Origin of the sequence: Spirulina subsalsa PCC 9445, assembly GCF_000314005.1 — a bacterium.
Lineage (GTDB): Bacteria > Cyanobacteriota > Cyanobacteriia > Cyanobacteriales > Spirulinaceae > Spirulina_A > Spirulina_A subsalsa.
Map to the genome: position 1 here is coordinate 668,517 of NZ_JH980292.1, position 460,347 is coordinate 1,128,863.

At 47.7% G+C, this 460,347-nt stretch carries 386 protein-coding genes, 2 tRNA genes, 2 other RNA genes and 5 pseudogenes; 192 read left to right on the forward strand and 203 right to left on the reverse strand.

The features are described 5' to 3' along the window. Positions 1-328: 328 nt before the first annotated feature. A complete protein-coding gene (locus tag SPI9445_RS31315) occupies positions 329-541 on the reverse strand; it encodes a hypothetical protein (protein ID WP_237748038.1) in 213 nt (70 codons plus the stop codon). 533 nt (positions 542-1,074) lie between these two features. Here SPI9445_RS31315 and cutA point away from each other — a divergent pair. Continuing rightward, a complete protein-coding gene (gene cutA, locus SPI9445_RS0103440) occupies positions 1,075-1,389 on the forward strand; it encodes a divalent-cation tolerance protein CutA (RefSeq protein WP_017303324.1) in 315 nt (104 codons plus the stop codon). Between the two features lie 95 nt (positions 1,390-1,484). On the opposite strand, the gene SPI9445_RS0103445 is transcribed toward cutA, so the two are convergent. From SPI9445_RS0103445 to radA, 13 genes are all read right to left on the reverse strand, one after another. Further along, complete coding sequence (locus SPI9445_RS0103445) at positions 1,485-2,093, reverse strand: DNA-3-methyladenine glycosylase family protein (protein ID WP_017303325.1); 609 nt, start codon at positions 2,091-2,093, stop codon at positions 1,485-1,487. Positions 2,094-2,133: 40 nt separating this feature from the next. Continuing rightward, on the reverse strand, positions 2,134-2,553 hold the full coding sequence (locus tag SPI9445_RS30310) for a hypothetical protein (protein ID WP_164674460.1): 420 nt from the start codon (positions 2,551-2,553) through the stop codon (positions 2,134-2,136). Between the two features lie 173 nt (positions 2,554-2,726). Further along, complete coding sequence (locus SPI9445_RS0103450) at positions 2,727-3,014, reverse strand: DUF427 domain-containing protein (RefSeq protein ID WP_017303326.1); 288 nt, start codon at positions 3,012-3,014, stop codon at positions 2,727-2,729. Between the two features lie 83 nt (positions 3,015-3,097). Continuing rightward, complete coding sequence (locus SPI9445_RS27260) at positions 3,098-4,120, reverse strand: TonB family protein (RefSeq protein ID WP_017303327.1); 1,023 nt, start codon at positions 4,118-4,120, stop codon at positions 3,098-3,100. 205 nt (positions 4,121-4,325) lie between these two features. Further along, complete coding sequence (locus SPI9445_RS0103460) at positions 4,326-5,465, reverse strand: FecR family protein (protein WP_164674461.1); 1,140 nt, start codon at positions 5,463-5,465, stop codon at positions 4,326-4,328. A 99-nt stretch (positions 5,466-5,564) separates the two neighbouring features. Further along, positions 5,565-6,254 (reverse strand): FecR family protein, encoded by a 690-nt coding sequence (locus tag SPI9445_RS24210; protein ID WP_017303329.1) that lies wholly within the window; start codon positions 6,252-6,254, stop codon positions 5,565-5,567. 139 nt (positions 6,255-6,393) lie between these two features. Continuing rightward, positions 6,394-7,944: an iron uptake porin gene (locus tag SPI9445_RS24215; protein WP_017303330.1), complete on the reverse strand. Its 1,551-nt coding sequence runs from the start codon at positions 7,942-7,944 to the stop codon at positions 6,394-6,396. A gap of 202 nt (positions 7,945-8,146) precedes the next feature. After that, a complete protein-coding gene (locus tag SPI9445_RS0103475) occupies positions 8,147-9,550 on the reverse strand; it encodes an NAD(P)(+) transhydrogenase (Re/Si-specific) subunit beta (protein ID WP_026079500.1) in 1,404 nt (467 codons plus the stop codon). A gap of 2 nt (positions 9,551-9,552) precedes the next feature. Continuing rightward, positions 9,553-10,722, reverse strand: a complete 1,170-nt coding sequence (locus tag SPI9445_RS0103480; protein WP_017303332.1) for an RRXRR domain-containing protein — start codon at positions 10,720-10,722, stop codon at positions 9,553-9,555. A 174-nt stretch (positions 10,723-10,896) separates the two neighbouring features. Continuing rightward, complete coding sequence (locus SPI9445_RS0103485; protein WP_017303333.1) at positions 10,897-11,229, reverse strand: NAD(P) transhydrogenase subunit alpha part 2; 333 nt, start codon at positions 11,227-11,229, stop codon at positions 10,897-10,899. A 27-nt stretch (positions 11,230-11,256) separates the two neighbouring features. Further along, entirely contained in the window at positions 11,257-12,408 is a 1,152-nt protein-coding gene (locus SPI9445_RS0103490; RefSeq protein WP_017303334.1) for a Re/Si-specific NAD(P)(+) transhydrogenase subunit alpha, read from the reverse strand. Positions 12,409-12,696: 288 nt separating this feature from the next. Beyond that, positions 12,697-15,324, reverse strand: coding sequence for a PAS domain S-box protein (locus SPI9445_RS24220; RefSeq protein WP_033374181.1), 2,628 nt, complete (start codon positions 15,322-15,324; stop codon positions 12,697-12,699). A gap of 363 nt (positions 15,325-15,687) precedes the next feature. After that, on the reverse strand, positions 15,688-17,211 hold the full coding sequence (radA, locus tag SPI9445_RS0103500) for a DNA repair protein RadA (RefSeq protein ID WP_017303336.1): 1,524 nt from the start codon (positions 17,209-17,211) through the stop codon (positions 15,688-15,690). A 265-nt stretch (positions 17,212-17,476) separates the two neighbouring features. Between radA and rpaB the strand changes: the two genes are divergently transcribed. Continuing rightward, positions 17,477-18,205, forward strand: a complete 729-nt coding sequence (gene rpaB / locus SPI9445_RS0103505; RefSeq protein WP_026079501.1) for a response regulator transcription factor RpaB — start codon at positions 17,477-17,479, stop codon at positions 18,203-18,205. 98 nt (positions 18,206-18,303) lie between these two features. Beyond that, the gene (locus SPI9445_RS0103510) at positions 18,304-18,948 is read left to right on the forward strand and encodes a cofactor assembly of complex C subunit B (protein WP_017303338.1); all 645 of its coding nucleotides are present in this window, start codon (positions 18,304-18,306) and stop codon (positions 18,946-18,948) included. Here SPI9445_RS0103510 and SPI9445_RS0103515 read toward each other — a convergent pair. The 4 genes from SPI9445_RS0103515 to ndhN all read right to left on the reverse strand — a co-directional run bounded on the left by SPI9445_RS0103515 (position 18,939) and on the right by ndhN (position 21,756). Then, on the reverse strand, positions 18,939-19,682 hold the full coding sequence (locus tag SPI9445_RS0103515) for a type IV pilin-like G/H family protein (RefSeq protein WP_083883482.1): 744 nt from the start codon (positions 19,680-19,682) through the stop codon (positions 18,939-18,941). The genes SPI9445_RS0103510 and SPI9445_RS0103515 overlap by 10 nt on opposite strands. 248 nt (positions 19,683-19,930) lie before the next feature. After that, complete coding sequence (locus SPI9445_RS27265) at positions 19,931-20,500, reverse strand: salt stress protein, Slr1339 family (protein WP_017303341.1); 570 nt, start codon at positions 20,498-20,500, stop codon at positions 19,931-19,933. 134 nt (positions 20,501-20,634) lie between these two features. Then, positions 20,635-21,240 carry a vWA domain-containing protein gene (locus tag SPI9445_RS0103530; RefSeq protein ID WP_017303342.1) on the reverse strand — a complete coding sequence of 202 codons (606 nt, stop codon included), beginning with the start codon at positions 21,238-21,240 and terminating at the stop codon, positions 20,635-20,637. Positions 21,241-21,279: 39 nt separating this feature from the next. After that, entirely contained in the window at positions 21,280-21,756 is a 477-nt protein-coding gene (gene ndhN / locus SPI9445_RS0103535) for an NAD(P)H-quinone oxidoreductase subunit N (protein ID WP_017303343.1), read from the reverse strand. 564 nt (positions 21,757-22,320) lie between these two features. Here ndhN and rplC point away from each other — a divergent pair. From rplC to SPI9445_RS27270, 33 genes are all read left to right on the forward strand, one after another. Next, on the forward strand, positions 22,321-22,959 hold the full coding sequence (rplC, locus tag SPI9445_RS0103540; RefSeq protein ID WP_017303344.1) for a 50S ribosomal protein L3: 639 nt from the start codon (positions 22,321-22,323) through the stop codon (positions 22,957-22,959). 61 nt (positions 22,960-23,020) lie between these two features. After that, complete coding sequence (gene rplD, locus SPI9445_RS0103545; RefSeq protein ID WP_017303345.1) at positions 23,021-23,653, forward strand: 50S ribosomal protein L4; 633 nt, start codon at positions 23,021-23,023, stop codon at positions 23,651-23,653. Continuing rightward, the gene (locus SPI9445_RS0103550) at positions 23,646-23,948 is read left to right on the forward strand and encodes a 50S ribosomal protein L23 (protein WP_017303346.1); all 303 of its coding nucleotides are present in this window, start codon (positions 23,646-23,648) and stop codon (positions 23,946-23,948) included. The genes rplD and SPI9445_RS0103550 overlap by 8 nt, the downstream gene beginning before the upstream one ends. Before the next feature lie 41 nt (positions 23,949-23,989). Then, complete coding sequence (gene rplB, locus SPI9445_RS0103555) at positions 23,990-24,823, forward strand: 50S ribosomal protein L2 (protein WP_026079502.1); 834 nt, start codon at positions 23,990-23,992, stop codon at positions 24,821-24,823. A 12-nt stretch (positions 24,824-24,835) separates the two neighbouring features. Next, complete coding sequence (gene rpsS / locus SPI9445_RS0103560; RefSeq protein WP_017303348.1) at positions 24,836-25,117, forward strand: 30S ribosomal protein S19; 282 nt, start codon at positions 24,836-24,838, stop codon at positions 25,115-25,117. A gap of 12 nt (positions 25,118-25,129) precedes the next feature. Continuing rightward, positions 25,130-25,489, forward strand: a complete 360-nt coding sequence (gene rplV, locus SPI9445_RS0103565; RefSeq protein WP_017303349.1) for a 50S ribosomal protein L22 — start codon at positions 25,130-25,132, stop codon at positions 25,487-25,489. Between the two features lie 11 nt (positions 25,490-25,500). Next, complete coding sequence (gene rpsC, locus SPI9445_RS0103570) at positions 25,501-26,220, forward strand: 30S ribosomal protein S3 (RefSeq protein WP_017303350.1); 720 nt, start codon at positions 25,501-25,503, stop codon at positions 26,218-26,220. Positions 26,221-26,332: 112 nt separating this feature from the next. Beyond that, on the forward strand, positions 26,333-26,752 hold the full coding sequence (gene rplP, locus SPI9445_RS0103575; RefSeq protein WP_026079503.1) for a 50S ribosomal protein L16: 420 nt from the start codon (positions 26,333-26,335) through the stop codon (positions 26,750-26,752). 3 nt (positions 26,753-26,755) lie between these two features. Further along, entirely contained in the window at positions 26,756-26,998 is a 243-nt protein-coding gene (gene rpmC / locus SPI9445_RS0103580) for a 50S ribosomal protein L29 (RefSeq protein WP_017303352.1), read from the forward strand. A 7-nt stretch (positions 26,999-27,005) separates the two neighbouring features. After that, positions 27,006-27,254 carry a 30S ribosomal protein S17 gene (rpsQ, locus tag SPI9445_RS0103585; protein WP_017303353.1) on the forward strand — a complete coding sequence of 83 codons (249 nt, stop codon included), beginning with the start codon at positions 27,006-27,008 and terminating at the stop codon, positions 27,252-27,254. Positions 27,255-27,306: 52 nt separating this feature from the next. Continuing rightward, on the forward strand, positions 27,307-27,675 hold the full coding sequence (gene rplN / locus SPI9445_RS0103590; RefSeq protein WP_017303354.1) for a 50S ribosomal protein L14: 369 nt from the start codon (positions 27,307-27,309) through the stop codon (positions 27,673-27,675). 1 nt (position 27,676) lies between these two features. Further along, the gene (rplX, locus tag SPI9445_RS0103595) at positions 27,677-28,030 is read left to right on the forward strand and encodes a 50S ribosomal protein L24 (RefSeq protein WP_017303355.1); all 354 of its coding nucleotides are present in this window, start codon (positions 27,677-27,679) and stop codon (positions 28,028-28,030) included. 59 nt (positions 28,031-28,089) lie between these two features. Then, positions 28,090-28,635 (forward strand): 50S ribosomal protein L5, encoded by a 546-nt coding sequence (rplE, locus tag SPI9445_RS0103600; protein ID WP_017303356.1) that lies wholly within the window; start codon positions 28,090-28,092, stop codon positions 28,633-28,635. Between the two features lie 48 nt (positions 28,636-28,683). After that, complete coding sequence (gene rpsH, locus SPI9445_RS0103605) at positions 28,684-29,085, forward strand: 30S ribosomal protein S8 (protein ID WP_017303357.1); 402 nt, start codon at positions 28,684-28,686, stop codon at positions 29,083-29,085. A 90-nt stretch (positions 29,086-29,175) separates the two neighbouring features. Further along, a complete protein-coding gene (gene rplF / locus SPI9445_RS0103610; RefSeq protein WP_017303358.1) occupies positions 29,176-29,718 on the forward strand; it encodes a 50S ribosomal protein L6 in 543 nt (180 codons plus the stop codon). Between the two features lie 3 nt (positions 29,719-29,721). Further along, positions 29,722-30,084 (forward strand): 50S ribosomal protein L18, encoded by a 363-nt coding sequence (gene rplR / locus SPI9445_RS0103615; RefSeq protein WP_017303359.1) that lies wholly within the window; start codon positions 29,722-29,724, stop codon positions 30,082-30,084. A gap of 36 nt (positions 30,085-30,120) precedes the next feature. Beyond that, on the forward strand, positions 30,121-30,648 hold the full coding sequence (gene rpsE, locus SPI9445_RS0103620) for a 30S ribosomal protein S5 (RefSeq protein WP_017303360.1): 528 nt from the start codon (positions 30,121-30,123) through the stop codon (positions 30,646-30,648). Between the two features lie 24 nt (positions 30,649-30,672). After that, positions 30,673-31,131: a 50S ribosomal protein L15 gene (gene rplO, locus SPI9445_RS0103625; protein WP_017303361.1), complete on the forward strand. Its 459-nt coding sequence runs from the start codon at positions 30,673-30,675 to the stop codon at positions 31,129-31,131. A gap of 48 nt (positions 31,132-31,179) precedes the next feature. After that, positions 31,180-32,511 (forward strand): preprotein translocase subunit SecY, encoded by a 1,332-nt coding sequence (gene secY, locus SPI9445_RS0103630; protein WP_026079504.1) that lies wholly within the window; start codon positions 31,180-31,182, stop codon positions 32,509-32,511. Between the two features lie 83 nt (positions 32,512-32,594). Then, on the forward strand, positions 32,595-33,176 hold the full coding sequence (locus SPI9445_RS0103635; protein ID WP_017303363.1) for an adenylate kinase: 582 nt from the start codon (positions 32,595-32,597) through the stop codon (positions 33,174-33,176). A 156-nt stretch (positions 33,177-33,332) separates the two neighbouring features. After that, the gene (infA, locus tag SPI9445_RS0103640; protein WP_008191178.1) at positions 33,333-33,557 is read left to right on the forward strand and encodes a translation initiation factor IF-1; all 225 of its coding nucleotides are present in this window, start codon (positions 33,333-33,335) and stop codon (positions 33,555-33,557) included. Between the two features lie 146 nt (positions 33,558-33,703). Further along, complete coding sequence (rpmJ, locus tag SPI9445_RS28145) at positions 33,704-33,817, forward strand: 50S ribosomal protein L36 (protein ID WP_015218377.1); 114 nt, start codon at positions 33,704-33,706, stop codon at positions 33,815-33,817. Positions 33,818-34,223: 406 nt separating this feature from the next. Then, positions 34,224-34,607 (forward strand): 30S ribosomal protein S13, encoded by a 384-nt coding sequence (rpsM, locus tag SPI9445_RS0103645; RefSeq protein ID WP_017303364.1) that lies wholly within the window; start codon positions 34,224-34,226, stop codon positions 34,605-34,607. 60 nt (positions 34,608-34,667) lie between these two features. After that, complete coding sequence (gene rpsK, locus SPI9445_RS0103650) at positions 34,668-35,060, forward strand: 30S ribosomal protein S11 (protein WP_017303365.1); 393 nt, start codon at positions 34,668-34,670, stop codon at positions 35,058-35,060. Between the two features lie 149 nt (positions 35,061-35,209). Next, positions 35,210-36,151 carry a DNA-directed RNA polymerase subunit alpha gene (locus SPI9445_RS0103655; RefSeq protein WP_017303366.1) on the forward strand — a complete coding sequence of 314 codons (942 nt, stop codon included), beginning with the start codon at positions 35,210-35,212 and terminating at the stop codon, positions 36,149-36,151. A gap of 66 nt (positions 36,152-36,217) precedes the next feature. Further along, entirely contained in the window at positions 36,218-36,568 is a 351-nt protein-coding gene (gene rplQ, locus SPI9445_RS0103660) for a 50S ribosomal protein L17 (RefSeq protein ID WP_017303367.1), read from the forward strand. A 4-nt stretch (positions 36,569-36,572) separates the two neighbouring features. Then, positions 36,573-37,439 (forward strand): tRNA pseudouridine(38-40) synthase TruA, encoded by an 867-nt coding sequence (gene truA, locus SPI9445_RS0103665; protein WP_017303368.1) that lies wholly within the window; start codon positions 36,573-36,575, stop codon positions 37,437-37,439. A gap of 21 nt (positions 37,440-37,460) precedes the next feature. Further along, positions 37,461-37,916 carry a 50S ribosomal protein L13 gene (gene rplM, locus SPI9445_RS0103670; protein ID WP_017303369.1) on the forward strand — a complete coding sequence of 152 codons (456 nt, stop codon included), beginning with the start codon at positions 37,461-37,463 and terminating at the stop codon, positions 37,914-37,916. 2 nt (positions 37,917-37,918) lie between these two features. Further along, positions 37,919-38,329, forward strand: a complete 411-nt coding sequence (gene rpsI, locus SPI9445_RS0103675) for a 30S ribosomal protein S9 (RefSeq protein ID WP_017303370.1) — start codon at positions 37,919-37,921, stop codon at positions 38,327-38,329. Between the two features lie 37 nt (positions 38,330-38,366). Continuing rightward, a complete protein-coding gene (gene rpmE / locus SPI9445_RS0103680) occupies positions 38,367-38,606 on the forward strand; it encodes a 50S ribosomal protein L31 (protein ID WP_017303371.1) in 240 nt (79 codons plus the stop codon). A 129-nt stretch (positions 38,607-38,735) separates the two neighbouring features. After that, entirely contained in the window at positions 38,736-39,845 is a 1,110-nt protein-coding gene (gene prfA / locus SPI9445_RS0103685) for a peptide chain release factor 1 (RefSeq protein WP_017303372.1), read from the forward strand. Between the two features lie 168 nt (positions 39,846-40,013). After that, positions 40,014-42,125 carry a PAS domain S-box protein gene (locus SPI9445_RS24235; RefSeq protein WP_017303373.1) on the forward strand — a complete coding sequence of 704 codons (2,112 nt, stop codon included), beginning with the start codon at positions 40,014-40,016 and terminating at the stop codon, positions 42,123-42,125. 29 nt (positions 42,126-42,154) lie between these two features. After that, entirely contained in the window at positions 42,155-45,337 is a 3,183-nt protein-coding gene (locus tag SPI9445_RS27270; RefSeq protein ID WP_017303374.1) for a PAS domain S-box protein, read from the forward strand. On the opposite strand, the gene SPI9445_RS0103700 is transcribed toward SPI9445_RS27270, so the two are convergent. From SPI9445_RS0103700 to SPI9445_RS0103710, 3 genes are all read right to left on the reverse strand, one after another. Next, on the reverse strand, positions 45,334-45,636 hold the full coding sequence (locus SPI9445_RS0103700) for a (2Fe-2S) ferredoxin domain-containing protein (RefSeq protein ID WP_017303375.1): 303 nt from the start codon (positions 45,634-45,636) through the stop codon (positions 45,334-45,336). The genes SPI9445_RS27270 and SPI9445_RS0103700 overlap by 4 nt on opposite strands. A 21-nt stretch (positions 45,637-45,657) precedes the next feature. Then, a complete protein-coding gene (locus SPI9445_RS0103705) occupies positions 45,658-46,659 on the reverse strand; it encodes an adenylate/guanylate cyclase domain-containing protein (RefSeq protein WP_026079505.1) in 1,002 nt (333 codons plus the stop codon). Positions 46,660-46,777: 118 nt separating this feature from the next. Next, positions 46,778-47,395: a DUF3120 domain-containing protein gene (locus tag SPI9445_RS0103710; RefSeq protein ID WP_017303377.1), complete on the reverse strand. Its 618-nt coding sequence runs from the start codon at positions 47,393-47,395 to the stop codon at positions 46,778-46,780. A 341-nt stretch (positions 47,396-47,736) separates the two neighbouring features. On the opposite strand from SPI9445_RS0103710, the gene rpmF reads away from it, so the two are divergent. After that, complete coding sequence (rpmF, locus tag SPI9445_RS0103715) at positions 47,737-47,907, forward strand: 50S ribosomal protein L32 (RefSeq protein ID WP_017303378.1); 171 nt, start codon at positions 47,737-47,739, stop codon at positions 47,905-47,907. 43 nt (positions 47,908-47,950) lie between these two features. Here the strand turns inward: rpmF and SPI9445_RS0103720 are convergent, their stop codons facing one another. The 3 genes from SPI9445_RS0103720 to SPI9445_RS24245 all read right to left on the reverse strand — a co-directional run bounded on the left by SPI9445_RS0103720 (position 47,951) and on the right by SPI9445_RS24245 (position 49,169). Beyond that, positions 47,951-48,220, reverse strand: a complete 270-nt coding sequence (locus SPI9445_RS0103720; protein ID WP_017303379.1) for a TIGR02450 family Trp-rich protein — start codon at positions 48,218-48,220, stop codon at positions 47,951-47,953. Positions 48,221-48,223: 3 nt separating this feature from the next. Next, complete coding sequence (locus SPI9445_RS0103725) at positions 48,224-48,658, reverse strand: DUF4079 domain-containing protein (RefSeq protein ID WP_026079506.1); 435 nt, start codon at positions 48,656-48,658, stop codon at positions 48,224-48,226. 148 nt (positions 48,659-48,806) lie between these two features. Continuing rightward, positions 48,807-49,169 (reverse strand): DUF1830 domain-containing protein, encoded by a 363-nt coding sequence (locus tag SPI9445_RS24245; protein ID WP_017303382.1) that lies wholly within the window; start codon positions 49,167-49,169, stop codon positions 48,807-48,809. A 382-nt stretch (positions 49,170-49,551) separates the two neighbouring features. On the opposite strand from SPI9445_RS24245, the gene SPI9445_RS0103735 reads away from it, so the two are divergent. Together SPI9445_RS0103735 and SPI9445_RS0103740 are read left to right on the forward strand one after the other, a co-directional pair. Beyond that, on the forward strand, positions 49,552-51,138 hold the full coding sequence (locus SPI9445_RS0103735) for a photosystem II high light acclimation radical SAM protein (RefSeq protein ID WP_026079507.1): 1,587 nt from the start codon (positions 49,552-49,554) through the stop codon (positions 51,136-51,138). A gap of 118 nt (positions 51,139-51,256) precedes the next feature. Then, positions 51,257-52,588 carry a DICT sensory domain-containing protein gene (locus tag SPI9445_RS0103740; RefSeq protein ID WP_017303384.1) on the forward strand — a complete coding sequence of 444 codons (1,332 nt, stop codon included), beginning with the start codon at positions 51,257-51,259 and terminating at the stop codon, positions 52,586-52,588. A 278-nt stretch (positions 52,589-52,866) separates the two neighbouring features. Here the strand turns inward: SPI9445_RS0103740 and SPI9445_RS0103745 are convergent, their stop codons facing one another. The 4 genes from SPI9445_RS0103745 to SPI9445_RS0103760 form a co-directional block, all read right to left on the reverse strand. Next, positions 52,867-53,640 (reverse strand): hypothetical protein, encoded by a 774-nt coding sequence (locus SPI9445_RS0103745; protein ID WP_164674462.1) that lies wholly within the window; start codon positions 53,638-53,640, stop codon positions 52,867-52,869. Between the two features lie 49 nt (positions 53,641-53,689). Beyond that, positions 53,690-54,544 (reverse strand): hypothetical protein, encoded by an 855-nt coding sequence (locus SPI9445_RS0103750; RefSeq protein ID WP_017303386.1) that lies wholly within the window; start codon positions 54,542-54,544, stop codon positions 53,690-53,692. 226 nt (positions 54,545-54,770) lie between these two features. Further along, positions 54,771-56,969: an ATP-binding protein gene (locus SPI9445_RS27275; RefSeq protein ID WP_017303387.1), complete on the reverse strand. Its 2,199-nt coding sequence runs from the start codon at positions 56,967-56,969 to the stop codon at positions 54,771-54,773. A 169-nt stretch (positions 56,970-57,138) separates the two neighbouring features. Further along, on the reverse strand, positions 57,139-58,782 hold the full coding sequence (locus SPI9445_RS0103760) for a YcjF family protein (RefSeq protein ID WP_033374187.1): 1,644 nt from the start codon (positions 58,780-58,782) through the stop codon (positions 57,139-57,141). Positions 58,783-59,310: 528 nt separating this feature from the next. Between SPI9445_RS0103760 and dnaK the strand changes: the two genes are divergently transcribed. Then, complete coding sequence (gene dnaK / locus SPI9445_RS0103765) at positions 59,311-61,221, forward strand: molecular chaperone DnaK (RefSeq protein ID WP_017303389.1); 1,911 nt, start codon at positions 59,311-59,313, stop codon at positions 61,219-61,221. A 113-nt stretch (positions 61,222-61,334) separates the two neighbouring features. On the opposite strand, the gene SPI9445_RS0103770 is transcribed toward dnaK, so the two are convergent. Continuing rightward, positions 61,335-62,030 (reverse strand): response regulator transcription factor, encoded by a 696-nt coding sequence (locus SPI9445_RS0103770; RefSeq protein WP_026079508.1) that lies wholly within the window; start codon positions 62,028-62,030, stop codon positions 61,335-61,337. Positions 62,031-62,162: 132 nt separating this feature from the next. Here SPI9445_RS0103770 and SPI9445_RS0103775 point away from each other — a divergent pair, with 132 nt between their 5' ends. The 5 genes from SPI9445_RS0103775 to SPI9445_RS0103795 all read left to right on the forward strand — a co-directional run bounded on the left by SPI9445_RS0103775 (position 62,163) and on the right by SPI9445_RS0103795 (position 73,088). Next, positions 62,163-64,019, forward strand: coding sequence for a response regulator (locus SPI9445_RS0103775; protein WP_026079509.1), 1,857 nt, complete (start codon positions 62,163-62,165; stop codon positions 64,017-64,019). 212 nt (positions 64,020-64,231) lie between these two features. Then, a complete protein-coding gene (locus SPI9445_RS27280) occupies positions 64,232-70,042 on the forward strand; it encodes a PAS domain S-box protein (RefSeq protein WP_017303392.1) in 5,811 nt (1,936 codons plus the stop codon). Between the two features lie 58 nt (positions 70,043-70,100). Continuing rightward, positions 70,101-70,484 carry a response regulator gene (locus SPI9445_RS0103785; RefSeq protein WP_017303393.1) on the forward strand — a complete coding sequence of 128 codons (384 nt, stop codon included), beginning with the start codon at positions 70,101-70,103 and terminating at the stop codon, positions 70,482-70,484. Between the two features lie 9 nt (positions 70,485-70,493). After that, positions 70,494-70,793: a DUF3082 domain-containing protein gene (locus tag SPI9445_RS0103790; protein ID WP_017303394.1), complete on the forward strand. Its 300-nt coding sequence runs from the start codon at positions 70,494-70,496 to the stop codon at positions 70,791-70,793. Between the two features lie 75 nt (positions 70,794-70,868). After that, the gene (locus SPI9445_RS0103795; RefSeq protein WP_017303395.1) at positions 70,869-73,088 is read left to right on the forward strand and encodes a dynamin family protein; all 2,220 of its coding nucleotides are present in this window, start codon (positions 70,869-70,871) and stop codon (positions 73,086-73,088) included. A 55-nt stretch (positions 73,089-73,143) separates the two neighbouring features. Here SPI9445_RS0103795 and SPI9445_RS0103800 read toward each other — a convergent pair whose 3' ends face one another. The 7 genes from SPI9445_RS0103800 to SPI9445_RS0103830 form a co-directional block, all read right to left on the reverse strand. Continuing rightward, positions 73,144-74,538 carry a ferredoxin:protochlorophyllide reductase (ATP-dependent) subunit N gene (locus tag SPI9445_RS0103800; RefSeq protein ID WP_026079510.1) on the reverse strand — a complete coding sequence of 465 codons (1,395 nt, stop codon included), beginning with the start codon at positions 74,536-74,538 and terminating at the stop codon, positions 73,144-73,146. Between the two features lie 195 nt (positions 74,539-74,733). After that, on the reverse strand, positions 74,734-75,600 hold the full coding sequence (gene bchL, locus SPI9445_RS0103805; RefSeq protein WP_017303397.1) for a ferredoxin:protochlorophyllide reductase (ATP-dependent) iron-sulfur ATP-binding protein: 867 nt from the start codon (positions 75,598-75,600) through the stop codon (positions 74,734-74,736). A 589-nt stretch (positions 75,601-76,189) separates the two neighbouring features. Beyond that, positions 76,190-76,636 (reverse strand): FHA domain-containing protein, encoded by a 447-nt coding sequence (locus SPI9445_RS0103810; RefSeq protein WP_017303398.1) that lies wholly within the window; start codon positions 76,634-76,636, stop codon positions 76,190-76,192. Between the two features lie 77 nt (positions 76,637-76,713). Continuing rightward, positions 76,714-77,577 (reverse strand): M56 family metallopeptidase, encoded by an 864-nt coding sequence (locus SPI9445_RS0103815; protein ID WP_017303399.1) that lies wholly within the window; start codon positions 77,575-77,577, stop codon positions 76,714-76,716. Continuing rightward, a complete protein-coding gene (locus SPI9445_RS0103820) occupies positions 77,577-78,002 on the reverse strand; it encodes a BlaI/MecI/CopY family transcriptional regulator (protein ID WP_017303400.1) in 426 nt (141 codons plus the stop codon). The genes SPI9445_RS0103815 and SPI9445_RS0103820 overlap by 1 nt, the downstream gene beginning before the upstream one ends. Positions 78,003-78,466: 464 nt before the next feature. Further along, positions 78,467-78,688 carry a hypothetical protein gene (locus SPI9445_RS24260; protein ID WP_017303401.1) on the reverse strand — a complete coding sequence of 74 codons (222 nt, stop codon included), beginning with the start codon at positions 78,686-78,688 and terminating at the stop codon, positions 78,467-78,469. 395 nt (positions 78,689-79,083) lie between these two features. Then, positions 79,084-79,311, reverse strand: coding sequence for a hypothetical protein (locus tag SPI9445_RS0103830; protein ID WP_017303402.1), 228 nt, complete (start codon positions 79,309-79,311; stop codon positions 79,084-79,086). A 25-nt stretch (positions 79,312-79,336) separates the two neighbouring features. On the opposite strand from SPI9445_RS0103830, the gene SPI9445_RS0103835 reads away from it, so the two are divergent. The 4 genes from SPI9445_RS0103835 to SPI9445_RS0103855 all read left to right on the forward strand — a co-directional run bounded on the left by SPI9445_RS0103835 (position 79,337) and on the right by SPI9445_RS0103855 (position 85,380). Next, on the forward strand, positions 79,337-79,621 hold the full coding sequence (locus SPI9445_RS0103835; RefSeq protein ID WP_017303403.1) for a hypothetical protein: 285 nt from the start codon (positions 79,337-79,339) through the stop codon (positions 79,619-79,621). Between the two features lie 42 nt (positions 79,622-79,663). Further along, positions 79,664-82,048 (forward strand): response regulator, encoded by a 2,385-nt coding sequence (locus SPI9445_RS0103840; protein WP_017303404.1) that lies wholly within the window; start codon positions 79,664-79,666, stop codon positions 82,046-82,048. A gap of 224 nt (positions 82,049-82,272) precedes the next feature. After that, the gene (locus SPI9445_RS24265; RefSeq protein ID WP_017303405.1) at positions 82,273-84,432 is read left to right on the forward strand and encodes a PAS domain S-box protein; all 2,160 of its coding nucleotides are present in this window, start codon (positions 82,273-82,275) and stop codon (positions 84,430-84,432) included. A gap of 135 nt (positions 84,433-84,567) precedes the next feature. After that, complete coding sequence (locus SPI9445_RS0103855; protein ID WP_017303407.1) at positions 84,568-85,380, forward strand: DUF1963 domain-containing protein; 813 nt, start codon at positions 84,568-84,570, stop codon at positions 85,378-85,380. Positions 85,381-85,494: 114 nt separating this feature from the next. On the opposite strand, the gene SPI9445_RS0103860 is transcribed toward SPI9445_RS0103855, so the two are convergent. Further along, the gene (locus SPI9445_RS0103860; protein ID WP_202803633.1) at positions 85,495-86,655 is read right to left on the reverse strand and encodes a glycosyltransferase; all 1,161 of its coding nucleotides are present in this window, start codon (positions 86,653-86,655) and stop codon (positions 85,495-85,497) included. A gap of 11 nt (positions 86,656-86,666) precedes the next feature. After that, a complete protein-coding gene (locus SPI9445_RS0103865) occupies positions 86,667-87,869 on the reverse strand; it encodes a glycosyltransferase family 4 protein (protein WP_017303409.1) in 1,203 nt (400 codons plus the stop codon). 285 nt (positions 87,870-88,154) lie between these two features. Between SPI9445_RS0103865 and SPI9445_RS0103870 the strand changes: the two genes are divergently transcribed. Then, the gene (locus SPI9445_RS0103870) at positions 88,155-89,309 is read left to right on the forward strand and encodes a glycosyltransferase family 61 protein (RefSeq protein ID WP_017303410.1); all 1,155 of its coding nucleotides are present in this window, start codon (positions 88,155-88,157) and stop codon (positions 89,307-89,309) included. Between the two features lie 326 nt (positions 89,310-89,635). Here the strand turns inward: SPI9445_RS0103870 and SPI9445_RS0103875 are convergent, their stop codons facing one another. Continuing rightward, positions 89,636-91,690, reverse strand: a complete 2,055-nt coding sequence (locus SPI9445_RS0103875) for an ABC transporter ATP-binding protein (protein WP_017303411.1) — start codon at positions 91,688-91,690, stop codon at positions 89,636-89,638. Between the two features lie 284 nt (positions 91,691-91,974). Further along, positions 91,975-92,718 carry a response regulator transcription factor gene (locus SPI9445_RS0103880; protein WP_017303412.1) on the reverse strand — a complete coding sequence of 248 codons (744 nt, stop codon included), beginning with the start codon at positions 92,716-92,718 and terminating at the stop codon, positions 91,975-91,977. A 378-nt stretch (positions 92,719-93,096) separates the two neighbouring features. On the opposite strand from SPI9445_RS0103880, the gene SPI9445_RS0103885 reads away from it, so the two are divergent. The 4 genes from SPI9445_RS0103885 to SPI9445_RS0103900 all read left to right on the forward strand — a co-directional run bounded on the left by SPI9445_RS0103885 (position 93,097) and on the right by SPI9445_RS0103900 (position 98,194). Beyond that, positions 93,097-94,200, forward strand: coding sequence for a YheT family hydrolase (locus tag SPI9445_RS0103885; RefSeq protein ID WP_017303413.1), 1,104 nt, complete (start codon positions 93,097-93,099; stop codon positions 94,198-94,200). Between the two features lie 47 nt (positions 94,201-94,247). Next, positions 94,248-96,593, forward strand: a complete 2,346-nt coding sequence (locus SPI9445_RS0103890) for a putative PEP-binding protein (RefSeq protein ID WP_017303414.1) — start codon at positions 94,248-94,250, stop codon at positions 96,591-96,593. 151 nt (positions 96,594-96,744) lie between these two features. Then, positions 96,745-97,044 (forward strand): hypothetical protein, encoded by a 300-nt coding sequence (locus SPI9445_RS0103895; protein ID WP_017303415.1) that lies wholly within the window; start codon positions 96,745-96,747, stop codon positions 97,042-97,044. Positions 97,045-97,057: 13 nt separating this feature from the next. Beyond that, positions 97,058-98,194 carry a quinone-dependent dihydroorotate dehydrogenase gene (locus SPI9445_RS0103900; protein ID WP_017303416.1) on the forward strand — a complete coding sequence of 379 codons (1,137 nt, stop codon included), beginning with the start codon at positions 97,058-97,060 and terminating at the stop codon, positions 98,192-98,194. A gap of 186 nt (positions 98,195-98,380) precedes the next feature. Here the strand turns inward: SPI9445_RS0103900 and SPI9445_RS0103905 are convergent, their stop codons facing one another. The 4 genes from SPI9445_RS0103905 to ftsZ form a co-directional block, all read right to left on the reverse strand. Continuing rightward, positions 98,381-100,579, reverse strand: coding sequence for a tetratricopeptide repeat protein (locus SPI9445_RS0103905; protein ID WP_026079511.1), 2,199 nt, complete (start codon positions 100,577-100,579; stop codon positions 98,381-98,383). 36 nt (positions 100,580-100,615) lie between these two features. Next, positions 100,616-101,152 (reverse strand): hypothetical protein, encoded by a 537-nt coding sequence (locus SPI9445_RS0103910; protein ID WP_017303418.1) that lies wholly within the window; start codon positions 101,150-101,152, stop codon positions 100,616-100,618. 64 nt (positions 101,153-101,216) lie between these two features. Continuing rightward, entirely contained in the window at positions 101,217-102,023 is an 807-nt protein-coding gene (gene thiD, locus SPI9445_RS0103915) for a bifunctional hydroxymethylpyrimidine kinase/phosphomethylpyrimidine kinase (protein ID WP_017303419.1), read from the reverse strand. 12 nt (positions 102,024-102,035) lie between these two features. Beyond that, on the reverse strand, positions 102,036-103,301 hold the full coding sequence (gene ftsZ, locus SPI9445_RS0103920) for a cell division protein FtsZ (RefSeq protein ID WP_420329755.1): 1,266 nt from the start codon (positions 103,299-103,301) through the stop codon (positions 102,036-102,038). 344 nt (positions 103,302-103,645) lie between these two features. On the opposite strand from ftsZ, the gene SPI9445_RS29085 reads away from it, so the two are divergent. Together SPI9445_RS29085 and SPI9445_RS0103925 are read left to right on the forward strand one after the other, a co-directional pair. After that, the gene (locus SPI9445_RS29085; protein ID WP_083883484.1) at positions 103,646-103,963 is read left to right on the forward strand and encodes a zinc ribbon domain-containing protein; all 318 of its coding nucleotides are present in this window, start codon (positions 103,646-103,648) and stop codon (positions 103,961-103,963) included. Positions 103,964-104,197: 234 nt separating this feature from the next. After that, a complete protein-coding gene (locus tag SPI9445_RS0103925) occupies positions 104,198-105,082 on the forward strand; it encodes a Uma2 family endonuclease (protein ID WP_017303421.1) in 885 nt (294 codons plus the stop codon). A gap of 87 nt (positions 105,083-105,169) precedes the next feature. Here SPI9445_RS0103925 and SPI9445_RS0103930 read toward each other — a convergent pair whose 3' ends face one another. Both SPI9445_RS0103930 and SPI9445_RS0103935 read right to left on the reverse strand, forming a co-directional pair. After that, the gene (locus tag SPI9445_RS0103930; RefSeq protein ID WP_017303422.1) at positions 105,170-106,099 is read right to left on the reverse strand and encodes an alpha/beta fold hydrolase; all 930 of its coding nucleotides are present in this window, start codon (positions 106,097-106,099) and stop codon (positions 105,170-105,172) included. Next, on the reverse strand, positions 106,100-107,773 hold the full coding sequence (locus tag SPI9445_RS0103935; RefSeq protein ID WP_017303423.1) for a CTP synthase: 1,674 nt from the start codon (positions 107,771-107,773) through the stop codon (positions 106,100-106,102). A gap of 220 nt (positions 107,774-107,993) precedes the next feature. Between SPI9445_RS0103935 and SPI9445_RS24270 the strand changes: the two genes are divergently transcribed. Continuing rightward, entirely contained in the window at positions 107,994-108,377 is a 384-nt protein-coding gene (locus SPI9445_RS24270; RefSeq protein WP_017303424.1) for a hypothetical protein, read from the forward strand. Positions 108,378-108,530: 153 nt separating this feature from the next. On the opposite strand, the gene SPI9445_RS0103950 is transcribed toward SPI9445_RS24270, so the two are convergent. Both SPI9445_RS0103950 and SPI9445_RS0103955 read right to left on the reverse strand, forming a co-directional pair. Beyond that, the gene (locus SPI9445_RS0103950; RefSeq protein WP_017303425.1) at positions 108,531-109,346 is read right to left on the reverse strand and encodes an inositol monophosphatase family protein; all 816 of its coding nucleotides are present in this window, start codon (positions 109,344-109,346) and stop codon (positions 108,531-108,533) included. A 3-nt stretch (positions 109,347-109,349) separates the two neighbouring features. Then, positions 109,350-110,783 (reverse strand): BCD family MFS transporter, encoded by a 1,434-nt coding sequence (locus SPI9445_RS0103955; RefSeq protein ID WP_026079513.1) that lies wholly within the window; start codon positions 110,781-110,783, stop codon positions 109,350-109,352. A 24-nt stretch (positions 110,784-110,807) separates the two neighbouring features. Here SPI9445_RS0103955 and SPI9445_RS31575 point away from each other — a divergent pair, with 24 nt between their 5' ends. After that, positions 110,808-110,936: a hypothetical protein gene (locus SPI9445_RS31575; RefSeq protein WP_272943224.1), complete on the forward strand. Its 129-nt coding sequence runs from the start codon at positions 110,808-110,810 to the stop codon at positions 110,934-110,936. A gap of 388 nt (positions 110,937-111,324) precedes the next feature. On the opposite strand, the gene SPI9445_RS0103960 is transcribed toward SPI9445_RS31575, so the two are convergent. From SPI9445_RS0103960 to SPI9445_RS0103975, 4 genes are all read right to left on the reverse strand, one after another. Next, positions 111,325-112,854, reverse strand: coding sequence for a YifB family Mg chelatase-like AAA ATPase (locus SPI9445_RS0103960; RefSeq protein ID WP_026079514.1), 1,530 nt, complete (start codon positions 112,852-112,854; stop codon positions 111,325-111,327). Between the two features lie 60 nt (positions 112,855-112,914). Continuing rightward, positions 112,915-114,183, reverse strand: coding sequence for an ABC transporter ATP-binding protein (locus tag SPI9445_RS0103965; RefSeq protein WP_017303428.1), 1,269 nt, complete (start codon positions 114,181-114,183; stop codon positions 112,915-112,917). Between the two features lie 43 nt (positions 114,184-114,226). After that, the gene (locus tag SPI9445_RS31925; protein ID WP_071525338.1) at positions 114,227-115,045 is read right to left on the reverse strand and encodes a beta-carboxysome assembly protein CcmO; all 819 of its coding nucleotides are present in this window, start codon (positions 115,043-115,045) and stop codon (positions 114,227-114,229) included. Positions 115,046-115,425: 380 nt separating this feature from the next. Continuing rightward, positions 115,426-115,506 (reverse strand) — tRNA-Leu (locus SPI9445_RS0103975). 219 nt (positions 115,507-115,725) lie between these two features. On the opposite strand from SPI9445_RS0103975, the gene SPI9445_RS0103980 reads away from it, so the two are divergent. Further along, complete coding sequence (locus SPI9445_RS0103980; protein WP_017303430.1) at positions 115,726-117,480, forward strand: peptide ABC transporter substrate-binding protein; 1,755 nt, start codon at positions 115,726-115,728, stop codon at positions 117,478-117,480. Positions 117,481-117,777: 297 nt separating this feature from the next. Here SPI9445_RS0103980 and secA read toward each other — a convergent pair whose 3' ends face one another. Beyond that, positions 117,778-120,585, reverse strand: coding sequence for a preprotein translocase subunit SecA (gene secA, locus SPI9445_RS0103985; RefSeq protein WP_017303431.1), 2,808 nt, complete (start codon positions 120,583-120,585; stop codon positions 117,778-117,780). Between the two features lie 240 nt (positions 120,586-120,825). On the opposite strand from secA, the gene asnS reads away from it, so the two are divergent. Further along, positions 120,826-122,217 carry an asparagine--tRNA ligase gene (gene asnS, locus SPI9445_RS0103990; RefSeq protein WP_017303432.1) on the forward strand — a complete coding sequence of 464 codons (1,392 nt, stop codon included), beginning with the start codon at positions 120,826-120,828 and terminating at the stop codon, positions 122,215-122,217. Positions 122,218-122,296: 79 nt separating this feature from the next. Then, entirely contained in the window at positions 122,297-123,181 is an 885-nt protein-coding gene (locus SPI9445_RS0103995) for an alpha/beta fold hydrolase (RefSeq protein ID WP_017303433.1), read from the forward strand. 80 nt (positions 123,182-123,261) lie between these two features. Here the strand turns inward: SPI9445_RS0103995 and SPI9445_RS24275 are convergent, their stop codons facing one another. From SPI9445_RS24275 to cimA, 3 genes are all read right to left on the reverse strand, one after another. Continuing rightward, positions 123,262-123,552, reverse strand: a complete 291-nt coding sequence (locus SPI9445_RS24275; RefSeq protein ID WP_017303434.1) for a hypothetical protein — start codon at positions 123,550-123,552, stop codon at positions 123,262-123,264. A 219-nt stretch (positions 123,553-123,771) separates the two neighbouring features. Continuing rightward, positions 123,772-124,668 carry an alpha/beta fold hydrolase gene (locus SPI9445_RS0104005; RefSeq protein ID WP_017303435.1) on the reverse strand — a complete coding sequence of 299 codons (897 nt, stop codon included), beginning with the start codon at positions 124,666-124,668 and terminating at the stop codon, positions 123,772-123,774. Positions 124,669-124,682: 14 nt separating this feature from the next. Next, positions 124,683-126,299 (reverse strand): citramalate synthase, encoded by a 1,617-nt coding sequence (cimA, locus tag SPI9445_RS0104010; RefSeq protein ID WP_017303436.1) that lies wholly within the window; start codon positions 126,297-126,299, stop codon positions 124,683-124,685. A 92-nt stretch (positions 126,300-126,391) separates the two neighbouring features. Between cimA and SPI9445_RS0104015 the strand changes: the two genes are divergently transcribed. After that, positions 126,392-126,724, forward strand: a complete 333-nt coding sequence (locus tag SPI9445_RS0104015; RefSeq protein ID WP_017303437.1) for a 2Fe-2S iron-sulfur cluster-binding protein — start codon at positions 126,392-126,394, stop codon at positions 126,722-126,724. Between the two features lie 1,148 nt (positions 126,725-127,872). Then, positions 127,873-128,271 (forward strand): KGK domain-containing protein, encoded by a 399-nt coding sequence (locus SPI9445_RS24280; RefSeq protein WP_083883485.1) that lies wholly within the window; start codon positions 127,873-127,875, stop codon positions 128,269-128,271. A 119-nt stretch (positions 128,272-128,390) separates the two neighbouring features. Here the strand turns inward: SPI9445_RS24280 and SPI9445_RS0104035 are convergent, their stop codons facing one another. After that, positions 128,391-129,608 (reverse strand): DUF790 family protein, encoded by a 1,218-nt coding sequence (locus tag SPI9445_RS0104035; RefSeq protein ID WP_017303441.1) that lies wholly within the window; start codon positions 129,606-129,608, stop codon positions 128,391-128,393. A 109-nt stretch (positions 129,609-129,717) separates the two neighbouring features. Between SPI9445_RS0104035 and SPI9445_RS24285 the strand changes: the two genes are divergently transcribed. The 3 genes from SPI9445_RS24285 (at position 129,718) to rplT (ending at position 131,756) form a co-directional block, all read left to right on the forward strand. Next, on the forward strand, positions 129,718-130,896 hold the full coding sequence (locus tag SPI9445_RS24285) for a tetratricopeptide repeat protein (RefSeq protein ID WP_017303442.1): 1,179 nt from the start codon (positions 129,718-129,720) through the stop codon (positions 130,894-130,896). A gap of 213 nt (positions 130,897-131,109) precedes the next feature. Next, positions 131,110-131,310, forward strand: a complete 201-nt coding sequence (rpmI, locus tag SPI9445_RS0104045) for a 50S ribosomal protein L35 (protein WP_017303443.1) — start codon at positions 131,110-131,112, stop codon at positions 131,308-131,310. 98 nt (positions 131,311-131,408) lie between these two features. Next, on the forward strand, positions 131,409-131,756 hold the full coding sequence (rplT, locus tag SPI9445_RS0104050) for a 50S ribosomal protein L20 (RefSeq protein WP_017303444.1): 348 nt from the start codon (positions 131,409-131,411) through the stop codon (positions 131,754-131,756). A gap of 242 nt (positions 131,757-131,998) precedes the next feature. On the opposite strand, the gene SPI9445_RS0104055 is transcribed toward rplT, so the two are convergent. From SPI9445_RS0104055 to SPI9445_RS0104075, 5 genes are all read right to left on the reverse strand, one after another. Further along, the gene (locus SPI9445_RS0104055; protein ID WP_017303445.1) at positions 131,999-132,946 is read right to left on the reverse strand and encodes a heme o synthase; all 948 of its coding nucleotides are present in this window, start codon (positions 132,944-132,946) and stop codon (positions 131,999-132,001) included. A 219-nt stretch (positions 132,947-133,165) separates the two neighbouring features. Further along, positions 133,166-134,107: a COX15/CtaA family protein gene (locus tag SPI9445_RS0104060; protein ID WP_017303446.1), complete on the reverse strand. Its 942-nt coding sequence runs from the start codon at positions 134,105-134,107 to the stop codon at positions 133,166-133,168. Positions 134,108-134,177: 70 nt separating this feature from the next. Next, entirely contained in the window at positions 134,178-134,795 is a 618-nt protein-coding gene (locus SPI9445_RS0104065; RefSeq protein ID WP_017303447.1) for a cytochrome c oxidase subunit 3, read from the reverse strand. A gap of 223 nt (positions 134,796-135,018) precedes the next feature. Then, positions 135,019-136,707 carry a cytochrome c oxidase subunit I gene (ctaD, locus tag SPI9445_RS0104070; protein WP_017303448.1) on the reverse strand — a complete coding sequence of 563 codons (1,689 nt, stop codon included), beginning with the start codon at positions 136,705-136,707 and terminating at the stop codon, positions 135,019-135,021. Positions 136,708-136,781: 74 nt separating this feature from the next. Beyond that, a complete protein-coding gene (locus SPI9445_RS0104075; RefSeq protein ID WP_017303449.1) occupies positions 136,782-137,774 on the reverse strand; it encodes a cytochrome c oxidase subunit II in 993 nt (330 codons plus the stop codon). A 459-nt stretch (positions 137,775-138,233) separates the two neighbouring features. Here SPI9445_RS0104075 and SPI9445_RS0104080 point away from each other — a divergent pair, with 459 nt between their 5' ends. Further along, positions 138,234-140,132, forward strand: a complete 1,899-nt coding sequence (locus SPI9445_RS0104080) for an ABC transporter permease (protein WP_017303450.1) — start codon at positions 138,234-138,236, stop codon at positions 140,130-140,132. A gap of 304 nt (positions 140,133-140,436) precedes the next feature. On the opposite strand, the pseudogene SPI9445_RS29095 reads toward SPI9445_RS0104080, so the two are convergent. The 5 genes and pseudogenes from SPI9445_RS29095 to SPI9445_RS0104100 form a co-directional block, all read right to left on the reverse strand. Further along, positions 140,437-140,655: pseudogene (locus SPI9445_RS29095) on the reverse strand (zinc ribbon domain-containing protein); the annotation flags it as partial. Between the two features lie 63 nt (positions 140,656-140,718). After that, a complete protein-coding gene (gene hcp / locus SPI9445_RS0104085) occupies positions 140,719-142,371 on the reverse strand; it encodes a hydroxylamine reductase (RefSeq protein WP_017303451.1) in 1,653 nt (550 codons plus the stop codon). A 235-nt stretch (positions 142,372-142,606) separates the two neighbouring features. Beyond that, entirely contained in the window at positions 142,607-143,197 is a 591-nt protein-coding gene (locus SPI9445_RS0104090) for a DUF3038 domain-containing protein (RefSeq protein WP_017303452.1), read from the reverse strand. 4 nt (positions 143,198-143,201) lie between these two features. Then, positions 143,202-145,070, reverse strand: a complete 1,869-nt coding sequence (locus SPI9445_RS0104095) for a two-component system response regulator (protein WP_017303453.1) — start codon at positions 145,068-145,070, stop codon at positions 143,202-143,204. A 177-nt stretch (positions 145,071-145,247) separates the two neighbouring features. Further along, the gene (locus tag SPI9445_RS0104100) at positions 145,248-147,662 is read right to left on the reverse strand and encodes a GH116 family glycosyl hydrolase (RefSeq protein ID WP_026079516.1); all 2,415 of its coding nucleotides are present in this window, start codon (positions 147,660-147,662) and stop codon (positions 145,248-145,250) included. 344 nt (positions 147,663-148,006) lie between these two features. Between SPI9445_RS0104100 and SPI9445_RS0104105 the strand changes: the two genes are divergently transcribed. Then, positions 148,007-148,240: a hypothetical protein gene (locus tag SPI9445_RS0104105; RefSeq protein WP_017303455.1), complete on the forward strand. Its 234-nt coding sequence runs from the start codon at positions 148,007-148,009 to the stop codon at positions 148,238-148,240. Here SPI9445_RS0104105 and SPI9445_RS29510 read toward each other — a convergent pair. From SPI9445_RS29510 to SPI9445_RS0104110, 3 genes and pseudogenes are all read right to left on the reverse strand, one after another. Next, a complete protein-coding gene (locus tag SPI9445_RS29510; RefSeq protein WP_071525255.1) occupies positions 148,213-148,590 on the reverse strand; it encodes a hypothetical protein in 378 nt (125 codons plus the stop codon). The genes SPI9445_RS0104105 and SPI9445_RS29510 overlap by 28 nt on opposite strands. Before the next feature lie 63 nt (positions 148,591-148,653). Beyond that, positions 148,654-148,752, reverse strand: a pseudogene (locus SPI9445_RS31930) (RNA-guided endonuclease InsQ/TnpB family protein); the annotation flags it as partial. 144 nt (positions 148,753-148,896) lie between these two features. Next, positions 148,897-149,337: a secondary thiamine-phosphate synthase enzyme YjbQ gene (locus SPI9445_RS0104110; protein WP_017303456.1), complete on the reverse strand. Its 441-nt coding sequence runs from the start codon at positions 149,335-149,337 to the stop codon at positions 148,897-148,899. Positions 149,338-149,617: 280 nt separating this feature from the next. Between SPI9445_RS0104110 and SPI9445_RS0104115 the strand changes: the two genes are divergently transcribed. Then, entirely contained in the window at positions 149,618-150,790 is a 1,173-nt protein-coding gene (locus tag SPI9445_RS0104115; protein WP_017303457.1) for a BMP family ABC transporter substrate-binding protein, read from the forward strand. Positions 150,791-151,085: 295 nt separating this feature from the next. Here SPI9445_RS0104115 and rppB (SPI9445_RS0104120) read toward each other — a convergent pair whose 3' ends face one another. Beyond that, complete coding sequence (gene rppB / locus SPI9445_RS0104120; protein ID WP_017303458.1) at positions 151,086-152,432, reverse strand: two-component system sensor histidine kinase RppB; 1,347 nt, start codon at positions 152,430-152,432, stop codon at positions 151,086-151,088. Next, entirely contained in the window at positions 152,425-153,126 is a 702-nt protein-coding gene (gene rppA / locus SPI9445_RS0104125) for a two-component system response regulator RppA (protein ID WP_017303459.1), read from the reverse strand. Before rppA (SPI9445_RS0104125) ends, rppB (SPI9445_RS0104120) begins: the two co-directional genes overlap by 8 nt. 84 nt (positions 153,127-153,210) lie before the next feature. Between rppA (SPI9445_RS0104125) and SPI9445_RS24290 the strand changes: the two genes are divergently transcribed. From SPI9445_RS24290 to SPI9445_RS0104140, 3 genes are read left to right on the forward strand one after another with little or no spacing between them, the layout of a single operon-like run. Then, positions 153,211-154,812, forward strand: coding sequence for an efflux RND transporter periplasmic adaptor subunit (locus SPI9445_RS24290; protein WP_017303460.1), 1,602 nt, complete (start codon positions 153,211-153,213; stop codon positions 154,810-154,812). A 29-nt stretch (positions 154,813-154,841) separates the two neighbouring features. Beyond that, positions 154,842-157,979, forward strand: coding sequence for an efflux RND transporter permease subunit (locus SPI9445_RS0104135; RefSeq protein WP_017303461.1), 3,138 nt, complete (start codon positions 154,842-154,844; stop codon positions 157,977-157,979). A 53-nt stretch (positions 157,980-158,032) separates the two neighbouring features. Continuing rightward, positions 158,033-158,518: a hypothetical protein gene (locus SPI9445_RS0104140; RefSeq protein ID WP_017303462.1), complete on the forward strand. Its 486-nt coding sequence runs from the start codon at positions 158,033-158,035 to the stop codon at positions 158,516-158,518. A gap of 147 nt (positions 158,519-158,665) precedes the next feature. On the opposite strand, the gene SPI9445_RS0104145 is transcribed toward SPI9445_RS0104140, so the two are convergent. Further along, positions 158,666-159,151: an HD domain-containing protein gene (locus tag SPI9445_RS0104145; RefSeq protein ID WP_017303463.1), complete on the reverse strand. Its 486-nt coding sequence runs from the start codon at positions 159,149-159,151 to the stop codon at positions 158,666-158,668. A gap of 114 nt (positions 159,152-159,265) precedes the next feature. Here SPI9445_RS0104145 and SPI9445_RS0104150 point away from each other — a divergent pair, with 114 nt between their 5' ends. Further along, positions 159,266-160,762, forward strand: coding sequence for an SPFH domain-containing protein (locus SPI9445_RS0104150; protein WP_017303464.1), 1,497 nt, complete (start codon positions 159,266-159,268; stop codon positions 160,760-160,762). Positions 160,763-160,920: 158 nt separating this feature from the next. On the opposite strand, the gene SPI9445_RS0104155 is transcribed toward SPI9445_RS0104150, so the two are convergent. After that, the gene (locus SPI9445_RS0104155) at positions 160,921-162,351 is read right to left on the reverse strand and encodes a PAS domain-containing sensor histidine kinase (protein ID WP_017303465.1); all 1,431 of its coding nucleotides are present in this window, start codon (positions 162,349-162,351) and stop codon (positions 160,921-160,923) included. Positions 162,352-162,859: 508 nt separating this feature from the next. Between SPI9445_RS0104155 and dnaA the strand changes: the two genes are divergently transcribed. The 4 genes from dnaA (at position 162,860) to SPI9445_RS0104175 (ending at position 165,871) form a co-directional block, all read left to right on the forward strand. Beyond that, positions 162,860-164,212, forward strand: a complete 1,353-nt coding sequence (gene dnaA / locus SPI9445_RS0104160) for a chromosomal replication initiator protein DnaA (RefSeq protein ID WP_017303466.1) — start codon at positions 162,860-162,862, stop codon at positions 164,210-164,212. A gap of 121 nt (positions 164,213-164,333) precedes the next feature. Next, complete coding sequence (locus SPI9445_RS0104165) at positions 164,334-164,819, forward strand: allophycocyanin subunit alpha-B (protein WP_017303467.1); 486 nt, start codon at positions 164,334-164,336, stop codon at positions 164,817-164,819. A gap of 98 nt (positions 164,820-164,917) precedes the next feature. Continuing rightward, the gene (locus tag SPI9445_RS0104170) at positions 164,918-165,352 is read left to right on the forward strand and encodes a hypothetical protein (RefSeq protein WP_017303468.1); all 435 of its coding nucleotides are present in this window, start codon (positions 164,918-164,920) and stop codon (positions 165,350-165,352) included. A 45-nt stretch (positions 165,353-165,397) separates the two neighbouring features. Then, positions 165,398-165,871, forward strand: coding sequence for a DUF29 domain-containing protein (locus tag SPI9445_RS0104175; RefSeq protein WP_017303469.1), 474 nt, complete (start codon positions 165,398-165,400; stop codon positions 165,869-165,871). Between the two features lie 105 nt (positions 165,872-165,976). On the opposite strand, the gene SPI9445_RS24295 is transcribed toward SPI9445_RS0104175, so the two are convergent. The 5 genes from SPI9445_RS24295 to SPI9445_RS0104200 form a co-directional block, all read right to left on the reverse strand. Next, the gene (locus SPI9445_RS24295) at positions 165,977-167,107 is read right to left on the reverse strand and encodes a coiled-coil domain-containing protein (RefSeq protein WP_017303470.1); all 1,131 of its coding nucleotides are present in this window, start codon (positions 167,105-167,107) and stop codon (positions 165,977-165,979) included. An 11-nt stretch (positions 167,108-167,118) separates the two neighbouring features. Beyond that, entirely contained in the window at positions 167,119-168,090 is a 972-nt protein-coding gene (locus SPI9445_RS0104185; protein ID WP_017303471.1) for a TRAFAC clade GTPase domain-containing protein, read from the reverse strand. A 34-nt stretch (positions 168,091-168,124) separates the two neighbouring features. Next, complete coding sequence (locus tag SPI9445_RS0104190) at positions 168,125-170,302, reverse strand: dynamin family protein (RefSeq protein WP_017303472.1); 2,178 nt, start codon at positions 170,300-170,302, stop codon at positions 168,125-168,127. 154 nt (positions 170,303-170,456) lie between these two features. After that, entirely contained in the window at positions 170,457-171,863 is a 1,407-nt protein-coding gene (locus tag SPI9445_RS0104195; RefSeq protein ID WP_017303473.1) for an adenylate/guanylate cyclase domain-containing protein, read from the reverse strand. A 156-nt stretch (positions 171,864-172,019) separates the two neighbouring features. After that, a complete protein-coding gene (locus tag SPI9445_RS0104200) occupies positions 172,020-175,226 on the reverse strand; it encodes a DEAD/DEAH box helicase (protein ID WP_017303474.1) in 3,207 nt (1,068 codons plus the stop codon). 146 nt (positions 175,227-175,372) lie between these two features. On the opposite strand from SPI9445_RS0104200, the gene SPI9445_RS0104205 reads away from it, so the two are divergent. Next, positions 175,373-177,520 carry a polyribonucleotide nucleotidyltransferase gene (locus SPI9445_RS0104205; RefSeq protein ID WP_017303475.1) on the forward strand — a complete coding sequence of 716 codons (2,148 nt, stop codon included), beginning with the start codon at positions 175,373-175,375 and terminating at the stop codon, positions 177,518-177,520. A 320-nt stretch (positions 177,521-177,840) separates the two neighbouring features. Here the strand turns inward: SPI9445_RS0104205 and SPI9445_RS31935 are convergent. From SPI9445_RS31935 to codB, 7 genes and pseudogenes are all read right to left on the reverse strand, one after another. Next, positions 177,841-178,011, reverse strand: a pseudogene (locus SPI9445_RS31935) (Uma2 family endonuclease); the annotation flags it as partial. Next, complete coding sequence (locus SPI9445_RS30315; protein ID WP_017303477.1) at positions 178,004-178,117, reverse strand: glycosyltransferase; 114 nt, start codon at positions 178,115-178,117, stop codon at positions 178,004-178,006. The gene SPI9445_RS30315 and the pseudogene SPI9445_RS31935, both read right to left, overlap by 8 nt. Then, positions 178,114-178,491 (reverse strand): hypothetical protein, encoded by a 378-nt coding sequence (locus tag SPI9445_RS0104220; protein WP_017303478.1) that lies wholly within the window; start codon positions 178,489-178,491, stop codon positions 178,114-178,116. The genes SPI9445_RS30315 and SPI9445_RS0104220 overlap by 4 nt, the downstream gene beginning before the upstream one ends. A 66-nt stretch (positions 178,492-178,557) precedes the next feature. Beyond that, positions 178,558-179,706 carry a hybrid sensor histidine kinase/response regulator gene (locus SPI9445_RS0104225; protein ID WP_017303479.1) on the reverse strand — a complete coding sequence of 383 codons (1,149 nt, stop codon included), beginning with the start codon at positions 179,704-179,706 and terminating at the stop codon, positions 178,558-178,560. A 93-nt stretch (positions 179,707-179,799) separates the two neighbouring features. After that, positions 179,800-180,525, reverse strand: coding sequence for a response regulator (locus SPI9445_RS29100; RefSeq protein WP_017303480.1), 726 nt, complete (start codon positions 180,523-180,525; stop codon positions 179,800-179,802). A 54-nt stretch (positions 180,526-180,579) separates the two neighbouring features. Then, on the reverse strand, positions 180,580-183,447 hold the full coding sequence (locus tag SPI9445_RS27290) for an ATP-binding protein (protein ID WP_017303481.1): 2,868 nt from the start codon (positions 183,445-183,447) through the stop codon (positions 180,580-180,582). 8 nt (positions 183,448-183,455) lie between these two features. Next, complete coding sequence (gene codB, locus SPI9445_RS0104235; RefSeq protein WP_017303482.1) at positions 183,456-184,736, reverse strand: cytosine permease; 1,281 nt, start codon at positions 184,734-184,736, stop codon at positions 183,456-183,458. Between the two features lie 250 nt (positions 184,737-184,986). On the opposite strand from codB, the gene ureG reads away from it, so the two are divergent. From ureG to SPI9445_RS0104260, 5 genes are all read left to right on the forward strand, one after another. Further along, complete coding sequence (gene ureG / locus SPI9445_RS0104240) at positions 184,987-185,592, forward strand: urease accessory protein UreG (protein ID WP_017303483.1); 606 nt, start codon at positions 184,987-184,989, stop codon at positions 185,590-185,592. A 225-nt stretch (positions 185,593-185,817) separates the two neighbouring features. After that, positions 185,818-187,116: a tetratricopeptide repeat protein gene (locus tag SPI9445_RS24305; protein ID WP_164674463.1), complete on the forward strand. Its 1,299-nt coding sequence runs from the start codon at positions 185,818-185,820 to the stop codon at positions 187,114-187,116. A 40-nt stretch (positions 187,117-187,156) separates the two neighbouring features. After that, complete coding sequence (locus SPI9445_RS27295) at positions 187,157-192,562, forward strand: chemotaxis protein CheB (RefSeq protein ID WP_017303485.1); 5,406 nt, start codon at positions 187,157-187,159, stop codon at positions 192,560-192,562. Continuing rightward, positions 192,552-193,814 (forward strand): diguanylate cyclase, encoded by a 1,263-nt coding sequence (locus SPI9445_RS0104255; protein WP_017303486.1) that lies wholly within the window; start codon positions 192,552-192,554, stop codon positions 193,812-193,814. Before SPI9445_RS27295 ends, SPI9445_RS0104255 begins: the two co-directional genes overlap by 11 nt. A 230-nt stretch (positions 193,815-194,044) precedes the next feature. After that, positions 194,045-195,637 carry a cation:proton antiporter gene (locus SPI9445_RS0104260; RefSeq protein WP_017303487.1) on the forward strand — a complete coding sequence of 531 codons (1,593 nt, stop codon included), beginning with the start codon at positions 194,045-194,047 and terminating at the stop codon, positions 195,635-195,637. A gap of 214 nt (positions 195,638-195,851) precedes the next feature. Here the strand turns inward: SPI9445_RS0104260 and murB are convergent, their stop codons facing one another. Continuing rightward, on the reverse strand, positions 195,852-196,820 hold the full coding sequence (gene murB / locus SPI9445_RS0104265; protein ID WP_017303488.1) for a UDP-N-acetylmuramate dehydrogenase: 969 nt from the start codon (positions 196,818-196,820) through the stop codon (positions 195,852-195,854). Positions 196,821-196,903: 83 nt separating this feature from the next. Next, positions 196,904-198,424: a UDP-N-acetylmuramate--L-alanine ligase gene (murC, locus tag SPI9445_RS0104270; protein ID WP_017303489.1), complete on the reverse strand. Its 1,521-nt coding sequence runs from the start codon at positions 198,422-198,424 to the stop codon at positions 196,904-196,906. 290 nt (positions 198,425-198,714) lie between these two features. On the opposite strand from murC, the gene nadD reads away from it, so the two are divergent. From nadD to SPI9445_RS27300, 5 genes are all read left to right on the forward strand, one after another. Beyond that, positions 198,715-199,365: a nicotinate (nicotinamide) nucleotide adenylyltransferase gene (nadD, locus tag SPI9445_RS24315; RefSeq protein ID WP_017303490.1), complete on the forward strand. Its 651-nt coding sequence runs from the start codon at positions 198,715-198,717 to the stop codon at positions 199,363-199,365. 80 nt (positions 199,366-199,445) lie between these two features. Then, complete coding sequence (locus SPI9445_RS0104280; protein ID WP_026079517.1) at positions 199,446-200,459, forward strand: type I glyceraldehyde-3-phosphate dehydrogenase; 1,014 nt, start codon at positions 199,446-199,448, stop codon at positions 200,457-200,459. 180 nt (positions 200,460-200,639) lie between these two features. Further along, complete coding sequence (locus SPI9445_RS0104285) at positions 200,640-201,440, forward strand: TIGR04255 family protein (protein ID WP_017303492.1); 801 nt, start codon at positions 200,640-200,642, stop codon at positions 201,438-201,440. Position 201,441: 1 nt separating this feature from the next. Further along, positions 201,442-201,789 carry a hypothetical protein gene (locus tag SPI9445_RS0104290; RefSeq protein ID WP_017303493.1) on the forward strand — a complete coding sequence of 116 codons (348 nt, stop codon included), beginning with the start codon at positions 201,442-201,444 and terminating at the stop codon, positions 201,787-201,789. Positions 201,790-201,806: 17 nt separating this feature from the next. After that, on the forward strand, positions 201,807-202,610 hold the full coding sequence (locus tag SPI9445_RS27300) for a hypothetical protein (RefSeq protein ID WP_017303494.1): 804 nt from the start codon (positions 201,807-201,809) through the stop codon (positions 202,608-202,610). A 15-nt stretch (positions 202,611-202,625) separates the two neighbouring features. Here SPI9445_RS27300 and SPI9445_RS24325 read toward each other — a convergent pair whose 3' ends face one another. Together SPI9445_RS24325 and SPI9445_RS24330 are read right to left on the reverse strand one after the other, a co-directional pair. Further along, positions 202,626-203,534, reverse strand: coding sequence for a cation diffusion facilitator family transporter (locus SPI9445_RS24325; protein WP_017303495.1), 909 nt, complete (start codon positions 203,532-203,534; stop codon positions 202,626-202,628). Positions 203,535-203,622: 88 nt separating this feature from the next. Further along, on the reverse strand, positions 203,623-205,179 hold the full coding sequence (locus SPI9445_RS24330) for a methyl-accepting chemotaxis protein (protein WP_017303496.1): 1,557 nt from the start codon (positions 205,177-205,179) through the stop codon (positions 203,623-203,625). A 710-nt stretch (positions 205,180-205,889) separates the two neighbouring features. On the opposite strand from SPI9445_RS24330, the gene SPI9445_RS0104310 reads away from it, so the two are divergent. The 3 genes from SPI9445_RS0104310 to SPI9445_RS0104320 all read left to right on the forward strand — a co-directional run bounded on the left by SPI9445_RS0104310 (position 205,890) and on the right by SPI9445_RS0104320 (position 209,342). Continuing rightward, positions 205,890-206,768 (forward strand): ParA family protein, encoded by an 879-nt coding sequence (locus tag SPI9445_RS0104310; RefSeq protein WP_026079518.1) that lies wholly within the window; start codon positions 205,890-205,892, stop codon positions 206,766-206,768. Positions 206,769-206,882: 114 nt separating this feature from the next. Continuing rightward, positions 206,883-207,776 (forward strand): ParA family protein, encoded by an 894-nt coding sequence (locus SPI9445_RS0104315; RefSeq protein ID WP_017303498.1) that lies wholly within the window; start codon positions 206,883-206,885, stop codon positions 207,774-207,776. A gap of 207 nt (positions 207,777-207,983) precedes the next feature. Continuing rightward, the gene (locus tag SPI9445_RS0104320; RefSeq protein WP_017303499.1) at positions 207,984-209,342 is read left to right on the forward strand and encodes a (Fe-S)-binding protein; all 1,359 of its coding nucleotides are present in this window, start codon (positions 207,984-207,986) and stop codon (positions 209,340-209,342) included. A gap of 42 nt (positions 209,343-209,384) precedes the next feature. Here the strand turns inward: SPI9445_RS0104320 and SPI9445_RS0104325 are convergent, their stop codons facing one another. Continuing rightward, the gene (locus SPI9445_RS0104325) at positions 209,385-210,263 is read right to left on the reverse strand and encodes an alpha/beta fold hydrolase (protein WP_017303500.1); all 879 of its coding nucleotides are present in this window, start codon (positions 210,261-210,263) and stop codon (positions 209,385-209,387) included. Beyond that, positions 210,260-210,880: a TetR/AcrR family transcriptional regulator gene (locus SPI9445_RS0104330; protein WP_017303501.1), complete on the reverse strand. Its 621-nt coding sequence runs from the start codon at positions 210,878-210,880 to the stop codon at positions 210,260-210,262. The genes SPI9445_RS0104325 and SPI9445_RS0104330 overlap by 4 nt, the downstream gene beginning before the upstream one ends. Before the next feature lie 114 nt (positions 210,881-210,994). On the opposite strand from SPI9445_RS0104330, the gene SPI9445_RS0104335 reads away from it, so the two are divergent. Next, complete coding sequence (locus tag SPI9445_RS0104335; protein ID WP_017303502.1) at positions 210,995-212,194, forward strand: efflux RND transporter periplasmic adaptor subunit; 1,200 nt, start codon at positions 210,995-210,997, stop codon at positions 212,192-212,194. A 270-nt stretch (positions 212,195-212,464) separates the two neighbouring features. On the opposite strand, the gene rppA (SPI9445_RS0104340) is transcribed toward SPI9445_RS0104335, so the two are convergent. Then, complete coding sequence (gene rppA, locus SPI9445_RS0104340) at positions 212,465-213,148, reverse strand: two-component system response regulator RppA (protein WP_017303503.1); 684 nt, start codon at positions 213,146-213,148, stop codon at positions 212,465-212,467. Between the two features lie 48 nt (positions 213,149-213,196). Here rppA (SPI9445_RS0104340) and hisG point away from each other — a divergent pair, with 48 nt between their 5' ends. Both hisG and SPI9445_RS24335 read left to right on the forward strand, forming a co-directional pair. Beyond that, positions 213,197-213,838 (forward strand): ATP phosphoribosyltransferase, encoded by a 642-nt coding sequence (hisG, locus tag SPI9445_RS0104345; RefSeq protein WP_026079519.1) that lies wholly within the window; start codon positions 213,197-213,199, stop codon positions 213,836-213,838. 14 nt (positions 213,839-213,852) lie between these two features. After that, positions 213,853-215,007 carry an ABC transporter substrate-binding protein gene (locus tag SPI9445_RS24335; protein ID WP_017303505.1) on the forward strand — a complete coding sequence of 385 codons (1,155 nt, stop codon included), beginning with the start codon at positions 213,853-213,855 and terminating at the stop codon, positions 215,005-215,007. A 290-nt stretch (positions 215,008-215,297) separates the two neighbouring features. Here the strand turns inward: SPI9445_RS24335 and SPI9445_RS29105 are convergent, their stop codons facing one another. From SPI9445_RS29105 to SPI9445_RS0104370, 5 genes are all read right to left on the reverse strand, one after another. Then, positions 215,298-215,933 carry an AAA family ATPase gene (locus tag SPI9445_RS29105; protein WP_164674464.1) on the reverse strand — a complete coding sequence of 212 codons (636 nt, stop codon included), beginning with the start codon at positions 215,931-215,933 and terminating at the stop codon, positions 215,298-215,300. 46 nt (positions 215,934-215,979) lie between these two features. Further along, the gene (locus SPI9445_RS29110) at positions 215,980-216,585 is read right to left on the reverse strand and encodes an AAA family ATPase (RefSeq protein ID WP_052646623.1); all 606 of its coding nucleotides are present in this window, start codon (positions 216,583-216,585) and stop codon (positions 215,980-215,982) included. Between the two features lie 84 nt (positions 216,586-216,669). Then, positions 216,670-218,682, reverse strand: a complete 2,013-nt coding sequence (locus SPI9445_RS0104360) for a ribonuclease catalytic domain-containing protein (RefSeq protein WP_026079520.1) — start codon at positions 218,680-218,682, stop codon at positions 216,670-216,672. Positions 218,683-218,828: 146 nt separating this feature from the next. Continuing rightward, positions 218,829-219,710, reverse strand: coding sequence for a succinate--CoA ligase subunit alpha (locus SPI9445_RS0104365; RefSeq protein WP_017303507.1), 882 nt, complete (start codon positions 219,708-219,710; stop codon positions 218,829-218,831). Between the two features lie 33 nt (positions 219,711-219,743). After that, entirely contained in the window at positions 219,744-221,075 is a 1,332-nt protein-coding gene (locus SPI9445_RS0104370) for an ATP-grasp domain-containing protein (RefSeq protein WP_017303508.1), read from the reverse strand. A gap of 100 nt (positions 221,076-221,175) precedes the next feature. Between SPI9445_RS0104370 and SPI9445_RS0104375 the strand changes: the two genes are divergently transcribed. Beyond that, positions 221,176-223,050 (forward strand): hypothetical protein, encoded by a 1,875-nt coding sequence (locus SPI9445_RS0104375; protein ID WP_017303509.1) that lies wholly within the window; start codon positions 221,176-221,178, stop codon positions 223,048-223,050. 24 nt (positions 223,051-223,074) lie between these two features. Here the strand turns inward: SPI9445_RS0104375 and SPI9445_RS0104380 are convergent, their stop codons facing one another. From SPI9445_RS0104380 to rpsT, 8 genes are all read right to left on the reverse strand, one after another. Beyond that, a complete protein-coding gene (locus tag SPI9445_RS0104380) occupies positions 223,075-224,415 on the reverse strand; it encodes a TIGR03279 family radical SAM protein (RefSeq protein ID WP_017303510.1) in 1,341 nt (446 codons plus the stop codon). Positions 224,416-224,474: 59 nt separating this feature from the next. Beyond that, entirely contained in the window at positions 224,475-225,386 is a 912-nt protein-coding gene (locus SPI9445_RS0104385; protein WP_420329814.1) for an undecaprenyl-diphosphate phosphatase, read from the reverse strand. A gap of 169 nt (positions 225,387-225,555) precedes the next feature. Further along, a complete protein-coding gene (locus SPI9445_RS0104390) occupies positions 225,556-225,924 on the reverse strand; it encodes a metal-sensing transcriptional repressor (RefSeq protein ID WP_017303512.1) in 369 nt (122 codons plus the stop codon). Between the two features lie 198 nt (positions 225,925-226,122). After that, complete coding sequence (locus SPI9445_RS24345; RefSeq protein WP_017303514.1) at positions 226,123-230,301, reverse strand: DNA-directed RNA polymerase subunit beta'; 4,179 nt, start codon at positions 230,299-230,301, stop codon at positions 226,123-226,125. Between the two features lie 66 nt (positions 230,302-230,367). Beyond that, the gene (locus SPI9445_RS0104405; RefSeq protein WP_017303515.1) at positions 230,368-232,251 is read right to left on the reverse strand and encodes a DNA-directed RNA polymerase subunit gamma; all 1,884 of its coding nucleotides are present in this window, start codon (positions 232,249-232,251) and stop codon (positions 230,368-230,370) included. A gap of 116 nt (positions 232,252-232,367) precedes the next feature. After that, the gene (gene rpoB, locus SPI9445_RS0104410) at positions 232,368-235,718 is read right to left on the reverse strand and encodes a DNA-directed RNA polymerase subunit beta (RefSeq protein WP_017303516.1); all 3,351 of its coding nucleotides are present in this window, start codon (positions 235,716-235,718) and stop codon (positions 232,368-232,370) included. Between the two features lie 59 nt (positions 235,719-235,777). Continuing rightward, a complete protein-coding gene (locus tag SPI9445_RS0104415; protein WP_026079523.1) occupies positions 235,778-236,560 on the reverse strand; it encodes a TatD family hydrolase in 783 nt (260 codons plus the stop codon). A 175-nt stretch (positions 236,561-236,735) separates the two neighbouring features. Further along, positions 236,736-237,044 carry a 30S ribosomal protein S20 gene (rpsT, locus tag SPI9445_RS0104420; RefSeq protein WP_026079524.1) on the reverse strand — a complete coding sequence of 103 codons (309 nt, stop codon included), beginning with the start codon at positions 237,042-237,044 and terminating at the stop codon, positions 236,736-236,738. Positions 237,045-237,412: 368 nt separating this feature from the next. On the opposite strand from rpsT, the gene hisD reads away from it, so the two are divergent. After that, positions 237,413-238,711: a histidinol dehydrogenase gene (gene hisD / locus SPI9445_RS0104430; protein ID WP_017303521.1), complete on the forward strand. Its 1,299-nt coding sequence runs from the start codon at positions 237,413-237,415 to the stop codon at positions 238,709-238,711. 406 nt (positions 238,712-239,117) lie between these two features. Here hisD and SPI9445_RS0104440 read toward each other — a convergent pair whose 3' ends face one another. Then, positions 239,118-240,437: a DNA methyltransferase gene (locus SPI9445_RS0104440; RefSeq protein ID WP_017303523.1), complete on the reverse strand. Its 1,320-nt coding sequence runs from the start codon at positions 240,435-240,437 to the stop codon at positions 239,118-239,120. 386 nt (positions 240,438-240,823) lie between these two features. On the opposite strand from SPI9445_RS0104440, the gene SPI9445_RS0104450 reads away from it, so the two are divergent. Then, positions 240,824-241,150, forward strand: coding sequence for a GGDEF domain-containing protein (locus tag SPI9445_RS0104450; protein WP_017303525.1), 327 nt, complete (start codon positions 240,824-240,826; stop codon positions 241,148-241,150). Beyond that, a complete protein-coding gene (locus SPI9445_RS0104455) occupies positions 241,147-241,905 on the forward strand; it encodes a cobalt-precorrin-6A reductase (RefSeq protein ID WP_017303526.1) in 759 nt (252 codons plus the stop codon). Before SPI9445_RS0104450 ends, SPI9445_RS0104455 begins: the two co-directional genes overlap by 4 nt. An 86-nt stretch (positions 241,906-241,991) precedes the next feature. Here SPI9445_RS0104455 and SPI9445_RS31940 read toward each other — a convergent pair. Continuing rightward, positions 241,992-242,150: pseudogene (locus SPI9445_RS31940) on the reverse strand (RNA-guided endonuclease TnpB family protein); the annotation flags it as partial. Positions 242,151-242,199: 49 nt separating this feature from the next. Between SPI9445_RS31940 and SPI9445_RS24350 the strand changes: the two are divergent. After that, complete coding sequence (locus tag SPI9445_RS24350) at positions 242,200-243,144, forward strand: MORN repeat-containing protein (RefSeq protein WP_237747924.1); 945 nt, start codon at positions 242,200-242,202, stop codon at positions 243,142-243,144. Positions 243,145-243,154: 10 nt separating this feature from the next. Here SPI9445_RS24350 and SPI9445_RS0104465 read toward each other — a convergent pair whose 3' ends face one another. From SPI9445_RS0104465 to SPI9445_RS0104510, 9 genes are all read right to left on the reverse strand, one after another. Continuing rightward, complete coding sequence (locus SPI9445_RS0104465) at positions 243,155-245,320, reverse strand: WD40 repeat domain-containing protein (protein ID WP_017303528.1); 2,166 nt, start codon at positions 245,318-245,320, stop codon at positions 243,155-243,157. A 105-nt stretch (positions 245,321-245,425) separates the two neighbouring features. Further along, positions 245,426-247,321 (reverse strand): cyclic nucleotide-binding domain-containing protein, encoded by a 1,896-nt coding sequence (locus tag SPI9445_RS0104470; protein ID WP_017303529.1) that lies wholly within the window; start codon positions 247,319-247,321, stop codon positions 245,426-245,428. A gap of 21 nt (positions 247,322-247,342) precedes the next feature. Beyond that, positions 247,343-248,761, reverse strand: a complete 1,419-nt coding sequence (locus SPI9445_RS0104475; RefSeq protein WP_083883492.1) for a cache domain-containing protein — start codon at positions 248,759-248,761, stop codon at positions 247,343-247,345. Between the two features lie 8 nt (positions 248,762-248,769). After that, complete coding sequence (locus SPI9445_RS0104480) at positions 248,770-250,173, reverse strand: PDC sensor domain-containing protein (RefSeq protein WP_017303531.1); 1,404 nt, start codon at positions 250,171-250,173, stop codon at positions 248,770-248,772. Between the two features lie 114 nt (positions 250,174-250,287). Beyond that, positions 250,288-251,613: a hypothetical protein gene (locus SPI9445_RS0104490; protein ID WP_017303533.1), complete on the reverse strand. Its 1,326-nt coding sequence runs from the start codon at positions 251,611-251,613 to the stop codon at positions 250,288-250,290. 41 nt (positions 251,614-251,654) lie between these two features. Further along, positions 251,655-252,905 (reverse strand): phage tail protein, encoded by a 1,251-nt coding sequence (locus tag SPI9445_RS31025; RefSeq protein WP_017303534.1) that lies wholly within the window; start codon positions 252,903-252,905, stop codon positions 251,655-251,657. Positions 252,906-252,907: 2 nt separating this feature from the next. Further along, positions 252,908-255,133, reverse strand: a complete 2,226-nt coding sequence (locus SPI9445_RS0104500) for a putative baseplate assembly protein (protein WP_017303535.1) — start codon at positions 255,131-255,133, stop codon at positions 252,908-252,910. Positions 255,134-255,179: 46 nt separating this feature from the next. Then, positions 255,180-255,632, reverse strand: coding sequence for a GPW/gp25 family protein (locus SPI9445_RS0104505; RefSeq protein WP_017303536.1), 453 nt, complete (start codon positions 255,630-255,632; stop codon positions 255,180-255,182). 156 nt (positions 255,633-255,788) lie between these two features. After that, entirely contained in the window at positions 255,789-256,241 is a 453-nt protein-coding gene (locus SPI9445_RS0104510) for a DUF29 domain-containing protein (protein ID WP_052646659.1), read from the reverse strand. A 418-nt stretch (positions 256,242-256,659) separates the two neighbouring features. Between SPI9445_RS0104510 and SPI9445_RS0104515 the strand changes: the two genes are divergently transcribed. Next, complete coding sequence (locus tag SPI9445_RS0104515) at positions 256,660-257,868, forward strand: hypothetical protein (protein ID WP_017303538.1); 1,209 nt, start codon at positions 256,660-256,662, stop codon at positions 257,866-257,868. Between the two features lie 129 nt (positions 257,869-257,997). Beyond that, the gene (locus SPI9445_RS0104520; protein WP_026079525.1) at positions 257,998-258,552 is read left to right on the forward strand and encodes a DUF2854 domain-containing protein; all 555 of its coding nucleotides are present in this window, start codon (positions 257,998-258,000) and stop codon (positions 258,550-258,552) included. 103 nt (positions 258,553-258,655) lie between these two features. On the opposite strand, the pseudogene SPI9445_RS31785 reads toward SPI9445_RS0104520, so the two are convergent. The 3 genes and pseudogenes from SPI9445_RS31785 to SPI9445_RS0104530 form a co-directional block, all read right to left on the reverse strand. Then, positions 258,656-258,832: pseudogene (locus SPI9445_RS31785) on the reverse strand (transposase); the annotation flags it as partial. Between the two features lie 139 nt (positions 258,833-258,971). Then, positions 258,972-259,364 (reverse strand): hypothetical protein, encoded by a 393-nt coding sequence (locus SPI9445_RS0104525; protein WP_017303540.1) that lies wholly within the window; start codon positions 259,362-259,364, stop codon positions 258,972-258,974. 43 nt (positions 259,365-259,407) lie between these two features. After that, positions 259,408-260,529: a hybrid sensor histidine kinase/response regulator gene (locus SPI9445_RS0104530; RefSeq protein WP_017303541.1), complete on the reverse strand. Its 1,122-nt coding sequence runs from the start codon at positions 260,527-260,529 to the stop codon at positions 259,408-259,410. A 547-nt stretch (positions 260,530-261,076) separates the two neighbouring features. Here SPI9445_RS0104530 and SPI9445_RS27320 point away from each other — a divergent pair. Next, the gene (locus SPI9445_RS27320) at positions 261,077-264,052 is read left to right on the forward strand and encodes a serine/threonine-protein kinase (protein ID WP_017303543.1); all 2,976 of its coding nucleotides are present in this window, start codon (positions 261,077-261,079) and stop codon (positions 264,050-264,052) included. A gap of 111 nt (positions 264,053-264,163) precedes the next feature. Further along, a complete protein-coding gene (locus SPI9445_RS0104545; RefSeq protein WP_017303544.1) occupies positions 264,164-266,524 on the forward strand; it encodes a CHAT domain-containing tetratricopeptide repeat protein in 2,361 nt (786 codons plus the stop codon). A gap of 81 nt (positions 266,525-266,605) precedes the next feature. On the opposite strand, the gene dndC is transcribed toward SPI9445_RS0104545, so the two are convergent. Further along, positions 266,606-268,189 (reverse strand): DNA phosphorothioation system sulfurtransferase DndC, encoded by a 1,584-nt coding sequence (gene dndC / locus SPI9445_RS0104550; protein ID WP_026079526.1) that lies wholly within the window; start codon positions 268,187-268,189, stop codon positions 266,606-266,608. Positions 268,190-268,285: 96 nt separating this feature from the next. Between dndC and SPI9445_RS0104555 the strand changes: the two genes are divergently transcribed. Further along, positions 268,286-269,461: a DNA sulfur modification protein DndB gene (locus SPI9445_RS0104555; RefSeq protein WP_026079527.1), complete on the forward strand. Its 1,176-nt coding sequence runs from the start codon at positions 268,286-268,288 to the stop codon at positions 269,459-269,461. A 124-nt stretch (positions 269,462-269,585) separates the two neighbouring features. Here the strand turns inward: SPI9445_RS0104555 and SPI9445_RS0104560 are convergent, their stop codons facing one another. Continuing rightward, a complete protein-coding gene (locus tag SPI9445_RS0104560) occupies positions 269,586-270,734 on the reverse strand; it encodes a DUF389 domain-containing protein (RefSeq protein ID WP_017303547.1) in 1,149 nt (382 codons plus the stop codon). Positions 270,735-270,862: 128 nt separating this feature from the next. Between SPI9445_RS0104560 and hisF the strand changes: the two genes are divergently transcribed. The 5 genes from hisF (at position 270,863) to SPI9445_RS0104585 (ending at position 275,863) form a co-directional block, all read left to right on the forward strand. Beyond that, positions 270,863-271,630: an imidazole glycerol phosphate synthase subunit HisF gene (gene hisF / locus SPI9445_RS0104565; RefSeq protein WP_017303548.1), complete on the forward strand. Its 768-nt coding sequence runs from the start codon at positions 270,863-270,865 to the stop codon at positions 271,628-271,630. Between the two features lie 109 nt (positions 271,631-271,739). Beyond that, complete coding sequence (locus SPI9445_RS0104570; protein WP_017303549.1) at positions 271,740-271,946, forward strand: hypothetical protein; 207 nt, start codon at positions 271,740-271,742, stop codon at positions 271,944-271,946. 86 nt (positions 271,947-272,032) lie between these two features. Continuing rightward, positions 272,033-272,105 (forward strand) — tRNA-Ala (locus SPI9445_RS0104575). A 383-nt stretch (positions 272,106-272,488) separates the two neighbouring features. After that, on the forward strand, positions 272,489-273,973 hold the full coding sequence (locus SPI9445_RS0104580) for a methyl-accepting chemotaxis protein (protein WP_017303550.1): 1,485 nt from the start codon (positions 272,489-272,491) through the stop codon (positions 273,971-273,973). Between the two features lie 306 nt (positions 273,974-274,279). Continuing rightward, positions 274,280-275,863, forward strand: a complete 1,584-nt coding sequence (locus SPI9445_RS0104585; protein WP_017303551.1) for an ABC transporter substrate-binding protein — start codon at positions 274,280-274,282, stop codon at positions 275,861-275,863. 106 nt (positions 275,864-275,969) lie between these two features. On the opposite strand, the gene SPI9445_RS0104590 is transcribed toward SPI9445_RS0104585, so the two are convergent. After that, positions 275,970-276,251: a DUF7219 family protein gene (locus tag SPI9445_RS0104590; RefSeq protein WP_017303552.1), complete on the reverse strand. Its 282-nt coding sequence runs from the start codon at positions 276,249-276,251 to the stop codon at positions 275,970-275,972. 331 nt (positions 276,252-276,582) lie between these two features. On the opposite strand from SPI9445_RS0104590, the gene purC reads away from it, so the two are divergent. The 7 genes from purC (at position 276,583) to lpxB (ending at position 283,496) form a co-directional block, all read left to right on the forward strand. Next, the gene (gene purC / locus SPI9445_RS0104595; protein ID WP_017303553.1) at positions 276,583-277,329 is read left to right on the forward strand and encodes a phosphoribosylaminoimidazolesuccinocarboxamide synthase; all 747 of its coding nucleotides are present in this window, start codon (positions 276,583-276,585) and stop codon (positions 277,327-277,329) included. A 54-nt stretch (positions 277,330-277,383) separates the two neighbouring features. Then, a complete protein-coding gene (locus SPI9445_RS0104600; protein WP_017303554.1) occupies positions 277,384-279,822 on the forward strand; it encodes a BamA/TamA family outer membrane protein in 2,439 nt (812 codons plus the stop codon). Continuing rightward, positions 279,822-280,649: a UDP-3-O-acyl-N-acetylglucosamine deacetylase gene (gene lpxC, locus SPI9445_RS0104605; protein WP_017303555.1), complete on the forward strand. Its 828-nt coding sequence runs from the start codon at positions 279,822-279,824 to the stop codon at positions 280,647-280,649. Before SPI9445_RS0104600 ends, lpxC begins: the two co-directional genes overlap by 1 nt. 32 nt (positions 280,650-280,681) lie before the next feature. After that, a complete protein-coding gene (fabZ, locus tag SPI9445_RS0104610; protein ID WP_017303556.1) occupies positions 280,682-281,194 on the forward strand; it encodes a 3-hydroxyacyl-ACP dehydratase FabZ in 513 nt (170 codons plus the stop codon). Then, complete coding sequence (locus SPI9445_RS0104615) at positions 281,187-281,414, forward strand: hypothetical protein (RefSeq protein WP_017303557.1); 228 nt, start codon at positions 281,187-281,189, stop codon at positions 281,412-281,414. The genes fabZ and SPI9445_RS0104615 overlap by 8 nt, the downstream gene beginning before the upstream one ends. Positions 281,415-281,510: 96 nt before the next feature. After that, positions 281,511-282,332, forward strand: coding sequence for an acyl-ACP--UDP-N-acetylglucosamine O-acyltransferase (gene lpxA, locus SPI9445_RS0104620; protein WP_017303558.1), 822 nt, complete (start codon positions 281,511-281,513; stop codon positions 282,330-282,332). Positions 282,333-282,338: 6 nt separating this feature from the next. Beyond that, positions 282,339-283,496 (forward strand): lipid-A-disaccharide synthase, encoded by a 1,158-nt coding sequence (gene lpxB / locus SPI9445_RS0104625; RefSeq protein ID WP_017303559.1) that lies wholly within the window; start codon positions 282,339-282,341, stop codon positions 283,494-283,496. A gap of 176 nt (positions 283,497-283,672) precedes the next feature. Here lpxB and SPI9445_RS0104630 read toward each other — a convergent pair whose 3' ends face one another. Both SPI9445_RS0104630 and SPI9445_RS0104635 read right to left on the reverse strand, forming a co-directional pair. Continuing rightward, complete coding sequence (locus SPI9445_RS0104630; RefSeq protein WP_017303560.1) at positions 283,673-286,765, reverse strand: CusA/CzcA family heavy metal efflux RND transporter; 3,093 nt, start codon at positions 286,763-286,765, stop codon at positions 283,673-283,675. A 20-nt stretch (positions 286,766-286,785) separates the two neighbouring features. Next, positions 286,786-287,436: a permuted SH3 domain-containing protein gene (locus SPI9445_RS0104635; protein WP_006620884.1), complete on the reverse strand. Its 651-nt coding sequence runs from the start codon at positions 287,434-287,436 to the stop codon at positions 286,786-286,788. Between the two features lie 145 nt (positions 287,437-287,581). On the opposite strand from SPI9445_RS0104635, the gene rppA (SPI9445_RS0104640) reads away from it, so the two are divergent. Genes rppA (SPI9445_RS0104640) through SPI9445_RS0104650 form a run of 3 tightly spaced genes read left to right on the forward strand, consistent with a single transcriptional unit; the run spans position 287,582 to position 290,878 of the window. Next, a complete protein-coding gene (gene rppA / locus SPI9445_RS0104640; protein ID WP_017303562.1) occupies positions 287,582-288,277 on the forward strand; it encodes a two-component system response regulator RppA in 696 nt (231 codons plus the stop codon). Continuing rightward, positions 288,274-289,749, forward strand: coding sequence for a two-component system sensor histidine kinase RppB (gene rppB, locus SPI9445_RS0104645; protein WP_017303563.1), 1,476 nt, complete (start codon positions 288,274-288,276; stop codon positions 289,747-289,749). The genes rppA (SPI9445_RS0104640) and rppB (SPI9445_RS0104645) overlap by 4 nt, the downstream gene beginning before the upstream one ends. Continuing rightward, positions 289,679-290,878, forward strand: coding sequence for an acyltransferase family protein (locus SPI9445_RS0104650; RefSeq protein ID WP_033373960.1), 1,200 nt, complete (start codon positions 289,679-289,681; stop codon positions 290,876-290,878). The genes rppB (SPI9445_RS0104645) and SPI9445_RS0104650 overlap by 71 nt, the downstream gene beginning before the upstream one ends. Before the next feature lie 516 nt (positions 290,879-291,394). Here the strand turns inward: SPI9445_RS0104650 and SPI9445_RS0104655 are convergent. The 3 genes from SPI9445_RS0104655 to SPI9445_RS0104665 all read right to left on the reverse strand — a co-directional run bounded on the left by SPI9445_RS0104655 (position 291,395) and on the right by SPI9445_RS0104665 (position 296,979). Beyond that, positions 291,395-294,475: a tetratricopeptide repeat protein gene (locus tag SPI9445_RS0104655; protein ID WP_017303565.1), complete on the reverse strand. Its 3,081-nt coding sequence runs from the start codon at positions 294,473-294,475 to the stop codon at positions 291,395-291,397. A 2-nt stretch (positions 294,476-294,477) separates the two neighbouring features. Next, positions 294,478-295,803, reverse strand: coding sequence for an ATP-binding protein (locus tag SPI9445_RS0104660; RefSeq protein WP_017303566.1), 1,326 nt, complete (start codon positions 295,801-295,803; stop codon positions 294,478-294,480). A gap of 249 nt (positions 295,804-296,052) precedes the next feature. Further along, a complete protein-coding gene (locus SPI9445_RS0104665; RefSeq protein ID WP_017303567.1) occupies positions 296,053-296,979 on the reverse strand; it encodes an isoaspartyl peptidase/L-asparaginase in 927 nt (308 codons plus the stop codon). A 129-nt stretch (positions 296,980-297,108) separates the two neighbouring features. Between SPI9445_RS0104665 and era the strand changes: the two genes are divergently transcribed. The 5 genes from era to SPI9445_RS0104690 all read left to right on the forward strand — a co-directional run bounded on the left by era (position 297,109) and on the right by SPI9445_RS0104690 (position 302,698). Continuing rightward, the gene (gene era, locus SPI9445_RS0104670; RefSeq protein ID WP_017303568.1) at positions 297,109-298,053 is read left to right on the forward strand and encodes a GTPase Era; all 945 of its coding nucleotides are present in this window, start codon (positions 297,109-297,111) and stop codon (positions 298,051-298,053) included. A gap of 302 nt (positions 298,054-298,355) precedes the next feature. Next, positions 298,356-299,870: a 4-alpha-glucanotransferase gene (gene malQ, locus SPI9445_RS0104675; protein WP_017303569.1), complete on the forward strand. Its 1,515-nt coding sequence runs from the start codon at positions 298,356-298,358 to the stop codon at positions 299,868-299,870. 56 nt (positions 299,871-299,926) lie between these two features. Further along, positions 299,927-300,565 (forward strand): transaldolase family protein, encoded by a 639-nt coding sequence (locus SPI9445_RS0104680; RefSeq protein ID WP_017303570.1) that lies wholly within the window; start codon positions 299,927-299,929, stop codon positions 300,563-300,565. Between the two features lie 72 nt (positions 300,566-300,637). Continuing rightward, positions 300,638-301,108 (forward strand): Dps family protein, encoded by a 471-nt coding sequence (locus SPI9445_RS0104685; RefSeq protein WP_017303571.1) that lies wholly within the window; start codon positions 300,638-300,640, stop codon positions 301,106-301,108. A 147-nt stretch (positions 301,109-301,255) separates the two neighbouring features. Beyond that, positions 301,256-302,698: an FAD-binding domain-containing protein gene (locus SPI9445_RS0104690; RefSeq protein ID WP_017303572.1), complete on the forward strand. Its 1,443-nt coding sequence runs from the start codon at positions 301,256-301,258 to the stop codon at positions 302,696-302,698. Here the strand turns inward: SPI9445_RS0104690 and SPI9445_RS0104695 are convergent. Together SPI9445_RS0104695 and csaB are read right to left on the reverse strand one after the other, a co-directional pair. Further along, positions 302,682-303,704, reverse strand: coding sequence for an AI-2E family transporter (locus SPI9445_RS0104695; protein ID WP_017303573.1), 1,023 nt, complete (start codon positions 303,702-303,704; stop codon positions 302,682-302,684). The genes SPI9445_RS0104690 and SPI9445_RS0104695 overlap by 17 nt on opposite strands. 53 nt (positions 303,705-303,757) lie before the next feature. Beyond that, a complete protein-coding gene (gene csaB, locus SPI9445_RS0104700; RefSeq protein WP_017303574.1) occupies positions 303,758-304,870 on the reverse strand; it encodes a polysaccharide pyruvyl transferase CsaB in 1,113 nt (370 codons plus the stop codon). 103 nt (positions 304,871-304,973) lie between these two features. Here csaB and SPI9445_RS0104705 point away from each other — a divergent pair, with 103 nt between their 5' ends. Together SPI9445_RS0104705 and SPI9445_RS0104710 are read left to right on the forward strand one after the other, a co-directional pair. Further along, positions 304,974-305,489: a hypothetical protein gene (locus SPI9445_RS0104705; RefSeq protein ID WP_017303575.1), complete on the forward strand. Its 516-nt coding sequence runs from the start codon at positions 304,974-304,976 to the stop codon at positions 305,487-305,489. Positions 305,490-305,704: 215 nt separating this feature from the next. Beyond that, positions 305,705-306,091, forward strand: coding sequence for a response regulator (locus SPI9445_RS0104710; RefSeq protein ID WP_017303576.1), 387 nt, complete (start codon positions 305,705-305,707; stop codon positions 306,089-306,091). A 318-nt stretch (positions 306,092-306,409) separates the two neighbouring features. On the opposite strand, the gene SPI9445_RS24375 is transcribed toward SPI9445_RS0104710, so the two are convergent. Continuing rightward, on the reverse strand, positions 306,410-307,882 hold the full coding sequence (locus tag SPI9445_RS24375; RefSeq protein ID WP_017303577.1) for a diguanylate cyclase domain-containing protein: 1,473 nt from the start codon (positions 307,880-307,882) through the stop codon (positions 306,410-306,412). Positions 307,883-308,150: 268 nt separating this feature from the next. On the opposite strand from SPI9445_RS24375, the gene SPI9445_RS0104720 reads away from it, so the two are divergent. Beyond that, positions 308,151-308,570, forward strand: coding sequence for a hypothetical protein (locus tag SPI9445_RS0104720; RefSeq protein ID WP_017303578.1), 420 nt, complete (start codon positions 308,151-308,153; stop codon positions 308,568-308,570). 66 nt (positions 308,571-308,636) lie between these two features. On the opposite strand, the gene SPI9445_RS0104725 is transcribed toward SPI9445_RS0104720, so the two are convergent. Both SPI9445_RS0104725 and crtE read right to left on the reverse strand, forming a co-directional pair. Further along, positions 308,637-309,092 carry a divergent PAP2 family protein gene (locus tag SPI9445_RS0104725; RefSeq protein ID WP_017303579.1) on the reverse strand — a complete coding sequence of 152 codons (456 nt, stop codon included), beginning with the start codon at positions 309,090-309,092 and terminating at the stop codon, positions 308,637-308,639. 72 nt (positions 309,093-309,164) lie between these two features. After that, entirely contained in the window at positions 309,165-310,091 is a 927-nt protein-coding gene (crtE, locus tag SPI9445_RS0104730) for a geranylgeranyl diphosphate synthase CrtE (protein WP_017303580.1), read from the reverse strand. Between the two features lie 202 nt (positions 310,092-310,293). On the opposite strand from crtE, the gene SPI9445_RS0104735 reads away from it, so the two are divergent. Then, on the forward strand, positions 310,294-310,587 hold the full coding sequence (locus tag SPI9445_RS0104735) for a hypothetical protein (protein ID WP_026079531.1): 294 nt from the start codon (positions 310,294-310,296) through the stop codon (positions 310,585-310,587). Positions 310,588-310,593: 6 nt separating this feature from the next. Here SPI9445_RS0104735 and hpsJ-A read toward each other — a convergent pair whose 3' ends face one another. Then, positions 310,594-311,421 (reverse strand): HpsJ-like protein, cyanoexosortase A-associated, encoded by an 828-nt coding sequence (hpsJ-A, locus tag SPI9445_RS0104740; protein ID WP_017303582.1) that lies wholly within the window; start codon positions 311,419-311,421, stop codon positions 310,594-310,596. Positions 311,422-311,460: 39 nt separating this feature from the next. After that, positions 311,461-311,976, reverse strand: coding sequence for a hypothetical protein (locus SPI9445_RS0104745; protein ID WP_017303583.1), 516 nt, complete (start codon positions 311,974-311,976; stop codon positions 311,461-311,463). Positions 311,977-312,147: 171 nt separating this feature from the next. On the opposite strand from SPI9445_RS0104745, the gene SPI9445_RS0104750 reads away from it, so the two are divergent. Beyond that, complete coding sequence (locus SPI9445_RS0104750) at positions 312,148-313,038, forward strand: archaeosortase/exosortase family protein (RefSeq protein ID WP_083883493.1); 891 nt, start codon at positions 312,148-312,150, stop codon at positions 313,036-313,038. A 553-nt stretch (positions 313,039-313,591) separates the two neighbouring features. Beyond that, entirely contained in the window at positions 313,592-315,694 is a 2,103-nt protein-coding gene (locus SPI9445_RS0104755; RefSeq protein ID WP_017303585.1) for a S9 family peptidase, read from the forward strand. 25 nt (positions 315,695-315,719) lie between these two features. On the opposite strand, the gene clpB is transcribed toward SPI9445_RS0104755, so the two are convergent. From clpB to petL, 3 genes are all read right to left on the reverse strand, one after another. Further along, positions 315,720-318,320 (reverse strand): ATP-dependent chaperone ClpB, encoded by a 2,601-nt coding sequence (gene clpB, locus SPI9445_RS0104760; RefSeq protein ID WP_017303586.1) that lies wholly within the window; start codon positions 318,318-318,320, stop codon positions 315,720-315,722. Positions 318,321-318,513: 193 nt separating this feature from the next. Then, a complete protein-coding gene (locus SPI9445_RS0104765) occupies positions 318,514-319,743 on the reverse strand; it encodes a molybdopterin molybdotransferase MoeA (RefSeq protein ID WP_017303587.1) in 1,230 nt (409 codons plus the stop codon). 140 nt (positions 319,744-319,883) lie between these two features. Further along, positions 319,884-319,976 carry a cytochrome b6-f complex subunit PetL gene (gene petL / locus SPI9445_RS32275; protein ID WP_475297049.1) on the reverse strand — a complete coding sequence of 31 codons (93 nt, stop codon included), beginning with the start codon at positions 319,974-319,976 and terminating at the stop codon, positions 319,884-319,886. Between the two features lie 124 nt (positions 319,977-320,100). On the opposite strand from petL, the gene aroB reads away from it, so the two are divergent. Continuing rightward, entirely contained in the window at positions 320,101-321,198 is a 1,098-nt protein-coding gene (aroB, locus tag SPI9445_RS0104770) for a 3-dehydroquinate synthase (protein ID WP_017303588.1), read from the forward strand. Positions 321,199-321,202: 4 nt separating this feature from the next. On the opposite strand, the gene SPI9445_RS27325 is transcribed toward aroB, so the two are convergent. Further along, entirely contained in the window at positions 321,203-326,584 is a 5,382-nt protein-coding gene (locus SPI9445_RS27325) for a PAS domain S-box protein (protein WP_017303589.1), read from the reverse strand. 171 nt (positions 326,585-326,755) lie between these two features. On the opposite strand from SPI9445_RS27325, the gene mtnA reads away from it, so the two are divergent. Then, entirely contained in the window at positions 326,756-327,799 is a 1,044-nt protein-coding gene (gene mtnA / locus SPI9445_RS0104780) for an S-methyl-5-thioribose-1-phosphate isomerase (RefSeq protein ID WP_017303590.1), read from the forward strand. Positions 327,800-328,061: 262 nt separating this feature from the next. On the opposite strand, the gene SPI9445_RS0104785 is transcribed toward mtnA, so the two are convergent. The 5 genes from SPI9445_RS0104785 to SPI9445_RS0104805 form a co-directional block, all read right to left on the reverse strand. Then, the gene (locus SPI9445_RS0104785; RefSeq protein WP_017303591.1) at positions 328,062-328,478 is read right to left on the reverse strand and encodes a putative toxin-antitoxin system toxin component, PIN family; all 417 of its coding nucleotides are present in this window, start codon (positions 328,476-328,478) and stop codon (positions 328,062-328,064) included. Then, positions 328,475-328,843 (reverse strand): ribbon-helix-helix domain-containing protein, encoded by a 369-nt coding sequence (locus SPI9445_RS0104790; RefSeq protein ID WP_017303592.1) that lies wholly within the window; start codon positions 328,841-328,843, stop codon positions 328,475-328,477. Before SPI9445_RS0104790 ends, SPI9445_RS0104785 begins: the two co-directional genes overlap by 4 nt. Before the next feature lie 145 nt (positions 328,844-328,988). Beyond that, complete coding sequence (murI, locus tag SPI9445_RS0104795) at positions 328,989-329,825, reverse strand: glutamate racemase (RefSeq protein ID WP_017303593.1); 837 nt, start codon at positions 329,823-329,825, stop codon at positions 328,989-328,991. Between the two features lie 103 nt (positions 329,826-329,928). Beyond that, positions 329,929-331,767, reverse strand: a complete 1,839-nt coding sequence (locus SPI9445_RS0104800; RefSeq protein ID WP_026079532.1) for an N-acetylmuramoyl-L-alanine amidase — start codon at positions 331,765-331,767, stop codon at positions 329,929-329,931. A 392-nt stretch (positions 331,768-332,159) separates the two neighbouring features. Then, positions 332,160-333,554, reverse strand: coding sequence for a cation:proton antiporter (locus SPI9445_RS0104805; RefSeq protein WP_017303595.1), 1,395 nt, complete (start codon positions 333,552-333,554; stop codon positions 332,160-332,162). Positions 333,555-333,710: 156 nt separating this feature from the next. Here SPI9445_RS0104805 and SPI9445_RS0104810 point away from each other — a divergent pair, with 156 nt between their 5' ends. The 3 genes from SPI9445_RS0104810 to SPI9445_RS0104820 all read left to right on the forward strand — a co-directional run bounded on the left by SPI9445_RS0104810 (position 333,711) and on the right by SPI9445_RS0104820 (position 338,313). Beyond that, a complete protein-coding gene (locus SPI9445_RS0104810) occupies positions 333,711-334,673 on the forward strand; it encodes a 3'(2'),5'-bisphosphate nucleotidase (protein ID WP_017303596.1) in 963 nt (320 codons plus the stop codon). 94 nt (positions 334,674-334,767) lie between these two features. After that, positions 334,768-336,312, forward strand: coding sequence for a C-3',4' desaturase CrtD (gene crtD, locus SPI9445_RS0104815; protein WP_017303597.1), 1,545 nt, complete (start codon positions 334,768-334,770; stop codon positions 336,310-336,312). A gap of 525 nt (positions 336,313-336,837) precedes the next feature. Then, a complete protein-coding gene (locus tag SPI9445_RS0104820) occupies positions 336,838-338,313 on the forward strand; it encodes an alpha-amylase (protein WP_017303598.1) in 1,476 nt (491 codons plus the stop codon). Here SPI9445_RS0104820 and SPI9445_RS27330 read toward each other — a convergent pair. The 6 genes from SPI9445_RS27330 to SPI9445_RS0104850 all read right to left on the reverse strand — a co-directional run bounded on the left by SPI9445_RS27330 (position 338,310) and on the right by SPI9445_RS0104850 (position 345,017). Next, a complete protein-coding gene (locus SPI9445_RS27330) occupies positions 338,310-341,030 on the reverse strand; it encodes a PAS domain S-box protein (protein WP_017303599.1) in 2,721 nt (906 codons plus the stop codon). The two genes, SPI9445_RS0104820 and SPI9445_RS27330, sit on opposite strands and share 4 nt — an antisense overlap. A 386-nt stretch (positions 341,031-341,416) precedes the next feature. Beyond that, positions 341,417-342,064, reverse strand: a complete 648-nt coding sequence (gene modB, locus SPI9445_RS0104830) for a molybdate ABC transporter permease subunit (RefSeq protein ID WP_017303600.1) — start codon at positions 342,062-342,064, stop codon at positions 341,417-341,419. Positions 342,065-342,160: 96 nt separating this feature from the next. Next, positions 342,161-342,928, reverse strand: a complete 768-nt coding sequence (gene modA, locus SPI9445_RS0104835; protein WP_017303601.1) for a molybdate ABC transporter substrate-binding protein — start codon at positions 342,926-342,928, stop codon at positions 342,161-342,163. Positions 342,929-343,238: 310 nt separating this feature from the next. Continuing rightward, positions 343,239-343,823, reverse strand: coding sequence for a Uma2 family endonuclease (locus tag SPI9445_RS0104840; RefSeq protein ID WP_017303602.1), 585 nt, complete (start codon positions 343,821-343,823; stop codon positions 343,239-343,241). Positions 343,824-343,927: 104 nt separating this feature from the next. Then, positions 343,928-344,347 carry a GtrA family protein gene (locus tag SPI9445_RS0104845; RefSeq protein ID WP_017303603.1) on the reverse strand — a complete coding sequence of 140 codons (420 nt, stop codon included), beginning with the start codon at positions 344,345-344,347 and terminating at the stop codon, positions 343,928-343,930. Continuing rightward, positions 344,319-345,017 (reverse strand): ComF family protein, encoded by a 699-nt coding sequence (locus tag SPI9445_RS0104850; protein WP_033374215.1) that lies wholly within the window; start codon positions 345,015-345,017, stop codon positions 344,319-344,321. The genes SPI9445_RS0104845 and SPI9445_RS0104850 overlap by 29 nt, the downstream gene beginning before the upstream one ends. A gap of 101 nt (positions 345,018-345,118) precedes the next feature. Here SPI9445_RS0104850 and SPI9445_RS0104855 point away from each other — a divergent pair, with 101 nt between their 5' ends. From SPI9445_RS0104855 to SPI9445_RS0104885, 7 genes are all read left to right on the forward strand, one after another. Continuing rightward, complete coding sequence (locus SPI9445_RS0104855) at positions 345,119-345,487, forward strand: ferredoxin-thioredoxin reductase catalytic domain-containing protein (protein WP_017303605.1); 369 nt, start codon at positions 345,119-345,121, stop codon at positions 345,485-345,487. Positions 345,488-345,611: 124 nt separating this feature from the next. Beyond that, positions 345,612-345,992, forward strand: a complete 381-nt coding sequence (locus SPI9445_RS0104860; protein ID WP_017303606.1) for a DUF309 domain-containing protein — start codon at positions 345,612-345,614, stop codon at positions 345,990-345,992. Positions 345,993-346,084: 92 nt separating this feature from the next. Further along, positions 346,085-346,609 carry an LptA/OstA family protein gene (locus tag SPI9445_RS0104865; protein WP_017303607.1) on the forward strand — a complete coding sequence of 175 codons (525 nt, stop codon included), beginning with the start codon at positions 346,085-346,087 and terminating at the stop codon, positions 346,607-346,609. Positions 346,610-346,690: 81 nt separating this feature from the next. After that, a complete protein-coding gene (gene lptB, locus SPI9445_RS0104870; RefSeq protein WP_017303608.1) occupies positions 346,691-347,419 on the forward strand; it encodes an LPS export ABC transporter ATP-binding protein in 729 nt (242 codons plus the stop codon). A gap of 94 nt (positions 347,420-347,513) precedes the next feature. After that, positions 347,514-348,689: an LptF/LptG family permease gene (locus SPI9445_RS0104875; protein WP_017303609.1), complete on the forward strand. Its 1,176-nt coding sequence runs from the start codon at positions 347,514-347,516 to the stop codon at positions 348,687-348,689. Between the two features lie 314 nt (positions 348,690-349,003). After that, positions 349,004-350,197: a hypothetical protein gene (locus tag SPI9445_RS0104880; RefSeq protein ID WP_017303610.1), complete on the forward strand. Its 1,194-nt coding sequence runs from the start codon at positions 349,004-349,006 to the stop codon at positions 350,195-350,197. A 42-nt stretch (positions 350,198-350,239) separates the two neighbouring features. Further along, positions 350,240-351,238 carry a pentapeptide repeat-containing protein gene (locus tag SPI9445_RS0104885; protein WP_017303611.1) on the forward strand — a complete coding sequence of 333 codons (999 nt, stop codon included), beginning with the start codon at positions 350,240-350,242 and terminating at the stop codon, positions 351,236-351,238. A 112-nt stretch (positions 351,239-351,350) separates the two neighbouring features. On the opposite strand, the gene SPI9445_RS0104890 is transcribed toward SPI9445_RS0104885, so the two are convergent. From SPI9445_RS0104890 to rodA (SPI9445_RS0104910), 5 genes are all read right to left on the reverse strand, one after another. Continuing rightward, on the reverse strand, positions 351,351-351,536 hold the full coding sequence (locus SPI9445_RS0104890; RefSeq protein WP_017303612.1) for an NAD(P)H dehydrogenase subunit NdhS: 186 nt from the start codon (positions 351,534-351,536) through the stop codon (positions 351,351-351,353). 87 nt (positions 351,537-351,623) lie between these two features. Then, positions 351,624-352,886 (reverse strand): rod shape-determining protein RodA, encoded by a 1,263-nt coding sequence (gene rodA / locus SPI9445_RS0104895; RefSeq protein ID WP_017303613.1) that lies wholly within the window; start codon positions 352,884-352,886, stop codon positions 351,624-351,626. A 147-nt stretch (positions 352,887-353,033) separates the two neighbouring features. Beyond that, positions 353,034-354,098, reverse strand: a complete 1,065-nt coding sequence (locus tag SPI9445_RS0104900; protein ID WP_017303614.1) for an Mrp/NBP35 family ATP-binding protein — start codon at positions 354,096-354,098, stop codon at positions 353,034-353,036. A gap of 48 nt (positions 354,099-354,146) precedes the next feature. Beyond that, positions 354,147-354,626 carry a hypothetical protein gene (locus SPI9445_RS0104905; RefSeq protein ID WP_026079533.1) on the reverse strand — a complete coding sequence of 160 codons (480 nt, stop codon included), beginning with the start codon at positions 354,624-354,626 and terminating at the stop codon, positions 354,147-354,149. A gap of 114 nt (positions 354,627-354,740) precedes the next feature. Next, on the reverse strand, positions 354,741-356,006 hold the full coding sequence (gene rodA / locus SPI9445_RS0104910; RefSeq protein ID WP_017303616.1) for a rod shape-determining protein RodA: 1,266 nt from the start codon (positions 356,004-356,006) through the stop codon (positions 354,741-354,743). A gap of 410 nt (positions 356,007-356,416) precedes the next feature. Between rodA (SPI9445_RS0104910) and hemF the strand changes: the two genes are divergently transcribed. After that, positions 356,417-357,448 (forward strand): oxygen-dependent coproporphyrinogen oxidase, encoded by a 1,032-nt coding sequence (hemF, locus tag SPI9445_RS0104915; protein WP_052646624.1) that lies wholly within the window; start codon positions 356,417-356,419, stop codon positions 357,446-357,448. A gap of 250 nt (positions 357,449-357,698) precedes the next feature. Then, positions 357,699-358,067, forward strand: a complete 369-nt coding sequence (locus SPI9445_RS0104920; RefSeq protein ID WP_017303618.1) for an STAS domain-containing protein — start codon at positions 357,699-357,701, stop codon at positions 358,065-358,067. A gap of 475 nt (positions 358,068-358,542) precedes the next feature. Here SPI9445_RS0104920 and SPI9445_RS0104925 read toward each other — a convergent pair whose 3' ends face one another. The 5 genes from SPI9445_RS0104925 to SPI9445_RS0104945 all read right to left on the reverse strand — a co-directional run bounded on the left by SPI9445_RS0104925 (position 358,543) and on the right by SPI9445_RS0104945 (position 361,859). Next, positions 358,543-358,851 (reverse strand): DUF2973 domain-containing protein, encoded by a 309-nt coding sequence (locus SPI9445_RS0104925; protein WP_017303619.1) that lies wholly within the window; start codon positions 358,849-358,851, stop codon positions 358,543-358,545. Between the two features lie 225 nt (positions 358,852-359,076). Next, positions 359,077-359,421: a DUF2605 domain-containing protein gene (locus tag SPI9445_RS0104930; RefSeq protein ID WP_017303620.1), complete on the reverse strand. Its 345-nt coding sequence runs from the start codon at positions 359,419-359,421 to the stop codon at positions 359,077-359,079. Between the two features lie 105 nt (positions 359,422-359,526). Then, positions 359,527-359,820: a Dabb family protein gene (locus SPI9445_RS0104935; RefSeq protein ID WP_017303621.1), complete on the reverse strand. Its 294-nt coding sequence runs from the start codon at positions 359,818-359,820 to the stop codon at positions 359,527-359,529. 114 nt (positions 359,821-359,934) lie between these two features. Then, positions 359,935-360,561, reverse strand: a complete 627-nt coding sequence (locus SPI9445_RS0104940) for a thiaminase II/PqqC family protein (protein WP_026079535.1) — start codon at positions 360,559-360,561, stop codon at positions 359,935-359,937. Between the two features lie 11 nt (positions 360,562-360,572). Further along, complete coding sequence (locus tag SPI9445_RS0104945; RefSeq protein ID WP_026079536.1) at positions 360,573-361,859, reverse strand: homoserine dehydrogenase; 1,287 nt, start codon at positions 361,857-361,859, stop codon at positions 360,573-360,575. Between the two features lie 184 nt (positions 361,860-362,043). On the opposite strand from SPI9445_RS0104945, the gene SPI9445_RS0104950 reads away from it, so the two are divergent. The 3 genes from SPI9445_RS0104950 to SPI9445_RS0104960 all read left to right on the forward strand — a co-directional run bounded on the left by SPI9445_RS0104950 (position 362,044) and on the right by SPI9445_RS0104960 (position 365,456). Next, positions 362,044-363,201 carry an NAD-dependent epimerase/dehydratase family protein gene (locus SPI9445_RS0104950; RefSeq protein ID WP_017303624.1) on the forward strand — a complete coding sequence of 386 codons (1,158 nt, stop codon included), beginning with the start codon at positions 362,044-362,046 and terminating at the stop codon, positions 363,199-363,201. 185 nt (positions 363,202-363,386) lie between these two features. Further along, positions 363,387-364,520 carry a glycosyltransferase gene (locus tag SPI9445_RS0104955; protein WP_017303625.1) on the forward strand — a complete coding sequence of 378 codons (1,134 nt, stop codon included), beginning with the start codon at positions 363,387-363,389 and terminating at the stop codon, positions 364,518-364,520. A 117-nt stretch (positions 364,521-364,637) separates the two neighbouring features. Next, positions 364,638-365,456, forward strand: coding sequence for a superantigen-like protein SSL4 (locus SPI9445_RS0104960; protein ID WP_017303626.1), 819 nt, complete (start codon positions 364,638-364,640; stop codon positions 365,454-365,456). A gap of 15 nt (positions 365,457-365,471) precedes the next feature. Here the strand turns inward: SPI9445_RS0104960 and SPI9445_RS0104965 are convergent, their stop codons facing one another. Further along, positions 365,472-366,035, reverse strand: coding sequence for a Uma2 family endonuclease (locus tag SPI9445_RS0104965; RefSeq protein WP_017303627.1), 564 nt, complete (start codon positions 366,033-366,035; stop codon positions 365,472-365,474). Positions 366,036-366,234: 199 nt separating this feature from the next. On the opposite strand from SPI9445_RS0104965, the gene SPI9445_RS24390 reads away from it, so the two are divergent. Together SPI9445_RS24390 and SPI9445_RS0104975 are read left to right on the forward strand one after the other, a co-directional pair. Continuing rightward, positions 366,235-366,945, forward strand: a complete 711-nt coding sequence (locus SPI9445_RS24390) for a hypothetical protein (RefSeq protein ID WP_164674467.1) — start codon at positions 366,235-366,237, stop codon at positions 366,943-366,945. 30 nt (positions 366,946-366,975) lie between these two features. After that, a complete protein-coding gene (locus SPI9445_RS0104975; RefSeq protein ID WP_017303629.1) occupies positions 366,976-367,773 on the forward strand; it encodes an LmeA family phospholipid-binding protein in 798 nt (265 codons plus the stop codon). 108 nt (positions 367,774-367,881) lie between these two features. Here SPI9445_RS0104975 and SPI9445_RS0104980 read toward each other — a convergent pair whose 3' ends face one another. Further along, a complete protein-coding gene (locus SPI9445_RS0104980) occupies positions 367,882-368,295 on the reverse strand; it encodes a universal stress protein (protein WP_017303630.1) in 414 nt (137 codons plus the stop codon). Between the two features lie 142 nt (positions 368,296-368,437). Between SPI9445_RS0104980 and SPI9445_RS0104985 the strand changes: the two genes are divergently transcribed. Together SPI9445_RS0104985 and SPI9445_RS0104990 are read left to right on the forward strand one after the other, a co-directional pair. Next, complete coding sequence (locus SPI9445_RS0104985; RefSeq protein ID WP_017303631.1) at positions 368,438-369,640, forward strand: phosphoglycerate kinase; 1,203 nt, start codon at positions 368,438-368,440, stop codon at positions 369,638-369,640. A gap of 237 nt (positions 369,641-369,877) precedes the next feature. After that, positions 369,878-370,933 carry a DNA cytosine methyltransferase gene (locus tag SPI9445_RS0104990; RefSeq protein WP_017303632.1) on the forward strand — a complete coding sequence of 352 codons (1,056 nt, stop codon included), beginning with the start codon at positions 369,878-369,880 and terminating at the stop codon, positions 370,931-370,933. Between the two features lie 218 nt (positions 370,934-371,151). Here the strand turns inward: SPI9445_RS0104990 and SPI9445_RS0104995 are convergent, their stop codons facing one another. The 5 genes from SPI9445_RS0104995 to SPI9445_RS0105010 form a co-directional block, all read right to left on the reverse strand. Beyond that, positions 371,152-371,430: a hypothetical protein gene (locus SPI9445_RS0104995; protein WP_017303633.1), complete on the reverse strand. Its 279-nt coding sequence runs from the start codon at positions 371,428-371,430 to the stop codon at positions 371,152-371,154. A 239-nt stretch (positions 371,431-371,669) separates the two neighbouring features. Then, complete coding sequence (gene pth, locus SPI9445_RS0105000) at positions 371,670-372,287, reverse strand: aminoacyl-tRNA hydrolase (protein ID WP_026079537.1); 618 nt, start codon at positions 372,285-372,287, stop codon at positions 371,670-371,672. A 213-nt stretch (positions 372,288-372,500) separates the two neighbouring features. Beyond that, positions 372,501-372,686, reverse strand: a complete 186-nt coding sequence (locus tag SPI9445_RS30325; protein WP_237747926.1) for a hypothetical protein — start codon at positions 372,684-372,686, stop codon at positions 372,501-372,503. Continuing rightward, complete coding sequence (gene hemG / locus SPI9445_RS0105005; protein WP_017303635.1) at positions 372,646-374,034, reverse strand: protoporphyrinogen oxidase; 1,389 nt, start codon at positions 374,032-374,034, stop codon at positions 372,646-372,648. Before hemG ends, SPI9445_RS30325 begins: the two co-directional genes overlap by 41 nt. A gap of 38 nt (positions 374,035-374,072) precedes the next feature. Beyond that, positions 374,073-374,327: a DUF2811 domain-containing protein gene (locus SPI9445_RS0105010; protein WP_017303636.1), complete on the reverse strand. Its 255-nt coding sequence runs from the start codon at positions 374,325-374,327 to the stop codon at positions 374,073-374,075. Between the two features lie 673 nt (positions 374,328-375,000). Between SPI9445_RS0105010 and psb29 the strand changes: the two genes are divergently transcribed. From psb29 to ssrA, 7 genes are all read left to right on the forward strand, one after another. Continuing rightward, complete coding sequence (gene psb29, locus SPI9445_RS0105020; RefSeq protein ID WP_017303638.1) at positions 375,001-375,717, forward strand: photosystem II biogenesis protein Psp29; 717 nt, start codon at positions 375,001-375,003, stop codon at positions 375,715-375,717. A gap of 76 nt (positions 375,718-375,793) precedes the next feature. After that, an RNA gene (ffs, locus tag SPI9445_RS28190) (signal recognition particle sRNA small type) lies at positions 375,794-375,890 on the forward strand. A gap of 145 nt (positions 375,891-376,035) precedes the next feature. Further along, entirely contained in the window at positions 376,036-376,413 is a 378-nt protein-coding gene (locus SPI9445_RS0105025) for a hypothetical protein (protein WP_017303639.1), read from the forward strand. Positions 376,414-376,472: 59 nt separating this feature from the next. Then, positions 376,473-376,907, forward strand: coding sequence for a hypothetical protein (locus SPI9445_RS24395; protein WP_164674468.1), 435 nt, complete (start codon positions 376,473-376,475; stop codon positions 376,905-376,907). A gap of 44 nt (positions 376,908-376,951) precedes the next feature. Then, positions 376,952-377,350 carry a preQ(1) synthase gene (queF, locus tag SPI9445_RS24400; RefSeq protein ID WP_017303641.1) on the forward strand — a complete coding sequence of 133 codons (399 nt, stop codon included), beginning with the start codon at positions 376,952-376,954 and terminating at the stop codon, positions 377,348-377,350. Between the two features lie 41 nt (positions 377,351-377,391). After that, positions 377,392-377,685 carry a hypothetical protein gene (locus tag SPI9445_RS0105040; protein ID WP_017303642.1) on the forward strand — a complete coding sequence of 98 codons (294 nt, stop codon included), beginning with the start codon at positions 377,392-377,394 and terminating at the stop codon, positions 377,683-377,685. Between the two features lie 55 nt (positions 377,686-377,740). Beyond that, positions 377,741-378,134, forward strand: a transfer-messenger RNA (tmRNA) gene (ssrA, locus tag SPI9445_RS28195). A 49-nt stretch (positions 378,135-378,183) separates the two neighbouring features. Here ssrA and SPI9445_RS24405 read toward each other — a convergent pair. Both SPI9445_RS24405 and SPI9445_RS0105050 read right to left on the reverse strand, forming a co-directional pair. Beyond that, complete coding sequence (locus tag SPI9445_RS24405; protein WP_017303643.1) at positions 378,184-378,909, reverse strand: D-Ala-D-Ala carboxypeptidase family metallohydrolase; 726 nt, start codon at positions 378,907-378,909, stop codon at positions 378,184-378,186. A 217-nt stretch (positions 378,910-379,126) separates the two neighbouring features. Next, positions 379,127-379,447, reverse strand: a complete 321-nt coding sequence (locus SPI9445_RS0105050; protein ID WP_017303644.1) for a hypothetical protein — start codon at positions 379,445-379,447, stop codon at positions 379,127-379,129. A gap of 603 nt (positions 379,448-380,050) precedes the next feature. Between SPI9445_RS0105050 and psbO the strand changes: the two genes are divergently transcribed. From psbO to arsC, 11 genes are all read left to right on the forward strand, one after another. Beyond that, on the forward strand, positions 380,051-380,860 hold the full coding sequence (gene psbO, locus SPI9445_RS0105055; RefSeq protein WP_017303645.1) for a photosystem II manganese-stabilizing polypeptide: 810 nt from the start codon (positions 380,051-380,053) through the stop codon (positions 380,858-380,860). 796 nt (positions 380,861-381,656) lie between these two features. Further along, complete coding sequence (locus tag SPI9445_RS0105065) at positions 381,657-382,487, forward strand: RNA polymerase sigma factor SigF (protein WP_017303647.1); 831 nt, start codon at positions 381,657-381,659, stop codon at positions 382,485-382,487. Between the two features lie 121 nt (positions 382,488-382,608). Continuing rightward, complete coding sequence (locus tag SPI9445_RS0105070) at positions 382,609-383,571, forward strand: hypothetical protein (protein ID WP_017303648.1); 963 nt, start codon at positions 382,609-382,611, stop codon at positions 383,569-383,571. A gap of 289 nt (positions 383,572-383,860) precedes the next feature. Then, positions 383,861-384,115 carry a hypothetical protein gene (locus tag SPI9445_RS0105075; protein WP_017303649.1) on the forward strand — a complete coding sequence of 85 codons (255 nt, stop codon included), beginning with the start codon at positions 383,861-383,863 and terminating at the stop codon, positions 384,113-384,115. 5 nt (positions 384,116-384,120) lie between these two features. Continuing rightward, positions 384,121-386,406 (forward strand): SulP family inorganic anion transporter, encoded by a 2,286-nt coding sequence (locus tag SPI9445_RS0105080; protein ID WP_017303650.1) that lies wholly within the window; start codon positions 384,121-384,123, stop codon positions 386,404-386,406. A 332-nt stretch (positions 386,407-386,738) separates the two neighbouring features. Next, entirely contained in the window at positions 386,739-387,062 is a 324-nt protein-coding gene (locus SPI9445_RS0105085; RefSeq protein WP_017303651.1) for an ArsR/SmtB family transcription factor, read from the forward strand. Beyond that, on the forward strand, positions 387,037-387,219 hold the full coding sequence (locus SPI9445_RS30330; RefSeq protein ID WP_164674469.1) for an AraC family transcriptional regulator: 183 nt from the start codon (positions 387,037-387,039) through the stop codon (positions 387,217-387,219). The genes SPI9445_RS0105085 and SPI9445_RS30330 overlap by 26 nt, the downstream gene beginning before the upstream one ends. A gap of 122 nt (positions 387,220-387,341) precedes the next feature. Beyond that, a complete protein-coding gene (locus SPI9445_RS0105090; protein WP_017303652.1) occupies positions 387,342-388,376 on the forward strand; it encodes a PstS family phosphate ABC transporter substrate-binding protein in 1,035 nt (344 codons plus the stop codon). Positions 388,377-388,396: 20 nt separating this feature from the next. After that, positions 388,397-389,548: an ACR3 family arsenite efflux transporter gene (gene arsB, locus SPI9445_RS0105095; RefSeq protein WP_033373964.1), complete on the forward strand. Its 1,152-nt coding sequence runs from the start codon at positions 388,397-388,399 to the stop codon at positions 389,546-389,548. Next, positions 389,545-390,156, forward strand: a complete 612-nt coding sequence (arsH, locus tag SPI9445_RS0105100) for an arsenical resistance protein ArsH (RefSeq protein WP_017303654.1) — start codon at positions 389,545-389,547, stop codon at positions 390,154-390,156. The genes arsB and arsH overlap by 4 nt, the downstream gene beginning before the upstream one ends. A 12-nt stretch (positions 390,157-390,168) precedes the next feature. Continuing rightward, on the forward strand, positions 390,169-390,570 hold the full coding sequence (gene arsC, locus SPI9445_RS0105105; protein WP_017303655.1) for an arsenate reductase, glutathione/glutaredoxin type: 402 nt from the start codon (positions 390,169-390,171) through the stop codon (positions 390,568-390,570). A gap of 109 nt (positions 390,571-390,679) precedes the next feature. Here the strand turns inward: arsC and SPI9445_RS0105110 are convergent, their stop codons facing one another. Together SPI9445_RS0105110 and SPI9445_RS0105115 are read right to left on the reverse strand one after the other, a co-directional pair. Beyond that, the gene (locus tag SPI9445_RS0105110; protein ID WP_017303656.1) at positions 390,680-390,928 is read right to left on the reverse strand and encodes a Ycf34 family protein; all 249 of its coding nucleotides are present in this window, start codon (positions 390,926-390,928) and stop codon (positions 390,680-390,682) included. Between the two features lie 206 nt (positions 390,929-391,134). Further along, positions 391,135-391,902 (reverse strand): LemA family protein, encoded by a 768-nt coding sequence (locus SPI9445_RS0105115; protein ID WP_026079541.1) that lies wholly within the window; start codon positions 391,900-391,902, stop codon positions 391,135-391,137. 169 nt (positions 391,903-392,071) lie between these two features. Here SPI9445_RS0105115 and SPI9445_RS28200 point away from each other — a divergent pair, with 169 nt between their 5' ends. Continuing rightward, positions 392,072-393,844, forward strand: a complete 1,773-nt coding sequence (locus SPI9445_RS28200; RefSeq protein ID WP_017303658.1) for a TPM domain-containing protein — start codon at positions 392,072-392,074, stop codon at positions 393,842-393,844. Between the two features lie 98 nt (positions 393,845-393,942). Here the strand turns inward: SPI9445_RS28200 and SPI9445_RS0105125 are convergent, their stop codons facing one another. After that, the gene (locus SPI9445_RS0105125; RefSeq protein WP_017303659.1) at positions 393,943-396,396 is read right to left on the reverse strand and encodes a dynamin-like GTPase family protein; all 2,454 of its coding nucleotides are present in this window, start codon (positions 396,394-396,396) and stop codon (positions 393,943-393,945) included. A gap of 472 nt (positions 396,397-396,868) precedes the next feature. Between SPI9445_RS0105125 and SPI9445_RS0105130 the strand changes: the two genes are divergently transcribed. Next, on the forward strand, positions 396,869-397,096 hold the full coding sequence (locus tag SPI9445_RS0105130; RefSeq protein WP_420329758.1) for a hypothetical protein: 228 nt from the start codon (positions 396,869-396,871) through the stop codon (positions 397,094-397,096). Here the strand turns inward: SPI9445_RS0105130 and SPI9445_RS0105135 are convergent. Further along, the gene (locus tag SPI9445_RS0105135; RefSeq protein ID WP_202803638.1) at positions 397,079-397,483 is read right to left on the reverse strand and encodes a hypothetical protein; all 405 of its coding nucleotides are present in this window, start codon (positions 397,481-397,483) and stop codon (positions 397,079-397,081) included. The two genes, SPI9445_RS0105130 and SPI9445_RS0105135, sit on opposite strands and share 18 nt — an antisense overlap. 52 nt (positions 397,484-397,535) lie before the next feature. On the opposite strand from SPI9445_RS0105135, the gene SPI9445_RS0105140 reads away from it, so the two are divergent. After that, the gene (locus SPI9445_RS0105140; protein ID WP_026079543.1) at positions 397,536-399,623 is read left to right on the forward strand and encodes an acylase; all 2,088 of its coding nucleotides are present in this window, start codon (positions 397,536-397,538) and stop codon (positions 399,621-399,623) included. Positions 399,624-399,698: 75 nt separating this feature from the next. On the opposite strand, the gene SPI9445_RS0105145 is transcribed toward SPI9445_RS0105140, so the two are convergent. From SPI9445_RS0105145 to SPI9445_RS0105155, 3 genes are all read right to left on the reverse strand, one after another. Beyond that, complete coding sequence (locus SPI9445_RS0105145; protein WP_017303663.1) at positions 399,699-400,079, reverse strand: response regulator; 381 nt, start codon at positions 400,077-400,079, stop codon at positions 399,699-399,701. Positions 400,080-400,272: 193 nt separating this feature from the next. Next, a complete protein-coding gene (locus tag SPI9445_RS0105150; RefSeq protein ID WP_017303664.1) occupies positions 400,273-401,448 on the reverse strand; it encodes a TRC40/GET3/ArsA family transport-energizing ATPase in 1,176 nt (391 codons plus the stop codon). A gap of 53 nt (positions 401,449-401,501) precedes the next feature. After that, on the reverse strand, positions 401,502-401,891 hold the full coding sequence (locus SPI9445_RS0105155; RefSeq protein ID WP_017303665.1) for a C6orf136 family protein: 390 nt from the start codon (positions 401,889-401,891) through the stop codon (positions 401,502-401,504). 103 nt (positions 401,892-401,994) lie between these two features. Between SPI9445_RS0105155 and SPI9445_RS0105160 the strand changes: the two genes are divergently transcribed. The 3 genes from SPI9445_RS0105160 (at position 401,995) to SPI9445_RS0105170 (ending at position 404,053) form a co-directional block, all read left to right on the forward strand. Continuing rightward, a complete protein-coding gene (locus tag SPI9445_RS0105160) occupies positions 401,995-402,417 on the forward strand; it encodes a phosphomannose isomerase type II C-terminal cupin domain (protein ID WP_017303666.1) in 423 nt (140 codons plus the stop codon). Positions 402,418-402,616: 199 nt separating this feature from the next. Beyond that, complete coding sequence (locus SPI9445_RS0105165; protein ID WP_017303667.1) at positions 402,617-403,576, forward strand: orange carotenoid-binding protein; 960 nt, start codon at positions 402,617-402,619, stop codon at positions 403,574-403,576. A gap of 156 nt (positions 403,577-403,732) precedes the next feature. Continuing rightward, complete coding sequence (locus SPI9445_RS0105170) at positions 403,733-404,053, forward strand: fluorescence recovery protein (RFP) (RefSeq protein ID WP_017303668.1); 321 nt, start codon at positions 403,733-403,735, stop codon at positions 404,051-404,053. Positions 404,054-404,125: 72 nt separating this feature from the next. Here SPI9445_RS0105170 and SPI9445_RS0105175 read toward each other — a convergent pair whose 3' ends face one another. The 3 genes from SPI9445_RS0105175 to SPI9445_RS0105185 form a co-directional block, all read right to left on the reverse strand. After that, positions 404,126-405,382, reverse strand: a complete 1,257-nt coding sequence (locus SPI9445_RS0105175; protein ID WP_017303669.1) for a glycosyltransferase family protein — start codon at positions 405,380-405,382, stop codon at positions 404,126-404,128. 12 nt (positions 405,383-405,394) lie between these two features. After that, the gene (locus SPI9445_RS0105180; RefSeq protein WP_017303670.1) at positions 405,395-405,892 is read right to left on the reverse strand and encodes a hypothetical protein; all 498 of its coding nucleotides are present in this window, start codon (positions 405,890-405,892) and stop codon (positions 405,395-405,397) included. Between the two features lie 89 nt (positions 405,893-405,981). Further along, positions 405,982-406,479, reverse strand: coding sequence for a hypothetical protein (locus SPI9445_RS0105185; RefSeq protein WP_017303671.1), 498 nt, complete (start codon positions 406,477-406,479; stop codon positions 405,982-405,984). 494 nt (positions 406,480-406,973) lie between these two features. Between SPI9445_RS0105185 and SPI9445_RS0105190 the strand changes: the two genes are divergently transcribed. Then, the gene (locus SPI9445_RS0105190; RefSeq protein WP_026079544.1) at positions 406,974-410,963 is read left to right on the forward strand and encodes a magnesium chelatase subunit H; all 3,990 of its coding nucleotides are present in this window, start codon (positions 406,974-406,976) and stop codon (positions 410,961-410,963) included. A 117-nt stretch (positions 410,964-411,080) separates the two neighbouring features. Here SPI9445_RS0105190 and SPI9445_RS0105195 read toward each other — a convergent pair whose 3' ends face one another. The 5 genes from SPI9445_RS0105195 to SPI9445_RS0105210 all read right to left on the reverse strand — a co-directional run bounded on the left by SPI9445_RS0105195 (position 411,081) and on the right by SPI9445_RS0105210 (position 419,767). Further along, a complete protein-coding gene (locus tag SPI9445_RS0105195) occupies positions 411,081-413,546 on the reverse strand; it encodes a pentapeptide repeat-containing protein (RefSeq protein WP_017303673.1) in 2,466 nt (821 codons plus the stop codon). 8 nt (positions 413,547-413,554) lie between these two features. Next, positions 413,555-416,959 (reverse strand): bifunctional diguanylate cyclase/phosphodiesterase, encoded by a 3,405-nt coding sequence (locus SPI9445_RS27340; protein ID WP_017303674.1) that lies wholly within the window; start codon positions 416,957-416,959, stop codon positions 413,555-413,557. A 62-nt stretch (positions 416,960-417,021) separates the two neighbouring features. Then, positions 417,022-418,170 carry an adenylate/guanylate cyclase domain-containing protein gene (locus SPI9445_RS28205; protein WP_017303675.1) on the reverse strand — a complete coding sequence of 383 codons (1,149 nt, stop codon included), beginning with the start codon at positions 418,168-418,170 and terminating at the stop codon, positions 417,022-417,024. A gap of 21 nt (positions 418,171-418,191) precedes the next feature. Continuing rightward, positions 418,192-418,512, reverse strand: a complete 321-nt coding sequence (locus SPI9445_RS24420) for a HAMP domain-containing protein (protein ID WP_017303676.1) — start codon at positions 418,510-418,512, stop codon at positions 418,192-418,194. A gap of 52 nt (positions 418,513-418,564) precedes the next feature. After that, positions 418,565-419,767, reverse strand: a complete 1,203-nt coding sequence (locus SPI9445_RS0105210) for an RNA-guided endonuclease InsQ/TnpB family protein (RefSeq protein WP_017303677.1) — start codon at positions 419,765-419,767, stop codon at positions 418,565-418,567. A gap of 64 nt (positions 419,768-419,831) precedes the next feature. On the opposite strand from SPI9445_RS0105210, the gene tnpA reads away from it, so the two are divergent. Continuing rightward, complete coding sequence (tnpA, locus tag SPI9445_RS0105215; protein ID WP_017303678.1) at positions 419,832-420,251, forward strand: IS200/IS605 family transposase; 420 nt, start codon at positions 419,832-419,834, stop codon at positions 420,249-420,251. 154 nt (positions 420,252-420,405) lie between these two features. Here the strand turns inward: tnpA and SPI9445_RS0105220 are convergent, their stop codons facing one another. Continuing rightward, on the reverse strand, positions 420,406-421,797 hold the full coding sequence (locus tag SPI9445_RS0105220) for an IctB family putative bicarbonate transporter (protein ID WP_033374222.1): 1,392 nt from the start codon (positions 421,795-421,797) through the stop codon (positions 420,406-420,408). 132 nt (positions 421,798-421,929) lie between these two features. Next, the gene (locus tag SPI9445_RS0105225) at positions 421,930-423,621 is read right to left on the reverse strand and encodes an alpha-keto acid decarboxylase family protein (RefSeq protein ID WP_017303680.1); all 1,692 of its coding nucleotides are present in this window, start codon (positions 423,619-423,621) and stop codon (positions 421,930-421,932) included. Between the two features lie 84 nt (positions 423,622-423,705). On the opposite strand from SPI9445_RS0105225, the gene SPI9445_RS30335 reads away from it, so the two are divergent. Further along, the gene (locus SPI9445_RS30335) at positions 423,706-423,864 is read left to right on the forward strand and encodes a hypothetical protein (protein WP_017303681.1); all 159 of its coding nucleotides are present in this window, start codon (positions 423,706-423,708) and stop codon (positions 423,862-423,864) included. After that, positions 423,851-424,960, forward strand: coding sequence for an Rpn family recombination-promoting nuclease/putative transposase (locus SPI9445_RS24425; RefSeq protein ID WP_017303682.1), 1,110 nt, complete (start codon positions 423,851-423,853; stop codon positions 424,958-424,960). Before SPI9445_RS30335 ends, SPI9445_RS24425 begins: the two co-directional genes overlap by 14 nt. Positions 424,961-425,108: 148 nt before the next feature. Here SPI9445_RS24425 and SPI9445_RS0105240 read toward each other — a convergent pair whose 3' ends face one another. The 5 genes from SPI9445_RS0105240 to SPI9445_RS0105260 all read right to left on the reverse strand — a co-directional run bounded on the left by SPI9445_RS0105240 (position 425,109) and on the right by SPI9445_RS0105260 (position 431,554). Then, positions 425,109-426,221, reverse strand: a complete 1,113-nt coding sequence (locus SPI9445_RS0105240) for a tetratricopeptide repeat protein (protein ID WP_017303683.1) — start codon at positions 426,219-426,221, stop codon at positions 425,109-425,111. Between the two features lie 618 nt (positions 426,222-426,839). Next, on the reverse strand, positions 426,840-429,101 hold the full coding sequence (locus SPI9445_RS0105245) for a zinc metalloprotease HtpX (RefSeq protein ID WP_017303684.1): 2,262 nt from the start codon (positions 429,099-429,101) through the stop codon (positions 426,840-426,842). Between the two features lie 58 nt (positions 429,102-429,159). Then, complete coding sequence (locus tag SPI9445_RS0105250) at positions 429,160-430,608, reverse strand: YcjF family protein (RefSeq protein WP_017303685.1); 1,449 nt, start codon at positions 430,606-430,608, stop codon at positions 429,160-429,162. Between the two features lie 127 nt (positions 430,609-430,735). Continuing rightward, positions 430,736-431,011, reverse strand: coding sequence for an HU family DNA-binding protein (locus SPI9445_RS0105255; RefSeq protein WP_017303686.1), 276 nt, complete (start codon positions 431,009-431,011; stop codon positions 430,736-430,738). A gap of 345 nt (positions 431,012-431,356) precedes the next feature. Continuing rightward, a complete protein-coding gene (locus SPI9445_RS0105260; RefSeq protein WP_017303687.1) occupies positions 431,357-431,554 on the reverse strand; it encodes a heavy-metal-associated domain-containing protein in 198 nt (65 codons plus the stop codon). 161 nt (positions 431,555-431,715) lie between these two features. Between SPI9445_RS0105260 and SPI9445_RS0105265 the strand changes: the two genes are divergently transcribed. Beyond that, positions 431,716-432,936, forward strand: a complete 1,221-nt coding sequence (locus tag SPI9445_RS0105265; RefSeq protein WP_017303688.1) for an acetate kinase — start codon at positions 431,716-431,718, stop codon at positions 432,934-432,936. On the opposite strand, the gene ruvB is transcribed toward SPI9445_RS0105265, so the two are convergent. Continuing rightward, the gene (gene ruvB / locus SPI9445_RS0105270; protein WP_017303689.1) at positions 432,933-434,030 is read right to left on the reverse strand and encodes a Holliday junction branch migration DNA helicase RuvB; all 1,098 of its coding nucleotides are present in this window, start codon (positions 434,028-434,030) and stop codon (positions 432,933-432,935) included. The two genes, SPI9445_RS0105265 and ruvB, sit on opposite strands and share 4 nt — an antisense overlap. A 237-nt stretch (positions 434,031-434,267) precedes the next feature. Between ruvB and SPI9445_RS27345 the strand changes: the two genes are divergently transcribed. Next, positions 434,268-436,307, forward strand: a complete 2,040-nt coding sequence (locus tag SPI9445_RS27345; protein ID WP_017303690.1) for a protein kinase family protein — start codon at positions 434,268-434,270, stop codon at positions 436,305-436,307. Positions 436,308-436,310: 3 nt separating this feature from the next. On the opposite strand, the gene SPI9445_RS0105280 is transcribed toward SPI9445_RS27345, so the two are convergent. Next, positions 436,311-436,502 carry a hypothetical protein gene (locus SPI9445_RS0105280; RefSeq protein ID WP_017303691.1) on the reverse strand — a complete coding sequence of 64 codons (192 nt, stop codon included), beginning with the start codon at positions 436,500-436,502 and terminating at the stop codon, positions 436,311-436,313. Between the two features lie 248 nt (positions 436,503-436,750). Between SPI9445_RS0105280 and SPI9445_RS0105285 the strand changes: the two genes are divergently transcribed. Further along, positions 436,751-437,737: an NAD(P)H-dependent glycerol-3-phosphate dehydrogenase gene (locus SPI9445_RS0105285; protein WP_017303692.1), complete on the forward strand. Its 987-nt coding sequence runs from the start codon at positions 436,751-436,753 to the stop codon at positions 437,735-437,737. Between the two features lie 157 nt (positions 437,738-437,894). After that, positions 437,895-438,221, forward strand: coding sequence for a hypothetical protein (locus SPI9445_RS0105290; RefSeq protein WP_017303693.1), 327 nt, complete (start codon positions 437,895-437,897; stop codon positions 438,219-438,221). 163 nt (positions 438,222-438,384) lie between these two features. Here SPI9445_RS0105290 and SPI9445_RS0105295 read toward each other — a convergent pair whose 3' ends face one another. Further along, the gene (locus SPI9445_RS0105295) at positions 438,385-439,050 is read right to left on the reverse strand and encodes a glutathione S-transferase family protein (protein WP_017303694.1); all 666 of its coding nucleotides are present in this window, start codon (positions 439,048-439,050) and stop codon (positions 438,385-438,387) included. A gap of 46 nt (positions 439,051-439,096) precedes the next feature. Between SPI9445_RS0105295 and SPI9445_RS29125 the strand changes: the two genes are divergently transcribed. From SPI9445_RS29125 to SPI9445_RS0105310, 3 genes are read left to right on the forward strand one after another with little or no spacing between them, the layout of a single operon-like run. Then, entirely contained in the window at positions 439,097-439,762 is a 666-nt protein-coding gene (locus SPI9445_RS29125) for a hypothetical protein (protein ID WP_017303695.1), read from the forward strand. A gap of 2 nt (positions 439,763-439,764) precedes the next feature. Then, complete coding sequence (locus SPI9445_RS0105305) at positions 439,765-441,609, forward strand: peptidoglycan D,D-transpeptidase FtsI family protein (protein ID WP_017303696.1); 1,845 nt, start codon at positions 439,765-439,767, stop codon at positions 441,607-441,609. A 47-nt stretch (positions 441,610-441,656) separates the two neighbouring features. Beyond that, the gene (locus tag SPI9445_RS0105310; RefSeq protein ID WP_017303697.1) at positions 441,657-441,974 is read left to right on the forward strand and encodes an HTH domain-containing protein; all 318 of its coding nucleotides are present in this window, start codon (positions 441,657-441,659) and stop codon (positions 441,972-441,974) included. 251 nt (positions 441,975-442,225) lie between these two features. Here the strand turns inward: SPI9445_RS0105310 and moaA are convergent, their stop codons facing one another. Beyond that, entirely contained in the window at positions 442,226-443,215 is a 990-nt protein-coding gene (gene moaA / locus SPI9445_RS0105320; RefSeq protein ID WP_017303699.1) for a GTP 3',8-cyclase MoaA, read from the reverse strand. A gap of 76 nt (positions 443,216-443,291) precedes the next feature. Here moaA and SPI9445_RS0105325 point away from each other — a divergent pair, with 76 nt between their 5' ends. Further along, on the forward strand, positions 443,292-443,651 hold the full coding sequence (locus SPI9445_RS0105325; RefSeq protein WP_017303700.1) for a hypothetical protein: 360 nt from the start codon (positions 443,292-443,294) through the stop codon (positions 443,649-443,651). Between the two features lie 76 nt (positions 443,652-443,727). After that, the gene (locus SPI9445_RS30340) at positions 443,728-443,886 is read left to right on the forward strand and encodes a hypothetical protein (RefSeq protein WP_164674470.1); all 159 of its coding nucleotides are present in this window, start codon (positions 443,728-443,730) and stop codon (positions 443,884-443,886) included. Between the two features lie 81 nt (positions 443,887-443,967). Here the strand turns inward: SPI9445_RS30340 and SPI9445_RS0105330 are convergent, their stop codons facing one another. The 3 genes from SPI9445_RS0105330 to SPI9445_RS0105340 are packed head-to-tail and all read right to left on the reverse strand — an operon-like array spanning position 443,968 to position 446,564. Next, entirely contained in the window at positions 443,968-444,312 is a 345-nt protein-coding gene (locus SPI9445_RS0105330; protein WP_017303701.1) for a hypothetical protein, read from the reverse strand. Then, positions 444,313-445,425 carry an AAA family ATPase gene (locus SPI9445_RS0105335; protein WP_017303702.1) on the reverse strand — a complete coding sequence of 371 codons (1,113 nt, stop codon included), beginning with the start codon at positions 445,423-445,425 and terminating at the stop codon, positions 444,313-444,315. Further along, positions 445,422-446,564, reverse strand: a complete 1,143-nt coding sequence (locus SPI9445_RS0105340) for a DUF262 domain-containing protein (protein WP_017303703.1) — start codon at positions 446,562-446,564, stop codon at positions 445,422-445,424. The genes SPI9445_RS0105335 and SPI9445_RS0105340 overlap by 4 nt, the downstream gene beginning before the upstream one ends. Positions 446,565-446,867: 303 nt before the next feature. Between SPI9445_RS0105340 and SPI9445_RS24445 the strand changes: the two genes are divergently transcribed. From SPI9445_RS24445 to dcm, 4 genes are read left to right on the forward strand one after another with little or no spacing between them, the layout of a single operon-like run. Beyond that, positions 446,868-448,904 carry an ABC1 kinase family protein gene (locus SPI9445_RS24445; RefSeq protein WP_017303705.1) on the forward strand — a complete coding sequence of 679 codons (2,037 nt, stop codon included), beginning with the start codon at positions 446,868-446,870 and terminating at the stop codon, positions 448,902-448,904. 29 nt (positions 448,905-448,933) lie between these two features. Next, positions 448,934-449,320 carry an allophanate hydrolase-related protein gene (locus tag SPI9445_RS0105355; RefSeq protein ID WP_017303706.1) on the forward strand — a complete coding sequence of 129 codons (387 nt, stop codon included), beginning with the start codon at positions 448,934-448,936 and terminating at the stop codon, positions 449,318-449,320. A 2-nt stretch (positions 449,321-449,322) separates the two neighbouring features. After that, positions 449,323-450,021 (forward strand): endonuclease III, encoded by a 699-nt coding sequence (nth, locus tag SPI9445_RS0105360; RefSeq protein WP_017303707.1) that lies wholly within the window; start codon positions 449,323-449,325, stop codon positions 450,019-450,021. Positions 450,022-450,023: 2 nt separating this feature from the next. Continuing rightward, positions 450,024-451,307, forward strand: a complete 1,284-nt coding sequence (dcm, locus tag SPI9445_RS0105365; protein ID WP_017303708.1) for a DNA (cytosine-5-)-methyltransferase — start codon at positions 450,024-450,026, stop codon at positions 451,305-451,307. A gap of 139 nt (positions 451,308-451,446) precedes the next feature. Here dcm and SPI9445_RS0105370 read toward each other — a convergent pair whose 3' ends face one another. From SPI9445_RS0105370 to SPI9445_RS0105390, 5 genes are all read right to left on the reverse strand, one after another. Beyond that, a complete protein-coding gene (locus SPI9445_RS0105370) occupies positions 451,447-451,902 on the reverse strand; it encodes a DUF29 domain-containing protein (RefSeq protein WP_017303709.1) in 456 nt (151 codons plus the stop codon). Positions 451,903-451,995: 93 nt separating this feature from the next. Next, positions 451,996-454,212, reverse strand: a complete 2,217-nt coding sequence (locus SPI9445_RS27355) for a CHASE2 domain-containing protein (RefSeq protein WP_017303710.1) — start codon at positions 454,210-454,212, stop codon at positions 451,996-451,998. A 56-nt stretch (positions 454,213-454,268) separates the two neighbouring features. Further along, a complete protein-coding gene (locus SPI9445_RS0105380) occupies positions 454,269-456,389 on the reverse strand; it encodes an ATP-binding protein (RefSeq protein WP_017303711.1) in 2,121 nt (706 codons plus the stop codon). A 124-nt stretch (positions 456,390-456,513) separates the two neighbouring features. Beyond that, positions 456,514-456,966, reverse strand: coding sequence for a type III secretion system chaperone family protein (locus SPI9445_RS24455; RefSeq protein WP_017303712.1), 453 nt, complete (start codon positions 456,964-456,966; stop codon positions 456,514-456,516). A gap of 90 nt (positions 456,967-457,056) precedes the next feature. Next, positions 457,057-460,236, reverse strand: coding sequence for a hypothetical protein (locus SPI9445_RS0105390; protein WP_237747927.1), 3,180 nt, complete (start codon positions 460,234-460,236; stop codon positions 457,057-457,059). Between the last annotated feature and the right edge of the window lie 111 nt (positions 460,237-460,347).

Sequence of the window (460,347 nt, forward strand, 5' to 3'; positions counted from 1 at the left end):
AGTCCGTTCGACTTGCATGTGTTAAGCATACCGCCAGCGTTCATCCTGAGCCAGGATCAAACTCTCCATTTTGGCTCTCTAGATGGTTTTGGCTTGAGTTTATTTCCCCTTGCCGAAACTTCTAGGAGGTGTTTTCCTGTTGTTTCTTCTTGACTTGGGGGTGCTAAAATTCTTTCAAACTATTGATTTTTCGAGGTTCAGCGCGTCGGGGCGTTGTGTTCCTCCGTTGTGCGCATTTACCAATATAGCCACTCTCCCCAAGGTTGTCAACCCCTTTTTTCAACTTTTTTTTCGTCTGCCTCTCTTCATTCGCTGGAATCACTGCTGGCTAAGGCTTATAGATTAAAAATGTTTTTTTTGATGGGGGGGAAGAATTGCTGATGTTCATTCCGATGCCCGGCAAGATATGGTGAAACGGGTAGACCGAGCCTTTGCCTGAAATGATGCGCGATAACGCCCTAGAGGCGGTTAAGGCGACCAAATTCCAGCGCACACCCCGGAAAAAGCCCACATCAGGACTGAGATATGACAAGCGCACCATGACGCTGAGAGGGTATCAGTTGACCCTTTCCTGCATTGACCAGCAATGCAATGTCTGTAAGCACATCAGAAAAACGAATCGCACGAAGTCTCGTTTTCATTGTCGCAACTGTGGCCATCGTGACCATTCCGATGGGAAGGCCGCCAAGAACCATAGAAAGGACGACTACATTCTTTCCACTACCCTAATGGGGACGGTGGAACAGGCAGCAGTCAATCTGCCAGATGTGATAACCCTTGCGGGTTAGTTACAAGCCCCATCCCACAAGTGGAGTGGGGTAGTTGACACCTAGGGCTTGCTGAATATGGTTTGGATCTGAGGGACTAGCGGGGTGTGGGGGAATTGAGTATTGATCATTCTTGCCTCATTGCTTCTTGCCTTGCCAGACAAGTAGATTTTCTCAGCAAGTGCTAAATTAGGGTCTGCTGAATAACTGGGCTAGGGAATAGGTAATACTAATCAACTCTTGACTCCCGATTCCCGATTACCCAACTCTCGGACCTATTCAGCAAGCCCTAGGTTAGGAAAGTTTTATGCCATACGGAATTATTTTAGTAACCGCCAGTTCAGAAACAGAAGCCCAAACCATTGCCCGTCATCTTGTAGAAAGCAAACTCGCGGCCTGTGTCAGTTTAACCCCCATTCACTCGATCTACACTTGGCAGGGAAACATAGAGTCTGAGAAGGAATGGCAACTGGTCATTAAAACGGATTTAGCCTACTATGCTGCCATTGAGGCCAAAGTTCAAGAATTACACTCCTACGAAGTTCCAGAAATCATTGCCTTACCCATAGTAGAAGGTTCTGCCGCCTATCTGGGCTGGATTGCGGAAAATACTAAGCTATAATTCATTGTTATTTTTTTGACTTGATTTAAACGACATGGAAGCTGTGTCCCATTTTTAGCTGTCGGTTTAGCATAGCCAAGTCAAAAGATTAAAAATTAGTATTGAACAACAACCGGATCAAGACTACGCCAAAGGTACCACGTGGCAACAGTTCGATACGGTTTCCAATGTTGGGCTAGTTTTTCAATTTCGGCTTTACTTGTCCTCCCATAATGATGCTGTATAGCCTTGATTAGACCTAAATCAGCTAACGGTAGTATATCGCAACGGTGAAGATGAAAAATTAAAAACATTTCGGATGTCCATTGCCCAATCCCTTTGATCTTTTTGAGTTGTTTGATAATTGCTTCATCAGTCATGGTTTGCCATTGCTCGGGTATTAAAATTTGTTGTTTTAATGCCTGAGCAATGTTCGTGATGTAGTGAATCTTTTGTTGTGGGAGTCCGATTTCTCGTAATTCGGCTTCAGTTAAGGACAGAAAATACTCTGGCTCAATAGCAGGGAGTTTAAGTGTTAGTTTTGCCCATATTCTATTGGCTGCTTTGATGGAGATTTGTTGTCCGACTACGGCTCTTGTTAAGGTGTGGAAAGGATTATTGATATTTGTGAGAATTTCATCAGGATAAGCGGTAATTAAACTAGACATGACCGAATCTCTATGGGCGAGATATTCAATTGCTTCTTGCCAGTAAGGGGGAGTCATAAATGAATTGATAAGGTCTTGGGTCTATGTTAATAGTAGATTAGCGGTTTATCATCCAGTCAGATAGACAATTTTCAGGTACATTCGCAGGGTTACTAGCACAGTTTACAAACGGGATAGAATTTACTAGGAAAAGATTAGAATATCTTTGAGTGATTCTAAACTGGGACTCATGAATTACACCCCAAACTGTACCGGGTTTATCAGGAGAGCTACAAACGTCTGTAAGATACCAGCCGTTAAAACGACCTTGATAAAAGGCTCTGGCTAGCAGAAAAATTTCTTGTCGCTGTCTGACTTGACAAATAACATTGCCGTTTGGAACTTGTCGAACATTACTCGGTGGGTCATAAACATAGGCTGATGCTCCCACAGCCGCTTGAGTGGGTGAAATTTGAGTAATGATTGAGCCGAATACAAGACTTAAAAAACTGATTGAGTGAATGATTTTTTGCTTCATCGTTCGAGAATAGAATAAAAAGATAACCCAATGGTAGCACTTTTATTTAAAGCATAAAAGGGAATTCAATGAATATTAAATAATTGCTACTGTTGGGCGGGGAATTGTTGGGTTTCGCTTTCGCTCCACCCAACCTACGGATGGTTTTATGAATTGCCCCTAGCTTAATCTGTTTAGGAGTCGATTTGCACTTTGTTTTTATAAAAGGCGACGTATCCTTCAATATGTTTTGCCCTTTCTTTTGTTTGGGGATAATACCAAGCCGCATCTTTGATGGTTTTGTCGCCTACGGTGACATTGTAATAACTGGCTTGTCCTTTCCAAGAACAAACTGTGTGAGTATTACTATCACTAAAATATTCACTTTTCAACGCATCAGGAGGGAAATAATAATTTCCCTCGACGACTTCACAGTTATTGCTTTCTGCCAGGAGAACGCCGTTTAAGGTTACTTTAGCCATAGTTAAACTGGGGTTATAAAATCACCCTATTATAGAGGGTTTTGGACTCAGTAACCTATCCCCCAAAAGAGGGAAAGAAACGGTTAGTTATAACGCAATTGAAAGCGGTGGGTAATGTTCATGGTGTCTCTGGTATAACATTCGGGAAAGGGTCTGAATTGACGTTGTAAGGTCTGGACATGGGCGATCGCAGATTGATCCAAAGGAGCAAAACCACTAGACTCTAACACCTGCATATTGCTCACTCGGCCATCTCGATGGAGATCATAACTTAAGCGCGTGACCCAAATCCCGCGACTGGGAGGACGGGGGGGATTCCAACTCTGGGCTAAGGTATTCTGTAAATCCCGTTTGTACGTCTCGACGATATTGGAACAGACGCGGGAAATGAGATCAGAACTGATGGAGGGAGAGGTGGGAGGAGTTGAAGAAGTTGGAGGAGTGGAAGACGCAGGAGGACGCGCTAGGGTGTCGCGAGTGTCGGTCATGGGAAGGGGAATATTAAACCCTTCAAACATGGGTCCGGTGAGCAGTTGACCTAATTCGCGGGGGGTCATCATTTCGAGTTCAGTCAGGGTGCCACTGGGAGTCACTCCGACTTTTTGCCAGGCTCTGACACGCACGGGAGGGAGATCGGGATTTTCGACGTTGAATAAATCGACTTCTCCTTGGAGGACGCGCACTTGTCCCCTTTCTTGATCATCTACTTCGAGGGTGTAGAGTGTTCCCCGTGTGACGGCGACAATGGAGCCCACACACCCCCGCACTCCGCCGGAAACAACGGCCTGGCCCCGTCGTAGTTGGACGCAACGACTCCCTACGATAAAGGAGGCATTACGACCTAGGCGGATCATGGCCTGATTGTTGAATCTTAACCCGGCTCGGGCTTGTTCGGTGCGGACTTGTTGACCGAGTTGGGCGGTGGTGTTGACTCGGGCGATACGGTCTTGAATAAAAACGCGATCGCTATCTAAAATTTCGATAATCGTTGCTTGTGTAATAGTCTGCGCCATCCCCGGCAGTTTCGGGATAGCTAAAAACAGGATGATTAGGCAAGTTGTCACCCCAAGGAATAATAGTGAGGGAAAACGAAATCGGGAAAACATAAGCTTAGTGGTTTATTAATGGTTTTTTAGGGCTTCATTTTGCTGAGTTTCAAGGGTCTATTGCCATCCCATCGGAGTGGTAATATTTGGGCAAATTTAGCCCATATCCTAGGAAAATTTTACAAATGCTCTCTACCACAACCTATTTAGGATTATTCTATATCTCCCATTAGTTCTGACTCTAGTTTAACCAGATTTAACGAGATTAACGGTCAGGAAGAGGCCCGAGAATAAAAGCACCGGGGAATCGATCCCCCCCTTTGGGTTGTTGGTTATTCACCCCAAAAACTCGCACTTGAAACACTTGTCCATCCTGTCCAATGACCGTTAGGATGGCATCATTACCACTCAGACCAAACGTTACATTTTGAGCAGGGACACCATTAATTAAAGCTCCGGTTTGCGTGGCATTGGGACTGATTACGATGCCGTTCATTTCAATCGGTGAAGAAAGATTAACTTGTGTGGGCTGATTGCCTCGTTGTGTGGTAATAGTCACGTTAATTCTACCACTATCATCCTGAAATGTGCCACTATCTCGGAATAATTGATTACCGATGCCTGTCCCATATTCTTTGACGGTAAATGAGCCTGTAATAATTGTGGAAGTATTGCCGATTTCTGAGAGAAATTCTGCATCGGTCAATGAAAAACGAGGATTAAGACGGCGGCGAGTTTGACGGTTTGATAAATGACCTAATGGGTTAGTGACACCATTAATGGCTTGACGGATAAAGTTAGGCGTAAATCCCCGATCAGAGAGTGGTCGAATGATATTTTCAAAATTAGGTAAAGGAATGCGAAATCCTCGGAACAGTTGCCCTCGGAGTAAGTTGTTAAATTGATTGGAACTAATGCGCTCAATTGTCCCTAAAATTCCATCGGCAAACACTTTAATTTGATTTCCTGCTTCAAGAATTTGACCTTCTTCATCATCGAGATCCTCTAAATCCTGTTCACTTTCAACTACTTGAACTATTCCTTCTAATACTTGAATAGTACTTTCTTCCGTTTCTTCTTCAATTTCCATGACGTAGATTGTTCCTCGGGTAATGGCCACCACTGACCCTACACAGCCTTGAGCATTGCCGGAGATAACCACTTGTCCTCGTTGTAACTGGACGCAACGACTCCCGATGATAAATGATGAATTACGACCTAAACGGAGGACGGCATTATTATCAAATCTCAAACTTACTCTTGCTTGTCCGGTGCGGATTTGTTGACCTTGACGCGCTAGGGCGTTAACTCGGACTCTCTGGTTTTGAATAAAGACTTGATCACTGTCTAAGATTTCAACAATTCTGGCTTGAGTAATGGGTTGTGAGAGGGTTTTAATGGGCAATGCACTAAGGGTTATTGCAAAAATAAACCCGAGTACAATATAGCCTGGTTTGGGAATAGCTTTAGTCATAATCAGCGAAGACTTAGGGATAGAAATTGCTTAACGGGAAGGAAACGGGAATCTCGGTAATCTGGGAGAACGAGGAACTGAGGGAGGTTTTATGATATTATGAAGATTGGGAATGGGGATGCGAAATCCTTGAAAAAGTTGCCCTTGTAGGAGACGAGTTAGATCAGAGGCTGTAAGCTGTTCGATAATTCCTAAAAGACCACTAGGCAAAACTTTAATTTGATAACCTGCTTCGATGATTTGAGTTTCTGTATCAGGCTCTTCTGTATCGCTAACTTCTACAGCACCCTCTAGGACTTGAATTTTTCCTTCTCCCGTTTCTTCGTCCAGTTCAAGGACATATATTGTGCCTCGGGTAACAGCAACTATTGAGCCAATACAGCCTCGTTGACTCCCTGAAATGAGTAGTTGTCCTTGTTGGAGTTTAATGCAACGACTGCCGACGATAAAGGAGGAGTTGTTCCCTAAACGAATGACAGCATTATTAATGAATTTTAAACCTGCTCTAGCTTGTTCTGTACGGATCTGTTGGCCTTGTTCAGCTATACTATTAACGCCGACTTTTTGATTCTGAATAAAAACTTGATCACCATCTAATATTTCAGCAATGGTGGCTTGCGTGACTATTTGTGAGAAGGTTATTAAAGGAAATAGACTGAGGGTTAAGACTAGAACTAATCCCAGGAGACTATAGCGGAAAAGATGGAGTATGTTTGACATAAAATTTAAGGAGTAAATGGGGACATAGAAGAAGTTTTAGTGGCTAAATTGGAGGATAAATCTAGCTATTTCTAGGTTAGGTCAGGAAAAATGCAAAACCTAAACAATCACGGTAAGATTAGAGCCAGCCTAGCGGAATTTAAAACTGAAAACTAGCGCGAACTGTGCCGATCCAAAAGGTGTTATTGTTGGAAATATGACCGGGATCTGTGACTAAGAAGATTCCGGGACTGAGGGAAAGGCGATCGCTAACTCTCCAGCGATAGAACGTTTCAAGGTGGAAAGATGTTCCCTGATCCCGTCGTTCAATAGTCCCTCCGACCAACAGCTTAGGGGGAATTCCGGCCACAATCCCCCAATAGTCTCCCATGCGTCCAAAGGGGTCTTCAATGCCCAGAGAAAGGGTTCCTGTGGCACTTAGGGCAAAGGCAGGAGAGACAAGAGAACGAGTATAGGTCATCCCGCCCCATGCTGCTAAAATGATGTTATCGGTGAGATAGGTTTGTAATGTAGCCCCGAGGCCATGAATTTGGGCGGGTTCTAAAAAAGTCCCCGAGGTGTCTGCATTAAAGCTTCCGGTAAAGGTATCTAAACGACCATCTTGGCTGTAGGCGTTAATATAAGTGAGTCCTGCAACCGTGCGATCGCCTGGTGCCACCAACACCTGCACCCCTAAAGCACTGTGACTAGCATTAAAAACCCCACCCTCTGCACTATTGCGCATTCCGTAAGCGGTTTGTAGACGCACCTGATCACTAACTAACCAGTCTAACCCAACGCCACTGTTTAGCGCCCCCAGTTGAAACAAGGGATTTTGCGCCCCAAATCGAGAAACTGCACCCCCTCCTGTCTCCCCATGAGGTGTATTAGGGGTTAACACATCCCCCAAACTAAACCCCAGAGGTTTAAAAGTCAAAACCATCCGATCCTTAAAGGCAACGGTGCGATATTCCAAGGTATCGAGGGAAAATTGATCCTCTGCTCCGCTTTGACTATTGAGCAGAGCCATATAACTATTCAAAGCCCTAGGATTGGCAAAACCAAAATCATTAAAATTCCCTGTTGTTAACCCCAGTAATAAACGATCTTTGCCGTGAAAAGAAGTCGCTAGGGCTAACTGAGTTTGGTGGGTGAACAGAATCCCCGTTTCTCCCCTCCCCGGTGGTCGCCCTCCCGTCGCCCCAGACAGCGCGAACACCACCTGACCCCCAAAGATAACCGTTGTAGAGAAAGACTGGTCTTCTAGAGTCCGTAAACGCCCTTCTAGAGTGTGTATAAAGGTGGCTATATCCTCCAATTCTTCTACAAATTCCTGACGCAATCGTTCCACCGTGAGGAATTCTTCTCCTTGAAGGGGGGGCAATTGACTGAAACAAGCGGAGAGACTGGCGGCAAATTCATAACGAGTTAGGGGGCGCTCTCCCCGAAATGTGCCGTCGGGGTATCCTTGCAAGCAGTTATAGCGCTCTGTTAAGCTTTGTAACGCTTCCACCGCCCAATCCGTCGGGGCAACGTCCCGCAGTTGAAAAACGGGGGTAATTTTGCGCATAGCGGCGGGAGGAGCGAGTTCTATTTCTTTTTGATTTAGGGGAGTTTGGGGGGATAGATTCCCCATTGTGTTAGCTTGTACCGTTGTGGTATTCAAGACACACCCGAGTAAAGCCAGCCATCCCCATTGCTGTTGTCTCATGTTGCCATTTTCCCAAAAGACCTATTATTTTCTGGCACCCTTCTGTTCTTTGTCGCACAGATTTTTCTTTTGAGCAAATGGTTTGGGAGTCGGGAGGGGGAGCAGGGAGAGTTGAGAACTTTTGCCTCTTGCCTATTGTCTATTCCCCGATAAAAAAGGACGCAAAATTTTTGCGTCCTTTCCATTGCATATGGGCAAATCCTTACAACTGTTTCACTTCAGACACTAACTGAGTCACCACATCTTTGGCACTGCCAAACAACATCATGGTTTTGTCCTCATAAAACAACTCATTGTCTACCCCAGCAAAACCAGCCCGCATACTGCGCTTAATCACAATAGTATGCTTGGCGTGGTCTACCTCCAAGATAGGCATTCCGTAAATAGGACTGCTGCGGTCATGACGGGCGGCTGGATTGACCACATCATTGGCGCCAATGACTAAAGCGACATCGGTTTGATCAAATTGAGGGTTGATGTCGTCCATGTCGTAGAGTTGGGGATAGGGGACATTGGCCTCCGCCAGCAAAACGTTCATATGTCCCGGCATCCGTCCGGCGACAGGGTGAATAGCATATTTCACTTCTACCCCTAAACCTTCCAATTGGTCGGCTAATTCCCGGACAGCGTGCTGCGCTTGAGCAACGGCCATCCCATACCCCGGTACAATGACCACAGAGCGGGCATAGCCCAACATCATCGCCCCTTCTTCGGGGTCAATACTGTGGACGGTCTTCTGAGTCCCATCGCCTCCAGCACTGCTCACTTCCCCGGAATCTGAACCAAATCCGGCAAACAGGACGTTAGCCAAAGAACGGTTCATGGCTTTACACATGATATTCGTCAGAATTAAGCCAGAAGCTCCCACTAAGGCTCCGGCAATGATCAACATATTGTTATTGACCACAAATCCGGCAGCGGCCGCCGCCAGTCCAGAGTAGGAGTTTAAGAGGGAAATGACTACGGGCATATCCCCCCCACCAATGGGGATGACGAATAACACGCCCAGAAGGAGGGAAATGGCAATCAGACCATAGAAAATGGGTAGGGTATGGGGGGCAAAGAGAAAGTAGGCGCTACCCCCTAAAAAGGCGGCGAGGATGAGGAAATTAACCACCTGTTGGAGGGGGAAGAGGACGGGAGCCCCGGGCATGATGCCCTGAAGTTTGGCGAAGGCAATAAAACTCCCGGTGAGGGTGACTCCGCCAATCAGTACGCCCAGAATAATCGTGACGAGGGAAGTGGCCCAGAGGGGGGCGTTGCTGGTGAGGAGTCGCCAAAATTCGGCGATCGCAACCAACGCCGAAGCCCCACCACCTAAACCGTTGAAAATCCCCACCATTTGGGGCATAGCGGTCATTTCCACTTTATAGGCCGAAACTGCCCCAATCACCGACCCAATCACAATCCCAATCAGAATAATCTGATAGTTCAAGACTTGCCGTTCTAACAACGTAGCAACAACGGCTAAGAGCATCCCAATGGCGGCCAGTTGATTCCCTTGCCGCGCTGTCGCTGGGGAGCCTAAGCGTTTTAAACCCAAAATAAACAGGGACGCGGCCACCAAATAACTCAACTGAATCCCATTGGGCAAAAATTCGCTCAGATTCATAAAAACCTCCAAGAAACCGCATCCCCTTGTGGGTGCGGAGGGACAGAAGTGTTTGCTGTGTGAACGATGTCCCCAAAGCAAACAATAGGTTGTCGGCTCACCACCAGTCCGTTAGCTCTAGCTAAAAGCTGAACTTTGGACGCAGTGAACTGACCAATTCGCTTCCAGTTCGCATCGCTGACAGAAACCTTTTTTTGAGTGTCGCCACTTACCCAACCAACATAAACTCGACCTGCCATTTCAGCTTTAACAACATCACCTTTTCTGACTCCATGGCGTGTTGTAGTTCCGCCGTATTTACGGCGTATACCACCTTGGGCTGGAACCATCAAATGCAGTTGCCTGCGAGAAATTGGAGGTCTACGAATCACCCTGAAAACGGATGGCGTTAGGACAACTGAACCTGTCCAAGTATGACCGCGAGTGTTGGCCGTGTGAAACTGTTCGTATTTGACCAACTCAGAGCAAGCTAAAGCCAAGCCATCAACAGCATGGCTTTCAGGGGTTTGAGCCGATTTGTCCTTTGACTTAACTAATCCTAATTGAGTTCTGAGATTGGCGGTTTTGTAGCCGAATTGTGTTTCAACCGGGGCTAATTTTGACAACCATCCCAGCATCACTTTTTGACCCACCATTACAGGAGAAAAGGATTTTGAACCATTTGCCTTCACATATTCGTAGACAATCTTACTGACTGGAAACAGACGGCATAGCTCAGTCGCTACTCGCAATTCAAGCTGTCGGTTAGCCCGGATACTGGGAGGCAACTTGTTCTGTCTGCGGTTGTTAAATCGCTTTTGACGATGGGCGCGTTTGGAGTAATCAACCTGGCGGTTAATTCTCCGTCCTCTGCGTCCGCGTCGCATCATACGGCGTTGCTCCATCCGGTCTTTGACAGTTTGAAACGGTAGAATCAGGTGAGCTAAAAACAGAGTAGCTTTCGCCGACTGTACGCCCACACCTGAATACAGCTTCCCGGGGTCAACCCCAACCGCAATAGATTGAGTATCTTCCCCAGAAGGCTGCTTAGTCAATTGGACGTAAAACACGCTCAAATCTGACCATTTGCCCACTGCCAATCCATCCCGAATCCAGCGACGGGCGCGACTTGGTTTAGTTGGCATTAACGGCTTGCCGTCAGGTGATAGAACTGGAACTCGTAGCATTGTGATAAACCTCTTTCGAGTTTTGAGTCTCTTCGCCCACCGAACTCAACATGGCTTGGCTTTCCCAACGTCTCTAGCTAGGAGACTTGCAGATAAATCCGGTCTAGAGAAGCAACCGGAAGTGCGTAGCAGAGTTCGGCTCAATGGGCTAGTCAATTCTTAGTTGGAACCTAGCTATTCCAAGCCCCATCCCCTTGTGGGTGGGGTAATTGACGCTTTAGCCTCCTTTTTTTTAAACATGAGCAACATCCGGTCTGTGACCAGAAACCCCCCCACTACGTTAATGGTGGCGAGAATAACGGCGATAAAGCCCAAAATGACGGTTAAGTTCCAATCCTTCGCCCCAGAGACTAAAATCGCCCCTAATACGGCAATCCCAGAGATGGCATTCGCCCCAGACATCAGGGGCGTGTGTAGGGTGGGGGGGACTTTGTTAATCACCTCAAAGCCCACAAAGGAGGCCAAGACAAAAACAAACAAACAAGTAATTAAGGTTGCTGTGGTCATAGTTTTGACGAAATAACAAATCAAGGCTTAAACGGGGACACTTTCAAGACCCAAGGCGGCTTTCACTCGTTCATTGCGCAATTCTCCGCCGTGGGTGACACAGGTTTCATCCACAATGTCATCGCCAAAATCAAGGTTTAGGCTACCGTCCTCTTGAATGAGGTATTGCAGCAGGGTAGCGATGTTTTTTGAGTACATTTCGCTGGCATGGACAGGCATAGAGGAGGGCAAGTTAACCGGCCCCATCACCGTCACGCCGTTGTACTGTACATTTTTCCCCGCTTCACTGACGGCACAGTTGCCCCCTTGTTCGGCGGCCATATCTACAACGACGGTGCCAGGTTTCATGGCGGCTACCATTTCCTCCGTGACTAAGCGGGGGGCTTTTTTCCCCGGCACTTGGGCGGTGGTAATCACCACATCAGCGCTGGCGACGTGCTGGGCAATGACGGCCTGGGTGCGTTGTTTGGACTCTTCGGAGATTTCTTTGGCGTAGCCCCCTTTGGCGGTGGTTTCTTCTTCTAGTTCCACCTCGACGAATTTCGCCCCTAAGCTTTGGACTTCTTCCTTGACGGCGGGACGAATATCAAAGGCTTCCACTACAGCGCCCAAACGCCGGGCCGTTGCGATCGCCTGAAGTCCGGCCACCCCCGCACCAATGACAAACACTTTGGCCGGGCGAATGGTTCCGGCGGCCGTGGTCAACATGGGGAAGAATTTGGGCAAGGTAGCAGCCGCAATCAAAACGGCTTTATACCCCGCTACCCCCGCTTGGGAGGAGAGCGCATCCATACTTTGAGCGCGACTGGTGCGGGGAATGAGTTCCATACTAAAGGCGGTGATTTTCCGCTCGGCCAGCTTTTGGGCGGTTTCCGGTTGTCCCAAGGGGTTGAGGAAACTAATCAGGGCGGCTCCTTCGTGGAGTTGCTCTAGTTCGTAGTCCTTGGGGGGGGCAACTTTGACGATCAGATCCGCTTCTCGCCACAGTTGCCCTTTATCGCCTATAATCTGCGCTCCGGCTTGGCTGTAGTCTTCATCGCTAAAAAAAGAGCCTGTTCCTGCTCCGGTTTCTACATAGATTTCCCAGCCTTTTTTGGTCAGACGGGACACCATATCAGGGATTAGGGCAACGCGGCGTTCTCCTCCTTCTAAATCTTCTCGGGCGATCGCAATTCTCATGTAAACCTCCTTTCAATACTCCTGCTCAACCGTTCACGGCAGATGATCCTAATGCCGTGCATCGCAAGACTTCTGAGGGTGTTCTCATCGGCTTGGGCATAGACACAACAATGCACTTCTACTCTGAATCCTAGTGGTGATCTCCAGAGCAGAAGCCTGATCTTTAGCTTGTTTTATGGATTGCGAGACAAAAAGCAAAGTTTCAACTCGCTGCAATCGTCAACTCTTCGGGGATTGGGGGGTGGGCTATGCGTAAGTATTTCTGCTCACCCCCCACCCTACCCCAAACTATCCGGGCTGTCCAGAAAACAGAATCGGCAAATACATCACAAACTCTGTTGTTTCTCCGGGTTCAGAATAACAAAAGATTTGCCCTTGATGTTTCTCGACAATCGTTTGATAGCTCATCGCGAGTCCTAAACCTGTTCCTTCGCCAATGGGTTTAGTCGTAAAAAACGGATCAAAGATTTGGGAAACAATGCCGGGCGGAATGCCAATGCCATTATCCTTAATTCGGATACAAATTTGAGGATTTTCTGCATTCCCTTCATTTTCCAAGCTAGTGTTTAAAACAATAGTCGGAACAAAAGTATTTGATGATTTTAGCTTTTCCTCTAAAGCATCAATGGAATTATCCAGTAAGTTCAAAAAGACCTGATTAAGCAAGCCGGGATAACATTCAATTTTAGGCAAGTTCCCATAATTTTTTTCAATTTTGATGGAAATTTTCTGATTATTAATCCGACTTTTGAGCATCATTAAGGTACTTTCTAAGCCTTCATGAATATCTACATCCTTACGCTCGGCTTCATCTAAACGGGAAAAATTGCGTAAGGAGATGATAATATTGCGGATCCGTTCTACTCCGGCTTGCATGGACTGGAGAAGTTTAGGAAAATCTTCCTCAATAAATTCATAATCAATGTCTTCATAACAGGCTTGAATGTCTGGGGAGGGATTTTGGTAGTCTTTCCGGTACTGATCAATCAGTTTAAATAAATCCTCCACATATTCCGCGCTGTGGGTGATATTGCCTGCAATAAAGGCTGTGGGATTATTAATTTCATGGGCAATGCCTGCTACTAATTGCCCCAAACTCGACATTTTTTCCGTTTGAATCAGTTGGGTTTGGGTATACTGGAGATCCCGGAGTGCCTCGCTCAGTTGTTCCGTTTGGGCTTTCAGTTGAGCTTCGGATTGGCGTAGGGCTTCTTCTGTACGCGATCGCTCTTCTAACTCATTTTCCAGTTGAGCAAACAGCGCCGCCTGACGAATGGCGATCGCCAATTGTATCGCCAGAGGTTTCAACAGTTCCGTTTCCCAATGTTGCCACTGTCGAGGCGCTCGGCAATGATGGAGAATCAGTAATCCCCAAAGTTTATCCCCATGTGCCACAGGCAGCACTAAATTAGCTTTGACTTGTAAGCTTTCTAACAGCGCTTGATGGCATGGATCTAAATTTTCCGCCCCTACATTAGGAATAGCCCGAATACGCCCCTTTTGATAGTCTGGAACATAAGACGATAGAAAGCAATCATCTTGAATATTCATCCCTAAAACCGATTCCCACCCACTGCCCACCGACTCAACAACAACATCCCCACTCCAATCCTCATTAAAATGGTAGAGCAACACCCGATCCGTATCCAAAACTTGGCGGATTTCCTCAACAGCTGTTTGTAGTACCTCTTCAATGTCTAACGACTCCCGAATCCGATGAGCCATTTCACTAACTAATTTTTGTTGAGTCGCCAGGGCAATCAATTCCCGTTGAATAGACTTTTGATGGGTAATATCTTGAGTGGTGGTCATTCCCCCGGAAATTTCTCCGTTCTCATCCCGCACTGGCACAACATGGATGAGAAAATCATGGTCTTCATAGCGATACTCCACAACGGTAGATTCCCCCGTCAGAGCGCGTTGATAGGATCCCATAAAGGTCTTACTCACTATCGGGGGAAAGGCTTCCTGTAAGGTTTTCCCTTCGATTTGCTCTTTGGAAAGTCCGACGTTTTCCAGCCCTTTTCCTTCGGCTAAAATGTAACGATAGTTTTGGTCAAAGAGCATCACAGACCCGTTCGGGATATTTTCGGCGAGAATGCGATAGAGTTCGTCTTTTTTCCGGAGTTCGGCTTGAGCTTGTTTGCGATCGCGAATATCCCGCGTAAAAGCGCAATTATAAGCCTTTCCATTCAATTCAACATAATTAACCGTGATTTCCACCGGAATTTTCTCCCCATTGCGCGCTTGATTAATCGCCTCAAAGGTGAAAGAGCCCTCAATTTCAATCATTTGCCAATGATTCACCCAGTCTTGCTGTGAAAAACCCGGCGCTATATCGGGAATTGTCTTGCTACACAGTTCCTCCACAGAATACCCCAACAAATCACAGGCGGCTTGGTTAGCATAGATAATCATGCCCTCTGGATCAATGAAAAATACCGCATCACCTGCTCGTTCCACGGAAAACTGCATCAAGTGACTCAATTCAGCATTAATCATGGGATCTGGGGGATTAATCATCTGATAGGTACTCATCAGATGAGTCACTTCCCCCCCTTCATTACAGAGGGGAACCAAGCGAATCCCCTGCCATTGAGGGGCTTGGAGTTGATCAAAGATGGGTAAAGTTAAATACTGCTCCGTGCGCGTGGTGATGGCAATATGCAGCGCATTCCAGAGGATTTGCTGATTCCGAATCGGAAAGGATTGTCCGAGTAAATCCTCTTTTGAGCGACCTATTATTTGGGCGAAAGCTTGATTACACTCAACTATAATCAGTTCAGTGGCTTGAACTGAGCAAATCACAACTCCTTGATCTGTCAAATTCAATAAATCGCGACAAATCCATTGCATTTGAAGATGAGATAAGGGCTGAACAGTAGAAGACGTTACAACCGAGTTTGAAGAGTCCATTTTGGGTTGAAAGTGAAGTGTCATGGGAGAGTGTGAAGAAAGACTGGGATCAGGTTATCACTGGGTTCAGGGACATTGTTTTAAGATGATTTTTAAGTAAAAATACTGAGCTATATCCTCGAATCCATATCCGCGCTGAGGCCATTCTAGCAACAATATTAAGAAAAAATAAAAGATTCTGAAAAAAATATGACGGCTTGTTATAGGGAGCAGGGGAGAATTGATAATTATTGCCTATCACCTATTCCCGATTCCCTAGGGCGCAAGCATTGCGCCCCGACACCGACACCCGACACCGACACCCGACACCGACACCCGACACCGACACCCGACACCGACACCCGACACCCGATTCCCCACTCCCTATTCCTCACTCCCCAACTCTAACTCCTCATCAGGGGACAAGGCCGCACCAAAACGGGGCTGGGGGGGAATGGCCGCTACAATGGCATCAATGACCTTGTTCACGGGAATGACCTCTAAGCCCAAATCATCCGCAAAAGCCTGTCCCTTGGGGACAATCGCCCGTTTAAAGCCTAATTTAGCCGCTTCCTTTAACCGTAACTCCATCTGAGAGACGAGGCGAACCTGTCCCCCTAATCCCACTTCACCGATTAAAACCGTGCGGGAGTCCACAATGCGATCGCGGAAACTAGCCACCACCGCCACCGCAATCCCCAAATCCGCCGCCGGTTCCGCCACCCCCAACCCCCCCGCCGACGCAACATAAGCATCTAATTTCGATAAAGGCACCCCTAACCGTTTCTCCAACACCGCCAAAATTTGCTGTAAACGGCTATAATCCACCCCCGTAGTTGCCCGACGAGGAGAAGCGTAACTGGTGGGACTCACCAACGCCTGTAACTCCACCACAATAGGGCGAGTCCCTTCACAGGCCACCACCGTAGCGGTACCCGGGGACGATTCCTCCCGATTGCCCAGGAACAATTCTGAGGGGTTATCCACCTCCCGTAACCCATTTTCCACCATCTCGAAAATGCCGATTTCATGGGTCGCCCCGAAGCGATTTTTCACCGAACGCAGTAGACGATGGGAGGCATAGCGATCGCCCTCAAAATAAAGTACCGTATCCACTAAATGCTCCAACACCCTCGGCCCGGCGATCGCCCCCTCTTTCGTCACATGACCCACAATCAACAGCGTAATATTTTCCCGCTTCGCCACCTGCATCAACGCCGACGTACATTCTCGCACCTGCGCCACAGAACCAGGAGCCGAAGTTAAAGACGAAAAGTAAAGCGTTTGAATACTATCAATCACCGCCACCTGCGGCCTTAAGGACTCCAACTCCCGTAAAATCTCCTCTAAATCCGTCTCCGGCAACACATAAAGATGATCATTCACCACCTTAGCCGTCGTTCCCTTGCCGTTTTGTTTTTCCTCCTCCGTCAACTGATCTAAACCCGCCCACAAACGACCAGCGCGTAACTTCACCTGTTGCCCCGACTCTTCTGCACTCACATATAAAATACGATGATCCCTCGCCAACTGGTGCGCCGTTTGCAACAAAAGTGTAGACTTGCCAATCCCAGGATCCCCCCCAATCAAAATTAACGCCCCCGGCACAATCCCTCCCCCCAACACCCGGTCAAACTCGCTATAACCCGAAGGGAAACGGCTTTGCTCCCCTTGGGAAATATCCGAGAAACGCATAGAAGAACGGGGTTGGGTGGAAGCCTTGGGGGAACTGTTGTTATTATTGCGCTTTTGCGACTGCCACCCCACCCGAGCATTCACCAGAGAATCACTGGCGACAATCTGCTCCTCTAAAGAACCATAGGTACCACAATTAGGGCATTTGCCAAACCATTGGGGCGTTTCTGCTCCACACTCGTTACATAAATAGCTCGTTCGCGATTTGGGCATGGCGATCGCCGTTGACAATTTCTCTCAATTTAACCCGACAGCGAAAAAATAAACAGTCCGCCCCGGAATGAAATAAATCTTAACAATAAATACAAATCTTAAAAACTCCTAAATTTAGTCCCAAAACGCCTAGGGAGGGCTTGAGATTCAACCTGAACAAGATATCCTAAGTATAAGTAATCGCCATTTCATTGCACGATAGCTGAATTGGCGATCGCGTAATTGTTAGTGAGTAGTCCCCCGTAGAGAAGGAGAGTTGAGTTCCTTGGAAACTCATAAGGAAAAGATCCTCGTTGTTGATGATGAAGCCAGTATCCGCCGCATCCTAGAAACCCGTCTTTCTATGATTGGGTACGATGTTGTCACCGCAGCCGATGGAGAAGAAGCCATAGAAACATTCCGCACCACCCAGCCCGACTTGGTGGTATTAGATGTCATGATGCCCAAACTAGACGGTTATGGCGTTTGCCAAGAACTGCGCAAAGAATCAGACATCCCCATTATTATGCTCACCGCCCTCGGTGATGTCGCCGACCGCATTACCGGATTAGAACTCGGAGCCGATGACTATGTAGTAAAACCCTTTTCACCCAAAGAACTCGAAGCCAGAATTCGCTCCGTGTTGCGCCGAGTCGATAAAAACGGAGCATCCGGAATCCCCAGTTCCGGCGTGATTCAAGTCGGCTCCATTAAAATAGACACCAACAAGCGGCAAGTCTACAAAGGAGACGAACGCATCCGCCTCACCGGAATGGAATTTAGCCTCTTAGAATTATTAGTCAGTCGTTCAGGAGAAGCCTTTTCCCGCTCAGAAATTCTGCAAGAAGTTTGGGGCTACACCCCCGAGCGCCATGTAGACACCCGCGTTGTTGATGTCCATATCTCCCGTCTGCGTGCCAAACTAGAAGACGACCCCAGCAATCCGGAGTTAATCCTCACCGCAAGGGGGACAGGCTACCTGTTTCAACGCATCTTAGAACCCGGTGAAGAATAATTAGCTTAAGTGAGTCCTGCATCAATTCTCCCCTGCCACCACCCATTCATTGAGTGGTTGGGGGATTCCCGAATCCCTCACCGAACCCAAAACGCCCTATGGCAAAATCCGACCCCAACCGTGTCCTCCGTTTACTCCCCCTCATCACAGGGGGACTCGGAGCCATCCTGTTATTATTTAACCGTTTTTCCACCTCAGAAATTACCGCCACTCAATCCCGTTCCGATGCCTTGGGAGTCCTTTTGAGCGCCCTACTGATTCTTGTGGGTCTAATCTGGCAACAAATTCAACCCAAACCCCCCGAAACCGTAACACTCCTTGGGGAAGAAAAGTTTGACCTAGCCGAAGACCTCCCCGACGAGGTAAAAATTGAACTCGCCTGGGCTTCTCACCTCCTGTTAACCAACACCGTCACCCGTAGCGTTGTCCTCTACTACCAACAGCGCACCCTCCTCCGACGAGGTATCCTCCCCCCCAAACCCGAGGTTACAGCCGGAGGCATTATCCGGCGAGTATTAGAACAACAAAAACCCGTCTATCTCGTAGAGTTAAGAGTTTATCCCGGTCGCATTGAGTTTGATTATCTACCCGAGAACACACAAGGGGTAATTTGTCAACCCCTCGGCAAAAACGGCGTTCTTATCTTAGGAGCCAATGCTCCCCGCAGCTACACCAAACAGGATGAAGTGTGGATTGAAGGGATTGCCGACAAACTTACAGAAACCTTAGAACGTTACTTTTGATAATCAAACTTAAATTCTGTTGTCTTGCCTCCACATTCTAGTTTCCCATAATACAATCTCGGTTTTGGCAGAGGATCTGACAGGTTTTTCCCGTGACAGATAATAGATTTGAATTGAATTTCATTGGATTCATCATCCCCATTATCCTCCCCATTGGGGTCAGGGGAAAATACACCCACGATATAAGCATCAACTTTATCTTTTATATCCTCATTGGGAATCCCAGAGATAAAAACAGCATCCTCTGTTAAACTCGTGGAATAAGTGTATTTCTTCGTCCGCACTGGAATCTCTCTTAGTGGATTCGGCTTTTCACTAAAAGACTGGTACATTTGAAAATAACCTTCTTGTTGACTCTGAACTGATGAAAGGTATGTTGATGCGAAAAAGCTTTCGCGTTTTAAGTAGTCGCTAGCCTGGATTTGTGCGACTGGAATCAGCACTAAAAGAATAAGAAAATAGCTAAACAAAACAACAATTGTGTCACAAAAGTGATATTTTTTTGATGCTTTCTTGGTTGAATTTTTATCCACAAAACTATCAAATAAGGTACGACTTACTTTAACCGATGGGATATAAAAAACGACCATCCAGAACAGTATTATAAGAAACACAAACTTATTGTCATAAACTAGCATATCTCCTTGTACAGTGAATAAGCCGGAGAAGCTTGAGATAATATAACCCACAAAAACAAACCAACTGATAACAATGAGAAGTGCGATACAATTCATTGATTTTGCTCCAGTCAATGCTTTGATAAACGTGAGGGAAAAAGAATTCTAAAAAGGCGGGAAAGTAGAGAGAAATGGCTTCTTTCCAAGGGGAATCGTAATCGGCACGTTGGTCGTCAGTCATGGGGGTCATGGTACAAATTCCAGTCGTAGGTTAATCTACGTGGTGTTGGGTTACACTTCCTTTCACCCAACCTACGAGAATTAATCACAATGAATTCCCGTCGCCAACATTGATATATTTTCTTTTAGGATTCCTGACACAATGCGTTTAAATAGTCCATTGCGGCCGCTAACTTAGAAGGATAATGATAGGCAAACTCTTCAAACCATAATCCCTCATCAGAATGTGGATCTAACTGTTTCAACCACATTTCGGCCTGACGTTTTAAGACCTTTTCTTGTTGTTGTCGTCGCCATTCTTGCTCCCGTTCAAGTCTAAGCAACCTCTCCTTTTCTTGGAGTTGCCGCGCTACATCTGGCTCAGATTTTGGTTGTTGCCACTTCTCTAGAAATTGCTCAAAATCTGGTTCAACGGTAGGCTCTTCACCTTGACTGACCTGGGAAAACCTAGCTTGCAACTCCTGCAAAAAGCCATCGGTTGCCCGAGAAACTGGCGGTTTGGGTCGAGAGATAGGGAGGGATTGGGGCGGACGAGCAAACTGATTCTGGAGGTCGGTTAAAAAGCTGTCAATTTCCCCTTGTTGCTCTGACATTTGCGGTTGTTTCCCCTCGGCTAGAATCTCATTGGGTTGAGGTGTTGCTTTTTGTTGATATTTTGCCTCAAATTCCGCTAAGGCATCGTCTAAAGAACTCATGATTTATGATTTAGGTGGAATCATCTCGTTCTTTAATATTAACCCCGTTGGATTGACTGTCACTACAGTTTAGGAGCTTGTTGAGTGATGCTGTCCCTTCACCTAACCTACACATCGGGTCAATTCTTCCCCCATCAATCCAGAATGGCATCAATCAAAACCTCTGTTAACGTCATCTCCCCCATCTGGTCAATGGTCAAAGTGTCCACAATATCAAACCGCGCCCCCGCCCCTTGTAACTGATCATCCAATACCTTTAAAAAACGGGTCGCTTCCCCATTATGACCCACTTGAATAAAAGAAATCCCTAACTCATCATGGCGCTCAATCCGTTGTGAAGCGTCTACAATTAAACGCACTAAACGCCTGCGGTCTTTAATATTGCCATCCGTTACCACTAAAAACGCCTCCCCATTAGGCTTAGACTGCCCTAACGCCTTCCGTTCAAAATAACTATGTAGGGCATCTTCTAGGGCATTACAAAGCCCCGTGTGACCTGTGGGGATGTTTTCTTGAAAGATGCGCGCCACCCGGTCTGAGGTGACATGATCATAACGCCGAAAACGCCCAGAAAATACATAAACCGTAATGCCATCCGGGTCAAACATCTCGCACTGCACGGCTAAAGCTAGGGTAGACTCCTGCATGATTTCCCAGTGACTTTTGCCCACTCGCGGGTCAATTTGTGACATACTGCCACTTTTATCAATAATCAGGGTGTAGTCACGGGCTTCTAGCATGGGAGTCTCCCCGCTTCTGTAAGGTCGAATAGTGGAGGGTTAGGCAGCGCGGATGACATCCTGTAGGGGTTGCCACCGGAAATAACGCTCTCCTCCCAATTCTAAAACAACTTTTAGTCTGGGTTCTTGTTTGGGCAGATTCACTAAATATTCAATTTCTTGATTGGACAGAATCATGCCCTCAATAATCCACAAGACTAGGCCTTTGGCGGTGGAGGGTAGGGTTTCTAATTGGGAAAGTGCGATCGCCGGAACATAATACACCGGCCCGACTGCTGCACTCTGGGCGATATTCTTCTTGCCCAAATGAGGAGGCCGCACCCCATGCACCCCCGTCAAATAAGCCGCCACATCCCCTAACCCCCGGGCTGTCAAGTGCAGGGAATAATACCCCGTAGCCCGTAAACGTCGTTGATAGCGACCCTCAAAACCCCCTTCTAAGGGCGCATACACCCCTAAAGCACCATACTTTTCTAAATCTCGAATAAAGGGCTTCCCCGTCGTCAGTAGCGGCATAACCTTCTCCCGTTCCTCAAAAATGGCTTGATTTCCTTGCTCATTATAAATACTCCCGGTTCAGTTCCCAATCTCTCCCCTATCCCTTGACTCTTTGCGTCAAAACCGCTATAGTGGACGATTGTGACCTCATAAACACCCAAGCGTGTTGAGGTTTAACATGAGGTTCAATCAGTGACCACCTGAAGAAACCAAAGGGTTTCAACCCCCAAGGTTCCAGCGTGACACTAGATGAATGCCTCGTTCAAGATACTGAGGAGAGCTTCATTAGCCCCCTTAAGTCCTGAGCGAAACACGGCAACTCGTTAGCTAATTCCTTGGTTTAACCGTTCACAGAACTCCTAGATTTCTAGCCCCTGCAAACAGGTTAAACCCGATAGCCAAACGCGAAACCCGTTGATCTTCCGTGATCATCATGTTCCGGTCATCCCGTCTGGATGATCCTGTGCGTGGTCGTCATGGACGTTTCTTGTGAGGTGCGGGCAACATTGGAGGACGAACCTATCTCCGAGCCCAAATCCCAAATTTCAGTAGTGTTGTCTAGCAAAAGAGAGGGGTAAACCCGTGTCTTTCGGTATCCTCGGTACCAAACTGGGCATGACTCAAATTTTTGACCAAGAAACCGGAAAAGCCATTCCGGTCACAGTCATTCAAGCGGGTCCATGCACCGTTACTCAAATTAAAACACCAGAAACCGATGGCTACACCGCCGTTCAGGTCGGCTATGAAGAAGTTCGACCCAAAGCGCTGACTAAGCCAGAACTCGGTCACTTAGAAAAATCTGGAGCCGGGCCTCTGCGTCATCTCACAGAGTACCGCGTCTCAGATTCCAATACATTTGAGCTAGGGCAAGCCATCAAGGCGGATATTTTCAGCCCCGGTCAACTGATTGATGTTCATGGAACAAGCATCGGTCGCGGTTTTGCCGGTTATCAAAAGCGGCATAACTTCCGACGCGGCCCCATGTCTCACGGGTCTAAAAACCACCGAGAACCCGGTTCTACCGGTCCCGGCACGACCCCCGGTCGTATTTTCCCCGGTAAACGCATGGCCGGACGCTATGGCGGAACCAAAGTGACCATCCGCAAGCTAGAAGTCGTGCGAGTGGACGCAGAACGCAACCTGTTACTGGTGAAAGGCTCTGTCCCCGGCAAACCCGGCGCATTGGTCAGCATCACGCCCGCCAATATTGTCGGTCAGTAAAACCATCAGTCCAATCCTAGAACAGAAAACGAACCAGAAAATAGGAACCAGAAAATAAACAATGGTTACTTGTGTAGTAAAAAACTGGGAAGGGGAAGCGGTTGGCGAAGCCACCCTAGAACTGAAGGTTGCTAAAGAAGAAAACGCAGCCCATATTGTTCACCGCGCCCTAGTGCGTCAACTCGCCAACGCCCGACAAGGCACCGCCTCCACCAAAACCCGCGCCGAAGTGCGTGGGGGGGGACGCAAACCTTGGCGGCAAAAAGGCACCGGACGCGCCAGAGCCGGCTCCATTCGTTCTCCCCTGTGGCGGGGAGGCGGGGTCATTTTTGGACCCAAACCCAGAGACTATAGCCAAAAAATGAACCGCAAAGAGCGGCGGCTGGCCTTGAGAACCGCACTCACCAGTCGGGCAGAGGACATCATTGTAGTGGAAGAATTTGCCGAACAATTTGCGCGCCCCAAAACCAAGGATTTAGTCACCGCTTTAAACCGTTGGGGTGCAAACCTTGACCGAAAAGTGCTGCTCATCCTTAACGAAAAAGTGGAGGGGGTTTATTTATCCGGTCGGAATATCGCCAATCTGAGAATGATTATGGCAAATCAGTTAAACGTTTACGACTTACTGAACGCCGACCGTATTGTTACCACACCTTCAGCACTGGCAATGATTCAGGAGGTCTACAGTGACTGAGTACAATCCCCGTGATTTAGCCGATCTCATCATCAAGCCGATTGTGACGGAAAAAGCAACTATGTTGCTTGAACAGAACAAATACGTCTTTGATGTGGTTCTCAAAGCCACTAAGCCCGAGATTAAAGCGGCTATTGAGAGTTTATTTAATGTCAAAGTGACCAAAGTGAACACGGCGCGCCCCCCGCGTAAGAAAAAACGGGTCGGGCGGTTTGTGGGCTATAAACCCCAATACAAACGCGCCATCGTCACCTTAGCCGAAGGGGATTCCATTGTTCTCTTCCCAGATGTTTAGGTCAGACCAACAACTACCACATCTAAAATCTAAAATCTAAAATGGGTATTCGTTCTTATCGACCAATGACTCCTGGGACTCGGCAAGCCAGTGTTTCTGACTTTGCGGACATCACCAAGAGTACACCAGAAAAATCCCTCACCCAGTATAAGCACCGCAAAAAAGGTCGCAATAACCGGGGGGTAATTACTAGCCGCCGTCGGGGGGGTGGACACAAACGCCTCTACCGTTTAATTGATTTTCGGCGGGATAAACACAACATTCCGGCACGAGTGGCGGCGATTGAGTATGATCCCAACCGCAGCGCTCGTATTGCTTTGCTCTACTATCAAGATGGAGAAAAGCGTTATATTATCTGTCCCGACAAATTGCAGGTAGGCAGTACCGTTGTTTCGGGTCCCACGGCTCCCTATGAAAATGGCAACGCCTTGCCCTTGAGTAACATTCCCTTGGGGACGGATGTTCACAATATCGAGTTATACCCCGGTCGGGGTGGGCAAATGGTACGAGCCGCTGGGGGTTCAGCCCAAGTAGTCGCCAAAGAAGGGGATTACGTGACCCTGCGCTTACCCTCCAAAGAGGTGCGCATGGTGCGGAAAGAATGCTACGCCACCATTGGGAAAGTGGGGAACGCCGATGCTCGTAACTTGAGTTTAGGGAAAGCCGGACGCTCCCGCCACTTGGGCCGGAGGCCCGAAGTCCGAGGCAGTGCGATGAACCCGGTGGATCACCCCCATGGTGGTGGTGAAGGCCGCGCTCCCATTGGTCGTCCCGGTCCGGTCACGCCTTGGGGTAAACCCGCCTTGGGTCGTAAAACTCGTAAACGCAATAAACCGAGCGATCGCCTGATCGTCCGGCGACGTAGCTCAAGGTAGGAGGCAAAAACTATGAGTCGTTCTCTGAAAAAAGGTCCCTTTATTGCGGACAGTTTATTAAGCAAAATCGAAAAGCTGAATGAAAAAGGCGAAAAACAGGTGATTAAAACCTGGTCCCGCGCCTCAACCATTCTGCCCAATATGGTAGGTCACACCATTGCCGTCCATAACGGGAGGCAGCACGTCCCCGTTTATGTGTCTGAGCAAATGGTGGGTCATAAACTCGGTGAATTTGCACCGACCCGGACCTTCCGCGGCCACGCCAAAAGTGACAAAAAAGCCGGAAGACGCTAGGGGGAGAAAACAATGGCAGTTGAAACACAAGAAGAAGTTAAAGCGATCGCCCGCTATATTCGGATGTCCCCCTTTAAAGTGCGGCGTGTGCTAGACCAAATTCGGGGTCGCTCCTACCGGGAAGCCCTGATTATCCTCGAATTCATGCCCTATCGGGCCTGTGAACCCATTACCAAAGTCCTCCGGTCTGCGGTAGCCAATGCGGAACACAACAACGGTTATGACCCCAGAGACTTGGTTGTTACCCAAGCTTACGCCAACCAAGGCCCCAAACTGCGGCGCTTTCGCGCTCGCGCCCAAGGCCGGGCTTATCAAATCCATAAGCCTACTTGTCACATCACCGTTGCCGTCGCCCCATTACTAGAGGAATAGAGGAAAAAAACGTGGGACAAAAGATTCATCCAACGGGTTTCCGTTTAGGAGTCACCAAAGAGCATAAGTCCTGTTGGTATGCCGATACCAAACGCTATCCCGAACTCCTGCAAGAAGATCATCAGATTCGGCAGTATGTGGAGAAAAACCTCAACAACGCCGGAATCTCTGATGTGCGCATCGAACGGAAAGCCGATCAAATCGACCTAGAAATTCATACCGCTCGCCCCGGCGTAGTGGTAGGTCGGGGCGGCAGTGGGATTGAATCCCTCCGCACCGGACTACAAGAACACCTCGGCGGCAACCGCCAAATCCGCGTCAACGTGATTGAAGTCTCCCGCGTCGATGCCGATGGCGTGTTAATCGCCGAATATATCGCCCAACAACTGGAACGACGGGTTTCGTTCCGCCGCGTGGTGCGCCAAGCCATTCAACGCGCCCAACGGGCCGAAGTGCAAGGCATCAAGATCCAAGTCAGTGGCCGCTTAAACGGAGCAGAAATTGCCCGGACTGAGTGGACCCGGGAAGGTCGCGTTCCCCTGCACACCCTGCGCGCTGACATTGACTACGCCTATTGCACCGCCCGCACCATCTACGGGATCTTAGGCATTAAGGTCTGGGTCTTCAAAGGGGAAATCATCCCCGGCCAAGAAGAAGCCCCCAGCGCCGCTCCCGCGCAAACCCCCCGTCGTCAACGTCGCCGTCAACAATTTGAAGACCGCTCTGAATAAGCGAATCTCCCCAATTGTCAACGGTTAAGGATGACTGGGAACAAGGATAAGGGTTGCGGTCAAGGGCATTGTTCCCAACCTGCACCCATCACCCATTACCGATTACCCAACCATGTTAAGTCCTAGAAGAACAAAGTTCCGGAAACAACACCGTGGGCGGATGAGAGGTCTGGCCAAAGGAGGGACAACCTTTAATTTTGGCGAGTTTGCGCTCCAAGCCACAGAACCCTCTTGGATTACTGCCCGTCAGATTGAGGCCGCCCGTCGTGCCATGACCCGTTATGTCCGCCGGGGTGGGAAAATCTGGATTCGGATTTTCCCCGATAAACCCGTGACCATGCGACCCGCCGAAACCCGGATGGGTTCCGGGAAAGGCTCCCCCGAATTTTGGGTAGCTGTGGTTAAACCCGGCCGCATCATGTTTGAAATGGCCGGGGTGAGCGAAGAAGTCGCCCGGGAAGCCATGCGTCTGGCCGCCCAAAAACTGCCCATTAAGACCAAGTTTATTGTTCGTCCCCAGGAGGAAGTCTAAATTATGGCACTTCCCAACGTTTCAGATGCCCGCAAACTGAGTGATGAAGAATTGAGCGCGGCCATTGTGGAAGCCAAGCAAAAACTGTTTAATTTGCGCTTACAACAGGCTACCCGACGGTTAGAAAAAACCCACGAGTTTAAACATACTCGCCGTTGGATTGCTCAACTGCTCACCGTTGAAACCGAACGTCAACGGATGACCCAGGCCTCAGCCTCCACCCCTGTAGCTCAAGAAGAGGAGTAACCCCCCAATGGCAGCGAAAGAGCGTGTGGGAATGGTGATTAGTAACAAAATGGATAAAACCATTGTGGTTGCTGTGGAAAACCGTTCTCCTCATCCCAAGTACGGCAAAATTGTCGTCAAAACCAAGCACTACAAGGCACATGATGAAGAAAATCAGTGCCAAGAAGGCGATCGCGTGCGCATTCAAGAAACCCGCCCTTACAGCAAAACCAAACGCTGGATCTTGCGCGAAATCATGAACCGCAGCGTGGTCTAACTTTATTTACTCATCCTCTTGTTTATTACTGGCGACTGATTGCAAACCAGCCATGATTCAACAACAAACCTATCTCAATGTTGCCGATAACAGTGGCGCTCGCAAACTCATGTGTTTGCGCGTCCTGGGAACAGGCAACCGTCGCTACGGTGGCATTGGTGATGTCATTATTGCCGTCGTCAAAGATGCGATCCCCAACCAAGGGGTGAAAAAATCAGATATCGTGCGCGCCGTCATTGTGCGCACCCGCCATTCTCTCCGCCGGGATAGTGGCATGAGCATCCGCTTTGATGACAACGCCGCCGTGATTATTAACAACGACGGCAACCCCAAAGGAACCCGGGTCTTTGGTCCGGTGGCTCGTGAACTTCGGGACAAAAACTTTACGAAAATCGTTTCGTTAGCTCCGGAGGTGATCTGAGATGGCAACTAAAGCAAAAGCAGCCCCTAAAGCCCACAAAATGCACGTCAAGAAAGGGGACACCGTACAGGTGATTTCTGGACGGGATAAAGGCAAAGTGGGAGAAGTGCTAAAAGCTCTGCCCAAAGAGAGTAAAGTGGTGGTTAAAGGCGTGAACGTGCGCACCAAGCACGTTAAACCTCAACAAGAAGGCGAATCTGGACGGATTGAAACCTTTGAAGCCGCCATTCATAGCTCCAATGTGATGCTCTACTCGGAAAAAGAAAAGGTCGCAAGCCGCGTTTGCTACACCTTTACCGAAGATGGCCGCAAAGTGCGAATGCTGAAAAAAACAGGCGAAATTTTAGATAAATAAGCGCCCTTGTTTTTTGATTCACCCTCGTTCCTGACCAAGCCCAGGAAGCTTGAACAACCATGACACAACGACTGAAAACCCTGTATCAAGAAACCATCGTTCCTAAATTAACGGAACAATTTGGTTATACCAATATCCATCAAGTCCCCAAAGTGGTGAAAATCACCGTTAACCGGGGATTAGGGGAAGCTTCTCAAAACGCCAAAGCATTAGAATCGTCTATTAATGAACTGGCAACGATTACCGGACAAAAACCTGTGATCACTAAAGCCAAAAAGGCGATCGCCGGATTCAAAATTCGTCAAGGAATGCCCGTTGGCGTAATGGTCACGCTCCGTTCTGACCGAATGTATGCCTTTTTAGACCGCTTAATTAGCCTAGCTCTCCCTCGGATTCGTGACTTTCGGGGCATTAGTCCCAAAAGTTTTGACGGACGAGGCAACTACAGCCTTGGCGTGCGTGAACAGTTGATTTTCCCAGAAATTGATTACGACAGCATTGATCAAATTCGAGGAATGGACATCTCCATCATCACCACCGCCAAAACCGACGAAGAAGGACGCGCCCTCTTGAAAGAGATGGGAATGCCCTTCCGTGACAACTAAGCCCAGCAGCCTTGCATCAGCACTATAAGGAGGAAAAAGCTTTCACCTATGGCGGCTAACGACACCATTTCCGATATGCTCACCCGCATCCGCAATGCGGGGGCAGTCAGACACCCCACGACCCATATTCCCTCAACCCGAGTCACCCGCGATATCGCCAAAGTTCTCAAAGCGGAAGGCTTTATTGGAGACTACGAAGAAGTCGGGGAAGGCGTGAAAAGAGAACTGGTTCTAACCCTCAAATATAAAGGCAGAACCCGCAAACCCATCATCACCGCCCTCAAACGTATTAGCAAACCCGGGTTACGGGTTTACAAAAACCGGAAAGAACTCCCCCGCGTCCTCGGCGGCATTGGCATTGCCATTATTTCCACCTCCAGTGGAATTATGACAGACCGGGAAGCCCGGCAGCGAGGGATTGGCGGCGAAGTTTTGTGTTACGTCTGGTAGGAGTCAGTAAACAGTAAACAGTGCATAGTTTTTTACTGATTACTGGTCACTGATGACTGATCAAGGACTGAAGTAAGGAGTAATGAGGTAATGTCTCGTATTGGTAAACGTCCTATAGAGATCCCCGATAAAGTCACCGTCACCATTAATGGTTCTCATGTGGCCGTCAAAGGGCCTAAAGGTCAACTGGAGCGCGTCCTGCCCTCCCAAGTCAGCGTAGAACAAGAAGACAAAGTGGTGCGCGTCTTGCGTAAAGATGAGTCCCGCTTGTCTCGCCAGCGTCATGGTCTGTCCCGTACCCTCGTCGCCAATATGGTGGAAGGGGTATCTAAGGGCTATGAAAAACGCTTAGAAATCCAAGGGGTCGGTTATCGCGCCCAAGTTCAAGGGAAAAAATTAATCTTGAATGTGGGCTACAGTAAACCCGTAGAAGTAGACCCCCCCGACGGGATTCAACTGACCCTCGGTGAGAAAAACACTGAAGTAATTGTCAGTGGAATTAATAAAGAAATTGTGGGCAATGTGGCCGCTAAAATCCGCGCCATCCGTCCCCCTGAAGTCTATAAAGGCAAAGGTATTCGCTATAAAGGCGAATTTGTCAGACGTAAAGCAGGTAAAGCAGGCAAGAAATAAACCATGAAACGTACTCGCAAAGCATCCGTACAGCGCCGTCATCGGCGGCTGCGTAAAACCGTCACTGGAACCCCTGAACGTCCCCGTTTGGCGGTCTTTCGGTCCCACCAGCATATCTATGCCCAAGTGATTGATGATGTGGCCCAACATACCCTAGCGGCCGCTTCCAGTCTTGAGCCTGAACTGAAAGAGCAACTGGCATCTGGGGCAACTTGTGACGCATCTTTAGCGGTGGGGGCCGCGATCGCCCAACGATCCCTCGCCAAAGGAATCACCCAAGTTGTCTTTGACCGGGGGGGCAACCTCTATCACGGTCGCGTCAAAGCCCTCGCCGATGCTGCCCGCGAAGGCGGATTAAACTTCTAAGCCCATCCAGTCTAGGTTCAATCGAGGAAACTTACTATGCCCAAAGGCAAGAAAAAAGGCCGTAAAAACCAAAAAGAACAAGAAAACGCCTTTCAAGAGCGCGTCATCCAAATTCGTCGGGTGAGCAAAGTCGTCAAAGGCGGGAAAAAACTCAGTTTCCGCGCCATTGTCGTGGTCGGGAATGAACGAGGTCAAGTCGGGGTCGGCGTGGGGAAAGCCGCCGATGTCATCGGAGCCGTGCGTAAAGGCGTAGCCGACGGCAAAAAACAACTGGTGGACATATCCTTAACCAAATCCAACTCCATCACCCACCCCGCTCGCGGCGTGGCCGGAGGAGCGAAGGTCATGATGCGCCCCGCCGCACCGGGGACAGGGGTAATTGCCGGGGGAGCCGTGCGCACCGTGTTGGAACTCGCCGGAGTGAAAAACATCCTCGCCAAACAACTCGGCTCCAACAACCCCTTAAACAATGCTCGGGCCGCCGTCGATGCGCTGCAAACCTTGCGCACCTTTAAAGACGTAGCCGAAGAGCGAGGAATTCCAGTGGAAAACCTCTATATCTAGATAGCAAGCGGGAGAACAGAAGGAATGAGACTGAACGACGCGATACCCAAAAAAGGCTCTAGAAGGAGTCGTCGCCGGGTTGGTCGAGGCATTGCCGCCGGACAAGGGGCCAGTTGTGGTTTTGGGATGCGGGGTCAAAAATCCCGCTCTGGCACCGGCACCAAACCCGGTTTTGAAGGGGGTCAAATGCCCCTTTATCGCCGGGTGCCAAAATTAAAGCACTTTACGGTCATTAACCCTCGTCGGTACACTACGATCAATGTAAGTAAGCTAGCTTCCTTGCCAGCGAATGCAGAAGTCACTTTAGAATCCCTGTTAGAACAAGGCTTATTAACAGCCAGTAACCAAGGCCCCTTAAAGGTTTTGGGGAACGGTGAGATCAATGTGGCATTGAACGTTAAGGCTGCCGCCTTCTCCGCCAGTGCCAAGGAAAAAATCGAAGCCGTCGGCGGGAGTTGTGAAGTGGTCGAGGCAAAAGCCTAAGCAAAGGAGTAAGGCCTATGGCTCATAGTTTAAGCGAGGTAAACCTTCATGGTCGTTAGCCGCGATAAAACACCAACGGCTCAAGAAACATTTATGCAGATGGCGCAAGCGGCCGGATTAAGAGGTCGCTTGCTCGTCACGTTGGGATTACTCATTTTAGTGCGCCTTGGGGTCTATGTTCCCATTCCGGGAGTGGATCGACCCCGTTTTTTGGCTGAAATTGAAGGCAGTCCAGTTATCGGGTTTCTCGATGTGTTCTCCGGTGGGGGGCTTTCCCTCTTGGGGATTTTTGCTCTGGGCATTCTGCCGTTTATTAATGCCTCGATCATCATGCAGTTACTAACGGCGGCCTTGCCCTCGTTAGAGAACTTACAAAAAAATGAAGGGGAAGCGGGACGGCGGAAGATTTCCCAAATTACCCGGTATGTGGCGACAGGTTGGGCCGCCCTCCAAAGTACGATGTTGGCCGTTTGGGTTCAGAATTATGCGATTGATCCGGGGCCAATTTTCTTTTTGCAAACGGTTCTGGCGTTCACGGCCGGGGCTATGTTTGTCATGTGGGTGTCGGAATTAATCACGGAACGAGGTATTGGGAACGGCGCATCGTTGTTGATTTTTGTCAACATTGTGGCGGTGTTACCCATGATTTTGGGCAATACCATCAGCTTTGCTCAGGAAGATGATCAGGGCATCGTTAAAGTGGTCATCCTGTTATTGTCCTTCCTGGCCATGATTGTGGGGATTGTCTTTGTTCAAGAAGGGACAAGGCGCATTCCTATTATCTCCGCCCGTCGTCAAGTGGGACGGCGACTCTACCGGGAACGGAAGAACTATTTACCCCTGCGACTCAATCAAGGGGGCGTGATGCCGATTATTTTTGCCTCGGCGGTGTTGTTTTTGCCCGCCTCCCTCGAACAGTTCACTCGCACGGGTGAGGGGTTTGTGGGGCAACTCCATCAGGTGTTCGGCCCGATTGCCAATGCCTTACGCTTTGATGGCCCCACCCCTTGGATTTATGTCTTGGTGTTCTTCACCTTGATTGTCTTTTTTAGCTATTTTTATGCGTCCTTAATTGTCAATCCGGTGGATATGTCCCAAAATCTCAAGAAGATGGGAACCAGTATTCCGGGCATTCGTCCGGGGAAAGCCACCAGTGAATATCTAGAACGGGTGATCAACCGTTTGACGTTCTTAGGGGCGATGTTCTTGGGGGTAGTGTCTACGGTGCCAACGGCCATTGAGAGCGCGACAGGGGTCGAAACCTTACGGGGTTTAGGATCTACGTCGCTGCTTATTTTGGTTGGGGTCGCTATTGATACCGCCAAGCAAATCCAGACCTATGTGATCTCTCAGAGATACGAGGGAATGGTGAAAAAATAGGGGTTTCGGGAAGGGGGACTGTGATGGTCGGGCAGAACCTCAACCTCTAGACCCTGTGTTCAACGCCAACTATTAAGGAGTTTATGAGCAAGCGTATTATTTTCTTGGGCCCCCCTGGCTCGGGAAAAGGCACTCAGGCGAAAATCTTGGCCCATTCAATGGAGATTCCCCATATTTCGACGGGGGAGATTCTACGTCGGGCGGTGGTGGAAGAAACCTCTCTGGGTAAAAAAGTGAAAGACTTTTTGGAACAGGGGGATTTAGTGCCGGATTCTCTGTTAGTGGATTTGATTCGGGAACGCTTGAACAGTGAGGATGCCGATGAAGGCTGGATTTTGGACGGGTTTCCCCGGACTATTGCCCAGGCCAATTTTTTGGAGGAGTTGTTACAGGAGTTCCAAGAAACCCGTAAGGTGGTGTTTAATTTGGAAGTGCCTGAACCGGTGTTGGTGAAACGCTTACTCCATCGGGCGGAGGAGGAAGGACGGGCGGATGATACAGAGGAGACAATTCGCCACCGTCTTCAGGTTTATCATGATCTCACGGAGGCGGTGATTGATTATTACCATGAACACGAGGATCATGATCTATATTCCGTGAATGGCGATCGCCTCCCGGAAGAAGTGGCGAAGTCCCTGAATGAAATTGTCATGGTCAATGCCTAAGCAGACTATCGGAGCAGTTCCTGACTGTGGATTGGGGTTTGCTAAGATAGGGGGGCGGTTCTAACTCTTGGCTGTTGTGCATTCTGGGGACACAACCCATTGAGGGCAACCAGCAAGACCGAATTTTTTACTGTTGTTTTTGAGGATTCTTAACCTTTGGCTAAACAAGATTTGATTGAAATGGAGGGGACAGTCACAGAATCTCTCCCCAATGCGATGTTTCGGGTGGATTTAGATAATGGGTTTAATGTGTTAGCCCATATTTCCGGCAAGATTCGCCGGAATTACATCAAAATCTTACCGGGCGATCGCGTGAAAGTGGAATTAACCCCCTACGACTTAACCAAAGGTCGGATTACCTACCGCTTACGCAAAAAGTAGTCCCCCCGTTTAAGTCCATTGGTTAAATCCCTGGGTTAGGTTTTCAACACTCGTCTTGAAAACAAGGGTCTAGAGTGTCTTTTAAACCTGTACAAAAACCGTTATTATTGATATAATAATAAGCTTGCAGTGTTGCCAAAATCGGCATGAAAGTTAGAGCATCAGTAAAGAAAATTTGTGACAAATGCCGCGTCATTCGCCGTCGCGGTCGAGTTATGGTGATCTGTTCTAACCCGAAACACAAACAACGTCAAGGTTAAGTCAAGGTTAGACCCCTTTAAGGAGTTTGTCGGAATCCGAGTTCTTATATTAGTCCTCTCAACCGCCTCCTGTGGGGGAAGAAGCCCTGTCTGAGTCTAGAATCTAAGGTTAAACGCCCAAAGTGATGACTAAACCGTTATCCCACCGGGTTCAATCCCCAAGATTAACACCCGTTTGGTTTCAAATTAGTCCTTCAACCCTCCTCAAGGTTTAACTGAAAGTTTGGCTTAAAGTCTAGTGCTTAAAGATTCATTCGAGGTTAGCCTTGTCCCGTTGAAAGACTTCGTTAGGCAGACCCTAACTCTGTGTGAACCGGGTTGGACAGTTCCCAGTTAACCTCTAGGGCTGTCCACTACCCCACTCTTACAGAAAACAGCAAAAGCATTCATAAGGGAGAAATTCATTGTGGCACGGATTGCTGGTATAGACCTTCCCCGTGATAAGCGTGTCGAAATTGGCTTGACTTATATTTACGGGATTGGTTTGTCACGTTCTCAGGAAGTGTTAAGAGAAACGGGCGTAAACCCCGACACTCGTGTTCGGGACTTGAGTGATGAAGATGTCACCAAGCTACGTTCTTATATTGAGACGAACTTCCAAGTAGAAGGCGACCTCAGACGCTTAGAAAACATGAATATTAAGCGTCTCGTAGACATTGGGGCCTATCGCGGTCGTCGTCACCGTTTAGGCTTACCCGTGCGGGGTCAACGTACCCGCACCAACGCCCGGACTCGTCGGGGCAGAAGGGTAACAGTGGCAGGGAAGAAAAAAGCGGCAGCTAAGAAATAATTTCCTGTGGATTTGTTTCCTATTTCACTCGTTTTCCAGATTTAATTTGCAGAAAGGAATATGGCGCGACCAACAAAAAAAGGCGGAACGAAAAAGCAAAAACGCAATGTTCCAAGCGGTATCGCTCACATCACCTCCACCTTTAACAATACAATTGTGACCATTTCGGACACCAAAGGAGATGTTATCTCCTGGGCTTCCTCCGGGTCTAGTGGCTTTAAAGGCGCGAAAAAAGGCACCCCCTTCGCGGCTCAAACCGCCGCCGATAGTGCCGCGAAACGGGCCATTGAACAAGGAATGCGTCAACTCGAAGTCATGGTCAGTGGGCCGGGGGCAGGTCGTGAGACAGCTATCCGCGCTCTCCAGGCCGCTGGGTTAGAAATTACCCTGATTCGGGATGTGACCCCCATTCCCCATAATGGTTGTCGTCCTCCAAAACGCCGTCGGGTGTAATCCTCGAATCAGAGCAAAATGAATGATGAAACATCGGGTTCGGTTGTAGGGCGGAGTTCATCATTCAGGATTTTTTGCGTAGGCGTAATTTTTTGCGTAGGCGTGATTCTTTGCGTAGGCGTAACAATGGGAAGGGAGGTAACAAAGCGGTGGCGCAATTTCAAATTGAATGTGTAGAGTCTAAGACTCAAAAAAACCAAAGTCAATATAGCAGATTTGTCATTGAACCTCTGGAACGAGGGCAAGGCATTACCGTAGGCAATGCGCTGAGACGGGTTTTGCTGGCAAATCTGGAAGGGGCAGCCGTGACCGCCGTTCGCATGGCGGGCGTGAGTCATGAGTTTTCCACCATTCCGGGGGTGCGGGAGGATGTGCTGGAAATTCTCTTAAATATGAAAGAGATGGTTTTCCAGAGTCATGCGGCGGGAGCAACGATTGGTCGTTTAGTGGCAACCGGGCCGGCAACGGTAACGGCGGCTCAGTTCGACCTGCCCTCAGAAGTGGAAGTGGTGGATAAGAACCAGTATATTGCCACCTTATCTGAGGGATCGCGGTTAGAGATGGAGTTCCGCATTGAGCGGGGCAAAGGCTACCGGGCGGTGGATCGGGGTCGAGATGAAAATTCCTCTCTGGACTTCATGCAGATCGACGCGGTGTTTATGCCTGTAACCAAGGTGAACTACAGTGTAGAAGATACCTTAACCGATGGTTCTTCCCCCAAGGATCGGCTGGTTCTGGATATTTGGACCAATGGCAGCATCAAACCCGAGGAAGCTTTATCTCAGGCGGCGGAGATTGTGGTGGATTTATTTAATCCGCTTAAGGATCTGACCTTGGAAAGTATTACGGAGGATCAAGAGGTTCCCGATGATCCCACCAGTCAGATTCCCATTGAGGAATTACAACTCTCGGTTCGGGCTTATAACTGTCTGAAGCGAGCGCAAATTAACTCGGTGGCGGATCTGTTGGACTATTCTCAAGAAGACCTCTTGGAGATCAAGAACTTTGGTCAAAAGTCGGCTGAAGAGGTGATCGAGGCGTTACAACAGCGCTTAGGGATCACATTACCCCAAGAAAAAGCGAAGCCCTAAGCCTGGGGTGAGATCCGGGTGAAGGGGGATCAATTGTCGAAGTTACTGTAAGGGAGATTAGTTAAAATGCGTCATCGTTGCAGAGTTCCCCAATTGGGACGACCTGCGGATCAACGGAAAGCGTTATTGCGATCGCTCACCACTGAGTTGATCCGTCATGGTCAAATTACCACCACCAAGGCCAGGGCTAAAGCCGTGCGCTCAAAAGCCGATGAGATGATCACCTTAGCCAAGGATGGTTCTCTGGCGGCTCGTCGTCAGGCCATGAGCTATTTGTATGATAAACAGTTAGTTCATGCCCTTTTTGCCAGTGCGAAAGAACGTTATGGCGATCGCAATGGCGGGTATACCCGAGTGCTGCGCACCAAGCGCCGTCGGGGAGATAATGCGGAAATCGCCATCATTGAACTGAACTAGGGCAATGTCGAGTGTGGAGCAGACGGGAGAAACCTCAAGGGTGGCCTTGGTGATTCAGTACATCGGGACTCACTTTCAGGGGTGGCAACGACAGCCGAATCAACGCACCGTTCAGGCGGAAATTGAAGAGGCGATCGCCCAAGTGGTGGGGCAGAAGGTCACGTTACATGGTGCGGGACGAACGGATACTGGCGTTCATGCCGCCGCTCAGGTGGCGCATTTTAATGTCACCAGTCCGATTCCCGCCGAAAAATGGGCAACGATTTTAAATTCTTACTTGCCAAATGACCTTTTAATCCGTGCTTCTGCCTCAGTTCCCGCCCGTTGGCACGCCCGCTTTTCCGCCCTGTGGCGACGTTACCGTTATACGTTCTACACCGCCCGGCGCCCCAACTTGTTTGTCAGACCCTTCTGTTGGCATTACTACCATGCCCCCCTCGAAGAATCCTTGATTCAGGCTGCCCTGGGCCCCTTGCTCGGACGGCATCACCTCGCCGCCTTCCACCGGGCTGGGTCATCCCGTCAGCATTCTTGGGTCGAAGTGCAGGAGGTGGACTGTTACCGTCAGGGGGACTTGCTCCACCTGGAAATACAAGCCAATGGCTTTTTATACGGCATGGTGCGCTTACTGGTGGGGATGTTAGTGGAAGTGGGCAATGGAAGCCGCTCCTTAGAGAACTTCCAAGACATCTGGCAAAACCAACGGCGGGAATTAGTGAAATATGCCGCCCCTGCGAAAGGCCTTTGTCTCTTGCGGGTCGGTTATCCAGACTTTCCCTTTCCCCCGGAAATTTGGTTTGATAGCCAGCCTCAGTTCAGTTTTCGCCCGTCCCCCGTCTACGCTCACGAGAGCCGATTAATTCAGTCCTGATTATCTATTGAAACAAGACTCATGGAAAAAACAGCCTTACCCACTCAAGACACCCTCGACCAGAAATGGTATGTTGTGGACGCCGCCGACCAACGACTGGGACGACTGGCCTCGGAAATCGCCAATATTTTACGGGGCAAAAATAAAGCCACCTTTACCCCCCACATGGATACGGGGGATTTTGTGATTGTGGTCAATGCTGAGAAAGTGGTTGTCACCGGGAAAAAAGCCTCCCAAAAACTCTATCGTCGTCACTCAGGCCGGCCGGGGGGGATGAAAACAGAAACCTTTAACCAATTGCAAAACCGCATCCCAGAACGGATTGTGGAGCAAGCGGTCAAGGGAATGCTGCCCAAAAATTCTTTAGGGCGGAAGTTGTTTACGAAACTCAAAGTCTATACTGGCCCCGACCACAAACACCAAGCGCAACAACCGGAAGTTCTCACGATTAATACTCAACCCACAGGAGGTCAATAATCATGCAAGCAGGGAATAATGAACGGGCTATGTATTGGGGAACGGGTCGCCGCAAAAGTGCGATCGCCCGTGTCCGTTTAGTCCCCGGGAGTGGCAAGTTAATTGTCAACAACCGCCCCGGCGAAATTCACTTTAACCAAAACCCCAGTTATTTAGCCATTGCGAAAGCCCCCTTAGAAACCTTGGGCTTAGAAAATGAGTACGATATTTTAGTGAATGCTCATGGCGGTGGACTGACGGGACAATCTGATGCGGTTAGATTGGGAGTTGCTCGGGCGCTGTGCCAACTCGACCCGGACAACCGTCAACCCTTGAAAGTGGAAGGGTATTTAACCCGAGATCCTCGGGCTAAAGAGCGGAAGAAATACGGCTTGAAAAAAGCCCGCAAAGCCCCTCAATTCTCGAAACGTTAAGCAAAGCTGTTTTGTATATCCTAGGAGGATTAAAACCATGCCGAAAGATGGGATTCACCCCCAATGGTACCCCGAAGCGAAGGTGATTTGTAATGGTGAAGTCGTGATGACCGTCGGTTCCACCAAGCCGGAAATCCATGTAGAAATTTGGTCTGGCAACCACCCGTTTTATACCGGAACCCAGAAAATTATTGACACGGAAGGACGGGTTGAACGGTTTATGCGCAAATACGGAATGTTCGAGGCTCCCAAGGCCGCGGACGCTCCGGAAAAATAGTGGTTTAATTTTTTGTGAACAACCCAGCAGAAACTCTGCTGGGTTGATTGCGTATTAAGCGTTATAAAAAGACTTCTCCCTTGTCTTTATTGCCAATAAATCTGTATTACCCCAAAAGAAGGAGGAATTATGGCTGAATCTTATTTACTCGATAAACTCAAATCCGTTGAACAAACCTTTAACGAATTAAGCCGTCGTTTAGCGGATCCCGATGTGGTAACAAATCCCGACGAGTTGCAAACGGTGGCGAGGGCGCGGGCTTCTTTAGAGGAAACGGTGAATACTTATGAGGAGTGGAAAAAAGCCCAAGGGGAATTAGTGGGGGCGAAGGAGGTGTTAAAGGAGGCGGGGGGTGATGCGGAAATGCAGGCAATGGCCGCCTTGGAAGTGAAGGAGTTGGAACAGAGAATTGAGGAATTGGAGTATCAGTTAAAGCTTTTGTTGTTACCCAGTGATCCCAACGATGAGAAGAATATTATGTTGGAGATTCGCGCTGGGACTGGGGGGGATGAGGCCAGTATTTGGGCGGGGGATTTATTGCGGATGTATTCCCGTTATGCGGAGTCTCAAAGGTGGAAAGTGGCTTTAGTCAGTGAGTCTCTGGCGGAAATGGGGGGGTTTAAAGAGGTGGTGCTGGAAATTCAGGGCGATCGCGTCTATAGCAAACTCAAGTTTGAGGCCGGGGTGCATCGGGTGCAACGGGTTCCGGTAACGGAGGCCGGGGGGCGGGTTCACACCTCCACGGCAACGGTGGCGATTATGCCCGAGGTGGATGAGGTGGAAGTACAGATTGATCCCAAGGATATTGAGATCAGCACGGCTCGTTCCGGGGGAGCCGGGGGTCAAAATGTCAACAAGGTAGAGACGGCCGTAGATTTGATGCACAAACCCACGGGGATTCGGATCTTTTGTACTGAGGAACGTTCCCAGTTACAAAACCGGGAACGGGCGATGCAGATTTTGCGGGCGAAGTTGTATGAGATGAAGTTACGGGAACAACAGGAGGCCGTGACTTCTTTAAGGCGATCGCAAGTCGGCACCGGCGCTCGTTCTGAGAAAATCCGCACCTACAACTACAAAGACAACCGCATCACCGACCACCGTTTAGGTCAGAACTTCACCTTAAGCGGCGCGTTAGAGGGTGATATTGATAACCTGATTCAAGCTTGTATCAGTCAAGACCAACAGGAGCGTTTAGAACAGTTGGCGAACTCTCCCGAAGTGGCTGGGTTGAATTAGGGTCTGCTGAAGAACACCAGACACCAGACCCAACAAGGGAAGAGGGAACAGGCAAGAGGCAATAATTATCATAATTATCAATTATCAATTATCAATTCCCCCGTCCATTACAATAAAGAAAAGCCCATTGCTAACCGTTTCCTCGCTCTCAAGGGTTAATGTCTGATTGTGATTGAACAACTCCCTGTTGCCATAGCCTTACTAGATTGTGATTATTGTTACACCGTAGCGAGTCGTCCTTGGCAGGAAGACTATAACTTAGTGGGAATCCACTTTAAAGGTCAGTCCTTTTATGACCTTTTCCCCCAAGTTCCCAATCATTGGCGTACTAGACACCAACAAGCCTTAGCCGGAGTAACACAAGAGCCAATCCTTGAAGAAATTATTCTTCCAAGAGGAAATAAAGAATGGGTAAAATGGCAAGTTAAACCTTGGCGGGCAGAGGGTGAAGAAGCCAATCCCCCAGAAGCGGGCGAAATTGTGGGGTTAATCTTAACCAGTGAAATTGTCACCACCCAGCAACAACAAGCGCGACGCTATCAACGGAAACAAGAGCGCTTAAAACAGGTTATTAAACAACACACCGCCGAACTCGAACACCGTAATCAGGAACTGAACACTGTTTTTGAAAAAGCCGGGGTAGGGTTAGATTATATCGACCGAGACGGGCGTTTTTTACGGGTTAATCAACGCTTTTGTGACATTTTAGGCTACTCCGCTCAAGAACTCTCCCAACTAACTGTTAAGGATATTACTCACCCCGAAGACTGGGCTAAAGACGCAGAGCAACAAGCAGCACTTTTAAGGGAACAAGGTGATACTTATATCTTAGAAAAACGCTATTTGCGGGCGGATGGTAGTGATGTTTGGGTCAGTTTAACCAAGTCGGTCGTGCGAGATAGCCAAGGCAAACCTCAATATTTTATCGGGGCGATTACTGATTTACGGCAACACAAAGAATTAGAACAAGAATTAGCCCTCCGTCAGTCACAGTTAGATGCTTTTGTCAATCATGCTCCGGTGGGATTAGCTATTCAGGATCCCCAATTATATTATGTGCGTCTCAACCCTCGCTTTGCCCAAATGAATGGGGTTTCGGTGTCGGATCATCTGGGAAAACGCTTAGAACAAATTAATCCTACCTTATCGGAACAACTAACCCCTTTACTGCAACAGGTGGTGAACACAGGACAAGCCATTTTAGCCCGAGAAATTAGCCAGATGAGTCCTGACGATTCTTCTGAAGTTTGGACGCAGCTAGTTTCAGTATTTCCCCTGAATTATGAGCAGAAGATCCTCGGAGTAGGAACTATTTTAGTGGATATTACGGAACAGAAACGGGTTGAGGGACAGTATCAACAACAAGCGGAGGATCTCGCTCACGCCTTGCAAGATTTGCGTCAGACCCAAGCCCAGTTAATCCAGACTGAAAAAATGTCGAGTTTGGGGCAGCTTTTAGCGGGAGTTGCCCATGAAATTAATAATCCTGTGAATTTTATTTATGGCAATTTAACCTATGCCCAGGAGTATATCGAGGATCTACTAAAAGTCATTAATTTATATCAAACTCATGGGGTTAATACCGTTCCCGAAGTTGAAGACTATTTAGAGGAGGTGGACTTAGATTTTTTGCTAGAGGACTTGAGAAAAGTGATTGATTCAATGAGTCTTGGGACAAATCGAATTAAAGAAATTGTGGCCTCTTTGAGGACGTTTTCCCGCATGGATAATCGGCAAAGACAACTGGTAGATATCCATGAAGGATTAGAGAGTACATTACTCATTTTAGAACATCGTCTAAAAGCACAGCCTAATGCTCCGGAAATACGAGTTATTAAGCAATATCAAGAATTGCCTAAAATTAAATGTTTTTTAGGGCAATTGAATCAAGTTTTTATGAATATTTTAAGTAATGCCATCGATGCCCTAGAAGAGCAAGCCCAAAGTTATTCTGAAGATGGTTTAAACTGTCCATTACGAACGATTACAATTACAACATCCCTCTCTGAGGAGTCTTGGGGAGTCGCAATGGACAATCTAGGAACAGACCCTAGAATGGTAGAGGTGTGCATCGCAGACAATGGGCCGGGGATTCCCCCCACTGTCCAAGACCACTTGTTTGATCCTTTTTTTACGACCAAGCCTGTGGGAAAAGGGACTGGGTTGGGACTAGCCATTAGTCACCAAATTATTACGGAAAAACACCAAGGTTATATCCATTGTCAATCGACTCTCGGTGAAGGTACAAAATTTGTGATTACCTTGCCGATTGTGCCTTAATTGAATTTATTGCCCTATGAGCTTCTGTGATGAATTTGCCTCTTTCTCATAACTCTCATCCATCTGCATCGAGCGAGTTAGCTTGGTTTAAGGTGATTTTAGAACAGTCCCCTGTGGCGATCGCGCTGTTGGACCGAGACTTGTGTTTTATCTTAGCCACCCAACGCTGGTATCAAGATTATCAACAAACAGAAGCTATCCTCGGACGACATTATTATGACGTATTCCCAGACACCCCTGACCATTGGCGATTAGCCCATCAACGGGCATTAGGGGGAGAAACCATCAAGGAAGCGGGAGAACCCTATGCTTTTTCTCCTGACTGCATTGAGTGGGTGAAATGGGAAATTTCCCCTTGGACCGAAAGCGGGGGGGCAATTGGGGGGGTGATGATATGCAGCGAGTGGATTACAGAACGCATTCAATCAGAAACCTACTGGTATGAGGTGTTTAACGCTTCCCCCAGCATGATTTGTATTGCCGGATTAGAGGGTCAGTTTCTTCATTTAAACCCCGCTTGGGAAACCAGTTTAGGCTGGACGAGAGAAGAGTTATATGCTCAACCCTATTTACACTGGATACATCCTGACGATCGGGAAACAACCCTAGAGATTGCCCAACAACTCGCTAATGGGGTGACTAAAGTTAACTTTGAGAATCGCTATCGTTGCCCCGACGGAAGTTATCGCTGGTTAGCTTGGACGGCTACCTTACTCCCCAGCCAAAATCGGATGTATGGATTAGCGCGGGATGTTACAGACCGCAAAGCAACGGAGGCCGCCCTACGAGGCAGTGAACAACGCTATCAAGCCCTCGCGGAAACCTCCCCCGTGGGGATATTTAACGGCAACCAGTGGGGTCAGTGTGTCTATGCTAACCCCCAACTCTCCATCCTAACGGGACTGTCTAACAGCAATCTGTTACAAGACGGTTGGTTAAAGGCCATTCACCCTGAAGATCGGGATCATGTTCATCAAGAATGGCAAAGACTCGTCGGGGGCGGCCACTGGTTTCAATCGGAGTTTCGTTTTCTGCGCCCGGATGGTTCCATTCGTTGGGTCTATATGCAGGCTCAAGCGCTGCGGGCAGAAGGGTCAGAAACGGCGATTCAGGGCTATGTGGGGACTTGTACGGATGTTACCGAGCATAAGGAAACGGAGGCGGCTTTACGGGCATCAGAACAGGATTTGCGGACGATTTTAAATGGGGTCTATGATGCTATTTTCCTGCATACGGTAGAGGGTCAAATTATTGATGTGAATGACCCTGTATTGGAACTCTACGGGGTGACGAGGGAGACGTTTAAAGAATATACGCTGCAAGATTATTCCAGCCCTGACGCAGACTTTAGTGATATTGAGCAGAAGTGGGAACGAGCGATCGCCGGGGAAGACTTACAATTTGAATGGCGCGCCCAGCGTCCTGCTGATGGTTATACCTTTGATGTGGAGGTTCGTCTACGCAAAATTGTTTTACAGTCAGAAGTGGTGATTTTAGCCAATGTGCGGGATATTACCCTCCAGAAGCAAGCCCGGGAGGAAATGCAGAAACTGGTGGCGTTGGTGGAAAATAGTTCGGATTTTATTGGGATTGCTGACTTAGAAGGTAATCCTGTTTTTATCAATCAAGCGGGACGGAATATCTTAGGAGTGCCATCCGTCGCCAAGGCGAAAGACTTCCATATTAGCCAGTTTATTCATGGTGTGGATAGAAAGCGCCTAGCACAGGAGATTATGCCCCAATTGATGCAGCAGGGGAACTGGCAAGGGGAAGTTGAGTTTTATGATTTTGCCAATGATCAGGGGGTTCCTATGGACTCCAAAATGTTCACGATTCAAGATCCCGATACCGGGGAAACCATTGCCACCGCAACCATTAGTCGGGATGTTCGCGATCGCAAGCAAGCTGAGGCGGAACTCCTGCGCTATAAACAAGCCGTCGATAGTGCTAGCGATGCCATTGGGATTACTAACGCCTATGGCCAACTGATTTACTTTAACCAAGCGTTTGGCAAACTCTACGACTGTGAATCCGTGCGGCAATTAAACCGTAAAGGGGGGATTTCGGCACTCTTTGCTGATCCCACAGTCATTCAAGGGATGTTCTCTACTGTGATGAACCGTCAATCCTGGACCCATGAAGTGGAACAAGTCTCCCTGAAGGGCAAAATCCGCCCGGTGTTCCTGAGAGCTAACGCCATCTTAGACCAACAGGGGCAGATTGTGGGCTTACTGGGCATGGCGACGGATATCCGGGAACGAAAACGGGCTGAGGCCTCCTTACGGGAGTCAGAAGCGCAATTACGAACCTATGCCATGGAATTGGAGAATACTTTACACGAACTGCAACGCACCCAAACCCAACTAATTCAACGGGAAAAAATGTCCAGTTTGGGGCAATTAGTGGCGGGAGTTGCCCACGAAATTAATAATCCGGTGAACTTTATCTATGGCAACTTGAGCCATGCCGACCAATATATTGGGGATTTAATTGATCTCATTGAACAATACGGGCAACAGTATCCCCAACCGGTGCCGGAAATTGCCGAGATGATTGAGGAAATTGACTTAGAATTTGTCTTGGATGACCTGCCTAAACTGCTGCAATCCATGAAAGTGGGGGCGGATCGGATTAAGGGGATTGTGGCCTCCCTGCGCAACTTCTCCCGCATGGACGAAGCGGAGAGAAAAGCGGTTAATCTTCACGATGGTATTGATAGCACTCTGATGATTCTACACAACCGTTTGAAGGCGAAAACTGAACGGCCTGCGATCGCCATTGAAAAACACTACGGCAATCTCCCCCCCATTGAATGCTACGCGGGGCAACTGAATCAAGTGTTTATGAACATCTTAGCCAATGCGATTGATGCTTTAGAAGAACGGGATCAAAGCCGAAGTTACGAAGAAATTCAACAACATCCCAGCACCATTGAGATCATCACTGAACAACTCAACACTGAACAAGTTCAAGTCCGTATTCAAGACAACGGTCCGGGCATTCCCGAACACATTCAACCGCGACTATTTGATCCTTTTTTCACCACAAAAACCATTGGCAAAGGCACCGGATTAGGATTGTCCATTAGTTATCAAATTGTGACGGAAAAGCATCGCGGTCAACTCGAATGTCTTTCCGGTCCAGAAACCGGAACAGAATTCCGGATTACTATCCCAATTACTCAATCTCAAGTTAACAGTACATCGAACTAGGGAGTCAAAAAAGCAAAATGAATCCGAGGGTGTAGTTTGTCGGACACTCGTTGTCCTCCCTTGAGATGTTGTTCCACAATCTGAGGAATATCATTGGACTGTAAGCGACAATACCATGTTTCCTCGGGGATAAGGCGCAGATTAGGGCCCAGGTTACACTGCCCTAAACACCCACTGGGGACAATCTCCACATCTTCGGGTAAGTCGGCCTCTTGCAAAGCGGCTAAAACCTCCGCCCCTCCACGTTCTAGACAAGTGGTATATTGACAGACCAGTATTTGACGTTGATTGGGAGTCATGAATCTATTCCCCTAGAGTTGTTACAAAACTTGATTGTCCCAGAGCAATTTATCGAGCAGAAAGTTATCTAAATCTTCAAAACTCGACGCATAGGTAATCGTTGGAATTTCATAGCCTTTCAGGTGTACGGTGTATTGTTTAAAGCGTTGTTGGGCGGTAGGGATGCTGTCTAAATAACCATAGGTGGTTTCTCCTAATGCCACATCCCGTTGTATTTGTTTAGTGCAGGATTCTAGACGAAAGGCTGTGTTTACGGTGTCACCGATGGCAGTATAGTCTGGGCGATCGCCGCTTCCGGTATTGCCCACCATGGCGTAACCTGTATTAATCCCTGCACCAATGCGCAGGGGGAAGGGGAGGGGGTAATGAGAGGTTAAATCCGTGGTCATTTTATTGAGATCACTAATGGCCTGGAAAATCTGCACGACTTCCTCTTTGGCGATCGCACTTTCCCCATGAAACCAAATCGCCATCACGGCATCCCCAATATATTTATCCACCCAACTCCCGGAATACCGGAGAATATCCCCCGCTTGTCTAAACCAATCCCCAATTAAATTCGACAGGGTTTTATCATCCAATTGACGAGCTAATACTGTAAAATCCCGAATATCTACGACCAACACCGACATTAAGCGGCGAACATGGAGGATTGAAGTGGGACTGTCTTGATTCTCCTGGTTAGGATTCCCACCCAAGGCTGTTTCTTGTTGGGCTAGATTATAAAAAATCATTTCAGTCTGACCAAAGGCAATATGATCCTTATGTTGCAGCGTTACCGGAACATTTACCCGACGACCATTGACAAAGGTTCCATTGCGACTCCCTAGGTCAATCAAATAAAACTCCCCATTGTCCGTCTGTTGTACCATAGCATGATGACGCGATATCCAAGGGTCAGGAATCACGAAATGGCTATCAGCATTACGGCCTACTGTCCAATTGTTTTTTCCCACTAACGGGAGATAACGATTCCCACTAGAGGTTTGCAGCAGTAGGTAGGGGGTAGATCCCGAACTCATAGCGGGAAGGAGGGGTGAAGATGGACGTTAACAAGAGAAGAACACACTAGGTCAATTCTAACCAATCTGGGTCATTAATCCCTGCTCAGAGCTTTCTGTGCATTTAATCGAGATGCCCCTAAGCACAGTAAGCCACAAGCCAAAATAACCCATCTACAACAATGGTACTTAAAACGGCTCCACCGAACGCCCACCCAGCCAAATTCTGTTTCTGTAAACCCCACACCCCAATACTGAACAATGCCAGAATCAACCACATTCCACAAAGGATTCCCCAAGGATGGTTAATTTGGGCGATCGCACGGTGTAAAATCTCTCCCACCCCATCGGGCGAAACCTGCATTACTTGCCGCCAGTAGGGGATCAAGCCCGTCAGATAAAAGTAAACATCAGTGATGGCGGTGCCAATGAGAGAACCTAAGTAGAACCAGTTCCCGATCTTACCCCAACCTTGTCGTAAACACCACAACGCCCAAGGCAGTGCGATCGCCTCAATGGGTAAATGAATAAACGGATTCTCCCGAAACCATCCCCAGTAAATCGATCCCGCTAACCAACTCCAACTAAACCCCAGAATTAAATCCCCCCAGATCCGCGTTTTCTGACCCCTTCCTAGGCCCCACGCTAAAACCCACCATATCCCCGTTAACCCCAGACTTAGCCACGGCAAAACTCGCACCAACGGCGCTTGAAAAAACACCGGCACCGACACCAAAAACGCCGCCGCCCCTAACATTAAAATCCTGAGACGTTTGGACTGATCCGGAGGCGGCAGCACCCTCTTTAAAGGGTCTGACGACACCTGATAATCTGTCACCCAGCCTGAAGAGTCCAGAGAATACCAAAGATTGTTCAACAAAATAATTTTAATTTTTGTAACTTATCTTTACTTAACTCAAAAATATAGCACCTCACGGCTGAAAGGGAATAGGGAGTCAGGAGTTGATTAGCATTCCCAATTCCCAATTCCCAATTCCCTGCCCCCTACTTGTCAGCCTTGCCCCCTCTCATTCCTTGTTCAGTAAGCCCGTTACGATGTAGAATGGAAGGTTGCTGACTATAACAAAAAGAGGTACTATGGCAGTTCCTAAGAAACGAACATCTAAAGCGAAAAAGAACCAACGGAAAGCGACTTGGAAGCGGAAAGCCACCCTAGCGGCGCAAAAAGCTTTATCTCAAGGTAAATCCGTCTTGTCGAGTCAATCCAACAGTTATGTCTATCAGACCGAAGAAGACGACGAGGATTAACATACTCTCCCAGCATACCCGTTAGGGTTGCTGGGAAAGTGTGTCAATCAATGAACAAATAATCTTCCACTTCCGGGGGGGCGTTCATCTCCTGCAACGTCTTCCATCCAGCCTCCCAGAGATGGGGGTCTTTGAGTTGTTTCGCATTGACCCAGAAACGTACATTGGGGTCACAAGAGGCCACCATTTCTGCAAAGACCCATTTTCCCTCATTTTTGCGGTTTAACACTTGGAAATGTCGCCATCCCCAAGTTTTTTGAGTTGCTGTCCATTTTGACCCCACTAAGTGGGGAAATTTCTGTTTTTTCGCCATAATTCAAGGGAGATATTTCTGCACCACATCCCACCCCGTCAGGGTGACAAAAACCAAGCCCAGCAGTAAAAATAAATTGGTCGTGAGATGGAGCGATCGCGCTTGTGGCCATTTCCCGATACGCGTTGCCGTCCAAGCTGAGAATAACACCAATCCCACCACCCCAATCCCCGCCAGCAAGTGGGGAGAATGACCCAGACTGCCATAATATCCCAACGTACCAATGATCCCAATACTCAGCAACACCAACACCAACAGCACCAAAATCACCCCGAGGGTATAGTGTAGCGGACGCAACCAACCCGGACGGGGTTTTTTCATCCAGCGTTGTCGCACAAACCAGAATCCTGTTGTTGCCAACAGAACATAAAGCGTCACAGACAAACCCATTGACCACGCCGCAATTTTCCACAGCCAGAGAAAAGAAGGAAGATCCACAGAACTCCAAGGGCAAAAAGTACCCGAACGAGAAAATGGGGGCGCAATACTTGCACCCTCATCTGTATTTTAAGGCGTTATGGGGAGGCCTCGACCTCAGCCCGGTTAGGAAAACTTGGCGAATAGAGATTCAAGGATTAACCGACAATTAGCAAGTGGCAACAGCCAAAGGCGTGGAACTCCGAGCGTGGATAGTGTCAGGAATGCCTTGAGTCGGTTCTAACACAGACTCCTCCAAACTCATTCCGTCTTGATCATCATCAATTCTGAGACGCTCACAGGGGATCGTGTCTGACAGAATAGCACTCGCCATCATTCCTGTATGAATCTCTAGCAGAGAACTGGGTACGGCTTCAAAGACTAGACGTTGACCGGGAAAAACAACACGCTCAAAATACCAGTTTGGTATATTAGTGATTCGGGCGATTTGGATCTGGCTGGTTGCATTGACATAGCAGCAAAGTAGAGCCTTTTGTGCATTATTGGGGATGGGATCAAAAATCTGAGCCATAACAACTACTAAAGCCGTCTTCTATAAAAGTTTACTATTGCTTTCAGGCTATAACCTAACACTTCCCGATCCTAATTGGCTGTAAACACGACTACCAATCTATATTTTCTTGCGGGAGCTTTGATGGCTTCATATCTACAAAACTAAAATCATTAAAGGGTTTCAGGGGATTGAGCAAAATCTGTGTTAAGGAAAACCAGAGGATCTCCCAGTAGACAGGGGAAGGCTACGGGCAGAGGATGTTAGAGTGAAGTTATGTGAATGATTCTCCCTCTCTGATGAGATCCCCCCGGCAAGAGGTAGTTAGATCCGTAACTTCTCCCTTCCCAGTGCATTGATGGGGAGCAACTAAAAAAACCTAATTTAAAAATCCTGTTAGATGATGACGACTAAAATTCTCTACGTCCGCCTACCCTGTAACCCGATTTTTCCCATTGGTGTAGTCTATTTGGCCGATCATATTCATAAGCAATTTCCCGACGTAGAACAGCGTATTTTTGATCTCGGCACCGTGCCACCCCTCGAATTCAACCCAACCCTAGATCAGGTGGTGGATGAGTTCCAGCCTAATTTACTGGTGTTCTCTTGGCGAGACATTCAAATTTACGCCCCCGTCGGAGGACGAGGAGGAAATCCCCTCCAGAATGCCTTTGAGTTTTATTACGCCAAAAACCCCTTAATTCGTCTGCGCGGGGCGTTAGGAGGTTTAAAGGTAGCAACAGCTTATTATGGCGAATTATGGCGCAATCTGGGCTTAATTAAGCGAGGGTTGCGACGGGCGAAACGCTACTGTCCTCAAGCGCGGGTTGTCGTCGGTGGGGGTGCAGTCAGTGTGTTTTATGAACAGATGCAGCAGTTACTCCCTCAAGGGAGTATTGTGTCCGTGGGAGAGGGGGAAACTCTGCTAGAAAAACTCCTGCGGGGGCAAGATTTAAGCAGTGAACGCTGTTATGTGGTGGGGGAAAATCAGCCTCGGGAGCGTATGATTCATGAAGAACCCACCCCTCTGGAAAAAACAGCCTGTAATTATGATTACATTGAGTCCATTTGGCCGGCTTTTGAGTATTATCTCCAAGATAATGATTTTTATATTGGGGTACAAACAAAGCGGGGCTGTCCTCATAACTGCTGTTATTGTGTTTATACGGTAGTAGAAGGGAAACAGGTACGGATTAATCCGGCCGATGAGGTGGTGGCAGAAATGCGCCAATTGTATGATCGAGGAATCCGTAATTTCTGGTTTACCGATGCCCAATTTATTCCGGCTCGCAAGTTTATTCAGGATACGGAAGAATTGCTGGAAAAAATCATTGATTCTGGGATGGAAGATATTCACTGGGCGGCCTATATTCGAGCGGATAATTTAACCCCGAAACTCTGTGATCTCATGGTGAAAACGGGGATGAATTACTTTGAAATTGGGATCACCAGTGGCTCTCAAGAATTAGTCCGCAAGATGCGCATGGGCTACAACCTACGCACAGTTTTGGAAAATTGTCAAGACCTAAAAGCGGCAGGTTTTAATGATTTGGTTTCGGTGAATTATTCCTTTAATGTGATTGATGAAACGGTGGAGACGATTCGGCAAACCATTGCTTATCATCGGGAATTAGAACGAATTTTCGGGGCGGATAAGGTGGAGCCGGCGATCTTTTTCATTGGTTTACAGCCTCACACTCATTTAGAAGGTTATGCGTTAAGTAAGGGGATTCTCAATCCGGGGTATAATCCCATGAGTTTAATGCCTTGGACGGCGCGAAAGTTGCTCTGGAATCCTGAACCGTTGGGGTCATTTTTCGGTGAGGTTTGTCTACAAGCTTGGCAACAAAATCCCAATGATTTTGGGCGGGAGGTGATGAAGATTCTGGAGGAACGTTTAGGCTGTGCGCCGTTAGAGGAGGCACTGAACGCACCAATCCAAGAGGAACAACGGGGGAATTTAAGGAAGGAGTTAGTCGCGTTGACTTAATTCTGTTAGAGGCAAAAGTCGGTAATAGATAATGGGTAAGAGGTAATAAGTCTTAATTCCTCGTCTCTCCCCTGCTCCCCCCCTGCTCCCTGTTCCCTATTCCCCAACAACATTCACTATGCGCCAAGGTTCTATACTGCAAAAACTGGTCACGGCTCACGAGGGGACGAATCGCCCTCTCCATTTGGGGGTGTATTATAAAAATACTCTCGTCGCCCTGTGTCATGCTTTAGAGGATTTTATTTTAGACTCAGACAGCGCCCCGGTGGTGATTGCGGCGTTTCAACAAGGGAAATGGTATCTAGAGGAAGCCAATCGCTATGGGGAATTGGCGGACAAGGCGAGTCAAATTGCGATTTTAGCGACGCTGGGGACGGGATTTGGGGAACATTCGACTTCAACGCGGGAGAATGTGGCGTTGGTGAGTTTGCAGCCTGATGATCCGGTGGCGCAAGAGTGGCATTTAATGATTTTATCGCCGACTTATAGCGCGATGGTGTTGTGTCAGGAGTTGTCTGAGGCGGATTATGGGGCGTTAGGGCAACCGGAGGAAGATTTAGAGCGGAAGTTTTACGGGTTTTGGACGTTTGAGACGGAGTTAGTGCGGGAAACGGTGGAGTTGGCGATCGCGCATATCGGCCAATATAACCCCCAACTCCAGCACCAGTTAGGGGTGCAGGTGTCTAACATTCTCGCCTCTGTCCAAGATTGTCAACGGGATGACCTCAATCAGGTGGTGTCTCGGGTGGTGGATTATCTCCATCGCACCCATGAACAAAGCCATTTACCCGATGCCCCCCGCTTTGCCCAAGGGGTGGATGATAACTTACTGTCGAATGAGATGCAGGCCTTTCTGCGCATGGCCGAATTAATTGATCAAGCGGATGCTTTGAATCCCAATGCAGCCGCAGAAGTCGCTGCACTTGGGGAGGCAATGGGGCAGTTATTAGACCTTCGGGCCTGGCAAATCAAGCGTTTACGACTAGCGGCCTTGTTGCACCGTTTAGCGCCCCTAACGGGGGTGATGGTGGAGGACGATGTGAAATCAAAAGCCCAGTTAGAGGTTTTAGCGAAACAGGGGATTCTCCCGAAGGCGGCGGTTTTGCGGATTATGCCCCAATTTCAGGCGATCGCCAATATTATCATCCATCAAACCGAGGCCTGGGACGGTTCAGGACAACCCGACGGCCTCTCCTACGATAGCATCCCCCTAGAGTCCCGTATTATCGCCTTAATCGCCTACTTCCAAAAACGCAGCCTCGAACACCAGCAAGCCGGGTCAGAACAGCCTCTCAGTGAGGCTTTAGCGGACTGCAAAGCCCAGGCTAACCGGATTTTTGATCCCAAACTCGTAGAAGCCCTAGAGTTGCTCAAATTGGGCCTAGAACAGGGGATGAGTTTAACGGTCAGTCCCCCCAGAATTGCGGCCGGGATTTGGTCGATTGAGTAGGGATTAGCGCATCGCCCTAAGATGTTCAATGAATCTGCGAGTGAACTACCCCACCCTGCCGAGGCGCGAGGATGGAGCTTCCTGATTCAATGGGAAGTGCTTTCTATACCGAAATATAGCGAGTCTTATCTTCCCTCCCCAGGCAGAAGTCCTAGTTCCTAAGACCCAAATTTTCTCTTGCAACACAGCCCTTTTTAGCTTGGTTTTCGCTTTGGGAGTTAGTGGTCAAGTCCATCCGGTCCCTGCAAGCGAGGAAGGGGAATTCCGCAACATTTTTGTTAAATTACGCTCTCTAGAGAGCCAAACATTTGATCTAACTGCTCCAAATTGGGTTCAAACTCTGCCCCCGTGCCTTGATTGAGACGGGCGATGATCTCGGCTAAATAGGAGGCGTACTGTTCAGCAAAAGTGATTTCATTAGCGGAGTCAGGGGGAGTGGGGAGGAGATCCGTGTTTAGGGGAATTTGGGCGGAAATGTAGTATTGACCATCCTCTGTTAAGCCTTGGAAGGTGTAGAATAGACCATCAGACCGGATGGGACTAACATCAAAGGCGTAATAGGTAATGTAGCGAATGCCCGCCCCTCCAGCAAACTCGATATACTGGGGTTGGGCAAAGAAGACTTGACTGGCGGCTACTTGGGGGAGGTAGGGGAGAGTTTCCTGAGTTTCGAGGTTGGGGCGATCGCGCAGAAGGGTTTCTAGAGCCGCTTTCTCACCCTCAAACTCAAAGGCGGCAAAGGATACAGTCGGATAAACTCGCACCACAGCATCCCCTTGAGGGGAAATATTGGTTAGGGTAAATTCTTCATGGGCGGGGGTTTCGTCGTCCGGGGGAGTTTCGGGATTGAGGGGGATTTCCGCCACATCCTCCACCGTTACAGAAGACTGGGGAAAGGGGTTATTGAAACGGAGCGTCTGGGATTCCACAACCGCCCCAGAGGTACTGTTTCCCGAACCGGTGGCAAAGGGGCTATTGTCGCAACTGCTTAAGCCCAAACCCGTTAGGATTCCCAAGAGAGCGATCGCCCCCATTCCACGTTGTAAACTCATAACCACCCCCCCAATCAGCATTAAGTTTGATTGTACCGCGAAAAGACTCCTAGGATAGCGGCTCCACGCGACAATGACCCTCCCCCACATGACCCAATTCAGTCACAGAGAACACAAGGGTTTGATAGTCTTCCTCACTTAACCTCGCCCGCAACTGTTCACTATTGAGAGTTAAGCTATCCCCCTCGGCCAATTCTGCAAAAGGCTCAAAACCAACAGCCTCGGCGTTAGGAGACTCTTCTGGATCCTGATCCGCTCGTCCGAAGAAATGGTCAAAATGGAACGTCATTTCCAATTCCGCCATCTCCTCATTGGGTAAAAAGCCTTTGCGCACATCCCCCACATATTCCCCGCAGTAATGACCTACAGGTTTATCTAAAGCAAGGGTAAAGTCAATAGACCGCCCTTCTTTGGTCGCGGTACCTCTTAACCAGAGACTGTACCCGGTGGCTTCTCCCATTTCAGCCGGTACCATTTCCCAATACAGCGCATTATAATGTCCCGCCGGGGCGGTTATTGTGACGACGGTAGGGGTATCTTCTTCACTGCCTACTAGGTCAACTGTTTGGGGGCTAGTAATCAGTTCAACGACACGAGTTGAATTGGGGATGGTGTCGGTTTCTGGGTCAAAAGCCGGGTCTGCCTGATAAGCCCGCACGTTATTAAAGGTGACATAAACTTGCTCAAATTCCAAGCGCCAGCCATCTTTACTGACAAATCCTTCCCGCATCCGATCTTCTGCATCGGCAATAAGGGTTAATGTTCCGCTTTCTCCACCATTGGCGGCCAGATCGTTTTCTGTTTCCGCGATTGTCTCCGATGGGGTTTCCGTGGCAGGTTGACAACCCCACAATCCCACGGGAGTAAACAAAACTAAACCCGCTAATAAGAATCCTTTGTACATATCGCTGCCGTCATTGATTAAGTTCCCTCTTAGTTTTCCGAAGATACCCCGATTTTTCAATCCCTCCCTTGGGGATAGCGGGAGCAGGGGGGCAGGGGAGAGGCAATCTCCCGACTCCCGACTCCCGATTCCCGACTCCCGACTCCCGACTCCCGATTCCCGACTCCCGACTCCCGACTCCCGATTCCCGACTCCCGACTCCCGACTCCCGACTCCCGACTCCCGATTATTCCCTCTTGCCTCTTGCCTGAACGCTTAAAGTGGGTTGGGGGAGAATAACTTTAACGGTGGTGCCTTCTCCGACTTGGCTTTGAATCTGAAAAGTGCCTTGGAGGAGATCAACATAGGTTTTGACAATGGCTAAACCTAAACCTGTGCCGGGGGTTGATCCCACATTACTAGCGCGATAGAAAGCCGTGCCGAGGTGTTCTTGTGCTTCGGGGGGGATGCCAATACCGCGATCGCACACTTGCAAGACTAAATGGGTTTTGGTCTGGGTCGTTTTTAATTGTATCGGGTGATCCGGTGGAGAATATTTTAGCGCATTGCTTAATAAGTTAATTAAAATTTGCCGGAGCAACGTCCCATCTGTAATAAAAGTTGGGGTCTGTGTTTCTTCTATTTCATCTTCAAATTCTAGGCAATGATCAGGATATTGTCCCTGTAATGTTTTCAGCAAACGCTCACAGAATTGGGGGATATTAATTAAATTCCATTTACATTGAAGTTGTTCCGATTCTCCTCGACTCAGAATGAGTAAATCGTCTAATAAATGGGTCAAGTGAGCAACGGATTCTTGAATCGCTTGTAATTCCTCCTGTTGATCTTCGGCAGAAAGAGAATAGGAGGTAAGAAGTTCCACAGAACACTGAATAATGGTTAAAGGAGTGCGAAATTCATGAGAAGTTATGGTAATAAAATTTGATTTTAGTTCGCCCAGTTCTTTTTCTCGAATTAGGGTTTTTAGCATTTCCGCTTCTGCCCGTTTTCGTTTTTCAATTTCAAACCCAATCATCAGATAATGCTGGGGGTTTCCCCTCTCATTGAAAAAGGGAATAAAAGTGACATTAACCCAACAGGTGCGCTGATGGGATGGGTGATGTTGAATTTCCCCTTGCCAGATGAAGTTATGGGCCAAGGTTGTCCAGACTCCCCGCCAAAATTCCTCGGATTCCGGAGGACTGCAAAGATCGGCATAGGAAACTCCTAATAATTGCTCAGGAGTGGCTTGGGCAAACTCACAGAATTTTTCATTAACATCTAGAATCTTCCCTTGACTATCAACACTAGCAATCAAAGCAATTTGATCCAAAGCATATTTAAAATCAGAAAGAGTGTGTAGAGATTTTTCTAAAGCTTCTTCCGTTTGTTTATAAAGGGTAATGTCATCCGCAATTCCCACTAAACAATCAATTTCTCCCGAAGCATTGTGAATCGGAAAAGCCCGATTTCGCAACCAGCACACCTTGCCATCGGCTCGAATAATTCTAAATTCTTGGGAGTCTTGTTCTGGCAGAGATGTATTGTAGGATGACATCACTTTATCCCGATCTTCGGGATGAATTAAACCATAACAAGCGGCAGGAAAGGAGGTTTCATTTTTTTGTAAATCGCCGAAAAACTTTTGATAGGCAGGGGATTGATAAAGGATTTGGGTGCGTTGAGGATTGGTAATCCAAAAAATACTATCAATATTTTCAACCAGTTGCCTAAAATGGTCTTCTCCTGTGGCTAATTGGGTTTGACAGTTTTGAATTTGTTGGGCTAATCGCTCATTAATTTCTTCTCGCATGAGGTGATGTAATGCCGATTCAACTAAGGCCTCGTCGTCATATTGTTTATATAATGAATGATGCCGCCAAGAATGTTGTAAAAGTTTCTGGACACGAGGATCTAGTTGTGGGGGAGTTTGATTATTGGATTGTAAAATGGCTTCTGAGGCGACTATTAAGGAGGGTTCTAGGGCAACTTGACTCACGGGATGGAGTAAAAGCGGTTGAATCTGTTGGGCTTTGTGTTCTTCGTGATAGGCTTTTAAGCAGGATTCATAGGCAATAATGGCTACCCAATTGCCTTGATCATCTAACACGGGGACATGATTTAAGGAATATTGTTCAAGATAGGTCAAAATATGGCATAAATCTTGAATTTCTGATTCAATGAGGGTGTGGAGGGGAGGAGTTACCATGTCTTGTAAGGGAGTGGTGGGGAGATTCACCCCAGTTGCGATCGCACCCATCAGTTCACTAATGCTGAAAATGCCCAAACAATGAACGGGTGTAACCGTTTGCACCACGACAGCATAGGATTTTCCACTGCGGTGCATCCTTTGGACGGCTTCGGAGACTAAAACATCTCCCCCTATCATTAAGGGAGTGCGATCTATCCAAGGAGTAGATAACCGGGAAAGAGAAAGAGGTAACACTTAACTAACACTCATATAAAAGTCAGGAAATTCTCAAAAACCCATCTCTTAAGAGGAGGGTGCTGACTAGGGAATAGTCAGTGTTTCTACCTATTGTGTCTAATTCTTCGGTCTAGATCATGAAAATTTAAGGTTTTCTAAGGATTCCGTGACAATTCGTAATCAATCCTTACCAATCCTCTGAGGTGGGGGTGGGGGGAATGTCCCAATCATCCACTGGGAGGGGGTTTCGCCAAGTTTTTTCTAAGGGCATGGGCAGGTTTTCGGGGAGCGTTTCTTCTAACTCGGCCTTAATTTCTAAGGTTTCCTGCATGGGCTGCACAAATTTCACAAGGGCATCTTTAACAAAGCCCTTAATAAATTCCTCTTTTTGCAATAATTTGAATTGGGTCTGTACCACTTCCGTCATGCCCCCATCGCCCCAGTCTTGATTATGGCGGAAGTATTCAATAAAACTTTTCCCAGCAATACGGGTTAAATAGGCGGCCGTGATGCCTTGGATGGTTTTCCCCACTAAATAGGTCGCCACGTTGAATTGTAGGAGGGTAGAGAGCATTTGCACGGCTCCTTTAACCACACCTAAACTGACTAGGGTTTTGCCCAAGGACAGGGCTAATTCTCGGCCGCGTTCCATATTCAATTCACAGCCGTAGATTTTGCCAATTTCCACCACCATTTGGGCATTGACGGCGGCCGTGGCGAGCAAATCCACCACGGGAACCGGAGTCACCGCAATCACCCCAGCCCCAATCCATTGGAAACGGTCAATAATTTTATCGGCCTGTCTGCGTCGTTGTTTGTCGATTAAGCGCCGCGCTTCTTCCCCTAAACGCTGAGATTGCAAGAGAATGTTATCGGCAATGAGATCCTCCCCTTCAGCGCGTAACACGGCGGCTAAACGGCGAATCAGGGGCATAATATCCACTTCTGGCGTTACCCAGTCCCCACTTTCTAGGGCTACTGCTTGGGGATTGGCGGAGACGGCCACCACATCGGAGGGGGGAATGAAGGATTGAACGCGATCGCGCAACTGTTGCAAAATCACCCCTTGTTCTTGTTCCGTATAGAGATCGGTTTTATTTAAGACAATCAGCGATCGCTTGCCAATTTCCGCCAACACCCGCAAGGGAGTATATTCCGACTGGCGCAAATCATTATCTACCACAAATAACAACAAATCCGCCTCCGTCGCCAACTGACGCGCCAGTTGTTCCCGTTGACTCCCTGCCTCCCCCACCTCCAAAATTCCCGGCGTATCAGTGATTAAAAGTTCACGGGCTAGGTTTTGTAATTGTAAACGGTAGGTTTCCCCGGCCTGAGTTGTCCCCATTGGTGCGCCCACTTCCCCCACCATACGACCGATTAAAGCATTGACAACGGAGGTTTTCCCGGCGGATCCGGTGCCGAAGACTACCACGCGAATATTACCCCGCGTCAAGTTGCGTTCAATTTCTTGCGATCGCTCCAACAGTTCCTGACGACTAATTTCATCCTGAATCTGTGCCACTTGTTGCCGAATCGCCTTTAAATTTTCCTCCGCCGCTTCGGTTTTTTGGGCCGGTAATCGGACAAATTGCGCCCCTTTACGGCCTGTGACACTTTTCCGCCCAGAGAAGAGATTGAAGTAGTAGATAAACCCGGCAATCAGCAGCCCTAAAAGCACAATCAACAGCAACAGCAGGAGATTCGCCAAAAGTGGGGCGGTAAAGGAGATTTGGAAATAAAGGCGATAAATAGCATCCACCAACCAGATCATTAGCCCCAGAATGAAGCTAATCCCTACAATTAAAATCAATAGTCGGTAGATTTTCACAGTAAATAGGGAACGGGGAACGGGAAGGGAGTCGGGAGTCGGGAGTCGGGAGTCGGGAATCGGGAGTCGGGAATCGGGAGTCGGGAGTCGGGAGTCGGGAGTCGGTGTAGGGGCGCAACGCTTGCGCCCTAGGGAGTCGGGAATCGGGAGTCGGGAGTCCGGGAACTCTCCCCCCCTGTTCCCTGTTCCCTGAAGAGAGGGAGTCGGTGTAGGGGCGCAATGCTTGCGCCCTAGGGAGTCGGGAAAAGGCAATAGTCAAGAGTTTTAGCTATTCACTATTCCCCTGCTCCCCCTATCCCCCTATCCCCCTCTCCCCCCTCTCCCTGTTCCCTGTTCCCCGTTCCCCGTTCCCTATTACCGAACCGTCCTGAGAGGTTCGGAAAATACCACTTACAGAGATCCTCCCCTCCCCGTCAGTATAGAAAGGAGAATAATCAGTTGTAAAGAGAGCAAGGGCAGGCTGAGAACAAAGCTGGGTTCGGTTTCTCTTGGAAACTCGTTGTTGTTAGCTTGGAGCAGACTTATATTATGGCAAAAGTTGTCGGAATTGATTTAGGAACCACCAACTCCTGCGTCGCCGTGATGGAAGGGGGTAAGCCCACCGTTATTTCTAACGCTGAAGGGTTTAGAACCACGCCCTCCGTGGTAGCTTATGCGAAAAATGGCGATCGCCTAGTCGGTCAAATTGCCAAACGTCAGGCCGTGATGAACCCCGCCAACACCTTCTATTCCGTCAAACGGTTTATCGGGCGGAAATCGGGCGAAGTCACCAACGAAACCACCGAAGTCTCTTACAAAGTCCTACAAGACAGCAACGGCAACGTTAAACTCGATTGCCCCAACCTCAACAAACAGTTTGCCCCCGAAGAAATTGCCGCTCAAGTGCTGCGCAAACTGATTGAAGATGCCAGTAAATACCTTGGGGAAACCGTCACCCAAGCCGTCATCACCGTTCCCGCTTACTTCAACGACTCCCAACGTCAAGCCACCAAAGACGCCGGGAAAATTGCCGGGGTGGAAGTTCTCCGCATCATCAACGAACCCACCGCCGCCTCCCTCGCCTACGGTTTAGACAAAAAAAGCAATGAAACTATCCTCGTCTTTGACCTAGGGGGCGGTACCTTCGACGTATCCATCCTTGAAGTAGGCGACGGTGTATTTGAAGTATTAGCCACCTCCGGCGACACCCACCTAGGGGGAGATGACTTTGACAAAAAAATTGTAGACTACCTCGCCGAAGAATTCCGCAAAACCGAAGGCATCGACCTACGCAAAGATAGTCAAGCCCTCCAACGTCTCACCGAAGCCGCCGAGAAAGCCAAAATCGAACTTTCCAGCGTGACTCAAGCGGAGATTAACCTCCCCTTCATCACCGCCACCCAAGACGGCCCCAAACACCTTGACACCACCCTCACCCGGGGTAAATTCGAGGAAATCTGCGCCGACCTCATCGACCGTTCTCGCATCCCCGTAGAAAACGCTATCCGGGATGCCAAAATCGACAAGAGCGCCATTGATGAAATTGTCCTCGTCGGGGGTTCTACCCGGATTCCCGCCGTGCAAGAACTGGTCAAACGGGTATTAGGCAAAGACCCCAACCAAAGCGTTAACCCTGATGAAGTGGTGGCCGTTGGTGCCGCTATCCAAGGGGGTGTTCTGGCTGGGGAAGTGAAAGATATCCTCTTGTTAGACGTGACTCCCCTTTCCCTTGGGGTGGAAACCTTGGGCGGTGTCATGACCAAAATCATCCCCCGCAACACCACCATCCCCACCAAAAAATCCGAAGTCTTCTCAACAGCCGTGGATGGACAAACCAACGTAGAAATCCACGTCCTGCAAGGGGAACGGGAAATGGCCAAAGATAACAAGAGCTTGGGAACCTTCCGCCTCGATGGTATTCCTCCCGCCGCCCGTGGAGTCCCCCAAATTGAAGTCACCTTTGACATTGACGCTAACGGGATTCTGAACGTCACCGCCAAAGACAAAGGCACCGGAAAAGAACAGTCCATCAGTATTACTGGGGCTTCCACCTTACCCGATACCGAAGTAGACCGCATGGTACGGGAAGCCGAAGCCAACGCCGCCGCCGACAAAGAGCGCCGGGAGAAAATCGACCGCAAGAACCAAGCCGATTCCTTGGTGTACCAAGCAGACAAGCAGTTACAGGATTTAGGCGATAAAGTTTCGGCGGATGATAAAGCCAAAGCTGAGGCCTTAATCAAAGACCTGCGGGAAGCGGTACAGAAGGAAGATGACGAGAAAATCAAAACCGTCATGCCGGAGTTGCAACAAACCCTCTACAGCATTGGTAGCAGTGTTTACCAAGACGCAGCCGGAGCCCCCGGTGCTGGCCCCGATGATGGGGGTCCCACAGGTGGCGGTTCCACAGGGGGCGGGGATGATGTGATTGATGCAGAATTCTCGGAAACCAAAGAATAAAGGCGCGGGGTTTGCTTAACAACTGATTGCCCTAGTCCAAGCTAGAAGTGGAGAGGAGAGAGTGAAATTCAGGCTCTCTCCTCTCTTTTCTGTACGCTGATTCACCCTCGTGACTAAACATCTTCAAACTTATACCCAACACCAACCACAGTTTTAAGAAAACTGGGTTGGGAAGAGTCGGGTTCTATTTTTTTCCGCAATCTGCCAATATGAGTGTCTACCACTCGTTCATCGCCAAAAAAATCATCTCCCCAGAGTTTTTCAATTAATTGACTTCGACTCCAAACCCGGCCCGGATAACTTAAGAAGGTGGCCAAAAGGTTAAATTCGAGGGGGGTTAAATCTAGGACTTCGGCCTCTTCTGTGAGGGAACGAGTGGCAACCCGTTGCTCTAAATCAATGCGAAAATGAGGGGTTTGGTAAGTGCGACTAGGGGCTTGCCGTAAACTGCGACGGAGTAACGCTCGGACGCGGGCGACTAATTCCCGAGGACTAAAGGGTTTAACGAGGTAATCATCAGCCCCAGTGGACAGGCCAATCACTCGGTCAATTTCTTCCCCTTTGGCTGTCAGCATGAGAATATAGGGGTCTTTGAGGTGAGTGGTTTGACGAATCCGGGTACAGACTTCCAGACCATCTAATTGGGGCAGCATTAAATCGAGGATAATAAGATCGGGTTGGTAGAGACGAAAATCCTCCAGGGCCTGTAAACCGTCTGTGGCCAGGCGACAGGAAAAGCCTTCACGAGTTAGGGTGTCCTGTATGAGTTGACCAATTTCTGGGTCGTCTTCGACGATTAGAAGTTCCATGAGGTTGGTAAAAAGACTATGGGCAGGGGTTTGTTCAAACTTTGTGAACCAGTTGGGCGGAGTCATGTTGAACCCGCTAGGATAAAAAAAGGCAGTTATTGGACTGTACAGTATAGACGCTTAGGAAAAACGGTGAGAATTCTTCTGATTGAAGATGACGAGACATTGGCCCAACTGTTGACCGAGACTCTGATCAGTAATTACTATCTGGTAGATCATGCAACAGATGGTCAGACGGGATGGGATTTGGCGGAGGCTTTTGAATATGATCTGATTCTGTTAGATTTTCTGGTTCCCCAAATCAATGGCTTGGAGTTTTGCCAACAATTGCGCAAAAAAGGCGATCGCACTCCCATTTTACTGATGACTGGAGATCAAAGCCAGACCCGCAAGGTCGCCATTTTAGACGCGGGGGCTGATGATTATTTAAGCAAACCCTTTAATTTAGAGGAATTATTAGCCCGAGTGCGCGCCCTCCTGCGACGGGGCAGTGATGTCACCTTACCCGTCATAGAATGGGGAAATCTCCATCTTGACCCTAGCAGTTGTATTGTCACCTTTCAAGGGCAGCCTTTACGGTTAACGGCGAAAGAGTACCAAATGTTGGAGTTATTCTTACGCAACCGAGAACGGATTTTTAGTCAAAGCGCCTTACTTGATAGTCTTTGGTCTTTTGATGATCCCCCTTCTGAAAATGCTGTACGCACCCAAATTAAGAGTCTACGGCAAAAGTTAAAACGGGCAGGGGCGGGGGATGTCATTGAGACATTATACGGTTTAGGGTATCGTCTGAAAGTGCCTGATACAGCCAACCCTAAACCAACAGCCCCCAAGGAGTCGGAGAGCAAAACCCCGACCAACACCATACCCAGTTATATGGTGAAAATTTGGGAGCGCAATCGGGAGAAATATGATCAACGGATTGATACTATTGAACAGGCGATCGCGGCTTTACAGATTAATCCCAATGATGGGGAATGGCGGGACAAAAGCCAGCGAGAAGCCCACACTCTAGCGGGATCTTTGGGCAGTTTTGGCCTCCACGCCGCCTCAGAACAAGCCCGAGTGATTGAGCAGTATTTACAGGAAGCATCCCCCAATTTGCCCCAACTCTCCCTAGCGGTGAACCATTTGCGGCAACTCCTCCATCCCGTCCCCCAAGGGGCAACCGAGGCCTCCATTAGCCCGCCCCCCGTCCTCTCCCAGGAAAAAGCCTCTCTGCTCATTGTGGATCATGATGTGGCGTTAACCGAAATCTTGAGTCAGGAAGCGCAACGCTGGGGAATGACAGTGCGCACCGCTTACAGTGTAGATCAAGCTCGAAATGCGATCGCCCAAGCCAAACCCGATATCATTCTACTCGACCTCCACTTTCCCACCGAACCCGGAGCCGGCTTTGAACTGCTGACAGAACTCGCCTCACCCAAGAACAAAATTCCCGTCGTAGTTTTCAGCACCCGAGATGACTTTGATTATCGTTTAAAAGTCGCCCGTTTAGGGGGGCAAGGGTTCTTACAAAAACCCCTCTCTCCCGTTCATGTCCTAGGCAGCTTACAGCAAGTTCTCCATCAATCCAATGCCACCGTCGCTAAATTAATGATTGTGGACGACGACCCAGAACTTTTAGACTGTTTAGAGGTCATCTTGAAACCTTGGGGCTTTACTTTAATCTTATTGGACGATCCTAAAAAGTTTTGGGAGGTTCTCAAAGAATCGCGTCCTGATTTGCTAATTTTAGACGTACAAATGCCCCAAATTAGTGGCATTGAATTGTGTCAAGTGTTACGTAATGATCCCCAATGGTACACTATCCCCATCCTCATTCTCTCAGCCCATCGGGACTCAGAAACCATTCAACAAGTCTTTATGGCCGGAGCCGATGATTATATTCAAAAACCTATTGTTGAACCGGAATTAATTGCTCGCATTCTCAACCGTTTAGAACGAAGTCAATTACAGCGTCGGGTTGCCATTTCCGGGAAACATTAAATGGGGAACGGGGGGAGCAGGGGAGAGGTAATAGGTAATAGGCAACCTTAACAAGTTAAGCTTGTGTGCATTTTGTCAAGTCCCATATATAGAGTTCTACAAATTGGACAACACCATTTATAGACTATTCAGGATTGGACACAACCGCATTTTCCTGACTCCCGATTCCCGATTCCCGATTCCCGATTCCCGACTCCCCGTTCCCTCCTAATATGCTTGAACCCTTACCCTTAACCCTCGATCAATTTCTCAGCACCTTTCCCAGACATCTCTTCTGGATTGATGTATCAGAACGTGAGATCCGGCCCTTGCCCCAGACAGCAGACCAGCCTGACTCAGACCATTTTTCCCTGCTCCTAAAAGCCTTTGAGCAGAAATCGGAATTTTGGCAGATCGTGGACTGGGTAAACACCCAACAGCAAGCCCAACCCTTCTCCTATAGCTTCCCCAATCAAACCCACTTTAGCGCTCAAATTAGCCCCTGCACCCCTGGGAACGTCCTTTGGGTTGCCCAAGAGGTAACAGCCTTACAACAGCCCTCACCGCCCCCCTCGCCCCCCTCACAAGACTTTGAGCAACTGGTCGTTACCCTCTTAAATAGCTTTGTCCATCTGCAAGACCCGTCCGAACTCGACCAAACCATTCAACAAGCCCTCACCCAAACCCTACAATATACGGGCTTTGACCGCAGTTTCATCATGTTATTTTCCGAAGACGGACAGGAGGGGCATTTAGCCTATGAAGCTTGTCGTCCCGGCGTTCCCTCCGCCACCCCTCGGCGCACTTTACCCACCGAACCCTTTACCTGGTGGATGGAAAAAATGTATCGGCAAGAAATCATCGAAATTGCCAACCTTGACCAACTACCGCCCCAAGCCACCCCAGAACGGACGGTTTTAGAAAGTGCGGGAATACAGTCCCTCGTCGTCGTTCCCCTGATCTCCCGACAAGAAACCCTCTGGGGGGCGCGCTACACCTTGGGTTACGTGGGCTTTTCCAGCTTTCAACGGGAGAAAACTTGGTCCAGCCAGACGGTTTCCTTACTGCGTTTAGTGGGGGATTTATTTGCCCAAACCCTTGAACGTTACTCCACCGTTACCGCCTTACAAAATACAGAACAGCGCTTTCATGCCATCTTTGAACAAACTTTTCAGTTCATGAGTTTGTTAACCACAGAAGGGGTAATCTTAGAAGCCAATGCCAGCTTTTTAAACTGGGCTGAACAAACGGCCGTCGAGGGCAGAATGTTGTGGAGTATGCAGATTTTTCAAAATGCCCAGGTCACACTCTGTCCGTCCTCTCCCATCACCTCTGCCCAAGAGACGGGCGGGCGAGAAACGAGGGGGAATTGTCCCTTAACGTTGAATTATTGTTCCTTATCCCGAGAGGTTATCGAGCGAAGTCGAGAGGCAGAAGAAGGCTCCCACGCCTGTTTACAGAAGGACGGGACTGTATCCATTGAGCAGCAATTACAGTTAGCCATTCAGCAAGCGGCCGGGGGGCAATTAGTGCGCTGTGCCTTGAAGGTGCGCCCCCGTTTTCAAGACCCCCTGAGCGCCGACCTAGAGTCTGAGGGACTGACTCCTTCCCTTTATCTGGCAAACACTATCTATAAACAGGGTCAGTCCCCGGATTATCAAGAACGGATTTTTGACTTCTCCCTGAAACCTGTGCGAGATCATGCCGGGGAGGTTCAATTCTTGATTATCGAGGGTCATGATATTACGGACCACTACCGGGCGGTGGAACAAATCCGCTTTCAAGCGGATTTACTGGATGTGGTGGAACAGGCGGTGATTGTTACGGATTTTGAGAGCAAGATTTGTTATTGGAACCGCTACGCGGAAAAACTCTATGGTTGGTCGGCCGAGGAGGTGCTAGGGCGTTCTTTATTTGAGACGGTGGCGAATACGGACGCGCAAGCGGTCGGCCGGGAGATTATGGCTAGTCTGGAACGGGGGGAAAGTTGGTCGGGGGAATTTTGGGTGCGCCATAAGGATGGCTCAAGCTTTCCCGCTTGGGTGATGGATTCTCCCATTGCCGATGACCAGGGGAATCTGGTGGGGGTGATTGGCATTTCTACGGATATCACGGAACGCTTAGAAGCGGCGGCGGCCTTACAACAGAGTGAGGAGTTATTCCGGGTGACGTTTGAACAGTCTCCTATCGGGATGTTAGTACGACCGTTGGATGGGGGGCCGAATCGTCCAAATCAGGCGTTGGCGAAGTTATTGGGGTATAGCCTCGAAGAATTAGAGCATATCACCTATCACGACTATACCCACCCGGAGGATTTGCCCTTAGATATCCGATTAGATGAACAGTTGGTGCGGGGGGAAATTTCGGACTTTCATTTAGAAAAACGCTATATCTGTAAGGACGGACAGGTGGTTTATACCTTGCTGCACTGTGCTTTAGTGCGGGATGGTGAGGGTCTTCCCCATTATGTAATTGGGCAGGTGGTGAATATTACCGAACGCAAGGAGAAGGAGACGGCCTTACAACAAAGTGAGGAACGGTGGCAATTAGCCCTACGGGGGACTCATGATGGAATTTGGGATTGGAATGTCCGCACGGGGGAGGTGTTTTATTCGGATCGTTTATTAACCATGTTGGGCTATGAACCGGGGGACTGGGAAAATAGCTTAGAAGCTTGGACTGGGCGCATTCACCCGGCGGATTATGAGGCGGTGATGCAGGCGTTAGAGGAGCATTTAGCCCAAAAAACGCCCTATTACATTACGGAACATCGGGTGCGCTGTCAGAATGGGGAGTATCTCTGGATTTTGGATCGGGGTCAGGCTTTGTGGGATGAAGAGGGGCAAGCGGTGCGAGTGGTGGGGTCCCACACGGATATTGGCGATCGCAAACGATCCGAAGTAGCCCTCCAACGCGCCAACCGCGCCCTAAAAACCCTCAGTGATTGTAACCAAGCCCTCGTTCACGCCGACACCGAAGAAGCCCTCTTTCAGCAAATCTGCGAAATTATGGTAGCCGTGGGCGGATACCGTCTGGCTTGGGTGGGTTATCCCGAATATGACTCCGCCCAAAGTGTCCGCGTCGTTGCCCAAGCGGGTTGGGAAGCGGGCTATTTAGATCAACTTCAAATTACTTGGGCCGATCGAGAACGAGGCCGAGGCCCGACGGGAATCGCTATCCGCACCGGAAAACCCGCCGTTTTCCAGAATATCCTCACCGACCCTAATTATGCCCCCTGGCGAGAAGAAGCCCGTAAGCGAGGCTATCGTTCCTCCATCGCCATCCCCTTAAACCAAAGTTATCAAAACCTCGGTCATTGGCTTCAAGAGAGTAATCAGCAAGCAGAGAAAGGAGACTCCATGGCAGGGAGTTTTCCCCCTCCCCTCCCTCTAACCCCCGCTATGGGAGTCCTAAACCTCTACTCCACGGAGCCCGAAGCCTTTGATGAGGCTGAAGTGCAACTGCTCTGTGAACTGGCCAACGATTTAAGCTATGGCATCATGGCCTTACGCACCCATCGCGCTCAGATTGAAAGTGAGGAGAAATTCCGACAACTGGCGGAAAATATCGAGGATGTATTCTGGATGAGTCGCATTGATGGGACTCAAATGCTCTATGTCAGTCCAGCCTATGAGCAGATTTGGGGTCGTTCTCGTCGGGAACTTTATCAAAACCCCCAGGCTTTTTTTGCCGCCATTCACCCGGAAGACCAACAACGGGCAATCTCCACCATTCGCAACCCCCAAAATTTACGCTTTGATCTCGAATATCGCATTATCCGACCCGATGGAAGTATACGCTGGGTCTGGGATCGGGGGTTTCCGATTGTGGATCGGGACTCGCGGAAAGTGTACCGTCGGGCAGGCATTGCCAAAGACATCACCGAGCGCAAACAAGCCGAACAAATGCTTCATGATGCCAAGGAGGAGCTAGAGTTACGGGTGGCCTACCGCACGGTGGAATTAGAAACCGCCAACGAACGCCTACAAAATGAGTTGATGCAGCGTCACCGGACAGAAATGAAACTGCGCAAAAGTGAGGAACAGTATCGAACCTTAGTGCGCAATTTCCCCAAGGGAGCGGTTTTCTTGTTCAATCAAGACCTGCGCTATACCATTGCTGATGGGGTGGGGTTAGCCCCTCAAGGTTTATCCCGGGAACAGTTGGAAAATCGAATGATTTGGGAGGTTCTACCGCCGGATTTGTGCCGGGATGTAGAACCTCTCTATTACGCGGCTTTGGCCGGAGAAACCCGCAGCGTGGAAATTGAGTATCAAGGGCGTTTGTATTTTTATCAAGCTCTCCCGGTGCGCAATGAACAGGGAGAAGGCTTTGCAGGCATGATTGTAATGCAGGATATCACCGAGCGCCAACAGGCCGAAGCCGAACGGAATCAACTGATTGCCATTATTGAGGCCACCCCAGATTTTATCTCTTCTGTCACTCCCGACGGTGAGATTGTCTATATGAACCAATCAGCACGGCAAATTTTGGGGGTTCCGTCGGATAAATCCCTCTGGAATCAAGAGGAAACACCACCCCATCCTTTACCTTGGGGGAAGGGGGGCAAAACGAAACGTTCTTTTCATAGTCAGCGCTTCTCTTCGGCTTATCCTCAGTGGGCGGATCATCTCATTCGCTCAGAAGGGATTCCGACGGCCATTCGGGAGGGAACTTGGATCGGAGAAACGGCGATTTTGAACCATGATGGCCAGGAAATTCCCCTGTCTCAGTTGATTATTGCTCACCGTTCTTTACGGGAGGGGGAGAGAATGGGGACGGTGCAGTTACTCTCAACGATTGCCCGGGATATTAGTGAACAGAAACGCAGTGAGGCCACTTTGCGGGAGTCGGAACGGCGCTGGCGTAGTTTTTTGGAAAATATTCCTCTGTTAGTGGTGAATTTAACCCCGATGGGCAAGGTGGATTATGTGAATCCCTATTTTTTAAAACTGACAAGTTATAATAAGGCGGAAGTGATGGGACAGGATTGGTTTGAGTTTTTCCTCCCCCCAGCCCAGCGCCCCAGTACCCATCACCATTTTGAGGCGATGCTCCATGATGCGGGGCAACCGCGCTATGAGGAGTCGTTATTAACCAAGTTTGGGGAAGAACGGCGGATTGCTTGGAATAATACGGTGTTGCGGGATTCTCAGGGTCATGTGGTGGGGACGTTGAGTATTGGGGAGGATATCACGGAACGCTACGCGGTGGAACGGATGAAGGATGAGTTTATTTCGGTGGTGAGTCATGAACTGCGCACTCCTTTAACCTCGATTCATGGGGCGTTGAATCTACTGGCGAGTGGTTTGGTCGATTGTAAGTCTCAACGGGGCGATCGCGTGATTCACATTGCTGCCGAAAGTGCAGAACGTCTGGTGCGTTTGGTCAATGACATTCTGGAGTTAGAACGTCTCGAATCGGGCAAAATTAAACTGATTACCCAACAGGTGAATAGTGCAGATTTACTGGTGCGAGCCACAGAACAAATGCAGGTGATGGCTAATCGTTCTGGGATTCGCTTGGAGGCGAAACCCCGTGAAATTGACTTTGAAGCCGATGCGGATCGCGTGATTCAGGTTTTAACCAATTTGTTGAGTAATGCGATTAAGTTCTCCGAGGCCGATAGTACAATCTGTTTATCGGTGCAGGGGATTCCCGATGATGCCGATCATCTCCTAGCTCTCCAAAGTCAAGATCCTGCGCGGCGTTTCCCGGATTCTTTAACCATCCCGGATCACTGGCTGAATTTACCCACCTCTGATTCTGCGGCTTGTGTCTTATTCTCTGTGCAGGATCAGGGTCGAGGGATTCCAACAGATAAAATCGAGAGTATTTTTGAGCGCTTCCATCAAGTGGATGCCTCGGATTCTCGAAAAAAAGGAGGCACGGGTTTAGGGTTAGCAATTTGTCGGAGTATTGTGGAACAACATGGCGGACAAATTTGGGTGCAAAGTCAAGTCGGACAAGGGAGTTGTTTTTTCTTTACGATCCCTTTGAGCAGAGAGATTAACCCTCTAGAGCCAAAGCATAGGCAATCTTAGCCTACAATGCTCTAGGTGACGGGCATGAGAAAATGCTTTTTCCCCAATCAAAATGACTATGACCAATCCAAAACGAGTTTTAGTGATTGATGATGATGATGGAGTGCGGGAGATTATCCAAATTTGTTTAGAAGCGGCCGCCGGGTGGGAAGTGGTGACGGCGGCTTCAGGTCAGGAGGGTTTAGAGTTAGCCCAAACCGAACAGCCTGATGCGATTCTGTTGGATGTGATGATGCCGGAAATGGACGGCCCGACGACGTTCCGCAAACTCTGTGCTATTCCTGAAATTTGCAATATTCCCACGATTCTCCTCACGGCGAAGGCTAAAATTAGTGAGAAGGAACAGTTTATTAATTTGGGTGTTACGGGGGTGATTACGAAGCCCTTTGAAGCTCAGGATTTAGTAGACCAGATTTGCGCCATTTTAAAATGGGAGAATTGAGAACGCATCATGACTAACTCATCGGACGAAAAAACGGTTACGCCGTTACAGTGCCTGTGGGGGGCGCTGATCTCGGGGGGCTTGGCTTTGCTGTTGTATCGGTTGGATAGTGCGATCGCCCATACCTTCGCCAACAAACCCCTCCCCACCGCCAACACCACCGCCCTCAACCTTTCAGTAGCCGTGCGTACCTTAGTGGTGGGGAGTATTACCCTCGTGACTTGTTTATTTGCGATCGCCTCCCTCGGATTAGTCGCCCTCGCCCTCCAAACTGCTTGGCAAAACCAACAAAACCCGGATCAGAGATAACCCGTCACGCACCCCCCTGTTTTTTGGTAAGCTGATAGCTATTCAGCTTGCCTAATACGACGGTGCAACTCTGGTATGTCCTCTCAACTCTTCCAAGAAACCCACAGCAACATCAACAACACCGGAGCAAGGCTCTTGCAATACATCCGAGAGCTACGCAACGCCCAACTTGAAGGGGACGATACCGAAGCCCTACAAAAAATTGAACTAGGGATTCAAAAAGCCCTCACCGCCCTCCATGAACAGCGCTATCAAGTCGCCGTCATCGCCGCCATGAAAGCCGGAAAAAGTACCTTTCTGAACGCCTTGATTGGTTCAGATGTTCTTGCCAGTGAAACCGAGGCCTGCACCGTCTGCCGCACCGACGTTAAACCCATCTCCCCCAATCAAACCCCCTGTCTCCTAGAATACCGAGAAGGCCACAGCGAACCCGTCGCCGTCGCCGAAGGAGAACCCTCCCTCATTCGTCATCAATTCCTCGAAAGAAACCATCTCATCCGTGCCACAGGCAACCGAGATCAAACCACCCGCTTTGAACTCCATCACCCCATCGCCGCCATCCAAGAATTACCCTCCCTCCAAGGCTTCACCCTCGTAGACACCCCCGGCCCGAACGAGTGGAAATCCGCCGGACTAGATAGTATTAGCCTCAAACAAACCGCCCTCGAAGCCCTGCGCAACTGCGACGTTATCCTCTTTATCTTGGATTATTGTTCCTTCAAAGACAACACCAACTCCGAACTCCTACAAGACCTCATTCAACAACGCAGTGAATTCCTAACCCGTAATCGTGGCGTAATTTACTTCATCCTCAACAAAATCGATCGGCAAACCGAAGAAGATCGCCCCATCGCCCACGTCGTCGATGATTTACGCCGTACCCTCAACGAATTTGGCATTCCCAACCCCATTATTTATCCCGCCAGCGCTTGGCAAGGACTCCTAGCAAAACTCATTGCTCAAGGCCTTGCCACAGAAAGCCATCTCAAAGACTTTAAACACTTCTTTAGTGCGCGCTACGCCAAAGAAACCGAAGACGGGGACTTAATGATTCCCTCCCCCAAAAAAATCGCCTCCCAAGCCCTACAAGATAGCCTCATCCCCATCATTGAAAAATCGGTTGTCCAAGATGTGGTGAACAATTCTGGCTGGAACTTATTGCGAGATGTTTTAGCCAAACTCGACAAATCCGCCAAAGAAGTAGAAGACATCTTGAACGCCCGGATTAGTGGCTGGAAAATTGAAATTAAACCCCTCCGGCAACGGATGGAAGAATATAAACGACTCGCTAAATCCGCCATCGTGCAAATTCGCGGCGTGAAAAAATTAGTCGAACAACAAGAACAAAAACTGGTCAACCAATTTAAACGGGAAATTGTCGAATTTGCCGAGCGCGCTAAACTCACCATTCAGCAAGAATTTGAAATCTTTGCCCAGTACCGTTTTTCTGACTTAACCACCACTAGCACTCCCTTACAGTTAGATTTTCCCAGTAAATCTCCCCCCACCTTTGCCGGGTTTCCCGTGCCGCAACGTTTAGGAGAATCCCTAAAAAAAGCCGTGCGTGACTTACTCGGAGATGAAGAAAACCCCTACGCCATTCGCTGTACTTCTCAAGAAGAAGTGGAGAAAATTAAACAAGATATTAACCGTTTTTGTTCAATTTTGATTAAAGATTGGTGGACGAATACTCAAGATAAACTCTCTAGAGATGGTACCTTAATCCGCCAAGAATTAGTAGCACAAATTCGCGATAATGTCCAGCAAATTTCTAATGAATTATCCCAATATTTAGGGGAAGCGTTAGAAATTACCATGAATATCAACCCTATTCAAATGTTAGTCTTTGATTTTCAAGGGATTGATACCCAAGTGCAACGGCAAACCGAGAATTATACAAGGTGGAAAAAGGAACAGAAAAAGGCGTTCTGTCGGGATTATGAAGTCGATATACAAGTAGATGATCGGCGTTCTTACTATGAGATTGATTTACGCTTAACAATGGAGGCGATTAAGCGAGAAATTGATGCTCAAACCACGGGGAGTTTAGTTGTCGTTGAACGGGTCATTAAAAAGCAAGTTTCCGAAGATTTCAGCAACGCCGAGCAACAGATTAATGATTATATTAATCGCTTTTTAATTGAATTTGATCGCCTGCTGCGGGAGCGAGAATTACGAGAAGCCCAAGTAGATGAAATTTTAGCCACCTTAGAAGTCCAGAAGTCCTTACTCCATCAATATGTGGATGAGTTTGAGTCAATTGGGGATTCCTTGGAAATGTGGAAACCGCGTTAATCCGTAAACAGAAAAGGCGCGTCAGGGGAATTCATAAATTCCCCCCACTGTAACTTTAAACCTTCGCTTCCTCCTGAACTAATTTCTCCCAGCCCAAATCCTTCAGGGAATTATTGCGACGCAGAGGACGAGTCACTAACTCCAAAATATCCCGCGCATTACTAAAACCGTGAATTTGGGCAAACGTGAACTCAACCGACCATTTTGTATTAATCCCCCGTGCTTCCAATGGATTGGCGTGAGCCATCCCAGTGATCACTAAATCCGGCTGAAGGGCTTTAATCCGTTGCAATTGATTGTAATTGTCCGGTTTTTCCACAATATTGGGTAGAGTAACTCCCATCTCCTGACAGGTTTTCTCTAACAGTGCCAACTCAGCCGCTTGATAGCGTTTGTCCATGTAGGGAATCCCAATTTCCGGTACCGTCATCCCACAACGAATGAGGAAACGAGCGAGGGAAATTTCTAATAGATTATCCCCCATAAAAAAGACCGATTTTCCGCGAATCAGTTGGAGATAGTCCTCTAAACTTTCCCAGATTTTCTCTTCCCGTTCTGCTAATCCTTGGGGTTCAATACCAAACACAGAACAAATTTTTTCAATCCAAGCGCGGGTTCCATCGGGGCCAATGGGGAAGGGTGCGCCAATGAGTTTACATTTGCGACGACGCATTAGGGTAGTGGCAGTGCGGGAGAGGAAGGGGTTCACTCCAGCGACATAATAACCTTCTTCAATGACGGGAAGTTCTGTATAGCGTTTGGCGGGGAGCCATCCGGACACCTCAACCCCTTGTTTTTTCAATTCTAAGGTGAGGTTGGTTACAACGGGATCCGGGAGGGAGCCAAAGAGGACGAGGGGCGGGTGTTTCGGTGCGCTGGCGGGGGCGGTTTCTTCGGCTTTACGGCCAAAGGTGAGGAGTTTTTGAATGGCGTTGCGTTCCTCTTTTTCGGCTTCGCTGGTGACTTTGCTGGGGCAACGGTGGGCCATTGCCGCTAGTACGGTATCTTCCCCTTGGGTGAAGGCGTAGTCTAAACCGTTGGCGCGGGCGGTAACAATGGGGATGCCGATTTCCGCTTCTAGTTTGGGGGCGAGTCCTTCGAGATCCATTTTAATGATTTCGGTGGTACAGGTGCCAATCCAAACGATAACGCTGGGGTTGCGATCGCGCTTAATTTGCAAGCATAATCGTTTCAGTTCCTCATAGTCGTTCAGTTGGGCGGAAATATCCCCCTCTTCCAGTTCCGCCATAGCATAGCGAGGTTCTGCAAAAATCATTACCCCCATCGCATTTTGCAGGAAATACCCGCAAGTTTTTGTCCCGATGACTAAAAAGAAACTATCCTCAATTTTTTGATAGAGCCAAGCCACGCAACTAATGGGGCAAAAGGTATGATAATTTCCGGTTTCGCAATCAAAGTTTAATCCGGTTGGTTCTTGAGCAACAGTCATTTTTCTTTTCTCTGGTAATGTGAGTTCGGTGTTAATCGTTTGGGTTATCCCCCTAAATCTCCCTTTGAAAGGGGGACTTTTTTTCTGGTATCCCCTTCCCAAGGGGAACTTTCCCTCTTTCCCCTCTTCCCAAAGGAGGACTTTCCCTCTTTCCCCCCCTTCCAAAGGGGGGCTAGGGGGGATAAAATTTCCTCACTAAACCATCATCAAATCTAATTCATCCTCCACAGTCACCGAAGCCGCTTTAGGAGGATTGAGATAATAGTCAGAAAGTAGAGTAAATAATTCCCGATCCTGCGCCTCACTGGGAACAACCCCCTCCGGTAACGCTAAAACTTGATCAGCAATATTGAGGTAAAAATCACAGACATAATTGAGCGAGGGATCTTGTTCCGCCATCTCAAAGAGGGTTTTCCCTTTCACCCGAGAAACACGAATATCTTCAATTAAAGGCAGCACTTCCAAAACAGGCATCGGCACCGCTTCAATGTACTTTTCAATTAAATCCCGTTTAGAGGTACGATTACCAATTAATCCCGCTAAACGGAGGGGATGGGTGCGGGCTTTTTCTCGTACAGAAGCGGCGATGCGATTGGCAGCAAAGAGGGCATCAAACCCGTTATCGGTGACAATCATGCAGTAGTCGGAATAGTTCAGAGGAGCAGCAAATCCGCCACATACTACGTCCCCTAAAACATCAAATAAAATAACATCATATTCATCAAAAGCGTTTAATTCTTTGAGCAGTTTAACGGTTTCTCCTACTACATAACCGCCACATCCTGCACCTGCCGGGGGGCCTCCTGCTTCGACACAATCCACTCCCGCATAGCCTTTATAAATTACATCTTCGGGCCAAATATCCTCATAGTGAAAGTCTTTTTCTTGTAGGGTGTCAATGATGGTGGGAATGAGAAACCCTGTAAGGGTGAAGGTGCTGTCATGTTTGGGATCACAACCAATCTGTAAGACTTTTTTCCCCCGTTTGGCTAGGGCAACGGAGATGTTGCAGCTTGTGGTTGATTTACCGATGCCACCTTTTCCATAAACTGAGAGTTTCACGTTGGTATATCTCCTAAATGATAGGTCGTTTAAAGGGTTGGGAGTTTTTCTAGTTGTTTCTCTTGATTGCATTATTGACCAAGGGAATCACTCTTGGAAAGGGGGGCAAAAAATGAATCGGGGTGATAATCGGGGTTTTTAGCTCTATTTAAGTTTAATAGAGAATCTCAGTTATTAGAAACTGTTTCAAGCTTATTTAAAGTTTTATTCTTTATTTTTTGTTTTTTATTATATTAATATAGTACAATAAAAAATAATGCCTAAAGTTGAAGCTCTATCCTCACGCTGGAACGCTATCCCAGCAAGGGGAACAGGCTTTATTGCTTTAGGGGTTTGTTCTCTTGAGAATTTTCGATTAAATCCTGAAATTGGCGGAATTTAGTCTCTGGTTTAGGGGATTGCTGAGTAGGATTAGCACAAAAAAGCCCCCCGAAAACGTTATTCTGGGAGGATTTGGGCTGATTTTCAACGGGTTTTTAGGGAGTCAAGGGGAGAGGTAAAGAATAATTACATTTTGAAAGTTCGGACAATGGGGAAGTAGGCTTTCTTGACCTGTTTAGGCTGTGTAGCTTTCTCCCACATCTGACTTTCACTCTAAGTTGGTGGGAATGTCGGGGTGATTTTCAACGGGGGTATTTCTTAAATTTAGGAGGGTATTTCGTTCCACAGAGGGATCTGGAGTTGAGGCAGAAGGCGATCGCCGATTGACCACCTTTCCTAACTTCGCGGGATCATTTGCCCCTAAACGGATGAGCAGCTTGGGCCCGGACTCTCCTAAGCGGATAATCATGCCATCCACTACCCTAGCTTGGGTAATTGATTTTCCGTCGATATAGGTTCCGTTGGCCCCAAAGTTAATCAATTCCCACTTCGACTCAAAATTTTGTAATTCAGCGTGACGACGGGAAACTACTGCACTATATAAAACAACGTCATTCTGGTTGCCTCGTCCTAAACGGACGACGCTTTCAGAATCAAATAGCCAACTTTGCACGGGGGTAGATTGGCTCGGATGCAGTAAAGTTAGGGTAATCACCGCAGTTTATAACCAATTAGGTTGAGGATTGCATGAGGATTGAAACAATCGCTACACACTAGCCATCATAGTACAACTTAACAATGGAAGGGAATGACTAAAAGTGGCAAAAAAGCGGCAATTAACCAACTCCACGCCCACCAAGGGAGATGATAGGGGGGTTGGGGTTCGTGGAGTAGGGCTTCAATCCGTTCTTGTAGGCGATCGCGCAAAATCGGCCGTTGAATCGTTGCGCTAATACTGGCGGGAGTCAGGAGGGGCGCACTAACCACCATTAACAGCGACTCAGCTAATAATAAACCATCTACCGATTGAGTCGCCCAACGATCAGCGCGTAATTCCCGTAATAAAAGCAATTCCTCCCAGAGGGCTTGAGTACTGGGCAGCCAAGGGGTGAGATGGCGTAAACAGCCTAACCAGAAAAACCAAAAGGTATCCCGATAGTAAATATGGGCTTGTTCGTGGCGTAACACGGCGTTAAGGTGTTCTGCATCTAAAGTTTTTAATAAACCTTGACTTACGACTAATTGCGGTTGCCAAAATCCCACCTGAGCGCAAAATAAGCCCTCACTGTCTAAAAGATAAGCCCGAGGGGCAGGAGGGGCGAGTTTAACCCGAGGGTAGGATTGGATGGTTTCTAGGGATTTGCCCCCTGCTAGGGCTTGTTTTAGGGGGATAGAGAAGGCAATCAGGAGGAAACCGAGAACCGCACCATAACTGAGGGGATCTGTGGGCATTCCCATCATTTTCCCTTGGGGTCCCATACAAAGAACTGCGATCGCCGTCATCACCAACAACAAGGGGGGCAGGGTAAAAACAATCATCGCCCCCACCCAGCGCCTAGACCAACCCGCTTTAGACCCAGAATCTGGGCAGGGGGTCCAACTGTAACGAATGGAAACAGCAACAGCGAGGACGAATAAACTCAAGAGTAAGTGCATTAGGACTCCTTCTCCTCCCGGGCTTGACGAACCGCTTGTAAACGATGGGCGATCGCCTGAATTTGCTCCAGACTCGCACTATCGAGACTATCGGCAAAAGCCGCCACAATATCCGGGTTACTCACCGCCAGAAAACGATTAAATTGTTCATAAGCAAACAGGACTTCCGCCTCCTCCTGACTCATACGAGGCGACCAAGAAAACGCCCGTCCTCGTTTCCGAGAGGTTAACCAGCCCTTTTTCTCCAAACGTTGTAAAACCGTAGTCACAGAAGTATAGGCCAGTTCTCGGTCTGGATCCGCCAAAATCCGTTCATGAATATCTTTCACCGTAGCAGACCCCAATTGCCAGACCCAGTGTAAGATTTCCTTTTCCAACGGGCCTAGGGAGAGTTTTTGGGGACGATGATCAGGCAGAGGAGTCATATCAAGTTCTCAATATAGCGAATACATAGGGCTTGCTGAATCAGTTGGAGAGTCGGGAATCGCCACTTGTGCAAGTTTTGGATGATCTGTTCCCCGTTCCCTTGCTGAGTCTAGCGTAGGCGTGTTATTCAGTAAGCCCTACCTAGATGTTATCTCCTTGGGGTATAAAAAAACATCCGCCCTTAAAGAGGTCTAAGACTACCAAGCTAAACAGTGTTTTTAGATCATCTTCCTAAAAGCTTTGCGGTATACCGCCTCCATTCCCTTAACAGGTAGTGGTGCTATCGTTGCATTATCCGGGAACAACCGGAAAAATGTCGCGTAAATGTATCAGAGCAGCCGTTTTCTAGAAGATTCCCACCAAGAACAAGGGGCGTGTAAAATCACGCCCCTTGTTTCTTCACAATTTAATTCTTCAATAGAAAAATTAAGCTGCAATCAGATAGCCTAGGATAGATCCTAATCTATTCCCCTGCCTCCTCGGAGGCTTCAGTACCTGCTTCCTCGGGGGCTTCGGTGCCTGCTTCCTCGGGGGCTTCGGTGCCTTCAGGCATGGTTTCCTCAGTGGTTTCTCCGGGGGCTTCAGTCCCCTCGGGAGTAGTGGTTTCAGGCTCAGTGCCGCAGGCTGCAACCGCAAACGCTAAACCTAAAGCGAGCAATAATTTGACAAATTTGGACTGGATCATGTGTTTACTCCTCATCAAGCCGGAAAATGAACTCCACCTTAGATTTTAAGGGAAGGTTAAAAAAAATTAAACTGTGGATAAAGATACAGCAAATGTAGCATTTTCTACATTTCTGTTCTCCGTCCAGATGAATGCTCCGCCACCTGCGTTCCGCGAAGTGGGGGTGTCTACAAGGATTTATCCCTTGTGACAAGTGGCATTCTTACCCTGTTGCGGGAACTTTTGCCCACATACACCTCTAAGTCGTTTCCGCTTAGAGTTGTTCAAACCACCATACACAAAAACAAAAATATGTCAAGTTTTTTGAAGCGAGTCAAGCCCTCCCAAAACGAGAAACGTTACAATCCTGCCCTAGGCTGTAAATCCTTGCATAGTCGGGAAATTAGGAGAATTCCTCAACGGGTTATTCCCGTACTAATACGGAGAGAAAACATAACTTTAATTATATTCACCAAGATTTTAAATATTTTTTTAAGATTTAAGACATTTTTGACCAAAAGGGGTGACTTCTGCTTATGTTGGATGTGGGTTAGTATTGGTGACTCATAAACCTTCGCTGCTGGCTCAAGGTCAAGCTCCATGTAGAACAGCAAAATCCCAAACAGCAAAATCCCAGCAGCCATCTTGATCTTCCGAGGGACTTTTCCTATGAAATTTTCATCTCATCTCCTACGTTCAGTCCTACTGACAACATTTTTTAGTTTTGCCGCCCCGATTATTGTCGCTGGAATGCTCCTGATGAGCTTTTGGCTGTTCCAAATGTTGCCTTATGGTCATGATGTAGGGCAACTTTGTATTAATCAGGTTCTCACCTTCTTAGCCGTATTTGGCAACGGTCATCCGGTAGAAGGAAGCATTACTATTGGACTCTGTTGGGGTTTTGTAGGGGCTATGTTTGATTTGTGTACGTTCTATCGCTATCAACATCTTTAGTGTGACACTACATTACTTGTCCTTATATTTCGTGATCCTATCATGAAAATTTTAGTTGTTGAAGATGATCCAGTCACAGGGGACTTTTTGACACGATTATTAACTCAACACCATTATGTAATAGACCGAGCAATAGATGGTCGTAGCGGCTTGGATTTAGCCAGCAGTGCAGACTACGACCTCATTCTGTTGGATTGGTTAATCCCCCATCTTGATGGCCTAACCCTCTGCCGTCGTTTGCGTTCGAGTGGCTACCAAAAGCCCATCTTACTGTTAACATCTAAAACCTCCCATCAGGATGTCGTCGCCGGATTTGAGGCTGGGGCGGATGATTATGTCACCAAACCCTACACCCCCTCAGAACTCCTCGCCCGTATTCGCGCCTTACTCCGACGGGCAGCCCATCCCCTGAACCCCAAAATCCTGCGCTGGGGAGAGCTTTGTTGTAATCCCGCCACCGCAGAAGTCACCTATCAGAATCAACTAATCTCCTTAACCCATAAGGAATATAACGTCTTACAACTTTTCTTAGAAAATCCTCAACGGGTCTATAGTCGGAGTGCCATTATTGATCGGCTGTGGTCAATGGATCATTGTCCGACAGAAAGCGCCGTGACAACACTAATCAAAGAAGTACGCCGTAAATTGCGGGTGGCCGGGCTACCCATTGATCCCATTGACACCTTATATGGTCTGGGCTACCGTTTAAAGCCCCAAGAAGCCGCCCCCCCTATCCCCAATTTATCCACCCTCAAAACCGACAAATTAGCCCGCTTGGTGACGGTTTTAAAGCAGTATCAGGACAGTTTTCATGAGCAGGTACAGCTTTTAGACAAAGCGGCAGAAGCCCTGAAGGACAACACCCTGACTCCAGAATTGCACGAACAGGCCAAAATCAACGCCCACAAACTAGCCGGAAGTCTGGGTACCTTTGGCTATCCGATGGGGTCAGAAATAGCCCGAAAATTAGAGGAACTTCTCGGCCGAGAAACTCCCTATACAGCGCTCGAATCGGTTTATTTTAGTAATCAAGTTACTCAGTTAAAACATATTCTCTGCTGTCCTCCTCGTCTTGATGACGAAACCGGACAATTGCCCACCCCCTTAGTTTTAGTGGTTGATGATGACCTGAACTTAACCAGTCAGTTAATGCGAGAAGCGACCCAGTGGGGGGTGAGAATTGAGACTGTCCAGACCATTGAAGAAGCGCGACAGTGGTTAAAACAACGATTACCCGATGTCATCTTGCTAGATTTAGTCTTTTCCGAAACCGAACAAAATGGCTTGCAATTTTTGGATGAATTAACCCATCGCCTGCCCCAGATTCCGGTGTTAATGTTTACAGTGCGAGGGGGATTAGGCGATCGCATCACCGCCTCCCGTTTAGGCGCGAAAGGCTTTCTCCATAAGCCCATTGCCCTCCCCCAAATCGTCCAAACCATCACCCCCCTCCTTCTCCCCCCCACCAGCACCGATGCTAAAGTGATGATCATGGATGATGATCCCCTCACCCTCAAAACCCTCCGCAGTTTATTGGAACCGTGGGGACTCGAAATTACCACCATTAAGCACCCCGATCAATTTTGGGAAGCCCTCACCCAAACTGCCCCCGATTTATTGATTCTCAACCTAGAAATGACCGTTGTCCAGAGTCTCGAACTCTGCCGCGTTGTGCGTCAAGATGCCGAATGGGGCGATTTACCTATTATCGGCATTACAGATCGTTCACAAGCCCAAGCCATTCAAGAAGTTTTCGCGGCTGGCGTAGATGATTTTATTGGGAAGCCCGTAGTCGGCCCCGAATTAGTGACTCGTGTTCTCATTCGCATTGAACGGATTCAACTCCAGCACCAACTGAAAACCCTACAACATCAAGAAAAACAAAAATTACAATATCAAGCCCGCATTGACGGGTTAACCCAAATCGCCAATCGTCGTCACTTTGAGGAATATTTACAACAAGTTTGGTTACAACATCACCGAGAAAAAGAATCTTGTAGCTTGCTATTAGGGGATCTAGACTACTTCAAACTCTACAACGACACCTACGGTCATTTAGCCGGAGATCGTTGTTTACAAACCGTTGCCCATCTTCTCAATAGCTCCCTAAAGCGCCCCGGTGATTTATTAGCCCGTTACGGAGGAGAAGAATTTGCAATTATATTACCAAAAACCAATTTAACCGGGGCCGTTCGTGTCGCTCAACGCATCCGAGACAAACTCAAAAAAGCCGATATTCCCCATATCAAATCCCCCGTTTGTGATGCCGCCGGAATTCCCTATGGACGGGTAACAATGAGTCTAGGAGTCAGCAGTGGAATCCCTCAAGGAAATCAGTCTTTAGATCAATGGCTGCACATTGTCGATCAGGCCTTATATGAAGCCAAGGCACAAGGAAGAGATCGGTTTGTCTGTCTGCCCTGGTGAAAAGTGATGAGAACTGGTGAGAACTGATGAGAACTGATGAGAAGTAATCAACAGTTTGTGAAAATGTCTGTGAAAATGTCTGTGAAAATTTCGTGAAAATTTCCTAGAGAGAACCGGCTCAGTCTTCCCCTCGTCGCCCCCCTATTCTACCCTGCCCTCCTGAATGGTTACAATCAGAGAATGAATTGCTTCGGTTGTACTCCTCGCCAATTTAGGATTACCGGATGTCCAATATACCAGATGAAACCGCCCAAGCCCTTCGCACGAGTGAAAACAGACTCCGTTTAGTCACCAATGCCTTACCCGTTTGTATTTCCTATATCGATCGAGAATTGCGCTATCAATTTGCGAATCAAACCTATCAAAAATGGTTCGGACGCTCCACTGATGAAATTATCAATCAATACCTCTGGGATGTTATTGGTCAAGTTGCCTATGAAAACATAAAATCTAAGGTTGATCAAGTCTTACAAGGGCAAACGGTAGAATATGAAACAGAAATGGTTTATAGCCCTAATCATATTCGTTATGTTGCCGCTACCCTCGTCCCTGACCTAGGAGAAGATGGTCAGGTCTTGGGGTATTATGCCCTAATTGAAGACCGCTCCAATCAACGCAAAACAGAAGCCGAATTAAAAGACTTAGCGCAACGAATGTTAACGGTGATTGAAACGGTGGGGGAAGGGATTACCCTGAGCAATTTAGGGGGAGAATTTATGATTCTCAACTCTAAATTAGAACAAATTACAGGCTACAGTCGGGAAGAAGTGAGAAGTTTTCAAGACTTCTTGATTTATCTTTATCCGAATCTACAAGAACGACAACGAGTTGCCCAAGAAATTCAAGATGTTTTACGGGTTGGAGTGCGAGAAAATATCGAAACCCAAATTGTTACTAAATCTGGTAAGCGCAAAACTTTATTAGTCTCTACTTCTCGCCTAGAAATCAATAACGAGCCTTGGCTATTGAGTGCCTATCGAGACATTACAGAACGTCAAGTGATTGAATTACAACTACGGGATAGTGAAGCACGATTACAGACCATTGTCAATAACACTTTTGATGGAATTTTAATCGTAGATAGTCAAGGAATTGTACGCTTTGCTAATCCGGCCGTTACCCGTTTATTTAATAAATCCATTGAGCAAATTATGGGGAGTGAATTGGGTCGTCCTATTGTAGTAGGAGGTTCAGCAGAAATTGAGCTACATTCTCGGGGTCAAGAAGTCAAATATGCAGAAATGACGGTGGCTGAGGCGCAATGGGAAGGGGAGAATGTTTACATTGTTTCCTTACGAGATATTAGTGAGCGAAAACAGGCTGAACGAGCTTTACGCGAGAGTGAGGAACGGTTTCGTCGGGCTTTTCGCGACTCTGCTATTGGTATGGCATTAGTGACAATTGAGGGGGAATTTTTGCGGGTCAATCGTTCTTTATGTGAAATTTTAGGCTATAGTGAAGCGGAGTTTAGCCACTTAACCTTAAAAGGGATTACTCACCCAGAAGATTGGTCAATGAGTGAGTGTTATCAACAGCAAATTATCCGGGGAGAAATTCGCTACTATCAACAAGAAAAGCGGTATTTTAATCGGCACGGTCAAGCGGTTTGGGTGTTGGTTTCTGCGTCTTTGGTGCGAGATAGTGAGGGACAGCCTTTATATTTGATTGCCCAAGTGCAAGATATTAGTGAACAACGGGCAATTGACCAGATGAAACATGAATTTATTTCTGTGGTCAGTCATGAGTTACGCACGCCTTTGACGGCCATTGAGGGGGCTTTAGGGTTATTAGCAACGGGGATTTATAACAATAAACCGGAGAAAGCCCAACGAATGTTAGAAATTGCCCGGACAGATTGCGATCGCCTTGTCCGCTTGGTCAATGATATCCTGAGCTTGGAACGCTTGGACTCGGGACAGTTTCAGTTAGAGATGGCCTCCTGTTCCGTGGCCCACTTAATGAAACAGTCCGTCGAGGTGATGCAGGCGATCGCCAGTACAGTTCCCATTACCCTGACCACCCAACCCCTAGAGGCTCAAGTTTGGGCTGAGGCTGACTCCATTTTACAAACCCTAACCAACCTCTTGAACAATGCCATCAAATTTTCCCCACCCCATACCACCGTTACTGTCTCAGCCCAAGATTATGGGGCCAGCATCTGTTTTTGTGTCCAAGATCAAGGGCGTGGCATCCCCCCCGATAAACTACACAGCATTTTCCGCCGTTTCCAACAAGTGGATGTGTCCGATGCCCGTCAAAAAGGAGGCACAGGATTAGGACTTGCCATCTGTCAGAAAATTATTGAACAACACGGAGGACGAATTTGGGCAGAAAGTCAACTAGGACAAGGAACTTGTTTTTATTTCACCCTGCCTAAAGCTTAGGTTTTACTCTTTATTTTTGCGAGTGTCAACCGCAAAAAATAATAAAAAAAAACCTTAATTTTACTCGAATAGATGAAGATTTTCAATTGTTTTGTGATATCATGAAAAAATCCAATATTTTGGAAAATTTTGACCATGATTGATCCTAACTTAATTGCTAAAATACCTGACGAATTCGCCGAAGTTAAACCGTTTTTAGAAAATAATTTACTGCCTTATATCGCCATAACCTGCCACGACCAGGGCTGGATTAGCGGTTCTGAACCAGACTTATTGAAACCTTGGGAGACAAAACTAGGGGGATATCCTTATTTACCCAAAGGAATGGACTACCCCAAAGATGCAGAAACCAATCGGCTTTTAATGTTTTTAGGTCAGATTGACTGCGCTGATGTGCCGGAATTGCCTGGTTTCAACTTTCCTAAACAGGGACTTTTACAATTTTACACAGGATACATCGTTCCCATGGGACAGTGGGAGTCCACACAACATTACATTCGTTACTTTCCAGAGATTTCTAAAGACGAAGGGGAATTAATCACAGATTTTAGTTTTCTGGCAGAAGAACGAAGTTATAATGAGTGGTATGATCATGTTTATCGCTTAAGTTTCTCTCTGGAGTCTGATGTTTTCTTAGACTATCGTAGCGGTTTTTCGGTGTTTCATCCCTTAGACGAACCCGAAAATCTGCCGAACTGGGAGGAATTTTATTATGAGTGGTTTTATGAACAAGAGGAACACATGGCACTCAAAGGAAATGGGAAATTAGGGGGATATCCTGAAGTTCATTCCTATGTGCCGGAGACACTAGATAAGGCGGAAGGTCAGCTTTTATTAGAATTAGATCATCCCGATGATGATGGGGGGTTTTTCTACTTTTTTATTGACCCTGAAAAATTAAGTCAGCTAGATTTTAGTGAGGTTAGTTCTTATTTAGTAGCTGTTTAATTGGCTCTTTCTTAAGAAAAAATAGTGCTTTAGGTTTATTTTTGAAGGTGTGACAAACTGAATGGATAAGCCCTCCAGGAGAGCTTATCCATGACAGCACAAATAGCCACTCGATTAAGCCAAAGAATGATCTACAAACTTCTTAATTTCTTGGGTAAACTTAGCCGTAGAAAAAAGCTCTTTTCGCGCCGCTAATTTAGCCAACATTTCTTTCTCTTTCGCCTCGTCACTTAAAACAGCCACAATCTGCTTGACAGCTTCTTCAGGACGGTCAAATAATAACTCATCATTTTCCGGTCCAATAATCTCAATTTGTCCCCCTCCTTTGCGACGAGCAAAGGTGAGAGCTCCCGCTTTCACCATCTCCGCCACAGAAATCCCGAAGGGTTCTTTTTTGTAGTGAATACCGTATTTACACCGGGTCAAAACTTTTTTGTAGTCCTCATAGGGTAAGTTTTCATACAGTGTCACCCAGTCGGAATTTTGATCAATCATTTTCTGGAGAAAGCGCCGATAATCTACCGCATAAGTTCCCCCCCCTCCTCCAGTCAGATATAGCTTCACATCAAAGCCTTGTGCGCGCACTTCCTTTAAAATTTCAATCACCCGATGGGGTTCTTTCGGTCGAGTTAAACGACCACTACAAATAAAGGCATATTCTTTAGTTTCCCAAGGAATATCCTGCACTTCCAAAACCACGGGAGGATAAATTACTGTTGACTCTATCCCATAGGTTTGTTTAACTTTATCGGCAACAAAACCAGAGTTAGCAATTGAGTAGTTATTCTTCAAATTTTCGTAAGATAACTTAGAAACTCTGTTATAAATTTTGTTATCATCTAAGACTTTAACCCAGTGAATATACTGGATGTCTTTGCCTCCCATATCAATGGCATTATAAGTTGAGATCGCTAAATCATACTCTGAACGATGAGCTTTTAATTTACGAATAATAAGATGATAGCTAAAAATCTTGAAATTCCAATTATTCGCCACTAAAAAAGTTGTAAACTTGCTCAACCTGTCTGGGATAAGTGCATTTATTTTTAACTTTTCTGGCTCAATTTCTGTCCCATACATAGCATTTAAATAACGGACATCAATATTGACTAAAGTAAATAAAGTTAAGTCATAGTTGTCTTTTAATGCTTGGGCAATCCATAGCGCAACGGCTTCAGCACCTCCTCCTAAAAAAAGGGGGTAAAACAAAGCAACTTTTTTTTGTTTTTCAGATGAATTCATGTTGATATTTTGCGAAGGTAAGCTAAAGGACACGGGTATTATTATCAGTAACCGAGTTGTTTGATCACATCTTCTAGAATCGTTGCCATACAGTTAACGCTATAATGGTCAACGCATCTTTCCCTAGCACGACTTCCCGCTAAGATGGCTTGATCATAATGGTCAAAAATCCACTGAATTTTATCAGCGATTTGTTCTGGAGATTCAGGATCAACTAAAAACCCGGTATCTGATAATAATTTTGGAATATCGCCCACTCGTGTAGCTAGAATAGGTTTTGCCATTGACATCCCATCCGTCAGTTTTAAAGGGAATTGAGCTTGAGTGACAGGGGTATCCCGTTGAGGTACGACAACAATATGAGCAGCCGCTACAATTTCCGGCATTTCTACTGCTGGAAATTGGGGGAGATTGATTAACCATTTTCCCCATTTTTTTTGTAATTTCTGCTCATAGTCATCGTAGGGACTCCCTCCAACAATTACCAGCCTTAAATCTTCTTGATTTAATTGATCAAGTGCCATCAGAACATCTTCTACCCCTTTATAGGGACGAGGCGCTCCCGGGAACATTAAAATACGATAATTTTGTAAATTATATTTAACTCGACTTTTTTCTACATCATAGTTTTCTGGATTAAATAAGTCTGTATCTTTACCATTAGGAATATAAATCCCCCCAAAACGGGATTTAAGAAATTCCGTATGAACAGTAATTAGATCAGCAGAAGATACCGTTTTTTCCATCCACTTTAAATAAACACGATGATCGGGAAAACGCAATGCTCCATCGGGCTTAATAATATCTCTAGCGAGTTGTCTAAAATTTTCTGGATACTTGAATTTATCTCCTCCCTGCCATCCTAACTCCCAATCATCAATATCTAAAATAAGGGGTTTCTTTCTGATTTTTTTACTCCATAATGCTACGCCAAAACTTGTTACTTTTGGCCGTAGTGCATAGAGAATATCTCCAGTAATCTCTCCCATTAATTGGCGGGCTGATTGCAGGAAGTTAGGGTAATTTTTGCCCTTTATGGCTTTAATCTGAAAGGGCAATGAAGAAGTATCTGGAAAGTTATCGCCAAAAACGAATCCTAAAATTTCTACTTCATGTCCTAGTTTTTCTAGGGCTTGAGCTAGTAAAAAGGTGCGGACTGCTCCTCCCCATCTTCCGGCTCCACTGGTGGAAATGTCACTCACAATAATAGAAATCTTTAACTTTTTTGCAGAATGGTAAACCATCATGTGCAGACCATTAAGTTTGATAAACTGGGATCTAGAATCATCCTAATATAAAGAGAGAACTCTAAGTATCCATGGTAGTCTCTTCATCGACCAGAGAAACATTAAGTTCTTGTGATCAGATGGGAGCGATACTTGTTTACACGCTAAGACTCTAGGCTGTCTTCCCTTTTTCTGCTTGAGCAACATTCGTCATTCGTGAAGGATGTTACTGAATACAAGGGACTCCTTGCTATATTGGTGCTTGAATGGACATCTCACCAATATTCTATTCTCAAGATCCTGATTATGCCTGATCCTGTATCACTGTTACATCGTATCAAACGAAAAACCTTGAATCAACTGCGGTCGTGGTTTGATCGATCCGATCCTGAAGCTTGTGGTCCGACGGGACTGGCGAAAAACTGGATAAGTTATCAAGATTATTGTCAACAAGAAGGGACTTGGTATCTTGTCTATCCGAGTTTGTCTTGTTACTGGGACAAAAATCGAAGTCATAACTGGGGGAAGCTGTCGGTTGATTTTACCAAAAATCTGCGATCGCACATTCCAGAAACTGGAGTCCTGGAAATTCCCAAGGGTCAGGTCATGGATATTCAGGGTTACACCCTGACAGGAAACGATTTTTTCCTCCCTGATTTATCTTACCATCGGAATCGGCTGGAGTATGCTCATTTACCCTCTGTAAAGTACCCCATTGAGAAGATTGAGGGAACTTGTTTCTCCTTGATGACCAATGCCTCGAATAATTACTGTCATTTTTTGCTAGATTCTTTGACCCGTCTGCATCTCTTTGAGAAGGCCGGATTTTCTTTAGATCAGGTCGATTGGATTTTAGCACCTAAACCGATTTCTGAAAATGCTTGGAATATTTTTCGACAACTCGGAATTAACGAATCGAAGTGTATTTGGTCTGAACGCCAACGAGGAATTCAAGCGGATCGCCTAATCGCAACAACTCACCCCGGTCTACAAGCACACTATCCCCGTTGGGTTGTAGATTTCATGCAGCAGCGCGTTAAACTAGAGCCAAGTCAGCCTCAACGTCGCTTGTACATACCGCGTAAAACTGGGACTCGTAAGATTGCCAATGAATCAGAACTTTATCCTCTGCTGAAAAAATATGGCTTTGAGTTATACAATCCTGACCAAGAACCCTATCAACCTCAAGTCTTCCATGAAGCCGCGATTATTGTTGCACCTCATGGCGCAGCCTTGACTAATCTGGTCTTTTGTCAACCGGGAACTAAGCTCTTAGAATTAATGTCGGCAGGACATTTAAAGCCGTACTTTTTCGCACTTTCTCAGGTGATCGGTTTAGAACATCACTATATTGTAGGCGCTACAACAGAGCCACTACCAAAACGTCGGGGTCTATGCAAGTTTGATTTTACAATTGAGCCGTCCTTATTAAATAAAGCTTTAGCCGAATTAGTCAGTTGACTCCTCCCACCGTTAAGCTCCTCTCGTCGCTATAACGGAGGTCTTCACCCCGACATTCCAAACAACACAGCTTTAAGTTGTCACGCTTTTAACAAAAATGTTGCGGAATTCCCCTTCCTCGCTTGCAGGGACCGGATGGACTTGACCACTAACTCCCAAAGCGAAAACCAAGCTAAAAAGGGCTGTGTTGCAAGAGAAAATTTGGGTCTTAGGAACTAGGACTTCTGCCTAGGGAGGGAAGATAAGACTCGCTATATTTCGGTATAGAAAGCACTTCCCATTGAATCAGGAAGCTCCATCCTCGCGCCTCGGCAGGGTGGGGTAGTTCACTCAATTGATTTTGCACCATGTTCCTCAAAGTAAGAGAGGGTTTTGAGCAGTCCAAGGGCGGCCGCGTAGGATTCTTCAATCAATTCTTGTTTCTCTTCTGGAGTGTCTACAAGGTCATCGGTGGCTAGTTGTAGGCTGCCTAACATAGCATTGAGACTGGTGCGCACTTCGTAGGAAAGACGGGTGCGGAGTTCGTGGGAGGCGCGGATAGAAGCCCGAATTAAAGCCGCATTGGTGGGAAGAACCACTTTTTTGGCTTTTTTCTTGCCAAACTGCATGGCGTGAAGATTGGCATATTGTCCATTCATGGCTAAGAGTTCTTCATGATTGCCAAATTCCACGACCCGGCCTTTTTCCATCACAGCAATTTTATAAGCTTGCTGGACGGTGGAGAGACGGTGGGCAATCACAAGAGTGGTGCGATCGCGGCATAATTCATCAATGGCTTCCTGTACGAGCCGTTCCGATACCGTATCCAAGGCGCTGGTGGCTTCATCTAAAATCAGAATATCGGGATCTCGTAACAGGGCGCGAGCAATGGCAATCCGTTGTCGTTGTCCCCCAGAAAGCATTACGCCGCGATCGCCAATATCCGTATCAAACCCATTGGATAATTCCATAATAAAATCATAGGCATTAGCTCGTTTAGCCGCCATGATGATTTCCTCTTTCGTAGCATCTTCCTTGCCATAGGAGATATTGTAAGCAATCGTGTTATTAAACAAAAACGTATCCTGACTCACCACACCCATAGAGCGTCTCAGGTCGTACATATTAAAATCTTTCAGATCAATACCATCCAAAGTAATCCGACCTTCAATCGGGTCATAATATCGTGGCACTAAATCCACTAAGGTTGATTTTCCCGCTCCAGAAGACCCCACCAATGCCACCGTTTTCCCCTTCGGCACCCATAAGTTAATGTCATTAAGAACCCTGTCATTACTACCGGGATAGGCAAAACTAACATTCTCAAAGCGAATCCCCTCTTTAATTGGGCTGTAAGGATGTTCTCCATTACCCATGATGGGCTTGTTGTCTCGATTCAGGAAATGGGCAATAATTTCAGCACTTGGAGCGGCATTAGCAAAACGACTACGGTTATTGTTTAACTGACCAATAAAAGGAATCAGACGAAATAGGGTGACTAGATAAATTAACAGAATAGTAGAAAGAGCTTCTAGTTGTTCTGAAAACAAATAGCGACCGACCACAACAATAGCCAAAATAGTCAAAATCCCTAAGCACTCATTCAAGGGAGAAATGGCGGCGAAAGTAGCTTGAGATTTTAATTCCGCTTCCTCTCGTTCTTTAATCAGTCCCTTAATTATATTATATTCTGCTTCTTCCGTACTAACGGTTTTAATTAAACGAATACCAGATAAAATTTCAAGTAGTTTTCGAGTATATTGAGCGGATCGATCTGATAAAATTTTACCATATTTTTTAGCACTCATGATTAAGTATTGATTACTCAGTGCAACCAGAGCGAGTAATACAGTAGAAATTAAGGTTAATTGCCAAGATAAAGAAACTAAAATAGCCGCAAAAACTAAAATTGTGATGGCAACCGTTAGCATTTCAATAGCAATCTTAATTGAACTAATTGCTCGGGTTACTTCCTGATTAATATAGTTGACAATATCACCCAACTTAGTTTTACTGAAGTAATCTAAGTCAATTTCTAGTAAAAGTCTCACCCCCTGAAGGCGCATATTAGTAATTAAGGAGCGATTTAAATATGAACTGACAATAGTCGTTAAATAAAGGGCTACATTTTTTAGTAAAATTGCCAAGAAGACTGAGAAAATCATGGCAATGAATTTAAAATCGCCCGGAAATCTTTCAAAAAATAACATCAGTTGCTGAAGGGCAGCGGGACCCCGTTGTAAGAGGCCTGTATCTTGCCCCAAGAATCCTAGGAGTAAGGGGACAATTAAGGCTGTACTAATACCATTAAAAATTGCTCCAGAAAAACCTAAGACAATGGTCAAAACCATTAAGATTGGGTACTGGAGAGCAAATTTTAGTAAAAGTTGATTGGGATTCATAAATCCAGGATTCTATGGCTGTAGGGATCTAAAGGAGAACCGGGTGGATTGTTACCACTGACGCAACTCCCCCATCAATTTTAGTCGCTAGAGAGGTGAGTGGAACATTAATTTCTAGCAAAGTGCCGCCACTGCACCAATCCATCCTCCTAGAATAACCAAGGATCAATCCAATCCATAACGATTAGATTGATCCTCATGGTGGGTTCAACTGGGCGAATGCTTTAAAAGTCCACGATTTCAGGGATTTACCCAACCGGAAAATCTAGGGACAGACAGTCCGCCTAAACCGTTTCTTCAGAATTAGCGTCAACGGCGACTTGATCAGAACTAGGTAGTTCCAAACAATAACCAGCCCCGTACACCGTTTTAATATATTGGGGATGACGAGGGTCCGGTTCTAGTTTTGTTCTCAAGTGGCGAATATGAACCCGAATGGTTTCAATATCATCATTGGGATCATATCCCCAAACTTCTTTGAGAATTTCACTGGGGGATACGGTTTGTCCGTGACGCTGGAGAAGACAGTGTAATAATTCAAATTCCAAATGGGTGAGCTTGACGGTCTTGTTAAACCAAATCGCCTCAAACCGTTCTGGAATCAGGGTTAACGGTCCATAATTTAGGATTTCAGCGTGTTTGGCCGCTTGAGGGATACGGTCAGTCCGACGGAGTAAAGCCCGCACTCGTGCTAGCATTTCTTCGAGTTCAAAGGGCTTTGTCATGTAGTCATCTGCACCAGCATTGAATCCACCCACTTTATCTTGAGTTTGATCTAAAGCGGTGAGCATCAGGACTGGAATATCTGCTGTCCGTTCGTCTCGACGCAACCGTTGACAAACTGTAAAACCATCAACTTTGGGGAGCATTAAGTCCAGCATAATCAAGTCAGGTTGCAGTTGAACGGCAAGGGCCTGACCTTTTACTCCATCACTGGCTAAGTTAACATCATAGCCAGCCATTTCTAAATTAATGGAGACAAGTTCTGAAATAGCGGGATCATCGTCAATGACCAAGATTCGGGGCATGACCAGAGAATATTAGCGACTGCTGTATTTGTGGATTTGTTACGGTTCTCTAAGAACTGTAAGGGTTAGATTAAGAAATCTGTATTGATTATAAAGGGTAATTCTCAATTCGGTCGCACTCAGGGGAGTTTTTTTGGCTGCTTTGATACAAAGGGGTGGGTTTGTCAAGGGGCAGTTTATTAAAGATTGCAACAGCCTGTTAACCCTTAGTAAATCTGGGTTTCAGGCGAGTGCCGTTCGGCAAAAGTCCCGGGGGAATCTGCGGAGGATTCCGGGTTGGGGGTTTTTCTTGACACCAGGAACAGAATTTTAGTCTTTATACTTTTATAAGATTTCTGAGACAGTTCTCTTTGTCTCTTAACATAACTTTATCAACATATGATTAAATCGAATTATCAAGTGCCTTGGTATTTACGGCAGGGATTAGTCCATACGCTTTGGGCGAGTAAGCGCTATGGGAAACGCTGGGAAGAACAGGGGGAACAGGCAGCTTGGTTGCGGCGGTTTCCGCCCATGATTTGGCGAGAGAAGGTGTTTACGGGGGCGGATGATGTGCCGTTGTGGGGGGTGTGGAGTTGTCCCCCTCGGGCAAAGGGGACGCTGATTATCACCTATGGAATCACGGGGACGGTAGAACAGGCTTGGTATGCTCAGACCTTGGCACGCAAGGCCTATGAACAGGGGTGGGCAGTCTTGCTCTATGATTGGCGGTTTCATGGCAAGACGGCGGAACTGTCTGGGGTGCCTTGTTCCGATGGTTGGCGGGAAGGTTGGGATCAGGTGCGACTGGCGGAACAGTTGGTAGAGTTGGGTTGTCCTCCTTTTGTGGGTTTGGTGGGGTTTTCTTTGGGGGGACAGTTGGCGTTGTGGGGGTTAAAGGCGGCGGAGTGGGAAAAAAGCCGTTTGATTGGTTTTGGGGCGGTTTTATGTCCGGCGTTGGAGTCGAATCGTTCTCTGACTTGGCTGCAAACAACGTGGGTAGGACGGCGGATTGAGCGGGTTTTAACGGAGGAGTTAAGGGCTTTTGTCGCTCAACAGTGTGGGTTTCATGGTCGAGGGGGCGCTTCCTTACCGGAACACCTGTCGCCGGACGTTGTGAACCGGATTGATTCCATCATGGGCTTTGATCGGGAAATTGTTATTAATTATTACGGGTTTCCCTCGGTGAGGGATTACTATGAACAAACAAGTGGTTTGTATTTGCTCGATCAAATTCGACAACCGTATTTAGTGATTTATGCGGCGGATGATCCAATGTTTGAGCCGGATTTAGTGCCGGAGATAGAAGCGCGCATGGCGGGGCATCCAGACGGGACATTGTTACTCACAACTCACGGGGGTCATCTGGGTCATTTGACTGATCCTACCCCCCAAGAGGACGAGTTTTGGGGTTTGAATCGCTTGTTAGAATTCTCTCAACACCAATGGGAGCAGCAAGTGGGACAACGAGGACTACTCCATCAGTTAACTGTGAACAGTTAATATTCCTGATTGGGTGATTCCTGTTTACTGATTACCAGAAATGTGGCATGGGCAAGTTTTACTGGCTTGAGGAGATCGAGCCAACCGAGGTAAATTTAGTCGGGGAAAAAGCTCTCGCCCTGAGTCAATTGGGACGTTTGGGCTATCCTATTGTGCCGGGTTTTGTGATTCCCACTACGACGCTCAAGGCTTTTTTAAAACGTCTCGGAGAGTCAGAACCCCTGTTAGTGGATTTAGCCGATTCTTCCCTCTATGTGGATGTGGATGATTACCAAGCCTTGCAAAAATTGACCCGCCATATTCGGGTGGCTATTTCGGCCACTGCTTTAGAAGTGGATTGGTTAGAGGATTTGAGTCAGGAAATTAAGAAGTTGGGGACTCCGACGTTGATTATACGTCCCTCGGTGACGATTCCCCAAAAGCGGGAGGAACATCTACATGGGGTGTTAATGGCTCAAGTTTGCAGGAATGATCCCAAGGCTTTGGAAAGGGCGATTAAGCAAGTATGGGCGGATTTGTTCTCGGCGAAAAGTTTGTTTTATCGGCAACGAATGGCGATCGCACGTTTACCCGTTCACTGTGCCTTATTAGTCCAACCCCTCTGGAAGGTAGTGGCATCGGGCACCCTGACGACCAATGAACAAACCTGGTCTATCCAATCGAGTTGGGGACTAGGACAGAGTTGGGTACGGGGAGAAGTGGATCCCGATACCTATTCGATTAAAGCGAATCAAGGCATCTTAACCGCTAAACACCTCGGCCATAAAACCCGAGCCTACGAGATTCTAGCTCCATCTGAAAGCCGGACTAACCCCTTAGATGTGATTGCCCTCACAGAAGCCCAACAAAATGACTATGCGTTAGACTATCAAAACCTACAGGATTTAATTGAACTGTCTCGTCGTCTGCTAGAGGAGGGAAAACAGCATTTCTCCCTAGAATGGATTCTCTGTTCTGAGCAAGACAAGTTACAGCTATATTTGACTCAATTCACCCCAGAACGCACCCCCTATTTTCGCCCTCCTCCTATGGCTCTAGAACAGTCATCGGTTCTAGTGACCGGGATGCCTGCTTCTCCGGGGCGGGTGATTGCTCCGGCAATGGTCATTTTCCCCAACCAAAAACCTCGACCCGCCATTCCCCCCGGTTCTATTTTAGTAACACAGGGGTTAACCTCGGATTGGTTGCCCTTGCTTCAGCATTCCATCGGCATTGTGTTAGAAACCGGGGGAATGACCAGTCATGGGGCAATCATAGCCCGAGAATTAGGGATTCCTGCCTTGGTGGGGGCTACCCAGGCTACCCACCAAATTCAAACGGGAGAATTAATCTTGTTAGATGCCACTCGGGGTGAGGTGTATCGCTATACGGGAAACTCTGACCCTTTAGAGGAGCCGGAGAACCCAGAAACAGAGGGGCATTTTCCCCTTGTACTCCGGGGAAATCCCTCTCCACGAACTGAAGAGTCGGATGAGGCGGAACATGACTGGATTGGAACGCAATTGTGGGTGAATGTCAGTCAACCAGATTTAGCGGAAGAAGTGGCACAATGTCGGGTGGATGGGGTGGGTTTGTTGCGGGCTGAGATGATGATGATGGGGTTGCTGCATCAACAATCTTTAGCCCAGTGGTTGGCAGATCCCCAAGCCTTAGTCGATGGGCTTCGTCAAGGTTTGGAACGGTTCGCCGCCGCCTTTAAGCCCCGTCCGATTTTTTATCGCACGACGGACTGGCGTTTCCCGGAATATCCGGCTTTGGGGGAGAATTGGCAGGGGGGGGCGAATCCCTTAATGGGGTTACGGGGGACTTATCACTATCAGTTCCATCCGGCCTTGTTTGAGGCGGAATTAAAGGCATTACAAGCGATTCAGGGGCGTTATGGAAATTTTCGGGTGATTTTGCCTTTTGTGCGCAGTGTGGCGGAATTTCGGTATTGTCGCGATCGCCTCGCGGAAATAGGATTATTGCGATCGCCCACCTTCCAACTTTGGATTATGGCCGAGGTGCCTTCGGTGTTATTCCTCCTTGGGGACTATATTGAGGCCGGGGTGCAGGGTATTGCCATTGGCACCAATGACTTAAGCCAGTTATTACTAGGAGTAGACCGGGAAAACCCTCCACTGGCTCAGTTTTATGATCAAGATGCCACGGCCTTAAAACGGATGTTGCAACAGTTAATTACCCAAGCCCACACCTATCAGATTCCCTGTTCTATTTGTGGGCAAGGGGTGTTAGAAATTCCTGACTTCGTGGATCATTTGGTGCAATGGGGGGTGACAGCCCTTTCTGTAGAACCCCATGCCATTGAGTCTACCTATCAAACCCTAGCCCGGGCTGAAAAACGTTTACTCTTAGCGGCTGCCCGGGTGACTAAAGCTAATGGGCAATCTTGACTTCTAACAGCGAGAAAGTGCAAGGTTTTAGGGATAAAGAATCAAACCTGTCAACGCTTGTATCGCAGGAGTCCGGGAGATTAGGACATCGAACGTGTTTTTATCGGCAAAAGTTGTCAAAATAATAGTGTAGGATTCTGACTCAAGTCTTATGAATACTCTTCTTCGCCCCGTTTTAGGTCTAACTTATCGCAAAGAACCCCTTTCTAGTTTTATTCTGACAATGGGACTCGTCGATGCGGTCATTGGTGGGGTAGGCGGACAACCTTCTCTGTTAGTGTTGGGGACTCTGACGGTGGGGATAGCTATTGTAATTCGTTGGAAACTCAATCAACCCTATCATTTACAAAGTCCCCAGACCCCCCCTAAAGGTTATTTGCCTCCTAGCCCAACTTTAGAGCCTTTACCCGTTCTCACCCACGAACAACGACAAAAACGCCGTAAACGCTGAATAAACAGCCTCTATGGATCTTTATACAACCACCCTCCGGCCTCTGATTTTTTCCCTGCTGAAATTAGACCCTGAATGGGCGCATCATACCGCCGTGAGTAGTTTGGACTGGATAACTTGCCATGCCCAAACCCCCGCTACTCAAGCCCTGTTAGCTTATCTGGAGAACACCTGTGTCGTCACCGATCCTCGACTAGAACAAAAGCTCTGGAACTTAACCTTTCCTAACCCTTTAGGATTGGCGGCTGGTTTTGATAAAGATGGCATCGCCGCCCCGATTTGGGATAAATTTGGCTTTGGTTACGCAGAATTAGGCACTGTTACGCTCCATCCCCAACCGGGCAATCCAAGACCTCGTTTATTTCGTCTCATGGCAGATGAAGCGATTTTAAACCGTATGGGGTTTAATAATTTGGGTAGTGCAGCACTTCAGCAACGCCTCGCGACTTGGGGCAAAAATCCCCGGATTCCTTTGGGGATTAATTTGGGCAAATCAAAAATTACGCCCTTAGCTGAGGCTGCCCAGGATTATTTAGGCAGTTTCCAACAGTTACAAGATTGGGGGGATTATTTTGTGGTGAATGTGAGTTCACCCAATACACCGGGATTGCGAAGTTTACAAGATAGTGAGCAGTTGGGGTTCATTTTAGAGGTCTTGCAAGAAAAAAATCAGGGGCAAAAGCCCATTCTGGTTAAGATTGCGCCAGATTTGGATTGGGAGGCGATCGCCTCGGTGTTAGAAATCGCCCAAACCTACCAAATGGCGGGCATTATTGCCACCAATACCACCATACAACGGGACAATCTGAAAACCCAAGTTTTAGCCGCAACGGGAAACCCTGTCACAGAGGAAGCAGGGGGGATTAGCGGCAAACCTCTAACCCAACGTTCTACAGAAGTGATTCGCTTTATCTGGCGAGAAACGGGGGGAAATTTGCCCATTATTGGCGTAGGGGGAATTTTTGACGGTGAGGACGCTTGGGAAAAAATAATCGCCGGAGCTAGTTTAATTCAAATCTACACGGGCATGATTTACGAGGGGCCTTGGATGATGCAGCGAGTCCTCAAAGGGCTGTTACGAAAGCTCGAAGATCACGGATTAAACCATATTACTGAGGCCGTAGGGTATGGGGCAAGGCTGACCCCTTAAGGCTTACTGAATAACTTTGCTCGTGGGGCTAGGGAACAGGGAACGGGGAACAGGGGAAATTCAGGTTTTTGCCCTCAAGTCTATTTAATTTGGTATAAACGGCTAAAAGTCCTAGTAACACTGCTTAGAGGGATATTCAGCAGACCCTAAAGAGACGGAGAGGGTCAAAACCAGAGGCGATCGCACCTACAAACGGGGTAATAATTGGGGTAATAAGGGGCCTGGAATTTGAGATAAGGCTCGATTTTGTCCCTGAATTCCCCCGTACTGATAAAAAGCTTGTACGGTGCGGACAATGTAATTAAAGGCCGTTTGATAAATTTCCGAGTCGGGCGGAACAGCCGTTAGGGCTTGTAAATAGGCCTGTAAGGAAGCTTCTAAATATTCCAGTTTGATGTCGGTGGGTAGCAAGAAACCGTCGGTAGTGGCCAGTTGATAATGAACTAAACCCAAGTTGTTGTAGGTGGCGAGACAGTCGAAGTTAACGGGGATGGGGGGATCTTGATGGCTCAGTTGTTGGGCGAGTTGGGTAGCGATGCCATAGGCGGCGGCGGCGCGTTCGAGGTAGTCTTGTTTACTCCGACTCGAAAAGTTTTCTGCGGTGCTAAGGTGCCAGTAGGCGGTGCCGAGATTATTTTGGGTGGCAGCACAGGCGGCCGGGGCGTTTTTGGCGGTGCGATAGCGTAAACTGCGCTCGTAGGCGATGACGGCTTTTTTGAGGGAGTTGATACTGTCTTCGTATTGGGAGAGGTTCCAGTAGGCGGTACCGAGGTTATTTTGAATCATCGCCCAAGGCCCAAAGTCCTCGCTGGGATCGTAGTATTGGCTGGCTTCGGTGTAGGCGGCGATCGCCGCGCGTAGATTTTCGATGGGATGATGTTGTTGGGCAAGGTGCCAGTAGGCGGTGCCGAGATTATTTTGGGTGGATCCGTATTTGGTCGGATTACTGTCCGGGGTGCGATATTTTAAGGCTTCTTCATAGGCCGCGATGGATAGCTGCATATTCTCGATAAAGTCCCGATAACGGGCTAAATCCCCGTAGGCTGCCCCCAGATTGTTGTGAATCATGCCGTAGGTGGTCGCGAAATTTTGGGGGTCGGTAATATGTAGGAGGGCCGTTTGATAGCAGATTAAGGCCTCTTCTAGGTCGGGAAAGGCCTGTTCTGGACTGTCGGGACGGCGGGATTCTCGGTCTGAGACAATGCGTGAACGCATCCAGTAAAAATTGCCTAAATCATTCAAGACTTCGGCCGCTAACGGCAAGGTGGGATGACAGTCTAAGGCCCCCTGATAAGCCTGAATGGCTTGGGTGAGAATGTCTCGGGAAGGGTCGCCTTGAGCAATGCGATCGCGGTACTGTTGCCCTAAGTGTAGAAAGCCTTGGGCAATACTTTCAAGGGTGTAGGAGGCCTTGAGTTGTTCGAGTTCCTCTGGACTGGGGAAGGAAAACAGGAGAGGGATCGGTTCTGAGGGGGGGGATTCTGGGCTGTCAGTTTGGGGGTCTAAGGGAGTTTCCCCGTCGGTGGCTTCTAAGGGCTGTTCTAACACCGTCTCCCCGCTCTCTTGGGGGTCTATCGGGGCTTCTAAAGTGACCTGTGTGCTGTCCTGTAGCTCTCCAGAGACAGCTAAGGGCGTTTCACCCTCGGCGGTATCTTCTCGACCATCGGCAGCCCTTTCAAGGCTCTCTGGAGGGTTTAGATGACCTTCATCTAAACCTTCTGGGGGCGCCTCGTCTAATCCCGGAGGGGAGGGAGTTCGAGGGGTTGCCCATTCTTGCTGAGGGATCGGGAGAGGAGAGTAGGGTTTAAATTGTAAGGTGACGAGGGGGAATTCTCCCTCACTGAGGGGGGAAAGAGGAGGGGGAGGGGGAAGGGAAGGACGGGAGGGGGTCGATTCTTCGGGGAAACTGTCCACCTCGCTACTAAATTCAAACACTCCGGTATGCCAGCGCCAAAATTCTGGCACCGCTTGGCGAATATTGCCTAACCAAGGCCGGGGCAACCAGAGCAAAAGACTAAAATCCAGTTGGGGTAAATGGCGCTCAATCAGCCGTAAATGGCGAATAAAACGTTGTTGAAGGGGGGCAGATTTGCGGGTCAGGTCTTCAATGCCGATAATTTCAAAGGTGGGGGAGAGTTTGGATTGTTTGAGGTGGGGGTTATCTTGGAGAATCGTGGCGATCGCATTTAAAAAATTGGGGTTCTCCGCATTGAGTCTCACCGTGATGAGGGGCGGGAAAGAGGCACTTTGTCCGGCGTGTAATTGTTCCGAAAGGCGATCGCGCAGTGGCACCGGATCACAAACCGCCACAAAAATTTGACGACGTAACCCCACACTTAAGGCCTTATATAACCGTTGATAAATAACCGTATTGGAATGTGCCACAGTCGTTTCAGCTTGAGCCAAGTGTTAATGCAAATCTCAATTATTATTGTTATTACTCCGCACATAGAGAAAACCAATCCCAAAAGCCGTTAACACCGTCAGGGCAATCACAACACAAACTAACCAGATACTCACATCCATTGATTTTTCGGCAGATTGCGGTCTTAAATCCGGTTCTTCGGCAATTTCCATAATCAAATCATCTGGATTATCCGGGTCATAAAGAGGAAAGCCACCCCCTCCCCCAGAGTGATCTCCTGTTGCTTCTGCAACGACCTGGTATCCTGAATTTTGCCCCGTAATCGGTCGTCCATAAGCATCTTGGGTGGTCGTCCACTTTTCGAGGTTTTTCATCCCGTCCAGTACCTTTTCCACTTCCCGACGCAGTAGCTGATTTTGTTTTAATAACTGCTGATTTTCACTTTTCAGGGTGGCTAACTGACTTTGAGCCGTTTGTAACTCACTGGCCAGTTCCCGATAAATGCTAATCGGCACCGATGGACGGTAATGATTGGCCTCTCCAGTGAAAGAACCGTTTTGGGGATTGGGTTGGGAAGGACGAGGTTTAAACATTATCGGCTATGCACAAAAGTGAGCAAAAGTCAAGAAAAATGACTTAAAATAAATAACTGAAAAATCAGGGAGTGAGATCCGGTAAGAGGGGGAAAAAATGCCCAACCGGACCCGTGCCTTGACCGAGGGGGATGGCATAGTGTAGGGCTTGGGTGACATAGTTTTTCGCCTGTTCCACCGCATCGGAGGGAGAAGCTCCGAGGGCTAATTGAGCCGCGATCGCCGCCGACAAGGTGCAACCGGTGCCGTGGGTGTGGGGAGTGTCCACCGTTTCGGTTTTAAACACCGTGAGATTATCCCCATCAAACCATACATCAACGCCCTTTAACGCGCCCGTCATGCCCCCTCCTTTGACCAAAACGGCCTTAGACCCCAATTGATAGATTTTCTGGGCGGCTTGCTGCATATCCGCCAAATTATTCAACTCCAAACCGCTTAAAAGTTGGGCTTCATAACGGTTAGGAGTCAGGATAGTAGCTTGGGGCAACAAACAAGAGGTCAGAGTTGCGATCGCCCGCTCATCAATCAACTGGGAGCCCGTGCGAGACACCATCACCGGATCCACCACCAAAGGATAGATCCCCAACTCCTGCACCACCTCCGCCACCACCTCAATAATACCCTCATTGAGCAACATCCCCGTTTTCGCCCCATCCACCCCAATATCCGTCACCACAGCCCGCACCTGAGCCACAACGGCCTCGGGCGATAAACCATCCACCCGACTCACCCCTTGGGTATTTTGAGCCGTCACACAAGTGACCGCACTCATACCGTGAACACAGTGGAACGAGAAGGTGCGCAGATCCGCTTGAATCCCCGCACCCCCACCACTATCTGAACCTGCAATGGTTAGCGCCTTCTTTGTCATGCTCCCTTACCCTCAACGTCGAGGAAAACGACGGCGTTGTAGGAACTCGGGAATATCCAATCCCGTCCCCTTGAGGGGAGAACTCACATCCGGGGGCGGCGCAGGATTAGCAGCAGGTTTAGGAGGAGTCGTCGGTTGATTCACCGCCCGGTTAGGCTTTGGGGCCGTGGGTATCGTCCGACCACTGGTTGTACTTTTCGCCGGAGTTTCCCCAGAAAAACCCGTCGCAATCACCGTAATTGTCAATTCCCCCTGACTTTGGTCATCAATCACCGCCCCAAAAATAATATTGGCGTTGGGATCCACCACCTCATAAATCGTCTCTGCTGCGGTGTTCACCTCATGGAGCGTCAAATCAGAGCCGCCTGTAATATTAAAGACCACCCCTTTCGCCCCCTCAATAGAAGACTCCAACAAGGGCGAAGAAATCGCCATACTGGCCGCTTCTCTAGCGCGAGACTTCCCGGAACCCGTTCCAATGCCCATCAACGCCGAACCCGCATCCGCCATCACAGCACGCACGTCCGCAAAGTCCACATTCACTAAACCGGGGATAATAATAATATCGGAAATCCCTTGAACCCCTTGGCGTAGGATATCATCGGCCACCATAAAGGCTTGTTGTACCGGAGTTTCGGGAGAAATCACCGACAGTAACTTATTGTTCGGAATCACAATCAACGTATCCACCCGGCCTTGTAGAGCAGCAATCCCTTCATTGGCTTGGGTTGTGCGGCGATGCCCTTCAAAGGTAAAAGGACGAGTAACAATCCCCACCGTCAAACAGCCAATTTCCTTGGCCACTTCCGCGACAATAGCAGATGCACCCGTTCCTGTACCACCACCCATTCCCGAGGTAATAAACACCAAATCCGTGCCTTCTAAAGCGTTGGCAATTTCATCCCGGGATTCTTCTGCCGCCTTTTGACCAATCGCCGGATTCCCCCCAGCCCCCAATCCTCTGGTCAATTTTTGGCCAATTTGTAAACGATGGGGGGCTGCCGTTAATTCTAGGGCTTGGGAGTCGGTGTTAATCGCCCAAAATTCGACCCCAGTAATACCACTGGCAATCATGCGATTCACCGCATTACAACCGCCACCCCCTACACCAATGACCTTAATTTGGGCGGCGTTACTGGGTACAATTTTGTCAAATGTCATAGTTTCTTGAGCAGGAGTACCATAGTCAGTGCTTTGAGGAAGAGAGAGTCCGGGGTTATGAAAGGGTGAGTTACTTGCCACAGTTCCAGGAATATTAGGGTAGTTGGGTTGACACACTCTCCCGTTAAAGTACACTATCACGGGAGATTCTGTAAGTTTACACTTAAGAGTTCCTGCTTCACAGATTCTTGACGCTTGCGATGCTGCGCCCGTCAGACCATCTCCACAGGAATTTTCTAATACGCCATGCCCTGACGCACTTCGACACCGCTCAGTGTACACACTTTGACCCCGCTCGGTATAAAAATTTTAACAAAAATGTTGCGAAACTCCCCTTCCTCGTTTACAGGGAGGGCATGGATAGCCAACTAAAAATAAACTAAGCAATAGCGAATCATCTGATAAGATTTTACCATCTTATCAGTAGTGTTGAGTTTTGATAATGCACGGGGAAAACTTATATTGAAGTTGACCGCTTTTTTGCGTCTTCAAAAACTTGTCACGTTTGCCTTAATCGAGTAGATAGTTTAGCGTTAGAGGTTCGGCAATGGGAATGTCAAAATTGTGGCACTCACCACGACCGTGATATTAATGCAGCGCAAAACATTAAAAATGAAGCCTTGCGGATATTGTCGTTGGGAATCAGCGATAGGGCTTGGGTCGGGAATATAAGAGAACTGGGTAAAACTTCGGTTTTGCTAAATGTTCCGTTGAATCAGGAAGCCTCATCCTCGCCAATGGCAGGGTGGGGTAGTTCACAGATAGTCTTGGAAGTATAAGACTCTGACAACAGGGTATCAAAGTTAGGGAATAGGTAGGGCTTGCTGAATAGGGGAATAGGGAACGGGTAAGACGCACTCTTGCAACAGTTTGGGCTATTAGACACCTCCTAAAACCCTGAAAACGGGATTAACCCCGATGAAATTTAAGTTCTAAAACGATAGGATGAGTCAAAATGTCCTGATGGCTGTGCTATGGTTAATCTCACCCCAAGGCAGAAAACCCTGCCCACAATGTATGAGCTACCCAGTGAAGAAGTAGGAGAACCGGGTTTGCCGGACCAATTTCACCCCCTACAAGCCGAATTACTGCGTCTAACATTTCAACCGGGCAATTACGACCCAGAACAGGTTTTTTCGGCAATGGATCTCAATGTTTATTACGATGAGAACCACACCAGACGATATAAACGCCCCGATTGGTTTGGGGTGGTGGGAGTGCCTCGCCTATACGAAAATCGAGACTTGCGCTTAAGTTATGTAGTGTGGCAAGAAGGAGTTAGCCCTTCTCTGGTGGTGGAATTATTATCCCCAAGTACCCAAGATCAGGATTTAGGACAAGTGGAAGGGGAGGCGGATGGAACACCGACCAAATGGGAGGTGTATGAGCAGATTCTGAGGGTCCCCTACTATGTAGTATATGACCGGACGATGGGGGGTTTTCGAGGGTTTGAATTAGAAAGGGGAGCAACAGCCGAATCTCCTCGTTATGTGGAGGTAGAAGTAAGGGAGAATCGCTGGTGGTTGGAGGGATTGGAATTAGGAGTGGGTTTGTGGCAAGGGACTTATGAAAATGTGAATCGTTTATGGTTACGCTTCTATGGGAGTTCGGGGGATTGGATTCCTACGCCGACAGAACAGGAACGGCAAGCTAGAGAGTCCGCCGAACAACGGGAAGCACGGGAACGGCAAGCTAGAGAGTCCGCCGAACAACGGGAAGCACGGGAACGACGGGCTAGAGAGTCCGCCGAACAACGGGAAGCACGGGAACGACGGGCTAGAGAGTCCGCCGAACAACGGGAAGCACGGGAACGACAAGCTAGAGAAGCAGCAGAAGAACAAGCGGAACGTTTCCGGCGTTTACTCATGGAAAACGGGATTAACCCCGATGAAATTTAAGTTCTAAAACGATAATTTCCGACACAACCGCATTTTCCTGACTCCCGACTCCCAATGCCTTGACTTATAACTTTGGGTCTTAACTTGTCAAGATTCCCCGTTCCCTAACCCATCCAACCAAGGCAATAACACCTGATGAAATCGTTCGGGAACTTCATCATGGGGGCAATGTCCCACATTTTCCAAAGGAACAAAGGTTAAATGGGGATTTTTCTGGCGAAAACGCTGAGAAAGGCGAAAAGGCACCATACAATCTTGGGTTCCCCAGATGAGCAAAATCGGTCGGGATATCTGGGGAAATAAGTCCAAGAGACGGGGGGAAAATTCCGGTTGACGGATGGACTGAAAGAGGGCGCAAAAGGTAGCCGCGGCCCCTTGGTCATAGGCAGGGGCGGCTAAAATTTCTACTAATTCATCGGTGATAGCTTCTCGGTGAGGATAGGCCAAAGTAGCCCAACGGCGAATCGTGAAGCGACGACGTAGCAGTTGGAAGATAGGGACTAATAGGGGGGGAGAACCAAAGACTCCCTCAATGCGATTGACAATCGGCCGCACCCAGGGGGGTAACATTTCCTGACGAACTGACACATCGGGGATATTGAGCAGAACAACACCCTTTAACATTTCGGGATGGTGGGCGGCTGCCACTAAACAGACTAGGGAGCCTAAAGAATTCCCCACTAATACTATGGGTTCACGGATAAAGGTCTGCCAAAACTCATAGATTTGTTCTACCCACAGTTCGACGGTGTAGGTGGGGGTGGCTTTGCGAGAGGCCCCAAAACCCAGTAGGTCGAGGGCGTAAACGGTGCGATTTTGGGAGAGGATGGGGATGTTGTGCCGCCAGTGTTCTAGGGCTGCCCCAAAGCCGTGAATCAGTAGGATGGGGGGTTCTGGGGAGGTTGGGGGGGGAGATGGCGATCGCCTAAAACTATATCGCACCTGCCAACCTCGCCAAATCCAATCCCGTTGAAACCCAATCCGTTCATGCCAAGGTTTTAAACGTTCTGCGGTCACTTAAGACACCTCGGCCGTGAGTTTTTCCGGTGAGAGGGGGACAGATTCACCGGAGAGATGGGCTAACGCGTTGGGGTCATCATGGGTCAAAGCGGCCCGGACGAAGCCCTGAAAGAGGGGATGAGGCCGACTGGGACGGGAACTAAATTCCGGGTGAAATTGGGTAGCGATAAAGAAGGGGTGGGGGGAATACTCAATCATCTCGACTAAACGCCCATCGGGGGAGGAGCCACTAATCATATAACCACTTTCTAAGAATAGGTTGCGATAGGTGTTATTAAACTCATAACGGTGACGATGACGTTCATAGACCACTTCTTTGGCATAGAGGGAGGCGGCGCGGGTGTCAGGGGTGAGGCGACAGGGATAAAGGCCTAAACGCATGGTGCCGCCTCGGTCTACTACGTCTTGTTGTTCGGGGAGGAGGTTAATCACAGGATAGGCGGTTTCGGGGTCGAATTCGGCGCTGTTGGCCTTTTCGAGGGCGGCGACGTTGCGCGCCCAGTCGATGATACTACACTGCATCCCTAAACACAGACCGAGGAAGGGGAGTTGATGTTCTCGGGCGTATTGAATGGCGCTGACTTTGCCATCTACCCCACGAATGCCAAAGCCACCGGGGACGACTACACCGCTCACGTTATTCAGGTAAGACTCCGCGCCGTTGGCTTCGATATCTTCGGCGCTCACCCAACGAATATTAACATCACTGCCAAAGGCGATCGCAGCATGACGCAAGGCCTCGACGACGGAGAGGTAAGCATCGCTGAGTTTAACGTATTTCCCCACCAGAGCAATTTCTAAGTGACGGGTGGGGGCTTTCATGCGCTCTACAAGGGTTTGCCACTGCTGGAGGTCGGGGGTGCGGTCTTCGAGTTTCAGGAGGTCGATAACCTGTTTGGCTAGGCGTTCTTTTTCCAGAATCAGGGGGACTTCGTAAATACTGCTGGCATCGGGGGAGGTGATGACGTTTTCAACGGGAACATCACAAAATTCTGAGAGTTTTTCTTTAATGCCTTGTTCAAGGGGATGTTCACAGCGACAAACCAGAATATCGGGTTGAATACCAATCGACCGCAGTTCTTTGACGGAATGTTGGGTGGGTTTGGTTTTCAGTTCCCCGGCGGCGGAAATCCAAGGAATTAGGGTAACGTGCATATAAATCACGTTATGACGGCCGACATCTTTCCGAAACTGGCGAATGGCTTCTAGGAAGGGTTGGGATTCAATATCCCCGACGGTGCCGCCAATTTCGCTAATCACCACATCGGGATGGGTGTTTTTAGCGACCCGGTGAATCCGTTCTTTAATTTCGTTGGTAATGTGGGGAATAACTTGTACGGTGCCGCCGTGATAGTCGCCGCGCCGTTCTTTGTTGATCACGGCTTGATAAATACCGCCTTGGGTAACACTGTTAAGACGGGACATTGAGGTATCGGTGAAGCGCTCATAATGTCCTAAATCGAGGTCGGTTTCTGCTCCGTCTTCGGTGACGAAGACTTCCCCATGTTGGAAAGGACTCATGGTGCCAGGATCGACGTTGATGTAAGGGTCAAGTTTGAGGATGGAGACGGAATAATCACGAGATTTGAGAAGTCGTCCTAAGCTGGCGGCTACGATGCCTTTTCCAATACTGGACACAACACCACCGGTTACAAATACAAATTTAGTCATGATCAAAAAGACCTGGTTTCCTCGGAGCGGCGGGTACACTGGATGCTCTCCGGTGTTCTATTCTATTAGAGTTTACCAGAAATTCTGGGTTTAAAGCCCTGCCCTTTAGCGTAGTGCCGGACGGCTTTTAGATTCTGGGTTGCCCCGTTGAGTGCAAGGGGGTATAATACATTTATACTGCTAAGTTCAATGTGAATGTTTGTTCTGTAATTGAAAAGCCATGACCAAATCAACTCTGAACACTCGCTTGATTGATTCACTGACCGAAATCATCCTTTCTCTCTCTGAAGCAGAACAGCAACTCTTAATCGAGCAACTGCAAATTTCCCTCGTTTCTCAAGGAAATAAAGTTGAAGCCGATCCAGAACTTAAAGCGCAGATTGAGTTAGGAATTGAACAACTCCAAAACGGTCAATATAGGGAATACCAAAAAGACTCACTGGCTAATCTTTTTGAAAAGTTAAGGCTCAACATTAGAAGTCAAGGTGTCGGGAGTCGGGAGTCGGGAATCGGGAATCGGGAGTCGGGAGTCGGGTGTCGGGAGTTGGGAGTCGGTGTAGGGGCGCAATGCTTGCGCCCTAGGGAGTCGGGTGTCGGGAGTTGATTAGTATTACCTATTCCCTATTCCCTATTCCCTATTCCCTCCCCCCTGTTCCCTGTTCCCTGTTCCCTGTTCCCTAAAATAAAAGAGTTTTGGCTATTCACTAGCCACTATTCCCCTGCTTCCCTGCTCCCCCTCTCCCCTGTTCCCTATTCCCTAAACGCGATCGCCGATGAACCGGACGAGGGGTAAAAATTGCTGGGCTAAGGTCTGACGACTGACTACTAAACTGGGAAAGGAGCGTTTTCCGTAGTCTTTTCCCACTTGGAGGGGAAAAACGGGCTGGGGTTCAAGGGGGATAAATGCGCCCCCAGCGCCCTGGACAATGACCCAAACGGCGGCTATATCCCAAATTTTGGGCGTGGCCTCGACTCCCCCTAGACTGGCTCCACAGGCCACAAGAGCGCTGCTATAACTAGATACGCCAATCATGCGCACTTTGCAGGGAAAGGGTTTTTTAAAAACATCGGTACTGCGGGCGCAGAGGTTGAAGAGATGGTTTAAGCTGGGTTCGTCGGGACTGGTTTGGATGGGTCGCCCGTTGAGATAAGCGCCACCCGGACCAGTGAGGCCTGAATCAGCGAACCAGTAGCCGTGATAGGTTTGTTGCATGGGGGGGAAGTGGACAAAACCGAAGACGGGGGTTCCGCGATAGAGAAGGCCGAGGGAGATTCCCCAAATGGGGAGGCCGCGAGTAAAGTTGGTGGTGCCGTCGATGGGGTCTACCACCCAACAAAACTCTTGGGGGGGGAGGATATGTTCTGTTTCTTCGGTCAGAACTCCGTGATCGGGAAATTTTTGTGCGATCGCCTGCCGAATTTCTTGATCCGCCCAACGGTCTGCTTGGGTCACAAGAGATCCGTCGGATTTGCGACTGGCTTCAATCTGTCCGAAGTCCTTCATTAATTGCTGACCAATAGTATTAGTCAGGGTTTGACAGAAGACTAAGACCTCCTCCCAAAAGCTATTCATAATTTAATCTAAGTCTCCTTCCATAACAGTGGCGATCGCTTCTTTGGTATTGTTCCGAAACTCGGTGACATCCACTTGAGCCAATAGACCTATTGCCCCAATCATCACAATCGCTTGTAACAAGAATACACTGCCATAAGCCCAGATCGGTTCGGTAAACACCCGTTTTCCCACATCTAGAATAATCCCCCCAGACCAAGTGGCAATCCCTCGCGCTAGGGCTTGGGAAAGTCCCCAAGTCCCAATAAAGGTTCCGGCTGTGGAAGCCACGGTGAGATCCAACATTAAACTAATCGCCCCCAAGGTGGTTACTCCGGCCGCTAATCCAAAGAGTAACATAGCCCCTTTTAAGATCAGGGGATTTTGGGTAAAACCTGCCAGAATAATTAAGAGGAAACAGCCCGCCACTACCCCACAACCTACTTTTGTGACGGGGGTTTTGCCGAAGCGGGGAATTAAGGCAAATCCGGTGATACTATAGCCAATTAAAATCCCAATCCCCCAATAAGAATTGAGCATGGTTGTATCCCCAATTGACATTCCGAATACTTCCCCGCCGTAGGGTTCAAGGACAGCTTCTTGGAGGAATAAGCTAATAGTAACGAGGAGCAAAAAGGAGAAAAAGATTCCGGTTTGCCGACTAACCGTTAGGACTTTTAAGGCTTTTAATAGGGTGACACTATCTTCTCGGTCTGAAGCAGAAGAACGGCGAGTATAGAGGGAATATCTGCGCTCAATTTTCCAGGTGCTAAACCAAGATAACCCCAAAACAATTAACGGGATGACGAGAAATAAGCTATTAATCGGGCCGGGTAAAATATCTAGGGGATTGCCTTCTAATCCTTCCACTTGGGTTAGGAAAATTTTGCCTGTGATGCCCCCTAAAATAATCCCCACCATTAACATTGACCACACCACGGCCACAATGCGCGATCGCTCCTGTTCGCTGGAAATATCCACTAACAACGCTGTAAAGGGGGTTGAACTGGCACTAATGGCTAACCCATAAACCATAAAAATTAGGATTAAAACCCCTGTCCAAAATAGGGTTAAACCATTCCATTCCCAGACTCCCGTTTGCGAAACAATGCCCCCCAATTGCCAAACCACTTGGACAGATAAAAAGATAGCAATACCGAAAATAATAGTTCCGAGGCGCACATAACCAGTCCGGTGGAGGCCAAAGAGGGGGCGAGAGTCGGACATTTGACCAAACCAGACCCGGGTCGGTGAGATAAAATACTGCACGGCCACCACTCCGGCCGTAATCGTCCCCGGAATCGCCAATTCACTGATCATCACCCGATTAATGACGGCTACGGTTAACACCGACATTAGACCCAATCCAAGGTTAAACAATCCAATCCGAAACATGGTAGGGAGGTTAATTGATCTAGAGGATTCCTCCCTTAAGCTTGATACTTCTTGGGTAGCCATTGGTTTTCTTAAATATTGTCGCCTTTGACGAAAATAGCACGGGATGCCCGCAAGCCCTCCTCTTTAAAGGGAGAGTTAGGGCGACTCGCTGGTTTTAATCGCTCTCCCGACTTTATGGTAGGGTCTGCTGAATATCCCTCTAAGCGCTGTTAATAGGACTGATGGGGAGCGAGAAGCTGCAAGGTTTTAGGGATAAATCATCAAAAAGGCTTCCCTTTTTCCGATTCCCCTTCCCGTTCCCTGTTCCCCGTTCCCTAACCCCACGAGTAGAGTTATATTGCTACGCAACGCTTCGCGAACAGCAAGCCCTAATTAGCAAAGCTTATCACTTTGAGGGAACGGGGAACAGGGCATAGGAGGGCGTTGACATCCCCTCCGCCGTAAACGGACGGGGATTCCATGAGAAAGTGCAAGGTTTTAGGGATAAAGAATCAAAAAGGCTTACCTTTTTCCGACTCCCCCCCGTTCCCTGTTCCCCACGCGCAGCGGAGTTATATTGCTACGCAACGCTTCGCGAACAGCAAGCCCTAACGTATGGAGATTAACTCATGCGGTCAATGGTGCGGTATTGAATGGCTTCGGCAACGTGGGGGGCTTGAATGGTTTCCGACTGGGCGAGGTCGGCAATGGTGCGGGACACTTTGAGGATGCGATCCATGGCGCGGGCGGAGAGGCCTAAGCGTCGGATGGCACTTTCGAGCAAGTTTTGTCCGGCTGGGTCAAGGGCGCAGAATTGCCGCAAATCCCGGCTGGACATCTCGGCATTACATTTGACTTTAGGACGGTCTTGGAAGCGGTCTGAGGCCTGTTTACGGGCGTTCTGGACGCGCTGACGAATGGGGGCGGAGGGTTCCCCGGCGGTTTGTTGGGTCATTTCTTCGGGTTTTAAACGGTTGACGGCGACTTGTAAATCAATACGATCCATCAGGGGGCCCGAGAGTTTCGCCCAGTATTGTTCTCGTTGGCGGGGGGAACAGGTACAGGCTTGAATGCGATCGCCATAGTAACCACAAGGACAGGGATTGGTGCTGGCGACTAGGGTAAACTGGGCGGGAAATAATACGGATTGGCGGGTGCGGGAAATGGTGACAAAGCCATCTTCTAAGGGTTGGCGTAGAAATTCTAAAACATTGCGCTTAAATTCGGTTAATTCGTCTAAAAATAACACCCCCCGATGGGCGAGGGAAATTTCTCCCGGTCGGGGAATACTCCCACCCCCCACTAAGGAGGGGCCTGAGGCGGAATGGTGGGGACTGCGAAAGGGACGTTCTTTGATTAAGGTTCCGCGATCGCGCAGAAAACCCGCGACGGAGTGAATTTGAGACACTTCTAGGGCTTCGTCAAAATTCAACGGGGGGAGAATACTGGGTAAACGCCGCGCCAACATGGTTTTCCCACTCCCCGGCGGCCCAACGAAAATTAAATTATGCCCCCCGGCCGCCGCAATTTCTAAGGCACGACGGGCGTGATTTTGCCCCTTCACATCCTGTAAATCGGTCATCCTGTGATCTGGGCAATTAAACTCCTGCTGGGCATCAAATTGGACGGGGGGGTAATTTTCGGGGGCATCGAGAAAATCGGCCACTTCGGTTAAATGTTTAAACCCATAAACCGCTAAACCCTCCACAACGGCGGCTTCTTGGGCATTATCCAAGGGAACAACTAACCCCGTAATCCCTAATTTTTTCGCCGTGGCGGCAATGGGTAACACCCCACTCACCGGGCGTAATCCCCCATCTAAGGACACTTCCCCTAAAAAGAGAAAATCCCCCAACAGTTGGGGGTTCACTTGTTCTGAAGCGGCAAGAATGCCCACACTCATGGGGAGATCAAAAATGGGGCCTTCTTTGCGTAAATCGGCGGGGGTGAGATTAATTAAAATTTGCTGGCGGGGAAAGGCAAATCCGGCATTTTTCAAGGCGGCCTTCACTCGTTCCCTGGATTCTTGTACGGCAGTGTCGGGCAGTCCGACTAAAATCATTTTGGGCAGGCCACCGGATACGTCTATTTCTACCCCAACTTTTACCGCATCAATTCCGACGATGGATGCACTCCAAACTCTGGCTAACATGGTTTCTGGTTAACGGGATATTGACACAATCTTATGGACACCATCCTACCAGAGAGGGGTTTAAGCGGTTCCGGTGGGGAGGTTGAGCAACATTAATCCGGGACGACGAATATTTTGCTCCGTCGCTGGGTCAAAAAAGTGGATTTTGTCGGGATTCAGGGCAAACCAGAGACTCTCCCCCACTTTTACCGTTTCCTCGGAAGAGAGGCGAATCTGTAGGGTAAGGCTGGGATCACTCACTAAATGAGCCGCAATATAAGTATCATTGCCCAAGGCTTCCACTAGATCCACCTGTACCTCTAGGTTTTTGGTGGCGGGGGGACTGAGGATCAGATGTTCTGGACGGATGCCCAGTAAGAGGGAGCGCCCATCGTAGGGGTTTAAGATATTCTCCCAGACTTCGGGGAGGGTGTAGCGCAATTCTTCATAAACGATGGTGGAGGGGCCGACAATCTGCACGGGTAAAAAGTTCATGGGGGGGGACCCGATAAACTCCGCCACAAAGCGGTTAGCGGGGTGGTTGTAGAGTTCGAGGGGTTTGGCGATTTGTTGGATTTCCCCCTGATTCATCACGGCAATGCGATCGCCCATCGTCATCGCTTCCGTTTGATCATGGGTGACATAGATCGTCGTAATCCCTAACTGCCGTTGGAGTTTGACAATTTGGGCGCGAGTTTGGGCCCGTAATTTCGCGTCTAAATTGGACAGGGGTTCATCCATCAGGAACACTTGGGGATTCCGTGCGATCGCCCGGCCTAAAGCCACCCGTTGTTTTTGCCCCCCAGATAACTGTTTCGGCAGTCGGTCTAACAGGGGTTCAATTTGCAACAACTGCGCCACCGTCCGCACCTGTTTGGCGATTTCCTTCTCCCGAGGGGAATAATAACGAAATTTTCGCGGCAAGGGTCTTGTAGCCCCTTCTAGCCCCCTCTGGGTTAACCTTTCTCCTAGGGGTGCATCCTCCCCCCCCATGCGCCGTAACCCAAAGGCGATATTGTCATAAACCGAGAGGTGGGGATAGAGTGCATAATTCTGGAAAACCATGGCAATGTCGCGGTCTTTGGGGGGTAAATGGTTGACAATGCGATCGCCCACCCTCACCGTTCCCGCCGTCAAAGACTCCAACCCCGCCAAAATCCGCAACAGGGTACTCTTACCACAACCCGACGGCCCCACCAACACCATAAACTCCCCATCCCGCACCTTGAGGTCAATCCCCCGCAGGACATTCACCCCCGCCCCCGTGGAATCCTTCCCTTCCGGCGACTTCGCCCCTCCCTTCCCTTGGGGAAACTGTTTATAAACCTTCTCCAGTTGAACCTGTGCCACAATTTTTACTCACCCAATCATTAATTCAGAAAATCCTTCCAGCTTAATCCAAATAATCCGGGTTTTCCCTTGGGGATTTTTGCCCTTGCACCTCCTCCTCCACCGTCTCCTCTTGAGGCATTTCCAACTCCAGAGACTCCTGTTGAGACTGTTCCAACCGCAAGGGCGTTTTTTCCAACTCCGGCAACGCCAAAAGGTGTTCCTTCTGCCGTTGACGCTGCTTCGGCATCAAAATGGGTAACGGTTCCACCTTCTCCAACCAACATTCCGCCACCGGAAGGGTATGTTCCAAATCCTCCAGCGGCCGGGGAATCACCATCACCGCGCTAAACTCCCCAATCCGTTCCGCCTCAAACATCCCCGCCTCAACCGCCACCGCCACATTGGCCACGGACCCGCGAATCACCGCCGTACATAAACCATCCCCAATTTTCTCATACCCCGCCAACTGCACATCCGCCGCCTTCAACATCGCATCCGCCGCCCCCACCAGTGCCGGAAACCCTCGCGTTTCCAACAACCCCAAAGACTGATTACTCAAGCGACTATACCCTTTTTGTTCTTGCTGCATTTGGGCTAAATGAGTCCCAATGGGAAAAATTACCTCTAAATTCGGCAAAGGACGGGGTAACACCATCTTAGACACCAACTGTCCAAACTGTTCCGCCGTTTTCGCCCCTTCCTCCACCGCTAACCGCACATCCGCCGTTTTCCCTCGCACAATTGCCGTACAGTAGCCACTGCCAATTTTTTCATACCCCACCAAGGTGACTCCGGCCGACTTCAGCATCATATCCGCCGTTCCCACCACGGCGGGAAAACTGCGAGTACAGACCAAACCTAACGCACTATCGGCCATCATGCGTCTTTGAGCGGCACTTTGGGCAGCGCTATTGTGAGGTCGAGTTTGAACTAAACGGCTGTGGAGTTCCATCTTGGACATGGTGTTACCTATTTGGGCGAAGGATTGAAAAGCTCTAAGCGAAGTCCCCTAATACTACTCTAGTGTATCCTATGGGAGTCCGACGGGGGGTTAGGAAAAGTGATAGCAAAGATTAAGCAATCAGGGCTGGGGACAGGTTATTTTATTGGGTCATGAAGCGCTCCCCACCTGGTGGGTGGGGAGCGCTTCATCACAACCGTACTTGCTCGATTCTCGCTTGCCTCTTGTCTTGACAAGGGGCTAAAAAGCCCAACTGGTCAACCTTGGGGTGGGAGTCTCGTCGATTGATTTTTGAGTGATGCGGACGGAGAGACTCGAACTCTCACATCAGAGATACTAGAACCTAAATCTAGCGCGTCTACCAATTCCGCCACGTCCGCGTTATTTTTACCGTTCTCTATCCTAGCAAACCTTGGAACAAAATGGGACAAGCTCAGAAAATTTCGGGAAACCTCCCCCTATTTTGCTCGGAGTGAAAAGAAATCGTTGACATACTCTCCCGTTAACCGCTACGCAGTTTAACGGGAGTCCTCTTGCTCCATTAAGATAGAATCTCCGATAATTGATCACCAACAACACAAATCCAAAGGAGTGTTCAGTTGTTCAAATTGCCCAGTCGTCGTTTTTTCCTCCCGTTGGTGTTGCTATCGTTGTTCTGTAGCATAACCTTTGCGGCTTGTAACCCCGGTCAACCTCCTCAGACGGGGGATTCCCCGCCCACGGAACAAGCTACCGGGGACAATACACTCCGCCTCCTCTATTGGCAGGCTCCGACTATTTTAAACCCCCATCTCGCCTCGGGATTCAAAGATTTTGATGCCGCGCGTATTGTCTACGAACCCCTAGCCAGCTATGATAGTAACGATGAACTGGTTTTATTTCTGGCGGCCGAGGTGCCGACGGTGGAAAATGGCGGTTTAGCGGCAGATGGTCGGTCGGTGACTTGGAAACTGAAAGAGAATGTCCAGTGGTCTGATGGGGAACCGTTTACGGCTGAGGATGTGGTGTTCACTTATGAGTATTTGTCCAATCCTGATGTAGCGACCACCAGTTTAGAAAATTATGCCACGGTGGAGACGGTGGAAGCGGTGGATGAGCATAGGGTGAAGATCACGTTTAAGGAAGTCACTCCGGGGTGGTCTGTGCCGTTTACGGGACAGAATGGGATGATTTTACCGAAACATATTTTCGAGGGGTTTAATAATGCACAAGCGCGGGAAGCACCGGCTAATTTAATGCCTGTGGGAACCGGGCCCTATAAGGTGGTGGAGTTTAAACCGGGAGATATTGTGGTTTATGAACAAAATCCCAATTTCCGGGATAAGGAAGAAAAGGCCCTCTTTTCTCGGGTGGAGTTGAAAGGGGGAGGAGATGCGAATTCGGCGGCGATCGCTGTATTGCAAACTGGAGATGTAGACTATGCCTATAATTTACAGGTGGAGGCCAATGTTTTAAGGCAGTTGGAAGCGGCGGGACAAGGGCGCGTTGTGGCGACTTTTGGGCCTTATGTGGAGCGGATTATGGTGAATTTTACCGACCCCAATCAGGCTACGGCCGACGGAGAACGTTCCAGTTTAGAATTTCCCCATCCCTTTTTCTCAGATCTCAAGGTGCGTCAGGCGTTTAACCTTGCCATTGACCGAGATGCGATCGCCGACCAACTCTATGGCCCCACCGGACGAGCGACCGCACAATTATTAGTCAGTCCCACCCAGTTTAAATCTGACCAGATTCCCTATGAATTTAACCTCGAAAAAGCCGCCCAACTCTTAGAAGAGGCCCGATGGACCGATACCAACGGCAACGGCACAAGAGATAAAGAGGGGGTCGAAATGCGGGTTTTATTCCAAACTTCCGTTAATCCTGTGCGGCAAAAGACCCAAGAAATTGTCAAACAAGCTTTAGAACAGATTGGAGTCGGAGTCGAACTCAAAAGCATTGATGCGGGGATTTTCTTTTCTGGAGATCCTGCGAGTACCGACACCATTAATGCGTTTTACGCAGACTTACAAATGTTCAACACCGGGAATGATAGCCCAGACCCCGGCGCTCACATGAAATGGTGGACTTGTGGGGAGGCCTCCCAAAAGGCGAATCAGTGGCAGCGTCCCAATTATGCTCGTTACTGTAACCCAGAGTATGATCAGTTATGGCAAGCTTCGGCAACGGAATTGAATCCAGAACGACGAGCGGCATTATTCCGACAGATGGATGAGTTACTCGCGGCTGATGTGGCGGTGATTCCCATTGTAGACCGTGCTAATACTAATGGAGTCAGTAACCGTTTAACAGGTGTTGAACCCTCTCCTTGGGATTCCAACACTTGGGACATTATGAACTGGCGACGGAGCTAAGACTCTAATTAGGGCTTGCTCACTGGGCTAGGGAATGGGGAGCAGGGGAGCAGGGGGGCAGGGGGGCAGGGGAGCAGGGGAGAGGGGGAGTTGATAATTATTAACTATTCCCGACTCCCGACTCCCGACTCCCGATTCCCGACTCCTGACTCCCGATTCCTGACTCCTGATTCCCTATTCCCCAACTCTTGGACTGATTCAGCAGGCACTATTTAGCTCATCGTCGGGAAGCCCCGCACTGTACGTTCGCGTTGCGTAGCAAAGCGTTGCGTAGCAAATGTCAGTGTCGGGAGGATGTCACACCGTTTGGGGTTGAACTTGGGGCTGGAATTGGAAGAGGGAATAAACCACGTTGCGACGAATATCAATCATCACTTCGAGGAACATTTCATACCCTTCTTGTTTGTATTCAATCAGGGGATCTTTCTGACCATAACCCCGTAAACCAATGGCCTCCCGCAAGGCATCCATCCCTTGTAAATGTTCCCGCCAGAGGGTGTCAATTTGTTGGAGGATAAAGAAGCGCTCGGCTTGACGCATTAAACCGGGTTGAATTTGCTCAATTTGGTTTTCTTTAATGTCGTAAGCTTTGCGGACTTCTTCATGGAGGAAGGTTTTAATTTCCCCAACGGTCATGTTATCGAGGTGTTTGGGTTGAAGGTCTTTGAGTAAATAAACAAACTCTTTCACCTTATTGATTAACCCTTCAAGATCCCACTCTTCTGGGGGTAATTCGGGGTTAATATAGGCCTCTACAATGTCGTTCATGGTGAGTTCAGCGTAGTTGATGACCTGTTCTTTGAGGTCTTCCCCTTCCAATACCCGACGACGTTCGGCATAAATCGCCCGCCGTTGGTTGTTCATCACTTCGTCATACTCAAAAACCTGTTTCCGAGCATCGTAGTAGAAGGTTTCAACTTTCTTTTGCGCCCCTTCAAGGGAACGGGTCAGGATGCCGGACTCAATGGGCATATCTTCTTCTACGCGGAAGGCATTCATCAACCCAGCTACGCGATCGCCGCCAAAAATCCGCAGTAGGTTATCCTCTAAGCTGAGGAAGAATTTCGTAGAGCCAGGGTCCCCTTGTCGTCCTGCCCGGCCGCGCAGTTGGTTGTCAATGCGTCGGGATTCGTGGCGCTCTGTACCAATCACATGGAGGCCTCCGGCTTGTACTACTTCGTCATGTTCCCGACTGGTAAAGGCTTCGTACTCTTTGCGGATCAGTTGGTACACTTCCCGGATCTTCTGGACGACGGGATCTTGTACGGGGGCATTTTCTGAGGCGATCGCAATTTTTTCCTCAGCCTCTAATTCCTGCAAGCTTTGTTCCCCATACTGCTGCACCGCAAAATTCACCGCCATCTTTAACTTCTGCTCGGTTTCTGAGGAGAGTTCCGTGGGGAAAATATGAGCAGACGCTTTCCAAGTTTTAGGCTTTTTCCCCTCATTACCAAACCCTTGAGGACGATTGCGAGTTTTCGGCATTCCGGCCGCACTAGCCACCAGTTCTTTATCTTCAGGCATGACAATTTTGGGCATGAAATATTCCCGCAATTTCAGCCGCGCCATATAGTCGGAGTTCCCCCCTAAGATAATATCTGTCCCTCGTCCGGCCATGTTGGTGGCAATGGTAACAGCACCCTTGCGCCCGGCTTGAGCCACAATTTCTGATTCCCGTTCCACGTTCTCCGGTCGGGCGTTCAGGATATCATGGGGAACCCCCCGCTCTCGCAACAACTTGGCCAAAACCTCGGATTTTTCTACACTGGTGGTTCCCACCAACACCGGGCGGCCTTGTTCGTGCATATCGGCGCACTCTTGGGCGACAGCGCTCCATTTCGCCAGTTCCGTTTTATAGACCACATCGGCCATATCCTGACGACGGGAGGGTAAATTGGTGGGAATAATCGTCACCTGTAGGTTATAGATTTTCTCAAATTCCGCCTCTTCGGTTTTCGCCGTCCCTGTCATCCCCGCTAACTTGGGATACAACAGGAAAAAGTTTTGATAGGTAATCGTCGCCAGGGTTTGGGTTTCATTTTGAATTTTGACCCCCTCTTTCGCTTCAATGGCTTGGTGGAGGCCATCACTCCAGCGCCGCCCTTGCAACACCCGCCCGGTGAACTCATCGACAATGACCACATCATCATCTTTCACAATGTAGTTCACATCTTTGATAAACAATTCCTTGGCCTTAATAGCATTAGAAACATAATGGGCCCAAGGGTCGTTCGGGTCATACAAATCTGTCACCCCTAGGAGGCGTTCGGCTTCGGCAAACCCTTCATCAGTCATCAACACATTGCGGGCTTTTTCGTCCACCTCATAATGGCCTTGTCCCTCTTCATTTTGGGGGAACAGTTGGGCGGCAATTTGGGCGGCCTGCATATACTTTTCTGTGGGTCGTTCCACTTGACCCGAAATAATCAGAGGCGTTCTGGCTTCGTCAATCAGTACCGAGTCCACCTCGTCAATAATGCAGTAATTAAAGGGGCGCTGCACCACATCTTCCATGGCGGTGGCCATGTTGTCCCGTAAATAGTCAAACCCTAATTCGCTGTTGGTGGCGTAGGTAATATCACAGGCGTAGTTTTGACGGCGTTCCATGGGACTCATTCCTGACTGAATCAGTCCCACCGTCAGACCAAGGAAGCGGTGGACTTGTCCCATCCATTCGGCGTCCCGTCGGGCGAGGTAGTCGTTCACTGTCACCACATGAACCCCACGCCCGCTTAAAGCGTTTAAATAGGAGGGGAGGGTGGCGACTAGGGTTTTTCCTTCCCCGGTTTTCATCTCGGCAATTTGTCCCTCGTGGAGAACCGTTCCCCCTAACAACTGCACATCAAAATGGCGCATCCCCAAGACCCGCCAAGCGGCCTCCCGCACGACGGCAAAGGCTTCTGGCAATATATCATCGAGAATGTCTGACCGTTCGCGATCGCTTTTGGCCTTAGCCAGTTGTTCCTGAAACTCTCTCGTCTTCCCCCGTAGTCCATCATCGGAGAGGGCTTTAATATCATCTTCAATAACGTTCACCTCTGCAACCAGAGGCTGAAATTTTTTGAGTTTCCGAGTGTTAGGGTCGCCGAGTAACTGTTTTAACATAGAAAGTTCTTATTGATTTTCTGGTCTATCTTTGCGCTGCTCATTTGTCACAAACGAAGGGTTGACCCGTAACTGATGACAAAATGATCCTTGACTTATGTTATCTCAAATATGGGGCTGAACATCTCCGATCAAGGAATGTTAGGGGAGAGAGAGCCGTCCTCCCCCCAGATAAACCGGAGTCGTCAACACTCTTCCTCAACCGGGGGGGAATTCAGGAAAACAGGATAAAAGTACACCATGAACAAAACCAGAATTGTCCAGATTTTACGCCACGGTCAACCCGATGAGTCGGTTCTCATTCAAGGCTGGGTGCGCACCACACGGGCGTTAAAGGGCTTTGCCTTTGTGGAACTCAATGATGGGTCTTCCCTCGCCAACCTGCAAGTCGTGATTAATGAAGCGTTCCCGGACTATGAAGCCCTGATCAAACGTTTAACCATTGGCTCCTCTGTGGCTGTGGAAGGGGTGTTAGTGGCTTCTCAGGGCAAAGGACAACGAATTGAGGTTAACCCCTCTAAAATCGAGGTATTTGGGGAATCTGACCCGGAAACCTATCCCCTCCAGAAGAAACGGCATAGCTTTGAGTTTTTGCGGGGTTTGGGTCATTTGCGATCGCGCACTAATACCCTCGGCGCTGTGTTCCGCGTTCGCAATGCCTGTTCTAGTGCCATTCACCAGTTTTTCCAAGAACGCGGGTTTCTCTGGGTTCACACCCCCCTCATTACCGCCAGCGACTGCGAGGGGGCCGGGGAACTGTTCAGCGTCACCACCCTTGACCCCAAAAACCCCCCCAAAACCCCCCAGGGCGAAATTGACTACAGTCAGGACTTCTTCGGGAAACCCGCCTATTTAACCGTCAGTGGGCAACTGGAGGCTGAAATCATGGCCATGTCCTTTAGTGATGTCTACACCTTTGGCCCCACCTTCCGCGCCGAAAACTCCAACACCTCCCGCCACCTCGCGGAATTCTGGATGGTGGAACCGGAAATGGCGTTTTGTGATCTTCAGGGCAATATGGACTTAGCCGAAGCCTTTTTAAAACATATTTTTAAAACTGTCCTGGAACAATGCCCCGAAGACATGGACTTTTTCAACCAACGGATTGATCAAACGGTTTTAGCCACCGCCGATAATATTATCAACAACCAGTTTGAGCGCATTTCTTACACCGAGGCGATCGCACTTTTAGAAAAAGCCGACCGTAAATTTGAGTATCCCGTAGAATGGGGCCTCGACCTCCAATCCGAACACGAGCGTTATTTAGCCGAAGAACTCTTTAAAAAACCCGTCATCGTCCGCGACTACCCCAAAGGCATCAAAGCCTTTTATATGCGTCTCAACGACGATAACCAAACCGTCGCCGCCATGGACGTTCTCGCCCCCAAAATCGGCGAAATCATCGGCGGTTCCCAACGGGAAGAGCGCCTCAATGTCCTAGAACAGCGCATCCAAGACAACCAAATGCCCCTAGAGGAACTTTGGTGGTATCGTGACCTGCGACGATATGGCACCGTCCCCCATGCCGGATTTGGTTTAGGCTTTGAACGAGTGGTTCAATTCATGACCGGGATGGGCAACATTCGGGATGTGATTCCCTTCCCCCGTACCCCCATGAACGCCGAATTTTAACAAGATTGCCAGGAATTCCCCACTCCTTGGGTGGGGATTCTCAAATCATGAGAATTAATACTTTTTTACTGATAACTCAATGAACACCCTCCCCCAAACTTGGCAATGGCAAGGCTATAACATCTGTTATCAACAGTGTGGCACCGGAGAGCCGGCCGTTATCCTCATTCATGGCTTTGGTGCATCTTGGGGTCACTGGCGGAAAACCCTCCCCGTCTTGGGTCAAACGATGCGCGTCTATGCCATCGACCTCATCGGTTTTGGAGCATCCGCTAAACCCCACCCCAGCCAACTCGACTATACCTTTGAAACTTGGGCGCAACAAATCGCCGACTTTTGCCAAGAAATCGTACAAACCCCCGTCTTTCTGATTGGGAATTCCATTGGCTGTATTGTCGCCATGCAAACCGCCGTCACCTATCCCGACTGGGTGCGAGGAGTCGCCACCCTCAACTGTTCTTTACGAATGCTGCACGAGCGGAAACGTCAAGAAATCCCTTGGTATCAACGACTGAGTACCCCCATCTTGCAGAATCTTCTCCGTCAGCCTTGGTTTGGTTATCGTTTCTTTGGCTTGATGGCTCGTCCTAACTTTGTCCGTCAAGCCCTCCTACAAGCCTATCACCGCCCCGAAGCGGTCACGGAGGAACTGGTCAACCTTTTAATGAAACCCGCCGCCGATGAGGGGGCGGCCGATGTCTTTATTGCCTTTACCACCTATTCCCAGGGTCCGCTTCCCGAGGATTTATACCCCATCATGCCCTGTCCTACCCTAATCCTATGGGGAACGGAGGATCCTTGGGAGAAATTCGAGTGGGGTCAAAAATTCGCCGACCTCCCCACCGTAGAAAAGTTCATCCCCTTACCGGGAGTGGGTCATTGTCCCCAAGACGAGGCCCCAGAATTGGTGAATCCCCTCCTCCAAGAGTGGATTCTGAGCCATAGCCCAATTTTGACAAGTTAAGGGAACAGGGAACGGGAAGGGGGCAGGGGGGCAGGGGAGAGGCAATCTCCCGACTCCCGACTCCCGATTCTCCCCATGAGTTAGAAATAGTAACGTTGATCTAACCAAACCCGCACCTCTTGTTCCGACATAAACCGGAATTGTCTCCCGGTGATGGGGTCGTAGACCTTCCACAACTCATGACCTTGATGATCAAAAACCAACTTAATTTGAGGTTCGTGGCTTCTTATTGAGCGAGTCAAGAACCATTGATTGATTTTGGCTAGAGTTGGCAGAACAACATTATTCCAGAGTTCAACAATTTTATTGGGGCGATGCTCGATGGTTTCGTGATGCTTCTCAAGCGGTAAAGCGTGACTTAGATTTTTCATAAACCCTCCGATCGTTTTCCTCAAGTCTGGTGTGACTTGATACAACAGACCGCTTTAAAATATGTTATTGCTTACCTCCATTCTAGCGAGGGGGTAGGTTGTCTCCGCAGGACTTTATAAGACTTGATAAATCGAAAAAATAGTTGATAAACGATGAATGTCGGGGCGCACTACCCCACCCTGCCGTTGGTGAGGATGGGGTAGTGCGCAACATTTTTGTTAAAACTCCAAGGAACCAAACTCCCGCACTATCCCCTCAATACACTGGTCTAAACCCAAGGCATCTTTCCACCCTACAAACCCCCCATAAAGACATTGCCCTTGTTTATCCCCTAAAAAAACATGATTCACCCCCACAACATTTTTCCATCCCCTTAACTCTAACCCGTCTCCCAAATCAGCTATTTTTTGAGAACGGGCAAAATTTCGCGGGTGTGCGTCGGTGATGCCCTCCACTTGCCGCAGGTGTTGGATGAGGGTACGGGCTAAACTGGGGGGAGGGGGGGGAGAAATAACCGGGTTTTGCCAAAAGGTTTGGATGAGGGGGATTAAGTCGGGGTGGGCGTTCAGTTGGGGGTGGGGAAGTTCGACACAGATAAATTGACTGTGGTCAAATTGGGTGGAGGCCACTAGGATGGTGCCGTCGCTGCCTTGGTCAATATCCCCGGCAATGACTAGGGTGGGGATTTGTTGGGCGATTTTTTCGGCTAAAGCGCGCCGATTGATGCCTAAGTCTCTGGCAATGCCAATCCCTAATCCCAAGGGGTCAATAATCCGGGCAGCATCAGCGCCCCCAATGGGGGAGGCCAGCAGAATCAAGGAGTGAAGGTGAGAACACCATCCTGGATGACGGTTAAGCAGTTCTAACCAAATAATCCCCCCCATAGAGTGACCAATCACGCGGAGGGGGGTGGTGGGATATTGTTCTAGGGTGGTGGTGACTTGGCTTTCCACTTGGGCAATTAAGGGTTCAAGACGGAGCCAGGTTTTCAGCCAGCCTAGATTAGGGGCGATGACGAGATGATGGGGGGCGAGGGTTTCGCCGAATTGCTGCATCGCGTCGCTGGTGTCAGCCCAACCGTGTTGGAGGTAGAGGATGAAGTCGGGGGAAGGCATGGGGGGACTGGAGATTAGAGGACGGGGGTTTTCAGGGGCGATCGCAACAATAACCCATATTCGATTCCTTCGACCACCGCTTGATAGGAAGCGTCAATGATATTGGTAGACACCCCCACCGTCGTCCAACGTTGTTCTCCGTTGCTAGACTCCACCAAAACCCGGGTTTTCGCCGATGTGCCGGAATTACTGTCCAGAATCCGTACTTTGTAGTCTGTGAGGTAGAACTCCGCAATTTCTGGGTAAAACTTGACTAGGGCTTTGCGTAGGGCTTGGTCTAACGCCGAAACGGGGCCATTCCCTTCTGCCACTTCTAATAAATCCTCCCCATTGACACTGACTTTAATTGTGGCGAGGGCATTACTTTCTATTACATCGGAGGCATTACAATGAACTTGAAACCCTTTGAGGTGGAAACGGTGGGGGCGTTGCGCAATGGCAGAACGCATCAACAGTTCAAAACTGGCCTCGGCCGCTTCAAATTGGTAGCCTTCTTTTTCTAATACCTTCAGTTCCGCTAAAATCTGGCGGCAGGTTTGGTCATCCTGTTCTAAATCAATGCCAAAACTGCGCGCTTTAGCTAACACATTACTTAAACCCGATTGATCGGAAATCACAATGCGGCGACGGTTGCCAATGACTTCCGGGGTGATATGTTCATAGGTGAGGGGGTTTTTCGCCACGGCTGAGACGTGAATCCCTCCTTTGTGAGCAAAGGCCGAACGTCCGACGAAAGGGGCATGATCATCCGGGGCCAGGTTGACAATTTCGCTCACAGCGCGACTGGTGAGGGTGAGGCGGGCTAATTGTTCTGGGGTAACGCAATCATAGCCTAGTTTTAACTGGAGATTGGGAATGAGGGTGCAGAGGTTGGCATTGCCGCAACGTTCCCCATACCCGTTGATGGTGCCTTGTACCATTTTCGCTCCGGCCATCACGGCGGCGATCGCATTGGCTACGGCCGTCCCCCCATCATTATGGGTGTGAATCCCCAACTGGGGCGCATTTTCCCCCCTCCCCTGTAACTGGGGCAAAGCTTCCCGCACCTCCTCAATAATTTGTGTCACCTCATGGGGTAACGCCCCCCCATTGGTATCACATAGCACCAACCATTCCGCCCCCGCTTCCAAGGCCGTCCGCAGAGTTTGCAGGGCATAATCCCGATTCGCCTTATACCCATCAAACCAGTGTTCGGCATCATAAATCACCCGTCGCCCCTGACGGCGCAAATACTCCAAAGTGTCACCAATCATGGCTAGATTCTCTTCTAGCGTCGTGTGTAGCCCTTCCGTGACATGGAGATCCCAAGATTTCCCGAAAATCGCCACCCAATGAGTCCCGGCCGTTAAAATCGCTTGCAGTAGGGAATCCTCAGACGCGACTCGATTGGGGCGACGAGTGGAACAAAAAGCCACCACTTCCGAATAGTCTAGGGGGGTTTCTTTCAAGCGCCAGAAAAACTGGACATCCTTGGGATTTGCCCCCGGCCATCCCCCCTCAATAAAGGGAACCCCCATTTTATCCAGTTTGCGGGCAATCTTCAATTTATCCTCAATGGACAGGGCAATCCCTTCCCGTTGTGCGCCATCCCGTAAGGTGGTGTCGTAAATCCAAAGCTGATTACTGCTCATGATGGAAAATTCTCGCTATAATTGTAAATATATGTAAAGTCAACTTGACAATTTGGCTATTCTGAAAGTTTTTTTGAGGACAAATTAACACGATGCCTACTGTATCTGCTCAGGGAAAAACCTTTACCTGTGAAACCGGAGCCAATCTCCGCAAAGTTTTGTTAAACAATGGCGTTGATTTGTACAATGAGGGTGCAAAAGTCATTAACTGTTTAGGATTTGGCAGTTGTGGAACTTGTGCGGTAGAAGTACAAGGGGAAGTCTCCGAACCAAAAGGAAAGGAAAAGTTCCGCCTTTCTTTACCTCCCCATAGTAGCAAAAGTAACTTGCGTTTAGCTTGTCAAACTCAGGTTCTAGGTGATGTTACGGTAACAAAACATCAGGGATTTTGGGGACAAAAAGCAGAGACAAAATGGGAAGGTTAGGATTCCGGCTTTTTGTTATTTTCTAGAGGGGAACACTCCTCTCTAGAGGTTGACAGAAAAGCAGGTTATTGGACGGGATAGTTTATGACTATGACCCTCTGAGGCCTTACCCATCTTTTAGTTTAAGGGCAAAGATCCCCACGGTTGGGAATCTTTGCTTTTTTTTTGGAAAGTTTACGGGAGAGGTTTTCCCCATTTTAGCTCCGTAGGTTGGCTGAAGCGAAGCGTAACCCAACACCCCCAATTAAGAGGTAAACCCTAAACTCCCCAAAAAGAAACCAGGTTTCTGTTAGGAAGTAGCGAGAAAACAAGGGAATGAAAGAACCCCAGTTTCTGTAACAATAATTTAGCTCCGTAGGTTGGGTGAAGCGATAGCGTAACCCAACAACCCCCATTAGGAGGTAAACCGTCAACTACCCAAAAAGAAACTAGGTTTCTGTTAGGAAGTAGCGAGAAAACAAGGGAATGAAAGAACCCCAGTTTCTGTAACAATAATTTAGCTCCGTAGGTTGGGTGAAGCGATAGCGTAACCCAACACCCCCAATTAAGAGGTAAACCCTAAACTCCCCAAAAAGAAACTAGGTTTCTGTTAGGAAGTAGCGAGAAAACAAGGGAATGAAAGAACCCCAGTTTCTGTAACAATAATTTAGCTCCGTAGGTTGGGTGAAGCGATAGCGTAACCCAACACCCCCAATTAAGAGGTAAACCCTAAACTCCCCAAAAAGAAACCAGGTTTCTGTTAGGAAGTAGCGAGAAAACAAGGGAATGAAAGAACCCCAGTTTCTGTAACAATAATTTAGCTCCGTAGGTTGGGTGAAGCGATAGCGTAACCCAACACCCCCATTAGGAGGTAAACCGTCAACTACCCAAAAAGAAACCGGGTTTCTGTTAGGAAGTAGCGAGAAAACAAGGGAATACAAGAAACCGGGTTTCTAGGTGGCTAGGGTTGGATAAAATAGGCTAAAACAATCCTCCTTTCCCCCTATCTATTTTTTAGTTTACGTTTCTTATGAAATCTTGAGGCAGAGAAATAAAAAATTTTTAAAACTTTACATTAACCGGAGAATCGTCCGTGATAGGATATTTGATGCTTGAATAGCTGTTTTGTTAATAAGCAGCAACAGTATCTGATGTCATAAGGAGTTTTTATGCCAAGAAAATACTACACAATGGGTTCTACAGATATTATCACTAGAATTGAATCCACGGTTGATAACAATGGGTATTCTCTACCTTTTTTCGATCTTGAATGTCAAGCTGGGGTGAATCATACATCACGGGCTGAGGAAATTAGTAAGGCAATTACAAAGCGTCTCTTGTCATTTATCTCCCCTGATACACCAGAAGACAAAATTTTATTAGAAAACGTGGGATTAGAGTGTGAAGTGTTAATGGTTAGTAATCCTGCCCCCGGTTGGCAAAAGGGAAAAGTTCGCGCCAAAGTCGTGTTAGAATTTTGTCCAAATGAACCAGATGCAGCCCCTCCTCAAAGGCAACAACAGCCTGAATCTGTTTTAGATGATTTGCGTAATTATCGCGGAAACTAAGACAGAAGAAACCCGGTTTCTGTTACCATAATTTAGCTCCGTAGGTTGGGTGAAGCGAAGCGTAACCCAACCTACGAATTACTACGCTTTCAAATCTGGGAAGTCGCCCTCAAATGACTTCAGGATTCAATGATTCCTAAAACGACTTTGGGATCTAATTTTTCCTTAAACCAAATCACCCTAGCGGGAACTTCACTAGCTTTAATCCCTGACTTTTCTAAATTTAAACGCTCAGAAATAGCTAAAATTAAATTATCCACATCGGCATGATGGACTTGATAGAACTTTTTGCGTAAATAATCCGGCCGCCAAAAGCCAATAATTTCTAAAATATAATCTCGCCCGTCAGGATGAACGAGACGAAAATCAGGAATCATTACACTTCCGGGAATCGGGATTAGATTAACTTCTCGCTCTAAAATCCAGTCTGTTTTTGTCTTTTCCCACCGTTTCGCAAAGGCTTCCTCTAACAGACTATCATAGGTTTTTCCCCTAGAATAATGACTCACTAAATCACATTGATCATCTAAACTAAAATAGCCCTTTTTGGTTGCTCCGGTATATTGATCTTTCTGCTCTAAGGTGGCTTTTAAACTCCATTTCGTGACATGAAGAAGGGCGGGGATCATTTTAGCAAAGGCTAATCCGTAGCGGGTACTAGATTTAAATAAACTGGTAGGGCCGTCTAGGGTAATGGTAAAGCCATGATCAACGTCTCCCTCAATATAAAACATCAGTTGGAAGAGTTTTAAATAACGAAACAATAACTTATATTCTCCCGGAACGTTGCGATGAGCGTTTAAGATAACTTGACTGGCACGATAAAAAATACCTTGAACTTGTGAGAGGTTGTAACGATGGATGAGGGTGGTGGGGGCGGGGGCTTCAAATTGGGTTAAAATACGGTTTTCTTGTAAGTCTGCATAAAGGCCTTGTAAAATATCACTGGGGAGAACTTCTCGGTTTAGTTCTTGGCTGAGAGTAGAACAGAGACTTTGTAAGGTATTGTTACGTTGATGAGGAAGTGGGGGAGTTTTTGCGGCTTCGGTAAAGACGCGCTGCCTGAGTAATTGGGGTTCTAGAGGACTGACGATTTCAAAGGTACTAAAACTATTCTTAAGTAGATGAGCTAGACCGCGTTTAGTGCGATAATTAGGACTGTCTCCTTCTAAATCATGGAGTTGTTTGTCTAATTCCCCTTGGGTTTTTCCGAGGCAGTTTTGAAAACATTCAATTTGTTCATTAGCGATCGCAATTGTTGCATCATCTAGGGTTAAACGCTTGGGAATAATGGCTTCACCGCGTAGGCGATAACTGAGTAAATCACTGGGTAACATGGGGAATTTTGAGTGAACAGCAGCCCGTTGCAAAAATAAAAAATAATTAGGGGTGGGTTGCAACGTATGATTAGAGATTGGGTAAAATTATTACGGTGACTGTTATTTTATGACTAGCACAATCTTTAGGCCGTTGGAAAGCAGACCGGATAGTTATAAAGCTTTGTATCAGCAAGGTGAAGCGTTGCGAGATCGGCGGCGCTATGAGGAGGCTTTAGTTTATTATGATAAGGCGATCGCCTGCAACCCCGAGGACTTTTGGGCATGGTATCGCCGAGGCACGGTATTAGAAGAATTAGAGCAGTATACAGAGGCTGTAGAAAGCTATCAGATTTCAGTAGAGTTAGACGAAAAGGCTTACTGGGCTTGGTATAGTTTGGGCTGTATTAGCTTGGATGAGTTGGCGGAATATGAAAATGCGATCGCCTATTTCGGGAAAGCAATTGAAATTCAGCCCGATGATTATTGGAGCCATTACCGTCAAGGGGAAGCTTGGCGACGTTGGGGGAATCCGGAGCAGGCGATCGCTTGTTTTGATCGAGCGCTAAAATTACGTCCGGGAGACTATTGGGCTTCCTACCGTCGGGGGGATGCCTTCCGCCAAGGGGGGGAACTCGAAAAAGCCCTCTGGAGTTACGAACAAGCGGTACAAGCCAAGCCTCGGGACTATTGGGCATTATATCAATGTGCCAAAATGTTCAAACATTTAGGCAATTTTTCCGCCGCGATTAACAGTTATGAACAAGCCCTCAAGGTGCGCCCGGATGAGGATGCAGCTTGGTATGAGTTAGCTATTTGTTATGGCATGGTGGATGATTTACGGGGAACAGTTCGTGCGTTAGATGAGGCGATTTATCTTTATCCCAGTAAGTATCAAGAATTAGCCCGCACAGAAATTATTTTTAAACGCTTTAATGATGAGCGAGATTTTCAGTGTTTGTTTGATTATTGGGATGATGTTTCCTGTGAGGAAAATAATCCTGACAATGAGGCGTTAGATCCAGAAGCAAATCAGGAGTTAACGACAAGTACATCTTCCGAATTGTTAGGGGATTTGGATCGGGAAGTGCCAACAGAATCGGAGTTAGTGGCGGAGGACGTTGTAGCCGAAAGTGCTGATTCTGTGCCGAATGTGGCAGATGTTCAGGCTGAATTATCTCTAGATACTGAAGTAGAACCACCTGCTTCTGTAGGAGCAGAGAAGGATAGTAAACTGGATGTGCTAACGGTGAGTCAGTCTTCAGAATCTGTGGGAGATTCTGTTGAAAGTGACGGGGAAGAAAAGTAGTTTTAGGTTCGTTTTAAGACTCAATTTTAGAGGGGAGTCGGGAATAGGTAATAGGTAATAGGTAATAGACATCTCCCCCTCTCCCCTGCTCCCCCTCTCCCCCTATTCCCCGTTCCCTGTTCCCTTAACTTGTCAAGATTGGGACTTGCCTGTTGAGCAAGGATCACGCTATGATGGTGAATTGTGTCGAATAAGTAGAATCGAAGCGAATTCATGCCTAAACTAAAAACCCGTAGAGCGGCAGCCAAGCGGTTTAGAGCGACTGGAAGCGGCAAAATTCGCCGTCGCAAGGCGGGGAAAAACCACTTACTGCAACATAAAAGCTCTGAACAAAAATATCGCCGCTTGTCCCAATTGTCTTTAGTCAGCGAGTCAGATGAGCCGAATGTGCGTCTGATGTTGCCCTATATGTAATCAATTGCCCATTGATTGTCAAGAGTCTAGTGTCAGAGTTCACTGATCTAGCCTGTTGTTGCCCAAATCTAACTTATCCAAAACCCTAATCAACTGCTATGACAAGAGTAGTAAGGGGCAATGTTGCCCGGAAACGTCGTAAAAAAATCCTCAAACTCGCCAAAGGGTTTAGAGGTTCTCATTCTAAACTGTTCCGCACCGCGAACCAACAGGTGATGAAGGCTTTGCGGAATGCTTATCGCGATCGCCGCAAACGGAAACGCGATTTTCGTCGTCTGTGGATTGTACGCATTAATGCGGCGGCTAGACAACATGGTATTAGCTACAGCCAACTGACGAACAAGCTAAAACAAGCTAACATTCAACTCAATCGTAAGATGTTGGCTCAGTTAGCCGTTTTAGATCCCGAAGCTTTTACTAAAGTGGTGGAATTGGCGACGAAATAAGCCGAGAATGACCAAAATCAAGGTTTTTCCTGAGAAAAGGGACAAGATTTGTCTTGTCCCTTTTTGGTGTTTAGAGAACAGGGAACGGGAAGGGGAGCAGGGGAGAGGGGGAATAGTGGGTAGTGAATAGCCGAAAGTCTTGACTATTGCCTTTTCCCGATTCCCGACTCCCTAGGGCGCAAGCATTGCGCCCCTACACCGACTCCCGACTCCCTATTCCCGATTCCCTCCCCAGACAAAACCTAACTCAAGCCACCGTGAGTTAAAAAGGCGATCGCCTGATGGGTAACAGGTAAGCTATCCACTACCATCCCAGTACAAAGTAGCATCATGTACAAGATGGAATATTTAAACATGGACTTGGCTAATTCTTTATCTGTCGGCGCTTGATAGAGTTGCCAAGCTTTGCGGATAAAGATCACCCCCAAAAGGGCGGCAATCGTGCCGTAAACGACACCAGACACCCCCAAGGGATAAATCAACAAGAAGCTACAAGGAACCACCAACAGGGTATATAAACCAATCTGTTGAACGGTTTTTTCTTCCCCCACAATCACGGGCAACATGGGAACATTGACCTGGGCGTAATCATCGCGAATCATGAGGGCTAAAGCCCAGAAGTGGGGGGGAGTCCAGAGGAAGATCAGGCCAAACAGCAGCCAAGCGGGCCAAGCCAGTTCCCCGGTGACGGCTGTCCAGCCTACGAGGGGGGGAATAGACCCGGCCGCCCCACCAATGACGATGTTTTGGGTGCTATGCCGTTTCAGGAAATGGGTGTAGATGACCATATAAAAGGCGATGCCGGACAGGGCGAGGAATCCACTCAAAAGATTGACGAAGAGGGCAAAGAGGCTAAAAGAGAGGACTCCTAGGGCGATCGCAAAAATGAAGGCATGGCGGGGCTGAACACGACCAGAAGGGATGGGGCGTTTCCGCGTCCGCACCATTTCGTAGTCAATATCTTGATCATAAATGCAGTTGAGGGTCTGGGCTGAAGCCGCCGCTAGTGTTCCCCCTAACAAGGTGATGAAGAGGAGAAACGGATCCACTTCTCCCTCGGAGGCAATCCACATCGCGGCCGCTGTGGTAATCAGCAGCAAGGGGATAATCCGAGGTTTCGTTAATTGGTAGTAACTTTTGAGAACGTCTAAGAAATTCTCGTGTCTGGGCGAGTAACTGGTCCCAATCATTCAGTTCTTTTCCTTGTTCTAGGGTACAAAATTGATCATTGATAATTGAGGCTTGTTGACTAGGGAATTGGGAGTCGGTGTAGGGGCGCAATGCTTGCGCCCTAGGGAGTCGGGAGTCGGGAGTTGATTAGTATTCCCCATTACCTATTACCTATTACCTATTACCTATTACCTATTACCTATCCCCTGTTCCCCGTTCCCCGTTCCCTGTTCCCTTCTTCAACAATTACTGGTTGTTTCCTGTTGTGGGATTTGACGATTGCGAATCCCTAAGACGGTGAAGCAAACGAGACTACCCAGTAGGGCGGCCCCGATGGCTTGGTGGGAGATGGTGAGGGGTTCAATTTGCAGGTGGAGGTAGTAGGTGCCAACTCCTAAGAGAATTTGTAAGAGGAGTAAGGCCCCGGTGATTTGGGCTAGAGTCCGTAAACCGCGAGGGAGGGCAGGGGTGCGCCAGGCCAGAATCACTAGGGTTAGGGTGGCAATGGTGGCGGGAATGACTCCCACCAGGTGGCTATACATCACTGCACAGAGTTGGGAACCGGCTAGACATTGGTGCAAAGCCCACCGGGACCCAACTAAACCGCCGAGAAGACTTTGTAAGTAAATCAACAGGGCGGCTAAACCACTAACCCAGGGTAGGTTTTTCCCGACTCCGGTTCTTTGTTGGGGGAGGAGGAAACAGCCCATCACTAAGAGGGTGGAGAAGAAGAGGAGGGCGGTTCCGAGGTGGGCGGTTACGATGTCAAAGCGGAGGAGTTGGGTAACGGTGAGGCCGCCCAGTAACCCTTGCACGAGGATGAGGGCGAGGGCTAGGGTGGAAGCCCAAGGCACCCAACGGGGGAGACGCTGCCGCCACCAGAGGGAGAGTCCCAACAGGGCGATCGCACTTAAACCAATTAAGGCCGCGTCTAGGCGATGAAACCACTCTAGAAAAACTTGTAGATTCATCTGTTGGGCGGGTATCCATTGGCCATAACAGAGGGGCCAATCGGGACAAGCTAATCCCGCATTCATCACGCGGGTAGCACTCCCCACGGCCATTAAGAGAAAGGTTGCGATCGCCATTTTCCACAGTAAACGGCGAATCTGATCTTGAGGTTGTGCCACCTCTGGGGAAGTTGTAGGCGAATTTTGGGGGGGTAAAACCGATTCTGTCATAGTCTCTCAAAGGGTAGGGCGTGAACTCCCCCACCCTGCCACAGGGTAGGGTGGAGCTTCGGGATTCAACTTAAAGGTGGGTGAGGATATACAGCAGGGCGAATAAAACAATCCAGATGATATCGACGAAGTGCCAGTAAATCTCCGCCATCTCTACTCCGGTATGTTTGGACTCGTTGTAATGTCCATCACGGCGCGATCGCCAAACCACGCCCAAAATGAGTAAAACCCCCACCAATACATGGAGGCCATGAAAGCCCGTCATCACATAAAAACAGCCGGAAAAAACATTAGTAGACAGGCCATAACCCAGATTCAAATATTCATAAACCTGTCCCCCCAAGAAGATAATTCCCATCAGGGCTGTAGCGACATACCAAAAGCGCATCCCTCCCACATTATTTTTCTTAATGGCGCTATCCCCTTGGTGAATGACAAAACTACTGGAGATCAGAATAATGGTATTGATGGCGGGGAGTAATAACTCAACTTCTGTTCCTTCCGGTGGCCAAGTGGTAGTCGAGGCTCTATAGATTAAATAGGAGGCAAATAAGCCCCCAAACATGAGGGATTCTGAGGCTAAAAAGATGAGTAAGCCCAATAAGCGATAATCTTCATGTTCCCCATGACTTTCGCTATGGGCAACAGGTTTACCGCCATTTTTTGAAGCATCAATAATTGTGGTCATGCTGTATTGTCCTTTTGTAATTTACGGCATTTATTCGGAGAGAATTGGGCTAATTTAGCCTAAGTTTTTCGCCCATTTTGTTATTTTTAAAACATCTCCTGTGATTGACGAATGATTCCCCGTAGGGGCGGATTGCATCCGCCCATGAGGTTAGGGTTTTGTTGGGTTTCGCGCTTGGCTGCACCCAACCTACGGGTCAGTTTGAGGGCGAAGAAATTCCGCCTTAACTGACCTCTGCTTTCACTTCTTCCAGCATTTCCTCGACGGTTTCCTCTGCTGGGCTTTGGGTATCAATGCCATAGTCATAGGGGCCAGCCCAGAGAATGGGTTCTTCGTCGAAGTTTTCGATGGCCGGGGGGGAGGTGGTTTGCCACTCCAAGGTTAAAGCGCGCCAAGGATTGCGCCCGGCCGGTTGACCTTTCATCCAACTCCAAACCATATTCACGATGAACGGCAACACCGAAAAGCCCAATAACATGGAACCATAGGTGCAAATTTGATTAATGGTGGTGAATTGGGGGTCATACATGGCAATCCGCCGAGGCATCCCTTTTAAGCCCAATTCGTGCATGGGTAAAAAGGTTAAATTCGCCCCAATGAAGGTTAAAACAAAGTGAATGCGACCGAGGGTTTCGTTATACATCCGCCCGGTGATTTTGGGGAACCAGTGATAAATGGCCGCATAGATACCAAACACGGAACCGCCGAATAAGACATAGTGGAAATGCGCCACGACATAGTAGGTGTCGTGAACGTGGAGGTCAAAGGGGGCAGTGCCTAATGTCACTCCACTCAGTCCACCAAACACAAACATGGCCAACAAACCCACCCCGAAGAGTAAGGGGGAAGTGTAGCGGATTTTGCCACCCCAGAGGGTTGCAACCCAGCTAAAGATTTTAACCCCTGTGGGGACGGCGACAATGAGGGTTGAGATGGTGAAAAACATCCGCATCCAGGGGGGGGTGCCACTGGTGAACATATGGTGAACCCAGACAAATAGCCCCACAATACAAATGGCGAGACTGGAATAGGCGATCGCCTTATAACCAAAAATCGGCTTACGGACATGGGTAGGAATGACTTCCGACATGATGCCGAAAATGGGCAGAATCATCAAATAAACGGCCGGGTGGGAATAAAACCAGAATAAGTGCTGATAAACCACCACATTTCCCCCCATTTCTGGGCGAAAGAACCCTGTCCCGAAGTTAATATCAAACAACAGCAGGATTAAACCCGCCGCTAAAACCGGGGTAGAAAACAGGGCTAAAATGGAAGTTGCCACCATTGCCCAACAAAATAGGGGCAGTTGATCCCAACTCATGCCGGGGGTGCGCATTTTGAAGATGGTCACTAAAAAGTTGAGTGACCCCATAATGGAGGAACTCCCCACCAACACAATGGCCAAAATCCAGAGGGACTGACCGACATTATTGGTGATTAAACTCAAGGGGGGGTAAGAAGTCCAGCCCGATTGAGCGCCGCCGAAAAATAGGCTGATGATCAGTAATAATCCGGCCGGGGGGTTTAACCAAAAGGCGATCGCATTCAAATTCGGGAACGCCATATCCTTCGCCCCAATCATCAAGGGAATCAAATAATTCCCAAACCCCCCAATAGCCGCCGGAACAACCCAGAAAAAGATCATCATTGTTCCGTGATTGGTCAAAAAGGCGTTATACAACTCCGGGGAAAGTAGGTCAACATCTGGGGTCGATAATTCCGCCCGCATAAAGAGCGCCATTACCCCACCAATCAAATAAAACAGAAACGACGTAACCAGATATTGAATCCCAATCACCTTATGATCGGTGTTGTACCAAAAATAATGATACCAAGACCATTTTTCCGGGTGCTGATGACCCGTTGGCTGGCTAGGTGGTGTATCTAAGGGTAATTCTGCTTGTGTCATGAGTTAATGCTTTCTACTGTTCTCGTCAATTCACGAACTCCCTCTCAGGAGTCCCCATCAGGACTGGTGTCCTCTCAGTGCAGATGTTGCAACGCCGTCAGGGTGTCTTCATTCACCCCCATTTGTTCCACAAAAGGCTCCAGAAAAGCCCCATTGGAATCATCCCGTTGCACCGCCACCGCTTGGTTTAAATCCGGCACCGTGGCGATTTGATTCTCTGCTACCCACTGGTTATATTCCTCTTGGGTGTGAACAATCACCTCCGTCCGCATCGCACCGTGATAGGCCCCGCACAACTCCGCACAGACGACGGGATAATGTCCCGTTTGAGTCGCCACAAAGCGCAATAGGGTTTTCTCTCCCGGAATGGCATCTTGTTTAATGCGGAACTGGGGCAACCAGAACGAATGAATCACATCTTGGGCTTCAATACTTAGCTGGACATCTTTCCCCACAGGAACATGGAGTTCCCCCGCTACAATCCCGGTGTCAGGATAGTTAAACAGCCAAGCGTATTGAATCCCGGTGACATTAACGGTTAAATCTGGGGGTAACTTCCCCTCTACCGGGGTGGCTCCGATGCCATATTCTCGGTTATCTCCTTGAGCCATCAATAAATTAGCTTCACTGCCGGGTAAACTAGCAATCTCAACAGAATGATGGCTGTGATTGTGGGCAAGGCCAGACCCAATGGCATCAAATCCCCCCATTTGGCTATAGACATCCACGCTGTAGATGCCTAAACCAATCACAAGAAAAGCCGGAATAGCCGTCCAAAAAATTTCTAGGGGTAAGTTTCCCTCCACATAAGGCGCATCGGTTTCATCCCCCTTTTTGTGCCGAAATTTAATCATGGTGAAGAGAATCGCCCCTTCTACTAATAAAAAGAGGGCTGTCCCAATTGTTACCATCACTTGAAAAAAATCATCCACTAAGGGGGCTTGTTCCGAGACTTGTTCCGGTAATAGACCATTATTTTGACCATACCAAAAACTAATCCCGGTGACGGCAATCCCCAAGGTTAATGTAATCAGTGAAATGGGAACGGTTTCTTTTTCTTTTGCCATATCGTCGTTGACCTCTGGTAATCATCTAATGTAGCCACTATTTCCCATGTAAACACTGAGTTAAGGGAAAGTGCGGCAAAATTCTACATTTTTTCATAACTGTTCCCGATAGCCGTTACATCAATCAATCCCCAACCAATCAATCTCAAACCGATCAATCTTTGATGGGTTGGTATTTAATGGTTCTGTCAAGGCATTGTAGCGTATCTCCTCGATTTGCAACTTGTCAGGACTCACAAATTGCCATGAAATCTCTAAATCTGAATTTTGTATTAAAAAACAACAATAATTCTCGAAAAAATATTATATTTTCTTTAGATTTGCGGCGGGGTGATGGGTTAAATCAGTGCATCCCAACGGTTCAAACCTGCCAGAATTTTCTGGAATCAAGCCCCGTGGCGTTGGATCTATGCCCAATGGCGATATGACATTCACTCTGAATCCAAGGGAGACAAGCCGATGCTCGAAGGATGGTTAGATTGGCTGGGAGACAGGAATCCCCAACTGTTCCGGGAACTCAAAGGTCGTTTAAAACCCCGTAACATCCTGTTGGCCGTGGGGGCTTCCTTGATGGGGCAATTGTTGCTGGTCTTACTGGCATGGCAACGCTTTGAGAACTTCATCCATAACGTTCAACAAGACTCCGCCTATTGTCAGGCAAGTAGTCCCGCGCTGCATCAACTGATAGACCTGAATCGACAGAATCAAATTTTAACGGAGAAACTGAATCAAGCTTACGGCATCATGGAGGCAGATCAGGCGACCATCAATGCCTTATCGGCTCAACTGGGGGAAGTCCAAGAGCAAATTCAACAACTGGCGGCTCCTTGTCCTCCTGAGAGTATTAATACCGTCCTGTGGTGGGTTGATCAGACTCCCAGTTACTTTGCGACGTTAACCCTCATTAGTTTAGTCATCCTGTTGGTGGGGGGGGTTTATCTGCTGATTCAAAATCTGGAACAGGAAGAGAAAAAAGGCACCCTCACCTTTCTCCGTTTGTGTCCCCAATCCACGCCGCAATTAATGCTAGGTAAGTTGCTGGGGGTGCCGATTGTATTGTACTTCGCGCTGGCTTGTGCCTTACCCCTTCATGTTGGGTTAGCCCAACTTTCTGGGATTCCCTTGGGGGTGTTATTGCTGTTTTATGGGGTGTGTATAGCGGGGTGTGGTTTCTTCCTGACGGGAGGGATCTTAGTGGGTTTATTGACTCAGACCTTGCAGCAGGTGGGGTTCAAGGGGTTTCAGGCTATTGGTGGGGCTTTTGGGATGGCGATCGCACTGAGTTCTCTGTTCGGTGCCCTAATGGACTACCAACCCGAACCCAGCGCTATGATGATCTTCCATCTTTTAAATCCCTTTGCTTGGTGTCATGCCTTGATGCCGCAAGCCTTCAGTTTCTTTAATTCAACCTCATCATGGTTCGATCCGACCCTCTCAGGAGACACCCCCCAAACCTTTTTAAGGATGCTCCATTTTTATCGTCTCCCCATTGGGTCTAATCCGCTCCTGCTAGCCCTCTTTTTGATCGCCAATGCTCTATTCTGGAGAAAATGGTTAGGTGGCATGATTGAGCGTTGTTTCCGCAATCCTAACGGCAGTTTATTGAGTAAGCGTCAATGGTATGGCTTGATGCTGTCATTTCAGATCATCTTTTTAGGGTTAGTTTTAGTACCGAGAGGGGTTTCTGAGGGGGATTTATACTTAGATGATTTATTTTGGACATTTTTCCTGCTAATCCTGATCAACACCTTCTTGTTAGTGTGGGCTATTTTAACCCTCACCCCACGACGACAAACCGCCATAGATTGGGCGCGCTATCATCATCAAAAGAGTAACACTGGGCTAGTGGAGTGGTTAGAAGGAGAAAAAAGTCCGGCATTAGGGGCGATCGCACTTTTACTCCTCATCGCCGCCATCTTCTTCCTCCCTTGGCTGTGGCTCATGTCTCATCATATCTCCCTCGTCGCTAATCCCAACGTTGCCCCCAAACTCCTAGTCCTCGTCGCAGGGGTTGCCTTTTATGGCTTGTGGCTGCTGATTTACGCCAGCATCACCCAACATATTTTTCTCTTCTCCTTCAAACAACCCCATCTTTGGGCATTTGTGGTCAATAGCAGTATTTTCTTCTTCCCTCCCCTGCTCCTCACCATCTTGGAATCCCAAAACAATTGGTCTGATAATCGGGGGATTTGGCAGTTTTCCTCCTTACCTTGGGTTTACTTAGATTCAGCCAGTCCTTTAACCCTTGGCTTATCTTTACTGACCCATACCTTAATCGCGGCCGTTTTAGCCCAAGTATCCCTCTCCCGTATCCGTTACCTCGGAAAATCCACCACCCAAACTCTGTTAAATCGATGAGGGTCTTTTATTTGAACAAAAATAGCGACGCCCCCCCACTTTGCACCCTCGCACGTGGGAAGAACGTCATCTGAAAAAGCGGTCTAGTCATTGAACCTCCCATCGCTGAAAGCGAGGGATTCCCATATAGACTCTTATCTAGGGTCTGCTGAATAACACCAGATGCTAGGCTCAACAAGGGAACAGGGAACTCTTAACAGGGAACAGATTATCTAAAACTGGCACGATTGCCTATTCCCGACTCCCGACTCCCGACTCCCGACTCCCGATTCCCCAACTCTCGGACTTATTCAGCAAGCCCTATCTAGACCGAAGTCCCCGACAGAACGCCATTACTGGGCTGTTTGACCACGGGCGCACCGACCGCAGTTAATCCGCGCTGTTTTACGATCATTGAAGCAGCAACATCCCGATCCACGGTGTAGCCACATTCAGAGCAAGAGTGAACCCTTTGAGAGAGTTCTTTCTGACCTGTATGGGTTCCACATTCAGGACAAACTTGAGAGGTATAGTCTGGAATAACTAAAACTCCTACCTATTACCTAACCTTAACAAGTTAAACTTGTTAAGGTTGGGGAAGCCCTAACTAAACCCCAAGACAAGCGGCTAAATCTGCCTCGGGTGTGGTAATGGCTTGCAGATGATAATGATCCGACAACAACTTAAACACATTGGGCGAAATAAACGCAGGTAACGTCGGACCCAGACGAATGTTTTTAATCCCCAAATACAACAGCGTTAATAAAACCGCCACCGCTTTTTGTTCATACCAAGATAAAATCATGGATAAGGGCAAATCATTCACCCCCACCTCAAACGCATTAGCGAGTCCCAAAGCAATTTGAATAGCAGAATAGGCATCATTGCACTGTCCCACATCCATTAAGCGGGGTAATTCACCAATTTGACCTAAATTTTTGTCAAAAAAGCGGAACTTCCCACAAGCTAGGGTTAAAACAATACAATCCTCCGGCACTTTTTCCACAAATTCGGTGTAGTAACTGCGTCCCGGTTTCGCCCCGTCACAACCGCCGACTAAGAAGAAATGACGGATTTTTCCTTGTTTGACGGCTTCAATCACCGTATCGGCAACACTTAAAACCGTATTGTGAGCAAATCCTACCATCACGTGACGGGCTTCTGATTCTTCCGTAAAACCAGAGAGACTATTCGCTTTTTCAACCACGGGACTATAGTCTACATTCCCTTGTTCGTCAGCCGCTAAATAGTTAAGACCCGGATAACCCACAGGCCCCACCGTAAACAGTTTTTCCTCGTAGGTTTCATGGGGCGGCATTAGACAATTTGTTGTGACAACAATTGCCCCGGGGAAACGGTGAAAATCTTTCGTTTGGTTCTGCCATGCTGTGCCGTAATGGCCATAAAAATGGGCATACTTTTCTTTTAAACGGGGATAACCATGAGCGGGTAAAAGTTCCCCATGGGTGTAAACGGTTAACCCTGTGTTAGCGGTTTGTTCGAGAATGGCTGAGAGTTGTTTAATATCATGACCTGACACTAAAATGGCTTTACCTAATCGGGGATTCAGGGGGACAGAGGTAGGGGTAGGATGACCATAGGTGCTAGTGTGTCCCTGATCTAAAAGTTCCATCGCCCGCAGGTTAATTTCTCCGACTTTAAGGGCTAAATCTACCCAATCGGGTAAACCTAAATCATCCCGATCAATAGCGGCTAAGGCTTCATGAATGAAGGTATAAACCGCATCATCTTCTTGCCCTAATTCGTAAGCATGGAAGGTATAAGAGGCTGCCCCTTTAATGCCGTAGATAACCGTCAGTTTTAAGGAAAATACATCAATGTTGTGATCAATTTGACTCAGAAATGGTAAAGCGGCTTCCTGCCCTTGGGTCACTAAGCTTTCATCCCAATTGGGTTGATAATTGGAGAGTTCTGACCACTGGGCATTTTCCGGGCTAAGGGCTTTAATTTGTGCCTTGAGTTGTTCCCGTTTTTCAATACATTGCTGAATGTAATTTGTAAAGCGTTTGCTATTAAAGTTAACATTCGTCATGGTAGCAAATAGGGACTCACAGGTAAACACATCTAAATCGTGAGTATTAATGCCCAATTTTTTGGCGGTTAAAACAATGGGAGCAACTCCTCGCAAACAATAGACTAAAATATCTTGAGTGGTGTTGACTTCAGGACTCTTTCCACAAGCTCCCCATTGATGACAACCGTCTCCACTCGCGGTTTGTTCACATTGTTCGCAAAACATAGTTTTTGTCCTTTTCGTTGAGTATATATGCTTAAGATTGACCTATTTTTCACTTGAATACACTTGAGGGCGCAATCTTAAAGAAGTTGAAGCAAAATTTAGAGAAACTGCTGCTTTTTTTCGCTGGGAATGTATAGCCGACTAAGGTTTATTGTAGTTGTTTTGATAGAGGATTTGCGGCAATATTTGCTAAATATTCTTTAAATTCGTTTAAGTTTAGTAAAGTTAGGGGTAACTACCCCTGAGTGCGGTCGAAGAGGGCTAACCAGAGCCGCCGATGTCCATTTACGGCACTATAAAAAAGTAAATCAATTAACAGTTTAAAACTGAGATCCCTTAAGGCATCTGGGGTCAGATCCTCATCATTGCCCCGGCGCTCTAAATAAGTGTTGCTGAAGGTGTCAACATAATCCCCAAGTAATGCCACCCGGCAGGGATCTTGTTCTTGGGCGGTCATTTGTTCTAATAGCATGATCCCCCGTCGGACTAATTCTTGCTCTTGGTGGGCGAGATGGCAAATCACGAGGACGAGGGCGCGGGCTTCTTCTACGTCGAGCTTTTTCCGCCCCCCGGAACTTTTGCGTTCGGGGTTGGATTGCCGCAAGCGCCACAGGGCTACGCGATCGCCAATTAAATGTTCTAGCTTAAAATAGGCGACAGCTTGAAGAATCTCTTTAGAACCGATCCCAGAGAGAGATTCTAGGGCAAGGAGAAGTAAATCTAGGTGGGTTTTAATGTTGTCCAGTTGTCCCGCACTGGGGGAGGACTGGAGGGAAAGTTCTTCCCAAGGGGAAGTCGGGGAGGACTGCTCAACAGTAGAGTACATGGCTTTATTTGAGAGAACAGGCTAGAGTTCCTTGGAGGAATTCTGTCGCATTTTCAAGGGTTAGGGGTTTGGCAAATAAATAACCTTGTCCTAAGTCACAATTCATGGTTTGTAATTGGGCGAGTTGCGCGGGGGTTTCTATGCCTTCTGCAACAACGGTCATGTTTAAATTACGCGCTAGGGTGAGAATATTCTGGACAATGGCCTGACTTTCTGACCCTTCATCAAGACGGTTAATAAAAGAGCGGTCGATTTTCAGGGTGGTTACGGGTAGATTATGCAGACGACTGAGGGAGGAATATCCGGTGCCGAAGTCATCGATACAAAGTTCAATACCTAAATCTGCAATTCGCCGCAAGCTGTGCATTCCTTCGGCGGTGGTCGCCCAGAAACCTGTTTCTGTAATTTCTAGTTTTATAGCGGCTCGACTTCCTTCTTGAAGATAGTCTGACCAATTGATTTGTTCCAACGCTTCTAAACATTGACGATGGACGTTAGAAATATTAACGTTCATTGTCAAGCTGGCTGCATTTTTAAACTGTTGCTGCCATTTTTGCAGTTGTTGACTGGCGGTTTTTAATGCCCAGATATCGAGTTTATGAATGAGTCCAATTTCTTCGGCAATGGGAATAAATTTATTGGGAAATAGTAAGCCTTTTGTGGGATGATGCCAGCGAATTAAGCTCTCAAAACCGACAATTTTAAGGGTCGATAAACAAATAATCGGTTGATAGTGTAAACAAAATTGTTCTTGTTCTAAACCTGTTCTTAAGTCGGTTTCAATTTGAATCCGTTCTAGGGTTTGGGTTTTGAGATGAGGGGTCAGGAAGGAATAAGACCCTTTGCGATAGTTTTTGGCATGGTGGAGGGCAAAATCCGCGTCACGCAGGAGTTCCATTGAGTTTGGATAGAGATCCACTTTGGGAATAATGCCCAGACTAGCATTAAGGGCAATGTGATAATGTTCGATATTAAAGGGGCGTTGAATGTCAGCTAGGAGAATTTGTGCGAGGTTTTCGAGGCTGGCGAGATTGTCATGGGAGCGCAATAATATGACAAATTCATCTCCTCCCAAACGGGCAATACTTTCTGGGGGGGATAAATACCATTGAATGCGTTCGGCGAGTTGTTTGAGCAGTTGATCTCCGACAAAATGACCGAAGCGCTCATTGACGTTTTTAAAGCGGTCTAAATCTAACAGAAAAATGCTCCAATCTTCGCCTTTTTCCTGTAACACTCGCTCTAAAGAACCGAGTAACCAAGAACGATTCGGTAAACCTGTTAAGAGGTCATGGGTGGCTTCATAGCGTAGTTGTTCTTCTTGGTGTTGGAGTCGTTGGAGGGCTTGGGAGAGTTCTTGGGTGCGATCGCCAATTCGTTGTTCTAACTCCTGATTGAGTTGCCTAAGTTGCTCTTGGGCTGCCTGTTTAGCCGCAATTTCTGTGATTAATTGTTTATTTTGTGCCTGTAATTTTTGTTGCAACCGACTGAGGTTTAGATGCAGTCGTAAACGGCTTAATACTTCCTCTTGTTGGAAGGGTTTACAAATAAAATCAACGGCTCCGGTGGAGAGTCCTTCTAATTTATGTTGTAAATCTGATAAAGCGGTTAAATAAATAACCGGAATGTCTTGGGTTTTGGGATCATCTTTCAGTCTTCGACAGATTTCAAACCCGTTCATTCCGGGCATAGCAATATCCAGTAGAATTAAATCTGGCTTGATACTTTGTAGTTTCTGTAAAGCCGTTTGACCATTTTGGGCGACCAATACTTTAAATCCAGCTGCTTTTAAGAAGCCCAAGAGAACCCTTAAATTAATCGGATTATCATCCACCACGAAAATTGTAGCCTTTTCCTCAACTAAGCTATCCATAGATATTATTAGGGCAGGATCACTGTGGATTCACGCACGGGATTCACGCATTCAATGCACGCACTCAATTCACGACCTGTTCTTTGAGGAAATCTAGGTGATCTCAAAACCGGACGATTGGACTGTGGAGATCAGGAATTTATTCCTATTTTAGAACATTTTGAGTTTAAGAGCAGTTTAACGGAAGTCTGTGAGGACTCCGTAAATGCTCCAAATGGCTAGAGCGCGCAAATAATGACTTGCCCGGAAGGTGCCAAGGGCGGTAATGGCTTCTGGGGTGCGGAATTGCAGTCCATTCTCATAGACTTGTTTAACCACTTGTTCTGTTAGTTTCATCCCTTCTTCTTTCATCCCTAAACGGATTAAGTAGGCCGCTAGACCAAAATTAATCCCGGTCCAAACTTCGAGGGGGTGGGTATCGTTAGGATTCAGGGGACTGCCATCAGGTCTGACACCGTTGGCGGCTCCGAATTGGCCGTTATGAAATTTTAAGAAACAGGCCTCATAGACCTTTTTGAGGGCGGACTCAGCATATTCTGGGGCGACGACATGGGGCAAACCGAGGAGTTGGGCGTAAAATTGCCCACACATTTGGTCGGCCATCACCACATCGGAGTTGCTCTCACTATCAAGGCGGAAATATTCCCCATTCCAGAGTTTTTCGAGGTAAATCGGGCGAGATTGGTCGAGCCATGTTTGATAGGTGCGGATTTCGTCTTCTAAACAGGTGGGGTAATTGGGGGGTTCTAAGGCGGGGTTCTGGGGCGGGTTTTGCTGTAAAATTTGGGCAATGGCGATCGCGGCTTCCAAGGCGGCAATCCACAAACCCCCACAGTAAGCACTCACTCCCCGCAATTGCCAATCATCAAAAGTCTGGTCGGGTGCGCCGGAATTTTCGGGAATGCCATCCCCATCTAAATCAAACCCCTTGAGGTAGTGTAATGTCACCGGAATGGCCGCCCAACATTCCCACAAAAAAGCAATATCCGTTTCTCCCGTCAGTCGATAATCTCGATAAACTTGGAGGACAAAATCGGCGGGTAAATCCTTCCACTGATTGCAGTCTTGATAACTGGTGTAATTGGTTTTTTCCCAAGGATGCTCATTGGGTGCGCCGAGGTCGTGGGGGGTGGCTCCGGTGGCTTTGCGAATGGCGGGGGCTTGATTATAGCCAATGATGCGGGGGGTATCGTCTCCGGTGGGAATGGCTCTCGCAAAGGCTTCTAACACTGCTTTATCCAAGCGGGGGAATAACATCAGGGTGGCAAAAGACCCATATAAACGAACATCTAGGCTTTCATACCAGCGATAGTCCATACATTCCAACAGGCCAAACTGTCCCACCGGGTCGTTTTCCGTGGCCGCTGTCCAGAGGGTGCCACCATCGACTAAGAGATATAACTCGTTGAACAGCGCCATTTTAAACCAGTCGGGCAGGTCAGTTCGTTGGAGGATGGGCTGTTGCCAGTTTTGGATTTTCTCTCGCCAGACATCCCCATGCTTTAAGGCCGTGCGGACAACGGTCCAGGCATTATTCCCCGTGCGGGCGAAAAAGTCGGTATGACGGCGGTAGTAGTTCACTCCCTCGGCAAATTCGGTGACGGGAAAATCCCAAGAGAGGATAAAGGGGATTTTGCGGGTTTTGCCGGGACGCACTGTAAAGCGAATGGCAAAGGCTCCGGCAATTTGTTCACCGGGGGAGGCGGGGGTTTCGTCTTGTTTATCGGGTAGGGAGCCGTCCATGGCGAAATGATCCCAGATTTCGCTACCATCTCCCAAGGGGTTCCAACGGGTATGATAGAAGGCTTCTAGGGTAGGATTGATGATACTGGCGATCGCCATTTGACCTTCCCCTTCCTGTAATTCCTCATGGGGCCGCACCCGATTAAACAAACACCCCACCCGGTAATTATCTGTAATCCACTGGTTATAATTCCCCATACTATCTCCCCATTTGGGTTGATAGTCGTAGACCGGACTCCCATCATCCCGCACGGTAACGGTGGGTTTTTTCACCGCATTGGTAAACCAGCCCACGGTATTCTGCCAAGTCCATAAAATGCTTAAGGTGATGGGTTTATCGGTGGGATTATGCACCGTCCATTCAAAAATCCCCACCGGATAGCTGGATTCTTGATAGCAATTGGGCCAAATGGGGGAAAACTGCTCGCAAATAATCTCACTTTTAAACACCCCTTCATATTTGAACCAACTACGGGGATAGAGGGCGTGATAAGTCCCCTTTTCGGCCGGATACCAACGCCAACGGGAAAGACTACCATCCTGGGGAGCTTCTGTCCCTAAAGCATAAACTTGGGCTTCTTCTCCTTCGGATTGTTCAAAAATACTGAACTGACAAGCGGGCAAACTGCGAAAGATATGTTCTCCTCCGTCCAGGTGCCAGAGATTGAAATCCCCGCGATGGGAACGGCCAATACATCCGGCTCCCAATCCCCCCAAGGGCATCCCATGCCAAGGCCCATCATCTAGGTTACTGGCATAACGCACGGTGTAGGGGTTCTCCCAGCCCAAACCGATGGCGCGTTGCCACGCACAGGAGGGAATTTCTGGGAGGGGGATTTGAAAGTTCATCATGATTAATGGTTCATTTAAACAATTAATAAGTATTTATTCTCAATACTCAATAGAAACTAAGTATTGATACTCAATGAGTGAGGGAGGAAAGGAAAGAGCAAGACTGAACGAGTCCTGCTGTTTTTGGGACATCTGCGTGATCTTCATCACAGGTCTGGCAACTAATCTATCACTGGTTTGCCTTGAGAGCATCACTTTGAGTGTTTATATCTGTCACGAGTTTGTCTTTTTGTTGTCACTGCCCGGATGGGTAATTTGACCAATAGTAAAAGAGTGGCAGCCACGGATCGGGTCTTGTGCTGGTGCTTTGAGGTCTTTAATGAGAAATTCTGGAAAAAATTATGAATCGGGTGTGCTTGCTAGTTTTGGGAATTGTGGGTGGGTTTCTAGGCTTAGATGCTATAGAAACCCAATATCATCGTTTACAAGGATGGGAAAGCCGATTGAGTGAGCTTTCCCTGATGATGATCTCCTCTGAGGGGGAATGGGATGGTTCGGCACCTGTTGAAGGAAAACCTTGGCTTGCACCTGATCGAGGTGGGCCTGATTATAGTTTACCCACCGGGACGCGCTGAGGAAGAGAGGTCAGGACAAGATTTTTGAGTTGGGGAAGATGGCGCTGAAACTGGCTGTAGCCATAGACGGCGCTGAGGTTAACGGAGAGGCACAAAAGCCCTAAACCACTGAGAATAAAGGTAACGGGGGTAACAACTCCGATGGTGAACCAACTGCTGATATGGAGAAAAATCAGCAGGGAAACGGTACAAGCGGCGATCGCACATCGAGTGACCATTTTAGGGCGTTGTGTGACTAGCCAGAAGAGGGTACACCCGGTTAGGGTTAGGTCAAGCGGGATTAAAAAGGCGCAAATCCCCACACAGTAAGTGCGCGAGAGGTCAGCTAAAGTAGAAATAAGTTCGCTCACAAATGATTCCTAGTTGTTTGACGACATTGACACTCCCGTCGCTAAAAGCGAGGGATTCTTGGTTCACCGAGTTTCCTTAACTTGACAGGACGTATCCAACCAAGCCAGAGGGAATCTCTCCCCAAGCGTATTAGTTTCCGTGTGTCCCACGGTACTTAGTCCTCATGGTATAATGTGAAAACAAAAAACAACCCCGTGATTGTCGCAAGGTGAGACAACGATATCCCGAAAGGCATTCAGGAGTAAGCAGACAGCGAGAAGAGTTGGTCAAGTGCATGGCACTCTGTTTAATCCAATCTCGTGGGTTCAACGATTCCCCATAATCTGTAATAATAATTCCCGAGGACGAGGGCCGTCTAATTCCACAAATAACACCGACTGCCACTGACCGAGGGCAAGTTTTCCATTAATCACCGGAATGGTTTCGCTGCTACTGAGAGTCATGGCCATCAGGTGAGAATGGGCGTTTTCGGGTTCCTCGGGGGGAACATCCCGCAAGTGGAGATCATTGTGTAGATAGGCCTCATCGAGGGGAGCCAGTTTCGTGAGATAGGTTTTCAAGTCTGCCCAGAGGCGTTCCTCATTTTCATTAATGGCGATCGCCGTAGTGGTGTGTTGGGAAAAAACCACAATATGCCCCTGATGAATACCGGAATGGGCTAATTTGTCCTTAATGTCTGAGGTGACATCATAGACCTGAATTCCCGCATCCGTTTGAATATCTAGAGTGGTGTTAACGATGTGCATTAAGTTCCGATTCCTTCACGGCTTTGTGTTTGTTTGACAGTCATAGCGTATACTCTGTTAGCCCTTGAGTCTTAAGGCGATTGTATCGCGCCCTGGGTAGAGAACGGTATTTTGGGGTCAGGGATCTTGCTATCTATCCCCTCCCTCGCGAAGAGAGGGAGGGAATGGATAGCAACATTTTTGTTAAATTGACGACATTTGCCGAAAAACGATTGATTTAAAATCAGGTGCTGCATTCTCCCCGCCCACCCTCCAATTCTCTATAGGCAGCGATTCAACCATGACTAAAAACAAGCCCTTTCGGTTCTCCCGTCGTCAAGTGTTACGCGGTTTACTAGCAACGACGGCCTTTGGTGTTACGGCCAAACTGGGAACAGGTTGTACACCCCAAGGCCCTCGTGGTGGGGCCAGCGGGGATGATTTGGTGATTGGCTTTATTTATGTCGGACCGAGGGATGATTTTGGCTACAATCAAGCCCATGCAGAAGGGGCAGCGGCGATCGCACAATTACCCGGCATTAAAATAGTCGAACAGGCCAGCGTCCCGGAAACCACAGAAGTAGAAGAAGCCATGCGCAGTATGATTGAACTAGACGGCGCAAAGGCGATTTTTCCCACCTCTTTCGGCTATTTTGACCCCCACATCCTGAAGATTGCCGAAGAGTTCCCCGAGGTGCAATTCTTCCACGCAGGAGGCCTGTATAAGGAAGGAGAAACCCCCCGCAATGTGGGGAGTTATTTTGGCTATATTGACGAAGCCCAATATATCGCCGGGATAGTGGCTGCTTACACCAGCCAAACGGGAAGACTCGGCTTTGTGGGGGCTAAACCCATCCCCCAACTCCTGCGTAACGTCAACAGCTTTACCCTAGGCGCTCGTACCGTTCAACCGGAGATTACCACCCGCTTGATTTTAACTGGAGATTGGTCGTTACCCGTGAAGGAAGCCGAAGCGGTGAACAGTATGGTAGATCAGGGCATTGATGTTATTACCTGTCATGTAGACAGCCCGAAAATTGTCATTGAAACCGCCGAACGACGGGGGGTGTACTCATCTGGATACCATGCCAATCAAGCCGCTCTCGCTCCCCGAGGCTTCCTCACGGGGGCGGAGTGGGACTGGACAACGGTTTACACCCAATACGCCCAACAACTCCAAGCGGGCAAAACCTTGATGAATGGGGAGATTCCCCATATTGTCCGGGGGGGATTAGAGGCGGGATTCTGGAAACTCTCTCCCTTTGGTCCGGCCGTCAGTGATGAGGCGAAACAAGCGGCAGAGGCGGTTAAGGCGGAATTTGCCCAAGGGTCTAAGCGCATTTATCAAGGGCCTTTACGCAATAATCAAGGGCAGGAAATCCTTGCGGCCGGACAGTCCTATGAGCAAACGGCCGTAGAGTTGGAAACCATGAATTGGTTGGTGGAAGGGGTAGATGGTCGATTAGAAAGTTAGTGATCACAGGGAATAGGCAAGAGGCAAAAGGTAATAATTAGGGCTTGCTGAATAAGTCCGAGAGTTGGGGAATCGGGAGTCGGGAGTCGGGAGTCGGGAGTCGGGAGTCGGGAGTCGGGAGTCGGGAATAGGCAATCGTGCCAGTTTTAGATGATCTGTTCCCTGTTAAGAGTTCCCTGTTCCCTTGTTGAGCCTAGCATAGGCGTGTTATTCAGCAGACCCTAATTATCAATTATCAATTCCCCCTCTCCCTGTTCCCTATTTCCTAGCCCACTGACTGGTATTAAACCATCAATTACTCCCCTTTTTTGAGAGGTAAACGCAGGGTGAATAGACTCCCTTGATCTACATGGCTTTGGACTTGGATAGACCCTTGATGACTGTGGGCGATCGCCTGAGCAATGGCTAACCCTAAACCTGCACCGCCTGTATGTCGCGCCCGGTCTTGAGCTACTCGATAGAAACGCCCAAAAATTTTCGACTGTTCCCCAAGGGGGATCCCAATGCCTGTATCCTGTACCGTAATCACCGCCTCCTGTTCGCTACGGGCTAAAGTGACTGTGATCATGCCTCCTGGGGGGGTGTAGTGGATGGCATTAGTCAAAAGATTCGCCAAGAGACGATAAAGCTGTTCTTCATTGCCCAACATCTTGAGGATTTCAGAGGGATAATAGGCTGTTAAGGTCAGATCGGCTGCGATCGCCAACGCAGAAAATTCCTCCAGCAAATCCTCCATCAACACATTTAAACAGCAGGACTCCCGAGCCGGAGTTTGATTTAAGTCCAGTCGCGATAGTAATAGTAGATCCTGAACCAGATGGGTCAGACGGTTATTTTGCCGTTCAATCACCCGCAACGTTTGGCGCACATCCGACTCTGAAAGTTTGGGTTCATCGAGGGTAAATTCTACCGTCGAACGAATAGCCGCGAGGGGCGTGCGTAACTCATGGGCAGCATCGGCGGTGAACTGTTGGATCTGCCGATAGGCTTGGTAGGCGGGACGCATCGCTAAACCCGATAACCACCAACTCGAACCCACCACCAAAATCATCGTCGTCGGTAAAATCACCATTAATTGCCACCGCAATCTGGTTAAATGGGCTTCATATTCAGAGAGCGATCGCCCCACTTGGATATAGCCCCAAGATTGGTGATTTTGGGTTTTAAGAAATAACGAAATTTCTCGATAACGTTCCCCCTGTGCATCTTGCAGCGTTTGCCAAGGGGTATGGTCCGGGGGCATAGTCGCCCGGAGATTCTCTGGTATAGATCCTGCGATCGCCAAAACACGACCCCCAGGATCCACGAAACGCACATAGTAATCCTCCTGCTGAATCACCCCTGCAATATGGCGTTCCCCCGACGACTCAGGCGGACACACTCGACCATTCACACAAACTACACCGGGGAGAAAATAGCCCACAATCGGTTCAACCTGACCCACCTCTTTCAAAGCAGGCTCAATTCCATCATGAAGTGTTCCCGCAACTGTCGCTAATTTAAGATTTAGAGACTGCCATTGATCACGGGCAATTAATTCATAAACACTCACCCCGCAAACGAGCAAAATTAACCCCATTGTGGCTGCATATAACCCAGCCCAACGCTTACGAGTGGTCAAAAATGCCGAATTATCATTCATAGTCCGTCGCGCAATTCAGACGATAGCCGATGCCATGCACCGTTTCAATCAAGCCCTCACAACCTGCATCCAACAATTTACGCCGCAGAAGTCGGATCTGAGCCGGAACGACATTACTCATCGGCGTTGCGTCCATTGCCCACACCTGATTCATGATCTGATCACGGCTCAAAATTTGACTGGGATGCTGCATAAAATATTCTAAAAGTTGGAATTCCTTGGTGGTCAATGTTAAGGCTTTGGCTTGGGGAGGGTGATGAATTGTAATGGTAAAGGTTCTGTAATCAAGGGTGAGTTTGCCAACCGTTAATTGGCTAGGTTGTAGATGGGGCGAGCGCCGTTGTAATGCCCGAATTCTGGCTAACAATTCCGCATTACTAAAGGGTTTGACGAGATAATCATCTGCCCCGGCATCTAAACCCTTTACCCGATCTTCAATGCGGTCTTTAGCGGTCAACATGAGGACGGGTAATGTCTTTTGGGTGGCTCTTAATTTTTGACAAAGTTCTAAACCGGATAAACGGGGTAATAACCAATCAAAAACCCCCACAGTGTATTGTGTCCAAGGCTGTTGTAAACACTCCCAAGCTGTTGCGCCATCCATGACCCAATCGACAATATATTTTTCCCGTAACAGGGTTCGTTCAATGATTGCGCCTAAATCGGGTTCATCTTCGACTAATAAAATTCGCATCGCTGGTTTGATTTCATTCTGATTTCATAATTGACTGATATCATCCCCAACAACAGTGTAAATCATCCTTAAGGCACAACTCCCATGCGTTCCAGTCCTTCCGTTTCCCGACTTTTGACTGGCTCTCTGCTCGGCCTCATGGTGCTGTCACTCCCTACCCTGGGGGTCGCTCATGTTGGTCATGATCATGGGGCAGAGTTTCAGTCAGGCACGAGTCAGCCCGCTAGTGGTGTTCGAGTTGATAATGTAACAGCAGAACGGCTGGGTATTCAAATGGAACCTGTGGGGAGGCGATCGCTCAATGTCGGGATTCGGACGACGGGGGAAGTGGTCACTCAGCCGGATCAAATGGTGATGGTCAATGCGCCGATCAATGGCACAGTGATGGAACTATTGGTACAGCCCGGGGATCGGGTGCGCAAAGGACAGGCACTGGCTCGGATCATTGCTCCAGAATTGATTGAACTGCGGGTATCGTCCCAGAGTAATCGGGTTGGGGTAGAGGCAGAGCTACGAGCAGCGCAGGCCAATCTCACCTTAGCACGGCGTAACTACGAGCGACAGGTGGCAATGGCAGAGGCAGAAATCACGGCGGCTCAACAGCAGATGAACCAAGCGCAGGAACGGTTTCGGCAAGACCAGTTTCTCGCTGAGGCAGGGGCGATCGCCCGTCAACAACTCTTAGACTCTGAATCCCACTTAGCGACAATCCGTAGCCAACTCACCCGCGCAGAAAGTCGTCAGGCGGTACTAGAAGCCCAGGCCGAGTTAGAGCGATCGCAAGTCGCCGTCGAAGCGGCCCAATCCCGTCTCCAACTGAGTTCCGCCACCTATCAAGCGCGTTTACAACAACTCAACAGTACCGCCACAGAGCAGGGATTAGTGACCATCTCCGCCCCCATTGCTGGACAGGTGGCTGAACGTCCCGTTACCCTCGGAGAGGCCGTCGAAGCCGCCACTACGCCGATTGTTAGCATTGTGAATGGCGATCGCCTGCGCATTACCGCCAACGTCCATGAAAAAGACCTCGCCCAAGTGGTCAAAGGGCAGTCGGTGCGGGCGAGAGTGAACAGCCTACCTGACCGCATCTTTACCGGACGGGTCGTAACCATAGGCGCAAAGGTCGATGGTGAAACCCGGGTCATTCCCGTGACCGCCGAATTAGAGAATGCTGCGCCCTTAAAACCGGGTATGTTTGCCGAACTGGAAATTTTAACCGCTCGTACCCCTGAGAGGGTGCTGACTATTCCCGCCAGTGCCTTGGTGGATGCTGACGGTCGCCATCTGGTATTTGTCCAAAATGGCAGCGCCTTTGAGCCAGTGGAAATTAACATCGGTCGTCGTGACGGAAACCAAGTCGAAATTGAGAGCGGTTTATTTGAAGGCGATTATGTGGTGGTGCAAGGGGCCTTGCAACTCTACGCTCAGTCCTTGCTGGGTGGCGGTAAGACACAACCCTCCGCAGAAGCAGAACTTGATGCCCCTGAAAATGCCCCATCCGTTCCCAATTGGGGCTGGGGTTTAGGGGGGTTGGCGATCGCCCTCATTGCCTTCTCCCTCGGTCGTCGTTCCCGTCCTGAAGTGATGGGACTGAATCACTACCCCCTTGATCCCGCGCCGGATCTCGCCCTCACCACCAGCCACCACGAGGCCATCCCGACCGAAGTCGATTACAACCGCTCCTAAACCCCCTTCGATCTCGTTCACTGCTGCCCATGCTCAACGCAATTCTCAAATGGTCGATCGCCCGACGCTGGATTGTCCTGATCGCCACTGTTCTAATCACCCTCTACGGTCTGCGCACCCTCGGCACAATGTCCTTGGATGTCTTTCCCAGCTTTGCCCCGCCCCAAGTCGAAATTCAAGCGGAAGCCCCCGGTTTAGCTCCAGAAGAGATAGAGTCCTTAGTGACACTACCCATTGAGAGCGTTGTTAATGGAACTCCGGGCGTGACGGCGGTGCGCTCTACCTCCGTCCCAGGCGCAGCAGCCGTGCGAATCGTCTTTAGCTGGGATACCGATATCTACCAAGCGCGTCAGCTAATCACCGAGCGGTTACAACAGGCTCAAGCCCGCCTCCCCGATGGCGTAGAAGCACCTCAGCTGGCCCCCCTTAACTCCCCCCTCGGCATCGTGTTGGAATACGCTTTCACCGCGAAAACAACGCCCCTGATGGAAGTACGGCAGTTGGTTGATCGGCAAGTGACCAACCGACTCCTAGCCGTCCCAGGCGTAACCCAAATCATCACCTTCGGCGGCGAAGAGCGACAGTATCAGGTCTTAGTAGACCCCGCGAAACTTAACGCCTTTGGCATCACCCTAGCGGAAGTTAGCGCCGCCGCGGCCGCCGCCAACCAAAACGGGGCGGGGGGCTACTTGATCGATGCCGACCAAGAACTTCTGATTCGCGGCATTGGTCGCCTGGAAACCATCGAAGATTTGCAGCGCTCTGTGGTGACGGCGCGGCAGGGAACACCTGTGCTATTGCAAGACGTGGCCACGGTGACAATTGGACCAGCCCTCAAGCGAGGGGATGGCAGCCTCAATGGTCAACCCGCCCTCGTGATGTTAATTAACAAACAGCCTCTGGCAGACACACTGACAGTTACCCAACAAATCGAAGCTGCCCTAGAAGAAGTTCGTCCCAGCCTGCCTGAAGATGTCACCATTACCCGCACCTTTCGTCAGGCTGACTTTATTGAGGCTTCAATTCACAATGTACGGGACTCCCTACGGGACGGGGTGTTGATTGTGTCGGTGATTTTGCTGCTGTTTCTCATGAACTGGCGCACGGCGGCGATTACCCTCAGCGCAATTCCCCTGTCCATGCTGATCTGCCTGATCTTGTTGCACTGGCTCGGTCTAAGCGTTAACACCATGACCCTTGGGGGTCTAGCGGTTGCCATTGGCTCAGTGGTAGATGATTCCATTGTGGATATGGAGAACTGCTATCGAGGGCTACGCCGTAACCGTCAATTGGGCAACCCCAAGCATCCCTTTCAAGTGGTCTATGATACCTCGGTGGAAGTGCGCACCAGTGTCCTTTTTTCTACGGTGATCATCGCCGTGATTTTTGCGCCGATTTTTAGCTTGAGCGGGGTGGAGGGGCGCATTTTTGCCCCTATGGGCATCGCCTACCTTGTGGCTATTTTTGCCTCTACTCTGGTGGCACTGACCCTCTCCCCAGCCCTCTGTGCGTTTTTATTGGCCTATGCTCCCCTACCAGAGGATGATACTTGGGTGTCCCGTTGGAGTCAGAAACTCTATCAGCCTGCTCTAGGGTTGGCTCTGGGGAATTCTCGGCTCGTGCTATTGGTGGCACTCGGAACACTGGTGGCATCCTTGGCTATTGTGCCGGGTCTTGGGCGAGTGTTTTTACCGGAGTTTCAGGAGCGATCGCTGGTGGCTTCCATGAATCTATTCCCCGGCAGTTCCTTGGCGGCGACTAATCGGGCTGGATTAGCGGTGCAGGATGCTCTGAAGGATGACCCACGCTTTGAAACGATTCAAATGCGCTCGGGTCGTTCCCCAGGGGATCCCCATATCGTCGGCTCTAACTTTGCGGAGTTGGATATCGAACTGAGTGATCTGGGGATGCTAGATCGAGAGGATACCCTAGAAGCCTTGCGGGCGGAGTTGGAAAAACTTCCGGGAGCTCCCACCAGTGTGGGGGGCTTTATCTCCCACCGCATGGATGAGGTGTTGTCGGGGGTGCGTAGTGCGATCGCCGTTAAAATTTTTGGCCCCGACCTAGCCGAACTGCGCCGCTTGGGTACGGCCGTCACCGAGATCATGGCGAATGTCGAAGGGGTGGTTGACCTACAGCTTGCGCCCCAGCTACCCGTGCGTCAAGTTCAGATACACTTTGACCGAGATGCCTCCGCCCGCTATGGTCTAACCATCAGTACCCTAGCCGAAACCATCGAAACCGCACTGAATGGGCGTGTGGTTTCCCAGGTGCTAGAAAATCAGCAGCTTTTTGACTTAGTGGTGTGGTTTGACCCTAACGCTCGCCAAGACCTTGACAGTCTGCGCAACCTGTTAATCGATACCCCTAACGGACAACGCATTCCCTTAGCACAACTGGCTCAGGTGGACTATGGCACTGGCCCCAACTCCATCAGTCGAGAGAATGTGTCGCGGTTAATTGTCGTCTCGTCCAATGTGGCTGACCGCGATCTGGGTTCGGTGATTGCTGATATTCAAACCCAAGTCCGTCAGCAGATTACGCTGCCATCGGGCTATTTCATCCAGTATGGCGGTCAGTTTGAGTCGGAGCAACGAGCCACCCAAAACCTGCTGATGTTCGGGGCGTTGGCACTGGTGGTCATTTCTGTGCTGATGTATTTTACGGTCAAGTCAGTTCCAGCAACGGTGATGATTATGTTGAATCTGCCTTTGGCCATCGTGGGGGGGATGTTCTCGGTGGCGATTAGCGGCGGTGTGCTTTCAGTGGCATCATTAGTCGGATTTATTACCCTGTTCGGGGTAGCGGTACGCAATGGCTTGCTCTTGGTCGATAACTATAACCAAAAGCTGGCGATGGGTATGTCTCTCCCTCATGTTCTCTCTACAGGGTCAATGGAACGGCTCAATGCTATCTTAATGACCGCGTTCACCTCGGCTCTGGGGATGCTGCCTTTAGTCATCAATGCTGGTCCAGGTCGGGAAATCTTACAACCTCTAGCGGTGGTGGTTTTAGGGGGATTGTTCACCTCCACAGCCCTGACTTTAATGGTACTACCATCCCTCTATGCAGAGTTTGGTCGCTATTTGCTGCCGACGACCCGTTATAACACCATTCAAGTGGAGGCTGAAATAGAAAGGCCAAACCAACCCATTCATCCCACCTAATGTCGGGATATTTCTGTTTTTTATACCTTTTTTCTAACTTTTGGAGATAGTTTATGAATTCTCGGTTTTGCCAAGCTCTTTTGATTACTGGAGTTGTCGCCCTAACGGCCTGCGGTAATGCCAACATGGTCACGGATTCTAATGACACGGTTGAAGCAAATTCAACTGCAACACCTTCAACTGAAACAACTGCGGCGGAGGCCCCCACCCCTGATCACAGCGTTCCTAGCTTTGGCGGTCAAGTGGTGGAAACTGGTGCTTATCATTTTGAGTTAGTCCCGGTGCCTGAAGCCAATGGGATTCACTTGGATCTGTATTTACAAACGGGTGATACCCATGAAGCGATCGCCGATGCCCAGGTGGTGGCTCAGGTACAGCTTCCTGATGGTACGTTCAAAGAAATTCCCATGGAATATGATGTTGCTGGGGAACATTTCTTTGCGTTTTTCCCAACTTCGGGAACTGGGGAATACAAAACCGTGATTCAGACGGATATCCAAGGGGAGAAAGTCAACGCTCGGTTCAGTTTTTCCAAATAAATGGCTCTTTGTCCAAAAATGGCGACGCACTCCCCCACCTCGCGCTCTCCCAGGTGGGGAGTGCTTCGTGAGCCACTTCTGCACGGTATTTTCATGTTTTCCGGCAGAGAATGCGATCGCACTGACCGTTCAAGCATTTTCTACAAACTACCAGTCAAAACCCCCCAAAATTATTGTAATCTGGGAGAACAGGAATCCAGCCTCCTTTGACTTTAAACGGGGTAGGACTTGCTGATATTTCTGGAGTCGGCGATAGTCCTTTTCGGTGGGTTGTGGGATGCGGCTAATGTCCATATTGTCGGTCATATCGGCGATTTTGACTCCTAGGGCGATCGCATTTTCCATCACACGCTGTAAATACTGCTCATAGTCTTCTCCCGGTCGTTTGGTAATAGCATCCAAGGCTTGAATCACCGGGTCAGAAAACCCTAAATCCCTTAACTGGTCTAGGGTCAAGTCGGAATCCTCAACCGCATCATGTAACACACCAACGATTTTTTCCTCCAGTGAGGGAAGGGCGGCCATCACCCGTAAAGGATGGTCAATATAGGGTTTTCCGGCCTTATCCACCTGTCCAGCATGACATTGTTTGGCCAAGGCGATCGCGTTTTCCAGCCCAGAATCTTTACTCATTCGTACCCTCAAAATCATCTTTGTCTATACTGAAGTTAATCGGTTTAACCGTCCAGAAGTAGACCCCGCACCATCCTTTACGGCACATCATTCAACCTAGGGGGAAAAGCCGCCGTGACCAAAAAAATCGTCGAAAATCAATACTTACAAGAAGTTCTCGAAGAACAGCAACAACTCGATCGTCAACTCAACAAAAGAGCGCGTAGATCCCCTCCCCCTCCCCCACCACAAGCTGCCCCGAAACCCGGTGCGCCAACCGTTGAGCCAACCGATGAATTATTTGCGATCGCCGAAGAACCTCTATTGAGTCAACCCTCTCCCAGTACCCCCCCTCCCCTCAACATGGACAAAACTCCTAGCCGTGCCATTGATTACAAAGTCGTCGGTTTTTTATGGTGGAAAAGTGTCATTGTTCCCCCCAATGCCTACGTCATCCATACCCGCCGAGGTCATAGCCAACCCATCCATCTCGGACGAGGAATTTCCTTCCGTTTTAATCCCCTGACTGACGCTTTTTTAGTCATTCCTTCCGCCGTCCAAACGATTTTAATTAACGCCCGATGTATTTGTTTAGAAAAACAAGGAATTTTAGTTCAAGCCTATGTTCAGTGGATTATTGACGACCTTCAAACCGCTTACTGGAAACTCGATTTTTCCGACCCCGAAGATCCGATGGGCATTGTTAATCTACAACTCCGAGAACAAGCCGAAGCCGCCATTAAAGACAAAGTAGCGACCCTCAGTATTGATGAAGTTTTAAGCGACAAACAGCCCATCATCGAAGAGTTAACCTATCGTTTACGAACCGTGGCAGAAGGGAGCGCCGAAGATGGGGGAAACGCCCAAGGTTTAGGCTTAAAAATCGTCACCGTTCAGATTAAAGATGCTGTAGTTAGCTCTACCACATTATGGGAAAATTTGCAAGTTCCTTTTCGGTCAGAACGGCAAAAACTCGCCCGTTTAGCCGAACTAGAAAATGAGCAAGTTGTCAATGATTTAGAGCGAGAAAACCGACTGAGGAACGAGCGCGCAGATTTAGAAGTAACCAGTCAATTAGAGCAACTCAAAGCGGAGCAAGAACAAGCCCAATATAATCGCGAATATGCCGAACGAAATCGCCGTCAACAGATGGAAGAAACAGCCGCACGTCAAAAGCTGGCGGAAGAAAATGCTACCGCACAAGTGCGTCAGGAAGGGGAGTTAGAATTAGCCTTACAAGCATTAGCCTTAGAACAGCGTCGTCTGACGGCAGAAATGGAAAAATTGCGCCAACAAATGCAGTTAGATGCACTACAATCTGAACAAAATCGCGCTTTATTGACCACAGAATTAGAACTGGCTCAAATGCGAGATTTTGCCCAAGTTCAAGCGGCACAACGACAGTTAGAATTAGAACGACAACGGAGGGCGATTGAAAATGATCTCTCAGAAGCGCATCTCAAAGCCCGACTCATTGCGGAATTACCGAGTATTGCCGAAAATCTCCCCGCTCCCAATCAACAAAATATGACCATAATTAGTACCGATGGACAAGAAACGGCTGCTAATTCGTTATTGAGTTTTTTGTCAACGGTTTTGAGTTTATTTCCAAGTCAAAACCCGGAAGACTAAACCATTACCCCTCGTAGGTTTCTATCTCTCGTAGGTTGGGTGAAGCGAAAGCATAACCCAACAAAGCACTAGGTTGGGTGAAGCGAAAGCATAACCCAACAAATCACCCAAAAACTATAGCCAAAACTTCAACCAAAGCCAAACAACCAATCTAACGTTTATTGATTCAAGGGCAGCTTAATCACAAACTCAGAACCTTCTCCCAAAGTAGAAGAACAAGTCAAAGTCCCTTGGTGTTTCTGGGTAATAATATCATAACTAATGGATAGACCCAAACCTGTCCCTTTTCCCGTGGGTTTTGTCGTAAAGAAAGTGTCAAAAATGCGGTTTTTGACTTGAGGAGACATTCCCATTGCATTGTCAGCAATACGAATCACTACATCATCCCCTTCTGTTAGAGTTTGAATGTGAATAGTGGGACTTTTACCTTGGGTAAAATGACCTTTTAGCTGGGCTTCATCGAGGGCATCAATGGCATTGCCCAGTAAATTCATAAAGACTTGATTCAGTAAGCCACTGTAACAGAGAATATCCTCGGGTAATTGTCCGTAATCTTGAACGACAATGATTTCAGGATGGTCATTTTTAGCTTTTAAACGAGGTTTTAAAATCATCAAGGTTGAATCTAGACCTTGATGAATATTGGTAGGTTTCATCACCTCATCATCTAAGCGGGAAAAATGTCTTAACGATTGGACAATTTGACGAATTCTTTCCGTCCCCACTTGCATTGAGGTCAAAGTTTTAGGAAAATCTTCCATCAGGAATTCTACATCAATAGCTTCCGCTTCCTCGGCAATTTCAGCATGAGGTTCTGGATAATGCTGTTGATAAAGTTCCAACAACCCAATCAAATCGTTAGCATATTCTAAGGCAGGATTCAAGTTACCGTAAACAAAATTAACGGGGTTGTTAATTTCATGAGCGACTCCAGCCACCAATTGACCTAAACTGGATAATTTTTCACTTTGAACCAGTAATGATTGAGTTTGATGGAGTTGGGTTAGGGTTCTTTTAAGTTGTTCAGTTTGGGCTTTATAGCGGCGCTCTGATTGTTTTAAAGCTTGTTCGGTTCTTTTGCGTTCTGTAATATCAATGACAAAGCCTTCATAAAAACAAATATTACCCGCCGTATCTCGAACAACTTCGGCATTTTCAGAAATCCAAATAATCTCACCAGAATAGTGATAAACCTGCACCTCAAAATCCCGGACATAGCCTTGTAGATACATCAACTCAACAAACTCTTGTCGTTTCTCCGGGTTGACATAAAGCTGTGTTTGAACGTCTGTTAAACAACTTAGGAGATGTTCGGGGGAAGTATAACCATAAATCCGGGCTAGGGCGGGATTTGCTTCTAATAGTTTGCCATCGGGTGTTGTTCTAAAAATTCCCACATTAATGTTATTGAACAAACTGCTATACTGCTGTTCTAACTTACAGTTTTTCTGAATCGTTTTGGAGAGAGCTTGTTCAAGTTTAGCGATTTGCGGTAAATCAGGGCTGTTGGCAGGAGGAGAGTGGCAAGAACTCGCTACTCTCTCAAGGGTTTGATTACCAAATAGGGGCTGATCATTGTCAATAAACATGGTCTTTGGGGAATTCTGCTGTTTTTCGTTTGGGTTTAGGAAATAGAGTTTAAGAGATGGTTTTAAACTCGGTTAAGTTATGCTATTTAACTTAATCATGTAATCACTCAACTGAGTCATTTTTAGATGGCGTGTTAGTCAATTTTTCTCAGTATCACAGGTAGTCTCTTCTGTCCTAAATTTTCGACTATTTCCCAAAACGTAAACGCTCTATATTCATTATCAACCCATGAGAGGAAATTGAACGTGATATCTATCCAGAATTAGACGTGATGGAATCCCTAAATTGCCGTGATTTGTGAACTCATTTGTTGTGATCTAAATCATAAGAAGTGGGCAAGGTTCAATCAATCTCTTGTGAGTTCTGGAAGAAGACCCGAGGGAAAAGTTCAAATTCTCTCTCCCCCTTGGGGGGATGATAGTCTAGAATATTGAGCGCGAATGGCTAGGCAACGCTTCGCGAATGGCTAGGCAACGCTTCGCGAACGCAGTTCACCCCTTTGGCGACATGACCCCTGAACAACTCTGGAATCAAGTTTTAATCCGTTTGGAACATCAGTTAAGTCGTCCAACCTTTGACACTTGGATTAAAAGCATCACCGTACAAGTTTGGCGCGATCGCCTTTTAGTCCTCTGCGCCCCCAATCCCTTTGCTCGCAACTGGTTACAGAAACACTATCTCGGCATCCTGACCGAAGTCGTCACCGACATTTTAGGTTACGACGTGGAAATCCAACTTACCAGCCACTCCGAAGACGGTCAAGGCATTGTCTGGCCCGTACAGGATGCACCCCCCGCCGAAAACGAACGCGATCGCCCCTCAGAAGACCACCAACCCCGTCCCACCCCCTTTAACCTCAAATATAGCTTTTCCCGCTTTGTCGTCGGTTCTAACAACCGCATGGCCCACGCCGCCTCCTTAGCCGTTGCCGAATCCCCCGGCCGAGAATTTAACCCCCTCTTCCTCTGTGGAGGAGTTGGTTTAGGCAAAACCCACCTCATGCAGGCCATTGGTCACTATCGCCTTGAAATTAACCCCGACTCCCGCGTATTCTACGTTTCCACCGAAAAATTCACCAACGACCTCATCACCGCCATTCGTCAGGACAGTATGCAGAGTTTCCGCGACCACTACCGGGCCGCCGATGTTCTGTTAGTCGATGACCTGCAATTCATCGAAGGCAAAGAATACACCCAAGAAGAATTTTTTTACACCTTTAACACCCTCCACGAAACTGGAAAACAAGTCGTTTTAGCCGCCGACCGTCCCCCCAACCAAATCCCCCGCTTACAAGACCGTCTCTGTTCCCGTTTTTCTATGGGATTAATCGCCGACATTCAACTCCCCGACTTAGAAACCCGTATGGCCATCCTCCAGAAAAAAGCCGAAGACGAAAAAATGCGCCTCCCTCGGGACATTGTGGAATTTATCGCCACCACCTACACCTCCAACATCCGGGAACTCGAAGGCGCCCTCATACGCACCTTAACCTATATATCTATTTCCGGTTTACCCCTGACCGTAGAAAACATTGCCCCCATCCTCAACTCCCCCATCGAAAAAATCACCGCCTCCCCCAGTGCTATATTGAACGCGATCGCCGAAGTGCTAAACGTCTCCATAGAAGACCTGCGCAGCAACTCCCGACGACGGGAAATCAGTTGGGCCCGGCAAATCGGAATGTATTTAATGCGTCAATATACCGATTTGAGTCTACCCCGCATTGGGGAAGAATTTGGGGGAAAAGACCATACAACCGTTCTCTATAGTTGTGAAAAAATTGCCCAACTCAAGCAGAAGGATAGCCAATTGAACGAGATTTTACGCCAAGTGAGCGATCGCATTGCCCTTAAGACTTGATTTGACCCAACCCAGTTACAAAACTTAACCCTCCAAACCCAGAGAATCAGTCAATCTCTTCCTAACTGACCCTCCGAGTCGCTAAACTGATTGAAGTTATTTTTTGATTAATCCCGATAGTATGAGCGTCGTTAGCCAAGTTATTCTCAAAGCAGATGATGAACTCCGCTACCCCAGTAGCGGAGAACTAAAAAGCATTGGTGCCTTCCTAGAAACAGGAGTGCAACGGATGCGCATTGCCGAAACCCTAGCCGAAAACGAGCAGAAAATTGTAGACAAAGCCAGCAAAGAACTCTGGAAAAAGCGGCCAGACTTCATTGCTCCAGGCGGCAACGCCTACGGCCAACGTCAACGAGCGCTATGTTTACGTGACTATGGATGGTATCTCCGTTTAGTCACCTACGGAGTCCTGGCCGGAGACAAAGACCCCATTGAAAAAATCGGTTTAATCGGAGTCCGCGAAATGTACAACGCCCTCAACGTTCCCGTTGTCGGCATGGTTGAAGCCATTCGCTGCCTCAAAGACGCTTCTTTAGGTCTACTCAGTACCGAAGACGCTCAAGAAGCCGCCCCTTACTTCGACTACATTATTCAGGCGATGTCCTAAGCAAACATCTACCCTGTGGACTATGCTGTTTTTTCCTACGTCCAGATTCTCTCTAGAATAAGGACGTAGGAATCCCAAGTTAACTTCATGGAGTCCCCTTGTTTGCCCGACTGCCGACCCGCTCTCTTTTCCTCCTCTGGCTCATTTATAGCGTTTTTGGCTGGTTACTTCGCCGCATGACCCCTCAATGGCAACATTGGGCTTTAGCCGCCTCCCTCATTGTCCTCATGGCCTTAATGTTCACCGCTCCGAGCAGTATCGTCCGAAAATTTTTTAATCATCTCCTCGAATCAGATTCCCGCGCCTTTCTCTCCATTGCACTCCTCGCCTTTATCGCCGTCCTCATCCTGACCTGGATTTCCCACTTCATCCAAATTATCCTCCTAGTAGCCGCCCTTGCCCTAGCCCGCCTAGAATTACAAGGATTAGGTTACAAAGAATGGCCTTGTTTTCTCATTTTAGTGCTGATTTGTCTGGGCGGTTTTGCTCTAGGATTAGGCGCTCATCATTGGTATTTAGGGTTTGCTGAATAGGGGAACAGGGAACTAAAATCAAGACATTTAGAGAGATATTCAGTCATGGAATCGCCAGTTAAAGCCAAATCCCTTGGATTATACGACAGAGACTATCAACTGTGGTTAGAGCGCACCGTTGCCCAGTTGAAAGCAGAGGATTTTAATAGCCTTGATCTAGAAAACTTAATTGAGGAGATTGAGAGTTTGGGTAGAAGCGAAAAACGAGCCATTGCTAGCTACCTGATGCGGTTATGCGAACATCTGCTTAAGATAAAATACTGGGAATCTGAACAAGAAACCTGTTTTAGAGGGTGGAATCTCGAAGTTACTACTTTTCGTTTCCAGATTCAAGCCATTTTGCAAGATAGCCCTAGTTTGAAAAACCATCTCCGCGCCAGTTTTTTGGCAGAGTATAACAAAGCTAGAACGCTTTTTATCAAAGCCAGTCAACTCCATGCTAACTTAATCCCCCAAGAGCCTGAATTTACCCTAGAGCAAGCCTTAGATGAGGATTGGCTACCTTGGCGGCCTCAATAGTTCGCTCCCAAGATGCGATCGCTAGAAATAATTGACTGCCATCACCGCACCAAGGATCAGCAGAATAATAAACCGAGTCTTGACCGACTGTGTTTATTGAAAATTTTAAGATGATTTTCCCAGCAAGTTATCTTCTTTTATTTGTATTTTTTGTAACTCCGCGTTAAGTTTCTCTTTAGAAGATTCTATTTCCTTCATGGCATTGTTTCGCGCCGTGTTGATCTGTTCAATTAAACGAGCATAGGTACTATTTGAGTCATTTTCAAACTTTTCATAAAGTTTAATTCTTTTTTGTTTAATCTCTACTTGTTGCGACAATTCTCTGTTCTTACTTTGTAAATCATTCCGTTGTTTTTGCAATTCCTCGATTCTCTGTTTTAAATTATTTTCAGTGAAATTGAACCATATATAATGACCCGCCATGCTAATTAATAAACCGATTAAAAATGCGACAATAATCGGTAGCCATTTTTTCAGGGTAGATGTTTCCTGATTTCCTGTACCATTTCTTGAATAAGCCGACGAAGTAGCTGTTGGTAAAACAGAAGCAGATGTTGAAGTATTTGTAGATTTGGACGGTTGACGAAAATTATCACCTTTATCCTCCGACAACAGAATCCACTCATCATCAGATATTGTCTCTGATAAACCGCGCCAAACTTTGTTTTGTTTCAGCTTAGATTCTGATACCGTTGCAGACACCACAACTAACATCCCGTCATATTTAGGCAAAGAATATTGATTCAGATCGCGAATGAGGTCATTTTTACAGATGGAGAGATTGCCGATTTTACCAGAGTCAGCCGGATTATTTTGAACAGACATAAGACCAAGATTTTCCGGTGTTAATTCCTCAAAACTCACCTTAAAGCCTTGAGCGTTATTTTCAGAAACAACCGCTTGATCTACTCGATTGGCTAATTCTCCATTCAAGGCTTGAATTGCAATGGCGCGTAAAGTCGCTTCATCCGAATTATTCCCAACCCATAAAACCGAATTAAAAATTTTCCGAGTTCGGTTGTCAATGCGATCTTTTGAGGGTAATCCTGTTACCAATAGCAAAAGCCTATTTTGTTGATCTTGAGAACGATAAAGAACCACCGAAAAATAATCGCTATCTACCATTTTTAGCATCGGTTCTAGGTCATCATCAGGTAGATCATAAAGTATTATCTCTGGTTCTTTTAACCAACAATATTCTTTAGAAACTCCGCAACTTTGTACAAACAATTCCATAGTGAATCTCCTTACAATTTCAATAGTTCTAGACCTTGGACAATTTCAACCTCGTCGGGTCTTGGTTCTGTAAATCGACTCACGGCATTTCGCAACCCCGAATTTCTCCCCAGAACATTCCAAATTTTCTTAAAGATAGAAGCCCTTCCGTTATCTAGATGCAGCTTCAACAAAAATCGTAGCAGATACCGTAGGGGAACTTCAGTATTTTTGGGTTTATAAAGACTATTAGGTTGAGGTTTCCGATAGAAGAATGTTGGTTCACCATTGTTATCGAATTCAATCCGTGAAAACACGACACCACCTAAAGTTTGAACCGGAGTAATGATCACTGAAACTTTCGAGACGAGCTTTTCAGATGCAAATTGATTGAGGAGTTTCTGATAGCCTTCTCTGACCTTTCTAAATAATTCCGAAGGATCATCCTTGATATATTTTTCACATTTGATGGGAGCCAAAATCACCAAGCGAGGAGAATCCAAGTCCTTATAGACTTTTTTAAATAAATCATTTATTTCTGTTGGTTGATTCAATTTATCATGATATTTTCCTTCCCCTTCCATTAATATCGGAGTATCAATGGGAATCAAAACAGCGACCGATTGCCTGATTAAGTCTTCTACTTTTTTCTGCTGGCTATCCTCTTCCAGCCATCCCCCTGGATAATCCTGAAAATTAATTTGTAAAGCGGGATTTGTTCCAGTTTGCCCAAACCAAAACTTAAATGAGCGATAACCCTTAGTTTGTGTAAAACTTGGGCGATATTTTATGCTATCACCAACGGTTTTCAGTTCCTGTAACCGCTTATTCAAATCAGATTTACTTTCGTCATCCGCCTCTAGTTGTAAATCCTGACTAACATTAGCAAACTGATCATACATGGCGGCCAACAAGCTAGTTTTGCCCACACCCCTTGGACCCAGCATCGCTACGTTAAGAGTGGGTAAATTTTCTTCAGAATTAAATGGCCAAAAAGATTTCATTGATTACCCTCACAATTTTACTTTCTTAGGATTTTTATAGCTGCTTTAAAGATTGTTCTAACTGCTCAATCTGAGCCGTGACAGAAGTGAGAAGATTTGACCAGTCTTGAACAGCGTTCACTTGAATTTGCAGTTTTTCAAACTTGTCCCAAATCTGATGTCGTTTGCTGCGTAAGAATCGTTTCCATTCTTTTTTCGCATTTTTAGCTCGCAGTACACGGTCAGCAAATTCTTCAACAATAGCAAAAGATGCTTGGCTGGGTTCTGACAAAAATCCAGTTAAAGCCCCTTCACAGTTATAAATAGTTGACTTGTATTCTTCCTCTAGAGAGTCTAAAATATCTTGAGCCTTAGCTCCTAATTTAGGCCGTGACGTTAAATCTGGGGTTAACCCATTTAACTGTGAACGAATACGGTGTTGAATTAAGCCTCGATACGACAGATTAAATTCTGACAAAATCTCAAACCCTTTTTTAAGTTCGGTGTATTCTGGCACGGGCGGAATTTGATTAGCCACTTCAACTAAAAACTGTGATTGTCGGGATTCTGAGAGTCCGCCCAAACCGCATTTTTCTACCAAAACGTCAGCTACTGTCGCTTTAATTTGCTCAATTGTTTTAGTCAATCCTTGCTCAATATCCAGAAATTTTCGGGATAAATTGGTTCTCAACTCTTGCAAATATTGATCATAAGTGCTGGCATAAGATTCTAGTTTGTTGCGGCGTCTTTCTATGTCTTTCAAACTTGGCATTTGCACATTTTTCCGACAATCGTCTAAAACTGTATCAATCTGATTTTTAAGGTTCTCATCCGGGTCGTCACGATTCTGCATTAATTGCTTTTGAAACTCCGTCATTTCATTAGTAATTGTATCCCAAAATTCTTCAAATAAATCTTCATATTGATTAGAAATTTCATCATCATCAATATTGGGTAATGCAATCTTAACTAGCTGTAATTGCTGGTTAAAATCCCTGAGACTAGCCTGCAAATCTGCTATTTTTTTCTGGGTATAATTGCGATCTAATTCGGTCACATTAGAACTTAAATTACTCAAAACAGACTGAAGCACTTTAGTATTAGCATCGTCAGGGGAAGAACAGTCCGCAATGACACAATCTAGGACGGGCATTCTCACCTTACCTGAATTAATATCCTGTTGTAAAGACAGACAACTGGCTTGATTTTCCCCATTTTGATCGACATTAAGGACAAAGATAGAGCGAGAAGGCAAATCATTTAACGCTTTATTCGCTAAATCATAAAGTTTTGTATCACTTTGCTCAAAATTTGCCCGGTCTTTGGAGGGTTTGCGAATAAATAGAATAAAATCGACTTCTTGGGCAAGAGCTTCAATCACTAAACTCTCATCTCCTAACCGGAAATCGCCCAAACCCGGAACATCTACTAAGGCAATTGCACCAATTTCATGAACGGGAAAATCACAGGATATTTTAACGTGCTTAACGGCTAAACACTCATGGTTAATTAGTTCATAATCTTGATTATATTTTTGTGCCACATAATTAGAGATTTGAGAGGGATCTTGAATGGTTAAATACCCTCGACCTAAATAGTCTTTGTACTTTTTCCCGTTGCTGTAATAATCATCTTTTAGTCGATTATAAATGTTAATTTTTGTTTGATCTCTGTCCGAGGGTAGAGGTGGAATATCACTATGAACAAAGTCTTCAAAAGAACTGGGTTGGGGAGTCAGTCCTAGTTTTGTGTAATAGGGAATAATCACTTCCTCTAAAAATGAGTCGTGATCATGAAATTGAATTTCTGCGGTGGTAAAATTCCCCGGTTGATGACAAATGGTACTCCGCGCTGCGGTACAAGCTTTTCCTTGTAGGGCTGGAATTACCTCGTTTTTTAGTCCAGTTAAACTTTGTAATAGGGTGCTTTTCCCTTGTCCCATGCGCCCAATTACGCCGATATTTAGGGTTGTACGGGAAAATCTGGCTTGGAGTCTATGAAGTGATCCTAGTTGTTCTTGGACTTTTTGCTTAAAACTTGCAAATTCTAGCTGTTGCAGTTTGGATTCGGTGGGTTCATCTCCTGACCAATGCTGAAGTTGGCGATCGCGTTCTTGTTCTAATCGCTGGATCCAACCATACAGTGAAGATAACCCAGTTTCGATCTCTACCAGCTTTTCAGCAAGGGGCTGACGTTGGGCGATAATGCCCCGGATTTCTTGGCTTCTATTCATTCCAATGTACCTATGATATTGAATATTAAACCTAACCTTGAGGTTACACCAGAAAATATAAATAGGGTATTCAAACTTGGATTTCTTAATGAAATTTAAATGGACATTCAGCCATAATTTAGTTATAATTCGCCCCCAACGCGCTCTTTTCTCCCTATTTATTCCCCAGCAAAAAATATGTTTCCATCTCCCCTTTCCCTTTAACCTCAACCTTCCCCCGCCGTTCAAAATTATACAGTCCTTGTAACCGTTGATAGGTTGCTTCTGTCACCTGAATTTTCCCCACCACCCCATGAGATTCCATACGACTGGCCACATTCACCGCGTCTCCCCATAAATCATAAATAAACTTTTTCTTCCCAATTACTCCCGCTACTACATTTCCTGTATTAATGCCAATTCGCATTTCAAGAGGGCCGTGGGAACAATCAATCTGATGTAGGGATTTCTGCATCGCTAAGGCCATTTCTGCAATGGCTTCCGCGTGATCTGGGCGGGGTGTGGGTAAACCCCCTACCACCATATAACTATCCCCAATGGTTTTGATTTTTTCTAGATTATAAAACTCGGTTAAATTGTCAAAACAGGAAAAAATACGATTCAGTAACTCGACTAACTCCTCTGGGGGAATTTGACTAGAAAGTTGAGTAAAACCCACAATATCCGCAAATAAAATAGTTACTTCTTCAAATTCTTGAGCAATAATTTTATTGCCCTGCTTTAACAAAGTCGCAATAGATTGTGGTAAAATGTTAAGCAAGAGTTGCTCAGATTTTTCCTGTTCAAGGCGAATTAATTCTTGGGCTTGTTTGCGTTGTTCAATTTCTTGAGAAACGCGCTTAAACATTTGATTAAATGCCTTCATAACTACGCCTAACTCGTCTTTACGCTGAGTGGTTAAGGCATAAAAATATACAGAATTCTTGTCCTGATTTCCATTGCGACTTAAGATTTCTCCCGCGACGACGAGATCATCCCGTAACTGTAAAATGGGTGTAATGACAGTCACTCCCACAATAATTATGGTGGTGACGGTGACGACCAGGGCAATAATGACCACTAAACCAATAATTCGTAGAATGAAAAAATTTAACTCTCGTTGGACTCCTGAAGCATCTAAACGGGCGATTAAAATATAGTTAATGTTTAAAGATTGAGCCGACCAAGCAATATCATAGCGGTTTCGGTCTGGACTGCGTTGGCGAAGAATGGCTTTTCCTTGTAAGTCTTGGGGAGTTAATTGGGGAGACTCGCCAATAATTTCAATGGTTTGATGATTTTGGGTATAAATAGCCATGCCCAGAGTGACTGAAGAATCAGCGATTAAGCTCCGTATTTTGTCCTGTAATTCTTCGGTAGACATATCCATTTCACTTAAGGCCGCAATGAGGGTAACGGTGGCCTGAGAAATATTTTCGAGGTTATTTAATTGACGCTGTTCTTCTTTACGGTAGGAGGGAATTAAGATAATGGCTTCAATGATAACAAGGCTCAGAAAAACCCAAAAGGCAATAGAGCGCGATAAACGGGCTTGACAAAGGCGAAAAGAATGAAACCACATTGGGGAATTACGGCAAATTAAGGGGTCATCAAGGATTGTTTTTTACCTGATTCTATACCTCAAGAATCGGGAAAGAAAACGGAAATTCATCACCTCATGACACACCATGAGATCCTAAACCATTGCAATGCACCGCTATTTTTAAGGGAAATTGGCTTATTTTTCTTCATCCATAATGGCACTCCGGTCTAAAATCAGCAAACTGCGCAGTTGATCGGTGTCCATTTCAGTTAACCATTGTTCTCCAGCATCTACGGTTTGTTCGGCCAGTTGTTTTTTGCTTTCGATGATGTCGTTGATTTTCTCTTCGAGTGTGCCAGTACAGACAAACTTATGAACTTGAACGTTGCGTTTTTGACCGATGCGGAAAGCGCGGTCTGTGGCCTGATTTTCAACGGCAGGATTCCACCATCGGTCAACGTGGAAAACATGATTAGCGCGGGTAAGGTTTAATCCGGTGCCTCCTGCTTTGAGGGAGAGGATGAGGATTTGGGGGCCGTCGGGGTCGTTTTGAAAGCGGTCTACCATGATTTCCCGTTGTTCCCGTTTGGTGGAGCCGTAGAGGAACAGGACATCGGTATTGAGTTTATATTCTAGGTAGGGTTGTAGGAGTTTCCCCCATTCCGCAAACTGGGTGAAAATTAAAGCGCGATCGCCTTCTGCCATCACTTCCTCTAACATTTCCTGAAGACGTAAGACTTTCCCGGAACGATCTCCCCGTCCTAAACTCTTCTCTTTCAGCAACAGGGAGGGGTGATTACAGACTTGTTTCAGCTTCAATAACAGGGTGAGGATTAATCCATGTCGTTGGATGCCTTCTGCTTCCTCAATGGCCATCAGAGACTCGTCTACTAGCTTTTGATATAACATCCCTTGTTCTGAGGACAGACCACAGAAAACGTTCATTTCCTGCTTATCCGGCAAGTCTTGGATAATGGCCTTGTCCGTTTTGAGGCGACGGAGGATGAAGGGTTGGACGAGAGAGCGTAAACTAGAGAGGGAATCGCGATCGCCATATTTCTCAATGGGAATGGCAAAACGATGTTGAAAGAACTGTTTTGTCCCCAAAAACCCCGGATTCAAAAACTCTAAAATCGACCACAACTCCGTTAAGCGGTTTTCCACTGGAGTTCCCGTTAAAGCAATCCGGAAATTCGCCGACAAACTCCGCACCGCTTGGGACTGTTTCGCTTGAGAGTTTTTGATATTCTGCGCTTCATCTAAAATCACCCCTTCCCATTGCAGCGTTTCCAGAGTTTCAATGTCCCGATACACTAACGAGTAACTGGTAATCACTAACTCTTTCTTCTGTGCCGCTTTGACAAAAGTTTTGCCCTTATCTCGTTTATCCCCATGATGAACCAACACCGATAAAGTCGGGGCAAATTTCCGTAACTCCCGTTCCCAGTTACCTAAAACCGAAGTCGGGCAGACTAATAACGTAGGATTTTTTAAGCGGTCGTCCTCTTTTAAACTGAGTAAAAAAGCAATAGTTTCAATCGTTTTTCCTAACCCCATATCATCGGCTAAACAAGCGCCCAATCCCCAACGTTCTAAGAACCTTAACCATCCCACCCCTCGCGCTTGATAGGGGCGCAATTCTCCCTTAAACCCTGCCGGAGGAGCAGGAGATTCAATCCGTTTATTTTCTGTTAAATTGGCAATTAATTCTTTGAGTACCCCGGAAGCTTCAAACTTGACCACAGGTAACTTTTCTAAAACCTTTGTATCCCCTGTACTTAAGCGCAAAGCATCCTCAACCGTAAACGTTAACTCTTCATTTTTTGAGGATAAAATACTTTGAGCCGCCTTGACATCCGCCGGTTGTAAAGCCAACCATTCCCCATTCACTTGGACTAGGGGGGATTTTTGCTCTAATAAACGCTCGAATTCTTCCGCCGAAACCGTTTGATCTCCGATAGCTAATTCTAACTTATATTTGAGTAAACTTTGTAACCCTAAACGATCCGCCTGTTTAGGACTGACCGCCGCCGAGAACTTAATCCCTAAGCGTTTTTCGTCCGCCCCTCCTGCCAGTCCGGGGGGTAAATCTACCGTAAAACCCGTATCTTGTAATTGCCAATAACTTGACCGTAAAAAGGCATAAACCTGAATCGGATCTAAAACGCAACGAGTCGGATAAGGATGGAGTAAACTCTCTCGAATGGGTTCATAAATCCGGGCGGCAATTCCTAATCCTCTTAAGAGAATTTCTTGGGGGTTTTCAATCGTATACCCTTCTAGGTTTAATTCCTCAACAGGATTTTCCCAAATGGTCGCCGCCTCTACCACAAAAGAGGGGTCATTCACCGAATGTAAATAATAATTTAATTTCCAGTCTAACTTGCCCCAATTAATTTCTCCCGTCGTGGGCGCTTGCAGAACAAAAGAGGTGCGAAAGGCATTCCCGGCCAACTTTTCATCTTTCGCGGTGACTAAATAATCTTGCACCGGGGCTTTCCAACTGTCTAAAGCAGTTTTTAAGCGGTGCAAGGTTTCGGGAGATTCCCGGAGGGCTGTTAAAGGTTGAGCGAGGGATTCTAACCAAGCCGTGGCAATGACATCTGAAGAATGTTGACCTTTTAACTCCACCCATTGACGCAATTGACTGTCTACCATTGTGCCTAAAAAGGCAAACAAGAGAGTTTGAGGGGCAATCCAATCATCCCCCCAAGTGGGTTTTTCCCAACGTTCCTCCGGGTGGACATAAGCCCGACAAACCGAGGGCATCCACTCTAAAAAACGACTTAAACGACTTTGATCTAAGGCACTATCTAACAAAGGTTGCCATTGACTGTAAGCCTGATTATTATTATCAAACGTTAGGGCAGGTAAAAACTTCCCTCGGGCTAATAAATCCAAACTCCAGCGATACACTTGCGCCCAAAATTTGAGGGAGTCGCCTAAATAGACTTGTCGCAGTTGGATAGAACCGAGGGGAACCGATTGTAACAAGAGAATGGCGATCGCCGGATCCAACCGCAAACCCGGAAGCGCCCACCACTGAAGGGATAGGGACGAAATATCTCGAATCTCCTCACTATCCCCCGACAGCACCGGAAAGACATCATCCCCCCCCGAATCAGCCCCCTTTTTCCCCCGCTTTTTCCGTTGTCCGCCCCGACTGGGTAAAGCCACCACCTGATAGGTCATCCAGTCGGCTCCATCCCCTTCTGGGAGAACTAATTTCCGGGATCTTGCACATTTGAGCACCTCTTCCCCACTCATCGCCAAGGGATGACTCGCCACCCCCTTCACCCCGGCTTTTAACTCCCCATCTCCCTGAGTCCGCCAAGTTTCTCCCCAGAGGAAAAAATACCCACTCTGGGCTTCTAAAATCCAACTGCCGTGTAAAATCGCCATGTTATCTGTGGTTAATGATCCGGGTAATAGGTTATGGGACTGTAGGCGGAGAAACCTTCCGAATTTCAGCGTTTCCCCAAGAGTCTAGAAGTGCTAGGATTGCGAAAGAAGAAGAAGAAGTCAAACAGAAAGGATAAGCACACAAGATGCAAGAATTCAATAAGTCAATATCCTTTGACGGCCGGGATATTCGACTGCAAACTGGTCTACTCGCTCCGCAGGCTGGTGGTTCGGTCTTAATCGAGTCAGGAGAAACTGCCGTAATCGTCACGGCAACACGCTCCACAGGCCGAGAAGGAATTGATTTTTTACCCCTCTTAGTGGACTACGAAGAACGACTCTACGCAGCAGGCCGCATTCCGGGGGGATTTCTCCGACGAGAAGGCCGTCCGCCAGAAAAGGTGACACTGACCTGTCGTTTAATCGACCGCCCCTTACGCCCTCTCTTTCCCCAGTGGTTGCGCGATGATATTCAAATCATAGCAACTACCCTGTCGATGGATGAACAAGTCCCCCCAGATGTCCTAGCGGTGACAGGTGCATCCGTCGCTGTCCTGTTGGCACAAATCCCCTTTTATGGCCCGATGGCAGCCGTGCGAGTGGGCTTAGTTGGGGATGATTTTATCATTAACCCGACTTTTAAAGAAATTAAAGAAGGGGATCTTGATTTAGTCGTGGCCGGATCTCCTGATGGGGTGGTCATGGTGGAAGCTGGAGCGAACCAACTCCCAGAACAAGATATTATTGAGGCCATCGAATTTGGCTATGAAGCGGTTCAAGATTTAATTCAAGAACAACGGGATCTCTTAGCCGAATTAGGCTTATCAATTGCGACCGAAGAACCCCCAGAGGTCGATGAAACCTTAACCCACTTTTTAGCCGAAAAAGCCAGCGTCTCGATTAAAAAAGTCCTCTCTCAATTCGACTTAGATAAAAATGCCCGGGATGAGGCCTTAGATGACATTAAAGCCACCGAAATTGATGCGGTTTTAACGGAATTACCCGAAGAAGACCCCCTCAAAGTGGCGGCCTCTGAACCGATGGTCGTTGCCGATGCCTTCAAAAAACTGACCAAGAAGTTAATGCGTCAGCAAATTGTTGAAGACGGCGTGCGGGTGGATGGTCGCAAACTCGATGAAGTGCGTCCCATCTCTTGTCGGGTGGGAGTCTTGCCGCGTCGTGTTCACGGTTCTGGCCTGTTCCAACGGGGTTTAACTCAAGTTCTCTCCCTCGTCACCCTCGGCACTCCGGGAGATGCCCAGGAGTTGGATGATTTGCACCCCGACGAGCAGAAGCGCTATCTCCATCACTACAATTTCCCCCCCTTCTCCGTGGGCGAAACGCGACCCATGCGTTCTCCCGGCCGTCGAGAAATCGGTCACGGGGCGCTGGCGGAACGGGCGATTGTTCCGGTTCTCCCCCCCCAGACGGAGTTTCCCTATGTGGTGCGGGTGGTGTCTGAGGTCTTGTCGTCTAACGGGTCTACCTCGATGGGGTCGGTCTGTGGCTCTACCCTCGCCCTGATGGATGCTGGGGTCCCCATTGTTAAGCCTGTGAGTGGGACGGCAATGGGTTTGATTAAGGAAGGGGACGAAGTGCGGGTCTTGACGGATATTCAAGGCATTGAGGACTTCTTAGGGGATATGGATTTTAAGGTGGCGGGTACCGATAGCGGGATTACGGCCTTACAGATGGATATGAAAATCACCGGGTTATCTTTAGATGTGATTGCTCAAGCGGTGAATCAGGCCAAAGAGGGGCGCTTACACATTTTAGAGGAAATGCTGGCGACTATTGACCAACCCCGTGAGGATCTTTCCCCCTATGCTCCTCGTCTGTTGACGCTGAAGATTGACCCGGATTTAATTGGTTTGGTTATTGGACCGGGTGGGAAAAATATCAAGGGCATTACGGAGCAAACCGGGGCCAAAATTGATATTGAGGATGATGGCACGGTCACGATTTATTGTCATGAACGGGACAATGCTCTGAAGGCGCAACGGATTATTGAGGGCATGACGCGCAAACTCAATGAGGGGGATGTATTTGTGGGGTGTGTGACTCGCATTATTCCCATCGGGGCGTTTGTGGAGATTCTGCCCGGTAAGGAGGGCATGATTCATATTTCCCAACTGGCGGAACGTCGAGTCGGTAAGGTGGAAGATGAGGTCGCTGTAGGCGATGAGGTTGTGGTGAAGGTGCGGGAAATTGATCAGCGCGGCCGGATTAATCTCACTCGTTTAGGGATTCATCCTGAGGAGGCGGCGGCGGCTCATGAGGCGGCTAGTCGTTAGTTAGGGTTGGCTCAAAAAGTGGGGGGTCGGGAAAAGGGAATAATCCTTAATTCCCCCTCCCCCCTGTTCCCTAATCAAAAGGGAGTCGGGAGATCGGGGGAATTAATAATTGATTATTATTCCCTCTTGCCTGTTCCCTGGCTGGGTCTAGGGTCTGATGTTAATGAATGCTCCCCCACCTGTGTTCCGCGAGGTGGGGGAGTGCGTCGTTATTTTTGTTCAGCCAACCCTAGATATTTGCCAAGGCCAGTTATGGAGTCCTCAGATGAAGCATCACTAACCATCCCTGAATATTCGCCATTTAGGTCAGATGATGAGTATTAGAAGTGGTTTTCTCTCACCCAAGCGCGAAAGGCTTTCATCGTCTTATTTCTCCCCTCAATTTTACTTTGTTCTAGATATTGGGGAATTACTTCGCACAGGGGCAAACCCGGAAAATGGGAACTAGCTTCACACTGCATATATTCCCCATCTTGTAAGACATTAATCTCTGTGGGGATAGGTTTGTTCTAAGATACTGGCGATCGCCTCCCCAATGTACTGAGCGGCGTTATAACTCGCCATAATGACGCTGATCTGGCCTAACTCATGGGTCATAATTCCCCACTTCTGCGCCCGAGTTCGTAGACAGCACAGCCCATACAGGCGAGAATGCCTAAACTAATTGACCAACTGCGCCCTAGGCTTAAATCGACGCCATAATCACAGAGGATTCCGGCGGCGAGGAAGGGGAAAATACTAAAGATGGAGGCGTAAAAGGCGTTTTGGGATGCTCGGCTTTTGCGGGTGCGCTGAAGTTCGTCTTGGGGTAGGTAGAGGGACTCGGCAAAGTGAAACCAACGATCTAGTTGTTCGGTGATCCAGTAGCGCAGGGAACTACAGGCGATATAAAGGGCTAACGCCCAGAGACAGGTTCCGGCGATCGCAATTTTATTAATCGGTAGGGCAAAGGGTAAGATTTCGTTCAACATGAGTGCTGTGGGAGATGAAATATTAACTCACTTGACTCATACTATCGTGTTTATTGCAAGTCTTTGTCACATTCTGTTACTAACAGGCAGGGTAAACCAAAAATGAGAACCTTTTCTGGGGGTGGAATTTAAGCCAATTTCGCCCCCGTGACTTTCGATAATTTGACGACAGAGGTATAAGCCTAATCCTAGCCCTCCTTTGCGTCGCAAGGATTCCCCTCGTTTGTAGAGTTCAAAAATCCCCTCACACATTTCTGGGGGAATGCCTACCCCATTATCGATCACAGAACACCGTAACCACTCGCCAGAGGGGGGCATCAATTCGGCTTTTAGGGTAATCTCACCACCGGAGGGATTATGTTTGAGGGCATTAGCGGTGAGGTTTTCTAAGACGCGCCAAATTTTGTTAGCATCTGCCCAGACCGGGGGCAAGTGGGGGGGGATTTCGTAGGCAAGGGTGACTTGATTTTTCTCTAGAATGGGCTGCCAATCGGCGATAAAATCCTGAGTGAGTTGATGAAAATTCAGAGACTGACAATCTAGGGTAATGCCTTGTATATCAAACTCTCGGGTATCGAGGAGGGAGTTGATTAATTTTAACTGGCGATCGCAACTTATCGCCATCCGTTCCACCAACGCCCTCGCCACAGGCAATTCCGCCCGCCCCGGATGAGACTCTAACAGACGATTTAACACCATATTTGTCCCAATAACCGGATTTCTTAAATCATGGGACACCGCATGGAGATATACCCTTAAGGCATCTTCCGTTTTCCGACGCACCTCTACCTCCTGTTCTAGTTTGGCATTTTGTTCCTCTAATTGTCGTTGCAACAAACGAATTTTTAAATGACTTTCTACCCGTGCCAAAACTTCTGCCACATGGAACGGTTTACTAATATAATCCACCCCCCCCACATCAAAAGCTAACACCTTATCCATCGGGGCATCTAAGGCACTAATAAAAATAATTGGAATTTTGCGAGTTGCCGGATTATCCTTTAACGCTTGACAAACCTCATAGCCCGTCATATCCGGCATCCGAATATCCAATAAAATCAAATCAGGACATCTCGCTTTCACCGCTTGTAATGCCCGTTCCCCATTAATCGCCTTCCGCACTTTATACCCAGATTCTAACAACATAGTCGATAACAAACGTAAGTTATCCGGTGTATCATCCACAATCAAAATATCCGGTAGATAATGCTCCATTGTCGTCCTGTTATTTCGTGATAAATTTAAAGGGTCTGATTCGCAACTCTATTAACTGGGACTTGAAGATTAAACTTGAGTCGTTAACTCATTTTAAAGCACCTCTTGAGACTCTCCCAAAAACTCAAACTCCATTGTCACATCGGTGATTTGATCTAACCGGAAATTATCGGCTAAATGCCTCAATGTATCTATTAACTCTTGATGTTCTGGGGACAGTTGTTCCACTAATTGCAACACCGCCAGATCATCTCCCATCATGGCCGCTTGATGCAATTGATGCAGCCATTCCGGGGACATCATCTTAAGGGCATTGGCTTCTAAGGCGACAGTAGAAGAAAGGCTGACATCTTCTCCTAAAGATATCTCCTCTTTTTCCGCATAACAATAGGCAACCCCCAAATATTGGCTTAAGGTATCCCAGAGACTATTTTCATGGAAAGGCTTCCGCACCACATCATCACACCCGGCCGCCAAAATATCGGCTTTTTCCTCCTCTAAAGCACTAGCCGTAATTGCAATAATCTTCGTCGGGGTGAGATGTTGTGCTTGTTCTTGTTTCCGAATCTGTCGCGTTGCCATATAGCCATCCATAACAGGCATTCGCATATCCATCCAAATCAAATCCGGGTGATATTGTTGCCATTTTGTAATGGCTTCTTGTCCATTTTCTGCCTCCCAAACCTCAAAGCCCACTTCTTCTAAAAGATGCCTTAATAATAGGCGATTTTCCTCAATATCATCCACCACCAAAAGGCGATAGGTGGGTTGATTGGGGGCAAGTTTAACCACCACGCGCTGCTGTTGTGGGGGAGTCACATCATGGGCAGCAACTGGTTCAACTTCAATCGTAAACTCAAAACAACTGCCCTCTCATAACATACTTTTCACAAAAATTTCTCCCCCCATCATCTGGACAAATTTCCGACTAATCGGCAATCCTAAACCTGTTCCTTGATGAGATTTTTGTCCCGATTGAGTTTGGGTGAAGGGGTCAAATAAACTGGGGATCTCTAGGGGAGAAATGCCAAAACCTGTATCTTCAATGGCAAAGTGAATCAGGACTTTTTTAGAACCCTCTCGTTCCTGGTCTGAAGGGATGGATTGAGTGTTTACGGATACCATAACCTTGCCTTTTTCGGTAAATTTAATTCCATTACTTAATAAATTAATTAGCACTTGACGCAGTTTAGGTTCATCAGTTTTGATATATTGGGGAACGTTAGGAAACCGCTCAAAAATCAAATCTAAACCTTGGGATTGGGCTTTCAATAAAAACATCTCCTCTAAAGCATTTAAAAGCTGGTGTAGGTCAAAAGGTGCAGGGGTAAATGTGACCTTTCCCGCTTCAATTTTCGACATTTCTAGAATGTCATTAATTAATTCTAATAAATGCTCTCCACTCCGGTTAATAATGGCTATTTCCTTGGCTCCGTGACTCAAGGCAGGATTGCGCGCCATCAGTTGACTAAAGCCTAAAATGGCATTGAGGGGAGTCCGTAACTCGTGACTCATTTGGGCTAAAAATTCGCTCTTCGTCCGATTGGCAATTTCGGCCTGTTCCTTGGCTTGTTCGAGGGCGGCATTTTGTAGCGTTAATTCGACCCGTTGTTGTTGTTCTTGTTCGAGGAGTTGGGCTTGGGCGATCGCAATTCCTAACTGAGCCGCTACAGTCGTTAATAATTCTATCTCATCCTCCGTCCACTCCCGGGCTTTATAGCACTGTTCCAGCCGAATCACCCCGTTAGGCTTCCCTTGATAAGAAGTCCGAATTAACAACATTGACTCAATGTGTAAGCTGTCGATAATCGCCTGTAAACAGGCAAAACGGGGATCTTCCCGGACTTGAGAAGCGGCCAATACCCGATCTTCTGCCAATACCCAAGTCATCACCTCATTATTCTCTAGGGGCATTTCTTGGGCGATCGCACGAGGAGATCCCGTTTCCACATATTCAGCCACACAAGGGATTTTCGGCTCAGAATCAGCCACATAGGTATAAATCAGACAACGATTAACATGGAATACTCCCCCAATTTGATCGGCGGCCTTCTGGAAAATTTGCTGCACATCTAAACTAGAACGCAACTCCTCTGTGATACTATTCAACAAAACAATACGATGATATTGTTTCTCTAAATTAGCCTCGACCTGCTTCCGTTCTGTAATGTCGTTAGAAGTAGCTAAAACACAAACTTCGCCATTTAAATCAATTAATTCCGCCGACACTAAAGCCGTGCGAATTTCTCCCGATTTGGTGCGATAGGTGGTTTCATAGTTGCGCACCATCCCTTCTTGATCTAATTGTTTAATAATCCAATCCCGATCTTGAATATTGACCCAAAGATCCAAATCTGTGGGATTTTTGCCTAAAATTTCCTCTCGTTCATAGCCCGTCATCTTGACATAACTATCATTCACCTCCAACAAAAGCCCGTCTTTGAGGGTACTAATCCCAATGGCACTGGGACTAGAACAAAAGGCTTTAGAGAACTTTTCCTCCGAGTTGCGCAGGGCTAATTCGGCTAGGGTGCGATCGCGAATTTCCTGCTGCAACTTCTCCGTTCGTTCCGCCACCGTTTGTTCTAAATTGCGGGAATATTCCTTAAGTAAAATCGGACGAGTCAGCCACCCCGTCGTCACAAAGCCCGCCCCTCCCGAAAGCACCAAAGCCGCCAGACACAATAAAATCGTATTACGGCGATTCCTTTCAACATTGTCCTGAAAATTATCTTCAGAAACAATCACCACCATTAACCAATCCAAATTTTGGCGATTTTCTAAAGATGTCACCTGAACAAAATGACGGTTTCCTCCAACTAAAAAATCCAGAGATTTAGACCCTTCAATTTTATCCCAATCTTCAAAATAAATCTTAATTTTTTCAGCCGTTTCTTGAATGATCGGATTATCACTATCCGCCGCTAAAATACGCTGAGTTCGATTTTGTCGCACCTGAAAAATCGGGTCTGGGGTAGAAGTTGCCACCAAACGCCCCGAACGTTCTATAATAAACATCTCGACTTCATTTTCCGTCCTCCAATTTCGTAGAGATTCATTCATTCTTAACAGCAAAAAAGACGTTCCTAGAACGCCCTTAAACTCATTGTCTTGATCATAAACCGGATGGGTCGCCGTAATAGCTAAACCTCGACCCACAAAATCCGAATAAATCTCACTCCAAATCGGGCTTTTTGCTTGCAATGTCGCCTTATACCAGGGTCGAGTGGTAGGATAAAAGCCCGGATTATCTTCGACTAATAGCCCCAATTCATTCGCCGAAAGATTTGGCACTTCATAAATTTTTAACCGATCAGATTCTAAATCCCGCCGCAGGATTTGTAAAGAATTATCCGTTGTCCGTTTTGCCCCCGCACAAAACCCCTCAACACTACAAAAGTATGTCGCACTAATCGAGTCAAAGGATTGGATTTGCCGTAAAAAATAACGTTCTTGCAAGTGAATGATATTCTCAGCTACATCCTCCGCCTGAATGCTTAACAACTCTGGAGCATTAGCATTCAGTTGATTAATTAAAACAGGAGTCATAGTGTAGCGTTGTAGTTGCTCCTCTAGACGAGCCGTTGTCGCTTCTCTTAACTCGTGGGCAAGATCATTAATGGCTCTTTTTCCATTGCGAATGGAAAACCATCCTGTCACCCCAACTACGACAACCACTTGTAACAAAAAAGGGATAATCAGGATGAGGCGAAACGGTATTTTTTTTATTTTTTGCTCCATTGAAATTGTCAAAATTTTGAGGTTATAATGGGTCTTATTTTGTTCAACACAAAATACAAAAAAATAGCGAACAAAATTCCATAAATTGGCTTAACTCCCGGTGTAACATAAGCCAAAGCAGAGGCTAAGATATAAGCCGTAATACCTGACAGATTCCAATCCGCTTGAAGTGCGGTTAAATGGGGGAATTCTTCTCGATAATTAAGCCAAAAATCTGCAATAATTACCCCACCAATTGGTGGGATAAACGTACCTAATAACAGAAGAAAATTAAGAAATTGTTCACTGCCATAAATACCGCCAAAGGTTAACGCCAACGCAAAAGTTGCTCCTCCCAACACCATTAAATGGCGTTTTTCCGTGCGGAACGCATGACATCCAGCGACAGAGAAAGCATAAATGGTATTGTCCTGAGTCGTCCACATATTGAGGACAAAGAGCAAAACTCCTCCCATTAATAACCCTTGCTGCGCCATGACTTGCACAATATCCGCCTGATTATAGGCTAACGCACAGTAAGCACCACTGAAAATCAAAAACCCATTCCCCAAGCAAAAGGCGATAAAAGTGGCTATTGCCCCGATTTTACCTGAACTGGCAAAACGACTCCAATTCGTGGCTTGTGTGCCGCCAGAGACAAAAGTCCCAACAATTATGGTGATGGCTGCACTCAGGGGAAGTTCCTCACTCGGGACAAGATTTTGCATCCCACTCCATCCCCCAACATCTTGGGTCGCAATAGTTAAACTCCACAGCATCAAGATTACAATGGCCGGGACGGCAATCCGACTTAACCAATCTAACCCCTTATAGCCAATATAGGCGGTGGCACAAAATCCGTAAGTGACGAGGAGAATTAATAGCCAGTTGAGGGATTCTGGAAAACCCACCAGTTGATTCAATAAATCGGCCATCAAACCAGAACCCCAAGCATACCAGCCAATTTGGGTAAAGCCCAAAATAAAATCAACCCAACGAGAGCCTATATTACCAAAACTGAAGCGCGCCATTAAAACGGTATTTAACCCAGTTTTTCCGGCAATATAGCCTAAAAATGCGGAATAAATCCCTAAAATAAGATTGCCGAATACAATCACAAGCAGCAAGTCCGGGAAAAAGCGAAAAGCCGGTCCGACTAATCCCCCCGCAAACAGGGTGCCGGAGTAGAGGGTAAAGCCAATTAATAAGGGGGCAAGAGAGATTAAACTTTTGCGACTTTCCCGAGGCACAGGACTGAGGGGATAGTCTTCGCTTTTTTCAACTTGTGCTAAGAGTTCAGGTTGTAGCATCACCGATATTTCATGAGTTAATCTTGTTTGGCTTAGGCTACAGGAATTTGGGGACTGTGAACTGTTACAAAGTCCACAAATCACTTGTAGCGATTAGTTTGAGTATGAGAGAATGTGGGTTATTTTGTCAGCGTTCGTTAGGGTCTGCTGAATATCCATAGTTTGAGGAAACAGGGAACAGGGAATAGAGCGTCTAGCAAAGGTCTACCTCATGAGTCACGAAAATACTATAGTATCGGAGTATCAGGAAATGACTGTCAAGAGTGCTTTTCGGATTGGGATTGCCGGGCCGGTGGGGTCAGGTAAAACGGCTTTATTAGAGGCCTTGTGTAAAAAGTTGCGGGACTCTTATCAAATTGCGGTAGTGACGAATGATATTTATACCCAAGAAGATGCTCAGTTTTTGGTGCGGGCGGGTGCTTTGGCAGATGAGCGCATTTTAGGGGTGGAAACGGGGGGCTGTCCTCATACGGCTATTCGGGAGGATGCTTCGATGAATTTGGCAGCGATTGAGGAGCTAGAACAGCGTTTTCAGCCTCTGGATTTGGTGTTTTTAGAAAGTGGGGGGGACAATTTAGCGGCGACGTTTAGCCCGGAATTAGTGGATTTAACTCTTTATGTGATTGATGTGGCGGCTGGGGATAAAATCCCGCGCAAAGGGGGGCCGGGGATTACGAAATCGGATCTTTTGGTGATTAATAAAATTGATCTTGCGCCTTGGGTGGGGGCGGATTTGGGGGTGATGGAACGGGATGCCAAAAAGATGCGGGGTGATAAGCCTTTTGTGTTTACGAATCTCAAGACTCAGGAAGGTTTAGAGCGGGTGGTTGAGTTTATTAAGCGACAGAAGCTATAACTATAGCAATTTCCCTACTGGCGAGATACAGAGTCTCTAGTTTGAGGGAACAGGGAACAGAGCGTTTAACAAAGGTCTACCTCATGAGCCACGAAAAGGCTATACCTTGTCTGTTCCCTCTTGAAGGTCAGCTATTTCTATACCCCACCGCCTAATGATTCAGGGAACGCGAGGCCCCAGAAAAGCATCTAGAATAAAAAACTAGAATCCCAGCTTGCTCACGTCATGACTCAACGATACATCACTAGCTTGTTACTTTGGCTCTGCTTGTTTCCCTTGTGCAGTGGGGCTCCCGCTTGGGCGCAACGGACGGAACGAATGTGGCCCGAGCGGACTCGACCGGAACGGATGGAACGGGAACGGGAGGAGAGGAAAGAGGAAGAGGAGGAGGATGATGGGGAGTTTTATAACCCTTTAGATATGAAAGAGCGAGATCCGTTGATTCCCCTTGAGGTGTTTAATGAGCGGCGTTCTTTGTCCACACAGGAACAGGCGGAGTTAGGGGCATTGTTGGGGCCGATGGCGTTGATGGCGGCGAATCTCTACGATGGGGGACAAACGGAGGAGGCTTTTGAGTTGTGGTACCGGGAGGCACGACTGCGCCGCTTTTTGGGGCCGCTGGCGGAGGTGGAAGCTTTGGGACGACTGGGGGAGGTGGCCTGGAATGAAAACCGCACGGAGGATGTGGTGGTGGTGCGGGAGCGTTTGCAGGGGATTCAGGAGGAGGCGACGAAGGGTCAGGAGAAGTCCCAGTTAGACCGTCCTCTCTATACGGCGTTGGGGCAGGCTTACGCGAGGATTCGGGCGCGTTATGATGCTTTGGCGATGTATGAGTTCATTCTGGCGGATGTGCGCGCTACGGGGGATTTAGGGGCTTTAGAGCAAACGTTGAATTTGATTGGGGTGTTTCATAAGGGGTGGTTTGATTTTTTGGCGGCGGCGCGGGTCTATGAGGAGTTGCTGGCTTTGGCTCAAGGTCAGTTTGATGTGGCGGGTGAGCGGCGTTATTTGGAGGAGTTGGTGTATATCTATGATGAGTCGCGGCAGTATGAAAAGGCGATCGCCGTTAAAGAACCTCTCCTGCTTAGTTATGCTCAAAAGGAGGAGTTTTTTAACAAAATTGCCCCGGTGCAAATCTCTCTGGGTCAGGATTATTTACGCTTAGGGGAGAAGGAACAGGCGATCGCCAATTTGGAGGCGGCCTTTAATTGGGCTTGGGATAATGAACAATGGGGCTATGCCAGCAATGCCCTAGAAGCCCTCGCAGCACTCTATGTCCAGTATGACCAGCTTGATTATGCCCTCCAACTCTATCAAGAACAGCTAAAGGCGGCTCAATCAACTTACAATTTTTACGAAATAATGACCATCTATGACCGGATGGGAGAATTATATTTAAAATTGAATAATCAGCCCCAAGCCCTACAAGCGTTTCGGGAAGCCCTACGCTTTGCTGAAGCTATCCAACATCAAGAAGAATATTTTGAGGAAAAAATTACTGATATTCTTAATAATTTTCTTTAGCATTTTTTGCTAGCTTTTATGTATATGTCTAGCTAAAAAAATGTCCTCTCATCAACCTTCTACCCAAAAATCTGCAAACTTTTATGTAGTTGGAATCGGTGCTTCTGCCGGGGGGTTGCGTGCGCTAGAGGAGTTTTTTGATCATATGCCCATTGATAGCGGGGCGGCCTATGTAGTGATTCAACATCTTTCACCGGATTTTAAAAGTTTGATGAAAGAATTGTTAGAACGCCGGACGAGAATGCAGGTCTACCGGGTGGAAAATGGGATGGTTTTAAAGCCTAACTGTGTGTATCTTATTCCGCCGCGTAATAATTTAATTGTCGAAAAAAGACGATTAAAGTTAATTAAACAGGCAGAAAATCCCCGTCATCAACCGAATTTTCCCATTGATATTTTTTTACAATCTCTAGCGAAAGATTGTAGTGATCGGGCGATTGGGGTTATTTTATCGGGAACGGGGAGTGATGGGACAAAGGGACTGCAAGCGATTAGTGAGGTGGGGGGGATTACCTTTGTGCAGTCTCCGACAACGGCTGAGTTTGATGGAATGCCCCAAAGTGCGATCGCCACCGGAATAGTGGATCAGGTGTTATCCCCGCCCGACCTAGCCCGCATGATTTGTGATATGGTGCGCATGGGACGCAACGCCCCCCCCAATCATGATCTCTCCCTCACAGAAATTGAGTCGGATAAATTGCGGACGATTTTAAATATTCTCAATGAAGCCGAAAAACTAGACTTTTCCTATTACAAACCTAGCACCCTGAGCCGTCGCATTTATCGCCGTTGTTCCCTCTCTGGGTGTAGTAGTTTAGATGAATATATCGAGCGCATGAAAACCTCCGTCGAAGAACGGTTATTATTGCGCGATGATTTAATGATTGGGGTGACACGGTTTTTCCGGGATACGAAAGCCTGGGAAGTTTTGGAAACTGAGATATTACCCAACTTAATTGGACAATTAAAAGACGGCCAACAATTGCGCGTCTGGGTAACAGCTTGTGCCACAGGGGAAGAAGCCTATTCTATGGCCATCTTAATTGATGAAGTTCTAACCCGGTTGAAAAAGAACCTCAGCGTGAAGATATTCGCCACAGATATTGATAACGGGGCTTTAGCTAAGGCCTCCGAGGGCGTTTATCCTGAGAGTATTATGAGCGATTTGTCGCGATCGCGCCTTGAAAAATACTTTCTTCTGCGCAACAAATCCTTCCATGTGGTGCGAAACCTGCGCCAGATGATTATTTTTGCCCCCCACAACCTCGCCAAAAACGCCGGATTTACCCGGATGCACCTCATCACCTGCCGCAACGTCCTAATTTATATGCAGCCCTCCCTGCAACAGCACGTTTTGCGGATGCTACACTTTTCCTTGGTCCATAAAGGCTATCTCTTCCTTGGTTCCGCCGAAACCCCCGGCGACCTAATCGAAGAATTTACCACCCTCAATGAAAAGTGCAAAATCTACCAAAAACGGCGCAACATTCGCCTCCCCATTTCCGTTCCCACCTTTGATTATGTTGCTCCTTCCCCGGCCTATTCCGCCCTCCCCCGCAACAGTAGCACCCAACTCCACCCCGTCATTAGCAACGCCTTCAGTGCCTTTGTCCGCAAACGGAACTGTTCCTGCATCTTAGTCAACGCCCAACACGAATTATTCCATGTGGTGACAGATCCCCTCAATATCCTGCGCTTTCCAGAAGGACAGATGACCAAGGAAATCAGCGAATTAGTGCCAGATTCCCTGAAATTACCCCTTAACACCGCCATTCACCGCGCCAAACGGGAAAATAACCCCGTTCTCTACACCGGAATTCAATTTGAGCAGAATAACATGGTTTGGAGCGTTAACTTAGAGGTTAGTTATCAGGCCGGAAATGCCCGAGTGGATGATTACTTTCTCCTAGTCATTGAACCCGAAGAACGCACCGTCAAAACCACCTACGCCGAACCCTTTGATGTCGATGCCAAAACCACCCAACGCCTGTTAGACCTAGAATATGAACTGCAACAGACCAGGGAAAACCTCCAGGCCACCATTGAGGAACTCGAAACCACCAACGAAGAACAACAGGCCACCAACGAGGAACTTTTAGCCTCCAACGAAGAGTTACAGAGTACCAACGAAGAACTCCACTCCGTCAACGAGGAACTCTATACCGTCAATGCAGAATATCAGAGCAAAATCAAGGAACTAACGGAACTCACCAACGATGTAGACAATCTGCTACGGAGTACCGATATTGGGGTAGTGTTTTTAGATCGTCATCTGCGGATTCGCAAATTTACCCCGGCCGCTACCTTGGCGATTAATTTAGTCGATACAGATTTAGAACGTCCCATTGAACATATTACCCATAACATGGACTGCCCCAATTTCCTCGACCTGTTGCAACAGGTCGCTGAAACGGGCAAACCCTTAGAACAAGAGGTCATCATCCCCAAAACCCAAGACTTTTTACTGATGCGCTTGCACCCCTATTTACAGAGTAATGATGTTTCTAACGGGGTGGTGATGACCTTCGTCAAGGTCAATGAAATGAAACAGGTGCAAGAACAATTGCGCAACCGGACTCAAGAAATTGAAAACCTCTACGCTAATATTCCCATCGGTTTGGGGGTGCAAGATCACCAGTTGCGGTTTGTGCAGGTGAATGAGGTGTTAGCGCGCATCAATGGCTACTCGGTGGCGGAACATTTGGGCAAAACGACAGCCGAATTGCTGCCAGATTTAACGTCGAGGATGGAACCCCTCGTGCGTCAGGTGTTGGAAACGGGAGAGGCCATCTGTAATGTGGAAATTACCGGAACAACTCCCGCACAACCGGGGATTGAGCGACACTGGTTAATGAACTATTATCCCGTGAGTTTAGGAGAAGTTAGTTCAGAGGAACTAATCAAAAATCCCAGCTTAGAGAAAGGGGTGGGGTGTGTGGTGATGGAAGTGACGGAATTGAAGCAAATGCAGGAAGCCATCCGCCACAATGAAGCCCGTCTGCGCTATCTTTTAACCTCTAGTCCGGCCGTGATCTTTACCTGCGAGCCTGATTATCCCTACGCGGCGATATATCTCAGTGACAATATTCAGGATATTGTGGGTTATAGTGCGGTGGAGTTCCTCAAAGATCGACACTTTTGGCGGACTCATCTGCACCCGGAAGATCGGGAACGGGTGTTAGGGGAACTGCCCCAAATTTACCAACAAGGCACCTATAGCCAACAGTACCGTTTTCGCTGTGCCGATGGGGAATACCGTTGGTTATATGCTCAACTACGTTTAACGCGCAATGAGCAAGGGAAACCTCAAGAATGTGTGGGGTATTGGGTGGATATTAGCGATCGCGTCATCAGTCAAAATGCCCTCCGCTATCAGCTAAAACGCACGGTACTACTCAAACAAATTAGCGAACAAATTCGCCAAAGTTTAGACAGTCAGCAAGTGTTTGATACCACCGTGCAACAACTGACTCGTGTTCTCCATGTGGATCGTTGCCTGCTGCATATTTACCAACCGGATCAAGATACACCCTCCCCCCAAAACCTCCATCTGGTGGCTGAATATTGCGTTGAAGACTACCCCTCCTTACGGGGAGAAGCCCTCCAAATCCCCGTAGTCGATAACCAACACCTCGCCGCCCTCCTCAAGGGCGAAAAGGCCATTGTCACCCCAGATCCCACCACAGATCCCCTATTTGAGGGACTCACCCCCCTCATTGAACAACTACAGATTAAATCCATGTTGGCCATTTGTACCTTTTACCAAGGGAAACCTAACGGGGTGATTGGTTTGCACCAGTGCGATAAACCGCGAGATTGGACGACAGAAGATATAGAACTACTGGAATCCGTCGCCAGTCAAGTGGGAATTGCGATCGCCCATGCTCAACTCCTCGAACAAAGCCAACAGCGTTCCCTCGAACTCGAAAAAGCCACCCAAGAAGCCAAAGCGGCCAACCTCGCTAAAAGCGAATTTCTCGCCAATATGAGCCACGAAATCCGCACCCCCATGAACGCCATTCTCGGCTTTTCCGAACTCTTACAAGACCTAATCACCGACGAAACCAGCCAATCCTACCTGAACTCTATTATTAGCAGTGGCAGCACCCTATTAGCCCTGATTAACGACATTCTGGATCTCTCCAAAATAGAGGCCGGGAAATTAGAACTCCACTATGAACCCGTCAACCTCCATCTGTTATTACAGGAAATTCACCAAATTTTCTCCCAAAAAGCCGAACAAAAACAACTGGATCTCATCTTAGATGTAGCACCAACCACCCCCTGGGGAATCTATATGGATGAGGTGCGTTTACGGCAAATTTTATTTAACGTCGTCGGCAATGCCATTAAATTCACCGATCAGGGTTTTGTAAAAATTAAAGTCTGGTGTGAAGACATCAAAACCCAGTCGCCTTGTCCCTCAGACTCCCATCCCGAGTTCATTTCCCTCAAAATCCAAATCGCAGACTCCGGCATTGGTATTCAAGATGATCAACAAGACATTATCTTTGATGCCTTCCATCAAAACGAAGGACAAAACACCCGGTTATATGGAGGAACCGGCCTCGGATTAACCATTACCAAACGTCTCACCCTCAAATTAGGCGGCACCGTTACCGTTAACAGTCACCTCGGAGAAGGGAGTTGTTTTGAAATTACCCTGCCTCACGTCCAAGTTACCGAAACCCCACCCCCTCCCTCTTCCCCTCTGGCCCAACGGGAAGACTTTAATCAACTACAACCCGCTACCTTGTTAGTCGTCGATGATGTAGCCTCTAACTTAGAACTCATTGCGGGATACTTCAAAGACAGCCACCATCAGGTTTTCACCGCTCAAAATGGGTTAGATGCGATCGCCCAAGCCCAAAGCACCCCCCCCAACTTAATTCTACTCGATTGGCGAATGCCCAACCTCGACGGACGAGAAACCGCCGAACGTCTCAAACAAAACCCCACCACCCAAAACATCCCCATAGTATTCCTCACCGCCTCCACCCAAAACCCCGAACAACTCAAACTCAACACCGTGAGTGATGCCTTTCTGCGAAAACCCGTCAGTCGTCAACAACTCTTTGACACCCTACAAAAATTCCTCCCCCTCCAAAATCAAGACGACTGGCAACCCAAAGACTTTAACCTGAATCTTTCCCCCTTAAACCCCGACAAACTCCCTCAATTAATCCCCCTATTACAGCAATTTTTTCAGCAAAAATGGTTGACCCTGAAACAGGAAAAAATCACCCAAGATTTACGCCAATTCATCGAACAATTAAACCAATGGGGTCAAGACTATGAATGTCCCGATTTAATTAACTACAGTCAACAAATTGCCCAACAAGTTAATCAATTTAATAGTCGCGGAATTGATCAACTTTTAGAAGAATTTCCCAACATGATCCAAAACTTAAATCACTTAATAGAACCCTCAGAATATGAACCCTAGTTATCACCCACAAGATACACTCATTTTAATCGTTGATGATATTCCAGACAATATCAAAGTTCTGATTGGCTTACTCGATAATGTAGGTTACAAAACCACCTTTGCCCGCAGTGGGAAAGAAGCCCTAGAACGTTTAAAATCTATCACCCCAAACCTGATTTTACTCGACTTGATGATGCCCGAAATGAGCGGGTTAGACGTTTGTAAAAAAATCAAAGAAACTCCTAAAATAAAAGATATTCCTATCATATTTTTAACCGCTAGTCATGAGCATAACAACTTACTCAAAGCCTTTGAAATAGGGGCGGCTGATTATGTAACAAAACCCTTTAAGACGGGTGAATTATTAGCCCGAGTGCAAACCCATTTATTATTGCAAGCTCAATCTTTAGCCATAAAATACAGCGAAGAAAAATTAAGAATTATTGTCGAGCATTTATATGATGGCATCTTAATTATTGATCAAGACGGAATTGTTCAATTTGCCAATCCAGCCGCCGCTAAAATGTTTAATCGTCCCCTCCATCAATTAGTTAATCATGAAATTGGCATACCCATCTTCGGTACGGCCATTAATGAAATGCAAATTTTGCGAGCTAAAAATGAAATTGGTGTAGCAGAAGTGGCGATTAGTTCCGTCTCTTGGGAAGGCAAAGACGCTCACCTAATTTCCTTACGAGATGTGAGTGAGCGGCAAGAAATTCAAGGGGAATTACGCAAGAGCTTACAACGACAATTACAACTGAATGAGAGTTTAAAACTTCTGTCCACCTTAGATGATTTAACAAACCTTACGAATCGTCGGTCAATTTTAAACACATTAAAAAACGAATTTGGCCGTAGCAAACGTTACAATAGAAATCTATCTATTGCCGTGATTGATTTGGATCATCTCAAGCGAATTAACGATAATTATGGTCATGAAATGGGCGATCAAGTCATTTATAATAGTGGGCAAAGTATTCAAAAAGCCTTAAGAGAATGTGATTTTGTAGGACGGATGGGCGGAGATGAATTTTTGGTTATTTTGCCTGAAACTAGCTTGCAAAATGCGGTATTAATTGCCCAAAGAATTCAAGAAGAAATTAAGTCTTTATCGATTATGCCGGATGATTCTTCCTTCCTGTTAAGTGCCAGTATTGGAGTGGCAGATTATCGCGAAAACGATAGTAATTATTCGCATCTACTCAAACGAGCCGATCAAGCTATGTATCAAGCCAAAGATCAAGGCAGAAATCTAATTGTCTGTTAGTGGGGGGAGGGAGCAGGGGGGCAGGGGAGCGGGGGAGATGTCTATTACCTATTCCCTATTCCCGACTCCCGACCGTCGCGCTTCGCTACACCAGAGGCTACACTTATACCTGCGGCAGGCTTCGCGAACAGCTATAGCTGGAGTAGGGCGAAGATTCCCGATAGAATATCGGAGGACGGCTGACAGGGTAATCCTGCGCCATGTTTCTTAGAGAAAACCGGAGGAAGTGTATGGCTGTGGAAGCGGCTTTGAGTGAAGAAGCCATTAAGCAGAGTTTAGAGCAGTTTTTAGTTGTTTTGTCTGTTTCCTTGAGCGTGGCTACCCTTTCCCGTATCTTTAGCTGGTTGCGCAATATTCCCTATACCCTCCTGTTAGTAATTGTGGGCTTAGGGTTGGCCTTCGTCAATGTCCGACTGGTCAACCTTTCCCCGGAACTCATTTTAGAGATATTCCTCCCTCCGTTACTCTTTGAGGCCGCTTGGAATATACGCTGGCGGGAGTTAAAGCAAAATATCCTCCCCGTGGCTATTTTTGCCACCTTGGGCGTGATTATTTCCGTCGTTGGGGTAGCCTTACCCATTAGCCAGTTTACCGGGCTTTCCTTGCCCATTGCCCTGTTATTGGGAGCCAGTTTGGCTGCAACGGATCCGGTGTCTGTGGTGGCCTTATTTCGGGAGTTAGGGGCCGGAAAACGCCTGACGGTGTTAATGGAAGGGGAAAGTCTCCTCAATGACGGGGTGGCTGTTGTGGCTTTTGTCCTGTTGGTGGGGATTCCTTTGGGGATTCAGGAGTTTTCGATTCCCGCGACACTGGCTCAGTTTACCACTTTTGTGGGGATTGGGGTGGGAGTTGGTTGTCTGGTAGGGTTTGGGATTTCTTACCTAACCCAGCGTTTTGATTATCCTTTAGTGGAACAGTCCCTCACCTTGGTTTCTGCCTATGGTACCTATTTGATGGTGGAAGAATTAGGTGGATCTGGTGTGATTGGGGTGGTGACGGTGGGGTTAATCTTGGGAAATTTTGGTTCCCGGATTGGGATGAATCCCCGTACGCGGTTGATTGTTTCGGAATTTTGGGAGTTTTTGACCTTTTTTGTCAACTCCATTGTATTCCTGTTGATTGGGGATCAGATCAACTTTTTGAGTTTGGGTGGCAATTTGGATGTGATTGGAATTGCGATCGCCTCCCTGTTATTTACCCGTGCTATCGTTATCTTTGGTCTAGGCACCCTCAGCAATCTTTTCCAACCTACTAAAATCCGTTGGTCAGAAATGACGGTGTTATGGTGGGGCGGATTGCGCGGGGGTGTCTCTATTGCCCTAGCCTTGAGTGTTCCCATATTATTGGAAGGACGACAAGCCATTATTGATGGGGTGTTTGGTGTTGTTTTATTCACCCTTTTAGTGCAAGGATTAACCACTCGTTTCTTTTTAGAAAAACTAGACTTAATTGGGGATCAACCCCAGCGTCAACAATATTCCGAAGCCCTAGCCCGTCGCACCGCCTTAAATCGGGTGTTGAAGTATTTAGACGGGGTGCAACTGTCCGCAGAAATCGACCCAGACTTCTATCGTTATCAAAAAGGTTTAGTTAAAATCGAGGTTCGCACTATTGAGGAGGAAATTAACCAACTGCAACAGGAAAATCCTCAGTTAAGGGCGCTGGATTTGGAACAATTAAGCGAGGAATTACTGGATATTGAGGCGGACACCTACGCTGAATTTATCCGCGCTGGCCGTTTAGATCGGAATCTTTCCCCTGTCTTATCGGAGGTTCTCAATAAAGCCACGGAAAAGGTGATTGATGAAATCAAATTAGATTGATTAATGCTTGCAGAATAACTCTGCTTCGGGTGGGGAACGGGGAATAGGGAATGGGGAAAATCAGGTTGTCTGCAAAATTGGACGGCACTATTTATAGTGTCGTCCAATTTGTTGGAGGCTATATATGGGACTTGACAAAATGCACACAAGCTTAATTTGTTAAGATTGCCTATCCTGTAACCGGGTAGGGTGCGGGACTTCCCTCTCCAATTTGTTAAAAGTCTCCCATGAGTTTGACTTCTGGGTGAAGGAGTAAAGACCAGTGTTGCTCGACTTTTTCTTGTACATGATGGATCACGTTTAAGATGTCGCTGGCGGTGGCATCTCCACAGTTAAGGATGAAGTTGGCATGACGATGAGCGACTTGGGCTCCGCCAACTTGATAGCCTTTTAAGCCCAGTTGTTCGATGAGCCAGCCTGCGCTGTGGGGGTAGGGGTTACGGAAGACGCTGCCACAACTGGGGAGATGGTAGGGTTGGGTTTCTTTGCGTTGGTGGAGGTTGTGGGTGGTTTGTGCCATGATTTCGGTGCGATCGCCTCCGGGGGTGAGTTGTAAGGTGGCTTGTAGAACCAGTTTGCGATCGCCTTGCAAGATAGAAGTGCGATAACTAAATTGCAAATCCTCGGGGGTGAGCAGGTCTAAACTCCCGTCAGGATTGAGAACTAGAACATCGGTTAAACAATCGGCGATCGCCTGTTGATGGGCGCCTGCATTCATCACCACACAGCCCCCGATGGTGCCTGGGATGCCCACAGCCCACTCTAGGCCTTGCCAGCCCCGTTTCGCCGCTTTCCAGGCGAGGCGAGCAATGGGTTCTCCGGCTCCGGCGATGATTTGCCCATTGTCCGGGTGTAAGTTGTTGTGGCGCAGATGCCGGGTACTAATGACTAAACCCGGAATTCCGCGATCGCTGACCAATAAGTTAGAACCTGCCCCCAAAACTGTCGCGGGTAGGCTTTGCTGTTGGGCCCAAGCGACACTAAGTTGTAAATCTTCCAAGGTGCGGGGGGCAATATACCACTCGGCTGGACCGCCGACGCGGAAGGAGGTCAGGGGGGCGAGGGGAACATGAGGACGAACAATGCAGTCAGTTCCTTTTAGACTGATTGGTGAAGGGTGGAACGACTTCCCTCCGTAGAAGTAGAGCTTCTTCGTACTAGGGGCATCAGAGGACAGTGTCATAGTGCGTTCATCAAAAGTGTGAATGGATTCAGGTTGAGGAGTGGAGAAATTCAGAGGAATTTAAAGGAAGAAACCTTTAGTTCCTAAACAGAGGTGGGCAAGGACACCTCAGAATAAACGGTGACGAGATGAGGAATAAGCTGGTTAAGATTTCCTGCCCCGAGAAACAGGGTTAAATCACCCGGCTGTAATATTTCTTCCAACAAGGTGGTTACAGACTCCAGTCCTCCTCCGTAGATCACTTGAGGATGATAGTGGGCGATTGCCTCCGCGACTTGTTCTCCCCCCAATTGTCCCACAGGGGACTCTCCTGCACTGTAAATATCCGTAACAACGACTAAATCGGCATCCTGAAATGATTGGGCAAAATCCCCTAAAAAGGCTTGAGTGCGACTGTAGCGGTGGGGTTGAAATACCGCTACTAAACGACGATAAGCCCCTTGGGATTGGGCGTTTTGCTGTACTAACAAACGAGCAGCCCCGAGGGTGGCTTGTACCTCGCTTGGGTGATGGGCATAATCATCCACAAAGGTAATATCATTGGCTTTGCCTCGGTACTCAAAGCGACGTTTTGCCCCTTCAAAGGTGGCGATCGCTTCAGCAATGACCGGGAAACTTAAGCCTAATTTCCGAGCTACGGCGATCGCCGCCAAGGTATTACTTAGATTGTGTTGACCCAACAACGGCAGGTATAAAGACCCCAACAACACATCCTTTTCCCAGACCTGCGCCCTTGTTCCTTCCGCACTGTAGACCACATCCGTCACCGTATAATCTGCCCCCTGTTCTGGGAACAAACTATAGGTAATCTGGGGGTGTAAGGTTGCCCGTACTGTGGCACAATCCCAACAGGCGACCATCGTTTCACACTGTTGTTCAAAGATCCGGAAAATCTCCGTCACTTCGTCCAAACTGTCATAGTGATCAGGGTGATCCAATTCAATATTCGTCACGACCCCAATTTGGGCCGCCAACTTGACTAAAGACCCATCGGACTCATCCGCTTCTGCCACCAAGTAGCCTCCCTGACCGAGGCGAGCATTACCCCCAATGGCATTGACTTCCCCCCCAATGACAATCGTAGGGTCTAGACCCCCTTGCAGTAGTACATAACCAATTAAACTGCTAGTTGTAGTTTTCCCATGAGTTCCGGCAACAGCAATGCTGTCATAATCTTGAATCAAGGCCGCTAAGACATCGGAGCGATGGAAAATCGGATAGCCCTGAGCTTGTGCCGCCTGATATTCTGCATTATTGGCTTGAATCGCCGTTGAACAAATGACTTGAGGAGCATTCAGACCCTGAACCTGAGTCGCTCCATACCCTCCATTTTTCCCATTCCCCTCAACCCCTACCCCAATGGTAATCGAGGCGGGCTGGGCTTGGGTGGGCATTTTAAAAAAATCTAGATTATCTGCATCCTGACGACTAAAAATATGAGCGCCTGCCGACTCTAAGCGCTGAGTTATATGGGTTGAACGAATATCTGAGCCAGAAACCGGGAGATTCCGCTTCGCTAAAATATAAGCGAGTGCCGACATTCCAATTCCACCAATTCCAATAAAGTGGAAGGGTTTTCCCTGAAAATTAATTGTGTTTGACATCAAATCTCCTTGCACACCACACACCACACCACAATACTCATCACATGATCCGTGTCACGAGGGACACGCGCTATAATATCAAGGATTCACCCGTCAGGATACAGTTCATCATGATTTTCTATCTTTTCACTCCTTTGACCTATGGGCCAGATTATTGAACTTAAGGGAGTCGAAAGGGCCAGATTTAAATGACTCCTAGGATTGTTTTTACCATTAGGCAGGCATTTTTTCCGTTAATCCGGAAACTTTCCTTGGTTTTACCGTAATACGACCAATTTTTCCAGAGCTTCATGCAAAAACACGGGATTTTAGGTGGAACATTTGACCCTATTCATGAGGGACACTTAACTCTGGCCCAAGTAGCCTTAACTCAAGGTCAACTGGATCAAATTGTTTGGGTGCCGGATGGGGATGCACCCCATAAAGCCCAAAAAGCGCGTTCTCTCTATGTTGATCGCTGTCGTATGGTGGAGCAGGCGATCGCACCCTACCCCGAATTCCGCCTAGAAATCCTCCCAGTCCGCGCCACCCCCCACTACAGCATTCACACCTTCCAACACATCCAAACCATCTATCCCCCCAGTGAGTGGTACTGGATTATGGGCTTTGATCTCTTTCAAACCCTCCCCCGCTGGTATCAACGCCATGAACTCATCCCCGCCCTCCATTGGTTAGTTGCCCCTCGCCCCCCTCTACCCTGCAATCTTCAGCCCATCATTGAACAACTACATGACCAAGGGATTAACATTCAGTGTCACCTCTTAGATATCTCCCCTCTGTCCATTTCCTCCAGTCAAATTCGCCAACATTATCAACACAGCAACAGCCCTCATCCTAGCCTGCCATCGTCCATACAGACCTACATTGCAGCCCATCGTCTTTACTCCCCCTCCCCCCAAGATAGAAGCGCTCACCAAGGGAATCTAAATTGGGATCGTTAAATTGCGCAGCCTTTGCGATATGATTTGGGGTATTAAGATTAATTTAATGTATTGAACTAGAACACAGAGGGCAAGACGCAGTGATTAGAGTAGCAATCAACGGGTTCGGACGCATCGGACGGAATTTTTTGCGTTGTTGGTTAGGACGTGAAAACACCCAACTCGAAGTAGTAGGGATCAATGATACATCTGATCCGAGAACGAACGCTCACTTGCTAAGATACGACTCCATGCTAGGCAAGTTGGATGCTGACATTGACGCAGATGAGAACTCCCTGATTGTTAACGGGAAAACCATTAAGTGTGTCTCCGATCGCAACCCACTAAACTTGCCCTGGGATGAGTGGGGAATTGATTTGATCATCGAATCAACGGGAGTCTTTGTCACCGAGGAAGGCGCTTCCAAACACTTAGCAGCTGGTGCGAAAAAGGTCTTAATTACCGCACCCGGTAAAGGTGGAGAGATCGGCACATTTGTTATGGGTGTCAATCATCATGAGTACGACCACAATCGGTACAAAATCGTCAGTAACGCCAGTTGTACAACCAACTGTTTGGCTCCCATCGTGAAAGTGCTGCATGAGCATTTTGGGATCATCAAAGGTACGATGACCACCACCCACAGTTACACTGGGGATCAACGGTTACTTGATGCCTCCCACCGTGACTTACGACGCGCTCGTGCGGCCGCGATTAATATTGTTCCCACCACCACCGGAGCCGCGAAAGCCGTTGCTCTAGTGATTCCTGACATGAAAGGGAAACTCAACGGGGTAGCGTTCCGAGTTCCCACTCCGAACGTTTCCATTGTGGATTTTGTGGTTCAAGTGGAAAAAAGCACCATTGCCGAACAGGTGAATGATGCCTTACGCGAAGCCTCCGAAGGTTCTTTGAAAGGGATTCTGGGTTACAACGACCTACCCTTAGTCTCTAGTGATTATCGCGGAACTGATTGTTCCTCCATTGCTGATGCAAGTCTGACCATGGTAATGGGTGGCGATATGGTGAAAGTGGTTGGTTGGTATGACAACGAATGGGGCTATTCTCAACGAGTGGTTGATTTAGCTGAATTAGTCGCTGAAAAATGGGCTTAGAGTTTTAGCTTCATTTGGACAAACTGGAATCAACAAGGAGGAGGGTAACGCGGTTACCCTCCTCTTTCTCTTCCGTCATGATTCCCATCTCCTTCTTTTTAGCCCTCCCCTAGGTCACAAAACAGGGTTATAGTGATGGGTATGTAAATCAAGTAAGTTAAGACAAAAAAGCCAATTTTCATGAACTTGCCTGAGTTTGAACGGGTTATTTATGAACGCAACCCCCTAGTGGAGGTTGTTTGTCAATTGTCCTTTCCGCCCATCCTGAAGATTACTCATCAAGAACCTGTTGAGTTTCAGGATAGGATTCGGTCCCAATATCCACTGTTTGAAACCAATAAATTACAACTACCTTCGGAAGTCTCTCAGCTTGTACAACAATTAGGATTACCTCAAACTCCTAATCGGACTTATCGTTTTCAATCAGAGGATCAGAAGTGGAGTTTATCTATCACCCAAGATTTTATAGCTTTAACCACTTCCTCCTATGAGAGATACGAGCAATTTAAGCAACGTCTTGAACAAGCATTAGACGTTTTTGAAAATATCTATCAGCCCTCATTTTATAACAGAATTGGTCTGCGTTATCAAAATTTAATCATTCGTTCAAAGCTAGGACTTGAAGATACAGAATGGTCGGATTTAATCGCTAAAAATATTGCCTATGAGCTATATGAGGATAATGTTTATTTATCCATTCAAACGATGGTCAAAAATTTAGTCCTCAAAACAGATATCGGAAAAACTAACTTTAATCATGGTCTAGTTTTTGTGAAAGATTCACAGAATAGTAAACCTGAAACGGCTTATTTATTAGATGCCGATTTTTACACAGAACAGAAAATAGAAAAAAATCAAGATGTCTGGAACTTACTTACTCAATTCAACCAGTCTGCCCGACAACTCTTTAGGTGGAGTATTACCGACACCCTTCACCATGCCATGCAGCCCCAATCCATTCACTCTCTATCAAAAGAGTAGCATGAGATTGGTTTTAAGCAATCATTATGTCATTCAGGATAGGCAAAGTGGTCATCAAATTATTATTGAGTATCCTGTTTCAAGTTTGACAATGGATGGTTTCTCTTTGTCTATCCCAACAGATCCATTGTCCGGGTTATCGAATCAATATAAACTTTTGATTCAATGTCTGATAATATTACAATTTTTACCCGAAAAGGCTTTAGAAGAAGCGGCTCAGGAATTAGCCGAAATTTACAAATTTTCCTTAAGTTGTGAGCCAGCAGATCAACCGACTAAAGGAGTTCAGACAGTAACAGGTACTTTAAGAGAGCCACAAACTAGACCTTCAATTGTGTTGGATTATTAAGTAATTCTTTAAATCCTATGCTTCCCGACAAAAAAACAGCCTCGGAATGGTTTTACGCTTTTTTTTCCTTCTTTCAACCCCGTTCAGTGCAGAGGAGTTGGGAGGAGGAATGGGGCGATCATGTTTTCCCCCATAGTGAGATTCAGAAACTCGCTCCGAATTTGTGGCACGTTACCGGAGTTTTGGGATTCACCCCCAGAGAAATGGTCATCTATCGACTACCCGATGGGGAGTTATTAATTCATAGTGCGATCGCCTTAAATGAAGCCGGAATGGCCGCCCTAGAATCCCTCGGCACCCCCACCCTGATGATTGTACCCAACCGCATCCATCGTCTGGATGCCGCCGTTTATAAGCAGCGTTATCCCCAGTTACAAGTGATTACCCCCCAAGTCGCCAAACCCTATGTTGAGGAAATTGTAGCCGTTGATGGGATTGCTGAGGAAATACTACCCCCCTTGGGCATTATCTGTCATCACCCCGAGGGCATTCGACCTCAAGAATTAGTCTTTGAACTTCCCCTCAGCACAGGAAAGGCTCTCATTTTTACCGATATCTTGTTTAACCTCACCGAGTCCTATCTACAGCAATACGTTCCTGACCGTCAATTTATCTTGCATTGGCTCGGTGCGGCGGGTTATTTTGGCATTACGGCATTAGGAAAGCGGGTTTTTTTGACCGATCAACCTACTTATCAGCAATGGTTACTCACCTTAGCCGACTGTATTCCATCCTTGCAAATCATCTCCGTTGCTCATGGTGAACCCATCACAGAGAACTGTTCACAGCGATTACGAGAGGCGGCCGCTCGTTTATCTTGATCCGACGCTTATTTCCTATGCCCTATTTCCTACCCCACGTTTCCGCTCTGTCTCAATATAAAACGTCACCTGTAAAGCCCCATAGCGTAACCGTAACTCTTCCTCAATTTGCCGCGCAATTAGGGGCGCTTGGGGTTCGTAGCGGGCTTCAATGACTAGGTGCATCTGGAGGTAGAGAAACTGCCCCACAATGCCCCTGGAACGAATGCGATAACAATAGGACACTCCCCGCACCCCTTGGGCAATGGCGGCCAGAACATCTGGGGCAATGCTCACTTGTTCAACCATCAGGGGCAACTGCCAACAGATCATGTGCCAGAAGCCGTCTAAGAGGACGATAAAGAGGATTAAGGCGGCTAAAAGGTCAAATAGGGGTTCACCCCACCAAACGCCCCAGAGACTCAATAAAACCAATATGCCTAAACTGGCATCTTTGAATAGTTGGGTGGCGTTGTAGCCGAGGAGGGGATGCTTTAAACGGCGGGCGTGGTAGAGGGAAAATAGGGCGAGGGCGAGGGTGGAGAGGGTGGAAAGCCCTACCAGTTGGAGGAGGGGGGGATTAACTTGCAGGGGGAAGGGTAGAACCTCTCGTTGGAGGGCGGCGGTTACTTGTTGGACAAACATCCAAATTAGGCCAGCAGAGGCAAGGGTAAGGGTTCCGGTGAGGAAGAGTGCGATCGCCGTTTCTCGCCGCCCATGACCATAGATATCCTGTCCTGTGGGATGATCGGGATTGGTGACGGCTAAAAAACTCAACACGCCGTTAAAACCCACTAACAAGGTATATAGGGACTCCGTTAATAGGGTAAGCGATCGCGCTTCCCACCCCGCCGCCCCTTTAACCCAGACGAGCAAAGCCATCAACCAAATGGTGGCTAGCAATAAAAGACGAGTTAGGAGATCAGGCGTTGGTTCTTCGCTCATGGCTTCGGCGCGCTCAAGTTGGGGGAATGTGCCTTATAAAATAACCTAGAGAGAGAAAAATCACCTAACTCAATCTCCCAAAAACAGTCTAAGACCTCAAGGCGAAAACCGGGGCTGAATCGGGAACGATAGTATCTCGGATGGGGTAGGCTGGGATCTCTAAGTGGAAAAATGCGATCGCTCGTTGTAACTCCGCCGCTTGACTCGCCAGACTTTGCGCCATCATCGATAAATCCGTAGACACCGCACTATTTTGTTGAGTCGCTTTCTCCAACTGCCGAATCGCCTGATTCACTTGGGTGGTATTTTGAGCTTGTTCCGCACTCGCCACACTAATCTGTTGTATGAATCCCGCCGTTTCTTGAATATCAGGAATTAACTGCATTAACATCATCCCGGCTTTCTCCGAAATGGCCACACTCGAAGCCGCCAATTGATTAATTTCTACCGCCGCCACTCGGCTCAATTCCGCCAGTTTCCGCACTTCTGCCGCCACAATGCCAAATCCGCCCCCCGCTTCTTGCGCCCTCGTCGCCTCAATCGCCGCATTCAACGCTAACATATTGGTTTGCAAGGCAATGTCTTCAATCACCTTAATTTTCTGCACAATTCCCTTCATTGCCACGGCCGTTTCTTCTACCGTTTTTCCCGTAGCCTGAGCATCCTGCACCACCTTCATAACAATGGCATTGGTTTGATTAGCATTCTGGGAATTTTGGTTGATTTTCAGCGTCATATCTTGAATCGAATTCGCCGCCTGTTCTGTTGCCGTCGCCTGTTCCATAGAACCTTGAGATAATTCCATCGCAGAACTACTCAAATTTTGACTCCCTAATGTCACCCCATCGGAGGATTTTTGCACCTGTAAAACCACCTGTTTTAGTTGCGTTACCATGTACTGCATTGACCCCAACAACTGCCCGATTTCATCTTGACTATCCGGGTGAACCTCTACATCTAACTGCCCTTTGGCGATTTTATTGTTGAGTGCGATCGCCTCCTGTAAAGGCAGTGTAATTGAGCGAGTTAACACAACCGCTAAATAAATCATAATAATTAACGTCGCACTCATCACCCCAATTGTCGTGACCAGTGCATTTTGTCTCGCCTCTTCCGCACTCGTCACAAATTCTAACGCTTTATTCCCCGCAAACTCTTGAATTCCGGTCACTTCCTGCATAATCTCATTGACCTGTCTCAGGGCTTGATTTTTGATCAAATTGGTCGCCCTTTCCCGTTCATCCTGCTGCATTAAAGCAATAATTTCATCACGAATGGGTTTCCACTTACCAAACTCATCGCGCGCCCGATAAACTTGGGTAATATCGCCTAAAAAACGCTCTTCCAGAATGGCAAAATCTTCATAAACTTCCTGTTCATACTGATTAATAGCTCCCACCGCATCATTTAACTCTGAAGGATTGCTCGATAAGATAACATCCCTCATCGAGCGGTGAATTTTTACCACCCCCGCTTCAATTTCTGCCGTTGCCACACTGACCGTAAAAGGGTGTTTATGCAAACGCCCAGTTAACAACGACAGGCGATTCATATTGATAATCAAATAGACATTCGTGCCTAACAAAGCCAACAGCATAATGTTGAAACCTAAATTCAAACGAGTCCCAATTTTTAAGTTTTTCATCACTATCTCCTCAATCGATGCCCTCCAAGCGCCCACTTTGTTCTAAAATCTAAACTATTCAACTCTAAAATTCACAAAAAGCCCCCCAACTGCAATCAACACAGCAAGCTAGTTAGACCCTAATTTTAGATCAGAAATTTTAGATCAGATTCCCTCACAAGTAGCCCTTGATAGAGCATTAAATTTTTCTTAAAGCTAAAACCCTGTCTGAGACTAAAACTCAATGTACTAAACCCAGCACATTCAACACAGTGTATTAAAGTGTATTAAACACAACAAATTCTCTGGATAGATTAATTTAAGTAACGACTTATTACTATTTTTAGGTATTTTATGAGAAACGGCGGCGATGAGATCCTTTCTAATCTTAAGATAATATTAAGTCGTGTATCATCGAGCCTCAATCGTGAGTAATACCCTTTTAACCCACAAGAACTATTATAAAACAAATCCAGAATAGCTACCACATAACCTCCTTAAATATTGAGTAAAATTAACCTGGCTTATCCGGTGATTGTTGGCATTTTAAAGAGATAAAAATTAATACTCAACGTCAGGGAAACACCCCCCTTATCTCCCTCCGTAAATTCCGGGAGTAGCAGGAAAATAAACCCCTCTGACTATTCCAGGAGACAATGAAAGGAGAGAGAGTCTCACCAAAGGGGAAACTTTCACCTTATGATGGGGTAGGTTAAGCGCAGGAACAGAGGATGGGTTATATAGTCTCCGTAGTCAACATGAAAGGAGGAGTCGGCAAAACCACCGTCACCGTGAATCTGGGGACGTGTATTGCTCGTGACTTCAAGAAGCGTGTCTTAATTGTAGACCTCGATACTCAAATTAACGCCACCCTCAGCCTGATGGCCCCTCTGTACTTTGCCACCTTGAAAAAAGAACGACGAACTCTGCGTACCCTGATTAATCAAACCATCCAAACCGAAGAACATCCCCCCATCACTATTCAACAAGCCATTTATCGAGATATTTGTCAAGTCAAAGGACTAGATATCCTCGCGGGAGATGTAGAATTGTGTGATGATTTTCTCCTTTCTGCACTGATTCACAATAAATCCCAATTTCATCAACAAACCTTTGAAAAAACATGGAGCAATGTTGAATTTAACCTTGTTCGTTCAATTTTAAAGCCCATTATTAAACACTATGATTTTATTCTACTTGATTTTCCTCCGGCTGATAATTTAATCACTCGCAGTGCTTTATTAGCTAGTCATTTTTATATTGTCCCAGCGAGAGCAGAACCCCTCTCCGTGGTAGGGATTGGGTTACTCCACAGTCGAATTAAACACTTACAACAGGAAACCCGAAGTAAAATCCAATTGGTCGGCATTATTTACACCGCTAGGGGGCCAGTAACGACTATGGAGAAAAAGGTAAAAAAACGGTTAGGGCAAGAATTCGGAGAAGACAAAATTTTTCAAGTTGAAATTCCTCTCAATGTTGCAGTTGCCAAAGCTGTGGATGATTTTCAACCTGTGGTCATTAATAATCCTCAAGCATCCGGGGCGATTGCGTATAAACGTTTTGCCCGTGAATTTTTACAGAAGTTGAGTAAAATCGTCAAAAGCTAAGGGGATACATTTCATTATTTCTTTAAGATATTTTTGTAATATCATTCAACAAAAATCGTTAAATTTGCGATAAAATAGACAGGCAGTAAATTAAAAACTACGAGGACGTTTTACATGGGCTTAGTCTTAACGACCATTAATATGAAAGGTGGTGTGGGCAAGACAACCTTAACCATTAATTTAGCCGCTTGTCTGGCAAGAGACTATAAAAAACGGGTATTAGTCCTTGATTTAGACTCTCAAATCAGTGCAACATTAAGTGTAATTCCTCCCCATGAATTCGCCCGTCTTCGTAAAGCAAGACGGACGTTAAGCTATTTAATTGATAAAGTTATTCGTCCTTATATTTCTCGAAAGTTTTCCACAGAAGATATGATTTTAGAGTCTGTTTGTGGGATTACTGGCTTAGACCTATTACCGGGAGATATTGAACTGTATGATGAATATACAGTCGCCGAAACCTTGGCAAAACAAGCCGAAAAAGATGGAAAAAAATTTAGTGATATTTGGTTTCATTTCGAGAAAATTTTGATTCAAAGTATTATTGAATCGGTACAGGAACGCTATGATTTTATTTTATTAGACTGCGCACCGGGTTATAATCTCCTCACTCGAAGTGGTATTGTCAGCAGTCACTTTTATTTACTGCCTGCTCGTCCTGAACCACTATCTCTAGTTGGGATTCAGCTATTAGAGCGACGCATCAAAAAGTTAAAAGAACAGTTCACTCCTCCCTTAAATTTAAATCTATTAGGGATTGTATTTATTCTCTCAGGGGGGTTATTTAGCGGGCGTTATTATGGGCAAGTTATCCAACGAATTGAACAAGATTTTTCAAGTGATAAAGTGTTTAAAAATCGGATTCCTTTAGATGTTAATGTAGCGAAAGCGGTGGATACGTTTACGCCTGCTGTTGTGGCGATGCCTAATACCGCAGGGTCGAAAGCATTTAATCGTTTAACTCAGGAGTTTTTAGATAAAATTGCGGATTACAGTAATTCGGTGTAAGGTGGGTTAGAAGGAATAACTGTTTGATGGGGTTTTGCTGTTGCTGAACCTAACCTACAAATAGTCTGATTCCTGTTTGGTTGGGTTTCGCGGTCGCTGCACCCAACTTACAGTCGGGTTGAAGAAAAATGATCTCCCTTGCGCTAGAAGTTAGCTCCCGGAGAATTTGCTATGATTGGCCAACAAAGCCTTTATTAACTCTGAAGAATGCCCAGTTCAGAAACATTTTTAAAAACCCCGTTGGAAACCCCACCTGTCCAAGGATTTGACCCCAAAGACGCTCCGAAATCTGACTTGATTGATAGTTGCGTTCATTGTGGCTTTTGCCTCTCCACCTGTCCGAGTTATCGCGTCCTCGGCACAGAAACCGACTCCCCCCGAGGTCGTATCTACCTAATGGATGCGATTAATGAGGGGGAAGCGGCTTTGAGTTCTGTCACGAGTCAGCATTTTGACAGTTGTCTAGGTTGTTTGGCTTGTGTCAGCACTTGTCCCTCGGGGGTGAAGTATGATGAACTGATTCGGGCGACTCGTCCCCAAGTGGAGCGCAATGTTCCCCGGGGTTGGGGCGATCGCATTTTTCGCCGTGTTATCTTTAATCTATTCCCCTATCCCAACCGTTTACGCCCTTTACTCCTCTTCCTGTGGCTTTATCAGTCCCTCGGATTACAAAAACTCATCCGTCGCACAGGACTCCTGAAAAAAATCCTCCCCCGATGGGCGGCAATGGAATCCATTCTCCCCCAAATTACCCTACAAAATATCTGGGGCAATAACCTACCGGATACGATTCCCGCCCAAGGGGAAAAACGCTATCGTGTGGGGATGGTTTTAGGCTGTGTACAACGGCTCTTTTTCTCCCCCGTGAATGAGGCCACAGTAAGGGTTTTAACAGCCAATGGCTGTGAGGTAGTCATCCCCAAAACTCAAGGCTGTTGTGCGGCCTTACCGGCCCACCAAGGCCAAGAAGAACAAGCCCAAGCCCTCGCCCGACAAATGATTGATAGCTTCGCAGAAACCGGGGTTGATGCCATTATTATTAATGCGGCAGGCTGTGGCCATACGTTGAAAGAATACGGCCATATTTTAAAAGACGACCCCGACTATCGAGACAAGGCCAAAGCTTTTTCAGCGCAAGTTAAAGATGTGAATGAATTTTTAGCGGAAGTGGGGTTAACTGCTCCTCTTTCTCCCTTAACTGACCGAGAATTAGTGATGGTTTATCAAGACGCTTGCCATCTATTACATGGGCAGAAAATTAGTCTACAACCCCGTCAATTATTGCAAAAAATCCCCCAGGTTAAACTAAGCGAACCCTTAGACGCGGCGCTCTGTTGTGGGAGTGCGGGGGTTTATAACATTTTGCAGCCCGAAGTCGGGGATGAGTTGGGACAGCAAAAGGTGGAGAATTTAGTGAATACGGGGGCGGAATTAATTGCCTCTTCTAATCCCGGTTGTTCGTTACAAATTCTCAAACATTTGGAGTTAAAAGGCCATAACATTCCAGTGTTTCATCCTATGCAGTTGTTAGATTTAGCGACAAGGGGGATAAAACTGGAGGTCTAGGGGAAAATTCTAGCACTTGGCACTAAGAGCGAGGTTGACTTGTCATGAGATAAACTCACCTACGACCTCGACAAAAACGGCGGTTGATTCATAGGGGAGAACGTTTCGACCGGGGATTTTGCGACCTTCGCCTTGGGGGAGGTGGTCTAAGTAGGCCCCAAGGCGTTGGTCGGCGCTCTCCACGTAGCCTCGGGTGACGCTGGATGCTCCTTCCCCAAATAATACAAGGGTGGGACAGGGAATAGAGGCGATCGCCTTTCCGTAATCCTGCCGCCAAAACCCAGACAGGAAGGAGAACACGGCATGACGACTATTGAGATTCCGTGACCCTTGATGGAGTTGCTCTAACCATTCCCCATCAATATCACTCTCTTGGGCGAAGAGTTGCCGTTGAGAAAAGGAGCGTAAAAAGGCCTCTCGGCGAGCATAACGGTAAAAAGCCACTCCCAAGGGTGTATCAAACAGATTCCAGGCGATTTTCTGCTGACGGGATTGGGTGGGGGTGGTGATTAAGCGCCAAGCGGGGGGACCCGACCAGACCATCCCCCGGATCAGGTCGGGAAAGCGCGCCACACAAGCGAGGGCAACGGGGGCTAGGGCACCTTGGGCGACGATGATCACGGGTTCTTGAATAATGGTCTTGACAAAATACTCTAACTGTGCTGCCCAGTCATCGGGATGGTAGGCGAGGCGAGGCATGGCACTTTCCCCACAGCCGAGGAGGTCGGGGTTATATATTTTTTGGCGGTGGCCTTGTTGATACCAAGTCTTGAGGAAGCGTTGCCAAAACTGGCGAGAGAGTCCGACACCGATGGGGTGGATGAGCAGGAGGGGAGTTCCTAGAGGGGAGTCGGCGGGGGGGTGGTGGCAATCGTAGGCGCAGGGGTAGGATTGCCAAGTGTAGAATTGGGTGGTGGTCATGATGGTTTTGCCCCCGATGCGGTGATCATGGCAATGAGCGTATCAATTAGCCGGGTTTCGGTCAAGGGGAGGATGTCGGCCCCATAGAGGACGTACTGGGTGATGATGTAGTGGGCGATCGCACCGAGAAAAATCCGGGCCGTTGCTTCGGGGTCTGGGAGAGCCAAATGGGGACAGTGGGTGAAGTAGTGGCTGAGGGATTCTAAGGCAATGGCGGGTAATTCCCGTAAGAAGGTTTGAGCGAGGTCGGGAAAGCGTTCCGATTCGGCGATCACAATGCGCAGAAACCCTACATACTCGGGGTCTTGGCGGGGAACTTGTAACATGGTGCTGGCTAGATGACGCAGCAGTTGTTCTGGGGGATCGTTCAAATGTTGGGCGACTTGTTCCGGGGCTAAAAGGTCGGCAAATTTGCTCAACACTAATCGATCCACTATGGCAATAAAAAGGCGGTCTTTGCTTTGAAAATGGCTGTAGATCGTGGCTTTGGACACTCCGGCCGTGCTGGCAATCCGATCCATACTAGCCGCCGCATAGCCTTGTTTGAGAAATTCCGCGATCGCACCCTCTAAAATCGCATCCCGTTTATCACTTGAGCAGGAGAAAGCAGCCGTCATGGGGAAATACTCCTAAACAACTTGACAATTCTATACTAAACCGTTTAGTTTAAAAGTAAGAACTAAACGGTTTAGTTTAGTCGTTTGGGTTTCCCTTTCCTTGGAGATTCCCCCATGAAATCCCTAACCCTTCCCCCCCTGCCCTCACCTCAAGGCCTACCTTGGCAATACGGCTTGTTCGCGGCGCTCTTGCTCCTCCTAGGGGGTGGGGTGCTGTATTGGCGACACCCTTGGCAAACCCAAGAGAGTAGGGCCCTCCCCGTGCCGACAGTAGAACGAGCCACCGTGACCGCCTTGGGACGCTTAGAACCGGAAGGCTCGGCCATTCAAATTCATGCCCCCACCGCCAGCCAAGAACGGCGTGTGGCCGAGTTGCGGGTCAGTTTAGGGGACTCCATCGCCCCCGGACAAATTATTGCGGTATTAGATGGCCGAGAGCGCTTAGAAGCGGCCATAGAACAAGCCCAAAGCGAGGTCAAGATTGCCCAGGCCCAACTCGCCCAAATTCAGGCCGGGGCGAAAGTAGGAACCCTCACCGCCCAACAGGCCGAAATTGAGCGTATCACAGCCGAACGGCAAGCCCAAATGACCGCCCAGCAAGCCATTGTTGCCGAACGACAGGCCGAGTTAGACAACGCCGAGGCCGAATGGAGCCGTTATCAATCCTTGTATGCAGACGGGGCGATTGCCGCCATAGACCAAGAACGGAAACAACTCGCCCGAGACACCGCCCAGCGTCGCCTCGAAACCGCCCGGGCTGAACTGTCTCGCCTGCAAACCACCCAAGCCCCGGAACTAGAACGAGCCAGAGCCACCCTCGCCCAACTGGCCGAGGTGCGCACCGTAGATGTTCAACTCGCCCAGGCCCAAATCCAACGCGCTCAAGCCCTTGTGCAGCAAGCCCAAGCCAACTTAGATCAGATTTATGTGCGATCGCCTCGGGGGGGCGTAGTATTAGACATTTACACCCACGCCGGGGAAGTCGTGGCACCCGAAGGCATTATTGAACTGGGGCAAACCGCCCAAATGGTCGCCATTGCAGAGGTCTATCAAAGCGACATTCAGGCCGTCCGCCTGGGGCAAAAAGCCACCATTACCAGCCCAGCCTTACCAGAAAGTCTTAGCGGAAGCGTGACCCAAATGGGGGCAAAAGTCCAAGCTCAAAACGTAGTCAACACCGACCCCAGCAGTAACATTGACGCTCGGGTAGTAGAAGTCACCATTCGTCTAGACGATTCCGCCAGTCAGCAAGCCAGCCGTTTCACCAATTTACAGGTTGAGGTTCAGTTATCTGTGTTCCCAATTTCAGACTAGCAGATTTATAATTAGATATTGTTTAATATACTTTAAAGCAGAACATTGTTTCTAATTCTCAAAACAAAATAGCGATCATTCAACTTTTGTAATGCCGAAAATAGACGACGGCTTCCTTACAAAGCGAATACTGTCCGGCGGACAGAAATTCAAGCCCTTGCTACGCAACGTTTCACGAACGGACAGACTACCCACTGTCTATTAGGTGAAAGCCTCCTAGATAAGGTAACTGGATGAACCGGGAATCCCTCGCTTTTAGCGATGGGAGCGTCAATCTCCGAAACGATAACCTTTGCCGTAAACCGTGTGAATAAGGGGACTTTCTTTAGAATGTTCAATTTTGCGCCGCAATAAACGCACGAGGGCGGCTAAAACATTACTACTGGGGGGTTCACTTTCACCCCAGAGGTGTTGCTGAATTTGATTGTGGGTGAGGAGTTGGTTAGGGTTCTCCATGAAATATTCTAATAACTGGGCTTCTTTCTCAGAAAGTTCTATGGTGCGGTGTTGACGATAAGCCAGTTGATTTTCACGGTCAAATTCTAAGTCACCCACTTGTAAACGGGGGGTGCTAGGGGCTGATTCTACACTATTGGGCGATCGCCTTAACAACGCCCGCACCCGCGCCAACAACTCCCGCAACTCAAAAGGCTTGACTAAATAATCGTCCGCCCCCGCATCTAAGCCCAAAACCCGATCATCTAACGTATCCTTCGCCGTTAAGAACAAAATCGGCGCGATTTGCCCCAAACTTCGCAATTTTTGACAGAGGACTAACCCCGAGGACTGAGGCATCATCCAGTCCAAAATCAGCAAATCATAGGCCGTTTTCTGAGCCAGTTCCATCCCTGTGATACCATCATGAGCGATATCTACTGTATAACCCTCACGGCAGAGAACTTGACTCAAGGAGTCTGTGAATTCTATTTCGTCATCAACTAATAAGATTTGCATGGCGGATTAATTGAGCAAGGGGGTTGGTTCACCTGTTCTTTCTTAATTATGATTACGATTGCCCTACCCAAAGGCGCTCTTTTGCAAGATAGCATTGATTTGTTTCTCCAGATTGGTCTGGATTTTCGGGCTTTTCTCGACTCTAGCAACCGTCAACTCCAGATTACAGAACCTACCCAGAGAGCAACGGCGATGTTAGTGAGGGCGCAGGATGTTCCGGTCTATGTAGAGTATGGTCAAGCTCAGTTAGGGATTGTGGGCTATGATGTGTTGGAGGAAAAAAGCCCCCAAGTGGCACAGTTAGCGGACTTAAAATTTGGAGGGTGTCGCTTATCGGTGGCCGTACCTCAAGAGAGTCCCTATCGGCGTTCCGTAGAACTCCCCCCTCATGGTCGCGTTGCCTCTAAGTTTGTCCAATGTGCGCGCAATTATTTCCGTAAGTTAGATTTACCTGTGGAAATTATCCCCCTCTACGGTTCTGTGGAGTTGGGGCCGATTACGGGGATGTCTGAGGCCATTGTGGATTTAGTTTCAACGGGGCGCACCTTAAAGGAAAATGGTTTAGTGGAAATCGATGTGCTGTTTGAAAGTACGGCTTATCTCATCGCCCATCCTTTAAGTTATCGTCTCAATCCGGAGGGATTGGGGGAATGGGTGCAAAAGTTACGAGAGTATGCACTATCTAATTAAGAAATGAGGCGTGTATGTGGCAACGTTGGAGTCGTGGGAAACGGTTTTTACTCTGGATGGTGAGCGGTGTGATCGCCAGTCTCCTCGCTTGTAGTTCCCCCCCTACCAACCTGCCCATTGGCCTGATTGCGCCCCTCAGTGGCGATTTAGCCCCCACCTCCGGCACCCCCACCCTTCAGGGGGCAGAACTAGCTGTAAACGTCCTCAATGAAGCCGGAGGAGTCGAACTAGACGGCCGTCGCTATACCTTCACCCTCGTTCCCGCCGATGATGAAGATAACCCCAACCAAGCCGTCGCCGTAGCCAATCGCTTGATTAATCAAGAACAAGTAGTGGTCTTAGTGGGAATGCCCCTGAGTCGGATTGCGATTCCCGTCTCCCAGGTGGCGGAAAATGCTCAAATTCCCATGATTAGTTCTAAGTCCACCAATCCCGCCACCACACAGGATAAAGACTATGTATTCCGCGTCACCTTTACCGACACTTTTCAGGGAGAGGCGATCGCAGAATTTGCCAAAAATGAACTGAACCTTACCCAGGCCGCCATCCTTTACGACGATGCCAGCAACTACAACAAATTCCTCGCCGAAACCTTCCAACAAGCTTTTACCCAACGAGGCGGCCAAATCGTCGCCCTAGAGTCCTACATCACCAACGAAACCAACTTTGAACCCCAACTCACCCGCATCCGCGACAGTGGGGCAGAATTAATCTTTCTCCCCAACTATCCCGTCGAAGTCATCGAACAAGCCCGACAAATCCGCCAACTGGGCATAGATGCCATCTTACTGGGGGGGGATGCTTGGTCCGGTTTCGCCCAATACGACGAACCGGCCCTAGATGGCTCTTACTACAGCGCAGACTGGGCTTTAGACCTCGATAATCCCCAAATGCCCGACTTTCTCGCCCGCTATCAAGCCACCTACGACACCCTCCCCACCTCCGCCGCCGCCCTCAGTTACGACACCATCGGTTTAATCGCCGCCGCCATGCGCCAAGCCAACGACAGCACCCCCCAAGGCATCCGCGAGGGGTTAAGCACCATGCGCGACTATCCGGGGGTGACAGGATTAATTTCTTATCAAGACAGTGGAGATCCCCAAAAAGGGGCGGTTATCTTGCGCTTAGAAGCCGGGAACGCGGTATTTGATCGGCAGGTTATGCCCTGATGTCCTGCCACAGTGCATCAACGAGCAGGGGAGACGAGAAATTAAGACTTATTCCCTATTCCCTGTTTCCCACCCGGAGCAGAGTTATTCAGCAAGCCCTATCTAAACTTGATAGTGCGTTTTACCTGAATAAATGGTTAACTTCGCCCTATAGTTATCCTTGAACCTTCGTTTTGCATTTTGCACATCTGTAGAACTTAAGGGGCATTTTGTACAAGAAATGATGCAATAGATTTCACGAGATTTTAAGGATTATTGTTCTCTTCCGTACATTCTGGAAATTCCATAAACTATTCTATCTCCAGCAAATTGTCAAATTGAATAGCTAAATCCTGAGACACAGAATCAATAACTTCAGCCTCAATTAGTCCTGTTTCTGAAGAAATTATATTATTACAAGTCCCATTGGATAAACTATAGACAGCCATTTCATCAGGATTTAAGAAACGAGACTCAGGCACAATTTTTGTGATTCGTTTTAACTGCTCCTTCTGGGCAGCTTTAGCTAACATCCCTGCTTGTAGTAAATTATTAAATGCAGTCAGAATATAAGGACTATGTGTGGTTATAAAAAATTGTATTCTGTCTTTTCTAAAATTATAAACTGTTGCTATTAAATCAACTATGTCTTTCTGGGCAGTTGGGAATAAATGTGCTTCTGGTTCTTCAATATAAGTGGACTGACCTGTTAAACCACGACCAAAAAAGGGAATACTTTCTAAAATCAGCGTCAATGGTAAAGCTTCTTGTTGTCCAGAAGAACAGTTAGACAATAGAACTTGACGACCATCACTCATTTTCAAATAATCTTTACCATCAAAACTCAAATATTTTCCTAACAATATCTTACTTTTAAGCGATTCTACATCAGCAAAAAAAGCATTGCTTTCAGGTTTAATTCTATTCATTCTAACAGAATTTTTCACCGTATCATAATAATCCCCAAAGTCCACTAAAAACGGATCAATATTTTTACTTTTCTGACAGAAAAGTAAAAATATTGTTTTGCAAATGTGCAAAAAATGATCTTCCGGCAGGAATAAACAACTGAGAGAATGAAGTTTCTTTGCCAAATTGTTCAGACACTTCATCCAAAAATGATTTATGGGATTCAATCATTAAGTCTAGTCGGGAAAATATTTTGGTTGGAGTTTCCTGTTGATTAATCGTTTCTTTTATTCGTTTTGATATTCTTCTGATTTTGTCAAAACTTTTTTTGTAAAAATCAGAGTAATTAATAATTAGATTAGATTTTCTTGAACTGTTCTCATCCGTTTTTATCTCTATATATTCTGCTCCTATTGAATACTTGATAAAAAAGCCACCCTTACCCCAACAATCATAGGGAAAATACTGTTGAAACTTATTTTTTAATTCTCTATCTAATTCTCGTTTTGTTTTCAGCTTAATTCCTTGAGAGAAAAACTCCTCAATAAAAGCTTTACAATAAAATAATATTTTCGCAATAATACTTTTTCCACTGGCTTGTGGACCAATAAAAATATTGATTTTTTTAATCTCAATATCTATGTATTTTAATCCTGCAAAATTTTTAATTATGAGTTTTTCATCCGTCATGTTTTGGACAAAAATTAAATGTAAGCTTAGTTGATCAAATAAGAGAATCTCCCGCTATACGCTCCGCGTATAGCGGGATGAGCGTCAAATAGCCGCCGCTTCTGCTTGAGAATTAGCCAACTCCCGGAAACGGATCACATCTTGACGGGGATCGGCGGTACTCACCTGAACCTCCAGACGATCCCCTAAACGTACCGCCCGATTGAATCGATGGGGTAACTCTAAGCCTAAATCTTCCAACAAAATCAGCCCTAAATTCTCATCCTCCCGTAACCAACGCAAAACCAAGACCTGCCAAATTTCTTGGGGATTGCGGCGTAAATACTCTAGCCCCCAGTAACGATTAGTTTGGCGTTCTACTAAGGTCGCCTCTTGGGACGCTGCCGTTACACTAAATACAATTGCCTGTAACTCGACTCCCGTTAAGGGCAAAGACTCCCCCCGTAAATGGGCTTTAATTTGGAAATGCGCCAGTAAGTCCGTATAGCGGCGAATGGGCGACGTGACCTGAGTATATAAATCTAAACCTAACCCGGCATGACGGGCGGGCGTAATCCCCATTTCACTGCGGGGCATACAACGCCGCATGGCACAAAAGCGCACGGGTCCCGGAGGCAGGGAAAGTAATTCCTCTTCTGGGGGTAATTCGGGCTGGGGCTGTCCTCGGAAGGGCATGGGAATGCCATGTTGTTGGGCATAGCGTCCGGCCACTTCTCCGGCTAAAATCATCATCTCCGCCACCAATTGGCGAGAGCGGGAGTCATCGAGTAAGGTGATGGCAATTTCTTCCTCGTTCTTCACCTTAATAGACGATTCTGGCATCCGAATGTCAATGGAGCCTTGAGATTTACGCCAACTTGAACGTAAAGCGGCCGCTTCGGCTAGGTGAGCAATTTCCGGTTCGGCTTGCACTCCTAACTCTAACATTTCATCCACATCATCGTAGGTGAGGCGATAGGTGGGTTTGATCCAACTAGCATGGATGGTATAGTCTTCGACTTTGCCGATTTCATCTAGAATTACGCCAAAACTCAAGGCAGCACAGACTTGACCTTGAATTAAGCTCATCGGTCCGGTGGCTAACTCCTTGGGAAACATGGGAATCATGCCCGTTGGGAGGTATAAACTGGTACTTCGTCGTCGCGCTTCAAGATCCAATTCATCTCCTAAGCGGACCAAACGACTGGGATCGGCAATATGAATCCAAAGCCTCAATCTGCCATCCTCTACAGGTTCGACACTTAACCCATCGTCTATTTCTTCTGTGCTTTCATCATCAATGGTGTAAACTTTGAAGCGCGTTAAATCCAGACGGTTGGGATCCGGATCGCAGGAGATAGATTCCAAGCGCTGTTGTGACACATCAAGTACCTTTTGCGGGAATTGGACAGGATACGAACTACGACGGAGAAACAAGTTTTCATGAATCGACCATCGTTTTAAGTCTACCAGTAATTGAAAAGCTGCGTCCGGATTTTGGGGGCGATTGAGGGCGGCGAGAATTTCTTGAGCGAGACGATGGGAATTTTCCGGTTGCAGGGCGCATTTTTCGAGGGCTTCTAAACGGAGGCGATCGCTATCTTGCCAGATGACCTCGTTTCCGGCTAAGGCTTCTTGCACTCGTTGGAGAAATTCCTCCCGTTCCCGTAATCGTTGTTCTTCAACGGTTTGCTGGTGTTTAATCTCAGCGACTTGTGCGGCGGAGCGGGGTTCATAAACGTCTGCTTTTTTCTTAAAGTAAATCTTATCGTCCGAGAGCAACAGATGAGCGGCATAACAGACGACGGGATTCTGTTCATCAAATAACAATTGTGCTAAATCGGCGGAACTGACGGGACTGGCTTCTTCAACCAGTAACTCCCAAGCCACCTCTAAACTATCGGGATCTAAATAATCTTCGACTTCGGCTCGAAAAGGGGCAATTTCTGAGGGGGTATAGCCTCCACCCACTTCATACTCCACACGCTGGGGTTTTAGGGAGTGAGATTGACCCCGTTCATCAATCACAATCCAATTCTTTTTTCCTTCTGGACGATCTGCAACAGCCAGCCGACGCTCTCCTTGTAGTCTGAATTCAATCAGCGTTCCTTTGTCCACCCGCTTTGCTTCGCTCCAGTCACTATCTCCACCCACTAACTTAACATTTCCAGACCCAGATCGGAAAGATACCCCTATTCCAAGGCTGCTATCCCTCCCCTCCCTGCAAGCGAGGAAGGGGAATTCCGCAACATTTTTGTTAAATTTCAAAGGTTGTGAAGATACTCCACTAACTGGGTGGGAGATTGGGCGACGGGGATTTTCGCTTGCTGGTAAGCGTTTTTTTTCGCTAAGGCGGTGCTGGCGTGGGGGGTTAATGGGGAGAGACGAGAGGCAATCAAGGTCGGGGATTCTTTGGATTTGAAGGGGATGGGGACGTTTTGCCCGGCAATATGAGCGACTAGGGGCTTTTTCCGAGGGGAGGAGAGGATGCTGACCATGGATTCGGTGCCGCAAAGGGTTTGTTCTAAACAGAGGATGATTTCGGTGTTTTTGTCTTGTTCTAAGGTGGGAAGCCAGCCTTCGAATGTTGAGCCGATAATATCCCCACCCCCTAGGTGAATGACAATGGACTGGCCGAGTCCGGCTTGGGTGAGTTCCCAGATTATGGCGTCGGTGACATAATCACAGCGACTAATGACCCCAATGTTTCCGGGGGTGTAACACTGAGGATCACAACTGCCTAAAAGCAGTTTACCGGGGATGATGACTCCGGCACTGCCTGCGCCTAGGACAATGGTATTTGTTGCCTTGGCTTTGGCTAATAAGCGGATCATGTCGAGGGGGGGGACTCCGTGGGGCAGGATGATTAATTGACGAATCCCGGCGGACATGGCTTCTAGGGCGGCATCAAGCACCCAGTAGGGGGGGACGGCGATGATGCTGAGTTGGGGCATTCCGACTTGAGCGATCGCACTTTCGACCAAATCAAACACGGGAATCTCCTCAATGCTTTCTCCCCCATAGCCTGCACTAATCCCGGCCACGATGGGGGTACCGTAGGCAGTCATTTGTCCGGCACAATACACCCCTAATGGTTCGACAATCCCCTGAATCACAACTTTACTTTTGCCAGTCCAGTTCAACATAATGATTTAAAAAACAAGAAGGTTGCACCCCTGTTAAGTTCCCACGGCTGCCAATACTACGGTTTGCTCAATGGCATCCTCTAAACTCTGAGTCCAGTGTACCGATAAGCTAGACAGTGCTTCTTGAACGGCTGCTGGGGGTTCCCCTAACAGACGGATGACCAAGGGAACAGAACGGCGAGAACAACTGGGCGGGGTTGGTCGGCTGGTTTGTTCTAGCTGGTTTTGGCGTAAAATGCGTAAGGTGTTGGCGGTGGGACGCTCTAAACGGTCTTCGCTGATGATCAGGCGCTGGGGGGGATTGACGGGGGCTTGGAGGACATTGGCGATCGCCTCAGCCACCCGTTCTACTCCACCCAAACCACAGACTAAATGGAGGAAAATCACCTCAATTTCCTCCATGCGACTTAATCGTTCTAGTCCCTGATTCAGTTGTTGTTCTAGGGGCAAGGTTTTCAAGATTTTACCTTGATGTTCTCCCCCCACTAAACAGCCTGTACGCGGTTTTCCCCCCGCTTGGGTCAACAAATCCCAAGTCAAGGCCGCCAGTCCCCGACCATTACATAAAATTCCGATATTTCCCTCCCCATTGTACCAATCTAAGGGATCCGCCGCTTCAAAGTCTAACCCTTCTGACCCCTCCTCACTGTCCCCATTTTCTCCCCCATTTTTCTCTACCTCTTCCCCCGTCGTCCCCCAGGGGGTGGCAGCCCCGACAACGGCCATTAAGTCCCAATGACGGGCTAAGGCGTGATCATTCATCGTCACCTTGCCATCGAGGGCCATCACTTCCCCAGAGTCCCGAATCCCCAAGGGATTGATTTCAATGCCATTTAAATCACGACGGACAAATAACTCATACATTTTGCAGACAATATCAGTAATCACCGGGATGAGATGACCCTGTACGCCCATTAGATGGACTAAACGGCGAGCATAGAAGGGGGAAAACTCATCCTCAATGACTACCTGCTGCATTTGTTCCAACAGCACATCAATATTTACGCCCCCTTGGGCGGAACCTAACAGAACTGGACGTTTGCGTTGATAGTCCAGAATAACCGCTAAATAAAGCTCCTGTTCCGCATCATAGCGGGCTTCCGCTAACAGGAGTTGGGGGTATTCTCCGGCAATCGGTAAATTCAAGATCATCTGGGCGGCGGCGATCGCATCAATGGTATTCTCCACAAAGCGAACCCCCCCGGCCTTCCCCCGTCCCCCTGCCCGGACTTGGGACTTCAGCACCACCGGATAGGGAATCTGTAACTGTTTAATCGCCCGAGAATCGGCAATCGTTTGGGAGGGTAAAACCGGAATGCCGACCTCCCGGAATAATTCTTTCGCTTGGTATTCGAGTAAATCCATCAGGATTAATGTAAAAGTGATACATTAGGGGCAAGTTGGCTCACTGCCCGATCCACCTTTCCCCTCTCATTAGTACCATTAAACACCGATTGTTGTTGTGATGACCAAAACATCGACCCCACCTGTCGATTTGGCTAGCTTTGAGAGACTCCTCCAGCAACGTCTACAAGCCAAACTGACTGAATTGACTCCCCTTCAGGTGAATTGCTTCATCAAGCGGGAAACGTTGTTAATGGTGGTTCAGCATCCCGCCCCGGTCATGGCTCATCCCAGTCGGGCTTTTCGCATCTTAGAAGCCGCTTTTGATGAAGAAGGGCTGCCGGAGCATTTTCGCGGTTTAATGTACCTAGAAGTCGAAGGACGCAACCAACCCTATGCTTTCCACACCTTCCGGGATTCCCTGCCCCCCAACGATGTGGCCGAACAAGTGAAAGCCACCACCCCAGAAGGGATTCAGGCCGCCCAACAACAGAAAAAACGCAAATCCTTCCCCGCCCCCCCTCCACCCCCGCCCCGTCGTGACCTAGAGGAAATCCCCCCGCCCCAATATTCCGATCCCGATACGATTTCCTTGGCTTCCCCCCCCCTAACTCCCGAGGGGGATTTCTCCGACGTAGACCTTGATCTAGATTCCCTCGATCTCGATCAGATGATGGAGGAATTTGGGGCAGAAGAAGCCCCGAAAGGAGGGGAGAAATTCTGGTTAGCGGTAGTTATTGCGGGTGCTGCCTTAAGTGTTGTGGTGTTTTTCGGCAGTTTATACGTCTTGAGTCGCCCTTGTGTCCTGCGGGCTTGTGAAACGCTGGATGTGGCCGAAGAACTGGCCGGGCGCGCCTTAAATACCCTTGAAGCCCCCCCATCGGGTCAAGCCATCCTACAAGCTCAACAGCAACTCAATCAAGCTCTTGATTTATTGGCATCGATTCCCCCTTGGTCTGGGAAACATGACCAGGCGCAGAGATTGTTAGCGGAGTATGACACTACCTCCCAACGATTATCTGAATTGGTGGCCGCCCTCAGTTTAGCTTCTCAGGGGGCGAACTTAAGTCAAAATCCCCCTCATCCTGTAGCACGTTGGGAAAGTGCCCAGAGCAAATGGCGAGAGGCGATCGCACAACTTGGCCGTTTACCCGCCAACAGTCCCTTTCATGACTTCGCCCAGAACAAAATACAGGAGTACCGCCAGAACCTCAACGTCGTCAATCGTCGTCTGCGCCTAGAACAGGAAGCCGTCGAAAGTTTCGCCGCCGCCCAAGAAGCCGCCAAAATCGCCGAAGCCCGTCAAGGCATCGCCCAATCCCTACAAGACTTACAACTAGCCTCCGCCACTTGGGAAACCGCCGTCCGACGCTTACAAGCCATACAATCCGGCACCACCCCCTACGAAGAAGCCCAACAGCAGTTAAGCGTCTATCTGCCCAAACTTTCCGCCGCCCGAGAACGCGCACGCAATGAAGTATTCGCCACCGATGCCTATAATCAAGCCCTGCGCCTTGCCCAACTCGCCCAAAGTGCCGAAACACGCAATCAATGGTCAGAAGCCGTCAGCCACTGGCGTAGTGCGGTGAACTACATTGAGCAAGTCCCCAGCGACTCCTTTAATTACGCCAAAGCTCAACCCTTGATAAAAACCTACACCGACGCTTTAACCGAAGCCGAATCCCGGTTAAGAGAATCCTTACAAGTTCGTCAAGCGAGGGCAAACTTGGAGCGAGTTTGTAAGTCTGAGGATTTGATTTGTGTGTATACTGTCACCGATCGTTTAATTCGGGTGCGTTTAACTCCCACCTACATTGAAGAAATTCAACAAAACGCCAGAATTGCCCAACAAAGCAACAATTTTTCCGCTCAAGTAGATTTATTAGATCACATTTTTACCCTAGAACAAACCCTAGAGCAAATTAGCAGCGAGGCGGGAATTCCCTTGGAAATTTATACCTCTGAGAATGTTTTAGTCAAGCGGTTTAACCCTTAGTCTGACCAGGAGCAATCAACAATTTTAGATTTCTTGGATTGCCGTGATCAGTAAATCTTCAATACCAGCGACGACAAAAATAGGAACATTCAGTTGCCCAGAGACGGTTTCAACACTGAGATCATCCAGAAACAAAGTGTCGTCATGTTTCAACATCACCGAAGGTAATAAGATCCCATCCCCTAAGTCTTGATGGGCTAAATCTTGCACTAAATCCTGTCCCGTTAAGAGGCCTGTCACGGCAATATCAATGCCCCAATAATTGCTTTTTAAGGGGGCAAGTTGCACCGCTAGACCTTCTAGTTCATTTAACCGCTCAACAAGGGGTTTAAAGGCGGTTTTAACGGCATTTCCGACCACCCACGTTAGACGACGGGGAGGATGAACTTTCTCTAAATGAGCATCCGCTAGAAATTCATCTACAGTCTGGTGAAAGTCTCTTATAAATTGCCGAATTGACCCTACCCCGTTACCGATTTGGGGGTAATCCTCATAATGGTCTTCTGGGGGGAGTTCTTGTTCGGCAATCAGAAACCATTCATCGGCTAACCAGGCAAAAGTCGTGCCTAGTTTTTGCTGAAATTCTTGTTGTAAGGTTTGTACTTGTTGAATAACCTGTCTGGCTTTTTCCGGGGTGACAGGGGTTAATTCGTCTTGATTCGGACGAAAACGGGTGAGTCCAACAGGTACGACAGCAGCCGAGAGAATGGTGGGAATTTCGCCTCGGTGGAATTGTGCTAAATCTAAGAGGGTTCTTTCTAGGTGGATTCCGTCATTAATGCCGGGACAAATAACCACTTGAGCATGAATTTGTAAGCGTCGTTCTTGAAACCATTGGAATTGATTTAATATATCCCCAGCACGCGGATTTTTTAACAGGCGAATTCTAACCTCGGGTTCGGTGGCATGAACGGAAACGTAGAGGGGGGAGAGGCGCATTTGTTCGATGCGTTGCCATTCTTTGGGGGGGAGATTGGTTAAGGTTAAATAACTACCGTAGAGGAAACTTAAGCGATAGTCGTCGTCTTTGAAATACAAACTATCTCGTTTGCCGGGTGGTTGTTGGTCAATGAAGCAGAAGGGACAATGATTATTACATTGAATAAGCCCATCAAAAAGGGCGGTTTCAAATTCTAGGCCTAGGTTTTCTTCGTAGTCTTTTTCTATTTCGAGTTCGTGATATTGTCCCTGTTGATCTAATACGGTCAGTTCTAAAATTTCATCGGCACAGAGGAATTGATAATCAATGAGATCCCGGGGTTGGATTCCGTTGATTGAAACGATAGCATCGCCGATTTCAAAGCCGATTTCTTCGGCGATGGAGTTGGGGAGGATGCGGCTAATTTTGGCGGGTTGGATAGGCATAATCGGCGTTCTCTACGAGACGCTCCGCGTTCGCGCAGCGTTGCGAAGCAAGGGTTGGGCTACACATTGGCAAAAAGACCAAAGGCGGAAGCAATGAGAATAACAATCCCGAAGGCGAGACGGTACCAGACAAAGAGCCAAGTATTTTGTTTTTGGAGATAGTTCATTAACCAGGCGATCGCTAAATAGGAGAAAACCGCCGAAGAAAGAACCCCAAGGCCTAGGGGAATCCACTGTTGAGTGCCGACGTTGGCATCTAAGACTTCTGTTTTGAGTTCCACTAATCCGGCCAGGGTAATGGCTGGAATGCCCAAGAGGAAGGAAAAACGGGCGGCTGTAGCCCGTTCTAAGCCAATAAAGAGGGCGGCGGTGATGGTGGAGCCGGAACGAGAAACGCCGGGGATAATGGCTAACGCTTGGGCAATCCCCATCAAAATCCCGTCTTGGGTGGTGAGGTGGTCAAAGTCCCGACGACGTTGGCCGAGCTTTTCGGCTAATCCTAACAGAGAAGCCATGACAATGGAGGCGATCGCAATAGTGTTCATACTCCGCAGGGGAGAGTTATCCAAATCCGGGATAAACAGCTTAAACCCTAACCCCACAATCACAATCGGTAATGTCCCCACCGCAATCCCAATGGCAATTTTCAAGGATAAGGCCGGGGAGGGGGGATGGGGGCCTTCTGGGGTCGGAGGGGTTGGAGTGGGGGGGGGTAACTCCTTCTTAGCGGCGAGAATCCGTAATTGAGTAATCGCCCCCCAAGTTAGCTCAATTAAATCCTGTCGAAAATACCACAACACCGCCCCAATACTGCCCAATTGCACCACGGCCGTAAAGGTGACACCGGGATCTCCCCAGCCCAAAAACACCGGAATGGCTTTCAGGTGTGCGGTGCTACTAATAGGGATAAATTCCGTTAATCCTTGCACCATGCCCAGGACTAACGCTTGAAACCAATTAATCTGGGGCATCCCCGTAGCAGGGCTTGGGGTTTGAGCTAGGACTATATGATGAGTCAGAGTGGAAAAGGCGATCGCCAGACTCAAGCCTAACGCCATCTCACTCAACACCACCAAACCTTTACGCTGTAACTTATTCATCGACTATTTCACCTTCACGGGGGCAACGGCGAGTTCAAGTTTAAGGTAAAAAGCGATCCAACGCCGCCTTTAACTCGCTTAATTCGGCCTCAATGTTCCCATCATGGGCAGCGCGGGCAACACAAGCGGTTAAATGCTCATCCAAAATCAAACGAGCCACCCGGTCTAATGCACCCCGCACCGCCGCAATCTGAATTAACACCTCGGGACAATGACGATCTTCACTGACCATTGTTTTGATTCCCCGAATATGACCCTCAATCCGGGAAAGACGATTAATAATCTGCCGTTGAGATTCGGGATTGTGAACATGGGGATGGGCGTGAGAATGTCCCTTTTGTTCTGGGCCACCTTGCTCTGAGAGTGAGGATGGGGGGATAGCTTGATTCTCGTCAAGGGGGATATTCATGATCTTTCTTTTGAGAAACCCCATCCTGCAAGTGGAGTGAGGTTGTTTAGGTTCGGTAATAGGGAATTGATAACGATGGGGGAACAGAGAACGGGGAACAGGGAACAGGGGGAGGGGGAGCAGGGAACAGGGGGAGGTGATAATTATTACCTATTCCCTATTCCCGACTGATTCAGCCAACCCCAATTAACTTAAGGTTTACTCTTCCTCATAGAACTCATTAAACTCATCGGGGACATCAAAATCCGAATCCGGATCGGCATCCTCAACACTATAAGCGCGAGCAGTTTGGTCATCCAACACCACATCCTCATCTAAAGGACGACCGCCAGCTAAACCCCGCTCCGGATAAACCATCGTCTCACTTAAATCCCGATCAGGGGTTAAATCCCAAAGACCTGTAGGCAAAGCCCCAGAACCCTCGAAATCTAAGCTACTCAGGGGCAAGTCCTCATGGAGATGGAAACCCGTCCCAGCCGGAATTAAACGCCCGATGATCACGTTCTCTTTCAGACCGCGCAGCCAATCGGATTTCCCTTCAATAGCTGCCTCCGTCAATACCCGGGTGGTTTCTTGGAAACTGGCCGCACTGATGAAACTATCAGTATTTAAAGAGGCCTTAGTAATCCCCAACAAAACGGGAGTATAACGCGCCGGAGCCGCCCCGGTAATGCCCATAGCTTCGTTCACCTGTTCCACTTGGCGCAACTCCACCAACTCACCGGGTAACATAGTCGTGTCTCCCCCGTCGTCGATACGCACCTTACAGGTCATCTGCCGCACAATCACCTCAATGTGTTTGTCGGAAATCTCAATCCCTTGGGACTGATAAACCCCTTGCACACTTTCCACAAGGAACATCTGGGCTTTTTGTAAACCAATCAAGGCGGCCTCATAAACCCCTTTGAGGTCTTTGTAATACTCAAAGTAAGTTTCGAGAATTTCGTGGGGATTTGATGGACCATCGGTTAAGGGTTCCGCCACTTCCACCTGTTGACCATCGGAAACAATGACGTTTTGACCGGGACTGAGGGGATAATCCGTAATCACCCCATCCTCCTCAATAATCTTGATGTCTACCGATTCATCCTCCCCATAAACCACCTGAGCGGTTCCCGGACGACGGGCGAGTAAACAGGCTTCTTTCGGGCGACGGGCTTCTAGCAGTTCTTCAATCCGGGGCAACCCTTGGATGATGTCCCCAGTTTTCGACCGTTCAAAGACCAATAACACCAAATTATCGCCCCGTTGGACTAAATCCCCGTTACCAATTTGTAGAATAGCCCCAGCAGAGACGCGATAAGGCCGGGCATAGCGTAGGGTGACGGTTGACCCTTGAATGGACACAACTTGCCCAGAATCAGAACTCCGGATTCCGGGGGCGAGTTCTTGACCGGCCACCACCAAATCTCCGACTTTAACCTTGGGTTTACTCTCTAGGTTGATTTCAAAGCGATCGCTTGCCCGCACCAACAGAATCCGCCGCAGGGCTTCAGCACTCTTCAGAATCCCCCGCACTTCCCCGGCTTCCTTACACTGAATAGCCGTGCGCGCCACTACAGCCCCTTTGGGGATTTCTTGGCCATCTTCGACCAAAATTTCCGTTCTCGTGCCACCACTGAGGGAATCAGCATCTACATCCCGGCGAATCACCAAGGACTCCAGAATGACAATTTGCAATAAATACTCATGTACTACTAAATCACCACCATAGACTTCCGCCTCACTGGCCATCGATAACTGATCCGTCACAATGGCATCGGTTTCCGGCTCGTCATTGACCAGAGGAATCAACTCAATATCCGCCGTCAAACCGCCGATTTCTCGTTCATCTCCATCTTCGGCCTCAATTTCTAACACCAGTTGGGTGCTTAACAATTCCACCCCTTCCACAGAGCGCACCCGTTCCCCATCTTTATAGTGCAGACGTTGCACAGCGCGCAGAGAAATTTTCTGACCGGACTTGTCATTAATGGAGTCTTGGGAGGGTACATCGGGCTGGTCAGCCACTTGGTATTCCACCACCGGGCGCAATAAGAGCGCCACCCCTTCGGGGGTGTCCAAATACTGCCCAAAGCGCATTTCTTCCAACACCACACCGGGCAGAACTTCCGTTCCGGGGGGCAGCAGTTGGCCATCCGCTTCCATCAAAGGCGGTTCATCCAAGAGATGTAAATCCCCCGGTTTAATCACCATTTCCCGCAGAATGTCATTTTTCTGCACCACTTCCACCACCCCACTGGATTGGCAGAAAATATCCTTCACCACTTCGGTTCCGGCTTCCACATACTGGCCTTCTTCCACCAGTAACAGAGAGATGTCCTTATTGACCTCATGGCATTCTTCGGGAATCCAGATTAAGGTTCCCCCTTGGGTCACTTCATAGCCCTGTTTCGCCCGTCCCCGCAGGCGACCCACTTCCACCCCAGCATATTTGACAATGCCCCCGGTGTGGGTGCGATAGCGGTCGTCAATCAGTTCCGCCACCACTTGATGGTTTAATAACTTGGTGCCCGGCGTAGCCTTGAGCAAAAACCGTTGACCGAGGGCGGTTTGAATAATATATTGTTCCCGTCCTCCGGTAGCCGTTCGCTGTACCCGAGCTTGGTCTAACTGCACCGAGGCGGTGATAATCTCAATTTCCCGACTGCCGGGAGTCAGACGGACAACCCCCCCGTGGGCGGTGGCCAGTTTGGTCTGAGCGAGAACATCCCCCCGTTCTAGCATGGCACCGTTTTCCACTACGGGTTCAGCCCCCGGTAGGAGGTTATACACTTCCCCCGAAAGCACCCAAATTAAGCCCCCCCGTTGGACAATGTGGGTCGTGTTGCCTTGACGGTCGGTTTTTTCTTCTTCTACTAAGCGGTCAAATAAAACCTCCCCAGCCAAGTCACTGGTCACGTCTTTGGTCGCCTTTTCTGTGGAGCGTTGGCGTTTAGGTAGGGCAACTTCCGCTAAGAGTTCATCTTTCTCCACCTTTTGCCCGACTTTGACAAACAGCAGAGAACCCGCCGTGACAGAATAGGGAATCACGTCCCCATTTTCTAACTCTAGTAAGAGTTCCCCGGCCACTTCCACCTGTTCCCGTTCGTCCCCGTGGCGAGTCCGTACCGGGCGGGTGCGGAGTTTGGAGTCAAAGCCTACAGTACCGGGGTGTTCTGCTTGCACATTGCGCGCCACTTCCCCGGTAAAGACCCCTCCCGTGTGGAATGTCCGCATGGTTAACTGTGTCCCAGGTTCTCCAATGGACTGGGCGGCAATAATCCCAATGGCTTCGCCCATATTAACCATTTTACCGTGGGCTAAACTCCAACCATAACAATGTTGGCAGACACTACGGGCGGCTTCACAGGTTAAACTTGAACGCACTTTAACCCGCTCTACAGCATTTTGCACCCGTTCGGCTACATCTTCATCAATGGGCTGATTACGCTCGGCGACGACTTCTCCGGTTTTGGGGTCAATTACATCTTCGGCTAAGACACGACCGAATAAACGGTTAGCGAGGGGGATTAAAATGCGATCGCCATCTTTCATCGCCTCCACCATCACCCCCCGTTCCGTGCCGCAGTCCACCTCCCGCACGATCACATCTTGGCTCACATCCACCAACCGCCGGGTTAAATACCCAGAGTCCGCCGTCCGTAAAGCCGTATCCACCAACCCTTTCCGCGCCCCGTAAGACGAAATAATATACTCCGTCACCGTCAAGCCTTCCCGGAAATTGGTTTTAATCGGCAACCCGATAATTTCCCCTTGAGGGTCCGCCATCAAGCCCCGCATCCCCACCAACTGACGCACCTGAGATAAATTCCCCCGCGCCCCAGAAAAAGCCATCATATACACACTATTGAGGGGGTTCGTATCTTTAAAGTTGCGCACCACCTCATCTTTAAGAGTTTCTGAGGTTTTATTCCAAGTATCAATCACCTTCTGGAATCGTTCCACCTCGGTAATTTGCCCAGTCCGATAACGGTTTTCCGTGATGCGCACCTCTTCTTCTGCCTCTTGCAGCATTTGCTTCTTCACCGGAGGCACCTGCAAATCATCCACACTAATGGACACCCCGGCACGGGTAGCATAGCGAAACCCTAATTCTTTAAGTTGGTCAGCCACTTGAGAACAGCGCGCACTGCCATAATTCGTAAACGCCCAGGCAATGAGCTTTTTCAATTGGCCTTTATCAACGATTCGGTTAAAAAAAACGGGTTCTTTAGACATGGTTTTCTCGCGTAGGGGACAATCGGTAATCAATAACAAGGGAACGGGGAACAGGGAACAGGGAACAGGGAATTGGGAGTCGGGAATCGGTGTAGGGGCGCAATGCTTGCGCCCTAGGGAGTCGGGAATCGGGAGTCGGGAGTCGGGAAAAAGCAATAGTCAAAAGTTTTGGCTATTCACTATTCCCCTGCTCCCCCTCTCCCTATTCCCTGTTCCCTCCACCTAATTAATCAAAGCCTCCCGAATCATTTTGTTGTAAATAATCCGACCCGGAGTGGTGCGAATATATTGGAACTGACCGCCATCCGGTAACTCCCGCACCTTGCGTTCTCGATAGAGCTTGACCACACTGCCATCACTTTGGGTTTCCTCCTTGACCACTTCATCATCAGGTTTCACGGTGTTTACATCGCCGTTGTAACGTAGCCAAATAAAGGTATGAATATCTAACTGTCCCTGTTCAAAAGCTCGTAGCGCATCATCCATAGAGGCAAAATAACGCCCTGCTCCCTTCTCAGGAGTTTGTACCGCCGGATTTTCCGCCGTTAGGTAATAACACCCCAACACCATATCCTGAGACGGAGCCACAATGGGTTTCCCCGTCGCCGGAGATAAGATATTGTGACAAGCCAACATCAACAAACGAGCCTCCGCCTGAGACTCCAAAGACAGGGGAACGTGAACCGCCATTTGGTCGCCGTCAAAGTCCGCGTTAAACGCCGGACACACTAAAGGATGGAGTTGAATCGCTCGCCCTTCTACTAAAATCGGTTCAAAGGCTTGAATCCCTAAACGGTGCAGCGTGGGCGCACGGTTAAGGAGAACCGGGTGTCCGGCAATCACTTCCTCCAACACTTCCCAAACCGCCGTATCGCCCCGTTGAATCAGCTTTTTGGCCGCCTTGATATTATTCACCAACCCATTCTTAATCAAGCGGTGAATCACAAAAGGCTGGAACAACTCAATGGCCATTTCCCGAGGCAATCCGCACTGATAAATCTTCAGTTTCGGCCCCACCACAATCACAGACCGTCCCGAATAGTCTACCCGTTTCCCTAACAAGTTTTGGCGGAAACGCCCTTGTTTCCCTTCGATAATGTCGGACAAAGACTTGAGCGCTCGGTTATTCGCCCCCACCACTGTCCGGCCTCGTCGTCCGTTATCAATCAGGGCATCAACGGCTTCTTGTAACATCCGTTTTTCGTTGCGCACAATGATTTCCGGCGCGAGAATCTCTTGTAAACGGGCTAATCGGTTATTGCGGTTAATTACCCGACGGTAGAGGTCGTTTAAGTCAGAGGTAGCAAAACGCCCCCCATCTAACTGCACCATGGGGCGTAAATCCGGGGGAATCACGGGAATCACATCCAACACCATCCACTCCGGCCGGGAACCTGTAGCAATAAAGTTATCAATCACCCGTAGCCGTTTAATTAATTTGGCGCGTTTTTGCCCTTTGGCTCCGGTGATTTCTTCCCGCAGTTTTTCCGCCTCTTCTTCTAAGTTCACCTCTTCGAGTAAGCGCTGAACTGCCTCGGCCCCAATACCTACCTCAATGCCTTCTAATTCCGAATCTTCGGCATAGAGTTGTTCTTCAATTTCTAGCCATTGGTCCTCGCTCAACAACTGGCGATATTGTAGGTTTGTGGCATTGCCGGGGTCTAAGACCACATAGGCGTTAAAGTAAACAATTTGCTCTACATCCCGCAGGGGCATATCTAACAAAATGCTTAAATAGCTGGGGATGCCTTTGAGGTACCAAACATGGGTCACAGGGGCGGCTAATTTAATAAAGCCCATGCGGTGACGACGGACGCGGGATTCTGTAACTTCCACCCCGCAGCGCTCGCAGACAATACCCCGATGGCGCACCCGTTTATATTTCCCGCAGTGACATTCCCAATCCTTGGCCGGCCCAAAAATCCGTTCACAGAACAGACCATCCATTTCCGGTTTCAGGGTGCGGTAGTTAATGGTTTCCGGTTTGGTCACTTCTCCTACGATTTGACCATTAGGCAGGGTGCGCTCTCCCCACTGGCGAATCCGGTCGGGGGAAGCAATGCCAATCTTGACGTAATCAAAACGCTGTTCGGTCTGGTTTCTCATGTCAATTGTTAGGGGTTAGGGGTTGGGGGTTAATGTGTAGGGGGGGAGAGGGAGAGGGGGGGACGGAAAATTGATAATTATTCCCTATTCCCTGTTCCCTGTTCCCTATTACCTATTCACACTTCGTCCTCTTGCAAATCTTCGCTGGTCAAAGATTCATAGGTGGGACGGTTGGGGGTGCGTCGCCGTTCAACGTCGGCCATGAGGTCTACTTCCACATCTTGGCTATCTCCATTTTTAGCGGTTTCGACTTTGTGAACGGCAATATCTAACCCCAAGGACTGGAGTTCCCGCATTAACACCTTGAAGGATTCAGGAGTTCCCGGCCGGGGAATGGGTTTCCCTTTGACAATGGCGTTGAGGGCTTCGTTCCGTCCCTGCATATCATCGGACTTAACGGTAAGCAGTTCTTGTAGGGTGTAGGCCGCGCCGTAAGCTTCCAGCGCCCACACTTCCATTTCCCCGAACCGTTGTCCCCCTTGTTGGGCTTTGCCCCCCAGAGGTTGCTGGGTAACGAGGGAGTAGGGGCCGGTAGAACGGGCGTGAATTTTATCGTCTACGAGGTGAACCAGTTTCAACATATAGGCAATACCTACGGTTACGGGACGGTCGAAGGGTTCCCCGGTGCGTCCGTCGTAAACTTGGATTTTGCCGGGGTTTTCGGGGTCAAAGACCCAATCACGTCCGGCTTTCCGGCTGGCTTCTTCTAGTTTGCCGTGAACGGTGAGGCGGGAGGCTTCTTCCCCATACATTTCATCGAAGGGGGTGATTTTAAAGCGTGCGCCTAAGTTTTCACCGGCCCAACCGAGGAGACATTCAAAGACTTGTCCCACGTTCATCCGGGAGGGTACGCCCAAGGGGTTCAGGACAATATCCACGGGGCGACCGTCGGGCAGGTAGGGCATATCTTCCATGGGCAGGATGCGGGAAATAATCCCTTTGTTGCCGTGACGACCGGCCATTTTGTCGCCGACTTGGATTTTGCGTTTTTGGGCGACGTAGACCCGGACGACCATGTTGGCACCGGGGGGGAGTTCGTCGCCTTGTTCCCGGGTGAAGACGCGCACATCAACGACGCGGCCTTTTTCTCCGTTGGGGACGCGCAGGGAGTTGTCCCGCACGTCTCGGGCTTTTTCTCCGAAGATGGCGCGCAGCAGTTTTTCTTCGGGGGGTTGGTCGGACTCGCCTTTGGGGGTAACTTTCCCTACGAGGATGTCGCCGGATTCGACCCAAGCCCCAATGCGAATAATTCCCCGTTCGTCGAGGTGTCGTAGGGCATCTTCCCCGACGTTGGGGATTTCTCGGGTGATTTCTTCGGGGCCGAGTTTGGTCTGGCGGGCTTCGATTTCGTATTTTTCAATGTGAATGCTGGTGTAGACATCATCCATGACGAGCCGCTCACTAATGAGGATGGCATCTTCATAGTTGTAGCCTTCCCAAGGCATATAGGCGAGGAGGATGTTTTGACCGAGGGCGATTTCTCCCCCTTCACTGGCGGAACCGTCGGCGAGGACTTGACCGGGGACGACGGGTTCTCCGGGGAAGATGAGGGGTCGCTGGTTTAAGCAGGTGTCTTGGTTGGAGCGTTGATACTTTTGTAGTTCGTATTCGACTACTTGGGGGGCGGTTGGTTCTGGATGGGGGGGGGCTTCTCCTTCGCCCAGGGGGGTGCCGGGGGGTGGGGTGGGGTCTACGGTGATTTTTACTCGTTCGGCATCGACGTAACTCACTATGCCTTGATGACGAGATACAACCACCATGCCGGAGTCTCGGGCGGCTTGGGCTTCTAGGCCGGTGCCGACGAGGGGGCGCTCTGGTTTGAGGAGGGGAACGGCTTGACGCTGCATATTAGACCCCATGAGGGCGCGGTTGGCGTCGTCGTGTTCGAGGAAGGGAATCAGGGAGGTGGCTACGGAGACAATCTGCATGGGGGAGATGGCTACATAGTCCACTTGGTCGGGGGTGGTGGTGGAGAATTCCTGCCGATACCGCACGGGAATTTCATCCCCAAGGATGTAGCCGTTTTCGTCGGTGGCTACGTCGCCGGGGGCTACTTGGCGGTCGTCTTCTTCGTCGGCGGTGAGGTAAACGACGGGTTCATCTAAACAGACTCGTCCGTTTTGGGCGCGCCGATAGGGGGTTTCTATGAAGCCGTAGTCGTTGACGCGGGCGAAGGTGGCGAGGGAGCCAATTAGTCCGGCGTTGGGGCCTTCGGGGGTTTCTACGGGGCAAATGCGGCCGTAGTGGGAGGGGTGAATGTCTCGCACGGCGAAGCCTGCCCGTTCTCGGGTTAACCCGCCGGGGCCAAGGGCGCTAATCCGGCGTTTGTGGGTGAGTTCGGCGAGGGGGTTGGTTTGGTCCATGAACTGGGACAGTTGGGAGGAGCCAAAGAATTCTTTAATCGCCGCGACGAGGGGTTTGGGGTTGACGAGGGAGGCAGGGGTGAGGGAGTCGGCTTCGGAGACGGTCATCCGTTCCCGGATGATGCGTTCTAGACGGTTGAGGCCGACGCGGACTTGGTTTTGTAGGAGTTCCCCGACGGAACGGACGCGACGGTTGCCGAGGTGGTCGATGTCGTCTACGTTGCCGACGTCGAATTCTAGGTTAATCAGGTAGTCGATGGCGGCGAGGATGTCGGTGGGGGTGAGGACGCGGGTGCTGTCGGGGACGTTGAGCCGCAGTTTGCGGTTGAGTTTGTAGCGCCCGACTTTGCCGAGGTCGTAGCGTTTGTTGTCGAAGAAGCGGGAGTCTAGCAGTTGACGGCCGCCGCTTACGGTGGGGGGTTCGCCGGGACGGAGTTTTTTGTAGAGTTCCATCAGGGCGTCGTCTTCGCTGGGGTTGCCTTCTTTTTCGAGGGTTTTGTGGTAGTAGTCGGGGTGACGCAGGGCGTCGAGGATTTCGTTGTCGCCAAGTCCGATGGCTTTAAGCAGGACTTGGGATGAAAGTTTCCGGGTTTTGTCGATGCGCACCCACACGAGGTCGTTTTTGTCGGTTTCAAATTTGAGCCAAGCGCCTCGGTTGGGGATGAGGGAGGCGGAGTAGGTGCGGCGACCGTTTTTGTCGGTTTCGGATTTGTAGTAAACTCCGGGCGATCGCACGATTTGGTTGACGATGACTCGTTCGGCCCCGTTGATGATGAAGGTTCCCCGTTCGGTCATCAGGGGCAGGTCGCCGATAAAGACTTCCTGTTCTTTGATTTCTCCGGTTTCTTTGTTGATTAAACGGGTGGGAACGTACATCTGGACGGCGTAGCTGGCATCGCGCCGTTTGGCTTCGTCTACGTCGTATTTGGGGGCGTGGAGTTTGTATTTTTCGCCGATAAAGTGCAGTTCTAGTTTCCCGGTGTAGTCGGTGATGGGGGAGAAACTATTGAGTTCTTCAATGAGTCCGGTTTCCAAAAACCAGCGAAAGCTAGATCGTTGAATTTCAATCAGATCCGGCAGTAGGTTATGGGTGGGGTTGGTCATGAGTGATTCTCGATTAGGTGGAAACTGGGAACGGGGACTGAACCAGTGATAATTAATAATTAACTCGCGTTTAAGCCGAATAGCTGACAAGCGTTGGCGGTGGTTTGTTGGGCGAGTTCTTCTAGGCTGACTCCTCGCAGGTCTGCTAGGGTTTGGGCAACGTAGCGCACAAAGGCGGGTTCGTTGCGTTTGCCTCGTTGGGGGACGGGGGCAAGAAAGGGACAGTCGGTTTCAATGAGCAGGCGATCGCAAGGCACCATTTGGGCCGAGGCTTTAACGCTGTGGGCGTTCTTGAAGGTGACAATCCCACTAAAACTGATATAAAATCCTAGGTCTAAAAACCATTGGGTTTCTTCCGGGCTACCGCCCCAACAGTGCATTACTCCTCGGATTTCTCCATATTCCTGTGACTGGTGCCTCACCAAATCTCGCAGATCGGCGGCGGCATCCCGACAATGCACGATAACAGGTTTGCCGAGTTCCGCAGCGATTTGAAGCTGCACACGGCAAACCTTGTTTTGTTGATCTTGATTGGTGGCTTTGTAATAGTCTAAACCGAGTTCCCCAATGGCTACGACTCTAGAATCTGAGCGCGCCAATTGACGAATCTCGTCGGCTGTTCCTTCGCCCCATTTGTCGGCATCTAGGGGATGTAATCCGACGGCAAAGGATAGCTCGGGGAATCGGTCGGCCAAAGCCTGAATACTCACAAACTCGCTCGGCTCTACGCAGGAATGCACGAGACGAACAACACCAGCTTCTTGCCAACGGGTTTGTAGAGCATCTAAGTCTTGCTGAAAGTCAGCAAAGTTAATATGAACGTGGGTGTCAATTAACTGCATTACAACCCAGTTTGCTAAACTGATGGATTCAAAAAACACTCGGCCGTTTTACGGGCTGTGGGCTGCCAGTTTTTGAGGGAAACTTTAGGTTTCTCTGCCCAACTGGAGGGGAGATTTGAAGCCAAGAGGAAGAATGGGATTGAGTCCAGTCTGAACTCTTGACTTTTTGCGCAAGTTATGCCTTCACGGCTTGGGCTTTCTCGTGGGTCATGCGCCAAAAACGAGCTAAACGCGCTTTCCGACGCGATCCGGTGTTGGCGTGCAGTACTCCTCTTTTCACCGCTTTATCGATTTTTTGGTAGGCCGAGGAGCGAGCTTGGTCAACTTTTTCGAGTGCTTCGGGGGTTTGGTCTTGTACATAGGCTTCAACAGCCGTAAAATAGCGTTTCATCAGGGTTTTCACGGCTGACTTATAAGCCTTGTTTCTCAGGCGATTCCGTTCAGCAATTTGAATGCGTTTAATTGCAGATTTGTTATTAGCCACGGTCAGTTCGGGGAAACGATGTATTTGGAGTTTTGGGGTTTTGAGTGCTTCCTACCCTTGAGCTATAAATAATTAGCTTGGGGAGGCTCTGGCTTTTCGTCTGGGGGTGAACCGGAAAATGGCAGGTTTTTCCACCCTCACACTACTCAGGACATATCAATATAACATTTTAGGTCAAAGTCTGGCAAGGGCAAAGGGAGAAAGTTTTGTCTCAAGGAAAAAAAGGGGGGAAAAGCTTGTGTGGCCGGGGGTAGGTGGTGAGGGCTGGGGGAGATTTTTCCCAGAAGGGGAGAGGAAAAGCAGGCAAGTCTGGGCAATACAAGTTAAGCTAGAGAAACAATGGGAAGTAGCGAAGGCATTTTGACTCCATGCTGCGAATTATTACTCAGCAGTCTGAGGCACACACAGAACTTCAGCGCATTGGCGGGCGCACTCATGGTAGCGAAACGCTTCAAGTGGAAGAAACGGTGCGGGATATTCTGCAAACGGTTCGACAACAGGGCGATCGCGCACTTTTGGATTACACCGCCAAATTTGATGGGCAAACTCTGACCCTGAGCCAATTACGGGTCAGTGGTTCGGAACTGGATGCAGCCTACCAACAAGTCTCTAAGGATCTCTTGGATGCCATCAGCTTGGCTTGTCGGCGTGTAGAGGCGTTTCATCGGCAACGGATTCCCAAGTCTTGGGTTCAGTTTACGGAGGATGATAATGTCATCCTAGGTAAACGGTACACTCCAGTAGATCGGGCGGGCTTGTATATTCCGGGGGGGCGGGCGGCCTACCCCAGCACGGTGATTATGAACGCCATTCCCGCGAAGGTGGCGCAGGTGCCGCGTATTGTGATGGTGACTCCGCCGAGTGAAGGGGGGAAAATTTCCCCGGCGGTGTTGGTGGCAGCCCAGGAGGCGGGAATTACAGAAATTTATCGGGTGGGGGGGGCGCAGGCGATCGCAGCGTTGGCCTACGGAACCGAGACAATCCCGAATGTGGATGTGATCACAGGCCCTGGTAATATTTACGTCACCCTGGCCAAAAAGATGGTCTATGGTTTAGTGGGGATTGATTCCCTCGCCGGCCCCTCGGAGGTATTGATTATTGCCGATCAGCAGGCGAATCCGGTTCATGTGGCGGCGGATCTGTTGGCGCAGGCGGAACATGATCCGATGGCGGCGGCGATTTTAATTACACCGGATGAGGGGTTAGCGAAAAAAGTTCAACAGGAGGTTCAAGGGCAGTTACAGAACCATCCTCGGCGAATTTTGACGGAAAAGGCGATCGCCCACTATGGCTTAATCATTGTAGTAGACTCCCTCAAGACCGCCGCCGAACTCTCGAATCTCTTCGCCCCAGAACACTTAGAACTGGAAATTGCCGAACCTTGGGATCTCCTCGAACAGATTCGCCATGCCGGGGCCATTTTCTTGGGGAACTCCACCCCGGAAGCCGTTGGCGACTATTTGGCCGGCCCCAATCACACCCTCCCCACCTCCGGTTCAGCCCGCTATTCTTCCGCCTTGGGGGTGGAAACCTTCCTGAAACACTCTAGTTTGATTCAATACTCCCCCAAAGCCCTAAGTGAGATGGGTCGAGCCATTCAAACCTTAGCAGATGCTGAAGGGTTACACTCTCACCGGGAGTCTGTTCGTTTACGGATGGAAAATTAACAAAACAAGATGCAGGAATCCCCTAAACCCAAGGCGAGTAGTGTGGGGTGTGGTTTAATCTCTCAGCTTTCCCTTGACTTTCCCCTGTCAATGGGTTTTCTGTGCTAATGCCACAATCTACATCGTTAAACACGAAGGGCGCAATCAGGTTAAGCTCGGCAAGTATTGGATGAAAATGCGAATTATGATATGTCCTTAGCCTTAAAAGCGCATGGAATCCTTCCAATTATGTTGATATTTTGTAACACCTCTTTAAGAAGTCCACTTGCTAGACTCTCCAAGAGTTGGGTGCTTTATGAAGGGATGGTAAGCTTCAACTTGATACAATCCATCACCGGGTTCAACCTTCACACTTTTTTAGAGCAAAACTCCGAAATTCTTAGCCAAGAAATAGCTAACGTTTTCTCTAAATTTTAACAAAAATAGCTGTTTCATAGAGGTTTTTTCGCCCCCCTCTTTTTCTAAACAATACAACTTTTTCAACATAAAAACCTTCATGCTTAAAAAGTTCAGCTAAAATGCTCTCAGTGAATATCTCTACACCCGATAACCTCGAATTACCCACAATGTAAGCAGCACGAAAATTAGCCGATTTAATTTCGTGAAGCGACTTAATATGTTGCCACATATTGATAAAGTATTTAGTAGCATAATTACACATTAAAGTGCTTTTAATCTTGAGTTGGTCGTAATAACAAAGATAGGGTTTAATGGGTGTAGGAACTTCCAGTAGTTTATTCTGTAAAATCGATGTAGCTCTGCCCCAAGTTCCGCCCACAGCTTGCAGGTCAACTTCTGTCGCTTGCTTAACATCATCAAATAACTCCATAAAATGCAGTTGTGGTCTTGTCTGATGAACATAGCTATAGCGGTTTGGATAGGGGGGAGAAGTAATTATAAAATCAGAGGACTGCTTAACTTGTTGTTTTAAGTTATTCGTTGAGTCACCTAGAACAATAGAACTTAGCTCCGACAAGCTAATCTCTTTTTGGCTAAGTTGTCTCAAATCACTGCAAATTATATTTAAATTGAAACTCATTTCACCGAAAACATCAATTTCTCTTTGATGATGATCGTCGAAAGTAATTGTGGGATGGTTTCTATGAATATTTGCACAATCCAAGCAAGTTTTATTGAGGGCTAACCACAAGTAGTCGTAAACACCAGAATACCCTGGGTTGTTTGCTACTTCTCGGCATATTATCAATTCCTTAAGAACGTTTTTTTCCCACCATCTAAATACGTTATAAATAATAGGAACTCTAGTATTAAACAACTGTATTACTTCATCTAATGATATTTTTTTACTATCTTGAATTAATCTGGATACTTCAGCTAAGTAATTTTGAATCAGATGGAGGTTTTGAGTTTCCCACTTCAATGATTTAGTACCAGTTTGTTGTAACAGGGGATTAATCTCAATCCCAAGGGATCTAATTCCCTGTTTCTGGCATTCAATACAAGTAGTCCCTCGACCACTAAATGGATCAACGACGAAATGATCTGGAGTAATTTGGAATTCCTTAATCAAAAATCTGACTAAATTGGGTGAGTAACTTGGAGTCAAACGATACCATCTATGGATCGGTTCTAGTTGACCTGTTTTAAAAGTGATATCTCCTATATCAATTTCTTCATAATCAAATCCAGACTGCCGTATTCTTTCATCAAAATACTTGTTACTATTACTAATAGTCGTTTCAAATAAAGACAGTTGTTTAAACATTTTTGCTTTGAACCAAATGCTTTCAAAGTACCATGAGTTCTCAATTTTACCAAGCTTTTTCCCTGAGCGACTGATATATCTTCAGTCTGAAACTGATCAGATAGGCACTTGTTACTAGATTTGCGAGATTTGCAAAGGTGGTTGCTGAAAGTTTTTTTTAGCATCTTGAACCTGGCTCTCACTGTTACTTGGATAATCGAAGCCTTGATAAGACATCAGGTGAATATAGTTGATCGGGTCGCCTACCCTATCATGATTCCCTCTATAACTATTGCTCTAGCCTTGTTGCAGTGGCGGCCACAATATTACGCCCTAGTACTCATTGGGACGGTTGGCGTAATATGTTTATATGCTGTTGTCTTTATGCAAGTAGCTCAACTGTCTTTATGCAAGTAGCTCAACTCCTGAAAGAATACCTTCCCGATAATGATTTAGCCGCACGCTGGGGCGGGGAGGAGTTTTTGATCTTGCTGCTCTCCGTCTCTAGCTCTGTGGAAGTGGCTCAGAGAGCAGAAGAGTTGCGCACTTGTTTAGCGACATACAATCACCCAAACGTCGGTCAAGTAACGGCTAGCTTGGGCATTGCTAGCACGACTGGCGGCGAAACCCCAGAAACCCTAATTGCTCGTGCTGATGCGGCTCTTTATCGGGCTAAACAGCAGGGGCGAAACCGAGTCTGTGGCGCTGAAGTCTCGCCAACTCAACTGATATGAATCCGAAAAGAGTTTTGATTTTAGGTGGAACAGGAGAAGCCTCGGCATTAGCGGGGAAAATTGAGGCGATTCCGGGGGTAGAGGCGATCGCTTCCTTGGCAGGTCGGACGAAAGATCCCATAACTCTCACCACCCCTTCCCGTCAAGGGGGTTTCGGCGGTGCAACAGGATTAGCCAACTATCTACGCCGCGAGGGCATTGATTTTTTAATTGATGCGACCCATCCCTTTGCCGCCCAAATTTCCTTCAATGCGGCTCAAGCTGCCTCAGATTGTGGCATTCCCCGATTAATGTTAAGTCGTCCCGCTTGGGAAAAAGTCCCCGGAGATCATTGGATTGAAGTCGAAAGTAATCAAGGGGCGGCGGATATTTTGCCCGGGTTCGCTGAACGGGTTTTTCTCACCATTGGTCGCCAAGAACTCCCCACCTATGCCCATTTAAAAGATATCTGGTTTTTGATGCGCATGATTGACCCTCCCCCATCAAATGCCAACATCCCACCAGGACAATTATTGCTGGCACGGGGGCCTTTTTCCCTAGAGTCAGAGCGATCGCTTTTGCAAGATTATCAAATTGGTGGGCTAGTCAGCAAAAATAGCGGCGGTCATGCCACTTACGCCAAAATCATCGCCGCCCGAGAGTTAGGAATCACAGTAATTATGGTAAAGCGCCCACCTGTGCCTGAAGGGGAAAAAGTCGCGGATGTTCAAAGTGTCCTCGCTTGGTTAGAAACAAGGTTAGAAACAGGATTTTAACCAAGATTTAACCCATCAGTGGCCATCTCGCTAATCTGCCAAGACTTCTCCATCCTGCCAGTAGCGTTGAAATGCTGAACAGCTTACTCTCGAACATTCATCGGCAATCGTTCAATGATCTGCCCACAGTTCGAGCCGTGCTTGAAGGAGGGGAAGCAACGGTCAATCCTGACCAATTCGCCCCAACTCGCATCCGAAATGGACAGAGCGAGGGAAGGATTTTTTAACATATTCTTCAGACCCAAGAGATATGATGGAATGAGCAAAATCTCGGTATTTGGAACTGTTTATACTATGGGCGACATCTGGATAAAACTGGCAAAAACTCTCTTCATTACGTCCGGTTTACCGCTACTAAGTCTTGTGACAATGGCTAAACCTGCGATCGCACAAGCCATTATTACCCTACCCAATGGAATACGCTGTGAGGGTCAATTTAACGGTTTTACAGGCCGTGGGATTTGTGAATATCCCGAGGGCTACTATCGCGGGACAATTGTTAATGGTCAGCGTCAAGGTCAAGGGGTTTTCTATTTTTCCGAAGGCAATGGGGGCGGGGATGATAATTTAGCCACCATTTATGAAGGACAGTTTAGCAATGACCGACCCAATGGACGGGGGCGGTTTATTTATGGCAATGATGACCGCTATGATGGAGAAGTGCTAAACGGAACACCCCACGGAACCGGTCAATTTACCTTTCGCTCCCTAGAAACGGAAAATTTCCTCTTTGTGGTCAACAATAATCTGATCACAATGGAAAATGTGGACAAGCGAGATAGCCGCTACTTTGGGGGAGTTCGTAACGGTCGGCCCGAGGGTCGCGGGACATTTGTCTATGGCATTTGCCAAGCCTATGGGGCAGAATTACGCTGTCTGCGCTACGATGGGATGTTTCGGAACGGTGTACCTCACGGACAAGGTACAATGACCACTCCGGCCTGTTTGGTGAGAGGGGGACAAGTCGTTTGTTCTCGGTTTACGGGCAATTTCTATCGGGGTCAGCCCAACGGAGCGGGGCAAATTATCACAGCCAATGGCGATCGCTGTCAAGGAGAATTCAACGACTTTACCTTTAGTGGTCGCGGCACTTGCACCTATAGCAATGGCGATCGCTACAGTGGAGAATTACGCTTTGGAGCCCCCCACGGCATTGGGGTAGCCACCTATGCCAATGGTCAAAGTTATCGGGGAGAATTCGTCTTTGGCGCTCCCCGTGGTATCTCTCGGGCGCGGTGACTTCCTCCCCCTAACGGCAACTCGTCGCCTCCCGTCGGCGAGAATATAACCGCACCTTCCCCTGATCATCCCCCATCACCAAAACCACCCGGTCATTCACCAGCAATAGGTCAACAGCATTGATTTTAGCTCGTTGTCTCGCAATCACCTGTCCGCTAATATACTTACCCGCCCGTCGTCCCGTCTCCGTCAACACCCACAACATCAAGCGTCCATCATCCCCCCCACTGGCCAGATAACAGCCATCTTGACTCATAGCCACACTTCTCACCGCCTTCTGTTCATCCTGTTCCCACTGATCCACAATAGAACAATCCTGACTATTGCCACCTAAACACCCCTCCAAATCCCAAATCATAATCCGACCTTGATTATCCGCCGTTGCCAATAAATTCGTCATCCGGGAAGTCGCTAGACTGGTAATATAATCATCCTGGCCTCCCGTGGGGTAGTTGATCGTTTGGCGCTCATTCTCCGACCAATCCCACAAAAGCAACTGATTATAACGGCCAGCAATCGCTAAATAATCCTCCCCAGGCCCCACTAAAGCCAGATCATAGATAGCAAAATCTAACTGTTGTTGCAATTGGGGCCCTGCAGGAGTCGTCAGTCGTTGAGATCCTCCTACATCCCACTTCAACACTAACCCACTCCCATGACCACTAAATAAATAGCGAGAATCTTGGGTAAACTCCAAATCTAACACCCGATCATCCCGTTGAAAAACCAAGGTTTGCGGAGTAGTACGTTGACCCAACAAATCCCATAACTGCACCTCCCCCGTTTCCAACCCCATCGCCATCACATTATTATCCACCGGGCGATAATGGAGCGTGCGCACCGCTTTTTCCGTGGCCGTAAACACCCCCAACGCCTCCAAACGTCGAGCATTCTGCACCCCCCAACGTCTCACCGTTTGGTCATTAGACCCACTCAGCACCCAATCCCCCAACCCATTTAAACGCACAACATTCACCGGAGCGCTATGTTCTCGTAACGTCGCCTTGAATCCCCACAACCACCACAGGCACAACACCACCAGCAAAGCTAACACCCCTTGCCACCACCGGGGAATAATAGGGAACACCTCCAACTCTACCTGCTGGTCAGGATTTTCTAACGTCACTCGCTCATCGGAAATCACCCCAGATAACTCCAGCAATAACTTTTTACTCAACCCCACCCAAGGACGACGGGGTTGTGCAATTAACTCTAACTCTTGGGTTTCTTGGGGGTTTACTGTCTCTTCAGAGGGGACAACTTCTAAGGTGCAGGCTTTGCGATCTTCTTCGCGTTGATACTTTAAAATATTCGCACTGACCTGTTGAGCAATATTACTTTGATTGGTGAAGGTTAAAGTATAAATAGCGGGGGGAACTTGCCGTTTGGGCAATAGATCCGAAAAGCGAAATTGATTAGACGCAACCGGAACACGCTGTTCTTTCGGGCTGATAGCAAAAAAGACATTTCCCGAGGGCAAAATTTCAATCTCTCCCCCTACCTTTACCCCCATTCCTTGGCTGGGAGTCGCTTCAATGTGGAAGGAATAGGATTGAGTGCGTAAGGCTGAGGAGTGACCGGATAAGCTGGGAATCTCTACGGATAATTCAAGTTCGTGCCACTGTTGAGAGGTTAAATCAATGGTTTTCTGGGATTCGGCGGAGAGATGCCACGCAGGCGGTAATCCTAATAGATTAACTTGTGTGGTAACAGTGCCTTTACTCGGATTTAATAAGCGCAAGGGAATGTCTATTTTAGCTCCCGGAATGGCTTGGAATGTGGTGACAGGTAATTCCCCTTTAAGTGCTGTAATGCCATCAGATTCTACGGTCAAGCGAATCACATGACGATCTTCGACTTGTAATTCAATAGAAAAAATCCGCACGGTTAAGTTAACTAATCCAGCAAAACCGGGTAAGGGAGATTTAACAATCTCAATCGCAAATTCTGTGCTATCCCCGGGAGGCTTTTTGGTCGAAACTTCTGGGGCAATTGTCCACCAATCTTTAGAGGCTTTTTGGTCTAACCCTGCGGCTAAAATTTCGATTTGAAAGCTGGCAAATTTATCACTTTGGTTGGTGACTTGAATCGTAAATTTTGCCCCGGATTTATCGGCTTTTAACGTTAAATCTTTATGAGAGAGTTGAGTGGTGAGTGAACTGGTTAAAGTGTTCATGGAATTAGGGGAATAGGGCGTAATGGTTTAGGATTTAGGGAGGGGTGGAAAAGTTAGGAAACAAAGAAGCTACAGAAATCATCCAGTCTTATAATTTGGGTTGTTTTAAACTCCGAAAAGGGTTTTCATTCGATTTTGAACCCAGCGCATAGGGTTATTATTAAAATCCTCATCAAGTAAACCATATTTGCGTAAAAGTTCTTGACGTTCTTGCAATTCGGCTTGATGTAAGTTGAGTTGGTGTGTAATTTCATCAGCTAAGGATTTATACTGTTTTAAAAGTCTGCCTAATGCTTCCTGATTGAGAATAAATAAACGAGTTTCTTCCCGAGTAATGACGGTGGCTGTGCGGGGAATGCCAATGAGTAAGGAAAGTTCACCAAAAAAAGCACCTGCTTTTAATTGTGTCAAGTATTTGTTGATTTTCTCTACAAAAATCTCTACTGTTCCTGAGACAATAATATAAAATTCATCCCCCGGCTCATCTTCCCGACAGATATATTCTCCTGTATCAAAAACTTTTTGATAGCCTGCTTCAATAATTTGCTGAATTTCATGTTCTTTAAGGCTGGAAAAATAAGTCACTTTTTTTAGAACTTCAACAAGGTTTATTTCAATATTTTTAATGTCTCGAATCAGCTTCGCTTTTTTTTGAATTTGTTTAAGTTGAGTTAAGTTTTGACCTTGACCCCGGATGAGTTTTCGGTATTTATCGCCTAATTGTAACTGCATTTCTTGCAGTTGTTCTTCCAAACTCTGTTCTTGAGTATCTAGGGTAATGGCCATAGTTTGAAAGACGCGGGCAAATTCGCCAATTTCGTCAGAACGACGGGTTAAATCTTCAATGGTACTGGGTTCAAATTGTTGAGTTCTTAAGTCTGTGGCGGCTTCGTTGAGGCGTACAATGGGGCGGATGACCCAATAGCCTAAAATTAAGCCCAAGATAATGGCAAGACCCAAAGAAGCGAGGCCTAAGATAATAGAGAGACGAGTTTGTAGGTTCACTTGCTGCATAAAATCGGCTTTGGGTAAGACCACCACAATCAGCCAATCGAGTCCGTAGGCATCCCGGATGGGTTGAACTTGAACTAAATGTTGTTTGCCTTGCCAGCGAAAGGAAAATTTTTGGTTATCGTCAAGGCTGGCAAAACTGCCCATGTTGTTTAGTAACATTTGGGCGGTATTTTGGATGAGGGGTTCTTGACTATTAATGGCTTCTACTCGCCTTAATTGGGCATCATAGGAGCCTTCTTGACCTGATGAGGCCACTAATAAACCATCTCGCTCAATAATAAAGGTGTGTCCTGTTTTGCCCACTTGTAATCCGCGTAAAAATCCGCTTAGATTGCCCAAAGAAATATCAATCCCGAAAACCCCTTGAAGTTGTCCCGTTGCGTTAAAGATGGGGTAAACGGCAGGGAGGGCAATGTCTTCATAACCAACAGCCCAAATATAAATCGACCCCCAAGTGGCTTGTTTAGCGGCCACTGCATCTTGATACCAAGGCCGTTGTCGGGGATCATAGGGTTCGGGTTCAATGGACTGCCTCGCCCCTCGGTTGCCTTGAGCATCTACTTCATAGTTGTAATAGTAGTAATCTGTCTCTGCATTGGAGCGGGCTAAAACGACTTGATTGTTGCGAACACGACCCGCCCCTACAAATTCCCGTTGTTCGTTGCCCCAGTACACATAGGCAAAGTAAGGGGTTTGTTGCAGTTGAGAATACAGGGGCTTTTCAAAGGTTGATAAGTCCTCGGGATTTAATAATCCTAGACGGAGTTGATCTGCATTCCATTGATTGAGTTGATGAGGTAATTCAATTGTATCTATTACTTCTGTTTCAACTCGTTGGGCGATATTATCGACTAAACGTTGGGAGAGGTCATTGACTGTGCTCCGCCCGTTTAAAAAGGCTAAAAGACCTGTCACTCCTACCCCAAGGACGAGGGGGGCAATCATGACGATAGGGACGGTTCGACGAAGATAACGACTAGAAGACATGGGCATTCATGGGGTAGCATTTTAAGGGGTTTCGGTTGAATCTTGGCAATTTTGGGCTTGTTGACGGAGGTTTTGAGCGCGTTCACGAAGGGTTTTGTAGGAATCTTGCAATTCGGTTATTTTTTCTTCTGACCCGAGGGATGGTTCTGAACTGAGAGGATTATTGTCTTGTAACTCTTCGAGTTGTTCGCTTAAACTTTGGGTGCGATCGCCAACCACAACGGCCATATCCCGAAATGCCCGGGCAAACTCTCCCACTTCATCGGAGCGTTCTACTAAATCCTCTAAACTTTGGTCATCAAAACGGTGGGTCGTAATAGATAGCGCTGCATCATTCAAACGCATCACGGGACGCACTAACCAATTACTGAGGACAAAACCCACCCCGGCCGCTAAAATAAGGGCGGCTAAACCAAACAACACCGTCATTTGAGTTTGAGCATTCACTTGAGCCAAGAAATCGGCCTCGGGAATCACCACCACAATTAACCAGTCTAACCCTCCGGGATCTCGGAACGATTGCGCTCGGACAAAGTATTGATTTCCCTGAAACTTAAAGGACTGGTGATCTTGAGTTTGGACTAAACTTAAATCCCCAAAGCTTGTCACCAGATAATTAGCGGTGGCTTGGAGTATGGGGTTTTGACTCTCCATTACAGAAACCCGTTGTATCTCTTCCCCCTCTATGATAGCGGTGGGATCACTGCCAGAACTGCCAATGAGAAAACCATCTCGTTCAATAATAAACACCTGTCCGGTTTCGGCAATTTTTAAGCTTTTGAGAAACTCATCAAGACGATTTAAGAACACATCCACCCCGAAAACCCCCACTAACTGATCTTGGGTATTTTTCACCGGATGAGTGGCGGTAATCGCTAATTGCCGACTATTAAAATCAGTATAGACTTCACTCCAGATGGGACGCTGGGCGGTAACGGTGGCGGTATACCAAGGACGAATCCGGGGATCATAGCGATCGCCTTCATGGACTAATTGGTTGCGATCGCCCGTGGAAGTGGCACTATAGGTTAAAAATAGGGAATTGGTACTCACTCCAACCACCCCGATCTGGAATACCCCATTCACTTGTTCCGCCCCTCGGAACTCCCCAGTTTCCGTCCCCAAGTAGATATAACTCACCGTATCAAAAACCTGAATTTTATGCCAAAAATAGCGTTCTAAGAGGGGTAAATTATCGAGATTAATCTGCTCATTTTGAAAGGCATCATAATTCAGTTGATTGATCTGCCGGGGAACCGCTAAAAATGTTTCGGTTTTTTGGGCTACTTGATCCGCAATTTCCTGACTTAACTCAGAGGACAGTTGATCAATTGTTTGCCGGGTATTGTGAAACGCTAGTCCACCTGTTAAGCCAATGGCTAAAACAAGAGGGGCAATGGTGAGCAAAGGAATACTGGTTCTCAGGGAGATGTATTTCATGGTCAGATTTAAGCTTTGCGCCGTAAACTTTGGGCTTTTTTCTTTAAGGCTTTAAAGTAAGCTAATTCTAGGTTTTTGGCATCTTCTTTACCCTGCTTAAATTGGGAATTTTGTTGGTGTAGTTCCTGCACTTGATTGGCAAAGTTACTCTGGCGATCGCTAATCACTAACGCCATATCCTGAAATGTGCGCCCCAACTCCCCTAACTCATCCTGTCTTGAGGCAACCGCATATAAACTCATGGGCTGAAATCGATCGGACTTCAAATCTTTCGCCGCTTGATTTAATTGTTCCAACGGACGAGTCACCCAAGAGGTAATATAAATTGTTAGACCAAAAGCAATCAGCAGAGCGACTACACAAACCACAATCATCATGCGAGTATTATTTTTTAACTCCGTTGTAAATTGAGATTCAGGAATAATAATCCCAACCATCCAATCTAAGCCTAATTCATCTTGCCAAGAAATAATTTCAATAAAGTGTAATTCTCCTCCCACCCTGAACTTAAAACCTTGCGATTTCGGAACAGCATCCCAAGTTTTATACTCATCAATTAACTGTTGAGCTACACCTTGAACCATCGGATGACTACTTTCTAGCACATTTCTTCGGGTCAATTTTCCATTCTCAACCTGATAGTCTGATTGATCCTCGGAACTATGTGCAACAATTGTCCCATCTCGTTCAATGATAAAAATTGCTCCCCCATAGCTCATGGCGAGAGATTTCAAATACTTTTTGATTTGCGATAAAACTAAATCAACTCCCATCACACCTAAGAGTTCACCTTGATTATTGTAAAAGGGATAACTCACTGAAATTGAAAAAGTGCCAGGATCTTCATCCCATTGGTAAATATCACTCCACACAGCCCTGTTTTGTTCTACAGGATTCCGATACCATGCTTCATCCTGAAAATTATAAGTTTCCTCTTGCGTAATTACACTACCCCGATTTCCTTGGGCATCCAAACGGTAAGTTATAAATGTTGGACGATCTTCTGTTGCATCTTGACTTTCTAGGTAAAGTTCACCATTCGGGGAACGCCCAATTCCTGTATAGTTCCCATTTTGATCGCCAAAATTAATAAAATCTACTGCATAGAGTCGCATTTGTTCGGCAAAATAACGGGTAATTTGTTCCCGATTGCCAACATCTAACATTCCCAATTGCACCACTTTTAAGTTCAAATCAGCCAGTCGGGTAGGATAGCTGAAATATTCATCTAATTGCTCCTGAGTACGTGAACTGACTTCGGCTTTAAGTTGTATAATAGCGCGGGTAATAGCCCGTTGGCCACTCCACCATGAGAGCCAACCTACTACACTCACAACTAGGAAAATTTGCAGTATAAAGGGGATAATAAAAATCCAGCGCAAGGGCAATTTAGAACCAGAGTTATTAATCATAGGGAATTGGGAATTGGGAACAGGGAATTGGGAGTCGGGAATCGGGAGTCGGGAGTCGGGAATCGGGAATCGGGAGTTGATTAGTATTCCCCATTACCTATTACCTATTACCTCTTACCGGGCTTGCATCATTTGCTGTCTCCACCAAGCGAAATGGAGTAAATTAATGCCCATTTCATGATTAGTCCGAATACTTTCTCTAGTTTGGTCTAACTCCTCATCAATGCCCCAAGCTTGGATTAAATTACCGATAATAAAGACAATTCCACCCCAATTTAAGAGTTCAATCGGCTTATTTGAGACAGTGGGATATTGACTAAACAAGAAGGGGAGACGACGCAGAGGATGATGACGATCTAATTGTCCTGAGTTGGGGGTATGTACGCCAAAGGTTTCAACTAAATGCTGGGCTTCAGTTTTCAGTTGATTAATTTGGTTAGTAATTTCCTGTTGGGTGGCTTGGAGTTCTTGCATGAGTTCGTTTTTCGCCTCTCGTAAACTTTCATTGTCCCCAATATCCGCGATCGCCTCTTTTAACTCCCCTTCAATCACTTTTAATTCATCAATGACTGTTTCCCATGCGGGCAAATCTACAACAATCAGCCCGCCGTGCGCCACATATTGCTGTAGCAGTTGACTTGTGCCATTTGTTAGTTTAACAAAACGCTGATGTTGTATAGACAAAATACTATAACCTAGGAGTTGTTCAATTTTAACTTGTTCCAAATTAAGCGCGGTCACTTGGGGATCTCCCGCTAAGGCCGGATAGAGTGCGGGTAAGGCAGAGAGAAGTTCTCCCCACTGTTCCTCCCGTTGGGGTTCTCTCGTGCCTTCTTGAGCCGCATAGGCAACGCGGACAAACCCTTTCGCCTTGGCCTGCACTTGTACCCGAGAGCGCAAATCTAACTGATTAAAACCGGGATTAAAGACATCCACGGGGTGACTTAATTCTACATTGCCCGGTTGTAGGAGAATCCGACATAATTCTACATCTTGATCTGTAGGGAGCGTCGTTTTTTCATCCAGGCGGAAGGTTTCCCGGACAATGGTAGGGGAAGTTTTCCATTGTAATTTTTCGGGGTCTACATAACGCAGCACTAAATACACCCAAAACGGATTTTTTTCCGCGACGGAGGCAAGGTGAAAATCTAGGGATTCACTGACTATAATAGGATTCCCCCGACTATCAATAGCAATGCCGGGTTGAATGCGTAACCAACGGCGATCGCGATATTCGGCCTTAATCTCCCCTGAAGGCTCAATAATAGATAATCCTAGACCACAGACAATCCCCCCCTGATTCAGGGCTTGATAATGGATATTTTGCCGTTGGCGGTGATAATAATGGGCGAGTTGCCACAATTCGGCATTTAATAATAGACCATCGGTTACATTTAACCGTTCTAGGGGATGGATGGGAGGATAAGAAAAAGAAGTCATTTTATATTAATTTAATTTGAGTTTTGTGCAAAAGGGAACGTTTAAGACTCAATCACCAAATCATAAGTACAAAACGCGGGCTTTTCTTGGTCTATTACCACTTGAATTAAGGTTTTGTCCAACTCATGACCATCCGGGGGACGCAATCTGACCGTGAAATGGTACGGACGACCTCCCCCTAGGGTGGCATCTTGCCCTAAGTGGGTATCTCCCAAAACCAGGCCGCGACTAAAGGATTCATAGATACCGATAGGCTGTTCATCTTCTGAGGTACTTTCCACAAGGGGGAGTCCTGTCGCCAAGTGGAGGGCGAAACGTAGCCCTCGACGAGTCCCCCGCCAACGGTATAAGGCGATCGCATGGCGAATCAGAGGCCGTTGTTGGTCTAAACTCAAATTAGGTTGCAGCGGCCACCCCACCCAATGGGCTAAAAAGGGTAACAGGCTTTCGGGAGCCAATAGAGGATCTAAATAAGCCCAGAGGGTGTTTAAAGTTAAAACATCCGGTTCAAACGCCTGTTCAAAAATCTTGAGGAAACGTCCTAAAAAGTCAATTTCCCCAAAGATACGCGGGACAAAATCCCGGTAGAGACTTTGGGGGCGAATAAACACCTGAAAGTTCGCAAATTGAACCAGGGTAAATAGTTCCGTATCTAGAGAATCAACCGTTTCACCTTCCTGGGGAATTTCTTCCAATTCTCCCCCCACAATTTCCCCTTCTATTGGTTCAGAAAGATCAGGTTCTGGCGTGGGTTCTTCTTCAATTTCTCCCGCTTCTTCTGGCTCAATTTCCGCTTCCATCGCCTCAGAACTTTCCGGTTCTGTCGGCGATTCTGGTTCAATGTTTTGGCTAATTTCTGCCCTTTCCTCAGCCTCTCTCCGAGAGAGTTCCGGTTCTTCTACCGGGATATCACTACCATAAATATTAATCCGGGCATCGTAATCTAATCTCAGGGGAATTCTCGGGAGAAATTCCTGTTCAAAAAAGTCCGCCGGAACTTGAAACAACAGCGCCGCGTTGACCCGTTCCCCCGGTCGTAACAGGGCATTGTTATTAATAATCTCACACCATTCTGGGGGAAAATTTCCCTGAATTTGGGCATTCCAGCGAAAATTGCGCGTCCCTCGATTTTCCAACTGAATCACCATTTCCGTCGGTTCTCCCGGATGCACAACCAGATTTTTAACACTCGAAGCGGTCATGATTAATTCAGCTTCCCCGCTTGTCTCCTCAACAGGAGTAGCCGGGATAAGTTGCATGGGAATCAGTTGGAGATCAAGAGATTGAGTCATTTCTAAATCACGTTAATAATGTGTCCCAAAGAAGCACGAGTATCAGACCAAGAACAAATTAAACCGTTGGGACCCGGGTCAATCATGGAGGTGGGGGGCATCCTTGTCCATTGTCCCTCCACTTGCTGACTGGCAAAGAGTTGAATTGCCCCAAGATAGAGGATTCCGGGGACTTTTTGGAAAACGGCAATAATATCTGACGGGTACACTGGACGACCAAACGCCCAGCCTTGTCCATCGGGCCCCCCGGTGAGGGGATTGAGGAAACGATATAAAGCAACACGCAGACGGGAGAGGATTTCTTGTCGGGCTTCGGGGGTGTTATAAATGGGTTCGAGGGAAATTTCCGTCTGGACACTGACCCCAATATACTGAGGTTCCTCACATTTAACTTGAATGCCTAATAAAGTGCGATCGCGCAAATAAGCCAATAAATGCTCTTTTAACTGGGGTGTCAAACTAAACTGCTCTGGAGCAATCCCCTGTTCCTCATCAATGCCTCGGGTGTTGGTTTGTGGCACCACCAACAATTGAATGCTCCCCCCATGACGAGCATCCGCCGGCAAACAGCGCACCCGAGCCACCGCCCCCTGTCCTGCTTGTAGGGCAAGGGTTTCAAAATCTTCTGGTGTAACAGCGCGATCGCGACTGCGCAACAAACGGGGCACCCGAATCACCGCCTGTTCCAACGTTTCCCCATCCGAACCATTCTTAGCTGGCTGATAATTCGTCACCTGAGTCACATAAGGCACCGCCGACTTTAACACCGTTAGAGTGTTAGGCTGCACATTACCCATCGCCCCCCCTCCCGTATGATAAGCCGCCATCACAATCCGCGACCCCCGAGGGGGAATCGCCCCATATTGCCGTTCCAAACGCTGCATTTCCCCCGGAATCGCCCCAGCCCGGTTTTGTCCATCAAACCACGTTAACTCTCCCGTCGTGACCGTTTGTAAGCCCCCCTGTTGTTGACCTCGGCGAACCGTCTGGGTCGGTAAACTCATCGCCTCCCGAATTAACGGCCCAAACTGAATTTCACCCGTAATGGAATCTAAAGTGTAGTGGAAATCATTAGGGCCAGAATCGGCAAAATCTGGCACTTCCTGCCAGACCTGGGGCATTCCCAAAGGAGTCACCACCACCAGATACTCCTCCTCCGACTTGCGAGGCAAAATGGGCGTTTCCTGTAATTGGAACTTCTGACCCGGCGTGCCATCACTCACCCCCACCTCCTCCCGTTCCACCCGTCGCCCTTGACTCCCATTCACCGTTCCCCCAATCGCCCGCACATCCACCCCCACCAAACGAGGAGAAGCACTATAAGGCGGTCTTTGGGGACTGGGAGGACTAAAACAACAACGCACCCAACGCCCCTGATAAGTGGAAAATTGAGTCACGGGGAAAGTTTGGGGCAAGTGCAGCACCACATCCGCCCCCTGTAACGGGTTGCCCCCTTCTAGCACCAGTTGATTAAAACTAAAACCCTGGGTAGTATCATCAGACTCCTTCAACAACACCGACACCCATTCCGTGCCATTCCAAGCCTCCCAAATTCGGGGCGGTGCTTGGGGATTAATCCCGGTGGGAGTTGCCTCCTGTCCTTGGACATTAACCGCTACAACATTGCCTTCTAAAGGCTCATCCGGGTCAAACACCAAATAAAAACAATTGCCCGGTTGGGGTTGTTCATCAAAAATGTCCAACTCTGGCCCCCCCCATGCCCCATCAGGTTGTTGACTCCAAAAATTCACCAAGGGATCTCGCAATAATTGGGGGGTGGTTTCTTGATGTCGGGCTTTCAAGAGATGACGAAGACGCGGTTGACCAATGATTAACGGATGATCGGTATTAAATACAATCGCCGCATCAGTGGCCGTGCGTAGGGTGGAAACTTCAATCCCCCTCGGAATAGTGTAGCGTTCCGGTAACTCTCCCACGAGGTAAAACGTGATCGGCGTAGTGGCTGGAGTAGGAGGGTGTAGACGAATGCCCAGCAGTTCCAAAAACGTGATGTATTGACGACGAGGGACTTGGTTAAAACGGATGAGCATTTGATCCGTTAACCAAGCAAACAGTTCTACCAACGTAATCCCCGGGTCACTGGGACTGTAATTCGTCCACTCGGGACAATACCGGGGAATGCGTAAGAGACATTCTTCGATTAAATCCTCAAAGGTGCGGTCATCGAGGTTCGCTTTAGGGAGATTGGGTAAGAACTGGAATTCCATAAATCACGAGGATGAGGGGATAGATGGGGGGGCTAAGAGAGGGAGATTAATACTCTCGACTCAAGTTTTCTTCTGCCATTGCTTCTTCTGGGGGCATTAAGTAAAAAGGATAAATGAGAGTACCCGGGACATAATTAGCCCGGAGACGATAGTTAATTTCAATCAACACCCGACCCCGTTCAGAATCGGGAATTGTTTTCACCTCATCCAAGATGATGCGCGCTTCCCAAATACTCAGTGCCTCCTCCACGAAGCGGCGAATCGAAATAAGGGTGTCTAAATTGAGGGGAGCAAAGGTTAATTCCGACAACCGAGAGCCAAAATCAGGACGATAGACCCGTTCGCCGATACTCGTTTCCAAAATAATGCGCATGGACTCTTCCACGTTCTGCTGGGCAGCACTCAGTTGAATAGCACCCTGGGGGTTAACCCGCCAAGGAAAGGCAAATCCTTGACCCAGATAATCGGTCGGGGGTTGAGAACCGGGGAGTAAGGGCATGGACAGATTTTTCCTAGTCAATCACCATGCTGTTCAATCTAGGCGGGGCAACGGTTAATGACCATTCGACTAAGGTCGAGTTTGCCGATTTTGAGGAGTGGGGAATCAGGAATTGATCTCGCCGTTCCCCGTCTGTCTTTCCTCGTAGGGGAGTTGTCAAATCTCACCATCAGGCCAATAATCTAGGCTCAAAACATCAGCGACTGTGAACGGACAAACTAAGGGGAATGTCTGTTTCGACAGCCCGGTTTCATGGACGACCCCCCGAATGGCCTTTTGATAACATTCAACAAAAAACGCTTCTAAGTAAGGCCTTAAACTCGGACTGTCCCGGAGTATAAGTTGCAGTTGATCTCTTTGTTCATCAATGGTACTCGCCCAGCTAGCCGTTCGCTTCTGGGGTTGATATTTCCATTTCAACAAATGAAGGAGTAACGCCTTTAAACGACTTAAAACCTCCCGTTTGGTATTGCGTCCCATATCCCTTAGTTCTTCGAGCAAATTTTTCACATCTAGATGATGGAGTTCGCCTTTTTCTAAAAGACTCACCGTTTGTTCAAGCCACAAATTAAAATCTTGGTCATACAGATGAGCAAGTTCAGTGTTCAATTCCAATCCTCCTGACTATTATTTAGGGTCTGCTGAATAACACGCCTACGCTAGACTCAACAAGGGAACAGGGAACGAGGGAGCAGGGGAGCAGGGGGGCAGGGGAGCAGGGGAATAGTGGCTAGTGAATAGCTAAAACTCTTGACTATTGCCTTTTCTCGACTCCCGACGCCCAACTCCCCGATTCCCTAGGGCGCAAGCATTGCGCCCCTACACCGACACCCGACACCTGACTCCCCATTCCCCATTCCCTATTCCCCCTGTTCCCTGTTCCCTGTTCCCTATTCCCCAATTCCCAACTCTCGGACTTATTCAACAAGCCCTATTTAAAGGGCGGGGGTCGGGTTCACCCAGTCGAATCGAGAAAATTGGGGTAGAGTGGAGGTAGGACTATTGAAAGCGATCGCTGTAAATTCCTATGTCTCCCAACTCCCATCATTCCTACACCCCCAGTCATCCAGACAAACATCTACAACCCCCCATTCCCTTTTACCGCAAACCCCTATTTGTCGGGTCTGTGGTCATAGCCGTACTGTTGGGCTTTTCCTTTTGGAGTTATAGTCAAAACCCCCAATGGCTAGAATACTCCGAAGGAGAATCCGTCATTGACCGACTCTTGGCCGCTAATCCTGATTTAACCCGCGAAGAGTTAGCCGCTATGGCCGATGTGGATAATGTCTCCTTGTTGATGGAACAGTTGAATCTGCCCACCGTGCCTACCCCAGAATTACCCATCCCAGACTTAGAGGCTGCCTCAGAAAATCCGTCCCCAAGTTCCACTTCTGCAACCGACACCGCAACAGAGAACCCCTTATTACCGGGGTTAATTCCCAACGATACCGGACAATTTGCCTCCGTTGCCGACTTACTCAAACGCACCGCCAACGGTCAAGATTCCTCACCCGCTGGGTCTTCTCAACCCACAAACGCCTGGATTAAATTAACTCAACTGCCCTCGGTAAAACCTGTGGAAACGGTTTCTCAGCCAACGGTGATGAGTCCCTTACAGCAAGCCTTATCTTTGATGAATCAATCCTCTAGGCAAGGAAATGATGCCCCATCAGAACAAGACTCAAGCCGTAATAGTCAGGGGACTAACACTATCACCACATCCCCCCATCAGAATCAGTCTACTCTCAGCAATACTGGCAACAATGGGACGGGGATGAATGGCCAAATCCCTGCAACGGGGATGAATAACATGGGAATCCCTGCATCGGGCCAACCCTATAATCCCTATAATCTCCCTACCGGGCAAGGATTAGGTCAACAACCCAACTATGGGAACTCCTACTCCACCACCCCCTACGGGAATATTAACAATCCTCCGGGGACTGTTCGAGGACAGATGGGACAGACTCCCACCCTGCCCTATTCTGTCCCCCCCACTCGTTCCTCCCGCCATGTGAGTCCGAATTTTAATAACTATGGCGTGCCGAATATGCCACAGGGGAATAATGCAACTGGGGTTAATCCCTTGTTTAATAACTCCAACATGACCCAGCAACAGCCTATTCGGGGGCAGAACAATAACACCCTCAATCCCAGCGGCCCCCAAATGGGACAACAATCTAGTCCCATTCGGCGCATTGGTAACGGTGAAATTAATACTTTCGCCAATCCGTAGTCTAAGTTCTGAAGTGATGCCAAGTTCCGTTGACCGACTCTCCCTCTATCGCGCAGCTTAGAGGGGACATTCCCGCGCCATGTTTCTGGTAAAATCTAGAACAAAACTTAACATTTTTCTCACAATATCATGTTCCGCAAAATACCGCTTGGATTACTAGGCCTCGTGGTCGGGCTAAGTCTTACCCTAATGGGCGTTATCGCCTATGCTTTGGGGAAACCCACCTTGAACCTTATTGGCTTTTTTTATGGCGTTCCCCTATTGTTGGGTGGCTTGGCGCTGAAAGCGGCGGAACTGAAACCGACTCCCTTTAGTGTTGCGACTTCCCCGGAAATCCTCAGCCTGCGTGAACAACAGGCTACCCCCACCCAGAACCAAATTCGCAACGATGTCACCCGCTACCGTTACGGACAAGAAGCCCATTTAGATGACTCTCTCGAACGTTTAGGCCTCAGTCCCAACGATGAAGAGCGTCCCATCTTGAAGGCTATCCGAGAAACGGCCATTGAAGGACAATACGCCCTAATTTTGGAATTTGACTCTCCCTTTGTTCCTCTGGAAACTTGGCAACAACAACGGGAGAAAATCGAAACGTTCTTTGGCCCGGGCATCCGTGTCACGGTTGAACAGGTGGAGGAGTCGGATATTGAAGCGGCACTTATTGCATTGAATCGTGAACCGTAAGCCTAGATTGTAGGGGGAATTCATCAATTACCCCTACGGCAAGATTTTCGTGACATCCTCCCGACACCGACCCTAGGGGTACGGTGCGGGCTTCCCCATATTACTATGAGGCTTTCCTGCTTCTACGGGAGGCTCTAGATGTCTTTTTAGGGACATCCCCAATAACCTCTTCCTCTACAGGCAGCTTGACCCCCAGTCCAAGGGCTGCAAGTCCACGTTGCTCAACAACCATCGCCGCAGCAACGTCCCTATCCGTTACCAACCCACAATGAGAACATTTGCTACGCAACGCTTTGCGTTCACTTCGTGACGCTTCGCGAACGCGAACGTACAGTGCGGGGCTTCCCGACGATGAGCTAACTCCCCTTCGCGCCCCTTGACTCAGGAATTCCCGACGAGCCGACTTTCTCCACCCGCCCTCATGATTCTAATTGAGGCGTGTTATCCACCACTTCTACATTCACGGCTTCCACATCAATGGTACCTGGTGGGGTGATGCGCTGAAATCCACTTTGGGTGACATTTAGAGATTCTCCACAACTCGGACACTGCATCTGGACTCCATCAAACCCCATAAAACGATAATCACACACTGGACACTCATCCTCCACTAACTTCCGGCGAATCCACCAACGCGCTAGCAAAAGCAGTAGGGGAGGAGTGATAAAAAGGAGGAACAGGAAAATAAAAAAGCCATTGACGACCCACCCGAGTCCGACAGATCCGAGTAGAAGGCAAATCAGGATAAATAGTAACCCACAGCCAATGCTAGAAGAGTTAATCTGAGAGAGTTTATAAAAATTTTGATTCACCGTGACCTCCTACTGAATTCCGATCGATCTCACTACCATCCTATCAACTCCTCTGTAGAGATTCTGGTTCCTGAATTCTCGGTAACTTCACCACAAATTCTGTCCCTTCCCCCACTTGACTTTTTACGTCAATTGTGCCTTTGTGTAAATCGACGGCTTGTTTAACAATGGACAATCCTAAACCTGTCCCGGCAATTTTTCCCACATTTTTGGCACGGTGAAAGGTTTCATAGAGATGCTTTTGATCGTCTAGGGGAATGCCAATCCCCTGATCTTTAACCCGAAAAATCACCCATTCTTCCTGACAGGTTAATTCAAAATGGACGGGACTCCCATTTGGGGAATATTTAGCGGCATTGGTGAGTAAATTTCGCAAAATATGAGTTAATAAATTCCGATCCAGCTTTCCGTGATGACAGTCTCCTGTCACCACAAACTGAATCCTTTCTTGACATTCAGTTAATTTTAAATCATCTAATAAATCAAGGCAAAATTTCTCTAAATTCAGTTCCAGAGGTTTAAAATCTAACTTTTGAGATTCTGCTTGTCCTAATAACAAAACATCATCAATTAAACTCCGGAGTTGTTTGACGCTACTGTGAATTTTTTGGAAATAATCTTTTCGTCGTTCTGCTGGCCAACTTTCATCAAAATTTTCTAACAGGGTTGCAGAAAATAGAATCGTGGACAAGGGGGTTCTAAATTCATGGGAAACAATGGAAACAAAATGATTTTTTAACTCATTTAGTTCTCGCTCTTTTTCAATCGCACGCTTGAGGGCAAACTCAGACTTGGCACGGACTAAAGCAATTTCTACAGTGGTCTGTAAGTTCCGTTCCTCAAAGGGTTTAACAATGTAACCAAAGGGGGCGGCCGCTTTGGCACGTTCAATGGTTTGGGGGTCACTATGGGCGGTTAAAAAGACGATAGGAATTTCTAGATTTTCGCTAATCTTTTGGGCCGCTTCTACCCCATCAATTCCGCCTTTTTTTAACATAATATCCATTAAAATTAGGTCGGGTTTAATGCTATTCGCTTTTTGTACGGCTTTTTCTCCCGAGGGAACAACGGGAGGGACTTGATAGCCCAAACGCTTGAGGGTTGATCGGATATTCATGCCGATCACCGCTTCATCTTCAACGACCAGAATCGTATAAGTTTCCATAGATCATGTTGGATGCAGGTAGCAACAGGCTGGACAGCATTTGAACGAGGAGTAAGAAAGGAAAATCAGAACACAAGGGAGGTTTACAGAATAGCAGAAAATGGGACTGAGCAAAATGAGTTAAAATATATTTTTTCTCTGAGCAAGTAAAAATACCAGAGAAAAAATCAGGGAAATAGAGGAGAAAAACGAAGTAAGAGGGGTGAGATTCTGGGGCTATTTTACCCAATGATTCTATCACAATGCCCCGAGTTGATAACATCGATTTTGGGGGGTGAATCGGGCTGGGGGTTGAAAATTTAAAGACTTTTTATAAATTGTCAAGAGTCCACCCTTCTCCCCCATCGCACCCCCTAAACCGCATCCCCTGCACTCTCCCTTGTTTCAGCCGTTTGTGCGTCTCTTTAGATCCTAATTTAGGATTACTCTAGAATAGAGACGGACTGACCCCAAGGGTTGCTCGATCCTAGGTAGAGTTTGAACTCCGGAAAATGTTTAACTCCTGATGCTTGGAAACCTTGCTGATTGTCTTTATGTTTAGACTGCGATGAAAGTAGGACAGATTCTCAAGAAACGCTACGGGATTACCCATCGTTTGGGTAGGGGAAGGTTGTGTCAAACTTACTTAGCGGAGGATTTGCAGTTGCCGGGGAATCCCCAGTGCGTGGTGAAGGTGTTTCGCTTACAGGCTAAACACCCCAAAATTGTGCGGTTGGCCCGGCGGATTTTTGAACAGGAGTCTGGTATTTTGAGGCAGTTGGGGCAGGAGTCGCCCTTTGCGGAAGTTTTGGATGCCTTTGAAGGGGATCACACTTTTTTTTTAGTGCAGGAGTTTATCAAGGGGGAGAGTTTAAGCGAACAGTTGACACTGGGTCAACCTTGGACGGAATCCCAAGTAGTGGGGTTTTTGCTGTCCAGTTTGGAGGGGTTGGCGATCGCACACCAACAGAATATTATCCATCGTAACCTAAAGCCCAGTAATTTGATCCAGCGCCAAAATGATCAACAGTGGGTTCTGATCGACTTGGGGGGAATGCGCCAAATCTGCGCCCTAGCGGTCAATTCTCAAGGTCAAATCGGCATGAAAGGGATTCTGAGTCATCCGGGGTATTTCCCGCGCTCAGAACGCCGTAAACCGACCTGTAGCAGCGATCTTTATAGCTTGGGGGTAATGGCGTTACAGGCCTTAATGGGGGTTGCGGTGCAAGATTTACCGAAACCCTCTCCCGAGTCTAGCGAAATTCTCTGGCGGGAAAATTTGACCATCAGTGACTCTCTGGCCGAGGTTTTAGCCCAAATGGTCGCCCCAGACTCCCAAGAGCGTTATCCTTCGGCGGGTGAGGCGTTACAGTGGTTACGGGGGACGGTGATCACCGTAGCGTCCAATGACGACACTTTAATTGAAGTCCCCACCGCTTCCCCCCTTATTCCCCCACCCCTGACTGTGGCCGAATTACTGCGAGAAGACCCGAAAGATCCCCCCCTGTTGGCTGGACGTTATCGGATTTTAGAATCCTTGGGCAAAGGGGGGTTCGGCACAACTTTTTTAGCGGAAGATCGACAAATGCCGGGTCATCCGCGCTGTGTGGTCAAACAACTTAAACCCTATCGCACCACCCCCGCAGCCTTAAAATTGGCTCGTCGTCTCTTTGACAGTGAAGCCCAAGTTTTAAATCAATTGGGGCGACATCCCCAAATTCCCCAACTCCTGGCCCACTTTGAGGAAAATAACGAGTTTTACTTAGTGCAGGAATATATCGAAGGCCACGACTTGGAGAAAGAACTCCCTCTGGGTCATAAACTGGATGAATTAACGGTGATTGCCCTGTTGCGGGATATCCTGCAAGTTCTCAAATTTGTTCATGATCAAAAGGTAATTCACCGGGACATTAAACCCGCCAATATTCGGCGACGAGAGGACGGAAAAATTGTCTTGATTGACTTTGGGGCGGTCAAACAGATTGGGGAACATCTGGAAACCTTTGATAAAACCCTGCTAACGGTGAGTATCGGCACTCCGGGTTATATTCCGGGGGAACAGGCCCAAGGGAAGCCCAAGCTGGCGAGTGATGTGTATTCTGTGGGGATTATTGGTATTCAAGCTTTAACGGGATTGAATCCCGAATATTTGAAGGAACACAAAAAAACCGGGGAGTTGCGCTGGCGAGATCATGCGACGGTTAGCCCCTATTTGGCGAAAATTATTAACAAAATGGTGCGTTATGACTTCCGTCACCGTTACCCCTCCGCGACGGAAGCGCTGGCGGCCTTGGATGATTTGTTAGCGCATCCTAATAAACCTGTGATCTCCCTGAGTTATTGGTTAACCTGGCTGGAGGATAATCGGGTATGGGGGGGGGTAGGGATGGCGCTGATTGCCTTGGCCTCGGCTTTTTTGGCTTTGTCTCTTTTTCCGGGGGCTCCGGAGTTAAGTTTGAGTCCGGCGAATCCGGTAGAGGAGGGTGGCGGTGGGGAATCTGAGGCAGGGGGGGCGGAAACGATGACTTTGCCCCAACTCCCGAGTCGGCAAAAAGTGGCGTTACCCTTTGAGGAGGTGATCGACGCTCAATATACGATGCGGGAGGGGATTGTGGTGGTGGGGAAGAATCCTAATCAATTGTATATGTATTATCCTCGCTCGCGGCGTAGGGTGACGATTAACCTCCCGGCGGAACCTTTGATGGTGTCGATTAGTCCCAATGGACAGTTTGCGGTGGTGGGTCATCAGGAGAGTTTGTCGTGGGTGAATTTACAACGGGAACAAATCGAGAAAACTCTGTCCCTTCCTCATCCCCCGTTTCATCTGGTTGTGACGGATCGGAATTGGGTTTATGGGTCTTTGGTGAATCATAGTCCGTTGTTGGCGGTGGATTTGAGTGGGGAGGAGGAGATTTTGCTGTCGGACTCGCGCCATTATGGGGAAACGGTGTATGTGTTGGATGGTTCGCAAAATCATCTCTATGGGATTGTGAAGGGGGAAGACCGCAACAGTGCGATTTTGCGTCGGGTGAATATTGCCCAAGGTGCGCCGGAGTTTCGCACGGATACGGCGATTCGGGCGGATGTTCCGGTGGGGCAACCTGTGGGGTTTTTACAAGATGGTCGTTTATTGACCAGTAATGGGATTTTACTGGGGGTTGCTCCGACGGGGGATGTTCGTAATGTGCAGAAGTTGGAGGGGGCGCAAAGTCCGATGTTGAATGTACGGACTCGTTTGATGGCTTCGGATCGGCAGGGGGTTTTACTGGGGTTACATGGGGAGAGAATGGATCCTGAGGAGTTTAATCGTTTGTCTTGGTGGTCTTATGATGGGTTGGCTCCTCGTGGGACTTATGAGTTGCCGCCTTTGTCGAACCAAGCGGAAGCCCCGAGGACTCGCAGTCATTTTGTGTTTATGAATCGTCAGGGGGAGCAGTTTTATGTGATTTTGCAGGGTCGGGAGTATCATGTGCGCGATCGCCTCACCGCTCCGGAGCAATATAGTTTGCTCATCGGTAGAATAGAAGATATTGTCTCTCGTTAATCGGTCAAGTCGCTGGGTGGAAACATTTCCGGGTTAAAGTTCATCAAGGTTTGTATCAGCATTTTGTCTGGTTCTTTTGGGACATTTGCGCCTAGCTAATAGCCACTTACTATGTTTCAGGAATTCCAACTTTCCGTTACGCCTTTGGGTCAGGATCACTATCTGGTACGCACGGAAAAGGTTGCATCGGGTGTTCCCCTCGCGGAGGAACAAGTCCACTGGGTCGTTGAGGATTGGTTACAACAAGCAGGACAGTTGATGGATGATCCTATGTTCCGCTTGTTGCAAGATCAGGATTCTCTGGCGACGGAGTTTTTATTTATTACGGGACAATTGCCTCCTGATGGGGGGGAGGTGAGTCCGAGTTTGGTGGCCTTGGGACAACAGCTTTATGATGCGCTGTTGCAGGGGAGTTTGCGGGATAGTTGGATGATGGCTCAGGCGATCGCCCATAATCAACGGTCGGTGTTACGTTTTCGGCTGGGTCTGAAGGGATCCCGGCTGTTGCGTTTGCCTTGGGAGGTGTTACATGAGGGCAGTCGGGACACGGGAAATGGGGTCTTTCGTCCTTTGTCTACAGGGCCCGATATTGCCTTTTCCCGTTACCAAATTGGGACGGCGTTGGGGTGCGATCGCTTCAGTTTACCCCCAAGACCTCAGCCTCCCCTACGGGTGTTAATGGCGATCGCTAGTCCCGAGGATCAAGACAGTCTCGCCCTACACCAAGAAGCCCTACAGCTACAAACGGAACTGCAAAGCCCGGACCCTGATATCCCCCCTAATATTGAACTGACGCTGCTAGAACAACCGGGACGGGCTGAATTAACCCAAGCATTAGAACAAGGGAACTATCAAGTATTTCACTATGCCGGACATAGCAATTTAGGGGAGTCGGGGGGGGATGTGTATTTAGTCAGTCGCACGACGGGACTCACGGAAAAACTCTATGGTCAAGATTTGGCCGGGTTGTTGGTCAATAATGGGATACAACTGGCGGTGTTTAACTCTTGTCGGGGGACGGATACGGCTTTAAACCCCAATGAAGACAAGCAAACAAATTTAGCTCAGGCTTTGGTCAATCGGGGGATTCCGGCGGTGTTGGCGATGGCGGAGCGTATCCCGGATGAGGTGGCCTTGGCCTTCACGCGGTTATTCTACCGCAACCTTGACCAAGGGTATCCTATTGATTTAAGCCTCAGTCGCGCTCGACAGGGGTTAATTTCGGCCTATGGGTCAAACCAACTCTATTGGGCGCTGCCTGTCCTCTATTTGCACCCGGAGTTTAATGGGGTCTTGATTCCTTCTCCTGCACTGCCGGATCCCTTTGATTTGGAAGATCCTGATGATCTGCCCTTGGGGTTTTTGACGGGGGATGAGGAGGAGATGGACGAGGAGGATTATTTAGAGGATGACCCTTATTTGGAGGATTTGGATCCCCTAGAAACGGAGGAGGAGGATGAGGAATTTTTAGCGGATTTGGTGGCTACGGCACGGGTGGCCTCTCGGGAGCAAGAGGAGGAGATGTTACGTCCGGCCAAGGCTGAGAGTGATGAGGAGGATTTGAGTTTTATTCAGGATGTGCTGAGTGAAACGCCGTCGGTGGTGACTCCTCCCCCTCCTGTCACTCTTCCCCCAACGGAAACACCCGAGGCACCCCCTCCCTCCCGTTTTCCTCTGGCGGGTTTCTGGGGGGGGATGTTGGCGATGGTGTTAATGTTTGGGGGGGTGGTCTGGATTTGGGGGCGGATTTATTACCCTAATGTGTTTTCTAATCCGTTGGAGGCCTTACTAAGTGGGCAGGATCCGGTGGATCCCGAGGATTTAGATTTTAGGGCAGTGAGTACGGAACAGTTGACGAGCTTTGCTATTGAGCAGTTTAATCAGGGGAATCTGGAGACGGGGGCGATCGCCGTAGAAACCCTATTAGAGCGCAATGTGTTGAGTCATGGGGCTTCGGTGTTGGCTGGAGTGAAACCGGAACAACGGGACACTCCAGAAATTCTGTTTTTATTGGGTCGTTTAGCTTGGCAGTCGGTGCAGATTGGGGATAGTCGTTACAGTGTATCCGATGCGCGGCGCTATTGGTCTAGTGCGATTCAGAAGGCCCCTGAGAAAGTGAAGTATCACAACGCTCTCGGGTTTGCTTACTATGCGGAGGGGAATTATGATCAAGCGAATCAGACTTGGTATGATGCCCTAGAGTTGTTGGATTCCCAAATGGTGGGAGGTGGGGATGAGGGGATGGATCGGGTAACGCTGAACACCTACGCGGGATTGGCGTTAGGATTACAAAAGCTGGCGGAAAATCAAACGGGGGATGCTCGGACAACGCTGCTCAATAAGGCCTACAAGTTGCGTCAAACGGTGATGAATGAAGATCCTTTGGGGTTTCAGGTGGACCGATTAGCCCAAGATTGGTTATGGACGGAATCGGCGATCGCAGACTGGCAGAGTTTGGCTTCTCTGGACTAGGGGAACAGGGAGCAGGGGACCAGGGGAATAGGCAATAATGATCAACTCCCCCTCTCCCGACTCCCAGACTTTCACAAAGCCCTAATTCTTCTCAGAAGACCCAAATTTTACGTCAGCCCAGTTATTACGAGGGGGGATGGCCTCAGCGCGGGCGAGGGTGTCTTTTAGTTTAGTCATATCTTCTGCTTCAATCGCTTGTTTAATATCCCATTTATAATGAGCGTGTTGGATGGCCTCTTCCTTAGAACGGGAAGAGGTTTCAAAGCATTTTTCAAGGTCGCCTAGGATGCCTGACCTACGCGCTTTTGTGTAATATTTTCGTTCAGTTCCTAGTAGTTTGCTCATCAGTTCAAGGTGCATGGCATCTTCCCCACAGATATCCGCGAGAGTTGCCCATTCGTCGGGGCCGAGGATACTATGTTCATCAGCACCCGGGCGAGGATCTACAAAAGTTTTTCCTGTGACTTCTTTATAAATGCGGGGGACACTATCATCAAATTCGTACTTTTCTTCGACCCAAATCCGTCGAATTTCGCTCAATTCTTCCGTTGTGATTAAGGTGATGTCTTTCATATCATCAGGGGCAGTATTTCGGATAGTTTCTTGTGCTTGTAGGACTCGTCGCAGCCAATGTTCTCGCCAATATTTGGTATAAGGCCCCGGAATTGGTTCGACCGATATTTCACCGTTAACATTCCGCTCAAATAGTTCCACTCGTCCATGTAAGCGCCGAAAGTCCCTTTTATCTCGGTCGTTTCGGATATCGAGTTCTAAGCGAAAGTCAATTAAAGGTTGTAGCCATTCTTTTTCATGATCATTTTTTATCATGGCTGATAACGATTTGTCACTATCAACTAAGGTACAAACCCAACAACCAAAGCGGGAATTTCCACAACTAGGAGTAGATGTATCAACAACTAAAGGACATTCATTATCTGCGGTTGAACCTCGATACATTTCAAATAAATCTTTATTACTATGTCCCCAAGGGTTTTCCCATTGCATTAGATATAACCAGACCTCATCAGTTCTCCATGCTTCAATGGGAGTATAAAGTTTTGAATTTGGCAAGCTGGGATTAGGACATAAACGCTCTTGGAATCTAGTCTCTTCTCGTTTCTTCATAATTGCAGCACGGTTAGCACTTTCCGTTTTACGAGTCCCTAGTAGTAAAACAGTTTCGCCATTTTTACGAACTACATCTCTTATGAAATTGTTCGATGGATCAATTTTTAGTCTACCAGTACACCATCTAAACTTTTGACGAGGAGCAGGATAACCTTTTCCAATTAATGCACTCCAGTAAGTCGTTTCTGGTGGTGGCTGCAAAAGGTTAGCAGAAATTGGCATATTTTGCTCTTTAGCCGCTAATTCAATTTGGGCTAACGACTTACGCACCCAGGCTGAAACTATTGGGTTCTCCACTCTTGTATCAGTGGTAATAACGTCAATATGTTTGATTCGTTTCTCTATTGGCAAATCTGCGATTGCATACCAAACAAGCTGTAACAATGCTGTTGAATCTTTACCACCACTATAACCAATAACCCAAGGAATTTGATCAAGAAGATAGAACTCTTGAATTTCTTCGGATAAAAATTTAATGTCATCGAGAAACTCTGTAACGCCACGTGGCGGAAACAGGGATGTCTGAACAGGTGTCATTATTGATTGCCCCAAAGACTAAAATACAAGCGATCTATATATATCGACCGACTTATGCTGTATCATGGTGATGATTTACACAACACCAACCTAGTCATGTCAGACGATATCCAATTTGATTCAGAACCCATTGTAAGGCTAGACGATATTCTAGAGCCGTATTTTTCAAAATACCATCGTCACAGGTGCTTCCTAGGTCTTCTATTCCATCAAGGGAAACGAGACATGGTTCAGATCAATGTGCGCGCTGATGACTTGCCTACCCTCCTTCAGGCAAAGCCTTCCAAGAATAATGATCCGGATTCTGGGAAAAATCGTCCAGAAGTCAAAGGTCATGCGGATGAGGTTAAGAATTATGTATTGAAAAGAGTCAAACGGGATAAGCCTTGGATTTTAGGAACATTAACCGCTAACGTTGATCCAGAAAAAGTTCAATTATATCCTTTAGGACGGGGATTGTGTTTTGTTGTAATACCACGTGGGGTCAAGTTAGATATTACTGATGGTCAACACCGGAAGCGTGCCGTTCATGATCTTATTGAAAGTTCTAATGGGGAATTAATCGCTAATAATGACTTTCCCATTACTCTCGTTTTGGAAAAAGACTTAAATCAATGTCAAACAGACTTTAGAGATATGGCACAGACTAAATCCTTGCAAAAGTCTTTGCTTTTATCTTTTGGTGAGTTCGAGGGGACTATTGGGATTACAAAAAATCTCATTAAATCTGTGCCAATTTTTACAGGAAAAACCGAGAAAATACAGGGTTCAGCGTCGGCTAAAAAGCGGCTAATTTTCACAAGTAATTATATTGCTAAACTGGTTTCGTGTGCTTTTACAAATGACCCTAATAAAGATTTGCTTAATCTAGATTTTGACTCGGCATCACAAAGTTTAATCGATGCTCTAAATCAGTTTTTCTATGAGTGTAAAGATACAAGGAAAATTTATGAAATTAGTCCAGAAGATTTGACGGTTAATGAAGTAGCTGATTTTATTGATAATTGCCTATTAGGTAGAAGTGTTGGTTTAGAAATATTAGGTAAACTTCTGTATTGTGCTTATAACAAAGATGTAGAAGAGTGCCATTTTGACTCTGAAAAGGTATCCAAGATAGCTGATCTGGACTGGTCAAGAAGTAGTTATCTTTGGAAGGATAATGTTGTGTTAACAGATACTAAGAATCCACAAAAACCTTATAAGATTACGACTGGTATTAATGCTATTAGAATTGCTACGAATCAGGCAAAGGCTGCATTAGGCTGGCAATAGATAGCAACCCATTCCAAAAGTCAAGTTATTTTTATAAATTGCAATAACCTGACAATATCCGGTATTGATTCGCCAGTTCCCTTGACTTTGCCATCACTTCTTGATCAATCATTTTAGACCACCCTCATGGATTCTCTTGATTCTCTTTGGGGGGTTTTTGAATACTATCTAAATCTGGGGGAATGGGAGAAGGAACCGGATTAGCTTCAGGAGAAGGGCGCAACTCCCGCATAAACAGACGATCAACTTGTAGGGGAATTGTCATATTCAAGTTAACCCCATCAGCCGTTACGGTTTTCCCCTGACTGACAAAAAGAACAAACTTCAATTCTCGACCCACTTGTTGACTCACAAACTGTTCCACCTCCATCACCTGCTTGGGTGTAATCTCTATGGCCGATTGTACCGTTAAATAGACGATTGGCACTCTCCTAGACCAATCAATGCGAGTATCAATGAGGGTGACATCTTCTTGCCCAATGGTGATGGTTTGACGCAACAATAACGTCCGCACTACTGTTTCTAAGCGGGACTTCTGCACCAATTCAAGGAAATTAGTTCCCAAAGGAATGACTAACAACAGGGCCGACAAAATCGCCCAGGTGATGGAATGACTCACTTGAGCATATCCAGCGACGATAAACACCAACATACAGGCTAGGGTAATGCCCAATAGGTTGGTCGCATAGAGTAAGAACGCCCCCATTGCCGCATCCCCAAGTCCGGCAGATAGGGCTAAACCGACAACACATAACGGGGGCATTAGGGCAACAGCGATCGCCGTTCCGGCCACCGCATCGCTCACCCCCTTACGCACCTTGGCAAAACCGCTAATTCCCCCAGCCGCTAAAGCAATGCCTAAGTCTACAATATCCGGTCTAACCCGGGCTTGGAATTCCGAACCAAACCCCGCAATCGGAACAATTGACCCCAGAAACCACGAAAGGAGAATGGCCAGTAGAGTTCCTCCCACAATCGCAATAACCGATTTGCGAAACAGGGGAACATCCCCCTCTAGGGCAGAAAAGGCTAATCCTCGCAGGGGTAACATGAGGGGAGCAATCAACATCGCCCCAATGATCACGGCCGCACTGTTACTGAGAAGACCAAAAGTGGCGATCGCACAGGAACTAATCGTCAATACGACATAATTCGTCGTCCAACTGGCCTCTGACGCTAATTCACTCTGGAAAATATTTAAACGTTCCTCAGTCACCGCTTGGGGAATCAAACGACGCAAAAAACGCAAGTAGGGACTCAGGGATAAACGCATATCGGCCTATAGATCGGGATAGGGAATCGGGAGTTGGGAAGACGCAAGAGCTTTAGTTATGACCTATTGCCCTATTCCCCACACCCTCCTTATGTGAGACTGTTATAGAACATTGTAGGGAAATTATTATGCTGGCGAAACGGATTTTACCTTGTTTAGATGTGAATGCAGGGCGTGTGGTCAAGGGGATTAATTTTGTCAATCTTCAGGATGCCGGAGATCCCGTCGAGTTAGCCCGGGCTTATAATGACGCAGGGGCCGATGAGTTAGTGTTTTTGGATATTACCGCCACCCATGAAGACCGAGATACTATGGTGGATGTAGTCTATCGCACGGCCGAACAGGTATTTATTCCCCTCACTGTGGGCGGTGGGATTAATTCCTTAGAAAATATTAAAAATTTGTTACGGGCTGGGGCGGATAAAGTGAGTATCAACTCCGCCGCCGTGCGTAATCCCGATTTTATTAATCAAGCCGCCGATCGGTTTGGGAATCAGTGTATTGTGGTCGCCATTGATGCCCGACGACGGAAGGGCGAAAACCAGTCAGGCTGGGATGTGTATGTGCGCGGGGGACGAGAAAATACCGGGATTGATGCGATCGCCTGGGCCAAAGAAGTCGAACAACGCGGAGCCGGAGAATTGTTGGTCACAAGTATGGATGCTGACGGGACTCAAGCCGGTTATGATCTCGAACTGACGCGCACTATTGCCGAGTCCGTAGAAATTCCCGTCATTGCCTCGGGAGGGGCTGGCAATACCCACCACATTTATGAGGCCGTCACAGAAGGGAAAGCAGAAGCCGCACTACTCGCTTCCCTACTCCATTACGGCCAATTGACGATCTCAGAAATTAAAAACTACCTAATTGACCATCAAATCCCTATGCGCCGCTAAGTATTTAGGCTTAGACCCATTTCTTAAAAGAAGCGAAAGTTTCTGGGAGATGACCCAATCTCTCAGATTTTGTATACTAGAATAGAGAAAAGTTTACAAAACGTAAAATATGTTGATTCCTATTCTAATCTTTGACGTTGCACTGGTGGCCTGGTCCCTCCACCTGATGCAGGAAGCTGTTGATCAACAGGAATTTTCTCTCATGCTAGCAGGAACGCTAGTTTCCTTATGTGCTGCGGGTTTGCTCGTAGTTTACTTCATGATGAACCACTGCCTCACCTACCTCACCCAAGCCGGGGGGATGGGCTATTATTAAAGCACGTTAAGAAACTTTGGAAAAAATTTTGAGTAATCGCTTGACAAAAGCTTTTTATTTTGGCTATTATCAATAATGCACTGAACGGGGTTATAGCTCAGTTGGTAGAGCACTGCAATGGCATTGCAGGGGTCAGGAGTTCGAATCTCCTTAGCTCCATTTCGATTTTTCGCGTTTCCTTGTGCGCCCAAGGCGCTAAAGCGCAACCCATCCTGACAACGAAAGAAGCTCAGTGAGGGTAAAGTCCTTGGACTCCCGTAGAACGGAGAATCTCCGCCCCTTTGCATCGGGGAGTATCGAAAAAAGCTGTAGTTAATCTGTAAAAACGGGAAAATTCTTGAATTTGCCCTTAGAGTTTTCCCAGAGGCAGCAGGTCATGATGTTCCCTCATCGGCCCAGAAAATCAGCGTGCATCAAGGAAAGCGAATACTCCCGAAGAACTTCTCCCTCTCGAAGAAATATCTTTTTGATCTAAGCGGCTAAGACTCGCAAACTTCTTTCCCCAGACCAACTCAAACCGAACAGTTCTCTGGATTGACTGTATGCTTATTAACCTGTCTTCCTTAACGTTTCTGCTCAAGAAGCTCAAGCTACGCAACACGATTCTAGTCGGTTATTCTGTTCCCATTGTCTTATCTGGTGTGACCGCCCTTGTGGTTTATGTGCAGGGAGTGCGACAAGTAGAGCAGCAAACCCAACAAGTCACCCAGTTACACGAACATATTAATCAAGTCAAAGACCTTGCCTTTAGTATCTCTGCAATGGAAAAAGCGGCAAGAGGTTACTTAATGGGCGAAAAAAGTGCAGAATTGGCGATTTATGAAGAATGGGATAGTCGATTTTATGAGCAATCGGAAATTATTCGCTATTTAATCGACAATCCTCAACAACGCCAGACCTTAAATGAAATTATCGAAGTCGGCGATCGCATGAACGAACTCTATCGCCGTCTGATCTCCTACGTTCAACTGAACAACCGCAGCAAATCCCAACAAATCTGGCAACAGGGGCAAGTCCAAGCCATCACCCAAAATCTGAGCGAATTAGTCAGCACCTTTGAAGCCTACGAACAAGCCCAACTCGCCCAAGAACGTCAACAACAACAAGCCGCCCTGCAATTTTTAACCTTCTTAGTCTTTAGCATTACCTGTTTATCCGGGGGAATTGCCTTTATCTCAGGAGTGAGTATTGCCTCAGCCGTAAGTCACCACCTCACCCAAGAAGCCAGCGCCATCACCCAATCCTCCCTAGAAATTGCCGCCACCATGGAACAACAAGAACGGAACACCTCCCAACAAGTCGCCGCCGTCAGCCATGCCAGCATTACCTTTGATGAACTCAATGCCTCCTTCCGTAAAGCCGAAGAACAGGCCGCCCATTCCGCCGTTGATGCCAGTCATGCCCTTGACCTCTCAGAAAACGGGAAACTCGCCGTCCAGCGTACCCTAGAGCGAATGCAAATTTTAGAAAACAAAGTAGACGAAATTCGCGACCAAACCGAACGACTGCGAGAAAAATCGTCCCGCATTGAAACCATTAGTCAATTAGTAGGGGAACTGGCCGCTCAAACCAATATGCTCGCCCTCAACGCCGCCGTAGAAGCCGCCCGGGCAGGAGAACAGGGTCGAGGTTTCGGCATAGTCGCCACAGAAATCCGTCGCCTAGCCGATGAAAGCAAGACCTCCGCCCGGAATATTAGCGATTTAATCGGGGAAATTCGCCTCGAAATTACTAGCACCGCCCAAGCCACAGAAGCGGGAACCGAAACCGTTAAAGAAGGGGTCATCATTAGTCAAGAAATGGCCCAGGCCTTTGGGGGGGTAGCAGATGCCGTGGAAAGTGTAGTGAATAACAATCAGATGTTAGCCTTAAATGCCAAACAACAGGTCGCGGCAATGGAGCAAATGTTACAGGTCATGAACGAAATCACCCAGGCCGCTCAAAATAATGCCGCCAGTGTGACCCAAGTTCGCAGTGGTGTAGACTTTCTCAACCTTGCCCTAGAAAACCTCAAAGCCTTGGTTTAATAGAGATTTGTTCAGCTTCTCCAGCCCCCTGCTCTGTAATAGGGAATAGGGACTAATTGGGGTCTGCTGAATAACACGCCTATGCTAGGCTCAACAAGGGAACAGGGAACTCTTAACAGGGAACAGATCATCTAAAACTGGCACGATTGCCTATTCCCGACTCCCGACTCCCGACTCCCGACTCCCGATTCCCGACTCCCGATTCCCCAACCCTCGGACTTATTCAGCAAGCCCTAATTATCAATTCTCCCCTTCTCCCCCTCTCCCCTGCCCCCCTGCTCCCCAACTTATTCAGTAAGCCCTACCATGAAAAATCTCACCCCGACCCTAACACCCCCTGCCCTCTGTCCCCGTTGTGGCAAAACCCATTTAAGCCTCGATTCAGTTTCCCAGACTTGGCGAGATCATCACCCCTTCTGGATGGATTGTCCTACCAATCCCGTGGACTGGCTAGAAGAACAGGTCAAATTAGGATTACAGTCCCCCTCCCTCTTTAAGACGGCTCAAGACCAGATAGAAGAGGAAATGCGCCAAGCCCTGTTAGTGGAGAAAATCGCCGGAAATGACCCCGAAACAGCCCTCTGGGTGCAAGAATTAATCCGCCAAGCGGGGGGCTTTGATAGCGCTTTTCGGGCGGCTTTTGGGGAGCAGGCGACCCAGTTGGCGCAAGATAGCCAACAGCGTTATCCCCTCAGTCGCCGCCAGTTTATCCAAAACCTGCTAATTGGGGCAATGTTAGTCACGTTAGCCAATTGTGGGGAGGCGATGCTACCAGAGGATGAGGAGAGTTTAGCCCAGCGCCGCTTAGAAAAGACTCATTTAAAAATTGCCTTTCTGCCTATTGCTTGTGCAACCCCCATTTTAATGGCTCAACCCTTGGGGTTTTATGAGAAACACGGGCTAACGGTGGAATTAGTCAAGATGAATAGTTGGCCTGACTTGCGAGATGCTGCGATCGCGGGAGAATTGGACGCCTACCATATGTTATCCCCCATGCCCCTCGCCATGTCCTTGGGATTAGGTTCTCCGGCGACGGCGATCCGCTTGGCTAGTATTGAAAATAACAACGGCAACGCCATTGTCGTCGCCCTCCGTCATCGAGAACGCATTACCGGACCCGCCGACTTTAACGGTTTTCGCATTGCTGTTCCCTACATTTACTCCATGCACAATCTCCTCCTCCGCTACTATTTAGCCACCGGAGGAGTTCATCCGGATCGGGAGGTAGAAATTGTGGTAGCCTCCCCTATGGCAGCACTGGAAGAATTACGCAACGGCTCCATTGATGCCATGTTAGTGGCAGAACCGTTTAATCAATTAGCCGTCGATCAAAATCTGGGCTTTATTCACCTGTTGAGTCAGGAATTATGGACAGGCCATCCCTGTTGTTCATTTACCGCCTCGAAAGCCTGGATTGACCAATATCCCAGCACCTTCCGAGCGGTGAATAAAGCCATTATTGAAAGTGCCTACTACGCCAGACAGTCCCAAAATCGCCGTGAAGCCGCCCAAGCCGTAGCGGGGGCAGAATACTTAAATGTTTCCCTGACGGCTTTAGAAAGTGTGTTTACGGGGCAATTTGAGGACGGTTTAGGAAATCGACGCAATGTTCCCAATCGCATTGATTTTGATCCCTATCCTTGGAAAAGTTTTTCCTATTGGATGACGACTCAATTTAAACGCTGGGGGTTTTTAGCAGATCCCAATATTGACCATGAGGATCTCGCCGATGAGGTGTTTATGACCGCTTTAGCGCGTCAGTTGAGCAAGCAGTTAGGTCAAAACCCCCCGACGTTGATTATGCGTCATGAGGATTTGAAATATGACCGTTTCGACCCAACGAATCCCACGGAATATTTAACTCGGCAAGTAGAGCAGTTTGGGTTTTAGGTCATTCATTCTTTTGGATGCTTCAAAAGACGGGGTTTCAGACCCAAGAGATTTGATGATCGAATAGGCCGACTCCTCAATTCTTCTACATCCTACTTCGCACCACTCAGGAATTCTCCCCATCCCCAATACCCAACTCCCGCTTACTTTGCCGCAGTTCCTTCCATAAATCCTTAATGCGTTGATAGGCCTCCTCCGTCGAAATCTTGCCCGCCGTTTCTAGATTGCAAATAAAATTCACCCGTTGGGCAAACTCCTGTAAATTCGCATTAAAAACTAACCGTTCCGGCGTGAACTTGCCATGATAGGAACTCCGAGGATATAAAAACTGCTGTTTATTTGTTGGTTGATCCGGATTCGAGGGATTGGGAGGATGGGAATTAGACATTACGCTACCACTTGCAGACCATTGGGGAACATTTAGCACGACTTAACTTATTGTATCGACAAACTCCCAGTTGATTCTGTTTCCCTGATTCCCTTCCCCATACCCCCCTATTCCCTATTCTGGGACACAACCGGATTTTCCCGACCCCCCTGTTCCCCGTTCCCCGTTCCCTATTCTGGGACACACTGAGTTACGACGCTTGAGGTCAGGACAGATAAAGCTTGTGTTAATCTCAGTGTATCATTGTCCTTTTTTCTCGCCAGTCCAATCCTGGACGCTCGCCAACATGAAGCGAAACGTTTCCATTCCCGTCAACCTAAGAGGAAAAACTATGTCTCAAGCCCCTAACGAAAAACTGTACGAAGGGAAAGCTAAAATCCTCTATCCCACCGATGACCCGAACATCCTGATCTCCTACTTCAAAGACGATGCCACCGCCTTTAATGCCCAAAAACGGGGGCAAATCCTCGGCAAAGGAGAAATCAACTGCACCGTTTCCGCCGCCCTCTTCCAGTACCTAGAACACAAAGGCATTGCCACCCACTATATCGACCAACCCACCCCCAATGAAATGCGGGTGCGGGCGGTGAAAATTCTCCCCCTAGAAGTCGTCGTCCGTAACATCGCCGCCGGAAGCTTGTGTAAACAAACCGGACTCCCCCTCGGTAAAATCCTACCCAGCCCCTTAGTGGAATTTTATTATAAGAAAGATGAACTCGGGGATCCTTTGCTCACATTAGAACGTCTACAAGTGATGGAACTAGCCACTCCAGACCAGGTGCAACAATTGATTGACAAAGCGTTACAAGTTAATCAACACTTAACTCAGTTCTTTGAGGGTTGCCGAATTCAGCTAGTTGACTTCAAACTAGAGTTTGGACTCGATTCTACCGATCAATTGTTACTGGCCGATGAAATCAGCCCAGATACTTGTCGTTTATGGGATCAACAGGAAACTGACCCCAATAAACGAGTGATGGATAAAGATCGATTCCGTCACGATCTCGGGCAAGTTGAAGCGGCCTATCAACAGATTCAGGAACGGGTGCTAACGGCGGTTCAAGCCAATCGTCCGTAAATCTTGCAAAATCACGTTAGTTGGTGTGTGGAAGTGCTGAAAACATTTAAAAATATGCGCTTATCTCCTCTTTTAGTCGTTTTTCTCACAACGTCAACCACTTTGGGTTTAGCGCGTACTGCCTTGGGAGAAGTCGCCACTTGGAGCGAGGGGAATCCAGATTCCCTGACCCAAGCTGATAGTCCCTCAACGCTTGCTCTAGAGTCCTTAGATTGGTCTTCCCTTGTCTCCGTAGCCTCGCCTCCCGATGGTTTACAGGAGTTCTCCGGCCGTGAAACGTCCAACTGGGGAACTCCAGAGCCGTCTGTAGGCATCTGGAATGAGCTTCTGTCTTCTCAGTTGCTTACTCAGGAGTCCCTAGAAACCCCCCTCTGGGTCGCCGCCGCTACCCTGCCGATTCCGGCCTCTCTACTGGAGGTAAATCCGGGGAATCCCAAGCCCTCAGTCCCAGATAGTTTGGAGAGGGTAGATAGTGAGGAAATCGCCCAAATGGTGGAGGCTGAAGCCCATCATCCTGATGTCCCGACGGGGTTAGAGGACGAGAATCTAGAAGGGGAGATATCCCTAAATGAGGACAGTGGGGAAACCTTAGTTGCGGGCGAAGTGCAACCGGAGACCATTATTCCCCCCCTGATTGCGACGGCCTTGGATCTCGCTCAATCCCCCCTCGACCAACCGCCCCCGGCCGCCCCTCCTGCGGAAGGAGAACCGAGGGTATTAGTGGCGGAAGTAGTAGTGGCTGGGGATAACCTCACCCCTGAACTGGAAGATGTGGTTTATAACGCCATTCGCACCCAGCCCGGCCGGACGACCACCCGTTCCCAACTGCAAGAAGATGTGAACGCGGTTTTTGCGACGGGGTTTTTTGCTAATGTGACCCAAGTTCCCGAAGATACGCCCCTAGGGGTGCGGATTACCTTTCAGGTGGAAGTGAATCCGGTGTTGCGGCAAGTGGTGTTACAAACTCTCCCCGAAGGGGCCGAACAGCGAGCGGTTCCCCCAGAGGTGATTGATGAGATTTTTGGCGGTCAGTATGGGGAAACCCTGAATCTGCGCACTTTACAGGAAAATGTTATCGCCCTGAATCAGTGGTATCAAAGCAATGGTTATGATTTGGCTCAGGTGTTGGGCAGTCCCCAAGTGTCTCGCGATGGGGTGGTGACGTTGCAGGTGGCCGAGGGGGTGATTGAAGATGTTCAAGTTCGATTCCTGAATGAAGAAGGGGAAGAGGTGAGCGGCCGGACTCGTCCCTTTATTGTCACTCGGGAGATGCAGATGGCCGCTGGGGGGATTTTCCAGCGTGATATGGCGCAGGCGGATTTACAGCGTGTGTTTGGCTTGGGATTATTCCAAGATGCCCGCCTGAATTTTGAGCCGGGGACTGATCCCAGCAAGGTGATTGTTAATGTGGAAGTGCAGGAAGGGAATACCGGGTCTGTGGCGGCCGGGGTGGGGATTAGCTCTGCTAGTGGTTTCTTCGGCACGGGGAGTTATCAACAGCGCAATGTGGGGGGGAATAATCAGGATTTAACGGCGGAGTTGCAAATTGGGACGCGGGAGTTCTTGTTTGATGTGGCCTTTACGGATCCGTGGATTGCGGGGGATCCCTATCGCACGTCTTACACGGTGAATGCGTTCCGTCGGCGGACGATTTCCTTGATTTTTGATGGGGGAGATCCCGAAATTCGTTTACCGAATAATGACCGCCCTCGGGTGGTACGGACGGGGGGCGGGGTGAATTTTGTCCGTCCTTTGGCTCCGGATCCCTTTAGTCGGGCGGATTGGACGCTTTCGGCGGGGTTTCAATATCAGGCGGTTTCCATTCAAGATGGTAATGCGGATATCAGCCCGGTGGATAGTTTGGGGAATTTGTTGTCGTTTTCTCCTAGTGGTCGGGATACGATTGTGGCGTTGCAGTTGGGGGCGATTTATGATCGTCGAAATAATCCCTTACAGCCGACTTCGGGGAGTTTGGTTCGTTTAGGGATGGATCAAACGATTCCTATTGGGTCGGGTCAGATTTTCTTTAATCGGTTACGGGGGAGTTATAGCCGCTATATCCCGGTGGATTGGTTTAATTTAAGCCGGGATCCCGACGCGCCCCAAACTTTGGCGTTTAATATCCAAGCGGGGACGGTTTTAGGGGATTTACCGCCCTATGAGGCTTTTAGTATTGGGGGGGCGAATTCGGTTCGAGGTTATGAAGAGGGCAATGTGGGCAGTGGTCGCTCTTATTTGCAACTGACGGCGGAGTACCGTTTCCCGATTTTGTCTTTTGTCGGGGGGACGTTGTTTGTGGACTATGGGACGGATTTGGGCAGTGGGTCGGCTGTTCCGGGGAATCCAGCACGGGTGCGCAATAAACCGGGTAGTGGTTTAGGATATGGGGTCGGGGTGCGGATTCAATCGCCTCTGGGCCCGATTCGGGTGGATTATGGGTTTAATGATCAGGGGGATAGTCGTTTGCATTTTGGGATTGGGGAACGGTTCTAATGGTTCAACGGACGATTCGAGAGGCTTTCTCCTGTGGGGGGGTGGGTCTGCATAGTGGTCAAATGATTAGGGTGCGGGTCTGTCCTGCCCAGCAGGGGGGGCGGTATTTTGTGCGGGTGGATCTGCCGGAGATGCCTGTGATTCGGGCGCAGGTGGGGGCGGTCTGTCAAACGAGTTTATCGACGGAGTTGGGTCAGGGGGGCGCAAAGGTGCGGACGGTGGAGCATCTGCTGGCGGCTTTGGCGGGTTGTGGGGTGGATCAGGCGCGGATTGAGATGGATGGGGGGGAGGTGCCGTTGTTGGATGGGTCGGCCGAGGAGTGGGTGAGGGCGATCGCACAAGTGGGATTACAGGAGTTACCGGAGGCGGAATCCCCCACCCCCCTGGTGGTTGAGCGACCGATTACGGTACAAGAAGGGGAGGCCTTTGTGACGGCACTCCCGGCCCCCCGTTTGCGCTTAACCTATGGGATTGATTTCCCTTACTCGGCTATTGGCAATCAGTGGTATAGCTGGAGTCCAGAAGGAGAACGGTTTGAGGAGGCGATCGCACCAGCCCGAACCTTTGGCTTTGCCGATCAGGTGGAACAGTTGCGCCAAGCGGGCTTGATTAAAGGGGGGAGTTTAGAAAATGCCCTGGTTTGTGACGAAACAGGCTGGTTAAATCCCCCCTTACGATTTGCAAATGAACCCGCACGTCATAAACTTTTAGATTTAGTGGGAGACTTAAGTTTATTGGGCTTATTTCCCCAAGCTCATATTCTGGCTTATAAGGCAAGTCATAAACTCCATATTCAACTGGCTAAAGCCCTCCTCGCCGGGGGCTAAAAGCCTTACTGCTTACCTATTCACAATTACCCATGACCATCCTAACCACCGAAGAAAAGAAAACGGCCCCCATTCCCCCCGTGGAAACCGCCCCGGTTGAAGATCCAATCCCTACCACCATCGAAGTGGAAGAAATTCGCCAACTCCTGCCCCATCGTTATCCCTTCGCCTTGGTGGATCGCATTATTGAGTATATCCCCGGTAAACAAGCCATCGGGATTAAGAACGTTAGTATTAATGAACCTCACTTTCAAGGTCACTTCCCTGATCGTCCCATTATGCCCGGTGTGTTGATTGTGGAAGCAATGGCTCAGGTGGGGGGCGTAGTATTAACCCAACTGCCCAGTCATCCGGGGGGCTTATTTGTTTTTGCGGGGATGGATAAAGTCCGTTTTCGCCGTCCGGTGGTTCCCGGTGATCAATTAGTGATGACTGTGGAACTCTTGCGCGTCCGAGGGGGTCGTTTTGGGAAAATGTACGGTCGGGCTGAAGTAGAAGGTCAGCTTTGTGCGGAAGCCGAGATGATGTTCTCCTTGATTGATTAATGCCTTGATGAATGACCGAGGGGCGCAAGAATTCCTCAGTGTTCAGGTCAACCTCAAAAACCCGGTTTCTCAACCTCGTTTGACCCAAAAACCAAGATTTTTCCCAGAAACCGGGGCGTTGACCGCTCACTTGATACCAGTGGCAAGCATTGCGCCCCTACGGGATGGGGTTAAGGAAAATCCTTGGCGAGAAAATTTTCTCCCTTTCCCGCTTTTCTGACCCCGCTTATGTCAAGATGTCTTCATAATTTGTATAGTTTGTTATTTCTCCTTAATCCTTAATCATTGGTGACGTGAGATTGCCGGAGTTGTCCCGTTGAAAACACTAATTCATCCCACTGCTGTTATTCATCCCCAAGCAGAACTGCATCCTACCGTTCGAGTTGGTCCCTATGCCGTGATTGGGGAACAGGTGACGATTGGCGCACATACCCACATCGGCGCTCATGTGGTGATTGAAGGCCCCACCGACATCGGCGTAGATAATCGGATTTTTCCGGGAGCCGCCATCGGATTGGAACCCCAAGACTTAAAGTATAAGGGAGCCGCCAGTCGCGTGCGGATTGGCGACGGCAACCAAATCCGGGAATATGTCACGATTAATCGAGCCACCGAGGAGGGAGAAGAAACCCTCCTGGGCAATAATAATTTACTGATGGCCTATGTTCATGTTGCCCATAACTGTGTGTTGGGGGACAATATCGTGATTGCCAATGGGGTAGCCTTGGCGGGTCATGTGGAAATAGAGTCTCGTGTTGTGGTGGGGGGGGTGTTAGGCATCCATCAATTTGTGCATATTGGCCGATTGGCGATGTTGGGGGGGATGAGTCGAGTAGACCGGGATGTACCGCCCTATATGCTGATTGAGGGGAATCCTTCACGGGTGCGATCGCTTAATTTAATTGGTTTGAAACGAGCGGGCATGAACAAAGATGAGATTGCCCTACTCAAGAAAGCCTTCCGGGTGCTGTATCGTTCCTCCTTACCCTTGAGCGAAGCCCTTGAGCAACTAGATTTACTAGGGGATGACGAACATCTCCAACATTTACGGCGTTTTCTCCACCTCTCCACAGGTGCCAAGCGTCGAGGCCCCATTCCGGGGCGGTCTAAAGGTCGGCACTCTGTGGAGAGTGAATAGGAAAAAATGCGTATTTTTATTAGTACCGGGGAAGTCTCAGGGGACTTACAGGGGGCTTTATTAGTGGAAGCCCTGCATCAAGAAGCCCAGCGTCGCGGTTTGGATTTAGAAATTGTGGCCTTGGGAGGCGATCGCATGGCCGAAGCCGGAGCCCAGATTATCGCCAATACGGCTCAAATTGGGTCCATTGGGTTATTCGAGTCCATCCCCTTCGTTTTACCCACCTTACAGGCGCAAAAACGAGCCAGACAGGTCTTCCGAGAACAGCCCCCGGATGTGTTGGTTTTGATTGATTACCATGACCCTAACATTGCCCTTGCCCGTGTTGCCCGGAAACAACTGCCCCATCTACCGATTTTTTACTACATCGCCCCACAAAGTTGGGTCTGGGCGCCGACTCTCCGTTCTACCCAAGAAATTGTCACCTTAACGGATCGGATTTTGGCCATCTTTCCCCAAGAGGCCACCTTTTTCACAGAACAGGGGGCGAAGGTCCAATGGGTCGGACATCCCATTGTAGACCGGATGCAGCAAGCCCCCAGTCGAGAAGAAGCCCGCCAACGCTTTGGTTTTGAGCCAGAGCAAAAAGTGGTAACGCTCCTCCCAGCCTCCCGTTGGCAAGAAATCAAGTTTTTGCTCCCCCCCATGTTGGAGGCCGCCCAACAACTTCAGGAGAAGATCCCGAATCTGCAATTTTTACTTCCCCTTTCGTTGAATATTTATGAGGGCAAAATCGGCGAAATTTTGGCGAAATATGACCTAAATTTGAAAGTTTTGCAGAATGAGACGTTAGAGGCGATCGCCGCCTCCGATCTCGCCATTACTAAATCCGGTACCGTGAACTTAGAGATTGCCCTGCTCCAAGTTCCCCAAGTGGTGATTTATCGCCTGCATTGGTTTACGATGTGGTTGGCGCGAACCTTTTTCCGCTTTTCTATTCCCTTCATGTCCCCCATTAATTTGGTATTAATGCGGGAAATTGTGCCGGAATTACTGCAAGAAAAAGCCACCCCAGAGCGAATTGTTGAAGAGTCGTTAGATTTTTTACTCAACGACCAACGACGGGCTAAAGTGGTGCAAGACTATCAAGAAATGACCGCCGCCCTGGGAGACGTGGGGGCTTGTGAGCGGGCGGCTGAGAATATTTTAGGGCTTGCGGAATAAGTCCGAGAGTTGGGAGTCGGTGTAGGGGCGCAATGCTTGCGCCCTAGGGAGTCGGGAAAAGGCAATAGTCAAGAGTTTTGGCTATTCACTGGCCACTATTCCCCCGCTCCCCCTCCCCACCTCTCCCCGATACCCGATTACCGGATGTTTTCAAAAAGCCCTAAATGAACCAGAGATTATCGGCAGATTAACCACTTGCCAAACTGGGCATATAAGGCTGGAATTACTAATAAGGTCAAAGCCGTAGAGGTGAATAATCCTCCTAATACCACGATGGCGAGGGGTTGTAGAACTTCATTTCCGGCCCCCTGTGCGATCGCCAACGGTAACATTCCCAGAGCAGAAGTTAAAGCCGTCATCAGGATAGGATTTAACCGCTCTAGGGACCCTTGAGTAATAACCTCTTTTAACAGCATCCCTTGAGCAAACTTCTGGTTGTAGTTATCCACCAACAGCAAACCATTGCGGACAGCCACCCCAAACAGGGTAATAAACCCGATCAGAGAAGCAATGGAGATTACCCCCCCCGTTAAGAGAATCGAGACAATACCACCCACCAAGGCCAGGGGAAGATTGAGCATAATCGCCACAGTCGCCGGGAGAGACTTAACCGAGAAGAACATCAAAATGGCAATCATAATCGCGGCCAGGAGGCTATACCAGACCAGATTATTGGTGGCCTTTTGCTCCGCTTCAAACTGTCCGCCATATTGGATAAAGTAGCCATTGGGTAACTGGACATTTTGGCGGATAGCAGCTTGAATGTCACTCACCACACTGCCTAAGTCTCTTTCCGCAACGTTGGCTGATACGACAATTAAACGAGACACATTTTCCCGATTCACCACATTAGCCCCCATACCATATTCAACTCTAGCCACAGCACTGAGGGGAATAATTTGTCCGGTGGGGGTAGAGAGGGGAATCGCCCCAATGGCATCTAAATTATTGCGTGAGGCGATCGGCAAACCGACGATAATATTAATCAGTTGTTGATTTTCCGGGACTTGGGACACCACTTGACCATTGAGGGCGGTTGCCACGACTTCAGAAATGGCAGCCATAGTTAAACCATAACCAGCCGCCGCCGAGCGGTCATAATGAATTTGAACTTGGCGGATAGGTAATTGAGGTTCTAATTGTAAGTCTACGACTCCCGCAATGGGTTTGATGGCATCGCGGACTTGTTCCCCGACTTGACGCAACTGGACTAAATCGGGGCCAAAAATTTTGACAGCGATCGCACTTCTGACCCCCGATAAAACTTCATCCATGCGGTGAGAAATAAAACCGCCAATATTGGGAGCAACCCCCGGCAATTGCAGAAACTTCTCCCGCAGTTGCTGAACAGCAGCCTCTCGGTCTTCCAGGGCAACATCACTCAACTCTACATCCACATGAGCCATGTTCACCCCCGCCCCATCAGCATCCCCCGGAGCGCGTCCAGCGCGGACTTGTACCCATTCATAAAGGGGATTATCTTGTAGGGATTGAGCCAGAGCCATTCCCGCCCGATTGGTCATCTCCAAAGAGACACCAGGGAATAAAACCATAGAGTTGACCATGGATTTTTCCTGAAATTCCGGCAGGAAAACCCGTCCCAAGGAAGGCACAACGGCTAGAGTAGCCACTAAGGAGGCTAAGGCTAATCCTAAAATCAGTTGGGGAGTCCTCAGAGACAAATTGAGCAGAGGGCGATACCAACTTTCGGCCAAGCGTGAAATAAAAGTGCCTTCCTGGGGGAGTCTATGATGAGCCAATAAAATGGCACAGAGGGCGGGAGAAAGGGTCATGGCGACCAAAGTAGAGGCCGCAATGGAGAGCAAATAAGCCCAACCCATGGGGGCGAAAATTCGCCCTTCTACCCCCGTTAAACTAAAAATGGGGGCAAAGACGACGATGATAATAACCGTGGAAAAAATGACGGCTAAACGGACCTGAACCGAAGTGTCATAAACCACTTGAAAGGGGGGTTTTGGGGTTTCTTGGGTTTGATTCCGCCGTAAACCACGATAGCAGTTTTCCATATCCACAATGGCATCATCGACCACGGAGCCGATCGCCACCACTAGGCCGCCCAGGGTCATAGTATTGATCCCTAACCCCACAGCTTTCATCAACATTAAGCCAATCAGCAGAGACAAAGGAATAGCACTCAGGGTAATGATGGCCGTGCGCCAATTCATTAAAAAGAGCAACATAATCACCGAAACGATGATGATTCCTTGAATCAGGGAGCCGCTAACGTTGCCAATGGCAGAATCAATGAAGTTTGACTGACGGAAAGTGCGTTGAACTTCCACATCAGGGGGAAAGGTAGACTGTAGGGAGTTCATCACCGCTTCCACGGCTTGGGTGACGGTGGGGGTGTCTATATAGGGTTGTTTGTTAATCATCAACACCACCGCCGCCTGTCCGTTAAAGCTGGCATCTCCCCGTTTAAGTGCCGCTCCCGTTTTGACTTCAGCCACATCTTGCAGCAAAATCGGTTCACCGTATTGAACTTTCACCACCGACTGCTGCAAGTCTTCTAGGGTGTTAACCTGTCCGATGCCTCGGATGAGTAACTCTTGACCTCCACCTACGAGAAAACCCCCTGGGGCGTTGGAATTGGCTTCCCTTGCCGCTTCAGTTACTTCAGTAAGGGAGACTTGACGCGATCGCAACAGTTGCGGATCGACCAAAATCTGTTCTTCCCGTTCATCCCCCCCATAAATAGTCACCTGAGACACACCAGGAACCGAGAGAATCTGATTTCTGAGGGTAACATCCACCAAACGGCGTAAATCCATCAGAGACGTTTCTCCCTGACCATTCACCGTAAAGGCATATTGCAGAATCGTTCCCAAAGGAGAGACTAAGGGGGAAATTTCCGGCGGATGAATCCCTTGGGGAAGTTGACTCATCACCTGTTGCAGTCGTTCCGTTACAGCCTGCCGCGCTTGGTAAATATCAGCCTCCTGGTCAAAGACAACATGAACCATAGAGAGTCCCACCTTGGAGGAAGAACGCACCAGGGTAACACTGGGTAAGCCATTAACCGCACTTTCAATAGGAACCGTAATCTGAGCCTCTACTTCCTCGGGAGCCAAACCAACCGCCTCAGTTTGGATATCTACTTGAGGGGGAGCAAAGGGAGGGAAAACATCCAAGGGCATTTGCGTGATGCTCAAAAAGCCCCAGATGGTTATGACTATCGCCCCGATAACGATTAACCATCGTTGAGCAATGGAATTTTTTAGGGTCTGATTAAGGATGGTGTTAAACATCGACTAACAATAATCCTCCCTTATTTGTCGGAAAAGAGATTTTTGTTCCGACGACTCCCTGTCCAGAAGAAAATCCCACCGCAGAGGAGCAAAACTCCTCCCCCAACGGTAGCTAAAGTTCCCATCGGAAAGTTATTGCTTGTGGTTTCCGCCAGATTACCCTCAACATCCTGTTCCTGTGGGATACCTTGAGCTTCCGCTTGAGCATGAACTTCATCGGGGGGAGTGGTGGCGGTTTCTGGACTGGGTGCAGTTGCTGCTGTTTGGGTTTTGCGAGATTCAGCATAGAGGGACAAACTACCCTGGGTAACCAGTTGTTCCCCAACGGATAACCCTTCGGTTACTTCGACCCATTCCCCTTCTGCTGTTCCGATTTGCACGGGAACTGGCTCATAAAAATTACCATACAAGACAAAGGCTAACTGTTTCCCATCGGCATCGACTAGGGCGGTCATGGGAACAAGAACGCGGTAACTCCCATCCGCCGCCGGAGCAATGGGGGTAACATTAATCCCTAGGAGGGAATCGGTTTCTGGCTTGACAGGAACCCGATCAATGCCGCCTTCAGCCTGAAACTCATCCCCATGTCCTACATGGGCTAAGGTTAGGGTGGGTGTGCCGAAAATTAAGCTCAGAGCGAACATTGAGCCAATCATAGAAGTTGTGTTCATCAGACCTCCTCACAAAAAATGGGGTTTTATACCAAAGCCTCCCCAGTTTGCCAAAGAAAAGATGAAATCCAGGTGAAATCTCCCCCTTTTTCCTTCGCGGTCTGTTAACCTCGATCGCAGTCGTCTCCCCCTGGCAATTCTCACAATGCGAATCCTGTTAGTCGAAGATGAAGCGGAATTAGGATTGGCCATTAAGCAAGTTCTGGTCAATGAGAAATATATTGTCGATTGGGTAGCCGATGGGATTCAGGCTTGGCATTGTTTAGACAGTCAATGGACAGATTACACGGTGGCGATTATTGATTGGTTATTGCCTCGATTGTCGGGTTTGGAGTTATGCCAACGCATCCGCTCTCACCAGAACCCCCTACCGATTTTGATGTTAACGGCTCTGGGACAACCGGAAAATCGAATTACTGGACTTGATGCGGGGGCTGATGATTATTTAGTGAAGCCTTTTGTGATGGCGGAATTATTGGCTCGTTTACGCGCTCTCCAAAGGCGATCGCCCACCCTCCAACCCCAAACCCTGACTGTAGGCGCATTTATGCTAGATTACGCCAACAATACCATCTGTAATCGACTCACCCAACCCCCAAAAAACATTCCCTTAACGGTCAAGGAATTTCAGATTTTTGCTTATTTAATGCAAAATCCCGATCGCATTATTCCGGGGAGTAAAATCCGCTATCAACTGTGGGATTTAGAGGAGGAACCCATCAGTAATGTGGTGGCGGCGCAAATGCGCTTATTGCGGCGCAAATTAGCCAGTTATGACTGCGGGTGTCCCATTGAAACCATCCGAGGTCAGGGTTATCGTTTTAATACCTCCCCGCGATGAATAGCTATCAACTGTTTCGCCATAGCAGAATCCGTCTGGCGCTTTGGTATGCGTTAGTGATGGGTGGGATTTTGGGCTTATCGGGGTTTGGGGTGTATCGCTCTCTGATTCAGTCGAATTGGACAGCGATGGAACGGGAAATGGAATCAATCGCCGGGACACTTCATGATAGCTTAGAACCCATGCTCCCTCAATCGGGAGAGCCAACAGGTATCCTACGACAAATTTTTCCCGATTTATGCCTACAAGGACAACCTTGTAACCATCACCCCACCTTAATTCAGCGTCATACTATTGGCATTAGCGATCGCAGTACCTACTATATCCGGGTGTTCAATCATCGCGGTCAACTTTTAGCCTTTTCCCCAAATCACCCTCTCCCCTTACCCCAAACCCTAAACCCCACACCTTGGCAAACCTTTCGCAGTGCGAGAGGGACGCGCTACCATCAATTCACTACCATTCTCCACAGTGGCAAGGTTAATCCTCAAACGCCAATGCACTTAGATTCCTCTTGGGGATATATCCAAATTGGACGCACTTTAGCGACGTTTGATGCAGAAGTTAATCGAATGAGGTGGATTTTAGGTTTAGGGTTTCCCTTGGCGTTAGGTTTAGTCGTGGTGGCTGGTTGGTGGCTTTCTGGATTAGCGATGGGGCCTATTTACCAATCCTATCAACAGCAACAACAGTTTACCGCCAATGCTGCCCATGAACTGCGCTCTCCCCTCGCGACTCTTTTAGCAACTATTGAGGCTATTTTACGGGTTCCCCCATCAAATCCCCAGCAAATGCAGGCGATGCTACAAACCCTTGAACGACAGGGACGACGTTTAAGCCATTTAATTGCTGATTTACTGTTTCTTAGTACCTTGGAACATCAGTCTTCAAGCCAAGCCTTTGAACCCTGTTGTTTAAATGATTTAATTTATGATTTAACCGAGGAATATGCAGAATTTGCAACTTTGGCGAAAATTAATCTAATGCAAGAAGTTCCTGCTGAGGAAATTTATGTGTTAGGTAATGAATCTCAGCTTTATCGTTTGGTGTCGAATTTAATTGCTAATGCTATCCAGTATACCCTTAAATCTGGGGAAGTGGTTGTAAGTTTAATGGTACGCGATCGCACGGCTTTGATTACAGTCCAAGATACAGGAATTGGCATTGCTCCGGCTGAACAAACTCGAATTTTTGAGCGATTTTATCGGGTGGATAGCGATCGCTCTCGCCAAACTGGGGGAACGGGATTAGGACTAGCCATGGCACAGGCGATCGCCTATCGTCATCAAGCATCTCTGACGGTTAAAAGTGAACTAGGAAAAGGGAGTATATTCACCCTGCAATTCCCTTGTATCAACAAAACCCCATACAATATCGACAACTGTTTACGGTTCACTAATTATGGGTCAACGCTTAACCAGTTTGGATGTGCTGCGCGGGATGGCCATTGCCGGGATGATTCTTGCCAATAATCCCGGAAGTTGGTCATTTGTTTATCCTCCCCTCCTCCATGCGGAATGGCACGGTTTCACCCCCACCGATTGGGTGTTTCCGGCCTTTTTATTCATCTCTGGCACCGCAATGGCCTTTTCCTTCGCCAAGTATCAAAACCCCCCCAGCGAGATCCCCCCCTTCCAAAGGGGGGCTAGGGGGGATAATTCCCCACAATCTCCCACCTCGTCGGTTTACTGGCAACTGGGGCGGCGCTGCTTGGTTTTATTCCTGCTGGGCTTATTTCTCAACGGTTTAAGCATCTTTCTGACTGGATTTCCCAACTTTGATTTTAGTCAGATTCGGATTTTGGGCGTATTGCAACGGATTAGTCTAGCTTATTGGGTCGGTGCGATTGCCGTCTTAAACCTGAAACGCCGAGGACTCTGGATTTTCTCCGCCCTCGTCCTGTTAGGATATTGGGCAATCATGACCCTAATTCCCGTCCCCGGTTTCGGGGCGGGGGATCTCTCCCCAGAGGGCAACGTTGCGGCCTATATTGACCGTTTAATCCTCACCACAGACCATCTTTATCTACAGGGGCAATTTGACCCTGAAGGCCTTTTAAGCACCTTCCCGGCTGTGATAACCCTCATTCTGGGCTATTTAACCGGGGATTGGTTACGCCAACAAAAGCCCCCAGAAGATCCCCCCCAAATCCTCTCCACTGCCAGTTTAGGATTAGTGCAGTTTGGGTTAATGGGGATTGTCTCCGGGGCGCTGTGGGGGGTGCTATTCCCCATTAATAAGCAACTGTGGACGAGTTCCTATGTGTTGTATAGTGCCGGGTGGACGTTGTTGATTTTTGCCTTGTGTTACGAGTTGATTGAGGTGCGAAACATCCGGCGCTGGAGTTTCCCCTTTCAGGTGATGGGACTCAATGCGCTGTTTGTTTTTGTGGCCTCCGGGGTGATTGTGCGGATTCTCCACCGGACAAAGATCGGCACGGGGGATGATGCCGTGAGTACCTATGCTTGGCTATATAAGAATCTGTTTGAACCTTGGGCGGGATCTTGGAATGGGTCGCTATTTTTTGCGATCGCCAATCTCCTGATCTGGGGGTTGATTCTTTATCTGATGTACCGTCAACGCTGGTTTATTAAACTGTAGAGTTATTTAGGGCTTGCTGTTCGCGAAGCGTTGCGTAGCAATATAACTCTACTCTGGGTGGGGAACAGGGAACGGGGAACAGGAAGGGGAATCGGAAAAAGGCAAGCCTTTTTGATGATTTATCCCTAAAACCTTGCAGTTTCTCGCCCCTAAACAGCCCAAAGCCCTATTAACAGTGCTTAGAGCAGCAGACCCTATTTAGGGCTTGCTGAATAAGTCCGAGAGTTGGGGAATCGGGAGTCGGGAGTCGGGAATAGGCAATCGTGCCAGTTTTAGATGATCTGTTCCCTGTTAAGAGTTCCCTGTTCCCTTGTTGAGCCTAGCATCTGGTGTTATTCAGCAGACCCTATTTAGCACGCCCGAAGGATTGGTTAGGAAACCCGGTTTTTGGGTTACTTGTTGGGTTGCGCTGTCGCTTCACCCAACCTACGAATTACTTGTCACGGTTGGCTAGCGACCTATTCCCCTACCTCTGGGGCAAGGTGGGGAGGGCGGGATCTCTGCCTATCAAACGCACTAACTCACACTACGAGAGCGTAAAACTTTCTGCTGGAATAAACCTAATAACGCCTCCCATAAACCACTTAAAAAAGAAGGCTGTAGATATTTTTGTAACTCCTGATATCCTTGCAGTTCTGTCAGTTCTAAATCAGTAGCAATGGTAATCGCTTGTTGACAATACTCCCGCGCTTGTTCTAAGTGGCCGGTTTTTTGACTCAGGTAAGCTAGATTTTTCAGAACTTCGGCCTCCCAATGTCGGGTTTGGATGGCGCGGACGACTTTGAGGGCTTCTTGCAAGTATTCCCGCGCTGGGGGGTATTCTTGTAGGTGGAGATGGCTTTCTCCAAGGTGACAGAGGGTTTCGCCTTGGGCTAGGCGATCGCCTATTTCCTTGGCGACCTCTAAATATTGTTGCAGATGCTTAATCGCTTGGGTGTAGTTGCCCAATAAACAGTAAGTCCAGCCCATATTGCCCAAGGCGGCTCCGATGGCGGCTGTATCATGGGCTTCTCGGGCAATGTTTAACTGTTGTTGATAGAGGGACATAGCGCGGTCATAGTCCCCGGTGGCGTGGTAGGTGCGGCCTAAACTGCCCAGAGTTTGGCTTTCTAAGAGGCGATCGCCCATTTGTCGGCACAGACGCAGGGCTTTATGACCCACAGACAGCGCTTTGTGATGGTTTCCTAGCCCTAAATAAGCGTTGGCTAAGTAGTGTAAGGCGGCTCCTTTCCCTAACCAATCACTCAGCGCCTCAGTAATAACTAAATAGCGTTTTAAGTATTCAATCGCCGTCCCATAACGGCCGATGATAAAGTAGGCTTTCCCCACACTAATCAAGGTTTGACCTTCCCGCACCGGATCATCAAACAGTTGAGTCAACGGCAACAAGTCCTGATAACCGCGAATCGCCCGGTTCATATCCCCTAAGCGTTGACAAGCTTCCGCTAAGGTCATCATCCCTTGATGGAGTTGATGCCAACTTTCGAGCTTGAACATTTTCAGGGTTTCTGGGGGCAGGGGGAGGGATGTCTCCGATTTTCCGCCTTCGGGGTTTTCGTTTTTTTTCTGGAGGACGAGATATTGATCTAACAGGGATTGAACGGCGGGACGGCTTAATTTAACGTACTGTTGGAGATAATCCACCGATTGGCTGTAATCTTGCAGCAGAAAATAGGACTGTCCGAGATCAAAAAGGGTTGTCGCCAAGGCCATCGGGGCAATTTTACTCCCCGTGACGGTGAGATATTGCTGTAGATAGTCAATGGTAGCGGCGGGATCTCCTAGGGCAAAATAAGCGGTTCCTAAGTAAAACAAGGTCATCCCCCATTCTGGATTAGGAAGCTGTTCACTCTTAGGAAGGGGTTCAGTTCCATTTAAGGTGAGGTACTGTTGCAGGTAAGTAATCGCGGGTTCATAATCTTGGAGGAAGTAATGGGCTTTCCCCAAGGCGAAGAGGGTCGCACAGAGGTTACTAGGATTGTCTTGGGTTTCCACTAAGGAGAGATAGTGGCGTAAGTATTCAATGGCGGCCGAGTAGTTTTCTAGGGCATAGTGGGCGGTGCCGAGTTGTAGGTAGGGGATGGCTAAGTCTGGACTTTCGTTGTCCTGTGCAATCTGTTCTAGATATTGTTGCAGTATCTCGATGGTTTCGGGGTACTGTTGGAGTTCGTAGTGGGCTTCTCCTAGGCACAGCAGGGCTTTTTCTCGGCGCGGGGTGGGGGTTTGAGCGGTGACTTTCAGATATTGCTGGAAGTAGCGGATGGTGTTGGTATGGTCGCCGAGGGTATAGTAGGCGGTGCTGATATAAAACAGACTATTTTCTAGCTTGGAAACATCCCGAGACTGGACGGCCTGACTGAGATATTGGCGCAGGGCATCAATACTTTGAGGATAGTGACTCAGGGCATAATGGGCATGGCCGAGGAGGTAGAAGACCTGATGGGGCGGGGTTTGGTTAAGGAGAGGGACAAGTTCTAAATACTGTTCGAGGGCGTGAATGGTTTCGGGGTGGGCATTTTGGGCGTAGTAGGCGCGGCCGAGGGTTAGCCAAGCTTGGGCGTTCGCCTCGGGATTTTGGGGGGCGGCGTTATGATAGCGGGTGAGGTAGTCAATGGCTGGGGTGTATTGCTCAATGGCACTATAGGCCTGACCTAAATAATAGAGGGTTTCGAGGGCTTCTGGCTCGTCCCCTTGGACTCCGGCGAGGTATTTTGCAAATTGTGCGATCGCCTCCTCATACCGTTCACTCTGATAGTAGGCATAGGCCAAGCGATAGAGGGTTTTTTCCATCCCCTCGGGAACCACCTGCACTAAGGGCAAATCCAGACACTGTTCTAAAGCCCCAATTGTGTTTTCATAATCCCCCAAGGCATAGTAGGCATTCCCTAAATACAAATGAATCGTTGTTAAAGAGCTATCGGGAACATCAGCAACCGTCCCTAAATAGCGTTGAAAATAGGTGATCGATGGGTCATACTCTTGTAGAGCATAATAGGCTTGACCTAGCCCTTGTAAACAGACCTGATGCACCATTCCACCCTCATCTAAATGGTCTAAGACCCTTTGGTAAAGGTGAATCACTTCCGGTAAATAGCCCCCCATCAACAACAGACGATGTAACTCTTCCGGGCGCTCCTCTGTCTCCCGTAAAATCGGCCAAAAGAGAACCTCGCTGGCTTCTTCCCAAGCTTCCAACTCACAGAGATGATCAAACGCCTCTAAATAGCCTTCAACTTGAGTTAAGGGACTGTCACTTTCTATCGGTTGATGAAGTTGTAAATAATAAAACGCCCAACGAATATGAGCAATTTCCGTTAAATTTAAATCCTTGAGGATTTCATGGAGAGTCGGCGGGTTTTGGTCATGAAGCCCTGCATTTTCTCTCAAGCCGGCCCAATATTTTACACATTCAAAAAAGCGCAAAACTTGGGGGCGTTCTCTCTCTGAGGTAGACCCTTGATGACTGGTAGCTGTAGACCCATCCCTTGATTCAGAACTCGGTAAAATTAGCTGGCCAGAAGCGGAGTTATAACGCACTTTTAAGGCATCAGCTTCAGAAAGAATACGGAGTTGGATTTTGGGATTTGAGGCAGTCACTTCTACACTCCCTTTTGCTTGAGGTCAGGTATAGTTAATCCTACAACGTGCCGTAAAAATTTGTGTAAACTGTAACGCACTTGGGGATCATTGATTTCGGCTTCTAACAAAAAACGTTGTTTTAGGCTTAAAATGGCGGCTTCTTGTTCAGAAAGGGGGAAATCTCCGATCAAAAACTGCCATCCTCGCAAATCAGCCCCTTTAGGATTCATCGCACCTAAACCTAACAACTCATAGGCTAAGGGAGCCAGACGGCCTAACCGTTGCAAAACCCGCTCTAACGCCCGGATTAAGGGAGGATAGGGATCTGTTGTCTCTGGGGTTTCCGAGAGGGCTAGTTCATAATCGTAGCCGTAATCATGCCAGTAAGCGCGCAGATTGCCGTAGTAAGGGGCGGAACGAATTTCTCCGGCTAAAATCTTGAGGGTCAACGGATGACCGTCATAGACCCGCATCATGTCCCGTAAACTATTCTGACTGGCCTCATCGTCTAGGGCAATGCCCCAAGCTTGAAATAAGCGGCTTAACGCCCCCTCATCAAGGCCGTCTAACTCCCATTGGGGCAGGGATATAGGCAAGGGGGAGGAGGAGACGAGAATCACCCGGGAGGGGCATTGGGTTTGAGTGAGTAATGCTTCAAGCAAGGGCTGTAATCCGGGATCTTGAAAGGCGTCCTGTTCCGGATTTAACCAAGCTTCCACCCCATCTAAAATCACTAACTGGGGGGTGGTTTCCAGTGCCATCAGGAGAGGGTGGATTTGTTCGGCGGGGGTGGGCAGTTTGAGGGCGATTTCTTCGCCGAGGACTTGCCGTAAAAGAGTGGGAAAGGGGAAACGAATGCGATCGCCATCTAGCCAAACCACCCGCTCAAACCCCTCCCCCACCTCCTGCACCCCATGACGGAGTAAGGTCGTTTTCCCCACCCCAGAAATCCCCGTCAAGGCACGAACAGGAGGGTTAGACTCTAATTCAACCTTCAGGCGTTCTAACCACCCCTCTCGCCCCTCATAGCCCGGACTCAGGATACAATCGGCAGGGGGTTCAACCCTCCCCACTTCCTCCTCCGTGCGGATTACCTCATAGTCTTGCCGTTGTAAGCGCACCCCAAAGGCCTTATAAAGGGATTGAATCGCCTTGAGGTCACTTTTCCCCTGACGGTAGAGAATCTGAATCGCCACTTCCACAGGAATCCCGGCTTGTTGGGCAATTTTGCCATAACTGGGGGGGAAGTTTTGGCTTTCATTGGCTTGTTGGATGGCTTGTTCTAACTTTTCACAACCCGTTACAGTTAAAATCCCACCTTTTTGAGGTTTTGCGGCTGACGGCATAAATCAAGATTCCCCTTGTGAGTCCCAACACATCCGGTATGATAACCCAATTGGGAATCGGGTATAGACAACAGGGAACAGGCGGTTTTAATGATTCCTTGTTTGTGGTGACATCCTCCCGACACCGACCCTAGGGGTACGGTGCGGGCTTCCCCATATTACTATGAGGCGTTCGGTGCTTCTACGGGAGGCTCTAGATGTCTTTTTAGGGACATCCCCGTGCGGGGCTTCCCGACGATGAGCTAAGGCTTAACAAGAACCGCTTAACTCTTCGCCTACACCGTGCCATTCTAGGGTGTCGCCAATGGCGGTTCCGTTGTGGTAGGCGGCCAGGATGATATCACAGGTTTTTCCCCAGGCGATCGCACCCGTATGATCCAAAGCAATCACCCCTAAATCCCGTTGATTCTCCCGCGACTCCACCATAGAACGCTGCATGGCTTCCCCTAATGACAACCCATCTGTCACCCGAATAACAATCCTTGCCGCCAAACACTCGTTAATAATATCTTCCCCAATCCCTGTACAACTGACCCCCGCTAGGGAGGTGGCATAATTCCCCGCAGGCATGGCTGAATCACTCACTCGGCCAATGCGTTCAAATCCTTTCCCTCCCGTTGAAGTTCCTGCGGCAATGCGTCCCTCTTGGTCTAAAGCCACTACTCCAATAGTTCCCCGTCCGGCTTCGTCATCGGCGATTAAACGCGCCATATCCCGCGAGAAATCGTTTTTTCGTTCTTCTACCCATTCTTTTAAGCGGGAGTCTGTTAAGGGGTTATAAATGGGGGTTTTTAACTCTCGCAACAATTCCGCAGCCCCATAATCTGATAACACCCGGTCTGATTCATTTTGTAAAAACTGCGCCAACTCAATGGGATTCTTAGTCCGTGAGACGTTAATCACCCCACTAAAACGCTGGGCCCCACCGTCCATCAAGGAGGCACTCATGCGCACTTGACCATCGGACTGTAACACGGATCCGGTTCCGGCATTAAACCGGGGTTCATCTTCGAGTTGTTTACACCCTAACACCACCGCATCCACGGCACTCCCCCCCTGCAACAGCAAGTCATAGGTAGTCTGAACAATCTGGTGTAGGGACTGACGAACGCTGTTTAATCCCCCTTTATCATCCAGAGAACTAGCGCCGCCGTGAATAATTAATTTGGGTTGCATGGGTGCTTGTCTAAATCCTGTAAATGTTGAGTGTTACTGATTTTACCCGAATTTTGGCTTGTGGTCTTTCGTGGATTCATCAAGGAGCGTGCAAAAATAGAATAACTATCTTAGGGATTTTGTCAAGATATGGAAAACCAACTACCTTATGACGAACAGCCGATTATTCCTACTGCACCTCCGGGTTTTAAATCGGGGTTTGTGGGGATTATCGGACGACCCAATGTGGGGAAGTCTACGTTAATGAATGAATTGGTAGGACAAAAAATTGCGATTACTTCTCCGGTGTCCCAAACGACGCGCAACCGTCTGCGGGGGATTCTATCTACTCCCGAAACTCAGATCATTTTTGTGGATACTCCGGGGATTCATAAACCCCACCATGAGTTAGGGAAAATTTTAGTACAGAATGCACGCTTGGCGATTGAATCGGTGGATGTGGTGCTGTTTGTGGTGGATAGCACTGTGGAGGCTGGAGGGGGCGATCGCTACATTGCCGAATTACTCCACAATATCCCTACCCCAGTGATTTTAGGCCTTAACAAATCGGATCAACAACCCTCCGAAGCGGCGGCCTTAGATGAAAGTTATCGTCACCTTGACGTTCATCAACGCTGGAATTTCTGCAAATTTTCTGCTCTCACGGGTCAAAATCTTGACAGTGTACAATCTCTCTTAGTTGACCAATTACCAACAGGCCCCTATTACTATCCCCCAGACTTAGTTACGGATCAACCGGAGCGTTTTATTATGGGTGAATTAATCCGAGAACAGGTTTTATATCTCACTCGTCAAGAAGTCCCCCACTCCGTCGCGGTGACGATTGAAAAGGTGGAAGAAGCCCCCAAAATTACCCGAGTTTATGCGGCGATTAATGTGGAACGAAAATCACAAAAAGGAATTTTAATCGGCAAAGGGGGCAGTATGTTAAAAGCTATTGGTACGGCGGCTCGGGAACAAATTCAAAAGTTAATTTCGGGGAAGGTTTATTTAGAAATCTTTGTCAAGGTTCAACCGAAATGGCGACAGTCTCGGCTTCATTTATCGGAGTTTGGTTATCAAGTGGAAAAATAGTTTTTCGAGGTTCACAATCTGAGTTCTGAGATGGCTTTATTCTCTTGGGTTTAACTGACTATGGGGAAACAAGCCATCTCTTGGAGTGAGTTAAAACCTTTTGGGCGTATGCAATAGATCCCTACGGATTTTTGGGGTGTATAATTTGGGCGTATGCAATAGACCCCTACAAATTTTTGGGGTGTGTAATAGATGCCTACGAATTTTTGGGCGTATGCAATACGCCTCTACAAAATGATTGATTTTGAACCGTCAATCGGATGTTATACTAAGTAATAACTTGATGATTTACAGGTTCGATTATGCCTTTTGAACGTGCGAGTGGGATTCTCTTACACCCAACCTCCCTACCTAGTAGTTTTGGGATTGGGGATTTAGGAAAGTCTGCCTATGAGTTTGTGGATTTTTTGGTTAAAAGTGGACAAAAACTCTGGCAGATTTTACCCCTAGGGCCGACGGGTTATGAACATTCTCCCTATACCATGAATTTTAGTGCTTTTGGGGGCAATCCTTTATTAATTAGCTTGGAACAGTTGGCCTCGGAAGGACTGCTTAATGCGGCAGATTTAGAACCCTTGACGGGAGATGATATTGAAGCGGATCGGGTGAATTATGACCGGGTGATTGCCCATAAAACCCAGTATCTGGAACAGGCTTATGGGGGGTTTAAAGATGAATTTAATACAACTTCTGACCCTCTTTTTGAACAGTTTTGTCAAGAACAAGCTTGGTGGCTAGAGGATTATGTGTTGTTTATGGCAATTCATGAACAACAACCTGATAAAATGTGGCAGGAGTGGGAAACGGGTTTAGCTCGACGAGATCCGGGGCGGTTAAAGGAAAAGGCGGGGGAATTAGCGGATCGGATTTTGTACCATAAATTTGTTCAGTATAAGTTCTTTGAACAGTGGACAAAGTTAAGAAAATATGCTAATGAAAAGGGGATTCAAATTATAGGCGATGTGTCTATTTATGTCTGTGAAAATAGTGCGGAGGTGTGGTCCCACCCGGAGATTTTTAAGTTGGATGAGCAGACGTTAGAACCGTTATATCGGGCGGGGGTGCCGCCGGATTATTTCAGCGCGACGGGGCAGTTGTGGGGGAATCCGGTTTACGATTGGGATAAGTTACAGGAGACGGGTTTTGCTTGGTGGATTGAACGGTTTCGGGCAACGTTGCAGTATGTGGATTTAGTGCGGATTGATCATTTTCGCGGTTTTGAGGCCTATTGGCAGGTGCCGGGGAGGGAAACCAATGCCATTAAGGGGGAGTGGATTCCTTGTCCGGGGGGGGAGTTTTTTGAGACGCTGGGGCAACAGTTGGGAAGTTTGCCTGTGTTGGCGGAGGATTTGGGGATTATTACTCCACAGGTGGAGGAGTTGCGCGATCGCTTTGATTTCCCCGGTATGAAAATTTTGCTCTTTGCGTTTGGGGAAGGGGCGGATCATCCCTATTTACCCCACAATTTCCCCCGGAACTGTCTGGTCTATACGGGAACCCACGATAATGATACAACTTTGGGGTGGTGGGGGCAGGCCGGGGAGACGGAACGGCAAAATGTGGCGAAATATTTAGGCTATGATAGCCCAGAGGCGATTGTCGAGGTGCATTGGGGCCTCATTCGTTTGGCATTAAGTTCTGTGGCGAATCAGGCGATTATTCCCCTACAGGATCTCTTAGGGTTAGATAATCGGGGGCGGATGAATGATCCTAGTGTAAATGCAGAGAATTGGCGCTGGCGTTATGAAAGTTCGGCTCAATTGAGTGATGATCTGGCCGAGCGACTGCGGATGTTGACCGAGTTGTATAATCGGTGACATCCTCCCGACAGTCTCCCCAGAGGGGACTGGGCGGGATTTTGCAAGTTAAGATCATGGTACTTTATCTAGATTCTGCACAGGTTGAAGAAGCCGAACAAGTGATTCAGTGGGGGTGGGTGAAGGGGATTACGACGAATCCCACGCTGTTGGCGAAAAGTCCGCTCTCCCCTATCACCACCCTGGAGAAGTTGACGGCAATTTGTCCGGGGGAGTTATATTATCAACTCACGGCGGTAGAGGTTGAGGGAATGATGCAAGAAGCGGCTCAAGCGCGGGAGGTGGTGGGGGAAAAGTTGGTGTTGAAGATTCCGGCTACTCCCTTGGGGTTTACCGTTGCGGCGCGTCTTTCGGGGGAGGTTGCCTGTTCTATTACGGGGATTTATAGTGCAGCACAGGCGGTTGTTGCGGCAGAAACGGGGGCAAAATATGCGATCGCCTACGTCAATCGGGCGAGTCGTCTACTGGGGGATGGCATCGCCTTAGTCTACGAAATGGCTCAGGTGTTACAGCATACCCCCACCCAAATTTTAGCCGCCAGTTTAAAATCGTCCGCCGAAGCGGCGGGCGCTATCCAAGCGGGGGCGCATCATCTCACCTTACCCCTGCCCATGTTACAGGCGCTGACTTATCACGAATATTCAGAACAAACAGTCGAAGAATTTCGCGCCAATGGCCGGGGAATTGTGGAATAGCCCCCACGTCCCACATTTGACAAAACGAAGTCATAACGAGTATGATTAAGAAGTTGAAACGGAGATTGAACTATGGAAGCCCCAGTAAATATCGGTATCTCAGAAGGTGATCGCAAAAGTATTGTAGAAGGGTTATCCCGGTTATTGGCTGACACCTATAGCTTGTACCTGAAAACCCATAACTTCCACTGGAACGTTACCGGACCGATGTTTCAATCCCTGCATACCTTGTTTGAGACACAATACACCGAACTGGCGCTAGCTGTAGATGCGATCGCCGAACGGATTCGCACCTTGGGTTATCCTGCACCCGGGAGCTATAGTGAATATGCCGAACTGAGTTCCATCGCCGAAACACGCGGCGTTCCCGAAGCCACCGACATGATTCGCCTCCTCGTAGAAGCCAACGAAGCCGTCGTGCGCACCGCGAGAGCCGTTTTCCCCAACGCAGAAAAGGCCAATGATGAATCAACCGTTGATTTATTAGTGGAACGGATGAGCATTCACGAAAAAGCCGCCTGGATGCTTCGTAGTATGCTTTAACAAATTTGCCGGAAATTCCCCATTCCCTTGTGGGAATTAACGCCCATTCCCTGATCGTCTTACGCCGTTCTTCCACAGAGGAGAACGGTGTATAGTTTTGTTGCCTAGAAAAATAGAAGCGGGAAGCCCCAACAGGAACAAACCATCATGAGCAAAACGATTTTATGCTGGCATCGGCGCGATTTACGTTTAACCGATCATTTAGGACTGAATCACGCCCAAACATATAGCCAAACTCACGGATGCAAACTTATCAGCTTATTCTGCTTTGACCCCAACATTTTACAACGAGATGATATTGCTCCCGCCCGTGTAGCCTATCTCATCGGTTGTTTAGCAGACCTACAACAACAGTATCAAACTCTAGGCAGTGACTTACACTTTTTCGCCGCACAACCTCAAGAACTTTTACCCAAACTTGCTCAAACCTTAAACAGTGAAGCGGTTTTTTGGACAGAAGACATAGAACCCTATGCCAGACAACGAGATGAGCAAATTAAAACCCAATTAGAGCAACTGGGGATTAAAGTTTTTACCCATTGGGATCAACTTTTACACCCGCCCGGTGACATTCAAACCAAAACCGGAGAACCCTATAAAGTCTATACCCCCTTTTGGAAAAACTGGCTGAAACAGCCCAAACTAGACCCCGTTGGTCTGATTCAACCTTTAACCCCTTTAACCGACTCAGAACAGCAAATTCTCCAAGACTTGGGCGCGGTTTCTCTCCCCACTGCCGAGGCTTTAGGCTATTCTTGGGACAATGGATTTTTACTCAATCCCGGCAAGGCAGCGGCCGAAGAAAGACTAGAACAATTTTGTGATCAGGCACTGGTTTTTTATGACGAACAACGAAATTTTCCCGCCCTGGATGGCACATCTTTATTAAGTCCAGCCTTAAAGTTTGGGGTGCTAGGGATTCGTCAAATTTGGCAAAAAACCGCAGAACTTTATAGCACAGCGCGCAGTGATGAAGCGCGGGATAATATCCAAACTTGGCAACAAGAACTAGCTTGGCGGGAATTTTATCAACACGCTCTATATTTTTTCCCAGAATTGGCAGAGGGGCCTTATCGAGAGGCCTTTCAAGATTTCCCTTGGGATAATAATGAAGACCATTTTCAAGCGTGGTGTGAGGGCAAAACGGGCTATCCCATTGTAGATGCTGCCATGCGTCAATTAAATGAAACGGGATGGATGCACAATCGTTGTCGGATGATTGTGGCCAGTTTTTTAACCAAGGATTTAATCATTGATTGGCGTTGGGGTGAAAAATACTTTATGCAAACCCTTGTTGATGGGGATTTAGCGTCGAATAATGGGGGGTGGCAGTGGAGCGCCTCTAGTGGCATGGATCCGAAACCATTACGCATTTTTAACCCCGCCAGTCAAGCCCAAAAATTCGACCCAGACGGAGAATATATTCGTCAATGGGTGAGAGAATTAAGTTCAGTGGAGAGTGAATATTTAGTGACGGGAAAAATACCCAAAGCAGAGCGCGAAGCTTGTGGTTATCCTGCGCCCATTGTAGATCATAAACGACAACAGGCGGAGTTTAAGAACCGATATAAACTTATGCGTCTGTCTTAGGGGTTTCCACTTGACTTAAGCGCACAATAACACCCGCCACGGGAATGGCTAAAAAGACTCCTAATAATCCGGCAATTCTCGCCCCAACCAGTAAGGCAAAAAACATAATAATAGGGTTTAAGTTGATGGAGTCTTTCATAATGTGAGGCATGAGTAAGTTTTCTTCGACTTGTTGTAAGACAACACAGGTAATTAAAACTTTTATGCCGAGCCAAAGGCCTTGGGGTAGTAGGATCAGGGTGACAAGACTAATGCCAAGGGTGGCACCAATGCCGGGGATCAGGTCAAATACTCCGGCAATGACGGCTAGAATAAGACTGTAGGGAACTTGTAATAAGGCAAAGACGATTAAACAGGATATACCAAAGAAAATGGAGAGTAAGAGTCTGCCCCAAAAAAAGCCTAAAAAGTTTTCTTTAATAGCGGTGTTAATGGGTTCTCGTAAGTAGGGGGGAAACAGTTTAAGAATTAGTTCCCAAATGGGTAAGCCATCGAGTAACATAAAGAAGGCGACAACGGCTATTAAAATGAGGTTAACTAGGTTATAGAGAAAGCTTTGTAGGGTGGATAATCCCACGCCTAAACCGGCTATAATTTGGTCTTGCAGTTGGTCTTCAATAGCGCCGACGTTGGCTCTGATGTTCCAGTTGGCTAGAACGTTTTGCAGATCATCTAAGACTTCGGTGAGGGATTCTAGTAATTCGGGAGATTGACTTAAAAGTTGTTCGGCTTGGGCTAAAATGGTGATACCCAAGGGGATGGTTAAACCCACAAATAGGGCTAAGGTTAAACCGAAAACAAGGCCGACGGCTAGGGTATGAGGTAAAATTCTTTTGAGGAATTGAACGGGATAGTTGAGGAGAAAGGCGAGGATGGCGGCGAAGGTAAAGATGATGATAATGTGTTCAAAGTAGGCTAATAGTTCGATGATGACCCAACCTAGAATAAAGATGAGTAGATAGCGCATCAATTGGGAGGTAGTCAGATGATTGAACAGGTCTTTCATGGGAGAAACTGAGTTTCTAGATGGGGCATTGTTTTTAATTGTTGGGTTTCGCGTTAATCAATCACTTGCCAGAGTAATTGTTGATGAAGACGGGCGGCATCACAAAGGGCTTGAATTTTATTAGGATTTAGGGGGGTTTTGGCGTGATAATGGGTGAGCCATGTTTCATAGAGGGTGTTGGCATCATCGGGGAGTTGGCTTAATTCCCAGCCCGGAAGATTGAGGCTGTGCATGAGTTGGGTGACTTTAGGATCGTAGCTGAGGGCGAAACAGGGGGAGGCTTGGGCGGCGGCCATGATCAGGCTGTGGAGGCGCATTCCGATGGTGAATTGTACCTGTTTAAAGAGTCCTTTGAGTTGGCGGGGATCTTCTAGGGTGAGGATTTGATGCTTGCCGGGGAGTTGAGGTGCGATCGCCTCGGCTAAGGGTAAGTCTTGGCTTTTCTGGAAGGGAACGAATAGAATTAGGCTCTCTGTGGCGGCTTGCAGGCGCGCTAGGGCTTGGGTGAGATGTTTTAGACGTTTTTGGGTCAAGGTGGGGTGAGGGCGTAAATTAACGGCAATGATGGGGGAATCGGAGGGGGGAGAGTAGGGGGGGGAAGTGTCTTCTAACGCCCAAACGGGATCCGGGGCAAGGGCGGCATTCATCCCCCACTGGCTGAGGAGTTGGGCGGAGGCAGCATCCCGCACGCTGACGGCATGACAGCCTTCTAAAACTTGGCGAGTTAGCCACTGGGTAAAGGGGCGCCCGAGGGGGCCAATTCCCTGGGCCCAGGCGATGGTTTTTAAGCCTCGTTGCTGGGCGAGCGCCATTAATCCGCCATAATAAATGGGGCTGACTAAACTGGTGACATCCTGCATTAAACTCCCTCCCCCCCAGATGAAGTAATCGGATTGTTGTAGGGCTTCTAAAATTCTAAAGGCAGAGGTGCGATCGCAAGTTTCCACCTGATACCGTTCAAAAGTATCTCGGGGATTGCCCGACAGGACAATGGGCTGCACTGTGGGGGGTAACATTTGTAAAAGAGTGGCTAAGAGGGCTTCATCGCCCCCGTTGCCTTTGCCATAATAGCCGCAGAGGACGGCCTTAGAATGTGTTGCGGTGCGATCGCCCATAAGTTCCCCAATCTCTTCAGCTAACCCGTATAATGTAGGGGGGGATACCATTCATGTCAATATTTGAGTCCTAACCACTCATGACCCGACCCATTCCCCGTCTGCCTATTGTGCCTTCTTCAGTCTCTACTCCTTTCTCCCTCATTTCGCGCTCATGTCTAACTTCATCACTTGGGAACATAACAGCACAGATCCCCACAATTCAGAAGTCTTTCTTCAGGTTAAACAATGGTGGGAAAGTTTAGCCGGACAAGACATGATTTTTGCTCAACGTTTACTGCCTCCTTCTGAACAAGTTCGGGATTTAGACTGGTCTACTCAACGCTTTGATGAAACTGTAACTCTAAAAAATACTCGTGTTGGCGGGATTACTTTATATTGGTCGAAACAAGAGGAAGAATTTGAACATAGCATTACCCTGCGCAAATTAGAATTTCACCCCGGCCGTCAGGAACTCTATATTTATTCTCAGGCACAACAGCAATTAGTGATTCGGGTTTCAACCCCCCAAATTCAGTACACCACCATAACCGTTACGAAACCCAATGTAGCCGGGGCAAAATCGGGAGAGAATGCGGTGATTTTATTTCAAGATCCAACAGAACAATTAGAGTTAAAAATTACATTGGATCCAGTAGCCATAGAACAACTTCGTCGTATTTTAAGTTAGTTTTTTGGGGATTTCTAGCTCAATTCCCTTAAATTCACTGGGGAACCCTCATCATGATAGGTGCATAAAAACCTATCTATTCTTGTCTCTGAACTTGTCTCTCTCCGAAATTTCCACATTGTCAACTTGTCTCACAATCAGGTAATCTAAGGCCTGTTCTCTCCAGTCCGTGAAAACTAACGCTAAGTGATGTAGCATTTCCGCAAGAGTAATCCATGAGCAATAAAACCCTATTAGTGATTGATGATGAAGAACGTATTCTTGAAGTCGTAAAAGCCTGTTTAGAAGACTTAGGAGGCTGGAATACGATCACCGTTCAATCGAGTCAAGAAGGATTGCAACGACTAGATAAAGATTCCTTTGATGCCATTCTCCTTGATATTTCTATGCCAGATTTAGATGGCTTTCAGTTTTTTGATCAATTGCAACAAAACAACAGTCGCAGCCAAACTCCTGTTATTCTGTTGACGGCTAAAGCATTACCCGAGGATCGGGAGAAGTTCGCACAGATGGGAATTGCTGGGGTGATTACTAAACCATTTAATCCCTTGACGTTGTGCGATCGCGTCGCCGACTTTTTAGGCTGGGATGTTCCGGTGTGAACTAGAAATTTTTCCCCTTCTCGCTCAGTCCTCATATTTTCCTTATTTTTGCCTGCTACAGTGAAACTGCAATCAGGAGAAATGAGTGTGAGCGTACAACTCAAAGAACTGATCAAGAGACAGGACGACTATAGTAAGTCGTGAGGCGTTTCTATACATGGGGTGTAGTGCGTCCGTCCTTGTCTTTCTGATTGATCCCTTGAACGCTTGAATCCTTCCCTTTTGATTTGATCCCATACCCCAACTGATCTGATTCCCTCACAGAGTCCGTGCTAGATAAGCCTCCTAAGAGCGATGCGGACTCTATTTTATTGGGATTTAAGGATTTTGAACAGGACAAGATTGAGCCACAACAATACAATTGCGGCCTAACTCCTTCGCCTGATACATCGCCTCATCTGCACTTTGAATCAACTGTTCAGGGATAGCATTACCACAAGGATATAAAGTGGCTACCCCTAAACTCATCGTGACCCAACGACTCACCGAAGACAACAAATGGGGAATTTCCAAATTGCGCACCGCTTGCTGAATCCCATGTGCCACTCGTAAGGCTCCCTGTAAATTAGTATTCGGTAAAATAATCACAAATTCTTCCCCCCCATAGCGTGCAACTAAATCACTAGGACGCTTGACCGCCCCTTCTAGAACTTTAGCCACACGACATAAACAATCATCCCCCTGTTGATGCCCATAACAATCATTGTAAAGCTTAAAATAATCAACATCGCAGAGAATCAAAGACATCGCCGACTGTTCCCATCTACAACGCTTCCATTGTTGTTGTAAATAGTGATCAAATTGACGACGATTAGCAATTTGGGTTAAGCCATCAATAGCCACTAAACGCTGAAGTTGTTCATTAAACCGTTCCAGTTTTTGATAGAGTTGGGCTTGATGAATGGCAATGGCTAATTGAATTGTCACCTGCTTTAATAAATCAATCTCCCATTCTTGCCACTGACGCGCCCGAAAACATTGATGAATACAAAGTAAGCCCCATAACTCCTGTTCTAAGACAATGGGAACTAGGACTATTGCCCGAATTTGATGCTTTTCAAAATCCTTCAGATCCTCTGGGGCTAATCCCACCTGTCTCACATCATGCAATGCTACTTTACTATCGGCTTCAATGGGCAAAAACAAAAGTTCAAAAAAATAACGGTTGTTCAGGGATTGATTGAGTAAAGAAGGAGCTTTATTCACAACAGATTCAGCAATAAAATGAGACTGATCGGGAGCAGAGAATTTATAAACTGCGGCTTGATCTGCTCCTAAAAAATGGCGAATTTCTATCACTGTTGTTTCTAAGATAACCGACAGTTCTAAGGAAGCATGAATCCGTCTGGCAATTTCAACGAGCAGTTGTTCTCGTCGTCTCTGTTGGCGCACAGTCTCTAAAATTTGCGCTCGTTCAATAGCATAACGAATTCCCCGCACTAAGCCTTCCCCCAAATATTCTCCCTTGACAAAATAATCCTGCGCGCCTTCCCGTAGAGCTTGTAAAGCTAACTGATCATCTTTAATCCCGGTTAAAACGACAACTGGAATATTTGGAAAAGTTTTTTGAATTTTTTTGAGGGCTTCTAGTTCTTGGTTTTGGGGTAAAAATAAATCAAGAATAATGGCATCAAAATCATATTGTTGTAGGAGAAGAAAAGATGATTTTAGGCTAAAAACATGGTTGATCAAAAACTCATTAGGTGCTATTTTACTTAAAGATTGCTTTAAGATAAGAGCATCAGTTCTACTATCTTCAATGAGTAAAATATTAAAAGCAGGAGAATTCATTCCCTAAGTCCGGTAGTTTCATCAGATCAAGAGAAGAGCAAGCTATAGCCATCAGATTTGAGTTGTAATATTTTGGGGACTTGAACCCAGATCCTAGGGAGAATTGATGAATTTCCCCTACCACAACCTATTGAGGATTGCTATAGATTCTTAGCACTCTTGTTCCATTTTGACTGAAGTTTTAGACTTCTGCCATAATAGTCAGCAATTTGTTAAACAATGCAGCCATCGGGAGCAAGCAAGGTCAAATTTTGTGTCTTAAATCAAAATGAAGCGAAGAATCAAGTTATTGTCGATTGGTTTAGACTTATTAAGTTTATTCGTGGTAGGAGAGGTCATACTAGGAACGAGACATTACGCCAACGCTCAAAGTTATCCCCCCTGTCGTCCTCCCCAGTCGGAAGCCTATATTATTTTGGCAAGGACTCCCTCTTGGAGTGAGCAGGATTTATTGCGTCGCAGTCTCCCCACAACTGAGAATTTAACGGTGTGTGTGCATCGAGGGGAGACTATGACTCGTCTGGGAGGATTTCAAAACCTAACCATCAGTCAACAGTGGGGGCGGTACTTGCAGGAAGTGGTGGGGGTGGAGGTGGTGATCGTCCGCTCCCAGCATTCGACCCCAGCCAGCCCAGCAAGCCCCTTTCCCCCGGCTTCAGGTGTTTTTGCGCCTCCACCCCCCCCTTAACCGGGCTGGAGGGGATATATGGGGCTGGTGGATTAGGGATATTCAGCAAACCCTGATTAGAAAAAACTAGAAGAAACTCTCTACCACCACAGCAATACAAATCCCTAACGTGAGTCCTGCCAAGACCTGAACCGGGGTGTGCCCTAACAGTTCTTTTAACCGTTCCTCGCTCACTTCCTGATCTTCTTGTAACATCTCGTCAATAATTTGATTGAGAATCCGCGCTTGTTTGCCCACGGCTTGGCGGACTCCGGCGGCATCATACATGACAATCACCGCAAATAGACAGGCAATGGCGAAGTCGGTACTTGCCCAGCCTTGGTTTTGCCCTACCCCTGTCGCCAAGGCCGCCACTAACGCTGAATGGGCGCTGGGCATTCCCCCGGTACTAAACAACGTCCGATAGTTGACGGTGCCATCCCGAATCAAGCCAATAATTGCCTTGAGGCACTGGGCGATTAAACAGGCTGCGATCGCCGCGATTAAAACATGATTTCCCAAAATTTCGCCAAAGTCCTGCATGATTGGTTCTTTATCGTTCGTCGTTCGGGTTGAGAAACATGAGCCAAAACAACACCCGACACCCGGGCTCTGTTAGTTTTTGCGCTCCACAATGAACCGAGCTAAAGCCCGCAGTGGGTCAGCTTTGGTGTCATAATTCGCTAAAGCCGCGATCGCCTCATCAATTAACCGTTGTGCCTGTACCCGTGACTCCTCAATCCCCCACAAACTGGGATAAGTCACTTTTTGAGCCGCCAAATCCTTTCCGGCCGTCTTGCCTAACTCCTCTTGGGTCGAGGTAATATCGAGAATATCATCTACAATCTGGAACGCTAACCCAATATTTTTCGCATAGCGGGAGAGGCGTTGTAAATCCTCCTCCCCGGCCCCCGCAATCAGCGCCCCACAGATCACACAGGCTTCCAGCAACGCCCCGGTTTTGTGAGTATGGATAAACGTCAAGGTATCCACCGTAATATCGGCCTTCCCTTCCGACTCCAAATCCACCACCTGACCGCCCACTAAGCCCCCAGCCCCAGCCGCATGGGCTAAATGCGCGATCGCCTTTAACACCCGTTCCGGCGGCACCCCTTCCGTTTGGCTAGCGATTAACTCAAAAGCATAGGCCAACAGGGCATCCCCCGCCAAAATCGCCATATCCTCCCCAAAAACCTTATGATTCGTCAGTTGTCCCCGGCGATAGTCGTCATTATCCATCGCGGGCAAGTCATCATGAATCAAAGACATGGTATGAATCACTTCCATAGCGCAGGCCGTTGGCATTGCCATCTCCGCCGTTCCCCCCAACAGGGTGCAAGTCGCCAAACACAGAGTCGGCCGTAGTCGTTTCCCCCCTGCTAACAGCGAGTAACGCATTGCCTTATAAATCGTAGGCGGTTCTGTAATGGGTAGCAACTGGTCCAATGCTTCTTCTACCCTGACTTTCTGCTCTGCCAGATACCCTACTAAATCAAACGCGCTGTTTTCAGAAGTGGCGATTTTTCCGTCCGTCGTTACCATGCCCTACCCTTTTAAGCCAACAAATTGCTCTCCTTATTGTATCAGCAGGAGGGGACTTGGGCGGGAGATTGACGCTCCCCCCTCTTGCCTAGACCTGTGGGGAGGCCAGAAGCAATCCCACTCTACTTGTGGTTAAATGTCGCAAGAGGACTCCCGTTACAGCGCAGCTTGGCGGCGAGAATGTCAAAACGGATACCTGATTATGCGGGCTACTTTTGAAGATAATATTTTACTCCTCCAGGCAGAAGATGTCCCTAAGTATAAAAAAGGGGGATCTGTGGTGCGGAATAGTTACTTTTGGGCATTAAAATCTATCAGTTGTTACGCCCCAAGGGGAGGAAATTGGGAATTTGATCCCCCCGTTTGGGTCGCCTTAAATCGACTGTTATTATCTTTTGCTGAATCGGGCTATTTAGGCATCTCAGAAACAGTTTTAGAATTCCCCCCTGATGTGGTGATTCCCCCAGAATTAAGAGATGTGAGCAGTTGGCTTTAGGCTGAATTAATACCGTTGACGCGCCCAATGAGTGCGAATCCAAACCAAAATTAACCACACTCCAGAGAGAATTGTTCCGATATTCAGTTTGACAGAGTTTTTGAGCAGGGTTAGTTTTTGCGTTTCCCACTGAATCCCTACTTGCCGCATAAATTCCTGTTCTGCTTCGTCAATTTTAACTCGGATTTGATTGCGATAGGTAGCGAGATTATTGGGAGATTCCACCGTGAAATTAACCACCTGCGCCACATCATTTAACTCGGAAATAGTGGTAGCAGATTGTAGACGATTGCGCAGTTGATTCACTTGGAAAATTTCGCGGGAAATTTGGTCTTCTACTTGGATTTTATTGAATTGATGAATCCGCCAAGTATTGCCTAATCCCAAGGGGAGGAGGAAGAGGTAGGTTAATCCTAATAATAAAGCGAACCAAGAGAGCAACCGTAAGCGCCGCATTTGCCAGCGTGTGAGTTTTTCTTGACGGTTGTAGAAAATACAAACAAATCCTAATAAGGGCGCCCAAATTCGTTCGACTAATCCCCCCATTACTTCAAACTGCCAAATGGGGTCGGTTAAACGAGGAGGGACGACTAAATACACAAAATCAACGAGGGTAAAGAGGAGTAAGGCGTAACCAACAAGGGGCAGGAGGGAGAGGGAATGATAGAGAGCATTTTCAGACAAAACAATCCCCCGTCTTCTGCTTTTGTTGGGGGCTTTTGACCACCCCTCAGCGGTGGGGGGTGGGGCAAGATTGGCAGATTTGGGGGAGGGGGGGTCTGAGGATGGGTCAGAGTTGGGGGGGGTGGATGGGGAAAGATCAGATTGAGACAAAATGCTAAAACCCTGTGTAGTCAGTCTTTACCTCCTCGACTATACTCCATCAGAGGAGCTTGAGGAAAGGTTAGGAATAAGGGTAGTGGGGGCGGGATTTTCTGCGGTTTGGCGGCCTTTTTTCCGTCGAGATGCTACTGCCCAAACTCCAGCCCCGACCAGTAACGCGACGGTGGGGTTAAAATCCCAAGGAGCAGCGGCCGCACCTAACGGGGAAAAGGTAACAGGCCCGGAAATCCCCCCCAGACTCCCGTTTGTAGCGGAAAAGGTTAGGGTATTGCCGCCAAAAGTCCCGGTGAAGTTGGCGCTGGAGATATTCCCCCCAGAAATATTAAAGGTTCCACCTCCCCCATAGTTTCCGATGCTGCCACCAATGGGGGAATTTGTTACTGTGACTTGACTCGCACCACCGCCCCCCGGTGGAACTCCGGTAATTGTCCCACTCACACTTTGAAAGGAAAAGCTGAAATCTAGAGCAAGGGCGGGTAACGACCAACTCAGAGAGCCTAGAGTTAGACCTAAAATGCTGAGAGATTTAATAAGTGAGGATGGCATGGTAGACCCCAGAAACATAGCTAACTTGTAGTCTAACTCAGGATTGAGGAATATTCTACAAAGAATTAATAACCCGCCCGAAGGGGAGAAAACCCTCTGATGGGGGATTTCCTGCGATACAATCCCCTTTAACGAAGGTCTGATGTTGGAAACTTAGACAACCCAAGAATTATGATGGCTTTAACGTGGTTTCGCTCTCTGACTAGGATGAGTCAAGTCCTCTTAGGCATGGGTGGGGTGATTTTTGCGTTGACTCTTCATGTGCTGGGGGTGGCAGGACTCAGCAGTTTACAGGCGACAACGGTTTTATTTGCGATCGCCTTTATCCTACGCCTCCGCCCAAACCAAGTCACCCCCCACCCCCACCCCACCCCCCCTCATCTCTTCCTAGCGGGAGTTTGGATTCTCTTTTTAGTCCTCAATCAAGCCCCCCTCGCCGCTCAAAATTGGCTCATTTATTTCCTCCCCCTGACTACAGCCATCGGTCTAAGTCTGCTCCTCTTCGGCCGCGCTCAGTGGGGCAAATATTCCCAACATTTAACCCTGTTTATTATTCTAACTTTACCCATTGAACGACTCATTCACCCCATTAATAACCTCCTGAAAGTTAGTCATTTTATGACACAATTATCTACCTTTTTGTTATGGTATGTGGGCTTTAATGTAGATTATCACGAGGACTTTATTGTATTTCCACAGCGCGCCATGTGGATTGATCCTCACTGTGCCGGAATTGCTACCATTCTCTGGATGTTACAGCTTGCCCTGCTCTTTTTAATCATGATTCCTACCTCTAAATTGTATAAAATTATTGTTCCTTTAGTTGCTATTTTAACAGTCTTATTTGTCAATGGAATCCGCCTAGGAATGCTTGCCTTTTTTGCCGCCCATTCCCCCGCCGCTTTTGACTTTTGGCACTCTGATAATAGTCAAATTTTCTCGACCTTACCGATTGTATTATTTGGTATATTTTGCTGGTTTACTGCCCAAAACAAGACCCATCAAACTAATCCACAAGAGCAATTTAGCTCTGAATCTACTCCCCTAATAAAAGAGCGCTAGTTAACAATCCACGCTCTGGCTTAGACGGGGATTCTTGCTTTTTTAAAAATGCTAGCTGTGGAATTTACAATTGTGCAAATCAAGGTCTTTTGCTTGTCTCAAGAATTTATAGCTAGTCCTAATGAGATGCGAACTCTGGGCTATTGTCCTATCTGGATTGTAGGCGTTTGCTGCGCAACGCTGCGCGTTCGCGAAGCGTCACGAAGTGAACGCGGAGCGTCACGAAGTGAACATTTTTTGCACGACTCAAGTAGGTTGGCTATACATCTTAGCCCTTATATTGCCCAAAATAAAGAATGAGAGCAAATCAAGCCTTTTGTTAACAATATGGCAAAATTTTTGCCCTATTTTTGTCACAATTTACAGCTATTGTGAGAAACACAAAGCGATTCTCAAAAACGGGTAAAATGGTTCAATCTCCTCTGAATCATCTCAGAGCAGGGTTAAACGTGAGGGAATTTCACCCATTGACCTAGGATTGCTATAAGTAGATGTCTCCACACAAACTTAAGCAACAGTTGAGGCAAAACCCGAGAACTCGAAGACCTGACCTATGAAACAATACCTTACCAACAATTTCGTCGCCCTATTTATCCTAGGGGGACTGTTCCAAAATCATGGAGTACTAGCCCATGAAGTTCTGACGAGATCATCAGCAATTCACGCATCACCTGATTTTCCCCTGACCGTGAATGCTCCAGCACAAGTATCTGTTTTGATTGACCACGATCATTTTTTTGGGGAACCCGAACTTTCTGATTTAACCTTATCGCCAGATGGTCAGTATTTAGCCTTTCGCAAACCTTGGCAGGGAGTCTCTAATCTTTGGGTGAAACCCCTTGATGCCGCGTTTACAGAGGCTTATCGCGTCACAGAAAGCGATCGCCCCATTGCCAGCTACTTTTGGAGCAAAGACGGACAAGCCATCCTCTACCTGCAAGATCAAGCAGGCAACGAAAACTATCAAATTTACGCCATTTCGCCCCATACCCTCACCCCTCCCCGCCAACTAACCCCCCCAACAGACGTTAGGGCGCTCATTTTAGCCGTCCCCAAAGCGACCCCCCAGCAGATTATTATTGGCTTAAATCAGCGAGATTCTCGCTACCACGACGTTTATCAACTCAACATCACCACCGGAAAAAAAAACCGACTGCGTGAGAACGATCAAAGCATCGTAGACTGGATTACAGACCTCGACGGAACCCTCCGTCTGGCCGTGCGACGCACCCCCGACGGCGGCAGCGAAATCCTCCGCGTCGATCCCCAGCAATTCACCCCCCTTTATCGTTGCAACTTCCAAGAAACCTGTTCCGTCCTTCGCTTCCACCCCAACGGAGAACAAGTCTATGTGATTAGTAATCGGGGAGAACCTTTCGATAAAACCCGTTTAATCCTCTTGGATCTCCGCACAAAATCCTACAAATTAGTACAAGCCGATCCTAAACAAGAAGTTGACTTTGGCTTTGCTCTCTTTGCTGCCCAAGATGAACGATTACTCGCCACCTATTATGAAGGCGATCGCTGGCGAGTTTATCCCCAAGATGACCAATTTGCTCAGGATCTCGCCCTCCTGCAAACCCTCCTCCCCCCCGGCGACATCTTTTTCCAATCCGCCACCAACGATGATCGCCTGCAAATCATCACCCTGCGCAGTGATATTAACCCCGGTTCCGTCTACCTCTTCAACCGCCAAACCCGCACGATCCAAAACCTCTACAACCTGCGCCCCCAACTTTCCCCCCAAAACCTCGCCCCCATGCAATCCTTCCGCTACACAGCGCGAGACGGCCTCGAAATCCCCGCCTATCTGACTCTACCCCGCAACACCCCCCCCCAAAACCTCCCCCTCGTTGTCTTCCCTCACGGCGGCCCCTGGTCCCGAGATAGTTGGGGTTATAATCCCTATGTTCAATTCCTCGCTAATCGGGGTTACGCCGTCTTCCAGCCCAACTTTCGCGGCTCCACAGGCTACGGCAAAGCCTTCCTCAACGCCGGGAATCAAGAATGGGGTACCGGAGCCATGCAGCACGACATCACCGATGGCGTAGAGTACCTGATTGAACAGGGAATTGCCGATCCAGAACGCATTGCCATCTTTGGTCTTTCCTACGGTGGATTCGCCGCCCTAGCAGGTTTAGCCTTCACTCCCAATCTATACCAGGCCGGAATTTCCTATGTTGGCATCTCCAACATCGTCACCTTTTTAGAAAATATCCCCCCTTACTGGAAACCCTTCCAGAAATTCCTCACCCTGCGCGTTGGAGATCCCAATGATCCTCAAGACAGACAACGCCTACAGCAACAATCCCCCCTCTTCGCCGTTGAACAAATTCAATCCCCCCTCCTCGTCATTCAGGGGGCCAATGATCCCCGAGTCAGAGCCACCGAATCCCATCAAATTGTCGCGGCTTTACGGGATCTCGGGCGAGAAGTAGAGTATTTACTCGCCCCTGACGAAGGACATGGTTTCACCCAGTCCATCAACCGTTTAGCCGTTGCCGTCGCTATGGAACGTTTTTTAGCCCATCATTTAGGGGGGCGTTATCAAGAAACACTTCCCCCAGCCTTACAAACCCGCTTACAACAATTAACTATTGATATAGACCAGATCAGGACACCTACCGAGCCACAAGAATGGGGCTATAAACCGTAATCTGCCCCTAGGAACCCAATAGGGCTTACTGTTTACTGATAAAGGTGAGACGTTCATCCACCACATCAACAAAAATAGTATCACCGGGGTTAAAGTGACCCCGTAGGATTTCTTTAGCAATGGCTGTTTCTAAATACCGTTGCACGGCACGCTTAAGGGGACGTGCGCCATAAACCGGATCATACCCAATTTCTACTAAGAAATCTAACGCCGCTTCGGCCATTTTAAGGGATAGTTTTTGTTCCGCCAGACGATTCTCTAAATGGCTAACGTGCAGCTTGACAATTTCCCGCAATTGACTTTTAACTAAACTGCGGAAAATAATCATTTCATCAATACGGTTGAGGAATTCTGGGCGGAAACTCTCCCGCATGGCATTCACGACCCGCGATCGCATTTCCTCATATTGACTATCATCTCCCGCCAAATCTAGAATATATTGCGACCCGATATTACTGGTCATAATGATAATCGTATTGCGGAAGTCCACCGTATGACCTTGGGAGTCTGTCAAGCGCCCATCATCTAACAATTGCAACATGATATTAAATACATCGGCATGGGCTTTTTCAATCTCATCAAATAAAATCACTGAATAGGGACGACGGCGAATGGCTTCGGTGAGTTGTCCCCCCTGTTCATACCCTATATAGCCCGGAGGCGCTCCCACTAAGCGGGAAACGGCGTGTTTTTCCATATATTCGGACATATCAATCCGTACCATTGCCTCCTCACTGTCAAAGAGACTTAAGGCCAAGGTTTTCGCTAATTCCGTTTTCCCTACCCCAGTCGGACCGAGGAAAATAAAACTGGCAATGGGACGATTGGGATCTGCAAGTCCGGCACGGGAACGCTGGATGGCATCGGCAACGGCTGTTACAGCTTCATCTTGTCCTACTACTCTCTGATGTAATTCTGCTTCAAGATGGAGCAGTTTCTCTTTCTCCGATTCCACTAATTTACTAATGGGAATCCCTGTCCATTTAGAAATAATTTCGGCAATGTCGGCCTCGACTACTTCCTCCCGTAGGAGAGATTTCCCGGTGGTTTGAATATTGGTGAGTTTAATCTCGGTTTCCTTGGCCTGACGTTGTAAGTCGGTTAATTTGCCATAGCGCAATTCTGCCGCCCGGTTGAGGTCATAATCCCGTTCGGCTTGTTGAATTTCTAAATTCACCTGATCAATGGTTTCTTTAATGGTGCGGATTTCGTTGATGACTTCTTTTTCCGATTGCCACTGGGCATTTAAACGGGATTGTTCTTCCTTGAGGTTGGCTAATTCCCGTTCTAATACTTCTAAACGTTCCAAGGAAATGGGATCATTTTCTTTTTGTAAGGATAAGCGTTCCATTTCCAATTGAAGAATTTTGCGGTCTACTTCGTCTAATTCTTCCGGTTTGGAGGTGATTTCCATTTTCAATTTAGCGGCCGATTCATCGACTAAATCAATGGCTTTGTCGGGGAGGAAGCGATCGCTAATATACCGATCCGATAACATGGCCGCCGCCACTAGGGCAGTATCGGCGATTTTAACCCCGTGATGCACCTCGTAGCGTTCTTTTAAGCCCCGCAAAATGGAGATGGTATCGGCGACATCCGGTTCATCCACTAAAACCTCTTGAAAACGCCGTTCTAAGGCCGCATCCTTTTCAATATATTTGCGGTATTCATCCAGCGTCGTGGCTCCAATACAGCGCAATTCACCCCGCGCTAACATGGGTTTGAGCAGGTTTCCGGCATCCATTGCCCCCTGAGTGGCCCCAGCACCTACCACGGTGTGGATTTCATCAATAAACATGATGATTTGTCCTTCTGACTCTGTAACTTCCTTCAGAACCGCTTTGAGACGTTCCTCAAATTCCCCGCGATATTTAGCCCCAGCGATTAAAGCCCCCATATCCAGGGCAATCACTTTGCGATCGCGCAGAGAATCCGGGACATCTCGACTAACAATCCGTTGGGCTAATCCTTCCACAATGGCCGTTTTCCCCACCCCCGGTTCCCCAATCAACACCGGGTTATTTTTCGTCCGACGGGAGAGAATTTGAATCGTGCGGCGAATCTCTTCATCTCGACCAATGACGGGATCCAATTTACCAGCCCGCGCCAAGGTCGTCAATTCCCGGCCATACTTTTCTAGCGCGTCGTATTTGCCTTCTGGATTCTGATCGGTGACGGTTTGACTGCCTCGAATACTCATAATAATCTCTTGTAACTTTTTGCGCGTTAAGCCAAATTCTTTAAATAAAGCCGCCCCAAAGCGCTCGTCTTGTTCGTAGGCGAGAATTAAATGTTCAATAGAAATAAAATCATCTTTAAAGCCTTGGCGGTTTTTTTCCGCCTGATCTAGTAGAACATCTAAACTCCGTCCTAAATAGATCGAGTCGGTGGTTTGGGTAATCTTGGGTTGACGACTGATGAATTCTTCCGTGCGATCGCGCAACCGTTGCACACTAATATCCGCTTTATTAAAAATACTCGTCGCCAGTCCTTCCTGTTCCAGCAGCGCCTTCAGCAAATGTTCACTCTCAATCTGCTGATTTTTATTCTGTTTCGCAATCTCTGGGGTTTTAACAATGGCCTCCCAAGCCTTCTCCGTAAATTGATTGGGGTTCGTCGGCTGCATAACCTTCTCTCATCCTCCTGCCAAGATATATAGTTATTGTAGGCGGTCGTCTGAGCAAGAAAAGCAGGGAAAACACAACCTTTAGGGGTTGGGTTTCCCTCTCAAGGGGAATCCGCCAGTGGGTTGGTGGGTTGCTATCTATACCCTCTCTTTCTTCGCGAGGAAGGGGAATTTCACCGCCCACATTTTTGGGTCAACGGAAGGTCATAATTTTTACCATTGAACCGGGGTGAATCACGGTTTCTCCTACCGGAACAATGGCTAAAGCGTTGGTTGTCGCTAAATTAATTAAATTCCCAGAACTATGGACTCCTCCGGCTAAATTAAACTCGTATTCTGTCCCCTTCCATGCGAGATTTCCCCAGAGATAGGTTTCTCGCTTTCCACTGGCTTTTAACTCTTGATTCGTCCGACCTTGAATAAATTTATCCCTTGGATCTTCACCATTTCCTGATAATTTTTGTAACGCAGGCTTGACAAAACGCCAACAAGTTACTAGAGCAGAAACGGGATTTCCCGGAATACCAAAATAAATACAGGATTGGTTGTTTTGATTAAAGGTGGCGACAGTGAGGGGTTTTCCGGGTTTTATGGCTACACTGGTCAGATGAATTTTTCCCCCTAATTGGGTTAAAACTTCTTCTACATAATCATAATCTCCGACGGAAACTCCTCCGGTGGATAAGACAAAATCAGCCGTTCTAAGCGCCCGGCTAATGGTAGCTTTTAACTGTTGAGGTTGATCGGGAACAATGCCTAAATTGATGGGAACGGCTCCTTGACTAATTAGAAATGCGGTTAAAGCATATTGATTTGAGTCAACAATTTTGCCGGGGGTTAAGCTTTGATCTGGGGTAATTAGTTCATCTCCAGTGGAAAAGATAGCCACCCGAGGGCGACGATAGACTTTTAATGGGTTGCATTTGGCACTTGCTAAAAGGGCTAATTCTGGGGCTTCAATGAGAGTTCCGGCTTTTAATAAAGTTGTTCCGGCTTGATAGTATTCCCCTTTTTTTCGCACAAAATCATAGGGTTGGGGAGCGGCTAAAATGGTGACAGTATCCCCATTTCTTTCGGTGTCTTCCTGCATAATTACAGCATCAGCACCGGGGGGCATAATGGCTCCGGTAAAAATGCGGGCGGCTTGTCCCGATTCTAGGGTTTTTTGGGGTTGAGATCCGGCGGGGATTTCTTCAATAATGGGGAGAGTTTGGGGATGAGCGCGATCGCAACTTTTCAGATCCTCCCAGCGCACGGCATAGCCATCCATCGCGGAATTATCCCAATAGGGGAAGTCTAACCCACTGGTGACAGAGGCGGCTAAAATTCGCCCCGTCGCACTTTCGAGACTCACGGTTTCTGTTTCACTCAGGGGTTGAATCAGGTCTAAGATCAAGCGTTCAGCGTCGGCAACAGGTAACATTTAATCAATGCTCAATTGTTCGATAAGAATATACTTGAGGGGTCTTGGGCAGAGTCAGCGTCCGTCGGTCAAAATCCCCGTCCTGACGCTAACTCTGAGAGTACAGCACGGGACGGATCGATTCCCGCACCCCTCAATCGTTAAATGAGGCCAATAGCACGGAAACCTTTGTAAGCAACGACGGCGAGGGTTGCAAAAACGGCCAAAATCAAGAAGTAAGCCACAATTGCCATAATTTTAATGCTCCTAAAAAGTGGGTTCGAGTCCTAGAATTCTGCTATTTTACCCGATTGGGGACAGGGGGAGACTCAAAAATCAAGGATAATAGAGGCTGAACTGTTGATCAATCAATCCCCCATGTCCTCTGTCATTGCTGTTAACTTACCTAACAATAGCTACAATATTGCGATCGCCCCGGAGAGTTTATCTCAACTGGGGGAACAAATGCGCCCCCTCGGTTTGGGTCAAAAAGTCTTGGTCATTTCTAACCCGGAAATCTTCCACCACTACGGAAAAACCGTCGTTCAATCCCTAGAAAAAGCCGGATACACCGTCGCTAGTCATCTAATCCCGGCCGGAGAATCCTACAAAACCCTAGACTCCATCGCCCGGATTTACGATACCGCCTTACAACACCGTTTAGAACGCTCTTCTACCCTCGTGGCATTAGGGGGGGGTGTCATTGGGGATATGACGGGATTTGCGGCGGCGACATGGCTGAGAGGGATTAACTTTGTCCAAGTTCCCACCTCTTTACTGGCAATGGTAGACGCATCCGTTGGGGGAAAAACGGGCGTGAATCATCCCCAAGGAAAAAACCTCATCGGGGCCTTTTATCAACCAAAATTAGTGTTGATTGATCCCCAAGTCTTGACCACCCTTCCCCCCCGAGAGTTTCGCGCTGGTATGGCGGAGGTGATTAAATATGGGGTCATTTGGGATGAGGATTTATTCACCCAGTTAGAAGCTGCCCAAGGATTACAAGATTTTTCGGATTTAGATCCTGAGTTATTGCAAGTCATCCTAACCCGTTCCTGTCAGGCGAAAGCGGATGTCGTCAGTCAAGATGAACGGGAGTCGGGATTACGGGCAATTTTAAACTATGGCCACACCATTGGTCATGCCATTGAGAGTGTAACGGGATATTCCCGGATTAATCACGGGGAAGCGGTGGGAATCGGGATGGTGGCGGCTGGTGCGATCGCCTTAAAATTGCAACTGTGGACAGAAAATGAAGCCCGTCGTCAGAATGCCCTCATTGAGAAAACTGGACTCCTCTCCCACATTCCCCCGGATTTGGACACTAGAGCGATTGTGGAGAGTTTGCAAAGGGACAAGAAGGTAAAAAGCGGGAAGATTCGTTTTATTCTCCCCACCCAGTTAGGCAAGGTCAAGATAACTGATGAGGTGCCCCATGACTGGTTAGGTCAAGTGATTGATCAGTTGAAGCCTTAAACCGTTAAGGTTGATTTTCCAACGGAAGGGTGAAATAAAAGGTACTCCCTTCTCCGAGAATACTTTCTACCCAAATTTTGCCCCCATGTTGTTGGACAATTTCCCGACAGATGGGTAAACCTAAACCTGTTCCGCCTTTTTCCCGGGAGTCGGAAGCGTCTACCTGTTGGAAACGACCGAAAATGGCCTCTAGTTTGTCGGCCGGGATACCTCGACCGCGATCGCGCACATAAAAGCGAATCTCCTCCGTTGCGACAACCACCCCCATCCAGACGGAATTCTGAGGGGGAGAAAATTTAATCGCATTACTAATTAAATTCGTTAAGGTTTGTTGGATTTGGTCAGGATCCACTTGTAAGGGAATAGAAGGAGGGGGGGCCGGGAGGGGATGGTGATCCACTTCCAGTTCCAGAGTAATCCCTTCTGAGTCCGCCATAGACTGCATAGCCTCTTTAGCACTTAACATTAACTCTACGGCGTTACAAGCTTGTTTGCACATTTCCACCCGACCCGAGGCAATACGTTCGAGGTCGAGGATATCATTGAGCAGTCGGGTTAAACGTTCGGTGTTTTTGACCGCAATATTGAGCATCTGCTGTCCTTTGGAGTCCAAAGTGCCTAAGCGCCCGGTGGCTAATAATCCTAAAGAACCGCGAATGGAAGTTAGGGGGGTGCGGAGTTCATGACTGGCAATAGAGAGGAAATCATCTTTCATCTGTTCAACGGCCTTGCGATCGCTAATGTCCACCATCACGCCAAAATACCCCCGCACTCCTCCATCCCCCGTTTGGTCAGGAATAAAGGTCGCGCTGATATAACGACTTTGACCGTTAATTTTGGGGGTTTGAAGTTCAAAGTTAATCTTCCGTCCGGCTAAGGCCGCGTGAATATAGGTTTGAATAAAGGGGTATAGATGCCCTAAGACTTCTTGGGCAGAACGTCCGGTAATTTGATCCCGAGACAGACCAAACCAATCCCCATAGGTTTTATTGTGGAAACGATAGCGCTCCTCTGCATCTACATAGGAAATTAACACCGGGAGCGCATCGGTAATGAGACGCAACTGCATTTCACTACGTCGGAGGGCTAATTCTGCTAAAAGGCGATCGCGAATTTCCTGTTGTAATTTAGTATTAGCGCGACGAAGTTCGGCAGTCCGGGCGGTTACTAATTCCTCTAGATGGTTCAAAAGTTTGGCTTGAGATAAAGCAATGGCAATTTGATCCACCAAGGCCGTTAATAACTCAATTTCTTCTTGATGCCAAGGACGAATCTCCTGACATTGATGAAGGACTAATTTCCCCCACAGTTGATCTTGATAAAAAATGGGGATCACTAACTTCGCCTTCACTTGCAGCAAGGTCAAAAAGTCCCGTTCGGCGGGGGAAAGTTCTACGACCGTGACATCAGGAATGACCAACACTTGATCCTGTTCTAGGGTAGTGATGCCCTTAGATTGCATCATAGTCTCATAACCCCCTTGGGATTCCACCGTAGGCCAGGGGTCTAAGACCACTTCCCGAATCGAGTTTTTTAGACCGTCGGGTTTTTCTTGTACCAATAACACCCGATCCACATTCAGAACACGCTGTACCTCTACCACCGTAGTCTGGAGAATATCTTCTAAATCCAAAGATTGCCGAATCTTCAAGGTTAACTCGGACAGTAATTGCACCCGTTCATAGGCTTTTTGTAGCTTTTCCTCGGCTTTCACCCGAGCGGTCACTTCCGCTTGTAAAATGTGGTTGGCCTCCCGGAGTTGGGCGGTGCGGTTGAGAATCCGTTCCTCCAGTTGACTGGTTAAGGTTTGTAATTCTAATTCCGCTTGCACCCGGTCGCTAATATCTCGGGCGACCCAAATCACAAATTGCTGAGGTAGGGGGGAGATACTGGCATCAAACCAGATCGTCTGCTCTCCATTGTCCAGACTATAATCAAAACTCACCGTTTGATGAGAGGCAATAGCTTCCTGTATCGGTCGCCAGAAATCAACCTGACAATCCGCGCCAAAAAACTTACTAAAAATCTCACTCACGACATCCCGTTCCCCATACAACTTACTGTAGTTGGTGGGCATGACCTGAATTTCCTGTTTCCGGGCATTAATCACTAACACTACATCCGTCATTGCCTCGAAAATGCCCCGCATTTCCGCTTCATTCGCCCGTAGTTTCTCCTCCACCATCTTACGCTGGCTAATATCCCGAGCCACCACCACCACCGCTTGCTGGGAAATCGGGGAAAAACGCCCATCTAAGCAAATTTCTGCCCCATTGACCATCACCGTATATTCCAAACTGGTAGGCTGTCCCGTGGTGAGACTCTCCTGAATACAAGCTAAATGAGCTTGGGTGAGTTCGGGGGTAAACCGTTCTAGGAGAGACTGACCCGGACGTAAATTTTGCCCCTGTAATAACTCCTTGGCCTTAGTCGGAGCCACCTTAACACAGCATCCGGTGCGATCGCGAATTAACACCAAATCATCCATTGCTGCCAAAATCGCCTGTAATTCCGCCTCCGTTTGTTTATGCTGCATAATCGTCCCCAACTGAGTCGCCACGGAGAAAATTAACTCCGCCAAACGTTCATCTTCCGGCAAAGGATTAAGAGAGAAAGACTGGAAGCGGAAAAACACCAACACCGCCAACACCCGACCCGGTTCAGGGGGGTCAAGGGTGAGAATGGGGGGAATGACAATCGGCACCGCTAACCCCGCTTGAATACCCCGTCGTTCCGCCAAGTCCCGACGATTAAAGTAGTGCAAGCCCAGATTGCGGTCTAAAGTATCCCCGAGTTGGAAAAACTCCGGTTCCCCTTGTAACCACACATGGCCAGGCAACCCTTCCCCTTTCTCAAAGGTTAACCCCTCACTTTCAGCCCGGAATCCTTGGATGTTTTCCTGTGTCTGAGCATCAATAGTGGGCTCCACATACCACGCCGGACTACATTCTAGGCGTTGTCCATCTAAGCTGGGAATCCACACCTCCCCATAACCCCAGCCACTACTCAGACAGACTCGCTCTAAAGCCGCTGTTAAGGCACTGTCGAGGTCGGGAGCATTCACAAAAGCCTGGGTAATATTGAGCAGTAATTGAGTTTCTTCCGCCGCCCGTTGGGCTTCGCTGATATCTTCCATTAAACCGAAGATAAACTCAACCACTCCCCCTTTTTTCACCGCACAAACCGTTAAACGACCCCAGACTAAACTGGTATCGGAGCGAATATAGCGTTTTTCCACCGAATAGGCCTGGGTGCGCCCCAACAGTAAATCCTCAAAGTCTTGTTCATCTAGGTCGATATCCCTCGGGTCAGTAAACGAGTCTAGGGTCATGCCCTGTAACTCCTCGGCCATATAGCCCAGAAACTCCTGGAAGGCCGCATTTGAGTCTATTAACGTCCCATCTAACGCCATGACCGCAATGCCAAGACTGGCACTCTCAAAAATGGCCTGAAAGCGAGCTTGGGCAGCAAATAATTCTTCTTGAATGGTCTTGCTTTCGGTGATGTCTCGGGTGACAAATAACACCGTATCCTCAGACATGGGGGAAATATTGGTCGAAAACCAGCGCAAGGCCGGCCCCATCATCAAACTATATTCCAGGCGTTGGGTGGTGCGATCGCCCAACGCCCGGTCAATAGCCTCTTGATGGAAGTCCGCTAAACCCTTGGGTAACACCTCAGCTAGGGTTTTATGCAGTAATTCCGCCGGAGGTTTAAGGAAAAAATTAGACTTCGTATTGGTAAATTTTAAACAGCGCCCCTCCCGGTCATACAGACTAATCAAATCATCCATCGTGGCAAAAATTGTCCGTAATTCCGCCTCCGTTTGTTTTTTCTGGATAACTGTACCCAATTGGGCTGTAATCGCCGAGACAAACTGTAATAACCGTTCCTCATCCCCTGACTCTAGCCCATCCATAAACTCAGAACGGAAAAACACCAACACCGCCAAAGGAGGAGGACTTAAGGACATCTCACGATGACCTTGATTCCCCGAGACATCATCTCCCCTTCCGGGATGGGGAAAATGCTCCTCCGTTCCCCTGCCTCCCCAAATGGGAATCGCTAAAGCCATTTTGAAGCGACAAGCTTGGGCTAACTCTTGACGGACTAACGGTTCCGAATCCCTTAAATCCTGAATATAAACCTGTTCACCCGTCGCCCAAACCCGCCCCGCTAAACCTTCACCCCGGCCTAAGGTCATCGTCTCACTCACCTCTTGAAACGTCTCAATTTGTTGATAAATCGCCTCGTGATTGGCTAACTGCGCCTCATGAATATAACTCGCTAGACTACACTCCAAACAATCCCCACTACTGCGGGGAATCCACGCCTCTCCATAGGTCCAGCCACTACTCACACAGAGTTCCGCTAACGCCGCTTCTAAAGCCAGTTCAAAATTCGCGGCATGATTAATCGCCTGTGTCACCCGTAATAATACTTGGGTCGCCTCTTCTGCTTTTGCCCGTCGGACAGCCTCCCCCCGACGACGCAATTCCCCTTGATGCCCCATAATATATTTACCCAAACTTTGAGCCATTAACTCTAAAATTTCCACATCATGACATTGCATCTGAAGGGTTTCTGCTTCTAAATAACGTGGCCGAGGAGAGCAAAACGTTAAACTTCCATAGACTTGACCATCCACCCAAATGGGAGTCCCCATATAAGATCCCAAATCGTCCGTTTCCTGTGTTAAATCATCATAAATTAGAGTTTGTTGTTGTTCGATTACCCGTTGCGTCCAAGGTTCATATCCCGTCACTTCCCCATCTTTGAAAAACTCTTTAGCCTTACCCACTAAACCTGTATTTGAGCAAGCTTCAATTATTCCGTTAGTAAATCCTAATAACTCACAACCTGTTTTTAAATAGTCATGGGCTAAATCCTCAAAATTCCGATAAACCGTAGTATGTAAACGGTGTAATTCTCGTAAATCACCACTAAAACGTTGTAACTGTTCATTTTGAATTTTTAACTGTCGAGTGGCAGTTAACAGACGGAGTTGATTATTAACCCGCGCCACCACTTCCGCCTGTTGAAAGGGTTTAGGGATATAATCCACTCCCCCCAAGCGAAAAGCGTGTACTTTATCAATCTCATTATCCAAAGCACTAATAAAAATGATCGGAATATTCCGAGTTTTTTCATCTGCTTTGAGTTCTCGACAGACCTCATAACCACTCAAATCTGGCATCATAATATCCAGCAAAATCAAATCTGGCAACATAGCTCGTACCGCCGATAAGGCTAATTCACCATTAATAGCGGGTCGTACCTCATAGCCTTGTTGGTTCAGTAATGTGGTCAACAAACGCAAATTTGCTGGGGTATCATCAACCACGACAATGTTGTAGCTTGAATGGGAATTTTGCCAGGTCTTCATTGCTTAATAAATTGGCGATTAAAAAGGGTAGTTTTTGACTTTTTAAAAGTTTAAAATTTTGATGAAGTATGTTGAATCCCTTGGAGAGCGAAAAATTCAATTTAGAATTCAAGATAGGTTACGGTTCGTGGGACAATAGGTGAGACAAAATTTCTGCTCTTCTAAACCTTTATGTTAACCTCTTCTTTATATCCTGTAACTTGGCAAGGCGATCGCGCTGTTCTGATAGATCAAACCCGTATCCCTCAAGAATACAGGACTGTCGAGATTATCAGTAGTGATAGCATGGCCAATGCCATCAAAACCATGATTGTTCGTGGAGCCCCGGCTATTGGAGTAGCAGCCGCCTACGGAATGTATTTAGGCGCTCAAGAAATTGTCACCTCAGACCGAACCGCCTTCCTCCACCAACTCGAAGACATCGCCCAAAAACTCCGCCAAACCCGCCCCACCGCCGTTAATCTCTTCTGGGCCATTGAACGCCAACTGCAAACCGCCCACCACACCCCCGGCGACCTCACTCATCTTAAAGCCGCCCTCCTCCAAACTGCTCAAGCCATCCAAAACGAAGACCTCGCCACCTGCCACGCCATTGGAGATCACGGTTTAAGTGTCCTACCACAAACACCAGAAAAACTCACCCTCTTAACCCACTGTAACGCCGGAGCCCTAGCCACCGCAGGCTATGGCACCGCTTTAGGAGTCATTCGTTCGGCTTGGCGAGAAAACCGTCTCCAGCGCGTCTTTGCCGACGAAACCCGGCCTCGTCTCCAGGGGGCAAAACTCACCGCTTGGGAATGTGTGCAAGATAATATTCCCGTGACCGTGATTAGTGATAATATGGCCGCCCATTGCATGAAACAGGGGTTAATTGATGCGGTAGTAGTAGGAGCCGATCGGATTACAACAAACGGTGACGCTGCCAATAAAATTGGCACTTATAGTTTAGCCCTAGTCTCGAAAGCCCATAACGTCCCCTTTTTCGTCGCGGCTCCTCTGTCTACAGTAGATTTCAAGTTAGCCACTGGGGAAGAAATCCCCATTGAAGAACGAGATCCCCAAGAAATCTACCAAGTAGGAGACACTCGAATCTGTCCAGAGGGAGCAGATTATTATAACCCCGCCTTTGATGTCACTCCGGCTCATTTAATTACCGCCATTATTACGGAAAAGGGGGCAGTAAAACCGGAGGCGTTAAAACAGTTTAAAGCCTAAAAGGTTCGTTGTTGCGCTTTAGCGCCAATGTTTAGGGCTGAAACCCAACAACGAGCCACCTAAAAGGTTCGTTGTTGCGCTTTAGCGCCAATGTTTAGGGCTGAAGCCCAACAACGAGCCACCTAAAAAGTTTGTTGTTGCGCTTTAGCGCCAATGTTTAGGGCTGAAGCCCAACAACGAGCCACCTAAAAAGTTCGTTGTTGCGCTTTAGCGCCAATGCTTAGGGCTGAAGCCCAACAACGAGCCACCTAAAAGGTTTGACTCATAAATTATCCTCAATACTAAACAAATCATAAAACAAAGAAACTGAAATAATAACCGTTTTCTCTAATTCTATCATCTCTTCAAAATCTCTATCCCCAGTAATCAAAAAATCCGCACCAGTAACCCTTGCTAAAGCGATAAACTTAGCATCTTTTGGATCTCTTGTAAAGTCAACAGTAAGATTAACTTCCATTAACTGTGTACTATTTTTAACTAAATCTAACCATTCTGATTTTTTAGTATCACTGAGTTTTAATTTCTTTCGCTGTAAAACCTCATTATATTCAGCTAAAATTTCTGCGGATATCAGCCAATCATAATCAGAATGACTAATAATAAAATTAATCACTTTTTCAGGTTTTCCATCAGCAACCGCCGCAGAAATAAGAATGTTAGTGTCAATAATAACTCTCATTCCCCTCTCCGATAAGCTTCAATTTCCGCCGCAATTTGTTCATCTGTTAAAGGATGATCAGCGTGTAAAGCTTGGGTTTCTTGGCATAAACGTTTAAATTCTTCGGCTAACCTTACTCTTTCAGGGTCAATCGGTTTAGTTTTGCTGTTTTCTCGTTCTTTTCGATAGTTTCTAATCTTCTCCTTTAATAACGCTTTTGCAGATTCTGTCCCTTTAACATAATCAGGTAATATAATCTCATCCTCTTGTTTTTCTAATAGCTGAAACGCCTTAGCAATCACCTCTTGAGGGCTATTATATTTACCCGTCTTTAGTTGCTTGTCTAAAAACTGTTCTTGTTCAGGAGTTAACGTAATTTGTCTCATGGTCTAATTGACTCCTTATTATTGAAAGCTAATCATTACAGACTTAAGAGTAAATCGAAGGAAAAAAAGTGAGTGCAGCAAAAAAGGAGTGCTGGTTAGACACTCCTTTCTATTCTACTGAAGTTCACACTAAGGACAAAAGCGCTCAAGGGCAAGTTGATTCAACCGAATAGGAAAACGCCACTTGATCCACAGAAACCTGTTGCACCACCGGGCAAAACCCTAACCATCGTTGAGATAGTTGGGCGAACTGCTCCGCGTCCCCACTGACATAAAACTCTGTGGGTAAAGCCGGGAAATCACGCTTCAAACCGAGTAATTCTAACTCCTGTTCCGCCGCCTGAGCCACATATTGCGCCGGATTGACTAAACGCACGGTTGGGGGGAGTATCTGACGAATAACGGGGGCTAAATGGGGGTAATGGGTACAGCCATAAATCAGAGTGTCGATGTCTTGCTCCATTAAAGGCTGGAGATAATTGTAGGTGACTTCGTAGGTGTAAGGGTCGTGAATGCGCCCAGCTTCAATCAACGGCACAAACTCAGGACAGCCGACTTGCCAGACGGTAACATCCTGCTTAATTTCTAAAATCGCCCGACGGTAGGCTTGGCTGGCGACGGTGGCGGGGGTGGCAATGACACCGACTCGTTGCCCTTGGCGGATGGCGGCTTTGGCGGCGGGCAGAATTAAGCCCAAAATGGGAAAGGGAAACTCCCGCCGCACTTCTTCTAAGGCTAAGGCTGAACTGGTATTACAGGCCATGATCACCATTTTGACCTGGCAACTCTCCATCCAAGTCAGGATCTCTCGGACAAACTGTAAAATTTCAGCCTTACTGCGGGTTCCGTAAGGAAGCCTTGCCGTATCGCCAAAATAAAGAATCGACTCATGAGGTAACTGTTGAGTGAGTTCCTTGAGAACTGTCAGCCCCCCAACACCACTATCAAAAACACCAATCCGGTTCAACGGAGCGTCTTTCATTGTGCAATCCTTTCCTTTCCTGCGGAACACGCTGCGAACGGAACACTAGGGGAACGTCAACGTTAGGCTGACGGTTCACTTAGGTTCAATCCAGTATATCTACTCAAAGCCGATTTTGCTGTAAGTAGAGTAAAATCCCCCGGGCGATCGCCTCCGCCATTTGATTGCGGAAGTTGGGATCGGCTAAACGAGGAGCATCTAAATTGCCCGTCACAAACCCGACCTCGACTAAAGCCGAAGGCATAGAGGTATTGCGCAACACATAAAAGCGGGCAGGTTTCACCCCCCGATTGTTCATGCTAGTGCTTTGCAGAATGCTGTTTTGAATACTGCTGGCTAGACGTTGACCTGCACTATTGAAAAAAAACGTTTCTACCCCATTCACATCGGGACGGCTCATGCTGATGGCATTGGCATGAATGCTAACAAAAATAGTCGCCCGCGCTCGGTTGGCCATTTGCGCCCGACCCGCCAAGGTAACAAAAGTATCATTATTGCGGGTCATAATCACCCGAACGCCCTGCTGTTCCAGTAATTGCGCCACCCGGAGGGAAATGGGCAAGACGACATTTTTTTCCTGTAGGCCACCAATGCCCACCGCGCCGGGATCTCGTCCACCATGACCGGGGTCTAACATGACCACGGCTCGGGTATTGGGAACTTGGGGGAGGGGGCGGCTGGGTTGTCCGGCGGGGGGTAGGGTGGGGGTGGGGGGGGCGATGCGTTCTGGGGGGGGGACGGGGATGTTAATGGGACGGTCAAGGGCTGGGGGGAGGGCGCTGGTGGTGCCTTGGTTCAACTGTAAGGACAACAGACGGTCATTGAGTTGACTCAGGCGACCGACTTGGATATTGGGGGCGGGTTGGATTAAGACTAAAACTGTATCCCCTTGTTGTCTGAGGCGGATTTGGGAAACGGGGCTATTGGCCGAGAGTTGGGGGTTGGGGAAGTCGGGGGCTAATCGAGCGTTGGGAATTGTAAGTTGATAGACCCCTGTTCGTGAGTCCCATTGGCCTGTTCCCCGTAAAGCGCGATCGCCCCGAATCAAGATTTGATTGCCTAACCCCAACTCTACCGACTGCACCGTGGTTAAGGTATTTTGGGCAGTGCTTGAACTGGGAGCGTCTTGATCCAACACCGCCGAACCTTCCGCCGGAACAATGGCTAACCCCCCCGACCGAGCAAGGGACGCTTGCCAGTCTGGACTGTCCACTGACACATCCATAGTAATCCGTGCCAAGGGAGGGGAGGGACGAATTTGGCTAAACTGCACCTGTCCCACACCGTAGCGGTTCACCTCAAACCCTTGATCTACTAGCTGGTCAGGTAACATAATCCCATTGAGGTCAATCTGTACCTGTTGACCATTACGACTCCGCCGCACAGCTACCTGACCCCGAGCATTATTGCCCAATCGCACAAAAAAACCGTTACGGGTAATCTGAAAATCCGAGTCTTGTGGAGTGGGGCTAGCGGTTTGGGCTTGGGTTTGACTTGAGCTCTCACGGATCTCCAGACTAGGCAAAGCCCCGGCCGGAGAACTGGCCGCCCCTAGGCGTTGGGGTTGGGGCAGTTGTACCGACCATTGGGTGGAGGTCATGCCGCGAAACTGGATACCTTGGGGGTCATAGGTATAGCCGGGGGCTAACTCCACGACTAAACGGGCTGTATTCGCATTAAATTGACCGGAACGGACTTCCGCCACGGCTCCCCCGATGCGCTGTCGTTCCGAAGGTCTACCCAAGGAGATACCGGGTAAATCAATTACCAAACGAGTGGGATTGGCAATCAACTGCGCCCTAGGTTGAACTCCTTGGTCGGTGGTAAAGGTCAAGCGGTTTTGCGCCGCTTCATAACGCCAAAAGAGCAACCTTGCCGCTTCCGCCGGAGAAGCGTACAGCAAAGCACCGACCAAACTCAAAAATAGCCAATATCGTCTCAAAATCCTCTTTCCTTGTGTGTACAACAACGGATGAGTCAGTGACTGGATGATGAAGCCCAGGGGATGTCTACATTGCCCAGACCTGAGCCTAGTTGTTACCGCTTACTTTTGCTTAGGATACACGATGACCTTGAAAGACGGCATCTCTTCCTCCGGATTTTGTCTGGTACTCAGGACTGCTGAAAGGAGACATTCCAACTATCCAGACTAAGTTACTCATCTTGGAACTCTCCTAGAATTGGGCTGAAACCCTAATTCTACCCTTTTAAAAGTGGAGTTTTAGGAGATATCCATTGAATCATTGAGAGGATAGGCAGGGGACTGAGGGATTCATCCCCTATCCCGACTTTTTGGGATCGCCTCTCTCTGGTTTTGACTGGCTAATCCGGGTGCTAACTCTCCACCTTAGAGGATTCTTTCGCCTCTTCGGGAGATTCTCGGAAGACTAAACGCAGGAAAGGCGGGGCGATAAAGGTTGTGGTAATCACCATCATGATGATGGCGGCTTCTGTGGAGGGAGATAGTGCGCCACTGGCCGACCCAACCCCAGCAAATACTAACCCCACTTCGCCCCGAGGAATCATCCCAACCCCAATGGCAATTTTATTGAGATCCGGTTGACCCACCACTGTAAAGCCTGTGATTACTTTTCCTAAGATGGCGACTAAAATCAGGAAAGTGGCAATAATCAGTCCTTCCCGATTACTCGGGACGGCTGGATTTAAAACGCTTAAATCGGTTTTTGCCCCGACTACGACGAAAAACACGGGGACTAAAATATCAGCAACGGGAATCACCTGTTCTTCGAGTTCTTCTCGCTTTTCGGTTTCGGCTAGGACTAATCCGGCGGCAAAGGCCCCTAAAATGGCTTCCAGTTGGATGGCGGCGGCGATATAGGACAGGGTGAAGGCGAAGACGAGGGAGACTAATAGCAGTTGTCCCCGGGTTTTCATTTCATTAATTAAGCCGACGTAGAAGGGTTTGAGGAAACGACCGAGGAGAATCGCTCCCACTAAGAAAACCCCGGCACTGATAATGAGATAAACCACGTTGAGGATTTCGACTTCCCCGGTTTTGGCTAAACTGGCCACGACGGCGAGGACGATAATTCCTAAAATATCATCGAGAACGGCAGCCCCGATGATGATTTGACCTTCTTTAGAACTGAGTTGACCAATTTCTGCTAAAACCTTGGCCGTGATGCCTATACTGGTGGCGGTGAGGGCGGCTCCGGCAAAAATGGCGGGAACAAGGGGAATGCCGAAAATATAAACCAGTCCGGCTGTTCCGGCGGCGAAGGGGGCGACTACCCCGACGACGGCGACTATGGCGGCTTGGGGGCCGACGCGAATGAGTTCTTTGAGGTCGGATTCTAGACCAATTTCAAAGAGTAGGATAATCACGCCCAGTTCTGAGAGGACGGAAATGACTTCACTTTGGCTGGTGAAGACGGCTTGGGCGGATTCTGGGGATAACTGGGCGGTGGCTTCGAGGAGTTGGATGATTAGGGAATCACTGGCTTGAGCGTTGCCTTCGGGGAAAATGAGCAGATGGAGAACGGAAACGCCGATGACTACCCCGCCGACTAATTCCCCTAGGACGGGGGGGAGGTTAATGCGGGCGCAGAGTTCGCCTCCGAGTTTACTGGCTATATAGACGGCGATTAAGCTTAGGAGAACGCCCGCTAAGACCAGTGTGCCTTCGGTGGCTTCTTCTGCGGTGGCCAATAGGGGCGCAGGTGTAGGGATAAGAGAGAAATTAGGGGTGGGTGGATTCACCCAAGTCATTAGGTCAGCCATTCTTTCGGCAGAAATCGTCTTGTCGATTGTAGCTTGTTGGGTTGTTGCCTGAATAGAAAATCGAGGGGAGCGCTGGGTGAGCTATGGGGGTCCGGTTGTGGGTAAAATGCACTGAATATTGAAAATACTCTTGAAGCAGAGCAAATGTCCTATAGCGCAGAAACTCAAGTAGCCATTGCTGCCGCCATCCAAGCCGCCCAATTGTGTCAAGCGGTGCGTCAAGCGATTCCTGAAGCGATGGAGAAACGGGATAAAAGTCCGGTGACGGTGGCGGACTATGGATCTCAAGCGATTATTTGTCGGGCGATCGCTAAATCGTTTCCCTCGGATGCCATTGTGGGGGAGGAGGACGCGGGGGAGTTGCGTCGTGCGGAGATGGCGGACACGCTGCAACAGGTGACGGGTTATGTGGGGGCGCTGATTCCCGATGCGACACCGGAACAGGTGGCGGAATGGATTGACCGGGGCAATGGCAGCGTCGCCCCGCGCTATTGGACTTTGGATCCCATTGATGGGACGAAGGGCTTTTTACGACAGGATCAGTATGCGGTGGCGATCGCTTTAGTGGAACAAGGGGAGGTGAAAGTGGGTGTTCTCGCTTGTCCCGCCCTGCCCTGTTCCACGGGAGAAACAGGGGTGCTATATGTGGCGGTGCGAGGACAGGGGGCGACTCAAGTTCCCTTGAAGGGGGGCAATCCCACTCGCTTAAAGGTGGTGTCGAGTGAGGATGTGGCTCATTTTCGCTTTGTGGAGAGTGTGGAATCGTCCCACGGCGATCGCACTCGTCAGGAAGCGGTGGCTCAAGCGGTAGGGATTACTACAGAATCCATGCGCATTGATTCCCAAGCGAAATATGGCATTGTGGCATCGGGACAAGCGGCTCTATACTTGCGTTTACCCTCTCCGAAAAACCCGGACTATCGGGAGAATATTTGGGATCATGCGGCCGGGGCGATTGTGGTGGAAGAGGCGGGGGGTAAGGTTACGGATATGTACGGAAACCCTCTTGATTTCGGCACCGGAACTAAAATGATGGACAATCGGGGCGTTGTGGTGAGTAATGGGGCGATTCATGACCACGTGATTGGCGTTTTAGCTCGGAGTTAGCTCATCGTCGGGAAGCCCCGCACTGTACCCCTAGGGTCGGTGTCGGGAGGATGTCACGCTCTACCAGAAAGGGGCAGGGGAGAATTGAGAATTAATGAGTCAAAAAGTAGTAGTGATTGGGGCGGGTATCGGTGGTTTGACGGCCGGGGCGTTGTTGGCCAAACGGGGCTATGAGGTGGTTGTGGTGGAACAGGCCGCGGTGCCGGGGGGCTGTGCTTCGACCTTTGAGCGCCGGGGGTTTACCTTTGATGTGGGAGCTACTCAGGTGGCGGGATTGGAACCGGGGGGCATCCATGCCCGGATTTTTGAGGAGTTGGGGGTTGAACCGCCCGCCGCACGCCCCTGTGACCCGGCCTGTGCGGTGTTTTTGCCGGGGGAACAAGACCCGATCTCGGTCTGGCGCGATCGCACCCAATGGCAAGCCGAACGTCAACGGCACTTTCCCCACAGTGAACCCTTTTGGCAACTCATGGCCACCCTTTTTGAGGCCAGTTGGCGGTTTCAGGGTCGCGATCCCATCCTCCCCCCCCGCAATAGTTGGGATTTGGGGCAGTTAATCCGCGCCCTACGCCCCGATACGCTGATAACGTTACCCTTTGCCCTCATGACTGTTGGGGATGCCCTGAGACTCTATGGATTAGGGCAAGACCAACGCCTGCGCACCTTCTTAGACCTACAACTCAAACTGTATTCCCAAGTCAACGCCGAAGAAACCGCCCTGCTTTACGCGGCCACGGCTTTAGGAGTATCCCAAGACCCCCAAGGGCTGTACCATTTGGAGGGGAGTATGCAGGGTTTAAGCGATCGCCTCGTCCAAGCCCTAGAACGCCACAACGGCCAGCTACTCCTAGGTCACACCGTCCAACAAATCCACACCACGGGAGGCCAGGCCAGCGCCGTCACCCTCCGTCAGGGCAAAACCGGGGAAACCCAGCCGTTAGCCGCCGATCATATCGTGGCCAATGTCACCGTCCACAATCTCCTGCAACTCCTACCAGAAACCACCCCAGCCCCTCCCAGCACCCTCTGGGACAATCCCCTTGCCCTCTGGGGCTTAACTCCCTACCGTCAGCGCGTGGCACAACTGCCCGACCCCTCTGGGGCTTTTGTGGTCTATTTAGGGGTTAAACAGGCCGCCATTCCCGAAGGTTGCCCCCCTCATCTTCAATTCCTCTACGACTACGAGGGGGAAATTGGGGAAAATAACTCCCTCTTTGTCTCCGTCAGTCAACCCCATGATGGACGCGCCCCCCAAGGTTGTGCTACCGTGATTGCTTCTTCCTTCGTCGATACTCGGCCTTGGTGGGGGGCAGATCGGGCGGCCTACCAACGTCGCAAGGCAGACTATCTCAAAGAGGCGATCGCCCGTTTAAGCCAATACTTCCACCTCACCCCAGACACCATCATCCACCAAGAAGCCGCCACCCCCCGCACCTTTGCCCGTTATACCGCCCGAGAAGCGGGTTTTGTGGGAGGAATCGGACAACGGCGCTTTACCTTCGGCCCCTTCGGTTTTGCCACCCGTACCCCCATCCCCCATCTCTGGTTAGTGGGAGACTCCACCCACCCCGGCGAAGGTACGGCCGGAGTGAGTTATTCCGCCCTCACTGTTGTCCGGCAAATTGAACAGAAATCCTGACCAGTTCGAGAAATGCTATATATTAAGCAAGCCCTAGCGAATAATCGCCGAATCAATTTAACAAAAATGTTGCGGAATTCCCCTTCCTCGCTTGCAGGGAGGGGATGGATAGCAACCCAGCAATATACTGAGGGCTTGCTGAATAAGTCCGAGAGTTGGGGAATCGGGAGTCGGGAGTCGGGAGTCGGGAATAGGCAATCGTGCCAGTTTTAGATGATCTGTTCCCTGTTAAGAGTTCCCTGTTCCCTTGTTGAGCCTAGCATAGGCGTGTTATTCAGCAAGCCCTACTGAGCGACAGCGAATCCATGCTAAGATCAATATATCTTGACCACTAACTCCCAAAGCGAAAACCAAGCTAAAAAGGGCTGTGTTGCAAGAGAAAATTTGGGTCTTAGGAACTAGGACTTCTTCCTGGGGAGGGAAGATAAGACTCGCTATATTTCGGTATAGAAAGCACTTCCCATTGAATCAGGAAGCTCCATCCTCGCGCCTAGGCAGGGTGGGGTAGTTCACCAAGGAGCAAGCATGACATTAAATGGCGTAATGATGCAATACTTTCACTGGTATATTACGCCAGAACAAGTATTGTGGGAGGAGGTGAAAAACCAAGCGTCGGACTTAGCGCAAGCGGGAATTACGGCCTTGTGGTTGCCTCCTGCTTATAAAGCAATGGGGGGGATTGAGGATGTGGGGTATGGGGTCTATGATCTCTATGATTTGGGGGAGTTTAATCAACGAGATAGCGTAAGGACAAAATACGGCGATCGCACCCAATACCTCGAAGCCATCCAAAGCCTACAAGCCCAACAGATTCAAGTCTATGCTGATGCGGTGTTAAATCATAAAATGGGAGCAGAAGGCCTCGAAACCGTCCGCGCTACCCCCTTTTGGTCTGGGGATCGACTGCACCCAAAAGGCCCCCGTCGCGAAATTAGAGCCTTTACCCATTTTGCCTTTCCCGGTCGTCAAGGAAAATATTCCCCCTTTGAGTGGCACTGGTGGCACTTTGACGCAACAGATTGGGATGACTTAACGAAAGAAAAAGAAACCGTATATTTGTTTGAAGGGAAACAATTTGATGATTATTTAGCCCTCGAAAAAGGCAATTTCGACTATTTAATGGGCTGTGATCTCGACTACCAACATGAAGAAGTTCGGGAACAAATTAAACATTGGGGAGAATGGTATCTCAACACAACGAGAGTTAATGGTTTCCGTCTTGATGCCATCAAACATATTTCCGCTTGGTTTTTCTGTGAATGGATTGATCTCCTCCAACAACAAAGCGGCAATTCTCTATTTTTTGTCGGAGAATATTGGTACAATAATATTAATGCCCTCCATTGGTATGTGGACGCAGTGGGGGGTAAAATGTCCGTCTTTGACGTACCTCTGCACTATAATTTCCACTATGCCAGTCGGTCTGGGGGTCATTATGATATGCGGAAGATCCTTGATGGCACCATGATGCAGCAGCGCCCCACCCATGCGGTGACATTTGTCGAAAATCATGATTCCCAGCCCTTACAGTGCCTAGAATCCCCCGTGGAGGACTGGTTTAAGCCCCTCGCCTATGCCATTATTTTGTTACGTCGGGAAGGCTATCCTTGCATTTTTTACGCCGACTATTACGGGGCAAAATATGCAGATAAGGGACGAGACGGCAGAGAATACACCATCACGCTGGTTGCTCATCGTTGGTTAATTGATAAGTTCCTCTATGCCCGTCATCACTACGCTTATGGGGAACAGTACGATTATTTCGACCACTACAACACCATCGGATGGACTCGTTTAGGGGATGCCACCCATCCTAAAGCCATGGCGGTTATTTTGACCGATGGAGCCCCGGGGTGGAAATGGATGGAAGTGGGGAAACCCAACGCCAAATTTATCGATCTCACCGAACATATTCAAGAACCCATTTATACCAATGAGGCAGGATGGGGGCAATTCTGCTGTAAGGGGGGTTCTGTCTCGGTTTGGGTCGAGGTAGACTAGGGTTCTAGTTGGGGGAAGGCGATCGCAAAACAAGTTCCCCCTTCACCTTGCACCGTTAACTCCCCTTCCAACTGGGCCGTTAAATTAACCACCAACTGCAACCCCAACGACTCCGTTTCCTCAATATCCAAGTGACCCGGCAACCCTACCCCATTATCCCTCACCACTAATAACAATTCCCCCCCCTCCTGACCAAATTCAATACTAATTATCCCTTGAGCAGGAGGGGGAAAAGCGTGTTTCATCGCATTAGAAACCAACTCCGTAATAATTAACCCGCAAGGGATAGCCGTATCAATATCTAAGTAAATTTCTGCAACATTAACTTGCATTTGTACCCGATTCATGCTGTTATAGGTACTCATTAAATTATGCACCAAACTGGTAATATAATCCGGGGCATTAATATGAGCTAAATCCTCCGTTCTATAGAGTTTTTCGTGAATCAAAGCCATAGAACGCACCCGATTATAACAGTCCGTGAACATCATCACCGCTTGTTCATCCTCAATATAAGCTGATTGTAATTTCAACAAACTAGAGACAATTTGTAGATTATTTTTAACCCGGTGGTGAATCTCCTTCAGTAACACTTCCTTCTCTTGCAAAGAAGCGCGTAACACCTGTTCCTGTTGCTTCCGTTCCGTAATATCTCGGAACATCCATAAATGGCCTTGTTCCTGTCCTTCTACCACAATCGGCACATAATCTCGGGCAAAGGTGCGACCATCCACCAGTTGAATTTCTTCATCACTCATCACATGACCTTCCGCCAAAATATTTTTATGGTGTTCTAAAAACCGTTCCCCATCGACAAAAAGATGTTGATAAGAATAGGGGAAATCGGCGAAACTTGCCCCAATTAACGTCACAGGGTGAATATCAATATTAAACAAATCACAAAAAGCCTGATTCGTTAAAACCACCCGTTGCGATTCATCCTTTACTAACACCCCAAACTGTAGATTTTCGATTAACGTACTCAACCTTGAAGTCGTTGCTCTTAACTGTTCATTGGTACTTTTTAGGGACTCCTCAAACTGTTTCCGTTCACTAATATCCCGTAAAATTACCATCACCTCTTCCTGCTTCATACTCACCGAAAATCGCGCTTCCCAGTGACTCACCACCTCACCCCGCACCAGTTGATATTCCAACACTGGACAAGTTTCCTCCGTCAGTGCCTGTTCAATACAACTCATAAATTCCTCAGCAATTTTTGGCGGTAAAGCATCCCGAACTGTTTTGCCTAAACACTTCCAAACAGGCAATAAAAACCCGTTGCCTTCCCCTTCTTTAAAATTTAAAAATGAGCCATGACGACTTAACCGCACCATAGGATCTGGCATAGTATTTAATAAAGCACGATTGGTCGCAAAACTACTTTCTAATGCCTCCTGTGCCTGCTTCCGTTCCGTAATATCCCGGTCAATTCCTCGGTAGCCTTGAAACTCACCCTTAGCATTAAAAAGCGGGACTCCACTGGTTTCTAAAACGACCGGATATCCTTCCTTATGTTGTGCTGTGTATTCAATACAATGAAAAGGCGCACGATTTTCCCATAAAGGAGCCACAACTTCTGTTACTCGTTCCGCTTCTGTTGCAGTCATAAAAGAATATAAATGTTTGCCAACCACCTCATGGGGACGATAGCCTAAAACATCGGTTAATTTAGGACTGGCATAAACACAAATCCCTTGATTATTGGTTTCCCAGACCCAATCACTTAAGGTTTCAATTAAGTTACGAAAACGCTCCTCACTTTGTCTTAAAGCAACTTCTGTTTTTTGTCGTTGCTCAATTTCTGCTTCTAAATGTTGAATCGTTTCTTCTAACTCAAGGGTGCGTTCTTTAACCTTTTTCTCTAATTCCGCATTCAGTTCTTGTAATTTATATTGATATTTCTGCCGTTCGGTAATATCTCGAATAATTAAAACAACCCCTAATAGTTCACCCTGATCATTTTTTAAGGGAGAAGCACTAGCATCAATAGGAATTAAATGATGATCAGGGTGTTGGAGTAAAAACCGTTCTGGTAGAGACTGATTTTTACTATTTTGCTCTCGTTCATAGTTGCTTTTGGAATGGCTAAATTCTACGGTTTTTTGCTGATTTAAAACTAATTTAACTACATTAGGAATTACTTTTTTAGAATGGCGTTCACAGACCCGAAAAATTTGGGTGATGGGTTTTCCGACTGCTTCCTGTTGTGTCCATCCGGTTAATTTTTCTGCAATGGGGTTAATAAAGGTAACGGTGCCTTTTTGATCCGTTGTAATTACCCCATCGCCAATACTTTTGAGGGTGGTTGTTAGCCATTGTTGTTGAGATTGCAGAGCGCGATCATTCATATATTTATGCAGTGCAATCCGAATCACAGAGGCTAATTCTCGCACATCAAAAGGTTTAATTAAATAGCCATAAGGTTCTGTGACTTTTGCCCGTTCTATGGTTTCTGCATCGGCATAAGCCGTTAAGTAAACAACGGGGACAGAAAACCGTTCTCGAATGGTTTCTACGGTTTGGATGCCATCTAATAAACCGGGTAAACAGATGTCCATTAATACGAGATCGGGAATGGTTTCCTCTAGGTACTGAATCGCCTCTTCCCCAGAGTTTACTAAGGCGGTTTGATAACCAATATTTTCTAATAAATGTTCTAAGTTTGAAGCGATATGACTTTCATCTTCAACGATTAATATAAGGGTAGGAATCATAACTATTTATCAGTCATCAATTATTAACAGGCTAGGGAAACTATGAGATAATTTTGGTTTATTAGAAGGGATATATAGCTAGTCCTAATGAGACGTGAACTCTGCGCTATTGTCCTATTTCGATTCTAGGCGAGCCTTTTTTGCACGACTCAGATAGGTTGGCTATAGCTATCCTATTTGAGTGGGAATATTTTGGGAACTGTAACCCCTATTGTAGGGGGAATTCATGAATTCTCCCCTCTAAAACCTATGGAGGAATGCTATATTCTAACTAGCTTACAGTAATCTCACCCCAACCCTAGGACTGGGATATTAACACGATGGAGGAAAAGCCTCCCCCCGATACGATACCGGATATTCGGCTAGGGACTGACAGTTTTTGATACCTAATTTCTACCCCAATTTTCTAAATATCTTACCCACCCGACCAAAACAAAAGCAATTGTAGTCATAATCAAGACCATAGTATTGGCTAAGTCGTAACGCTGCATCTGTACGGCATCATAGAGGGCAAGAGGCAGGGTTTGGGTGCGACCGGGAATGTTACCACAAACCATCAACGTTGCACCAAATTCACCAAAAGCGCGGGCAATGCTCAAACCAAAACCCGCTAATATACCCCGATGGGCAAGGGGTAGGGTAATGTGCCAGAGAACATCCCACTCAGAAGAACCAAGGGTGCGGGCGGCTTCTTCCAATTCTGGGTTAACGTTAGCAATGGCGGCTCTAGTGGATTCTACCATGAGGGGCAGGGCGACCACCGTCGAGGCGATCGCACCCGCCTGCCAAGTGAAGACCCAATCTAAGCCTAATCCTTCTTTCAAAAAGCTACCCCGTCCTAGAGCTAATAGTAATCCATAGCCCACAACACTGGGCGGCAAAACTAGGGGAATATTGAGCAAAGTAGAGAGGAAAATTCGCCCCGGAAATCGGCTACGAGCAAGTATAATTCCTAAGCTTAAACCCAAAGCTAAAATCAAAAGACTAGCAACAGTCGTGATTTTTAGGGAGAGTAGGGACGCTTGCCAAATCATAAACTTGTAACCCTATAGAAGAAGGCAGGGCATGAGTTGGGAGGGGTTGATGTAGACATTTTTTGACGAGAAACGATCGTGAAAGTCCCCCTTGGCTCACCCCGGCAAGACAAAACCATATTTCTCCATTAAACCCCTCCCTTGTTCTCCATTAATAAAATTAGCAAACTCTTGCGCGGCTTGGGGGTGCGGGGCGTTTTTCGGCACCGCTAACATCTGTTCTAGAGGTTGGTGGAGGTCAGCAGGAATCAGTACCCATTGCCCGGATTTGCCAATACTAAGGGAAAGGGCTGTAATCGCTACATCTACATTGCCCGTTTCTGCATAATATTGGGCTTGACGGATATTTTCCCCATAAATCAGCTTAGGCTGAAGGATCTCCCACAGTCCTACAGTTTGTAAGGCTTCCCGTGCAGCTACACCATAGGGCGCATGATCTGGGTTAGCTATGGCAATGCGCTGTATTTCTGGTTTTAATAGGTCTTCAAGGGTTTGTATCTCTACCGCGCTCTCTGGACGCTGCCAAAGGATAATTCGCCCTATGGCATACAATGCTTTGGTGTCTGATGCAATTAACCCTTTCTGGTCTAAATCTTCGATGGCTTGACGATTAGCGGCGGCGAATAAATCCACTGGGGCGCCTCGTTCTATTTGTTGAACCAGTTGTCCGGTGGAACCAAAGTTAAAGGCAATGGAATGTCCGGTTTCTTCTTGCCAACGTTCACTGATTTGAGGGAAAACTTCGTTTAAATTGGCGGCGGCTGAGACGGTAAGGGTGATCCTGTCTGGTGAGGGGGAAGAGGTTCCACAAGCAATGAATAGACCAATCAGCAGGAAGAGAAAAAACTTGAGTGCTGGTTTCATCTGGTTTTTAGTTCATGGCGAATAGGTCATAATTAGGGTCTGCTGTTCACTTCGTGACGCTCCGCGTTCACTTCGTGACGCTTCGCGAACGCGTTCGCGAAGCGTTGCGTAGCAAAGCGTTGCGTAGCAATATATCCCCCTAAGCACTGTTAATAGGGCTTTTAGCCGTTTATACCAACTTAAATAGACTTGAGGGCAAAAACCTGAATTTCCCCTGTTCCCCGTTCCCTGTTCCCCGTTCCCTGTTTTCCAGTTATTCAGCAAGCCCTATTTAACCATTGAAGATTGAGAATTGTCTACTCATCATTGTTTAAATTTGTTCATTTTCAAGCAGATTAAGACCGCGATAAATTTGTTCAATGGGGAAGCTCAAGTCAATGCTTTGGAGTTTAATTCTATCCCCGCCTTGATAGTTGAAAATCAACCAGTCCCCCGCCTCGTTTTTGTGATATAAGTCAATGGCGATGTGGGTAGAACTCACCAATAAATAGTCAATCAACAGGGGATTCTGGCGATACAGCCGGAATTTGTTGCCTCTATCATAGGCTTCTGTGCTAGTAGAAAGAACTTCTATAATGAGGCAAGGATAAGTAATGTATTGGCTGGTGGTTTGGTCGCGCTCGTCGCAGGTGACGCTAACATCAGGGTAGGTGTAGTTATTTGTCCCCAAAATGTTAATCCGCAGGTCAGAGTTACCTGTGATGCAATGGCTACCGTCTAAGTGGGTGTCAATCATACGGGTCAAGCGGACTGCGATGCGACTATGATTGACGCTGCCGCCACTCATGGCGTAGGTTTGACCGTTGATTAGTTCGTGCTTTTCTAGTTGTTTTTCTTGCCAAAGAAAGTATTCTTCGGGGGTAAGATGGGGTGGGTTTTCTTGAGGGGTATGCATGGGTTTCTAGCAATTAAAGTGATGTGCAAAAGGGAGATTTTCAGGAGTCGGGAAGAGGCAAAAGGTAAGAGTTTTTGCTATCCCCTATTCCCTATTCCCAGTTATTATTCTCCTGATGATTTTTTCTTCCAAACCCAGAGGAAATTTGTCGCCATATTCCACCCCACCGAAATACAGGTTGCTAGTAGAGCGGAAATCATGTAATGAATATTGAAAAATTCAATAAAAATAACGGTTCCTCCCCACCAAATGATAAAACCGCTTAGGGTGCTGACATGATATTGCCACAGGCGTTTTAGGGTGGGGTAACGGTAGCCAAAAACCCAACGATCATTCAGGGGAAAACGTAATAATGTGGAAATTTCTGCGGCGAGTAAGGTTGCCCAAATTTCGGGTAGGTGGAGTAACTCGACTAAGACGTATAAAACGGGGAAATTAATCCCGGTAAAAAATAGCCCAATAATCCACCAGCGAACAACGGAATTGTTATAAAAGTTAGTGATACGAGTTTTTAGCGGGTTCATGATTAAAAGAGGTTTTAGCTAAAGTAACCACTCCTGCCACGGGGATTCCCGCTTGGATTAAGACTTGAGTTGCTGAACGAATGGTTGCCCCTGTGGTGTAAATGTCATCTAGAAGGAGGACAGGAGAGGGAGGAAGACGCTTCTGGAAGGGGTTGCCTAGACAAAAGGCATTTTTTAGGTTTTCTGCCCGTTCTTGGGGATTTAAGCTGTACATGGCTTGGGTTTCGCGATCGCGCTTTAAACCCTGTGATTGTAACCGCAAACCTGTAAATCGGCAAAAACTCCGCGCTAAGAGTTCCGCTTGATTAAATCCCCGTTGTTGTTGACGTTGTGGGTGGAGGGGGATGGGAACAACTACATATTGAGCAGGAGTGGGGAAAGGAGGGGTTTTGAGCCAAGCTTCCCCCATCCACTGTCCCAAGGGTTCAGCCAGTTGGGGGTGATTATTATATTTTAAGGCCGCGATCGCCCGTTTCAGCGCCCCTTGATACGCTCCCCAAGCAAACCCCTTGATGTCCTGCTCCCACACCCCCTGAGAGGAGGGGAGTTGACAGCGTTGTAGTTGACGCTGGCAACTTGAACAGAGACATATCTCCGCCCTGCGATCGCACAAGGGACAATTTGCGCTTAAAAACAACGACAAAAAACTCTCCCATCCCCAACGTTTCACCTCTTTTCCCCCATCTAAGCCAAAGTACGGATACAATTCTAGGGTCGCCTTGCGTTAAAATGCTCAACGTGTTGTCCCTTAAGAACTAACGTATAAGATATATGAGCTCTGCCAATACTGACAAAACGCAAGACGACAAAGTATTAGACGCGATGAAAAGTTTTGCGGAAACCTATGCGAAAAGAACTGATACTTACTTTTGCTCTGAACCCTCCGTCACAGCCGTAGTTATTGAAGGATTAGCCAAACACAAACAAGAATTAGGCGCCCCTCTCTGTCCTTGTCGCCATTATGAAGACAAAGAAGCTGAAGTGAAAGCCGCTTATTGGAACTGTCCCTGTGTACCGATGCGGGAACGCAAAGAGTGCCACTGTATGCTGTTTATCACACCAGATAACGAATTTGCTGGAGATCAACAAGAGATTGCCATGGAAGAAATTATCAAAGTTCGCGAAAGTTTAGCGTCCTAAGCTGTTCAGGTTGGCTAGAGAATTCCCCCTAGCCTCCTATTCAATGGATTTATCCCCCCTAGCCCCCTTTGGAAGGGGGGATAAGACGGGGGGGAATTTTTGATCATCTCATGTTATTAAGCTCATGTCATCGTCTCCCCTTGACCAAGGTATTCAGCAATTCAATCAACAAGACTTTTACGCCTGCCACGACACCCTAGAAGCCATTTGGATGGAAGCCACCGAAGGAGAGCGGAATTTTTATCAAGGCATACTACAAATAGCCGTCGCTTGTTATCATCTCAGTAATCATAATTGGCGGGGTACCGTCACCCTATTGGGAGAAGGAACAAGGCGATTGCGTTCCTACCAACCTGATTATGAGGGGGTGAACGTGAGTCAACTGTTAGCAGACAGTCTTGATTTATTGTCTCAAGTCCAACAGATCACCCCTGAAGCCATTCCTCAATGGGTTCAAACTACCCCTTACCCGAAAATTTATCCGGTTCATGCAGATTCCCCTTGAAAAAGAAGGCAGTGGGGTACGGAAACTTGATCCGATTTGTTATCGTCAGGGAAAACACTCTCAACTCACCAGTTCGCAAATCACAAGGTTTTATGGTTCAGCAATTTGGGTTAGCCGATTTCTCCCGCCGTTGGGGGGTTTTGCTCCTGCTCTCAGGCCTCGCCACTGGGTTAGGAGTCACAGTTCCCGCCCCGAATGCTCGCGCTCAAGTTGAAGATGGCCGAGCGATTACGGTACTTTCTGATATTCAAGAAGCCAACCAAGTTACAGGAGTCGTAACAGCGCGGGGCAATGTTCAGATTTTTTACCCAGCCCGGGATATTAAAGCCACTTCCGCTCAAGCGCAGTATTTCAGCCAAGAGGGGCGGATTGTTTTAACGGGAAATGTGTTTGTTGTTCAAGAGGGGAACACTGTACGGGGGGAAACGATTACCTATTTGATTGAAGAAGGGCGTTTTATCGCTACGCCCCAAGCGAATCGTCAAGTGGAATCGGTTTATATTATCTCAGACCCCGAAGCACCGCGCCCCACTGCCAACGCCGCCCCCCCCACTCCCTTTAATCCTAAACCCGCCTTTAAAGAGGCCTATAGTGAGCCAGTCATCAGTAATCAGTAGGAGATGAGGTGTAGGGTGTGGGGGAATTGATAATTATTCCCTATTCCCTATTCCCTATCCCCTATTCTCTATTCCCTTGCCATGACTATTGTTTTGCAGGATATCCAAAAATCTTACGGGAAACGCACGATTGTTAATCGGGTGAGCCTTAAGGTGTCCCGTGGGGAAATTGTGGGGTTATTAGGCCCCAATGGGGCGGGAAAAACCACCACCTTTTATATTGCGACGGGATTAGTTAAGCCTAATCTGGGGAGTGTGTGGCTAAATGGTCATGAAGTCACTAAGTTGACGATTAACCAGCGATCGCACTTAGGCTTAGGCTACCTCACCCAACAAGCGAGTATTTTCCGTAACCTCACCGTAAGCGATAATATCCGTCTGGTGTTGGAGCAGAATAACATGACCCATCGCCAACGGGAACAACGCCTCTGGCAACTGTTGAGTGAATTTCGTCTCGAAAAAGTGGCTAAAACCCTGGGGCGGTTTGTTTCAGGGGGGGAACGAAGACGGACAGAAATTGCCCGCGCTTTGGCTTCCGGGAAAGACGGCCCCCAGTTTTTGCTGTTAGATGAACCTTTTGCTGGGGTGGATCCCATTGCGGTGACAGAAATCCAGGCGATTGTGGCTCAACTGCGCGATCGCAATATGGGCATCCTAATCACCGACCACAACGTTAGAGAAACCCTCGAAATTACCGATCGCGCCTACATCCTCCACGATGGGGAAATTCTCGCCTCGGGAAATGACAAAGAACTGTATGCTAACACTTTGGTTAGGCAATACTATCTAGGAGATAACTTCCAAATTTAGGGGTAAAACCGAGAAGCCCCACACTACACCGTCAGATTAGTGTGGCAGTATGTCACTTAAGCCTCTTTCTTCACTGCTCTCACAGTTCCCACTCATGACCATCGCTCACGTTAATCTATTTATCTCCCGATTCCTCCGCCTCTCCTTATTAGACCGTTATCTAATTGGCGAACTCGTACCCCCTTTCCTCTTTGGCGTGGGTCTATTTTCCTCCCTTGGGGTAGCCGTCGGCACCGTCTTTGATTTAGTCCGTCAAGTTACCGAATATGGTCTACTCCTAGACGTTGCCATTAAAGTTTTACTACTCAAAGTCCCCGAATTTGCCGCCTATGCCCTCCCTGTCTCCCTCCTCCTCACCACCCTGATGACCTATAGTCGTCTGTCGGGAGATAGTGAACTGATTGCTCTGCGCAGTGTCGGCATTAGTACCTATCGCTTGGTCGTCCCCACCCTGATTATGAGTATTGTCGTCACAGGATTAACCTTCCTGTTTAACGAGTTAGTCGTTCCGGCCGCCAACTATCAAGCCGCCCTGACCTTAGAACGAGCCTTAAACCAAGAACAGCCAAAATTCCAAGAAAACAATATTTTTTATCCCGAATATACCCAAATTCAAGACGAAAATGGCCGGAGTCGTCCCATTCTCAGCCGTTTGTTTTATGCCGAACAATTCGACGGCAAAAACATGAAACGCCTCACCGTATTAGACCGTACTCAAGACGGGGTAAGTCAAATTGTTACCTCGGAATCAGCTTCTTGGAACTTCCGAGAGAACAAATGGGATTTTGTCGATGGGGTGATTTATCTTATTTCTTCCGATGGTTCTTTCCGTAATATTCTGCGATTTGATCGGCAAATGTTACAGCTACCCCGCACTCCCCTTGACTTAGCGCAACGGGCGAGAGGAAACCAAGAAATGAATATTGCTCAAGCCCAAGAACGCTTACAAATCCTTAAATTGAGTGGAGATGAAGCGGAACTTCGGAAACTCAAGGTTCGCATTCAACAAAAATATGCCTTTCCCTTTGTCTGTATTGTGTTCGCTCTGCTCGGGGCAGCTTTAGGCAATCAACCCCAACAAACCAGTCGCGCTACCAGTTTCGGGATTAGTGTGGTGGTAGTGTTCGCCTATTATCTGCTCTTTTTCGTCACCGGAGCGATGGGTTTAGTGGGCATTTTCTCGCCCTTTGTTGCCGCTTGGCTAGCCAATATGTTTGGGATTGTAGTAGGGGGATTACTCCTCTTCCGTTCTGCCAATCAATTCAGTTGAACAAAAATAGCGACGCACTCCCCCACCTCGCGGAATACAGGTAGGGGAGCATTCATGGGCTAGTTGGACATCGGGAATCGGGAGTCGGGAGTCCGGGAACTCTCCCCCCCTGTTCCCTGTTCCCTAAAATAAAAGAGTTTTGGCTATTCACTAGCCACTATTCCCCTGCTCCCCTGCTCCCCCTATTCCCTATTCCCTATTCCCTGATATACTGAGGTCAATCTACAGTAGAGGTGACGTTTTGTGCTGAGGAGTCCTAGTCTAACTCTCAGAGTAGCAAGAGAGAGCCTCTTTATCTTCAAGCGCTCTACCCAATGTCCATCTCCTTGTTTATTGATGCAATTGCTCGCACGCTAGATCAGCATGAGAATGCCTTGCGCATTCGCAAACTGTTGTTTTGTGCCTGTCATCAACGCTGGGAAGGCGATCGCAAGGTTTTAGAACAGCTTGACTTAGCCCGTTTAGTCCAAGAGTTTTACACGAATAATTTAACCCTTGATCAATGTACGGAATCCCTATTCTATATAGTTAATCATTTAAACCGCAAGGGCGAATATACCAAAGTTGCCAATTTTATTATTGCCGAACTCGAAAAACTCTACGAAGTCATTGCCGAATCAACCGAGTTTCTCCCACCCTCAGAAGTCACAGAATTTACGCCCATTAACTCCTATCAAATGTCCGTGAGTAAAGTGGCGGCTCAACTGGATCAGCACCCAGAAGTTCTACGTCTTCGTAAGTTAGTGTATTGTGCTTGTTACAACAAATGGGAAAATAGTCCCCATGTTTTAATGGGCTTTAACTTAGCCGAAGAACTGTTAAGCCTACGAGAACAGTATGCGACCTTAGATGATTTAAGTCTGACCTTACAAGTGATTGTTAAAAGTTTAAATCGTAAAGCAACCTACGCCAAAGTCAGCAACGTCCTACTCTCTCAAATGGGTCTTTTATACCCTCAATCAACAGCCGAAGAAAAAACCGTTTTGCGTGTTGTTTCCCCACCGTTACCTTCATCCGCTCCTCCTCCCCCCGTCAATGACACAGAAGAAGTAACCGGCCCCCTCAATCATGGTTCAGTACCCGATGATAGTTTAGCCTCAGACCTTTGGGCTGACCCCCCCCTAGCCCAACCCCCCCTAGAAGAAACGGGTTTAATTGAACCCTCCGCTATCCAAGACGCTATCCGAACCCCTGCATCCCCGCCCAAAAGTTCCACCTATGACCCTTTTAAAGTCCGTCTGGAGGTGATGAAGTACGCGAACCCCTTGCGAGCCAAAATTTTAGTTTACTCGGTCTTACACCCGACATTTGATGGAAGTAGTGCAGACTGGTCAAATTTGCGATCGCAAACCCTCAATTACCTCCTCTTTCAACTGTATAATCAATACTCCGAATATTCCGAACTCGCCAACCAACTCTATACAACCCTCAGCCATCTCGACTATCCTGAAGAAAATGCACAAGTCGCAGAAGCCATTTTACAAGCCATAAAACCCTATTATTCCTAATGTGTTCACCCCCTAATCTATCTACTGCTTCACCTAAATTTTATGAATGCTCAAGAGTTGATTGCTCGTTATGAAGCTGGACAAACTCAATTTACAGGAGTATCCGTCAGTGGTGCAAACTTATTCAATGCAGACTTAATTGGCATTGACTTACGCCAAGCAGACTTACATGGCACTATTTTAGTCTTTTCCTATCTCAGTCGTGCCAAGCTCAATAAAAGCAACTTACAAGGAGCCAAACTAAGCGGGGCCAATCTCAATCAAGCCTCCTTAACCGGGGCGAATCTTCATTCCGCCGATTTACATGGTGCAACACTACAAGAAGCCGACTTACGCAGTGCCGATTTAACCTTAGCCACCCTGCTTGATGCTAACTTAATCAATGCAGATTTACGCGGAGCAAAATTAAGCGGGGCGAATCTTACCGGAGCTTGTTTACGGGGGGCAAATTTACGGGAAGAAAAGCGCATTTATACCGCTCAATTAGTGGGGGCTATTCTCTGTCAAGTCGATTTACAAGGGTCTGATTTAAAAGGGGCAGAATTGCCCAAAGTTAACCTAAGCGGGGCGAATTTACGCGAGGTCAATTTCCGGGATGCGAACTTAACCGAGGCCGACTTAACCGGAGCCGATTTAACCGGAGCTTATTTAACCGATGCCAATTTAACCGGAGCCAATTTAGCCGGAGCCATTTTAACCCAAGCCAAATTAGAACGAGTTTGGTTAATGGATGCGGATTTAACCGAAGTGTCTTTAGAGGGGGCTGTATTGCCGGATGCTCGTTTGAGTAAAGCGAATTTAAACCGAGCCAATTTGAGCAAAGCGCGGTTAAATCGAGCGGATTTAAGTCGGGCAAGCCTGAAAAATGCCAACTTAGAAGAAGCATCCCTCATTGAGGCCTATTGTGCGCGGACAGACTTCACCGGGGCGAATTTCCGTCAAGCCAACCTGGTGCGGGCGGAGTTAAGTAGTGCGGTGCTGACTTGGGTAGAATGGCAAGGGGCGACGATGCCGGATGGGAGTGATTATGTTGCCCGGTGAAATGGGGGAAAATGCGAGAAAGAGGGATGGGGGTCTTAAATGCCCTTCCCTCTTCCTCCGCCTTCCTCACACCCAAGACTTTAGCGGCTGACCACCGCTAAAACTCCTACCATTACTTACCCGCTTTCAGGTTGACTGATTCTAACTCCGAAAGGCGAAATGTTACTAATTTGTCCCAGTTTCCCCCTTCAAATAACACAGCCGCCTTGCCATCACTGACACGCTGAACCAGTCCCTCAAAACGATAGTAGGTATCATCAACATTCGTAACGCGAACCGTTGTTCCGGGCAAAATCATCTTTTTTTTAGGCTGAGTGTTTATAGCTTTAGGTCGAGATCCGTCGATTTTATCATGTTCGCCTCTCATCCCGTAGGGTATCAAGCGCTAGGTGCGAAAATGGCGGCGAGGTCGATGGGTAGCCACCGATTCGACTAAGCCCAAGGCGATAAAATTGGTCAGGAGAGCAGAACGGCCGTAACTTAGCCAAGGTAAGGGAATCCCGGTAATAGGGGCTAATCCAACGGTCATGCTGATATTGACAAAGACCTGAAATGCAATCATTGATAACACCCCCACGGCTAAGAGAGAACCAAAATCCTCCGTTGAGTTTTGGGCAATAATCAGCAAGCGGAGGCAAATGAGCCAAAAGGCCAGCAAAACCAACATGGCTCCCACAAAGCCCAATTCTTCGCCAATCGCCGAAAAAATAAAGTCTGTATGTTGTTCGGGGATAAAATTTAACTGGGTTTGGCTACCCTCATTTAAACCCGTTCCCCACACTTCCCCAGCCCCTACGGCAATCCGGGATTGAATCAGGTGATATCCTCCCCCTAGGGGGTCTTTTTCCGGGTGTAAAAAGAGGGTGAGACGGTCTTTTTGGTAAGGTTTGAGCAGTCCCCACAAAAATCCCCCGGCCCCCCCAGCCACGACATTGATAAACACGGCAACAAATGTCCCAATCACGCGCCAAGGCAGGGTAAACCAAGCTATCAGACTCATTAGCCCGACCCAGAGAAACCAACTGGGGAGATAGACATTGTAGACAATAGCCGCCACGAGGGGCGAGAGGAGTAAAATCAACCAGCCGGGGTTAGCATTCGCCCAGTACAACATTCCTAGGGTAATGGCTCCAAATACGAGGGATGTTCCTAAGTCCGGTTGCAGGAGAATTAACCCCCACGGCAAGGCTGTAACGGCTAAAGCGCGAAACACGGCTGTAATGGTTGAGGCGGGTCGATGGTGGAGTAGGGCGGCTTGGGTGATAATTAATCCTACTTTGGCAAATTCTGAAGGTTGGACGTTAAAGGTACCAATATTGACCCAACTTTGCGCCCCATTGGCTTCTACCCCAATGAAAATGACCAACAAGAGGGAAATATTGGTTAAAACGTAGATCACCCAATGCCACTGAAGGAGGAACTCATAGCGCCAACGGGCAATAACTAGGGCAAGGACTAAGCCTAAACCGCCGATAATCCAATGCTGCCACCAATCGGTTAAGCCCTCATTTAATTCGGTGGAGCGAATCATTAACCCTCCTAAAACCGTTAGGGCAATAATTAACCCGATGAGGGTCAGATCCAGATTTTGCCAGCGAGCAATCCAAACTTTCCAAGCCAAATTTTGGCTAAATGGGCGTTGCAACATGAAGGAAAACCATCCAAGAACAAGAAAAAAGGGAAAGGATTCCCCCTTGAATGCCAAGGTTAATTTCCTTTCGCCTTCCTTTGTTATATCTCATTTAACGCTCTTTCCATCCATTGAACGATGGGGAATTGAGGGGATCCGGTTGGCTTAGGTGAGGGCGGCGATGGATACCTTGGCGGCGACTTGTTGGGCGATCGCACGCAAGGCCTGAGCCGATGCCGAATCCGGTTGGGCTACTACAATGGGAATTCCGCGATCGCCCCCTTCCCGCACCGGGACTTCTAACGGCACACAACCCAATAAAGGAACTTGTAACTCCTGCGCCGTTTTCTCCCCGCCCCCAGAGCCGAAAATATCATAACGGCGGTCAGGCAAATCCGGCGGGATAAAATAACTCATATTCTCCACAATCCCCAACACCTTCACCCCCAACTGCTCAAACATTTTCAGGCCTCGTCGGGCATCCAACAACGACACCGTTTGAGGAGTCGTCACAATCACCGCCCCAGACATCGGCACCGCTTGCGCCAAGGTTAACTGAGCATCCCCCGTCCCCGGCGGTAAGTCAATCACCAAATAATCCAACGCCCCCCAATTCACCTGATAGAGAAACTGGCGAATAATGCCATTTAACATCGGCCCCCGCCAAATCACAGGTTGATCCGGGTTAATCAAAAACCCCATCGACACCATCTTAATCCCGTGATTAAAGGCAGGTTCGAGAATATCCTGACCTTGGCCATCCTTCTGTACCTGTACCTCGGCCGCCGTCAACCCCAACATAGTCGGCGCATTGGGGCCATAAATATCCGCATCCAATAACCCCACTTTCGCCCCCGCTTGAGCCAAAGACACCGCCAAATTCACCGCAACGGTACTTTTCCCCACACCACCTTTTCCACTGGACACGGCGATAATATTTTTCACCCCATCGACTCCCTGACGGTCTGGGAGGGATTTCTGCTGAGGGGTTTCGGCCGTCACGTCCACCTCTACGGTTTCCACCCCGGACAATTGCTTAACCGCCTTCTGACAATCTTCCACAATAAACTCCCGCAACGGACAAGCAGGCGTAGTTAATACCAGAGTAAAACGTACCGTTGACCCCTCAATTTCCACATTGCGAATCATGTTGAGTTCGACCAGACTTTTTTGCAGTTCAGGGTCTTGAACCGGACGCAACACCTCTAAGACGGAATCCCTATCAAGCATTTTTATTGTGATCTAATCATGTGTTCTCTGGCTTCATCTTAGCGGAACTCAGGCCGCGACTCTCTCTGCCGCATGAGCTAAATTAGCGGCTACTCGCGCCACATAGGGACGAATGACCCACCAGAGAAAGGGGGATAACCAACCGCGCAGGGTGACAGAATAGGAGACATAAGTCCCGCAGACCGTAGATTCCACCCGATAAGTCACCCGGTTTTCAATGCCCGGAATCGCTAGAAACCTTACACTGAGCAATTCCCGAGGACAAACTTGTTCGACAAAAATCCGAATGGGAATCGGTGTAAAGCGCGTCACCACCTGATAAATTAACCCCGGTTTGGGAACTAACCCATTGGGGACATTGGTTTGATTAATAATGGGATGCCAAGAGACATCCGCCAAGTTAATAATTTTTTGCCATAAGGTATCGACTGAAGCATGGCAAAGAACGCGATACTGCTTATTGAGGGAAAAGCGACAGAAAATTTTCCCGCGACTGACCAGCAGTTTAAATGAAAAGTGAAGAATCATAACACCCTTCCCCCAGCAACGATCAGGCAAGTTTTCTATTGTACGGGACTTCGTGTCGAGTTGGGGGGGATTCTCAAAAACCTTCACAAGGAGAATCCCCTGTTTTGGGGGACGTTAATCCCTAAAATGCCAACGGGGTTGATGATTATTGACGGCCTCGACTAATCCCAAGGCGATAAAGTTCGCTAGGAGTGCTGAACGGCCATAACTGAGGAAGGGGAGAGGAAGACCCGTAACTGGAGCTAGTCCAATGGTCATGCCGACATTAATTAGCACTTGAAAAGCAATCATGGACAGAACTCCAATGGCAAGCAAGGAGCCAAAATCCTCTTTGGAATTTTGGGCAATTAAAATTAAACGCAGACACAACCACCAAAAGGCAATTAGCACTAAGGCACTACCCACAAAGCCCAATTCTTCCCCGATGACGGAAAAGATAAAGTCGGTGTGTTGTTCAGGAATAAAGTTTAATTGGGTTTGGGTCCCTTGATGTAAGCCTCTCCCCCACATGGAACCTGAACCGATAGCAATGCGGGATTGAATGAGGTGGTAGCCTCCCCCTAATGGGTCTTTTTCGGGCTGTAGGAAGAGGGTTAAGCGGTCTTTTTGGTAGTCTTTGAGGAGTCCCCACATAAATCCGCCAATCCCCCCGGCTGTAACGTTGGCGAGAACCGCAAAAAATGTTCCGACTACGCGCCAAGGGATGGTAAACCAAGCCAGTAAACTCATCAGACCGACCCAGATAAACCAACTGGGAAGATAGAGATTATAGAGAAGGGCGGCAATCATGGGGGATCCCATTAAGATTAACCATCCGGGGTTCACGTTCGCCCAATACAACATACTGAGGGTAATTACGCCAAACACAAGGGAGGTTCCCAGGTCGGGCTGCAAAACGACTAAGGCCCAAGGAATAACGGTGACACCCAAGGCTTGGAGTAGAAGGGTCAATTTAGAACTAGAGCGGTTTTGTAGAATGGCCGCTTGGGTAATAATTAGAGCAACTTTGGCAAATTCTGAGGGGATAATGTTGAAGTTTAGGATGTTGATCGAACGTTGAGCGCCGTTGGCTTCTACACCAATTAAAATCACAATAACTAATGTGATGTTACTAAGGGCGTAAATTACCCAGTGCCAGTGGAGAAAGGTTTTATATTGCCAACGAGCAATACCAAAGGCGATCACTAAACCAATTAGCCCGATTAACCAATGTTGCCACCAATCGGTGTCTCGGCTGGAGGTCAGTGCAGCCGAACGGATACTCACTCCACCGAGGAAGGTTAAAAGAATGACTAATCCCATGAGAATCCAGTCAATTTGCTGCCATCCTCGGAGCAACAGTTTCCAGTGTAGAAATTTATTTTGGGTTTTATTGAGCATAACCAGTTAAAGGAACGAACACCACTTAAGAAAGGGCTAGGGGTTCTGGATTTGTAGGCATTGAACGGCTATAGGTGGAAATGATCTGAGTGTTTCCTTACTAAGGTATAGCATCTGATGCCATTTCCGGGGGGGAGAAATTTTAGGGACTCTGGTTAAGACTTTATACGAATCGGGAACAAGAAACATCCGGATGAAAGCTGATATAGCGTTTTCGCGACTCATGAGGTAGACCTTTGTTAGACGCTCTGTTCCCTGTTCCCCGTTCCCTGTTCCCTCAAACTAGAGACTCTATACCTCGCCAGTAGGGAAATTGCTATATTTCAAATTGATAAGCGAGGGGCGGGAGGGGAAACGGAGTATGGGAGAATCAGTATCCAAAGGTTTAATCGTTGATTTTTCAAAGTTTTATGACTGTTGCTTCACCAAACATCCCAACTCCACAGCAAGCGGCTCCGCCTGCTGATTCTCGTGAACGAGTCAGTGCTTTTATGAAGCGCATACAAGATGAAATTTGTCAAGGTCTTGAAGCGTTAGATGGTCAAAATAAGTTTGACGAGGATTCTTGGGAGCGAGAAGAAGGTGGGGGTGGGCGATCGCGTGTGATTCGAGAAGGGGGGGTTTTTGAACAGGGAGGGGTGAATTTCTCTGAGGTGTGGGGCCATCAATTGCCTCCGTCCATTCTGAAACAACGCCCGGAAGCAGCAGGTCATGGGTTCTATGCGACGGGAACTTCAATGGTTCTCCATCCCCGCAATCCCTACATCCCCACGGTTCACTTGAATTATCGTTATTTTGAGGCGGGTCCGGTGTGGTGGTTTGGCGGTGGGGCGGATTTAACGCCCTATTATCCGTTTGCCGAAGATGCCCAACATTTTCATCGGACGCTGAAGGAAACGTGCGATCGCCATCATGGGGAATATTATCCGGTGTTTAAACGCTGGTGTGATGAATATTTCTATCTCAAACACCGTCAAGAAACCCGAGGCATTGGGGGGATTTTCTTTGATTATCAAGATGGTCAAGGAGAACTCTATCGCGGCCCCGATGACCAAGGAGAGGCCGCCCAATACAGTCGCGAAGTGGGAGCCATTGAATCCCGCGATTGGGAGGCTTTATTTCGTTTTGTAGAAGATTGTGGCAAGGCGTTCCTCCCGGCCTATGTTCCCATTGCCGAAAAACGACGAAATACAGAATATGGCGATCGCGAGCGGAATTTTCAACTCTATCGTCGCGGGCGTTATGTAGAGTTTAATCTGGTCTACGATCGTGGCACGATCTTCGGACTCCAAACCAATGGTCGCACCGAGTCAATTTTGATGTCTCTTCCCCCTCTTGTGCGCTGGGAATACGGCTATCAACCCGAACCCAATACCCCCGAAGCCCAGTTATATCAAACCTTCCTCAAAGCACAGGATTGGGTGAACTGGTCTACTCATTAATCCCCCAGCTTCTCCCCCCGGAAGACTCTAAAGTGACCCTCTGGGGGACTCCTCCCTCCCTAGAAAAATCAGCCGTTTAAAGATTTCACCTCCTCGTCTTCGTGGCAAGGGTTGAACAGGTCAATAAAAATGGTAAGCTGTATGAAGAGTCACTAGGTATAACCTAAGTATTGAGACTCAGACCAAAGCCGCTCAAGCCCGCCTTGGCTGAACAGAAGTTACCACTTGAGTTCTTGAGGCTAATTGACGAGTGATTCATATCGAACAAAAAAACCACACAACCAAAGACGGTACCACTGTCATCGTTCTAGCACCGACGGGTCGTTTAGACATTACGACAGCTTGGCAGTTTCGTTTAAAACTCCAAGAATGTATTTCTAAGCTTAGTCCCCATGTTGTCGTTAATCTCAGCCAGGTGAACTTTATTGATAGCTCTGGCCTAACTTCACTGGTGGCTGGCATGCGAGATGCGGATAAAGTAAAGGGTAGTTTTAGGATTTGTAATGTTCACCCAGAAGCGAAGTTAGTCTTTGAAGTGACCATGATGGATTCTGTGTTTGACATTTTTGAAGAGGAAGAAGAAGCGTTGGAAGGTGCGCCTCGTACCATGGCAACTTAACCATTAATCACCAAATGATTAGTCACCAAATGATTAGTCACAGGCTGAATCCTAGGGGGTTTTCCCCATCAGATCAGCCCTCAAGTAGCTGTTGTACTTGGCGGTGAATCCCAAAGAAGAAGCCTAAGCGGTTAGAGGTTCTCCCGGCTTTTTTCCTTCGACCTTGAGTTAATTGGCTCAATCAAACTCTCTCCATCTCGGTCGGAGGGGGTTCTTATTTTGTGCCAAATGCCTAGGAATTGCCCATCCCCAGGTGTGTGGGGAGCAGGGGAATAGTGAATAGCTAAAACTCTTTTATTTTAGGGAACGGGGAACGGGAAGGGGGAGGTAATAAGTAATAAGTCTTAATTCCTTGTCTCCCTCTCTCCCCCTCCTCCCGACTCTCTAGGGCGCAAGCATTGCGCCCCTACACCGATTCCCGATTCCCTACTCCCTATTCCCTCAACCCCTAACTTTGGGTCTTAACTGGTCAAGATTAGTTTTGCTCCTCGGGTGTGTCCCGTGGAGTGCCGGGGGAAGCGTTATAAATGGCATCTAGTTGTTCTCTAGCATCTTCCACATTAACGGAGCGCATAATTAAGAGGGGTTCATCGGTCAGTTGACCATTTTCATCTAATAACTCCGGGTGGGATACCCGTTGGGGAGTGCGATTAGTTGGAGTTCGTCCGGGGGGACTGTTGCGACGAGTGGATTCTGTACTGACCGTAATTAAACTGCGAATGAGATTACTAATGGCCAAAAAGGCAATGACCGTAAAAGCCAAAATGTAAAGGATATGTAACATAATCAGGAAACCCCCTTAATTATTTTGATCTCACAGTGGTTGATTGTGTGAACTACCCCACCCAGCTAAAGGCGAGGTCTGTTTGTTAAAAGACTTTTAAACTGGCTGAACAATTTAAAAATAGGGCATTAACAGCAGTGGAACTGGGGAATCAAGCAGAAACTCATCGGTTGTTCTGATCAATGATCATAAGCTAGTGATGAAAAAACACAATTCAAGAACGATTTAAGAAAAAGTTGTGTTATTATTCCCCAGATCAGCTTGCCAAGCGCGCCAACGTCGGGAGATTTGCCAGCATTCCGTGACTAAACGATGCCAAGGGATAAGGGTGGTCATCTCAATACCTACACGATGGTTCATGGTTTGACAGAGCAATTGAGCGGCACTGACTTCCTTTTTAGCGGTTTGTAGCCGCAAGAGAAGCTGGTTTTGTTCTTGGTCTGTCAAAAATGGTATTTTCTGAGATTCTAACAAGGTTTGCGATCGCCCAAACCAGTCCTGGAAATCCTCCAGTAAGGGTTCTAGTATCTGTTTGAGCAGGTCATTCTCCGGTGGTTGTGATCCAGACATCCGTCTAATTCCAGTGTACGCTTTGTACTCTCATTCGGGGACTAAACCCCTTTTTTTATTGTAACTGTTTGTTACGGATTCTCAGATTATCTCCCGTTCCTTGGCTCAAAACTGGTAATCTACCGCCAAAATATCCGCTAAAATCGGCTTAATCTTCTCTTGAACAATTTTTTGGTGAAAGGGATGCTGTTGATAGCGTTCCAATTCTTCCAAAACATTGAGACGCACCACTAAACCATGAGTAAACCCTTGAGAACGGTTGGTGAGGTTTTCCCCACAAGAGACGCTCACCACTTCCGGGATATTCCCCGGCATATGGTTAAAATCATCTAGAATGGAGGCGATCGCTTCAGGAGTCGCTTCGGGTTTCCATTTAAACAACACAATATGTTCTAGCATCGGCTTTAGGTCAACTCATAGAAAGGACAAACCCATCCAGTGAGAACCATTCGCGCATCACCTCTAGACGGAGTTTGTTCTCAAGAGAATGGGGGGTAAGTCATTCTAGCGGGTTTATTGACCGCCAGTAAAGGCCATTTGCCAAAAGGCATTCTCCAGTTGAGCAATTCTGACAAAGACCGATTCTGCCTGTTGTTCGACCGTTTCGGAAGCTGTTTCTAGGACTGCATCAGCTTGTTGTTCTAAGATGCTGACATATTCCGTAAATGCCACATTTCCCCAGCGATTCGCAAATTCTGCATAGGGTTCTGGCATGGGACCCGGAAGTTGCCAACCCTGATTATAGGCTAACTCAATCGCCCACAATCCCACGGCTTGCACCGGATAGGACATCTCGGTAATTTCCAACAAAAAGTCACAATACTCTTGACAAGTCGCTTGTTTTATGGTCGACAAATTTAGATCCCGTTGGGTAGCTTTATCTCGAAACCAGTTTAATTCATCTTTAAGGGCATTTAACCCCCCTAAAATACTATCGAAATGTTCCACAGGAGCCGCGTTCAAAATGCGACCCACTAGACGGGTAAACTCAACAACAAAGAGATAGTCTTGCACCAGCCAAGTATTAAATTGAATCGGTTGGATTGTGCCGAGTTTACACTGACCTAAAAAGGGGTGAATGGTGGCTTTTTGCCAGAGTTCTGTGTGTTTATCGAGCAGAGTTTTACAAGTTAACATGATATTTAGCCCCCCTATAAAACCCGGAGAATACTAGCAATATTAATATCCCGTACCGATTCTCCTTGAATTTCCTCTAAAGCTTGACGGAAATTCTTTTCTTGCACATCATGAGTCACAACCACTACTTCCGCGAGATGGTCTTGAAACCCGATTTGTACAATAGATTCTAAACTCACGCCATGATTGCCAAAACAGGTTCCGAGATGACCAATCACTCCCGGACGATCTCCACAGAGGAAACGGACATAAAAACGGGTTTCGAGTTCAGAAATGGGGGTGATAGTGCAGTAGTGTTGATGAGAGCAACCGAGAAGAGGATTTTTCTGGCTACTTGCCAACAAACTAAATAAATTGAGTAAATCCGAGACAACGGCGCTGGCTGTTGCGCCTTTCCCTGCACCGGGGCCGAAAAACATCACTTGTCCGAGGGGTTCTCCTTCCACCAAGATGGCATTATAAACCCCGTTCACACTGGCGAGGGGGTGATCTCTGGGAACAAAGGTGGGGCCGACGCGCACCTGTAGGGAGCCGTGGGTGTGTTCATCTCGTTGTGCGATCGCCAACAACTTCACCACAAAGCCCAAATCCTCAGCATAGGTGATGTCCGTAACACTCACTTGGCGAATCCCTTCCCGTTCGATATCCTCATAGTGAATCCGCCCCCCAAACGCCAAAGAAGCCAGAATCGAGATTTTATCCGCCGCATCAAACCCATCCACATCCGCTGTCGGATCCGCCTCCGCATAACCCAACCGTTGGGCATCGGCTAACACCTCCTCAAAATCCGCCCCTTCCGTTTGCATCCGGGTCAAAATGTAGTTTGTCGTGCCATTAATAATCCCCGTGACACGCTGAATTTTATTCGCCCCCAGAGACTGTTTCAGCGGTTGAATGATGGGAATTCCCCCGCCCACAGAAGCCTCCAACAACACATAAACCCCCGCCGCATTAGCCGCCGTGTAGATTTCATCCCCATGACGGGCAATTACAGCTTTATTCGCTGTCACAATATGTTTTTTCTCAGCAATCGCCTTTAAAATCAGGGATCTAGCGGGTTCAATCCCCCCGATTAACTCCACCACCACATCCACCTCCGGATCCGTGACAATGGCCTCTAAATCCGTGGTGAACAACTCCCGAGGCAGATCAACCGCCCTAGGTTTATCAAGGGATTTAACCCCCACCCGATGAATTGCCATCTCCTTAATCAGGGGGTTACGTCCCGTTGGATCTAGTAAAATTTCGGCGGTTCCCGTGCCAACCGTCCCCAATCCCAACAAGCCAATCTTCAATACCACAGTCTTATGCCCTTTTTACACTCTTTCAATATCCTAACCCTTGAGGGGTCGCGCTGCATTCCCCCTAGGCAGGTTGCAATGTATAGCAGATCACAGTAGTAGCAGATTAAGAATGACTGTCCCAAGGGATACCAATACCTGATAAATTTAGCCTGTATCGGTAAAAATAGAAAAAGTAGACGATATGAGAGTTCTAGTTATTGGTGGGGATGGTTACTGTGGCTGGGCAACAGCCCTCCATCTCTCAAACAGAGGCTATGAGGTCGCCATTCTAGATAACCTAGTGCGACGCTACTGGGATAGCAAATTGGGCGTAGACACGTTAACCCCCATTGCCCCCATTCAAAAACGATTGCAACGTTGGCATGATCTTACAGGCAAAAAGATTGATCTGTTTGTTGGCGATATTACAGATTATGATTTTCTGTTGAAATCCTTGCAGCAGTTCCAACCCGAAAGCATTGTTCACTTTGGGGAACAGCGTTCCGCTCCCTACTCCATGATTGACCGAGAACACGCCGTTTTCACCCAAGTGAATAACGTTGTGGGTACTCTCAACATTCTCTACGCCATGAAAGAGCATTTCCCCGATGCTCATCTGGTGAAACTCGGCACTATGGGAGAATACGGCACCCCCAACATCGACATTGAGGAAGGCTACATCACCATCGAACACAACGGACGGAAAGACACGCTCCCCTATCCGAAACAACCGGGCAGCTTCTATCATTTATCCAAAGTCCATGATAGCCACAACATTCATTTTGCCTGTAAGATTTGGGGTCTGCGTGCCACGGACTTAAACCAAGGGGTGGTTTATGGGGTTTTAACCGAAGAAACTGGCATGGATGAGATGCTGATTAACCGTCTGGACTATGACGGGATTTTCGGCACCGCGTTAAACCGTTTCTGTATTCAAGCGGCCATCGGACACCCTCTGACGGTGTATGGGAAAGGGGGACAAACTCGCGGTTTCTTGGATATTCGGGACACAGTGCGCTGTATGGAGTTAGCTATTGCCAATCCCGCAGAACCGGGACAATTCCGCGTGTTTAACCAGTTCACGGAATTATTCAGCGTGGGGGATTTGGCGATGAAAGTCAAACAAGCGGCCGTCACGTTGGGGTTAGATCATGTCCAAATCCAAAATCTGGATAATCCTCGGGTGGAATTGGAGGAGCATTATTTTAATGCGAAAAATACCAAATTGCTGGATTTAGGCTTACAACCTCATTATTTATCGGACTCGTTGTTAGATTCTTTATTAGCCTTTGCGATTAGTTATAAGCACCGGGTCGATAAACAGCAAATTTTACCGAAAGTATCTTGGCGACGCGGTTAATTGTTTAGCCCATTTTTCCAATTATCAATTATCAGTTCTTCCCCCCTTCGTAGGTTGGGTGAAACGAAGTGAAACCCAACAATCCAGGGTAAATCTCACCCAACCTACGGGATACAATCTACGGGATAATACAACTCTCTCATAACCCCATACCCTACCCATTCAAATTAACCTGTTAAATCACTATGCGAATTGCTCTATTTACAGAAACCTTTTTGCCCAAAGTTGATGGCATTGTGACCCGTTTACGTCACACCGTTGAACAATTACAACGCCAAGGGGATCAGGTTCTCGTGGTCTGTCCCGATGGTGGGATGAAGGAATATCACGGAGCGAAAATTTATGGGTTATCGGCCTTTCCTCTGCCCATGTATCCCGAATTAAAAGTAGCTCTCCCTCGTCCCTCCATTCGGAAGGCTTTAGATAAATTTAAACCGGATTTAATCCATGTGGTGAACCCCGCGATTTTAGGATTGGCGGGGATTTACTATGCCAAAATGTTGGATCTCCCCCTGGTGGCTTCTTACCATACCCATCTACCCCAATATTTACATCATTATGGTTTCGGCTCTTTAGAAGGGTTTCTCTGGGAGTTACTGAAAGCGGCTCATAATCAGGCAGAATTGAACCTTTGCACCTCTACGGCAATGGTAAATGAGTTAAGCCGTCATGGGATTGAGCGGGTGGATTTGTGGCAGCGGGGGGTAGATACGGATATGTTTCAGCCTAGTCTCGCTTCGGTGAAAATGCGCGATCGCCTCTCCCAAGGCCACCCAGAAAGTCCCTTACTCCTCTATGTGGGGCGCGTCTCGGCCGAGAAGGAAATTGAACAAATTAAACCCATTCTCGAAGCCATCCCCGGTTCCCGTTTAGCCATTGTGGGGGATGGCCCCCACCGGGCGGCCTTAGAACAACATTTTCAAGGCACCCCCACCCATTTTGTGGGCTATTTACGGGGGATGGAATTAGCCTCCGCTTTTGCCTCGGCGGATGCCTTTGTCTTCCCCTCCCGCACCGAAACCCTCGGTTTAGTGGTCTTAGAAGCCATGGCGGCGGGCTGCCCTGTAGTGGCGGCTAATTCCGGCGGCATCCCCGATATTGTCACCGATGGGGAGAATGGCTACTTATTCGATCCCCAAGATCCCCAAGGGGCGATTAAAGCGACCCAGCGCTTGATTGCGGCCTCCCAGGAACGGGAAACCCTACGGGGGAAAGCGCGTCAAGAGGCCGAACGCTGGGGATGGGCGGCGGCCACTCGTCAACTCAAAGGTTATTATCAAGGGGTTGTGGCGGCTCATCGCTTACCCACTGCGGCTTAAGCATAACAAAAGGCCATTCTTCCCGTATTTTTGCTAATCTGTTAGCAGACTCATCTGGGTCAGGCGATCGCGCCCTTTGTCCTCGCTAGAATTTCTCAGGGCCCAAAGAACAAACTCATGGTTACTTCTGCCAAGCGCAAACGCAAACGGAAAAAGAAAACACTGGCTCAATTGCTGTTGCAAACCCTCATTAGCCGTTATCCGATCTTCTTTTGGGGGAGTTTATGGGCGATCGCCATGATGCTAACAGTAGGGGCAACCGTCAGCTTGCTCAACCCCGCCATTCAACCCGCCCGAGAACCCTTGCCCCTCCCCGCCAACTTGACCCCAGAAGGTCGGGAAGATAACACCCCCACCGGAAACCTCAATGAGCGGGGAACCGAAGCCCCAGAACGCGCCCTCCGTCCCTATGATCCCAACCCCCCCAAGCGTTCCCTTAACCCCTTGGAGATTCTGCCCTTTTGGTTAATCAGCTTGATTTCTGTTGGTTGTGCCGCCAGTTCCATGATCATGACCTTGGTGTTGCGCCATTTTTGCAGTCCCCGTCAGCGTCTCAAACAATTGCCCCCCGCCCGTCCGGTTTATCAACTTCCTCCCGCTCGTTATCCGGAAGTTGAACGGAATTTCGACTATCCCCAATATACCCCCGTATCTCCTCCTAGGGAGATGCCCCGGGTCATGGCAACTCCTAGAGCATCTTCACCCCCATCCAGAAACGTTGCTCGCCCGGTGTCCCATCAGATATCTTCTGTTCCCCAGTCCCGAAATGTGAGCCGAACGGTTGAACCCCAGATCACCATTGTTCCTCCGGAAATGGTGACACCTCTTGATTATCCCAGTCACAACGGCGAAAGCGCCCCCCTTTCGGGCAACTTAGCCGAACAGATGGATCTGCGCCGTCGTTATACTTTATCTTCCTTGATGGATAACTTGTAGCCGGAAAATCCCCAGCTACTCTAATAACCAAGCAAACAACTCCTGAACAGAAACCTGTAATTCATGGGCAAAGGATGGTACAGGAACAATTTCATCAGGTCTATCCCATACTTCGGGTTCCTGTTTAGGACGATAGACAAACAGGGTTTGTTCATCGGGATCAATTAACCAACCCATTGCAGTTTCATGTCGCAAACAGTGAAGGATATTCTTTGTTACCTTGGTTTGGCTTTGATCGGGAGAGAGGATTTCAATTGTCCAATCTGGCGCAATGGGGAAGGTATTGGCAACTTCCCCATTGTGATCACGGGGAATTCGATTCCACAGGAAAACGGCAATATCGGGAACAGTTGAACGACCCCCGAAGGTACAGCGTAGCTCAGGAAATGCCCGAGCAATACGCCGGGACTTTACCACCTCATTGATGGCAGAGACAAGTTCCCCTTGAATTGCACTATGTTTCCCTTGAGGCATTGGTTTCTGAATAATTTGACCATCTATGTATTCTTGGGCTGGTTTCGTCTCTGGTAATCGCAAAAATTCTACTAAGGTCAGTTTTTGGACTGGTGCTTGTACCATTTCGACTTTCCCCTTGATCTGCCCGATCAAAAACTACTCTCCATTCTACCTAGGGTCTGCTGAATATCCCTCTAAGCACTGTTCCCCGTTTCCCACCCGGAGCAGAGTTATTCAGCAAGCCCTACCTAGAAGACAATGGGACACAGATCCCTCGATTTGAGCTAAAGTGGCCTTGGAAGCGATGGGGGAAGTTAGCGTAATGTGGAAAAAAATTTGGCAATGGATTAAAAAGGGCTGGCAGCGTCTTTTCGGTCGGTCAAAGTCTACAGGTGTTTCTACTCCCTCAGTTGCGCCCGAACGGGAGTCAGCACCTCGGGCTCCCCTAAGTGATAGTGATATTGAGTTTCTCTTTACCCAGTTATTGGAAGGGGTGTCTCATGGGTGGCAGTCTCACCGCGTCCAGAAGTTTTTTGAGCAAAGTCAAGAGCGGGTGAGTTTTGTTCAGTGGGTGAATTGGCTGCAAGGGTTTGGGGGGAGGGTGTTAGCCTCTGGGGTTCCTAACTTAGAACTGGCAAGGCGTTTAGAGTTACTAGCGATTCAAACTCAGTATTTAGAAAAAGGTTGGGCTGAGGTGGGGGCCGTGGCCTATGCGATCGCCTCTCAACTCCTACAACAGCCAAGTCAAGGGGTGATGCAGGAAAACAACAGCCTCGCGGCGGGAGTTCAAGATCCGGCTTGGTCTTCTCTACCCCCGCCCAATGCCGCTAACTTAGAGGAGGGGCAAGAAGTGCTAACCCTCGAACAGTTGGTAGAACGCATGACAGAGAAACCGGAATTGAGAAAGGCGATCGCGCAACAAGCGGGCATTGAAAGCGAAGATCCCCAAACCATTGTTCAGGCCTTAGTGCAAACCCTCTTAGCCCAACAACAACAGGGACCCCCTCCTGAAGACAGCCCAAGCAACGATTAAGATAGAAAACACTCCCTCATTAAAAAAATCATGGAATGGATTGTTCTATTGCTCACAGGTTTACTCTCCGGTGCAACCCCCACCGGATTTATTGTTGAGAGTATCGTAGAAGGTAATTTGCGCTCAAGACTCGCTGGAGTGGATACCCTCACCGTGCGCATTGATAACACCCCCAGTCATCAACTTCTACAGGGCAAAGTGGATCGAGTCCGTCTAGCCAGTCGAGGCGTTCACCTCACCCCCGATTTACGACTGGATACCCTAGAACTGGAAACCGATCCCCTCAATGTTGATCTCCAACAACTCCGACAAGGGGGGAGGGATTGGCGGAATGCTTTACGTCAACCCGTACAAGGGGCGGTGCGCCTTGTTCTCACCGAGGCGGATCTCAAACAGGCGCTACAATCTCCCCAACTGCGCGATCGCCTACAAAGCCTCGTCACCAACCTCGCCCGCAACTTCCCCGGCACCGCTCCCCAACAATACGAACTCTCCGACCTCGATCTAGAATTTTTAGGCGACAATCGCCTCCGTCTCCAACTCCAAGCCCGCTCCTTCGATGCCACCGGAGAAGACAGCGCCCAATTAACCCTAGACATCACAGGCAAACTCGTTATAGAAGGCGGCCGACGCATTCAATTCAGCGAAGCCGACATCTTACTCAACGACAATCCCCTCCCCCCCATGTTCGCTAACATTGCCCTCTCCGCCCTCAACAGTCGCCTAGACCTTGATGTTTTAACCCAACAAGGCATTACCGCCCGTCTTCTACAATTAGACATCGACGACGAGCGGTTATCTCTAGCGGCCTTCGTTCGAGTGGAATAATAGGGAGTCGGGAATCGGGAATTGGGAGTCGGCAAAAGGCAAAAGGTACTTATGCAACAGTAATCACCCCCTGCCCCCCTGCTCCCCCCCATTCCCCGTTCCCTAAAATCAAGGCACAATCAACACCGGACAAGGAGAGAGATTAATCACCCGCGTAGTGACACTCTCCGACACCCCCTCCTCCGTTAACCCCATACCACTCGACCCCATTACAATCAGATTAGCCTCCAACTCATCAGCCACATCACAAATCGTAAACGAGGGCATCCCTTCCCGTTCCATAACCTCCGCTTGAATCCCTTGTTGCGCAAAGGCCTGTTTAGCACCTTCCAGCAACTTCTCCACCGCTTCCGCAGAAGTCATCACCTCCGCCGTCGCCTCCCCGTGTTCCGTGGGGGGATTTTCCACCACAGACAGCAAAACCAGACGACTATTGTAAGTTTTGACAATATCCTCTACAACCTTAGCCGCTTCGCGGGCTTCGCGGCTTGCATCAATCGGAAACAACACAGTTTTAAACATCAAACATACCTCCAGTAACACCCACTCCGGTACAATCGGCTAGGGAGTAATCCCAAAAACTGAGATCCCCCTGAGTCTCAAGAGCAAATCAGGCTAAACAGCACACACTAATAGAATAGAACGCAATTAGGAGGATATCCTTGTGTCGAAAAAAAGCGTAGCAAATTTATCAGCCAGTGATTTAACCGGAAAACGGGTTTTAGTAAGAGCCGATTTTAACGTTCCCATCGACAACGGGAGCATTACCGATGATACTCGCATTCGCGCCGCTTTGCCTACCATTCAGGACTTAATCAGCAAAGGCGCGAAAGTTCTGTTATCCAGCCACTTTGGCCGTCCCAAAGGGAAAGTCGTTGAAAGTATGCGTCTTACCCCCGTAGCTCAACGTCTGTCTGAGTTACTAGAAAAACCCGTTACCATGTGTCCCGATTGTATTGGAGATGAAGTCGCCGCTATTGTCAACGGCATGAACAACGGCGATGTCGCCTTACTCGAAAACGTCCGCTTCTACGCCGAAGAAGAGAAAAATGACCCCGACTTTGCCAAAAAGTTAGCCGCGAATGCTGATCTGTACGTCAATGACGCTTTCGGAACCGCACACCGCGCTCACGCTTCGACGGAAGGGGTCACACAATACCTCAGTCCCAGTGTAGCGGGTTATTTAATTGAGAAAGAATTACAATTTTTACAAGGGGCCATTGATAACCCCCAACGTCCTTTAGCCGCCATTATTGGGGGATCTAAAGTCTCCAGTAAAATTGGTGTCATTGAAACCTTACTCGAAAAATGCGACAAACTGCTCATCGGGGGAGGGATGATTTTCACCTTCTACAAAGCCCGGGGTTTAAACGTGGGCAAGTCTTTGGTAGAAGAGGATAAACTGGAATTGGCTAAATCTCTAGAAGCCAAAGCCAAAGAGAAAGGCGTGGATCTGTTATTACCCACCGATGTAGTCTTAGCCGATAATTTCGCCGCCGATGCTAACTCCCAAATCGCCAGCATTGAGAGCATTCCCGATGGCTGGATGGGATTAGATATTGGCCCCGATTCCGTGAAGGTCTTCCAAGACGCTTTAGCCGATTGTAAGTGTGTCCTGTGGAATGGCCCGATGGGGGTATTTGAGTTTGATCTGTTTGCCAAAGGGACAGAGGCGATCGCCCATACCCTAGCCGATTTAACCGAAAAAGGCGCAGTCACTATCATTGGGGGAGGTGACTCCGTGGCCGCCGTCGAAAAAGTCGGCGTAGCCAGCAAAATGAGCCACATTTCCACCGGAGGCGGTGCAAGTTTAGAATTACTCGAAGGGAAAGTATTACCCGGAATTGCCGCTTTAGATGAAGCTTAATTTTTAAAGCTTGCTATCCATAACATATCTTGATTAACTTGTCAATAACTTAGGGCATTTGGGCGCGTCTCAAATGCCCTTTTTTCCTTCATCTACCCCTAGGATTTGAGTTTTAATATTTTAGGGACTTTAATCCCTCTTCTAGGGGCAATTTATCAAGTCCCCCACCCCATACCTAACCCTCAAAAAACAACCTGATTTTGCTACAATCAAACAGTAGCATTATTTGAATTTATTATGACTTTTTCTAAACCTACCATCGTCGCCCTTTTTGCCGGATGTGGAGGATTAGATCTCGGATTTCGGCAAGCTGGATTTAATATCATTTGGGCAAACGAATATGATAAAGAAATCTGGTCAACCTACGAAAAAAATCACCCCCAAAACTTTTTAGATCGTCGAGATATTAGAAAAATTCCCTCAGCAGAAATCCCCAACTGTACAGGCATCATCGGGGGGCCACCTTGTCAGAGTTGGAGCGAGGGCGGATGTCAACGGGGCATTGAAGATGAACGGGGTCAATTATTCTTAGAATATATTCGCATCTTACAAGACAAACAACCTCAATTTTTCCTAGCTGAAAATGTTTCTGGTATTCTGCACAAAAAACATCAAGTTGCCTTAAAAAATATTCTGGCAGCTTTTGAAGAAGCGGGTTATGTGGTTTCGTTAAAACTGCTCAATGCCAAAGATTATCAAGTTCCCCAAGATCGAAAGCGGGTGATTTTAGTAGGATATCATATCAACTTAAACAAAAAATTCATCTTTCCTGAGCCTAATTCTAATTATTTAACGCTCAAAGATACTATCTGGGATTTAAAAGAGTCAGCCCTTCCTGCTCAAGAGAAAAATAAAACCAATGGGAGTAAATGTATTGTTCCCAATCATGAATATATGACCGGAGGATTTTCCACAATTTACCTTTCTCGTAATCGAGTAAGAGGTTGGGATGAGCCATCGTTCACCATTCAAGCAGGAGGTCGTCATGCTCCTATTCATCCCCAAGCCAATAAAATGATTCATGTCGGGAAAGATCACTTTATCTTTGACCCCAACTCTCCCTATTCTTATCGGAGGTTATCCATTCGAGAATGTGCTAGAATCCAGACCTTTCCTGATGCCTTTATTTTTGACTATCAAAACGTGGCCTCTGCTTATAAGATGCTCGGGAATGCCGTACCTGTTAATTTAGCCTATGCTCTAGCTAGAGTTATTTTTGATGATTTAAGAGGCGTTGAAAGCTTTACAGAAAAAGAAAAATCTACCACTATGGTTGGAGTTAATATTAATTAACCTCTATTAATTTAACCCATGATAACGATTGAGAAACTGCATTAAATAAGCGTTTATCTGCCGTCCAGAGGTCAACTTGTAGCCGTTGTGCTAACGCTAAATAATGACTGTATTATGACTGCCATTCTTGCCATTTAATCCCGTATGAGTTATTTCCATTAGTGCTTATTACTAAGCGAATAATAAAACTAACATCTAGGCTTATCATAACAGATCAATTAATCCGTAATAGTAGAGTTGAGTTGGGATAATTTCGGAAAACAGGCATCCATAAGTTCTTGACTACGTTCTTCTCTCATTTGATAAATCATCTCATTCACATCCATATCTAATGGTTTACCTTCTCGTCTTTCTAAAATTTCCCCTCGGACTTCTATCATTTTATGATAAGCTTCTTGACTCTTACTTAATGCGGTTTTTTCTTGTAAAAGTGCTTTTTCATCTGGGTTTAAATTATTAATGATTTGCACTAACGCATCGACTAATTGAGTGTTCATGTTTTCTCCGTATTATTGATTGTATTGGTCTTTGGGACTGTAGCCAAGGGAAATGAAGGCATCCCCAAGACTGGGGAGAGTTTTATTTATGGTTATATCGTATTTTAGGTTGTGCTAGGGCAAATTCATGAATACCCCGCCCAGAAAGAACAGGGTATTCACGGAGTTTCTGCCCTCAAAATCTAGGAAGAATCAAGGGTTTTATCTGGGTTGGATGGAAGGGGGATATACAGAACGAACTACTCGCCAATAACGCGGCCGTTGTAAAGACTCATGGCTTTTTCTAAACCTTGTTTTAAGCTCAATTCCACGGCACTGACTACCCAATCTAATACTTCAGCAATGACCTTTTTCTCCGAGGGAGCAAATTTGCCCAAAACATGGGACACGGTTTCCTTGTCTTCCCCAGATTTACCGATGCCAACTCGCAACCGGGGAAAGTCTTGACTCCCAAGGTGAGCAATGGTGGATTTGATGCCATTATGCCCTCCGGCCGACCCAGAAAGGCGAATCCGTAAGCGTCCAACGGGTAAGTCCATGTCGTCGTAAATCACCAGAATGGATGCTGGGGGGATTTTATACCAATCGACAACGGCACGAATGGACTCGCCGGAAAGGTTCATGTAGGTTTGGGGTTTGAGTAAATAAATTTTCTCTCCGGTGATACTCCGTCCCTCGCTAAAAAAGCCTTTAAAGCGTTTATGATTCTGCCAAGAGAGTTGCCAAGTTTGAGAAAGGCAATCTAAGGCTTCAAAACCGATGTTATGGCGGGTTTTATCGTATCGAGTTCCGGGATTTCCTAACCCGACAATCAGTTGAGGAATGATTAGGGAGGGGGTGGGATTGGTTTGTATCATTGAACGGGGAACGGGGAACGGGGAACGGGGGAGCAGGGGAGAGGGGGAGAGGGGAAGAGGGGGAGAGGGGGAAGAGGGGAAGAGGGGGAGAGGGGAAGAGGGGAAGAGGGGGAGAGGGGAAGAGGGGGAGAGGGGAAGAGGGGGAGAGGGGAAGAGGGGGAGAGGCAATCTCCCGACTCCTGACTAGATTGCTTCGTACCTTCCTTCGGAACGCTACGCGTTCACTTCGTGACGCTCCGCGTTCGCGAAGCGTTGCGCAGCAAACGCAATGACATTACTTCCGACTCCCGACTCTCTAGGGCGCAAGCATTGCGCCCCTACACCGATTCCCGACTCCCGACTCCCGACTCCCAATTCCCTACTCCCGACTCCGAATTTTCTGAGCGACTGCCACACCACGCTTAACACAATCGCCTAGGGCTACGCCGTCGGTATAGTTGGCTAGGATGTGTAAGCCGGGGAATTTACTTAATTCCTGCTCTAGGGTGGCGAGTCGTTGGAGATGTCCTAGGGTGTATTGGGGGATGGCCTGTTTCCAGAGACGGACGGCGAGGATTTTGGGGGTAAATTCAGGCCGGATGAGGATTTTACACAGGTCTTGATGAACCGCTTGGGCGATTTCTTCCGGGTCGAGTTGGGCAATTCCGGGGTCGGTGGCTCCGCCAATAAAGTTGGTGAGCAGATGTTCTCCTTCGGGGGTGCGTCCGGGGAATAAACAGGATGACCAGATGGTGCCGAGGGTGCGGATTCCTTGGTTGCGGGGGATCAGATGACCAAACCCTTCTAAAGGACGCGCTGAGGCTGCCCTAGGATAGGCGAGAACGACGCAGGCGACGGGGGGATAGTAGATTTCCTTTAAGACCCCGTGCAGGGCAGGAGTGAGGGGTTTTAGGAGGTCTGCGGTGATGGGGGCGGGGGTGGTGAGGATTAGGGTGCGGGTGGCAATTTGTTGGGGGCCGTCGGGGGTGTTAAAGTGGGCGAGATAGGTTTGTTGGGGGGTGATTTCGAGGTGGGTCAGTCGCCACTGGAGTTTGAGGCGATCGCCTAATTGAGATGCGATCGCCCGGGGCAACATTTCTAAGCCTTCCCGAAAGGATCCCAGTTGTCCCGTTTTCGTTTCTGGCAAACTGGGATCCGGTGGGGCTTTAGGGGGGGCTTGCCGACGGGCTAAAATCCCCCCGGCCGCCAATCCTCCCCCCAGTTGGGCAAATTCAAACACCCGACGGAAGGCCGCTTGAGCGCTCAGTTGATCCACATCCCCCGCATAAACCCCAGAGACAAAGGGCGCGACTAGGCGTTCTGTGACTTCAGTCCCTAAATGACGGGTGAAAAATTGACGCACCGTTTCTTCCTCTCGACCCACTAAGCCCCCAACAAAGCCTAATGCTCCCAAGGCCGCCCGCCATTTCCCCGCCTCACTAAGTAATTGGGTTTTCAAGGCCGCCGGGGGACTCATGGGGACGGGGTGTAACTGCTGATTCCAGTAGACAAAACGGGGGAGACGGCGATCGGCAAAGACTAAATCCTCTTTTAAACCCACCTCTACGGCCAGGCGTAGCAAGTCTTCTGTGGGAGCAAAACTGTTAGGGCCTTCTTCCCACAGATAGTCCCCCTGCCGATTGGTTGTAATGTTACCGCCTACCCGTCCCTGACTTTCGGTGACTAAAAACTGGGTTTGCTGTTTTTGGAGGGTGTGAGCCGCGCTAAGACCGCTAATTCCGGCTCCCACAATAAGACTATCAAGCATAGGTCGGGACTGAAGTTAAGAGCAACTTTCCATTCTACCTAAGAGTGGAATAGTGTTTCAAGGTACACTTTGGCACAGGTTTGATAATTGTCGGCGGCACGGTAGGCGGTGGGATGGTTGGGGGAGCTTGTCGGTTGGGAAGGAGAATCGCTATTACTCTGCAACAAAAATAAGGACAACGCCGCCGCAAACACCCGATCTTGATCCCAGTTGGGGTGAGTGTCTAAATAGGTTTTGAGCGAAGCGTGCAGTTCTTCGGGAATTTCCGCCAGAATACTGATGTTGGTTTTCATAAATACCTCTCGGGTGTCTAGGGGTGGAGGATGGAACAAGTCACGGACTCACCGGGCTGTGCGAAGTAGAAGGGGAAATCCGAACTTTTCGACAGGGGATTCATGGAGTCCGCAATAAAGAACAAATGTATTTTCACGACCAGATAAAATTAATCCCCTATACCTATTTCGGGAGAGAACCCCAGCTTTGTCAATGCTGAGAAATGTTACAAATTTCTTTGGCAAGAATAAAGATTTACCAAAAAGCAAAGGTTAAAGCCCCTTTTTTGTTACCTAACTTTACAGAAACTCCGTATAAAACGCCTCCTTTTTGACAAACACTAAAATCTTTCCTAGGGCGCAAAAAGGATGATTCTAGAGATCGACCTGTGGAAAACTTGGGGAAAACTGTGGAAAAATACGCTAACCCTGTGGAAAATTTGGGGAATATTTTGGGGAAAACTCGACGAAAAAATAAGAATTACAAAGTTAGGTTGCTGGGGGAAAATCAGATTTTGTCTCCGGCACTCCTCAAGTGGCTTAAATTCCCGACTGACTCTCATGCAAGCCCTAGGTATTGACCCAGTTTTTGTAAGAGTGGAGTGGGAGGCATGGGAAATATTGAGATTTGGGGGAAAAAGGGAAAATCCTATGAGACAATGGAAACACCGTCTCGTCTTTATAATTTGACTTTGTGAATAAAGTTCGTACTGTTTCTGATACTAAACAAAATTTTTATACCCATCATACCCGCCCTATTAACTCAATCTATCGCCGGGTGGTGGAGGAGTTGATGGTTGAGATGCACTTGCTCTCCGTGAATGTGAATTTCGGCTATGACCCCATTTATGGCTTGGGGGTGGCTTCGAGTTATGAGCGTTTTATGTCGAGTTATAAGCCGGAAGCGGATCGGGTGTCCATTTTTGAGGCTTTGTGTCGGGCGGTGGAAACCGATCCCCAACAGTATCATCAGGATGCGGCGACTCTGCTCGGATTGGCGGAAAAAATCTCCCTTGATCAACTACTCAACTGGACTAGCTCTCTGGGGTCTTACGATGGGGCGCAACCTTTGTATAATGCGTTGAATGCGATCGCCTCCCCTGAACGGAAGTTTAAATATAGTCGTCTGTTTGCTATTGGTCTGTACGCCCTGATTGAGAAAATCAGTCCGGCGACGGCACAAGACCATAAGAAACTGAACGAGGTTTTACAGTCCTTGGGCGAAGGCCTCCGTTTACCCATTGATAAGTTACAGAAGGACTTAGAACTCTATCAAGGCAACTTGGAGAAAATGGAACAAGCCAAACGGGTGCTACAAGATGCCTTAGAAGCGGATCGGAAAAAACGTCTCAAGCGGGCGTTAGAAAAAACCCAAGGGGCTGAAAGTTCGGAAAATGCTCAGGGTGCCTGAGTGTTTCTGGGATGGGTCAGAGATTTTCTAGGGATTCGGAACATTAATGACCCAAAACTGTGTTATAATGGAAAACGATCCGGACTTACGCGATCTGAACGCCCAAACCTTGTCAGAACCGGAAGGTGGCAGCAATACGGGATGCTTCAGATAGGCGTAAACTCCGGGTCTTTTGCTGTCTGGGGTCTTTTCGGACAGAGAAAGAAGGGTTTTGAGAGAGAATTAAGGTTCGGTCTTCAGGCTGGTCAAGGACGGAATTTGCCGCGTATCCTAGAGAAAGAAAGCCGCCTTGAACGGCGCAAGTCTGGGAGGAACATGATGCCTGATTTCGGAAACCTAGTGCAAAAAGCCTTCTATCTCGGTGTAGGGATTGCCTCCTATGCAGGGGAAAAAGCGAATTTGAGTTTGCAGGAGTTGCGATCGCAAGCCCAAAAACTCGCGGAGGAAATGGTCAAACGGGGAGAAATTACCACCGAAGAAGCCTCTAAACTGGTGGATGAGTGGATTCAACAAGCCCAACAGCCTCCTATGCAGCAAGGACGTGAGGAGTCCAAAGAACCCCGACGGATTGAAATTATTCTCGATGAGGATCCCCCCCCCTCTGAATCTCAATCCCCTTCAGATCCGGTGCAAAATTTGCGGGATCAAGTGCAGAACCTGCAAGAAGAACTCCGACGCATTCAAAAGGACTCCTAGACCATTGAGGGAGGTTGATCCCCTAAGTCCAGTGAGTGTGTCACAATGGAGGTCGCCCTGTGAACTACTCCGCCGCTATGCCTATGGAAGATTGGTCAAAAGAATTCTGGGAAATGTTCGACACCGTAACTCAAGAGATCGAACAATTTGTTAATGAAGTGGGAGAGGTAGCCGAGGCGATCGCCCTTGAAGTCCAAGAAGTCGTAGAAACGGAACTGGATCAATGGTTTGAAAGCTTTGTCACCCCCTTATTATTCCCCTTTGAAGATCCACCAGATTGGGCAGAATTCCCCGATCACGAGTTAGACCTGTTGTTTACTGAACAAGTGTCACCCAGTTTAGACCAACATCCCGCTTGTATCGGGTGTCAACACTATCATGGTCAAGTGTATAACGGAACCCTGCTCGTCTGTGCCATGCACCCCTACGGCAGTGACACCCCCACCTGTCCCGATTGGGATGGCGGAAAACCCCCTCAGACTCCTGTATATTAAAAAATCTTGCTTGATCTAAGCCTTCTCAAGAAACAGCCAACACCATGACAAATCATCCTGAAGTGAAATATGGCGAACGTGCCATTTTAGACGGGGAACTGATTACCTTTCCCAATCCTCGCATCGGTCGAAAATATGACATTCATATTGACCTGCCCGAGTTTACCTGTAAATGTCCCTTTTCCGGCTATCCCGACTTTGCCACCATTCATATTACTTATTCCCCGGATCAATCGGTGGTCGAGTTAAAAGCCTTGAAACTCTATGTCAACAGTTATCGCGATCGCTACATTTCCCATGAAGAAGTGATCAATCAGATATTAGATGACTTTGTAGCCGCTTGTAATCCCCTTGAAGTCTCAATCAAAGGCGATTTTTCCCCCCGGGGCAATGTCCACACCGTCATAGAAGTGCGTCACCGTCAGGAAGACCCTCTATCCTGATTTCCTCCCCTTGGTTAATCCTCCTTCAATCCCTTTGGTCTATGACTTGCGAACACTGTAGATCCATTAAGGTTGTCCCCGAAATAACCTCCCCCGAACAATTAAGCCAAACCCTCCGAGGGATTCGAGAAGCGATCGCATCCGGTGTATTAGCCATCGACCAAGACGCATCCCGTCAGAAATCCCCCTTTCCCTGGACAGGGGAAGTCACACCACCCCCCCCCAACCTCAACCAGCACTTATACTGTACCTTTTGCGGACAAAAGTTTAGACTCTCGGCAGAAACCACCTCCGGCATCCAAGGCTACTTTAGCCGAGAGGACGACCCGGGCTAAACCCTAACCTTGCCAGTCCCTCAATTAATCGTTATAATTAAGAAGCGAACAACACGGGGCCGTAACGGTTTCGACAGGCTGGCGAAAGCTGACCCGTGATACAGGTCGAGAGTGAGCCTCCTCTCGTTAATCAAAGGTTCAAAAAAAATAGTAAATGCGAACAACATCGTTCCTTTCGCTCGTAAAGCCGCTCCTGTAGCTGCTTAATCTAAACCTAAACACGGTTCGAGCATCTATAATTCGACTCCGTTAAGGATTATAGATAAACCCCAACGGATGCTCTAGTCGAGTTTCTCTAGTGGCTTGACTAGCTAAGACTTCATTAGAGAATCCCATCGTTAGGGACAATTAACGATTCCCGCCTTGAGGGTTAGAAAGGCTAAACCTGTGAATGAGCGAAAAGTAAATACCCAGTTTGGACAGCAGTTCGACTCTGCTCGGCTCCATCCCCAAAGCAAGCGGCGAGAAGTGAATCTCTCGCCACTTCTAGTTTTCAGGCTAATAGGGAAAGATGACGCGATCGCCCGGACGGATATCCATGTGGAGAAACCCCCGTTTTTGCCCCAAACCAATCCCCTTGACCGCCGATTCAACCTTCAGCAACTCCAACAAACGGCGAAAATCACCATTGAGAGGATAAATATCCATCGCCCGCCCGAAAATATGCTGAGAATTGGGAACCCCAATCCTCAGCGCCGCCGGACGATACCCCGAAGTAATACCAATAGGAGAACCGAAGCGACTGCGAACTCTGCCAAAAACAATCGCTAACCTCTCCATATCCTCCACAATTTCCACCGAGTTCGGAATCCGACGAAAATCTAACCCCTTCGTCATCTCCCCCCAAGTCAACGGCACATCGGGAACAATATATTGATGCTCATAAATTTTACCCACCTTGGGCAAAACCACACTTTTTCCCTCCAACTGTCCGGCATTGGTGAGGACTTGCTGCTTCAGGGCTTGAGGCTGTTCCGAAACCGAATGTCGTGGGGCCAGTTCTGACAGCGCCTGAATTGTACTCGGACCCACCAAGGACGGAAACTCCAACCAGAGATCCTCTTTAAACGCCGCCAACGCCTTACGGGTTAACGGTCCAGCTATGCCATCCACTTGTCCCGTCGGCAAATAGCCCCCGATTTCTAGACGAGACTGAATCCATCGCACTTGATCGGTACTCAGATCAGACAATTCCGTTGCCTTAGTCAATGTTGGAGTATTCATATCCTTTCCTCGCTCATTCGTCTTGAGTGGTTATTCAATTGAGCTAATCCGCGCCAGTTGCCGAGCGCTGTATTTGCGGTCAGCGTCGGGAGAAAGTCACTCCCCAGCCACCCCAGAACTCATGATGTATTTGGGCTTCTCAAGCATAACCAGACCCCCTGAGTTTGTCCCCCAATAGCAAAGATTGTTAACTGAATCTTGCCAGAAAGCCCCCACTCTACTCCTTCGTTTCCGGTAGATCCCCCTCACTATCCCTAGAACCAGACCAAGCCACACTACCTAAAAAAGCCTGTAACTTAAGGCGCTCAATATAAGGCCACCCTCCCACCTCCTCAATATCTCGCAGAATATTATCTAGGGCTTGGCGAGTATCCGGTAAAGAGGTTAAGAACAAATCCTCGCGGATTTGACGGTGAACTTGTTCGAGATGTCGTAGGAGGGAAAGGAGTGCCATACTATCTCCTTCCAGACTTTGAGCTAAGGCAACAATATCCTGACCCAGTGTTTCGAGTTGTGTTTCAAGTTGCTGTGAATCCAATGCGTTCTCCCCACTGATGTTTAAAGCTAAGGGACATTTTACGAGATTGCCTGCATTGCAGGATCGGCGATGTTGAGCAACCGGATCTAAATAGCTACATCCGTGATGATAATATGATGTTGGACTTGAACCTTTTCTCTCAAAGTCTGAGGGAAAGTCTCCACGCATCATCTTGAAGTGGTGTGCAGGAGATGTCAATAGAGCTTAATACAAGCTTTTAGAACACAACCCAGAACTTGGCTCTGTCCAGTGGCGATTCCTACGGAAGGCTAACGCCAACGCAGGATTAACGCGGAAAACAGAACATTCTCCGGAGAAACCCATCTCATCTGGGAGGGGATTCTTCCCACGCAGAATCAATAGCCAAGCCTTTAATAAATTGGCCGGGAATTCCCCATCTCATAATTGAGCGTTGGGAACCAGCGTTACTGCCCAAGGAGGCAATGTAAGACCAAAACGGGGGCGTAAGTCTTTCCTAGAGGCAATTGCCGTTGAATTGGGAAGCTCCGTCCCACCAGTGGAGTAGAGCAGTTCACAGATTAAATCGAAATCAGAGATTGACAATAATAGAGGTTGACTATGAGGCATTATCGTGCAGTTATTATGGCGTTCCTAGTGCTGTGCCTAGGGGTGCTAACCGCTTGTGGTGATGGTGCAGTAAGTGCTGCCAATCGCAACCAATTGACCTACGATCAAATTTTGAACACGGGTTTAGCTAACCTATGTCCTGAACTCGAAGAAACCGCCCGTGGCACAATTCCCATTGCTGGAGGTCAGGTTTATGAAGTGACCGACTTGTGCTTAGAACCCAGAGAGTATTTCGTGAAAGAAGAACCCTCCAACAAGCGCAAAGAAGCCGAATTTGTTCCGGGGAAAGTTCTCACTCGCTATACATCCAGCATTGAGCAAGTTTACGGCAACGTTAAATCTGGCAGTAATGGGGTGCTGACCTTTACGGAAGAGGGCGGACTGGACTTCCAAGCCATTACTGTTTTATTACCGGGGGGCGAGCAAGTTCCGTTCCTGTTTACCATTAAGCAGTTAGTGGCCAGCACCGAACCCGGTTTTGATTCCATCAACACCTCCACAGACTTTAAAGGAGAGTTTAACGTGCCTTCCTATCGGGGCGCTGTATTCTTGGATCCTAAAGGTCGCGGGGTCGCCAGTGGTTATGATAACGCCGTTGCTCTTCCCTCTGCCGCAGACGTAGATGATTTAGAACGGGCGAATACCAAACGAGTTGTTACCGGAAAAGGTGAAATCTCCTTACAAGTGACTAAAGTTGACGGTAGCACCGGAGAAATTGCGGGTAACTTTGTGAGTGTTCAACCTTCTGCAACTGACTTAGGCGCGGAAGACCCGGAAGAAGTGAAAATCCGTGGAATCTTCTACGCTCGCGTTTCTGCTCCATAATTGGCAACAAGCGGTTTATTTTGCAAACATCCCAGTTGGGATGTTTGCACGGCAGTGATTAGCTGGGAGGTTAAACAGCTAATCACTGTTTTGTCTGGGGTCAGAGCATCTGATCCCGTTTTAGGGATAGGGACGTTGCGGTGGCGATGGTTGTTGAGCAACGTGGACTTGTAGCCCTTGGACTGGGGGTCAAGCTGCCTGTAGAGGAAGAGGTGATTGCTACGCAACGCTTTGCTACGCAACGCTTTGCTACGCAACGCTTCGCGAACGCGAAGCGTCACGAAGTGAACGCGAACGGGGATGTCCCTAAAAAGACATCTAGAACCTCCCGTAGAAGCAGGAAAGCCTCATAGTGATATGGGGAAGCCCGCACCGTACCCCTAGGGTCGGTGTCGGGAGGATGTCATGATCAACGGGCAAGAGGAGAAAAATGGCATCTTCTAGCCCTTGAGTAATAACTTCATGATTTGTTAATATTTCTGACAAAACGCCTAAATACGGCAGTCTCGGGGAAATCACTGTTGCAGGGTGTTTGCAGAAACGAATAAACTTGGAAGGGAGAAAATTCTGAAAACTTCATAAAATCTTCCTCGGTCCAAATTCTCTAATCTTGAATTAGATGGTTGTCTCTCAAATCTCTAAACCTTAGCCGGACAAGCATCAAAGCAAAAATTCTCTCAAGAGAGTTGCTCGGGTTTCATTCTCTGGAAGTGCTTCTATAATTTGTCAGTTTGTTAGATTCTATCTTTAGATTCCGTCTTTTCATTCCATCGTCAAAACAGGGTTTTTCTATACCATGTCTACTGCCGTGTCTCGTTCCATCCAACCTGATTATTCATCTAGTGATAGTCTACCCAGTCCTGACCTGCCGACTATCAGCTTGAAGAATGATAGTTTGGAATTATTACGCCAATACCAAGAACGTCCGGACTCTGCCTTGCGCAATGAGATCGTCACGCTGAATTTAGGCCTAGTGCGGAAAGAAGCACACCACTGGGTAAAACAATGCACGGAAAGTTATGAAGACTTGTTACAAGTGGGCTGTTTAGGGTTAATTCGAGCCATTGAACGGTTTGATCTCTCGAAAGGTCATGCTTTTAGTTCCTTTGCTATTCCTTATATTCGGGGTGAAATCCAGCACTATTTGCGAGATAAAGGCTCTTCGGTGCGGATTCCGAGACGATGGTTAGAACTACGGCAACAGGCGATCGCTAGCACCCGTTCTCTGAGGGCTGAACTGAACCGCCCCCCGACGGATCAGGAGATTGCCGAACGGGTGGGATTGTCCCTGATGGAGTGGCAAGAGATTCAACTCGCCTATCAAAATCGGGAACCCTTGAGTTTAGACCTCCCGGTTGGAGAAGGGGATGAGGGGCTGACCAGTTTAGGGGAATTAGTTCCCGATCATCAGTACCGCAGTTTCCAACTCGCCCAAGAGGATCGGATTCGTTTACAACAGTCTTTAGTGCAACTCGAACAACGCACCCGAGATGTTCTAGAATTCGTCTTTCTGCACGATTTAACCCAAAAAGAAGTAGCGGAACGCATGGGGATTAGTGTGGTTACTGTCTCCCGTCGGGTCAAAAAAGGTCTAAACGCCCTGAAAGGTTTGATGGGAAAAGGCTAGGATGAGGGGAGAATCCCGAGTCACCACCAGAACTTAACGACTTGCAGGGAACAGATCATTCTTCGTCTAGAATTGGGGGTGATGGGATTCAACACATCTAAGTGATTCAGGCTAAGGAGAGATGGCTAAATATAACTTATTTCTTTTACTGTCTGCGATCGCCCTTTCCCTAGGAATAAGCGGTTGCGAGTCTCTACCCTTCATAGGGGGCGACAATTTTGATGATGGTGGAGATTCAGAAATCGTAGTCCAAGAACCGATTCCGGCCCCTCAAGGAGATCCCTCCGCCGAGTTACCCAGTACTGAAGAAGAAGAGGCCGAAGACGGCGCAGATTTTGAAGACCCCCTGGTGACCGGAGAAGCCGCCCAAACCGCCGCCGCTCAAGGCTTAATCCCTCTCCCCAGTGGAGAAGTATTGCGCCAGAGTGTCCAGCAACAGGCCGGACGAAGTGATCCCTTCGCCACTATTCCCCTTGCCCCAATTACTACCGAGGCTATTCGCCCTCCGATTATCCCCGTCCGCATCCCCCCGCGTCCTCCCAGTCCCTTTGATGGTGTGAGAGCGCCCGACCGTTTACCCTCCGCGAGAGTCCCCAACCCCCAAGGGCAAGGGGTTCCGGTTGCTCCCGGTCAAGCCCCATCGGGAGATACCGCCCAGACTCCTGCTGCACCAGGAACTCCTGCGACTCCAGGAACTCCTGCGACTCCAGGAACTCCTGCGACTCCTGATATTCCCTCCCCTAATGGAGTTGAACCACCGCGCCCGGATTTTATTCCTGACTTGCCCTCACTGCCTGAACCCACCTTAGCCCAAGCGGTACAGGTGACGGGAGTGGTGACAGTGAATGGTGAAACCCGGGCGATTTTGCAAGCGCCCACCGAAAAAAGTCGTTATGTGCGAGTGGGGGACTATTTAGCCAATGGACAGGTTTTAGTGAAACGGATTGAAGTCCAAGGACGCGCTCAACCTGTGGTGGTTTTGGAAGAGTTAGGGATGGAAGTGACTCGCGCTGTGGGTGAACCTCCGGCCTCTGATGCTCCCTCAGAAACTGTATCTTTAACGCGAGGTCGTCCCAGTAGTTAGGGCCGGCTGAATAGGGGGAGGGGGAGAGAGGGGGAGTTAATAATGAGTACCTATTACCTATTCCCCAACATTAACAAGTTAGGCTTGTGTGCATTTTGTCAAGTCCCAGATATAGCGTTCCACAAACTGGAAAACACTATTTATAGGGTCTTCAATTTTGGACACAACCGGATTTTCCCGACTCCCGACTCCCGACTCCCGACTCCTTGACTTCTAACGTTGAGCCTTAACTTGTCAAGATTCCCTATTCCCTGTTCCCCGTTCCCCGTTCCCTTGACTTCTAAAGATCATGAAGCACAGCACAGAAATTTATTGTTCTCAAATGCCCCTCGCCGTGTATCGAGAGGTGGCGGCTCATTTACGGCAAGTGGTGGGGGTTTCTGTCACCCTCACGCCCCAAGAGATGGGGGAGTTTAACTATCAACAGAGTCAAATCGGTTCCTTGTGTTTAGAATATGAAGGATCTGAGGAGCAAGTGCAACAAGTTCAGAGCATTTTGGATTATTATGCACAAAAACATGGGGCCTGGCAGGAAAAATCTTAGGTTGTATGAACTTTAGAGAGGAACTCCAACCCAATCGCTTGATTCCTAGCTTAACGGCCGGGGTGGTGGTGGGGATTATTCGGGTGAGTTTGTGTTTCTCCTATGCGGTGTTTATCTTTTCAGGTCCCTTGACGGAGTATCTCCCCTGGGGAATTGGGATGTTGTTGTTTAGTGGCGCTGTGGTGAGTTTTTGGCTGGCGCTGACCAGTTCGGCCGAGAATGTGGTGGCTCACCCTCAACCCCAATCTACGGCGGTTTTAGCCCTCTTGGTGCCGCCTATTGTGGCGCAAATGTCCCCGGAAGCTACGGGGGAGGCGCTGTTTTTAACCACGATTGCGGCGATCGCACTTTCCACCCTAATTACAGCCTGTGCCTTTTGGGGTCTGGGATGGCTCAAACTGGGCAATCTGATCCGCTTTTTTCCCTACCCTGTCATTGGGGGGTTTATTGCTGGGAGTGGTTGGTTATTGGTGCGCAGTCCCCTGCAAGCGATGGCCGCCCGTCCTTTGACCTTTACCACCCTGCCCAGTTTTTTTCAGGCCGATATTTTCTATCATTGGTTTAGTGGGGTAGTATTCGGCACCGGGTTGTTAATGCTCTCTCGGCGTTACAATCACTGGTCTGTGGTGCCGGGGAGTCTGTTGGGTGCGATCGCCCTTTTTTACGCTGTCTTAGGCCTCACCCAAACCGAGATCAACACCGCCCGGGTGGAAGGATGGTTATTAGCCAACAACACCGAGGGAGGATTATGGCATCCCCTGACTTGGCAACACCTCACCCAGATTGAATGGTCTGTCCTTTGGCAACAAACCCCCCACTTTGCCACCATTGCCCTAGTAAGCGTGGTCAGTTTGTTATTAAACGTCAGTGGCATTGAATTGGCTGTGGCTCAGGATATGGACTTAGATCAGGAACTGCGCACCGTTGGCCTAGGGAATTTAGTGGCAGGATTCGGCAGTGGCGCTATTAGCTACCATGCCCTCGGCTCTTCGGTGCTACCCTATCGCATGGGGGCAAAAAGCCGCTTAGTGGGGGTGGGAGTGGCCGTCGTGTCTGCCATTGCCTTGATTTGTGGCTCTACCATGGTGGCTTTTTTGCCCAAGTTTGTTTTAGGGGGGTTAACCTTGTTTTTAGGGTTTGGCTTCCTCTGGGAATGGGTGATTGAAGCGCGGCACAAGTTACCCCGTTTAGATTATGTTATTGTCTGGGGGATTTTATTGGTGGTGGCCAGCTTTGGTTTTTTGGAAGGAGTGAGTTTAGGATTAGCCGTTGCGATCGCCACCTTTGCCGTAAACTATAGCCGCATTAACCCCGTCCAACTCACCTTTTCCGGCGCATCCTACCCCAGCCAAGTGATTCGCCTCCCCTACCAAAAGCGCATCCTTGCCCAAAAAGGACAACAAATCTTGATTTTAGTCCTCCATCAATTCCTCTTTTTCGGCACCGCCCACAAACTCCTAGAATACATTCAACAGCGTCTCCTCGCCCCCACCCAAGAAGACCCAAAACTTGACATCAATGCCAAGATTCGCTTTATCCTCCTCGATTTTAGTCAAGTCTCCGGGTTAGACTCCTCCGCCGTCCGGAGTTTTGTCCGTATTCAGCAAATCGCCAGCCAACACGAGATCACCCTTGTTTTTAGTCATCTGCGCCCCTCTCTACTCTCCCAACTGCAACAAGGCGGCTGTTTTGACCATCCTCAACCCCACTGTCAACAGTGGAATATTTTCCCCGATTTGGAGCGAGCCTTAGAATGGTGCGAAGATCAGATCATCCACCATCATCTCTTTCCCTACCGTCGTCTGTTTCCCGACTTAGATCAATGGTTGGAACAGATGCAATCAGAACAGTTAATTCTTGAACTTCAGGCCGTCTTTGGAGATATCGCCAAAGTACAGAAATTTCTCCACTATCTCGAACCCAGAGAGTTCCCGGCCGCTCATACCCTCTTCCATCAAGGGGATACGGCCGAGGGATTATATTTAGTCGCCTCGGGTCAACTCAGCGCCTATCTAGAACAATCTGACGGGGAAATCAATCGCTTATGGCGGTTTAATCCGGGGAGTATTGTCGGCAAAACGGGGTTATCTAGTGATCAAGTCCGTCTTTCTTCCGTCATTACAGACCAACCCAGCTTACTTTATTATCTCTCCCCTGCTGCCCTTCAGCACCTCTCCCAAGAAGCCCCAGACCTTGCCCTCCAGTTTGAACATTTTCTGTTGCAATTGCTCTGTGAGGAGCGTTTAAATGAACGGCAACGGGCTATTAATAAGGGGGTGCGTTGGGATTAAGAGAAATCAGTCTCCTCTCGTAGAAACAGGAAAGCCTCATAGTGATATGGGGAAGCCCGCACCGTACCCCTAGGGTCGGTGTCGGGAGGATGTCACAGCCTCCTTCGCAGTAGAGATTCGTTACAGACACAGCACTCCTCCGGGTAAACGGTAGGTTTCACTTTCTCCAACAACATTGCTCACTGAGTCAGATATTTTGACAGCAGCCGATGCTATTGTGAAAGCGGGGCGCGTTAACTCTCTTCGATGACACCCATTGCCTCCTTGGGTGAGGATTGAATCTGCCGCGAACCTTGGCCTATAATACCCAGCAAATATTTCAAATAAAATTGATGCAACTATCCTCTCCTAGTGATGCCACCACCCTACAAGCTAGTTTTCAGGCTTTATCCGATCCCCTACGGCTGCAAATCATCGACCTCCTGCGGGCTGAGGAGTTGTGTGTTTGCGAATTAGGCGATCGCCTCACCGTTGCCCAGTCTAAACTGTCCTTTCACCTCAAAATCCTCAAATCCGCCAATCTCATCCTCCCTCGTCAAGAGGGACGCTGGATTTATTACCGCCTCAATCTGAGTCAATTTGTGGTTTTAGAGCAGTATTTCGCCGAATTACGCCGTTTTAGCCCCATTATTGCCGCTCGTCCTTGTCAAGAATAGGAAGTCGGGAGTCGGGAGTCGGGAGTTGGGGGTGGGGAGTTGGGAGTTGGGAGTCGGTGTAGGGGCGCAATGCTTGCGCCCTAGGGAGTTGGGAGTCGAGGAATCAAGAATTATTCCCTATTCCCTCTCCCCCTCCCCCCTGTTCCCTGTTCCCTAAAATAAAAGAGTTTTGGCTATTCACTATTCCCCTGCTCCCCCATTTACCTCCCCTTTAAGTTCCCTTAATGTTTATATCAAATATTTTTGATATATAATGTTTATCGAATCTCAAAAAGCACTATGGCCTTAACAAGCTCACTCAAAACCAGCGCCCTCAGTGTCGCCTCTGCCCTTCTTCTGGCCGCTTGTAATCAAGCTCAGTCCCAAACACCCCAACCCATCCGCATTGATGGTTCTAGCACCGTCTACCCCATCACTCAAGCAGTAGTTGAGGAATTCCAAGCCCAGAGTCAAACCAAGGAACAAGGCACAAAACCCCCCGCTCAGATTACGGTGGAAATCTCCGGCACCAGTGGGGGATTTAGAAAATTCTGCCGGGGGGAAACCCAAATTAGTGGGGCCTCTCGTCCCATTAATCAAGAGGAAATTGTGGCCTGTCGGGATAATAAAGTTCCCTATCTAGAAATTCCCGTTGCTTTTGATGCTTTAACCGTTGTGGTGAACCCACAAAATAACTGGATTGATAGCATCACCTTACAGGAGTTAAAAACCCTCTGGCATCCCAACGCGGAAGGGCAAATCCGAAACTGGAATCAAATCCGTTCTAGTTTACCGGACCGTCCGATTAATCTTTTTGGAGCTGATGTAGATTCCGGCACCTACGACTATTTTAATGAGGCTGTAATGGCTGAAATTAAAGTCAGTCGTAAAGATTATGTGGGGAATGAAGATGATAATTTAACCGTTCAAGCAGTGAGTCAAGATGTTAACGCAATGGGCTATTTTGGCTTGGCTTACTATGAACAAAACCAACACCGCTTAAAGGCGTTAGCTATTGACAACGGGAAAGGCGAAGTTTTACCCTCACGGGAAACGGTAGCGGATGCTACCTATCAACCCTTGGGTCGTCCTTTGTTTATCTATGTCAATTTGGCAATGGCACAGAAAAATCCCGCGTTGCAAGACTTTATTCAGTTTTATCTGGATAATGGGGAACGAATTGCTGAAAAAATTGGCTATATTCCTCTGCCGGAAGAAGCCTATGAGTTGGGAAAGATCATCCTCTATAAGGGCGAAGTGGGAACGGTTTTTGGGGGAAAATCTCAATTTGATCTCACCTTACCCGATATGTTACGTCAACCTGCTAAATTTTAGCTGTTTTTTACCACAATCTCATGAGTGAATCATCCCGAGTGAATACCCAAGCTGTCCAAGCGGGTGGCACTTTAAACGTTTTTGAAAAATACCTCACCGTCTGGGTTATTTTGTGTATTTTGGTGGGCATTGGTTTAGGGAAACTATTGCCCGGTGTTGCCCGAGGTTTGGACGCAATGAGTGTTTATAATGTGTCTATTCCCATCGCTATTTGTCTCTTTTTCATGATGTATCCTATCATGGTTAAGATTGATTTTAGTCAAACGGTGCAGGCGGCAAAGACCCCTAAACCTGTAGTTTTAACCTTGGTGGTCAATTGGTTAATTAAGCCTTTCACCATGTTGTTTTTTGCCCAGTTCTTTTTAGGGTGGTTGTTTGCTCCCTTTTTAAGTGGGACAGAAATCATCCGGGGGGAATCGGTGACTTTTGCCACGTCTTATATTGCCGGAGCGATTTTGTTGGGGATTGCTCCCTGTACGGCAATGGTCTTGATGTGGGGGTATTTATCCTATAGTAATCAAGGCCATACGTTGGTGATGGTGGCGGTTAATTCTCTGACGATGTTATTTCTCTATGCGCCGTTGGGGAAATGGTTACTGGCGGAAAGTAATTTGATTGTGCCTTGGCAAACAATTGTTTTGTCGGTGTTTGTTTATGTGGGTTTACCTTTGGCGGCAGGAATGTATAGCCGTTATTGGATTATGAAGCATAAGGGTAAGGCTTGGTTTGAGCAAGTTTTCTTAAACTATCTAAGTCCTGTTGCCGTGACGGCTTTGTTACTAACGTTGGTGTTGCTTTTTGCTTTTAAGGGGGATGTAATTATTGAAAATCCTCTGCATATTTTGCTGATTGCGGTGCCGTTGTTTATCCAAACTAATTTCATTTTCTTAATCGCTTATGTGGCGGCTTTAAAATTGAAAATGTCCTATGAGGATGCGGCTCCGGCGGCGTTGATTGGGGCGAGTAATCATTTTGAAGTGGCGATCGCAACGGCGGTGATGTTGTTTGGTCTAAATTCTGGTGCTGCCTTAGCTACGGTCGTCGGGGTACTGATTGAAGTTCCCGTCATGTTGATGTTAGTGGAGTTTTGCAAACGGACGGCCTTTTGGTTCCCCCGTGAACCGGAAAAGGCGACTTTATTGGATCCTCGTTGTTTGAAAGACTGTCTATGAGCAATTTTGATCACCCCCCCCGCATTTTGTTTTTATACGGCTCCCTGCGCGAGCGTTCCTACAGTCGCCTGTTAGCGGAGGAGGCAGCGCGCATTATCACGGATATGGGAGCCGAGGTCAAGTTTTTCCATCCCCACGACTTACCTCTGCGGGGACAAGTGGAGGAATCCCATCCCAAGGTGCAGGAGTTGCGCGCTTTAAGTCAGTGGTCCGAGGGTCAAGTTTGGTCTTCCCCGGAAATGCACGGCAATATCACCGGGATTTTGAAAAATCAAATTGATTGGATTCCTTTGAATATCGGTGCTGTGCGACCTACTCAGGGGAAAACCTTGGCGGTGATGCAGGTGAGTGGGGGGTCCCAGTCGTTTAATGCGGTGAATACTCTGCGCATTTTAGGCCGTTGGATGCGGATGTTTACCATTCCTAATCAGTCTTCGGTGGCTAAAGCTTATCAAGAGTTTAATGAGGATGGAACGATGAAAAATTCTCCTTACCGCGATCGCGTGGTGGATGTGATGGAGGAACTGTATAAATTCACGCTGTTATTGCGGGATAAGGTGGATTATCTCACAGACCGCTACAGCGAACGGAAAGCCAATCAAGGATAAAAGGAAAGCCAAATGAAGCGCGTGATGTTTGTTTGTAAGAAGAATTCGGCCCGCTCCCAAATGGCGGAGGCCTTCGCTAAACGGTTAGCGGGGGAGGGGGTAAGTATTACCAGTTCAGGATTAGAGGCCAGTCAGGTCAATCCGGGTGCGATCGCTGCCATGGACGAAATCGGCATTGATATCCGAGAGCAAGAGTCTAAAGCGTTAGGAGACTTTAAACCGGAAGATTTTGATGTGGTGATTTCCCTTTGTGGCTGTGGGGTGAGTTTACCCCCAGAATGGTTGACGCGGGAGGTGTTTGAGGATTGGCAACTGGAGGATCCGGCTGAACAACCGGAGATTTTCCCTCGGGTACGGGATGAAGTGAAAGCCCGGGTGGAACAGTTAATCGAGAACCTGAAACAGTCAGTCTAGTTGGGCTTGGTTCAGTAAACGGTGCGTCAAGCAAAATGAAAGCGTCCCAGTCGTGATGGATTAACAGAAGACGACAAGGAGCATCTTAAGGGCTGACGCACCCTCTGAGCTAGGTAGGAACAGGTTCACCGGGGCGTAATTTCATCCATTTCCCCGCTTCCTCTAAGAAACTCTCACACCCCACAACATCCCATTCCATCTCAATATAGTCCTCTTGCGGTCGAATATTGACATTAATTGAGGGTTCTTGGGGTTCAAAGGTAGGATTTTCCGTTAAATGGGGTTGTTGATGTTGGTGTTCCACGGCATGATAGGTTATACAGCGATCCACATAATGACAATTAATACAAATACACATGGGTTCTGCTCCCACTGAACAATCTGCAAACAATCTTTCGGGTTAAAACAACTGATTCAAGTTTGCTCAATTCTAACAGGATTTTTCCCGAACTGTGGCGCAAGGGCTAACTACAGAAGCCGAAAACCTACCCAATCTGACGCAAAATGCCTCAAATCCTCAGAAATTCCCCGAGCATCCCGCAGAGTGTCCACTGGGTGAAAACTCTATTCAATTCTTGGCAATTCTGTATTCTCGGCTTGAAAATAGGGCTTGGCCTGGAATCCCCCAATTTCTGCCAGAATTGAATTAGGAAAGCGTCCCACAAATTGATTATATTGTTGAATCGCTCGATTATATCGTAGTCGTTCCGTAGCAATGCGATTTTCCGTTCCCGCTAACTCATCTTGCAGCCCAATAAAAACCCGAGATGAACCTAATTCAGGCTGAGAAATAACCCATTGATTAAACTGTCCAATCGCCCGATTCATTTCAGTCGTTGCAGCCATTTTTTCTTGTTGAGAATTAGCCTGTAAATACTGCTCTCTCGACTGGGTTAATAAACGCACAATTTCTTGTTCTTGTTGCGCTTGTGCCTGAGTGACTGCCAATAAATTGGGGATTAAATCCGCCCGTCGTTGCAGTTGATTTTCCACCTGGGCCCAAGCCGCCTCCGCTTGTTGTTGACGTTCTGCCATACCATTGTAGGTGAAGATTCCCCACAATAGCACCATCACCCCAACCGCAATCCCCCCATAGGTTAGGGCGACTTTACGCTGATCTTTTTCTTGTTTGGCGATCGCCGCTTGTTTCTGTCGGGCTTCTACTTGTGCGATCGCCTTTTGAATAAATTCTGGCGGAATCGAAACCTCTGATCCCGCTTGTTCCAACTGATTCAGAGAATAACTACTTTGCGTTTCTTGATACAACCGAGACGCAACTTCTAACACTTCATCTGCTAATTCTTCGGGAATCTGCTCATTTGAATCTTTCATGAACCAATCGCCTTTTAACTCCACTGCCTCTATAATAATATCAAACACAAAAATAGACCTTAGTTAATAGTTCAAGATTTAATATAAATTTTTTTGAACAATTCTCTGACTCTCAAATAAACGAACTACAATATAGCATAGATTTTTGTGTCGTTTCCGCCGATCAACCATGATATATCCTAAAATTAAACTAAAAAATCAGCCAAAAGTCCGAACATTTCTACTCGGAGCTTTAATCTTTGTCTGTTTAAGTTTTACACTACTTTTACATCCTGCTCCCAGTTATGCTGTCACCCCGGCACAAGTTCCCAATCCTCGCCAAGTTTCCGGGGGCTGGGTAACAGATATGGCTAATGTTATCGATTCTGCCACAGAAGCCCAGTTAAATCAAATAATTACAGAATTAGAAGCGAAAAATGGTGCAGAAATTGCCGTTGTTACCATTCCCCAAACCAACGAATTATTGACTCCTAAAGATTTTGCCACCCAACTGTTTAATCTGTGGGGAATTGGGAAAGTGGGACAAGATAACGGGATTTTGTTTTTAACTTCCGTGGGAGATCGGCGGGTTGAAATTGAAACGGGATATGGGATAGAGGGAATTTTACCCGATGGAAGAGTGGGGCGTATTTTAGATGATCATGTGGTGCCGTATTTCCGCAATGATGATTTTAATCAGGGGATTTTAGAGGGAACTAAAGCTTTAATTGAAGTCCTAGAGTCTCAAACGTTTGATCCCGCTTTAGTTCCTTCTTTAGAGTTACCAAATTTTGTCTGGTTAATGACAGGATTTACCGCGATTCTATCCGGTGTATTATACAATATTTCTCAGGGATTTTCTAGAAAACCTGTATTGGTCAATCCTGGAGAATATAAACGCATTAAAGGCGTAGATGGCAGTGATTTTTCCATCTATTTATTTATGAGAGCAGGAGTATTTTGTGTTTTATTTGCTGTAACCATTTTACCGATTTTTACCCTGTCCCATCGCTCACCAGAATTAGCTCTCTTTGGGGGAGTATTATTGGTGACAGTTATCTTTCTTTTCTTCACTTATAAAGCCGCCGTCAGTACAAAAAAACTAAATCAGCGTCTACGAACCTGGACGATTTTACTAGGCTTGATTATCCTAGGGACTTTAATCATCGTTGTACCGGGCATTGTAGACCTCCGTTTCCTGTGGGAGGCGATCGCTCTTGTTCTATTGATGACCATTACCCCCCGAAATGACCGTCTTCTCTCTGCTGTTACTAGCATTATTATAAGTTTCTTCGTTACATTAATCCTTGTCTTTTTTTGGGTGTTGTTAAACTTAGAACAATGGGGCTATATGCGTGGCATTGTAGAACTATTCTTGGACTATTTTAGTCACCTAACAGTTAGCGGATTTGCGGCGGCTATTATTAGTTTATTCGGCTGTTTTCCAGTAGCACGAGAACTCATCCAATGGCGGTTTCAAAAATCAGAAAATCAGCGTTCTTTACGCCCTATTTATAACGCCAACTCTCAATCCCCCATGCAGCTTTTAAACTCAGAAATGCTCCTTTCTGTCCTCAATCAGCATCAAAAAAAAGCCCAACAATTAGACAGCACCTTTTTTGAGGGATGGTGGACTCCTAAAAATCACTCTGTCCGCCGTGAAGAAGTTTATCTCAAAGCTTATATTAACACTGGCTTAGGACAGAAATATTCAGAATGTCCTATTGGGAAAGAGTTTACGGTATCGAGTACATCTACAACGGTGATTTCTGCAACAGAACATAGCACCGGATTAGAGCGTATTATAGACACTTGTGAATGTTGTAGTTATCGCAAACAATCGGAGCGAGTAATTCCCCGTGTTACCTCTTCTTCTTCTTCTTCTTCGAGTAGCAGTAGCGGTGGTGGGGGTAGTTTTGGCGGAGGGAGTAGTGGGGGCGGGGGTGCAGGCAGAGGATTTTAGGGAGCTTTTTGTTGTCAAGGTAAGAGGGAATAGGCAAGAGTTGGGGAGTTGATTACTATTCCCTATTCCCTACTCCCTATTCCCTATTCAAGCCCCTCTTAGAGGATGTCACTACTCTCCTCTTGGGGCAATTCTTCTCCTGCTTCGACCACTAATTCCGGGATGATGACGACATCATTGGTAATCATCGGCAATTGTCCACTATAGAGATTCATGGACTGTAAGCAAGCGTTAAGACCTTGTACTGCCTCATTGTAGATGGCAATTTTTTCCTCGACTTCTTCTAAATTTCGCTCATTTTGAGCAATCTTTAACTCCGCTTCCTTCTCTAAGGTTTGCTCTAAATACGCCCGCGCTTGGTCGTATTTTTGCAAAATATCGACTCGGTACTGTTGCGCTAAAGGAATGACCCGCGTTTTAATCATGTTATCAATGACTTGTCGGAATTCACTGCGAATAGTAGCGGAAACTTTGGGTTCAAAGTCTAACTTTAACAGTTGACGAATGGCAGGTTCTGCCTCTACAATGCTTTCCGCCCCATAACTTTGGGAAGTTTGTTGTAAGGTTTGCCGGAATTGATAGATAGAGAAAGTTCCCTCATTATAAAAGCGAGGACTTTCCCGCACATAGCGATCGCATTCTGCACGGGCTGCATTCTCCACTAGCTCTAGTAATAACTGTTCCAAGTGTTTGAACTGTTGTTCAATTCCTCCATCTTTGCCTAATAAACGGTATAAATCCCGGTAACATTCAGTGGTTTTTACCCACTCTAAGAGTCGCTGACAGAAGTTCCTCATAATGATTTGTCCATATTCAACTAACACATCTTCCAATTCATTGGACAAGGAATAGAGGGCTTCAACTAAAACCGCTAAGAAGGGAGCTGTGGAATTGCGACTATGGCTTCCTGTGGCTTTTTTGTAAGCATCTAACACCGAGAAAGTCTGTAAGAGCTCATCGAGTTTAGCGACCATTTGCTGCTTTAACAGGGTAAAATCTCGCTCAAATTCTAAATCTTCTCGGGCAATAATTTGATTGACTTTTTGTGATAAATGTGCCTCAAACTGACCGCCAATGGTTTGCAGTTGTTGGTTGAGTTTGTCCAACTCCTGCGCTTTCATGGCATCAATTTCACGGGGTTGACTTTGCAAGTCTTGCCGTTGACTGTTGTAGTAATTTTTAAGACCAATACAAAGGGGCTGTAAATCACTGGCTAGGGTGGTGAAGAGTTGGGGGCGTTTTTCTTCGGTTAAATACTGGGTGATGGCACGGCGAAAACTTTCAATCCCACTGTCGGTAATTAACTGTTCAATCAGGGGAGTTCCCCACTCACTCAAAATACGCACATAGTTTTCATTGGCCGTTTCATAACTATTCACAGACACCCGGAAAGGGCTACTGGTGAGTTTGCCGGAGTTGGCACAATAGTTATTAAATTCGCTGACAAATTGGGGGGTTTCTTCCTCTCCTCCAATGCCTTTGACACTTGCAGTAAAGATAGAATCGAGTCCAAAGCGATCGCGTCCTGTGGTCTGTTTAATCTGACTGCCATAAAAGCCTAACAGTCCACTGGTTTTATAAATCCGTGTCGTGTCGCGGAATTGACTTTGAATTAGGTTGTCTAACCGTTGACGGAGTTGGGCGTTATACCAGGTTTGGTCAATCCGGTTAAAGACATAAAACACCCGATCCCGAATCCCCGGATTTGTTTTAATTTTTTCCAACAATTCCGTCTCTTCGGTGGTCATATCCCCCGCCGCCGCAGGTTTTAAAATGGTGATGACGGCGGATGTTTCGGGATCTTCAATTTTACGGTAGGTTAGGTCAGCATCTTTCTGCACCGGGGCATCAATTCCCGGTAGATCCACTAACACATTACCATCTTCTAACAGGGGATGATAGCAATAATATTGCAAGCGTTTTAATACAGCACTGTTGCTCCCCCGTCGGGCATAATCGGCGGCTTTACTCAGATTAGAAAAGCCTAATTGATCCATAGAATAAATTTTATTCTCTAAGGTAGCAATGCGATCTCGGTTCTGTTGGAAGCCTTCTAATAATAAAATTAAGGCTTTGGCTTGTTTGGCGTATTCTGATTTACTTTCCCCTCCCTCTTGTTCAATGATATTCTGGGCTTTAGTCTTTAGGCCTTCCGTCACATCAGACTGGTTAATATTGCCCTCTAAGCTTAAACCTAAACGTTGACAAACCAGTTGCACTTGTTCGCGAATTTCTGACTCGCTGAGGAAGGTTAAAACGACTCGTTCCTCTTCTGGGGTGGCGTATTCAATATAACATTCTGTACCGGTGGCGTGTCCTTCTGCACTGTAGAGTAATTCCCGTTCTAACAGGGCATTAATCAACATGGATTTACCTGCACTGAATGCCCCAGCAAAGACAATTTCAAATTTCGGTGCAATGGCTTTATTGAGGGAATGTTCAATCTCTCGGGTACTGTATTGAGTGCGCAAGTGTGGTTCTTGTTGTAACAGTTGCAAGAGAGCGTTTACTTGGTCTTTCAGGTTGGCGCATTGCGGATAGTCTTGACTCATTATTACCCCGATTCTTTAGGCTAGAACATTTATAGCTACAGAGAATCATTGTCCTCTTTCGGAAAGATAGCAAATTTTCCGACTGGGTAAAATGATTGACCATAAATTTAATCTTTTTTTACGGTCTTTGACGCTTGTGTAAATGCAGCAAATATGATAGGAAATGCAAGGGAATTACTGAAAAAAAGATTAACCTGAAATGGCGGTTTCTCCTTGAAAATACTGAAGACATTAGGACAGTGGCATTCGTGTTTTTTCTGAGAGTCCCTCCCGTCTACTTTGAGAAAACTTTACTCTTGTTCTGTGCCGTTGAGGCTTAAGGTGTCCGCAAATGATTATTTTTCTTGAGTTACAGGGCAGAAGAGATTCAAGAGGTGCCGGGAATTTTTTGTGATGGCAGGATAAAGCTGTGATATAAATCACGAGGCAACCTGTAAAAAGATCACAGTAGTTCGCGGGAAACTAGCAGAAGATGAGGGACAAATCAAATTCTGCTGGAACCATCGTGGATACTTCACATATCATTCGACTCTTAGTAGAAAAAGCCCTCTATATTAAGAGACTCACCCCGGAAATTGAAAATGGCATTAATGAGGAATTAACCCGCTTGGGTCATATTTCCGAGGTAGACTATGAGGCATTAGAATTGTTGATGGCGGAAATGGATGCCGGACGAATTCAGTTAGTGTCTAGTGTCTGAATGCCGCCAAAAAAATTTCATCACTCGATTTAAACGTTGTCGTGCGATCGCTTGTTGTGCTGAATCCGGCACGAATCCATCACGGGGATTTAGTTGTACCAAAAGCGGAATGGTTTCTGTATCTAAAGCCACTTGAAACCCATGATCGGGCCAAACTAAATCCGAGGCTTGTCGCAAATCCTCCACTTGAGGATCCGTTTCTGGGTCGGAATATTTGACCCAGAACAGAGGACGCACCCAACACATCCCGCGCTGGGGAATCCATTGGATAACCTCCCCATAAAGACGGGCATAAGCACCACAAGATTCCTGTTCCAGATGTGCTTCTAAATAAACAATTTGTTGAGGGGTAAAGGGAGCAACAGAATCAAACATAGGAGAATTCATAAATGATGATCCATTATTAAAGCGCAATCCTGCGCACTCGCTTAACTTAAGGATGATTTTAACTCAACGCCTCGGCTTATGGTTCTCCCTGCTTCTTTGTACTATTACTCTTGTCCTTTCCTTGGGAATGTCGAATCAGATGAGCCATCAGCACACAGAAATCCTCTGGGATACTTGGGGAGTTCCCCATATTTTTGCGCCCGATTTAGAACAGGTCTTAACCGGATTTGGCTATGCCCAAATGCACAGTCACGGCAATTTAATTTTACGCCTCTATGGGCAAAGTCGAGGCAGGGCGGCTGAATATTGGGGGGAGGATTATCTCCCTTCAGACCGCTATGTTCATCAGATGGGGATTCCCGAACGGGCGCAACAATGGTATCGTTCCCAAACACCCCAAATGCGACGCTATTTAGATGCTTTTGCCGGGGGAATGAACCGTTATGGTCAAGAACATCCCCAGTTATTAGCCGACTCTTTAAAGGTGGTATTTCCCCTCACAGGAGTTGATGTTTTAGCCCATCTGCAACGGGTGATTCATTTCCAGTTTCTCAGTCCTCCTGTTAGGAATTCCCGACTCCCTCAAGGGTCCAATGGTTGGGCGATCGCACCCAGTCGTTCTCAAAGCCAAAATGCCTTACTCCTTGCTAATCCTCACCTCCCCTGGCAGGATTTTTATTTATGGTATGAAGCCCATTGGGAAACTCCCCAGACCAAACTCTATGGGGCGGCCTTAGTGGGAATGCCTATGTTAGCGATCGCCTTTAATCAACACCTTGGCTGGACGGCTACCGTCAACACCTACAACGGCAGAACCTTCTACGAACTCAACCTAGCGGGGGAGGGCTACCAATGGGAGGGGGGAGTCCGCCCCTTTGACCGGGTAGAAAAGCACCTCAAAATTAAACAACCCGACGGCCATTTTCGCACCGAATCCCTGATCGTCGAACGCTCGCTCCACGGCGTAATTCTAGAGAAAAATGACCAAAAGGCGATCGCCCTCAAAGTCGCAGGCTTAGACCGTCCCCACATCCTCGCCCAATTCTTACAGATGGCAGAAGCCCGCAATTTTCGACAATTTCAACAAGCCATATCTCAACTACAACTGCCCCTCTTTAACCTTTTATATGCCGATCAATCCGGCAACATTGCCTATATTTTTAACGCCCTCATCCCCCAACATTCCCAAGGCAATTGGGAGGACTGGAAAAAAACAATCCCCGGTCATCAAGCTAACACCTTATGGACCCATTATCACCCCTATCAAGACTTACCCCAACTCCTTAATCCTGCCACAGGTTGGTTACAAAATACCAACGATCCTCCCTGGACTAGCACCTTTCCCCCCCTCCTACAACCGGAAGACTATCCTGCCTATTTTGCCCCCAATTCCTTAACCGGAGCATTAAACATTTTTCGCACACAACGCTCCCTCAAAATGCTCCTAAATTCTCCATCTTGGACTTTACAACAGATGATAGAGGCAAAATTTTCCAGCCACCTAGAACTCGCCGATCGTCTCCTTGATGATCTCATAAACGCCGCCCAAGATTCCCCCCGTCCTCTCATCCAACAAGCAGTAAACATCCTCTCCCACTGGGATAGACAAGCCAATGCTAACAGTAAAGGCGCCGCACTCTTTGCCATGTGGTTTCTCTCCATGAATCAACAATCCCTCTTTAGCACCCCTTGGAATCCCGCCGATCCCCTCAACACCCCCCACGGATTAAGCAATCCTCAACAAGCGGTTTCAATTCTGGAAAATAGTACTTTACAACTGAAATTAGCTTGTGGTAAGATTGATGTAGAATGGGGTGATTGTGTGCGTTTAAAACATGGAAGCCTAGAACGCCCAGCTAGTGGGGCTTCTGGACAACTAGGGAGTTTTAGTGTACTAGACATTTCACCCATAGCGGGACAAAAATTTCAAGTTGTGGGGGGAGATGGGTATATGGCAGCGATTGAATTCTCCCAGCCCTTGCGTGCCAAAGTTCTCAACCCTTACGGCAACGCCACCCAGCCCCACTCTCCCCACCGAGGAGATCAAATTCCCTTATATGCCCAGCAAGAAATGCGTCCTCTGTGGTGGACTCGTTCTGAGATTGAGGATCATTTAGAGGAGCGGCAGGAATTGCCTTAAGTCCCCATTTTGACAAGTTAAGGCTTTTGTCCTTTTGTCAAGGCAAAAGGCAATAGTCAGGAGTTGCGAGTCATGTCATTGTGATTGATTTAAGATTTCCAAAATCTTCGCCCCAAACGTTAAAGGATCAAATAATTTAGGTAAAATCGCCCAGACTCCCAACTGGTAGTAATTGGGATCATTTTGGATATAACTTGCCACCTTAGCCGTGAGTAAGATAACCGGAATTTTCTCCGTTTCTGGTTGACCTCGCAAACGGTGAAGGGTTTCCATTCCATCCAAATCAGGCATCATCACATCCAAAAGAATCACATCCGGGCGTTGTTGCTTTGCAATTTTGATCCCTTCCTTTCCCGAAGCCGCCGTAAATACTTCCCATCCGCCACTCACTTCTAAACTGAGTTGGACAACCTCCCTAATATCATCCTCATCATCAATCACCAAAATCCGTTTCATCGAAAAAAATGAGTCTGAAACCCCGTCCTTTAGCGATAGCGAAGGACGGCTTTACTATTTAAGTTTAGCACTTTCACGCCATCATATCTCTCCTCTGTCACTCTGGAAGACTTTAACGAATCTTCGCCATCACAGCCCACGAGAGAATCAGGATTTGAACCTGATCTGACAGAAGAGAGTTATGGTGAATCCATTACGGTTGAAAACGAATCTTTAAATAATCCTCCTCCATCTTTGCCCCCTTGGGTTGTAAAGAGGCTAAGGATTGAGGTAACACCAAATTACGGCGATGATTGCCAATGCGAATATTTAACTCATCCCCTGATTTATTCAACTGAATCTTATCCTTCGTCATACCCGGTAAATACAACTCCAGACTGTAATGATCCCCACCTTGAACCACCCGTACCGTATTTTCTTGATGATAAACTTGGGTCGGATCTTCATTCGGATAAAGCAATTCTTTCAGCTTTTGTAACGCGTCCATCCCACACATTTCCTCAGAAAAAAGTGGAATTTCTTTCACCGGTAAAGGATGAAAATTCTCATGAATTTCTGCCTTATATTGCTTCTGACTTTCCTTCCAACGTTGGAAAAATGGATCACTCACTTCATCGGGAATAATCCGATTGGCAATCACCAAATCCGTCGCCACATTGTATAAACTTAAATAAGCATGAGCGCGTAGAGATTCTTTAATCACCATTTTCTCTGGATTCGTCACCAAACGCACCGAGGTTTGAGCATTATCCGTTAACACCTTTTCCAACGCCTCAATCTGCTCATAAAACTCATAAGGTGCGTCCATCACCTCCTTATCCGGCAAGGAAAAGCCCGTAATTGGTTTAAAAATCGGTTCAAAAAGAGGCCTTAACGCCACCGACATCCCTTGTAAAGGTTTGTAAAATCTTCTCATATACCATCCCCCCACCTCCGGGATACTTAACAACCGTAAGGCGGTTCCTGTAGGTGCAGAGTCTATAATCAGAACATCATAATCCCCCTCATCGTAATGGCGCTTCATCCGCACCAAGCCAAAAATCTCATCCATCCCCGGCAAAACGGCCAACTCCTCCGCTTGTACCCCATCTAATCCTCGGGCTTGCAATACTTGGGTAATGTAGCGTTTCACAGCCCCCCAATTGCCCTCCAACTCCATCAGGGCATCCAATTCCGCCCCCCAGAGATTCTCAACCACAGGACGGGCATCATGCCCCATTTCCTGATCAAAACTATCCGCTAACGAGTGGGCTGGGTCTGTACTCAGCACTAGGGTTTTATAGCCCAATTCTGCACAACGTAAACCTGTAGCAGCTGCCACTGAGGTTTTACCTACCCCACCTTTACCCGTCATTAAAATTAAGCGCATGAGTCACCTAACTCCCACTGAAGAATTCTGAGAAGTATTTACATATATTCACTTTAACGGGTTTTGCCTGAAAAAAAATGTTGACGCACCACATCCCAGGGGGAAATCTCCCAAGTATCCACATGGGAGATAATCTGATTTTGGTCATTGAGGATTAAGACACTTTGACCGGGAATGGCAATGCGAGGTCGCCAAGGGAGGGGAGTAGTCCAGTGGAGCGTCCACCGGGTGAGGATTTGTTCGGGTTGCTGTTCGATGGCGTGGAGGTCTAACTGAACGGCTTTAAACCAAGTCTGGAAAAACTGGATCATTTGTTGGTATCGTGCCAGACCGCGAAATTCTGTTAGGGGGTCTTTGAAATAGACCTGGGGGTGATAAATTTCATAGGTTTGGTCTTGGGGGAAGCGTTGATAATCGGCTTTAAGAATCTCAAGAATATCCATTGGATTTGCTCGGTACAATAGAAATAGACCACAATCTAAACCATTATCCTGATCTATCGGGAGTCTGAAAACCTTATTACCCAGTATTGCGGAGTAAGACACCATGAGCGAAGAACAAACCAATGCTTCTACCCCAACAGTAACAGAGAGTCCTTCGGATGGGAGAGGGGCTGATATTCCTGAAGGTGCAATTGTTGAAGAACGTCCTTGGGGAACGGTGACGATTTTGGAACAGGGGGAACGGTATCGCATCAATCGCATTGAGGTGAAACCGGGCAGTCATATTAGTACCCAGATGCACTATCATCGCAGTGAACACTGGGTAGTGGTGGCTGGGACAGCGAAGGTGATTTGTGATGGTCAGGAGACGCTGTTAATGCAGAAACAATCTACCTATGTGCCGATGAATACGAAACACCGGGTAGAAAATCCGGGGGTGATTCCCTTGGTGATGATTGAAATTCAAAATGGGGAGTTTTTGGGGGATGAGGATATTATTCGCTTTTCGGAATTAGAGAATAAGTGAAAGCAGTGGTGCGACTTCCGCCCCGACAGGGACATTGACCTGATGGAGTTTTACCCAGAAGCCCACCCCACATTTAGCACTCTAGACCAAATGGAAGCAGTGCTCAAAAAAATTCTGCATTATTGGATACCTAATTTTGTTAACTTTTGTTAAGTGTGTTAAGCTTAATTGAACATGACTTGAAGTAAAGGTACACATAATGCCATTCACCATTGACTCGGCTCGTAGCATTTTTCCTGAAACCCTAGCGGCTGACGTAGTTCCGGCCACCATTGCTCGGTTCAAGCAGCTTAGTGCGGAAGATCAACTGGCTCTCATTTGGTTTGCTTATCTGGCAATGGGTAAAACCATCACCATTGCTGCTCCTGGGGCTGCAAATATGCAGTTTGCTCAAAGGACTCTGGATGAAATTCGGCAGATGACTCCTCTACAGCAAACCCAAGCGATGTGCGACTTGGCGAACCGGACAGATACTCCTATGTGTCGCACCTATGCCAGTTGGTCTGCTAATATCAAGCTGGGTTTCTGGTATGAACTGGGACAGTTTATGGAACAAGGAATTGTTGCGCCTATTCCCGAAGGCTACAAACTCTCAGCGAACGCCAATGCCATCCTAGCGACTATTCAAGGTCTTGATCCCGGTCAACAAATCACGGTTCTGCGTAATTGTGTTGTTGATATGGGGTTCGATATTAGTAAATTAGATAGCTCTCAACGGGTGGCAGAACCTGTTGTGCCTCCTAAAGAGATGTCCCAACGGACTAAAGTTCAAATCGAAGGTGTAACTAATTCCACAGTCTTGGAATACATGGATAACTTGAATGCTAACGATTTTGACAACTTAATTAGTCTGTTTACAGAAGATGGAGCTTTACAACCTCCTTTCCAAAAACCCATTGTTGGTAAAGATAATGTGCTGCGGTTCTTCCGGGAAGAATGCCAGAACCTGAAGTTAATGCCAGAACGAGGGATTTCTGAACCGGCGGAAGATGGCTATACTCAAATTAAGGTTACTGGTAAAGTGCAAACTCCTTGGTTTGGGGGGAATGTGGGGATGAACATTGCTTGGCGTTTCTTGCTGAACCCAGAAAACAAGGTTTTCTTTGTGGCGATTGATTTGTTAGCCTCTCCTAAAGAGTTGTTGAACTTGGTGCGCTAGAATAGAGTTCACCTAAAAATTACATAGGTGAGCGTTTAATGAATAAAAGCGCTCCCCTTTTTGGTGGGATTTTTGATCGTATACTAGGGCTTAAATAATTCTTAAATAATATCGAGCAAATATCCGCTTTGGTAAGGCTCAATTGGGTAATGAAAAGTGAGTGAAATTGATTGGTCTGAACAGGATAAAAATGCGGCTATAGATGCCTTACAGAAGGCTTATGAACGGGAGGTTAAGATTCTGATTGATGAGGTTAAACAAAAAGTGTTTAATCTCACGGAAGTTGACGAAGTGTGGCAATTACACGACTTTTTAAGTTCGAGAAGACATGATATTGATGGGAAGTATGACTATCGAGATGCTGCCAGTGTGTTTGTGTTGGCCACATTAGTTAAACAGGGATGGTTAAGTCTGGAAGAATTACAGGTTTTGGGTCGAGATAAATTAGCGAAAATCTCGGCTCTGACTAGGATCTAATTGTCGCACCTCTTGAAGAAGGGCGGGTTGGGTCGTTCTCGGACCACCAGCCCTCACTCCTGAACCTTGAGGCTAGTACAATTCCGAGATCACCAACTGACTCAACTGTTGGGCTGCCCCCCCCTGGCCTCGCACTTGGGCTAACTCTCTCTTCATCGCCTCTAAACGTTCAGGATGGTCTAAATAGTCCAACATCAGTTCCCCAATTTGTTCCGGGGTGAGGGCTCCGACTAATTCCGGCACGATTTCCCGTTTGGCCCAGAGATTGGGCCAAGCATAAAGACGTTTGGTTTTCAGGGTATATTGCATCATCACCCAGTTAATCAGCAGGGCGAATCCTTTGCCGAGGAGGGGTAAGTTAGCCAGTAAACCGGGTAAACCATCCCAAGCGCGCATCGCGTCCAGTTGTTGGGTGAACATCCCCACAATCATGGGAACTCCTAGGGCTCCCAGTTGGGCGGTGTTGGCTCCAACGGTGGTGAGACAAATCCGGCATTGGGTGAGGATGTCGTAAGCGGGGAAGTCCTGCCACAGGATGATTTTCACGCCTTTGGGGGTGAGGAGATAGGGGCGCTCTCCATGGTCTGGACGGATGAGGGTTGCTCCCACATTGCCCATGCGGGAGAGGATGGGGTTATAGTCGGGGTTGGCAAATTGAGCGAGGGTGTCAATGTCTAAGGTGGGGGCAACGGGGATGACGAAACGGGTTTGGGGGCGCTTGTGGTGGATAAATTCGGCTAAGGCACAGCTAAAGGGTACCCCTTGGGTGAGTTTCATGGCTTTGGAACCGGGTAGGAGTCCAATCCATTCTTCCTCGGGGTTTTGGGGGGGGGTAAGGTTGCCGACATCGGCCATGAGGTCGCCGACGATGGTGAGTTTCGGGCGATATTTGGGGGGGGCTTGGGCGATCGCATTTTCATTCATCACACCCACACGCTGCACATATTGCAACCAACGGGGCTCCCACTCTACATAGGTAATAATCCTATAGCCTAGGCGTTTGCCCAATAACACGGCAAAGGCCTGATCTCCGCCCAAAAATAAGACTAGACCTCGTTGATGCCAGTCCCAGTTTTCGGCGGTTTTGCCCCAGAGGAGAAAGTTCCAAAAGTGGGGCGCATCTTGTACGCGGTCAATTTGGGGGTAGGAACGGGCGATCGCACCTTCTTTTCCCGTGGCATGGGTACAAGGGGAGAGAACCAGAGAAATCCGCACTTGGGAGCGCTCCTCCCCCAGTTGTTGCGCCAAACATTCCACCACCGGACGAACCCAAGTTGTCACTTCGCCGGGGCCGTTGGATAAAATCAGGAGGTCTATAGGCTGATTCATGTAGTATTCTCTTCAATCCTTTAAAAAGGCGAGGGTGAGTGTCTCCCCATTGCGGCGACGACTAATGGCTAATAAACCTTCCATCACTTCACCATCCCCAAGGGTATAAACTCGGAAATCTTGGGCTTGGGGACTATTAAAACCCACTGCCAGAACCTTGGGTGCATAAACATTCTCCTCTGAATCATAGTCGTAGTTCAGCTGATTGGCTATCCGATCCTCATAGTCCAGACCTGCAACCCAGGTCGCCGCGTTTAGCTCTTGGCGAATATTCGGCTCACAGTCGGGGGTGCGTTCATAAATCAGTTTCCATTGGGGCTTCCACCTCATGAATTCTAGGTGACTACCCCCCACAAAATACTGATACTGAGCTAAGGCCAAAGCTTCCAAATCCCCATCCGGCGGAGTCTGTTCATAAAAAACCACCACTCCCCAACCATCTTGATTGGGTGGACTGTAAAAGTTCATCAGGTCTTGGGCATAGGGGGGAATTTTCGGTGATAAAGACATGGGAATTAGGAGTAGGGAGTAGGGAATAGGCAATCTTAACTTGTCGAGATTGCCTCTTGCTTTGACGATAGGACAAACGGTTTAACTGGTCAGCCTTGCTCCTCCCAAAACGCTAGAGTGAGTATCTCACCGCTACTGCGGCGACTAATCCCTAACAGTCCTTTAATCTTTTCATCTTCGCCAATGGTATACACTCGCACGTCTTCCACCTCGGGACTGTCAAAACCTGCATTGAGGACGTCGTAGGCTTGCACATAGTTTTCATAGTTAATTTTCAGAAACTTTTGTCTCCACTTCAGAGAATCATTCCCAATGAGCATAGCTGAAACTGTCATGTGCGCGACAAAATCCGGTTTGACATCTCGGGTGGGCTTATACACTCGTTTCCAAGAGCGCATCCATGATTCAAGTCGTTGCTCCCACTTCTGGCCGAGAAAATTTTGATAGTGCCGTAAGGCCACTGGTTCTAAATCGACTCCGGGGGAAGTCACTTCATAGAAAATGGCGACTCCAGCCCCCTCTGACGGGGGGGAGTAAAAGTCGATTAGGTCTTGAACATATTGGGGGACTTTAGCAGAGGAGGACATCAGCACAGATATTGATTTTCTGATCAATATTTTAAGTGATGGGTAGGATGGCCTGTCAAGACTAGCTTCCTATACTATAAATTGAAAAATTTTGCAACACTGCTAATTGTCTTTTTTTTGTCAATATTTTTTTGTAAATTTTTATTTAGAATATTTTGAGTAAACACTCATCAAATTTGTCAAGTTTTGTAAAAAAATATTTTATTTTTTTTATCGAATTGTATCGAATAGGGGCGAGAACCCACATTCCATAAGCGTTTTCTGGTAAAACCACAGAAAGGTATTACTAGGGTTGAGGGGAGTTTACACCCCCCAGTGGGTTTGGGTTGCCATTCATCAGTTACCATTGCCATGTTTCTTAACAAAGCGCGATAATTTGAAACTGATGCTTTTTCACAGTTCAAGGCTTGCAGAGGGTTTTTAGTCCCCCCTCCCACCTGAAACCAGACACCTGATTTTAGTTATCGCATTTTAATTAAAGGAGACACACATTTATGTTCACTCACGTCAAGTCCACCACTCGACGCATCACACCAGAAAACCTCAACGGTCGGTCCGTTATGAAGGTGGTCTATGTCGTGTTAGAGCCTCAGTACCAAAGCACGCTATCGGCGGCGGTACAGTCGATTAATAAGAATAATCCCCATGTAGCCATTGACCTCAGTGGCTATTTAATTGAAGAACTGCGGGACGCTGGGAATTATGAAGACTTTAAGCAGGATGTCGCCCAGGCGAATATATTTATTGCCTCGTTGATTTTTATTGAAGAGTTGGCCGAGAAGGTGGTGGCGGCTGTGGCTCCCCACCGCGATCGCCTTGATGTGTCCGTGGTGTTCCCCTCTATGCCCCAAGTCATGCGCTTGAATAAGATGGGCAGTTTCTCCATGGAGAATTTAGGGCAAAGTAAAAGTGCGATCGCCCAATTTATGAAGAGTCGGAAAAAGAACTCCGGCTCTTCCTTCCAAGATAGTATGTTAAAGCTCCTGCGCACCCTGCCCAAGGTGTTGAAATACCTGCCCATGGATCGCGCTCAGGATGCCCGTCATTTTATGCTCAGTTTCCAGTATTGGCTGGGGGGTTCTGCTGATAATTTAGAGAACTTCCTGCTGATGTTGGCCGATAAATACGTTTTCAAAGACCAACAAAAACAAGGGGTCATCTATTCCGAACCCGTGGTATATCCCGATATGGGGGTATGGCATCCCCTCGCCCCCAAAATGTTTGAGGATGTGAACGAATATTGGGACTGGTTCAACCAACGGGATGATATTTCCGAAGACTTACGGGACCCCCTCGCCCCCTGTGTGGGGTTAGTCCTGCAACGAACCCACTTGGTCACCGGGGATGATGCCCATTATGTGGCGATGGTGCAGGAATTGGAGGCAATGGGCGCCCGGGTGGTGGCCGTCTTCTCTGGGGGGTTAGACTTCTCCAAACCTGTGGATGAGTATTTCTGGGATAAACGGGTGAGAGGGGTTGAACCGACTCCCTTTGTGGATGTAGTGGTGTCCCTGACCGGGTTTGCCCTGGTTGGGGGGCCGGCCCGTCAAGACCATCCCAAGGCCATTGACTCCCTTAAACGCCTCAACCGTCCCTATATGGTGGCCTTACCCTTGGTCTTCCAAACCACCGAAGAATGGGAAAGCAGCGAGTTAGGATTACACCCCATCCAAGTGGCTTTACAAATTGCGATTCCTGAACTGGACGGGGCGATTGAACCGATTATCGTCTCCGGTCGGGATGGGGCAACGGGGCGCGCTATTGCTCTCCAAGACCGGATAGAGGCGATCGCGCAACGGGCGTTAAAGTGGGCGAACCTGCGCAAGAAGCCCAAAGTGGAGAAAAAAGTCGCCATTACCGTCTTTAGTTTCCCCCCTGACAAAGGGAATGTGGGCACCGCCGCCTATTTGGATGTCTTTGGCTCCATTTACGAAGTGATGAAAGCCCTCCAAAGCAATGGCTACGACATCCAAGACCTACCCGACAGCCCTCAAGCTCTAATGGAAGCCGTCATCCACGATGCCCAAGCCCAATATCAGAGTCCTGAACTCAATGTGGCCTATCGGATGTCGGTGATGGAATACGAACGCCTCACGCCCTATTATGAGCGTCTCAAGGAGAACTGGGGAGATCCTCCCGGACATTTAAACAGTGACGGGGAAAACCTGCTGATCTACGGGAAACAGTTCGGCAACCTCTTCATCGGCGTTCAGCCCACCTTCGGCTATGAAGGCGACCCCATGCGCCTCTTATTCTCCCGTTCCGCCTCCCCCCATCACGGTTTCGCCGCCTACTACACCTATTTAGAACGGGTCTGGCAGGCCGACGCGGTGTTACACTTTGGCACCCACGGTTCCCTAGAATTCATGCCCGGGAAACAAATGGGTATGAGTGGGGAATGCTATCCCGACAGCTTAATTGGCAATACCCCCAACCTCTACTACTACGCCGCCAATAACCCCAGCGAGGCCACCATTGCCAAGCGTCGCAGCTATGCCGAAACCATTAGCTACCTCACCCCTCCCGCCGAAAATGCCGGGTTATACAAAGGCCTGCAAGAACTCAGCGAGTTAATTGGCTCCTACCAAACCCTGAAAGATAGCGGTCGGGGGGTGCAAATTGTCGATACGATCATGGATAAATGTCGCATGGTCAACCTTGACCAAGACATTCAACTCCCCGCAACCGATGCTAAAGATATGACCCCCGAAGAGCGGGATAATATTGTGGGCATTGTGTATCGGAAGTTAATGGAAATTGAGTCTCGCCTACTGCCCTGTGGCTTGCACGTGATTGGGAAACCCCCCTCAGCAGAAGAGGCGATCGCAACTCTGGTCAATATCGCCAGTTTAGACCGGGAAGACGACAACCTGAAGAGTCTGCCCCGCATCATTGCCGAGAGTTTGGGACGCAATATTGAGGAAATTTACGGCAATAGCGATCGCGGAATCCTGAGTGACGTAGACCTCCTGCAAAACATCACCCTCGCCACCCGCGAAGCCGTCGCCGCCCTCGTCCACGCCCAAACCGACGCAGATGGTCGCGTCTCCAAAGTTTCCGGCCTCAACCTCTTCCAGAAATTCAAAAAAGCCCCCTGGGTCGAATCTCTGGAAAACTCCGGCTATCCCAACGTCAACACCGACGACCTCAAACCCCTCTTTGAGTACCTGGAATTCTGCCTAGAACAAGTCTGTGCCGACCAAGAACTAGGCGGCCTCCTCCAAGCCCTCGAAGGGGAGTATGTCCTCCCCGGCCCCGGCGGCGACCCCATCCGTAACCCCCTTGTCCTCCCCACCGGGAAAAACATCCACGCCCTAGACCCCCAATCCATCCCCACCCTCGCCGCCGTCAAATCCGCCAAAATCGTCGTAGACCGTCTCCTAGAACGGCAACGACTCGACAACGGCGGCCACTATCCCGAAACCATCGCCACCGTCCTCTGGGGCACCGACAACATCAAAACCTACGGCGAATCCCTCGCCCAAATCCTCTGGATGGTGGGAGCCCGTCCCCTCCCCGATGCCTTGGGACGAGTCAACAAACTCGAACTCATCCCCCTCGAAGAACTCGGCCGCCCTCGGATTGATGTCGTCGTCAACTGTTCCGGCGTATTCCGCGACCTCTTCATCAACCAGATGAACCTCCTCGACCAGGCCGTAAAAATGGCCGCCGAAGCCGAGGAACCCCTAGAGATGAACTTCGTCCGCAAACACGCCTTAGAACAGGCCGAAGAAATGGGCATCGGCATCCGTCAGGCCGCCACCCGCATCTTCTCCAACGCCTCCGGCTCCTACTCCTCCAACGTCAACCTTGCCGTTGAAAACAGCACCTGGGAAGAAGAGTCCGAGTTACAGGATATGTACCTCAACCGGAAATCCTTCGCCTTCAACTCCGACAATCCCGGAGTGATGGACGAACGCCGGGACATTTTCGAGGCCTCCTTGAAAACCGCCGAGGTCACATTCCAAAACCTCGACTCATCGGAAATCAGTCTGACCGACGTTTCCCACTACTTCGACTCCGACCCCACCAAAGTGGTGGCCAATCTCCGCAAGGATGGCAAAAAACCCGCCGCCTACATCGCCGACACCACCACCGCCAACGCCCAAGTCCGCACCCTCTCCGAAACCGTCCGCCTCGATGCCCGAACCAAGATGTTAAACCCCAAATGGTACGAAGGGATGCTGAGTCACGGTTACGAAGGCGTGCGCGAGTTATCTAAGCGTTTGGTGAACACCATGGGCTGGTCTGCCACAGCCGACGCGGTGGATAATTGGGTCTATGAAGATGTGAATACCACCTTCATTGAAGACCCAGAAATGTGCAAACGTCTAATGAACTTAAACCCCAATTCTTTCCGTAAGATGGTCGGCACTTTATTAGAAGTCAACGGTCGGGGGTACTGGGAGACTTCCGAGGAGAATTTAGACCGTCTCCGGGAGTTATACCAGGAGGTTGAAGACCGCATCGAAGGCGTTGAGTAGGGTTTCACCTGTAATCTAACGAATCTTATAGAATAGAAAGGAGTGTCTAACCAGCACTCCTTTTTTCAATCTGAAAAAATATTTCTATTCTTTATCAGGTTAAACAAGTTCGAGGAGTCATTGGGTCAAACTTAAATCAGCCCCTTTAAAATTAACTCCATCTATTAGGGCTCCCATTAACTTGGCTTTGCGCAAATTTGCCCCCTGAAAATTAGCCCCCGTTAGGTCAGCGGCCATGAACTTCACTCCCTCTAAATTAGCCCCCTGTAGATTGGCATAACGTAAATTTGCCCCAATAAAATTGGCATTTTTTAAACACAATCCCGCCAATTCTGCACCGGGTAAGTTCGCGTTGCGAAAATTCCGCCCCCCTTTAGCATAACGTTGTAGAATTTCTCCCACATCAGTAATATGAATTTCTCGCTGGGGAGGATGTTGGATATCTAAGGTAAAACGATCTTTCTGTTCTAAGATTTCCCGTAACTCCCGATACAACGGATAAGCCCCAATGCCACTAATATTTAACCAAGAGCGGGAACGAGTAAAGGCGACTAATAATTGATTTCTTAGTTTAATCTCACTCTCTCTTTTTGCCACTTGATCTAATCCTACAACATAAACCATCTCGGCTTCGTGTCCTTTCGCTCGATGAATTCGGGACACTGTAACCGCCCCATCACACCAGAATTTATTCGGTTGATAAGTCGCCCGATTTACTTCAATTTGGTTACAATCTGATGTGCTGGGAAGATAAATATCAATGCCCTGATTGAGTAAAAATTGAGCGACTTGTTTTTCCAGTTGACGGGCTTCAAAAAAAGAGCCTAAAACAATGACCAAAATATCAGGACTGGGGCGCAATCCTTCGTAGCGTAAATTGTGTAAAATATGCTGGGCGAGTCGGGATAGTTCTTCTTGACGAGTGGGGTAGGTATTAAAGTTTAAATAGGAGTCTGGCCATAAGCGGGGTAGGGGATTGGGGGAATGGCTGGGGGGACGATGGAGGGTAAGATAAGGGGGATGATAGGCTTCAATAGTATAACCTAGGGCTTGCCATTCTTCGGGGTGTCGTGACCCGGTGAGGAGGCCTTGCGATCGCCTAAATCCCATCGCCAGTGCTTGGGCTGTGGTTATAATGAGGTGGGGAGTTCGGTAACTTTTGCGTAGAATTTCGCTTTTTTTTATCCCCCCTTCATACTCCCCTGTCACCAGATGTCCTAAACGTTCTCCTAATACTTCACTGGCACTAGGGAAGGATAAGCTTTCTAAGCTTTGGGTTTCATCATACCCCCAAATTAAACGTCGTTGTTCGGGTTGGGTGGGGTCAACAGGACGTAATGCCTGATACGCTAACCAATAAAAGGGCTGTTTCTCTTCAAATTTGGGGGCATCCACGACTAAATCCTGTCCTTCGTCAATTAAAATGGCATCAAAAAGGGCAGGAATGGCGGCCTGTTGGAGTAATTTTAAACAAGCTTCGGCTAGGGCTTCATTGGGGTTTAAACTTTGAGTTTGATTGACGGTTAAGGGCTGAATTCCTACCGCTTGACAAAGGAGACGATAAAACCCCGGTTGATTTTTTGCCCCCCAACCATGTAGAACTTGTAAGTTAGGATTTTGGGAGTCATAACTAACTTGATTTTGACTAAAATAACGTAACCATTGGTCGATTTGTTTTAGGATGGGTTGGTATAAGCTACGGGAAAAAAAGACGAAAGCAATGCGCCATTGTGGGTATTTTAGATGAAAGTGGGCGGCTTTTTGGCACAAAATCGCGGTTTTTCCTGACCCAGCAATGCCTCTAATTCTCTGACATCCCGGGGGAATTTGTTTGGCAATTCGTTCTTGTTCTAAATCTAGTTCATGGATTTGTTGGCGCAGGGTTTTAATGATTTTCCCTCGATTAATTTGGGGGTTTTTATTGGGGTAAATGGGTTTACAATAGAGGGGTGTTCCTGCTATAATAGATAGGAGTAATTTCCAGTTAGGATAAGTTAATTTCTTGTTTTGGGTGAGGGGTAAAACGGCTTGAATTTTGGGGAGAAGAGAAGCGGGTTCAACTAAATCATTAACGAGATCATTTTTGAAGAGAATGGGGGGAGAACTGGGCAAGTTAGCAAAACCGCGCTGTTCCCACTCCCCTTGAGTAATATAGGGCAGAGCGAGCAGGGCGCGGGCGGTTAGCTGGTGTTTGAGTTGGGGTTCGCGATCGCAATAATTCAACAGGGCAAAAACATGAGATTCCGCCTGTTGGTAGGGGTTGCCAAAGTTGGTATAAAAGTTTTGGTAGTGCCACTGATGACCGGAAATATTAACAATTTGTTGGATGTTAATTGACTTGACTTCAATCACGATTAAACCCAGTTCTAAATCGACTATGAGAATATCGGGTTCTTGTCGATAATTTTCCTGTCCTGAAAAGATAGGATAGCGCCAATAGGCTAAACAGGGGCGATGTTGAAAAGCGGTTTGAATCAAGTCCCAGACGAGTTTTTCCCCAGCTTCTCCTCTCGATTCTAAAGGTTCGGTGGTGATAAAGTGACCCTGTTGGCCGGAGGGGAGGGAAAGGGCATGATCGAGCATAAAGAATGTTACAAAGAGTCTATGAAGGGGAGGGAGTCGTGAGTTAGCCATTGACGGGCAATGGGCGATCGCACAGGGCGGCCGAAGAGATACCCTTGAGCATAGTGGCAGCCTAGGGTTTTTAATAGATTAAACTGTTCGATGGTTTCAATGCCTTCGGCTACGGCAAATAACCCTAACTGTTGAGTCAAACTTAAAATCGTTTCAACCACGCGACGGTTTTGGGAGCTTTGGATCATCCGCCCGACAAAGGATTTATCGATTTTTAAGCTAGTAATGGGTAAATCGCAGAGGTAGCTAAGGGAGGAGTATCCTGTACCGAAATCATCGATAGTAATGGCAATAGCGCGATCGCGTAAACCGCGAAAAATCTGGATAATATCATCCACATCTTGGATAAGGATACTTTCGGTAATTTCAAAAATGAAATGTTTTCCCGACACCCCGGTTTCTTGCAACACTTGATCCACCTGAGCCATAAACTGTTTCTGTTTCAGATGCACCACAGAAATATTAATACTCACCCGCAGGGATTCTGTCAGATCCCGAGGCAAAGCTGAATCTTGCTGCCATGCCTTGATTTGGCTGGCCACGTCTTTCATTAACCAAAGACTCATCGGTACAATTAGCTGGGTTTCCTCCGCCACCGGGATAAATTCCGCCGGGGAAATAATGCCGCGCTGGGGATGTTGCCAACGGATCAGGGCTTCAAAACTCTTTAACTGATGAGTCTCAAAACTAATAATCGGTTGATAACACATAAATAGCTGGTTCTGCTCAATGGCATGGCGCAAATCACTTTCTAACTCCAGCCGGGCTAAGGCTTGAACGTGCATCGTCGGGTCGAAAATCTCATAGCAGGCTCGGCCTTTTTCCTTAGCGCGATACATAGCTGTGTCTGCATCGCGAATCAAATCTATGGCTTTTTGATAGCGAATTGTACCCACGACAACACCAATACTCGCCCGAATTAAGGTTTGTTGATAATTAATAGCAACCGGGTCTTGAAAACGCTCAAAAATCCGCTCAACTAGCTCAAGCACGTCATGGAGTCCATGAATTTTTTCCATCAAGATCACAAATTCATCTCCCCCTAAACGGGCGACTAAATCGTTAGAGTGCATCATTTCCCGCAGTTTTTGGGCGACATCAATTAAGACTTCATCCCCGGCCAAATGCCCTAAACTGTCATTAATAACTTTGAAGTGGTCTAAATCTAAAAATAATACAGCAAACTGGTAGTTGTCATGGTGGTGAATCCGTTCAATGGCAAAATTGAGCCGTTCCATCAAGAGATTCCGGTTGGGCAATCCGGTTAAAGCATCGTGGAAGGCATCATATTCTAATTGCCGTTGTAGGCGTATTTTTTCCGTCACATCTCTAGAGGTTGTTTGTAGCTGGAATAGTTCGCCCTCGCCGTTAAAAACCCCACGGGCTACGGTTTCAAACCAGCGATAATCTCCGGCCTGTTTGCGAATACGATAGGTTAGGGGTAGGGCGGTGCCGTCACTGAGTTGTAGGGCTTCTTGATGGATGCGATCGCGATCATCGGGATGAATCAGGTCAAAGTGATTGTGACCCATGAGATCCGGCGGTTGGTAGCCTAACAAATTCTGCACCGAGGAACTCACATAGAGATAATCTCCCCTCGGGGTATGGAGACAGACCAAATCGCTCATATTTTCCGCCAATAAGCGATATTGGGCTTCACTTTGGGTTAGGGCTTGCTCAAAATGTTTGCGTTCGGTGATATCTTCGGCAATTCCCCCTAACCAAGGGCATGGATCCTGACTATTCTCTAACAAAAAGGCGCGATCGCGAATCCAGCGCACTGTTCCGTCGGGATGAACAATGCGGTAATCAATCACAAAAGTATGGGTTTGGTCAACTTGTCGCAGTGCCTTTAATAGGGCGGGGCGGTCTTTACGGAGAATTCTATAGAGTAATTGACGCGGTTGGTCTAACAAAATGGACTCCTCACAACCCCACAGCGTGCCACAGGCAGGACTAATGTAAATAAAGCGACGCTGAAAACGGTCAAAAATCCAGAGGACAGCATCACTATTTTCGGCAAAGGAGCGGAATTTTCCCTCACTTTCTTTGAGGTTATTATGAGCCGTTTGTAGTGCCGCAAAGGAAGTTTGTAAGCGTTGGGACATATCGTTAAAGGTTTCCGCCAAAATCGCCAACTCTCGTAAACGCCCCGGTTCAATCGCTTGGGAGAGTTCCCCTTGAGCAATAGCCGCAGAAGCCCCCATCAGTTGCCCGACAGAGCGCATAATCCAGCGACTGGTTAACCAACCCGAAACGATAGCCACCCCGAGAGCCCCTAAACAGAGCAGAATCGAGTTGCGGGTATTGGCGTTAATTTGTGCCATAAAATCCGACTCTGGCATCATGACGACAATCAGCCAATCAAGGCCGAATTGATCCTGAAAGGGGGAAACCTGTAAAAAATAGCGTTCTTTTTGATAGATAAACTCAAGCTGGGCGGGTTCTTGAATGGTGCTAAATTGTCGGTAGCGATCGCTCAGAAATTCAGCCGAAGCAACCAGCAACGAATCCTCAACAGTCAGAATATTCAGCCGATGGGTGATACCATTTTCCACCCGAAAGGGTTGGGGTAACGTTGAACTCGCTACAATGTTGCCGTTGCGCTCAATAACATAAGTCTGTCCCGTTTTACCCACCTTCAAACCACTTAAAAACTCACTCACCCGATCCAAAAAAAAGTTATTACCAAAAACCCCAAGAAGCGCGCCATCTGGGTCATAGATCGGGGTTGCGATGGGAAGCGCCAGCAGTGTATAGGCATGATAGGGGAAAATGTCCCCCCAAGTGGAGGTACGCTCCGCCATTGCCGCTTGATACCAAGGACGTTGACGGGGATCAAAACCCGGAGTTATGCTTTGTAAGCGCACGGGGCGACCTTCTGCGTCCACATCATAAAAATGAATGGCTCCCTCCGTAGCCGCCCCTGCTACCATTAATTGATGGGGATTGTCGGGATCAAAAAGAGCATTACCAATAAATTCGCCATCCGGCCGACCAAAAAAGATTCCCCCCGCTTGCTCAAATTCTTGAGCTTGGGTAAAGAAATGACGGTACATTTGCTCTAGGTTTGTCGTAGAGATATAACCTAGTCTTAAAGCATCTTGATTCAGGTGATTAATTTTGGGGGGAATTTCTAAAAAGGTATCCAGTTTTTGCTCAATGCGTAAGGTGACTTCAAAGCGCAATTGTGCCGCTAAATCATTGACCGCCCGTTGCCCATTCCGCCAAGAAACCCATCCCGTTAAGCCAACAGCAAAAGTAATTTGCACCACAAAAGGAACAATCAGCACAGCGCGTAACGGCAGATTGTTTAAAAGATGGGAACAAAAGGAAAGTCGGTGGTTTTGCCAGAAAGCCATAGATTGAGTTGGCCGAGAATTTGTTAATTCTAACAAAAAAAATGGCTTGTTCTAGGATTCTATTAGTTTTCTCTCCCTGTAGACCCGTTATTGATACTTTCTGCTCCTTGGAGCATTAATGCTTGAATGGTGGCATAGGCATCCGCCCAAGCTTCTTGGACATCAGGAGTCCAAGCGGTTCCTAAGCAGGTTGCACAAGTCTCTAAAAAAACTTCTCCAGCCCGTTGATAATGTTGAGATTCAATGCCATATTGAACATGGGTCGCCCCCAAACCTTTTAAGGCACCGGATAATAATTCGGGTCGCCTTAAATTTTCATAGACTAACTCAACACTACCCCATAGCTTTTGCTTCTGTTTTGTCATATCCGTTTGAGTAAACATGGCTCTCGATTCTGGTATTTTCTCAAAAAGACAAGTATAGAAAACATCTGTGAATTGGTCTGAATGCTGCTTCAATAACCTAAAACTTTCTTCTAAAATACTGACCTTAAAATGGTAATACTTCTCTTGACAGCGATTCAAATAAACCTTAGCGACTTTATCAAAAGGATTCAGGGTTAGGCATTCACTAAATAACGACTCTGCTCGTTCAAAGGAAAATAGCCGATATTGCTCAATAGCTTGTTGAAAAAGGGTGAGAGTCTGCTGCTTTTGCTCACGAATGGGTAAGGGATCGGCGGCAAAAACTTCATAAATTGTCACCCCTTGAGATTTACCCTTAACTTTAACATGATCAATTTCTCGAATATAATTGAGTCCCTCCTTTAACTGGTTAAACGTAGACTCGCTAATTAACAAAGGAATTCCATAGGTTTTGGTGAGTTGTTCAATCCGAGAGGCTAAATTAACAGCATCACTAATCACCGTGTTTTCCATGCGGTTGGCACTGCCTACAGTTCCTAACATCAGGACTCCCGTATTGATACCAATGCCAATTTCAAGGTCAGATTTACCCTGGGTCACTCGGTGTTGATTGTACTGGTTTAACCGTTCTAATAGCCCAATTCCAGCTTTAACGGCATCATCTGGACTCTGGGCAAACAAGGCCATAATTCCATCGCCAATATATTTATCAATGAACCCGTTATTTTGCAAAATGGCTGGATTCATCCAGGATAAATAGTCATTAATGAACTGGAAAGTTTTCTCGGGACTCATTTGTTCAGAAAGACGAGTAAAGTTCCGAATATCAGAGAATAAAACCGACATTTTTTGCTCAGTATGATCGCCTCAAGTAATCTTAGTAATGCTCTCGCGATTGAGAAAACTCAGATGATCTTGAGAGACAAAACGACTATAGGCAGTAATTAAATCTTCTCGTTCTTTTTCCCGCAACTTCAGTTCATTAAAGGTATGATTAAGTTGGGCGGCCATTGTATTAAACGATTGGTCAAGAATGCTTAATTCAGCGATAGAACTGGGGGGAATATGTTGTTCAAGTTGACCATTGGCGATCGCCTGAGACGCTTCTGTGAGGCGCAGAATCGGCCGGGTAATGCGTTGAGCGGTTAAGACTCCTAGGGCGATCGCCAGTCCTAGGGGAACAACCATCAATTGTAAGGCATATTGACGCTCCCATCGCTAAAAGCGAGGGATTCCCTGTTCATCCAGTTACCTTATCTATAAGGCTTTCACCTAATAGACAGTGGGTAGTCTGTCCGTTCGTGAAACGTTGCGTAGCAAGGGCTTGAATTTCTGTCCGCCCGACAGTATTCGCTTTTTGAAGTAGGTTTTTAGCGGCGTTTTCATCCCTATCCAAAACACAACCACAAGAACAAATATGTGTTCTTACAGACAACGTTTTCTTGACAATATTGCCACAACTAGAACATTGCTGGCTAGTATATTGTGGGTTTACCGCTATCACAAACTTCCCGTGTATTTTCCCAAAGTAGTCTAACCAATCGGTGAACATTGACCAACTTGCGTCACTAATAGACTTAGCAAGTTTTCTATTTTTCAGCATATTACAAACCTTCAAGTCCTCGTAGACTACCAAATCGTTAGATTGGATTAACGCTTTTGCTGTCTTTACAACAAAATCTTTACGTTGTCTAGAGACTTTTAAATGAAGACGGGCTACTTTTGACTTTTGTTTTTGACGCTTGTTGCTCCCCTTTTTCTTTTTAGATAGCTGACGTTGCGCTTTTTTTAAACGCTTCTCGGCTTTACGGAGAAATCGAGGGTTATCAATTTTATTTCCATTAGAGTCCGTTAAAAAATGGTTTAATCCAACATCAATTCCTACTTCCTTTCCTGTAAAATCAAACGGTTCTATTCTTTCAAGGTCTAAAACAAATTGGCAATAGAATCCGTCAGCCCTTTTGATAAGTCTAACTCTTTTAATTAGCAACTTATCTAGAATTTCACGATTATAAGAGCCAATTAGCTTTAACTTGCCAATTCCAGTTTTATCTGTTATGTGGATAGATTTTTTATCTTCTGCTAGTTTCCAACCCGAAGTTTTGTACTCCACAGACCTTGAGAACTTCTTAAATTTAGGGTAGCCTTTTTGAGCTAACCCTTTTTTACAGTTACTGTAGAAACGAGATATAGCCAACCAAGCTCTTTCAGCACTTGCCTGGCGAGCCGTAGAGTTTAGATAGCTTACAAACGGAGTATCTGTATTGTTACTCAAAGTTGTTACAAATTTACACAAAGAAGCATAATTAACCTTATCTTCTTTAGTGGAATCCATCCAAAGTCCAAGGCATTTATTCCGAATAAACTGCCCTGTTCTAATAGCTTCTAGGATAGCTACTTGTTGCGTTTGTGTCGCTTTAACTTTAAACTCTATGACCCGCATTGAACCGACCTCTCAATGTGTTATTTTAGAGTTATAGCATTTCACTGCACTAACTGTCAAGGGTATGGAAATTAATTATTTTAAGACTCGCCGGGCTACATTTAATCTCACTGTCTACATAGTCTTGGTGAATAAATACCGTAGAAAAGTATTCAAAAAAGAACATTTAGAGTTCTTAAATGAGGCTTTTAAGTCTATTGTTGATAAGTGGGATGCCAGTATCGTAGAGTTTAACGGGGAGTCTGACCACGTTCACATTCTTTTGACTTACCCACCACATAAGTTACTGAGTGGATTAATTGCTAATCTAAAATCTACTTCTAGCAAACGTATGTGGGATAATTACTCTGACTACCTGAAAAAGATTTATGGGAAAGACAAACGAGTATTATGGACCGGGGCTTATTTTGTAGCTAGTTTTGGTGGTGTCACAATAGACCAACTTAAAAAATATGTCGAGAATCAGGATTCCCCTGAATATTAGTTGTGCTTCGCTGTCTTATATTGGTCGGCTTTTCATCTCATCGGTAAAACCGAGAGCCTTTGCTGCGCAACGTTTCACGAACAAGCCGACATTTTAGGTAAGGGATATCCTATGGTAGGGGCATTTTCTGAAGTTGCCTAGTCCTGATCAAGGTTCATTCGACTGGGGCGGAATTAGAGGGCTGTCCTGAGGCAAAAAAGCTAGCAATTAAGGCGACCATGAGCCACCATAGGGTATTGATGGGGGGACGATACCAAACGGTGTCAAACAGACCATGAACTAACATTCCGGCACAAGCGGCGATCGCAGCCATTAACCAAAAGGCTTGTACCTCTTTAGTCTGGCGTAAACGGGCGAGTTGTTGTAAACCGAGATTAAAAGTAATCAGCCCAAACCATAAAAACAGGGCAAAACCTACCCACCCCACCTCAACGAGGGTTTCTAAAAAGATGGAATAGGCCCCCAAAGCGTCGCCATAGCCGGAACGGGCATAGAGAGGATAGACTTGCTTAAAGGCATCATTGCCCGGACCAATGCCGATGATGGGATGATCCCCAATCATACGAAACACGGCCTCCCAGACGTTGATCCGGAAGTTGTTGCTACTGTCTTCTCGTCCGGCAAAAATACTCATCACCCGTAAACGCAACGGTTCCACTAAGGTAATGCCTAAGAGAATTGCCCCTGTCATGCCCCCAAATAGCATCGGCACTAACCACATCCGCCAAACAGTGGGTAAATATTCAGCAAACCAATAGCGCAGGAGGAGGAAGAAAGTAATCAGGAGGGCGAGGGCGGCAATCCACCCCCCGCGACTGTCGGTAAAGAATAAACAAGCGAGATTGATAACCAGCATTACCCCCGCGAGGGTTTTGGGGAGATATCCTCGCCAAACAAATAAGGCGGCTATGCTGAGGGCGATCGCGGTGATTAAATACCCCGCTAACAAGTTAGGATTGCCCAAGAAGCTATAAACCCGGGTTTCATGGGCGAGGAGGGAGGTGGGATCGTTCCAAGTGGCTAATTGTTCCACCCCCTTATATTGTTGACGAATCCCGTAGGCGCTGACGAGGAGGGAGACGTGGAGATACACGGCCACGACCCAATTCCGGAGACGAGGCGATCGCAACACCTGCGCCCCCAAGAGAAACATAAACAAAAACAGGGTCAGTTTAATTAATCCTGAAAAGGCCGCACTTTTCACGTCAGAAAAGGCTGTTGCAATGACCGCAATGCACCAATACACCCCCACGGCCAGATGAATGGGTGTAGACCCCGTTTTCAGGCGGTCTGAGAGGGTTAACATCAGCCAATAGCCCCCGGCCGCGATGAGTAATACTCCCGTTGGATTGGAGGAATTGGTAAAGGGGGCAATGAGAACAATAGCGCACAAAATGACGGCACCGAGGGGATTCGCCCATTGTAAGAACCAACTGCCCTCCCGCCAAGCACTTAAGAAACCCACAAGGCGGTACAAGTAACTCCCCCCCCGCCATTGGGAGAGGGGCAAATCAGACAAGGTGAAGCGTTGCCACACAGAATTCATGGGGGAAGTTTCAATCGAAAGACGGTTTCGTTTCATTATAGAGGGGATTAGTCCGCTCGTTGACTACTCCCACCGCTAACATTCGTTAATACTCCCCTCGCCTTTAGACCCGGGATTGTCAATAGGTTTGAGTTAAACTCCAGACCCCAACTGACGGGTTAAATTAACTAAGCGCTCACAACAATCAAACCGATCGAGGTGGATTTCAATGAAACAGAGGCGATCGCGCAACAATTGGGCCGTAGCAAGGGCTTCCTCTAAATCCCCCTCACTGTGGACTTCACAACTCCAACTCTCCCCGAAAATTTCCGGCATTTTGTGATATTTCCAAGGCTGAAGATCATTGTAAGCGCCATCATGAATCATCCGTTCAATGGTGTAGCCGTCGTTATTAATCAAAAACACAATCGGATTTAACCCGTGACGGATAATGGTGGAGAGTTCCTGACAGGTCATCTGAAAGGAACCATCGCCAATAAATAACAAAATCCGATGATCCGGTTGGGCTAGACCCGCACCTAAACAAGCGGGGAGAGAATAGCCAATAGACATATAAAAGGCCTGGCCGATGAATTTGGCATCCTGACGGATGGGGAGGTCAATACAGGCAATAATTGCATCTCCGGTTTCGGCGATCGCAATATTCTGTTCCCCCATAAAGTGATTCATCCGTTGGTAGAATCGGGCATTGGTGAGGGGGGCTTCCGATTGCACCACAAAGGGATCCGCTAAGAGGGTAGAAGTTGGCTGGATATCTAGGGCTTCCGGGGAACGAGGGGTTAAGGTTTCTGTTAAACAGTCGATAAAATCCCCCAAGTAAATGGGCGAATAGTAATGATGCTTAATTTGTACCCGTTGCAAGTTAGCATTGATTAATTTCCCCCGATCCAGTTGGGCGGTATAGCCCCCTAAATTAGTATCAGAGAGGATCGCCCCTAAACAGAGAATACAATCGGCTTGTTCAACGCGATCGCGCACATAATCCCGACTCAGCGCCCCTACATAATTACCAATAAATTGGGGGTGCATTTCCGTAATACTCGACTTACCCAACAATGTCGAAGCAATCGGATAACCCGTTTTTTCCACTAACTCCACTAATTTCCCTTGGATGCCATAGCGATGGAGTTCCACCCCCGCCAGAATAACCGGATATTTCGCCTTTTCTAACAGCATCACCGCTTCTTCCACCGCTTCCCGCAAGGCCTGTTCATCACTACTGGGGCGCACCACAAGGGGCTTTTGTGCCGGAATGGTGCAGGGATAGGCGACTAAATCGGCGGGAATCTCAATATAAACCGGGCGCTTATAACGGAGACAAGCGGCCAAGGTTTGATCAATTTGCTGGGTCGCTTGATCTGGCGTTAACGTGACGGCCGCCACCGTGACCTTTTCTAACACCGACTGCTGAAGGTTATAATCTCCCGTCGTGTGGTGCAGCAGGAGGGGATTCCACAGGTTTTGATGGGCTGTGGTGGGGGGGGCGCCACTAATCACAATCAGGGGGACTTGTTCGGCATAGGCTCCGGCGATCGCATTCACTAAACTTAAGCCCCCCACCCCATAGGTCACACAAACCGCCCCCACGCCTTTTAAACGGGCGTAGGCATCGGCCGCATACCCTGCATTGAGTTCATTACAAGTTCCCACCAACTCCAGAGAACTGTCTAACAGTAAATCCATAAACTTGAGGACATAATCCCCCGGTACCCCGAAAATATGCTCTAGGCCAAGGGCTTCGAGTTGTTCCACTAAATACTGACCAATCGTGGTGGTCTTAAGGCGGGAGCCTTGCAGGTTAAGAGCGGAGGGAGTCATGACCATCAGTGAGATTCCTTGTGAGTTGAAGCTATAGCTCTCACTTTAACGTGACATTTTGTTAATAACTGTTGCTTAAAGTACATTTCTATGCAGTTAGAAGATCAAGAGAGACAGCGTGAATGGAGGGGGGGACAGGGTGCTAGTATTAAATCCAGTTTGTCAGTCGATGCGCTTGATTGTGCGATCGCGCCCACGGAAACGGTTAACCCCAAACGGTTTGATTTTGACCCCTATGAAGTTCATTGATCCTACGACCGATTTCGGCTTTAAAAAAATCTTTGGTTCCACAGAGCATCCCGAAGTCCTGCTCAGTTTCCTCAATGCAGTCCTTTACGAAGGCAACCCCGTTATAGAAGAAATCACCCCAGAAGTCCTGGACTGGACTGCATTAAATCCCCGTATCCCTGCCCCACCCCTTCGGGTCAACGCCAAACTAAACGGAGACACCACCTGTTTAATTGAAATTCAAGTGCTGAGTTTACCCACCCTCAGCAAGCGGGTTTTATTCAATGCCGCCAAAACCTACGCCCTACAACTGAATAAAACCGATGTTCCCTTAGAAATTAAGCCCTTGATGACCCTGACCATCACGGACTTTCAAATGTTCGACCAACAGCCTAATATTGTCTCCCGTTTCGCCCTCAAAGAAGTTGAACAAGGGTTTGACTATCCTAACAATGAACTCGGTTTAGTCTTTATTGAACTGCCTAAATTCCAGAAAACCGTTGAGCAATTAACCAGCGTCACAGACCAATGGCTCTACTTTTTAAAACAAGCGGGAACTTTACAAGCCATTCCTGCCAATTTTCAAGGGATTCCCGCCTTAAATGAAGCCTTTGCCTGTGCCGATACTGCCAGCTTAACCCATGAAGAATTTGACATTTTACAACAACAACGCCTCTTTATTGTTGACCAGCGAGACTCCCTTTCTTTAGGCCATTCTCAAGGTCTACAAGAAGGGATTGAACAAGGCAAACAAGCGGGTATTCAAGAAGGCATTAAACAGGGCAAACAAGCGGGCATTCAAGAAGGGATAAAACAGGGTCGTTTGCAGGGGTTACAAGAAGGCATTGAACAGGGTAAACAACAAGGGATTGAACAGGGTAAACAACAGGGAATGCTAGCGGGACAGTTTGCCATTGTTTTACGTTCCCTCAAGCGCCGTTTTGGGGAGATTTCCAAAGAGTTACAGGGTCAAATTAAGCAGTTATCCAGTGAGCAGTTAGAAAATCTAGCTGAGGTGGCCTGGGACTTTATCACAGAGTTAGAGTTAATGGAGTGGGTAGAGGATCAATTAACTCAAGGGGATGTGATAGAAGAGGAAGGAGAACAACCCAGCTGACCTTCTGCCGACGCTGACCGCAAGGGGTACAACGGGGGCTTCCCCTTCCCTATGACCTGTTCCCCAATTTTGGACACAACCGGATTTTCCCGACCCCCCTGTTCCCTTGTTGGGTAAGTGCGTAGGCGTGTTATTCGACAGACCCTAGCTAACGAAACTGACTCAATAATTCATCTACCTTGGCCACCCCTTGACGATTATTTTGGGCTTGGTAGAGTCTGCGGGCTGTTTCTAGGGCTTCCCGGGCATCAGCAGAACGTCGGCGATCGCGCAAAACCGACCCCAGTTTAAAATGGGCCTCGGGATCATTGGGGGTTAACTCAGTCACTCGTCGATAAGCTGTACTGGCCATTAATAACTGACCTTGCTCCAGCCAAAAATCCGCTACAGCCATCTGAACATCTGCCGACTGGGGATCCAAGATTGAAGCCCGACGATAGGCCTCTTCTGCCCCCTCGATATTGCCTTGGGCAGCGCGGATCTTGCCGATTTGGAGATGAACTATAGCGTTGCGGGGATCCAGTTCTATAATGCTCTCCAGAACGGCCATCCCTCGCTCATAATTGCCTTGTTCTAAAAAGGCAACGGCAAGGGGTAAACGTAATTGAACATTACTGGGGAATTGTTGAGCGGCTCGTTCTAAGAGATCAATCGCTTTATCGAGTTGTCTCCGTTCCACTAACACAGTTCCCACTAAACCGTAAATATCGGCGCTATTATTGGGGTCTTTGGCAATGATTTGTTCATAGGTTTGAATGGCTCCCTCATAATTCCCATTGCGCAGTTGAACGACAGCTAATCCTAAATAACTCTCTTTGTGATTGGAGTCGAGTTGAATCGCGCGCTGGTAGGATGTGGCCGCACTGGTATAATCCCCCATTTTCGCCAAACTATAGCCAAGAGCATAGTGAAAATCAGCGTTATTGGCTTCTAGAGCAATGGCGCGGCGGTAAGCTTCGGCGGCGGCGCTGTAATTCTGTTGGCGGGCCTGTAGGTAGCCAATCCCCGAGAAAATTCGCGCATTGTTACCATCAAGCTGCATCGCTTGCTGATAAACGGCGATCGCATTAGCATAATCTCCCGAATCCACCAATTCCCGACCGCGACGCAAAAAGTCATTGAGTTGTTGGGTTCTAGAGGCCGTTTGGGCGACCTGTACTTCACTATAAACGGGGCGAGAAAACAGGCTAACCGCACAGCCTGCTAACAGCAGACTCCATAAAAGAGGGCGGGTTGTTGGTCGGAGTAATAATCCTTTCATAACTCTACTCAGTTGGATTCAAGTGTGAGGGTTAATAATTCTTAAAATACTATCACCCTTGGTTAATTTGACAAGATCAGAACCAATTCATTGGACTCCTCCAACTCCCAAAAAGTTCAAAGCTTACCTGTACATAAGGCCTGCTGAATATCCCTCTAAGCACTGTGAATAAGGCTTTTAGCGGTTTAGGAGCGAGAAAGTGCAAGGTTTTAGGGATAAATCATCAAAAAGTCTTGCCTTTTTTCGACTTCCCCTGTTCCCTGTTCCCCATTCCCTAACCCCACGAGCAGACTTATTCAGTAAGTCCTACATACATACACAGAAAAAGCAAGCCGTTTTCACGACTTGGCTTTGAGCTTGCTGTATTGGGAGGAGATATTGAGATACAAATGTTTGACAGAGTTTACGCATACCCGACTGAGCCAGAGGTTTAGGCAAAATCCGAAACGCTGTATTTCTTATGTAAATAAATGTAACAGATATTTTGCAATTTGGCAATATTTCTTTACATTTCTGCCCAAAGGAAGGGGGAACAGGGGGTAGAGGGGGAATTAAGAATGATTGCCTCTTGCCTAGACAAGAAAACCAAAAGCTGAATGGATTAAGGTTGGGAATAGGTCACGCTTGCCAAATAAAATAAGCGGCTCCCATCGCAGAGAGAAGGGCTAAAATCGTCACCCAGACGGGATAACCGCTTTGGGTTTGTTGTCCTGACGAAGTGCGAATGGTATCTACATCAATCCAGGGGGTACTGCCCCGACGGAACCAGCCGCAAACCGTCACCGTTCGACCGATAAACTGACTGGGATGGGGGGCAAGGGGGAACAGGTTGCCGAGGGGGCCGAACTTAGAGAAAAAATGGAGTTTAATCGAACCGCTATCGGTTTTTAGCATCAGGTCTTGTAACAGTTGATTCTGTAGCCCTTGCCGCCCCATTAATTGCCCTTTTAAGCGCACAGGGTAACTTTTGGGGGGGACAGAGTGGGAGGGACGGATTAAGTCCTCTAACCGGGGATCTTCCCGAGAGGGGGAAATCCGAATATCGGGGAAGTAGCCGTTAATCCAGATAATTAAACTCAGACTAAAGGCGGCGAGAATACAGGCGTTAATTAATACAGGTTGAGCGTTATAGAACCAAATTAAACGCCAGAGGGGAAAGCGCACCCAAGGACTGAGGAGGTCACTGAGTAGACCAATGGCGGCTAAAATCAGGCGGGCGCATAACCCAAAACCGAGGCCGGAGAGGATGGCACTTTGCAGGATGGGTAAGGCGGTATAACTGTTTTTCAGTTTGAGCCAATGATCTTTGAGGGTTTTTGGGGGGGGGATGAGGGTGGGGAGATCAACCTCTGGCTGGAGTTTCCAGTGGTTGGCGTAGCGGTTGAGTAGATAAAGGCGATCGCCTAATAAGGGGTGGGAGTTGACGAGGGCGAGCCAGTGGCGGTAAGGGTTGGTACAGTCCCAGCGCAATACATCACTAAAGGGGGTGGTATCGGGCAAACTCCCCAAGGTCAGGGCTTGACGGTGACTGACGGGCATGAGGAGATCAAAACTCTCTAAGAGGGCGGTGGTAAATTGCCGTTGTTCAATGTGTCGGGCGATGCCGATGGTCATTTTGAGTAACGCACGACTGAGGGCGTTCGGGTTGCCTGTGAATTGGGCGGCAAAGCGATCGCTATAATATTGACGCTGACGGGAAACATAAAGCAGGGGAACACGCCACAACCAATAGAAACTATAGAAAACCGTAGTCCCCACTGTACAGACCCCCTGTAAGAGAGGGGAGACAAAACGGGGATAGTGACGGGAGGGGTTTTCTCTCCCTTGTTCCCCCTGTTGGGCGATCAGCCAGTAGAGGGTAAAGGGAAGTTGTAAAAAGGCGATCGCGCCGGACATTAGAAAACCCTCGCGGCTGATAATGGGGCGAAACTGGGCAGCCAAGAGGGCGGCTAATTCGTCATCTTCTAACTGTTCTAACAGGGCATCACTCACCACAATACAAGCGGTGGCCCGCCAGTGACCGTAAGTTAGGGCAACGGGCGCACCTGTGGGCAGCAGGGCAAGTTTTGGGGCGGGAACTTGATAATGACGGGTTAACCGTTGGAAGACTTTGGCGGTTTCAGGGTATTGGGCGGCCAGACGGTGTAAGGGCAGGGGTTCAAGTTTATAAAGACGTTGGAGTAAGAATTCCAGGAGCCAAGGGGCGGCAACAAAGACCACAAGGAACACCCCACCAACCACCCGCCAAGGATTGCTATAAAACAAGCCCAGAGGTCTGAACAAGGGTAAACGCCATAAAACCTCATTGATTGCCCCCATCGTCCAGATTAGGCTGGTATTCACTAACCAGAATAACAGGGCTAAGGTGAGGGCTTGACGTAGCCAAAACTTCCATTGTCGAGGGCTTTTGAGTTTCTTCCAGCGTTTAGCTCGTTCCCCATTGCGCCAAGTTCGCCCCGAAACATAAACCGAGGGGGCCGCTTCCGGTGGGGCTTGATAGGCGACGGGTAGGGGGCGCTGGGGTGGGGAACTGGAGTCAGTCGGGGGACTGGAGGCGCTCGGTTGGGCGGTTTGCTCGTCGGGGGGGACAAAGTTGGCGGCGTTGGCTTTACGATAACGCTGGGTCAGGTCGGCTAGGGTTTTGGCTGCCCAAGGATAGAGGTCTGGAGTTTGGGCGAGTTGTTTACAAAGGGCGATCGCCTCGGCCGGTCGTTCCGTCTTACAATAGGCGACAATTAAGGCTTGTTGGGCGCTGTTGAGGATGGTTGGATCTAACTCTACAGCACAGACGGCCTCCAAATGGGCGATCGCCTCCTGATAGTTCCCCTCCCGAAAAGCCTCAGTACCCGCCCTTAAACTTGGTTCAGGAATTGATGTCATGGTTACTCTGCTCCCACTCTTTGCCCAAGATAACTCGACGGTGAGAGAAAAATCCACCTCAATTTTGGGGATGGGTGATTACCGCTGCATTCTCTCCTGTTAAGCGGCTGATGGCCTGTTGCACAAACTTTTGTAAGACAGCCCCCCGTTGATTTTGTTCAAAAATCCGTTGTAGGGTTTGACCTAGACGCTGGGGATTAAACCCCCGATTGGCTTCTACGTCTGGGTCTTGAGTTTGGAAATATTCAATCAAACTCAGTCCAGCTAAACGAGTGAGGTAGGCGGCGCTGATGCCTTGGACTACTCCCCCCGCCATATAAGTAATGGCATTGGTTTTGAGGAAACCTGCAATGGTTTGGGTGGAAAGTTCCACTAAACCTAATTTCATCATTAGGCTGCCGAGGGTAGCGGCGGCGGTTTGGGCTTGGTTGAGGGAGAGTTTTTGCTGATAGATTGCCCCTAAATCTAGGAGTAATTGAGCGTTAATGGCGGCGGTGGCGAGGATATCGAGGGCGGGGACAGGGTTAGCAAAGGCGGTGGCGGCGGCGACCCATTGGTATTGTTCTAGAATGGGAAGGGCGCGATCGCGTCGAACTTGGTTCAATTGGTCTTTAATCCTGCCCTGTAAGCCCTGATTTTCCCGCCATGTGGTCGCCCAAACCAGTGCTTGAGGGGTTTCGCTCAAAATCTCCCCTAAACGCTCATGGAGGACGTTTAAGCTGGGGGTTTGGGCTTCCCATGATTCCTCAATACTTCCGTCCGGTTGGTGTTTGCGCACTTTGACGGCACTGGGGGCGGCGGCGATGGCCATAATATCTTGCTCTGGGAGCAGTCCCCCAAGATGTTGGCGCACTTGTCCTAAAATCAGGGTGCGATCTGCGGTGCAATACTGGTCTTGTTTATTGAATAAAATCAGGGTGCGGTGATGGTTGGCGTTCAGGTAGCGTAAGGCTTGGTTTTGACTCTCGGTTAAATCTCCCGTAATCAACCACAGCAGCAAGTCCACCGACTGTAAGGGGGCGAGATGGGTTTCTAGTTCAGTTTCCCCCAAGGAAGGGAGGGGGATTTCCTGCCACTGTATCCCCGGCCGTTGTAGGGAGGCGCTGAGGTGATTAAAGAGGCTAGTTTTGCCCACTTTTGCCAGTCCAGTGATGGCCAGGTTTAAAGTTTGGCGTTCTAAGGTTTGGGGTAATGCGGCGAGGGCTTGGGAGAAGGCCGAGTAATCCTGATGGGGGGCTTCGGTTTGTAGTGTCTGTAATTGTTTTTGGGTTTGGGCGATCGCACTTTGCACCTGTTCTAGACTTAACGGCACAAGGGGCGACTCAGGAAGTTGTACCTCTTTCCGGCGACGCTGAAGCCACCACAACCCCCCACCCAATGCCGTTAAAAAAAGCATTCCCCCCTCTCCCACTTCCGCGAGGGAGTCTTGAATCGTCCACCATAACCACAATCCAAAAGAAAGGGTAATGCCTCCGACCAAAACAGGTTTCCGTAATTTAACCGCCATTTTTTTACTATCCTTTGCCCAGATCCATCCTTAATATTTTAAGGGAAGAGGGGAAACATCACTGATTCGTAAGGTGTGGGGTATGGGGGAATTGACAATTGATAATTAATTAGGGCGTGCTGAATAACTACCCAGCCACTTTTTCCTTAAACAGTTTACCCGCAGAAAAAGCGGGAACACGAGTAGCGGGAATAGTAATTGGCTCTCCAGTTTGAGGATTTCTCCCGGTGCGAGCGTTACGATTGCGAGCCTCAAAACTACCAAAACCGACCAGCGTCACTTTGTCCCCCGTCGCAACGGCTTCCATAATGGTTTCCAAGGTTGCGGAGAGGATAATATCTGCTTCTTTTTTGGTTGTGGTGGTTTGTGCGGCGATCGCGTTGACTAACTGTTCTTTATTCATCGAAAAATCAAGATTAGTAGGGGAACATAGGGACTAGACTAGCTTGAACTTGGCGTAATCGCACTCAATTCTTGGGCAGTTCTTAACAATTTGCAACGGAAAAGCCTTAAAACCCCGTCGCTCATAGGGAAAACCCGGGAATTCTCCCCCAAATTGATAAATTTCAGTTATAGTCAATGGGCGTTGCTTGACGCTCATCCCGCTATACGGGGAGCGTTAGCGGGAGATTCTCCGTTCACAGAGTCTTCGCTAGAGCTTGCTGAATCAGCCCGACCCCTCCAAGCCCGCTTGACTTTCATCCCGATGCTGGCCTGTGGTACAGCGCGGCGCTTCGGACTGGGCTAGCTAAGTTACCTCATACCCGGCTGCTGTAATGATGGCTTTTAGCTCGGGTTCTGCCATTTTTGCCGTTTCAATGGTTAGCAATTTACGATCTAAATTTGCCTCAACTTTGGCATTAGGATCATGGGTTTTAATCTCACTGGTAATGCTGTTAACACAACCATCACACATCATTCCTGGAACCGTGAGTTGAACATTCATAAAGCCCTAGTTTCAGTTTTAAAATAATTAAACATTACCATATTAAGCCCTAAGTCGTGAGAGTTATGACCCGGCAATTCTAAAAATATCCGCTAGATTTTTCCAGTGATCCTCAAGAGGCGACCATGATACAGGAGAGGATAGAACGGGCAAAGATGAGCATGAAAATTTTAGTCTTCAACGCGGGGTCTAGTTCCCAAAAAAGTTGTTTATATGATCTCAGCGGGGAGAATTTGCCCCCAGGGCCGCCTCAACCTCTCTGGAAAGGTACCATTGACTGGATGGGAGAGGATAACGCCCAGATGAAAATTCAGGCCCAGGGTGTGGTTGAACAAATCCCTCTCGGCAGGATTTCTCGACAGGAGGGGATTAAGCGAATGTTAAACACCCTCACCACAGGAAGAACCAAGGTTTTAGAAAATTTAGGGGAAATTGCGATCGCCGGACATCGAGTCGTCCACGGGGGAGCCGAATATTCCCAGGCCACCTTAATCACCCCCCCCGTCAAAGCCAAGATTCAAGAACTCTCTGCCTTAGCCCCCGCCCATAATCCCGCCAATTTACAAGGCATCGAAGCCATTGAGCAGATTTTAGGGGATTTACCTCAAGTCGCCGTTTTCGACACCGCTTTTCATAGCCAAATGCCCGCAGCCGCGGCCGTTTATCCCATTCCTTACCGCTACTATCAAGAAGGGATTCGCCGCTATGGTTTTCATGGCATTAGTCACGGGTACTGTAGCCAAAAAGCCGCCGAGATTTTAGGCAAACCGTTGAGCCAATTAAAGTTAATCACCTGTCACCTCGGGAATGGCTGTTCCCTTGCGGCTGTAGATAGGGGCGTAAGCATTAACACAACAATGGGTTTTACCCCCCTAGAAGGCGTGATGATGGGGACTCGCAGTGGTTCCATCGATCCGGCCATTCTCATCCACTGGGCGCGAGAATCGGCCATGACGGGTGAGGAGATGAATAGCTTGTTAAATAAAGAATCTGGCTTAAAGGGAATTACTGGAGTATCGGGGGATATGCGTTGGCTAGAAAAGGCCATTCAGGAGGGGAACGAACAGGCTAAGTTAGCGCGGGAAATGTATATTTTGCGCCTGAAAATGGCCATTGGTTCTATGTTGGGAGCTTTGGGAGGGCTGGATGCTTTGGTGTTTATGGGGGGGGTGGGGGAAAACTCGGCCTCTGTAAGGGCAGACGTTTGTCAAGGTTTTGAGTTTTTGGGTTTAAGGCTAGATATCGAAGAGAATGGGCGCTCTCCGATGAACTGTGACATCGCTAGGCCAGATTCTGCGGTGGGAGTGGTGATTGTACAAACCGAGGAAGATTGGGCGATCGCCCAAGATTGTTGGCACTTAGCACATCAAGCATCAAGTTAAGTCCAGTTCAGACCGAGATGTTCATAGGCGGCCTCTGTGGCGATTCTGCCCCTTGTGGTGCGGTTCAGGAAACCAATTTGTAATAAATAAGGTTCGTAGACTTCTTCTATGGTTTTGGAGTCCTCCCCCGTGGCGGCGGCTACAGCTTCTAAGCCCACCGGACCGCCGCGAAATTGTTCAATAATGGTGCCTAAGACTAAACGATCCGTCCAATCAAGACCGCAGGGGTCTACATTGAACAATTCTAGGGCTTCGGCCGCAATAGCCTGATCTACTGTTTCCATTTCTTTGACTTGGGCATAATCCCGCACGCGACGGAGTAAACGGTTGGCAATGCGGGGGGTGCCTCGGGCGCGACGGGCGATTTCTTGGGCTCCTTCTGGGGTAATTTGGGTTTTGAGTAAATCAGCAGTGCGTTGGACAATGAGGGTGAGTTCGTCGAGTTCGTAGAATCGTAGCCGTTGGATTAGACCAAAGCGATCGCGCAACGGAGAGGTTAAAGACCCGACTTTAGTGGTCGCCCCAATCAGAGTAAAGGGGGGTAAGGGAATGCTGCGAGTTCGTGCGGTTTGCCCTTTGCCAATGGTAATATCTAGGCGACAGTCTTCCATAGCCGGATAAAGCAATTCTTCCGTCATGCGGTTGAGACGGTGGATCTCGTCAATAAAGAGAATATCCCCCGGTTTGAGGTTAATCAGAATCCCCGTAATATCTCGGGGCCGTTCTAAGGCAGGGGCGGCGGTAATTTTGCAGTTTACCCCCATTTCTGACGCGAGGATCAGGGACATGGTGGTTTTGCCTAATCCGGGGGGGCCGTAGAGGAGAATATGATCCATGGCTTCCCCTCGGGATTTAGCGGCCGCAATGGCGATTTTTAGCACCTCCTTGAGGTCTTTTTGACCGATATAGTCATCTAGACGATGGGGGCGGATACTATCTTCTGGATTGGTAATTTCATCAAGGCCTGCGGTGGCTAGAAGCAGGTTTTCGTCTTCCGTGAGGGGTTCAACAGCCGGTTTTTGCCGTCGTTTGGAGGCTTTGGGGGTCTTCTGGGCGGCGGGATCATTTTGATCGGGCGATCGCTTGATAGCCATAGCTCTAATCACGGGAGGTCGGTTCCCATTGTAGTGGAAGAGTTCCCACAAAGCACCCTACAACATTGGTTCGCTAGGGTCTGCTAAAAGTGATCGGGGGAAGCCCACCCTGTACCCCTTGGGGTCAGCGTCGGGAGGAAGTCACGAGAATCTGAAAAAGAGGGAAGTCAATCATCTTGGGTTTTGCCATAATGTTAAACAGATAGAATCTAGTAGCGGGCATCACCGATAAGGGGCATGGGGCAACTCCTCAATCAACGGTATCAATTTATTCAATCCCTTGGCTCCGAAGCTATGGGACAAACGGTTTTAGTGGGTGATACGCAACAATCGGGTTATCCTCGGTGTGTGGTGAAACAATTGCGCTTACCGAGTCAGCCTACTAAAGCCGTAGAAGTGAGTTTAGCAATTTTTGAGAAAAAGGCAGAAGCCCTCAAAGCATTGGGGAATCATCCTCAAATTCCCAAAATCGTGGACTATTTTTCTGAAAATCAGAGTTTTTATCTGGTGGAGGAGTTTATTACTGGGCGATCGCTTAGTCAAGATATTATACCCGGTCATCCCTTCTCAGAAGAACGAGTGGTGGAATTGCTGGTTGAGGTGTTAGAAGTCTTAACTTTTATTCACAATCGAGAAATTATTCATCGGGGCATTAAACCCTCTAACTTGATTCATCGTCAGTCTGATGATCATATTGTGATTACAGGGTTTGGCATTTTTCGCGAAATTAGCACCCAAATCCTCCGCAGTCAGGGGGAAGAAATGGACAAACCCCCCCATGCTACGACGGTCTATATCCCCCCAGAACAAGCCATCGGGAAAGCCCAGTTTAATAGTGATCTCTACGCCCTAGGCATGATTGGGATTCAATCCCTCACGGGCTATTCTGCCGAAGATTTAACCCAGTTTGACCCGGCGGCCGAAAAAAAACCCGAAGAGGGCAGTTGGGAAACGAACCTCAAAATCCATCCCCGCTTACTGGCAATTTTGAAAAAAATGGTGCATCCTGACTACCAGCAACGGTATCAAAGCGCAACGGATGTATTAGTCGATTTGCAACAGTGGGAAACCGCACAAGGGGCGCTAGTGTCGAATGGGCATCAGGAGGAGGGGGTAAATGGTTCTGTTCCAGTGATAACAGCTACTTCAGTCGCCGTGAAGGAGTCAGAGAAGAAGGAATCAGAGAGGGAATCGGTAGTCCATAAAAATGGGGCCTCTGCCTTGCCAACCCCCCCCCTTCCTACGCCGAGCCATCCAGTTCAAACGTCTTCTGATACGACCCCAGAAGCCTCCTGGACCCCCAGGTTCCCCCTGAAATGGGTGGGAGTTGCTCTGTTGGGAGTTGGGGTCTTGGTGGGCTTATTCGTGGCCTTGGGAGTGCCGCAACGGGTCTTACGGGGTCAGTCCTTACAACAAGCCCGAGAACAAGTATTAAAGGGAGATTATCAAGGGGCGATCGCCACTTATAACCGAGTGATTGACCAACATCCTGATTCGGCAGAAGCTCACTATCAAAGGGCGATGGTGCATCGCACCCTTGGACAAAATCAACGAGCCATTGATGATTTAACGACGGCGATTCAGTTAGGGGGAAAACTAGATGAAGCCTATTATCAACGGGGGAATTTACGATATTTAATCGGCGATCGCCCCGGTGCCATTGCAGACTATAATGCCGCCTTAGAACAGAATCCCAATATGGCGAAAGTCTATGTGAATCGGGGGCTAGTTCATGCCGATCAGGGCAACGAACCCCAAGCCCTAGCCGACTATAATCAAGCTATTGCCTTAGATCCTACCTTGGCCGCCGCCTATTTAAATCGTTGCCTCACCCGGTCTAATTTAGATGACCACGAAGGGGCGATTTTAGACTGTAATCAAGCGATTAATCTCCGACCAACCCATCCCCTCGCCTATCAAAATCGAGGCCTAGTCTATCGCCGCACGGGAGATTTATTAGGGGCGCTGAAGGATTATAACATTGCTATTGAGTTAGATCCCGATGACCCCGATCCCTACTATAACCGGGGACTGGTACGACGGGATTTAGGGGATCAACGGGGTGCGATCGCCGACTTTACCACCGCCCTAGAGTTAAACCCCGATCATGTCGTGGCCTACTATGACCGGGGTATGGTATACCTGACCCTAGGAGAGCGAGAAAAGGCGATCGCCGACTTTCAAGATTCAGCCCAGCGTTGTCTAGATGTGGGGCGTTTAGGATGTTATGAAGATGCCAAATACCAACTAGAGCAATTAGGCAGTCCCACGCCCTAGAGTTCAGTTCTGAAACCACAACATTTCCCGTCGTCCCGTCCCACGACGGCGACGAGAACGGCTTTTATCATAGGATACTTCCACCGATTCGGTGAGAGTGGGGGAAGCATTCAAGTTTTCCATGCCCTGACCTAGATTAGGGGTAGGCAAGGAATAACCATTCAACAGACTAGAGAGCATCAGAGCAGTAAACATAACCGTAAATCTCCTAAGGGCTTATAGTCCTCTTTACGGGGGCTTCTGCTGTGATCCGGATGAGTTTGGTCAGAGGACAACGGTTAGACCCGGTGATCCGAATTTCGGATCACCCAGAATAGCGATAACATAGAACAAAGGATAAGCTTTCAACAGCACATCCTAAGCCGAACCCCCTCCAACGGGGAGGTTCAGATGATTTGCACCTAACCTGAAGAGAAATCATGACCAATCTTCCGACTTCTGCTATGCCATCGGCCGGATCCGCGCCACAAGTCAATCAGAATGTCGCCCCTGTCTCCCAACCCATCCACCTCAGCACCATTGGGGCGGGCGCTTGGGGTACGGCTTTAGCCCATGTTGCTCAACGCAGTGGTCATCAGGTTCGCCTCTGGTCCCGTCGCAGTGCGAAAACCCTTGGGGAGGTGATAGAAGGGGCTGATGTGATTCTCTCGGCTGTTTCCATGAAAGGGGTGCGGAGTATCGTTGAACAACTGCAAAGCCTCTCCATCCCCAAAGAGGTGATTTTTGTCACGGCCACCAAAGGACTAGATCCCCTCACTCAAAAAACCCCCTCTCAGATTTGGCAAGAAGCTTTTCCGGATCATCCTGTGGTGGTGTTATCGGGGCCGAATCTCTCTAAAGAAATTATGCAAGACCTCCCGGCCGCGACAGTCGTCGCCAGCCAGAATGTGGTAGCGGCCGAAACGGTACAAGTGCTATTTTCCTGTGACACCTTTCGGGTTTATGTGAATACAGATCCCTTGGGAACCGAGTTAGGCGGCACCCTGAAAAATGTCATGGCGATCGCATCGGGAGTGTGTGATGGCTTAAAACTCGGCACCAACGCCAAGGCCGCCCTACTCACTCGCGCCCTCCCTGAAATGATTCGCGTCGGAACCCACCTCGGAGCCGACCCAGAAACTTTTTTTGGTCTATCCGGTTTGGGCGACTTATTAGCCACCTGTGACAGTCCCCTTTCCCGCAACTATCAAGTAGGCTATGGTCTTGCCCAAGACCGCACCCTAGAGGATATACTAGAACACCTCGAAGGCACCGCCGAAGGGGTGAACACGACGAATGTTTTAATCCAACTGGCGAAACAAGAAGATATAGCTGTCCCTATTTCTAATCAGGTGTATCGCCTCATCAACGGGAAAATTACCCCCCAACAAGCCGTACAAGCACTGATGGCACGGGATCTTAAAGCTGAATTTGAGGATCTCGACTTTTGAGACTCCGGGTTCTGACCCTCTACTTTGAACGAAGAATGCCCACGCCTTGAGGTCTAGGAGTGTCAAAGCCAGTCATCGGACGGCCTCAGCAATCAACAGCAGAAGACCTTTGCTCCTTTTCCACCTTGCCCAACTCTAAATTTTCTGACTCCCAACTATGAACGAACCGAACCCTTTAAATCTGGCCCCCACCCCCAGCATTGACTTCTCAGAATTCCTAGAGGTGGTAGGCGTTGAACCCCTAGCCGATGCCCTACGCCGCGCCCTTGAAGCCGCCCAAGGGAACTCCGAATGGGAGCGTTCCCAGAAATTAATTGAATATCTGCAAATGATTGGCGCGCCTCCTGTTCCGACCCAACCGAAACCGGCTCTAGCTCGTCCCCCGGTATTACCTCCGAAGGAATACCGCCCCATCCGTGCGGCATCTTTAGCGAAGGGGTCAACTCCCCGTCAACCTCATCTTTCGACGGAAGAGTTAGATTAACCGAATGTCGGGCAGTATTTTCTTATCTTCTGTGGGTTAGGAGTTAAGCCTTGGGTCTTCTCGTTACAAGAGGGGAGCGGGGGAGAGGGAGAGAGGTAATAGGTAATACTAATCAACTCCCTATTCCCTATTCCCACGAGCCGACTTATTCAGCAAGCCCGAATTATAGACCGGGGGGTAGGGGTTCTCCGCAGTGGTGATGAATCTCCTCAATGCGGCTGAATAACCAGGGGTAAGACTGACGATATTCTGGGATTAAGGCTAAGGGACTCAAGAGGGCGGCGGCGGTTAAATCAGCTAGGGTTAATTGATGGCCGACGAGATAAGGCTGATCTTGCCATTGACTTAAAATCACCATCCCTTGTTCTAAACGTAATTGAGCCTGTTTAACGGCGGCTTCGGTGATGCCATATTGCCAGCGCACGACCTGAATCACCATCTGACTGGAGAGGGAGGGATCAATGTTTTTTCCGGCTCCGGCGCGAAAATGATAGTAAACGAAACGGGTGGCGGTGCCAATGCTTTCATCGAGCCAGTCTTCTAGTAAATCGACTTGAGTTTGTAGGGTGCGATCGCCACATTGCCAAGAAGGTTCTGGACAAATTTGCTCTAGATAATGAAAAATAGCGGTAGAGTCTGCGATCGCCTCCGGTTCTCCGGCTTGTTGGGGCAATAAAACCGGAACCGTACTCAGTCCCGTCAAAGGCTTAACCCGTAGCCAATGCGCCCCCGGAGTCAAGTTTTCCACCGCAAAGGCAATTTTTTTATACCCCAAAGCTAAACGGACTTTGCGACAATAATGAGACGTACTAAACTGGAGCAGGAGCATGGTAATGAGTAAGATAAAACTTCAACGGATTTTCTAAAGTGGTATTATGACAGCTTCTCCCCGTCCCATTCGTACAGCCCGATCGGCCAGAACTCGTAAAGGATCGAATCCCCCTACTCCTCCCCGCAACGGGAGCGGCAAAGTGGCTCGTCATCCGGCTTGGAAAGGATCTCCCACTCCTCCACCCCCCAACAATGTTGCTCAATTCCCCAAACGTCCGGCTCTGAGAGTGAATCCCTCCCCCCTCCAATCTTATCCCACCCCCAAGGGTTCCCAACCCCCTCATCCGGGGTCACAACGGCGGGAAATGCCCCGTCCCACTCCCCTAAGACCCATTAACCCCCGTCCGAAACTGCCCCTGTGGTTACGGGTTTTACTGGGTATTCAACACGGTTCCTCGATTATGGCCTTTTGCCTGATTACGGCGGTTTTGATTGTCTATTCCTCCACCGTGTATATTCAGCAACAGTGGAGTCGGGACTACCGCCGACTGGAAAACCTCCAACGCGCTCAACGCAACTTGACTGTGGCTGATGAAATCCTCAAAAACCAGTTAGCCCAACAGGCTAACCGTCCTGAAACGGGTATGGTCGCCCCGAGTCCTGATAATACCATCTTCCTAGAACGGTCGATGGAGAGTCCTTTTACCTCTGAACCTGTTCCCACCACCCGGGACAATGAAACCACTTTTGTAACCCCCCTGGGATATTAGTAATGGCCGGATCCAAAGTCACTGTTTTGCGCCCCAAAACCAAACCCTCCCCACCGTCTTCTTTGCCTGAACAGTCGCCCACAAGCCGCCCCGGACGGCCGAAAAAACAAGGGAAAGGGGGTGGGGTGGGTCGTCATCGTAAAACAGGCCGTTTACTTTGGAGTCGCCTGTTTCTGGTGTGGGGTGCATTGTTGGCCGGGAGTGCGGCCTTAGCTTTTAATCTCTATCAGTTGCAGATTGTGCAGGGCGATAAATTTATGGAAAAAGCCCAGCAGCAACAGATGGTCTATATGCGCCCCTATGTGCCGCGACGACCTATTGTAGACCGTCATGGGAATGTATTGGCAACTGACCGTTTAGTTTATAAGTTGTTCGCCCATCCTAAGTTGTTTAAAATCCCCCCGGAAGAGATTGCCGCTCGTTTGGCCCCTATTTTGGAACGGGACTCAGGGCGGTTATTAGAGGCTTTCCAACGGCGAGCCAGTGGGATTCCGATTGCTCATCGTTTGCCGGAAGAACGGGCGGATCAAGTGGCGGCTTTGGGTTTGGATGGTTTGGAGTTAATTCGGCAGTATTCCCGTTTATACCCCCAGCAGGAATTGGCGGCGGAGATTGTGGGGTATGTGGATGTTGACCATAAGGGACAGTCTGGGCTGGAATTTACCCAGCAGGATCTATTAGAACGAAATGTGCGCACCCTGCGGTTGAATCGGGCGGGGAATGGGGCGTTGATGCCGGATCATATCCCGGAAGGGTTTATGAATTTTGATGATCAACGGTTGCAGTTAACTCTTGATATGCGCTTGCAACGGGTGGCGCGTTCGATTTTGAAACAACAGATTGCCAACTATCAGGCCAAGCGGGGGGCGGTGATTGTGATGGATGTCCATGATGGCTCTATCTTGGCCCTGGTTTGTGAACCCACTTTTGATCCGAATGAGTATTCAAAATACAATATCAATCTGTTTAGAAATTGGACGGTTACGGATTTGTATGAACCGGGATCGACGTTTAAGCCGATTAATATTGCGATCGCCCTCGACAAAGGGGTAATCGACGAAAACGCTATTCTGGCAGATCCCGGCCGGGTTCAAATTGAGCGCTGGGAAATCCGGAATCATGACTTTGAACGACGGGGAGGCCGGGGACGACTTAATTTAAGTCAAACCTTGATCTATTCCAGTAATGTGGCAATGGTGAACCTTGTTCGTAAAATGAGAGTTCAAGATTATTATGAAGCACTGCAAAACCTCAAAATGAATCAAAGGATGGGTATTGAGTTACCCGGAGAATCAGCCGGACAACTGAAAAGCCCGCAACAGTTTTTTGCTTCTCCTGTGGAGGCCGCTACTAGCTCTTTTGGTCAAGGTTTTTCTCTCACGCCCCTAAAATTAGTACAACTCCATGCGGCTTTAGCCAATGGTGGGAAGTTAGTCACTCCCCATGTGGTCAATGCCATGATTGATGGGGAAGGGAATGTGATTAAGCGCCTGCCAACTCCCAAAACTGAGCGCATTTTCTCCCAAGAAACTACGGAAATTGTGATGCGCAAGATGGAGGACACGATTAATTCCTCTGCGGGGGCGACGGTACAAATTCCCAATTATCGTATCGGGGGTAAATCGGGAACGGCTCAGAAGGCGAGTCCGGCCGGGGGATATTATAGTGATCTCAAAATTGTTAGCTTCATTGCTTCTTTGCCTGTAGAAGACCCTAAGTATGTTGTTTTGGCGGTATTGGATGAACCCAAGGGAGATAATGCTTTTGGGTCTACGGTGGCCGGTCCGGTGGTCCGTTCTGTAACGGAGGCGTTAATTGCCATTGAAGGCATTCCCCCGAGTCAGTGATCAGGGGATATTAAGCCCTAATTAATTGTTAATAATTTCTCGGACTGATGAATAAGAAAACTCGCAAGACTTTAGTTGACATTACTCCGCGTTTGATGGAGTTTCGCAGTCTACCTCAAAAGACCCAAGAGGAGTTATTTCCCTTGTTGGGGGCTGTCGCCCAAAGTGCGTTACAACTGATTGATTTGTTGGAGAGTATGGGGGAAACTACCTATGAGGAATTAGCCGCTCAGTTGGGTCAGAATCCCCAAACGATTTCCCAAAAACTCCACGCTTTGATTGAGGGGGGCTATCCCATCCAATTGGATGAGCGGACGGCGATCGCTAAAACGGGCAGACTCCGACGCACCGCTAAGTTATTGTAGGTGGGAGTCGGGAGTCGGGAGTCGGGAGTCGGGAATCGGGAGTCGGGAGTCCGGGAACTCTCCCCCCCTGTTCCCTGTTCCCTGTTCCCTGTTCCCTAAAATAAAAGAGTTTTGGCTATTCACTACCCACTATTCCCCTGCTCCCCTGCTCCCCTGCCCCCCTGCTCCCCTGCTCCCCTGCTCCCCTGCTCCCTTGCTCCCCCTCTCCCCCTGCTCCCCTGCCCCCCTGCTCCCTAAATTCAAGCCCCCACTCAGCCCCCAATTTGGGACATGGTGCGGTGATAGCTCCCATCTTCGGTTCCCGAATCCCGCAACTTGAAATTAATCTCGGGTTTAATGAGAATCAATGCCCGCACTTGCTCCTGTAAAACCGTCCAACTTACCCCATCTCGTAGAGCGGTTTTTAAGTTTAATTGTCCGGTTTCGTTTAATAAACAAGGTCGTAACCAACCATCGGCGGATAAGCGCATTCGATTACAGCGATCGCAAAAACATTCCGACATCTGACTAATAAACCCCACAGTCCCCTGTGCGCCCGGAATGCGGAACACATCGGCCGGACCATTTCCCTGCACTTGACTGGCTTCTAGCCCCCATTGAGCGCGAATCTGTTGCCGTAATTCCTCCGAGGGAATCCAAGCCCGTTCGCCGAATAATTCTGGATTGCCAATGGGCATAAATTCAATAAACCGGATATGCCAGGGGCGATCGCAACTTAAAGCCGCTAAATCCAACACCTCCCCCTCATTCACCCCCGGAATCACCACCACATTGAGCTTTAAAGGGCTGAACCCCACCTCATAGGCTTTCTGTATGCCCGCCCAGACCCGTTTCCAGCGACTTTTGCCCCCGTTGCCGATGATTTTATCAAAATTGGCTGAATTGAGGGAATCTAGGCTAATATTCAACCGTCGCAGCCCCGCGTCGTAGAGGTCTTGCGCCATTTCCGGTAAGAGGAAACCGTTAGTCGTCAGGGCGAGATCGTGGGTTTCCGGCAAATGTGCGATCGCCTCCACCAAATCCACCACCCCCGGCCGCAGCAACGGTTCCCCCCCCGTCAGGCGAAATTTGCGAAATCCCAAAGGAATAAACACCCCTTGTAACAAGGCTAAAATCTCCTCCGCCGTCAGGAGATCCGGCTGAAGAATATAATCTAACTCCGCCCCTTCTGGCATACAGTATTGACAGCGAAAATTGCAACGGTCAATTAAACTAATGCGTAGATAATCAATTAAATTCATTTCAGCCAGTTTTTAGCAAAAATTCAGGATTCCTCAATACACTCAAGCGGTATGAATCAGCATTGAATGAGTCAACATGGAAGTCGTCTTAACTTGGACATTACTACTCGGTTACGGTTTTTTCATCTACCAAACGGTGCAGAAAACCACTCCCCATTGGGTTTCTGCCATTGCCTTTTTTCAGGGAGAGTCTGAACAAGGAACTCCTCCCGGACTGTGGTTATTAGTTTTTAGCGCGGCCATTAGTTGGATTTTTGCCAAGTCTATTGAGAATGCAGCCAGTTTAGCCCAAGCTTTCGGCATCAGTGGGGGGATTGGCTATGGGATTTATTATATTAGTTTTATCACGGCCGGGATTGTGATTTACCTCCTGCGCTGTCGGGGGGGATATCATTCCCTGCCGGAGAACCGGATCTATCGAAATTATTCATCTTAACTATGAACGTTCTGCGTTGTTGCCAGTCTGGGGCTGTTGTTAGAGTGAATGTACTCTAGACAAAACCCCAAACATCATGATTACTCATTCTTCCTCAACCCAACGCAGGGAAAGCGCAGTTATCCGTTTTCTCAAAGGCTTTCTCCGCTTTAGTCGTTTTTACGGTCAGTTTGTTGTTACCCCTCCTCACCAACGTCATTGGGTCGGGCGTTATCGTAACGTCAGTTCAGGTTAAGCTGAAAGAACCCAAACCAAGCCCTATCTAGAAACCCACTTTCTGGCTGGGGCTAATTTTTCAACGCCAATCAAAGAATCTTCAAGCCAATATAACCGACAATAATTTCCGATACTCCCAAAGCTCTCGGCCATTTTGGACAACATTTTTAATTCTCTGTTCAATCCAAGGGATATGTTCTTGAATATGGGTAATCCGACTCCCATGAGGAATTCTATCCTCCTCCTCAACCCAGTCTCCAGCCTCATTAACTTGTGTAATTTTTATCGATAAAAAACTACAATTCCAACAATCTTGGGAACATAAACTAATCGGTAAACAGTCACTGACCCAAGCAAACGTCAAGCCTAATGCTCGTTGATTTTGATAGAATACCTCCACTAAATAAAGCAGAGAAAGTTCATTCAAAACCATCTCTAATTTCATCTAATCTTCTCCTAAAGGGGTTAACAAAGCCTCTAAACTCTTATCCCACTCATCAAAAAAACCATCAGGCCATTCATCAATTCTCCCCTGTTTATCTATATGGGGTGAAATGACTTTTGTTTTCGATTCTCCCCGCCTTTCAAAACGTTCTAAATAATGAAGCTGCACATCATCAGGGCTGAGTTTACCATGATAAACGGCTAAACGAAGACCATTCAAAACATGATCACTATGGGTTTCTACGACAATTTGAATCCCACAACTAGCGTCTAGTGCCAGCAATTCTCCCATCTTCGCTTGTCCTTTAGGATGTAGATGAGCCTCTGGATTTTCTAATAAAATCAAACTACCGGGTTGTGCAGACAGAATCGCCACAATAATCGGTAATGTATAGCTAATCCCAAATCCTACATTAGTGGCACGATAAGGATTACTCAGTCCATAGAAATATTTTAAGCTGACTAAATCAAGTTGGGAACTGGCTTGAACATTAATCCTTGTACCGGGGCTAATTTCCCCTAGCCAAGCTTCTACTTGGTTAATAAGCAATAGTGATTCTTGAGCCGGATGTTTTAAGACAGGTGAGGCGATTTTTTCGGAGCGATAAACAGATAAAAAATAAGCCGTGTATTCTCCTTGACTCCCTAATTGTTTATGCTGTCTTACTTGAAAATCTGAGATTTCTAGATACGTTCGAGAACCTATTCTTTCAGCTTGAAGGTATTGGAAACTATCATCAAATAGGCTATAATCATAAATCTTGCTATCCAGAACAGGAGCATTGAGTTCTAATACATCGACGGCTTTATTGTAGTTAAACGTCCAGTTGGCTACAATGCCATTGTTTAAGGCAAGTTCTAGGCTAATTAGATCCTCTGTTGCCCCTTCAAAAAGTGCATCTTGTGCTGTACCAATTCTAACCAGTTCTCCGTTGAGGGCTAAACCTTGATGGGGTAAAAGATTCTGTTGGTAAGATTGACGCAGTAATAAAAGAGAATGGATAATCGAGGATTTTCCACTACTGTTCAATCCCGAAAGTAGGGTTAAGTTTTTAAAATCAAAGGCTTGCTGCTCAAAACATTTAAAGTTTTTCAAAGTCAATTGTTTAATCATGGTAAGATATTTTGAACTAATTTTTGTATATTGATAAAGCGAGTTTTAACCTGCTCACTGGCTTGAGAAATAGAGCGCAAAAAATCAGGATTATGATCAATAAGCTCGGTAAATTGATCAAGTAACTCTGTTTTATGCTCAATCAGATATTGTATTTCAGCATCATCTAATTTAGTTAAGGTTGTAGACCACGCTTCAAACAATGCCTGATTGAGTGGATAGCGTCTTGAGGCTTTACGGGAAATTTTGCGAAACGCATTATCGCCAAAAATCTCATAGGCAGCTTGCATTGCTCGTTTAAAGTCTTGCTCAATCTTGTTACTTTCTGCTTCAGTCAAACTTTGATTAAGCTGCTTCATGGTTTCACCGAAAAACATATCTCGACTGGCAAATTGGCTATATTTGTCATAACCCTGTAGATAATAAGCCAAAAAACCGAGAACAAATTCTTGATCAACCATGCGTTCTTTTCTCTTAGATTTATCTAGCTGGGTGACTGTAATAAATTCTGGAAGTTTGGCTAAACGACGCAAAAGTTCTGTTGATTTGCCTTGGTTTAGGGCGTTGCGAATTTCTTGGGGAGAGAGAGGAACGCCACCTGTGTTAATTCGTCGGAAAATATTATATTTTACAGCAGGTGGAGTCCCTGGTTCAATCGTTGATAGAATCAATTCCGTTTCTAGAATGCGTCGTTGATATTTACGATGCAGTTCTTTATAAGTTGTATCTTTTAGGTCTGTTAAATATTGTAATCCGGTTAATTTTAAGGGCTTTTCTTCGTCTAAAATAAACTCTTTGAGAGCAGTTAATCGTTGTAGTCCATCAATCACAACCCACCGATCATCCTCTGTGGCATCAATATAAAAGGCAGGTAAAGGAATCCGAATGAGGATGGATTCAATCAGTCTACTTTTTGCGTCATTCGTCCAAATTCCAGGTTTGCGCTGAAAATCTGGTGCAAGGTCTAGTTCATTGTATTTAATCCGTTGGAGAATTAAATCAATGGTGATTTTGCGAGTGTCAATTCTAATTTGAGTAGGATCAAAAAATTCGTTTAGACCCTCATCATTGACTTCCTTTTCTAGGTCTTCGTTTTCTAGGTCAAAGTCGCTGGTGTCTGGGGTGATTTCTTCAGTCATCGTGATTTTTCCTCCTACTACTGATTTTAAGGGCGATGCTACCCAACGCTACGCACCCCCAAACCCACTTAACCCACCCCAGCACACCACACGCAAGACACCACAAGGGGTCTAGATGGCCTCATACCCCCTTCAAACCCCCCCCACCGATCATTCTGCCCCCAACACCCTCCAACCCCTATCCTTCCCCCAATTCCCGAGAATCCCTGTGGATTCGCGCCAATCTTGTTACAATACTTAACTAAGCAAGGTTAAACCCCCTTGAGTCATTAAGATTCATTTTATATTTACCTTAAACGCCCTATGCCTCAATCTACACCTTACTCCTCCTCCACAGTTTTAGAACAACGGTTAGAACCCGATGAGGAGTTTACTCGACCGGAAAAAATTCGTACTGTCCTAGATACCGATACCCTTTCAGCCAGTGAAATAGGACACTATAATCCAGACCTAATTATTGCTTATTACCGACGGCATCCCCTACAAGTGATCGGTCGTCTCATCGCTATATTACTTCCCCTTCTCTCCTTTTGCTTCAAAATTTGGTTAGACAAAACTCAAGGCAAAGTCGCTAAAAATCAACGCAAACGGGCTGTTAAATTACGGGAAATTTTAACTCGTTTAGGCCCAACCTATATTAAAGTGGGACAAGCCCTCTCAACTCGTCCTGATTTAGTACCCCCTCTCTATTTAGAAGAATTAGCCTATTTACAAGACCAATTACCCCCCTTCTCTAATGATATTGCCTATCGTTTTATTGAAGAAGAATTAGGCGACCATCCCCGAGAAATTTATGCAGAATTAAGTCCTAATCCAGTGGCCGCCGCGTCCCTCGGGCAGGTGTATAAAGGAAGACTAAAAACCGGAGAAATTGTGGCCGTTAAAGTCCAACGCCCTGACCTCATTCGTCGCATTACTCTAGATGTTTATATTATGCGCAGTTTAGCGGCATGGGCGCAGAAAAATATTAAACGGCTACGCAGTGATTTAATTGCTATTACAGATGAATTTGCTGGGCGTATTTTTGAAGAAATGGATTATGCCCAAGAAGGACGCAATGCGGAGCTATTCGCCGAACTCTATGGTTATATTCCAGAAATTTATATCCCTCGTATTTATTGGGAATATACGGGTCGTCGTGTCTTAACAATGGAGTGGATTGAAGGCACAAAATTAACGAATTTAGAGAAAGTTCAAGCCCAAGGAATTGATGCGACCTATTTAGTGGAGGTGGGAGTTTCTTGTTCCTTACGTCAATTATTAGAACACGGGTTTTTCCACGCCGATCCTCATCCGGGGAATCTATTAGCTACTCCTGACGGGAAATTAGCTTACTTAGATTTTGGCATGATGAGCCAAATTAAGCCCTATCAACGCTATGGTTTAATTGAGGCCGTTGTGCATCTCGTCAATCGAGATTTTGACTCGTTAGCACAAGACTATATTAAGCTCGAATTTTTAACCCCAGATACGGATCTAACCCCAATTATTCCGGCTTTATCCAATGTGTTTGGCAATGCTTTAGGGGCGAGTGTAGCAGAGTTGAATTTTAAAAGCATTACCGACCAAATGTCGGAAATGATGTATGAGTTTCCTTTCCGGGTTCCTGCTTACTATGCCCTGATTATTCGCTCTTTGGTGACGCTAGAAGGGATTGCTATTGGCATTGACCCGGAGTTTAAGGTATTAAGTAAAGCTTACCCCTATATCGCCAAACGGTTACTAACGGATCCTTCCCCAGAATTGCGTGCCTCCTTACGGGATTTATTATTCCGAGATGGCAATTTTCGCTGGAATCGTTTAGAGAATTTGTTACGCAATGCCCGGAATTCCCAAGATTACGATTTTGATAAGGTGTTAAACCAGGCGTTGGATTTTCTGTTTTCACCTCGCGGGGAATTTATTCGGGAACGCTTGGTTGATGAAATTGTGAAAGCGATTGATGTTTATGGCCGACGGACGTTATTTAATTTCTCTTCGGCCGTGCGTCAACAGGTGGGGATGAAAGCGGAAACGATGCCCTCAGATTTGGCTGCAAGTTCTAATAGTGATAGCTTGCAACATTTGCAAAATATTTTACAAATGTTGAACGAAACACCGGGTTTTGATGTGATGCGTTTAGTGCCGTTAATTCCTGAATTGATTACAAAACCAGAAACCCAAGTCATGGGTCAAAAAATCGCCAGTGGTTTAGCGCAAAAAATGGCAGCGCGGTTAATTCGTAATTTGTTATTAGAAGCGGAGGCTAATAATAACAAGAAGCAGGAGGGAAAACAAGGGAATCCCTTTCCGTTTACTCCTCCCCGTCTCCCGCTTCCCCCTCAAGCGGCAATGCGGTAAAATCATTGATTTAGCCCAAGGAGTCTAATATGAGTGATGGTGTCTTAGTGTTTATTTGTGGTTCTGCTTTACGCGGCCAGCCGGATCATGGCACGATTGCGGATACAGAGTTGGTGAAAGTTGTCTCGACTCAACCCCGTTATCGTCTGCACTCGGTAGAGGATAAACACCCCGGAGTGTATGAGGTGGCCCAGGGGGGGATTGCCATTGTGGGGGAGTTATATAAGATGACTCAAGCCCAATATGCCCATCTACTGAGTAATGAACCGCCCCATCTCTATCCGGGGCCAATATTGCTGGAAGATGGTACCGAGGCGATCGCGATGTTATATCCTCGGGAGGTGATTGAGGAACGCCAGTATGTGGATATTTCCCATTATGGGGGATGGGCGGCGTATAAGGCCGATCAGGGTTAATTATGAGTATTACGCGGAAGTGGGCGAAACAGCAACAGCGCGCTTTAGAGGTGTTAGTCCGTCTAAAACGACTTTATCCTGATGCGACTTGTAGTTTAACCTATGAGACTCCGGTGCAGTTGTTGGTGGCTACGATTTTGTCAGCACAATGTACGGATGAACGGGTTAATCAAGTGACTCCGACGTTGTTTGCACAGTTTCCGGATGCGGTCGCTTTAGCGAGTTGCGATCGCGAAGTCCTAGAAAACCTCATCCGATCTACTGGTTTTTATCGCAACAAAGCCAAAAATATTCAAGGCGCTTGTCAGAAAATTATGACCGATTTCGGGGGAGAAGTCCCCCAACAGATGGAATTATTACTCACCTTACCCGGAGTGGCACGGAAAACCGCTAATGTCGTCCTAGCTCATGGTTTTGGTAAAATTCAAGGCGTTACCGTCGATACCCATGTTAAGCGCCTGAGTCAGCGTTTAGGGTTAACGGAACAAAATGATCCCGTGAAAATTGAACAGGATTTAATGCGTTTATTACCCCATCCTGATTGGGAAAACTGGTCGATTCGTTTAATCTATCATGGTCGCGCTATTTGTAAGGCCAGAAAGCCCGATTGTGGGGCCTGTGACCTTGCGGATCTCTGTCCTACGGTTGAACAGCCTCCTAGGGTTTCCGATGCCTTAAAAGCCCGTTTAGGTCGTGAATAGGCATGGTTCAAACCCTGAGATTCATTGACTTATTTGCAGGTTTGGGAGGAATGCGAATTGGGCTAGAAAATGCCTGTAAAAATCTACAAATCACCAGTCATTGTGTATTCACATCCGAAATAAAATCCTCTGCTGTAGCTGTTTATCGTCAATATTTCCCAGAACAAAAGATTCAGGGGGATATTCGGGACATTTCTAGTGATGACATTCCCGATTTTGATATTTTACTAGCCGGATTTCCTTGTCAACCCTTTAGTAGTGCGGGAACAAGGCAAGGTTTTTTAGACACACGAGGAACGCTTTTTTTTGAAATTCAACGAATTGTACAAGCAAAAAAACCGTTAGGCTTTCTCTTAGAAAATGTGGAAGGTTTAGCAAAGCATGATCAAGGCAGAACCTTAAAAACAATTTTACACTGTTTGCAATCCTTGGGTTATCAAGTGACATGGAACGTCCTCAACGGGAAAGATTTTGGCGTTGCCCAAAACCGCAAACGGATTTATCTAGCAGGACTTCGACAAAGCGTGATAAGTTGGGATTTCCCCCCCTATCCCCCTAAAAGACTTGCAGATATTTTAGACCGGGGACAACCGCTTTTAGAGAATACTTTCGCCCAGTTACTATTATCTCATTATACCCTAGACGAACTACAAGGAAAAGCGATTAAAGATAAACGAGGGGGAGAGGATAATATTCACAGTTGGGATCTTGAATTAAAGGGCAGTGTTTCACCGGAACAAAAAGCGTTATTAAATTTATTACTTAAACAAAGACGGAGAAAGCTATGGTCTGAGAAAAAGGGGATTCAATGGATGGACGGAATTCCTTTAACAGAAGAAGAAATTCACAGCTTTTATCCCCATTCTGCGTTATCGACTTTATTAGAGGATTTAGTCGAAAAAGGTTATCTTAAATATGAACACCCAAAAGATATTCAGTCTGTGGTTAATTCACAGGGAAATGTAGTCAAAAAGCGGGTCTATCGGGAAGATTTAGCCCAAGGTTATAATATTGTGGTGGGTAAGCTTAGTTTTCCCATTACGAAAATTCTCCATCCCCATGATGTGACTCCCACTTTAGTGGCTACTGATATGCAGAAATTAGCGGTAGTGGATGGGGAAGGGTTGAGATATTTAACTATTCGGGAGGGATTAAGGCTTTTTGGGTTTCCTGACGATTATAAGATTAATTTACCGCCAGAAAAGGCTTATGATTTACTGGGAAATACTGTTGTCATTCCGGTGATAGAAGCTATTGTGCAGAAGATGCTGGAGATGTCACTGTAATATCAATTTAACTTGAGTTTGTGCAGTAGGGGAAGTTTGGGGAACAGGGGAAATTCAGGCTTTTGCCCTCAAGTCTATTTAATTGGGTATAATCAGAAATCTGGTTTCTTAATGCCTTGATGTTTTGCCTACATCATATTTAGTCCGGTAAATAGTCTGAACTTAAGACTTGTTCGACAGAATAAGAACAACGGACTGGAAACGTTTTGAGGGGTAATCCAGTTTCATCTGCGGCCTGTGCGCGGGCGTTTTCATAACAGTCTTTCCATACTTTCTCAAGGTAGGGAACTAAACTGGGTGAGTCTTTTAAATCCTCTTTAATTTGTCTACGATGCTCTCGCAAACTGCCGCGCCAACTTCCAGTTCTCCCTAGGGGTTGATATTGCCATTTTAGCAGATGAAGGAAAACAATAATCAGGTTACTTTTAAGACTTTTTCGCTCTCGTTTTGCCATATCTTCCAATTCTTCCAGCAAATTTTCCCAGTCCACATGAGCATAATTTTGCTGACGTAGTTGTTCGACTGTGGTTTCTATCCAGCGCACAAAGTCAGTATTATAAAGGTCAGCTTGGCTAACTTTAAGTTCAGTTGACATAATGGTTTTATCCTATTTTTTGCTGTCCATTTTCTAACTCCCCGTAGGTTAGGCACAGGAAAAGCACAACCCACCAAACCCCTAGGAGATTCTTCACGAAGAAACGGCAAGAGAATCAGGAATCACTTCTGAGAGGGGAGGATTGTTAAAACCCTGTTTCGGTAAGAGGACGATAAACTCAGTATAGACTCCAACTTCACTGTTAACGGTAATGTCTCCTTGATGGATGGCTGCGATCGCCTCATAAGTCAAGGATAACCCCAATCCTGTCCCTTCCCCCGTCGGTTTGGTCGTGAAGAAAGGGTTAAAAATTTGGTCGATAATCTCTGGGGGGATACCTTCCCCATTATCGCGGATTGTCATTTGCACGCGATCGCCTAAATTCATCGTCGTCACCTCCAAACAAGGGTTAAATCCCTCCCCCTCAGCCAACTTCCTACTCCTCAACGTATCGCAAGCATTACTAAAAATATTCAAAAACGCCTTAGAAATCTCTTTCGGAATCAGTTGCACCTCCCCAATATTCGGATCATAAACCGTTTTAAAATCAATCAATACCGTATTTTGTTTAACCGATAAACCTTGCTGAACTAAACTTAACGTATCCGAAATTAACTCATTAAACAGCACAAACTCTGGTTTTTCCTTGCCATCATGAGCGTGCATCATCATACTTTTAACAATATTCTCAATCCGTTGTCCGTGATGAGAAATGGACTGTAACCCCTCCTTAAATAACCCTAAAATATCCTGAATATTTTCAACCGAATCCTCCTCTATTTTCTCATACTGCGGCTCTAACTCCTCCGCTAACTCCTCCGCTAACTCTAAAGATGTTCCCGAAAAGTTATTAACAAAATTTAGAGGATTGCGAATTTCATGAGCCACCCCCGCCGTTAATGACCCTAAAAAAGCTAATTTTTCCTGAGCAATCATTTGCTTTTGCGTCGTCTGTAACTTCTGTAATGTTTGCTCCAACTCCTCATTCTTTAACTTAAGTTCTAACGTTCTTTGCTCAACCTTCAACTCCAAATTTGCCGCATAATCCAACAATCTTTTCTGAGAAATTAAAATATTATCAATTAATGTCCAGATAATATGAGTAATAGTCGCACCATATAAACCAAACAAAGGCGGAATAAAAGGCAACCAGATCCCTAGAATCATTAACAAATAAGCAGATGTCACTAAGCCCGTACTGGCTAAAGTTAAATTACTGAACGTCGGAATAATTAATAACTTTTCGACATTTTCAATCGACTTCCAACGACAAACCCAAGTTGTACCCACAAGGGAAAATATTAACAACATCCCCCACTCCAACCCCCTAGGCAAGGGACGAATAATAGGACGTTCTTCTAATACACCACTGATAATCATGCTAGCAATATTGGCATGAATTTCCACCCCGGCCATCATCTCTGGCGTTTCAATAAACGTGCTACTATAAGGCGTAAAAAATACATCTTTGAGACTGCGTGCCGTTGAACCAATTAAGACCACCCGATCCTCAAATAAATTAGGCTCTATACGACCTTCTAAAACATCATGGAGCGAAACAGTATTAAATGATCTCTGAATGCCACGATAATTAATGAAAACTTGGTATCCTTCATCTTCAGCGCGCACATATCCCCCATCATTTTGAGCAAAAGGAGAAAAGCGCGCTGGACCAAAGCCGATAGTTGTTTCATCTAACATTTGCGGGGAAATTTCCTCCGCTTCTAAATACTTCCCCGCTAAGAGAAAACCTAACCCTAAAACAACTTGACCCTGATCATCACTGACGGACAGAAAAGCACGGCGAATTTTACTATCTACGTCCATCGGTAAATCATTAGAGCTAATGCGGTTGACATCTTTTAAGCTAGGAGGAGGTGCAATAGATGAACCTTGATGATAGCCCACAACGCGGCGAATCACCACTAATTCAGGGGTATTTTGTAACACTTCTACCCATTTTTCATGACCCGGTTCTACCGGAAGATCACGATAGAGATCTAAACCAATCGCCCTCGGTTTTTGTTCCCGGATAAGGGTGACTAATTTAGCCAGCATTTCATCAGACATCGGCCACCGTTGAAGTTTTTGTAAATCCCTTTCTTCAATGCCAATAATGACCACTCGGTTATCTTGAATTTCCGCAGGTTTTAACCGGAGAAGTTGATCATAACTCCAGAGTTCTAGAAGTTGTAAAATACCCACATAACGAAATAGAAGTAACCCACTGGTGACACTTAAGGTAACAATTGCAACTCGTCGCCAAGGGGCTAGGACTTTGACTAATTTTTGGGGTAGATTATGCCACATCAGCCGTTATTCAGTGAACAGAGAACAAGATGCACCATGAACGGGTATGGGAATGGCTATAGATAACCGTCCTCGATATCTTTTTTTAAAATTTTACCAATTTTTTGATACTCACGGCGAACCCCTTGGATAATATGAACCCTTTCGACTTGACGGCCTTCACTCGCTGCCAAAAACGCCGATTTTAAAGCAATATTCCGAATATTCCCCCCCGTTAGCTCAAAATTATGGGCTAGAAAACTAAATCCTAAATCCCCATGACAGGGAGTTTTCGCAGGGAACGCCTTTTGCCAAATTTCGTATCGTTGTTTTTCATTCGGTAAAGAGAAATCAATGATAAATTGAAGTCGCCGAGTAAACGCTTCATCCATATTATTACAAAGATTCGTTGTTAAAATGGCTAACCCTTCATACTCCTCCATTTTTTGAAGTAGATAACTCACCTCCAAATTAGCATAACGATCATGAGCATCTTTAACATTACTTCGCTTACCAAATAAAGCATCCGCTTCATCAAAAAGTAGAATAACATTAGCGTGAGTTGCGGCCTCAAAAATTTTATTGAGATTTTTCTCCGTCTCCCCAATATATTTATTAACGACCTGAGATAAATCAATCTTGTAAAGATCAAACTGTAACTCTTGGGCAATCACTTCAGCCGCCATAGTTTTCCCCGTACCAGATGGACCAGAAAACATAACATTTAGCCCCCTTCCCAAGGATTGTTTTTCCTTGAATCCCCAAGTTTCCCAAACTAAATTTTTAAACTTGATTTGATTGCAAATTTCTTGCAGTTGACCTTTTTGGTAAGTTGACAAAATAATATCGTCCCAAACATACTTAGGATTAACTTTTTTTGCAAGCTCATCTAAAGAATGATCTGATATTCTTCGCGCAGCACGAAAAAGATCATGGGCTTGTATAGTGTCTAAAACCTCTGAATCATCTAAGTTTTGCCACTTTTTATAATGATCTGCCATAGTAACCGCGTTGGCGATTTGCTGAGAATTAAGCTGAAAACGACCGCTTAAACTGATGATATCCTCTGGGCTTAAGTTAATCTTTAAAGCTTGTAAATTTTTTTGCCAAAAATAATGACGTTGCTTAAAATCTAAATCAGGGAAATCAACCGTTAAAATACCTTTTATTTTTATGCCTGCATTGTCCCAAGCTGAAACGCCACTTAAAATCACAACGCTAGAATAATGAGATAATTGAGTGAGTAATTCTTGATAAAATACTTGACAATCTGAATTTTTTATGCTATCTAAATTCATCAAAAATAAAAGAGTATTTTGTAACTGACTAGCTTGTAACAAAACTCTTAACACTGTGCTAAATTCTTGGATATTTGAGCGGGGAATTTTATTGATGTTTGCCCTCCATAAAGATATAGTTAAAGTCTGGGCTATATTTTGAACCATACAATCTTTTAGCCATTCTTCTCCTCCGGAGAAATACAGCATTAAAGGTTCTTTATTCAACCTGCTTTGTTTGACAAATTCCGGTAAAGCCTTTTTGATTCGAGGGGATAAGGGTAAATCCTCATCACAAACTTTTGGCGTTATAATTTGACAAAAAGCACTGAGGCGTTCATCCAGTCCTTCCTGTCCAAGCAGCAAACGAACCACGAGGGGATCTAGTTTAATAATATGAGCCAGTAAAGAAGGAAAAGATTGATGAGGATCGGGGATTAGGTGAAGTAATCCAGAGTGAATCAAGGGTGCTTCTGGTGCAAAATGAACGCGCTGACTCATTTTTTCCAGCGCTGAAGTACAGAGTAAATTGAGGCATAAATCCACAGTAGGACGTTTTGCTCTAACATCATCCTGTAGATAGACATAAAGGCGTTCATAACGACGATCCAGTTCCGGTGCGATCGCGATCGCCAACACACCCACATCAAACTCATCTAAACCAAACTCCTCTTGCAACCAAGCCAAAGCAGACGTATCCGGAGTTCCACTCACCACAAAACGCGCATCCTCTGCATCAGGAGAGGGAAAGCGTGGCTCACTCGGCACTTGCGTTAAGAGTTGTTTCACCTCCAACTCCCCAATCTGAATCCCCCTATAGGGATCCCCCCGGGAATCCGCTTGAAAAAGAGCTTCCGCCGCCATCATAGCGACATTAAGACGCTGATCTAATTGGTGTAACAAATCAATTAACGAATTCATGTAACTTAAATCAACATCAACTATTACTTTAATTGCAATACAGATTTATCGAAATATACTGATTTATCTATTGGAAGTTTTCACCACCCCCCTTTAGCAACGGTGTAATAGGGGGTTGAACTCGCTAAGACTCCTCCGATTCGATTTTTGCGATCGCCTCCTCCGCACTTATATCCGTAAACATCACCTGCAAAAGTCCCCCTAAATACCGCTCAAACGTTATGACATTGATTGACAAACACTCCTCAATCATCGCAGCAGGATCCACCTCACCCGCAAACTGAACACTCGTTTTAAATCGCACCTCACCATCCCGATAATCAAACTCAAAATTTCCAAACTTCAACCCAAAATTAGCACGAGTCAAAAACTCCTGAACACCCTCAAACCTATCGACAGACACCTTATTAGGACAAATCGAATAAATCAGCAACTGTTGATACGACTCAATACACTTGACCAATGTAACCCACGTTGTAGACTCGCCATTAAAATCAATTCTTAAGACCGAATCCCCAAGAACAGAAAACTGCCAGCCTTGTTTTTCCAGAATCCCTTCTGTCGCCTGTATAAGCATAAAAACTCAACTCAAATCATAATAGCTAACTCGAATTTTACTCCAAACCCCTAACCCCTGTCCTTGAGAAAAGACAAAGATTGATCAACATCATCCTAACGAGTTCGCGATTTCTTTTTCAATGACAGCAATTTGCTTCTCAAAGTCATCATCAAGTTTAACCATCTCCTGAAGTAAATCCTGCTCAACACGATTCAGATTTTCTTTTGTTTTATCCATCTCAGCAATATTATTCATCCCCTCGCCCAGTTCGAGATTTTGCAAATTGGCAATTGCAGCCTCTACATCTCGCAACACAGTATTTGCTTTTTCCCTAGCCTCAATAGCACTTTGCAGGAATTGTGAATGCAACTCATGTTTTTGAGAATATTTAATTTGAAGCTCAGTTAACTTTTCAATACGCTTGACAAAGCTATGAGTATCCTTAATCCCAAGCTCCGTCAACTTCACCAAAGTTTTTTCCTTAATACTTTCCTTGGTTTGATTTTTAAAATCCGAAGCTTTTGCTTTCAAATCCGATGCCTTAATTTTTATTTCAGAGATTTGATCCGCTATCTCAGGGAAACTCTCTGCTGCTTTTAGCTTCATCTTTGCACACTCATCCTTTCCAAATTTTTTGATCTCTGTATAGCCTATTCTGATCTCATTTCTCTTGTTGTTTATTTTTTCTTTTAATTTCTGTTTTTTAATATCATACTTATCTTTGATTTTATGATATGTATCTTGTAATTCATCTGGAATAAATTCTTTAGCTATATCTTTAACTGTTTCAAAACCTTCTTTTGTCTTTTTAGCAGCTTTTTTGAAAAAACTTGTAATAGAATGACTTGACTCTTCAGATTTTGGTTCGTCTTTATTCCCTAATTCTTTTGCCTGATCCCTCTCAGATCTTTCTTCTTGATTGAGTTTAGCTTCTTCCGCCGCCAACTCCTGATCTAACTTAGTGTTCATTGTCTCTAACAAAGCTTCCTCCTGCTCAATGTTCTTAGCAAGCTGGATCAAATCATTATAGCGAGACAACTTAATATCTATCTTACTTAAATTTTTAATGTATTTTTGACTCTTCTCCTCTTCCTTCTCAATCACTTTCTCCGTTTCATTCAGGACTCTGATATATTCAGCTTTAACTCCATTAATAATCTGCTTACGCTTTTCTCCACTACCAGCAATGTGCGTCGCCGCATCCCGTAAAAGTGCATCCGCCTTCTCTGGAGTAATCAATTCATAAGATCGTTCCTCCAACTTAATAGATTCCTTATCAAAACTGCCTGCAATGATCCCACTAAACTTCGGCTTTCCTATCTCAAACTTACCATTTTCATCAAATTCCATAAGGCCCTCTATTGCCCCACCCCCTAAACTACATTTCGCACGAATGCGATATAAATTTTTGGTGAAAAAGTATAAAGCTTGAGCTTGAACCCCTGCTGAAACTTCAACCTTAAACTCAGCCCTTGCATAGTATTTAGATTTTAATTGACTGGCATCAACCTTATGACTTTCCTCATCGTATTTGAACGAACCCTCAAGTTTCAGTCCACCCCGAAAATCAGCTTGACATTTTCCAGCTACAAACGCTTGAATTGCCGCAATATAAGCACTTCCAACACCTGCTTTAGCCTTCAAAGTAACCGCTAAAAAACCATTAATTTCTGGATTAACACCCACCTGCCAATCCTGTTCCGATTGCTTGGCAATTGAGCCTGCTAAACTAGCACCAATTCCCCCATTAATACCCAATTCCAGCCCAGCTTCTACACCCGGCACAATCGGGTAGTCCAAACTGATATTCGGCCAAGGTACTGAGTCACCCGGCAACTGAACACTTCCTTTGACCGTGAGTGCCGCATTCTCAACCTTTAGTCTTCCGTTATTGTTCCCCTGAGTCCGGTCTAATTTAATGGCACCTGTACCCTTAGCCGTCAGGTACTTCCCACAATTTAACTCCACCCCACCACTCGCCGTTGTACTGTATTGCGTTGCCTGACCTTCAACAGTAACAGTGGGATTTGTAATCGAGAGAATACTACCAATGGAGATTGTGTCAGTGCTGACTGTAACTTTATCCCAATCCAACCCTTTCTCATTAATTTCGACCTTGGTGGCTGTCACTGTAGTATTGTTCAGTTTGGGGATGGTAATCCCTGCTTTCCCTATCGTTACCTTAGTGTTTTTGTGGTCGTATTGAATATCACTGGTACTAAAATTCAGCAGGTTAGCAATGGTTCCCTCAATCCCAACGTCCTTTTGTTGGCATCCCCATTTCCCTTCCTCATAGGTCACGGTCAGATGACCCTTCCCTTTCAAGGCGAGGAGTTCGGGTGAACCCAAATCTATCCCAAAGTCTCCCTCAAATTTTGACTTGTACTTTTCACTAGCTCCGGCAATGGTGGCGTGGGCATCGGTTAGACTGACGTAATTGCCTAGGGCTAAATCGGGGGCCTTGAGTTCGACTTTTTCCCAGTCCAAGCCGTTTTGGTTAATTAGAGCTTTACTGACTGTGGCTTTACTGACTGTAGCTTTGGCATTGTTCGGGTCGGGAACACTGACCTCGGCTTTCCCGATGCTGACGGTTTTGCTGCTGTGGTCGTATTGAATATTACTGGCACTAAAGTTCAACAGGTTAGCAATGGTTCCTTCAATGCCAACGTCCTTTTGTTCACATCCCCATTTCCCTTCCTCATAGGTCACGGTCAGATGACCATTCCCTTTCAATGCTAGGAGGTCGGGTGAACCCAAATCTATCCCAAAGTCTCCCTCAAATTTTGACTTGTACTTTTCAGATGCTCCGGCAATGGTGGCTTGAGCATCGGTGAGACTGACGTAAGTCCCTAGGGTTAACTTGGGGGCTTTGAGTTGGACTTCTTTCCAGTTCAAGCCACTGGGGTCAATCTTGGCTTCACTCACACTAGCCGTGACGTTGTTGAGGTCAGGAACGCTGATTCCTGCTTTCTCTATGGTGACGGTTTTACTGCTGTGGTCGTATTGAATATTACTAGCACTAAAGTTGAGCAGGTTAGCAATGGTTCCCTCAATGCCAACGTCCTTTTGTTCACATCCCCATTTCCCTTCCTCATAGGTCACGGTCAGATGACCCTTCCCTTTCAAGGCTAGGAGGTCGGGTGAACCCAAATCTATCCCAAAGTCTCCCTCAAATTTCGACTTGTACTTTTCAGATGCTCCGGCAATGGTGGCTTGAGCGTTGGTCAGACTAACGTAATTTCCTAGGGCTAACTTGGGGGCTTTAAGTTGGACTTCTTTCCAGTTCAAGCCACTGGGGTCAATCTTGGCTTCACTCACACTAGCCGTGACGTTGTTGAGGTCAGGAACGCTGATTTCTGCTTTCTCTATGGTGACGGTTTTACTGCTGTGGTCGTATTG

What these genes read in the sequence shown, in the direction of transcription:
- SPI9445_RS0103450 (WP_017303326.1), bottom strand. Translation starts at nt 3,014, where the DNA reads ATGGCTAAAGTAACCTTAAACGGCGTTCTCCTGGCAGAAAGCAATAAC.
- rppA (WP_017303503.1), bottom strand. Translation starts at nt 213,148, where the DNA reads ATGCAAATCTTATTAGTTGATGACGAAATAGAATTCACAGACTCCTTG.
- SPI9445_RS0104060 (WP_017303446.1), bottom strand. Translation starts at nt 134,107, where the DNA reads ATGACAGAATCGGTTTTACCCCCCCAAAATTCGCCTACAACTTCCCCA.
- SPI9445_RS0105110 (WP_017303656.1), bottom strand. Translation starts at nt 390,928, where the DNA reads ATGTGTATTTGTATTAATTGTCATTATGTGGATCGCTGTATAACCTAT.
- SPI9445_RS27280 (WP_017303392.1), top strand. Translation starts at nt 64,232, where the DNA reads ATGCTTGAACCCTTACCCTTAACCCTCGATCAATTTCTCAGCACCTTT.
- SPI9445_RS0105255 (WP_017303686.1), bottom strand. Translation starts at nt 431,011, where the DNA reads ATGAATAAAGAACAGTTAGTCAACGCGATCGCCGCACAAACCACCACA.
- lptB (WP_017303608.1), top strand. Translation starts at nt 346,691, where the DNA reads ATGACTATTGTTTTGCAGGATATCCAAAAATCTTACGGGAAACGCACG.
- SPI9445_RS0103895 (WP_017303415.1), top strand. Translation starts at nt 96,745, where the DNA reads ATGAATACTCTTCTTCGCCCCGTTTTAGGTCTAACTTATCGCAAAGAA.
- SPI9445_RS0104200 (WP_017303474.1), bottom strand. Translation starts at nt 175,226, where the DNA reads ATGGCGATTTTACACGGCAGTTGGATTTTAGAAGCCCAGAGTGGGTAT.
- SPI9445_RS0103530 (WP_017303342.1), bottom strand. Translation starts at nt 21,240, where the DNA reads ATGCTAGAAGCCCGTGACTACACCCTGATTATTGATAAAAGTGGCAGT.
- queF (WP_017303641.1), top strand. Translation starts at nt 376,952, where the DNA reads ATGACAAATCATCCTGAAGTGAAATATGGCGAACGTGCCATTTTAGAC.
- mtnA (WP_017303590.1), top strand. Translation starts at nt 326,756, where the DNA reads ATGTTAACCTCTTCTTTATATCCTGTAACTTGGCAAGGCGATCGCGCT.
- SPI9445_RS0105265 (WP_017303688.1), top strand. Translation starts at nt 431,716, where the DNA reads ATGAAAATTTTAGTCTTCAACGCGGGGTCTAGTTCCCAAAAAAGTTGT.
- SPI9445_RS0104465 (WP_017303528.1), bottom strand. Translation starts at nt 245,320, where the DNA reads ATGAACACTTTAACCAGTTCACTCACCACTCAACTCTCTCATAAAGAT.
- SPI9445_RS0104650 (WP_033373960.1), top strand. Translation starts at nt 289,679, where the DNA reads ATGGGTCAACGCTTAACCAGTTTGGATGTGCTGCGCGGGATGGCCATT.
- SPI9445_RS27355 (WP_017303710.1), bottom strand. Translation starts at nt 454,212, where the DNA reads ATGTGGCATAATCTACCCCAAAAATTAGTCAAAGTCCTAGCCCCTTGG.
- SPI9445_RS27325 (WP_017303589.1), bottom strand. Translation starts at nt 326,584, where the DNA reads ATGAAGACCTGGCAAAATTCCCATTCAAGCTACAACATTGTCGTGGTT.
- SPI9445_RS0104750 (WP_083883493.1), top strand. Translation starts at nt 312,148, where the DNA reads ATGATGGCTTTAACGTGGTTTCGCTCTCTGACTAGGATGAGTCAAGTC.
- fabZ (WP_017303556.1), top strand. Translation starts at nt 280,682, where the DNA reads ATGACCATCCTAACCACCGAAGAAAAGAAAACGGCCCCCATTCCCCCC.
- SPI9445_RS0104995 (WP_017303633.1), bottom strand. Translation starts at nt 371,430, where the DNA reads ATGAACACTCAATTAGTCGATGCGTTAGTGCAAATCATTAATAATTTA.
- SPI9445_RS0104890 (WP_017303612.1), bottom strand. Translation starts at nt 351,536, where the DNA reads ATGATTTTGCCCGGAACAACGGTTCGCGTTACGAATGTTGATGATACC.
- rpsK (WP_017303365.1), top strand. Translation starts at nt 34,668, where the DNA reads ATGGCGCGACCAACAAAAAAAGGCGGAACGAAAAAGCAAAAACGCAAT.
- SPI9445_RS0104155 (WP_017303465.1), bottom strand. Translation starts at nt 162,351, where the DNA reads ATGTTTATTGACAATGATCAGCCCCTATTTGGTAATCAAACCCTTGAG.
- SPI9445_RS0104105 (WP_017303455.1), top strand. Translation starts at nt 148,007, where the DNA reads ATGAATCGGGTGTGCTTGCTAGTTTTGGGAATTGTGGGTGGGTTTCTA.
- SPI9445_RS0104390 (WP_017303512.1), bottom strand. Translation starts at nt 225,924, where the DNA reads ATGAATATCCCCCTTGACGAGAATCAAGCTATCCCCCCATCCTCACTC.
- SPI9445_RS0104600 (WP_017303554.1), top strand. Translation starts at nt 277,384, where the DNA reads ATGCGCTTATCTCCTCTTTTAGTCGTTTTTCTCACAACGTCAACCACT.
- SPI9445_RS0105140 (WP_026079543.1), top strand. Translation starts at nt 397,536, where the DNA reads ATGATTTTAACTCAACGCCTCGGCTTATGGTTCTCCCTGCTTCTTTGT.
- SPI9445_RS0104380 (WP_017303510.1), bottom strand. Translation starts at nt 224,415, where the DNA reads ATGCCTATCCAACCCGCCAAAATTAGCCGCATCCTCCCCAACTCCATC.
- SPI9445_RS0105180 (WP_017303670.1), bottom strand. Translation starts at nt 405,892, where the DNA reads ATGTCTTTATCACCGAAAATTCCCCCCTATGCCCAAGACCTGATGAAC.
- rpmE (WP_017303371.1), top strand. Translation starts at nt 38,367, where the DNA reads ATGCCGAAAGATGGGATTCACCCCCAATGGTACCCCGAAGCGAAGGTG.
- SPI9445_RS0105115 (WP_026079541.1), bottom strand. Translation starts at nt 391,902, where the DNA reads ATGAAAGATTCAAATGAGCAGATTCCCGAAGAATTAGCAGATGAAGTG.
- SPI9445_RS0105240 (WP_017303683.1), bottom strand. Translation starts at nt 426,221, where the DNA reads ATGAAAGGATTATTACTCCGACCAACAACCCGCCCTCTTTTATGGAGT.
- SPI9445_RS24390 (WP_164674467.1), top strand. Translation starts at nt 366,235, where the DNA reads ATGTGGAAAAAAATTTGGCAATGGATTAAAAAGGGCTGGCAGCGTCTT.
- SPI9445_RS0104065 (WP_017303447.1), bottom strand. Translation starts at nt 134,795, where the DNA reads ATGACCACAATTATTGATGCTTCAAAAAATGGCGGTAAACCTGTTGCC.
- SPI9445_RS0103880 (WP_017303412.1), bottom strand. Translation starts at nt 92,718, where the DNA reads ATGCCCCGAATCTTGGTCATTGACGATGATCCCGCTATTTCAGAACTT.
- SPI9445_RS27340 (WP_017303674.1), bottom strand. Translation starts at nt 416,959, where the DNA reads ATGGCTTTCTGGCAAAACCACCGACTTTCCTTTTGTTCCCATCTTTTA.
- rplM (WP_017303369.1), top strand. Translation starts at nt 37,461, where the DNA reads ATGGAAAAAACAGCCTTACCCACTCAAGACACCCTCGACCAGAAATGG.
- SPI9445_RS0104515 (WP_017303538.1), top strand. Translation starts at nt 256,660, where the DNA reads ATGTCTCCCAACTCCCATCATTCCTACACCCCCAGTCATCCAGACAAA.
- SPI9445_RS27345 (WP_017303690.1), top strand. Translation starts at nt 434,268, where the DNA reads ATGGGGCAACTCCTCAATCAACGGTATCAATTTATTCAATCCCTTGGC.
- SPI9445_RS0103705 (WP_026079505.1), bottom strand. Translation starts at nt 46,659, where the DNA reads ATGAGTTCGGGATCTACCCCCTACCTACTGCTGCAAACCTCTAGTGGG.
- SPI9445_RS24405 (WP_017303643.1), bottom strand. Translation starts at nt 378,909, where the DNA reads ATGAATACTCCAACATTGACTAAGGCAACGGAATTGTCTGATCTGAGT.
- SPI9445_RS0104680 (WP_017303570.1), top strand. Translation starts at nt 299,927, where the DNA reads ATGGTACTTTATCTAGATTCTGCACAGGTTGAAGAAGCCGAACAAGTG.
- SPI9445_RS0105010 (WP_017303636.1), bottom strand. Translation starts at nt 374,327, where the DNA reads ATGAAAACCAACATCAGTATTCTGGCGGAAATTCCCGAAGAACTGCAC.
- SPI9445_RS27290 (WP_017303481.1), bottom strand. Translation starts at nt 183,447, where the DNA reads ATGGAGCAAAAAATAAAAAAAATACCGTTTCGCCTCATCCTGATTATC.
- SPI9445_RS24285 (WP_017303442.1), top strand. Translation starts at nt 129,718, where the DNA reads ATGACTAGCACAATCTTTAGGCCGTTGGAAAGCAGACCGGATAGTTAT.
- SPI9445_RS0103960 (WP_026079514.1), bottom strand. Translation starts at nt 112,854, where the DNA reads ATGTTAGCCAGAGTTTGGAGTGCATCCATCGTCGGAATTGATGCGGTA.
- rplN (WP_017303354.1), top strand. Translation starts at nt 27,307, where the DNA reads ATGATTCAACAACAAACCTATCTCAATGTTGCCGATAACAGTGGCGCT.
- SPI9445_RS0105335 (WP_017303702.1), bottom strand. Translation starts at nt 445,425, where the DNA reads ATGATTAAACAATTGACTTTGAAAAACTTTAAATGTTTTGAGCAGCAA.
- SPI9445_RS0105085 (WP_017303651.1), top strand. Translation starts at nt 386,739, where the DNA reads ATGCAACTATCCTCTCCTAGTGATGCCACCACCCTACAAGCTAGTTTT.
- SPI9445_RS29110 (WP_052646623.1), bottom strand. Translation starts at nt 216,585, where the DNA reads ATGACGGATGAAAAACTCATAATTAAAAATTTTGCAGGATTAAAATAC.
- rplT (WP_017303444.1), top strand. Translation starts at nt 131,409, where the DNA reads ATGACAAGAGTAGTAAGGGGCAATGTTGCCCGGAAACGTCGTAAAAAA.
- SPI9445_RS0103490 (WP_017303334.1), bottom strand. Translation starts at nt 12,408, where the DNA reads ATGAGAATTGCGATCGCCCGAGAAGATTTAGAAGGAGGAGAACGCCGC.
- SPI9445_RS24280 (WP_083883485.1), top strand. Translation starts at nt 127,873, where the DNA reads ATGCCAAGAAAATACTACACAATGGGTTCTACAGATATTATCACTAGA.
- SPI9445_RS24325 (WP_017303495.1), bottom strand. Translation starts at nt 203,534, where the DNA reads ATGAGCGAAGAACCAACGCCTGATCTCCTAACTCGTCTTTTATTGCTA.
- SPI9445_RS24260 (WP_017303401.1), bottom strand. Translation starts at nt 78,688, where the DNA reads ATGATCCAGTCCAAATTTGTCAAATTATTGCTCGCTTTAGGTTTAGCG.
- SPI9445_RS28200 (WP_017303658.1), top strand. Translation starts at nt 392,072, where the DNA reads ATGATATATCCTAAAATTAAACTAAAAAATCAGCCAAAAGTCCGAACA.
- SPI9445_RS27265 (WP_017303341.1), bottom strand. Translation starts at nt 20,500, where the DNA reads ATGAGTTCTTTAGACGATGCCTTAGCGGAATTTGAGGCAAAATATCAA.
- petL (WP_475297049.1), bottom strand. Translation starts at nt 319,976, where the DNA reads ATGGCAATTGTGGCTTACTTCTTGATTTTGGCCGTTTTTGCAACCCTC.
- SPI9445_RS0103835 (WP_017303403.1), top strand. Translation starts at nt 79,337, where the DNA reads ATGAAATTTTCATCTCATCTCCTACGTTCAGTCCTACTGACAACATTT.
- SPI9445_RS0104185 (WP_017303471.1), bottom strand. Translation starts at nt 168,090, where the DNA reads ATGAAATCTTTTTGGCCATTTAATTCTGAAGAAAATTTACCCACTCTT.
- rplP (WP_026079503.1), top strand. Translation starts at nt 26,333, where the DNA reads ATGTTAAGTCCTAGAAGAACAAAGTTCCGGAAACAACACCGTGGGCGG.
- SPI9445_RS0104255 (WP_017303486.1), top strand. Translation starts at nt 192,552, where the DNA reads ATGAACCCTAGTTATCACCCACAAGATACACTCATTTTAATCGTTGAT.
- SPI9445_RS0105090 (WP_017303652.1), top strand. Translation starts at nt 387,342, where the DNA reads ATGGCCTTAACAAGCTCACTCAAAACCAGCGCCCTCAGTGTCGCCTCT.
- SPI9445_RS0103735 (WP_026079507.1), top strand. Translation starts at nt 49,552, where the DNA reads ATGACGACTAAAATTCTCTACGTCCGCCTACCCTGTAACCCGATTTTT.
- SPI9445_RS0104685 (WP_017303571.1), top strand. Translation starts at nt 300,638, where the DNA reads ATGGAAGCCCCAGTAAATATCGGTATCTCAGAAGGTGATCGCAAAAGT.
- SPI9445_RS24290 (WP_017303460.1), top strand. Translation starts at nt 153,211, where the DNA reads ATGCGTTCCAGTCCTTCCGTTTCCCGACTTTTGACTGGCTCTCTGCTC.
- dcm (WP_017303708.1), top strand. Translation starts at nt 450,024, where the DNA reads ATGGTTCAAACCCTGAGATTCATTGACTTATTTGCAGGTTTGGGAGGA.
- SPI9445_RS0105295 (WP_017303694.1), bottom strand. Translation starts at nt 439,050, where the DNA reads ATGCTCCTGCTCCAGTTTAGTACGTCTCATTATTGTCGCAAAGTCCGT.
- SPI9445_RS31315 (WP_237748038.1), bottom strand. Translation starts at nt 541, where the DNA reads ATGGTGCGCTTGTCATATCTCAGTCCTGATGTGGGCTTTTTCCGGGGT.
- SPI9445_RS0103820 (WP_017303400.1), bottom strand. Translation starts at nt 78,002, where the DNA reads ATGACTCCTCTGCCTGATCATCGTCCCCAAAAACTCTCCCTAGGCCCG.
- SPI9445_RS0105370 (WP_017303709.1), bottom strand. Translation starts at nt 451,902, where the DNA reads ATGTCAACTGAACTTAAAGTTAGCCAAGCTGACCTTTATAATACTGAC.
- rpsQ (WP_017303353.1), top strand. Translation starts at nt 27,006, where the DNA reads ATGGCAGCGAAAGAGCGTGTGGGAATGGTGATTAGTAACAAAATGGAT.
- SPI9445_RS0104885 (WP_017303611.1), top strand. Translation starts at nt 350,240, where the DNA reads ATGAATGCTCAAGAGTTGATTGCTCGTTATGAAGCTGGACAAACTCAA.
- SPI9445_RS0104630 (WP_017303560.1), bottom strand. Translation starts at nt 286,765, where the DNA reads ATGTTTAACACCATCCTTAATCAGACCCTAAAAAATTCCATTGCTCAA.
- rpsH (WP_017303357.1), top strand. Translation starts at nt 28,684, where the DNA reads ATGGCGGCTAACGACACCATTTCCGATATGCTCACCCGCATCCGCAAT.
- SPI9445_RS0104015 (WP_017303437.1), top strand. Translation starts at nt 126,392, where the DNA reads ATGCCTACTGTATCTGCTCAGGGAAAAACCTTTACCTGTGAAACCGGA.
- SPI9445_RS0104980 (WP_017303630.1), bottom strand. Translation starts at nt 368,295, where the DNA reads ATGTTTAAAACTGTGTTGTTTCCGATTGATGCAAGCCGCGAAGCCCGC.
- SPI9445_RS0103770 (WP_026079508.1), bottom strand. Translation starts at nt 62,030, where the DNA reads ATGGAACTTCTAATCGTCGAAGACGACCCAGAAATTGGTCAACTCATA.
- rpsS (WP_017303348.1), top strand. Translation starts at nt 24,836, where the DNA reads ATGAGTCGTTCTCTGAAAAAAGGTCCCTTTATTGCGGACAGTTTATTA.
- SPI9445_RS27295 (WP_017303485.1), top strand. Translation starts at nt 187,157, where the DNA reads ATGTCCTCTCATCAACCTTCTACCCAAAAATCTGCAAACTTTTATGTA.
- SPI9445_RS0104450 (WP_017303525.1), top strand. Translation starts at nt 240,824, where the DNA reads ATGCAAGTAGCTCAACTCCTGAAAGAATACCTTCCCGATAATGATTTA.
- SPI9445_RS24420 (WP_017303676.1), bottom strand. Translation starts at nt 418,512, where the DNA reads ATGGTTGTTCCCCTAGGACTGGCGATCGCCCTAGGAGTCTTAACCGCT.
- pth (WP_026079537.1), bottom strand. Translation starts at nt 372,287, where the DNA reads ATGATACAAACCAATCCCACCCCCTCCCTAATCATTCCTCAACTGATT.
- SPI9445_RS0105160 (WP_017303666.1), top strand. Translation starts at nt 401,995, where the DNA reads ATGAGCGAAGAACAAACCAATGCTTCTACCCCAACAGTAACAGAGAGT.
- SPI9445_RS30340 (WP_164674470.1), top strand. Translation starts at nt 443,728, where the DNA reads ATGATTACTCATTCTTCCTCAACCCAACGCAGGGAAAGCGCAGTTATC.
- rpoB (WP_017303516.1), bottom strand. Translation starts at nt 235,718, where the DNA reads ATGACCAACCCCACCCATAACCTACTGCCGGATCTGATTGAAATTCAA.
- SPI9445_RS0105340 (WP_017303703.1), bottom strand. Translation starts at nt 446,564, where the DNA reads ATGACTGAAGAAATCACCCCAGACACCAGCGACTTTGACCTAGAAAAC.
- aroB (WP_017303588.1), top strand. Translation starts at nt 320,101, where the DNA reads ATGTCCTCTGTCATTGCTGTTAACTTACCTAACAATAGCTACAATATT.
- SPI9445_RS0104385 (WP_420329814.1), bottom strand. Translation starts at nt 225,386, where the DNA reads ATGCCCCAGATTAATTGGTTTCAAGCGTTAGTCCTGGGCATGGTGCAA.
- SPI9445_RS0105280 (WP_017303691.1), bottom strand. Translation starts at nt 436,502, where the DNA reads ATGTTTACTGCTCTGATGCTCTCTAGTCTGTTGAATGGTTATTCCTTG.
- SPI9445_RS0103900 (WP_017303416.1), top strand. Translation starts at nt 97,058, where the DNA reads ATGGATCTTTATACAACCACCCTCCGGCCTCTGATTTTTTCCCTGCTG.
- rplR (WP_017303359.1), top strand. Translation starts at nt 29,722, where the DNA reads ATGAAACGTACTCGCAAAGCATCCGTACAGCGCCGTCATCGGCGGCTG.
- SPI9445_RS0104195 (WP_017303473.1), bottom strand. Translation starts at nt 171,863, where the DNA reads ATGTGGTTTCATTCTTTTCGCCTTTGTCAAGCCCGTTTATCGCGCTCT.
- SPI9445_RS0104720 (WP_017303578.1), top strand. Translation starts at nt 308,151, where the DNA reads ATGAAGCGAAGAATCAAGTTATTGTCGATTGGTTTAGACTTATTAAGT.
- SPI9445_RS0105260 (WP_017303687.1), bottom strand. Translation starts at nt 431,554, where the DNA reads ATGAATGTTCAACTCACGGTTCCAGGAATGATGTGTGATGGTTGTGTT.
- SPI9445_RS24305 (WP_164674463.1), top strand. Translation starts at nt 185,818, where the DNA reads ATGACTCAACGATACATCACTAGCTTGTTACTTTGGCTCTGCTTGTTT.
- SPI9445_RS0103480 (WP_017303332.1), bottom strand. Translation starts at nt 10,722, where the DNA reads ATGCTACGAGTTCCAGTTCTATCACCTGACGGCAAGCCGTTAATGCCA.
- SPI9445_RS0104955 (WP_017303625.1), top strand. Translation starts at nt 363,387, where the DNA reads ATGCGAATTGCTCTATTTACAGAAACCTTTTTGCCCAAAGTTGATGGC.
- SPI9445_RS0103720 (WP_017303379.1), bottom strand. Translation starts at nt 48,220, where the DNA reads ATGGCGAAAAAACAGAAATTTCCCCACTTAGTGGGGTCAAAATGGACA.
- SPI9445_RS0104905 (WP_026079533.1), bottom strand. Translation starts at nt 354,626, where the DNA reads ATGATTCTTCACTTTTCATTTAAACTGCTGGTCAGTCGCGGGAAAATT.
- SPI9445_RS29125 (WP_017303695.1), top strand. Translation starts at nt 439,097, where the DNA reads ATGACAGCTTCTCCCCGTCCCATTCGTACAGCCCGATCGGCCAGAACT.
- SPI9445_RS0104260 (WP_017303487.1), top strand. Translation starts at nt 194,045, where the DNA reads ATGGCTGTGGAAGCGGCTTTGAGTGAAGAAGCCATTAAGCAGAGTTTA.
- SPI9445_RS0105285 (WP_017303692.1), top strand. Translation starts at nt 436,751, where the DNA reads ATGCCATCGGCCGGATCCGCGCCACAAGTCAATCAGAATGTCGCCCCT.
- SPI9445_RS24220 (WP_033374181.1), bottom strand. Translation starts at nt 15,324, where the DNA reads ATGGACTCTTCAAACTCGGTTGTAACGTCTTCTACTGTTCAGCCCTTA.
- SPI9445_RS0104925 (WP_017303619.1), bottom strand. Translation starts at nt 358,851, where the DNA reads ATGTTACATATCCTTTACATTTTGGCTTTTACGGTCATTGCCTTTTTG.
- SPI9445_RS0104590 (WP_017303552.1), bottom strand. Translation starts at nt 276,251, where the DNA reads ATGTCTAATTCCCATCCTCCCAATCCCTCGAATCCGGATCAACCAACA.
- SPI9445_RS0105325 (WP_017303700.1), top strand. Translation starts at nt 443,292, where the DNA reads ATGGAAGTCGTCTTAACTTGGACATTACTACTCGGTTACGGTTTTTTC.
- SPI9445_RS0105190 (WP_026079544.1), top strand. Translation starts at nt 406,974, where the DNA reads ATGTTCACTCACGTCAAGTCCACCACTCGACGCATCACACCAGAAAAC.
- rplO (WP_017303361.1), top strand. Translation starts at nt 30,673, where the DNA reads ATGAGACTGAACGACGCGATACCCAAAAAAGGCTCTAGAAGGAGTCGT.
- rplQ (WP_017303367.1), top strand. Translation starts at nt 36,218, where the DNA reads ATGCGTCATCGTTGCAGAGTTCCCCAATTGGGACGACCTGCGGATCAA.
- lpxB (WP_017303559.1), top strand. Translation starts at nt 282,339, where the DNA reads ATGCGTATTTTTATTAGTACCGGGGAAGTCTCAGGGGACTTACAGGGG.
- SPI9445_RS0104845 (WP_017303603.1), bottom strand. Translation starts at nt 344,347, where the DNA reads ATGAACCCGCTAAAAACTCGTATCACTAACTTTTATAACAATTCCGTT.
- crtD (WP_017303597.1), top strand. Translation starts at nt 334,768, where the DNA reads ATGAGTCAAAAAGTAGTAGTGATTGGGGCGGGTATCGGTGGTTTGACG.
- SPI9445_RS0104520 (WP_026079525.1), top strand. Translation starts at nt 257,998, where the DNA reads ATGTTCCGCAAAATACCGCTTGGATTACTAGGCCTCGTGGTCGGGCTA.
- SPI9445_RS0104330 (WP_017303501.1), bottom strand. Translation starts at nt 210,880, where the DNA reads ATGACGGCTGCTTTCTCCTGCTCAAGTGATAAACGGGATGCGATTTTA.
- SPI9445_RS0105290 (WP_017303693.1), top strand. Translation starts at nt 437,895, where the DNA reads ATGAACGAACCGAACCCTTTAAATCTGGCCCCCACCCCCAGCATTGAC.
- SPI9445_RS0103875 (WP_017303411.1), bottom strand. Translation starts at nt 91,690, where the DNA reads ATGAATCCCAATCAACTTTTACTAAAATTTGCTCTCCAGTACCCAATC.
- SPI9445_RS0105380 (WP_017303711.1), bottom strand. Translation starts at nt 456,389, where the DNA reads ATGAATTCGTTAATTGATTTGTTACACCAATTAGATCAGCGTCTTAAT.
- SPI9445_RS0103515 (WP_083883482.1), bottom strand. Translation starts at nt 19,682, where the DNA reads ATGAATTGTATCGCACTTCTCATTGTTATCAGTTGGTTTGTTTTTGTG.
- SPI9445_RS0104090 (WP_017303452.1), bottom strand. Translation starts at nt 143,197, where the DNA reads ATGTACTCTACTGTTGAGCAGTCCTCCCCGACTTCCCCTTGGGAAGAA.
- SPI9445_RS27260 (WP_017303327.1), bottom strand. Translation starts at nt 4,120, where the DNA reads ATGTTTTCCCGATTTCGTTTTCCCTCACTATTATTCCTTGGGGTGACA.
- SPI9445_RS0103740 (WP_017303384.1), top strand. Translation starts at nt 51,257, where the DNA reads ATGCGCCAAGGTTCTATACTGCAAAAACTGGTCACGGCTCACGAGGGG.
- SPI9445_RS0104765 (WP_017303587.1), bottom strand. Translation starts at nt 319,743, where the DNA reads ATGTTACCTGTTGCCGACGCTGAACGCTTGATCTTAGACCTGATTCAA.
- SPI9445_RS24215 (WP_017303330.1), bottom strand. Translation starts at nt 7,944, where the DNA reads ATGAGACAACAGCAATGGGGATGGCTGGCTTTACTCGGGTGTGTCTTG.
- SPI9445_RS0105175 (WP_017303669.1), bottom strand. Translation starts at nt 405,382, where the DNA reads ATGAATCAGCCTATAGACCTCCTGATTTTATCCAACGGCCCCGGCGAA.
- SPI9445_RS24350 (WP_237747924.1), top strand. Translation starts at nt 242,200, where the DNA reads ATGGGCGACATCTGGATAAAACTGGCAAAAACTCTCTTCATTACGTCC.
- SPI9445_RS0104320 (WP_017303499.1), top strand. Translation starts at nt 207,984, where the DNA reads ATGCCCAGTTCAGAAACATTTTTAAAAACCCCGTTGGAAACCCCACCT.
- murC (WP_017303489.1), bottom strand. Translation starts at nt 198,424, where the DNA reads ATGTCAAACACAATTAATTTTCAGGGAAAACCCTTCCACTTTATTGGA.
- SPI9445_RS0103700 (WP_017303375.1), bottom strand. Translation starts at nt 45,636, where the DNA reads ATGACTCCCAATCAACGTCAAATACTGGTCTGTCAATATACCACTTGT.
- SPI9445_RS0103855 (WP_017303407.1), top strand. Translation starts at nt 84,568, where the DNA reads ATGATTGATCCTAACTTAATTGCTAAAATACCTGACGAATTCGCCGAA.
- codB (WP_017303482.1), bottom strand. Translation starts at nt 184,736, where the DNA reads ATGCTACAACCTGAACTCTTAGCACAAGTTGAAAAAAGCGAAGACTAT.
- lpxC (WP_017303555.1), top strand. Translation starts at nt 279,822, where the DNA reads ATGGTTCAACGGACGATTCGAGAGGCTTTCTCCTGTGGGGGGGTGGGT.
- SPI9445_RS0104335 (WP_017303502.1), top strand. Translation starts at nt 210,995, where the DNA reads ATGAAATCCCTAACCCTTCCCCCCCTGCCCTCACCTCAAGGCCTACCT.
- rpmC (WP_017303352.1), top strand. Translation starts at nt 26,756, where the DNA reads ATGGCACTTCCCAACGTTTCAGATGCCCGCAAACTGAGTGATGAAGAA.
- rplB (WP_026079502.1), top strand. Translation starts at nt 23,990, where the DNA reads ATGGGTATTCGTTCTTATCGACCAATGACTCCTGGGACTCGGCAAGCC.
- arsB (WP_033373964.1), top strand. Translation starts at nt 388,397, where the DNA reads ATGAGTGAATCATCCCGAGTGAATACCCAAGCTGTCCAAGCGGGTGGC.
- SPI9445_RS0104145 (WP_017303463.1), bottom strand. Translation starts at nt 159,151, where the DNA reads ATGAGTAAAGATTCTGGGCTGGAAAACGCGATCGCCTTGGCCAAACAA.
- rpmF (WP_017303378.1), top strand. Translation starts at nt 47,737, where the DNA reads ATGGCAGTTCCTAAGAAACGAACATCTAAAGCGAAAAAGAACCAACGG.
- SPI9445_RS24275 (WP_017303434.1), bottom strand. Translation starts at nt 123,552, where the DNA reads ATGAAAAATCTAAGTCACGCTTTACCGCTTGAGAAGCATCACGAAACC.
- SPI9445_RS0105125 (WP_017303659.1), bottom strand. Translation starts at nt 396,396, where the DNA reads ATGAGTCAAGACTATCCGCAATGCGCCAACCTGAAAGACCAAGTAAAC.
- SPI9445_RS0103445 (WP_017303325.1), bottom strand. Translation starts at nt 2,093, where the DNA reads ATGACTCCCCCTTACTGGCAAGAAGCAATTGAATATCTCGCCCATAGA.
- dndC (WP_026079526.1), bottom strand. Translation starts at nt 268,189, where the DNA reads ATGACACCTGTTCAGACATCCCTGTTTCCGCCACGTGGCGTTACAGAG.
- SPI9445_RS0104480 (WP_017303531.1), bottom strand. Translation starts at nt 250,173, where the DNA reads ATGATTAATAACTCTGGTTCTAAATTGCCCTTGCGCTGGATTTTTATT.
- rpsI (WP_017303370.1), top strand. Translation starts at nt 37,919, where the DNA reads ATGCAAGCAGGGAATAATGAACGGGCTATGTATTGGGGAACGGGTCGC.
- hcp (WP_017303451.1), bottom strand. Translation starts at nt 142,371, where the DNA reads ATGTTTTGCGAACAATGTGAACAAACCGCGAGTGGAGACGGTTGTCAT.
- SPI9445_RS0104075 (WP_017303449.1), bottom strand. Translation starts at nt 137,774, where the DNA reads ATGGCAAAAGAAAAAGAAACCGTTCCCATTTCACTGATTACATTAACC.
- SPI9445_RS0104975 (WP_017303629.1), top strand. Translation starts at nt 366,976, where the DNA reads ATGGAATGGATTGTTCTATTGCTCACAGGTTTACTCTCCGGTGCAACC.
- SPI9445_RS0103910 (WP_017303418.1), bottom strand. Translation starts at nt 101,152, where the DNA reads ATGTTTAAACCTCGTCCTTCCCAACCCAATCCCCAAAACGGTTCTTTC.
- SPI9445_RS0103815 (WP_017303399.1), bottom strand. Translation starts at nt 77,577, where the DNA reads ATGCACTTACTCTTGAGTTTATTCGTCCTCGCTGTTGCTGTTTCCATT.
- SPI9445_RS0105165 (WP_017303667.1), top strand. Translation starts at nt 402,617, where the DNA reads ATGCCATTCACCATTGACTCGGCTCGTAGCATTTTTCCTGAAACCCTA.
- SPI9445_RS0104965 (WP_017303627.1), bottom strand. Translation starts at nt 366,035, where the DNA reads ATGGTACAAGCACCAGTCCAAAAACTGACCTTAGTAGAATTTTTGCGA.
- SPI9445_RS0104175 (WP_017303469.1), top strand. Translation starts at nt 165,398, where the DNA reads ATGGAATCGCCAGTTAAAGCCAAATCCCTTGGATTATACGACAGAGAC.
- SPI9445_RS0104705 (WP_017303575.1), top strand. Translation starts at nt 304,974, where the DNA reads ATGTCTAACTTCATCACTTGGGAACATAACAGCACAGATCCCCACAAT.
- SPI9445_RS24295 (WP_017303470.1), bottom strand. Translation starts at nt 167,107, where the DNA reads ATGGAATTGTTTGTACAAAGTTGCGGAGTTTCTAAAGAATATTGTTGG.
- rplE (WP_017303356.1), top strand. Translation starts at nt 28,090, where the DNA reads ATGACACAACGACTGAAAACCCTGTATCAAGAAACCATCGTTCCTAAA.
- SPI9445_RS0104205 (WP_017303475.1), top strand. Translation starts at nt 175,373, where the DNA reads ATGCAAGAATTCAATAAGTCAATATCCTTTGACGGCCGGGATATTCGA.
- SPI9445_RS0103785 (WP_017303393.1), top strand. Translation starts at nt 70,101, where the DNA reads ATGACCAATCCAAAACGAGTTTTAGTGATTGATGATGATGATGGAGTG.
- SPI9445_RS0104220 (WP_017303478.1), bottom strand. Translation starts at nt 178,491, where the DNA reads ATGTTGAACGAAATCTTACCCTTTGCCCTACCGATTAATAAAATTGCG.
- rpsE (WP_017303360.1), top strand. Translation starts at nt 30,121, where the DNA reads ATGCCCAAAGGCAAGAAAAAAGGCCGTAAAAACCAAAAAGAACAAGAA.
- cutA (WP_017303324.1), top strand. Translation starts at nt 1,075, where the DNA reads ATGCCATACGGAATTATTTTAGTAACCGCCAGTTCAGAAACAGAAGCC.
- SPI9445_RS0105330 (WP_017303701.1), bottom strand. Translation starts at nt 444,312, where the DNA reads ATGAAATTAGAGATGGTTTTGAATGAACTTTCTCTGCTTTATTTAGTG.
- SPI9445_RS24445 (WP_017303705.1), top strand. Translation starts at nt 446,868, where the DNA reads ATGCCTCAATCTACACCTTACTCCTCCTCCACAGTTTTAGAACAACGG.
- SPI9445_RS0104935 (WP_017303621.1), bottom strand. Translation starts at nt 359,820, where the DNA reads ATGCTAGAACATATTGTGTTGTTTAAATGGAAACCCGAAGCGACTCCT.
- SPI9445_RS0104545 (WP_017303544.1), top strand. Translation starts at nt 264,164, where the DNA reads ATGTTTCAGGAATTCCAACTTTCCGTTACGCCTTTGGGTCAGGATCAC.
- SPI9445_RS0105305 (WP_017303696.1), top strand. Translation starts at nt 439,765, where the DNA reads ATGGCCGGATCCAAAGTCACTGTTTTGCGCCCCAAAACCAAACCCTCC.
- SPI9445_RS0104790 (WP_017303592.1), bottom strand. Translation starts at nt 328,843, where the DNA reads ATGAGACAAATTACGTTAACTCCTGAACAAGAACAGTTTTTAGACAAG.
- arsC (WP_017303655.1), top strand. Translation starts at nt 390,169, where the DNA reads ATGAAGCGCGTGATGTTTGTTTGTAAGAAGAATTCGGCCCGCTCCCAA.
- rppB (WP_017303563.1), top strand. Translation starts at nt 288,274, where the DNA reads ATGAATAGCTATCAACTGTTTCGCCATAGCAGAATCCGTCTGGCGCTT.
- SPI9445_RS0104095 (WP_017303453.1), bottom strand. Translation starts at nt 145,070, where the DNA reads ATGGATAGCTTAGTTGAGGAAAAGGCTACAATTTTCGTGGTGGATGAT.
- SPI9445_RS24270 (WP_017303424.1), top strand. Translation starts at nt 107,994, where the DNA reads ATGACCAAATCAACTCTGAACACTCGCTTGATTGATTCACTGACCGAA.
- SPI9445_RS0105075 (WP_017303649.1), top strand. Translation starts at nt 383,861, where the DNA reads ATGAAGCACAGCACAGAAATTTATTGTTCTCAAATGCCCCTCGCCGTG.
- SPI9445_RS0105130 (WP_420329758.1), top strand. Translation starts at nt 396,869, where the DNA reads ATGAGGGACAAATCAAATTCTGCTGGAACCATCGTGGATACTTCACAT.
- SPI9445_RS0103865 (WP_017303409.1), bottom strand. Translation starts at nt 87,869, where the DNA reads ATGATGGTTTACCATTCTGCAAAAAAGTTAAAGATTTCTATTATTGTG.
- SPI9445_RS0104225 (WP_017303479.1), bottom strand. Translation starts at nt 179,706, where the DNA reads ATGGAGCATTATCTACCGGATATTTTGATTGTGGATGATACACCGGAT.
- SPI9445_RS0104820 (WP_017303598.1), top strand. Translation starts at nt 336,838, where the DNA reads ATGACATTAAATGGCGTAATGATGCAATACTTTCACTGGTATATTACG.
- SPI9445_RS0104840 (WP_017303602.1), bottom strand. Translation starts at nt 343,823, where the DNA reads ATGCATACCCCTCAAGAAAACCCACCCCATCTTACCCCCGAAGAATAC.
- hemF (WP_052646624.1), top strand. Translation starts at nt 356,417, where the DNA reads ATGACTGTTGCTTCACCAAACATCCCAACTCCACAGCAAGCGGCTCCG.
- rplF (WP_017303358.1), top strand. Translation starts at nt 29,176, where the DNA reads ATGTCTCGTATTGGTAAACGTCCTATAGAGATCCCCGATAAAGTCACC.
- SPI9445_RS0105065 (WP_017303647.1), top strand. Translation starts at nt 381,657, where the DNA reads ATGTCTACTGCCGTGTCTCGTTCCATCCAACCTGATTATTCATCTAGT.
- cimA (WP_017303436.1), bottom strand. Translation starts at nt 126,299, where the DNA reads ATGAGCAGTAATCAGCTTTGGATTTACGACACCACCTTACGGGATGGC.
- SPI9445_RS0104115 (WP_017303457.1), top strand. Translation starts at nt 149,618, where the DNA reads ATGACTAAAAACAAGCCCTTTCGGTTCTCCCGTCGTCAAGTGTTACGC.
- SPI9445_RS0103885 (WP_017303413.1), top strand. Translation starts at nt 93,097, where the DNA reads ATGATTAAATCGAATTATCAAGTGCCTTGGTATTTACGGCAGGGATTA.
- SPI9445_RS0104405 (WP_017303515.1), bottom strand. Translation starts at nt 232,251, where the DNA reads ATGAGAAACCAGACCGAACAGCGTTTTGATTACGTCAAGATTGGCATT.
- SPI9445_RS24265 (WP_017303405.1), top strand. Translation starts at nt 82,273, where the DNA reads ATGTCCAATATACCAGATGAAACCGCCCAAGCCCTTCGCACGAGTGAA.
- SPI9445_RS31025 (WP_017303534.1), bottom strand. Translation starts at nt 252,905, where the DNA reads ATGACTCAATCTCTTGATCTCCAACTGATTCCCATGCAACTTATCCCG.
- SPI9445_RS0105080 (WP_017303650.1), top strand. Translation starts at nt 384,121, where the DNA reads ATGAACTTTAGAGAGGAACTCCAACCCAATCGCTTGATTCCTAGCTTA.
- rplD (WP_017303345.1), top strand. Translation starts at nt 23,021, where the DNA reads ATGGTTACTTGTGTAGTAAAAAACTGGGAAGGGGAAGCGGTTGGCGAA.
- ruvB (WP_017303689.1), bottom strand. Translation starts at nt 434,030, where the DNA reads ATGGCTATCAAGCGATCGCCCGATCAAAATGATCCCGCCGCCCAGAAG.
- SPI9445_RS0105225 (WP_017303680.1), bottom strand. Translation starts at nt 423,621, where the DNA reads ATGGTCATGACTCCCTCCGCTCTTAACCTGCAAGGCTCCCGCCTTAAG.
- rppA (WP_017303562.1), top strand. Translation starts at nt 287,582, where the DNA reads ATGCGAATCCTGTTAGTCGAAGATGAAGCGGAATTAGGATTGGCCATT.
- murB (WP_017303488.1), bottom strand. Translation starts at nt 196,820, where the DNA reads ATGACACTGTCCTCTGATGCCCCTAGTACGAAGAAGCTCTACTTCTAC.
- SPI9445_RS0103950 (WP_017303425.1), bottom strand. Translation starts at nt 109,346, where the DNA reads ATGAATAGCTTTTGGGAGGAGGTCTTAGTCTTCTGTCAAACCCTGACT.
- purC (WP_017303553.1), top strand. Translation starts at nt 276,583, where the DNA reads ATGTCTCAAGCCCCTAACGAAAAACTGTACGAAGGGAAAGCTAAAATC.
- SPI9445_RS0104690 (WP_017303572.1), top strand. Translation starts at nt 301,256, where the DNA reads ATGAGCAAAACGATTTTATGCTGGCATCGGCGCGATTTACGTTTAACC.
- SPI9445_RS0104865 (WP_017303607.1), top strand. Translation starts at nt 346,085, where the DNA reads ATGGTTCAGCAATTTGGGTTAGCCGATTTCTCCCGCCGTTGGGGGGTT.
- SPI9445_RS0104805 (WP_017303595.1), bottom strand. Translation starts at nt 333,554, where the DNA reads ATGACTTGGGTGAATCCACCCACCCCTAATTTCTCTCTTATCCCTACA.
- SPI9445_RS0104490 (WP_017303533.1), bottom strand. Translation starts at nt 251,613, where the DNA reads ATGACTTCTTTTTCTTATCCTCCCATCCATCCCCTAGAACGGTTAAAT.
- SPI9445_RS0104930 (WP_017303620.1), bottom strand. Translation starts at nt 359,421, where the DNA reads ATGTCTGGATCACAACCACCGGAGAATGACCTGCTCAAACAGATACTA.
- SPI9445_RS0104990 (WP_017303632.1), top strand. Translation starts at nt 369,878, where the DNA reads ATGACTTTTTCTAAACCTACCATCGTCGCCCTTTTTGCCGGATGTGGA.
- dnaA (WP_017303466.1), top strand. Translation starts at nt 162,860, where the DNA reads ATGACCCCTGAACAACTCTGGAATCAAGTTTTAATCCGTTTGGAACAT.
- SPI9445_RS0103750 (WP_017303386.1), bottom strand. Translation starts at nt 54,544, where the DNA reads ATGTACAAAGGATTCTTATTAGCGGGTTTAGTTTTGTTTACTCCCGTG.
- SPI9445_RS0105070 (WP_017303648.1), top strand. Translation starts at nt 382,609, where the DNA reads ATGGCTAAATATAACTTATTTCTTTTACTGTCTGCGATCGCCCTTTCC.
- SPI9445_RS0104470 (WP_017303529.1), bottom strand. Translation starts at nt 247,321, where the DNA reads ATGTCTTCTAGTCGTTATCTTCGTCGAACCGTCCCTATCGTCATGATT.
- SPI9445_RS0104875 (WP_017303609.1), top strand. Translation starts at nt 347,514, where the DNA reads ATGACCATCGCTCACGTTAATCTATTTATCTCCCGATTCCTCCGCCTC.
- SPI9445_RS0104135 (WP_017303461.1), top strand. Translation starts at nt 154,842, where the DNA reads ATGCTCAACGCAATTCTCAAATGGTCGATCGCCCGACGCTGGATTGTC.
- SPI9445_RS0104530 (WP_017303541.1), bottom strand. Translation starts at nt 260,529, where the DNA reads ATGGAAACTTATACGATTCTGGTCGTTGAAGATGAAGCGGTGATCGGC.
- SPI9445_RS0103890 (WP_017303414.1), top strand. Translation starts at nt 94,248, where the DNA reads ATGGGCAAGTTTTACTGGCTTGAGGAGATCGAGCCAACCGAGGTAAAT.
- SPI9445_RS30315 (WP_017303477.1), bottom strand. Translation starts at nt 178,117, where the DNA reads ATGACCCATGAGTTAGGCCAGATCAGCGTCATTATGGCGAGTTATAAC.
- dnaK (WP_017303389.1), top strand. Translation starts at nt 59,311, where the DNA reads ATGGCAAAAGTTGTCGGAATTGATTTAGGAACCACCAACTCCTGCGTC.
- SPI9445_RS0105250 (WP_017303685.1), bottom strand. Translation starts at nt 430,608, where the DNA reads ATGGCGGTTAAATTACGGAAACCTGTTTTGGTCGGAGGCATTACCCTT.
- SPI9445_RS0104285 (WP_017303492.1), top strand. Translation starts at nt 200,640, where the DNA reads ATGAACTTGCCTGAGTTTGAACGGGTTATTTATGAACGCAACCCCCTA.
- ureG (WP_017303483.1), top strand. Translation starts at nt 184,987, where the DNA reads ATGACTGTCAAGAGTGCTTTTCGGATTGGGATTGCCGGGCCGGTGGGG.
- SPI9445_RS0104635 (WP_006620884.1), bottom strand. Translation starts at nt 287,436, where the DNA reads ATGAACACAACTTCTATGATTGGCTCAATGTTCGCTCTGAGCTTAATT.
- SPI9445_RS0104365 (WP_017303507.1), bottom strand. Translation starts at nt 219,710, where the DNA reads ATGTTGAACTGGACTGGCAAAAGTAAAGTTGTGATTCAGGGGATTGTC.
- hisD (WP_017303521.1), top strand. Translation starts at nt 237,413, where the DNA reads ATGCTGCGAATTATTACTCAGCAGTCTGAGGCACACACAGAACTTCAG.
- SPI9445_RS0103745 (WP_164674462.1), bottom strand. Translation starts at nt 53,640, where the DNA reads ATGAGTTTACAACGTGGAATGGGGGCGATCGCTCTCTTGGGAATCCTA.
- SPI9445_RS0104455 (WP_017303526.1), top strand. Translation starts at nt 241,147, where the DNA reads ATGAATCCGAAAAGAGTTTTGATTTTAGGTGGAACAGGAGAAGCCTCG.
- modA (WP_017303601.1), bottom strand. Translation starts at nt 342,928, where the DNA reads ATGAAACCAGCACTCAAGTTTTTTCTCTTCCTGCTGATTGGTCTATTC.
- SPI9445_RS0103635 (WP_017303363.1), top strand. Translation starts at nt 32,595, where the DNA reads ATGAGCAAGCGTATTATTTTCTTGGGCCCCCCTGGCTCGGGAAAAGGC.
- SPI9445_RS0104735 (WP_026079531.1), top strand. Translation starts at nt 310,294, where the DNA reads ATGCGGGCTACTTTTGAAGATAATATTTTACTCCTCCAGGCAGAAGAT.
- SPI9445_RS0104370 (WP_017303508.1), bottom strand. Translation starts at nt 221,075, where the DNA reads ATGGATTTACTCGAATACCAAGCGAAAGAATTATTCCGGGAGGTCGGC.
- hisG (WP_026079519.1), top strand. Translation starts at nt 213,197, where the DNA reads ATGATTACGATTGCCCTACCCAAAGGCGCTCTTTTGCAAGATAGCATT.
- SPI9445_RS0104100 (WP_026079516.1), bottom strand. Translation starts at nt 147,662, where the DNA reads ATGAACTTTCAAATCCCCCTCCCAGAAATTCCCTCCTGTGCGTGGCAA.
- nadD (WP_017303490.1), top strand. Translation starts at nt 198,715, where the DNA reads ATGCAAAAACACGGGATTTTAGGTGGAACATTTGACCCTATTCATGAG.
- SPI9445_RS0105185 (WP_017303671.1), bottom strand. Translation starts at nt 406,479, where the DNA reads ATGTCCTCCTCTGCTAAAGTCCCCCAATATGTTCAAGACCTAATCGAC.
- SPI9445_RS24210 (WP_017303329.1), bottom strand. Translation starts at nt 6,254, where the DNA reads ATGTCAAACATACTCCATCTTTTCCGCTATAGTCTCCTGGGATTAGTT.
- nth (WP_017303707.1), top strand. Translation starts at nt 449,323, where the DNA reads ATGAGTATTACGCGGAAGTGGGCGAAACAGCAACAGCGCGCTTTAGAG.
- prfA (WP_017303372.1), top strand. Translation starts at nt 38,736, where the DNA reads ATGGCTGAATCTTATTTACTCGATAAACTCAAATCCGTTGAACAAACC.
- SPI9445_RS0105195 (WP_017303673.1), bottom strand. Translation starts at nt 413,546, where the DNA reads ATGCTCGATCATGCCCTTTCCCTCCCCTCCGGCCAACAGGGTCACTTT.
- SPI9445_RS0104415 (WP_026079523.1), bottom strand. Translation starts at nt 236,560, where the DNA reads ATGCAGTTAATTGACACCCACGTTCATATTAACTTTGCTGACTTTCAG.
- tnpA (WP_017303678.1), top strand. Translation starts at nt 419,832, where the DNA reads ATGGAAATTAATTATTTTAAGACTCGCCGGGCTACATTTAATCTCACT.
- SPI9445_RS0104570 (WP_017303549.1), top strand. Translation starts at nt 271,740, where the DNA reads ATGTTGATTCCTATTCTAATCTTTGACGTTGCACTGGTGGCCTGGTCC.
- secY (WP_026079504.1), top strand. Translation starts at nt 31,180, where the DNA reads ATGGTCGTTAGCCGCGATAAAACACCAACGGCTCAAGAAACATTTATG.
- SPI9445_RS0104110 (WP_017303456.1), bottom strand. Translation starts at nt 149,337, where the DNA reads ATGCACATCGTTAACACCACTCTAGATATTCAAACGGATGCGGGAATT.
- SPI9445_RS0104055 (WP_017303445.1), bottom strand. Translation starts at nt 132,946, where the DNA reads ATGATTGGGACCAGTTACTCGCCCAGACACGAGAATTTCTTAGACGTT.
- clpB (WP_017303586.1), bottom strand. Translation starts at nt 318,320, where the DNA reads ATGCAGCCGACGAACCCCAATCAATTTACGGAGAAGGCTTGGGAGGCC.
- SPI9445_RS0104080 (WP_017303450.1), top strand. Translation starts at nt 138,234, where the DNA reads ATGCTCGAAGGATGGTTAGATTGGCTGGGAGACAGGAATCCCCAACTG.
- rpmI (WP_017303443.1), top strand. Translation starts at nt 131,110, where the DNA reads ATGCCTAAACTAAAAACCCGTAGAGCGGCAGCCAAGCGGTTTAGAGCG.
- rplV (WP_017303349.1), top strand. Translation starts at nt 25,130, where the DNA reads ATGGCAGTTGAAACACAAGAAGAAGTTAAAGCGATCGCCCGCTATATT.
- SPI9445_RS0104475 (WP_083883492.1), bottom strand. Translation starts at nt 248,761, where the DNA reads ATGAAATACATCTCCCTGAGAACCAGTATTCCTTTGCTCACCATTGCC.
- SPI9445_RS0104785 (WP_017303591.1), bottom strand. Translation starts at nt 328,478, where the DNA reads ATGAGAGTTATTATTGACACTAACATTCTTATTTCTGCGGCGGTTGCT.
- rodA (WP_017303616.1), bottom strand. Translation starts at nt 356,006, where the DNA reads ATGCTCAATAAAACCCAAAATAAATTTCTACACTGGAAACTGTTGCTC.
- SPI9445_RS0105145 (WP_017303663.1), bottom strand. Translation starts at nt 400,079, where the DNA reads ATGAAACGGATTTTGGTGATTGATGATGAGGATGATATTAGGGAGGTT.
- SPI9445_RS0104745 (WP_017303583.1), bottom strand. Translation starts at nt 311,976, where the DNA reads ATGCCATCCTCACTTATTAAATCTCTCAGCATTTTAGGTCTAACTCTA.
- SPI9445_RS27320 (WP_017303543.1), top strand. Translation starts at nt 261,077, where the DNA reads ATGAAAGTAGGACAGATTCTCAAGAAACGCTACGGGATTACCCATCGT.
- SPI9445_RS0104900 (WP_017303614.1), bottom strand. Translation starts at nt 354,098, where the DNA reads ATGCTTGATAGGGATTCCGTCTTAGAGGTGTTGCGTCCGGTTCAAGAC.
- SPI9445_RS24335 (WP_017303505.1), top strand. Translation starts at nt 213,853, where the DNA reads ATGTGGCAACGTTGGAGTCGTGGGAAACGGTTTTTACTCTGGATGGTG.
- SPI9445_RS0104440 (WP_017303523.1), bottom strand. Translation starts at nt 240,437, where the DNA reads ATGTTTAAACAACTGTCTTTATTTGAAACGACTATTAGTAATAGTAAC.
- moaA (WP_017303699.1), bottom strand. Translation starts at nt 443,215, where the DNA reads ATGAATTTAATTGATTATCTACGCATTAGTTTAATTGACCGTTGCAAT.
- SPI9445_RS28205 (WP_017303675.1), bottom strand. Translation starts at nt 418,170, where the DNA reads ATGTCGGTTTTATTCTCTGATATTCGGAACTTTACTCGTCTTTCTGAA.
- SPI9445_RS0103995 (WP_017303433.1), top strand. Translation starts at nt 122,297, where the DNA reads ATGAACACCCTCCCCCAAACTTGGCAATGGCAAGGCTATAACATCTGT.
- SPI9445_RS31925 (WP_071525338.1), bottom strand. Translation starts at nt 115,045, where the DNA reads ATGATGGCCGATAGTGCGTTAGGTTTGGTCTGTACTCGCAGTTTTCCC.
- SPI9445_RS0105310 (WP_017303697.1), top strand. Translation starts at nt 441,657, where the DNA reads ATGAATAAGAAAACTCGCAAGACTTTAGTTGACATTACTCCGCGTTTG.
- SPI9445_RS0105150 (WP_017303664.1), bottom strand. Translation starts at nt 401,448, where the DNA reads ATGCGCTTAATTTTAATGACGGGTAAAGGTGGGGTAGGTAAAACCTCA.
- crtE (WP_017303580.1), bottom strand. Translation starts at nt 310,091, where the DNA reads ATGGTAACGACGGACGGAAAAATCGCCACTTCTGAAAACAGCGCGTTT.
- SPI9445_RS0104960 (WP_017303626.1), top strand. Translation starts at nt 364,638, where the DNA reads ATGGTTACTTCTGCCAAGCGCAAACGCAAACGGAAAAAGAAAACACTG.
- SPI9445_RS0105355 (WP_017303706.1), top strand. Translation starts at nt 448,934, where the DNA reads ATGAGTGATGGTGTCTTAGTGTTTATTTGTGGTTCTGCTTTACGCGGC.
- SPI9445_RS0104855 (WP_017303605.1), top strand. Translation starts at nt 345,119, where the DNA reads ATGAGCTCTGCCAATACTGACAAAACGCAAGACGACAAAGTATTAGAC.
- SPI9445_RS0105245 (WP_017303684.1), bottom strand. Translation starts at nt 429,101, where the DNA reads ATGACATCAATTCCTGAACCAAGTTTAAGGGCGGGTACTGAGGCTTTT.
- SPI9445_RS0103935 (WP_017303423.1), bottom strand. Translation starts at nt 107,773, where the DNA reads ATGACTAAATTTGTATTTGTAACCGGTGGTGTTGTGTCCAGTATTGGA.
- psbO (WP_017303645.1), top strand. Translation starts at nt 380,051, where the DNA reads ATGGCGTTCCTAGTGCTGTGCCTAGGGGTGCTAACCGCTTGTGGTGAT.
- rppA (WP_017303459.1), bottom strand. Translation starts at nt 153,126, where the DNA reads ATGCGAATTTTATTAGTCGAAGATGAACCCGATTTAGGCGCAATCATT.
- SPI9445_RS0103795 (WP_017303395.1), top strand. Translation starts at nt 70,869, where the DNA reads ATGTCCTCTCAACTCTTCCAAGAAACCCACAGCAACATCAACAACACC.
- SPI9445_RS0104035 (WP_017303441.1), bottom strand. Translation starts at nt 129,608, where the DNA reads ATGTTACCCAGTGATTTACTCAGTTATCGCCTACGCGGTGAAGCCATT.
- SPI9445_RS0104310 (WP_026079518.1), top strand. Translation starts at nt 205,890, where the DNA reads ATGGGTTATATAGTCTCCGTAGTCAACATGAAAGGAGGAGTCGGCAAA.
- murI (WP_017303593.1), bottom strand. Translation starts at nt 329,825, where the DNA reads ATGAAAGACGCTCCGTTGAACCGGATTGGTGTTTTTGATAGTGGTGTT.
- SPI9445_RS0104950 (WP_017303624.1), top strand. Translation starts at nt 362,044, where the DNA reads ATGAGAGTTCTAGTTATTGGTGGGGATGGTTACTGTGGCTGGGCAACA.
- SPI9445_RS27300 (WP_017303494.1), top strand. Translation starts at nt 201,807, where the DNA reads ATGCTTCCCGACAAAAAAACAGCCTCGGAATGGTTTTACGCTTTTTTT.
- secA (WP_017303431.1), bottom strand. Translation starts at nt 120,585, where the DNA reads ATGTTAAAACAGTTACTCGGCGACCCTAACACTCGGAAACTCAAAAAA.
- hemG (WP_017303635.1), bottom strand. Translation starts at nt 374,034, where the DNA reads ATGCTTGATAGTCTTATTGTGGGAGCCGGAATTAGCGGTCTTAGCGCG.
- SPI9445_RS0104190 (WP_017303472.1), bottom strand. Translation starts at nt 170,302, where the DNA reads ATGAATAGAAGCCAAGAAATCCGGGGCATTATCGCCCAACGTCAGCCC.
- csaB (WP_017303574.1), bottom strand. Translation starts at nt 304,870, where the DNA reads ATGGTATCCCCCCCTACATTATACGGGTTAGCTGAAGAGATTGGGGAA.
- SPI9445_RS24375 (WP_017303577.1), bottom strand. Translation starts at nt 307,882, where the DNA reads ATGAATTCTCCTGCTTTTAATATTTTACTCATTGAAGATAGTAGAACT.
- SPI9445_RS0104290 (WP_017303493.1), top strand. Translation starts at nt 201,442, where the DNA reads ATGAGATTGGTTTTAAGCAATCATTATGTCATTCAGGATAGGCAAAGT.
- rppB (WP_017303458.1), bottom strand. Translation starts at nt 152,432, where the DNA reads ATGAATGATAATTCGGCATTTTTGACCACTCGTAAGCGTTGGGCTGGG.
- SPI9445_RS0104165 (WP_017303467.1), top strand. Translation starts at nt 164,334, where the DNA reads ATGAGCGTCGTTAGCCAAGTTATTCTCAAAGCAGATGATGAACTCCGC.
- SPI9445_RS27330 (WP_017303599.1), bottom strand. Translation starts at nt 341,030, where the DNA reads ATGATTCCTACCCTTATATTAATCGTTGAAGATGAAAGTCATATCGCT.
- rpmJ (WP_015218377.1), top strand. Translation starts at nt 33,704, where the DNA reads ATGAAAGTTAGAGCATCAGTAAAGAAAATTTGTGACAAATGCCGCGTC.
- SPI9445_RS24425 (WP_017303682.1), top strand. Translation starts at nt 423,851, where the DNA reads ATGAAGTTCATTGATCCTACGACCGATTTCGGCTTTAAAAAAATCTTT.
- SPI9445_RS0104725 (WP_017303579.1), bottom strand. Translation starts at nt 309,092, where the DNA reads ATGCAGGACTTTGGCGAAATTTTGGGAAATCATGTTTTAATCGCGGCG.
- SPI9445_RS0104755 (WP_017303585.1), top strand. Translation starts at nt 313,592, where the DNA reads ATGAAACAATACCTTACCAACAATTTCGTCGCCCTATTTATCCTAGGG.
- era (WP_017303568.1), top strand. Translation starts at nt 297,109, where the DNA reads ATGGAAAACCAACTACCTTATGACGAACAGCCGATTATTCCTACTGCA.
- SPI9445_RS24455 (WP_017303712.1), bottom strand. Translation starts at nt 456,966, where the DNA reads ATGCTTATACAGGCGACAGAAGGGATTCTGGAAAAACAAGGCTGGCAG.
- SPI9445_RS0104665 (WP_017303567.1), bottom strand. Translation starts at nt 296,979, where the DNA reads ATGCAACCCAAATTAATTATTCACGGCGGCGCTAGTTCTCTGGATGAT.
- SPI9445_RS0105040 (WP_017303642.1), top strand. Translation starts at nt 377,392, where the DNA reads ATGACTTGCGAACACTGTAGATCCATTAAGGTTGTCCCCGAAATAACC.
- SPI9445_RS0105210 (WP_017303677.1), bottom strand. Translation starts at nt 419,767, where the DNA reads ATGCGGGTCATAGAGTTTAAAGTTAAAGCGACACAAACGCAACAAGTA.
- SPI9445_RS24245 (WP_017303382.1), bottom strand. Translation starts at nt 49,169, where the DNA reads ATGGCTCAGATTTTTGATCCCATCCCCAATAATGCACAAAAGGCTCTA.
- SPI9445_RS0104005 (WP_017303435.1), bottom strand. Translation starts at nt 124,668, where the DNA reads ATGCCTTCCCCCGACTTCATCCTCTACCTCCAACACGGTTGGGCTGAC.
- rplX (WP_017303355.1), top strand. Translation starts at nt 27,677, where the DNA reads ATGGCAACTAAAGCAAAAGCAGCCCCTAAAGCCCACAAAATGCACGTC.
- truA (WP_017303368.1), top strand. Translation starts at nt 36,573, where the DNA reads ATGTCGAGTGTGGAGCAGACGGGAGAAACCTCAAGGGTGGCCTTGGTG.
- ndhN (WP_017303343.1), bottom strand. Translation starts at nt 21,756, where the DNA reads ATGCCGCTACTGACGACGGGGAAGCCCTTTATTCGAGATTTAGAAAAG.
- SPI9445_RS0103790 (WP_017303394.1), top strand. Translation starts at nt 70,494, where the DNA reads ATGACTAACTCATCGGACGAAAAAACGGTTACGCCGTTACAGTGCCTG.
- malQ (WP_017303569.1), top strand. Translation starts at nt 298,356, where the DNA reads ATGCCTTTTGAACGTGCGAGTGGGATTCTCTTACACCCAACCTCCCTA.
- rodA (WP_017303613.1), bottom strand. Translation starts at nt 352,886, where the DNA reads ATGTTGCAACGCCCATTTAGCCAAAATTTGGCTTGGAAAGTTTGGATT.
- SPI9445_RS0105025 (WP_017303639.1), top strand. Translation starts at nt 376,036, where the DNA reads ATGCCTGATTTCGGAAACCTAGTGCAAAAAGCCTTCTATCTCGGTGTA.
- radA (WP_017303336.1), bottom strand. Translation starts at nt 17,211, where the DNA reads ATGCCCAAATCGCGAACGAGCTATTTATGTAACGAGTGTGGAGCAGAA.
- SPI9445_RS27270 (WP_017303374.1), top strand. Translation starts at nt 42,155, where the DNA reads ATGAATTTGCCTCTTTCTCATAACTCTCATCCATCTGCATCGAGCGAG.
- SPI9445_RS0104505 (WP_017303536.1), bottom strand. Translation starts at nt 255,632, where the DNA reads ATGCCCTTACTCCCCGGTTCTCAACCCCCGACCGATTATCTGGGTCAA.
- SPI9445_RS0103925 (WP_017303421.1), top strand. Translation starts at nt 104,198, where the DNA reads ATGTATGAGCTACCCAGTGAAGAAGTAGGAGAACCGGGTTTGCCGGAC.
- SPI9445_RS30335 (WP_017303681.1), top strand. Translation starts at nt 423,706, where the DNA reads ATGCAGTTAGAAGATCAAGAGAGACAGCGTGAATGGAGGGGGGGACAG.
- SPI9445_RS0104140 (WP_017303462.1), top strand. Translation starts at nt 158,033, where the DNA reads ATGAATTCTCGGTTTTGCCAAGCTCTTTTGATTACTGGAGTTGTCGCC.
- SPI9445_RS0104375 (WP_017303509.1), top strand. Translation starts at nt 221,176, where the DNA reads ATGACCAAAACATCGACCCCACCTGTCGATTTGGCTAGCTTTGAGAGA.
- SPI9445_RS0103485 (WP_017303333.1), bottom strand. Translation starts at nt 11,229, where the DNA reads ATGACCACAGCAACCTTAATTACTTGTTTGTTTGTTTTTGTCTTGGCC.
- arsH (WP_017303654.1), top strand. Translation starts at nt 389,545, where the DNA reads ATGAGCAATTTTGATCACCCCCCCCGCATTTTGTTTTTATACGGCTCC.
- SPI9445_RS0104710 (WP_017303576.1), top strand. Translation starts at nt 305,705, where the DNA reads ATGAGCAATAAAACCCTATTAGTGATTGATGATGAAGAACGTATTCTT.
- SPI9445_RS30310 (WP_164674460.1), bottom strand. Translation starts at nt 2,553, where the DNA reads ATGAAGCAAAAAATCATTCACTCAATCAGTTTTTTAAGTCTTGTATTC.
- SPI9445_RS0103510 (WP_017303338.1), top strand. Translation starts at nt 18,304, where the DNA reads ATGGCAAAATCCGACCCCAACCGTGTCCTCCGTTTACTCCCCCTCATC.
- SPI9445_RS0104585 (WP_017303551.1), top strand. Translation starts at nt 274,280, where the DNA reads ATGAAAAATCTCACCCCGACCCTAACACCCCCTGCCCTCTGTCCCCGT.
- SPI9445_RS0104325 (WP_017303500.1), bottom strand. Translation starts at nt 210,263, where the DNA reads ATGACCACCACCCAATTCTACACTTGGCAATCCTACCCCTGCGCCTAC.
- SPI9445_RS0104560 (WP_017303547.1), bottom strand. Translation starts at nt 270,734, where the DNA reads ATGCGTTTATCCCTGAGTCCCTACTTGCGTTTTTTGCGTCGTTTGATT.
- SPI9445_RS0103840 (WP_017303404.1), top strand. Translation starts at nt 79,664, where the DNA reads ATGAAAATTTTAGTTGTTGAAGATGATCCAGTCACAGGGGACTTTTTG.
- SPI9445_RS0105220 (WP_033374222.1), bottom strand. Translation starts at nt 421,797, where the DNA reads ATGAATTCTGTGTGGCAACGCTTCACCTTGTCTGATTTGCCCCTCTCC.
- SPI9445_RS0103870 (WP_017303410.1), top strand. Translation starts at nt 88,155, where the DNA reads ATGCCTGATCCTGTATCACTGTTACATCGTATCAAACGAAAAACCTTG.
- SPI9445_RS0103955 (WP_026079513.1), bottom strand. Translation starts at nt 110,783, where the DNA reads ATGGCTACCCAAGAAGTATCAAGCTTAAGGGAGGAATCCTCTAGATCA.
- SPI9445_RS0104695 (WP_017303573.1), bottom strand. Translation starts at nt 303,704, where the DNA reads ATGAAAGACCTGTTCAATCATCTGACTACCTCCCAATTGATGCGCTAT.
- SPI9445_RS0103710 (WP_017303377.1), bottom strand. Translation starts at nt 47,395, where the DNA reads ATGTTAGGGGCGGCGGCGTTTTTGGTGTCGGTGCCGGTGTTTTTTCAA.
- SPI9445_RS0104860 (WP_017303606.1), top strand. Translation starts at nt 345,612, where the DNA reads ATGTCATCGTCTCCCCTTGACCAAGGTATTCAGCAATTCAATCAACAA.
- SPI9445_RS0104315 (WP_017303498.1), top strand. Translation starts at nt 206,883, where the DNA reads ATGGGCTTAGTCTTAACGACCATTAATATGAAAGGTGGTGTGGGCAAG.
- asnS (WP_017303432.1), top strand. Translation starts at nt 120,826, where the DNA reads ATGAACAAAACCAGAATTGTCCAGATTTTACGCCACGGTCAACCCGAT.
- SPI9445_RS0104660 (WP_017303566.1), bottom strand. Translation starts at nt 295,803, where the DNA reads ATGCCGTCAGCCGCAAAACCTCAAAAAGGTGGGATTTTAACTGTAACG.
- SPI9445_RS0104810 (WP_017303596.1), top strand. Translation starts at nt 333,711, where the DNA reads ATGTCCTATAGCGCAGAAACTCAAGTAGCCATTGCTGCCGCCATCCAA.
- ctaD (WP_017303448.1), bottom strand. Translation starts at nt 136,707, where the DNA reads ATGACACAAGCAGAATTACCCTTAGATACACCACCTAGCCAGCCAACG.
- SPI9445_RS0104555 (WP_026079527.1), top strand. Translation starts at nt 268,286, where the DNA reads ATGTCAGACGATATCCAATTTGATTCAGAACCCATTGTAAGGCTAGAC.
- SPI9445_RS0105135 (WP_202803638.1), bottom strand. Translation starts at nt 397,483, where the DNA reads ATGAATTCTCCTATGTTTGATTCTGTTGCTCCCTTTACCCCTCAACAA.
- thiD (WP_017303419.1), bottom strand. Translation starts at nt 102,023, where the DNA reads ATGACAAAGAAGGCGCTAACCATTGCAGGTTCAGATAGTGGTGGGGGT.
- SPI9445_RS0104880 (WP_017303610.1), top strand. Translation starts at nt 349,004, where the DNA reads ATGTCCATCTCCTTGTTTATTGATGCAATTGCTCGCACGCTAGATCAG.
- SPI9445_RS0103830 (WP_017303402.1), bottom strand. Translation starts at nt 79,311, where the DNA reads ATGGCTGCTGGGATTTTGCTGTTTGGGATTTTGCTGTTCTACATGGAG.
- SPI9445_RS0104500 (WP_017303535.1), bottom strand. Translation starts at nt 255,133, where the DNA reads ATGGAATTCCAGTTCTTACCCAATCTCCCTAAAGCGAACCTCGATGAC.
- modB (WP_017303600.1), bottom strand. Translation starts at nt 342,064, where the DNA reads ATGATTTGGCAAGCGTCCCTACTCTCCCTAAAAATCACGACTGTTGCT.
- hisF (WP_017303548.1), top strand. Translation starts at nt 270,863, where the DNA reads ATGCTGGCGAAACGGATTTTACCTTGTTTAGATGTGAATGCAGGGCGT.
- SPI9445_RS24330 (WP_017303496.1), bottom strand. Translation starts at nt 205,179, where the DNA reads ATGAAAAACTTAAAAATTGGGACTCGTTTGAATTTAGGTTTCAACATT.
- SPI9445_RS0104580 (WP_017303550.1), top strand. Translation starts at nt 272,489, where the DNA reads ATGCTTATTAACCTGTCTTCCTTAACGTTTCTGCTCAAGAAGCTCAAG.
- SPI9445_RS0105155 (WP_017303665.1), bottom strand. Translation starts at nt 401,891, where the DNA reads ATGGATATTCTTGAGATTCTTAAAGCCGATTATCAACGCTTCCCCCAA.
- SPI9445_RS0103800 (WP_026079510.1), bottom strand. Translation starts at nt 74,538, where the DNA reads ATGACTGTTGCTCAAGAACCAACCGGATTAAACTTTGATTGCGAAACC.